This is a genomic window from Halomonas sp. ATBC28 (assembly GCF_005937175.1).
Lineage (GTDB): Bacteria > Pseudomonadota > Gammaproteobacteria > Pseudomonadales > Halomonadaceae > Vreelandella > Vreelandella titanicae.
The window spans coordinates 57,113-450,820 of record NZ_VCQL01000001.1 but is presented as its reverse complement, the minus strand read 5'-3'; the positions used below and the strand labels follow the sequence as shown (position 1 = coordinate 450,820).

Below are 393,708 nucleotides of genomic sequence, written 5' to 3'. Positions count from 1 at the left end.
TACTCACCCGTCCGCCGCTCGTCAGCGGGTAGCAAGCTACCCCTGTTACCGCTCGACTTGCATGTGTTAGGCCTGCCGCCAGCGTTCAATCTGAGCCATGATCAAACTCTTCAGTTTAAGATCTATGTGATCCTTACATGTCACCCGAGGGCAACAAAAGCGGATCAAACTTGGCTCAAGGTTCAAACGAATTCATTCAAAACAGATCCCAAAGGACGAATCCTTTAAAACCTTATTGCTTGAGTCGCTTGCCTTGATATTCGGTGATTTGTCACCAACATCAGCAAGCGCCCACATGAATTACCTGATCAAATTGTTAAAGAGCTGTTTCGCTGTTAGGTTGCTGTGAAAGCAACCGGGCTGCCGTTGACTTGGCTTGCCTCAGCGAGGAAGGAGCATTCTACGCATTTCCTGGTGTTTGTCAAGGGCGTTGTTTTCGATGCAAACCTGACCACATCCAAAACCGCTAACTCTTTGACAAACCGAAGCTTTTACACTTCATTCACCGCTGGTAACGCTTGGCGTCCCCGGCAGCGGATGCGTACTTTACGGATTCGCTGACGGGTTGGCAAGGGCTGTTTTGAAATAACTGTCAAAAAAGTGGAGAAAAGTACTATCTACTCGTTTTAGCCTTACGCATAACGGCTAATACAGGGCCTGAAGCCACGTAGGTACCAAACAGCAATAACAGCATCACTGAAGGCTCGACCGAGATCAACACAAACGCCAGCACTATGGCTAGCAGCACAACAAAAGGTACCGGCTTTTTAAAATCGAGATCCTTGAAGCTGTAGTAACGGATATTACTCACCATCAACACACCCGCCGCAGCTACTACTACTAACATCAATAGTTTGAAACCAAAGGCATCAGCATCAAAGCTATGGAACGTCCATACACTGGCCGCCACTAGCGCGGCTGCAGAAGGGCTCGGCAAACCGATAAACCACTTTTTATCAACACTACCAATTTGTACGTTAAAGCGCGCAAGGCGAAGCGCCGCGCAGGCAACATAGAGAAAGGCCACTACCCACCCCGTCTTACCGATGTCCTGAAGAATCCAGGTAAAGGCAACTAAGGCGGGCGCCATACCAAAGGAGACCATGTCAGCCAAGCTGTCGTACTCAGCGCCGAATTCGCTTTGCGTATTGGTCATACGGGCGACACGGCCATCCAGACCGTCCAGTACCATGGCAATAAAGATCGCAACGGCAGCCGAGGTAAACTCACCATTAATGCCCGCCACTACTGCAAAAAAACCGGCAAAAAGCGCCGAAGTGGTAAATAGGTTGGGCAGCAAATAGATGCCTCGACGGCGAATCTTTTTACCGTCCTCTACGGCCTCTTCGACTACTTCGGTTTCACGCAAAAAGGCAGCCGCCAAATCTTCATTGTCGCCCACTTCTGACTGATGAGCACTGTCTGGCTGCTCAGCTTTATCAGACGGAGCCGAGCCTGGCTGGCCTGGGTTTGACTGATCAGAGTTTGAGTGCTCTTGGTCGCGAGCGTCCTGTGTCATAGTTTTCATCCATTAAAAGAGAAGTCACGGGAACCGTAGTCGCTTTCATTCTACACGGTGAGTGCCACTCAGCCAGCCAATTGCTGCATTGATGCCCTGCGTGGCCTGCATCAACGAGCGCTAACAGGTTAATAACTAAAAAGCGCCGCTCCGGGAAAGAAGCGACGCTTATGTTTACATTTAAGTGCTGACTATAAAGGCTAAGTACTTTCGTGCTTAAAGCGACAACACCTTATCGCCCCGGGCAATACCCGAGACCCCAGTACGGGCGACCTCAAGAATACCCACCGGCGCCATGGCCTGAAGGAAAGCATCAAGCTTGCCCGCATCACCGGTGATCTGCACGGTATACAGGCTTGGCGTTACGTCGACGATCTGCGCGCGGAAGATATCCACCGTGCGCTTCACTTCATCACGCGCCGCGCCTAGCGCTTTCACTTTAACCAACATCAGCTCGCGCTCGATATGGTTGCCTTCGGTGAGATCCACCAGCTTAACCACATCGATCAGCTTATTGAGGTGCTTGGTGATCTGCTCGATCACCCGGTCATCGCCTATGGTAGTGACCGTTAAGCGCGAGAGCGACGGGTCTTCCGTAGGCGCCACGTTAAGCGTTTCGATGTTGAAGTTACGCTGGGAGAACAGCCCGACTACACGTGACAGCGCACCCGGTTCGTTTTCTAACAGAATCGAGATGATATGACGCATCAGGTACGCTCCGTTTTAGACAGCAGCATGTCGCGCATGGCACCTAACGGCACCTGCATCGGATAGACGTGCTCAAAAGGGTCGACCTTCACGTCAAGAAAGACCAGCTCGTGCTTATCAGCAAAGGCACGCTCCAGTGCAGGCTCCAATTCATCAAGCGTATTGACGGTAATGGCGGTAAACCCATACGCCTCAATCAGCATATGGAAGTCCGGCAGCGACTCCATATAGGAGTGCGCGTGGCGTGACTTATAGTTCAAGTCCTGCCACTGACGTACCATACCCAACGACGCATTGTTAAGGTTGACGATCTTAACGCCCACCCCGTACTGCTTACAGGTGGAGAGCTCCTGCATCATCATCTGGAAGCTACCTTCACCGGTGACGCACACTACGTCATCATCCGGGTAGTTCTGCTTGATACCCATGGCGGCGGGGAAACCAAAGCCCATGGTGCCCAAACCACCTGAGGTGATCAGTCGGTTGGGTTTATCAAACTTGTAGTACTGCGCTGCGAACATCTGGTGCTGACCGACATCGGTAGTCACGTAGGCTTCGCCTCGGGTTACCCGACAAAGCGCTTCAATAACTTCCTGTGGCTTAAGCGCTTCACCCACCTTGGAAGGCTCATAAAGCTTGCCTTCACGGTCGGCACGCCAGCCATCAATCTTTTCCCACCACTCAGTCAGTGCTTCAGGATGGGCAATTTTATGCCCCTGCACCAAACTGATCATCTCATTGATAACGCTGGAGGCCGGGCCCACGATCGGTACATCGGCACGTACCGTTTTAGAGATCGAGCTCGGATCAACGTCGACGTGAATGATCTTTGCTGTGGGACAGAACTTCGATGTGCTGTTGGTCACGCGGTCGTCAAAGCGCGCCCCAATGGCAATGATCAGATCGGCGTGGTGCATGGCCATGTTCGACTCATAAGAACCATGCATGCCCAGCCAACCCAAACATTGCCGGTCACTTTGAGGATACGCGCCAATGCCCATCAGCGTGGTGGTAATCGGGTAGCCCAACTGCTTGACCAGATCAGTCAAGCCTTCGCTGGCTTTGCCCGTGACCACGCCGCCACCGGTATAGAACACCGGGCGCTTGGCTTTGAGTATCATCTCAACGGCTTTTTTGATCTGCCCTGTGTGGCCACGCGTGACGGGGTTGTACGAGCGCATCTTGACCTTTTTCGGATAGATGTACTCATAACGCTCAGTGGGAGCCGTCATATCTTTTGGGATATCGACCACCACCGGGCCCGGACGCCCTGTAGCGGCTAAATAAAACGCCTTTTTGAGCACTTCCGGGATTTCAGACGGGTGACGAATCGAGAAGCTGTGCTTCACGATGGGCCGCGTCACGCCGACGATATCGGTTTCCTGGAAGGCGTCTTCACCGATCAGATGACTTGCCACCTGGCCACACAGCACTACCATGGGAATGGAGTCCATGTAGGCGGTGGCGATGCCGGTGACGGCGTTGGTGGCACCGGGGCCTGAGGTAACCAGTACGCAGCCGGGCTTGCCTGATGCACGGGCATAGCCATCGGCGGCGTGAGTAGCCGCTTGTTCGTGACGCACCAGAATGTGCTTCACTTTGTCCTGGCGGAAGAGTGCATCGTAAATATGCAGCGCTGCACCGCCGGGGTAACCATAAATGTATTCGATGCCCTCATCTTGCAAGAAGCGGGCGATCATATCTGCGCCGGAAAGCAGTTCCACTGTATTTCTCCCCTGGAGGTCTCGAGTGCGATCCGCAGGACATCCTGCGGTGTCGAGTGCGGCGGTATGCCGCTGCCGGCCCTTGCCGGCACCTGATGCCAAACCCTGGCAGATGGCCCGGTTAGGGCCTGCACTCTTGTCGGGAGAGGGTGCCTTATGTCGACATAAATCACCCGCTCCCTTACACGGCAGTTCGCCGTGTCGGGGCGTTGGCCAGGTTGGGCGGTTAGCCCAAGCCCGGAAGTCCTTCGGCGGGTAGAGGCTCTCGCCTACCCTTCGCGCGGGAATTAGGGGTTGCCCGTTGGATCCGCGCCCGCAAATCAGGAACTGACAAGATTCCATTAGCAGCCCCACCCTGTCAACCGCCATTACTCGCTGAATGCGCCCATGAGCCCCTTTTCGGCTCAGAGTTGCGGTAATCCAAATACGATTCTCGACGCACGAGACCAATGTCTAAGCCGAGAAATTCGCATATCGTCTGTGCGGCTGTGTAATATTTTAGGTGACACGATTCATCTAAAGTTTATTTCTGATACTCACAGCATTACCTGGAAGTGCAACTCCGAGGAAACATCGCCAGCATTTCCTTGCTTCTCATAGGCTTTCTAAATTCAGCCTATTTGGAGACGGTTAGCACTTATTAGGTGAATCGATTCATCAAACAACGAAGGGTCAGCCAACTGACCTACTACAGCAACAAGTAGCGCGAGGAAAAGCTCATGTCACGCATTGTGCAATGGTCCGTTACCGTGGCACTAGCCGGCTTCCTGTTCGGCTTTGATACGGCAGTAATTTCTGGGGCCGACAAGCCCATTCAAGCACTCTGGGGCCTCAGTGATCTGCAGCATGGTCTGTTGATCATGTCGATGGCTTTATGGGGCACTGTACTTGGCGCCATCTTCGGTAACTGGCCTACCGACCACCTTGGTCGACGCATGACTCTGCTGTTGATTGGTGTTCTGTACTTGGTATCGGCGATAGGATCCGCTGTGGCCACCGACCCCTGGGTCTTCGCCCTCTTCCGCCTCATCGGTGGCATTGGTGTGGGCGTCTCTTCAGTCGCCGCCCCGATTTATATTTCCGAGATTGCCCCACCTCGACATCGGGGTGTGCTGGTGGCCATGTACCAGTTCAATATCGTCTTCGGTATCCTCATGGCGTTCGTTTCCAACTATGTCATCGGCAGTATGATAGAGGGGGATATCGCCTGGCGCTGGATGCTCGGCATCGAGGCCATTCCGGCTCTGATTTATACTCTGATGATTACCCGTGTTCCGCGTAGCCCACGCTGGCTCATCCTCAAGCGCAATGACGTCAAAGAAGCAAGTCGCGTGCTGCGGATGATCGACCCAGACGTGGATGTTGATGCGGAAATTGCCACCATGCGAGCCGCCGAGAACGAGGAGCGCTCCGCTAATGCACGCTTCTTCTCTCGCCGCTATCGGCTGCCGATCCTACTTGCCTTTCTGATCGCCTTCTTCAATCAGTTATCGGGCATCAACTTCATCATCTACTACGCGCCACGCGTGCTTGAGGCCGCTCAGCTCGGCAGCCAAGCGGCACTGCTGTCCACCGCGGGCATTGGTTTAGTCAATCTGGTCTTCACCATGATCGGGATGTCGCTGATCGACCGGTTCGGACGGCGCACACTCCTGTTCATCGGTTCCGCAGGGTACCTGTTGTCATTAGTTCTGATCTCACGTGCCTTCTTTACCGATTCCCTGGGCGGTATCGAGGTGCCGCTGCTACTGGCCCTGTTTATTGCTGCCCATGCTATCAGTCAGGGGGCGGTGATCTGGGTCTTCATTGCAGAGGTGTTCCCCAACCATGTGCGTGCTCGCGGTCAATCCTTTGGCAGCTCAATCCACTGGGTCTTCGCAGCTTTGATTACCCTGGTCATGCCTTGGGTACTGGGCACTTTTAGTGGTGGCCCGGTGTTCGCCTTCTTCGCCATCATGATGTTGCTGCAATTAGTATTCGTGCTGATCCTGATGCCGGAAACACGTAATGTTTCTCTTGAAGAGCTGCAAAAACACTTGGTAGGTAACGACGTCAAACTACGCAGGGTTCATCTATCAGGCGCCCGAGTTAACGTCTGATAACCTCCCACTAAGAGAAGCCAAAAAAAGCCTCGCCAGCAAAGCTAGCGAGGCTTTTTACCTACTCAATTACCCGAAGTGACAGCTCAATTATGAGCTAAACACCAACTTACCTTCTTCTGCGCTGATATGGATGGTATCACCAGGGGCAAATTTGCCACCCAGCAGGTCTTGCGCCAGCGGGTTCTCGATACGGCTCTGTATAGCCCGCTTGAGTGGCCGCGCCCCGTACACAGGGTCGAAGCCCACCACCGCCAGTTGCGCCATGGCCTCTGGGCTGACCTCAAGCTTCAGGTCGTGCTCGGCAAGGCGCACTTTCAAGCGCTCAAGCTGAATACCGGCAATGGCTTGAATCTGCTCTTGGCCCAGGGCGTGGAACACTACCACTTCATCGATGCGGTTGATGAGCTCAGGCCGGAAGTGGTTACCCACCACCTCCATGACCATGTTTTTCATCGACTCATAGTCGCTGTCTTTATCAGCACTGACGTCACCACCCATGCGCTGGATAATGTCAGAGCCCATGTTCGAGGTCATCACGATCACGGTGTTGCGGAAATCTACCGTGCGGCCCTGGCCGTCGGTTAAGCGGCCATCTTCCAATACCTGCAGCAGGATGTTGAAGACATCCGGGTGGGCTTTCTCCACCTCATCCAGCAGCAGCACCGAATAAGGCTTGCGGCGCACGGCTTCGGTCAGGTAACCACCCTCTTCGTAGCCGACGTAGCCAGGAGGCGCACCGATCAAGCGGGCCACGGAGTGCTTCTCCATAAACTCCGACATATCGATACGCACCATCGCCTCTTCGGTATCGAACAGGAAGTTGGCCAGCGACTTACACAGTTCGGTTTTACCCACCCCGGTGGGGCCGAGGAACAGAAACGAACCGTTGGGGCGATTAGGGTCAGAAAGCCCGGCCCTGGAGCGGCGTACCGCATTGGCCACCGCCTCGACGGCCTCATCCTGGCCAATCACACGCTGGTGCAACGCCTCTTCCATACGCAGGAGCTTATCGCGCTCGCCTTCCAGCATTTTGGAGACCGGAATGCCCGTCCAACGGGAAACCACCTCGGCGATCTCCTCTTCGGTGACATTAGAGCGCAGCAGCTGATGGCTTGAGGTATCCGCCTCGCCTTCCCCGCTTTCGGCAATCTTCTTCTCTAGCTCTGGAATCTTGCCGTACTGAATTTCCGACATCCGACCTAAGTCGCCCTGACGACGGGCCTGTTCAAGGTCAATGCGTGCCTGCTCAAGCTCAGCTTTAAACTGAGCAGCCCCTTGAATACTGGCTTTCTCGGCTTTCCAGATTTCATCAAGATCAGCGTATTCGCGCTCTAACTCGTGAATCTGGGTATTGAGTGCCTCCAGGCGTTTTTTGGTAGCCTCGTCGGTCTCTTTCTTAAGCGCCTCACGCTCCATTTTGAGCTGGATCAGGCGGCGATCAAGGCGATCCATCGCCTCTGGCTTGGAGTCCAGCTCCATACGAATCCGCGAGGCGGCTTCGTCGATCAGGTCAATGGCCTTATCGGGCAACTGACGATCAGTGATATAGCGGGTCGAGAGCTTGGCTGCGGCAATAATCGCCGAGTCGGTAATATCCACGCCGTGGTGCACTTCGTAGCGCTCTTTCAAGCCGCGCAGGATCGCCACGGTGTCCTCTTCAGAAGGCTCATCAACCAGCACTTTCTGGAAGCGGCGCTCCAAGGCGGCGTCTTTCTCAATGTACTTGCGGTACTCATCAAGGGTGGTCGCACCCACGCAGTGCAGCTCGCCGCGGGCCAAGGCGGGCTTGAGCATATTGCCCGCGTCCATCGCACCTTCGGCTTTGCCTGCGCCGACCATGGTGTGCAGCTCGTCAATAAACAGGATCACCCGGCCTTCTTCCTGGGAAAGCTCCTTAAGTACCGCTTTCAAGCGCTCTTCAAACTCGCCACGGAATTTGGCACCCGCCAATAGCGAGCCCATATCCAGCGAGAGCACGCGCTTCTCTTTTAAGCCTTCCGGCACTTCGCCGTTAACGATGCGCTGGGCCAACCCCTCGACAATGGCGGTTTTACCCACCCCCGGCTCACCGATTAACACCGGGTTGTTCTTGGTACGCCGCTGCAGCACTTGAATCGTACGGCGAATTTCGTCGTCGCGGCCGATCACCGGGTCGAGCTTGCCGTCCAGCGCGCGCTGGGTAAGATCCATGGTGTATTTATTGAGCGCTTCGCGCTGATCTTCGGCGTTGGCATCGTCGACGGTAGCACCGCCACGCAGGCTGTTAATAGCGGCTTCAAGAGATTTACGGTTAATCCCCGCGTCTTTAAGCAGCTTGGTAATCGCTGAATTCATTTCCAGCGCTGCCAATAGAACGAGTTCACTGGCGATAAACTGATCACCGCGCTTCTGCGCTTCGCGATCGGTTAAGTTAAAAAGCTTGATGAAGTCCCGCGATGGCTGCACTTCGCCGTCGAACTGCCCCACCTTGGGTAGGTTATCCAACTGCTGCACCAACCCATCGCGCAGACGCGAAGGATTGCCCTCGGCTTTTTCAATCAGGGCTTTAATACCGGTGTCTTTGGTGTCAAGCAGGGCCAGCAGCAAGTGCGCTGGGTCTAGCTGATTATGACCGCGGCCAACGGCCAGCGACTGCGCTTCGGCAATCGCACTTTGAAGCTTGGCGGTAAATTTATCAAAACGCATGGAATTCCTCCTGGGGTAGCCGTGCGTTTGGACGCACCGCGTGACCCGATAACGTGTCATTAGACGTGCTAAATCACTATTAGCTTGACAAGTTAAATGGCGTCAGTTCCATGCTTTTCAAGAGGTGGCAGTGTAAACCGCTGACTTATGGAAGCTTTAATTCACATTAATTGATCCAGATCACGCTTGCCATTCGCCCGGTTTTGCCACCATCACGACGGAAGGAGTAGAAGCGCGACTCGCAGGCGGTACAGAAGTGGCCGCCGCTTATGTGATTGACGCCCAGTGCCTCTAACCGAAAGCGCGCCAGCCGGTATAAGTCGGCCATATAATGCCCCAACCGGTAAGGGCTATGGTCAAAGGCGTCAGCGGTATCCGGGTGAACGGCAACAAAGGCGCCGTAAACTTCCGGGCCAACCTCAAATTGAGCGTTGGAGATAGCAGGCCCTAACCACACCAGAATATCGTCTGGGTCAGTGTTCATCGCGGCAATGGTTGCTTCCAGCACACCGCCCGCCAAACCGCGCCAACCGGCATGAGCAACCGCCACCTGGGTACCCGCTCGATTGCAGAACATCACCGGCAGGCAGTCTGCCGTCAGTACGACGCATGCGTACTCATTGGAGGTCGCAAGAGCTGCATCCGCGTCGGCAGCCTCGGGCTGATAACACTGCTGCACACGGGCGCCGTGGGTCTGGTTCAGCCACAACAGAGGCCGCTCATCGCCAATTTCCTTTTGCAGCAAACGACGACACAACGCCACATGGTCAGCATTATCGCCGACATGGGAGGCGGTATTGAAAGCAGCAAAATCACCCTGGCTAGGCCCCGATTCACGGGTCGTCACAAAGGCACGCACGTTGGTCGGCGCTGGCCAGTCGGGCACTAAAAGCGTTGGCCGTAAATTAATGGCATCGCTCATCGCATAGTCTCATTATCTTCGCGCAGGTAATCCAACAACATTAACAAATCATCAGGGAGGTCTGCCTGAAACGTTAATGTTTCGCCGCTTACCGGATGTTTGAAAATCAACTTACGCGCGTGAAGGGCCTGACGAGGGAACTCACGCAGGATCTCTTTCAGCGGCTCAGCAGCCCCCGGTGGTAATTTGGCACGACCACCATACATGGGGTCACCAATTAACGGATAGCGAGCATGGGCCATGTGCACGCGAATTTGGTGGGTACGTCCCGTTTCCAACTTACAGCGCACATGAGTGTGAGCACGGAAGCGCTCAACCACGCGAAAATGGGTAATGGCAGGTTTACCCGAAGCCGTCACGGCCTGGCGTTTACGGTCTTTAGGGTGACGACCAATGGGTGCGTCAATGGTACTACCCGACACCGGCTTACCAATCACCACAGCATCGTACTGACGCGACACACTGCGCGCCTGCAACTGTTCAACCAGAGCCGTTTGGGCGGGCAGCGTTTTCGCTACCATCATCAAACCGGTCGTATCTTTATCCAAACGGTGAACAATGCCAGCCCGGGGCACTTCGGCAAGCGACGGCTGGTGATGCAGTAGTGCATTCAATAGTGTGCCATCCGGGTTGCCTGCGGCAGGATGCACCACCATACCGGCAGCTTTGTTGATGACCATCACCGTGTCGTCTTCGTAAACGATATCCAGCGCCATGTCCTGGGCTTCAAAGCGCGTATCGTCTTCGATGGTGGCCTGAAGCGCCAACACTTCATGGCCATGCAGCTTGGCTTTCGGCTTGGCTTGCGCGCCGTCCACCGTCAACTCACCAGCGTTAATCCACGCTTTTAAGCGTTCGCGGGAGTAATCGCTGAACAACTCAGCCGCCGCTTGGTCTAATCGCGCACCGGCCAACGTAGCGGGCACGCGCTGCGTGTCTTCAACTGTTCGAGACATGAAAAACCTCTTTTTAGACGCAAAAACCCCCAGCCCTGACATGGAAAAATAAGCTGTGACGACACCCGACGAAACGTCGCTAAGCCTGCGTTTTGAGCCGAGGTGTTTTATAGTGGGCGGACTGCGACCTATTCTACCATTTCTACTTATGGCCATCGTCGCTTTTTGGTGATCGAGGCTTGTTTGCAACGAGGATGATGATGCGCGTTATTTCAGCTGCCAACCGCTTTGGTGCTCTAGCCCTAAGCCTTGCCCTTCTAGCGGGCTGTGCGAGTAACGATACAAGTGAAGAAGAGGACGATGAATTTGCTGGGGTTCAGGAGCGTGAGCTCTATGAGCTGGCCCGCACAGCCCTCGACAGCAACCGCTACCCGATTGCGATAGAGCGTTTAGAAGCACTCGATACCCGCTACCCGTTTGGTGTCCATGCTGAGCAAGCACAGCTCGAGCTGATCTATGCCTACTATGAAAACAGCGATTGGGAAGAAGCCCGGGCAGCTGCTAGCCGCTTTATTCGCCTTCATCCTGACCATCCCCAGGTGGATTACGCGTACTACCTGCGTGGTCTTTCCGCCTGGCAAGCAGGCCGCTTCAGCCTGGAGCGCCTACGCCTGATTGATATTTCCAAGCGTGATTTGGGCGCTTCCCGTGATGCCTACAATGACTTCCGCGAGCTGATTCAGCGTTATCCGCAGAGTGAATACGCTGCTGATGCCCAGCAGCGTATCGTCTACTTACGTGAGTTGATGGCCCGCCATGAACTGCACGTTGCCGATTACTACCTGCGCCGCGGCGCTTATCTAGCAGCGGTTGAACGCGGCCGCTGGGTAATCGAAAACTACCCAGAGTCGAACGCTACCCGGGATGCCCTAGCCACCATGGTGGAAGGCTATCAAGGCCTAGACATGGATGACCGCGCCAATGAAGTCCTCGCAGTACTGCGCGAGAACGCGCCTGATCATGAGCAATTGCAGGGCAGCCGCTTTGTTCCCAAGCATTTAGGTCAAAATGATTAAACCATTGCGAGCTTTCAATCGCTAAAAGCTGTACAACACTTACCTACCAAACCACGCCTCGGCGTGGTTTTTTTTATTCAAAAAGAACAGTAAGCGAATAACTTTAAAGGGGAAAATAAAAACAGGATGGCAATATTATACAGATAACACTATTTTCTATACAAATATTGTACAACAGGGCATAATTAGCTCGTCTTACATGATAAAGCGTCTTAACGGCGCCTAAGGGAGCAATCAATGCCACTTCTTAACGCCGGTTCCAGCAACACCAAAATAAGCACGCGTTTAACGCTCGGTTTTTCTGCCTTACTCGGGCTGTTGGTTTTGCTAACAGCCGTAGGTATTTACCAAGTCAATCAAATTGATCGCGACTTAACGACCATTAATGATGTTAACGGTACCAAGCTTGGGTTTGCAGTAGATATGCGCGGCAGCGTGCATGATAGAGCCATTGCTCTGCGCGATGTGGTACTCACCCAAGACGATACTCGGTTAGATGCTTTACGCAGTGAAATGGAGCGCCTAAGCAGTGACTACGTGACGGCATCCGAAGGCGAACATCAAGTGTCTAGCGAGTACCCCAGCGGTCAAGAAGAGCGAAACATTCTAGACAGCATTGACGCCCAAGCCGCCACAACCCTGTCACTCACCCAGCAAGTCATGGAGTTTCGCCAAAAGGATCAATTTGCCGATGCACAGACACTGTTACTCGAAGAAGCGGGGCCTGCTTACGCCGAGTGGCTTAATCGCATTAATCAGTTTATCGAGCTTCAGCAAGCACTGAACGACACCACCACGGCAACAGCCCGCGATACCGCCTCCGGCTTCCAGATGCAGATGCTGGGGCTAACACTGTTCGCTTTACTGGTTGGCGGCTTGATTGCAGTGTTTTTATCCCGCCAGCTACTGCGTGAACTGGGCGCAGAGCCCCACGAAGTCAAAGCGTTTGCGGAAGCGATTGGCCGCGGCGAGCTAACCAGTCATGGGCAGCTTAAGAAGGGCGACACCCGCAGCATCATGGCGTCACAGGTCGCGATGGCGCATCAGCTACAAACCATTGTGACCCAGGTGCGCGCCTCAGCGGAGGCGGTGGCCAGCAACAGCGAGCAAATTGCTGAAGGCAATAACGACCTCTCTTCACGCACCGAGCAGCAGGCAAGTGCACTAGCGGAAACGGCCTCGGCAATGGAGCAACTCAACAGCACGGTAAAACTGAATGCTGATAATTCCGAGCAGGCCAGCCAACAGGCTACCAGCGCGTCCAGTACAGCCAAGCAAGGTGGTGAAGCGGTTAGTCAGGTCGTTGCTACCATGAATGATCTCAACAAAAGCTCACAGGAAATTGCCGGTATCATCTCCACTATCGATGCAATTGCTTTCCAAACCAACATTCTGGCGCTTAACGCCTCGGTCGAAGCCGCCCGTGCAGGCGAGCACGGCCGGGGGTTCGCAGTAGTCGCGGAAGAGGTACGCAGGCTCGCCCAGCGCAGTGCCGATGCGGCACGCGAAATTAACGCTCTGATTTCCAGCAACCTTGAGCGGGTAAACCACGGCAATGAGCGCGCTGAAGAAGCCAGTAAATCGACTGAAGAGATTGTCGCGGCTATCGAGCGGGTAACCAGTATCATGAAGGAGATTAGTTACGCCAGTGCTGAGCAGAGTACCGGTGTACAAGAAGTGGGCCGGGCGGTGACCGAGATGGATCAAGTCACTCAGCAGAACGCCGCACTCGTACAAGAGAGCGCCACCTCCGCCAATAACCTACGTCAGAATGCTCACTCTCTACTGCATGCCATGGAAGTCTTCAAGCTGCCGAAGACCCTTCAAAATGCACAGCCGCAGCACACTGCATTGGCACCTGCACCAGCACGCATTCCAGGCACTAACAAACCTACACTCGCGGCTGCGAAACCTCAGCCAAGCGAACCTAAGTGGGAAAACTTCTAAACTAATAACGATTTTGGCCGTTTATAGTGTAGAGAGAAATGGCTCCTAAGGGTTAGGAGCCGTTCTTTATTGCCTTGCCCGAGGTTGTAATGAAATCCACCCAAAGCCTTTTAATGGTTTTTTTGTTACCTATTTTAATGGTGGTACTACCTGCCCTGCTGATGGTGACAATCGCCATGAAGGTGCTGGAAGAACAGTCGCAGCAAAGCAACCTTTTACAGACCAATGATTTAGACACTTTGGTTCAAATGGCGACCTTTGATCGCCAGCTTAGCGACTTACACCAACGTATCACTGCTTTATTGATCGACACTGAAGTAACAAAGCTAAGTACTTCGCAATGCTATACGGCCTACAGTCAGATTGCGCAAGAGCTTAACCAGATCGGCCAAAGCGTGGACACCCTGGCGACCTCCCCCTGCTTATCGACTTAAGCCAGGACAGTACCGCCGCCCTTCAAAGTGCGTTCCGGCAATATCAGCGTTTTGTCAGTATGGCCAATGAGTCAGCAGCACGAGAACTGGGCGACCCCGCCCTCTTCCTCAAAGAAGCGCAAAACCACTTCAACACCTTTACGCTATTCTCCCAGCAAATATTCGAAGCCTTAACCCTGCGTGCCAAGGAGCGTCATGACCTTTCATTTGATGCACTTACACGCTCTCATAGCACCACCATCTGGCTGGGCATTGCCATGATGGGTGTGCTTATCAGCGCAGCATTTTTTGCTTCCTGGCGCATCAATAAACGGTTGATGGTAGTGGGAGACGCTATTTTATCGCTTTCTAAGCGCCGACAGCCGTTGCCGGACTTCCACGCTATTGAGCAGATGAGACAGCAGCATAGCGGCCCCTTGAAGCGGATTGCCACCGCATTGATCGCGCTCAAGGATTCCGAGCAGCAGCGCCGTGAAGCCGAGCAAAAGATTCACCGGCTCGCCTATTACGATACGCTAACTAAACTACCTAACTGGCGCTTGATGAAAGAGCATCTACAGCATTCGTTGGATACCAACCAACAGGCCAGCACATTTGGCGCGCTAGTGTATCTGGGGATGGATAACTTCAAGCGCATCAACGATAGCAGCGGCCATCGCGTGGGCGATAACCTCCTCAAGCTTATTGCCCAGCGCCTTACCGACCTACAAGTCGAAGGCGCCACCATTGGCCGCCTTGGCGGCGATGAGTTCATGGTCATATTAGACGGCCTGGCTGGAGAACACCTAAAAGCGGCCGAAAAAGCCGAGGCATAGGCCGAACAGATACAGCACAAACTCAATCAGCCTTTCCAGCTAGAAGGGCAAGAACATTTTCTTAGTTTGAGCATGGGTATTGCATTGTTTAACGGGCCACAGCACACGGTCGACAACTTGTTTCAATATACCAACGCTGCCGTTCACTTAGCCCAAAAATCAGGCCCCAATAACATTCGTTTTTACGACCCAAAGGTACAAGCCGATTTAGAAGCCCGCATTGAGTTAGAGCATGATATGCGGCTGGCTATTGAGCGAGATGAATTTATACTCGTCTATCAAATGCAGGTAGACAGCCTTGGGCGGGCGATTGGCGCAGAAGCATTGATCCGCTGGCAACACCCGCGTCATGGGTTTGTCTCGCCGGGTACTTTTATCCCCCTAGCTGAGGAAACGGGTCTAATCATGCCGATTGGCAACTGGGTACTCGAAACAGCCTGTGAACAGTTAGTCATCTGGGCAAATGACGAAAACACGCAGCATCTAACATTAGCAGTCAACGTCAGCGCCAAACAGTTTCAACAGCCCGACTTCGTGGACACCGTTTGCGGCGTGCTAACCAAAAGCGGCGCTCCGGCCCACCGGCTAAAGCTGGAGCTGACAGAAAGTACTATGATTGGCGAAATAGATGACATCATTGCCCGCATGCACCAGCTGAAAGCGCTGGGAGTTAGCTTTTCCTTGGACGATTTCGGCACTGGCTACTCGTCGCTGCAGTACCTCAAACGGCTCCCTTTAGATCAAATCAAAATCGATCAATCGTTTGTGCGCAACCTGCATAAAGACACGGACGATAAGGCCATCGTACAAACCATTATTGCCATGGGGCGTTCGCTCGGGTTGCAGGTTATCGCCGAAGGTGTCGAAAACCAAGAACACTGGCGCCACCTAAACGAACACCAGTGTCATGCCTTCCAAGGATATTATTTTTGCAAGACGGTATCCGCTGCAGAGATGATACAGCGCAGTTTGGCTGCACCACCAATGATCGCCTAATACGGAGGTAGTCCCCGTCATAAAGGCTTACTCACCGGGCTGCCAACCATTGACGATCGGATAGCGGCGGTCGCGACCAAAGCCCCGAGGCGTCACCCGGACACCAATGGGCGCCTGGCGGCGCTTATACTCGCAGCGGTCAACCAGCTTCACCACTTTATAGACGTCTTCAGCGTCAAAGCCACCAGCGATGATCGCTTCAGCGCTCATGTCGCCTTCGATATAGCTTAATAGGATAGCGTCGAGCACGTCGTAATCGGGTAAAGAGTCGCTATCCTGCTGATCCGGCGCCAGCTCCGCACTGGGTGGGCGCTCAATGACCCGCTCGGGGATCGCAGGTGATTGCGTATTGCGCCAGCGAGCCAAGCGATACACCCAGGTTTTATACACGTCTTTGATGGCATTAAAACCGCCCACCATATCGCCATACAGCGTGGCGTAGCCCACCGCCATTTCGCTCTTGTTACCAGTCGTCAGTACCATCAAGCCTTTTTTATTGGAGATCGCCATCAGCAGTACGCCGCGACAGCGGGACTGTAGGTTCTCTTCGGTGGTATCTCGCTCAGTTCCCGCGAAGCTCTCTGCCAGCGTGCCCATAAAGGCTTCTACCATGGGCTCGATCGGCATGATCTCATAGTGGACGTCGAGCATTTTGGCCTGTTCTGCGGCATCCTGCTTGGAGATATCCGCGGTGTAGTGGTACGGCATCATCACCGCCTGCACCCGTTGAGGGCCCAGTGCGTCAACCGCAATCGCCAGCGAAAGCGCTGAGTCGATACCGCCGGAAAGCCCCAACACCACGCCCTCAAAACCACTCTTGTTGACGTAATCGCGCAGCCCGGTAACTAACGCACAGTAAAGGCTCTCTTCCGGTTCTACCTCGGGGTCAATCTCTCCGGCTTGGGGTTCCCAGACCGTCGCGCTGGTTTGCAAAAACTGAACCGGCATCAGGCCCGCCTGCCAATACGGTGCCAGCACCTGCAGCTCACCGCTGGCGTTAACGCAGCAAGAGCCGCCATCAAAGACCAGTTCATCTTGGCCACCGATGGTGTTTACATACACAATTGGAAGCTGCGTATCCTGAGCGTGTTTCTCCAACAGGCGCAGCCGTTCCGCGGGCTTGTCCTGGTGATAGGGAGAGGCGTGCAAGGAAACCAGTACCTCAGCACCCGCTTGTGCAGCGGCCTTAACCGGCGCGCCATCCCATAGGTCTTCGCAGATCACGATGCCCAGTTTGGCGCCTTTATGCTCATACACCAGCGTTTCAGTGCCGGGCGTGAAATAGCGCTGCTCATCGAACACTTGGTAGTTAGGCAGCGCCTGCTTGGCGTACTCAGCTTCCCACTGGCCGTTGTAAAGTAGGCCCGCCAAGTTGTAACAGCGGCCTTCCCGCACGCCGGGATAGCCAATGATCACCAACACATCACTAGCGACCTTCGATGCCATTAGCGCGCGAGCTTCACGCAGGCGGGTTTCCATTGAGGGGCGCAGCAGCAGGTCTTCCGGTGGGTAGCCTGACAAAAAAAGCTCTGGAAAGACAACAATATCCGCCCCATGCTCAATCCGCGCTTCGCGCACTGCTTCAATCGCGCGTGCGGCATTGCCGGGAATATCCCCGACCAGAGGATCGAGTTGGGCCATTACCAGCGTTAAGTCTTGCATGGGCGTCAAAATCTCTTGAGAATCTTTAAAATAGGGTTACACCAACATAGTCGTATTGTCCCGCAAGGGCCGCCAACTGGCAAAGGCTGCGGGTCTATCCTAACGCCTTGTGCCTAGATTCCCACTTTGGGAGACACAAAAGGATGAACCTCTTGATCATTCGGCTGATTATCTTCGCCGTTATATTCTATGCCGGTTTAAAGCTATACGGCATATACCGGCAACGTAAGCTTGAGCATGAAGCGCAGCATAAAAAAGTCAACCGCCACGAGGGTGGCAAAATGGTGCGCTGCCGCTGGTGTGAGGTCCACGTTCCTGAAGACGAAGCACTGCGTGACCAGGAGCAATGGTTCTGCTCCAGCGCCCATCGCGACCGCTACCTGCAGGAGCAGCAGGATAAAGACGGCACACCTTAAGCCTGTATTAGCCGTTCTGGCGTAAGTTGGTAAGGCGCGGGGTCAATTAGTGGCTCGCGCCCCAGCAGTTGATCCACCAGTAAATGGGTCGAGGCAGGCGCCAGCACCAAGCCGTTGCGATAGTGCCCGGCATTGACGAAGACGTTACTCCATTCAGGCAGCGCACCGATAAAGGGAATGCCCGTTGGGGATCCAGGCCGCAGGCCGGCCCACTGGTGCGCTACCGGGTACGTTGCCAAAGCGGGCAGAATAGCTTCAGCACTCTGTTTTAGCGACGCCAATGCCGCCTCATCGGTGCGCTTGTCAAAACCCACCTCTTCCAGCGTAGAACCGACCAATAGCAAGCCATCTGCACGCGGAATAATATAGCGTCCATCTTTTAACACCACGCGCTGCACCAACCCTTTGGGTGTTTGGTAAGCGATCATCTGACCTTTAACGGGTCTTACCGGCAACTGCACATTCAACTGCGACAAGAGCTGCGCAGCCCAAGCGCCGCCGCAAACAATAATTCGTTCAGCCGTTATCGGCCCCTGAGACGTCACCACACCTTCAACGATGCCCTCTACTTTGCCACCCTGTTGAATAAAACCACTGACCTCGCACTGCTCTTTCAGCGTTACCTGGGGCATCGCAGCTAACCGCGCCTTCAACGCCTTGGCTAAACGTGGATTGCGCACACTGCCCAGCGTCGGCATCCATAGCGCGCTATCATCAGCCATTGCCACACCAGGTTCTTTAGCGTGAACAAAGTCTGCCCCTACCCGCTCTAGCGGTTTCCCCAACTGGCGTGCCCATTGCAGCGCTTGGTCGGCATCGTCCACATTTAGGTAGAGCAGCCCTTTTTGACGATATTCGGGGTCAATACCGGTCTCTTCCAATAAGCGCAGGGCTAAAGAAGGGTAAACGCCTTCCGACCAGCGGGAAAGTTGCGATACCGCGGCATCGTAGCGCCAGGGATAGAGCGGCGAAACGATACCACCGCCCGCCCAGGATGCCTCTTTACCGCACTCACCACAATCAACCAGTGTGACCTGGTGACCGGCATCGGCTAACTGCAGCGCTGTCATCATACCGATCACGCCGCCGCCAATAATTAAGAAATCGCTCACAAAATTGTCCGTTTTGGCTTACATAAAAAAAGCGTAGCGCCGCCTAGAATGACCTATTAACGACGATATGTTCGCTACTGGTAAAGGAGAGTGAGCATAGCGCGGGCGATAACAAGGTCAAGTGAGGAAAGGCGATGAGCAGTTTCCATATCAAGACGCACACCACACCTGAAAGCGGGTTTACGCTGCTCGAGCTACTGATCACCCTACTGTTGGTTGGAATCATCGCCGCCTGGGGGCTACCCAATTTTCAAGCATTGGGGGAGCGTACCGCACAGACTAGCGAGGTCAATCGATTCCAGAGTGCGTTTTCATTCGCGCGTAATACAGCGATTAGCCAACGCCGCCAGCTGACGCTTTGCCCAGCCTCGCAGAACCGTGAGGCTTGCGCTAATGACTGGGGTGGAGAGCTTATGATTGTGCGGGGCAATAAAACCGATAGCATCACTGAAGAAGACATTTTGCGCATTGTGCCCGCGCAACAAGGCACACAAGTGACCTACAACCGGGGCTGGTCGCGCATCCGTTACAGCCCGCTGGGCTATACCAGCGGTTATAACGGCAGTTTTGCTATTTGCTCAACCAGCGGCGCCGTGGGCTCTAAGGGTAAAAAGCTGGTACTTAGCCAATTAGGGCGGCTAAGGATTGATGAAGCGCCTATCGACTGTTAATCATTAGGCGCTTCAACTCATTCACGGCGTTGTGACAATGGTTTTAAGCAATACCGTCTAAATAGCGCTCGGCATCCAGCGCTGCCATGCAGCCGCTGCCAGCTGAAGTGATTGCTTGACGATAAATGTGATCCATCACGTCGCCGCAGGCAAATACGCCCGGTACGCTAGTCGCGGTTGCATTCCCTTCAAGGCCTGAATGCACTTTGATATAGCCGCCGTTCATGTCCAACTGACCCGCAAAGATCCCCGTGTTGGGACTATGGCCAATGGCAATAAACAGCCCAGGCGCATGGATCTCTTTGCTTGAACCATCTTTAGTGGATTTCACCCGAACGCCTGTAACACCGGAGTTATCGCCGAGCACTTCTTCGACTTCCTGGAACCACTCAAGAACGATTTTGCCCGCCTCAGCTTTCTCGAAAAGCTTATCTTGGAGGATTTTTTCCGCCCGCAACGTGTCACGGCGGTGTACCAGGGTCACTTTGGAAGCAATGTTAGAGAGATAGAGCGCCTCTTCCACGGCGGTATTGCCGCCGCCCACCACAATGACTTCCTGATTGCGGTAGAAAAAACCGTCGCAGGTAGCGCAGGCCGACACCCCTTGACCCATAAACTGCTGCTCAGTGGGCAGACCCAGGTAACGGGCACTGGCGCCGGTGGCCACGATCAACGCATCGCAAGTATAAATACCGCTATCGCCTTTTAAGGTAAACGGTTTTTCGCTTAAGCTAACCTCATTGATGTGATCAAACAGCACCTCTGTATTGAAACGTTCGGCGTGCTGCTTCATGCGCTCCATCAACTCCGGCCCCTGTACGCCTTGAGCGTCGCCGGGCCAGTTATCCACATCGGTTGTGGTGGTCAGTTGGCCACCCGCCTGAATACCGGTAATTAGCAGCGGCTTCAGGTTGGCCCGAGCAGCATAGACGGCAGCCGTATAGCCTGCGGGACCGGATCCAAGAATAATCAAACGCTCATGACGAGTTTCCATGACACCACCTTGTAAATATCTGACTGATAGCTTTGTCGCTAGCTGTGTTAATAGCTTTGAAAAAATTAGCCACAGAGTCTGCCTGAAATGGTGCCAAGTACAAGCTATTGCAAGGTTTCATCTACGCTATTAGGCGAAGAAACCTTGAAAGCCTCTGTGCAAAGACCCATGTGTTATTACTAAATCAACGCCATACTGGGGGGAAATCTATACTAAAGAAAGATCGTGACCGTCATGCTGAGCGCTGCGCTCAGCAACCAGAGGAGAGAGATATGAGCAAGATACCCGATACGCTAAACACCCTAGAGGTTGGTAGTAAAACCTATCACTACTACAGCCTGCCCCACGCGGCCGAGACCCTGGGCAGCATTGACCGCCTTCCCAAGACGCTCAAGATTCTACTCGAAAACCAGCTGCGCTTCGCCGACGACGAAAGCGTAGATCAGGAAGATATGCAGGCCCTGGTCGACTGGCAGGCCGAGGGCAAATCCAGCCGCGAAATCGGCTACCGCCCGGCACGGGTACTCATGCAGGACTTTACCGGCGTGCCCGGCGTGGTGGATTTAGCCTCCATGCGCGCCGCGGTAGAAAAGCTGGGCGAAGACCCGGCGAAGATCAACCCGCTTTCCCCCGTCGATCTCGTTATCGACCACTCGGTAATGGTCGATAAGTTCGGCAACCCGGCGGCGTTTCAAGAGAACGTCGATATCGAAATGCAGCGCAACCGCGAGCGCTATGAGTTTCTGCGCTGGGGCCAGCAGGCGTTTGATAACTTTAGCGTCGTTCCCCCCGGTACCGGTATTTGCCACCAGGTCAACCTGGAGTACCTAGGCAGAACGGTATGGACGAAGGACGAAGACGGCAAGACCTTTGCCTACCCCGACACCCTCGTTGGCACTGACTCTCACACCACCATGATCAACGGCCTGGGCGTGCTTGGCTGGGGCGTGGGCGGTATTGAAGCCGAAGCGGCCATGCTCGGGCAGCCGGTGTCGATGCTGATCCCCGAAGTGATTGGCTTTAAATTAACCGGCAAGCTACGCGAAGGTATTACCGCCACTGACCTGGTACTCACCGTTACCGAGATGCTGCGTAAAAAAGGCGTGGTGGGTAAATTTGTCGAGTTCTACGGCGATGGTTTGAAAGACCTGCCGCTGGCGGATCGTGCCACGATCGCCAATATGGCCCCCGAGTATGGTGCTACCTGTGGTTTCTTCCCAGTGGATGAAGAAACCCTGAACTATATGCGCCTGACGGGGCGTGAAGATGAGCAAGTCGCCCTGGTGGAAGCCTACAGCAAGGCCCAAGGGCTGTGGCGTGAACCTAATGACGAGCCGATCTTCACCGACGCCCTAGCACTGGACATGACCGAGGTAGAGGCCAGCTTGGCCGGCCCCAAACGTCCTCAGGATCGCGTGGCGCTGAAAGACATGGCGGCGGCCTTTGACAAGTTCATGCAGGAAGACGTCAACGCGGATGCCAACGCAAAGGGGGAGCTCTCTTCTGAAGGCGGCCAAACCGCCGTGGGGGTGAGGCGCAGCTTCGAGCATGACACCAGCCAGGCCGTTAAGCTTGATAACCATGATTTCAGCCTTGACCCCGGGGCGGTGGTGATTGCGGCGATTACCTCGTGCACCAACACCTCCAACCCCAGCGTGATGATGGCCGCTGGGCTGCTGGCACGTAAAGCGCGTGAAAAGGGGTTAACCACGAAGCCCTGGGTGAAAACCTCCTTAGCACCAGGTTCCAAAGTGGTCACCGATTATCTGGAAGCCGCTGAATTAAACGATGACTTGGATGCACTGGGCTTCAACCTCGTCGGCTACGGCTGCACCACCTGTATCGGTAACTCCGGTCCGCTGCCTGATGAGATCGAAAAAGCGATCAACAGCGGCGACCTTGCCGTGGCCTCGGTGCTCTCCGGTAACCGTAACTTTGAGGGCCGTGTACACCCGTTGGTCAAAACCAACTGGCTGGCCTCGCCGCCCCTGGTGGTGGCTTACGCCCTGGCGGGTAATGTCCAGCTTGACCTTACCCAGGCGCCGTTGGGCAAAGATAGCAACGGCGACCCGGTCTACCTCAAAGATATCTGGCCCAGTCAGACCGAGATTGCCAGCGCCGTCGAGCAGGTCAACACCGCCATGTTCCGTAAAGAATACGGCGCGGTGTTTGAGGGTGACGATGTCTGGAAAGCCATCGACGTGTCAGAAAGCAAGGTCTATCAGTGGCCTGAATCCACCTACATTCAGCACCCCCCCTTCTTTGAAGGCATGGGCCGCGAGCCGGATGCCATCGAAGATGTGCACAGTGCCCGCGTGCTTGCCATGCTGGGTGATTCGGTGACCACCGACCATATCTCCCCTGCCGGTGCCATCAAGCCTGACAGCCCCGCCGGGCGCTATCTGCAAGAACACGGCGTCAGGCCGGTCGACTTCAACTCCTACGGCTCACGCCGGGGTAACCATGAAGTCATGATGCGCGGCACCTTCGCCAACGTGCGGATCAAAAACGAGATGCTCGACGGCGTGGTCGGCGGTGAAACACGCCACGTACCCAGCGGCGAGCAGATGGCCATTTACGATGCGGCCATGAAGTACAAAGAGGAAGGCAAACCGCTCGTCGTGATCGCCGGTAAAGAGTACGGCACCGGCTCCTCACGGGATTGGGCGGCCAAAGGCACCCGTTTGCTGGGCGTTCGCGCGGTGATTGCCGAATCCTTCGAGCGTATTCACCGCTCTAACCTGATCGGCATGGGTGTTGTACCGCTGCAGTTTGCCGAAGGCGAAAGCCGTAAAACGTTGGGGTTAACCGGCGATGAAGAGATTTCGATTGCCGGATTAAGCGACCTGACGCCAGGTGGCACGGTCAAAATCGTGATCAAAAATGCCGACGGGGAACGTAGCGTTGATGCCAAGTGCCGAATTGATACGGTAAACGAGCTGGCTTACTACCGTCACGGTGGTATCCTTCACTACGTGTTGCGCAAGATGATCGGCGCAGCCTAAAAGGGTAAAACCTACCAATGCTTGCATGCCCCCACCTCGGTGGGGGCTTTTTTTAGCCAAACGTTTAAAAAGCGCGGCGGCGATAGGTGCGATAATCTGGCGACCAGGACGCCTTTTCAATCAGTTCCCGTAGCGTCGTACCACTGGTTTTCAGTGCCACGCCATTCTGCTGTGCCTGGGCAGCCACTTCAAAAGCAATCGACTTGCTGATATCGCGAATACGCGATAGCGGCGGCAGCAAAGCACCCTTGCCCTCTTTAACCAGCGGCGCTTCACGGGCCAGCGCCCGCGAGGCGCTCATCAGCATCTCGTCGGTGACTCGATTGGCACTGGCAGCAATCACGCCCAACCCAATGCCTGGGAAGATATAGGCATTGTTGCACTGGGCAATCGGATAAGTACGGCCGTTGTAAACCACCGGCGCAAAGGGGCTACCGGTGGCGACCAGGGCTTGGCCATCCGTCCAGCGGATGACATCCTCCGGCACGGCCTCTGCTTGGGAAGTAGGGTTAGACAGCGGCATGATGACCGGGTGTTCACAACCCGCGTGCATGGTGCGCACCACCTGCTCGGTGAAGATACCGCGCTGGCCGCAGACACCGATAAGCACTGTTGGTTTGATCTGAGCGATCGTCTCTTCCAGCCCCTGGCCATTCCACTCGGCGACTAGCGAAGGGTCGTGGGCTAAACGGCGCTGGAAGTCACGCTGCCACTCTTGATCGCTGGTCATCAAGCCTCCGCGATCGACAATGTAAATACGCGACCGTGCTTCGCTTTCGGTCAAGCCCTCCGCTTCCATCGCTACGACCACTTGCTCGGCGATTCCACACCCCGCCGAGCCGCCACCCACAAACACCACACGCTGCTGGGCAATGGTCTCTTCCCGGGCCTGACAAGCCGCCATTAACGTACCCACCACCACAGATGCAGTACCCTGCACATCGTCGTTGAAGCAGCAAAGTTCGTTGCGGTAGCGCTCTAGCAGCGGCACCGCATTGGCCTGGGCAAAGTCTTCAAACTGCAGCAGTACGTTAGGCCAGCGGCGCTTCACAGCAGCGATAAATTCTGCCATGAAAGCATCGTACTCTTCCTGCCCTACCCGCTCGTGGCGCCAGCCCATGTACATGGGATCATCCAGCAGCGCTTTGTTGTTAGTGCCCACATCAATCATGATCGGCAGCGTGTAGGCGGGACTAATGCCGCCACAGGCGGTATACAGCGCCAGTTTACCAATCGGGATACCCATGCCCCCGATGCCCTGGTCGCCTAGGCCTAGAATGCGCTCACCATCCGTCACTACGATCACTTTGACGTTATCTTTGGTGGCGCTGCGCAGGATATCATCCATATGTTCGCGGTCAGGGTAGCTAATAAACAGACCGCGGTGGTTACGGTAAATGTTGGAAAATTCCTGGCACGCTTGCCCCACAGTGGGGGTGTAAATAATCGGCAGCATCTCTTCCAGGTGCTGGGAAACCATACGGAAGTAGAGCGTTTCGTTGTCGTCTTGAATGGCGCGCAGGTGGATGTGCTTTTCGAGGTCGCTATGGCATTGTTGGTACTGACGGTAGACCCGCTCTAGCTGATCCTCAATGGTTTCCACCTTCTGCGGCAGCAAACCAATCAGGTTAAACGCCAAGCGCTCCTGCTGAGTAAACGCGCTGCCTTTGTTCAATAGCGGCATTTCGAGCAAAGAAGGACCGGCGTAAGGAAGGTATAGGGGGCGTCTACTCTGGGTAGTCATAAGCACTCTCTTTTTCATGTCAATCACTGCTGCAATGCAGCAATGTCGGGCGTTTGCGGCGTTTGAGCGTAATGTAACATGCTCCTGCGACAAAGGTGGAAGAGAGCGACCATGTTGATAAAAAAACGCCTCGGTTTAGGAAGCCTAAACCGAGGCGTGATGGCGCAATTAACTAGTGATCTAACGATGCCCTAGCAAGTTTTAGCGGTGGGTTTGCGCCCCTCCACGCCAGCGAAGAAGAACGACCGCAGCTTAACGCCAAACATGTTGCCCGCAAACGCCGCTACCAGCCATACCCAACCGTGAAGGCTGCCAGAGGCAATGCCACTGAAGTAAGCACCAATATTGCAACCAAACGCCAAACGCGCGCCATAACCTAGCAAGATGCCGCCGATGACCGCGGCCAAGATAGATTTCAACGGGATTCTGAAGTTAGGTGCAAAGCGACCCGCCAAGCTGGCGGCAGCCAGCGCGCCCAGCATAATACCGACATTCATTACCGTAGTGATGTCGCTCCATACGCTGGCTTTAAGGGCCGCTGCGTTGCCAGGGGACTGCCAATAGCCCCACTGGCTGACATCGCCGCCCACCAGTTCAAAGCCTTTAGCACCCCACAGCGCAAACGCAGAGGTAATTCCCCAAGGGCGGCCTGCCAGTGCCAAGGTGGCAAAGTTGAGCAGCGCCAACGCCACCGCGCCCGCCACTAACGGCCAAGGCCCAGTCAACCAACGCTCATACCCATGCTTATCGACCATGGGCGCCTGTTCTAACTGACCATGACGACGCTTCTCCATCACCCAGGTAAACGCCGCAATAGCCGCAAACAGCACCAGGCTAATAGCTATACCCCCACTGACCCCGGCGACGTTAACCAGCGATACCGGTTGAAAGGCCGGTAAGCTCTGCCACCAGGCAAAATGTGCCGAGCCAATCACCGAGCCGACAATAAAGAACACCAAAGTAATTAGCATGCGTGCGTTACCACCGCCCGCAGTAAACAGCGTGCCAGAGGCACAGCCGCCGCCTAACTGCATGCCCACACCGAACAGGAACGCCCCTACCAATACAGAAATACCAATGGGCGCCACAAAGCCCGACACCTCGTTACCAAACAGCGTGCCCGCCCCCAGGGCAGGGAAAAACAGCACCACGGCAATGGCCAGCATCACCATCTGCGCGCGTAGGCCACGCCCGCGCCGCTCAGTAATAAACACCCGCCACGCTGAGGTAAAACCAAACGCAGCGTGATACAGCACCATGCCAAACAGCCCACCGACAATCATCAGCAGGCCAATGTTGGCGTCAAAGACAACCCCAATAAGCAACGCGCCTAACACAATCGCCGCCGTGGCGATCAGCGGCACGCAATAGCTCTGCGGCGCAGCAACCGTCGTTGTAGACATGCATTCACCTTTAGCAGCACCAAAAGCGCCTGTTAACAAACAGGCGCTTTTGGTAGACATGGACAATAGTTGTAAGCCTAACGATAGCTGTAGAGTGCGGGAAATTCTTTGTTGAGAGGTGCTTATGTCTTTATGGAATATATGGATGCTGGAGCCACACAGCAGCTTGGCACTATGTCCTACTCCACCTATTAAACTGGTAAATCGGATGCCAGTGTGAGTTTTTTTGGCGCAAGCGGGTAAGACGGTGTATTGGACGCATGGTAGGTGCGCCCGGTGATCAGTGGCTGGCCCGGGCCAGCTTCCAAATGTGATATTATAACCTCATGACCAATCCTGTGGGTCGCCATGCTGCCATAGTCGCCGCTTAGGCAACCCTCATCCAGGGGCGTATCGAACGAAAAAAGAACTACTCGAAGTTTTCCCTCTTAGAATAAAGTGCTTAACAATTTGTAGAAATCTCCCTTGTTTAATCTATATCGACCTTCACCCCGGAGAACGGGATCTCCGGCGGGGCCATCTGGCGCAGGATGGTCAGATGGATATCTAGGTTCAGTTTGGCCAGGTTGTTAACGGACCATTCACCGCCTGCAACTAGGGCAGGCTCAAAGCCATAGACTTCGTCCGGCCTCAGCGGGCCCAGCTTCTTCAGGGCCTGGGTGAACAGCGGCTTTTCGCTCATGTCGGTGAGGATCATCAGTTCGTCACCACGCAAGTAGTCGGGGGCGATCAGATCCGCCGGGGCGCTGTGGTGAAAGCGATAGTCGAAGTCTTCGGGCCAGTAGGGCAAACGCTGGGTTTTCCAGTGGTTGTCGAAGGTGCCTTGATAACTGACCCGGGGCTCCCACCAGGGGGCGATGGGCCCAAAGCTTGCCGGGGCCGGACGGTCAAAGGGTGAGGTGACCAGCCAGTCCGGGTCTTCCAGTTGGGGGGCGGGTAGCCGTGTCACAGCGTTAAGGTCGGGTTTGAGGTACCGGATGACCTCGCTGGACACCCGCTTATAGTCAGCGCGTGATGGCAACCAGCCCCGCCCGGCGGGGTTGTCGGGGTAGTAGAGCGTGTTAGCGAGGTCGTCCCCGTCGGGCAGGCTGTAGTGGCCGCCGAAGGCGTAGCGGTAGTCCAGCGGCACTTCGCTCACCGGTGAGGGGTCAGTGACCCGCCAGCCACCGAGCAGTTGCCAGCGGAACTCCCGTGGCCCACGCACGATCAGGCGTTTGTCCAACGGGCCTACCTGTACCCGCACCTGCCAGGTGCTGCGCGGTTGCCCGGTGGGCGAGCGCAGGGTGCAACTTGCTAATAATAAGAAACTAAATGAAAAATTAGAAATCTAAAAATGAACCTGAATCATCCACTTCTCTTTTATTTTGACCTTGCATGTCGTCAATTATCAGTGAATTAATAAAGCTATTGAGACTATCCGACACTACAAATAGAGAGCCATCATCAGTTTCAGCCTCATGAAACCAAAAATAAATACCACCGCCAGCGCTTGACACGCATATCTGACTGCCTCCAATGGATTCACCAATTGTTACAAAACCAGCCGGAATCTGATCTTTATACATCACATTTTTCTTTATTAAATTATCCTTTCCACTTAAACCATAAAGAATTTCCAATGACTGAAAGCCATCTTCAGAATCAATCGGAGTTTTTTGTTTTGGCTTAAACATAGCCCCATTATCAAAAACAATTGAGCCATTATAATAATTTAACAGCGACACATAATCATCTGGGAGTCTTATACCTAGCTCTGAGCGTACTTGCTCATAAGAACATTGTTCAACTGAATCATCTTTCAATGCCCTTGCCCCAAGGTTCTTTAAAATTTCACTGTACATTAAAATCCTCCTCTAAGGTCTGATGCAGACCCTATATGCGGTATGTTTCCGTGCAACTTTGTAGGAATAAGCTGTATCGTCACATTATCCAAATGATGGGGTGTAAGGCCAGCCTCTTTGAGATAGTTTTTAGCTGCATTTGGGCTTGCCAGATTTCGTTGCCTAGCAACGTAGCCATATACTGCGTCAAAGTCTGCTTTACTTCCATCTAGTTGACCTGGCATAAATTTCACCTGACCTTTGGCCCAAGGAGTGAAAACAGGACGTCCATTTACAAACTCAATGGGCCTTCCCCCTGTAATAGCGTTGACTTCATCAATATCTGAGTGCCAGAAACCATTTCCAGGTTCACCATCCCAACGCCCGTTTGTTCTTGGCAATCTAGTTCTCGGATTTACATTTGGATTGTCCGGAACGCCCTCTCCACCACCTTCCATATTAGTGGAATTTTCCTCCACCCGCAGCCCGTCATTGTTTCCTGACGTCCCGCCCCTATTAGCACTTCCCGCCGTATCTCCTGCCCTATCAGTATTCCGGGCAATGTCCACGACGTCATCCGCCTTACGTAAAAGCCTGACACCTGGGAAAACCGATACAGCCGTCAGCAGGGTCATGCCCGACGCGGCGAGTACTCTACCTTCGCCCCACAATGCCATGGTGTCTTGTATATCCACAATGGTGCCATATGGCGTCGCGGCTTCGGCCATAAACACCCCCGCCGCACGGATATTGCGACCACTTTCTGAGGAATAACGCACTTGGCGCTCGGCTTCTTGCTGCATATCGGCGGCACGATTAGCAGCCTCGTCGACCTCAAAACTACTCTCGATATAGTCGTTACCGCTGATACGCCCTTCCCTTAGCGCATCCATAAGGGCGTCTTGTTGAGCTCGGGTCTCGCTGGCTAATTGCTGAACCTCCGTATAGAGCGCTTCGGCCTCGGCAGCGGTTTTGCCGTTGGGATTATCGTGCAGGGCGTCGCGTAGCTCACCCACTCGCTCTAGGTTGGCTTCGCCTTGTTGCTGAAACAGTTCAGCCTCGCTGAGCGCCTCGCTGGTCTCTTCGGGCTGGCTGTTGACGGCCTCGGTGTTGGTGTGGACATAACCCTTGGCGCCGCCTGTCCCGGCGGCGTTGCAGTTGATCATGCATTCGCTGCCGTCGCGGACGACCGGTTGCCCGTTGGCTTTGACGTTGTCGTGCCCGGTTAAAAACAGTACGTGGCCGCTGCCTTGGGAGGTGCCGGAGCCCACCCCCGACCCGGCGTTACCCTCGGTGCCTTGGCACAGGTCGCCGACCCGGTAGGTGCGCTGCCCGGCGGTGATCACGTTGGGGGAGTAGTTCACAGGGCTGCCCAGCGTCGCCCTGGAGTCGAAACCCACAATCTTGTCGCTCACCTGACAAAAATCAGGATAGCTGGTCAACGCTCTCCATCGGGCTTCCGCATTACCAGCGTGACGAGCCTGACCGTTAAGGGGTTCGCCTTGAGGGGCTGCCGCGGGGGTGTCTTCGGGCGTGCCTGCGTTGGTGGCCTTATCATCACCTTCACAGGGGCTTTGATCGCCGATGCAGATGGTTAGGCTACTATCCGACATGGCGTGCCCCTCCGGTGGATGAGGTCGCCGCCATCGGTGTGCGCCGGATGCGTACCTGCTTGAGCGGGTCATCAAGCGGGAACAGCGCCCGCCAGGTGAGGCTGACGTCCTCCCGATCCAAGTCGATGACCACACTGTCGAGGGCCAGTGGGGTATTGCCGCGCTGGCCGCTGACGTGCTCGGTGAGGGCGTGCAGGGCGATGCCCGGTAGCCGGGTGCGGTGGCGAAAACGTTGGCGGTCCCCCACCATAATCGCCTGACTATTGGGTAGGCAGTTGGTGAGGATCATCAGTTCGTCGCCGCGCAAGTAGTCGGGGGCGATCAGATCCGCCGGGGCGCTGTGGTGAAAGCGATAGTCGAAGTCTTCGGGCCAGTAGGGCAACCGCTGGGTTTTCCAGTGGTCGTCGAAGGTGCCTTGATAACTGACCCGGGGCTCCCACCAGGGGGCGATGGGGCCAAAACTCGCTGGAGGAAGACGGTCAAAGGGCGAAGTGACCAGGGCATCGGGATCTTCAAGCTGGGGAGCGGGTAGCCGCGTGACGGCGTTAAGGTCGGGTTTTAGGTATCGGGCGACCTCGCTGGACACCCGCTTATAGTCAGCGCGTGATGGCAACCAGCCCCGCCCAGCGGGGTTGTCGGGGTAGTAGAGCGTGTTGGTGAGGGTGTCCCCTTCGGGCAGGCTGTAATGCCCGCCGAAGGCGTAGCGGTAGTCCAGCGGCACTTCGCTCACCGGAGTGGGATCAGTGACCCGCCAGCCGCCGAGCAGTTGCCAGCGGAACTCCCGTGGCCCGCGTACAATCAGGCGTTTATCTACCGGGCCTGCCTGTACCCGCACCTGCCAGGTGCTGCGCGGTTGCCCGGTGGGCGAGCGCAGGGTGCCATGCACGTGCACTTCGGTGCTGAGCTTGCCGAGCAGCACGTCGCGGTCATCGGTGATGACCTGGGCATACAGGTTGTCGCTGTCGCCTTCCAGCGTGGTCTGCCAGCGAATTGGCTGCTGGTGGCTGGATTCGAACAGCGGCCAGTTGTCTTCGGTGAACTGGTAGGTGGCGCGTACCACCACCACATCATACTCTTGGTCGCCCGGGCCGAGCTTGCGATACAGCGCATGGGGGAACGACGTTGGATTAATCACTTGCGCCATGTACTACCACCCCGGCGACTTAGCGTCGCTTGGTTCAGGGCCATCGCTTTCCTCGGCACTTCCCGGTGCGGGTTGGGCGGTGCCGGTGTTGAGCAGGACGTCATCGGGGCCGTCGACATGCACCTTGGTGCCCGCCTTGACGTGGATCTCGCCCGCATCGAGGTAGATGGCGTCCTCTGTGAGCACCAGCCGGCTGTTGCCTACCTGCAGGGTGATCTGGTTGCCGGCCTTGAGGGTGATGTTGCGCCCGACATTGAGCGAGTGGTTGAGCCCCACCTGGGTGCTCTTGCTGAGCCCGACCAGGGTATTCATTATCGCCCCGACATTAAGGCTGTAGCCCAGGCCGACGTTTTCCATGCGACCCATGCCGACGTTCTGCAGGTACGCCTTACCAACGGTTTCAGTTTTGTTCTTGCCGACTTTGCTCGACCAGTTTTTGCCGATGCGGTCGGTTTCGTTGCCATCCACCGTCTTGCGGCGGTTCTTGTGCACGGTAAAGGTTTCGTTACCGTCCACGGTATGGGTCTCGTTGCCGTGTACCGTATGGACTTCATGGCGGTGGACAGTGCGGGTTTCGTCGCGGTCGATGTCGGTGGTGCGATCACGAAAGACGTGCAGGGTGCTATCGCGCTTGATGTCCTCGGTGCGGTCGTTAAGGGTCAGCAGGTCGAGGTCTTTTTGGGCGTGCACCCAGATTTGCTCTTCGCCCGCTTCGTCTTCAAAGCGCAGCTCGTTAAAGCCGTCCGCCTTGTGGCTTTGGGTGCGGATGACCGTGCGGGTTTTGTAGGCCGGTAGCGGATAAGGCGGCCGGTTAACCGCGTGGTAGGTGCGCCCCGTGATGAGCGGCTGGTCCGGGTCCCCCTCCAAGAACGACAAAATGACCTCATGCCCGATCCTGGGGATCGCCATGCTGCCGTAACCGCCGCCTGCCCAGCCCTGGGCAACGCGCACCCAGCAGCTGGCGGTTTCATTGGGGGCGGCGTAGCGATCCCAGGGAAACTGCACTTTGACCCGGCCATACTTGTCGCAGTAGATCTCTTCGCCTGCTGGCCCGACCACAAAGGCCACCTGGGGCCCATCGACCCGGGGTTTGGGGTTGGGTATCGGGCGGAAGGTCTGATCCCGGGGCATGATCACCACCTCGTTGTGGTAGCGGGTCATCAGCTCGCCTGCTTGCGCTGAGCTGCTCCCCCCATTGCTACTGTCATAGCCACCCCGCGCCATGCCATCCTCTTCTAACGCCTGGGGTTGCTCGCCGTGGTGCACCACCGATACCACCTGCCAAGCACGGTTGAGGCTATCGATATCGTGGTCGGTGAGGGTAAAGCAGGTGCCGGGGGCGAGTTCAGGCAGGTCGCTTTCCGCTTCGGCGGTGGTGGCATCGGCACGTAGCGATTCTAGTCGGTGGCGGGTGAACGGCTTGCCGGAGGCGTCCTTCTTATAGCGCCCTGGGTAGTCGTAGTGTTCGTAATCCTCTCGCTGAGCGTGCTCCCCTAGATTGGGCGCCTGGTGTTCGTGTAGCTGGGCGTAAGGCGGGTTCTTGAAGCTGTAGTCTTTAAGTGTGGCCGAGGCGGGGCGTACCCGGCTGACCTGGCGTAGCTTGCGCAAGTGACGTCGGGGCGGCGTGCCACCGGCGCGGCCGTGGTAGGTACGCTCGCCGATGTTAGGCAGTACCACCGTGGTATCGGCAAACACCAACTGATGGGCTCCGCCTTCGGCGTTCTCAAACTCATGGAAATAGAAGCAGCCCTCTTCGGCGGCCAGGCGCTCGATAAAGGCCAGATCAGTCTCCCGATACTGCACCAGAAACTCCCGGTCGAGGGGATTACGGGTGGTGGCAAACTCAATATCGGTGAGGCCGCGCTCGCTAGTTAACGTCTTGATCGCATCATGAGGAACGGTATCTTGAAAGATACGCGAGTTATGCCGTAGCGATAGCCGCCACAGCGCGGGGCGAATCTCCACCCGATAAAAGCTGCGCCGGTGCCCGCGATCGCCGCGGTGAAGCTCACTTATAATGCCATGGACTCGGCGCAGCGGCTCGCCGTCCTGCCAAATGGTGAGCGTGGCATTTTGATCCAAACAGTCGCTGGGCGACAGGTCGTGGGTGCGGCTGGCGAACTCAACGGTGAGCGCAAACGTCTCCGACAGCGCTTCGCGATGGGTAAAGCTCACCACCGCCGTGTCAGTCGCCCCGGGAAGGGTCAAGGTAAACTGAAGGCCCGTATTATCAGCCATGGTAAGGCCCCTCTTCGCTGCCACTGCCGATTAAGGTACCGCCGCAGACCGTTGCCTGATCGGTCAATACAACCGGCTTAGTGTCCAGCGTGATAATTAAGCGACTAGCCACTACCATTTTTTGTCCCATTACTGTTCCTCCGCTGCTGTTTTTCTAGACTGGGTGACGACAGTTGTGGCTATCAGCAGCGCTTCACACTCGGCGCTTAAAAGCCTTGGCTGCCGCTGCCTTACTCATCCCATTTTGCTGGGGCTTCGTAGCTCGCCACCTCAAAAGCATCGACGTACATGCGCTGAAACCCCGCCGCTTCCAGGCTTTGAATCGCCGTGTGGCACACCAGGGGTAGCCGTGTTTGTAGCGGTACGCCGCTTAAACTCAGCCGGGCAGCGGTCAGCAGGCGTGCGCCATGGCCGCTGCCTTTCCACTCTTGGCTGATAAAGAAGAAGCGAAGCTGCCAGGCGGCTTCGTCATCGGGTCGGCACGCCAACACCATCCCCAACGGCGGGCCATCCCCATGGCGTAGGGCGAGTAAACGCCCCTGCCAGTGCTCAACGTGCTCTTGCTCGCGCTGCAACCACACCTGGCGATGCAGGGTAAATTCCAGCGCGCGGCGCAGCGTATCCAGGTAGGCCTTATCACGCAGTACCCAGGGCGAATGCCCTTTTGCATCGGCACGCTGGACGGCTTCGATAAAACTATCGATATCCCCTTCGCGGGCGCTTTCAAGCGCGCGGGAAGATGCTTGGCCATTAACATCAGGGCCGCTATCCACATGACCACCTGGGTGGTCATGGGTCGTGCTAGCTGAGGGGGAGAGCCACTGCTTAAGTTTCGTCAGCATAGGGCCCTCGTTCTGCATAGAGTGCCGACGGTAACTGGAAGCCTGCGGCGGGCGAACGGGTAAAGGGGTTGGGGGCGCTATCGGTAAATAGGCGATAACGCATAGCGCCCCCGTCCACGTTGAAACGTAGCTCTAACTCACGCTCATTAACGCTGGTGATGTTTGCCTCTTCCAACAGCCGGAACCAAGCCCAGGCGCCATCGCGGGTTATACTCCGCGGCGAGTGATTTACCTGGCTGGGCACCATGGTGATGCGGCTATCCGTGCCGCCACGCAACGTATTTGGCCAAATCATGGAGACCCGACTACTGGCGCTGTGAGTGTAATCAATGAGCTGGCCATCGGCACTGATCACACTGCGCCGCTTGTCGGGGCTTAAGCTGATCGGCTCAAGAGCGAACTCGACGTCTAGCGCACCATCAGGGCCAAAATAGGCACGGCGAATTTGTTCCGCCTGTGACACGGCGGCAAACACGCTTTCACGCAGTAGCGAATTACCCTGGGTATCCACCAGTTGCTCAGGCGCACCTTCGATAAAGGGCTGCAAGTTATCCTGATAGAAGTTGTCGAGGATACCTTCAGGAGCAAAGAAGGTTTCAAAGTCGCTTAGCGAAGCATCCCGGCTTGCACTGGGCACCAGCGGATAGCGCCCGGCTAAACGCTCTTGATAGGGTGCCACTACCTCATCTATCCAGATATTTTCCAGGTGACTGATAGCGCTTGCCATGATGAGCTGCCAGCTTTGATCCGCCAGGCTTTTCAACATGCTTGCGACAGGCTCGGGCGAGCTGTCAGCAATACGCTGCAGGCGATAAATAGGGTCATCACCGCGCAGCGATAAGCGGTCACGCGCGCCTAAGAAAGCGGCGCGCCCTGGGTCGCTGGCCTCGTCTATCTCTAGCAGGTAATCACGCAGTTCCGTTACCGCCGATTTGATCTCTTCCAGGGAGGAGGGATCCCCCTCCTGAGGATTGGAGAGCTTGTTAATCGCGGTAAACTGCTGCTCGATATCGTGAGCAAGCTGATAGCGCGGTGAGCGCTGCAGCGCTTCACGGGCTTCCTCATCATCTTCAGGCAGTTCCGGATAGAGACGGGTATTCTGCTCGACCGCGGCTAACAGACGGTCTAGCGGGCGCTCGGCGCTGACCAGCGCATCGGCGACCACCGCTGCCTGATGAATGTCCGGCAGGGGCACAAGCTGGGTATTGCGCAGGGCATCACGCCAACTCACGCGATAGTCACTGACATAATAGTCACGCAGGGCGTTTTGCAGTTGCTGACGGTCAGCGTTGCTGAAATTGATGTCTTCGCGCTGATCCAATACCCACAAGTCGATAAGCGCTAGCTCGGTTGCCCTATCCAACTGCTGCAGGAAGTGATTTTCGAAGCCACCCCGGGTAACCAGATACGGCAGTTGCACATACGAGGGCTCATCGTTACGCGCCATAAACACCGTGTTGAACATCGACCCCACCTGACGGCGCAGGTCGAGAGGATCTCCGCGACGGCTACTGTCAGCTTTCATGGTGGCGTAGACCCGCTCATCCATCGGCAGGCGTGATAGGTCGTCAATCGCGGCGACTAAGCTGCCGCGTAGTGGCGCCATGGCATATTCAGCGCGCCGATTACCAGCGGCAACCCGGCTTTCCAAATCGCTGTGCTGCAGGGCGTAATCTAAATGAGCCAGTAAGCGGTCTTGGATTTCACCACGCTGGGGGAAATCCGACTGCCAACGCTGCGCCATAAAGTCGTGTACGCGTTCGGGCTGGCGGCCACTGGCGTCAGACATCATGCGCAAAATGCGCAGCAGCGCCAGCTTGGCGTTACTGCCCTCTTCTTCGCGGTTCATGTCATCCATGATGCCCACCATCAACGCCGGCAGGAATTGGTACTCCAACATGGCGAGGTAAGCATTCTCTAACTGGCCACCAATAATGTGGCCTTGATAAAGCCCCATATCGGCAAGGAAAGGTGTGTGTGTACGGTAGCCCTCGAAGGTTTGCATCGCATCGCGTAGGCGATCCAACGGCGCCAGCATTTCGTAGCCCGTTGGGTCGTCGCTCTGGAACTCTTCCGGGTGAGTGGCCAGGAAAGTTTCCGCCCGATGCTCGACGGTGGAAAGCGAGGTCGCGTTTTTCTGGTAGAAATGACTCCACCCACCGATCATTACCGCAGCCACTAACATGCAGCCAACAATGCATGCTTGGCGAATACGCTGTCGGCGATGGGCGACTTTGGCGTTATCACCGGCCAGCCCCGCTTCTGGATAAATGACTTTCTCAAACAGTTCTTCAGTGAAATACAGCGCGCTGCGCGTCGCACGGTGCGCTGGCTGAACGCTTTCGGACATGCCATAACGGCGTGCCGCAGCATCCACGAAAGGATCTTCAGGCACCCCCTGCTGATAAACCGAGGTGAAATAAGTGCCGCGTACAATCGCCGCGGTGGAAAAGCGGTCGCTGGAAAGCGCCTCGTTGAGGAAACCGAGCAGCACATCGCGCAACCCTGCTAGCTGGCGCACAAAGCGAAACACCGACTCCCGTTCTTCCCGGTCACGGCACTCTGCCAGCATGGTGGGCATTGCGCGGTTAAGGCGTTCCAGCATATTGTCGTAAGCGGCGGCGAACTCTTCTTCCCACTGTCCCGGTGTATCGATGGATTTAGCCGAGAAGGTAAAGCCTAACGGCGCCCGCCGTGCAGCACGGGAGTAATGGCGGAAGAAATCGTCAAAACCGTGCAGCAAATCCATTTTGCTGAAGGTGACGTAAACCGGTAACCGGCTGCCGTGGCGCTCCATCAACTCGCGCAGGCGGCTACGTAACAGCGTCGCGTACGCTTTACGAACGGCTACCTGGGCGTGGCTAAGACGGGCTAGATCCAACACCAGCACAACGCCGTCCAGCGGGCGGCGTGGGCGGTTACGCTCTAGCCATTCGGTGAAGTGATCCCATAGGCGGCTATTCAGTTCGACAGGCTCGCCCGTTTCCAGTGCGCCTTGGGTCAATAACTCGCCATCAGGGTCGATGAGTATCGCTTTATCGCCAATCCACCAGTCAAAACCAAAGCGGTTTTTCTTGCTGCTGATGCCAGAGGCTTTCATGACATTGGACAGCGCAAAGTTTTGCCCAGAGCGGTTGACCAAGCTGGTTTTGCCCGCGTTTTCGACCCCCATGACCAAATACCAGGGAAGGCGATAGCGGCTGCTGTCCCCACCGCCAACGCTATCAATGATTTCGGATAGTACGCTGTTCAGCGAGGTTTCCTGCTGGTCGATACTTTCCTGTATGGGGTCTGACTGCTGCGACTCCATATCCTGCGCGAGTTCATCGGCTTTGCGCAGTCGACGGGAAAGCCGAACGCCCCAAATCACCGCCACTAACGTTGCCAGCGCCAAGGTAGCCAGTAACCGGTTTACCCAGGGGCCTAATGGGTAGCTGTCTCGTACCTCCCAGCTAGGCCCTAACCACCAGATAGCCACTAATAGGAGCACGATTAATACGCCCCACATGGCCATGGAAAGCCGCCCTAACCCCTTGACTCTGTTAGCTTGCGCTTTGGCGCGATTGTGAGTGCTCTGTGCACGTGAAAAGCCGGGCACCCAGCGGCTCAGCTTTGATTTCAATGTTCCCCACATGAGCCTTTAATCCTCGTCCCTAGTGATAAAGTCGATCATCGTTGTCATGTCCTAAGCGATGCCTGAAGCCGCGAAACCAGCGCTGGTTCCCACTGCTCTAAATCAAGTTCATTAACAGTTTGGTGCAGCGTGCTGTAGTGCTGCTGGGCGAGCGTTTCTAGCCCCGCCTCCTGCAGCAAATCAGCGCTGGCCAAGCGCCAGTACGTGCTCTCGCGCAAGGAGCGTGCCGACGCTAACCCCTGGTCAAGCACCTGCAAGGCAGGCCCTAACCCTTCACTCCCCATATAGCTACGCGCTTCCTCTAACCCCGCGTGCCATGCTTCACCGCCACCGGCGCCGTCATTTACGCCGTTGCCAGCACCGCTATACAGCCACTGCTGCGTTTCTTTATCTAAAAAAGGCGAGCCATCGTTAAACGTTAACGACTCAATACCGGGGAGCCTTTCCACAAACCGCACCGACTCATCGCGAATAGCCTCAGCGCAGCGCGGCCGCCCTAGGCGCTTGGCCAGTTCGGCACTCAAGCGATGTCCTTCTAACCAGTAGGGACTGACCGCAACGCTTTTCTCTATGCGCTGCCAAAGCGCTTCGTCACCGCCGCGGGAAAGCGCTTCTCGATAATCCGCCACCCGGTCAGCAGCCACAGGGGCTAACTCGGTACGCCCGCCTTCCCGTGCAGCAGGTAACGCCTGAATGACGCTCCAGATGGCATAGCGACGCAAGCGGTATGCCAGCGGCTCACCCGGGTTTTGCTCGTTTAGAAAATCGGCCATTTTGAGTAGCGACTGGCGGTTGGCGCGCTCATTACCCGCTTCCAGGCGTAGCTCGGGGGCTTTTGCGCCGCCGGGCTGATCAGCCTTTTCAGCCCCGCTGGAGGAAGCAGATGCGGCCGTCCGTGCATCGCCACCGGACGCGTTGCCACTTTGAGAGTCCGATGCAGCACGGTTTTGATTAGGCTGTTTTTCATCCAGCAGGCGCATCAGCTCGTCAAGTGAGTCAGCGGGCAACTGCTTGTCCGCGGCTAACGTTTGCAGGTTTTCCAACGAGTGGCGGCAGGCCAGAAACTCATCCTCGGCATTATGAAAGTCGAGGCCCGCGGCAAGCTTCAGCGTGCGTTGGGTAAATTGCTGGAACAGCCTGGGCCGCAACTTAGCCCCACGTGCGCCATTGAAGGGGTATGCCAACGCCCACCAGGCTTCAAGACAGCCAGCCAGCAGCCTTAGGGAAAGCGCGAAACGCACGCCATTGCCTTCATGCTGCAGGCAGTGCAGCAAGTGTCCCAACACCTTTAGGTCTTTGCCCTTATGGCTGAGCATAGTGATGGCTAATGTTTCTGCCGTATCCCACTCAACGTCTTGGTGCTGCAATGAGCCGACCTTCATCATTTCAGCCTCAAGGCGCAGGTAGTCGGCGCTGTCCTCCAGCACAACGCCGATCTCCTCGCCCTGCTCATTGGCAGGCAGAGGCGCTAGCAGGGGTTCAAGGTGACTATCCGCCGTTATACGCATCACGAACTCCTCTACCCACTACCAGCGACAGGCGCTGCGAAGCGGTTGAATTTGCTGACGCAGTCCTGATACATCAAAACGCAGCCCGTCCAGAGCCGCTGCGTCGCTACTCAACACAAGCTCGTTGGCGCTCAATAATTGCCGCAGCGTTTCAATGGCGGGCAGGCCGCGCCCACCGCTTACCACGTGGCCATCATCGCGCACTCGCCATTGTTGAGAGACATCACGTCCATCCGCGACGACCCGCAACGACACGCGGGGCGTATCCAAGGCATTGGGCAGGTGCACCTGGAAGCGGGTAATTAACTTCTCGCAAGCCAGTACCAAGACGGGCCGCGGAGGCGTTGTGCCCCGTGCGGGCACCGTCATTAATACCTGGCTTCCCTCGGCGCTGACTATCAGGCCAAAGTCATCGGGATTGCGTTTCTCCTCTTGGCTAACAACTGCATGCCAAAGAGGCGGCAATTCAGCGCTATCACTCGGTGTGCTCTGCTCGTCCAGGAAAAGATTGTCGTAGCAACCCAGGCGATCCAAACGTGAGCTTTCTTGGCCACACTGATGCGCCTGTTCCAATACAGCTGCGCTATCCTCTGCTTGTAGTGCGCTGCTCATGCTTAATAGCCAGAGGCAAATCAATAGCCTGTGCTGCCATCGGCAACTTACGAATGTCACTTTCATTTAGCATCCAGTTCTAGCAATTGGCATTTGTGGGAGAGCGTTCGCTTGGGTATTCCCAGGCTCTCTGCTGCAAGGGCACGATTCCCGCCGTAGTAAAGCAATCGCTGGCTAATCAATTGCGCTTCATAATCGCGAACCGCTTGGCGCAGATCATGGATCTTATTCAGCGTGCCGCTGGCTTCTGATGTCGCTGAATCAGCGCCACTGGCGGTATCGCTGGGCAGGAGCAAGGCTTCAATATCGCCACCGGCGGGGGTCATGGCGCAGGCATAATCGATCAAGTTTTTGAGCTCACGCACGTTGCCGGGGTAATCACGCTCTTTTAGCTGCCGCAACGCGGCGGGCGTGATGCCCATCTCGCTGCGTTCTTCCCGGGCACAGAAATCAGCAACAAAGTGCTCGGCCAGAAAACCGATGTCTTCACGCCGTGCCGACAGCGATGGCAGCGAAAGCGGGAATTGGCCTAAGCGATAGTAGAGGTCAGCGCGAAACCGCTGCTGTTTGATCTGCTCGCGTAGCGGCTGATGGGTAGCCGCAATAAGACGCAGATCGGCACAGCGTTCTTCGTTCGACCCTAGAGGCCGATAACGGCCGCTCTCCAGTACCCTGAGCAGTTTGGCTTGCAGCGCTAGCGGCATATCGCCGATTTCATCCAGAAACAGCGTACCGCCGTCGGCTTGGGCGATGAGCCCTTCCCTGGCCTGGTCAGCGCCTGAAAACGCCCCTTTGGAGTGGCCGAACAGCTCCGACTCCAGCAGCGACTCGGGGATCGCGGCACAGTTAATCGCCATGAACGGCGCCTTGGCGCGTGCCGAGAAACGGTGAATCGCTCTCGCCACGAGGTCTTTGCCGGTTCCGGTTTCACCCTGCAGTAGCACCGCTAAATTGGTTTCGGCTGCACGAATCACCTGCTGCCGAAGCTCTTGCATGGCGATGGAGTTACCCAGCAAATCACTCGCCAGCTTGGCCGCTAACCCCTGGCGCCGGGTGTTGTCATTGAGCTTGGCTAACGAGTCACGCAATACCGCTGATTTCTGACGCTCTCCCTGACTGCTTGCCAGGCGCGACCACAACCGACACAGCAGGGCCTCAAAAGCGACAAAATCGCTACACTCCATGAGGTTCGTCAAGGTTGCCGCTTCCGTGACGAAGGCCAGCACGCCTAGCCACTCCCGCGAACTGTCCTGGAGTCGTAACGGCCTCACGTGTAGCCGCAAGTCGCCACTGAGGGAGGCTATTTGGGCTTGAAAACCGGGATGATCAAGCCGGGTACGCGCTTCCCCCACGCCCAGTGTCACCGGTTTACCGCTGCGGATGGCATGGGCGTAGGGGTGACTAAACTCATCACAGTTGAAGCGCGCCTCACTATTATCACGGCCCACCCAGCGGCCGCTGCTGTCTAGATAGAGGCACTCCACCCACGCCAAGCCCAGGCTATTACCCAGCAGTTGCCGACTGCGTAAGCGCAGCTCCCGTGGTGTGGTACTTTCAACCAACGCAAGCGCCATGGGCATAGCCGCCAGCCCAGCTAAAGGCTGCGCTTCGCTAGCATTGCGCTGGTCAAGAGCCTTTACCTGCATGGCGCTATGCCACCTCCGCAGTAAAGACACCGCTGTCGGCATCCGTGCCCAACACTACCCGGCTAACGTTCTCGCGCCGTGCCATACGCTCAAGCAGGGCACGGGAAAGCGGCGGCAGCAGTTCACCGTCGATCACCGACTCTAGCATGCGTGCGCCGTTTTCACTCCGCGTCGCACGTTTACAAATTGCCTCGGCCAGGCTGTCATCCAGCACCACCTCGGCATGGCGATGGCGCTCACGGATGCGTGTTGCCAAGGTATCCAGCTTGGCCTTGACGATGTCACGCAGGGTATCGCCGTCCAGCGGCAAGTAAGGCACCACTTCCATACGCGCTAATAGCGCCGGTTTAAAGAACTCAGCCAGCACCGGGTAGAGCGCAGCATCCAGCGCTGCTGGGTCATCGCCATAGCTAACGATGGCTTCGTAGCCCAGGTTAGAGGTCAGGAAGAACAGCACGTTTTTGCAATCGATAACGCGCCCTTCCCCGTCGGCCAGTTCGCCTTTATCAAACGCCTGGTAGAAGAGGTTAAGCACATCGGGATGGGCTTTTTCGACTTCGTCCAGCAGCACCACCGAATAAGGGCGCTGACGGATCGCTTCGGTGAGTAGCCCGCCCTCGCCAAACCCGACATACCCCGGCGGCGAACCAATCAGACGTGAAACCGTGTGCTTCTCTTGGTATTCCGACATATTGATCGTGGTAAGAAACTGACGACCGCCATACAGCTGGTCGGCAATTTGCACCACGGTTTCGGTTTTACCCACGCCGCTGGGGCCTACCAGCAGAAATGCGCCCAATGGCCGCCCCGGGCGACGGAGATCCGCACGCGCGGTTAGCAAGTGGCGATGGATACGCTCAATCGCACTGCCCTGCCCCTGGATTAGCGCATCCAGATGGGTCGGCAGTTCGGTGAGGCGGGTTAGCTCGTCGCTGGTCATACGCTCGACCGGTACGCCGGTCCAGTCGCCAATCACCTGGGCAATTTGCGCCTCTTCAACGCTGGGATTAACCAGCGCAAACGTCTCTTGCAGTTGGGCCAGCTGCTGCTCCCGTTCGGCGAGTTCTTGATGCACGCCCTCGGGAAGTTGATCAACGGCATCATTATCCGTTGCCTCTAGCAGTTGGCGGTGTAGCGCCACAATGGCATCGACGCATTCGCGCTGCGCTTGCCAGGCGGCTTCCAGGCTTGCCAACTCCTCTTCCAGCTTGGCTAAGCGTTCGGTTAAGTCGTGGTGGCGTTCACTATCCGGTTCGCGCCCCAGCAGACGTTCACGCTCGACCTGATCGCGCTCACGCAGCGCGGCGATATGTTCACTCTGTAAGTGGCTTAGCTTGCGGGGCGGGGTATCCAGAGCCTGCGCCAATCGGGTACAGGCGGTATCCAGCACATCAATGGCTTTGTCAGGCAGTTGCCGTCCGGCCAGGTAACGGGCAGAAAGCGCAGCGGCAGCACGCAGGCCGCTATCGCCGATCAGCACGCCGTGGGCGCGCTCATACACATCCCGCAAACCGCGCAGGATGACCAGTGCCTGTTCTACGCTTGGCTCGGAAAGCGCAATGGGCTGGAAGCGCCGCGACAGCGCCGGGTCTTTTTCAAAGTACTTTTTGTACTCACGCCAGGTAGTGGCGGCGATAGTACGCAACTCGCCCCGGGCCAGGGCGGGCTTGAGCAAGTTGGCCGCGTCACCGCCACCTTCCTGGTTACCAGCACCGATCAGCGTGTGTGCTTCATCTATAAATAGCAGCGTGGGACGCGGGGCGTTTTTGACTTCGTCGATCACCGCTTTAAGGCGCTTTTCAAACTCGCCTTTCACCGCGGCACCGGCTTGCAGTGCACCTAGATCAAGGGTCAGCAGCTCGACATCTGCCAGCGCAGCGGGTACTTGTCCCGCCACAATGCGTGCCGCCAGCCCTTCGACCACGGCACTTTTACCTACCCCGGCATCGCCAATCACAATGGGGTTGTTTTTGCGCCGACGACCCAGAATATCGAGCATTTGGTCGATTTCTGGATCCCGCCCCAGAACGGGGTCAAGCTCCCCCTTGCGCGCCTGTTCGGTCAGCGAGGTAGCAAAACGGGCGAGTGCGCTGTCATCGCCAGCAGGATGAGCAGCCTGGCGTTGTTTAGCGTCGGCACCCTCCCGAGGTGCTTCGGCTGAATCGGCCGTAAGACGCTCCAAGTGGCGGCGTAGATTTTCGCGATTGATATCTTCCAGTAGCGTCGTGCTCTTCGGACCTAAATAGCGCGGGGCGTTGTGCAGTAGCGCCGTGAAAAGCACGCCGCTGCGAAGCGCTTGATGTCCATACTCGGTGGCTGCCAGTAACCACGCGTCCTGCAGCAGCTCTACCAATAACGGCGAAAAGCTGGGTGTCGACACCTCAAGATCACGAGGCGGACGGCTCTCCTCAGCCATTCTTGCGCGCAGTTCCTCGACATCAATATCAAGCGTTTCCAGCAGTAAGCGCACATCACATAGCGGCTGGTCGACCAGCGCCAGCAGCAGGTGCCCGGTGGTCACCTCAGGCGCTTGCTGCTCTGCGCACAGCACGGCGGCCTGCTCGAGGCCATGACGAGAAATTCCATTCAGTCGACTAATAAGCGCCGGTAGCTCTACCCTAAGCATGCTATCTCCTAACGATAAATCTGATCGAGTAAAGCTCTGACTTGCTCAGCCTGCTGATCCAGCGACCAAGAAAGCCCCAAATAAATACCAACCAACGTAACGCCGAACAGGGCAAAGATGGCCCACAGCGGTAACCCCTCGTGCATCCCTTTGCCACGCCCTTTCACCACATGCCTAAGTGGCTGGGTCAGCAGCTCATCTGGTGGCTCATCAAGCGACGCCAGTTGATCGCCAAGCGCGCGTACAATTTGGTCGTACTCTTCACGACCATGGGTTTTCACCCGGTAACGCCCCTCAAACCCAAGGCACAGGCACAAATAGATAAAAGCCAGCATGTCGCGATAGCGATGAGGCTCTTGCTGCAGCCGCGCGAGGATAGAGAAGACTTTTTCGCCACCCCAGGTTTCATTATGAAACCTCGCTAGCAGCGAGTGCTCAGCCCACACGCTCTGCCTCCCCCAGGGCATGCCCATCACGGTTTCATCGATAAACGAGCAGAGCACATAGCGGTAGGCGAGCAGTGTCGGGCGGTCATACCCCTGCTCGGTTAGCTCAATTTCGATGGAAGCAATTTCGTCCACTACCTGACGATATAAGCGCTCGAGATCATCAGCGCCGTCCACCTGTCGGACGCGCACCGCCATGCCCAGCAGGCTGCTCGATGCATCGACCAGCGGGTTTAAGTTGTGCCCGCGCAGCCGAAACCAATAGTCCTCGTCAGCATTCAGGTGCTGGGCATGGCTATGCACCAACTGTTCAACGCCGCTGTCTTTTATTTGATCTTCATGGCGAACCGGCTCACCCATCGGGTAGTCGTTTTTGGCGTCATCTTGATGCGTGGCAATATCTTGCATGGCTTAACTCCTGATCGCCCAAAACTGCATCTCCAACCCGGGAAATTCGCCCGCCACGTGGAAGGCAAAACCGCTTGCACCATCCAGCATTCCCCAGGCTTCGCTTTGTCGGCTGAGTTGGAAGTAGGTATAACCTGCGTGATAAGGCAGTTCGCGAGGGGCCACCGGTAACGGCTCCAAGGGCACACCCGGTAATTGCAGACTAATAAGGTCGCGAATACGCTCGACGCTGGCCACTTTGGTTTGCTGTAGAAACTGCTTACGCAGGCGCTCGCTAGGCATATCGGCGCGCACTGCCAAAATGAACTCGGCTGTTTCGAACAGGCTGGTATCCGAAAGCGGCGCCACCAGTAGGCCGAATTTCCGTGTCTGTATCTGAATGGCGATCGCGCGGGGTTCAAGCACGGTGGAGAGCGCTTGGCGCATCATCTGCATCAAGGGCCGGAACCCACGTTCGGGATGCTCATGGTCATAAGCAGGGCATTCAGGCGGCAAACGCGACTCATCGGTAAACGTCACCAGTTCACAGGCTATTTCATGCATGGTGTCGTAAAGCCGCTCCGGGTGAACTTGCCCTAACCGCGCCAGATGCTGAAAACGTGGCTGAGCACGGTTCAGTAGCTGCAGCAGCATGAAATCCGTTACGTCGGCCACCCCTGCCTGATTGGGGGTCGACAGCCGCTGAGCAATATTACGCGCCCGTTCTCGCATCAAACCCGCCATCTCACCCACAAACCGCTGCAGGCTTGGCGCTGCTTGCACGTTCATTAAGGTGGGGATAAATTGCTCATCCAGTACCAAGCTGCCGTCGGGGCGACGCTCTAGAATGCGCGTAACGGCCAAGCAGGCATAACCACTGCGGTCTTCTTGCTCTAACAACAAGCGCGGTGAAACGCGCGCCACATCCAGGTCGGCCATATCACCGTCGCGGGAGTGCAGGTCGCGCACGCTGCGCGGCGAAAGGCGATAACGTGCAGGCAGTTCGTCATCGGGCCAGCGCACTTCCCCGACGCTATCCGTGGCTAGCGGCAAGCCTAAATAGACCACCTGGTTAGTAATGCCCGCATCAACAACTTCCAGTGCAGAAGGCTCTAAATCATCCTCAGGCAATTGGAAAGCAACGCCATCGGGCATGACGCCACTCGCCCGGCTAATCGCAATCCGGCCAAAGCTTAAAAACTCGTTGTTCAACTCCAGGGTCAAAAATCCGTACAGATAGTGACTAACCCCTTTAAGCCGCGTATCAATCAACCCTTCAAGGCTGCGCTGCTGCTGTTGAAAGTGCTGCGGCTTGATAAATAGCCCTTCACTCCATACCACGCGATTGCGACTGGCCATCACTCTTCCTTCCTTAGTTCTACTTCACTGTTGCGCAGATGAACCAGCAAGTGATAATTCTCTGAACTGGCCTTCACTTTGACGACTTTCTTCCACTCCGCCTCGTTTGGCTCAGCGTAGAACGCAATCAAACCGATATAGCGCGTGTCTTCTTCAATGGCGAAGGGTTCGTAGAATTTCCACTGGCCAGGTAGCAAGGTGAAGTCGTCATGGGTCAGATAGTTCGTGCCCAATGCCGCCTCCATATCCTCACTTAACTGATCCATGTCAGCCGCCATTAGCATGGAGTCATCTTTAAGCTGCAAAATTTGAAAGCGCAGCGGCGTCCCCTCGCCATCGATGTTTGGGTTCACATCGGGCTCTGCGACCATGCTTAAATCGACCAGCGTGGGCTGATCTTCTGGATAGCCAACCGGTATCGAGGGGTCTAGCATGACTTCCCAGGCTTTACCGGCTGCTTCACGGGTCGAGGCACAGCCCGTGATTGACAGCAGCACTAAAAGCACCCCAACAAGCCCGAGGCTCTTGGCCTTGCTCATGCGCCCTCCCGCTGCTGGCGACGAACAGACTGGTCATACGCCTGCTCGAAAACCTCCCAGAACAGTTTTTGGAAACCTAGCTGGCGGCCTGAGTTAAGCTCGTGGTAGTAGTGGCGGTACATTTCCCAGGCCCAGCTGTTTTCATCTTCAATGCGGGTGCCTGCCCCCCGATAAGCATGGAAACGTTTGAGCAGCGCTTCAGGTGAAAAGGCATCCAAAATAGCGGTTAGGGCGTACTCAATGGCTTCCTCAACTGCCGCTTGGTGATGGCCTTGATGACGCAGGCACTCCCCCACTGCTTCGGGCGCCGAAAGGTGAACCGGGCTGCGCTGGGCCGAAAACATCGTCTCGACAGTGGCCTCGTACGCCTGGCCAAGGCGCAGGGGATTATCTTCAATAGGCTGTAAACGACGATCCCGGAGGGGGTATTTGCTATCGTTTTGGGTTTGCTGCAGAGCACGTAAGCCATTAATAGCAGCCCGTAACGTATGGCCCGCTTCTTCAAGAAACGCCTGCTGCTCTTCGCTATCACGGAAGGGAATGTCGATATCCAACCCCCTCAATAGCGGGTCGGCCCCCACATGGCCAAGTGAACGGCCACTAGGTTTTTGCCAGCGATCCTCTAACTGCTCGCCAACGGAACGTTCGAGGTCATCTATTGCCCGCTCATCCATGCTACTGCTCCTCTCTGTCTGGTTGCCTGCTGTATAGCCGTTTGGCGAATGACTACTTGGTGAATAACCGCTTGGTGAATAGCTGTCCGGTGAATGGCTGCCTAGCTTGCGTTTGATCGCTGGCATGCGAACAGCGCCTTCGCGCCGCTCTTGCTGATCACGCCCCACACTTCCTTCAACGCGCCGCTCGGAGCCAAGCAACTCAGGCATCTCTTCAATGGATTCGGAAAGCTGAGCATTGGCAGCACGAGGGTCGAGAGCGGCCATTGGGTCTTCGTGCCCCACTCCACGCGCTACCCCGCCAAGTGCCTCCATGGGATCTTCTTTTTTTGCGGCTTCCGCACGTAGCGGCTGGTCTTCTTGAACCAACGGGCGGCCATACGCATCTACCGCCTCCTGCTCTTCATTGACTAACGAGGCCAGAGGTTGAGCACCGGGTTGAGTACTCTGCCGATCACCCAAATGCACTTTAAGACGGTACTCGCCGACTAGTACTTCATCGCCCTCGCTCAAAGCGACCTTACGGTTTCGCCCAATCGGCAGGGTGGCGCGATTGATAAAGGTGTGCCCGCTGCTATCAATCAGGCAGAACTTGCCGTCAATTTTGCTCACTTGGGCATGCTGCGGGCGAATTCGGCCGGCGTGATCTTGCAATAACCAGTCATCATCGGTTGAGCAGCCTAAGGTGCCGCCGACTTCATGAAAGACATGACTACTTGTTGAACGGCCTTCTAGGCGCTCACTATTGGCAATGACCAGCGTTACAGCGGAAATTGGGTTGGCGTTCATTGTTTAACCTGTCATCTGAATACGCACTCGGCGGCGTTTTGAGGCGCTGCCGGACTCGGGATTAACAAAGGTGGTCCAGCCGAGCTGGCAGGTGCCAGCATCGCCTAACCGCATCGGCTTTACGGCGCTGGGTAACAGCTCTAGCTCTAGGTCGTAGGCCAACGGCTCGCGCAGCACAAACTCAACCAAGGTGCGCAATGGAGCATGCTCCCTGCCATCGGGTAGGAAGTCGCGAAAACGCTCCAAAGTAAGACCAAATAAACCCAGCACAAATTTGCCGTTAACATCAGCAACGCGCTCACCGGCCACTACATCGCTGCCTAACGTCATTGCTGCCATACCGCTTCGGCTGCGTTGATCCATCGGAATCTGAACCCAGCGATGTACCCACTCTTCAATCTGCACATCATCAAGGTCAAAGCAGTGCCCTACGATGCTGCAGACGACCTCGGGTGAACGCGAACGGCCTGCCAGCAAACCGGCATAAGCCAGCATCTTGCTCCAGTTGATAGGCGTCTCAACGCGCAGGTCACTGTCCGCCAACCCCACCAAAGCAAAAATGGCCGCCGAGAACCCATCGCTAGCACCATCCTGATAGCGGATGTAGTGGCGATATTTACGCCAACTGCGGTGCACTAACGCCAGTAAGCGATTATTGAAAAAATCCAGGAAATCGCCTGCAACACCGTCGTGGTGGGCTGCCTCATGTGCCAATGTTTCAAGGTAATAGCTGGGCAGCGGCGACTGAGACCCCTGCAGACCCAAGAAGCTAACTTCCAGCTCATAATGGCCCTCAGGCTGAAAAGCCAGTGAGAGCACATCACTGCTGGGAAAGCCTAGTGACGCTGAAGCGCTATAGCGCACGCGCTCAAAAGCGGGCGCACCTCGCTGAGCGCACTCTAGGTCATCGCCATGATGACGATGCAGAAGCTCTACTAGCTGATAAAAATCGTAACGCCGCGCCTTTGCCATCAAAGGGGCAAGCGCTACATCAGAGGCTGTTGCCCCGACTGTAAGGTCCATTTGTAGCGCTCGTGATTTTGACGGTTAATAACATGCAGCTCATGAAACGAGTTGATGCTGGCGTACAAGGAGAAGAACCGCGCCAGCACACTGCCAAATAAATACAGACTCCCTTCGTCGCCAAAGGCATCTTGATCTAGCGTCATGACCGAACGCAGACCACGAATGGGCAGCCCTCTTTTCAGCCGATCAATGGGCTGGGTTTCAATGCTAACAATGCCTGCCAGCCGTTTTTGAGCCACTCGCTCGGCCTGCCTATCGACCAAGGCACGGAAATCGTAGGCACGCAGCACAGAACACAGCGCATCACGCTCCAGTAGCGATAAGTAGTTAAGCGATAGATTAGAAATCAGTGTCCATAGCAAGCTGCCATCCAGCGTGGGGCGCAACACTGGCGTGGGGCGGGTGATATTTTGAAACATGGCATACGAGGGGCTCTCTTCCGTTGAGTAGCAAATATCGCCTACCGTCAAACGCTCAGGCAGCTCTCGGTTACTACACGTCAATCCGAGCGAGACGGTTTCGGACATGCCGATGTAGCTGCGCTCATCACCACGCACAAAGGAGATGTCGTGATCAAACCCATCCCCGCGCAAGCTGTCGCGCACGCGAAGACGGTAGTAGGAGGCATCGTTGCCACGGTCTCTCTTGACTTGGTGTTGAAAGCTTTCAAAAGGCACGTACTCACGCGGCGTACCGCGCCCTTTACCGGTCTCGTTCTCTAACCAGCCTTCCACCTTATCGACGCTAAAAATTTCATAGTGTCCGGGAGATCGACTATTGGGGTGAATGCGGTATTCACTGCGCTCCCCGCTAACATCAACAGGCTCTGCATCGTGAGAGAACAGGTTGATCGCCGGCGAGCAATACAAAGCGAAATGCTCGTCTCTCACCCGTGCGTCGGTCGGTAACGTACGCTCAAACTCTAGGCGCAAAATAATTTTGTCTGCGGGAATGGCCGGCAAGTGTTGGCTCAGGGCTGTTACATCAAAGAAATGGAAAGCCTCTGGAAAACACAAGTATTCCTGCAGTATCCGATACCCTTGATACACATTCCTCGGGTAGGGCAGTAGTGCATGATGGCGATCAAAACCAACCGGCTGCAGCAACTGCTTGGGCAGAGGCAGCCGTTTGCCATCAATTTCCAGTTCTACGCGCGCTAGGTAGTGGCTCATCCACAGGTAAAGCGTGCGCGCTGTATAAGCGTCTCCACCCAGGTGCAGACGCAATGTATCAATCCCCATCGCGCTGAGGGGCTGATCACTATGTACATCAAGCGCCAACTCAACAATGGAGGCATCGCGTGTATGGCGTGCCTCAACCCCCGCATGTTCGAGCGGATAGAGCGTCACGTCATGACAAGTGCGAAACATGCAGGTAGTGCCATCCACTGGCTTACTGGCCAATTCCGTACCCCGCTCCAGGAGCTGGTGGGTACTCAGCGCATGCCACGTAGGGGTAAATTGCACCACAGTCATGCTAGGCACCGGGCGCAAGTAGTTCGGCCATAGCATGCTGATCAGCGAATGGGTAAGTTCGGGGAACTCATCCTCCACTTTTTCGCGCATACGGCCAGTTAGAAAGGCAAAGCCTTCTAATAGACGTTCAACATCAGGATCGGTACTGCGCTCTGACAAGAAGCGACTCAGGCCGGGGTTGCCCTCCGCAAATTCTCGCCCTTGGCGCTTCAGAAAATTGAGCTCGTCCCGGTAATAGCGATTTAGCATTCGGGCCTCGCAAGCCTATCAGTTAAGACACTGATAGCGCTTATTATTGAGCAATAAGTCGATCGTGGCGTGGGCGTTATCTCGCCCTAACGCTACGGTGGCATGTACTTGAAAATGCAGTTGTAAGGGATCGCCATTATTGGGTAATGACTCAACTTCAACGTGCTGAACCCGCGGCTCAAAGCGTTCGATGCATTGCCGAATGGCGCGCTGGATATTCAGCTCTAAATCCAGCACGCCGATCGTTGCATCATTGAAGTCCAGCAACCCCAACTCAGGCTCACAGGCGCTATTGCCCGGATGACTGTTGAGCAACTCCACTAAGTGTCGTTTGATCGACTCAACAGTTTCCGCCAGCCTCTCATCCTCCCCATGCGCTAACGGCTGTTCAGGCATCGCAAGACGCTCAAACAGACGGCTACCTAGCAGGCTGCCATGGTTAATAGCCATGATGGAGAGGTTCCCTTATTCCTTGTCGAGACGCCCGACTAACGACAGCTCAAAGTTGGCACCCATGTACTTAAAGTGCGGGCGCACCGACATAGACACCTGGTACCAACCCGGATCGCCTTCGACATCCGACACCTGAATAGAGGCGGCACGCAGCGGGCGGCGGCTGCGTACATCGGAGGGCGGGTTCTCTTGGTCGGCCACGTATTGGCGGATCCAGGTATTCAGCTCACGCTCAAGGTCTTGACGCTCTTTCCATGAACCGATCTGTTCACGCTGGAGCACTTTAATGTAGTGAGCCAGGCGGTTGATGATGAACATATACGGCAGTTGAGTACCCAGCTTGTAGTTGGTCTCAGCGTCTTTGCCTTCGGGCGTGTTCGGAAATACCTTGGGCTTTTGTACGGAGTTAGCCGAGAAGAAAGCAGCGTTATCGCTGCCCTTACGCATCGTTAACGAAATAAAGCCTTCTTCGGCCATCTCGAACTCGCGGCGATCCGTTACCAGCACCTCTGTGGGGATTTTAGCCTGCAACTGGCCTAGCGCTTCGTAGGTATGGACAGGCAGGTTTTCAACCGCACCGCCGCTTTGAGGGCCAATAATGTTCGGGCACCAGCGGTATTTTGCAAAGCTGTCAGTCAAGCGCTCGGCCAGCAGGTACGCCGTATTACCCCAAAGATAATGGTCGTGATCTTCGCTGACGGTTTCACGATAGTTAAATGTCTTGATGGGGTTTTCGACCGGGTCGTAGGGCATCCGCAGCAAGAAACGAGGCGCCGTCAGACCTAAATAGCGCGCGTCTTCTGACTCGCGCAGACTACGCCAGCGCGCGTACTTGGGCCCTTCAAAGATGGCTTTAAAATCTTTGATATTGGGCAGCTCTTCAAAGCTATCGATGCCGAAGAAGGAAGGCGCCACCGCTGACAGGAACGGCGCATGGGCCATCGCCCCTACAGCAGCCGTGTGCTGCAGTAGTTTCATATCAGGGGTCGAGGGGGTGAAATCATAATGCCCGATAATCCCTGCTACCGGCTCACCGCCAAACTGACCATACCCGCCAGCATAAACGTGTTGGTAGAGCCCGCTTTGGGTAATTTCCGGGGCAAACTCAAAGTCATCCAGCAGTTCTTCTTTGGTGGCGTGAAGCACATCAAGCTTAATGTTTTCGCGGAAATCGGTGCGGTCGACCAACAGCTTCAAGCCACGCCACGCAGACTCCAGCTGCTGAAAGCTATTGTCGTGAAGAATCTCATCAACTTGCCGACTAATTTTCCGGTCAAGTTCAACGATCATGCTATCCACAACGGCTTTATTAACCTGCGGGGCAGCGTTCTCGCCGCTTAACAGTTCGGAAATAAAAGCGGCAACGCCTTGCTTGGCAACGTCGTAGCCCTCATCCGCTGGCGCCATACGCGTCTGCGCCATCACTTGGTCAAGTAAAGAAACCTCTTCCTGGGCTTCCACCGTTTGGCTTTTCTTTTGCGCCGTATCACTCATAGAGATGCCTCGAATACAATCCGGTTACTGGACTAGCACGAAAATAAGAATGCTTAATCGTTACGATTAGGGTCAGAATCAAGCAGCTCTAGCTCCGCCAACAGCTGCTGACGCGTTTCGTCACTTTCGAGTAGCTTCTGCAAACGATCACGAAAAGCAGGTACGTTGCCCAGCGGCCCCTTCAATGCCACCAACGCCTCCCTTAATTCGACTAGCTTACGCAGCTCCGGCACCTGCCGAGCGATACTGTCGGGCGCAAAATCATGGAGTGATTTAAATTCCAAATTGACGGCCAAATCGCTTGCTTCACCCTCTTCTTGCAACCGATTGGGAACCGCAGCCTGCAAGCCAAGGTTCGCTTCGCGCATAACAGACTGGAAGTTATTCTTATCAACAGAAACAGCCTCACGCTCCTCAATGGAGGTATCTTCCTCGCCTCCCTTGAAGTCACCGACCACCAATAATTTCAACGGCAGTTCAGTCTCGGACTGCTGATCACCTGTAGCGGGTACATACTTGATATTGATGCGCTCTTTCGGCGCGACCGTTCCTTGCTTAGCCATGGTTTTCGCCCGTAAAAATTAGAACATTTTCGATTCAAAGAAGAATGCTTATTAATTGCGGGAAAGTACCGGATTTACACCGAAAGTACCAAATGGCTCTAAGCAGGTACTGCGACAATCTGAGAGAAGAAGACTTTCAAGAAGACGTGTTTTACGACCTTTTTCGCGAATTTTAGCAGCACAATAAAAGAAGCTAATTAAAACTAATTATTAAAAACCGCATTTGTAAGAGATCTCTTACAAAAACTGTCAGTGATTTCTTACAAAACGGAGAGCAAAATTCATACAAGAGAGGTGCTTAAATGGGCAGCGCCGTCATTTTTAGCGGCAAAAATATTGCTCCCATGGCCCTAGTTCTGCTTAAAATCCCAAGAAAGGCTTTAGTCATAAAGCAAGGTAACGGTAGATGCAACCCAGCGTTACTAAGCGCTTGTAGATGTAACGAGCAAGCAAGCAAGTTGTTGCCCTGCCAGGCAATATCTTGCCCAGCGCAGGCAACTTTTTGCCCCGCAGAAAGAAGCGCCCTACACAACAAACACATAACATATTGATATATAACAAATTTAAAAACTTGGCCCTGAAGTTGCTCTATTGTCTTCGTCCACGTGACATTTCTTTAATTTTTCAGTCAAGGAGCAGACCATGCCAACACCATGTTATATCAGCATCGAAGGCCAAACTCAGGGCAACATCACAGCAGGCGCTTTTACCCCTGACTCCGTAGGCAACATCTACGTTGAGGGCCATGAAGACCAAATGCTGGTACAAGAATTTAAGCATGTCGTTACCGTACCCACTGATCCGCAGTCTGGTCAGCCATCCGGTCAGCGTGCACACAAGCCCTTTATCTTTACCGTTGCCCTGAACAAATCAGTACCGCTGATGTACAACGCACTAGCGTCTGGTGAAATGCTGCCCAACGTTGAGCTGAAGTGGTACCGCACCTCTGTTGAAGGTAAGCAGGAGCACTTCTTCACGACCACGCTGACCGATGCCACTATCGTTGACATCAACCTGCGTATGCCACACGCCCAAGACATCACCAAGTCTGAATTCACCCAGTTGATGGACGTGTCACTGGCTTACCGTAAAATTGATTGGGAACACACTGTTGCTGGCACCTCTGGTTCCGACGACTGGCGCGCCCCGATCGAAGGTTAAGCTGTTGCTAATAGCCTAGCCCTGGCCTGAAAAACAAGGCCTGAAACAAGCGAAGCCCCTTCCACTTGGAAGGGGCTTCGTCGTTTCTGCTCTATTGCTGCAGGTGTTTCGCTATTGGTATTGCGCCAAGGCTCTGGGATTAAACAAACCGCCCCAAACCTACCGTTGAACGGAGACGATCCATCGTTACAACAGCTTCTTCCCGCGCCCGTTCGGCGCCTTTTTGCAACACAGCCTCAATGTGGGCCGGGTCTTCCATCAGCGCATTATAGCGTTCACGCGGCGCGCTCAAGTGTGCATTCAAGTACTCAAACACTTGATCCTTAGCCGCGCCCCAGCCAATACCGTTCACGTACTGCTCACGTAGACTAGCGGTCTCTTCAGGTGTCGCAAAAGCGGAGTAGATTTGAAACAGCGTGCAGGTGTCTGGATCTTTCGGCTCACCGGGCTCCAGCGAGTTGGTCTTAATCTTACGTACCAGCTTCTGCAGTTTTTTCTCAGCGGAAAAGAGCGGGATCGTATTATCGTAGCTTTTGGACATCTTGCGCCCATCCAGGCCATTCAACAGCTGTACTTTGTCGTCTACCACGGCCTCAGGGAGGGTAAAGTGCTGCCCTTTATAAAGATGGTTAAAGCGCCCGGCGATATCGCGCGCCATTTCAATATGCTGAATCTGATCGCGCCCTACCGGCACCTTGTTGGCGTTAAACATTAAAATATCCGCCGCCATCAGCACAGGGTAACCAAAAAGGCCCATCGTAATGCCTTTATCAGGATCCTGGTTTTCTGCCTCTTCGTTTTCAGCCACCGCTGCTTTGTAAGCATGGGCGCGATTCATCAAACCTTTGGCACATACGCAGGAGAGCATCCACATCAGCTCGGGAATTTCGCCAATATCAGACTGGCGATAGAAAATGGCGTTATCGGTATCCAGCCCTAGCGCAAGCCAAGTCGCGGCAATCTCCAGGCGAGACTGCTGCACCCGCTTAGGGTCTTGGCACTTGATGAGGGAGTGATAGTCAGCCAGAAAATAGAACGACTGCACGTTGGGATCCTGGCTTGCCTCAATGGCGGGCTTGATCGCTCCAACATAGTTGCCCAAATGGGGCGTGCCGGTGGTGTTGATACCGGTGAGGACGCGGGTTTTTGCGGTCTGGCTCATGGTTTTTAGGCTCATCATTGAACGTACATTGTCGTATGATACTTGTATGAACCTGGGGATGCGACAGGCAGAATTTGGTTTTACAATATCCGCAGAGAGTGGTGAGGATTTACAAGAGCATTATGCCGTTATCATTCTGAAAGAAATGCTCAATCGATGAAAAGAAAATAGGGGTCACTAAAGGCAAGCGGCTCTTCCTGATCATCATATACAGCTCCAAACGCGACGAAGCACTTTTCTCCATCAACAAGCAAAGGAAAATAAAAACACAGGAAGGCCTCCCCCTCACACTGATCTACGACCTTCCCAAGCCCTTTGATACTCTCCCAATTCATCTTTTCAATATAATTTTGGTCATAAGACTCACTACCCCAGTTTATTGTTTCGAGATTCTCCTCAACCGCTTTTGCGTAAGCCGACTCTGCATTCATATTGGCTTGCGCCACTATCCGGTAGTTACCTGCCAAATGCTCATTTATGATTGCTGACTGCATGCCGGCAGTCCCCAATAGCAGTGCCCCGGCTAGTAGCGCCATGACGATGACCAATGCAGCGCCTTTCTGACGATTTTGCAGAGTCATCAGTCGTCACCAAAATCGATATTTTCTGACAAACCCTCTAATGCTTGACGCATAGAGAACTCATAACCATATACTGACAGTAACTCCCAAACACTCAGGTCAGCATTAATACTATTGACATTATTGAATACAACAGAGCCATTGGAGATAACACTACCAACAAACTCAACGCCAGACATGCTTAAATTGACACTACCCGCTCCCCAGATAAGTCCTCGAAACAGTGCATTGGTATTATTGCCATTAAAATTAATTTCGCCACCAGCGACAATGGCGACATCAGTGACTGAGGAGTTATCATTCTGCTGTATTGAAATGTCTTGCTCTACTACGACCAGCTTTCCACTAAGTTCAGTCACGTTTAACTTATTTATATTGCCATCGCAATAAAAGGCCTTTCCCGATAAAGACATGATGTCATTCTCGGCACAAGTAGCGATCACGCCGTCCAAATTTTTAATGTTATTGATATAACCCGTGTAGTAATCATGCGAGTCGCTTGATTGCGGAGAAGGGATAATCGATAGGTCTAAATTCGAGTTGACCGCTGATTCACTTACCAGGATATTTTCTGCTCCGCTCACGTCACCTCCCGCAATCACTGCATCGCCTTTCCCCTTCTGACTGGTAGGAGTATCAAAGAAGCTGGTATATATGCCCTGTCGCTCCATGACATGAAATACAATCGCCTCACCATTGTTCTCTAAGGGCAGTTCCACCCGGTAAAGCGGCGCATCACCCGGCACAAGTTCGCCTAACACGTGCTCGTCCTCATTACACTGGCTTGGCGAATCATGATTCGGTACATCTTTCAGAAAACTTACCAGCGGCTGCCCATTCTCTTCCTGATCCGCCACCGTACAGCTACAGGCATCCTGACTCTGTTCACACCGTAACGTATAGCGACCCGGCCCGCTTTGACGAATTTCACTGGTAAGCCTCTGGGCAATAAAAATCAGGTTCTCTTGCTTACGGCTTACCTTGTCAACATTTTGAAAGGTCTGAAAGGTCGTTAGAAACAGTTGGCCAGCCCCAAGGATAATGACCGTGCCGATCGCCAACGCCACCATCAACTCCACCAGTGTAAAGCCCTGCTGACGCTGCCTCATGGTGAGCTCTCGACCTTGGGAAGAAGAAAGAAGTAGCTAAATTGATCGTCATTGTTCTCGCCCAAGGCCACAGTCACGTCAATGCGACAATCACTTCCACTGTCATCTTTTGCAATATAGCTGTGGGAAGAAGAGGCTCCCCGTAGCGGTGTCGCATCACTATTTTGAAACCAATGTTCCTTCCATGCACTCTGCACGCCGGAGATGTCGACATCCTCGCAGGTCTGGCCTGTTTCGAGCGTGGCTAGCTGAGCCCAAAGCCGCTCCTGAGCATCCACAGCCGCAACACTTGCCACCGAACGCTGATAGCCTGCATTGGCACTTTGCAGTGCTTTAAGCTGCATGGCGGCAACGCCGATCAGGCCAATCGAGAGAACCACCAGTGCGATTAGCGCTTCCAATAAGCTAAAGCCGCGCTGAGAATTCATGATTCACTCTCCTTCCTGCGAAGGCTGTCCGATGTGCTAATCACCAGCGTTACAGAAGGAGCTGAAGCACTTTGATGGGTGGGGTTTAACGTCATTTCGCAGGGAGAGTCAGGACAGTTGGAAGTGGCAGCGTTGCCCACACTTTGAAAGCGTTGTCGCCTTAACTCACCAACAGGCATTGGGTAACCTTTCGCCACTCGAACTTAAGGTTATATCCTCTTCACAGCCATCATCTTGAACGGTGCTCGCAGTCAGTAGGTAGCCGTCACCGTTAATACTCTCAGCAATCTCATAATTTTTTTCGGGGGATAACTCGCTGATGGTGCAATAGCTATAGCTGTAAGAGCGCGTGTAACAGCGCTCAAGCTCTGAAGCGGCTTGCATAAGGCCTGCGTGGGCGTCGGTTCGCACTGATTTTTGCACGTAGCGGGTATAGCTGGGGTAGGCAATGGAGGCGACGATGCCGATGATCACCAGCACAATCATCAATTCAATGAGGGTGAAGCCGCGCTGGCCATTCAGTAAAGAACGGCCAGTCGAAAGATGAGAGGTATAAGACACGCGGCTTCGCTCCTGTATTAGTGGGCTCATACCGTTTTAGTATGTCGCAAACCAATACGCATTGCATTGCGAGGCCTATGGTTAGCTGCTGGCGATCACCTTTTCACGCAACTCCTTTGGCATAGAGAAAGTAATGGTCTCCTCGCGGCCCTGTAGCTCTTCAGGTAATGCAGCCCCCATGGTCTGCAACTTGGCAATCACACCTTTCACCAATACTTCAGGGGCACTGGCGCCTGCGGTGACGCCTACACGCGCTACGTTCTCAAGCCACTTGGGGTCGATCTGGTCAGCGTTATCGATCAAGTAGGCGGGCGTGCCCATGCGCTCAGAAAGTTCTCGCAAGCGGTTAGAGTTGGAGCTATTGGGGCTGCCCACCACCAGCAATAGATCGCTCTGGGCCGCTAGCTCACGTACTGCATCCTGACGGTTCTGCGTGGCGTAGCAAATATCGTCATTGCGTGGCCCCTGAATCTCGGCAAACTTATCGCGCAGCGCGTCGATCACCTTAGCGGTATCATCCATCGACAGCGTAGTTTGGGTCACGAAGGCCAGCTTTGAGGGATCATTCACCTCCAGCTTAGCGACGTCTTCTTCATCCTCTACCAAGTAGATACGCCCACCGTGGGAGGTGTCATAACGCCCCATAGTTCCCTCAACTTCCGGATGGCCTTCATGACCAATGAGAATGCACTCTTGACCACGCTTGGCGTAGCGCAATACTTCCAAGTGCACTTTGGTGACCAGCGGGCAGGTGGCGTCGAATACCTTCAAGCCCCGCCGCTCAGCATCGGCTTGCACCGCACGGGAAACGCCATGGGCGGAGAAAATGACGATGACATCGTCCGGCACTTCATCCAGTTCTTCAACAAACACTGCCCCACGAGCGCGCAGCGTTTCGACCACAAAGCGGTTATGCACAACCTCATGGCGCACGTAAATCGGCGGGCCAAACACATCCAACGCGCGATTAACGATATCAATCGCGCGATCCACACCGGCACAAAAACCACGCGGATTGGCTAACTTGATCTGTATGGGCTGTGCTTGCGTCGTTTGCATAGTAGCGCCTTGATGCGTAAGCGGCATCGCTTAGTGAATTAATGCGTTGTCACCGGTTTGACGTCGAGCACTTCGACCTCAAAGGTGAGAGTGCGGCCTGCTAACGGGTGATTGAAATCCACCTCGATACGATCACCGTCAATGGTTTTGACCACACCTGGCAATTCCGTTCCCGCTTTATCGGCAAACGACATTACCATACCAATTTCCGGGGCTTCATCGCCAAAATCTGCCCGCTTCAGGGTTTGAATATTTTGCGGGTTGTGCTGGCCGAATGCATGCTCAGGGGTTATCTGAAAGGTACCCTCCTGCCCCGCAGCCAAGCCTTTAATCGGATGCTCAAAACCGGGCGGCAAATTTCCGTCGCCAAACTCGAAGGTAGCCGGTGCTTTGTCTTTGGTGGAGTCCACCAAAGTGCCATCTTCCAGTTTTAAGGTGAAGTGTAGCGTCACCTCCATGCCTTCATCGATCAGATAGTCGCTCATTGCAGTTCTCAACGTTCGATTAATGGGAAGTCTTGGCCGCTTTTTTGCGCCGCCGCTCGCCCATAATGGATTCCCAGATTAAAGCGACCGCCCCCAGGGTAATCGCTATATCCGCCACGTTAAACGCCGGGTAGTACCACCCAGCGACGTGAAACGATAAAAAGTCGACCACATAGCCATGCACCAGGCGGTCGTAGAGATTCCCCAGCGCCCCGCCAATAATCAGCGGCAGCGCTATCGCCAATAACTTTTCATCGTGTTTGATGCGTGAAAGCCACACCGTCAACGCCACGCTGGCTCCCACAGCAATCAACGCAAAGAACCAGCGCTGCCAGCCAGGATGCGTGGCTAAAAAGCTGAACGCTGCGCCAGTGTTGTGCAGTAGCGTCAGGTTAAAGAACGGCAGTACTTCGACCGGCTGGGCATAGCCTAACTGACTGCTGGCCACGTATTTGGTGATCAAATCCAAGGCAATTACTGCCACAGCCAGCCATAGCCAGCGCAGTGGCCGCTGCATCGTCGGCCGTGCGTTTGTATCCTTAGGCGCCTGTTGTTCGTTAGGCATGCTTTTATCTTTACGCATAGTGGCGAATCTCACCGCTGCCTTCGGGGAGGTTGCTGATACAGCGACCACATAGATCCGGATGATCAGCATGAGTACCGACATCCGGGCGATGGTGCCAGCAGCGCTCGCACTTGGTGTTGTCGCTGGCTTTGACTGAGACTTTCAAGCTATCAAGTTCCGTCGTTTCTGCATCGCCTGCATCAGACTCACTTGCATAAGACAAGGGTTTAAGCGTGACTTCGCTCGTCAGCATCACAAAGCGCAGTTCATCACCCAGTTTAGCCAGAGTCGCCTGCAGGTCATCGCTGACATACAGCGTGACTTCAGCTGCCAAGCTGCCTTTAATGACTTTGGCATTACGGGCATCTTCAAGACACTTGTTGACCGAGTGCTTGACTTCCAGCACTTGCTCCCAGAAAGCACGACCCAGTTCAGCATTTTCTTCCAGGCTGCCAAGGTTAGTGTAGTAAGTCTCCAGCAGCACGCTGTCGCCGCGCTTACCGGGGATGTTTTCGTGAATCTCCTCAGCGGTAAAGGAGAGAATCGGCGCAATCCAACGACTCAGCGCTTCCACCACGTGATAGAGCGCGGTTTGTGCACTGCGCCGCGCCAACGAATCGGTTTGCGTGGTGTACTGGCGGTCTTTAATCACATCCAGATAGAAGCCGCCAAGCTCACGGGCGCAGAAACCATGCACCTGCTGGTAAACATCCAGGAAACGGTACTCTTCGTAGGCTTTTTCGATCCGCGCCTGTAATTGGTGAGCACGATCCACCACCCACTGATCCAGTGCCAGCATATCGCCAAACGCTACCTGGTTTTTCTCTGGATCGAAGCCGTTAAGGTTCGAAAGCAGGAAGCGAGCGGTATTCCGAATCCGACGATACACATCGGAGGTGCGCTTCAAAATCTCGTCCGACACCGCCATTTCACCGGAGTAGTCGGTGGAAGCGACCCATAGGCGCAGAATATCGCCACCCAGCTTATCCATCACTTCCTGGGGCGCGACCACATTGCCTAGCGACTTGGACTGCTTGCGGCCCTGGGAGTCGACGGTAAAGCCGTGGGTCAGCAACTGACGGTAAGGCGGATGGCCGTCAATCGCCGAGCCGGTGAGCAGCGACGAGTGGAACCAGCCACGGTGCTGGTCAGAGCCTTCCAGATAGAGATCCGCCCGCGGGCCGTTTTCGTGGCCATGAGGGTGCGAGCCGCGCAGTACGTGGCGATGGGTAGTGCCGGAATCGAACCAAACATCGAGAGTATCGGTGACTTTGTCGTAATCCGCCGCTTCAGCACCCAGTAGTTCCGCGGGCTCAAGTTTGAACCAGGCATCGATGCCTTCCTGCTCAACGCGTTTGGCGGCTTCTTCCATCAATCCAACGGTACGTGGGTGTAGCTCGCCCGTTTGCTTGTGTAGGAAGAACGGGATCGGTACGCCCCAGTTACGCTGGCGGGAGATACACCAATCCGGACGGTTGGCGATCATGCTGTGCAGTCGCGCCTGCCCCCAGGCAGGCGTAAATGCCGTGGCTTCGATACCTTCAAGGGCACGTTCACGCAGAGTTTTGCCATCTTTGCCTTCGATGTCCATTCCCACAAACCACTGCGCCGTGGCACGGTAGATCACCGGCGTTTTGTGGCGCCAGCAATGCATGTAGCTATGCTTGATCGGGATATGCGCCATCAGCGCACCCACTTCGCGCAGTTTTTCGACGATATGCGGGTTGGCCTTCCAAATCATCTGGCCGCCGAAGAACGGCAGGTCGTCAACGTAAACGCCATTTCCCTGCACCGGGTTGAGCATGTCATCAAACTCCATGCCATGCTCGCGGCAGGTGATAAAGTCATCCATACCGTAAGAGGGCGCGGAGTGAACGATACCGGTGCTACCCACCTCAGACTCGACGTACTCTGCCAGGTAGACTGGCGAGAGCCGATCGTAGAATGGATGACGGAAATTGATCAGGTCGAGGTTTTTGCCCTGGGTCGTAGCAATTACCTCGCCTTGCAGGCCAAAGCGCTCCAGGCAGCTCTCCACCAACTCTTCCGCCAGCAGCAGCAAACGCTCGCCAGTATCGACCAGTGCATAGGTGAACTCAGGGTGAACGTTGAGCACCTGGTTGGCCGGAATGGTCCACGGCGTGGTAGTCCAGATCACCACTGCCGCAGGCTTGGCCAGTTCGCTTAAGCCAAAGGCGGCGGCGAGCTTGTCGGCATCTTCTACCGGGAAAGCAACGTCGATGGCGTCGGATTTCTTATCAGCGTACTCGACTTCGGCTTCCGCCAGCGCCGAACCACAGTCAAAGCACCAGTTGACCGGCTTCAAACCTTTAAACACGTAACCCGCGTCGACCATCTCGGCCAAAGCACGAATCTCGCTCGCTTCGTTGGCGAAATCCATAGTGCGGTATGGGTGATCCCAATCGCCAATAATGCCCAAACGAACAAAGTCGGCCAGCTGTGTTTCAACTTGGGCGCCAGCGTATTCACGGCAAAGCTCACGGGCATGTTCCGGCGCCAGGTTCTTGCCGTGAGTGGTTTCTACTTTGTGCTCAATGGGCAAGCCGTGGCAGTCCCAGCCGGGCACATAAGGCGCATCAAAGCCGGCTAAATTCTTCGATTTAACGATAATATCTTTAAGGATCTTATTAACGGCGTGACCAATATGAATACTGCCGTTGGCGTAGGGAGGGCCATCGTGCAACACAAACAGCGGCGCACCCGCGCGCGCTTCCCGCAGGCGCTGGTAAATGTTCATATCCTGCCACTGGGAAACCCGCCCTGGCTCCTGCTTTGGCAGCATGCCGCGCATGGGGAAATCAGTTTCAGGTAAATTCAGCGTGTGCTTGTAATCCATAGTCCGGTCAGCCGTTGTTAGCATCGGCGGCATCATCCGCCGAAGAAGAATCAGAAGGAATCGTGTTTGAAGACACCGCATTTGAAGACATTGCACTTGAAGACATGGCCTCACGCCCAAGCGGAGCCGAGGCCAGCGGAAGCGAATAGTCCTGTTCAGCGTTCTCTTGGTCAGCGCTGTTTTGCCCACCTATTGCCGCCGTTAAATAGTGGCGAGCGCGGGCCTGGTCACGTTCAATTTGCGCTTTAAGTGCCTCAAGGTTGTCAAACTTCACCTCGCCCCGCAGGCGCGCGCAGGGAAACACCGTCATGCGTTGGCCGTAGAGATCACCTTTAAAATCCAGCAGGTGCACCTCCAGCGTTGGCCGTTCCGAACCCACCGTAGGGCGGAAGCCCACATTCGCCACTGCTGGATAGCGCTCGCCATTTTCAAGCTCAGCCACCACCGCATAAACCCCACGCAGCGTTAATGGCTGGGGCATCAGCGGCAAATTGGCAGTCGGTACACCAATGGTGCGCCCCAACTGCTGGTCGCGCACCACTCGGCCATGTAACGAATAGACGCGGCCCAGCAAACGCGCAGCAGCAGAAAAATTGCCGCTGGCAAGCAGCGTACGCACCCGCGAACTGGAGACCCGCTCGTCATCCACGGTAAAAGTACGCGTGTGCTCTACGCCAAACCCCTGTTCGCGCCCGACCTCCGCCAGCAGGGCAAAATCACCGCGGCGGTCGCAGCCGAAGCGAAAATCATCGCCCACGACCAAGTGCTTAACGCCTAGCCCATCAATCAACACCTGATCGATAAACTCACGCCCGGTAAGGCTGCGCAGCGCATCGTTAAACGGCAAGCAGAGAACCTGTTCAGCGCCAAAATCGCGGAGCAGCCGTACTTTCTCGCGTAGCCGGGTTAAACGCGGCGGCGCTTGATCACCGGCAAAAAATTCACGCGGCTGGGGCTCGAACACCACCACTGTTAACGGCACACTCCAGCGCGCCGCATGCTCTCGGCACTGCTGCAGGATGGCTTGATGGCCGCGATGCACCCCATCGAAATTACCGATGGTGGCAACGCAGCCACGATGAGCCGCTCTCAAGTTGTGCAGACCTCGAATGACGCGCATGGCACCTCAGCCGTTGGAGGACATAAAGCCTCTGATTATAACGAACCCACACCCAAGGATGCAGTGTTATGAGTGCATTTTTAAATGACGAACGCGCAAACCCAGTGCCGCCAGCCACGCAAAGTAGAGCGAGCCGCCCAGTATCACTAACCCGGTGACCCAGCTTATCCGTTGCCAAAGGCCAAACGCGAGCCAAGCCTGCCAGTCGGGCGCAATAAAATAGAGGGCCGCGCACATTAGCCCGCTGCCACCTAGTAACTGCACCGAATAGCGCTTCCAGCCCGGCTGAAAGACCAACACTCCCTGCTTATGCAGTAAGTAACCCAGCAGGCCCGCGTTCAAGAACGCAGAAAGCGCGGTGGCTAACGCCAATCCGGCATGGGCCAGCGGCCAAATCAGCAGTAGGTTAAACACCATATTAGCGACCATGGCGATAATGCCTACCTTCACCGGGGTTTTGGTGTCTTGGCGAGCAAAAAATCCCGGTGCCAATACTTTGATCAGCATAAAGGCTACCAAGCCAAAGGCATAAGCACGCAGACTCATGGCCGCCATCTGTATGTCGTTGTCGGTCATCGCTCCGTAATGAAACAGCGTGATTAACAGCGGCTCGGCCAGCACCGCCAGCGCCAGTGCCGCGGGCAAGCCTAACAGCAATACAATACGGATCGCCCAATCAAGCATCGCAGCAAAGTGCTCCTTGGACTGGTCAGCATGGCGTTTAGAAAGTGCCGGTAAAATCACCGTCCCAATGGCCACCCCAAACACGCCCAGCGGCAGTTCCACTAAGCGATCCGAGTAGTAAAGCCACGACACGCTGCCCGCCGCCAGCAATGACGCCAAAACGGTATCCAACAGCAGGTTAATTTGCGATACCGATACCCCAAACAGCGCAGGCCCCATGAGTTTCAGTATGCGCCGCACTCCCTCATGAGAAAAATTAGGCCAGGGCGTGGGCATCAATCCCAAGCGCAGTAAAAACGGCACCTGAAAAACCAACTGGGCCGCTCCGGCGATCAACACGCCCCAGGCGAGCGCCATGGCGGGCTCTTCCATTAGCGGCATTAAAAACAGTGCCGCACCAATCAGTGAAAGGTTAAGCAGCACCGGGGTAAACGCGGGAACCGCAAAGCGGTTCCAGGTATTCAGTACGCTACCGGAAAACGCGGTGAGCGAAATCAGCAGTAAATAGGGAAATGTTAAGCGCAGCATATCCGCGGTCAGCGCCAGCTTGTCCGGTTCACTGCCAAACCCAGGGGCAAATACCCAAATCAGCCACGGCGCACAGAGCATCGCCACGGCGGTAATTAGCGCCAGCACCGCCGTTAAGCTACCGGCAGTGGCATTCAGCAGCGCGCGTATCTCCTCCCGGCTACGCTGGGTGGAGTACTCTGAGAGCACGGGTACGAAAGCCTGGTTGAAAGCCCCTTCAGCAAACAGACGGCGCAGAAAGTTAGGGATCTTAAACGCCACGAAAAACGCATCGGCGCCATCCCCTGCCCCTAAGAAGGTAGCGATAACCACATCACGCGCCAGCCCCATCACTCTCGACAGCATGGTCATGGCACTGACTACAAGCCCCGAGCGCATTAGCCCGCGACGCACGACTGTGGTGCCTAGGGATGTGTTGGGTGCTTTCTTCGCTGTCATAAGCTATCCAGAAAAATCATCTAGAAAAATCATCCAGACACAAAAAAACCGGCCGCAGCCGGTTTTTTTATGGCGCCTGCCGGCTTACGCCGCCAGTGCCTTAATACGCTTGTTCAAACGGCTCTTCAGGCGAGCTGCTTTCTTCTTAGACAGCACGTCTTTGTCTGCAATACGGTCAACGACCGGTTGCATTGCCTTGAACTCTTCCATTGCCTTAGCGTGGTCGCCGGTGCTGATCGCTTTCACTACACGCTTGATGTAGGTGCGGACCATGCTGCGCTGGCTGGATTTCAGGACGCGACGGTTCTCGGCCTGGCGGGCGCGCTTGCGAGCTTGCTTGCTGTTCGCCACAGGGTATCTCCTTGGAGAATAAAGGTTGCCGACAAAACGGCAACGAAATTAAATATGTGTTCGTCTGCTGTGCTGCCACAGCACGACGTTTCCGCAACACGACACTTCTATAAAACCTGTTGATTTGGCAGGCGTTTTACCCTACCAAAACATATCGCGGACAGTTAAATTAAGCTGCCCGCTCACGGGTCTTGTCTGAGAGGATGGCGTAGTCTATCACGCACTTGGCGAGCTTGCTAGCTACGCCTTTACAAGTACAACGTATAACTTTAAAAGCAGGCTGCCCAGCGCAGACCTACTCAAAGGAAACATGTCAGTGTCATTGCGGCGTTTACACACTCGCTTACTACTAGCCATTTGCATACCGTTGATACTCGTATCGACAACGTTGCTGCCTGTGCTCCATGTCCATATGGAGTCCCGACTAGATAGCCTGCATACCGAAGCAGATGCCTTATTGAAAGCTGGCCAGGAGGCACTAACCCGCGATATTAATGAAAGCCTAAATTACGCGCTGGCGATTGCCGAAATGCCTGCGTTAAGGCGGTACCTGGTAGCACAGGACAACTCGTCGATATCAGCCCAGCCTTATTCGCTTAGCGACTTATCGCAACTTTCAACCTTTCTAAACACGTTGATCAGCCACAACCCTCGCTATACCAAGCTGGTACTCATTGATAATCATGGCAGCGAAGTACTCCGTGCACCTAAAAGTATTCAAACGGGGCCCCGCGTGAATGCCAATCATCATGCCTATACCGACTATTTCAAAGGAGCCTCTTCACTGCAGCCACGCGATCTTTATATCTCGCCACCGGGCCGTAACCTCCAATTCGAGCTAATGGGTCGCGACGTGATTCCTGTGGTCAATGTGTCGACACCCGTTTTTGATGCCATGGGGGAACGCCGTGGCGTGGTGCTTTTGAGCCTCAATTGGGATTACCTTACCAGCGCCCTACGTCAGGCCATGTTGCTTGACCAAGATGCCAATGCGATTTTAATCGACGCCCAAGGACGATGGCTGCTCGATGAAGGCCTCCCGCCATTAAATACGACGAGCTTTGGCAGCGATTTTGCCGCCCTTTCTCCTCTCTATTGGCAAGCCATGCAGCAGCGCAACACTGGTCATGCCAAGGTCGATGGTCAGCTATTACGCTTTCAGACTGAAGATATACGCACTCAGCGCTACCGTAGCCTAGCGGGTACTGTTTTCAGCGAAAACGCTTACTACCCTTGGAAGCTGGGCGTGACATTACCACTACCTACTTGGCGATCCTTAATAGAAGAAGAGACCACCGTGCTCTGGTTTCTACTGTTGACCTACGGTGTCGCCGTCGCCTTTGGAATATTCTGGGCTCTCAGCAGCCAGCGTCAGCGCCAGCTACGTAGGGCGGCTCAGCGCCACGCTCATGAAGTCAGCGATCTTTATGAAAACGCCCCCTGTGGCTACCACTCGCTCGATACCACAGGGCGAGTGATCAAAATGAACCGCACCGAGCTCGCTTGGCTAGGCTACACCGACGAAGAAGTTATTGGTCACATCACTTACCGAGAATTGATCACGCCAGAAACCTGCGATCAGTTTGATAAAGCTTTCGCAAACGTTAAACAAAATCAACCCAGTAGCGCTGAATGCAGCCTGCTAACCCGAAACGGCGAGCAGCGTCACGTCATGATTCAAGCCTCAGCCTTCTGCCGCAATGGTCAGTTTGTGCATTCGCGCGCTACCGTCTTTGACCTTACCGAGCGCAAAGAGCTGGAAGAGAAACTACGCGCCCAAGCTATGACCGACCCCTTAACGGGGGTCTTCAATCGGCGCTATTTACAGGCCCAAGCAACGACTGAAATATCCCGGGCGCGAAGGCAAAATCTCCCAATCGCGCTCATCGCCATTGATATTGACCACTTTAAGCACATTAACGATACGTACGGACATGATGCAGGCGATGACGTACTGAAAAACTTCACCAAAATAGTAACCAAACTGCTTCGACAGGAAGACTTGCTATGCCGAGTGGGCGGCGAAGAGTTTGCTATTTTGCTTCCCAACACCTCACTTTCTCAAGCGGAACAGGTGGCCGAGCGAATACGCAGAACAACGGCAGCTACCCCCATTAACGTCACAGCTGAGCACGCCGAACAGGCACTTTGGCTGACTGCTTCGCTAGGGGTAACGACTATTCTAGACAACGAAAAAGCACTTAAGCCTGCCCTAAAACGTGCTGATATAGGGTTATATCAGGCTAAAGAAAACGGCCGTAATCAAGTAGTCGTTAACGCGGCGTAGCAGGATTACGTGCTCGAAGGTACAGCTTACACAGCCAAAACACTGCTGTAATTGCCAATTATGGGTACTTCGATATAGTGCGCAGAATAAACATGACCACTAGCGCTTACTATCCAGTGCTTGAACTATAATATGATAGCAAGATACAAGCAACGAGGTGAGCCCATGGCGATTAAACCTGATTAAGAACAACGACTTGCAGCCCAATCGACGCGTCACACGCGACGCGCTTATCAGGTCTCGTTGAGCAGCGGTCAACACATAGTGGAAATCGTCGACGGTGAACCTGTTGAAACACGTCCCGATGGCAGCACACAGGTTCTGAAGAAAGCGCCTCCTAAGCATAAAGCTCCCATAGGAATGAAACTCAAGGTTACCTAATGGATGAGACACCCCGCTTGCGGATGTTTGCTGGGCCCAATGGCCTGAACTCAACCAACAATTGCAGCACGAGCGTGCCACCAGTCCAAATTCGCCAGCGCGTATTGCAAATCGTCCCAGCATGTTCGTCGTCCAGAGTGCCTGATAACTCAAGCCCGGCTCGTAGATAGGCGCAACTCCACACCCAACCAACCATTGACATCTGCAATCAACCCTACTACATTTTATCCATGGAATAGGGCAGGAGCGTATGGATGATCAAGGGCTAGATACTTTATTAGCGCTGGATGGAACTCAGTACGGCATCCAAGGTGATTTTTGGGTCAAGTTTGAGGTGCGGCGAGTCAAGGCAACACCGAACATCCCCCATGGAATAAAATATAGCTTGACCTTGCATCATAAGAGCGGGACACGGCTACTTGGCTTTGACAACGCACATGCTCCAAAAATCAAACGCCGAAAGTTTGCGGGACGACGCGAAGAGTGGGATCACAGCCATTATCGCAGCGTTGTCAGTGATTACTTCTTTGATTCTGCGGCTCACTTAATTGAAGACTTTTGGAAGCATGTCGACGAAATACTCCGAGAGGAAGGAATATGACAACCGTCAAGATCGGCATCATGAACCGTGATGAATTCCGTGAGCGCACAATCTCAATTGCCAAAGGTTTCTATAAACCTGCTCCTGATGAGCCTAAGGTATGGTTTGATAGTGTCGAGTCCATGTCTCGTCTGTTAAACACGAAAAACCTTGAACTTCTGAAAACGATTCGGCGCTGCAAGCCGCAATCATTAGGGGAGCTTGCTGAGATAACCGGGCGTCGAAAAGAAAGTTTGAGTCGCACCATTAAAAAGATGGGCGCTTATGGCTTAGTGGAAATCCAAGAAGGCCCCCGACATGCCAAGACCCCTGTGGTTACTGCCGATAGCTTTGAAGTCACGTTAATGTAAAAAGTGCAAAACAAGCTTTTTTCTTAGCGGTGCACCGCGGACAGTAACTGTATTCAGCATTTAAGGCACGGCTTGCCCCGAAGGCGCTAAAATTTTGCGCAAGAAGTGACGCGTTCGATCATCTTTCGGCGCAGTGAACAACTCCTCTGGTGGGGCTTGCTCGACGATGCCGCCTTCGTCCATAAACACCACTCGGTCTGCCACATCCCGGGCGAACTGCATCTCGTGGGTGACCACGATCATCGTCTGGCGTTCTACTGCTAACTGCTTCATCAGGCTCAATACCTCCTCTACCCACTGAGGGTCAAGTGAAGAGGTGGGCTCGTCAAACAGAATTACATCAGCATTGGCCGCCATCGCCCGACCAATACCCACCCGCTGCTGCTGACCGCCGGAGAGCGAAGCAGGGTAAGCATCCGCTTTATCCGCCAAGCCAATGCGCTCAAGAATCTCCCTGGCGCGGGCGTGGGCCTTAGTTTTCGGTAACTTATCCACCACGATCATCCCCTCGCTGATATTCTCCAGCGCGGTTTTGTTAGCGAACAGGCCGTAGTTCTGAAATACAAAGGCGGTACGCCGGCGCAGTGCCAGGATATCAGCCCGGCTGGCACGCTGGGTATCAACACTCAGATCCCCCACCTGCAAACGGCCTGCATCAGGGCGCTCAAGAAAGTTAATGCAGCGCAGCAACGTCGACTTACCCGTCCCGGAAGGCCCAATGATCACAATGATCTCGCCCTGAGCAAGGCTCAAGTCGATATCTTTAAACACCGTATGGCTACTAAAACGCTTGGTGATGCCTTGCAGCGAAATCATCGTTGGTAGGCCTTATTCAGATAAATTTCTAACCGGCGCTGCCCCCAAGAGAGCACTTCCACAATCGCCCAATAAATCAGCGCCACCAGCAGGAATGCTTCTAAATAGAGAAAGCTGCCCGCGGCCTCTTTTTGGGTAGCGCCCATTAACTCGGTCACCCCCAGCGTAAAGGCCAACGAGGTCGCTTTGATCATATCGATGAAATAGTTCATTAGCGTCGGCGTTGCCACACGAGTGGCCTGGGGCAAAATGATACGCCGCATTAACTGCGACTGAGTCATCCCGATGGAGAGCGCGGCTTCCGTCTGGCTGCGATCAATCCCGACAATCGCCGCACGAATAGACTCGGCCATGTAAGCAGAGAAGTGCAGCGTCAGGCCTAGCACGGCGGCGGTAACGCCGGTAATCGAGATTAACGCGCTGATCAACTGCGGCAAGCCATAGTAGAAAAGAAATAGCTGAACTAGCAGCGGCGTACCTCGGAAAAAAGAGATAAACAGCAGCGAGAAACCATTCAGGAACGGCACTTTTGATACGCGAACCACCGCCAGCAGGCACGCCAGAATCAGCGCAAAGAACATGGCAATCGTTGCCATTTGAAGGGTGAGTGGCAAGTAGCGCAGCAGAACCGGCAACAGCCCCCACATATATTCAAGATTAAGCATATCAAGATCGCTTATAAGCAAACGGCCGTGGCAATGCCACGGCCGCGTTATACGGATGATCCCAGCGGTTAGGGCTGAGTGATATCACTATTAAACCACTTTTCCGATATCTCGCGCAGCTCACCGTTTTCGCGAAGTTCAGCAAGGGCTGCGTCTACACGGTCGCGTTGCTCGCGGCCCGCTTCGTCGTCACGGAAGGGTAATGCGTTCTCAATGGTCGAGAAAGGCTGGCCCGCCAGCTCTAACGGCAGGCCTTTCTCTTTAATGACCTGCGTAGCACTAACACGATCCATCACAAAGGCTTCTACCCGGCCCAATGCCACATCCTGCTCGATATTGGACTCATAGGTGCGAATGTCGATTTCATCGGCGTTCGGCTGCTCACGCAGTAACTGCTCGTAGTTCGAGCCCAGGTTGACGGCCACGCTTTTGCCAGACAAATCCTCAACGCCCTGAATAGTATCATTACCTGCCTTTACGACGACCTGAGCACCGTCATACACGTAAGGCGAAGTGAACACATACTTCGCTTCGCGCTCTGGGGTAATGGTGATCTGATTGGCAATGGTGTCGATACGGCCAGATTCAAGCATCCCCGCCAGGCCCGAGAAACTCGCCGTGACGAACTCGATATCATCACCGGTGATTTCACCCACGGCATTCATGACATCAACTTCAAAACCCTTAAGCTCATCCTGCTCCACGAAGGTAAAGGGGAAGTAACCGCCGGACATGCCCACACGGAGCGTATCGGCTTGGGCAGCGACTGATAGCACACCACCTACCATGCTAAGTGAAAGAGCAGCAACGGTTCTTTTCCAGCGGCGTAGATTGGCCATTATTACTTTCCTCTGTGAATACAAATAATCTGATGTAGATATGGGCGCGGGAGTAAGAATATCATTCAAGATATCATCAAAAAAGAAATAATAAACTGCCTCTTTATATTCTTTTGGAATTAATATCGACTATAGCCGCTATGTAAATAGGATGACAACGGTTAAACAGAAAGCGTCTCCACATCAAACCCGACTATTTGGCGTTGCTCACGAGAGAACTCGACACCCACCAAGTGAATCAGCTTGCCTGCGGCGCGATACTTGTCAGCGTAGCCTTTGGTTTTAATCTGCTCTAGCGCCTTACCTTCGGGTAGCTGTTCCACCACCTTGAACTCAAACAAATAAACGTGCCCAGCAAAGTCCACCGTCATATCCACCTTGCCAAAGTGGCTGGCATCCTCCACCGTGACGCCCACGCCCAAAGCGGCAAAATGGCTATAGAAGACACTCGCATAATGTCCCTCATACTGAGCGATGGGATTGTTGCGGTACCAGTCGTGAGGCAGCCCGGCATAAAGGGCTTTGAGGTGATTTTCAAGTCCCGCTAAATCGTGCGTTTGCAGCACCTCTAATAGCGCCAACTGGTAGGTTTGTAGCTCGTTATCACGAAGTCCTAAAACGGGCAACAGCACCTCATTCAGGCTGCTTTCCACTTCCTGGTTGGGAAAGCCTAGCGTGTAAAGTTGATACCCCACCATCGGCTCTGTGAGCTGCTTAATCGTGAGGTAACCGGTCTGAAACAGCAGCCCTTCCGTGGTGATGTCATCGACATCAAAACGCCCTAATAGCTGCGCTTTGGCTTGCAGCTTATCCAGACGAGGGCTGAACACCCCTCGCTGCTTCAGAATATCGATTAAAAAAGTCGGTGTAGCGCTCTCAAACCAATAGGCACCAAACTGACGTTTTTGAAACAGCAACAACACGTCAAAGGGATTATAAACGGCGGTGACTTCCTGGCCGCCCCAACGGTAGCCGTTATACCAGTGCTTGATTTGAGCACGATCCAACCCCGGCAGCTCTGGGGCAAAGACCGTATCGACATCCTCATCGGTATAGCCGCAAATCGTCGCGTAAGGCGCATCAAGCGTAATGTCGTTAAGATTATTCAGCCCCGAAAACAAGCTAACCTTGCTGAACTTAGACACTCCGGTGAGCAGCACAAAGCGTAAGTGCGGGTCAGCGTCTTTGAGCACGCTGTAGAAGTTTTTCAGCCCTTCGCGCAGCTCGCGAGCTCGCTCGGGAACTAAAATATTATCGAGAATGGGCTTATCGTATTCATCGATCAGTACCACTGCACGCTGTCCAAACGTCTGATGCGCACGGTGAATCAGATCCGAAAAGTCATTAGCAATCAGCTCGGGGCGCTCGCTGACAATCCCCAGGCGTTCGCGATACTGAGAAAGTTGATAGCGAATATGAGTATCCAAATCTTCACGGCTGGCTAAATGGCCATCGGAAAAACTAATACGAATTACCGGATGCTGAGCTTGCCAATCCCATTTATCGTGAATATATAGCCCCTCAAACAGCGTCTCACGGCCTTCAAACAAGCAGCGCAGAGTGTCTAACAACAGGCTTTTTCCAAAACGGCGCGGGCGGGAAAGGAAGAAGTAACCACCTTCTTCAACCAACCGGTGAAGTAATGGCGTTTTATCGACATAATAATAACCGCCTGTGCGCAACTTATCGAAAGCCTGAACGCCAATCGGCAGTTTGAGATGGTTTGCGGTGGGTATTTCAGCGGACATGGCAACCTCAAGCAGCAGGTATTCTATGCCTCAGCATAACACGCACAGCACTGTGCTCTATCTAAAGACGATTACTAGGCCGGTGCTTACCCTGTAAACAGCTTTTTAGCTTCGTACGATCAATCAAGCATCGCCTGGGTATACTCGCGCTGCTGCTTCACGGCATCATCCAAAATCGCCAGCAGCGTTTCATAGTCCCCCGGCATGCCATCGTTCATGCCTGTTTTCTCAAAGCGCTTAAGCGTGGCTTGAGTTTCATCGATGACGGTTTGCAGCTCATCGATAACGTGCTCATATTCCTCTGACGTCATCAGGGCACCTGGTCGATTAGAGGGTTTCCAGAATGGCAACGCCTTCAGGGGTAGCGCCTTCCCACGGTGTGACATTCAGTCCCGTAACGTCGGCGTTCTCTGGGCCGCTGGGGACGGCATCGCACAGCGGTTGTAAGTGCTCAAGCGTGCCGTGAATCACCGCTTCGACACTGCCATCGGCTAGGTTACGCACCCAGCCTGCCAGCTCACGTTGTGTTAGCTCATCGGCCAGCCACTGTCGGTAGCCTACGTCCTGAACCGTGCCGGTTATCGCCAAGTGCAGGGTTAAGAGCGTCTCCGGTGCCATGTCTTTTTTTGGTGGCGTGGGCAATTCAAACGCCCAGGGCGCCACCCCCGCTTTTTCGCAAAGTCGTTCATGCGCAAGCTCGGCTTGTTGATCGGTGCCATCTGCTTCATCCACCAACTCGGCGCTGTGGATCAACGGGCGTTTCAGGCGATCCGCCACATGCGATGCCATACGTAACGCGGTATGATTGGCGTCTGTGTCTTCAATGATGTTCAGCACAACATCCACCGCCGGTAGCTTGCGTAAAAGCTCGGGCGTATTTTCTAACGTATCTACAAACAGCTCGACCCGTGTGATGTGCGCGGCATCCAGCCCGCCGGGCAGGTGGCGATGGCCTTGCACCAAAGCATAGCGGAACTGCTGAGTATCAAACCGCCACTGGGAAGCGGCGGCATTACGCAGCACCAGCACGCGCAGTTTTTCTTCACGCTCGGCGTTGATAACGATAAACGGCCGCTTAAGCAAGGCGCGACGCGCCCACAGGTCGCCCTGGGTGGGGTAACCCGCCTCGTGGTACATGGCGGCTAGCTGAAACAGCCCTTGGGCGTTACTCGGGCGCAGCGCCACCAACCGGTGCATTGCGCTTAAAGCGGCGCGGTCGTGCCCTAGCTGTGCATGCAAACGCGCCAGACGCTCATGGACTTCCGGGTGATTGGGTAACTGATACGAGGCACTCAATAGCGAGGAAAGCGCTTCCTGTGGTTTGCCATGCTGCATCTGCAACGTGCCCGCCAGTAACAACGCCTGCGGGTTCGCCGGGTCTTGCTGTTGCAGCGTTGCCAACAAGGTAACGGCCAGTTCGGTTTGGTCGTGGGCCAGCGCCGTACGGATATTATCCAGCTGTTGTTGCGACTGCTGCGCCAACGGCGAAGGCGGCATAGCGGCTTGCCGACGCTGGCGGGCGGTGTTCGGTGATTTGTTCGACGTGCGAGCCATCTAGTAATCCTGTGGGCGAGCGCTACCGGCGCTGTGTAAAGGTGGCTCGATAGTAGCAAACAATGGGATGATAGGTGCCAGACTTAGCTAATCAGCAGGTAGGAAATCGCTTCAGCGGACGAGGGGTTTGCCTATTCCCCAAGATCCAGTGCTGTGTCATGGCGAGGAGCGCAGCGACGTGGTCATCTCTGGCTTGACCGGCCCCCATGATTACTTCACTGCGTACCGAGCCGGTTTAAGCAATCATTCAGGAACCTGACATATAGCCTCTTTCTCTTAATACTCTCCGCGCAACTCCCTTCTCGCTCTCTGAGTTGCTCGTAAAACCTTTGCTTTTTATTATTTTTACAAGCTCTTCATCAGGTTTTTGCTCATATTCTTGCTTGAGTTCTTTGAGCTCACCGGCTTTTTGCTCAATACCGTTAGAGACTACCGTAGCAGTATTTCCAAGGAATTTTGCGGTTTTGTAGCTGACCTCACCAAACTTGTTCCAAAATCCCATAGCGCCTCCCTATAAATTCACAGCTAACTTAGCAACCATCGTGCACTTCGAGTTTAGCGATCTGGACAAGTCCGCTTATCATGTTGATAGCTACCGCAAACACTACACCGCCTAGCATCCGGGCATGTTTGTACATTATGACCGGTTCGGCCACAGCCAGAGCAGCGTGACGGTTTTGGGCAATTCCTTGCCGTATGACTTCCTGATCCACAAATCGAACATGCCATCTTGCAATATCTCCCTCAAAGCATAAAAACGGGGCCTTTCGGCCCCGTTATATATCGCTCAATTAGCTTTGGAGCTAACCAATTAACCCAGCAGAGAAAGAACGTTCTGCGGAATTTGGTTGGCCTGGGCCAATACGGAAGTACCGGCCTGCTGCAGGATCTGTGCGCGCGTCATGTTGGCTACTTCTGTTGCGTAGTCAGCATCTTCGATGCGCGAACGGGCAGCAGAGAGGTTAGTCTCGTTGGTGCTCAGATTGGTGATGGCAGACTCGAAACGGTTCTGGATCGCACCGAGGTCAGAGCGCAGCGTATCAACGCGTGCCAAGGCAGAATCAAGTGCAGCCAGCGGATCTTCTGTTGCTGTGCCGTTGCTAACTTCGTCAAGCGTCAGAGAACCGTCTGCTTGGGCAAAAATCACATTGGCAGCGCCATCAGTGATTTTGCCATTGTCGTTGGCATAAACGGTCGCAGTTGCTCCCGTGGCTCCTGAGGTTAGTGAATAATCACCCTCAAAACCAGAGGTATAAGTCGCGTCTCCACCAGTTACAAGGCCTTCACTTACAACATTAGCAGCACTGACAAAGTACTGATCGCCAGTGGTACCAGTAGTGTCCCCATCAAAATCCACACTGTAGGTATTTGTTGTGTCATTGGTTACTGCGTTCTGTAGAGACTCAAAGTCAGTAACTTCATTTTCAGTGTCGATAAGACCTGAAGTAGCAGTGGTACTTTGCTTGTAAACAGTTCCGTCTGAAGTGGTAATACTGCCTGTGCTTGTACCGGTTGCGATTTCACCCAGCTCAGTAACCAGATCATCGATTGTCGCTTGGCTACCGCCAGCACTGGTTTCACTCAAATCCATAGTCCCGGTAGCACCAGTCAGGTACAGGTTTTCACCGGTATCAGCATTGGTAAGTGTGCCGGATGAGGAGATATTAACCCGAGTGGAAGCGCCGCCAAGTTCAACAGTGACGGTATTGGTTTCACCAGCGCCTGGTGTCAGACCCAAGTCGCTGTCAAAACCTGTTAGTGCAACATCCGCTTGATCAAAGCTGAAGGAATTAGAGGATTCATCAAATTCATAGACTGTGCTAGTGGCAATATTTGTCACTTGACCACCATTTTCAATATTGGCAAAAACATCGCCAACTGAAGAGGCCGAATTGAAAGTGGTATTTTCATACTCGCCCGGCGTTGCAGTTTCTGCGAAGCCTTTCGCCAGAAGATTCTGGATTGAGGCTTCCGTGTTTTTCGTGCCAGTATCGTTTACGTTAAAGCCATTCAAGTTCAAGGTCTGGGCATTGATCTGTTCAAGGTTGATGGAAATTTGCTCGCCATCGTTAGCGCCCACTTGAATTTTCAGAGCGTTATCTTCCTGCAACACCTTGGTACCGTTGAAGTCGGTTTCGTCAGAGATACGGTTGATCTCTTCCATGCGCTGATTGATTTCACCCTGGATTGAATCAAGGTCAGATTTACTATTGGTGCCATTCTGCGCCTGCACTGTCAGCTCACGAACACGCTGCAGGTTATCATTAATCTGGTTCAAGCCGCCTTCAGCAGTCTGCGCCATGGAAATACCATCATTGGCGTTACGCTGAGCCTGACCCAGACCAGTAATCTGTGCAGTCATTCTGTTGGCGATGGCCTGGCCGGCTGCGTCATCCTTAGCGCTGTTAATGCGTAAACCTGAGGATAGACGCTCCATAGAGGTTTGCAAACTGCTCTGGGACTTGCTCAGATTTTGCTGGCCGATCATTGATGTGATGTTGGTATTGATCACTGACATGGGGTGATTCTCCTTGCTTTGGACACTGGCCCTGAGGCCCGCTTTCGGCCACCTTGTGTGCCGTTATATTAATTAACGGCACCACAGGGGGATTCTTTAGGGGAAGTCGTAAAAAAAGATGTAAAAGTAGGTAACTGAATAGTGGCAGTTTTTATTCTTGGGCCAGCAAAAACTGGAAGCTTGAGATTGCCTCACAGCGTTCGCAATAATAACGCGGAGCTAAAGTAGCCTCACACAACGACAAAACAGCGCTGAGCGCTGTTTTGTCGTATTTAAACAACATATGCTGAGATTGCCCTACTTTTTACGGCCTAGCTGAGCATCCAATGCATCAAATTGCTGGGTGAGGTAAGAGCTCATACTGTTCATTTGAGCAACCATCACATCCAACTGACTAAACTGGCTGCGATAACGGGCAATGGTGCCTTCAATATTTTTCTCCATGCGCTCATACCGGGTGTCCAGACTTTTTACCCGGTTTTCTGCACCGGTAATAGCACCTTTAAGAACTCCATTAGCGCCCAGCATCTGTTCAATAGATGCCCCTAGCTTACCTGCTAAGCCCCCTTCCTTTGCACCTCCGGCAAAGAAGGCGCTTAGCGCTTGAGGGTTATTCGCTACCAAATCACTAAGTTTAGCGTCATCCACTTTTAGCGTACCGTCCCGCTGCAATGAAATACCGAGTTGGCTAAGGGTGGATAACTCGCCTCCTTCTTCACCGCTGGTCAGTGCGCTACGCAGGCGTGTCTCGATGGTGCGCACGGCGCTGTCGCCTAATAGCTTACCCACGGTGTCACTTTCGGCATTAAATGCTGTCAATGTGCCGATGGTGCCTTTTAAGTCATTAAACGCTTTGACAAAGCCGTTAATCGCTTCACGCTGTTTTAGTGTATCTCGCTCGATGTTTACCGTGCTGGAGGCCGTTTCACCTTCCGCGATACTCAGTTCAGCAAGGTTGAGCGTTACACCTTGAATAGCGCCTTCGATTTGGTTCTTAGCACTGCTAATCGCTATACCATTAACGGTTAGCACCGCATCTTGACCCTGGCGCTTAGCACCTATCTCTGTTGCTTCAGCGAATGGGCCGGTTACGGCTACATCTGCGCCATCTGCAAAGCTAAAACTATCGATCGAGGCCTCCACGCCAGTGGCTTTAGAACTTAGTGCCAGCCGATAACCTGTACCATCATTAATGATGGTTGCATTTACGCCTGACGCTTTATCGGCGTTGATTGCATCACGGATGCTATTGAGCGTGCTATCGGCAGCGATGGCAATATCCACTGAGTCACCGCTGCCAAAGGTAAGCTTGAGCTTAGTAGCGCCTTGCAAGTCGAGAATCTGATCTTTCTCGTTTACCCGACCGGAAGCAATCGTGCCTGAAGTCGCCAGTTGGCTGACTTCTACACGGTAACTACCCGGCAACGCATCCGCCGTGGTAGTGGCTTTAATCGTATCACCACGCACATTGGCGGAAAGGCTTTGGTAGAGCTTAGGGTCATTTATTTTTGCCACTGAATCTTGAAACGCGTTCAGTGAACTCTGTAACTGACCATAAGCGGAGATTTTGGCTTGCTGGTCTTTTTTTTGCTGGGTGATAGGAGCGAGCTTGCCACGCTCTGCTTCTTGTAGTTGATCCAGCAGGCCGGTCAAGTCAAGACCAGAACCAACGCCTAGGGAGGTTATCGTCGCCATGCAGGGGGTCCTCAGTGCAAAAGGCTAAACCAATCGGGTGCGCTTACCACTTAGAGCTAGCGCAAAAATTTTAGTAATAGATTTATCGGCCAAAAAGAGGGCAGCTTTAGCGCCTTTTCTTCCGCTAACTTAGTTATTTTATACTTATCAATAAAAACGCCTGCTTCAATAGCGCAGGCGTTTTGTAATGGCCACTAGCCGTTGGTTAGGTATCAATCACGGCCTAGCTGTGCATCCAAGGCATCAAACTGCTGCGTAAGATAGCTACTGGTCTGGTTCATTTGCGCAATCATGCCATCTAACTGACCAAACTGGGCTCGATAACGAGAAATCGTTTGCTCAATTGATTGTTCCATACGGGTATATTGCTCTACAAGCGATGCTTTGAGACTTTCCGCCCCAGTAATTGCACCTTCCACTCGGCCATTGGAGCTAAGCAATTGCTCAACAGTGGTATTAATTTGCCCCGCCATTCCCGCATCATCCGTATCGCCTGCGAAGAAGGTTGAAAGTGCTTCTTGGTTGTTGGTGATGGCATCGTCTAGTTTATCTCCGTCGATTTCAAGCTTGCTATACCCAAGCTCACTATCGTACTTATGCGAAATGCCGATATCACTGAGAATGGAGACCTCGCCCTCAACAGCCCCACCCAACACGCTACGCAAGCGCGATTCGACAGTGCGTACAACGCTATCGCCCAACAGCTCACCCGCCTCGCTAGTATCGGCATTGAAACTGGTTAGATCGCCAATTTTGTCTTTAAGATCGTTGTAAGCATTTACAAAACCCGTTACTGCTTCGCGAACCTTCAGCGTATCCTGCTCTACTTTAACAGTACTCTCGCCCTCTTCTTGAAGGTTCAGCGTTACGCCCTGGATAGCGCCTTCAACCTGATTAGTGGAGCTGGTGATATCAATGCCGTTAACGGTAAGCGCTGCGTCAGTACCACTTTGCAGCGTATTAGCGGTATCGGCAGTAAACGGGGCAGTACCGTCAAAACTGAAATCAGCAATAGAGGCATCTGCGCCGGTTTCGCTCGAACTAAGTGCAAGGCGGAAATTGGTACCATCATTAACAATAGTCGCGTTCACGCCAGCGCCTTCAGTGGCGTTAATTGTATCGCGAATATCTTCCAGAGTGCTGCCTGACGCTATATCGACCTCTTGAGTGGAACCATCAGCAAAGTTCAGGGTTAATTTTTGGCCAGCTGTGATTGCCTCATCGGCGGCTGTCACCCCGTCTGAAGCAAGTGTGCCGCGAGTGGCTAGAGTGTCAACGGTAACGTTATAGCTGCCTGGCTGCGCTTCCGCATCAGCAGCGGCAGTAATGGCTGAACCGCCCACATTAGTGGAGAGACTTTCGTAAAGAGCACTGTCATTGAGCGCATCAGCAGCAGTTTGAAACTGCGAGAGCGCGCTCTTCAACTGCCCGTAGGCGGAAATCTTGGTCTGCTGGGTTTCCTGCCGCGCCGCAAGCGGAACAAGCTTCTTTTCCTCAGCGTCTTGTAACTGATCCAATAAGCCGTTGAGATCCAGGCCTGAGCCAATACCAAGTGATGAAATGGAAGCCATACTTTACCGTCCTCTTTTATAACGTCATCACGCTGTTGCTTACACTGCCCGTGAAGAAATTTATCATCCTAGTAGTTAATAGCTATCGACCATTTGAAATTAAACTTAAATCTTTTTTTGCTCACCACCTAATCGTGGCTCTTCCGCCCTACCCCAATGTAACGCAACCCCGCCTCTTCAACAGCACTTGGCGTATACAAATTACGCCCATCAATGACGACTTTTTCAGCCAATTGGTCGGCTAGCCAATCAAAATCGACACTGCGAAACTCTTTCCATTCGGTGCAGATAACCAAAGCATCGGCACCTTTCACTGCCTGAATCCGGTCGCCTGCTAGCATCAGGTCATCCCGCTCGCCATAAATTCGGCGGCATTCTGCCATGGCTTCGGGATCAAATGCCTGCACCTTAGCGCCCGCTTGCCAGAGTGCTTCCATTAACGTACGGCTTGGGGCTTCACGCATATCATCCGTATTGGGTTTAAAGGCCAAGCCCCATACTGCAATGGTCTTACCGCTTAGATTGCCTAAGTTATCTTGCAGTTTTGTGAACAGGGTCTGCTTTTGGCGTAAATTCACTGACTCGACGGCGGTGAGCAGTTCCGGCATATAGCCTAATTGACGCGCGGCACGCTCTAACGCTTGGACATCTTTGGGGAAGCAGGAGCCGCCGTAGCCACAGCCAGGGTATATAAAGTGGTAGCCAATACGTGGGTCGCTGCCAATCCCTCGGCGCACGTCTTCAACGTCCACTTCGAGCCGTTCGGCAAGATTGGCGATCTCGTTCATAAAGCTGATTTTGGTGGCGAGCATGGCATTGGCGGCGTATTTGGTCAGCTCTGCGGCCCGCACGCTCATAAACATCAGCTTTTCGTGGTTGCGGTTGTAGGGGGCGTAGCACTCTTGCATATGCGCTTTCACCCGCTCGCTTTCTGTACCGACGATAATCCGCGCGCCACGGGTAAAGTCATCTATCGCCGCCCCTTCCTTCATAAACTCAGGGTTCGAACACACATCGAACGCGAGCGATACACCTCGCTGTTCGAGCACATCGCTGATAACGGCGTGGACTTTTTCCGCGGTGCCCACCGGCACGGTAGACTTATCAATCACTAGCTTATAGCTATCCATATGCTGGCCGATGGTGCGCGCCACCTCGAGCACATAGCGCAAGTCGGCACTGCCATCTTCATCGGGCGGCGTTCCCACGGCGATAAACAGCAGTTCGCCATCGGCTACCGCCTGGGCAGCGTCGGTAGTAAAGCGTAAACGGCCAGCCGCCACGTTGTGGGCAACGATAGTGCTTAGCCCTGGCTCAAAGATCGGCACCTCTCCGCCATTAAGCTGATCAATCCGATCAGCATTAACATCCATACAGGTGACTTGATGACCAACATCGGCTAAACAAGCACCTGCAACAAGGCCGACATAGCCGGTTCCGAATACACTGATATGCATGACTTATTAACTCGCTAAAATACGTGGTAGCGAGCGTAGCACATTGACCTACCGTTGATGAGTTCAATAGTGGGAGATCCTCTCTGAATTATAGACCTTGGTCTAACATCGACCTTGGTTTATAATGCGCTGCAACAAGCCCGATTTGGTGCTGACCGCAGGAGAACACACGATGCCTCCAGAAACTACGCATCCAGAAGCCACACATCCGAAACCTACGCCTCCGGGCCTTATGACTCCCGAGCTGTCAAAAGAACGTCCTTTAAAAGCGCCTTATGGGCCATCGACCACCGCAAACGTTCAACGTAGCCTTCGCCAGTGTTTATCGATTGCCGCTGAGCTGCTCTACGACAATGGCCATGTGCTCGAAACCATTACCCTGCCCCAGCGCGGCTTAGCCCGCCGTGAATTGTCGGCACTTAGTTCTGCCGCGCCCACTTGGGCAACCTGCCAACAGGTGATGGAAGCCAGTGAGGCAGCAACCTTTAATGAGTATGGTCGTTTTGTATTAACCTGCCTTGGCCGCGAATTGATGTTTGATATGTTTGGTCAAGGGGCCGCTGACTGCGCCTAATCCCTTAGTCGCCAAGCATTACTGCCCTAAACAGCTGATCAAAAAAAACGCCCATAAGCGAAAGCTTTGGGCGTTTTTTGCTTGGTCTTATGTTCTTCAAGCTCATTTTTAAAGCCTGGCCCTATAAGACCTAGTTCTATGTAGCTTAGCGCAGGCCGAGCATTGACAGAATGAACAGCACAACCACGATAAGGCCAATAATGTAGATAATATTACGCATAGGGCACTCCTTGCTTATTGCGTTTTAGGGAAATCAAAGGCTTGCTTACCCATTAGCCAACACCTCCAGCCTAGCAGGCTTTTTCTGCTTTTGCGTAATGTCGCTGCATTTCCCTCTTAGAAAGTGGCTGTATTAGCGTGGCCGCATTGATAGCGTTATCCGAGACGCTGGCGGTTCTCATCGAATGCTCGCTGAATCATTTTCTGCTGCTTGGCATCGATTTCTAATTCACGGCAAAGGGACGACCATTCGGAAAGAGCATCAAGGGTTTGCTCAATATAGAGATCCGGATTTAAGTAGCTGAAGGAAGCACAAACCTGATTGAGCTTTTTACGGGTAGCCAGGCCTGCCCCACTGAAAGATGTTGTATGCTCATCCGCGTAGCCCCGGACAGGGGCATAAGTCAGGTCATAAGCTGGCGCTAGAGTCCATCGACCTTGGTCATACAAAAAAGCGAAGTTCTTAGCGTGGTCATCGTGATTATGGGTAAGGGCGTTGAACACCATCAACCTCGCCATGCGTTCAACGTCTTCTGCGTGGCGGGTGAAAGCGTTGGTTGCTTTGAGCAGATCTGAATAGTCCAGCGATGGAGCGCTGTAATCGGCATAAAGAATGCCGCTAGCGGTCATCATATGGATTTTGCGATTACCGTTACGATCAAAACGCTGAGTAGAAAAGAATCGCTCGGTTTCCGCTGAGGAGTTGATCTCAATCAGCTTGCTCGCGGCCATTTTCACCCCAGCACGCTCTGCCAACACCGAGTAGGCGTATTCGATGGCGCCGGTGTCGCGATGCTCGGTTGGCGCACGGAATTTCACTAACCAATGTTGATAACCCGCAGGAAGTTCCTGAAAAGATGTACTGCACTGCTTACCATCAGAAGATAATGCAACGATCACCTTGGGTCGGGCACCTGCCGGGGAACCACCGGCCAGGCGCAGAGCATCAAGAGTGGCCGCGGTTTCACCTTCGTAGACAGCGTTTGCTGCCTGATAGAGTTGGGCTAGGTCAATATTATCTTCGTCAGCGGTACGCTCAATAACGGGACGATACTCCAATGCCCCCATTCCCCTGTCGGCCATATAAGCCAGCCGATTAAGAGGAGAAATATCTCTCCGGTCTTTCCCATGCTCGGTCAGGAAATAGCGATCCATGAGCAGCATTCCCCAGCCATCAGGCAGCGAGTCAGCAAATGCTCCTGGTAGACCAGCAAAAAGAAGTGGATCCGGCGCCTTCTGTGGTTGGGTAGTAAAATCCATGTTCAGAGGCGACAAATTGAAGCCTTCCGCCACCCAATGGGGGTGGTAGGCAAAGTAGATGCCCTGCCGGCTAGCGACCAGCTCCCCCACAGGATTACCCGCTAACAGCACCTCTACGGTGTTGATACGCTTCATTTTCGCCCCCGGACACGCCCTGCCTGCTTGATCTCTTCAAGTGAGATGGGGTGCTCATGCTTGAATAGCTCGGCAATTTCGCGTGTGGCACCCAGCGCTGTGGCAATGAGCACTAGGCCATCGAGAGTTATTTGCCCACTGGATTCGAATCGTTTAATGGTGGACTCAGAAATACCCGCCATCTGCGCCAAGGTTCTACGGGAAAGGTTCTGCGCCAGTCGCGCTTCTCGTGCATTGGCAGCGACCTGCTGGGACAGTTCACCAGGAGCCAGTAGAGAGTGAGTCAGGGCCATAGAAACCTCTAAATAATGGCTCATTTATAATCCATTATACACTAAAAATGATTATAAAAGATCAAATGTGATCTTTTAAGACATAGGCACTTGGCTCCAGACTCAGAAAGTACTACCTGGCCTTACTTCTAGCGGTTATCTGCTGTGGAACCTCTGCGACTTCTAAACCTCGAACCTTTGCCACTTATACCGAAGGTGTTGCGATGCGCGCTACTGCTTTGCTTGTTTCGTTTGTTGTTACTTCGTTGTTACCCACCGCCTATGCAGCCGCTAATGAACCTTCGGCAAACGCACTCCAGACGCTAGACCGGCAAACCCGCCAGCTCAACCGCGTACACAGCGTGGTAGTGGCCTACAACGGTGAGATTATCCACGAGCTTCACCAAGGTGGGCCAGGGGTGGCGTCGCCTACCAATATTAAGTCGCTGTCCAAAACGGTGCTGGCTGCCATTACTGGTGCGGCGATTGAAGCGGGAATCATTGAATCCGCTGAACAGCCTATGGTGGCGCTGTTTGGCGAGCATCTACCGCGCGGTATTGATCCACAAGTTGGGGATATCACCGTGGCGCACCTGCTCGCCCAGCAGGCTGGGCTTGAGCGCACTTCTGGCAGCAACTATGGCGCCTGGGTGGCCAGCGCCAACTGGGTGAACGATGAGATGACGCGCCCATTCGTGGATGAGCCGGGTGGGCAGATGCTCTACTCCACCGGCACCAGCCATCTACTTTCCGCCGCGCTCACCCACGCCAGCGGCGAGACGACCCATGCCCTTGCCCAGCGCCTATTGGGTGATCCGCTTAATATCACCATTCGCCCCTGGCTACGCGACCCCCAAGGGATCTACTTTGGCGGCAATGATATGCAGCTCTCGCCGCGAGCACTGATAGAGGTGGGCGAGCTGTATCGGAATGATGGCATCGTGGTTAATGAGGCAGGAGACAAGCAGCGCGTTCTGCCGGAGGGTTGGGTGGAAGAATCATGGCAACCGCGGGGTACATCGCGCTGGACTGGCGACGGATACGGCTATGGTTGGTTTATTACGCAGTTGGCAGGCGAAGACGTGTACTACGGGCGTGGCTATGGCGGTCAGGCGCTTTACGTTATTCCAGAACGTGAGATGACTGTAGTGATCACCTCAGACCCTAACCCACCCTCGCCGGGCGGGCAGTTCCAGCAGCGGTTAAACAGGCTGGTAGAAGGTTTGTTAGCTGAAAATGACGAGTAGCACAGCCAGGTCGCGGGTGCGCTTACTCGCCTTTATGGCCTAGGCTCATCAAGTAGAGCGCGGCGGCCAGCGCCAGCACTGAAAGCGCTAAGTAGATGGCTTCCAGGGGCGTGGCAAAACGGATATCCACCACGGCGCGGAAAAACTCAATGATCACCGCTAGAATCACCACCCGGGCGATTTTATCTTTCAGTTGGTCTAATGAAGCGACGTTAAACGGGTGGCGCAGATTACTCGCTTCGGCTTGGTCAATACGGGAGACAAACAGTCGGTAAACACCTAAGCCGAAAATCAGCAATACGATGGCAATCAGATAGATGTCCACCGCAATGATGATATCGGGCACCAGGCTGTCGTGAATGTCCTGGGTGCCACCCAATAGGTAGTAACCCATCACGTCGGCGACTACCTTGAAAATATCCACGGTACCGACGATAAACAGCATCAATGAACCCAATAAGCTGGGCACGACCGCCAGCATGACCAAAAAGCGCGAATTCCACAGCGCTGTTTCAATGCGTCGCTCCCAGTGGCTCTGGCTCTCGGGGGGCTTAGGCGGCGTTGAAACCGGATCAGTCATGGCATACTCCTGTTGTTATATAAAAGTTGTTATATAACGCTGCTATATCAGACTCATCGTGATCAATACGCAGGTGGCGACGAACAGCACGAACCCCAGCAGTAGCACGATACCATCACGGGCAACCAAGCCTAACCCCAGCAGGGTAAGCGCAAGCCCCGCTCCGTTGGCCGAAAAGGGAATAAACTCCATCGGCGGCATGGCCAAGGCAATCAATAAGCACATCAAGGCAGTTACCCGGATACCGATGTAGCCCGTCAGCCAAGGTAATCGCACCCGCAATAGTCCATCTATCCAGCGGGCAGGCTTTTTCATCAGCTGAATGCCTTTATCAAACTTTTGACGGGAGAGAGAGCGTTTTAGCAACCAACGGGGCAGCCAAAACGCCTCACTTCCCGCTAGTAACTGTACGGAAACCAGCAATACCAATGCGGCCATTAAGGTCGGCATGCCGGGTATATCGCCAATGATCGGGGTGAGCGTAATCAGCCCGGCAACCAGCAGCAGCGGCCCAAACGAGCGCCGCCCAACGGCGTGAACAACATCGTCAACGCTGACCCGCGAAGCATCCTGCTCCATACGCTCAATCGAGCTGATTAGATCCATTAAATTCGAGTCTTCGTTGCGGTTATGCATCGGGTTTATTGCGCTCCTCTACGTGCAGTTTGGTACGGATAAAATCGCTATGGCTAACATACAGTAAATCCGCCAAGCGACGAATACGGTGCTCTTCAAGCGGGTCAACGCTGCCATCGGCCCAGGCCAGCTGCCACATTTGCGCGACCAGCTCACAGCGCTGGTCGTAGTTATAGTGCTCTTTGATCAGGCTAACAAACTGGTAATGATCGACGGCCTCATCCACTTCTGTTTGTGCCAACGTCATCAGCTCTTCCACATCGCTAGCGCTGAGCTGGTAGCGCTCGGTCAGCATAAGGCGCAGCGCGGCAAGCTCTTCATCGGTGGTGTCATAATCGGCGCGGACGATTTCACACAGCAGTGCTGCGGTGGCCAGTTCCAGGGTAAGCGTTTGATTTTCGCGCTGCTCGGGTTGCGCCAGCGAGCGCTGGAAGAAATCACTAATGGCGTTCAGCATTTTACTCTCCATTTATAGCTACCGACTTCTGACCGTACTTAAGCCTTGAAGTGCATTCATAGATATTGGGTAACTATTAAGTACGAGTTGCGGAAGCACTTAGGGTATACCCAAATGAGTATCACTGAGTGAAAAACCATTATTAAGCGGATACACATAGGGCAGCCTCAGGGCTGCCCTCTTTAGTGCGATGAGTGAGGATACTGACTAGCAGGTTATTGCTTATCAAGCAGAGTTTCCAAGCTATCTGCCGTCAGAATCTGTACTACCCACTCGTCTAGCTGCGTGTCTGAAGCCAATGTCAGGCGCTGATCTGCCCAATCGGGCATCTCACCAAACTTCAAGGCGATTTGCTTACGTAACGTACCTTCCACTCCTTCATGACGCCCTTCTTGACGCCCTTCTTGACGCTCTTTTTCTCGCTCAAAGCGCTCAACAGTGTTGACATAAGGCATGTGTTTTTCCTCCTGTATGGCGTAGACCGCCTGGACAAACTCAGACTCCAGAGCTCTCGGCAGTTGGAGCATCCAGTCGATGATATTGAACAACCGCACAATCTGTTCACGGCTGTAGCCTCGTTCATACAGCAGCCGAATGAGAGCAATCTTGACATCCTTACGCGTTGCACCGTCCTTCAATCGCTTAGCGTAGATCTGGGCCATGACCACCAGCGCAAAGACGTTATCGCTTGCTTCGAGCTTCGTCCAGTTTGCTTCCCAATCCATCAGTTTAGCCGTGGGGAAGGTAAAGGTCAGCTCGCATCCCCAGCGCTGATAGCGAAAAGTGGTGGGCCGGAAGCTATCGCGGATATCTGCCAACACCGCCAAGCTCACCACATCCACCCCGTAGCGGTCACGTAGCCGGTACTGATAGGTGTACATTCGCTCAGAAAACGCCTCCTCCGGCTCCCCCTGCACCTCAACGTGGATCAGAACCCACGTCTCGCTGCCATCCTGTGCATAGACCTTGATCAACTTATCGGCGTAACGCCTGCCACTGTTGGCATCCGCTGTGATCTGCTGTAACTCCTTATCGAGAAAGCTAAAGCCTTTCGACCAATCCACTTGTTCATGAATGGCTGGGAACAGCAGATCCAAAAATTCCTGGAAGTACCCATCAAGCGCCATTTTCCAAGGACTGTCGTGGTCAGCAGGCTGGGAGGTATCCGCTTCACTCATGCAAACTCCTATTCCACTACTCAAATGCTAGCACAGTGACGCCTAGCTAGCGCGATACCCCTTCATGCTATCTGCACGTCAACAAAAAAAGAGCTCTACTGACGAGATGCCCTTACCTCAATCCTTCTTGGTAAGCTGCTCTCTTAACTGCTTGGGCACTTGCTTGATAATCAGGCGATCCTGAGTGGCGTCATACTCGATGCTTGAGCCCAGCAGGTGCGAATCAAAGCTAATCGAAACGCCACCCGCTCGGCCGGTAAAGCGGCGGAACTGGCTCAAGGTGCGCTTATCGGGAGGGATCTCCGGCGAGAGCCCGTAATCGGCGTTGCGAATATGGTCGTAAAAGGCTTTCGGCTGCTGTTCGTCCACCAGCCCAGAAAGCTCTTCCAAGGTCATTGGCTCGCCACGGCGAAGCTGTTCATTGGCGTAATCCACCAGCGTGTCGGTTTTTTCTCGGCTCACCTCGTCGTCGTAATCCTCTTTCTCGACGTAGTCGCTAAACGCTTTTAGCAGCGTGCGGGTTTCGGCCGGAGCATCGACGCCCTCTTCCATACCCAGCAATGCGACCAAACCCTCAGCGAGTTTTTTACCGCCGCGATCTTTGAGGAACGAGACATACTGGGCATTCGGTGCCTCGCTCTGCCATTGGGTAAGATTGATACGCGCCGCCAGGGTAAGCTGGCTGGTGTTGAGCTGGGCAGCAGGCACCGCGTGGTGGTCATCATTAATGCCAATCCCTTCGCGCTGGTGCACCAATGCCATCAGCAGCGTTTCAGTATCACCTTGGCGCTGGTGGCTGAACACTAAGTAACCACTTACTGACAACTGCTCCTGAAGCTGCTTGGCGAGCCGTTCAGCCAGTGCAACAGAAAGCTCAGCAAAGCTTTTATCGCCAGCAAAATAGTCGCGCAGCCACATGGCAAGCGGCCCTGCCTGTTCGCCCTCTTCGACAAAGCGCCCCCAGCCTTTGGGCTTGGTGTTGTAGGTGTCATTGAGCGCACCCACTAGGCTCGCCATCACCGAATCGTCACTGGGCGCTGCCTGCTCTGATTGAGGCGCAGCGGTTAGGGTTAGGCGCTCACCGTCAAGCGTCGGATCGAGGCGGTGCACAATACTTTGCAGTAGTGGCATAAAGGTCTAATAGCTTCCAGTGTTTAAAAAAAGAGTCAGGGTTTGAGGCGGTAACCGGTACGGAAAATCCAGCCAATGGCGACCAGGCAGGCCGCGAGAAAGAGGGCAATCATGCCCACACTCGCGGCAAGGCTTACATCGCTGATACCGTAAAAGCTCCAGCGAAAGCCGCTCACCAGATACACCACGGGGTTTGCCAGGGTAATGGTTTGCCAAAACGGCGGCAGCATATCAATGGAGTAGAAGCTGCCACCCAAAAAGGTCAGCGGGGTGATCACTAACAGCGGCACCAGCTGCAGTCGGTCAAAGCCATCGGCCCAAATGCCGATGATAAAACCCAGCAGGCTAAAGGTGACAGCCGTCAGCACCAGAAAGAACAACATCCAAAACGGGTGGGCGATTTCCAACGGTACAAACAAGCCCGAGGTCGCCAAAATAATCGCCCCCAGCAGAATCGATTTCGAGGCCGCCGCCCCCACGTAGCCGATCACAATTTCTAAATGCGAGATAGGCGCCGACAACAGCTCGTAAATACTGCCAGAAAACTTCGGAAAGAAGATGCCGAAAGAGGCGTTTGAGACGCTCTGGGTGAGCAGCATTAGCATAATCAGCCCCGGCACAATAAAGGCGCCGTAGCTAACCCCGTTGACCTCACTGATGCGCGAGCCAATTGCGGCACCAAAGACGACGAAGTAAAGCGACGTGGAGATGACCGGCGAGACAATACTTTGCAGCAGCGTGCGGCGCGTGCGCGCCATTTCCGCCATATAAATAGCGCGAACGGGATGCAGGTTCATGCTCGCTCCTTAACCAAATCAACAAAAATATCTTCAAGCGAGCTTTGCCGAGTATTCAGATCTTTAAAGGTGACACCCTCTCGCTCAAGTGCGGTCAACAGCTCTGAAATAGCGTGACCATCCTCTTCCTGGCTACCGTCATAGGTGTAGATCAGCTCGTACCCTTCAGCGGCCAGGCTTAGCTCAAAGCGCTGCAGGTTTGCAGGTATCTCTGCCAGCGGGCTGTGCAGGTTCAGGGTTAGCTGTTTGCTGCCCAGTTTGCTCATTAACGCCGCTTTTTCTTCCACCAGCACCAGCTCACCGCGATTGATAACGCCGATGCGGTCGGCCATCTCTTCGGCTTCTTCGATGTAGTGGGTCGTCAAAATAATCGTCACGCCGTTATCGCGTAGCTGGCGCACCACTTCCCACATATCCCGGCGCAGTTCAACGTCGACCCCTGCAGTGGGCTCATCCAAAAACAGTATGCGCGGTTCGTGGGAGAGCGCTTTGGCGATCAGCACGCGCCGCTTCATACCGCCCGAGAGCGTCATTAAGCGGTTGTTGCGCTTATCCCAAAGCGTTAACGACTTGAGCACTTTTTCGATATGCGCTGGGTTAGGGGCTTTGCCAAACAAGCCACGGCTGAAACTAACGGTATTCCAGACAGTTTCAAACGCTTCATTGGTTAGCTCTTGAGGCACTAAACCAATAAGCTCCCGGGCCTGGCGGTAGTGGGTAATATTGTCGAAACCATCTACCAGCACATGACCGGCGGTGGGATTGACCAAACCGCATACCACACTAATGAGCGTGGTTTTGCCCGCCCCATTGGGGCCAAGCAGGGCAAATATCTCGCCACGCTGGATAGTTAAATCAATATGGGTCAACGCCTGAAAGCCACCCTCGTAGGTTTTGTTCAGGCCGTTAATGGTAATAATCGGGTCGTTCAAGGCGTACTCCTCACGCCGCGGTCTAACAACCGCGACGCTTGACGGCCTTCTTAGGCAGAATTAAGAGCGTTTTGTTAGGAAAAGTTAAGAGCGTTCGGTAACTTCCAGTAGGTGGTAACCAAACTGGGTTTTTACCGGGCCGTGGACTTGGCCTACTTCGTCATTGAAGACGACTTTGTCGAACTCGGGCACCATTTGACCGGGGCCAAAACTACCGAGATCGCCACCTTGACGACTAGAGGGGCAACTGGAGTGCTCTTTAGCGACTTCAGCAAAGTCGCGGCCATTTTGAATTTCTTCTTTCAGTGCTAGGCACTGCTCTTCACTGCTGACCAAAATGTGGCGGGCGCTGGCGCGTGTCATAGTTTACTCCTAACTAATGATGTTCTGAGGGGTCATTCGGGGCGGTAGTTTACCACGGCTTACCCAGGGCTCCGCTATAACGCAATGCTTCGCCCACACGGGCCAAGGCGTGTTCGTGATCGCTTGCCGACTCTGGCCCGCGAGTACAGGTGACAATCACCCAGGGCCCTTGTGTTGCCGTATCCGCGTTAGTGCGCTCGGCTATACCGGCATCGCAGCTACGCCGCTGCTGAGTGCCGGTTTTATGGGCGAAGCTTATACCGCTTCCCATACCCGCCTTAAGACGCTGTTTGCCGGATCGGGTTCGCTGCATAACCGCCAACAGCGTTTGCCGCTGCTCGTCATTTAAATCATCCATGGCACTTCCTTGTTGAACAGAGTGCAGGCTGGCGAGCAGGTCGCCAAAGGCGCTTAGGGTGCCCACGTTTTCACCACTGGCTTCGTAAGCATCAAACGCATGGTCGTAATCAGGCTGGGTGAAGGACGCCGTACTAACGTCTAGAACGCGGGCTAACGCCTGACCACGCTGGCTCACCGAGTGCTGACGCAGGGCGATAAAGTCCATTCCGCCAAGCTCTCGCGCATCAGGGTGGAGTTCACCGTAAACGCCTTGGCGTACGCCGACCAGTTTAGAGATAGGGCCTATCTCATCAGGGTTACCACCGCTTGCGGCAATCATCGCACGGGCGCGTGCGTTAACTACCGCCAGCCCCACGCGGTCAATCAGCATATCGGTGGCAGTGTTATCGCTGACGGTAATCATCTGCTCCATCAAGTAACGGATAGAGATAGGCGTGCCGGGGTCGTGCCAATTAGTGGGGCCCGCGCCATCGACAAAGTCACTACGCGCAAGCGTTAACCGATCATCCAACGTCAGCGTACCCATCTGGCGCTCTGCAAGCACCTGCGCTGCCACCGGTATTTTAATCAGCGAGGCTAAATACCAAGAGTCATCGGCGCGCCATGAAAACGCTTCACCACTGGCGAGGTTTTGTACATAAACACCCAGCCGTCCCTCAAAGATGTCTTCGATAGCCTTCAAGCGCGCGGTTAAATCGCCCTGCCAGGCGCTCTTTTTATCGACTTCATAGTACCAATGAGCATCGTACCAATTTGTATCGTACTCATCTGCATGAGCAGGGAGCGCTATAATCAGCGCTACTGCCACCAGCCCACGTTGTATCCAGTGTCGCAAATCATAACTCCAGCAGTTATTAATCGCTTTTAGCGGTGGTGAGCCATCCAACGGGTCAACCAAATCCACCCCGCAGCGCCAAGTATTAACAGCCCGCCTACGCCAAGCGCCTGTGGATAGGTGTACATTCCCTCGCCTTCCCACAAAAAGCGCAGCACTAAAAAGATCATCACAATATGGAAAATAAACGCTTTAAGGGCATTTGAACCGACCATCGTCAGCGGCAAAAGTGCCTTGGCGGCTTTGGCGCCACCGGCTAAAGCGAGGGCTAACAGCACCAGCGCACCGCCCAGGCTAAACAGCATAAACTCAAGGCCTGGGGGGTGTTTGCCGACATTGTTGGCCACCGCCAGCATTGCCGCTTGTACATCGCCACTAATAAACGCCAGCGCATAAAAACTCGCCACCATTAGCGCTCCCAGGCTTAACAGAGTGAGCACTAAGCGGTGCCGTTTGGCGGAGTCGAAGTAGCAGCGCAGCAACGCTTCGCCGATGAGAAGGCCCACCAAAATCAACGGCGCGCGACTGATCTGCCCCCAGGTGTAATGGTCTTCATGATCCACCAGCAGCGCCTTCAGAATATCGTTGCCACCAAACGTAAGGCTTTGCAGCCAAATAGTGAGTGCGGTTAATGCACCAATGGTGGCGAGTCGACTCCAGAGCGGCGCCCGCGCCCAGGGCGGCAGAATCAGCGGCACCCAAAGCAGCGCGATGGCGTAGAAGCCTAAGATTTCGACCCAAATGGCAAATCGGCCATAGAGCAACGCATCGACGATCTCGCTGGGCGAGTAGAACGGCAGCATCTCAATGACAAGGAGCGCTTTGTACCAGAACCACACTTCTACAGCGCGCAGCCATAGCTTTAACCGGCGCTTAGGCCAGTCATCGCCTTGAGTGTGGGAAAGAAACGCCACCGCCAGGGCAATACCAAACACCACAATAAACAGCGAAGAGGAGAACTTAGTCAGCAAATGAACCGGCACCATCCCCCAATCGGGTACATTTCGAATGCCGACTAACCCACTGACTGAATGGCTAATAATCATCAAGCCGATGGCGATACCACGGGCTAGGTCAATCGCCGCTATGCGGCCCTCGGCCTTGGGCAGTTGGGGCTTGTCTGTCCATTTTAGGGGCGACCAGTTCAGGGGCATCGAGACATCCTTGTGGGTAGCGTTCTCAAATTGTTAAGCGCGCCGATGCTTAACACCTTAGCGCGAAATTATATCGTGCGCTTTGGTTGATACTGTTAACGGCCACACACAAAGATGCCCCGCAGTTGGCGGGGCATCCGTCGACTCATCCTTAAGCCCGAGAAAAGTTATTCCTTAAAGATTGCAATTACCAGCCGGAATCATCCTCCTCTTCATCGGTGGCGGGTACTTCTTGCTCCTCTTCCTCTTCTTCGTAAGTGAATTCTTGCTCTTCCTCTTCATACTCAGTGCCTACATCCGAACCTTTATCTTGCTCAGTGTCGTAGCTGTTGTAGGTACCTTGATCATCCTGCGTCGTTTCTTCTTGCGGGGTCGGTTCTTCGTACTCGTCACTGCTGTCCACTTGAGCAAACGCAAGTGGGCTGGCCATCAGGCCAAATGATACACCTAGGATGCCAAGTTTCTTGAGAGATTCCGTCTTCATCATGATACTGCTCCTATCAAACGTTGCTACTTAAACATCGGTGCGAGCATCGCACTGGGTTTAATGGGTAAGAGCGTCAGGTCGTCCTACCTGTTCCACTCTTACCTACTGCATTGCAGTGCCCGTGCCAGCCTGTGCCAATCGTTAACAAAAAGCATTGTTAAACAATTGCTTATATGTTTTAAACACACACCAACCCTTTGATTTTATTAATAAAAACTAGCCTTATACTGTTTAAAATAGACACATGATCCCCGGTTAATCATGCAATCGGGGCAACAAAGTGAAAGTGACTTACTCGTAAGCCATTTCTTCGAGCTCTTTCCCGCGCGTCTCTTTGACGAAGTAGATAACAAAGAAGACAGAGGCAACGGCACTGATCGCATAAAACCCATAAGCGCCAAACAGCCCGATAGACGCCAGCATGATAGGGAAGGTCATGGTGATACCGAAGTTGGCTAGCCATTGGAAAAGACCGGCAATCGCCAGCCCCGAGCCGCGCATTTGATTGGGGAACATTTCACCCAGCATGACCCACATCACCGGCCCCCACGAGGCGTTAAAAAACAGCACATAAAGGTTGGCGCACAGCAGCGCAAATACGCCCATATCACTCGATAACTGTAGGCTGCCATCCACCATCGTCGCTGTAGAAAACGCATAGGAGAGGCACGCCAGTGTCCCCGCCATGCCAACCGAACCACCCCAAAGCAGCGGTTTGCGTCCAATTTTGTCGATCAGCGCAATGGCGAGCAGGCAGGCACCAATACTCACGGCGCCAGAGATCACATTGATGAGTAGCGCATCGCCTTCGGAGAAACCCACTGACTGCCATAGCACTGCGCCATAGTAGAAAACGACGTTAATGCCCACCAACTGCTGGAAAACCGCCAAGCCAATACCCACCCAGACGATGCCATGTATCTTGCCCGTGGAACGGTTGATCACATCTTTCAACCGTGGCTTGTGATCTTGATCCAGAGTGGTATTAATTTCATCAATTTTGCTGCTGACATCACGCTCAGGCATTACTAACCCAAGCACACGGCGGGCTTCGCCCTGCTTACCGGTGCTGATCAGGTAGCGCGGGCTTTCAGGAATAAACAGCAATGCCACCAGGAAAACGGCAGCCGGTATCAGTTCAATCCAGAACATCCAACGCCAGGTCGCGAAGCCAAACCATAGTTCTGACATGGCCGAGCCCGCTACATAGGCCAAGACATAATTACTCAAAAATGCCATAAAAAGGCCAGAAATAATCGCCACCTGTTGAATAGTAGCTAAGCGTCCTCGGTAGGCCGATGGTGCTACCTCACTGATATAAGCCGGGGTCATGACACTGGCGGCGCCTACGGCAAGCCCACCGAGAATGCGATATATCACAAACTCCATAGAACTACCGGCAACGCCGGAGCCCCAGGCACTAATCAGGAAGAACACCGCCGCCACGATCAACAACGTACGGCGGCCAAAGCGATCCGCCAGGCGACCCGCAAAGAAAGCACCGATCGCGCAGCCCAGTAGCATCGACGCCACATTAAAGCCCGTGCCTGCGCTATCGGAGTTAAAAGAGGCCTGTAGGCCATCCACAGTGCCGTTGATCACGCCACTGTCGAAACCAAACAGGAAACCGCCGATGGCGGCAATACAACAGATCACCAAGATATACGATGAGCGGCTTAGCGTTCTTTGTGTTGTCATTATCTAGCTCCTTGGATTTGTTATTGAGCGTTGTTTTGCGTATTGGTAGTTGGAAAAATTGAAAATCGTCAGTGATATAGGGTGCTTTCGTGACGGGTTGAAGGTTGCTGCAACGCGCCATCAGGCAACCGCTTTCCATCGGCATCAAACGCGTGGAGCTGGGCCTGCTGGGGAGTGATAAAAAGCGTATCGCCATGGCTAAGATCGACATCGCCAGAGAGACGGACGGTGAGCGGGCCGGTCTGCTCGCTATCTATATAGGCGAAAGCATCAGCACCCAGCTTCTCGATGAATCGCACACGTCCTTTCCACTCGCCCTTCTCGCGGCTCACCTCTAGATGCTCGGGCCGTATGCCTAGAGTGGTGGCACCGTAAGCCGCCGCTAGGTCACCTTCGATCAAATTCATTTTCGGCGAGCCAATAAAACCCGCCACAAACAGCGTTTCGGGGCGTTGATAAAGCGCCATGGGCTTGCCCATTTGCTCAATCTTCCCGGCGTTCATCACCACAATGCAGTCGGCCAGGGTCATCGCCTCGACCTGATCGTGGGTGACATACACCATGGTGGTTTCGAGCCGTTGATGCAGTTCGGCCAACTCGACCCGCATGCGGTTGCGTAACGAAGCGTCCAGATTAGAGAGCGGCTCGTCGAACAGAAATACGCCGGGGCTGCGCACAATGGCACGGCCAATGGCCACCCGCTGGCGCTGCCCCCCAGAGAGCTCAGCAGGTTTACGCTCGAGCAGATCCTCAAGATTGAGCAAACGCGCGGCCTCGGCCACTTTGGCTTCCCGTTCTTTGCTGGGCACTTTTGCCAGCCGCATGCCGAAGTCGATATTGCGAGCGACCGTCATGTGCGGGTAAAGCGCGTAGGACTGGAAAACCATGGCAATGTCCCGGTCACTCGGCTCGGCAGTGGTAACGTCTTCCCCGCCGATAGTGATCGTGCCCTGGGTCACGGTCTCCAGGCCTGCAATCATGCGCAGCAAGGTGGATTTTCCGCAGCCAGAAGGCCCAACCAGCACAGTGAAAGAGCCATCTTCGATATGTAGATTTAAATCAGGGATTACCGTGGTTTTGCCATGAAACGTCTTTTCGATGTCGCGTAGTGTTACTTCAGCCATGAGCTTATCTCGTCTCTGAAAGAGGGGCGCGGCGATAGCAAAACGCCTGGAAATCGGCGGGGGTGCCGCGTCCACTAATGTCGTGGGCGGCCATTCCTAGAAAATTGCCGGTGAAATAGCCGTGGGCACGACCACTGCCTTCGTCGGAAAGCAGGCCAGCATCTAACGCAGGACCAATCGATTGCCAGGGCTGATCTCCCTGGGCATAGCGAAAGCGCAGCTCCCGGGCGTGGATATCCAGCCCAAGCCGAATCGTGGCATCAGGTTCAATGCGGATGCCTTGTTCGGCGATACTCAAGTTGCCGTTCGGCCAATCATCCAGGCAACTGATAATGCTAAGCACTTTGTCGCCTGCATCGTTCAAGGTCACCGCTAAATAATGGAACTTGAAGCGGTTGTAGTAGGCGATAAGCCCGGCAAACTGCTGAATATCCTCGGGTTCAAAGGTGAGTGTCGTTTCGGCACTGCAGTGGATGCTGTCCTGGCGGCGCGCCACTAACGCCTGCTCAAACCAGGAACCTACCGATTCACGGCCAAAAAGACGTAAGTAGCCGGACCGTTCGGTGAGCGAAAACAGCCGTTCCGGGTAGGGGGTACGCAGCCACTGAAACGCATCGGGCAGCGTTGCTGATTTGAAATCGTAGTGCTCCGTATGAGCAGGTGGCTTCTGCGTCACCCCACTCATCGCCACCTTTAACGCTGGTGCCTTGTCCTCATCAGCGAGCCGTAGCCAACCATCTTCACCCCACTCCACGCGCTGAATAGCAGTCTCGCGCCCCATCGGCGATAGCCGAGTGCCTGACAGGGGCCTGCTGCATAAATGCACCAGATAAGTGTCACCTTCAGGGGAGTCGACCAAGTCTGCATGGCCAGCCCGCTGTAGCGGGTTTTCAGGATCATCTCGACTCGTCAGAAGTGGATTGTTGGGATGTACCTCGTAAGGGCCTGTCAGCGTTTTTGAACGCGCCATGGTCACCGCATGCTGGTAACCCGTGCCACCCTCGGCCACCAAGAGGTGGTACCAACCATCGCGCCGGTAGAGATGCGAACCTTCTGTGAGCTTCATTTCGGTACCGGCAAAAATATTGGTGATATCGCCCACCAAGCGGCGTTGCTCAGGATCATACTGTTGCAGCACTATTCCGCCGAAACGATCCCTCCCTTCGCGCTGGCGATAATCCCACTGCAGGTTGATCAACCACTTTCGGCCATCGGTATCGTGAAACAGTGAAGGGTCAAAGCCACTTGAATTCAGGTAGACCGGATCGCTCCAGGGCCCCTCGATACGCGGCGCTGTCACCACGTAATTATGTCCATCCTTGAAGTTCCCCTCATAACGTTTCATGTCGGTATAGACCAGCCAGAACAGCCCGTCGGCGTAGCTTAAGCAAGGCGCCCAGATGCCGCATGAGTCCGGATTGCCGCGCATGTCCAACTGGCTGGCACGGCTCAAGGGCCGTGTGACCAACGTCCAGTTAGCCAAGTCACGGGATTGATGAATCTGAACACCGGGATACCACTCAAAGGTCGAAGTAGCGAGATAGTAGTCGCCGTCTACCCGACAAATGGAGGGGTCGGGGTTGAAACCGGCCAGAATAGGGTTATGGATGACATCGTTCATTATGGATCCTCCTTTATCCCTTAACCGAGCCGCCGGTCAGGCCAGCCACGATGTACTTCTGGGCGGCAAGAAAGAATATAACCGCCGGAATGATGGTTAAGGTCACGAAGGCTAGAATCATGTTCCACTGGGTAAGGTACTCCCCTTGGAACTGCATCATGCCCAGTGGCCAGGTATAGATAGAGCGGTCGTTGAGCACCACTAACGGCAGTAGGAAGTTGTTCCAGCTCTGCACAAAGACAAACACGCCCACGGTGGCCAGAATGGGGGTCGAGAGGGGCAGCGTGAACGACCAGAAGAAGCGTAGATAGCTACACCCATCGACGTAGGCCGCTTCAAAAAGCTCTTTGGGTAGTTGGTCGAAGAAAGCCTTAAAGAGCAGGATGGCTAACGACAAACCAAACGCTGTCTGGGGCAAGATCACCGCCCAATAGGTATCCAGCAGGCCCAAATCCCGCACCTTGATAAACAGCGGCAGAATGGCCGCCGCAAAGGGAAACATCAGGCCGAGCAGCAGATAGGAGAGGATCATCTTGGCGCCGAAGAAGCGGATCTGCGAAAACACATAAGCCGCTGCGGCCCCCACCACCAGGGTTAAAAACACCGTCATTAACGAGATGAAAAAAGAGTTACCCAAATAGCGCCAGAAATTGCCGTCCAGCAGGATGCCGATGTAATTGCCGGCATCCCAACTATCAGGCAGCCACAGCGGATTGGTACGCAGCTCTGAATTCCCCTTGAAGCCACCGAAAAATGCCGCTAATAGGGGACCGATCACCACGCTCGCTACCACGATCAGGATGATCACGCGCAGGGTGTTACGGGTAGTGATACTTTTCATGCCTTACTCCCCTTGCCGGTGGTACGTTGGTAGAAGAAGGCGATTCCGATAGCGAGCACAAACAGCACTACCGCAGCGGCGCTACCAAAGCCAATATTGAGCCGTGAGAGACCGAAGCTGTACAGGTAGGTAACGATGGTGTGGGTCGAGTTAGAGGGGCCGCCGTTGGTCATCGGGATGATAATGTCGAAGATCTGTAGCGAACCGATAATGGCAAAGAAACCACTCACCACGATGGCATGCTTAATCAGCGGGATTTGTACAAAAAGCGCCACTTGGCGGGGTTTAGCCCCTTCAAGCTTGGCGGCTTCAACCAGATCCTTGGGCACGCCCTGCAGGGCGGCAATGTAGATCATCATATGGAAACCAAAGTACTTCCAAACGATCACGGTCATAATCGCCGGAAACGCCCACTGGTGGTCGGCCAGTACATATACCGACTCCTGGCCCATGGCATGCAACAGCGAACTGGTAATGCCGTAGTCGCCGTCAAAAACAAAGCTCCAGATGAGCCCCGCGGCCACTTCCGCCAAGATGTAGGGCAGGAAAAACACCAGCCTAAACAGAGTATTGGTGGGCGTTTTACGGTACACCAACAGTGCTAACCCCAGTGCCAGGGGCATCTGAATCAGTAGTGATACCAGTATCAGTTTGGCGGTATTCCACAGCGCGGTATGAAACACCGAGTGATCGAGCAGGCGTTGATAATTTTGTGAGCCGACAAAGTCACTGGGCGCACCGTAGCCATTCCAGGAGAAACCGCTGTAATAGACGGCATCCGCTAGTGGCAGAATGACGAACAGCGAAAAAAGGATTAACGCCGGTGGAAGCAGGATTAATAGCGCGGTGAATTTACCGCTCACCAAACCTTTCTTCACCCGGTCAGCATTCCCTCTCCGCGGCACGGCGGTTCGGTCAAGCGTGGTCATGGCAAACTCCGAGCCAGAGCAAGAATAAGCACAAGCAGCATCGCTTGTGCCCTCACAAGAGATGGATCATCTAAATTGCCAGGCCTCTTCGACCCGGGCTGCGGCCTCTTCGGGCGTCACAACGCCTTGCGCCAAATCTCCGCTGATATCATTAATCGTCGCACCGACAGACGTACCCAGTGCTTGATCCAGAAACACCTGATGAAACTCAGACTCTTCAAGAATTTCTGCAACGCGGCGAGCATAGGGCGTTTCAAGGGCTTCCGCTGAGCCCTCGGCTACCGGCACAAAGATGCCTGTAGCGGCGGCCTTACGCTGATTGTCGGCATTGAGCAGAAAACGCAGGAAGTCGATTGCTTCATCGGGCGCATCACGGGTGACAGCAAAACCGTTCATCCCGCCAAAACTCTGTGCATTGCCCTCACCACCCTCGACCTCTGGAAAAGGGACAAACAGCAAGTCGTCATCCGGGACGCCCTCGCCACTCACTGAGCGCTGCTTGGAAGGAAGATAATCCCAGTCGCCCATCACGTGGAAGGCGGCCTCGCCATCGCCAAACATGCCGCTGGCACGCTCGTAGGAAGTGGCCATAAAGCCGGGCTGAAATGGGTCAAGCTCAACAAGCGACTGCAGCATCTCTCCAGCGCGTACAAAGGGCTCGCCTTCAAAGCCGCCGTTTTCACCATTTTTCGCCGCTTCGATGCCCTCGCCACCGGCCAGGCGGGTGACTAAAGAGCCCCAATAGAAATGCAGCGGCCAGCCATCCTGGCCACCGACCACCAGCGGCGTTATGCCCTCTTCCCGCAGCGCTATCACGGCGTTTTCAAAATCCTCCCAGGTCTTGATCGCTTGCGCATCAACTCCCGCCTTTTCTGTCAGGGCAGTGTTCGCCCAGATACCCACCACCGTGGCGTAGAGCGGCGCGCCATAGACACGATCATCCAGGGTGAAGGCGCGTACTGCAGATTCTGGGTAGATATCCTGCCAGCCATCGCGCATCGGCTCGCTCAGATCGCGGACAAACCCCGCATCCACCTGATCGCGCAACCCCTCACCGCCCCAGGTGTAATAGATATCCGGGCGCTGGCTGGACTGCAGCATGGTGGGCAGGCGCGTTTTGTACGCCTCGTTGGCAAGGTATTCGAACTCGACATTAACGTCGGGGTGCTCCGCCTCATAGGCGGCAACCACTTCCTCGTAGTAGCGTTTTTCAGCGCTACTGCTTTCAATCCTTAGCACCGTCACCGTGGTATCGGCGGCTGCGGTTACTGACCCCAAAGCAGCAACAGCGGCAACAACCAGCGCTAAGTGACGAGGGCGTGAACAGGGCACGTTGTATTTGTTAGATACGTGCATGAAATTCTCCTAATGTTATTTTAAAGCTTGCTGTTGAATCATCCATCAAGCCCAGCCCGCGTCTACCGCCAACTCCTGAGCGGTGATGGCCTGGCTTTCGGCACTGGCTAAAAACAGCACCGCGGGGGCGATATGCTGGGGTTCAAGGCGCATTTTTAGGCACTGGCGTTGTTGAATGGCGACTTCGTCGCCGGGGCTAATCCACTTTTCGAGCTGCCGCTCGGTCATCACCGAGCCGGGCACCAGTGTATTAACGCGAATATTGTGCTCGCCCAGTTCCCGGGCCAGGCTGCGGGTCAAACCGTGCACGGCCGCTTTGGCAGTCACATAAGCGGGCAAACCGCCTAACGCCATCTGCACGCTGACCGAGCCAAAATTAATGATCGAGCCACCGCCCGTTTGCATCATCTGTTTTGCCGCTGCCTGGGCAGCAAAGAACATCGGCCGCAGGTTGAGCGACATACGTTCATCCCAATAAGCAACATCCACATCCTGCCAGGCGTGACGATCATCGCTGGCAGCATTGTTGACCAGGGTATGGATTGGCCCGAGGTGCTGGCCGGTCTCGGCGATAACCTGCTGTAGGCTGGCCACATCGCGAATGTCGCAGTGGTGGTAGTGCGGTGCCTCGCCGGTCTCGGCGCGGAGCTCTTCGACCAGCGCTTCGCTGGCCTCATCGTTAATATCGACGAACACCACCCGCGCGCCCTGAAGGTGAAAGGCTCGGGTAAGCGAGGCGCCAATGCCGCTGCCGCCGCCGGTAATAAAGACCACACGCTGTTCAAGGCTTGTATAGCGCGCTGAGTGCTGATTCATATTGTTTCCCACCTTTCTCTTTTAGGCGTGCTTTAACCGCGTTTTAAATATCCACCCACTGCCCACCGGCAGCGGACGAGGTCAGCGCGCGGGTAATAAACGTAAGACCATCGACACCGTCGGCGACTCCCGGGGTTTGCAACGCCAGCCCATCGGCGCGCTCACCCCGTTGATGAGCGTGAATTTGCACAGCGAAATCGCGATAGAGCTGGGCAAAGGCTTCGAGATAGCCTTCCGGATGCCCCGGTGGAATGCGTGCAGCCGCCATGGCAGCTTCGCCCAGGCCAGGGCCGTTGCGGGTCAATATCCGTGGCGGCTCTCCCAGTGGCGAATGCACTAGCTGATTGGGCGTTTCCTGGCGCCAGACAAGGCCACCCTTGCTGCCATAAACGCGTAGCTGCAGACCGTTTTCGTTGCCCGGCGCGACTTGGCTAGACCACAGCATGCCCCGCGCGCCGCCCTTGAAGCGCAGCAGCATATGTACGTTGTCATCCAACGCTCGCCCTTCGACAAAGGTGTGCATATCGGCGGCGAGTGACTCCAGTTGCAGGCCGGTCACATAGCGCGCCAGGTGGTAGGCGTGAGTGCCGATATCACCCAAACAACCTGCCGGGCCGCTGCGTTTGGGATCGGTGCGCCACTCAGCTTGCTTGACGCCGCTCTCTTCCAGGCGGGTGGAGAGCCAATCTTGCGGGTACTCCACCTGGACGACGCGAAGGTCACCCAGCTCACCGTTGGCGACCATTTCACGCGCCTGGCGTACCAGCGAGTAGCCGGAGTAGTTATGGGTTAAACCGAAGAACAGCCCCGTCCGTTCCACCAGCTCGGCGAGGGTTTGCGCCTCGTCCAGGGTGATCGTCATCGGCTTGTCGCAGATGACGTGAAAACCCGCTTCTAAAAAGGTGCGCGCCACGTCGAAGTGAACATGGTTGGGGGTCACAATGGCGACCACATCGATGCCATTCGGCCGCTGCTGCTCCGCTTCGGCCATGGTCTGGTAGTCGGGGTAAGCGCGTTCGGCGTCAACGTGCAGCTCCGCGGCGGCGGCCCGGCTGCGATCAGGGTCAGAGGCAAAGGCCCCGGCAACCAGTTCGAAATGGTCATCCAACCGCGCGGCGATGCGGTGCACCCCGCCGATAAACGCTCCTTGGCCACCGCCGACCATGCCCAGGCGCAGCCGACGCGGCGTGTCGTGTTGATTGCTCATGTCGTATTGCCCTCCCCTTTGGTTAATTAAGACCCAAAATGCGGCGATTGGCGGCCTCGTCGGAGCCGCCGTCAGCGAAGTCATCAAACGCCCGCTCGGTGACCTCAATAATGTGGTCGCGAATAAAGGCTGCGCCTTCACGGGCGCCGACTTCCGGATGCTTCAAGCAGCACTCCCACTCCAGCACCGCCCAGCCGTGGTAGTCGTTGGCCGCCATCCAGGAAAAGATCGACTTGAAGTCGATTTGGCCATCGCCCAGGGAGCGAAAGCGCCCCGCGCGCTCTGTCCATGACTGATAGCCTGAGTAAACGCCCTGCTTGGGGCTGGGGTTAAACTCGGCGTCCTTAACGTGAAACATCTGAATATGGTCGCGATACACGTCCAGAAAGCCGCGGTAGTCGAGCTGCTGCAGGATCAGGTGGCTAGGGTCGTAAAGGATGTGGCAGCGGGGGTGGTTACCGACCCGCTCAAGGAACATCTCAAAGGTGATGCCGTCGTGCAGGTCTTCGCCGGGATGAATCTCGTAGCAGAGGTTCACGCCCGCTTCATCAAATGCATCCAGAATCGGCCGCCAGCGATTCGCCAACTCGTCGAACGCCGTCTCGACCAAACCCGCCGGACGCTGGGGCCAGGGATAGATGAACGGCCACGCCAGCGACCCGGAAAAGGTGCCGTGGTCGGTGAGGCCGAGATTTTGCGATGCCTTGGCGGCCAGCTTTAGTTGATCAACCGCCCAGGCCTGGCGCGCCTTGGGATTTCCGCGCACTTCGGGCACCGCGAAGCCGTCGAACATCTCGTCATAAACGGGATGCACGGCGACCAACTGGCCCTGAAGATGGGTGGAGAGTTCGGTGAGCGCCAAGCCGTGTTCGGCCAGTGTGCCTTTGATCTCATCGCAGTAGGTGCGGCTCTCGGCAGCACGTTTGAGATCGATCATGCGTGCATCCCAGCTGGGAATCTGCACGCCCTGATACCCAAGCCCCGCCGCCCAAGCAGCAATGCTGTCGAGGCTATTAAAGGGGGCTTCATCACCGGCGAACTGGGCGAGAAAGAGCGCTGGCCCTTTGATTGTTTTCATAGGACTCTCTCAATATCGTTTGGATTAAGTGCTTGGGTAGGCGCGGGAAGGAGTGGTGCTTTTACCCGCGCCTATTAATCACTACGCAATCAATACGCGGTCAGAACGGCGAATCGGGGAAGTAGTACTGCTCGGCATTCTCCTGGGTAATCAGCGGCGAGCCTAGAATGTACTCACCCAACACCGGGCCATTGGAGACAAAGTGCTGTACGGTCAGGTCCATGGCGGTGGCGATCATGGCAGGTGGATACAACACGTCCACTGGCACCAGCTCATCACCATCCATCACCCGTTTAATAATGTCCTTCATGCCCGCCCCGCCGACGATAAACAGCTCGTCTTCACGATCCGCTTGGCGCACTGCTTCAATTACCCCTAGCGCGATATCGTCATCCTGGGCCCAGACGGCGTCGATATTGTCGAAGCGCGATAGGTAGTCCTGCATCACTTCAAAGCCATCATCACGGTTCCAGTTGGCATGCTGCATATCGAGGATGTTGACCTCGGAGCCTTCGATCGCTTCCTGGAAGCCCTGCACCCGCTCATCGTCGATCACCGTGGGAATACCGCGCAGCACCACAATGTCGCCCTGATCATCAAGGCGCTCGCGGATGTACTCGCCGGACACGCGGCCTAGTTCATGGTTATTCCCCGCTACATAGAGATCCTGGATCCCCTCTTCCGTCAGGCCTCGATCTACCACGGTGACGAACACCCCGGACTCTTTAACCCGGCGCACCGGATCGGTCAGTGGCCCAGATTCAAACGGCAGCACCACCAGCGCGTCGATGTTGCGCAGCGACACCAAGTCTTCTAGATCATTGGCCTGCTCGCCGGCCGTGCCTGCTGTGGAGATGGTGATCTCAATGTCAGGATAGAGCGCCTCAAGGCGTTTTTTGGCCTCTTCGGCATGGTAGTTAACGCCCCCCGTCCAACCATGGGTGGCGGCGGGAATGGAGACACCGATGGTGTACTCCTGGGCAACCGCGGCGCCGGAGAGCCCTATTGCTGAAGTGAGTGCTGCAGTAGTGACGCAGGCCTTCACTGCTGTCTTGATGGTTCGCATAGTGATGCTCCTTTCGTGTTTGTAATTGTTTTGCTGTTTTTACTTGCTGTGTTGCGAGCTGCTAAGGGTTGATGTTGCGAACGTTTTTCTGGTTTTTACATTCGTTTCAGTGCCTTAAGGCGCTGCTTTTCTCCACGAGGCACGCTGCAGGTAGACCGCCACAATGATGATGATCCCCTGCACCGTCCCGTTGAGATAGTTAGAAATGGCATCGGTCAAGTTGAGAATATTGCCAATCATGGTGAGCATGATGGCGCCCACCACCGTGCCCCAGATACGCCCATGCCCGCCCTTGAGCATGGTGCCGCCGATGATGACTGCGGCAATCGCCTCTAACTCCCAGAGCACCCCGGTGGCACCCGATGCAGAGCCCAGCCGGGGCACATAGATAATCGTCGCCAAAGCCACGCACACACCCTGCAGCATGTAGGTCATGGTTTTGATGCGATCGACGTGAATAGCGCTGTATTCGGCCACTTTTTCATTGGAGCCGATGGCAAAGCAGTAGCGCCCGAAGCGGGTGTAGTTGAGCAGAATGTAGCCAACAATGGCGACAAATAGAAACACCCAGACCGGAATGGTGATGCCCAGGAAGCTGCCGTAATACATCGGCCGATAGATATCACGCACTGCCCAGTCCAGGGTAAGGGTGCCGCCATCGGCGAGGTACGTGACCAGTGAGCGGTAAATCCCCATAGTGCCGAGGGTGACAATAAACGCCTCAATTTTGCCTTTGGTAGTCACCATGCCGTTGATAAAGCCAGCGCACAGCCCCAGCAGCAGCGAGGCACCCACGCCGAACAGCACGGTGGTCAGCCCTGCGCCAAACTGCTCGACGAGGCTGTTCATCAAAATAATCATCACCCCGGCAATAAAGGCCGCCATTGCCCCTACCGAAAGATCCAACCCGCCGGCGGTAATCACGAAGGTGGCGCCGATGGCAATAATGCCGATAAAGGCACTGCGGGTGAGCATGTTCGAGAGATTATCCAGCCCCAAAAAAGCCGGATTAATCAGCACGCCCAGTAGCGCCAGAACCACCAGTGCTACAAAGGGCCCCCAGGTTTTCAGGTCTATGGCGAAGCCTTTTTGCTTGATCATTTGGTTAGCTGCTTTATTAGTCGTTTTGTTATTAGCCATGACGCTGCTCATCGACCTCTGCTCCCTTAATGCCGGATGCGTACTGCATGATTTCGTGTTCGTTTATTTGCTCGCCTTCAAGCACCCCGGTGAGTACCCCGGCGCACATTACCGCCACCCGGTGGGAAAGGCCGATCAGCTCGCCCATTTCTGAAGAGATCAATATCACCGAGCAGCCCGCCTCGGTTAATTCATGGATAAAGTGATAGATCTGGTGCTTGGTACCCACATCGATGCCCCGGGTCGGTTCATTGATAATCACGACTTCAGGGTCAATGGACATCACCTTGGCGAGCAGCAGCTTTTGCTGATTACCGCCGGAGAGTTCGGCAGCGGTGCGCGCTGCCGTCCGCAGGCGGATATCAAAGCGCTGGATGGCCTGTTGAAAGGCCTGCTCTTCACGCCGGCGGTCAATAAGCGGATGGCAGTGAGCGCGTAAATTGAGCAACGTAACGTTGGAGCGCAGATCCATATTGAGCACCAGGCCTTTGCCTTTTCGATCCTCAGTCAAATAGGCAATCCGCTGATGCACCGCATCACGCAGGTGGCGCAACACCACCGGCTGGCCGTTGCGCAGCACTTGGCCTGCACTTTTGCCGCGTAGGCCCAGCACCGCTTCGATCAGCGCAGTGCGTCCGGCGCCCACGATGCCACCAAACCCCAACACTTCCCCCTGGCGCAGGGTAAAGCTGGCCTGTTTAACGGCCCCGGGCACCACCATACCCCGCGCTTCCAGCACCACCGGCGCATCGGAGGGGAGATGCGTACGCGGTGGGTACATTTCAGTGATCTCACGCCCCACCATCAGCCGTGCCAACTCCTCCTTGCTGCGTCCAGTCATGGAGCCGCTATCGACCAAATGGCCGTCGCGCAATACCGTCACGCGGTCGGCAATCTGCTCAATTTCACGCAGTTTGTGGGAGATATATAGAATCGCCACGCCACGCTGGCGCAAACGGTCGATGAGTGCGAACAGCACCGATACTTCGTTTTCCGTCAGCGTGGCAGTGGGCTCGTCCATAATCAGCACGCGCACATCCCGGGTGATCGCCTTGGCAATTTCCACCATCTGCTGATCAGAGGTGCTGAGGTCTTTTACTCGAGCGCGTGGATCAACGTCGGTTTCGAGTTCCAACAGTGCCGTCCGGCTGCGTTCCCGCATGGCTCGTCGATCCAGAAACACTCCACGGCGCAGTTCGCGGCCCAAGAAGATGTTTTCCTCTACGCTGAGCTGTTCCGCCAGTACCAACTCTTGGTGAATCATTACCACGCCGTCGGCCTCTGCCTCACCGCTAGAGCGGTAGTGTCGTTGGCTGCCGTCCACCACCACCTCGCCCGAGGTGGGTCGAAGGTAACCGGCCAGGATTTTTACCAGGGTCGATTTACCGGCGCCGTTCTCGCCTAGCAGGGCGTGCACTTCGCCCGCCTGCAGGTCGAGATCAACGTCGAATAACACTTGGTTTTCGCCAAACGAGCGGCAGAGTTTGCGCGCTGATAACAGCATGAGGCCACCTGATGAAGTCTGTTGTTATTGTGTTGGGGGCTTATCAACATCGATTGATTTAGGTTGATGCTTGATTTACTTTAGGTGCTAAAATAAATATTTGCATATGCAACTTAGGTCGTATTTTGACAATTGCGCTCACACCCCACGATGAGAGCGCTCAGCAATGTGCAGCACTGCTTTTTTCAACACGAACTATAACGGCGACCCTATGGCCCTTCCGTCGACTGACACTAGCCGCCTCGACAACACCCTGGCGGTGATACGCACTCTGCGTGACCAAGGATCGGTGGCACGCATCGACCTGGGCGCACTCAATGGCATTAGCTCTGCCACCGTCACCTCGATCAGCGCCGAACTACTCCAGCAGGGGTTGATCACGGAACGGCCCCCCGAAACACCCCGCCCCACCGGGCGTGGCCGACCAAAAACCTTGATTGAACTCGACCCTAATGCCGCCTGCGTGGTGTGTATCAAGCTATCGATCAATGAGATCCAGTTGGTGGTGGGCGATTTTTCGGGCCAGGTACGCCATAGCGAACACCACGCGGTGCCCACCCTGACGCTGAGCGCCGACGACCTGGAAGCGCTGCTGGAAGAGAAGATCAGCACTGTTTGCGCGCAACAGCTAAAGGGATTTCAACGATTGGCGGGGATCTGTTTGGCAGTGCAGGGGGTAGTCTCGTCGCAAAGCGGTACGATTATCTGGTCCCCCGCTTTAAGCTTTCGTAACGCACCGATATCGACGCGATTAGCGGAGCGTTTTCACTGCAGCGTACTGCTGGAAAACGATGCCAACTGCATCGCCAGCGTTCTAGCGGCACAGCCCGCCTATGCAGACTGCCCCAACTTGGTGGTCATTATGCTGGGCTACGGTATCGGTATGTCGGTATTGATTAACGGCGTGCCCTTTCTAGGTGCCAATGGCTCAGCGGCGGAGTTTGGGCACAGCAAATACCAACCCGATGGCGCCCTGTGCGCCTGCGGGCGACGGGGCTGCATTGAAGCTTACACTAGCGATTATGCGCTCTATCGCGCCGCCGCCGATCATTTAGCGCTTCCCTCCGGCGACAGCGCACACCCCTCAGAGCAGCAGATGCAAGCGCTGACACAGTTAGCATTAAAAGGCGACCCGACAGCCCAGCGTATTTACGCCGAGGCTGGGCGGGCGTTGGGGTTCGGCATTGCCAATGTGCTGGCGCTCTTTAACCCCGATCTAGTGCTGATTACCGGCTCCGGCGTGCGCGGCTTTGACGCCATGCAAGCCGCCATGCACACCGCCATTGACGATGCCCTGGTGGCCGAACTGATGGGCACCACCCGCATCGAACACTGCGCCTGGGATCGCGACATGACCTGCATGGGAGGCATCACCATGGCGCTAAATGCCACCGATGGCGAGACGCTGTTAGATAGCCAGGCTAAGTCCGGATCGGCTACTTGCCTGTAGCCAAAAGGTCGATTAGCATGAAAATGTACAAGGGAGTATTTTATGTCTATTCATCAATTGACACAAAAAGTTAAGGCAGCTGGGCAGAACCGCACTCATGAGCAAAGAATGAAATTGCTTAAAGATGCGCACATCCTTGATTCACAAGGACGTCTTGATAAGCGTTTTTTCAGTCCATCTAAGTCTAAAGGCAACCATACGGCACACGTTAAGACCTAATGTATTCATCAAAACCGACAATTGTCTATGGTTTTCATGGGTTAGATAAAGATATTGCCATCAGTATCCTGAACCAAAAATCTGAATTCAAACACAGTAATAATAAGTATGATTGGCTGGGCAATGGCGTTTACTTTTGGGAAAATAATCTTGAAAGAGCGCATCAGTATGCCCTTCAAGATAGCCAGCGGGCTGCTTCTAATGTTAAAGATCCCTTTGTACTGGGCGCAGTAATTGAGCTCGGCAACTGTCTGGATTTGCTTGACCAAAAATATAATGATTTTCTTAAAGAAGCTTATCAGCAGCTAAAAGACGATTTAGAGGCAGAAGGTACACCACTGCCTGAGAATAGATCGTTTGGAAAAACAGATTTTGATTTTAAAGCCCGTGAGCTTGACTGTGCTGTAATCCGTTATGCATGTGCATTAGCCAAGGAACAGGGTGAACCCTTTGACTCTGTTAGAGCCGCGTTTATCGAAGGCGATCCACTATACGATGGAGCCAAGTTTTTTTTCTGAAAACCATATTCAACTTGCCATCATTAATCCAGATTGTATAAAAGGAATATTTCTTCCAAGACAATCTACTCAAGAGATTGAGCTCGCTGAAGGAAAACTAAGCACTAACGTTTAAACCCGTGGATACAGCCTAAACTCTATTCACGCCACTAATATCCAGATATTCCTTGCAAGCACTCAACGACCATAACAACTGTCAGTCGTGATAAACCACGCTGCGGCCTCCGTCGATGGTCAGGCAACTGGCGTTGATAAAGGGGGCTTCATCTGAAGCCAGGAAGACCACCGTCATGGCGACTTCCTCGGGTTGCCCTAACCGCCCTGGTGGCAGCAAGGCTTCGATGCGTGCCTTAGCCGCGACGGGGTCATCGAAGGTCTGCCAATGCGCCTCTACCGCCGAGGTGGCAATATAGCCCGGCGCGATGGCATTGACCCGCACGCCCCGCGGTGCGTATTCAATGCCGAGCGATCGGGTTAAGCCAATCAAGCCGTGCTTGGCTACCGAGTAGGGAAAACAACCGGGAATAATCGAGAAGCTGTGGGTGGAGGCGATGTTGATAATGGCGCCGTCGCCCTGCGCCAACATGTCCGGCAACACCGCCCGGCTACAGAACCAGGCACCTTCCAGATCGACCGCTAGGCAAAGTTGCCAGGCGTCATCCGGCATGGCGAGTGGATCATGGAAGACATTCATTCCGGCGTTATTAACCAAGGTGGTCAAGGGCCCGTTAATCTCCCGCGCCTTCGCCACGGCGGCGTCCACCGTTGCGCGATCAGCAATATCTGCCACCAACGCCTGAGCATTGTGTCCTTCGCTGCGCAGTTGCGCTGCCAGCCTCTCGACGTTATCACCGTCTCTATCCAGCAAGGCGACCGTGGCACCCTCGCGGACGCAGGCCTCGGCAATGGCGCGGCCGATGCCGGTGGCAGCACCGGTTACCAGAATATGCTTGTCGGTCAACCTAGCGGTCATTGCGCGTCCTCTTTTTTAAGCTCTTCGTCACTCTGCGTGGAGCTATCTCTGCCAGGCTGATAATTGCCCCCGAGGGAGGTAGCTTTAGCTCGCGACCCTTTTGGCGCTACCTCAGGATCTTCGAATGACCATCAATGCGAGTGCCGCGGCACATCAGAACCCCGACAGCCCACCAGGAAGTCAAAGTCGCAGCCTTCGTCCGCCTGGAGCACCCGCTCGATATACAGCTGGCGGTAGCCGCCCTGGCTGGCAATCAGCGTTGAGGCGGCAGTGGGGTCACTTTCGGCCAGGCGCGAGGCCAGTTCTTCATCGCTGAGTTCCAGATGCAGCCGGCCGCTTGCGCAGTCGAGCTCGATCCAGTCACCGTTGCGTACCGCGGCCAGCGGGCCGCCGGCGGCGGCTTCGGGCGCTACGTGCAGTACCACAGTGCCGTAGGCGGTACCGCTCATGCGGGCATCCGAAATACGCACCATATCGGTGATGCCTTGGGCGAGGATCTTGGGCGGCAGGCCCATATTGCCCACCTCCGCCATGCCGTGATAACCACGCGGGCCGCAGTGCTTCATGACCAGAATGTCATTGGCTTCCACGTCCAAGTCCGGGTCGTTAATGCGCGCTTTATAATCGTCGAAGTCCTCGAACACTACCGCACGACCGCGGTGCTGCATGAGTTCGGCCGTGGCTGCCGAGGGCTTGAGCACCGCGCCGTTGGGGGCCAGGTTGCCGCGCACCACGCAGATGCCGCCGTCCGCGGTGAGCGGATTATCCAGCGGGCGAATCACTTCGTCGTTGTACAGCGGGGCGTCTTGAACGTTTTCCCACAGGGTTTTGCCGTTGACGGTCAAGGCGTCCTTGAAGGGCAGCCGGTCGGCCTCACCCAGACGCCTGAGCACCGCGGGCAGGCCACCGGCGTAGTAGAACTCTTCCATCAGAAAACGCCCTGAGGGTTGTAGATCGACCACCGTGGGCGTGCCGCGGCCTACACGGCTCCAGTCGTCCAGGGTCAAATCCACACCAATCCGCCCAGCAATGGCCTTGAGATGAATCACTGCGTTGGTGGAGCCGCCGATGGCGGCGTTGGTACGGATGGCGTTATCGAAGGCTTCCTTGGTGAGGATTTTGGAGAGCCGCAGGTCTTCGTTGACCATCTCGACAATCCGGTTACCCGAAAGGTGCGCCAGCACGTAGCGGCGGGAGTCCACCGCCGGAATCGCTGCATTGTGGGGTAGCGAGGTGCCCAGCGACTCGGCCATGCAGGCCATGGTGGAGGCGGTGCCCATGGTGTTGCAGGTACCCGCCGAGCGGGACATGCCCGCTTCGGCGGCCATAAAGTCGTGGAGTGATATTTCACCGGCTTTGACCTGCTCGGAGAGCTTCCACACAACGGTGCCGGAACCAATGTCCTTGCCCTTGTGCTTGCCGTTGAGCATTGGTCCGCCGGTGACCACGATGGTGGGAATATCGCAGCTCGCCGCACCCATCAGTAGCGCCGGGGTAGTTTTGTCGCAGCCCACCAGTAGCACCACCGCATCGATGGGGTTGCCGCGAATCGCTTCCTCCACGTCCATGCTGGCCAGGTTGCGGGTAAACATCGCGGTGGGGCGCAGGTTGGATTCGCCGTTGGAGAACACCGGGAACTCCACCGGGTAGCCCCCCGCCTCCAGCACGCCCTGCTTCACGTGCTCCGCCAACTTACGAAAGTGCGCATTGCAAGGAGTGAGCTCCGACCAGGTGTTGCAGATACCGATGATCGGTTTGCCCTGAAACTCATGGTCGGGAATGCCCTGGTTTTTCATCCAACTGCGGTACATAAAGCCGTTTTTATCGGCGGTGCCGAACCAATGGGCAGAGCGTAATGGGCGCTGACGATCAGACATAACAAAGCCTCCGTACAAACCGGAAAAAAGTGACCAACTAATAAAGGGGTAACGGTTTAAGCGTCAGGCCCGCTGACGACGGGTCTGTTTCCAGCGGTCAAACATCACCGCCAGCAGCAGAATCGCGCCACGCACAAGGTACTGGTAAAAGGTGGGGACGTTGAGCAGCCCCATGGCGTTCTGGACGCAGCCCATAATCAGCACACCGACCACCACACCGGTAATGGTGGCAACGCCACCGGATAGCGCCACACCGCCCAGCACACAGGCGGAAATCACCGCCAGTTCCAAGCCCATAGAGGTATTGGGGTCGCCTAGCCCCATGCGTGAAGCTAGCAGTACACCGACGACACCCGCCACTACGCCCTGGAGGCCGAAAACAATAATCTTGAGGCGGCGAACATTAACCCCGGCAAGCGCGGCGGCTTCCGAGTTCCCCCCGGTGGCCAGCACATTGCGCCCGAAAGCGGTCATGTTGAGCACCACACCAAAGATCACGAAACAGGCCAGCATGGTCCAGACCGGCAGGGTTAGGCCGAGGAACGAGGCACTGCCCAGGTCAAAGAAACCCGGCACGGTGATCATTACCGCGTCGCCGCCAGAGGTGATATAGGCCAGCCCGCGTACAAACTCCATTGCCGCCAGGGTGGCAATCAGCGAGTTAATACCGAACTTGGCAATTACCAGGCCGTTAAAAGCGCCCACCGCGCCCCCAGCGACAATGCCCCCGATCACGCCGATAAACACGCTACCGGTACTGGAGGTCACCACCGCTGCGACCACCCCCGCAAAGGCCACCGTAGAGGCCACGGAGAGATCCACCTCACCCAGTGCCAGCACCAGCATCATGGTGGTGGCCAAACTGCCGATCAGGGTGATCGAGAGTAGTAGCCCGACCATGTTGCGGCCGGTCAGAAAGTCAGGGATGAGTACCGCCAGGGCCACAAACAGCAGCAAGAAAATCGCAATCAGCCCTGAGGTATCCAGCAGCGTGCGCAGTGGCTTGATCAGCCCCTGCCGGCCCGCCGGGCGGGCGGGCGCAGTCTCGCCTTGGGTTGCATTGTTAGTTGTCATGGTTGTTGTCCTGAGCTTGTTCTCTTAAGAACGAATATCTTGGAAACCTTAAAAAAAAGCTGGCACTTAGGCGGGTAGCGCCAAGCCCAGCAGGCGTTCCGGCGTAGCCGATTCCCGCGGCACTATGTCCACCAGTTCACCGTCGCGCATCACCGCGATGCGGTCACAGATGGAGCTGACTTCTGCCAGGTCACTGGAAATCACCACCACGCTTTTGCCCTGTTCGGCCAAATCGTAAAGTAGCGAGTAAATATCCCGCCGTGCGCCGACATCGATGCCTCGGGTTGGCTCGTCCATCACAAACAGATCAATCTCCTCGGCAAGCCAGCGGGCCAGAATCACCTTCTGTTGGTTGCCGCCGGAAAGTTTGCCGATCGGCGTACGTGGTCCCGGTGTCTTGACACTGAGTTGCTGGATATACGACTCGGCATTGCGCCGCTCACGGCCGGGGTGGCGGAACATGCCCCAGCGTTTGAAAAAGCGCCGACAGCTAATATTGAGGTTGTCGGCCACGCTGGCCACCGGGAAAATACCCTGGGATTTACGATCCTCTGGACACATGGCAATACCGGCGCGTATCGCCTCGCCAGGGCTTTTAAAACGTCTCGATTCACCGTTGAACTGTACGCTGCCGGCCTTGGGCGATTCGACTCCGCAGATCAACCTCAGCAGTTCGCTACGCCCCGCGCCCACCAGACCAAACAGCCCGAAGACTTCCCCGCGTTTGACGGAGAAACTCACCGGCGCCTTGAGGCCGCGCCCGTGGATTCCTTCCACGTTCAAGACCACATCGCCCTGTGTGCGCGGGCGGTAGCCGTAAACATCGTCGATATCCCGGCCGACCATTTCACTCACCAACAGGTCGTGATTGAGCGCCGACATATCCTCATGGGTGCGGATATGCTGGCCATCACGAAAGATGGTGACCGCATCGCACATCTCAAACACCTCCTCCATGCGATGAGTCACGTAGAGCACCACCCGCCCCTCATCACGCAGTCGTTGGACGATACGTTTTAGTTGGCGAATCTCCTGAATAGAGAGGCTGCTGGTGGGCTCATCGAACGCGATAACCTTGGCGTCTCGCAGCAGCGCACGGCCAATTTCGATCATCTGCTGCTGGCCGATAGAGAGCTCGCGCACCTTGGTCGAGGGGTGGATCTCCCCCTCGCCAAGATCAGCCAGTATCGCCAACGCTTTTTCCTTCAACCGGCGACGGTCAACAAACCCCTGCCGCGTGGGCAGTTGACCCAGCAGCAGGTTTTCGGCTACCGACATATTGGGTGAGAGCGTCAACTCCTGGTAAATAATCGCAATGCCTTCCCGCAGCGCCTCTCGGGCATTGTTGAATACGTAGCGCTGACCATCGATCCACAGTGCCCCTTCGGCTGCCCGGTTAACGCCACTGAGCACCTTGAGCAGGGTGGATTTACCCGCGCCGTTCTCACCCATTAGCGCATGCACTTGACCGGCGTGGGCGGCAAAGCTCACCCCATCCAGCGCGCGCACGCCGGGGAAAACGACACTAATCGCGTCGAACCGTAGATAAGCATCAGACATGCTTCAATACTCCCGCAGAGACTTACCGTTACAGACCAAGCGCGGCGCGCACTTCCTGCCAGTTTTCCCGCGTCATTAGCGTGCCGGAGGTTTCGGTATTGGCCGGTGGTTCTTGATCCTCGCTAATCCAGCGGTAGAGATCTTCAGCAGTCTGACGGCCGTGCATGGTGGAGCTCACCGCTACCGTACCGTGAAAGCCGGTGGGGTTATCCCGGGAGAATTCCGCAAAGGCGGCGCCGGAGCCATTGATACCCACGCCGATCACATCTTCAGGCGCTAAGCCATACTGCTCGGTAGCCCTAACACCACCAAGCACGCTCTCTTCGTTAAGGGCATAGATCACCCAGTGCTCATAATCGCCGCGCTGGGAAAGCACCGGAGAGGCGGCAGAGAAAGCCCCACTGGTGTCGGTGCTCTGCTGAGGCGCGTCGAAAATATTATCTTCTGGGAATCCCGCGGCTATCAGCGCCTCGGTGGCGCCGTCGGTACGCTCAACGGCGGTCGGTAGTTCATTGTTGGTGATCCGCAGCGCGGCTACCTCTTCGGGGTTCCAGCCGCGCGCTTCCATTTCGGCATTAATGGCTTCGCCCACCTGACGCCCAATTTTGGTGCCCGACATACCCAGGTGCGGCACGCCCTCCATGGGCTCACCGCTTGAGTTAACAAACTGGTCATCCACAGTGACTACTTTCATGCCGTACTGGTTAGCACGGTTCATAATCGCTGGCCCCAAGCGTACGTCTGGCGGGCAGATTACGAACCCTTCAGCGCCTTGGGAGTAGAGGTTATCAATAGCGCTAAGCACCTCTTGGCCATCTTCGCCGCCAAGGCGTACCACTTCGAAGCCGAGCTCTTCGCCTACTTCAGTAGCCGCCTCCTGTTCGTTAATGAACCACGCCTGCTCCGGCTTTTTAACGATAAAGCCAATCTTCACCTCGTCTTCCTGGGCCTGTACTGACCCTAGTGAGGCCAGCATAATTGCGCTACCAAGTGCTAAACGGGTAAATGTTGTCGTCAATTTCATTGTTGTACTCCTGCTATTTTTAGCGTTGTTTTTATTGATATTTTTGGTTACTAACCACGGACGGTTGGTAATAGTAATGATGAATCGAGATTACGAGCCCAGGTCTTGCTGCGCGGAAAAGCGATAGACCGTGCGTGAGCGATAAGTCTCGCCCGGCTCTAGGATCGTGCTGGGAAACGCCTCTTGATTGGGAGAGTCAGGGTAATGCTGAGTTTCCAGCGCAAAGCCGGAGCGGTGCCCGTAGGCCTGGCCCTGCTTGCCGGTCAGGTCGCCGTTAAGGAAGTTGCCGGAATAGAATTGGATCGCGGGTTCGGTGGTGGTGATTTCCACCAGGCGTCCGCTTCTGGGTTCCCATACTTTGGCAGCCAAGACCAGCTCATCTGATGCAGCGTTATCGCGGGCAAGTACAAAGTTGTGGTCATAACCGCCACCAAAGGCAAGCTGCTCGTTCTCTTGCTCGATCCGTTCACCGATAGGCGTCGCCTGGGTAAAGTCGAACGGCGTGCCCTCCACCGAGCGGATCTCACCGGTTGGAATCAAGGTGTCATTGACCGGGGTAAACTCAGGGGCATTGATCATCAACTGATGATCGAGAATGGTGTCGCTACCCTCACCCTTTAGGTTGAAGTAGCTGTGCTGGGTTAGGTTAATCGGGGTGGCTTTATTGGTTACCGCCCGATAATCCACCATCAGCTCGTCATTATCGGTTAGCGTATAGGTAACTTCGCTCTCCAACTTACCGGGGTAGCCCTCTTCGCCATCCTCGCTGGTATAGCGCAGTACCAATCCATTGCCTGCGTCACTCTCGAATGGTTCGGCTTGCCATAGCACTTTATCGAATCCCTGGTCGCCGCCATGCAGGTGGTTACTGCCATCGTTGGTAGCCAATGAATAGGTTTCTCCATCGAGGGAGAATTGCCCACCCGCAATACGGTTGCCGTAACGACCAATAATGGCGCCGAAGTAAGGATTGGCCTGACGGTACTCATCGGAGAGGTAGGCTTCCAAAGAGTCAAAGCCCAGCGCTATATCGTCAAACTTACCGTCCATATCAGGGGTTTTCAGTGACAGAATGATGCCACCGTAATTGGTCACCCGCAGCTCGATACCATTGGCGTTGGTAAGTTGATAGACATCCACCTGGCGACCATCGGGTAGATGACCAAACACCGACGTTTGGATACCACTGCCGACGCTGCTGCTCGCGTTGGCTTCAGAACTGCTCTGGGCTTGTGCAGTGTTTGCCAACAGCACCGCGGCAATTGCACCGAGCAGAAGAGGTGAACCATTTCTTAATCGTTGGCTGTACATGAGAGGCATGAGCTTCCTCCTGGAGGCATACTTTGTTGCTAAATTATTGTTGTTAGGCTTGGTCTGAAAACTGACTGCGCTCGCCGACTTTTCAGACAAAGCCTAGGCCGGTGCTGTTAACTCAGTGAGTTACCACAGTTCATCATCACCGATACAGACACTACAGTAGCCATGTCTGGCATAACCAACCAATATACAAATGCCTCACTATCGATATACTTCTAAGTATCAATAACAACACGAGGCTTATGCCATGGGCATTCTCGGCGAAAACTGGTTTTTAGACGTGCGACTAAAGTTGCGTCATTTTCAGCTATTTTTAGCCCTGGACGAGCAGCGCAACCTGCACCGCGCGGCGGCTCAGCTCAATATGAGCCAGCCCGCCGCCTCAAAACTGCTCAGCGACCTGGAAGCCAACCTGGGTATTCGGCTGTTCGATCGCCACCCCCGTGGGCTAACGCCTAACTGGTATGGCGAAATTATGATTCGCCACGCCCACAGCATGCTCTCAGCGCTACGCCACACCGGTGAGGAGCTAAACGCTCTCGGCGAGGGCAGTGCCGGCACGGTAGCCGTCGGCACGGTAATGGCGCCAGCGGTTACGCTGCTCACCAGCGCCATCGAGCGGGTGCACCGCGACCGGCCAGGGCTAAAAATCAGCGTAGATGTGGATGTCAGCAAAGTGCTGGTACCACGCCTACTGGAAGGCGAACTGGATTTCGCGATTACCCGCATACCCGCAGGCGTCGATGCCGAGCGCTTTGTCTTCGAGGAGATTGGCGAGGAGGAACTCTGCTTTGTGTGCCGCCAAGGGCATCCATTAGCCGATAAACAAACGCTGAGCCTTGCTGATATGGCGTGCTTCCCTTGGTCGCTGCAGCCCGCTGGCGCGTTGATGCGCCAGCGGGTGGATAGCCTATTTCTGCACCATCAGGTCGCGCCGCCCCGCCAGATCGTCGATACCGCTGACCTGCTGCTGTCGCTGGCCCTCGTCGACAAATCCGATACCATCACGGTGACTACACGGGAAGCCGCTGACCTGCTCTGCCCACCGCAGCGTTTTCACCTACTGCCATTTAGCGAGGCGCTAAGCGTTCAGCCCTATGGGCTGGTGAGCTTACGCCACCAGCGACTCTCCCCCGGTGCCGCCGCATTAATGAGCACTCTGCGGGAAGTGATTGCTCAGTCCAGTTAATGCGAGTGCCGCGGCACGTCAGACCCGCGGCAACCCACCAGGAAGTCAAAGTCGCAGCCTTCGTCAGCTTGGAGTACTCGCTCGATGTACAACTGACGGTAGCCGCCCTGGCTGGCGATCAGCGTTGAGGCGGCGGTGGGGTCGCTCTCAGCCAGTCGCGAAGCCAGCTCTTCATCGCTGATTTCCAAATGCAGTCGGCCGCTTTCGCAGTCAAGTTCAATCCAGTCACCGTTACGCACCGCGGCCAGTGGGCCACCGGCGGCGGCTTCCGGGGCAACGTGCAGCACCACGGTGCCGTAGGCAGTGCCGCTCATGCGGGCATCAGAAATGCGCACCATATCGGTGATGCCCTGGGCGAGGATCTTGGGCGGCAAGCCCATATTGCCCACTTCCGCCATACCGTGATAGCCGCGTGGACCGCAGTGCTTCATCACCAGAATATCGTTGGCTTCCACGTCCAGGTTAGGGTCATTGATGCGCGCCTTGTAGTCGTCGAAGTCTTCAAACACCACCGCACGGCCGCGGTGCTGCATCAGTTCCGCCGTGGCTGCTGAGGGCTTGAGCACCGCGCCGTTGGGCGCCAGGTTACCGCGCACCACGCATATGCCGCCATCCGTGGTGAGCGGATTATCCAGCGGCCGGATCACTTCGTCGTTATACAGCGGGGCGTCTTGGACGTTTTCCCAGAGGGTTTTGCCGTTGACGGTTAAGGCATCCTTGAACGGCAGCCGGTCGGCCTCGCCCAGGCGCCTGAGCACTGCAGGTAGCCCACCGGCGTAGTAGAACTCTTCCATCAGAAACCGCCCCGAAGGCTGCAAATCCACCACCGTGGGGGTACCGCGCCCTACCCGACTCCAGTCGTCCAGAGTCAGATCGACACCGATGCGCCCGGCAATCGCCTTGAGGTGAATCACCGCGTTGGTGGAGCCGCCGATAGCGGCGTTGGTGCGGATGGCGTTATCGAAGGCTTGCTTGGTGAGTATTTTAGATAGCCGCAGATCTTCGTTGACCATCTCGACAATCCGGTTACCCGAAAGGTGCGCCAGCACGTAGCGGCGGGAGTCCACCGCCGGAATCGCTGCATTGTGCGGCAGCGAGGTGCCCAGCGACTCGGCCATGCAGGCCATGGTGGAGGCGGTGCCCATGGTGTTGCAGGTACCGGCGGAGCGGGACATGCCGGCTTCCGCGGCCATGAAATCGTGCATCGATATCTCACCGGCTTTGACCTGCTCGGAGAGCTGCCAGACCACGGTGCCGGAACCAATGTCCTTGCCCTTGTGCTTGCCGTTGAGCATCGGCCCGCCGGTGACCACGATGGTGGGAATATCGCAGCTCGCCGCACCCATCAGTAGCGCCGGGGTAGTTTTGTCGCAGCCCACCAGCAGCACCACCGCATCGATGGGGTTGCCGCGAATCGCTTCCTCCACGTCCATGCTGGCCAGGTTGCGGGTAAACATCGCGGTGGGGCGCAGGTTGGATTCGCCGTTGGAGAACACCGGGAACTCCACCGGGTAGCCCCCCGCCTCCAGCACGCCCTGCTTCACGTGCTCCGCCAACTTACGAAAGTGCGCATTGCAAGGAGTGAGCTCCGACCAGGTGTTGCAGATACCGATGATCGGTTTGCCCTGAAACTCATGGTCGGGAATGCCCTGGTTTTTCATCCAACTGCGGTACATAAAACCGTTCTTATCAGCCGTGCCAAACCATTCAGCACTGCGCAGCGGACGTTGACGTTGGCCCATGAGGTTAACTCCTTGTTTTAGTTCGGTGACGGCTGACGACCTGAGAGTTGGCGTCGAGAGTGGGTGCCGAATGCGCAAGACACTAAACTACCCCGTCAATCTAGTCGACCATACAAAAGTATATGTTGAACAATTGCCCTTAATGTTCAACATTACCCTCCCACGTGGGTCATTGGCCCGTTGCATTACAGCGTTAACCACCACGCTCTCCACAACAAAAAACTTGAGGAATAGTGCTATGCTCAAATCGAAATACAGCTCGCTACTCACTGGTTCCGTGCTACTGCTGGGCCTCTCTGCGGCCCAGGCAGCCGAGTACGAATGGAAATTTCAGGCGTCAGAAACCTCGGGCGAACCCAGCTTTAAGATCAAACAAGAGTGGGCCGAGCGCATTACGGCAATGACTGATGGCCGTGTTGAAATCGAGGTAATGCCGATTAATTCCGTGGTTGGCCCTACTGAGACATTGACCGCCGTTAGCTCAGGGATTCTGCAGGGTCATATGACCGACCCAAGCTACTTCTCTGGCCAGGATCCGGCTTTTGGTATGCTCGGCAATCTTGTTGGTGCTTGGCAGAACCCCTACGATTTCCTGGAGTACATGAAATACGGCGGCGGTGAAGAGCTTTACAACGAACTGGTCGAACCCTATGGCGCCCATTTGATCAGCGCAGCGACCTTTCCGTTGGAGTCGGTACCCTCCACGGTGCCCATCGAATCCATCGCCGACTTTGAAGGGTTAAAAATCCGTGCCCCTCAAGGCATGGTATACAACATCTTCGAGCGCATTGGCGCCACGCCCGTCAACCTGCCGGGCTCTGAGGTGTATACCGGCCTGGAAAAAGGCGTGATCGACGCCGCGGACTCCACGGTGCTCTCGAATAACGACGCCATGGGTCTGCACGCTTTCGCCCCCTACCCGCTCTACCCTGGCTTTCACTCCATGCCCATGATCGCTGTGTCGATCAATAAAGACATCTGGGATGGCTTGCCCGAGGAGCTACAGACGACCCTCAATACCGCCTTTGATGGCATGGCCTACGACCTGATTGCCCGCCTCAAGGAGCAGGATATTGAGACCCTGCAGCGGCTTCAGGATGACCCAGACGTTCACCCCTTCAACTTGCCCGAAGAAGAGCGTCAGAAATTCCGCACCGCGGCTGAGCAGGAGTGGCAAGAGTGGGCGGGTGAAAATGAGATGACTCAGAAGATTTATGACTCGGCGACCGCCTTTTTGCGCTCGCGCAATCTGCTCTAACTCTGTGCTCTCAACTCTCTGCTCACAACCGGCCTCATTAATCTAACCAACGCAGCGCTCGGGCAAACACCCCGAGCGCTGCGCGTAGAGTCGCGCCATGTCCCAAAAAACGCCTGACAATCAAACTCCTTCGCCGAATACCCAGGATCTCCCCGAGATCCTCGAAACGGTGGAGGAGGTGTCTCCCGAACGTAATGCTTTAGACCGCTTAATTGCACGGGGCGGCCGTGCCGTTTCCTGGCTCGTGCTGGTCGCGATGGGCATCAGCGTCGTCGAAGTCTTTATGCGCTACGGTTTCAACAACCCCACCTCCTGGGTACACGAAACCGTCGTGTTTCTGATCGCCGTTATCTTTGTACTGGGCGGCCCAGCGGCCATGGCGCGCAATAGCCATATCCGCGTCAAGGTGCTTTACGACAGCGCCGGGCCCAGGTTGAAATGCTGGATGGATCGTTTCAACGACCTGCTCACTCTGATTTTCTGCCTGACGATGAGCTATGCCGCCTTTCATATGTTCTGGGGAGCTTCGCATAACCCGCTCGGTGAGTGGTCGCTGGAGCGCTCCGGCACCTCTTGGAATCCGCCCTTTCCCGCTATGGTCAAGGGCATGATTCTGTTTGCTCTGGTGTTGATGACGCTACAGGCCTGCCTGCATCTGTGGGAATCGATTAAAGCGAAACCCGCTGCCAACATCGAGGAGGCGCGCTGATGGATATTTCAACCGCAACGATCCTCATGGTCGGGGCCATTTTCGCGCTACTGGTCACCGGTCTGCCGCTGGCGTTTATCACCGGCTTGGTAGCGATGGCGTTCACCTTCGGCTGGTTCGGCGAGGCGGCGCTGCCCCTGGTCACCAGCCGCGTTTATGGGTTTATCACCGAGTATTCGCTGGTGGCGGTGCCCATGTTCGTGTTGATGGCATCACTGCTGGATCGCTCCGGAATCGCCAAAGACCTGTTCAACGCCATGCGCGTCTTCGCCGGTCGCCTGCCAGGTGGCGTGGCGGTGCAGACCATCGTGGTAGCGTTCTTCCTGGCCGCTCTTTCGGGCATTATCGGTGGTGAGATCGTGCTGCTTGGGATTCTGGCGCTGCCCCAAATGCTCCGCCTGGGCTACGACAAACACCTCTCTATTGGGGTGGTGTGTGCCGGGGGCGCCCTGGGCACCATGATGCCGCCCTCAATCGTGCTGATTATCTACGGTCTGATCGCCAGCGTATCGATTGCCGACCTGTTCGCCGCAGCCGTGACGCCAGCGGTGATTTTGATGGGTTGCTACATTGCCTATGTGCTGGTGCGCTGCCTGAGAAATCCCGCACTGGGCCCGCCGTTAGATAGAGATACCCAGGATAACCCTTTCGCCACTAAGCTGGACGCGGTCAAGGCCATTCTGTTACCAGGGCTGATCGCTTTTTTAGTGCTGGGCACTATCTACGGTGGTATCGCCTCGGTCACCGAAGCCGCGGCCATGGGTGTTTTCGGTGTACTGCTCGCCACTATTGTTCGCGGCGAATTCACCCCGGGTATGCTGCACCATAGCCTTGGGCAGACCATGAATACCTGCGGCATGATCATCTGGATCGGCATCGGCGCCGCCGCCCTGGTGGGCGTCTATAATTTAATGGGAGGCAACCGTTTTGTTTCGAGCTTGATCCTGGGACTCGATGTAGCGCCCATTGTGATCATTCTGGTGATGATGGCGATTATGCTCGTGCTGGGGCTATTCCTAGACTGGATCGGGATCGCCATGCTGGCTCTGCCGATCTTTCTACCCATCGTTATTCAGCTCGGTTTCGATCCGATCTGGTTCGGCATTCTATTCGCCGTGAATATGCAGGTATCGTTCCTGTCGCCACCCTTTGGGCCCGCCGCCTTCTACCTTAAAAGCGTGGCACCGCCGGATATCAGCCTCAAGGATATTTACCTGTCCGTACTACCCTTTATGGCCATTCAGCTGTGCGTACTCGCGGCGCTATTGATGTGGCCGCAACTGGCCATTTGGCCACTATGATGACCGCTACACTATTGACTGACTCTGCATAAGGAGACCGCCATGCGACTGATTCAGTGTGACCACCAGGGCCAGGTTCGCGCCGCCCTGGTCGAAAGCGAAGAGCAGGTCAGACTGCTCGACTGCGACACCTACACCCTGGCCAATCGGGCCATTGCCGCCGGCAAGCCACTTAGCGACATGCTGACGGAAGCATTGACCGACACACGCCTGGATTATCAAGCGCTGGTCGACACTAAACAGTTGCTACCCCCGCTGACCCATACCGACCCGGCCCACTGCCTGGTCACCGGCACCGGCCTTACCCACCTGGGCAGTGCCGATACCCGCTCGGCAATGCATGCCAAAGCCCAGGCCGCGGAGGAGGATATGACCGACTCCATGCGCATGTTCAAGCTGGGCGTGGAGGGCGGCAAACCCGATGCAGGCCAGGTAGGTGCACAGCCGGAGTGGTTCTACAAGGGCGATGGCCAGTGCGTGGTGGCGCCAGAAGCGGAGATTCCATCCCCCGCCTTCGCCGAAGATGCAGGCGAGGAGCCTGAGTTGGCGGGCCTCTATGTGATTGGTGATGACGGCCAGCCCTGGCGGGTCGGCTACGCCCTCGGCAACGAATTTTCTGATCACGTGACCGAGCGCTTCAACTACTTGTGGTTAGCTCACTCCAAGCTACGCGCCTGCAGCTTTGGTCCCGAACTGTTGATCGGCGAACTGCCTGCTCATCTGGAAGGCACCAGCGCTATTCATCGCAGTGGTGAAACAGTGTGGGAGAAGCCCTTTCTCACCGGCGAGGCCAACATGGCCCATAGCCTGGCCAACCTGGAGTATCACCACTTTAAATACCCGGGCTTCCGCCGCCCCGGCGATGTGCATGTGCACTTTTTCGGTACCGCGACACTGAGCTTCGCCGACGGCATCAAGGTGCGCGAGGGCGATCGCTTTGAGATCAAAATCAATGAGTTTGGTCGCGCCCTGCGCAACCCTCTACGGGTGGAAGCAGACGCACCGCCCATCAGCGTAAAGTCGCTTTAACGTACTCTAACCACCCCAGCAGGAGGAAGTATGACTCTGGAAGGTAAACTACTGATCGGTCAGCAGGCCATTAGCGGCCAACAGGCTGACATTCATGCGGTAAATCCCGCCACCGGCGAAACGCTGGCGCCCGCCTACCCCGGCGGCAGCAAGACCGAGGTCGAACAGGCCTGCGCATTAGCCGAGGCGGCTTTCGATAGCTATCGCGAGACCTCCTTAGAGGCGCGGGCCAGCTTTCTTGAAGCCATTGCCGCAGAGATCGAAGGGATCGGCGATGAGCTGATCGAGCGTGCCATGGCCGAAACCGGCCTGCCCCGCCCGCGTTTAGAGGGCGAACGTGGTCGTACCTGCGGCCAGTTGCGGCTGTTCGCCTCGGTAGTGCGCGCAGGTGAATGGTTGGATGTACGTATCGATCCAGCCATGCCCGATCGTGAGCCGCTGCCCCGCGCCGACCTGCGTCAGCGCCATATCGGCCTGGGCCCGGTGGCGGTGTTTGGCGCCAGCAACTTCCCGCTCGCCTTTAGCGTTGCCGGTGGCGATACCGCCTCTGCGCTGGCCGCCGGCTGCCCGGTAGTGGTCAAGGGCCACTCTGCCCATCCCGGCACTTCTGAGCTGGTAGGCCGCGCCATTCAACGCGCCGTTGCTAAGTGCGAACTCCCTGAGGGCGTCTTCTCGCTGCTGTTTGGCTCGGGCCGCGAAATCGGTCAGGCGCTGGTTGCTGACCCACGCATTCAGGCGGTGGGCTTCACCGGTTCACGCAGCGGCGGTACGGCCCTAATGGCCACTGCCCAGGCGCGGCCGCAGCCGATCCCGGTCTACGCTGAGATGAGCTCCATTAACCCGGTGTTTCTTCTTCCGGAAGCCCTCAAGGCACGCGGTAAAGCGATTGCGGAGGGATTTGTCGGTTCACTCAACATGGGTGCCGGGCAGTTCTGCACCAACCCGGGGCTAGTCATTGCGGTTCAGGGCCCTGAACTGGACGCCTTTGTTGCGGCGGCCGGTGAAGCAGTTAAGGGCAGTGCTGCCCAGACCATGCTGACGCCGGGTATCCATGATGCCTACCAACAGGGCGTAGGCCGACTCGCCAGCCACGCCAAGGTGACCGAGGTGGCACGCGGCCAGGCAGGTGAGACAGCTCACCCCTGCCAGGCCGGGCTGTTCGTTACCCAAGCCGAGGCGTTTCTGAGTGACCCCGCGTTACAGGAAGAGGTGTTCGGTTCGACTTCATTGGTGATCGCCTGTGCTGACACCCAGGAAGTGGCCCGCGTTGCGGCTCAGTTGGAAGGCCAGCTCACCATTACGCTGCAGATGGATGACGGTGACTTGGCGACTGCCAAGCAACTGCTGCCGACGCTGGAGCGCAAGGCCGGGCGTATCCTGGCCAACGGCTGGCCGACGGGTGTAGAAGTGTGCCACGCCATGGTTCATGGCGGCCCTTATCCTGCCACCTCGGATTCACGCACGACCTCAGTAGGTAGCGCTGCGATTTTCCGCTTCCTGCGCCCAGTGTGCTATCAGGCACTGCCGGAAGGGCTACTGCCCGACGCTATTCGTGATGGCAATCCGGCAGGAGTATCGCGCCTGGTCGATGGCAAGCGTGAATAACGTAATAAAGCCAGCGATGGCGTCACGATAGTCTTATAAAACAGGCTTACGAACTAGCGCAGCGAGGCCATATTTGCCTCGCTGCGCTTATTTCATAGTAACTGACAGACTAGGGCCTGTTGACGTTTCACTCGCGGCCGCGCTGGAGCCCGTTTTTATTCGCGGCAAGGCAGGAGGAGAGACGTTTGGTGGTTCCAAATGAACGACGACTAACGCCGCCGCGGATAAAAACGGGCCCAGCCCTTCGGGTTGCCCCACAAAGCGCGCCATACGGCGTTGCAAAACCTGAAAAGGGAACCACCCTTCCCAGCGTTTTGCGCCTTGTCTGACGCGCTTTGTGGGGCAACGCGGTTCGCGATGAAACGTCAACAGACCCTAATATACACTTCCTGATTTATGCTGCTGATAGCGATAAGCTTTGATCAAAAGCGGTGAGCACCATAGTAGAATCACCGCAATGCCAAGCCCCGCACTGATTGGTCTTGCAAAGAAGCTCGTTAAGTCACCACCAGTGCGCAACATTGCGCTCATGAAATTATTTTCAACAACGGAACCCAACACTAACCCAAGAATGGCTGGCGCCATTGGAAAGTCATTCACAGCCAATACATAAGCCACTAGCCCTACAATAAGCATTAACCAAATATCCACAACGCTATTATTGATAGCGAAAGCCCCTACAATGCAAAAGCATAATATTATGGGCATCAGTACCCGGCTGGGTGTTAGGATGAAAAACTTTGAAAGTCGGATAGCCATATAGCCAATAGGTAGCATCATCAAGTTAGCTAAAATAAACACCATAAACAGCGCATAGATCAACCCACTCCCATCCATAAAAATAGTGGGCCCAGGATTCATCCCTTTCATGTATAAAACGCCAAGGACGATGGCCGTAATAGAGTCACCAGGAATCCCAAAGACTAAAGCGGGTACCCATGCACCACTGATGCCGGAATTATTAGCGGAGCTTGCATCCATGATGCCTTCTATATTACCGGTGCCATATTTGGCACTCTCTTTTGACCTACCCTTTCCCACACCATACGAGATCCAGGCCGCAATATCTGCACCCGCGCCCGGCAGTGCACCAATCAACGTGCCGATTGAGCTACCACGTATCATGTTACGCCAGTAACGTTTAATATGCCCAGGTACATTGTGGAAGACACTATCGTTATCGACGATACTGATTGTTTTCTTCTCAGATTTTGAAGCGTAATAGCTCATCAGTTCATTTAGAGCAAACATACCAATCATAACGGGTATAAAGTTAATACCGGCCATAAGGTCGGGCACTCCAAATGTAAAACGTGGAGCACCACTCATCATATCAAGCCCGACGGTTGAAAGCAGAATGCCAAAAAGAAGTGAGAGGAATGCTTTTGTTCTAGAACCAACTGAAATAAAAATTGAACAGCTTAACCCGAGCACCGCAAGCCAAAAGTACTCAAATGCACTGAACTGCAGCGCTACCTCAGCAAGGGATTGAGCCACAACAATTAAAACGATGGTGCCAAAAATACCGCCAAAAACAGAACATACTAAATTAATACCTAAGGCCTCTCTTGCCCTGCCTTTTTTCGCTAATGCGTAGGACTCCCCTACATAAGCAGCCGATGCAGGCGTGCCCGGTATATTTAGATAGGTGCCCGGGATATCACCCGCAAAGATCGCCATCGCCGATGTCGTTACAATGGCAGCAATAGCCGGGATGGTATCCATGTAGAAAGTCAACGGTACTAATAGTGCTACTGCCATTGTCGCAGTAAGGCCGGGGACTGCACCTACAAATATACCAAACAGTGACGCCGCTAAAATAACCAGCAAGGTTTCAAAATTTAAAACCAGCCCAACCCCATTCATTAAGATATCCATGGCAGGCTACCCCCTAATAGAAGACCTTGCGGCAATGGAACGAGCAAGTAGCGCGAGAAGATAAAATAAATAGCTGACGACACTGCTAGAGACGTTGCCAATGCTATGTAGGGTGATGTTTTTCTTAATAACATCAGCAAAAACATAATGATCATTATCGTCAACATTGCACCAAGGTAGTCGCTTGCCAGGATATAAAAGACAATAGATATTGGTGGCAACAACATTGCCCAATTCTTTTTCTCAGGCAGTGAGCCAGCTAGGGATGGATTACCGTGTGCTTCTTGCGCGACAGCTTTTTTTCTAAGCCATAATGCATTCAAGGCAAGTACAGCCCCGCCGAGGCAAAATCCCCCCCCTATGAGGGAGGGGAAAAGCGAAGGCCCATACTGCAGGCTTGGTAGAGTAGGAAACTGCTGGGCAGTAATGATCGTAACAATCCCAGCAATAACGAACGCTATTCCGGCGAAAAAATCCCGCATTGTCATTCCTCAGTTAGCTAAGCCAACTTGTTCAACAATTTCACCGAATACGCTATCCATATCTTCCATGAGTTGGCCAAACTCTTCCGCGTTACGCCACTCGGTACCAAACCCTTGCTGACTCATAAACCCTTGATAAGTATCACTGTTGTAAGCAGCCTCTAGTGCTGATTCAAGTGTTGCTACTACTTCTGGATCCATGCCTTTAGGCCCTGCAATTCCACGCCACTCGCCCACTTGATAGCTACTACCGATTAACTCATTAGTAGTGGGAACATCAGGGAAGCTGGGTATACGCTCTGGAGACATTACCGCAAAGCTCTTAACGCGACCGGCCTCGATCATTGAGCGGGCTTCAGGCACCGAGCTTGGTACGATATCAATCCCCCCAGACACCAGCTCAGTCATCGCTGGTGCTGCTCCTTCACTAGGAATCCAAATCACTTGGTCGGCGGGAATACCTTGATCCATCAAAAAGCCAGCAAAGGCTAAATGCCACACACCGCCTTGGCCAGTACCCGAAGCAGTAAACGTGCCTTTAGGTTCAGAGCGTATCGCTTCAAGGAGCTCTTCAAGGCTTTCATAAGGGGAGTCAGCTGCTACCTGTATGCCTGGAAAGTCGTAGTTGATTTGAGCAATAGGCGTAAAATCTTCATACGTAAGGTTCGTTAAACCCAACCAATGCATCATGTTAACTTCGCCAGTAGCCAAGCCAATCGTATAACCATCCGGCTCGGCATTAATCATGGCGGTATGACCAACAACGCCACTGCCCCCTGTTCGGTTGACAACATTGACGTTCTGCCCCAGCTCTTCTTCCAGAGCACGGGCGATAGTTCGCGCCGTCGCATCAGTGCCACCACCAGCAGCCCAAGGCACAATCAACGTAAGGGGGCGTTCGGGGTAATCCGCAAGGGCAGAGCCAGACGCTGTCATAACAGCTGCGGCTATACTTGAAGCAAAAATAGTTTTAAGGGAATGGTTTGTAATTATCATATTCATTTTCCTTTAGTAATGTATTGCTTACAATTAATTATCATTTTTGGAACTGCATGCTTTATTACTTTACGTTTTTCTTGTCAAAGACCTCCTTCACGGACTATTAAGTGGACAGAACTCTATTTATCAGAAAGCCTCTTTGAGCATGTCATAAAAGTCTTCCTTAGAGGGCGCGCGCGGATTGGTCGCCGTAGAATGATCTTCCAATGCCCACTGAGCCAGTTGATCCAAGTGCTCTTCCATGACGCCCATTTCGCTCAAGCTAGCAGGCATCCCCAATTTCACATTGAGCTTTTCAAATGCTTCAGCTAAATCGTCGTTAGGATTGAGACCCATCGCGTCTTTGAGGCAAGCATATTTTTCCTCACAGCCGGGCTGGTTAAATCTAAGCACAGTCGGCATCAACACAGCATTGAGCGTACCGTGATGAAGTTTTAACTCGTGCAGGCCGCCTAATGCATGGGATAAGGAGTGCACCGCTCCCAGCCCCTTCTGAAAAGCCATGGCGCCTTCAAGGGCCGCCATCATCATTTCATTTCTAGCCGTTAAGTTTTCGCCGTTTTCAACTGCCTCTACTAGATATTTGCTAGCGCGCGTCAGCCCATCTAAAGCAATCGCTTCAGCCGGAGGATTCACTTTGGGGCTTAAAAAGGTTTCAACGCAGTGAGCAATCGCATCCATACCCGTGGCGGCGGTCAAAAAAGGTGGTAGACCTAGCGTCAAACGAGGGTCACAAATAGCGACCGAAGGAATCAGGTAAGGAGAGAGAAAGCCAAGTTTGCGGTTGTCTTTCATGGTAATCAATGAGGCTCTTCCCACCTCACTACCGGTTCCTGCCGTTGTCGGTATTGCTATTAATGGCAGCACATCGGCTTTAATTTTTGTTACGCCGCCTTCAATCGCAGCGTATTGGCGTAACGGCCCAGGATGATTAAAAAGTAAGGCGACCGCTTTAGCTAAATCAATGCTGGAACCACCGCCAACGGCAATAATGCCGTCACATTTGCTTTCACGCAGGTAAGTAAGCGCTTGCTCTACCGCTACTTCCGTAGGGTTGGACGGCGTATCATCGAAAACACATGCGCCATCATCAAGCTGAGCAGACTCAATAACGTGTGTGATAAGAGGGGTAGCACTGAGCCCCTTATCAGTCACAAACAACGGTCGTTTTATCTTCAGCAATTGCAGCTCATTGGCTAATTCAGCAATAGCGCTTTCACCGAACTGAATTTTTGTTAAATAATTGATTATGTGGGGCATTGTCATTTCTCATTATTGTTTTGCTCGTGAACCCAGCAATCTCTTCACTCAAGGTGTCATACAGTATGACTGCGTGATAACAGTCTAGTAATGTATTTTGCAGCTGCCAAGGCCTTTACAAAAAACGCCTAGCAAAACTGTGAACGGCGGCTCAAATATGGGCATGTTCACGCTGCCCATCCACCAAGCGGATTACCTTCAGGGGATTGCTCTCCTTCAGCGCCTCCGGCAGCAAGGCCATGGGGAGATCTTGGTAACACACAGGCCGTAAGAAGCGATGGATGGCCGCGCCGTATCCAAATCACATCATCCATCTGCGGCGTAATCGTGAGCTGGCCTTCCAACTGAGCCGCAATCGGCAATTAGCTTTGTGCGCCGCGTGTATGAAAGCAATCTAGACTAGATGACCATTGCGCTCAATGAACATTATATAGAACAATAGTCTAATCGACGTACGCGGCCGGCTTGCTAGAGTGCACCCACAATGATCGCTTTTAAGCTTGCGCCTGACCCTTGCAACAAAAGCCCAATAATCAGCTTGAGGTAAACGATGAATCTCATTAATTCCCCGTCAGTTATTATTCATCTCAATCCGCGGGATAACGTAGGCGTTGCCTCAAAAGCAGTTCCAAAAGATATACCCATTGATAAAAAGGGCACGCTTGCTCAAGAAAATATTGATGCGGGGCATAAAGTTGCGCTCACGCCTATCAAAAATGGTGAGGCCGTTTTTAAATATGGCCAACTGATTGGGCTGGCTGCACGGGATATTAATCCTGGTGAGCATGTGCACACCCACAACCTCACCATGATTGAACTTAGTTCTTCATTGGAAGATTTTCAGCCCCATCAAAAAACCGTCACCGTTAGCCATTCACGGACGTTTCAAGGCTACCAACGGGCTGATGGTAGCGTGGGAACGCGTAACTATATTGGTATTCTCTCTACCGTGAACTGTTCTGCCACGGTGGCTAAAGCCGCTGCGGACGCGCTCAATCAGTCTGGGGAATTAAGCCAAATGGGGTTCGATGGTGTAGTGGCCATTACCCATGGTTCTGGTTGCGCCATGAATACTGACTCAGAAGGTTTTGCCTTTCTTGAGCGTGTTATCGCAGGGTATGCCCAGCACCCCAACTTTGCTTTTGTACTCATCATTGGCCTGGGTTGTGAGACCAACCAGGTCAAAACATTAGTCAAAAGAAAGGGGTTGGAAGATGCCTCGCGGCTAGCTTACTTTAATATTCAAGACGCGGGTGGGACACGCACTAGTATCAAAACGGCCTGTGATCACATCATGCAAATGGCCACCCAACACGGCCAACAACAACGCACGCCCGCCTCTCTTGAACATTTAGTGGTTGCATTGCAGTGTGGCGGGTCAGACGGCTACTCAGGTATTACCGCGAACCCAGCTTTGGGCCATGCCGCCGACCTTATCGTGCAACATGGTGGCAGCGTTATACTCGCCGAAACCCCCGAAATCTATGGCGCTGAAAACCTCCTGATAGACCGATCCATTAATGAGAACGTCGCCCAGAAACTACTCGATCGGATCACCTGGTGGAAACATTACACCGAGATAAATGGCGCTGAGTTAAACAACAACCCTTCCCCAGGCAATAAAGCGGGTGGGCTATCAACTATCCTTGAGAAATCATTAGGCGCAGTAGCTAAAGGCGGAACGTCGAGCCTTAACGACGTGCTCCTGTATGCTGAGAAGATGACCACGCGCGGTTTTAACTTTATGGATAGCCCTGGCTATGACCCGATTTCGGTCACGGGTCAAATCGCCTCCGGTTCTAACGTAGTCTGCTTTACCACTGGACGAGGTTCAGTCTCAGGCTTCAAACCCGCTCCCTGCCTTAAGCTCGCAACGAATACCTCCATGTATGAGAAAATGCATGAAGACATGGATATAAACTGTGGCGTTATTGTTGATGGCACTGACAGTGTAGAAAGTGTTGGCGAGCAGATTTTTGAGCGCATTATTGCCATCGCTTCGGGCGATATGAGCGCCAGCGAATCACTGGGTTACGGTAATAATGAATTCGTTCCCTGGCTGGTAGGTGCCGTCACCTAAACTCCCATTAAAGAGCAATTAACTGACTATGACACAAACGCTGCGCGACCAACTCTACACGGCTCTTAAGCAGAGTATTGTTGGGAAACGTCTTGAACCCGGTTTAGTACTGCTTGAGGGAAATATAGCGGAGCTGTTTGGTATTAGCCGCTCGCCCGTTCGGCAAACATTAAGCCGGTTGCACGAAGAGCAGTATATCTGCCGTTTCGAGGGGCGCGGCTATTTAGTAGGCGCATCGCCAGGTGAGATAGTGCGACGTGCGCTCAGTGAGCATGATTTCAAACAACTTGGCCATGCCCCAAAAGTAGACCGTATCGTTTCTTGGCGGGCGCATATCGACAGCGTTGAGCATGACATCGTTTTATGTTCGATTAAGGGTGCGTTTGAACTCAATGAGCTGCAGCTTTCCAAAACGCTCAATGTCAGCCGTACGGTCACTCACCAAATCTTGCTCTATTTACAGTCTATCGGTTTAGTCGAGAAGATTAAATATAATAGCTGGAGCGTGGTGCCCCTGAATGATCAGCGGTTACATAATCTTTATGAAGCACGTCGCCAATTAGAACCTTATATGATTGCGCGAGCTACAAAACATATGCCAGAAAGTGCCATTAAAGGCTATATAACCAAACTCAAAAACGCTGCTGAGAGCTATCCTGATATAAAGGGGGAGCTACTGGATGAGTTAGAAAATGATCTCCATCATACCGCCGTTAGTTTAGGTGATAACCAGGAGGTCATGAATATGCTCCGGCGCACGCATCCTATCTTATTAGTCAGTAAACACCTGCTTGGACGAGTATTAAAGCTTCCCGATCAAGATCCTTTCTTCGATGAACATTTATGGATATTTGAAAAAATGCGCCTGCAACAACCTGCGCAAGCAGGCAAAGCCTTGGCAACCCATTTAGAGCGTTCAGAATCCAAGGTACTCGACCGGCTGATTAACTTCCGAGAATCAGGTGATATCGATATACCGCTTTACCTGCGCTAACAACCAAATAACGAACGTGGATGCCCCATCACGCTGGAACGTAGCTGAGAAACGTAGCTGAAATCTTGCATGAGATATAGAAACGCACCGCCCCATCTCTTCAATGGCTCATCTAGATAGAGGAACTAATAATGACAACGTCACGTACTATCGGATTTATTGGCACGGGCATTATGGGTGCGCCGATGGCAGCACGCTTGGCCCATGCAGGACACCAAGTGCTTGTCTGGAATCGAACAAAAAGCAAAGCCAACCGTTTAGAGTCGGTGGGTGCCACCATCGTAGAAAAGCCCGAAGAAGCCGTTGCCGAAAGCGATGTCGTTATCGTTATGCTTAGCTCTGGGCCTGTGTGTGATGAAATGCTGTTGGGCCCTAGCGGCCTACTCAATGCCATGCAGCGTGACGCCACACTTATTGTCATGAGTTCAATACCTGTCGAAACCGCTCGCCGTCAAGCAGAAGAAGCCGCCAAGAGCCAGATTAATTACCTTGATGCGCCGGTTTCCGGCGGTGAGCAGGGAGCGATCGACGGCACGCTGGCCATTATGGTGGGTGGCGATGCCGTAAGTTTTAAAGCAGTAGAACCCATTCTCTTATCTCTCGGCAGGCCCGTCCATGTTGGCCCTGCAGGTAGCGGGGAACTTGCTAAGCTCGCCAATCAAATGATTGTGGCCAACACCATTGCTACCGTGGCAGAAGCCATACTATTGGCAGAACAGGGCGGGGCAAACCCCGAGCGAATGCTCAGTGCGCTTGAAGGTGGGTTTGCTGACTCGACCATTTTGCGTATACACGGGCAGCGTATGATTCAGGAAAACTTTACCCCGGGTGGGCCAGCGAAATGGCAATTGAAAGATACCCAGACCGCGATGGCTTTTGCCGACACGCTACATCTTAAGCTACCGGTTTCGTCATTGGTCAACACACTTTTTGAAGAGCTCGTCGATCAAGGGGATGGCGAGTTAGACCATAGCGCCTTAATCAATCAACTCAGACGGCGTAATGATTAAGAGAGCCTGACAACAACAAATTTAGGAGAATAAATACAATGAGCCACCATTACGACGTTCAGGAAATGACTCAATTCAGCACCGCTTTACTTGTGGCAGCCGGGCTCGATGAAGAAAAGGCTCAAGCAGTTGCCGAGATACTCGTCGAAGGCGATTTGATGGGACACACGACTCACGGGCTTCAGCTACTATCCCCTTACCTTGGCGAGATTCAGTCTGGCCGGATGCCTGTGTCAGGTGAGTATGAGGTAATCTCCAAACGCGCTGCCGTGCAGACATGGGATGGTCGTTATCTTCCCGGCCCCTGGTTGATCATTAAAGCAATGGAAACCGCCGAATTGATGGCTCGCTCCTGCGGCACGGGGACAGTCGTGATTCGATGCTCAAATCATATCGCCTGCTTGGCGGCCTATCTGAAACGTGCCACTGATCAAGACCTCGTGGTGGTGATCGAATCATCCGATCCGGCGACTAAGTCGGTTGCCCCGTATGGCGGTTTGCAAGCGACCCATACCCCTAACCCTATCGCTGTGGGCTACCCGACGGCTTCAGGCCCGGTTCTGTTAGATGTCAGCACATCCATTACCACTAATGGCATGGTCGGCCGACTGCACAAACAAAACAGCCAACTGCCGTATCCGTGGCTCAAGGATCACCAGGGCAATGCGACCGATCAACCTAGCGTGCTGTTCGATGAGCCTAAGGGGAGCATCATGCCAATTGGTGGGCTTGACCATGGCCACAAGGGATATGCGCTGGGGCTAATGGTGGAAGCCTTAACGTCTGGGCTCGCTGGATTTGGTCGTGTGCAGGCGCCTGCACAATGGGGTGCCTCGGTCATGGTGCAGATCATGGATCCCGAAGCCTTTGGTGGGCTCGATGCCTTCAAACGCGAAACTGGCGCTTTGGTGGATGCTTGCCGTAACAATCCTGTTGCGGAAGGTAGCCCTCCAGTACGGATTCCTGGCGAGCGCGGACTTGCCCTCCATAAGCGTTATGCGCAGGAGGGCGTGCCTCTTCCAGACGGTGTTCCCGAAGCTCTAGCCGATTGGTCGGAACGTCTGGGGGTTACTTTCCCTCGGGCGCTGCAATAACAGCCGCTCATGCAAAGGTCTAGTGGGCGATATTCAGGTGTGGTGAACCAACTCATCAGAGGCGACTATGAAACAAGAACGCATCGGATTCATTGGGCTCGGCTTAATGGGCAAGGAAATGGCCAGACATATCGTACGTAACGGTTATCCGCTAACGGTGATGGCCCATAGGAATCGATCCCCCCTTGAAGCGCTATGCAAGGAAGGCGCGACGGAAGTTAGCACTCCCGCAGAGATGGCAAGAAATAGCGATATTGTTTTTATCTGCGTGAAGACATCCGAACAGGTTAACGAAATCGTCAGCGGGGCTGACGGTTTAATGGCCGGAAGCCATGAAGGGCTTATTATTGTCGACTGCTCTACGGCTCATCCCGAATCAACTGAGCGCCTTGCGAAAAACGTAGAACATCAAGGGGTGATACTCGTTGACGCGCCTTTAGCACGCACGCCTCGTGAAGCCAGAGATGGACGGCTAAATGTCATGGTGGGTGGCGATGTCTCCACAGTGGCGCGTATTACGCCGGTCATGGAAAGTTTCGCGGAAAACATCTTTCATGTGGGTAAGGTTGGTTCAGCGCATAAGCTGAAACTGATTAATAATTTTCTCTCGTTAGGGGCTGCTGCCCTAGTCAGTGAGGCGGCCACTATGGCGGCCGGCATGGACGTTTCACAAGACAAACTCCTGGAAATTTGCTCACAAGGGGGAGCCAACAGCGCGATGCTCGCTCCCGTTATGGAGTGGGTACTGCAGAAGGAGTGCACAAAGTTACAGTTCAGTCTTGGTAATGCTGAAAAAGATATGCGCTACCTGACTGAAACGTTAAACGCCTATCAGCTAGCCCCCCATATGCTGCCACCGCTTTGCGAGTTTCTTACGTTAGCTCGAGACGACGTGGGGGAAGATAGTTTCGTTCCCCAAGCGTATGACAGCTGTATAAAACGCAATAAGATCGTATCCGATTAAGGCTACTTAGATAGCTTCTTGGCTACCTCATATTTCCATATAAAGCCTTCACTCGATAAACGCTTCGGTAGGCTCACGATGGCCGTATAGAAACGCATCGGCGACCTGGCGCAGCGGGGCAACATCCACCTCGCTGCGCTTGTTTGCGATCAGCTCGGCAAAGCGCGCATATAAACCTTGATACTCGCGCTCCTCCTCTTCAATGATCAGTTCATCGTCGATGACCAATCGACAGCCGCCTTGGGTGAGACTCAAGCGGCTGCCATCGCTGTGGATATGCATATCCCAGGTGGGCGGGCCGCTCTGGCGAAAATCAAACGCCGCCTCAATGGACGCGCCTTGTGGGTCGGTAAAGGTGAGATCCGCTGCAATCGGAGTTTGCGCATTGCTCGGCACCAGCAGTCGCGCCTGTTGCAGAAAAAACGGCTGGGGCAAGATGGCGGTCGCAATCGACAGCGCATTAATACCGGGATCAAACACTCCCATGCCACCCGGCTGCCAGATCCACGCTTGGCCTGGGTGCCATACCCGCACGTCCTCTTTCCACTCGATCTCTACCCGCTGCACCTGCCGTTCGGCTAACCACTGCTGGGCCTGGGCAACGCCAGGGGCAAACCGCGAGTGCCAGGCGGCAAACAGGCTAACGCCCTGTTCTTTGGCACAGGCAATCAAGTCCTCCACTTCGCTTAACGTTGCCCCCGGTGGCTTCTCAAGCAGCACGTGCTTGCCACGCATCAGTGCGGCCCGCGCCTGGGAGTAGCGCAGATGGGTCGGCGTGCAGATTGAGACAGCGGTAATTTCAGGGTGGGCGTCGAGCATCGCTTCCAGGTTTTGATAGGCGGGTAGTTCCGGCAGCGAGGCGTGAGGATCCGCCGTAGCGACAAGATGGCAGTTTGGAGTAGCGGCGATTGCCGGTAGGTGCTGGTCGCGGACAATTTTACCCACGCCCACTAGGCCTAACTTAAAGCCAGAGCTAAAGCCAGAGTTGAAGTCAGACATACGCTTGCCTTTGTTTTTAACCATTGAAAATGGGTTCAGGGGGTGGTGTGGGGCAGCTCAACGCTGCGCCCTAATGAGCTAACGCTGTGCTCAAGCCCTAGCGCTGCGGCGGTACCTGCCAACACCGCTTGGGACGCTAAAAACGCCTCCCGGGGGCGGCGCAGCCGGATGCTCTCCATCAGTTGACGGTGACGCTCCAGGCTCTCTTCAGGATCTGGGGCGTTCTCGTTGGACATGGAGATCAGCATGTAGATGGAGGGTCGCAGGATATGTGATAGCTGCGCCCAGACAATATTGTGGGTCGCCTTGAAAATCGCTTCGTGAAAAGCGACATCACACTCGCTGTGCAGCCGCCGCTCCTCTTCGCAGGTGGCATTGCGTAGATTCTGCCCTAGCCCTTCAAAGGCTTCTTCGATGGCGACTAAATCACGCGCCTTGGCCCGCTTGGCGGCGGTCATCGCCACATAGGGCTCAACGTCCAGACGGAAGGCAAGAATCTCGCGCTGAATATCCGGGTTGGGGGCAGCGTAGCGGGTCAGCCAGTCAGTCACCTGGGCATCAAGAATATGCCACTCTGAGTATTCGCGCACCTTGGAACCATGACCAGAAATCCGCTCAATAATCCCGGCATCGACCAGTTGGCGAAGATCGCTACGCACCGCTGAGCGGTTAATCGCAAAGCGTTCGCATAGATCCATTTCCCGGGGTACCAGGTCACCAGGGTGATAGCGACCACCGAAGATCTCCTCGGCGAGATGTTCGGCGATACTGGGACGAACGGCTGACTTACTGAGAGATGACGTCACTGCGATAAGACCCTATTTCGATTCCTGCCAATCATAACGTACTTGACCGGTCCACTGTTACCGGTGGCGAAGGTTCGAGACCTGCCCGCACCCTCAGCTCTAACCGCCGTTCATAGAGGCCCTTAGCACTCAATGTGCCCAGCACCAGAACGCCGCCGACCATGGCCATCGGCGCGGGCTGTTCGGCCAGAATCCACCAGGCCAACAGCGTGCCTATCACCACTTCCAGCAGTATTAGCAGGCCCACTTCGGCGGAGGGCAGATAGAGCGGCCCACGCTGCAGTAGCGTCACGCCGCAAGGCACAATAATCAGGCAGAGCAGGATAACGACAGCAAGCTGGTTGGCTGCAGGCAGGGTTGGTTCGCTGCCCGCCAGCCAAAACAGCCCTGCAGTGCTACCCACAATAAGGCCGTTGAACACCAGCATCGGGCTCATATCCACCCCCGGCCGCGTACGGCAGAGGGTAAAGTTAATCGCCAGGGTCGTTGCCGCCATCAAAGCGAAAGCGTTTCCGACCCAAGAACCTGCGCCCGCGTCATCGAGGGCGATCATGGCGACACCCACCATGCACAGCAATATCGCTAACCAGGTACGCCTTGGCAGACGCTCCTTGAGGATGATCCAGGAGAGCACGGCAGCGATTAACGGCGAACTGGCCAGTATCATCAGTACGTTGCCCGCCTTGGTGTACTGGTTGCCCAGCACGAAACCGCAGGTGGTCAGGCTGAACAGCAGCGCCACGGCGATACCCGTCCAGCCGCAGCGACGGTAGGCTGCCAGCGTGCCACGGCCATAGCGCATCAGGGCGATCAGTAGAAAACCTAAGCCCGAAAGAAAGCCACGCCACATCAATATCTCGGCATCGGGCAGATCGGCCACTTTAATCAGCAGGGCATCCGGGGCCATGATCAGCGCCCCGCCAGCGGTTAATAGTAGTCCCTGCTGGCGATGCGATAAGGTACTCCAACGACTCATCTTTAGTATTCGCCTCTTCAGTGATTATCCCTGGGCGGATGCTGGCGAGCCACATCGCGGTACTTGGTGGCGGGTTCCAATGTCATACCGCGGTCCAGCGGTTCGACCATGCTGCGCTGGATCTCCTGCCAAGGCGTCTGGTGGCCAGGGTAGCGGTAACCGCCCTGCTGGGCTAAACGCTCCCGGCGGGCTTCCAGTTCACTGGGTTCGATCAGCAGCTGCACCTCACCGCGCTTGAGATCGACCCGCAGACGGTCGCCACTCTCCAGCAGCGCCAAGCCACCCCCGGTAGCGGCTTCCGGGGAAGCATTGAGAATCGACGGTGAGCCGGAAGTGCCCGACTGGCGGCCGTCGCCCAAGCAGGGCAGTGATTCGATGCCCTGCTTGATCAGCGCCTCCGGCGGCTGCATATTAACCACTTCGGCACCACCGGGATGCCCTACCGGCCCTGCACCGCGCATTACCAGAATGGTGCGTGCATCAATGTTGAGCGCTGGGTCATCAATACGGGCGTGATAATCCTCGGAGCCATCGAATACCACCACCTTGCCTTCAAAGGCTTCCGGGTCGCTGGGGTCATTCAGAAAGCGCTCGCGGAAATCCCGGGAAATCACGCTGGTTTTCATCAGTGCCGAATCAAAAAGATTGCCCTTGAGATTGAGGAAGCCCGCATGATCCACCAAGGGGTCGTTATAGCGACAGATCACATCGGGGTCTTGGGTTTCGCGGCCCTGCAGATTATCGCCGATGGAGCGGCCATTGACCGTCAGCGCATCGCCGTGCAGCTTACCCGCCGACTGTAGCTCGTGAAGGATCGCCGGAACGCCGCCGGCACGGTAGAACTCTTCGCATAGGAAAGCACCGGCAGGCATTACGTTGGCCAGCAGTGGAATTTCATGGCCCAGGCGCTGCCAGTCATCGTTATCCAGCTCGATGCCTGCATGGCGGGCAATCGCATTGATATGTACCGGCGCATTGGATGAACCGCCCAGTGCCGAGCATGCCACGATGGCGTTCTCAAACGCTTCCCGGGTCAGAATATCCAGCGGGCGCAGGTCTTCCCACACCATATCGACAATCCGCGTACCCGTGTCGTAGGCCACCATTGCGCGCTCTTTATAGGGCGCAGGAATCACCGCCGACCCCGGCAGGCTCATGCCCAGGACTTCCGCCATGGAATTCATGGTAGAGGCGGTGCCCATGGTGTTGCAGTGGCCTATCGAAGGCGCTGAATCGCTGGCGCGGGAAAGGAACTCTGCGTAGTCGATATCCCCAGCTGCCAGCCGCTTGCGAAGCTCCCAGATAATCGTGCCTGAGCCCACCCGCTCGGCACCGCGCCAGCCGTTTAGCATCGGACCACCGGAGAGCACAATGGCCGGAATATTCACCGTTGCTGCTGCCATCAGCGCAGCCGGGGTGGTTTTATCACAGCCGGTGGTCAATACCACGCCATCTAGCGGGTAGCCATGGAGCACTTCCACGATGCCCAAGTAAGCGAGGTTCCGATCCAGCGCAGCAGTGGGTCGGCGCACGTTCTCATGAATAGGATGCATGGGAAATTCAAACGGCACGCCACCTGCGGCGCGAATACCGTCTTTAACCCGCTTGACCAAGTCAATGTGGTGGCGGTTGCACGGGGTTAAATCAGAGCCCGACTGGCAAATACCAATGATCGGCTTACCGCTGGTCAGCTCATCCAGAGTAATACCGTAATTGAGGTAGCGCTCAATACATAGCGCCGTGGTTCCGGGGTGATCAGGGTTATCGAACCAGTAGCGTGAACGCAACTGCTCAGGAGTTATTCGCTGAAAATTGGCCATGGTTCCGCTCCACGCCTAAAGTAAATATACAAGTCGGCAGGCGCGCTTTAGGCACTCAAACTGCCCACCAACACTAACGATGAAGAAAGCTTCCTAAAATGTAGGGAAGAGTTGCCATGACGGTACGCGTTCTTACCCGCGGCGTCGATACATACAAAAGTATATGTTGAACATATACTAAAAACGTTAGACATTCACCTAAGGGAGCGGCACTTACACCTCTATAAGCGAGTGCCGCTTACACACAACAACAATCAACCACGCTGCAGCTCGCTAGGAATATCCCCTTAGCGTAGCGACCTGCAGCACGCCAGGAGAGTGACGACTATGCACCATCTTTGGAAACGCACCCTATTAATGACCGGCGCTACACTGCTCAGCTCAGGCATTGCCTACGCGCAAACGCCTGACCTTTCCGATCCGCCAGAGATAGAGGGTGGCACCGTGGGTGACCACGGCAGCGTCACTCTGCGCATGGGATTGGGCTTGGCGGAAAGCTCGCCTCAATATATCTCTAGCCAATACTTTGCGGATATTCTCGACCAGCGCAGCGAAGGGCGTATCAGCGTTAATATCTTTCCCAACAGCCAGCTTGGCGATGACGTGCAGATGATGGAAATGCTGCAAACCGGTACGCTGGATATGACCTACCCTTCCTCTTCACCCGCCACAGGTTATGTCGAGGAGCTGGCAGTCTTTGACCTTCCTTTCCTACTGCCTACTCGGGAAGCGGCTATAAAGGCCATGCGTAGCGATGCTGCCCAGGAGATGCTTGATGCCTTCGATGGCACTGGTCTAAAAGCCCTGGCATTCTCTGAAAACGGCTTCCGCCAGCTCTCCAATAGTGCTCGTGAAGTCGCTTCACCAGAAGATGTGGCGGGCCTGGACGTTCGTGGCTTGTCTATTCGCACCATGGAGAACCCAGTGCACCTGGCTATTTGGGAAGCGCTGGGCGCCAACCCGACCCCGATGGCATTTGGTGAACTCTTCTCCGCCATGGAACAAGGCGTTGTCGATGGCCAGGAAAACCCTTGGAGCACCATCCTGACCTCCAACTTCTATGAGGTGCAGGATTACGGCTCCGAAACCCGTCACGTTTATACACCCTTCATCAAGATGATCTCTCAGCGTACCTGGGATCGCCTCGATCCAGAGTATCAGGAACTTGTTCAGGAAGCCGCGCTGCAAGCAGCGGATTACGAAATCCAGCTTTCCAGCGAGTACGACGACTGGGCACGGGATCAGCTTGAAGAGCGCGGCATGCAAATTACCCGTCTTAATGACGAGCAGATTGCCGCTTTCCAGGAAGCCGTGCAGCCGGTTTACGAAGAGTGGGCACCACGCATCGGCGAAGATCTCGTGACTGAATTCCAAGAGATTGCTGAATCGACAATGGCCGAGTGATCCCATCCCTGCCGCCGAATAAAAAAGGCGGCAGGATTAATTGGGTAGCATGAGAATTAAGAAGCGTCCGAGAGGCGCTTTTTAAGCTGCATATAGGTGCCGTAGTGACGGTCTAGGTGGCGCCGCATGGCTGCTTCGGCCGCATCTGGGTCACGAGACTCTATCGCTGCGATGATTTCGGTATGCGCAGCGGTAGCCGCTTTGTCTTCGTCCTTCTGTTGCAGTACCAGCGCGCGGCGATCGTCCAACCACTCAGAGAGCGCCACATGGATAGCATCAAAAATGGGGTTACGGCCAATGCTGGCCAACACGCCATGGAAGTCATTATCAGAGCGTTTAAAGCGTGCTTCATCACCTATTGCATCGCGATTATCCGCTAATGCATCCCGCAGCCTCGCTAGATCCTCTTCACTGGCATTACGCGCCGCGTAGCGAGCCAAAGATATCTCGAACATGGCCCGCGCTTCCTGGAAATACTGTTGACCATCGGGCTTAGAAAGTAGCTGTCGGGTTACCCCAGAAAGCCTGGCCATCACCGCCTCAGCGGTGGGACGAATTACCCTGGCGCGGGTACCGCTGTTGATGGCGATAAGTCCTAGCTGTTGCAGGTGGAACAGTGCTTCACGCACCGCGGGTCTGCCAACACCAAACTGCTCCATCAACTCCCTCTCTGAAGGCAGTTGATCGTTTTCACTCAGCCGCCCCTCGAGAATCTCCGCCTCAAGCTGCTCAGCGACCTGTTCCGATAGCGTTTTACGCTCGATCCGGTATCTGCTCATAGGCAGTCACCCCTGGTTAACCTGGAATTTTCCGCCATTTTACTGCATTTCTGGTCATTATCCTTCAAACCAGCCGAGAGAGCGGCGCTATTTGGTACTGCTCGGCGATCTCGGCATAGGCTACTTGATTGGCAGAATCAAGCGGAATGCCTTCGGCGTCGCGCTGGGCCTGGCAGCGCCATTCGCGATCACCTGGTGCCATTACCTGGGCATTGGGTGCAGCAGGCTGGGCGCGCAGGTCGGCTAGATACTCAGCCATTCCTTGCGCAAAAGTGCCTGCATCCGCAAACGCATCCGGTTTCATGACCAGGAAGAAGTGCCCTACCCCGCGTGGCGTCGCCATGTCTGGCCCACCCATAGGCAGCAGCTTAAAGCCATGCTGCATACCCGACAGCATCGAACTCAGAACCTCAACCATGCCACCCAATCCCGCGCCCTTGAAGCCGAAGCCGCTACCACCCAGCGGTAACAGTGCGACCACTTCACCAGGAACGCGGCTTACCTGCCCGGCAGCATCCGCCGCGACCTGGTCTGGCAGTTCACGCCCAATCGCCCCGTACTGCTGCACGCGATTCCAGGGCACCGAGCTGGTCGCCATATCCAGCAGGTAAGGCGACTCGCCCGCCACCGGCGCCGCAAAGGCGATGGGGTTGGTACCGTGAAAGGGTTTGGCGCCCTCATGCAACAGCACGAAAGGATCTGAATTGCAGAACGCCATGCCGAGATAACCGCGCTCAGCCGCTGCCAACGCATAGCACCCCGCCGCACCGAAGTGCGACGAGTTGCCCACCGCGACGGCGCCCATCCCCACCGTCTCGGCCATCGCCATGGCGTGCTCCATGGCGGTATAACCTGCAAGGTGCCCCAACCCGTCGTCAGCATCCAGAAAACCGGTCGCCGCCAGGCGCTGGTGGAACTGCATGTCGGGCGCGCCGTTGATCCGCCCGCCCTTGAGCGCCTGCAGATAGTGGGGCAGCAGACGCAGGCCATGGCTGTCGGTGCCCATACGTGAGGCGGTAATCAGCGCGTGAGTGACCGCGTTTGCTGATGCCTGATCAGCACCTGCCGCCTTCAGAACGGCTTGCATGAAGCGGGCAAGATCTTCGCGAGCGACGCGAAAATTTGACGACGTATCTCTCATTAATCGATAGCTCCTGGTTTCAGTCGGGCTACTGGCTGACCATTGGCCAGCCCCGGTAATGCTTAACGATAAATCAGTGTTGGCAGCCACAGCGAGATAGCTGGAATGAAGGTAACCAATAGCAATGCGATGACCAGCGGCACCAGGAACGGCAGCGTGCCACGCATGCATTTCTCGAAGGAAATTCCGGACACTCGCGACAGTACATACAGCACCATGCCTACCGGCGGCGTTAACAAGCCGATCATCAGGTTTAGCACCATGATCACGCCAAAGTGCACCGGATCGACACCCGCAGTAATGGCCACCGGCAACAATACCGGCACCAGGATGGTGATCGCCGCGATGGTCTCCATAAAACAGCCCACCAGAATCAGCACCAGGTTGATGATGATCAGCGTGGCGATGGGGTTATCGGCAAATGGCCCGAGCAGGGTCACGACATGCTGCGTGACCTGGTTGCTGGTCAGGATCCAGGCAAATATCGAGGCACCAGCGACGATCAGCAGGATCACGGCAGTGGTTTCAATAGTTTCCATGCTCACCTTGAGCAGGCGGCGCCAGGTCAAGCTACGATAAACCACTCCCCCCAGCACCAAGGCGTAGACCACCGCAGCAATCGCCGCTTCGGTAGGAGTGAAGGCCCCCGACATTATGCCGCCGACGATGATGACCGGTGTTAAGAGTGACAGGAAGGCGCGCTTGAACGTATGACCAAGCACCGGAAACGAGAACACCGCATCGCGGGTATAGCCGCGCCGCCGTGAAATGATCGTGATCATGGCCATTAGCACCAGCCCCATTAACAGGCCCGGTACCAGGCCGGCGACGAACAACTGGCCGACCGACACCGAGGCCATTACGCCATAGATAACCATCGGCAGACTCGGCGGAATAATCGGGCCAATGGTCGAAGATGCCGCAGTGATACCCACCGAGAACTCCTCGTCGTAACCGGCATCTTTCATGGCCTTGATTTCAATGGTACCTAGCCCCCCAGCATCGGCGACTGCGGCTCCTGACATGCCGGAAAAAACAATGCTGGCGCCTACATTGACGTGCCCCAGACCGCCACGCATCCAGCCCATCAATGCCTTGGCAAAGTCAAATATCCGCACGGTAATGCCACCATTGTTCATTAGGTTACCGGCGAGTATAAAAAACGGAATCGCCAACAGGGGAAAGCTGTCGACGCCGTTGATCATACGATGCATCACGACAACATCGGGTACTCTGCCGGTCAGCAGCACATACAGCAGGCACGAGCCGGCAAGACTAATGGCGATCGGCACCCCTATCACCAGCAGGGTAAAGAGCGCCGCAAACAGGAACAGTAAATAGTGCTGGGTGGCGGCCAATGCGATACAGCCGAGTATCGCGACAGCCGCGACCAATGGCGGTACTATCGCACCGCCGCGCCTCACAGCCAGAATGTTGGGCATTGGGGTGATCTCCGAGAGAGTAGCGTGTTGGCGTGTTGTTATTGGGTATTGAGCAGTTCACTGGTGCCCGAGCGCCAGTGACGAATAGCCACCTCCACCCCTCTCACCAGCATGATGATAAAGCCCACCATCACCAAGTAGTAAAGCCAGCTTTTAGGGATATCCACAGAGGTCATCATGGCACTGGTACGATCAGCCAGTTTGAAGGTGATCCAGGCCATGCTGGCGAAGAAGGCAATATTGATCAGGTCTACCAGCGTCGACATCACGCGCCCCAGCCACCCCGGCATGTAGCGATAGAAAAATTCCACTGCGATATGCGATCCCTTTCGCACGGCCATGGTGCTGCCCATAAAGCCCACCATAACCAATAGATAGCGCGCCATCTCCTCCGTCCAGGCGATGGAATTACCCAGCACATAGCGGCTGAAAAACTGCATAAAGACATCCAGTGCCAGTAGCCAGAAGATCCCAAGCGTCAGGAAATCCTCCAGGGCATAGTCGTGAATGTTGAAGGAATCATCGTCGAGACCGGCAAGGCTGGTCTCGTCAGTAGAGTCAGTTTGGCTCATGGAAGGCTCCCGCTTCGCCCCACCCGAGGCTTGGGCGGGGCGAGTCTTGGTCTACGAAAAAAACGATCCCGGAAACGTACGGATTCTGGAAAACTCAGGCCTCACGGCATTACCGTCCGATAGTCTGATTACTGGCCGATAGCCTGCAGACGATCATAGGTTTCCTGATCCCAAGTCGCCGCTTCACCGTTATGGGCAGGAATCGTGGCTTCGCGGAAGGGTTCTATATCGACTTCGTTGACGGTCACACCCTGCTCTTCGAACCAAGCCACCAGCTCTTCCTCGGATTTCAAGATATCTTGAGTGATGCGCTCGCCGGCTTCGGTGTAGACCTCACGGAAAACCTCACGATCCTCCTCGGAGAGGCGATTCCACAATGGGCCACCGGCGATGGTGATTAGCGAATCGGTGATATGCCCGGTCAGATTGATATAGTCCTGCACCTCATGAAACGCTTTGGCGCGAATGGTCGGCAGTGGGTTTTCCTGAGCATCCACCACACCTTGCTGCAGCGCCAGATAAACCTCGGAGAATGCGATCGGAGTGGGGTTGGCGCCCACCGCTTCGGGGAACATCATGTACATTGGCGCATTGGGCGTACGAATTTTCAGGTCTTGCATGTCCTCCGGCGTATTGATCGGTTTGTTGGAGGTTACATGGCGACGCCCGTAGTAGTTCATGGCCAGCGGTACGTTACCGGTTTCATCCTGGTAGCCCTGGGCGATTTCCTTGAACAGGTCGCTATCGGCATAGGCCTGCCAATGGTCAAAATCGCGGAACATATAGGGCGCGCCAGCGATACCCACCGGGCCATAGAAACGACCGGCAAATTGGTTGCCGGTGTAGATCAGATCAACCGTGCCAAGCTGTAGGCCTTCGTTGATGTCCGACTCCTTACCCAGTGACGACGCCGGGTGGACACTGATCGAATAACGGCCATCAGTACGCTCCTCGATTTCATCTGCCGCCCACAGTGCCCACTCGTGGTAGGGCTCGGATGTCTCATAGACGTGAGCAAAGGTGAGTTCTTCTTGCGCATGCACAGCACCGGTCACTGAGAGACCACCGGCGATAAGCGTAGCGGTCAGCAGGCGGGCCATCTTAAGCGATTGTTGGCGTTTGTGGCTCATCGTGTACTCCTCACAACCATTGGATTTGTTGTTGGATAGTGTGATTTGCTGCTATTTATTGTGATGTATTGGTTATTTTTTAAGCGGCGGCAACCAACGTAACCGATCATAGCGCTGTATACGTGTCATACCACCAGCTTCAAACTTAGTTGGCTGCCCGCAATCGCGCAACTATCCAGGTAACGATTTTAGTAGTGCCTATGATGATTCAAGCCGTGGAGCGAACTGATGGTATAAGCGCACCAGCAGTTGAGGATCGCCAAAGCCACCTGCTTTAGTCATCACTCGCTTTCGCCTATCGCCATCCATACTCCCTAGCGCCACCCCGGGTGACCACTCCGTCTCGACACAGATATAACTCACCCCCAGTTGAGTCAGCACGGCCATGGCGGTATCCCCGCCGGTTAAAAATAGCAAACACGGATCATCGTCCCGCCAGGCAGACGTAATGTCGGTCACTTTGGAAGCCATCGACTCGGCGACTTGGTTTGCCGTGCGTTCCTCACTCTCTCCGGGCACGACCACATAGGCCCCTAAGGCCGGGCTACTATTACAGGGTGTAGCAGAGGGCTCGGTACACGCTTTAATCACGGCCAAACCGGGCACGTATTGTCGCAACTGTTGGAGCTGTTCGGCAGCACGAGGGCTTCTAGAACCGATGGCATAAAGCACTGCATTGACGCTATTCAACGCTCGAAACGGTGCATCAGGCCACCCGAAAAGGCGCTGGGCGATAGCCGTTGCCAGCCCCGCAGCCCCCGCCATTGCTCGGCGGCAGCCAGCACTCGACACGAGCTGATAGAGCGCAGCAAGCTCCTCGTCGCTTTGGGCATCGGCGATACAGTCCCCATTAGGGAGTTGAACGCCCTGACCAGAGCGATAGCGCTGCAGCGGTTGTCCGCTGACGGCAAATGCCTGATCAATGGGGCCGATCAGAGGCGTTGAGAGGGCATCCTGTTGGTAGGTGGTATCAGCCAGTGGAATGCCGTCCACCCACACTTCGGCATTACGCACTGTTCGCCCCTGGGCCGGTACCGCGGGAGCCAGCAGCAGGGGAAAGCCAAGCGCTTCCCGCAGTGCCGTGCACTCTGCGACTACTTGGCCACGCAGGGTTGAATCGACTTTCTTGAACCACTCCTGCGGCGCGACTCGCGTGAGCAAACGCACTGCTTCGCTTACCCGAAGCGCCGCCTCCTCAGATTGCAGGTGGCGGGACTGGGTATTCACGGCGATGACCTCTGGCCACTGACCTTGCCATGCCTCTAGCGCTGTCGCTAATGCCTCCAGGCTAACCACCACGCGGACATCTGCGCCTCGCGCGGCAAAGGGTGCTGAGGTGTCCAGCGCGCCCGAAAGATCATCGGCAATAATCGCCAATCGGCAGCCGCTCATGCCTTGGCGCCACTGGCTAACCGTCGCGCATAGGCAATCGCTGATCCCATGTTGGTGGCATCGGCTTTGCCCTGCCAGGCAATATCAAAGGCAGTGCCGTGATCCACCGAGGTGCGCTGAAGCGGCAAGCCAAGGCTGACATTGACCGTGGTATCAAAAGCAATCAGTTTGACGGGGATATGGCCCTGGTCGTGATACTGGGCAATAACCAAATCGAACTCGCCTTTCGAAGCGCGGTAAAACACCGTATCCGCAGAGATCGGCCCGCTCACATCAAAACCCCGTTCCCGCAAGCGTTCCACCGCTGGGGCGATACAGCGACTATCTTCGTCGCCAAAAATCCCCCCTTCACCGCAGTGCGGATTAAGGCCTGCCACGGCAATGCGCGGAGCCTTCATGCCCAACGCGAGCAAGTGCGCGTGTCCTGCTTCAACGGTGGCAATGATGCGTTCAGGGGTCACTCGGTCGATCGCATCACGTAGCGACACGTGGGTGGATACATGTAGCGTCGAGAGCGTCTCAGATGCCAGCAGCATAAACGACGAGGGCGCACCGGTCAGCGATGCCAGCATCCCGGTGTGGCCATCGTAATGGTGCCCAGCTTCATGCAACGCCGCCTTGTTCAGCGGGGCGGTGACAATCACCTGCGCCCGCCCCGCCTGCACCAATTCCACGGCTTTATGAACGCAGCGAAACGCCATATCACCCGCACCGGCGCTAATTTGACCATCAGCAATCTCAACGCCTTTCGGCACCTCGACCACACCGACCGCCACACAATCCTTATCGCTCTCTGCCTGCTCCAATGGCACGAACTCAAGCACAACACCAACACTTGCCGCCGCACGGCGATAAATAGCCGGGTCACCGATGACCATCGCCGTGGCACGTTCGGTGGCGGACATAGCACTCAGCGCGCGGCAAATAATCTCAGGGCCGATGCCAGCAGGGTCGCCCATGGTGATAGCAATTTCATAACAGCGCGGGGAGCTATTCATGGCATTAACTGCCCGCCGTTGACCTCGATGATTTGACCAGTGACATAGCCACTGAGCGTATCGGTCGCCAGAAAAACGTACGCGCCCACGCACTCTTCCGCCGTGCCCAAACGCCCCATGGGAATCGATGCCCGAGCTGCGTTTAGATGAGCATCGCTTGAGTGGCGCTCATGAAAATCGGTCGCAATCGTACCGGGGGCCACAGCATTCACGCGGATATTATCCCCGGCAAGTTCCTTGGCCATATTTCGCGTTATCGTGCTCACAAAACCTTTTGCTGAGGCGTATAGTCCAGCGCCTCCCCCGCCGCCATTACGTGCGGCAATCGAGGTAGTGTGAATAATATTGCCACCGCCTGCGTGGCGAAAATGCGGTAGCGCTGCGCGGCTGGCCATGATCACCGAGCGGACATTGAGATCCATGACCCGGTCATATTGGTCATCGTCCATCTCATCTAAGCCAACCCGGCCCAGCATGTCCCCCGCGTTATTGATCAACAGGTCTAAACCGCCCAGACGCTCGGCGGCATCGTCGACGAGTTTTTGGGTCTCGCTGGTGTGGCTGACGTCTGCTTTAACGGTAAAGGCGTCCCCACCCGCATCGCGAATCGCCTTGGCCACTGCCTCCGCGGGCGCTTCACTGCTGTGATAATGCACCGCTATGTGGGCTCCCAACGCCCCCAGCTGTTTCGCAACCGCCGCGCCAATGCCACGGCTGGCGCCGGTGATAAGTACTCGCTTACCGTTCCACTCGTCTAACATGAAATTCTCCTTAACACTTTTGCTTTTATTGTGAGAGCCACACTTAGCGAAACCGTCGTCCTCTAGATAGATTTAACTATCGACCCGAAATGGAGCGGTGCGCTAAAGTAAGCAATGAACTGGCATACCTGTCATACAAAGCGACATCTATAACATGATAGGCGATGGCGTGTTTAGCGCCAGTCGCCTCCCACTGCTAACGATTAAAACTAATTCTAAGAGCGAATGGAGAAGTACATGAATCCACTTTCATCGACGGACACACTTCCCGCCGACCTGGGTAACGCGCTGCTGGTTGGCCGCGTTTGGCTGGAGGGCAGCCATCCTGGCCCCGCGCTAGTGACCGTCAACAACGGTCAGGTGATCGACATTACCGCCTATGGGCCCACCATGGCTGACCTGCTGGAACGCGACGACCTACAAGCGGTAGTGCAGCGAGCGGAAGGCCCCAACCTAGGTAGTGTCGAGGCACTGCTGGAAAACTCTCAGTTACCCCAACCACAAGCGCCCTACCTGCTAGCCCCCTGCGATGTTCAGGCCGTTAAAGCCTGCGGCGTCACCTTCGCTGTGAGTTTGTTAGAGCGAGTGATCGAAGAGCAAGCGGGCGGCGACCCGGCACGAGCGGTGGAGCTGCGCAACGACCTGCAGGCACTGATCGGCACCGACCTTTCCAAGATTGCGCCGGGTTCTGAAGAGGCGATGTCGCTTAAAAAAGCGCTTCAAGCGCGCGGTGGGTGGTCACAATATATGGAAGTCGGCATCGGCCCCGATGCGGAGGTATTTACCAAAGCCCAGCCACTCTCATCAGTTGGTTTTGGCACCCCGGTGGGCTTGCACCCGTCCTCGCAGTGGAATAATCCCGAGCCGGAAATTGTCCTGGCAGTAGATAGCCACGGCCAAGTGCGCGGCGCGACTCTGGGTAACGACGTTAATCTGCGCGATGTGGAAGGGCGCAGCGCTTTGCTGTTAGGTAAGGCAAAAGACAACAACGCCTCCTGCTCCATTGGCCCCTTCATTCGCCTATTTGATGACCATTTCGATATCGACAGCGTGCGCAACTGCCAGGTATCGCTACGTATCGAGGGTGAGGATGACGACTTCTTGCTCCAGGGCGAGAGCGATATGCGCGAAATCAGCCGCGACCCGCTGGACTTGGTAAGCCAAACCATCGGCGACCACCACCAATATCCGGATGGTTTTATGCTGTTCCTCGGCACCATGTTTTCGCCCATTCAGGATCGCGACGGGGAAGGCCAGGGTTTTACCCATCATCTGGGTGATCGCGTCACCATCGCCACCCCGGCCCTGGGCGCCCTGGTCAACCAGGTAGGCAGAAGCGATCAATTGCCGCCCTGGACCTACGGTATTCGCGAACTGATGCGCCACTTAGCGCGCCGCTGATTCTAACAATCAATACGCCACTCATATCACAGCCTAGGAGCGCACAATGACAACCATCACTCGCGTCGAGATCCAGGATATTCGTTTTCCCACCTCGCGTTCTCTGGATGGCTCGGATGCCATGAATGCCGCGCCGGACTACTCCGCCGCCTACGTCATCCTGCACACCGATGACGCCAGCCCCGAGGGGCACGGCTTAACCTTTACCATTGGCCGCGGCAACGAGATTGTGGTGACCGCTTTGCACTCCCTAGCGCCGCTGATCGAGGGACGAACGCTTGAGTCGATAACCGACAACATGGGCACGTTCTGGCGAGAAATTACTGGCGACAGCCAGCTGCGTTGGATTGGCCCCGATAAAGGCGCAATTCACCTAGCCACCGCCGCCATCGTCAACGCCGTGTGGGATATGTGGGCGAAAAACGAAGGTAAGCCGGTGTGGAAGCTGCTGGTGGATATGACCCCGGAACAGCTGGTGCGCTGCCTTGATTTCCGTTTCGTCACCGACGCGCTAACGCCGGAAGAAGCGATCTGTCTGCTGCGCCGTCAGGCCTCCGGCAAAGAAACCCGCGAAGCCGAAATGCGCCACGATGGCTACCCCGCCTACACTACTTCAGCGGGCTGGCTGGGTTACAGCGACGAGAAAGTGCGCGGTCTGGCGCGTGAAGCGCTGGCTGAAGGCTGGACTCATTTCAAGCAGAAGATTGGCGGCGACATTGAAGAGGATGCCCGCCGAGCGGCGCTGCTACGCGAAGAGATCGGTTGGGACAACGTGCTGATGATGGACGCCAACCAGGTGTGGGAAGTCGACGAGACGATCACCAAGATGCGTCGGCTGGCCGAATTTGACCCGCTATGGATAGAAGAGCCCACCAGCCCTGACGACATTCTCGGCCACGCCGAAATCCGCCACCGGGTTGCGCCTATCGGCGTCGCCACTGGCGAGCACTGTCACAATAAAGTGATGTTCAAGCAGTTCTTCCAGGCGGATGCCATCGACTATTGCCAGCTCGATGCGGCACGTTTGGGCGGGCTTAACGAAGTGATTTTAGTAACGCTGATGGCCGCTAAGTTCGGCGTGCCGATTTGCCCCCACGGCGGTGGCGTTGGTCTTTGCGAATACACCCAGCATATCTCCCTATTCGACTATATCGCGGTATCCGGCAGCCTTGAAGGTCGCGTGCTTGAGTATGTGGATCACTTGCACGAACACTTTATCGACCCGGTAGTAATCAACCGTGGCCGCTACCAAGTGCCTGAAGCGCCAGGTTACAGTATCGCCATGCACGCAGAATCCCAAGCACAGCACCGCTTCCCCGAGGGCGCGGCCTGGAAGGAAGAGAAGTAATGACAGACACCACCTCCTTTCTAAATGAGCTAACCAGCCTGCTCGGCGAGCGAGGCTTGCTGCGCGAGCCAGACGCCATAGCGCGCTACATTAGCGACTGGGCGGGAGATACGCTGGGCACACCACTGGCGGTGGCCCGTCCGGCTAACACGGAAGAAGTCGCCGAGGTGGTAAAGCGCTGCTACGCCCAAGGAATCGCTATGACGCCACAGGGCGGCCATAGCGGTCTGGTGGCGGGCGCCTTGCCCGCCGCCAACGGTCAGGAGTTGGTGATCAGTCTTGAGCGCTTAAATAGTGTGCGCGCCATTGATCCGATTAACTTCACCATTACCGTAGACGCTGGCTGCATCCTTGAGAACGTCAAGCTGGCGGCTTTTGATCATGACTGTGACTTTCCGCTCTCGCTGGGCGCCCAAGGCAGTTGTCAGATTGGTGGAAATATTGCCACCAATGCGGGCGGGCTTAACGTACTCCGCTACGGCATGATGCGCGAGCTGGTGCTGGGGCTTGAAGTGGTGCTGCCCGATGGGCGCGTCTGGGAAAGCCTGAATGCGCTGCACAAGGACAACCGTGGTTACGACCTTCAGCAATTGTTTCTCGGTAGTGAAGGTACGCTGGGTATTGTTACGGGCGCAGTGTTAAAGCTTTCACCACGCACTACCCAGAACCGGACTGCTCTACTGGGGCTGCCCTCCGTCCAGGCGGTCATCGACCTGTATGGTCTGGCGCGCCGGGAGTGCTGCGACCTGCTGACGGCTTTTGAGCTGATTCCTCGCCGCTGTATCGAGCTGGCGATTGAAGCAACGCCAGAGCTGCGTGACCCGCTTGAAGACGCGTACCCCTGGTACGTGCTGATGGAAGTCGCGGCCACGGGGCCAGTGGATCTGGGTTCGATGTTGGAAGCGCTGCTGGAAACCGGCATGGAGCGCGAGCTGGTGCTGGATGGCGCGCTGGCTTCCAGCGACACCCAATCCGCCCAGCTATGGCAGTTCCGCGAAAGCATGCTGGAAGGCCAGCGGCGGCGCGGCGAGCACCTACGCACCGATATCTCGATGCCTATCTCGGCGATTCCCGACTTCGTTACCCGCGCCAGTGACGTGGTCATGGCCGCTTCCCCCGAGTGCGAAATTATTGCCTACGGGCATGTGGGTGACGGCAACCTACACTTCAATATACTGCCGCCCACGGCAATGGCGGATAGCGATAAGAAAGCCCACCTGCACGACTTGGAAGAACGGCTGTTTGAAGTGCTCGACGATTTTCACGGTAGCATTAGCGCCGAGCACGGCATTGGCCGCACCAAGCAAGCGCCTTATCTGGCGCGGCTATCGCCGATTGAGCGGGAGCTGATCAACGGGGTTAAAACCCTGTTTGACCCTAAAGGGCTGATGAACCCAGGTCGGATTTTGCCTGCCGTAGAGTAACCCCGACGCTTTGTTCATTCGTGCCTGAACCGCTCCGCCAGACCGCGCAGGGCATTGGCATAGAGCAGGGCATCGATACCCACCCCAACAAAGGTGCAGCCCGCTGCAAGATAGCCGCGGGCTGCCTGCTCATCCACCGTCACGATACCTGCGGCCTTCCCTGCCGCACGTATTGTGGTGATAGCATCGCTAATCGCCGCGGTGACGTCAGGATGACTGGCGTTGCCCAGGTGCCCCATTGAGGCCGATAAATCCGCCGGGCCAATGAACACCCCATCGACACCTTCTACTGCGGCGATTGCCTCCAGATTGGCAAGTGCCTGGGGGCTCTCTACCTGCAGCATTAGGCAGATTTCGTCATCGGCGCGGGAGAGGTAGCCTTCTGCCTGCCCCCAGCGCGAGGCGCGTGCCAGCACATGACCAACGCCGCGACTACCGCGGGGTGGATAGCGTGTGGCCGCCACCAGCTGGGCAGCCTGCTCAGCCGTTTCCACCATGGGGATTAACAGGTTCTGAACGCCAATATCCAGGTAGCGCTTGATCAGCACCGTATCCCCGGTGGGCGGGCGCACCACCGGGTGGCTGCCATAGGGGGCCAGTGCCTGTAGTTGGGCAAGCAGGCTCGATACATCGTTGGGAGCATGCTCGGCGTCAAGCAGCAGCCAGTCAAAGCCTGCCGTGGCGGCAATCTCCGCGGTGTAGGCGCTCGCCAAGCCGAGCCAAATCCCCGTTTGGGGCTGTCCAGCCAGCAGTTGCTGCTTAAACGTGTTGTGCGGCATTTTCATTCGCTTTCCTTTTACATCAATACCCCATAACGTCTGGCAGCCAAGTAGCCAGCCCCGGCACGGCGATGAGCAGTAGAATGGTGGCGATAATCGGCAGTAAGAACGGCATGATCGCCGTAACGACCTGGCCGTAACGCAATCGTGTGATGCCCACCATCAGGAACAGCACCGTGCCAAAGGGCGGGGTGATAACCCCTACTGAAAGCGTGATCACCATCACAATACCGAAATGAACGGGATCTAATCCGGCGCTTAGCGCTGCGGGAACCACAATCGGGGTGAAAATCAGGATGCTTTCAATCACCGACATAAAGCAGCCGATAAGCAGGAAGAACAGCGCAAAGCAGAGCAACAGCAGGATCGTTGGCATATCGATGCTGGCCACCTGCCCCGCCAACGCCTGAGGGATCCCCATACGCACCAGGATCCAGCCATAAAAGCTGGAGACCGCAATAATCAGCAGGATCACTGCACTGAACATCAGGGTACGGCGGAAAGCGTTATAGAGGTCTCGCCAGTTCAAGTCACGGTAGATCAGCCCGCCTAGAATTACCGCGTAGAGCGAGGCAATAGCACCCGCCTCGGTGGGTGTGAAGAAACCACCCCAAATACCACCGACGATAATCGCCGGCATCATTAATGGCAAGATGGCACGCCTACCGGTGCGGGCGACTTCGCAGGCATCAAAGGGTGTGGGCTTGGGCATCACCACCTTGCCACTGGCAGCCAGTAGCACGGTCATCCCCATCAGCAGCAGCGCCATCAAAATACCCGGCAGTAGCCCCGCCATAAACAGCCCGCCAATGCTCACATTGGCTAACCAGCCGTACACAACCAAGGCAATACTGGGCGGCAGAATCGGCCCAATAACGCTGGAAGCAGCGGTAACACCGGTGGAGTAATCCAGCGCATAGCCACGCTCTTTCATGGCTTTGATTTCAATGCTGCCAAGCCCTGCGGCATCGGCAACGGCAGTGCCTGACATAGTGGCAAAAATGGAGCTGGCCACCACATTAGCGTGACCCAGGCCGCCCTTGGTAAAGCCCACCAAGGCAGTGGCAAAGTCAAAAATTCGCGTGGTAGTGGAGCCGATATTCATAATATTGGCGGCCAGAATAAACAGCGGTATCGCCAGCAGAGTAAAGTTGTTGAGCGTTTGCACCATGCGCAGCGGCAGTAACTCAACGGGCAGCCCACCGGTACCAGTAGCCACCAGGGCGATAAAGGAGGTCACGCCAATGGCGACCACCACAGGCAAACCAATGGCCATCAGTACTAACAGGCCACCGACGAAAATCAGTAGTTCGGTCATGGTTGAGAAGCCTCCTCTTCATGGGACGTTTCCAACCACGCCACCGGGCCGCGAAAAGTTTGCCAAAGGGCAATCAGCGCCATGCCCACAAAGCTGAAAAAGATGCCGTAATAGAGATAGCTGAAGCTGATACTTAACGAGACCGTTTTATTGTTGGCGCTCATGTCCGACATAATCCATGCCCCCCAGGCAGCAAGGGCAAAAAAACCGCAGGAAATCAGTGCAGTAAACCGGTACTGAATATTTTTACCCAGGCCTGAAAGCTTGTGACTAAACAGATCGACTACCAGGTGTTCACTGCGCACCCACGCCGATAGCGAGCCAAAGCCAATCGCGTAGATGGCCAACATAGACGCTACTTCTTCGGTCCAGGGCATGCCCAGCCCCAACAAGTCGCGGGCAATGACCGCCGCCACGATCAATAGCAGGATGGCCGCCATTAACGCCACGCCTACCCCATCGCACAGGCGGGTGACGCCGCGCAGCGTATAGAAAGCGATTCGATCCGGCCCTTGGCTGGGCGCTACAGCGTCTTCCACAGCAGAACTCCTTACCCTGACGTCTTTTTTTTGGTTATGAAAACTTATTTGTCATGAAAAACTGGCTTGTCTTGTAAAACAGCGACGGCCCAATGGGCCGCCGCTGTTTTTGCCAAAGGTGTGTTACTCGCTCTGGTTACCCAGGGCATCTTCACGAACACCGTCGGCCATTTCGGCCATGACACGATCAATCGCCGGTAACGCGGCTTCGCGGAAAGCGGCAATATCAGGCTCAATAACCGTCATGCCTTCATCCTGCAGCGCTTCCAGGTAGTACTCATCGAGTTCGCGCTCACGCTCGGTACCGTGCTGACGCGCCACATGAATGGCCTCTTCGATCAGTTCCTGATCCTCGGCTTCAAGACCTTCCCACCAGCGCGCACTCGCCACCCAGTTCCACGGGAACTGCACATGGCTGGTCATAATGATGTGATCCTGCACTTCCCACAGGCGGCGGGTATAGGGCGATGAGAGCGAGTTCTCATGGCCGTCAACCTGACCGGTCTGCATGGCAAGGTAAATTTCGGGAGCGGGCACATTGACGACCTGGGCGCCGATCTCTTCCCACACTTCCATCCATACTGGCAGCGCAGGAAGGCGCATGCGGAAACCATCAAGATCTTCCGGGGTTTCGATAGCTTTATTGGCGGTCATGTGGCGCGGGCCGCGGTGCTGGGTGCCGAAGTATTTAAGGCCGCCCTGACTCTCCGCCTTTTCAATCAGTGCCTGGCCAGAGGGGCTCTCCATATAGGCATCGACTTCGTCCCAGGTTGAGAACACAAAGGGCACAGTAATGGCATCGTATTCAGGCGCGTACTGCTGGCGCCAGTTACCGCCAGTGATAGAGATCTGGGTTTGACCAAGGTTCAGTAGTTCCAAAACGGCATTTTCGCCGCCCAATGAACCCGCCAGGAAGGGACGAACATCGAAACGACCCGGTGCCTGTTCTTCTAAGTACTCAGCAAAGCGCTCCACCGCTGCGCTTTCCGAACCGCCCTCACTCATGGTGTTGTTAACTTGGATTTCGATAGGATTCGCCAAGACGAACGGCGCCGTCGTTAGCATGCCTAGGGTAGCCAGCGTGGCAAGCAGTTGTTTCCGCATGGGATAGACTCTCTACGGTTGTCGTTATTGGGTGTGGTTCTTGTAACTTTCAGGTAACGCTTACGTGATCTTGAAACATGCATCCCAAGGGCTCAAATCGACGTTCAAGAAGGCTGACTTCGTAAAACACGATGGCTAGAAACGCTGCTATAACGGGCTTTTAAATCCATTCCATCACGGCCGTACGACCAAAGATGAATACCGAGCTCCTTTAATCAACCACTGTTTAGCTTGCTTTAGGCCATTGAAAGGGTAGCTATTGGAGCTTTGCTTTCTCAAACCACGAAGCCATAAGGAGAATTTCTTGAGCTATTGCTCATCCTCTTTCTGGGTAAGGTGATCCACCAAATGCCGGGCAGTCACATGCAACGAGGCATAGCGACGCATGCCAATCACCAGTTCGCGCTGAGCCCATGGATCGCTAAGCGGGATACTTTTAAGCTGTAAGTCTCCCAGATCACGATAGATGGTTTGCTCAGGCAGTACGCCAACACCCATACCATGGTGGATCATGCGGCAAATGGCATCGAAGCTGCGTACCTGAATACGCATTCGCAGCGCTTTACCCGCTAGGTTAGCCTGCTCGTTCAACAGCGACTGCAGCGAGGCATCCTGCTGCAAGCCGATAAAATCGAAAGCTAGCGCTTCATTAAAGGCGATGCTTTCACGCCCAGCCAAAGGATGATCGATAGGAGTCATTAACACGAGTCGATCTTGTCGATAGGAGAGCTGTTGAAGGTCGGGCGCCGCGACATGTCCAGCAAAGATACCGATATCGGTCAGTCCGTCGCGAACGGCAGCGATAATTTCGCTGCTGACCCGCTCCTGAAGATCAATTTTGATTTCCGGGTAGAGGCGTGAGAAGGCGCTGAGATCCTGGGGAAGAAAGGCAATGATCGCCGAAGTATTGGAGTGGATACGCACATGGCCGCGGACGCCTTCGCCATACTCGCTGAGCTCGGCCTGCAGGCGTTCAATGTTATCCATAATACGTCGGGCATGATGCAAAAACGCCTGACCTGCGGGAGTCAGTTCTACACCTCTGGGGCGACGATAGAGCAGCGTGGTGCCGACCAACGTTTCCAGGTCACTTATGCGTTTGCTCACCGCGGCGAGAGCTAAGTGTTCACGCTCCGCCGCCGCCGTCAGTCGACCTTCATCCGCCACGGAGATAAACAGTTTAAGGGTGACAAAATCAAAGCGGCGCATCCTACGAACTCCTTGAAAGCAAGCTCCCTATGGTAGCCCACACCTTCGCCAGCCACGAACCCTTTGTTACCCATTGCCTAATTGTCGCCCCTGATTAGCTCACGCATGCTGGCTAATAGTGAACACTCAATGATAAGAGAGAGCCTTAATGAATGCTTCCGAAGCGCGCCAGCTTCCGCTACAGGGCTTAAAAGTACTTGAGCTTGGCCAACTGATTGCAGGGCCTTTCGCCACCAAACTGCTGGGCGAATTCGGTGCCGACGTGATTAAAATCGAGCCCCCCGGCACCGGCGACCCACTTCGCAAATGGCGAATGATTGAAGACGGCACCTCGCTGTGGTGGCACGTCCAAACCCGCAACAAGCGCTCGGTCGCGTTAGATTTACGCAGCGAAGAGGGGCAAGGCCTGGTGCGCCAGCTCGCAGCCGAGGCCGATGTAGTGGTGGAAAACTTCCGCCCCGGCACCTTAGACAACTGGGGGCTAGGCTGGGAAGCGCTCTCCCAACTCAACCCACGCTTAATCATGGTGCATATTTCCGGCTACGGGCAAACGGGGCCTTACCGCGATAAGCCCGGCTTTGGGGTGATTGGCGAAGCCATGGGCGGGCTGCGTTACCTCACCGGCCAGCCGGGAGAACCCTCGGTACGCGTGGGGGTGAGCATCGGCGACTCGCTTTCCGCGCTCTACGCGGTGATTGGCACGCTACTGGCGCTCCAGGAGCGCAACCGCAGCGGCCTGGGCCAAGAGATCGACGTCGCGCTATATGAGTCGGTATTTGCAATGATGGAGAGCCTACTGCCGGAGTTCGATGCCAGCGGCCAGGTTCGCGAACCCAGCGGCAGCGCCCTGCCCGGCATTACCCCCTCAAACGCCTACCGCTGCCAGGGCGGCGATTACGTGCTGATTGCTGGTAACGGCGACAGCATCTTCAAACGCTTAATGGGCGTGATTGGTCGTGATGATCTCGCCAACGACCCGGCACTGGCCCACAACGATGGGCGCAGCCAGCAAGCCGAGGTGATTGATACCGCGATTCAGTCCTGGACAGAAGAGCGCCCACGGGATGCCATTTTACAGGCGCTGGATGAAGCCCGTGTGCCCGCAGGCTACCCCTACACGGCGGAAGATATCGCCTTTGATCCCCACTATTTGGCGCGGGAGATGATTCAAACCTTTACTCGCCCCAACGGTAAACCGCTAAAAGTACCCGGCGTACTGCCCAAGCTAAGCGCTACCCCTGGGCGAATCGGCGACGGCGGCCCCACGCTTGGCCAGCATACCGACGACGTATTGGATGAGTTGGGCATTGACCATGAAACCCGAGCCAAACTGCGCCAAGCGGGCATAATCTAGGAAGTTTATTATGAGCCAGTTATCACCATGCCCCGCCAAGATAGAGATCAACGAAGTTGCTCCCCGGGACGGCCTGCAGATAGAGGCACGCTTTGTGCCCACAGAAGACAAAATCCGCTGGATCGACGCGCTCTCCGCCACCGGGCTACGACGTATTGAAGCAACGTCGTTCACTTCACCCAAAGCAATTCCCAACCTACGCGATGCCGCCGACGTAGTAACCGGCATTCAGCGTCGGGAGGGAGTTGATATCACCGTACTGGTGCCTAATGTAAAAGGCACCGAGCGAGCCCTTGCCTGCCAGGTGGATGAAATCAATCTGGTGATGTCCGCCAGCAACAGCCACGGGCTGGCCAATCTGCGCATGACGCCAGAGCAATCCCTTGAACAATTCGCGGCGATTTTGGAGGTCAGCAAAGTCAGCGGTGAGTTTATCAACGCCTCGCTCTCCACCGCCTTTGGCTGCCCGTTTGAGGGCGAAGTACCCGAAGCACGGGTGTTGGAACTGGTTGAGAAGCTTATCGACCTTGGCATTCAGGGCGTCACGCTCTGCGATACCACCGGCATGGCCAACCCTGCCCAGGTCAAACGCCTGTGCGCAGCCGTGCTTGAGCGCTGGCCGGAAACGCCGTTCACTCTGCACTTCCACAACACTCGCGGCATGGGGCTGGCTAACGCCCTGGCGGCGTGGCAAGCAGGTATTAGCCGCTTTGATGCCTCACTAGGTGGGCTGGGCGGCTGTCCCTTCGCCCCCGGCGCTAGCGGTAATGTATGCACCGAAGACCTGGTGCATATGTTTGAAGCCATGGGCGTCGATACCGGTGTCGATCTGGATGCACTGCTTGAAGTCGCCGCCACCCTTCCCGACCTTATCGGCCATGATGTGCCGGGGCAGGTGGTAAAAGCCGGGAAATCGACTCGGCGTTATGCGATGCCATAAGTTCATGCCTAAAGCTCACGCCTAAGCGTTAGGCAGGCCCAATCACATGCTTCACTTCCAGATAAGCACTTAGCCCCCAAGGGCCTAGTTCACGCCCAATGCCGCTGCGCTTGAAGCCGCCCCAGCCGGTTTCGGGGAGCACCAGCTGCTCGCTGTTGTACCAAATGCTGCCCGCTTTCAGTTGCCGCCCAATGCGTTTTGCCCGCTCGGGGTCGCCGCTAATCACCGTGGCTGCCAGACCAAAGACGCTGTCGTTGGCAAGCTGAACCGCCTCGGCTTCGCTTGCCACGCTGTGTCCGCAGAGCACCGGGCCAAAAATCTCTTCCTTCCACAAGCGGCTTTCCACCGGTACATCGCGATAAAGCGTGGGGGCCAGGAAGTAGCCTTGAGCGGGCAACGTGCGGTGTTGCGCATCGCACACGACCGTTAGCCCTTCCTGTTCGGCCAGATCCAGATAGCGCTGCACGGCGTCGCGCTGCTTGGCGCTGGTCAACGGTCCTAAATCCGTACCTTCGGCAAGCGGGTCGCCCAGCGTCAGCGCATCCATACGCTCGGCAAGGGCTGTGTAGAGTGCTTCGGCCACGTTTTCGTGCACCAATAAACGCGAGGTTGCCGAGCAGATCTGGCCAGCATTGAAGTAGATACCGGCCATTACCCAGTCGGCGGCCTGGGCGGGGTCGGCGTCTTCCATCACCAGAATCGGTGACTTTCCGCCTAGTTCCAGAGAAACGCTGGCGGTACGGGCGCTTGCCGCTTGCATCACCGCTTCACCGACGCGGTTGCTGCCGGTAAAGGAAATTTTATCCACATCCGGATGGTTGGTCAGCGGTACACCGATGCCCTCACCGTCGCCGTTTAGAAGGTTGAGCACCCCAGCAGGTAGGCCAATCTCTAGGGCTATTTCTGCCAGCACCCGTTCGGGGAGCGGCGTAATTTCGGACGGTTTAAGCACCGCGGCACAACCGGCCGCCAAGGCGGGCGCCAGCTTCCAGGCGCTGGTCACCAGCGGGAAATTCCACGGCGCGATCAGCCCCACGACGCCCACGGGGTCGTGATAAGTGCGCGCCTCAACGCCCTCCATTTCCACACTAACCAACTCGCCCTGGCGGGCATCCAGTGCCTTGGCCTGCCCGGCGTAGTAGCGATAGCAGGCAATGGCATCGTCTAGATCGATCTCCGCTTCTGCAAGCGGCTTGCCGTTGTTGGTCGCTGAAAGCGTGATAATCGAGTCTCGGCGCGTTGCCAGTGCATCGGCAAACCCCTCAAGGTATTTAGCCCGTGCGGTTCCGCCCAGCGCCTGCCAGGCGGGCTGCGCCAGCTTTGCAGCTTTGACGGCGGCGTCGACATCCGCGGCGTCACCTGCCGTAACCTGGGCAATCCGCTCTTCGCGGTAAGGATTCATCACGTCGAGCAGTCGGGTGCCCGCCGAGGGCACCCACTGGTTGTCGATGAATTGTTGATTGATAAGTTGCTGGCTGAGTGACTGCATGGAAATATCCTAGTCAGAAAATGCGCACGCACGCTGCCAGGCAGCAGCGTCAATTTCGATCAATAGAGGCCCGTTGGTTTCCCGGTTGGCGAGCGCCTTAGCAAACTCGGCGGGGCTTTCTACCAGCACGCCGGGGCAGCCAAAGCCTTCGGCCAGGGTGAGGAAGTTGGGCGCCTGAATATCCACGCCCAGGCGCGCAACACCATTGGCATCCATATAGCGACGAATCTCTTCGTAACCGGCGTTGTGCCAGAGCACAATCACCACGGGCAGGCGCTCTTCTACGGCGGTTGCCATTTCCGAGAGCGTAAACATCACCCCGCCATCACCCACCAGTGCCACCACCGGCAGATCCGCTCGCGCAAGCTGTGCGCCCAGCGCCGCCGGCAGCCCATAGCCCAATGTGCCGTAGCCCGTTGAGGCATTGAAGTAGCGCCTGGGCGCTGGCTGGCTGACCAGGTGGTTACCGGCATACACCGGCGCGGTGGAATCGCCTACCAGAATGGCCTCGGGTAGATGCTCGACAAGCGTTGCATACAGCGGCACAAAGTCGCTAAAGGCCGGGTCGTTGTGAAGGCTCAGCGCGCTCAATACGGCCGCGGTTCGCGCCTTGCCGTGGCGGTATAGCGGCTCAGGGAAGTAGCCAAGAAGAAGTTCAAGGCTACGCCCGGCATCGCCGACTAGCCCCAGCGTTACGCGCTGATTGCGCACCAGCTGCTCAGGGTCGAGGTCAATACGAATCAGCGTGCCGTTGAGATGAAAGCCGCCATCAAACACAACATCGTAGTCGGTCTCGCCAAGCTCGGTGCCCACCGCCAGAATCACATCGGCATTGGCGGCTAGTTCACGAACTGCGGGCAACGCGGCATTAGCGCCCAAATCCAGCGGATGGTCACGTCCTAGCAACCCTTTGGCGTTAATGGTCGTTACCGTGGGGGCATCAAGATTTTCTACTAATGCTCGCGCTGCTTCTGGGGCTGAAACGCAGCCACCGCCTAATAGCACCAGGGGCTGTTTCGCCGCATGTAACAAACGGGCGGCTTCGGTAAGCCCTTCTGGATCAGGCGCGCCCGATAGAGCCTAGGCGCCTGCCAACTCACCGGCGCTTTCACCGGTGCATTGAACAGGTCGATGGGGATTTCGATGTGCACCGGTCCCGGTCGCGCGCCGTTGAACACGGCAAAGGCCTGGGCCAGCACCTCGGGTAGTGTATTGGCGTCCAACAGCGTGTGGCTGAATCGCGCCACGCCGCTGATCATCTGTTGCTGGCTGGGCAGCTCGTGCAATCGCCCTTGGCCCATGCCCAGCGTATCGCGACGGTTAACGCTTGAAATCACCAGCATGGGGATCGAATCCGCCAGGGCCTGGCCCATGGCGGTGGCCATATTGGTCATCCCCGGCCCGGTGATAATTAGGCACACCCCCGGCTGACCGCTGGCCCGGGCATAGCCGTCGGCCATAAACCCAGCGCCCTGTTCATGGCGTGGGGTTATATGCTGCACATCGCTGCCTTCCAGCCCGCGATAAAGCTCCACCGTGTGCACGCCTGGGATGCCGAACAGGGCCCGCACGCCGTAAGTATCGCGCAGCAGGCGGATCAGCAGTTCGGCACAGGTCATGGGGGCTTGCTGGCTCTGCGCTTTATTGGTCATCGTTTCGGCCCCTTAAAAGAAAAACGTATGGGCCATAAAGGCAATGATTGGCAGCGTAATGGCGGTACGCAGCAGGAAGATGGCAACCAGTTCCCAGAGCTTGATGGGAATTTTTGACTTGAGCAGCAGCGCGCCGATTTCCGACATGTAGATCAGTTGGGTGAGCGACAGGCAGGCAATCACAAAGCGGGTAAGCTCGCTTTCGATATTGGTCGCCAGCACCGCGGGCAGGAACATATCGGCAAAGCCCACCAGGGTGGCGGGCGCTGCCGCTTCTGCTTCAGGAATCCGCAGCAGCTCAAGCACCGGTACCATGGGGTAAGAGAGCCAGGTAAACAGCGGAGTAAATTCCGCCAGAATCAGCGCCACCGTGCCAATGGCAAACACCAAGGGAAGTAGACCAAGGAAAATATCCATCACGTTGAGGAGCGCCAAACGTGCCAGCTCACGGGGCCCGGGAGCTCCAGCGGCGCGATTGGTGGCCTGAATCAAGCTGTAACGGAACAGACCCACTTTTTCAGTGCGCTCTTCGCTCAACTGGCAGCCCACGGGCTCGTAATAGTCATTGGATTTGCGCGACAGCGGCGGCAGGCGCGGCACAATCACTGCAGCGATCAACCCGGAAACCACCACCGTAAAGTAGAACTGCACAAACAGGTGGTTGATATCGACAAAGCTGGTGACGAGCAGCGCAAACGCAATCGACACCACGGAGAAGTTGGTGGCAATGACCGAGGCTTCGCGGCGGTTATAGAAGCCCTGCTCGTACTGCTGAGTGGTGATCAGCACACCGACGGTGCCCGATCCCATCCATGAGGCGGTGGCATCAATAGCGCTGCGTCCCGGCAAATTAAAAATCACCCGAAACGGCTTACGTACCATACTGCCGATGAACTCCATAAAGCCAAACTCGACTAGAAACGGCAGCAGCAGCGCAGCAAAGAAGAAGAACGTTAATAGTACCGGCGCCAGATCATTGAGCATCACCCCACCGGTAAAGGACGCAGTGACGAACTCTGGCCCAAACTGAAAATAGGTCATCACAGCAAACAGCGCGCCTAAAACGCGCATCACTAACCACACTGGCCCGACATGAAACATTTCGTGCAGCATGCCTTTTTTGGCCCAGGCAGGGTTAGCTAGCTTGGCGTAAATCGTCGCTACCACCGACAGGCAGAGTACCACTACCGCAATAGCTGGCAGCGCCGAGCCTAGCAGGGTTTGCAGGCTATCGGCCATTAGGCCCATGCCGATGTTAATGGTATCGCCCACTTGAAAAGGGACGAGAAACAGCAGCACCCCAATTAGCGATGGAATGATAAATTTCAGTAAGTGCGCGCGGGGTATCGGTGCCGACGAGGTCGGCTGTTCCGATTTAACGTTGCTATACGACATAGGGGTCACCCATTGGAAGTGATTCTTGGAGGTGGCTGGCGGCGTAGCTAGGTCAGTACTTTTTTATTTAGTCGCTATTTCTTTGTTAGCTATTTGGTCGGCGTCACTCGCTGTGTTTAACGCCCGGCAGTACGCAAAGCATTTCATACAGCAGCGTGGCGCCCATCAGCGCGGTGTTGCCGCTGGGGTCATAAGGTGGTGACACTTCCACCAGGTCGCCGCCGACAATATTCAGCCCAGCGGCACCGCGAACCAGCTCCAATCCTTGGCTAGAGGTCAGCCCGCCCATTTCCACCGTGCCGGTGCCGGGGGCAACAGAAGGATCCAGGCCGTCGATGTCGAAACTGATGTACACCGGAATATCGCCCATCTGCTCACGCACCTCGGCCATCAAGGGCGCTAGCGAGCGATACCAGCACTCTTCGGCGGGCACGACACGAAAGCCCTGGTCGCGACACCAGTCAAAATCTTCAGCGGCATAGCCGGTACCGCGCAGGCCGATTTGCACTACCTTGCCATGGGCCAGCAACCCCTCCTCCTGGGCACGACGAAACGGCGTGCCGTGGGCAATTGGCTCGCCGAACATGTGCTCATTGACATCGGCATGAGCATCGATATGAATCAACCCCACCGGGCCGTGTTTTTTGGCCATGGCGCGAAGGATAGGCAGCGTTAGGGTGTGCTCACCGCCCAGGGTCAGCGGAATGCAGTCATGTTTCAGTACGCCATCGTAAAAGGCGGTGATGATGTCGACGCTTTTCGGCAGATGAAAGGTGTTGATAGGCACATCACCGATATCGGCCACTTGCAAGCTTTCAAAGGGCGCGGCGCGGGTCGCCATATTGTAAGGGCGCAGCATACGCGACTCATCGCGAATCTGGCGTGGTCCAAGCCGCGTGCCGGGGCGGTTTGAAGTGCCGATATCCATGGGAATGCCAATAAATGCCGCATCCAAACCCTCGGCTGTCTCTTGGGTGGGCAGGCGCATCATGGTGGCAGGGCCTGCAAAGCGCGGCATGGTGTTTCCGCCCAAGGGCTGATTAAACTCCGACATACACATCTCCTTATATTTTTGGCGGTGAGCACGGTGTAGGTATTGGCCTAGCTCTTTTCACTACTCTTCTAAAGTCATTGCACAGACCATGCCAAGTCGTAGATGCCTATAAAGTGGTGGGATTAGCGACCAAACGATGCAAAAATGAATCAACTAGAGGCTTTTTTAATTCATTTTTGTATCAAAGATTCATAAATGAATCACTCAGAGGAGTTGGCTGCGATGAGTGAAATAGACAGGCGTGTGCTGCGAACCATTGTGGAGACCGCAAACGACCACTTCTTTATCGTCAGTGGCGATGGGCAAATAGTGGATATTAGCCCAGGAGCAGAAGCGGTTTACGGGGTATCCAGAGAAGAGCTGCTCTCCAGCAGTGTGCAGCAACTGCAAGCGGCCGGGGTGCTCAAACCCTCCATCACCATGGAAGTGATGCGCACCCGCCGGCCTGCACAGCTTATGCAGGTCACCGGAACAGGCCGCCGGGTGATTGCCGAAGCCTATCCTGTATTCGTCGACGGCAAGCTGGAGCGCATTATCAGCCGCTCGCGGGATTTAACCGACTTGCAGTTACTGCAGGACGAATATGCGCTGCTGCAAAAACGCTTTAGCGAACACTTAAAGCGCAGTCAGGCAGCGCCAGACGCGGAAGAGCAGGCGTTGGATGACGCCCTGGACAATTTGCAGGTGCGTAGCAGCGTGATGCGTGAAATTGCGCTGCTGCTTAAGCGGGTCGCCCCTTCGGATGCCAATGTGCTGATGCTGGGTGAATCAGGTGTGGGTAAAACCGCCTTTGCCAAGCAGCTACACCGCTGGAGCCAGCGCTGTGACGGCCCCTTTATCGACGTTAACTGCGCGGCGATTCCAGAGAATCTGTTTGAGTCCGAGATGTTTGGCTACCAGCCCGGCGCTTTCAGCGGTGCCGCCCGCCAGGGCAAAGCCGGGCTGTTAGAGCAGGCCGAGGGCGGTACGCTGTTTTTGGATGAAATAGGCGAGCTGCCGCTGCTAATGCAAACCAAACTGCTCAAGGTGATTCAGGACGGTAGCTTGACCCGACTGGGTGACACCCGATCACGCAAAGTCAATTTTCGCTTGGTCGTGGCGACCAACCAGGATTTGGGCAAGCAAGTAGAAGCAGGACTTTTTCGTCTGGATCTTTACTACCGCCTCAATGTGATCCCGGTCACCCTGCCGCCACTTCGTGACCGCCGGGAGGATATCCCCGACCTGGTTGAAGCGTGTTTAAACCGGCTCAACCAGCGCTACGGGCGGCAAAAAATTCTTGATACCCGCGTTTGGTCGACACTGATGGGCAGCGAATGGCCGGGTAACGTCCGCGAGCTGGAGAACTGGCTAGAGAGAGCTTGGCTTTCCAGCCCCACCGATCAAATCGAAGAGCCTGCCGCACTCCCTCACGCCGAACAGTTCCCGGCCAACTTGCCGAGCGCCTCGCCAGCAAGGTCGGCAGTAGCACTCGAGCCCCAGGAAACCCTCAAGCAGTACCTAGCGCGGCTGGAGCGTGAAACGCTTGAAGAGCTGTGCAACACACTCCCCAGCACCTATGCCATTGCCGAGCGGCTGGGCATCAGCCAATCCAGTGTGGTGCGCAGGCTTCAGCGCTATGGCATTAAAGTGACCAAGTGAATTTTTATCTTGACACAGCGGGTGTCATCAACCATCCATGTAAGTGTCATGAAACGGCAACACCTTCAACACAAGCTGAACCAATAACAACCAACAGCCGGTGATGTGTGTGCTATGTCAAACCAATCGCGTATTCGCCTGGAGCGCGTCACTAAACGTTGGGGCGCGACCACTGCCGTCGATGAAATCTCCTTCGATGTCACGCCTGGGCAATTTGTCATTCTGCTCGGCCCTTCAGGCTGCGGTAAATCCACCACGCTACGCATGATCGCGGGCCTGGAAGAGGCCAGCAACGGACGTATACATATCGGCGAGCGCGACGTCACACACCTGCCGCCCGGCGACCGTGGGCTGAGCATGGTGTTTCAGTCCTACGCGCTGTTTCCGCATTTGAGTGTGGCTGACAATATCGTGTTTGGCCTGCGCAGCCGCAAGGTACCCAAAGCCGAGCAGCGCGAGCGGCTAGCCAAGGTGGCCGAACTGGTTGATTTAACCGATTATCTGAACCGCAAACCTGCCCAGCTTTCCGGCGGTCAACGCCAGCGGGTTGCTTTGGCGCGCTCGGTTATTTCCGAACACCCGATCTGCCTGATGGATGAACCGCTATCCAACCTGGACGCCCGGCTGCGCAGCGACATGCGCCGGGAAATCAAAGCATTACAAAGCCGCCTGAATATGACGGTTATCTACGTCACCCACGACCAGGTGGAAGCCATGAGCATGGGCGATCGTGTGATTCTGATGCAGCACGGCAAAATAGTTCAGGACGGCACCCCGGACGAGCTTTATAACCGCCCCGCTAGCGCTTTTGCCGCCAGTTTTATTGGCAGCCCCGCCATGAACCTGCTGCCCCTAGTGGCCGGTGAGAATGGCGCCGTTATCGAAGGCGAACCAAGTACCCCCGTAGCCCCCTTGGATGCCGCTGGTGGACACTTGGGCATCCGCCCGGAAGATATCGAACTGCGAATCGCACCCGCTTCCGGCGTACCCGCTAACGTATTAAGTGAAGAGTATCTTGGAGCGGACACCATTGCTTATGTCGCGGTGGGATCGCACACCCTACGCGTGCGGCTTAGCGGCAAGCAGGCACTGACAGGCCAGCCATGCAGCCTCTATTGGACTCCACAGAATACACACCTTTTCGATGCCGAAGGCCTGCGGCGGGATGACCTGACGCCGCCCCCATTTCCCAACTCATCTCGAAGCGTTCCTCGTCCACCGGCGGTGGGCTCTTTCCAACACTGACAGCAGTATTGACACTTGCGGAGTCTCTTATGTGTTTGCGTACCCCTTTTGCAATGACCGCCCTGGCAGCGGGCTTGTTAAGCGCCGCCCAGGTAAACGCGGATAGCGTCGATCTGACCATGTACTACCCGGTCGCGGTGGGCGGTGCACTCACCGACGTTGTTGATAATCTGGTGGAAGAGTTTGAGAGCGAATACCCCGATATCAATGTGGAAGCGATCTACGCCGGTAACTACGACGACACCCGCGTGCGCGCCATGTCGGCGATGGAAGCGGGTGATACACCGCAGCTGTCGGTCATGTTCTCCATCGATCTATACGAGCTGATTGAGCAGAATGCCATCGTCGCTTTTGACGACCTGATCGAAACCGATGAAGAGCGCGAATGGCTCGATGGCTTCTACCCAGGGCTGATGGAAAATGGCCAACTGGACGGTAAAACCTACGGCATCCCCTTCCAGCGCTCCACAATCGTACTGTTCTGGAACAAAGACGCCTTTGAAGCCGCTGGCCTAGACCCCGAAACACCCCCGGAAAACTGGGAAGAGATGGCCGAGATGGCGGCGACTGTGCGCGAAGCCTCCAACGGCGAGCAGTGGGGCGTGATGGTGCCGTCGACTGGCTACCCCTACTGGATGTTCCAAGCCTTCGCCTTTCAGAACGGCCATCGGTTAATGAGCGAAGATGGCACCGAGGTCTACTTTGACGATCCCGCAGCGGTTGAAGCGCTGGAGTACTGGGTATCACTGGCCACCGAGCACAATGCCATGCCTGACGGCACCATTGAGTGGGGCACCCTGCGCCAGAACTTCCTGGAAGAGTCCACGGCAATGATGTGGCACACCACGGGCAACCTGACCGCCGTACGCAGCGAAGCCAATTTTGATTTTGGCGTCGCCATGCTGCCGATGAAAACCCAGCGCGGCAGCCCTACCGGCGGCGGCAACTTCTACATTTTTGAAGATGCCACTGAAGAAGAGCAGCGCGCGGCGATGACCTTTATTCGCTGGATGACCGCTCCCGAGAGAGCCGCTGCCTGGTCGATTGAAACCGGCTATATGGGCGTTAGCCCCGCCGCCTACGAAACCGACGCGCTGCAAAGCTATGTGAAAGAGTTCCCACCCGCCGCGGTTGCCCGCGACCAGCTTGAACATGGCACGGCGGAGCTTTCCACCTACCAGGGTGGCCGTATTCGCCGCGCCTTGGATAACGCCGTGCAGGCGGCACTCACCGGTCAAATGACGCCGCAAGAAGCGCTTAGCCAGGCGCAGCAGGAAGCCGACAGCGTGTTGCGCCGCTACGCCCGCTAATCGTTAGCCATTTGACTGTTCGCCGGGGCATGCCCCGGCTTTTCCAACGTGCGGTACGTCTCTATGTCATTCACTAACCACCGCAAAATGCAGCTCTATGGCGCGCTTCTGCTGCTGCCCGCTGCGGTACTGCTGACGACGTTTGCTTATTTACCAACCGTGACAACGGTCATTAACAGCCTTTTTTTACCCGGCTTTCGCGGTGCTCCCACTGAATTCGTAGGCCTTGAAAATTATCAGGTGTTGTTCGATGACCCGACGTTTTGGAAAGTAGCCCGTAACAACTTAATCTACGCCGTCGGTACGATTCCTACGTCTATCGCGCTGGCCTTGGGTATGGCGCTGTTCGTCAATGGCAAGCTTCGCGGGCGAGGCTTTGTGCGCATGGCTTACTTTACGCCGACGATTCTACCCATGATCGCCGCGGCCAATATCTGGATGTTTTTCTACGCGCCGCAGATTGGCCTATTCAATAAACTGCTCGGCATGTTGGGCTTTTCCGGGGTGAACTGGCTGGGCGATCCAAGCGTTGCGTTAAGCTCGGTGATCGTGATGTCGGTGTGGAAAGAAGCCGGCTTTTTTATGATTTTCTACCTGGCGGCGCTACAGAGCATGCCACCCGAGTTGAAAGAGGCGGCTGACTTAGAAGGCACTAGCCGCTGGAGCTTCTTTTGGCGTGTCACCTTTCCGCTACTCATGCCCACCACGCTGTTTGTGCTGATCAATGCGCTGATTAACTCGGTGCGGGTCGTGGATCACTTATTTATCTTGACCAAGGGCGGGCCCAACAACGCCACCAACCTGCTGCTTTATTACGTCTACGAGAATGCGTTCTCGTTCTTTGACCGCACCACGGCAGCCACCATTACGGTGGTTATTCTGCTGGTGCTCGCGGTAGTGGCCACGCTTAAGTTCACGATTTTAGATCGCAGGACGCACTATCAATGAAGTCGACTACTACCTATGCGCCCCGCTCCCGTTTCGTCTCAATTCCAGCACTGGAAACAGTGGCCGCGTGGCTACTGGCGATTATTTGGATTTTTCCGCTGCTGTATGCCTTTTGGGCCGCCTTTCACCCCAGCGAGTTTATGGTGAACTTTGAGTTCTTCGCCCCGCTGACGCTGGAGAACTTCACTAACGCCTGGTCTCAAGCACCCTTTGCCCGCTACTACTTGAACACCTTTGCGCTGGTAACAGGGGTGGTGATCGGTCAGTTTGTGGTCTGTACCCTGGCAGCGTTTGCCTTTGCACGCTTCCCGATTCCAGGCAAAAACGTTCTGTTTATGCTGGTGCTGATTCAGCTCTTTGTGTTCCCCGAAGTGCTGATTGTCGAGAACTACCGCATCGCCAGTGAGCTGGGGCTGATCAACACCATCACCGGGATTGGCTTACCTTACGTGGCCAGCGCCTTGGGTATTTTTCTGCTCCGCCAAACCTTTAAAACTATCCCCCGAGAGTTGGAAGACGCCGCACGCATCGAAGGCTGCAACTGGCTGGAAATTTTGTGGAAGGTGTACGTACCGCTCGCCAAGCCCACCTACCTTGCTTACGGGCTGGTCTCAATTAGCCACCACTGGAACAACTTTATCTGGCCGCTAGTGGTGACCAACTCGGTAGAGAGTCGCCCGTTAACGGTAGGCTTAGGGGTATTTTCCGCGCCCGAAACCGGCGTTAACTGGGCCACCGTCAGTGCCGCGACGCTACTTAGCATCGCCCCTCTGTTAGTGGCTTTCCTGCTTTTCCAGCGCCAGTTCGTTCAGTCGTTTCTGCGTGCGGGGATTCGCTAGGCAAAATTCCTTGAGTTTTCGTGCGACAATTCTCTCTCAAGCACGAGACAAGGAGAGCATTGATGCACGGCGACCCTCACCCGGCAGCCCTCAAGGTACTGCAGGAAGTATTTGGCTACGACAGCTTTCGCGGTCCGCAGCAGGCTATCATTGAGCATGTGATCGCCGGAGGCGATGCGCTGGTGCTAATGCCCACCGGTGGAGGCAAGTCGCTGTGCTATCAAATCCCTGCACTGCTGCGCGAAGGCACCGCGATTGTGGTCTCGCCGCTGATTGCGCTGATGCAGGATCAAGTGGCGGCACTTCAGCAGAACGGGGTCAGGGCGGCTTATCTCAACTCCAGTCTCGATTATCACGAGGCGGTCGAGGTGGAGAACCGCTTGCGGGGAGGCGAGCTGGACCTTTTATATATCGCGCCCGAGCGGCTGGCCACGCCGCGTATGCAAATGCTGCTGGAGCAGACCCGAATTGCGCTGTTCGCCATTGATGAGGCCCACTGCGTCTCCCAGTGGGGCCACGATTTTCGCCCCGAGTATCGCCAGCTCTCCCAGCTTCATCAGCGCTTTCCCCAGGTGCCCCGCATCGCCCTCACTGCCACTGCCGATGTGCCCACCCGGGGCGATATCATGGAGCATCTGCAGCTCCAGGAGGCGGCGCTTTACAACAGCGGCTTTGACCGCCCCAACATTCGCTACCATATCGCCGAGAATCAGGGCAACGCCAAGGAACAGCTGCTGCGCTTTATTCGCGAGCACCACGACGGCGAGGCGGGTATCGTCTACTGCCTCTCCCGGCGCAAGGTGGAGGAGACCGCCGCCTGGCTGGAGCGCCAGGGGCTGACGGCACTGCCCTACCACGCGGGGCTTCCCCCCGAGCAGCGCCAGCACCACCAGACCCGCTTCCTGCGTGAAGATGGCGTGGTCGTCGTGGCCACCATCGCCTTCGGTATGGGCATCGACAAGCCGGACGTGCGCTTTGTGGCCCACCTCAACCTGCCCAAGAGTATCGAAGCCTACTACCAGGAGACCGGCCGCGCCGGGCGCGACGGCCTGCCCGCCGATGCCTGGATGGCCTATGGACTTCAGGACGTGATCACGCTGCGCCAGATGCAGCAGGACTCCAGCGCCGCCGACCATCAAAAGCGCATCGAACAGCAGAAGCTCGACGCCATGCTGGGGCTGTGTGAGATCATCAGTTGCCGCCGCCAGGCGCTGTTGCACTACTTTTGCGATCATCTGGACGCACCCTGCGGCAACTGCGACAACTGCCTGACCCCACCCGAGACCTGGGAGGCCACCGTGGCGGCGCAAAAGGCGCTCTCCTGTGTCTACCGCACCGAACAGCGCTTCGGCGTGACTTACCTAGTGGATGTGCTACTAGGCAAAAGCAACGAACGTATCACCCGCTTTGGCCACGACCGCCTCAGCACCTTCGGCATTGGTAAAGAGCTCGCGGCCAGCGAATGGAAAGCGCTCTTTCGCCAGCTGATTGCCAGCGGCTTTTTAAGCGTGGATATGGAGGGCCACGGCGGCATCAAGCTCACTGCCAATGCCAAGCCGGTGCTGCGCGGCGAGCAGAGCCTCACTCTGCGCAAGCCAAGCAACAAACCCAGCAAAGCCAAAACCGCTCGACGGAGAAGCAAAGGCGACTCTGCCCCGCAGGGCCACGGCCCGCTGTGGGAAGCCCTGCGACAGCACCGCCGGGAACTGGCCGAAGCCCAGGGCGTACCAGCCTATGTGATTTTTCACGACGCCACCCTGGCCGAACTGGTCGAGCAGAAACCCCAAAACCTAGCGGCACTAGGCGCGATCTCCGGCATCGGCGCACGCAAGCTGGCGGATTACGGCGAGGGCTTTCTGGACATCATTTTGGCGCATCAGGAAACCGAGTAAAACAGTTAAGCCCGCGTAATCGCGCCATGGAGTCCACCGACCTGCTTTTCCAGCGCCCGCTTGTGTAGTCATTTTTACGAACCGGACTTCATTAAGCTCAAATGGCCAATATTTTCAAAAATCGCTCACTTGGCGTAATCTATACATAAGTGAGGAGGAAAATAGATGGCTATTCAGCACAAAACCGCCGACAAGCGCCGCGAAATGGGGGCCGCTGCGATGCGCACCTACCCCAACATTTCACACGCATGGGGTTTGAAAGAGAACGAAGCCGCTCTGCTACTCGGGGTGCCTGATTCCACCTATCGGCGTTGGAAGCAAGCACCAGAAAGTGCCCGCCTGGATGCCAATCATCTGGAGCGGATGTCGTTGATTCTCGGCATCTACAAAGCACTGCATATACTGTTGCCCAATAAAGAAGCGGCTAACAGTTGGTTGCAGCGAGCCAACCGTAACCCTCTTTTTGCTGGCCACACACCAATGGAGCGTCTGTTAAATGGACAAGTCTCCGACCTTTACGTTGTTCGCCAGCATTTGGATGCCGCGCGTGGTGGGGGGCATGCGTGACATTCCCGTTGAGCAACGTTACGTGGCGGCCCAGTTACCGCGTTATTCCCTCGCGTTTCCCTCCCATTGATTTATTCGAAGGCGTCAACAGCAACGCTGATGACTGGGACTTACTCAACGAGCTGGAGGGTGAAACCTCCGCAAGGCTACGTGAGGAAGCGGGAGCTATTCACTTGGTTCGTGATGACGACCGTCGCTACGGCCCCGGCTGGACGCCCGTCATGGCGGCCTTCTGCCACTTCCCCGCGACCGGTTCGCGTTTTAGCGATGGCACCTTTGGCGCCTACTACTGCACACTCACCGAAGCCACCGCCATTGCCGAAACCGTTTACCACGCAGAGCGCTTTATGGGGGAGTCAAACGAACCGCCCATGATGCTTCAGCAGCGTGTTTATCTGTCGGATTTAACGGGCCAACTAATTGATTTACGCCGACAGGATGCGGCCCAAACGCTTCTCAGACCGGATAGCTGGGCAGCTGGGCAGCTGGGCAAACCTTGGGGAGAAAAGCCTGGGAGGAACACACGGACGGCATCGTTTACCCTAGCGTTCGAGACCCTGAAGGCGAGTGTGCCGCTGTGCTACGGCCGCCCGTGCTCTCCGCCACAATGCAAGGACGGCATCTTGGCTATGACTGGGATGGTCAGCATATCCGCCATGTCTATGAGCTAACGCTATTGGGCTAGCGATTAACTTTCGCTCCTAATTTTCGCCGCGCCCCAGGCAGTGTTCGCCGCGTGCTATCGCGGCGGCATCAAATACGCCGGTATCCAACACCCAAGCCGTCACGAGCTTGGCGGGAGTGACGTCAAAGGCGGGATTCCATACCGGTGCATTATCGGGTGCCCAGATAACCTCGCCAAAGGCACCAGTGACACCGCGGATCTCAGCGGGGTCGCGCTGTTCAATAGGAATGTCCGCACCAGTAGCACAAGCGGGATCAACCGTAGTGTAGGGAGCCACCACATAGAACGGCACCTGGTGGTAGTGAGCGATCACCGCCAGCATGTAAGTACCCACTTTATTGGCAAAGTCGCCGTTGGCGCAGATACGGTCGGCGCCCACCATCACTTTATCCACTTTGCCCGCCGCCATCAGGCTGGCGGCCATGCTATCGGCAATCAACTGATACGGAATGCCCAGGTCGGCCATTTCCCAGGCGGTTAAACGGCCGCCTTGTAATAACGGGCGGGTTTCATCCACAAACACATGCAGCTCTACACCGCGCTGCTTGGCCACTGCCAGCGCACCAATGGCCGTACCCACCCCGGCGGTGGCCAGGGCGCCAGTGTTGCAGTGGGTCAGCACACGGTCACCCGTTTTCAGCAAGTCAGCACCCCGCTCAGCCATGCGTTGGCATAGCGCGCGGTCTTCTGAAAACAGCTCAGCGGCACGTTCGGCCAGGGCGTTGGCGCCTTGCTCAAAGCAGGCTTCCATGGCATCCAGGCAGTACATTAAGTTAACTGCAGTGGGACGCGTGGCGCGTAAGCGATCACTTACCAACTGCCAATCATTTTGTGGATGGCGAGCGGCGTATTGGGCCAGCACGAAAGCGGCGCTCAAACCAATCAGTGGCGCGCCGCGAATCGCTAGGGTTTTCACCGCATGCTGCCACTCTTCTGGCGAGTCACAGCGCACCCACTGCTCCGCCTGGGGCAGTTGGGTTTGATCCAAATACTCAAGGTGGTCGGCATAGATCCGCAAACTGCGTGATTGAAGATGAGGCATCGATGGACTCCTTGAGCACTTGATCGGAACAGCTACACGGCTTATCAGCCGCGAAGCTTATCATATAGAATGGCTGCCACTAGAAGAGGCGACGCAGATCCTATGATGACGCTACAAACTGAACTGCTGGACGCCATTTCATGGGCGGCGCAGCAAGGCTGGACTCCAGCCACCGGCGGTAATTTTTCCGCCCGTACCGAGGCTGGCTATCTTGTCACCGCCTCTGGGCGGGATAAAACCCGCATTCAGGCCGATGACCTCTTGCTCTGCAACCTGGATGGCAAGGTGCTATCAGGTGATGGTAAGCCGAGCGCAGAAAGCGACTTGCATGCAGCTCTTTATCGCTATGAACCGAAGATTGCTTGTGTACTGCACGTGCATACGGTAGCCAGCACCGTACTGTCGCGGCGCTTTCCGGAAGGGATCGAATTGAGCGGCTTTGAAATGCAAAAAGCGCTGACAGGCAATGTGACCCACGAAGCTACTATTCGATTACCGGTCATACCTAACGAACAGGATATGGTGGAGCTAGCCAGGCATGTGCGCCTCGGCTGGCCGATGCCCTGGGGCTTTTTGGTCGCAGGGCACGGCATTTATGCCGTGGGCGATAGTATTGCCAGCTGTCGCCGCCACCTGGAAGCGATTGAGTTTTTACTTGCCTGTGTTCTTGAAGAGAGTCGCTGGTCTTAAATGAGTAGCCTTAAATGAGTAATTCAACTGTTCACGCCATTGTGACCGATATTGAAGGCACCACCACGGACATTAACTTCGTCCATAAGGTGCTTTTTCCCTACGCCCACGCCAAGTTGCCCGACTTTCTACGTGCGAATGCAGACACACCTGCAGTTGCCGAGCAAATTGATGCCGTACGCAGCGAAATGGGCTCCCCTAACGCCCCACTTGAGGCAGTGATCGACCAGTTGCTGCACTGGATCGAGACTGACCAAAAAGTTACTCCGCTGAAAGCACTGCAAGGTATGGTGTGGGCCGATGGCTACCAGCGCGGCGACTTTAAAGGCCATCTCTATAGCGATGTAGCCCCTGCCCTGCGCCAGTGGAAAGACTCGGGCAAGGCGCTGTACGTCTACTCGTCCGGCTCGGTGCAGGCGCAGAAGCTGCTGTTTGGCTATAGCGATGCGGGCGATCTAACCCCGCTATTTAGCGGCTACTTTGATACCCATATTGGCCATAAACGTGAGGCTGCCGCTTACCATCGCATTGTCGCCGAGCTTGACCTGCCGCCGGCAGCGGTGCTGTTCTTGTCTGACGTGGTCGAAGAACTGGATGCCGCCAAACAGGCAGGCATGCAAACCCTGCAGTTGGTGCGTGAAGGCACCCAGCCTGGCAACACCCATGCCTGCGTTACTCGCTTTGATGAAATTGCGCTTTAGGAGAACCGACGATGTCGCAACTGAAAGTATTTGCTGATCAGAACCCGAACGATGCCCTGATCAACACCACCGACGGCGAGCAGATTAGCGCTGAGCTAAACAAGGTGGGCGTGCTGTTTGAGCGGTGGGCAGCGCCGGGCGAAATTGCCGACGACGCCACCCAGGAAGATATTTTGGCGCTTTATCAAGACGACATCGACCGCGTCAAAGCCATAGGCGGCTATCAAACCGTTGATGTGTTGCATATGGTACCCACGCACCCAGACAAAGACGCCATACGGCAGAAGTTCCTAAACGAGCACCGCCACCATGAAGATGAAGTGCGTTTCTTCGTCAAAGGACAAGGGCTATTTTGTCTGCACATCGATGACAAGGTGTATCAGGTGCTGTGCACCCGCAATGACCTGATCAGCGTACCCGCCAACACGCCCCATTGGTTCGATATGGGCCCAGCGCCAGAATTCACTGCGCTGCGCTTCTTCGATAATGTGGAAGGCTGGGTGCCCCACTGGACCGAAAGCGATATCGCCGGGAAGTTTGATCGCCTGGATCAGTTGTAAATGGTGAGGAGTGAGGGGTAAATCGTAAGGTGAAAGGTGGGAAGCAGCTGTAGCGCGGCGTAAGCGCCAGCGCACCCGCGAAGCAACGCGCGAGCGTTGCCGAAGATGACACCCAGGCCGGATGAAGCCCGGTGGCATCATCCAGGCGGCTGGCGCCGCCGTCGCGGGTGCCTCATACGCTCGTTCCTCGCGAGATTCGTTACGCCGCGCTACGGGGCAGGCGTTTACAACACCTCTTGCTGGTTATACGCCCTGGCTAAATCCGCCAGCGCGGTAAGGTCACTATAGGCTTCCGGCTCCATAATCAGCGTTTGACCCATCAGCACATTGCGCGCTTCAAGTTTGGCGCGCAGCGCGGTGTCTTCAATCTCTTCGAAATCGGCGTTGTGGGCCAGCGATAAAACACGGCGGTGCATTTCGATGCCGCAGTAGGCCAGCGCATCCAGGCGAATCTCTTCCAGTAGCGCATCACAAGCATCGTCGGCGCTATTGCCCTGCTCTTCAAACAGCGATTTGGGAAATAGAATGCCCGTCCGCTCGGTTTGCCACAGGTGGCGGAACTCGGCATCAAAGTGGCTAAAGCACGCCTCGATCACATCAAGGATCCAAGCCTGATACTCATCAAGCTCACCTTCGTGACGGTGAGCGGGCTGGCTGAAGTAGGCCATCAGGAAGTTGGCCACCGCCATACCCAGGTCAAAAGCCATCGGCCCGTACTGGGAAAACTCGGGGTCAATGACCCGCACGTCGGTATCAGTGGCCATAATCGAGCCGGAGTGCAAATCACCGTGTAGCATGGTTTCGGTGTTCGCGGTGAACTTCATCAACAGCTGCTGTACTCTGGCCTTTAAACGCGCGTTGCGGCGCAATTCGTCCACCACCGGTGAAAGCTCCGGGGTGTGGTGATTCATTTCAGCGCCGTAATAAGGATCGGTAAATACCAGTGATTCGGTGATGGCAGGAATCGCTACATTGCCGGAAAACAGCCCCACGTCCGTCTTTTTCTCTGGGCTACTCAGCGAAAGCTCTGAGCCACGAAACGCCGTGCGGGCGCAAAACTTGCCGATGGTTTCGCCAAGTCGAGCGACTCGCTCACCGTTGATCAACTTACGGCGCAAGATAGTGTGGGGGTGCAGATACTCCATCACAAACAGCGCCTGGGGCTTGTCGAAGTAGTAGACTTCAGGGGCAATGCCCGGTGCACGCTTGGCCTGACGCACCAAGGCGTAGTACTCAAAGTGGGCACGATAGACCGGCAACGGCCAACTCTCGCCGACCATACGTACATAGGGAAGCGCCTGCTTAACCACTACACTGCCCGCGTCACCGGAGACGATAAACACTAGGTTGAGGTTGCCGTCACCCACCTCGCGAATGTCCCAGCTCGCGGGTTCTTCGCCCACGCGTCTAACCACCGCCTCAACATCACCAAGCCGCTGGGATAGAGTGTCAACGCTTAGCGCGCGGTAATGTTGATCAATCTCCACAGTTCTCTCCTCACAAACGTTTACGTGTTTGGCTAGCCGCCAGTTAGCCCGTTAATCTCCGCGACTAGGCTGATACGCTTAAGCCATCAATAGCATTATCGCCAGATGATGAATCAATCGCACTAGCCACCCATACACGGTTGCGGCCTTGCCGCTTGGCTTCATAAAGCGCGTCATCTGCCTGGGATAATAGTTCGGCTGGGGCAAGGCTAACTTTCGGGTAGAGTACTGCAACGCCAACGCTAACGGTAACAACGCTTTGCGCCGAGACACCGTGATTAGGAATTTCCAAGGCCTCCACGTTGCACCGAATGCGCTCGGCCGCCGGTTTTGCCGCCTCAGGCGATGCATTGGCTATTAGCACTACAAACTCTTCACCGCCAAAACGCACCACTAAATCGGCATCACGGCTATTGGCCTGCATGGCAGTAGCGACTTGGCGCAAGCACTCGTCACCCTGAGGATGCCCATAGTAGTCGTTGTAAGCTTTGAAATGGTCGATATCGATCACCATCAGCCCTAAACAAAGGCCTTTATCGGTAGCCTCCTGCCAGCGCACAGGAAAAACCGTATCGAACTGGCGCCGGTTGGCAAGATTGGTTAAAGGATCAGTCACCGACATGCGCGACAGTTCCTGGTTATCTTTTAAGTAATAGCCAGCGCGGAGCTTTTCTTTCAATACATGCAAGTAGGAGGTTCGCTCGCTCTGCTCGAAACGATAGTTGGCCACTAACGTAAACAGCGTCTGAGCGATAATAGTAAATATTGCTAGCCGCTTCGCCTCTGGCGGCATGGGGTCATAAGATAGAACAAAAAGCAGTATTATAAATATACAAATGGCAGATGAGACGCAGGCATAGTTAAACCGCAGTGAGTAAACAATATTACCCACCAGCAAAATAAGGCCGAAAGAGAAAACATCCAGGTAAGAGTAAGGAACGGTGGATTCCACCAAAATCAAACATGAAATCACCGTAGCAACGATCACCGTACTCGCCATTAACGTTTCACGTTGGGCTGGAGACACGCCACGGTAAACCCACCACAGAATTGGCATACCAAAAGGCAGCATTACCCCCACCCTTAACGCCAGCGCGGTGGTGAAAGTATCCGGTCGAAAGCTGTGGTCGTTGATCAAAAACAAGCAGTAGATGATCGCCGATATCAACCCTGCCATGACCATGCTACGGCTACGTTGGCGCTGAGTATCTTCTTCAAACCTTGCTTCCACTTCATCAGCAAAACGTAACCGCCAAGGCCCTCTACGCAACTCATCTTCCACCGCTGTCAGCAGCGTGTCATTGATCATTACTCGCCCTCAATGCCTCACCCGGTTACTTGTGGCTTTCATGTATCATCAATGAACATCAGAAGCCTAATACTACCTTTGAGTACGACGATAGTGTGCCACAATAGCGTTTAGTTAAAATGAATATTGGTACACATGTTAAACGAAACTCATCCCAATTTTCATTAATTGAACATTCAACCAGGAGACTAATGATGCAGCGCCAACAGGATCCGGTGACTAACGACTGGACTTTCATCATTGGGCATCGCGAACTCGTTGTGCACCAACGCTATGAGGTGCTTAGCATGATCAACGACTTTATGCTGGGCATTTGGTTTACGATCGGCAGTGTCTGCTTTTTTTACCAGGGTGCGGTTCAAACTGTCGGCGTGTGGCTGTTTGTGATAGGTAGCATCCAACTGCTGATTCGCCCAGCGATTCGCCTTCACCGCTATGTCTATTTTAAGCAGTTGCCGGACACCGACCAGGACGCTTAGACACAAGCCCGTTCAACGCAGTTGGCTATCTTTACTACCACGACGGTTGTAGCCACTATAGGCCGACTGCTTTTTGTCCAATTCACCCTGACACACCACACACAGTCTAACGCCCGGAATCGCTTTACGGCGCGGTTCAGGAATGGGATTGCCACACTCTTCGCAAACCTCAAGACTTTCGCCGCGGGGCAACTGGCTACGCGCACGCTGCACCGCATCCTCTAGCGTGCTTTCCATCTGCTCTTGTTCGGCGCCATCTTTTGCCCATCCACCTGCCATAATCGCACTCCTCGCTTCGGCACTAGCAATCTATCAGCATAGCAGTAACGAGAAGCGTGCACCGTTAGCCCAAAAACCGAACGCCTTGGGCAGCCAAGGGGCTGCGTAGTTTGTCTGGCAGCGGTACATCGGTCACTACGGCATCATAATCACCCAGTTGACCCGCGGCGCAGCGTAGTGGCAGGTCGAACTTGGTTTTATCCAGCACTAACACGCGATAACCGGCATGGGCCAACAGCGCCTCACGGGCCATCACTTCGTCGTCGTTGTAGTCATAAAGCTGGCCATGGCTATCCATTCCCCCCACCGACACAATCCCCACATCGGCACGGTAGCGTTGAAAAAAGCGCCAGGCATCGCCGCCAATCACATCCTGGTCGCGACGACGCACTCGCCCACCGGCTACTACTAACTCACACTTCAACTGGCACAGCTTAATCAGCGCATGCAGGTTATTGGTCATGATATGCAGGCCTTGCTTATCACTCAGCGCATCGGCCAACTGCTCAACCGTGGTGCCCGTGCCTAAGAACAGTGCTTGATGATCCTGTACCAAGCTCGCTGCCCGCGCCGCGATCTGCCGTTTACCCGCCACGTTAACGATCTGACGCTGGTCGTAGCCGATATTTTCCTGCTCGGGAAACGGCAGCACCTCCCCTTGGCGGCGCAGCACCAGGCCTTTATCGGCTAGGTGGCGAATATCCCCACGCAGGGTTTGCACAGAAACCCCAAACTCGCCTGCCAGGCTGTCTACCGACTGGCGCCCTTGTGAGTGGATTCGCTGTAACAGCTGTTGTCGACGTTCGAACTGGCGCATAACCCCTCTCGGCACAACGAAAGCAAAAAGTGCAGCAAACGAAAGCCACAAAATGTTGAACGAAAGCATAGTGTCACTTTGTTGTAAGCAGATGACAGTAGCTTAGGTGGGGTTCACTCACTGGAGGTTTACCCATGTTGAAGCGCCCCCTGTTATCTATTCCGACATCTGCCCTTACTACTGCCATCGCGGTAGCCAGCTTTTCCCTTTCGGCTCAGGTAGCGGCGAACGAAACGCTAACGCTCTACACCAGCCAGCCCAATAGCGATGCACAGCAAACCGTTGACGCCTTTGAAGCAGCCTATCCCGATATTGAAGTGGAGTGGGTACGCGACGGTACCACGCGCTTGATGACTCGGCTGCGCTCGGAGCTTTCGGCCGGGGTGAGCAACCCTGACGTGCTGCTGATTGCCGACAGCATGACCATGGAATCACTTAAGCAAGAGGGCCATTTACAGCCTTACCTAAGCGATGAGCGCCAGGCCTATGACGCCGACCTGTATGACCCAGAAGGCTACTACTACGGCACCAAGCTGATCACCACCGGGATTGTCTATAACACCGGCGCCGAGCATCAGCCGCAGAGCTGGCAAGACCTGCTGGGGCCTGACTACGAAGGGTTGGTCACCATGCCTAGTCCGCTTTACTCCGGCGCGGCACTGATACATATGGCGGCGATCACTGCCAACCCTGACCTTGGCATGGCGTATTACGAAGCGCTTCATGAAAACCGCACCGAAGCCCAGGGCGGCAATGGCGGCGTATTTAACGCCGTGGCCGCGGGCACCAAGCCCTACGGCATCGTGGTGGATTTCCTGCCAATTCGTGAAGCAGCCAAAGGCTCGCCGGTCGAATTCGTGTTCCCGGAAGAGGGCGTAAGCGCGGTGACCGAGCCGGTCGCCATTATGCAAGGTGCAGAGAATGTCGAGGCCGCGCAAAAGTTTGTTGATTTTGTGCTCTCCCAGCAGGGCCAGGAGCTGGTCAGCCAGCAGGGCTACTTGCCTGCTCACAACGACGTTACCCCACCGGAAGGCTTCCCCGAGCGCAATAGCATTACCCTGATGCCGGTTGATACCGAGCAGGCATTGGCGCAGGAAGAAGAACTCAAACAGCGTTTTAGCGACCTCTTCGGCGGGTAATCATGACGCCCGCTCTCAACTATGACAATAAGTACGGCAGCGACAACAAGTACGGCAGCCAGCACCGCTGGCTGCTTTCAAGCCTGCTGATCGCCATTGTACTGCTGAGCCTGGCACCCAGCCTGCGTCTGCTGATGGAGGCGTTGAGCGATCTTGCTCAGGGCCGCCAGTCACCGCTGTGGCAGGTTCTCAGCAGTGCCAGCACTTGGCGAGCACTCTGGCATAGCCTGTATACCTCGGGGCTCGGCATGCTGATCGCTCTGGTGCTGGGCAGTCTATTCGCCTTTGCCATCACGCTCACCAATGTGCGCGGAAAATCGTGGCTGGTGTTCTGCTTTATGCTGCCAATGATGATTCCGCCCCAGGTTACCGCCTTGAGCTGGCTGCAGCTCTTTGGTCCGGCCAGCCCGCTACTGAAAAGCATAGGCTTGGCGCCCCCACTGGGCAGCCCGCAGCCGCTCTACTCCGCTGAAGGAATCGCTTTACTGCTGGGCATCCAGAGCGCCCCGCTGGTGTTTCTGGCCCTGCGCACCAGCCTGCTTTCGCTGCCTCGGGAGCTTATTGAAGCTGCTCGCATTAGCGGCGCCAAACAAACCCAAGTGTGGGGTCATATTATTCTACCCGTGACCCGTAGCGGCTTGATCGCCGGGGGCGCGATGGCGTTTATCTCAAGTCTCGGCAACTTCGGCATCCCCGCCATGCTGGGTATTCCCGCAGGCTATTACGTGCTGCCCACGCTGATCTACCAGCGTATGGCCAACTTTGGCACCGGGGTGTTGGCAGAAATGGCTGCGCTCTCCTTGCTGATTGGTTTACTGGCACTGGCCGGGGTGGCGTTGCAGCAGCAATTGATGAATCGCAGCCGCTTCGGGCTGGGCGGCCATAGTGGGCGCTCCCATGATTTCACCCTGGGAAGCTGGCGCTCGCTGGTGACCGCCACGCTCGTCGGGATCTTACTGATTATTCTGGTCGCGCCGCTGCTTGCCCTGATCATCAGCTCGCTGGTACCCGCCATGGGCGTGCCATTAAACGCCGAGACCGCCACCCTGAACGCTTACGCCGAAGTGGTGGGTCGCCAAGGCGCCACATGGCGAGCGGTGAACAACAGTCTGTGGCTGGCGGGCAGCGCGGCTGTGGTTCTGATGCTGCTTAGTCTGCCATTGGCTTACCGGCTACAGCGCCTGCCGGAACGTTGGCGGGGTGTGGTACTCAGTGCCATTGAGATTCCCTATGCGCTTCCCGGCGTGGTATTGGCCATTGCCTGCATCCTGCTCTTTGTTCGCCCGCTGCCGATTATCAATGTGGCGCTCTACGGCACCCTGGGGCTGATTTTTATCGCTTACCTGGCGCGCTTTCTGGTGGTCTGCGTTAAGCCCGTCGCCGCCAGCCTGGCGCAGCTGGATCCTTCCCTTGAAGAGGCGGCACAGCTCGCGGGTGCAGGCCCCTGGCGGCGCCTGGGCAGCATTATTTTACCCCTGGTCGCACCCGCGCTGTTTGCAGGCGGCCTGCTGGTGTTTCTGCTGGCGGTCAACGAACTGACCGTGTCAGCCCTGCTATGGAGCGCCGGTAACGAAACCCTCGGCGTGCTGATTTTCAACCTCGACGAAGGCGGCGAAAGCGTGCTGGCCTCTGCGGTGTCAGTGCTGGTGGTGATCATGGTCGCCTCGCTGATGCTGACACTCAGTTTACTGGCGCCGCGTTTACCCAAAGGAGTCATTCCATGGCAGAGCTAGACACATCAGGGTTAAACACAGCAGGGCTAACGATCGACCGTGTCACCAAGCGCTTTGGCGAGCAGACGGCAGTTGATGCGCTGTCGCTGACGATCAATCCAGGCGAGTTTGTCGCTCTGCTCGGCCCCAGTGGCTGTGGCAAAACCACCATGCTACGCATGCTGGCAGGCTTTGAAACGATCAACGATGGTACGATTCAATTAGCCAATCGCACCCTGGCCAGCGCCGATACCCATGTGCCGCCTGAACAGCGCAATATGGCCATGGTGTTCCAATCCTATGCGCTATGGCCGCATATGAGCGTGGCTGACAACGTCGGCTACCCGGTCAAGCTACGCGGCCTGCGCGGGGCAGCGTACCACCACAGGGTGCAGCAGGCCCTGGCCCTGGTGGAGCTCGATGCCTACGCCGATCGCATGCCCCAGGCCCTCAGTGGAGGCCAGCGCCAACGCGTCGCTCTCGCGCGCTGCCTGGTCAGCGACCCTTCGGTGGTGCTGCTGGATGAGCCGCTGGCCAACCTTGACCGGCACCTGCGCGCCACCATGGAGCACAGCTTCCGCGATTTTCATCAGCGCACTGGCGCCACGCTGGTCTATGTCACCCACGACCAAACCGAAGCCATGGCGCTGGCAGACAAAATCGCCGTGATGAAAGCGGGCAAGCTGGTTCAATGGGGCGCCCCTGAAACCCTTTACAGGCAGCCGAGAACCGCCTGGGTAGCAGGCTTTATCGGCCAGGGCAGCCAATTAAAGGTCGCCGCCGGTCACCCTGGAAAGCGCCTTGAGAGCGCGGCCCTAATGCGCGGGCTCAACGCCATCGAGCCCGAGCGCACCCAAACGGTACTGGTTCGCCCGGAACATATTCAGATCAGCGCAGCCCCCCTTTCCACCGCGACTCCCACTCATAACCAGCTTGCCGCACAGGTGGAAAGCGTGATTTTCCGCGGCGAGCGCTATGAGCTCGCACTGCGCCTGCCCAGCGGGGAAACACTGCTGGCCTACCACCACACCGCGCCTGACCTGGGTAGCCAGGTTGTCGTCGACCTTCAGCAGGGTTGGTGCCTGGAGCCCGACCAATGAGTGTCAATATCGAGATTCTCAGTGGTTTAGGCGCCAAAGGGCCTGCTGCGATAGTGGTAGAAGCCCAGGGAAAACGCCTACTGCTAGATGCAGGCGGTGCACTCCACTCGGATGACACCATTACTTGGACGAACAACCTGGATGTGGATGCCGTACTGATCAGCCATGACCATATCGACCATATCGGCGGCGTGGCCGAGCTAGCGGAGAACGTGCCACTTTATTGCACACCACTGGTAGCCAATGCCTTGCCTCACAACCGCCCCTGGCACCCACTGCCCGAACGCGGCACGCTAGAGGTGGAAGGCATCATTGTTACCACCGGCCAAGCGGGGCACTCGCTAGGCGGTGTGTGGCTACATTTAGCGGTAGGGGGCGGTGTTTACTATAGCGGCGACGCCTGTTTTGAGTCGCGACTGTTTCCTTTTGATACTCCGCCGAAAGCGGTTATTGCGCTACTGGATGCCTCCTACGGCAGCTACGACCAACCCCAAGCACATTGTGTACAGGCCATTAGTGAGCATCTTTATCAGCCGCTGGCATTTCCGGTGCCGGAAACCGGCCGCGCTCTGGAGATGGCACTCTGGCTGGCGAAAGAGGCTGACCGGCGGCAGTTAACGCTCGCCATCGACCCGGTGATTCGCGACAACCTGGCCGCGCTCTTGGCACTGCCTGCAACACTGCGTCGGCCTGGGCTCGACCACTCGATTCGCTCACTTTTAGCGCGGCAGAACGCTTACTCGCCAACCCTTATGTTGATGTGCGATCGCAGTGATACGCCGGAACAGTGGCCCGACCACCACCTGCTCCACACCGGTTATCTGACCCCTGATCGCCGCGCCGAGCTAGCGGCAGACCAAATCAGCTGGCAGCGCTGGAATGTTCACCTACGCGCGTCGCACCTGGTGGCGCTTGCCGATCAGTTGGGCGCCACTCAAGTGGTGCCGCTATTTACCCAGCTGGCCAATAACGAATTGAATGCCTGGCATGGACTACTAGGCGAGCGCCTCTGCACTGCCCAGCGTTTATCTGCTCATTCACGTCTAGTCACCCTTTCCAGCTTAGGGAGTTTTGCATGACCGCAGTAATTGTTGATGTTGACGGCACCTTAGCCGAGTTTCACCCCCACCAGGTCAGTGACTGGGTGCTGGGCAGCCAAAAACAGTGGGAGCCCTTCTTTGCCCATATGGCCGAAGCGCCGGTGATCGAAGCGGTGGCCAAGCTGGTCAAGATACTGAAAGCCCAAGGCCAGCAGATCGTGATTTGTAGCGGTCGCCCCGACAGCCATCGTGAGCATACCCAACGCTGGCTAGAGCGCCACACTATCCCCTTTGATGCCATGTACCTGCGCCCTGAGGGCGATGACCATGTAGATGATGAAGAAGTAAAAGCCGCGCTACTCAATCAAATGCGCAGCGACGGCTTTACGCCTTGGCTGGTGCTGGATGACCGTGATGCCGTGGTCGCCCAGTGGCGCGCGCTCGGGCTTACTTGCCTGCAGTGCGCGCCGGGGGATTTTTAAGCGTTTGCCAGCTTGGTTCGGTGCTGCCACACCAGCACCGCCAAGGGCACCAGCGAGATAGGGATCAACACTAGGTTAAGTGTCGCCCAGCCTAAGCCGCTGACCAAGGGCCCAGCGAGCAACGCAGTAATCGCAGCGGTGCCAAAGACTAAAAACTCGTTGGCGGCCTGGGTGCGCGCTTTATCCACCGGGCGGTAGCTCTCAGTGAGCAGCCCGGTAGCGGGCAGAAAGGTAAAATTCCAGCCCAAGCCCAGCAAAATCAGCGCCACGTTGAAACCGGCTAAACCGATACCCAACTGAGCGACCAAGGCACTTGCCACCAGCAGCAGGCAGCCTGCCACAATGACTTGTTTGGCACCGAAGCGGGTGACCAAATGGCCAGTAAAGAACGAGGGTAAAAACATCGCTACCACGTGCCACTGAATGGTCATTGAAACATGGTTAAAGTGGTGTCCAGCCCCCGCCATGGCGAGCGGCGTGGCGGTCATAGCCAGATTCATCACGCCGTATCCGACCATCGCCGCGCTCACCGCCACAATAAATCCAGGCTGGCGGAGTATCTTACCCAGCGGCAGTGCATTGCCTTCGCCGTGGGTGCGGGAAGCAGGCGGTAGTTGCGTCAGCATCAGCACCACTAACGCCAGTGCGTAGAGCGCTGCCAAGCCCACAAAGCTGCCCAGAAACGGCACCTCACCCAGCTCACGGCTCACCCTGGCCAGCCATGGCCCGGCAAACGCGGCTAACACACCGCCACCCATCACCAAACCAATCGCCCGGTCACGCATCGGCGTGGGGGCGGCTTCCACCGCGGCAAAGCGATAGAGCTGGCCAAAGCCAATGCCGATTCCGATTAGCCAGGTCGACAGCAAGAACAGCCCAAAGCGCTCGCCAATCAGCGCCTGCACGGCAACCAGTGCGCCCACCAATCCCAAAATATTGCCCAGTATAAAGCCGCGCTTTCGGCCCAGTCTGGCCATAATTAACGAGGCGGGAATGGTGGCACACATCAGCCCCAGCCACTGGGTGGCGACCGGCGCGGTCGACCATGACGCACTTGGCGCCAAAGACGCCCCAATCAGCGGCGAGACGGCAATCAGCAAAACATTACCGGTAACCAGTAGCGCCTGGCAGAGCGACAATAGGGTGACGGTTAAAGGCATGAAACTCTCTCCTGAATAGAATCATCTGTATGGGTAGACGCAAAACGCTGGCGATATACCGAGGGTGATACGCCGTAGTAGCGCTGAAACTGGCGGCGCAGTTGCTCCGCGCCGCCCAGCCGCCAGCGTTGTGCCAGGCGCTCGAGGGATACGTTTTCGCGCCCGTTGAGCAGCGCCAAGCGCGCTTGCTCGAGGCGTAGTTGGGTTAGATAAGCAGCGGGGGTGGTATTTAAGTAGCGCCTAAATAACCGGGTTAAATGGCGCGGGGAGACCGCCATCAGATCGGCCATGCTCTCAAGCCCGTGATCTACGCTGGGGTCGGCGTGGAGCTGATCCAGCAGGCGGCGGAGCGGCCCCGCCTCTTGTTGGTGTCGCAGTATCTCGCTGAACTGCGACTGCCCACCAGGGCGCTGCAAAAACACCACTAGCTCACGGGCCACTCGACCGGCCAGATCAGCACCGTGATCGGCTTCTACCAGCGAAAGCGCCAAATCAATCCCCGCCGTTACACCGGCGCTGGTGTAGCGGCCGTTACTTTCGATATAGAGTGCATCGGGCTCGACGCTTAGTGCGGGGTACTCATCTGCCAGTTGAGGTGCATGGCGCCAATGAGTGGTGACGCGGCAGCCATCCAGCAACCCTGCAGCGGCTAACAAAAATGCCCCGGAGCAGATAGAGCCGAGCCTCCTCACCTCTGGGGCGACCTCACAAAGCACCCGCGTTACTGCGGCTATTTCACGCTGCTGCATCACGCCACTGCCGCCCGCCACCAACAGCGTATCCAGGGGCAGTAAATGAGTATGTTGATGGTAGGTGTGCGTAGCATGTACGGCTAGGCCGCCGTTGGTGACAACCGGGCCGACGGCATCGGCGACCAGGGTCAACTGATACAACGGCTGGGGGCTTAGCGCATTGGCGCTGGCGAACACCTGCCAGGGGCCGCTGACATCCAGCAGTTGGCAGTCGGGGTAGGCAAATAGAGCAACATGGCGAGTCACAGTCTCTCTCCGCTAACGGGGAATCGAAGCATTAGAGAGAGTGTCAGCGCTGCACCCAATGTCGGCAAGGACTATTACCCCACCGATATGGACATCTTTATAAAAGTCTATAAAAGCTGACGGATCCCCACGAACTCTGTGCTGTTCATCGCATAACGCCTGCTATCAGGCCTCTTCACTAAGACATGCTTGAAGAAAACTCCAAGATAGTCAGGGCACAGCGCCGGCCAGGTGACGTATTCAATAGCCCCAACCTTATAACTCAAAGGTTAACTAACAAGCTAACTATTCACCAACCTGAAAGTCCAAAGCCAAAAATCAATAACTTAATACCATGCAGATAAAATCCCATACCGAAAAAATATTAAGTTGTTGATTATCACGATCTTTCAATCACCAGCATGTTTCACTTATTATTAACAAAAACAAAATTCAAACAAAATCAACAGCATAGATGAAAAAACCAAATAAATAGTAAAAAATAATACTTTTTAATTGGATTGACGTTGACACTTTTCATCCCATGAACCAATACTTACTTAGACCACTAAAGTAGTGCGTCGCCTTGCATATAAATGATCTTTAACTTATGCCTATATTAGGGAGAAAATACCATGAGCGATACTCTGACAGCTGAACTGATGACAAGCGCGCCGCTGAAATTCAGCTATTCAATCACCCCAGAAGTATCTATCGACACCACCGTGAGCGGTGATTCCCGTCAGAACGCAACAGTATCGATTATTTATGGATCGATGACGCTATGGTCGGGCACCATGACTCAGTTTGCTCCAGAGATTACAACCCCTTTCGAAATTAAGGCAGGCTCTATCACCATCGAAGAAGGCGGCACCTTTACGCTGACGATACCAACATCAATGCAGAACGGGGCGGTAGCGGCAAACTTAAAGATCAAGACGGCCACGAGTACAGTGCCTTTCAACGCCCTTGTTGCGAGCTGGCCGCTTTCCTCAGCGAATTAATCCTAACCACAACGCCTACGCTTTGGCTCAAATGCCAGAGCGTAGTCTTTGCGCAGTCTCTGCGTAGCGCTGTCGTCACCTTGGCGCACGGACTGGGTTTATCGACCTATGATCGGATCTGCAGTCATGACGCAAGCCGAAAAACTGCTGAATGGGCGTCCTCGTGCACTCAGCACAGATGAGGTGATTGAATTTTTCAACGCCCTAGCCCCGTATCAAGCCACCGCGGGGCCTCTCACCATTGAAGCAAAAGTCGCCCCTGGTATGGGCCAGGTCGTTGTTAAGCTAGCACTGGCTGGCCGAGAAATGGGCAAGCGCCTGCTCGGTTATACGGAGCCGGAGCTGATCCTGAATCTCGCCAACGATGAAGCCACTGCAACGGGAAAAATCAAGCTTGAGCTTAAGGCCGCGCCGCATTTCTCTTCTTTGGAGGCCGACGTCAGCGCCACGCAGTCGGGGCAAACTTTTTGCTTTAAAGGCGATATCGCTTCTTGGCAGGCCAAAGGTCTGCCGGTAGTCGGCCACTATGTTACCCAGCTCGACGCTACTCTCACCGCCAATACCACTGTGCGGGGAGTCTCCGCCAACACGGCAAATTTCGAATTCCTCTTCCAAGGCAGCGCGGTTGCCGCCATGACGACGACCCAACTCGCACCGGTGCAGGTCTACCCGGATGAGATCAGCGCCGGCAACCTACACATAGCCAAGGGCGCGAAGATCACCCTGGCTGTGCCAACCGAGATAGGGCCCGGCATGCTGTTCCTGCAATGTTTCTTTAAGACCGCCACCACCCCGGAAACACAGGTCTCAGCCTCGGTGGCTAACATCGCCTGGCCTCAAGTCGCCGCCCCTCAAAGGGTGTCCGATGAAGCGCGCGAAGGAGATCCGCATGACTGATGAGCCATTTTTTGCCCAAGACTTCACTAGCGCGCTCTATACGCTAAAACCAACTAGAGAGACAGTTGGATGGGTTGGCTTTATTTACCGCGGCGATAGCAGTCCCCCTGCCACCTTGGGCTTGCCGGAAGCCTTCAACGCGGGCTATTTCCTATTTTCGACCGACTCGCCACCGCTAAAAAACAAAGCTGAAGCTGAGACCTTTATCACTGCCGTACAGGAGTGGCTGAATGACAAGTTCGGCATCGGTAATCCGCAACGCTTTACCGGATCAGCGGTGTTGTGGATGCCCGACACGGCAACGCCGACATTTGGAGCGCCAAACGAGACCACAATCACATTTTTCCAGGGCCTCAGCACCACTTCCACAGCCAGCAATTACAATTTACATTTCGGCCAACTTACCCTATCGATCCCTCGCCAAGTCACGCTAACGATGCGAGACGAAGGGCTGCTATTCCGGCAATCCGGAGCGCAGCAGATTGCATTTAACACAGACGATGGCTTCGGCGCACCGGAGGCCGAGAGCGATCTGGTCATTCCATTTCAGGGAGATCTCGCTGGCTGTCTAACCGTTAAGGGATTAATGACACGGACAAATAAGTGGAGTCCGATCAGCTATTTCGAGACGGGCTTTCACTATCTCTATGCTGATGGCAAGGGCGCTGAACAGCGGCAAATATATCCATTATTCGAGGTTACCAAGGAACTGCCCGCGCTCAGCTTTTCCGCCGCACTCGACCCCCTGGATAAGCTAAATACTGGCGCACTCTCTGACCCCAGCATTGGCCTTTACCGTAGCCTGTTTGGCTTTGCCGACGGTACCGATATCGCCAGCTGGTTTCGTGATAAACATGGCAACCCGGTCGGGCTGGTGGCACAAGGTGGTTACGGTGAAGATGACTTACCCGTGAGAAACTGCGGGGCGCTGGTATTCCAAACTCGGGATAGAGCTAATGGCCCATTTGCAAAGGTCTATTTCGCGCCAGCCGGCGACTATGCTCTCAGCACTAACGGAAGTGGCCTGGTACTGCCTGGACTGTTCGGTTCGGAGCTGCTCCAAATCACCCCCTACAAGGCCGGAGCCTCCTACGACCGGGTACAGTTCCAACCCAATTGCTCAGCCTACGCGCCGGTTTTCCCCTTCCCCAGTGCCAGTCTCGACGATCCGGGCGCGGCCGTGCCCAAGCAGCGGCTCATCACAGACTACACCACTAGCCATGGCGCTATTATCAATGGCCCGAGAGGTGCAGCAGCCTATCTAGCGCAGCCACAAGGCAGCCCGCTATATGCTCCGGGTGCAAGTGCTAAAGCAGGCACCCTTGCGGTACTTCCACCGCTGCCAACCCCGTCGCCAATCGCTCAGCCAGCGAATGCAAAGTTACTGCTGCCCTTCGCACCTTATGCCGGGCTGACCAAGGACAACGACGGTTTCCCTGACGACCTGGTCGGTACTTTCGAAAGCCAGATTCTGAGTGCAGAGCGCAAAGCCCTACTAGGGGTGTCCAGTATCCGCGCCGTGGTCGAGCTTAGGGCGGCGAAGGACAACAGCGCAATACCGAACACCCACGATGTGACACATCAATCGACTACCCCCCAGGGGCTTTACGCCGAGATCGCCACAGCCTCAGCGGGAGGGGCCGAGGCGCTCTACCAGAAGATATTTTTGGCCAAGTCGAACGCGAAGAAGCCAGCAACCGACGAAGTAGATTTTGGCTTTATCGAGCCCGATGCCGATTTACAGAACCTTTTCCAAACCAACCAACTGTTGGCCGTCATCGTCAATCCAAAGCACCTTGGTGAACCTTCTCCAGCCAATGCCACCGCTATCTTTGAGCGTGATGTGGTCATCGCAGATTGGGGCATGACGGCAGCGGTTGGCGATAGCCTCAATACTACCGCCTACAGCAATATCCTGATTCTAAAATACTGCGATGGGGCATTGACCGAAAGGGTCAAAAATCCTAATCAGTGGGTCGGAGTGGATGACTTCTCGCTAACTGGACAGGGGGATGCCGCTACTGCACTGGCTGGGCTTTCGTCCTATCTGCAAACCTATCTAAACGAAGGAATCAAAGAGGCAGAAGAAAGGAGCAACACGCTTTACGCTAACTTCGCCCGGATTGTGCAGGATCCAAACTGGCAAGGCTTTATCGTCCTCAAGGCAAAGGTGGATCCATCAGGCTTTCCCGACCAAATCAAGGGACTAACGGCAGGCATCGATTTTTCTCGCTTCGAAGCGCATCACTTCGGCGCAACTGCCAGCCGGGTGAGCGTCGACGGCACCCAGGTGACCATGCAGGTGCCAAGCAGCCTGTTCGGCCTGATCGATTATCAACTGCCCCAGTACCAAGCTTATGTTGCTGCGGGTGGCAATCCGGAGATGCCCCAGGCGCTCGCTACCCAAGGTGACTTTGGCTTCACCGTGCTGCAGCTGCAGACGCTGTTCGAGAATGCCGCGCAGACTGACTTTCGTAGCCGTATTCAGCTCACCATGAATCAGTTGTTTATGTCGCCGGTTACCAAAGGTTACGGCTCAATTGGTAAACTGCCTGCGACGGCGGTGGTGCTACGTGGCAGCTACCAGCGCCAAGGGGCAACTCCCGTCTATGTGTTCGAACAAAACAACACCAATGTGTTCGAGCTGAACAACAGCGCATTGCCAAGCCTGGCGCTACAGCGGGTGGTATTCAATACCTTATCGACGGATAAAAGCGGCACTATCCGCAGCCGCTTTATAATGAACGGTATTTTCGAGTTCGCCCAGCTTTCAGTGGCCGACAACGATACCACTCGTCACGTCGACCTCCTCTCCTTCGGCCTGCCTGAGGGTGCCAAGGTCAACGACCCACCGAGCGGCCTCGCCTTCTCGGGCCTGGAAATCGCTATGAGCTCGCCGATTGATGCGCCCAATGCGGTGACCTTTACCTTTGAGACCGAACGGCTCGGGTTGGATGCGGGTGCTAGCAAGGCGCGCGACCATAGCCTGTTCAAGGATCTTGCCCTCAGCGTCTCAGGCTTTATCGCCGGTGCGGAAGACAAGCGGCCAATCGACTTTGGCTACCTTCCCGTGGGCATTGAGCCGAAAGTTCAGGCAATCTCCGGCCCCTGGTACGGCATCAGCTATACGGTAAGTATGGGTACGCCGGGAGCTCTAGTCTCCGCTGCCGGTTTCTCCTCAAAGATGCTACTGGCCTGGGCGCCGAGCTCGGGCAAGGGTGCGGCGGCCCCTGCGGTCTTCGTCGGTCTGCAACTGCCGGGCGCAGCGCCCGGTGCCAAGCTTCTCTCCATTCAGGGAGTCATGAAGCTTTCCATCGATAGCTTACTGCTGCGTCAGGAGGCCATAACCGCTGACCAACGGGCTTTCGTATTGCGGCTCAACAATATCGCACTCTCCTTCCTCGGGTTGGCGAAGTTGCCCTCCAGCCCAATTAACTTCTTCCTATTCGGTGACCCAACAGGCAGCGGTGCCTTGGGGTGGTACGCCGCCTATATCGACAAGGATGCGGCTCAGAAAAAATTGTTGGCTCCAGCAAAGCAAATAGGCCACGCACCTGATCAGCCGCAGGACAAGGAGACATCGTCATGACCCGGGTAATGGTTTGGAATATTGATCAGTTCGACATCACCAAGCTGCAAGCAATCGGCTTTAACGATGATCCGATCTACGGTGTGAAACCATTTGAAATGTCCCTGGGCCATCAATCCTATATCTCGTCAAACCTCATGCCAATTCATCCGGGCGGAATCGCTATAGCGCCGGACATTTTGGTAATTCTAGAAGTTTCAACCCTCCATCAACCCCAAAACAACATCCCTGGGTTGCTTGACGATGGTTTGGGTGGGCAAGGCGCAACCGATCTTCTGGATATCATTCGCGGGGCAACTGGAAACAACCACTGGATGCTGGTGCCGCCCCTACAGACGGGCGTCTCTGACTCCGTTGCAGTCTACTACGACAGTACCCATTTGGCTTTCGCTGGCCCTAGGATCTGGCCTGGAGCGCAGGGCCCAGCCGTAGATCCGAACCAAATTCCGGCTCCAGCCACTGCGGCCTACCCGGGTATGTTTGCTGGCGTGCTACCCAACCGGCAAGTTCCTGCCACACTGCCAAACGCGGGTGCTCAGGAAGATATCTGCGCCGCGAATACAACATTCCACGTAGCCCCTGGCTATCCAAATGCCGGAAACGTGGTCAATTTTGGAAATAACCGCACGCCCTATCAAGTCTCATTCGGGGAACTGGACGGCACCGGTACAGTTATCCGTCAAATTGATTTATTCGCTGTACATGGCCCCGCCAACAAGGGGCGTGCACGCACTTTCATTCAGCAGCTTTCGCAGCTAGCTGAAGTTGCCGTAGCTCCAACGGCGAACCAAGTTAAAGTTGTGCTTGGCGACTTCAATCTAAATTTGACAGAGAACATTCAAAATGCGGCCCAGCACCAACTTCAGCAAGAAGCTTCCTATGTCAACCTGACCGGTCTTGGCTATCAAATGGCGCTCACAGTCCCCGCCCCCGTACCCTACGACCCAACCGATCCGCAAACCTTTAGCGGTTACACAGGTTATTTCGCCACCCACATGCGCACCCTAGCCCAAGCAACCTATTGGTATGTAAGCAATACGGCGGACTTTTATCCTGGATACGGCATCATCGGGTCAGGTTCTTCATCGGTTCGCGACTATTCCTACGACAATATCTTGGTTCGTTTCGGCATGACCGCTGGCGGCCCGATGGGTGAAGTCAGCGTAATGAACGGCATTGTGCCGCAGCCCTTTGCACAGGTTAATCCGCCGCCGCACAACGCTCCAGCAGGCTTTTACACTTGGCCCGTACAGATGGCAGATCAGCGCTACGCTAACCCGCCTGATCGGATCATCGACCAGACCCGTAACGAGGCCAGCGATCAAGCCATTCTTAGGCAGTGGAACAACTACGGCCGCATTATATCCACCTCCGACCACATGGCGCTGATCGCGACGATTTAGGAGCTCCCCCATGGCTGATCCAACTCCGATCCAAAAGCTGCGCGACGCCTTCGCCAATGCGCCAGACGGCCCAGTGATTCTCAACGACACCTTCTGGGTCAACGCCGGATTGGTGCCACCGGAGAACTTTACGGCTGACATAAAAGCTGCCTTCCGACTTAGCGACGATACCAACGGGTTGGAGATCACCTACAGCCGCGCCTCGGTCAGCGAAGTAACCAGCGGGAGCTTCTCTATCCCGGAGGTCTCCCTGACTTTCCTTAACGCGCCGACCAGTCAGACTTATATCATAGGCAAGGATAACGACAGCGATACACCGATTCTCGGTATCGATGTCGCGCCACAAGAATGGCAGTTGAAGGATTTCTTCACCGCTATGAGTGGCTACCCCTACAGCGTATTGGAGCAGATCGAACAACGGTTTTTCTATACCACGGCGGAACAGTCCTTAGACTTCAACGGGGCATCGGTACCCATGGCCACGGGCCAGAACCTGTATGGCAACTTTGTGGTGCCCAGCACGGTCAAGCTTATCCTCGACCTGATCCAGGGCCTGCCGAACCCGTCCGACCTAGTGCTATCGGGACCAGTCAGGCTTAGTTCGGCTGATCTTAAAAACACCTTCGTTCCAGAAATGGATGTCTCAGCTGGCATTCCTTCGGCAGGCGACCTCAAGCTGTTTTTCATTGATGTGTCACTGCCCCGCATCGGCTTTGTCGTCAAAACAGTGGAAGGCGAGCTGCCGGCAGAAGAAGGGGAAGCTGCCGAAAAGACCTACAACCAGAATCCGCAATATTTTGTCGAAGCCGTCGTCACGCTGCAGTCCGTCGACGAGGGGACAGAGATTCCTGTGCTGCTGCGTAGCCTGATTCCCAAAGCCGCCGAATCACCGTCAGGAACCAGCGCCCGTTACAGTTACGCCTTCTCGATTGCGGCTGCCGACAGTGACAAGCCGATTACGCCGAGCGCAGTCATCGCGCTGATGGCCGGCCAGAGCTATTTCCGCTCGGTGCCGCCGGTACTGCAGGAATATCTCGCCAGCGTGCAAATGCAGGGCTTTCAGATTGCCGGACCAGCCAGCCCGACAATGGGGGTGACGAGCCTCGCCGCCCAGCTTGGTTCGGTACAGGGCAAACCGATTCCGCTGTTCATTGATCCAACATCCGGCGAGCAATTCGAGATCCAAGCATTCTCGTTCAACTGGCGTATGCAGATGGCGGGCGATAAACCCAGCAAGACCTTCGCCAATTTTTCCGCCCTCTTTACGTTATTCCCCGACATTTTCCGCCAGAAGGATGGCTCGCCGGGTGGTGAATTCCGCATTCAGATCGACCAGGATCTTAATTTTAACGGCAACTTCGATGGCAAGGCGTCCATGAATGACGTCCTGATGGGTGTCACCGGCGGCGCCATCGGTATGCCACAAGGCGTAGAAGTAGAATTTTCCGATATTATTATCGCCGTTCAGACCAGTGAAAAAGCCTACCAGTTAGGCTTTACCGTAGATGCCTCGCTGGACGTGCCTTTTATCCAGACACCGGATGGGCAGAAGCTGGTCGAAATCAGCAACATGGCCTTTAAACTCGGCGCCAGCACACCGAACCGCACGGATAATCAAAAGGGGGCGACCGTCTACACCGGTTCCATCGACGGCCAGGTTAAGGTTGGGCCGCTCTCTGCTTCTATGCGCGTCGACTACGACGGTACTGCACAACCGCCGGTCTGGAGTCTCGACACTGCTCTTTTGGAGCCGGTCTCAATCAGCGATTTGCTGAGGCAATTTTTTGATGCCTACCAACTGCCAGATTTTATCCCCGGTGATCTGACCGTCGAGGCATTTGCACTGAATGCAGAAATCCCAGTGGTCTCTTCCAATCCCAAAGACAACAAGGCTAGCACTGCGCTTATTCGTCCAGCCAGGCATGTGGCGGGCCGCCACCTGGGCGCTGGCTGGACAAGCCCCGTGCGCCCGGTCGGGGCACTGACCAATGCCCAGTATCGTGCAGCGCTTCCCATACTTGCCGAAAAGCAGCAGCAATCGTCTTACAAAATCTCTGGAAAACTTAGCTGGAACTTCCAACTGACCCCAGACTTCCCGGTGGCAACGCTGGCAGACATCGGCTTGCAATATGATGGCAACCGTCAGGCGGGAACGGAGTTTTCCGGCCAGATCATTGGCACCATTACCCTCGACACCATCGGCGCCACGGTCGAGATCGGCTACCGTTTCGGCCCAGCCAAAAATGATGTCCAGAGCCTTGTGATGCCAATGACCCAGGCAATGCGTGACGCCGTCGCGGCCGAACAGTACAGTCAAGTACTGTGGATGGCTTGGAAGGGCTTTCGCGCCGAATATTCATTCACTGAAGAGACCATCACCTTCTCGATGAACGGCTGGACCGTCGGCGGTCTCGTTACGGCGCTGATGGAGATGTTGGGCGATCCCTATTTCACCCTGTCGAGCCCCTGGGATATGCTCAATACGATCTCACTCGATGGGCTGTCGATCAGCTTTGATCTGAAGAGTGGCGTCAAAAACCGGATTAGCGCTCATTATAAGCTACCATCATCGATCAACCTGGGCTTCCTTACTGTCCATGGTCTCGTCTTCCGCCAGGTCGACGGCAAGACCACACTGGTGATCGATGGTAAGACGCAGATCCCCGGTCTTGAGAATGAACCGCTGTTTAACAAAGAGAGCGAAGGACAGGACGTCAAGAACATGCCGGATGTTCCCGGGCGCGGGAACAGCTACTTCCATCTTTACATGATGGCACTCGGTCAGCGGGTGGCCATCTATGACCCGGGTGCTTTCGATTCCACCAAAGCCGTGATTAAAGCACTGGCAGATATTCCGCCCTCCGACGGCCCTGGTATACCGTTCGATCCGAGCCAGCAAAAGAGTGGACAGCCCTACTACAACCCCTCCTCTAACTGGTTGGCAGCGCTCCACTTCGGTGTGCTTAAGATTCCGGCCACGAACACCTATTCGGTTGATATGCAGATCGTCTTTAACGATCCCAATCTTTACGGCCTGCGCATTGCTCTCAACGGGGAAAAGGTCAAGGTCTTAGATGGTCTTGAGATCGACGTTCTCTACAAACGTATCACCGACGATATCGGGCTTTATCAAATTGAATTCACGCTGCCAGGGGTTCTGCGTAACCTCGATTTTGGCGCCTTTAAGGTCACCCTGCCAGTTATCGGCATCCAGATCTACACCAATGGTGATTTCCTAATCGACTTCGGTTTCCCGAAAAATATGGACTTCAGCCGATCTTTCAGAGTTGAAGCAATCATCTATGGTGTTCCGGTGTTGGGTTCTGCTGGCTTTTATTTCGGCAAGCTGTCCAACGCTACCGCACCGAACCTACCGGTAACGACGAGAGGTACCTTCCACCCGGTCATCGTCTTCGGCTTCGGTGCAGAAATTGGTCTCGGGCGCTCGGTTGAGTACGGCATTCTGAAGGCCGGTTTCTCAATCACTATCTTCGGCATCATTGAGGGCACGCTTGCGGCCTGGCACCCCTATCAACTAACCCACCCCTATCAACTAACCCGCTCCAGCAGCTCAAACGAGGTGCAGGGTGACTATTATTTCAAGCTGACAGGCACCTTCGGATTAATCGGCCGGCTCTATGGGTCGATCAACTTTGCAATTATCAAGGCTGATTTGGATATCACGGTGAAAGTGTATATCCAGATCACCTACGAAAGCTTCCGTAAGATCCCCTTGATGTTGGCCGCCGAGGTTAACGTCTCGGTCAAAGTTAAAATCGACCTCGGGCTCTTCTCTATCTCTATCAGCCTGTCATTTGCGGCTACGATTCGCGAAGAGCTGACAATTGGCAGTGATAGCCAGGCGCCATGGGACGATCCATCACGCCAACTGCCCGAGGCAGTGTTTATTGGCGTGACTGCAGATGGCGCTTATCAGCGCCAGCGTCGTTTGCCTGTGCCCCGCACGCTATTCGACTACGGCATTTATCACCGAGCTTTCCGCCTCGATGCCACGCAAGGGTTGGCGCGTATGAAGCGCCAGCAAAGCCTCACCGCAAGCCCGGACACTCTGGAGATCACCCTAGCGACCCAGATGACGGTTCTCGGTGCGGAAAATGCTGGCTACGCTCAGCAAGAAGGTGCCCTTGTAGTACTGTTCTCAATGGATGCACCAGAGCAACCCACTGAAGGTACATCCCCAGCGGGAGATGGCGCCGACACCTCCTTTGGTAAGCTCTGTGCCCAACTATTGCCATGGATCCTGCATAGCGTAACGCATGAGACCGGACTGCCACTGCCGAGCACGGCCACCGGCACCCTGTCACGTGCGGCGGTTGAGGGTATCCTGCAAACCCTGTCAGATCCTGACATTGAACCCTTCACTCCTGCACAGATTGAGGCCTTTCTGGCAGAAAACTTCACCGTGAAGATCAGTTTGCCCGACGCCAATCTAAGCGAGGAGCGACGATCGGCACTCAATGCTGGCGCTACGCTGTTCCCGGCGTTGCCATTTTTGCGCCTCAGCGTGCCGGATCCTACCCAGGACACTGGCGAAGTAACGATCGACCTAAGTGCCTATGTTAGTGCTGACACCGATTATCAGATGTTAGTACGCCAAATTTTTGCCGAAACGGCCGCCAATGTTGATAGCGAGACCGATGGCGATGGCACACAAACACTCGACCAGAGCGCTAGCCCTTCAGTGCCGATGGCAGCCACGATACTCACCGACTACATTGTCTTGCTGGCCAGGCAGCTGGTTCAGCGGGCACTCGACGTCTTCGATGACTACCCCTATCCGCTGACCGACGAGACCTCGATCAATACAATTGTAAACTGGGCGAATAATATGCTGGCTGATCAACTCAATGCCGCAGACTTGATCGCGTCCAATATGACCTATCCACTGACGGCGGGACTGACACTTAAGCTGGCGAGTATCCCATATATGGTGCAGTCGGGTGACACGCTGCAAGCCATTGCTGGCCGTTATGGCATTGAGCCGGCGAGCCTGATCACTAAGAACCGGAGCCAAAATAACCTGATCGCCTCCGGAATCACTGTCGAGCTCAACGATAAGGTCTATAACACTCAGCCCGGCGACGACTTCAATGCTATCGCCGCAGGTGTGGGCCTAACGCTCAAGGCGCTTGCTCAGGAGACGCAGCTTTACACCCAAGCAGGACTGCTCGCCGCAGCCGTACAGACTTGTGTTCCCGATGTTGCCTATACGACCAGGGATGAAGATACCATCGCGACGATCCTGGCACGCTACCATGTGCCGAAGGAAAGCTTCTTGACCGCCAGTACCATGGCCAAAGCGAATCTGTTCCGAACCGACACGGATCTAGCCTTCGCCGTACCGCGGCTCTCTGTGCTCCCCGAGGACAGCCTTTGGCCGTCCATCGTCGCCACCGGCTCACTCGGCCAAACCGCCGGCATGGCTGCGCGCTATATGTTGCACGGTATGCGGCTTCCGGTGGCACCAGGACTCACGTTACCAAAAGATTTTCTCTACGGCGCACCCTATTGGGATACTCAAACCGCTTACAGCCTCTATCAGTTGACCGGCCAGCAGGTACCACTGGCGAACCGCAGTGACGACTATACGATCACCCTTAGCCGCCCCGATACGCCAGATTACGATTGGATCAGTATTGGCAGCAGCACGTCAGCAAGTTTCGATAACATTTCCCAAGCCGGTTTGCTAACCCAGGTAGTCGATACCGCCCGCACCAATGGCTACAAGCCACGCGTCGAGGCGCTGATGATAACACCGGAGACAGAACTGGAACCGCGCAGCTATGGTATGGCGACCTATGTACCATGGAAGACCGCCGATAGCGCGGGGCTTGCAGCGGTTTGTGCGCCTCCGGCGGGACAAAGCAAAGTCGCCGACCAAGCCAGTGCGCCCCAGGCAAGCCCGATCCTTTTCGAACTGTCACCAGCGCTACAACAGATCATTGAGGCAAACCAGGCCGCGCTCGCAGCCCAGGGCTTGTCCTTCAGCGAGATGCAACCTTATCTGCCGCCGCTGATTCCGGAAGTCGGCACCACAGACCCGGCCACGCAGAAGACCGCCTTCCAACCGATTGATGACTACAGTTTCGCGACACGGATCGACTTCCGCATCAAGGCATTAGCACAAACAGCTGATCAGGCACCGCAGCGGCCTGACGCCAATGACATCGTACCGCCGGGGCCGGGGAATAGCGGCTCGCCAGCACAGGACTTCGCGCCTTATGCCTATGAGATTATTGGCCCCAACCCAGGGGAGTCGGTACTGCTGGAGCGATTACTGACCTCCATGGCAAGCATCGGCGAAGACCTTGTCAGTGGCTTGTTCCTGACCTATGCCGACATCAATAATGGCGTACCGGGGCTAACCAGCCAGGCGCCGTCTGACTTCCTGTCTTACATCGTACAGTCGAACCTTTCCACCGAGACCAACCCTCCGGCAGGTGCATTTCGTGCCAATGCCCAGTTCGCCGAGGAACCACCGACGGGGATCGCTATGGCCCCAGCGGAGTTCATCAAGCTGCTGTGGGAACTTAGTACCGTTAATTCAGGTGGTAGTTTCCTGTTCTATCAAAACCTCGTCACCGGCTCTGGGCTGCCAACGGGCTTATTCGATAACGACGGTACAGCGACGCTGACACTGGTGATCACCTTACGCCGTGATGCTGCGTTGCAATCGGCGACAAGGGTCTTCAACGCAGTGAACGCCCTAGTCACCTCGGCACCAATCGATCCAAAATCCTCGGTGGTGCAGCTAACCGGCACTTCGGCACCAGCCCCCAGCGGCGATGTCTCCGGCCTGACACTCTCCGAGATTACTGCGGCCTATGGGCTCGACTTGGCGGGTCTGGCTAAGGCCAACCCCAGGGAGACGCTCACCGCAGGTGCTCATGTCCCTATCTCCGGCCTCATTGCCCAATTGACACCGCAACAGGCGTCCACAGCCGACCCGCTACAGACGCTTGCCGACTATTACTCTGCTGGCTGCGTTCCAGGCCAAGGCGTAACCAAGGCCGACATTATGGCTTGGAATCCAGGAATTTCGGTGGCTCCCCTGTCGATTTTCCGCCTTCCACCTTTCACTTACCAGATTGGTGGTGCCCCAGGCTCGACGCTCACCGACATAGCACGCTATTTCAACACTTCATTGGCCTCATTGATTTACGGCGCGCGCAATACGGCGGGGCTCTTTGGAGATGTGGTTAACATCGACCCTCTAGCCTTAGCGGCCAAACCCAACCTTGGTCTCGGTAATGCTGGCTTCAGTCTACAACGCGAGCGCGGTGCGATACCGCAGCTCCCGGAAAACCCGACAACAGCAGACCTGAAAACCTATACCCAAGACACGTTACTGCAACTTTATCAGTTGCTCAGTGCGCAGATCGTCGCTACGCCCTATTTCGATGCCAGTCAGATGGGAGCCTCCTTCGGCCCGAAGGATCCACCGGCCGAACCGAGTTCTACGCCACGCTCGCGGATTTTAAAGCGACAAGCGCTGGCAGAGGATACGCCTTATCACTACAGCCAGACCCTCGGCTTCACCGGTAAGGCATTGACCAATGCCGTACCGGGCGATACCAGCCTGCTTGATCCTTCTGGCAATCCTTACCTTGGTATCGGAACGCCGCTAACGTTGGCGCTAGACTGGCTAGACCTGTTCGGCAATCGGATCCCCAACCCCTTTAACACGGTTGAGCAGGAAACAACCCCGCCTTATGGCACCCTGGGGACAATGCTAACCTGTTCCGATGCGCTGATTCCTATCGATGCCTGGCCCTCGACTACCCGGGCCTATACTTACTCCGGCGACGCTGGAGCGCCCCAACTTAGCGTCGAACTGGTATTCGACCCGACGCCTTATGAGCCAGATACCCAACTCAGCCGCGCAAGTGACCTGCATATAGTCCGTGCTGGAGACACACTACCAGTATGGCAACGCACCGCTCGCTGTGATCTCTCCCAACTGACGCGGGTCTACTTTCAACTTATCCAGGACTATACATCACTCGGGATGATGGGGTTGGACGGCCCGGTGGTCACCATGGCCTTCGAAAATTCGCTGATGGCCGAGAAGACCCAACCGCTGACGTCAGCCGAACGTGAACAGATCCTAGCCTATCTGAGCGCGGCGATTACCTATCTGACCGCACGTGCGGATGGTCACACGGCAACGCCACCTGACAAAACGACGATTACCCGCAGCATCGACCTCAACGAGATCGACACCACGGCAGACATTCATCAGCTTGAACTCGGCCTCAGCTTTACCCGACAGGCCGAATGGGTAGCACCTAACCTGCGCACCGTGCGTGGAGGATTGCGAGCGGTCTCCAACATTCCCGCCAATGGGCTTATCGAACTGCCGCAGCCAAACCTCAAGGCAACGGACGAGACTCAAACCTATCCAGTGGCACTGACCGAGTTCGCACTGCGTTTTGAAAAGACCTTCCAGACTGAGAACTGGCAGATGCGAGTCGGTACAGGTTCACCTGACCCAAGTACGTCCAGCACCAGTAACGGCTCGACCGTCTGGGCGGTGCGCATGGCCAAGCCAGATGCAGCAACGCCGGCAGGTATCGGCTACAAGATTGGCAACACGGCGAGCTATTTTGCACCGTTACCTATCGCGTCGAACTTGGTCACCATCGAGGTCGACTTGCGCCCTTACGAAACAGGCACGCCCTATCCAGCTTCCGATTCAGGCACACTCACCACCTTCACCAGCGTTGATCCAAATGTTTGGCTGGAGGAGGTGTTAACAGCGGTCGATGATGTACTGGCAGCGTCCTTTTCAACGCCGCTCTACCAGCTCGACCGGCTACTCGGTTTGACCGACGAGCCCGAGACCAAGCAAGATGGCCTGCCCATCGAGCCCGAAAAAACGGGGTATCTGTGGCGCCTGCTTGAGCACAAGAAGGCCCTTGCTCACGCCATTTCATCAACCGCCACCTCGGTACTTGTTGGCGGTGACGACAGCTTGCAACCGGCTGCAATTGAGAAACTAAAACAGGCTCTTTTGAACCGGCTCAGCAGCGCAAACTCGCTGACGGCAGTGGCGGTTCTACCAGTAACGGGTACTTCATACGCCCCTCCGCTGGGACGCGCCGATGTGCCACCGCGCTTGTTCGGCCAACCCAGTGCAACACTGACAGGAGCCAGCACAGAGCTACCTAACGACAACTTCTCCCTAACCACCGGCAAGATCCCGCTGACCCAGGGTGAAGACACCAGCACTCTGGCCTTTCTTGCCACCTCCCGGTCAGCCGACTCAGAGAGCTATGTAGAGTTGAAACTCGATTACACCCTCACCCACATTGAGTATGACATCCGCGGCGTCGCAGGGATCGAAAACTACGAACAGTCGAACTGGATCTCTCTGCTCACCGGGCCGATCACCACACCCATTAAACCTGCCAAGGGCGATAGCTTTTCCATTCCGGTAGCGTTACGTGCCTTGCCACAACCCGCTACGGTTGAAGTGCAGACCGGCATCCCGAGTATGGCTACGCCGCAAAGCCCAGCCGAACTCAAATCCTGGCGCTACGACTTCACGTATCTGCTACAGCAGGCGGCCCAGGATTCAGTCATGGCCGATGTCGTCTTTAACCAAGATGCCAGCATCTCCGACGATGATCTGGTAGGCGCAAGCAAGGATAAGGCACTTTTCGATGCCCTGGCCCAATTTGTAGCGATTTATCCAGCGGTAGCGCGCGATCTGGAGTCCTACCTGCGGCCAGTCAGCGGCAAGACTTCTGCCGCGGATCCATCGGTCGCCTTAGCCAAGGACGCCATTGCGGCCTTCGAAGCCGTGACGTCGAATGTCGCCACGGCCTACGATGAGTGGGCCAGGGGCAAACTGACCGCCCAGTTCGCCAAGGCCGCACCGCGCGTTGAATACACCTTCGAGATACTGCTGACACCTTCCGACGAAGGCCACGCCCAGGTCGAGATCATTCCGCAGCGTTTTGAGATCAGCCAGGAGAGCAAAGACAATTTCCTCTCCCTGGCCCAAGTACTTATCAACTCGCAGAGCTACGAGCCACACGAAATCCACAGCACGCCCGCAACGGGAGCCGTAGTGTGGCAGTACAAGCGACGCGAAGGGGCAAACCCAGACCTGCCCGAATGGCTTGCCTACGAAACCGCCCGCACCGACTCCGAACGTCAGGTCGGCTTCAACGACCTCGACCTGTTCGCATTGCAAAGCGGGTGGGCTTCAATCCAAGTCATGCGCAACCGACATCTGTCACCAGACCTTGATGTTAAAACCACGCCAGCGTTCGAATTCACCACAGCACCGGCGAAATTCGCCAACCCTCTGGTACCACTGATCAGTATTCCGAACTACACCCTGGACGGGGATACTCCGCGCACAGTGACCCAATGGCTTGAGCCTTTTTTCAATCAACTGCTCGCGCCGCTACCCCAAGTACCTATTCAGGAGCCGTTACTGGTACGGATTGAGACCACCTACCGCTACAATCTGGTTGGCGAACAACATATCCCAGACACGGTCTTGCCGCTGTCGCTTTTGGCGCCAACCTCGACCGAAGGAAAGACCGACCCGAGTTTCATCGCTACGGTCGGAGACTATGCTCAAAGCTGGTTCAACGACACAAAGCCACTAGTCAACGCAAGCGCTGGTTTCAGCTTCGATATTACCGTTTTCTCAGCGGCCAGCAGCGCTAGCCTGCCATTGTTGAGAATTTCTAACCTATCGCTGGCAGCAAGCCTCGTGAAACCCAACAAATGATTAACGGCACACAGATAAAAGTTGGCTAGCCCTTCCGCAAGCAGGAGAGCTACTGCCGAGGCTGGTTAGCAACCCAAATCAGCCCGTTCTCTCTAACGGTGACTCCATCCTGCGTACGCTGGAAACGAAATCGCTAAAGCGCTCGCCTTGAATCAATACATGGTCGCTCAGTGCTTGCTGGGCCGCCACAGAGTCACCCCGCTCAATAGCCTCGACGATGGTTTGGTGCTCGCTAAGGGAATTATTGACCCGCTGGCGCACTTGGAGCTGCAGGCGCCGGTAAGGCTTTAAACGTTGTTTAAGTTGGCGCGCTTCGCTGGCCAAAAAAGTGTTGTGGCTAGCGGTGTAGATACAGTCGTGAAAGCCTTCGTTTTCGTAGTAATACTCGTCGCTGTCGCCGGCCAGGGCCGCTGCTTCGCAGCGCTGATGCGCTTCGCGTAACGCGGCCAGCTCTGATTCGGTAATCCGGCGCGCCGCCAAGCGGCCACACATGCCTTCAAGCTCCGCCATCACCTCAAACATCTCGATCAGTTGATCAATCCCCACTTTCGCAACGAAGGTGCCCTTCTTCGGGGAAACGGTGACCAAGCCGCTGGCGACCAACTGTTGAAAGGCTTCGCGCACAGGCGTTCGCGAAACCTGAAACTCGCGCCCCAAGGCCTCTGGATCCAGGCGCTCTCCCGGTAAACGGCGGCCATTGATGATGTCATCCTCAAGAGAATCTCTTAATCGCTGAGCATTGGATCGCTTGGTGCCGGTCATCTTTTACCTCCTTGGATCGCGGCTCGTCTTAGCCGTTTTAATGCTGTCATACAGTTGACATTAGCATACATAGCGCCTATTGATATATATATCAGCTCGACTGATAGATACATATAGCCCATCCAAACACACAACAACAACTGTTGGAGACGCCTCATGCAACGCTATTTGATCTCAACTGCTGCCGCTCTCGGTCTCGCCATTGCCGCTTCCCACGCCTCTGCCGATACCGTGCTACGCGCGTCGCATCAATTCCCCGGGGGGCAGGGAGATGTTCGCGACGAAATGGTGCAAATGATGGCCCGCAAAGTAGCCGATGCGGATGTAGGGCTGACCATAGAAGTTTATCCGGGCCAATCGCTGTTCAAAGCGCGTGAACAGTGGGGCGCTATCGCTCGTGGTCGCCTCGATATCACCTCTCTACCGCTGGACTACGCCAGTGGTCGGCATCCGGAATTTTCAGCTACGCTGATGCCGGGCTTAGTGCGTAATCAGGCCCATGCCCAACGTCTGAATGACTCTGAATATATGGACATGATTAAAGAAGTCATTCGCGAAGGCGGCGCTCGAGTACTTGCAGATGCCTGGTTATCCGGTGGCTTTGCATCTAGCGAACAGTGCGTCACCTCCCCGGATACCGTCGAGGGCCAAAATTTCCGTGCTGCAGGACCTGCGTTTGAACAAATGCTTGAGGCCGCTGGCGCCTCCATTGCCTCCATGCCCTCTTCCGAGGTGTATACCGCCATGCAAACAGGTGTGCTGGATGCCGCCAATACCTCGTCGATGTCGTTTATCTCTTTCCGGCTTTATGAACAGGTTGAATGCTTGACCGAGCCGGGTGACTTCGCGCTCTGGTACATGTACGAACCCATTCTTATTTCTGAGCAGGTATGGCAAGAGCTTAACGAGGAACAGCAAGCAGCGCTGATAGAAGCCGGTGAAGCCGCAGAAGCCTTCTTTGCTGAAGAGGCCGCCGCCATTGATCAAGAAATGGTCGATCTTTACGAGGAGAACGGCGTTGAGGTGGTCAGCATGAGCGAAGACGACTACAACGCCTGGCTCGATATCGCCAAGGAAACCTCCTACAAAAACTTTGCCGACAATGTTCCCAATGGCCAGGCCATTATCGATGCAGCGCTGGCCGTCGAGTAAGCAACCTATAAACGCCTAACGGCTCGGCTGCCCTTCGGGGTGGCCGTTTTCAACTGATGCTTGCTTAGCTTGGCGAAATAACCAGCTTGACGAGGGAAATATGGCACCTGCAACGACTCACAATGCCCTGACGCGTGGGGGCATCATCGGCGGCTACATTCGCGTCATGGATAAGCTTTCGCGGCTTTCCGCCTATTTAGCCTGCGCCATGTTTATCGCTGGCGTATTAGTGATTTGCCAGATGGTATTTATTCGTTACTTGCTTGGAATGAGCACCAGTTGGCAGACCGAATTCACCATCTTTTCAGTAACGGCAGCGATGTTGATGGGTAGCCCTTATGTACTGATGACCGGCGGGCACGTGGCTATCACTATTGTGCCCGATGCGCTGGGTGGTATTACCCGCACCATCATGCGTTTGATCGCTTCGCTGTTTGGATTAGGTTTCTGTGCCGCCCTGGCGTATGCCAGCTGGGTCTATGTTTTTGAGGCACTTCACGGTGAGTGGACGACGGGTTCCGTCTGGAATCCACCGCTGTGGCCCGCCCTGCTGCCCATGGCCGTCGGCGCTACCCTGCTGTCGCTGCAGTATGTGGCTGAAATTTTGCGTGGGGAGAACTAAGCATGGATCCCATTACCTTAGGCATTATTGTCGCCATCGCGCTGATTGCGCTGATGGCCATTGGCACCCCTATCGCTTTCGCCCTGGGCGGTGTATCGCTGCTGGCGCTGATCTACGACCGCGGCCTTGCTGAGCTCACCTACTTCGGGGAAACCTTTTTTGACCGCATCGCCGAGTTTGGTTTTGTCGCCATTCCGATGTTTATTCTGATGGGCGCCGCGGTGGCCTCCTCCCCCACCGGGCGCGATCTGTATCGCTCGCTGGATCTATGGATGGGCAAGCTGCCCGGCGGCTTGGCGGTTTCCAATATCGGCGCCTGCTCTATCTTTGCTGCGCTCTCGGGATCGTCACCAGCCACCTGTGCGGCAATTGGTAAAATGGGCATTCCCGAAATGCGCATGCGCGGCTACCCGGATGGCGTGGCGGCGGGCTGTATTGCCGCGGGTGGCACCCTGGGCATCCTGATTCCGCCGTCGGTCACCATGATTATCTACGGCATCTCCACCGAGACCTCTATTGGTCGACTGTTTATTGCCGGGGTGGTGCCAGGCTTTATGCTTGCAGGCCTGTTTATGATCTGGACGATGATCGCCTGCAAGATGGCCGGTGGCTATAACAACCCGATGGCGGAGTCCGTCGAACGGCTAAAGCAGAACGTTAAGCAGAATGTTGATACCAACCTGAAAGCGCTAGTGCGTGTTCTGCCTTTCCTGGGCGTGGTCGCGGGTATCCTGTTTGCCTTGTACGGTGGGGTGGCAACACCGTCAGAGGCGGCGGGTGTGGGTGCATTTCTGTGTTTGGCGCTGGCTATTTTGATCTACCGCATGTGGCAGTTGGGCCCGATAAAACTGATTATGCGCGACTCGCTGCGCGAAAGCGTGATGATCATGCTGGTGATCGCCACCGCCGAAGTGTTCGCCTATGCGCTCTCCTCGATGTTTATCACCCAAACCGTCGCCGCCGCGATTGCTGATCTGGAGATCAACCGCTGGGCGCTGATGGGGGTGATTAACCTCTTTCTGCTGGTGGCGGGTTTCTTCCTGCCCCCCGTGGCCGTGATCGTGATGACCGCGCCCATTCTGTTACCTATCATCCTGGCGGCTAATTTCGACCCCTACTGGTTTGCGGTGATTTTAACCATCAACCTGGAGATAGGTCTGATCACACCGCCAGTGGGTCTCAATTTGTTCATTATTAAAGGTATCGCACCGGATATTTCGCTGCGCGACATTCTGATGGGAAGCTTGCCCTACGCGCTATGTATGGTGCTGGGTATCTTGCTGCTGTGTCTCTTCCCAGGCATCGCGCTTTGGCTACCTAACTTGATCATGGGTTAAGGAGTTCGACCATGAACATGCTGTTTTTGCAAGAGCTGTTCAACAACATCACTCAGCGCGATGCACTGTTGCGGCGCCGCCATCCCGAGACTTTAACGCCCGACCATGGGCAGTTGGTTAACGCCTGCCACAAGCTGTTGGAAAGCGATGGCGAAGCCTCCAGCATCGCGCTGGCAAGCCGCGCCTTGGCGATTTATCAGCGCCTTTCGGCAGCTGAAAAAAGCAGCTTTTTTGCCCGCCTAATGGCTGACTTTGCGGCTGAACCTGGCCCCATTGACGCGGCCTACCTGGCATATCAAGAGGTTCGCGACAACCAATCGCTACAGCGCCTGTTTGAAGCCTGCGAGCCCCGGCGCCAAGAGCTTTTTCGGCGTTTAAACCTGGCCAGCGACGGCACCTATGAGCTGGTTAAAATGCGTGAAGACCTGCTGGGGCTACTACGCGAACAGCCGGAATTAGCGCCTATCGACGACGATTTCGCCCATCTGTTCGGCTCCTGGTTCAACCGCGGCTTTTTGATGCTCAAGCGCATTGACTGGAACACTCCCGCTTCGATTCTAGAGAAGATCATCCGCTACGAAGCGGTACACGAAATACAGGATTGGGATGATCTGCGCCGGCGCCTGGATGCCCGCGATCGCCGCTGTTTCGCCTTCTTCCACCCCGCCATTGGCGACGAGCCGCTGATCTTTGTGGAAGTGGCCCTCCACAAGGGCTTGCCAAGCCGTATACAGCCCATCTTATCGGGGGAAAGTTCTGGAGAGGGTTCTGGAGAGAGTCGTCATACTAAAAAAGCCATCGATGAGCCCGAGGATGCCGATACTGCGGCGTTCTTTGGTATCAGCAACTGCCAGACCGGCCTGCGCGGCATCTCCTTCGGTAATTTTTTGATCAAGCAGGTGGTGCAAGAGCTCTCCCAGGAGCTGCCGCAGCTTAAATACTTCGTCACCCTCTCGCCGGTACCTGGCTTCGCCCAGTGGCTGCAGGAGCAGCGTGAGGATGAGCAGCTTCCCTCGTCGCTGCGTAAATCACTCAAAGGGCTTGAAACCCCAGGATGGCATCAGGACAAAGCGCTTGAAGAGCAGCTTAAAGCCGCGATTCGCCCACTGGCCGCCCGTTACTTGGTCGAAGAGAAGAACCGCCACGGCCTGCCGCTCAACCCGGTGGCCCGCTTTCACCTCGGCAACGGCGCTGAACTCCACCGTATTAATTGGTTGGGCGATATCTCCGAGAAGGGCTTTAAACAAGCCGCTGGACTGATGGTTAACTATCTGTATGTGCTGGACGATATCGAGCGCAATCACGAAAACTATACCGCCAAGGCGACCGTTGCTTGCTCGAATGAGGTGCGCGACCTCGCCAAACGCGCTCGCAAGCTGGCCAAAGGAGAGACCACCAAATGAGCCACAACCTATTTGAAACCTTTGCTGCCAAAATGCGCGAGCGCGCAGAGGCCGATTTTATTACTACCCGCGATGGCCGCCGCTATCGCTACACCGATGCGCTGACCATCAGTGCGCAGCTTGCCGGCGCACTAACCGAGCTAGGCGTTAAGCAAGGCGACCGCGTTGCCGTGCAGGTGGATAAAAGTCCTGAGGCGATACTGCTTTACCTGGCCTGCCTGCGCATCGGCGGCGTCTATTTGCCCCTCAATACGGGCTATACCGGCGATGAGATTCGCTACTTTTTAAATGACGCCGAGCCCGCGCTGTTCGTTTGTCGCCCCAAGATAGAAGAGCAAGCACTGTCGCTTGCTGCTGAAACCGGCTGTCCCGCGGTGGTCACCCTGGGCAGCGCCGCCGATGGTAGCCTGATGGAAACCGCCCAAGCGGCAGTACCAAGAGAAGACATCGTGGCACTTGGCGAACGCGACCTGGCCGCGATTCTCTATACCTCAGGCACCACTGGGCGCTCCAAAGGCGCCATGCTAACGCACAAAAACCTCGCCTCTAACGCCAAGACCCTGGCCAGAGCGTGGCACTTCAGCGCTGATGACCGGCTGATTCATGCGCTGCCGATCTTCCACACCCACGGCTTATTCGTCGCCTGCAACGTCACTTTGATGGCGGGCGCCAGCATGCTCTTCCTGCCTAAGTTCGATGCCGATGTCATTTTTGAAGAGTTGCCCCGTGGCACTGTGATGATGGGCGTTCCTACCTTCTATACGCGCTTGGTTCAGGACGAACGACTGACCCCAGAAGCTACCGCCAACATGCGGCTGTTCGTTTCCGGCTCCGCTCCGCTCACCGCAGAGACCCACGAGGCATTTGAAGCCAAAACGGGGCATGCGATTCTTGAGCGCTACGGCATGACTGAAACCAATATGAACCTCTCCAACCCCTATGACGGTGCCCGCCGAGCAGGCACTGTGGGCATGCCACTACCCGGTGTGGAGATGCGCATTACCAACCGAGAAACTGGCGCGGAGGTGCCGTTTGGTGAGATTGGCATGCTGCAGATTCGCGGCCCGAATGTCTTTATCGGCTACTGGCGAATGCCCGAAAAGACCCGCGAAGAGCTGTTAGACGACGGCTTTTTCATTACCGGCGATCTCGCCATGGTCGACGAGCAGGGCTATGTGCATATTGTTGGTCGTGACAAGGATCTGGTGATTTCCGGCGGCTACAACGTTTACCCCAAAGAGGTGGAGCAGGTGATCGACGAGCTTGATCAAGTCGCCGAATCCGCAGTGATCGGTCTACCGCACCCTGACTTTGGCGAGGGCGTTACCGCAGTGGTGGTTCGCCAGCAAGGCGCTGATCTTGGAGAAAACCAGCTTGAAGAGGAGAAAGTAATCACCCATTTAGATGGGCGACTAGCTAAGTATAAGCAGCCCAAGCGGGTCTTCTTTGTCGATGAACTGCCGCGCAATACGATGGGCAAAGTACAGAAAAATGAACTGCGCAAGCGGTTCAACGACACCTACCAAACCCCTTAGTCGCCATTCCTAAGCGTTACCCACCCCTAAATGTTTGCCCCAACTCTTTCACCTGACACGATAAGGGAAAGAGGCGGGGCGTTTTTTTGCGAAAAGGAACCATTTTCTCTACTAAATGTTAAGGTAAGGTCACTTAACAAACGATGGAGCAGATTGCCTTGACTACGCCTACCGTTACCAACGGCATCACCGCCACCGAGCTATATAAGTTAGTCAGTCAGCCAGCGCACAACAGCGCTGGAGATGCGCCCCTTGAGTGGCCTGAGGGCACTATCAGCCTGGATGAGACGAATCAGACCCTGATCTGGGAGCTTAACGATTACGGCAACTTGCCGATTACCCTGTCGCACAGCGAAAATGAGTGGGTCGCCATGGCACCTATCGTTGCCGTGGAGAGCGTTAAAAACACCGCTGAGCTCAACGAAGTACTGCTGCGCCAAGGCATTGCGTTACCGCTGGCCTCCGTGGGGATTGTCGAGATCGACGGTCACGACTTTTATGTGGCTTACGGACAGCTGTTTGGCGACTCAAAGCTTGAATCGATTTGTGCCGAGCTACACGCCACAGCCAGCGCGGCCATGGACGTCGCCGAACTGATTCAAACGCACTTTGCCTAAGCCTAACAGGGGTTATCGAAAACAGAGTTAATCGGTCATCGCCACTGACATGCACACTGAAACAGTGGCGCTTTATTTAAAGATATTCTTAAAGAAGAGACACTTATATGTTAAGCAAAATTATGACTGCCCTGCGTGGCAAAGCGAATGAAACCGGTCAAGCCGTGGTGGATTCCCAAGCACTGCGCATTTTAGACCAGGAAATCCGCGACTCGGAAAATCACCTGAGCCAATCTAAAACCGAACTCACCCGCCTGATGGGCCAGCGCCAGCTAAACAGCAATAAAGCTGACGCCCTGGAAAGCAAAATCGCCGAACTGGAAAAAAGCGCTGAGGCCGCGCTGGATAAAGGTGAAGAAGCGCTAGCCGTGGAAGTGGCTGAACGCATGGTGGCGCTGCAGGATGACCTGGAAGCGGAGCGCGCTATTGTCAGCGAGTACGACGCCAGCATCGAAAAACTACGCGGCGCGATTCGCGGCACCGACAATCAGCTTCGCCAACTCAAGCAGCAGGTGAGCGTCGTTAAGGCGACTGAGTCAGCACAAAAAGCCCAATCTGCCGTTGCGGCTCGCCACTCAGGCCAGAACAGCGCCATGAGCAGCGCCATGGAGTCACTGGAGCGCATCAAAGAGCGCCAGCAGCTTAATTCAGCGCAAATGCAAGCCGCTGACGACATGGCCGCAGAAGAGAGCGGCAGCTCGCTGGAAGCCCGCCTGAAAGCAGCCGGGGTGGGTGGCCAGAATCGCAAAGCAGACGACGTGTTAGCGCGCCTGAAAGCGAAGAAAAACGCCGCACAGGAATAAGCGTTAAGAGCAAATCAGCGTTTAAATTTATTAGGGAGCCAGGCCATGTTTAACACCCTCAAGGCACTTTTTCGCGCTACGACGGAGAAGCCACCCGAGCCTAACGAAGGCCGCCCGGTGGCCGCTGGCCTGCCTATGAGTATCAGCCAGGAAGACCTTGAGGGCCTACGCCTGGATGGGCGCGTCAATATTAAGCTGATCGGCCTGCGCGCCCACCCCGATGCACTGTTTCGCTGGAACGACGATGCCTACCATCATATAGCTGCCGTGGGGCACGTCGATCTTGGTCAAGGAGCGCACTTGGTGCGCTTCTATCTGGATAACGACACCTGGCTGCAGGCCAATATTGAGAACGGTCAGGTGCTTGAATATAAGCTGTTCGACTTTTACCGTGTTGCCCATCTCTCGGATGCCGAATTTGATAATTTGATAAACGGTGAAGATAAACAGCCCGACAGCATCGGCGCCCAAACCATCGCGCTCACCTCAACCACTGAGGAGGCGCGCAGTTGCACCTATCAGCGAGTGTGGGGGAATGGTGACAGCCTGTGGTCGCCGCCGGTGGTTTTCGAAGAGCAGGTAATGACCACCGAGAGCGTGTCGGCGCGCCATGTGACCCACCATGCCATGCTCTATGAGCGTACCATCGAAGGCGCTGAGCGTATGGAGTACTTACTGCTGAGCGCAGAAAGCGATGGCGAAGGCAGCTTTATGGTGGTGCACAACGTGGGGGTAGATGTGGCCTCCGTCGATATCGACGCTGTTTGACCCGCAAGTCTATTTTTAAGCTACTGAAAAGGAAGCAACCACCATGGTGAATTACCTCTACGGCCTGCCATCATTTATCGCCTATCTAGTCACGGCGATTATCCTGCTCGCCGCCTTTATGTACTGCTACAGCCGGATTACCCCGCACCACGAGTGGACGCTGATTCGCGAAGGTAATGCGGCCGCTGCTTCTGCCTATGGCGGCTCCATTTTAGGCTTCACCATTCCGCTGTACAGCGCGATGGCAAACTCCATTAGCTTCATCGATTTTGTGCTCTGGGGCATTGTCGCCTTTATCGTTCAGCTGGCCACCTTCTTTGGCGTTAAGTTGTTTCTGCGCAAGCAGGGCGAAAGCCTGTCTCAGCACATTACCGAAGGCCACCAGGCCTACGGCATTTTAATGGCCAGCGTGGCCGTGGCAGTCGGCTTACTCAACGCCGCTTCGATGACTTGGTAACGACGTGGTAAAGGAGAGCCTGCATGTCAAAACACGATAGTACCCCTCATTTGCCGCGCCGCAAGCGCAGCGGGCGCTTGTCACTGGCAATGATGGGCGCCAGCGCCTTTGGTCTTACCGCCTGTGGCCAACCGCCCCAGGAAGAGCAAATCACCGATATAGAGTTCGACCAGCCGCGCAGCTTTCAAAGCGTTGAGGATTGTGTTGCAGAGAATGTCTATACCCGTAGCGCCTGTGAAGATGCTTACGAAGCCTCATTAAAAGAGGTGCCGCGCTATAGCACCCTAGAGGAGTGCGAAGCGGAGAATGGTGAAGGCGCTTGTACCGCTCCGACCGAAGAGCAGTCTCAAGCGGCTACGGGTAACACCGGCGGCAGCTGGTTCATGCCTGCCATGATGGGTTATATGGTCGGCAGCATGATGTCCAACACCAATCGTGGACGCTCCTTCGAGCGGGTGTATCAGGAGCCGGTGTACCGCAATCGCCAGAACCAGGGCAACTGGAACACGGCCTCTAGCCAGGCGACTCAGCGCGTCACTCAGCGTAACGATGCCATGCGTAGCTCAGTGGCTCAGAACCGCCAAGCCGCGTCTCAGCGCCGAGGCTTTGGCTCACGCTCTTCTGCCCGCGGCGGCTGGGGCTCATAACCCCCAGGCAAACATTACTATGCTGCGAATCGATATCCCTGAAAGGAAAGAGTGGAAAGCCCTGGCCCACGAGCTGGGCTTTCATTTTCATACCATCGACGGGGAGCCTTACTGGAAAGAGGATGCCTACTACCAGTTCAGCCTAGAGCAGGTAGAGCGAGATATCGAAGCGCCTACCGAGGAAGTGCATGAAATGTGCATGGAGCTGGTGGACAAGGTTTGCCACTCCAATGCGCTTATGCAGCGTCTGGCTTTGCCTGAACACATGTGGGACAGCATCCACAACTCCTGGAAGTCGGGTCAGCCGCACCTCTACGGGCGGATGGATTTTGCCTATTCAGGCGATGGTCCGGCGAAACTGCTGGAACTCAACTACGACACCCCTACCTCACTCTACGAAGCAGGCTTCTTTCAGTGGGTGTGGCTTGAGCAAGCTATCCAACAAGGCATCCTGCCGCGCCATGCGGATCAATACAACTCGATTCAAGAGCGCTTGATCAATGCTATGGCGCACCTTGGCGATCGCATTGAAGCGCGTACGCTCTACTTCTCCTGTATCAAAGATAATGCCGAAGAGCGCGCCACCGTGCATTATTTACAAGACGTGGCGGTGCAGGCAGGCCTCAATGCGCCCTTTATCTTCACCGAAGATATTGGTCTACGCCCAGGGACGGAACACTTTGTTGACCTTGATGACCAGCCTATCCACGCCCTGTTCAAACTCTACCCCTGGGAAGAGATGGCCGACGATGCGTTTGGCGAATATATCCCGCAGCTAAACACCCACTGGTTTGAGCCGCCCTGGAAAGCCATTCTCTCCAACAAGGGGATTCTGCCCCTTTTATGGGAGCACTTTAAGGGCCACCCCAATCTGTTACCGGCGTTTTTTGAGGATGCCAATAGCCCACCACTGCCTGCGGGCTGGGTGCGTAAACCGTTCTTCTCCCGGGAAGGCAGCAATGTGGAGCTAATCACTCCAACTGGCCAGCGGGAGGCCGTGGACGGCCCCTATACCGACAGCCCATGGATTCGGCAGGCTTACCACCCGATGCCGCGCTTTGGTAATAACCACGCCTTAATTGGCAGTTGGGTAGTGGGCGACCGTGCCTGCGGCATGGGCATTCGTGAAGACGTTGGTCGCATCACCAAAGACTCCTCCTGCTTTGTGCCCCACGCGATCGTGTAAGCGCAAGTACCAAAATACACTTATTACAGGCTAGCCAGTCCTCACAAAAAAAGCTGAAATCGTTGCCACTACCCTAAGTAGAATGGTAAGTATCACTCTACTTCTAACCCTGAGCGCTATTGAGCAGCGCCGTTAGGGCCACCGTTTACTTTGGAGCAACGGCGAACATGATGGCGCGCTGGAAATCCCCACCTTTACGGCTTCGTCTATTTCTCTCTTTTGGGACAGTCTTAGCATTCGCGATGCTTTTGGCGCTCTATCTTCAAGCACGTTCACACAGCCAAGCGCGGCTGGATAACCTGCTTAATCAAGAGCTACCGGCACAGGTCAAAGGGCTGGCAGCGCATATAAACCTCAGCCTTAGCCAGGATCTTGCCATTTCCGAAAGCTTGGCCAATAGCTACTTTATTGAGCAGTGGGTTCGCGAAGGCCTACCGGAAGAGCGACAAAACGACATTGCGGCGTATCTAGCGCGTCTTATGGAGCAGTTAGACACCGAGCTGCTGTTTATCGCCGCTCAACACCAGGGTCGGGGCTACTATTTCCAACTGCGCAACGGTGAATTTCTGCAGCGCATTATCCAGCCCCCCGGCAGCGAAGATGACTGGTACTACCACTTTACTGACAGCGACAACGCTTACGAGCTAAATTTAGATAGCGACACCTTCTCACCCGACGATGCCTTTGTGTACGTCAATTATCGCAGCACGGTAAATGCCGCCAACGGTCGACCGCTGGTCGTGGCCGGTGCGGGGCTTGATCTCTCCCAAATGGCCAGTTTGATTGATGACTTTCGCTTAGGCGGTAGCGGACACGCCTCGCTGCTCAGCGCCGAGGGTGAGCTGCTTGTTCGCAGCGGCGAAGCCAATCGTAGTGATGAATCAGCTCCTACTGTCGCAACAGCCACCGAGGCCTTACCAGAGCAAGCGTCGCAGCGTTTGCTGCAAAACGAGCAGCTACAGGTGCATGAAGCGACCCGTGACGGTCAAGAAGTGTTGGTCAGCACGATCTGGCTCCCCGAGCTGCAGCGCTACCTAATGGTGGAAGTCGATAAAAAGGCGTACCTGGCGTCCACCCACGAGCGCTTCCTGGAGTCCAGCGGTATAGGGCTGCTCATTCTGCTCGTTGGGCTGCTGGTACTCTACCCGCTGACTGGCAGCCTCATCCGCCCGCTGATTGATTTCCAGCGCCAGTTGAAAGACATCACCTACAGCCTGGATCTTTCGCGGCGGGTCAGCACCGATGACAAAGCCGAACTTGGCGACTTAGCCAACCAAACCAACGAGCTCCTTGAGCGCCTCTCCCGCGCTATTGCGGCAGTGGCCAAAAACGCTCAGGCACTAACGCAAGTCGCTGACCGGCTGGCGAAAACCGCCGGGCTTTCCGGTGTGCACGGTAGCGATATCGATCATGAAGCAAGCCAAACCATGGCCGCAGCGGTCGAGGAAATGGCCTCTTCGGTAGCGGAAATAACTTCCACCATGGAAGAACTCTCTACCTCATCAACCCAAATTGCCGATCACTCTCAGTCGGTGGTCGACGTTGCCAATCAGACGCTGGAGCGCAGCCGGAAAGGCAGTTCGGCCATGCAGCTGCTACAGTCAAAAATGCAGGATATCCGTAGCGACAGCGAACAGAGCCTGACAGAGATCATGACGCTGGGGGCGAAATCCAAACAGATCAACAAGGTTATGGAGCTGATCAACACCCTGGCCGCTCAGACCAAGCTGATCGCTTTTAATGCCGCCTTGGAAGCTTCAAGCGCAGGGGAATCGGGCCGCCGCTTTTCGGTTGTCGCCAGTGAGATACGCCGCTTGGCTGACAGCGTGACCGACTCAACCCAAGAGATTGAAGCGCATACCGATGATATTCAGACGGCGATTAATCGCTTGGTGGTGGCCTCTGAAAAAGGTGCCTCCTCAATCGAGCAGGGCGTTGAGGCAAGCATGAGTACCGCCCAGGATCTGGAGGCGCTGCTCAAGGCGGCGAGTCAAACCAGCAGCGCGGCCCAGCAGATATCGCTCTCCACACAGCAGCAAAAAACCGCCAGCAGCCAGGTGGTGATGGCGCTACGCGATATCGATACGGCCAGTTCTCGCAACGCACACTCAGTGCGCAGTATTACCGATATTAGCCAGGACATGATCCATATGTCGGCTGAGCTTAACGCGCTGGTGCAGGAGTTCACCCTAACAAATAAAAATCGCTGATAAGGATACCGGATGAGTGTAATTCGGGTAGTCATTGCCGACGACAGCCAAGTAGCCCGCGACGTGCTACGCGATATCCTCAGCCGGGACGATGATATTGAGATCGTGGGGGAAGCCACTAATGGTCGCGAAGCGGTGGAACTGGCCAAGCGCCTTGCGCCGCAGCTGATCACCATGGATCTCAACATGCCGGTGATGGACGGCTTGTCCGCGATCGAAGAGATCATGTACAGCAAAGGAGTGCCCATTCTGGTAGTCAGCGACCGCTCCGATGCGCAAACGGCTTATCAAGCCCTTGAGGTAGGCGCGTTGGAGGTCATGCCTAAACCCACTCTGGAAGGAGCCGATGCCGAACGCTTGCTGGAGCGTGTACGCCTGCTTTCCGGCGTGGCGGTCATCACTCGTCTACGTCGACGCGGCTTAGCACCCACCCCCTCTCCTCCAATAGCGACATTTGCTGTAACACCACGGGGGGTGCCGCGTAACTTCCAGCACGTGGTCGCGATCGCCTGCTCAACCGGTGGCCCGCAAGCCTTAGTGCGGGTGCTGCGGAGGCTACCCAGCGGGTTTCCAGCCCCCATTGTGATCGCCCAGCACATCAGTCATGGATTTATTGATGGCATGGCGCAATGGCTGGCATCCCTTTGCACTATGCCGGTTAGCGTGGGTCAAGAGGGCGAACGGCTACGCCCTGGGCATATTTACCTATCACCTTCCGAGCGTGATTTATGCGTATCCTCCCGCCACCGCTTCCAGCTTCAACCCAGTCCTGAATGCTCCCTGTACCACCCCAGTTGCGATGTGCTGCTGCAAAGTGTCGCGGCGGTCTACGGCAGCGATGCGATTGGTATTATTTTGACCGGCATGGGCCGCGATGGAGTGAATGGCATGCGGGCGATACATCGCGCAGGCGGAACCACTTTCGCGCAAGATGAAGCTAGCTCGGTGATTTATGGCATGAATCAGGAAGCCGTCAAAGCAGGCGTCATACAGTATGAATTACCGCTCGATAGCCTTCCGGATCGACTGCTACGCGATGTCCATGGCTGCATGGATAGCCGACCGGAGCCTCTGGCATGAGTGCGTTTGCTCCCTTCAAAGCTCTGGTGCATCAACGCTGCGGTTTACACCTAGATGGCTTGGCCGAAGCCCGGCTATTCCGAGCAGTAGCCAGCTTACAGGCCTCCACGGGGCTAACCGACATCACTCAGCTCCTCAAGCAATTAAGCTGTGACACGGCGCTATTCGATCAATTTGTCAGCCAGTTAACGGTCAACGAAACCTATTTTTTTCGCGAACCTGACGCCCTGGACTGGCTGGTCAACACCTATTTACCGCAACGCCTAACAACAGAGCAGCCGCCGCTCTCTATCTTCAGCGCGGGCTGCTCTTCCGGTGAAGAGCCCTATAGCGTAGCGATGATGCTATTTGAGTGCTTTGGCGAGCGGGCCAAAGCACTGTTTACTATTACCGGCGGCGACCTGGATCACCAAGTCCTCGCCAAGGCACGCCAGGCAGTTTATGGCGGCATGGCGTTTCGCGCCCTCTCCCCCGCCTTCAAAAAGCGTTACTTCAGCCCCCACAAGGGGCGTTACAAGCTTCACGAACCGCTGCGCCAATGGGTAACCTTTCGGCCGTTTAACCTGTTAAACGCCAACGAAGACAGCCCCGTCGGCCCCTTTGATGTAATTCTGTTTCGCAATGTCTCGATCTACTTTGACCAGCAGACGCGGCGCCATATCCATCAGCAACTTAGCCAGTTGCTGGCCCCCAATGGCATTTTACTCTGCGGCGTCACCGAAACCCTGGGTAACGATCTCGGCGTGTTTGAATTGACCGAAGCTCAGGGCGTATTTTACTTTCGCCATGTAGAGCAACCCGCGATAGTGCCAGAGACGCCCCTTCAGCCCTCATTACTTGCGATGGACAACATGGCTGAAGACAGTATTACTGAAGACAGTCTTAGCGTTGCTGAGAGCGCAAATAAACAGCTAGCGTTAGACAACTGCACTGACGTGGCACCCCAGGCGCCACGTCAGCATGCAACGGAAAAAGAGCCAACGGACAGCATTAGCCACCAACTGCACACCGCCCATCGGTTGCTCAACCAAAATGCGTTTGACGACGCCGCTACGCTGCTTGAGGCGCTACTTGAGCAACAGCCGTGGTCGATCGATGCGCTGGTGCTGGCCGGGTTGGTCGCCCGCTGGCAGCAGCGGCCCCAGCTCGCCTACGAGCATTTTAAGCGGGCCATTTACGCTGCCCCGGAGTGTTGGCCGGCCCATTTCTATTTAGCTGAACTTTATCGCCAAGGTGAACTGGCCGACAAGCCATTACAGCGCAAGCAGCGCTATGCTGCGGTGGTTCGTTTGCTGACCACCGCGCCCACCTCTGATGGAGGGCTAGACACCATCACCCCACCACTACCGCCAGGCGATGCGCGCTTTCTAGCCGAACGTTATTTAGACGCGGTGAACCTAACACTGGCATCAACCAGTACCACCCAGGGAGTGGGTTAATTATGGCGCTGGATATTCGCCGCTTTATACAACGCTTTGTGGAAGAGGCAGCCGACCACCTGCCCCGCTTGCGAGAAGGAATTAGCGCACTGGAGCAGGGCCATGCTGATCGCGAACAGATCAACGACCTGTTCCGCGCAGCGCATACGCTGAAAGGCTCGTCGCGAATGCTTAAACTGGTGCCAATTACGGCGTTGGCACATAGCACTGAAGAGCTGCTCAGCGCTCTGCGCGACGGCACCCTAACCGCAACGCCAACGGTGACCAGCCTGCTCAGCCAGGCGGTTGACGGTCTTGCTGACTTAGTCAGTCGACTCGCCGAAGGAGCGACAGGTGACGACCTACCCGCGGCTGATGAGGCGCTATGTAGCGCCCTGGAAGCGGCTGCCCTCGGTCAGGCCCCACCCCCGCCCATTACTCCCGCTGAGGCGGCGCCATCCTCTGTGCCTGCGCTACCGTCCTCCTCAACACCGCCTTCCTCCGCTGCGCTGGTGGCGGAGAGCGAACTGCGGCTCAGCGATACTGTGCGGGTTCGCTTGGATCGACTGGACGATGTTATTCGTTTGATGGGCGAAGTGCTTTCCGGCCATCATCATTTACATACCCTGGTTGACCAAGCCCGTGAGCTAAGCATCACACCTCCTGCCGAACAGCAGGGGCCTTTTCACGCCTTTCACCGTGAGCTGAAAGATAGCGTGTTAAGCCACGATTCGCTGATGAGCGACCTACACGACCGCGCACTGCAAATGCGCATGCTGCCGCTAAGCGTGGTGTTTGATCCACTCGCGCATATGTCCCGGGAATTGGCCCAGTCACTCGGCAAACAGGTCGACTGCCGGGTGCGAGGCAGCGAAATCGAACTTGATCGCCAGATGATTGATCGCCTGTCGGATCCGCTTATTCACCTGCTGCGCAATGCCTTGGATCACGGCTTAGAGCTGCCTGCCGAGCGCCAGGTAGCGGGTAAACCTCCCCGTGGGCAGTTGATTATCGAAGCCTGGCAGGATGCTGGCTGGGTGGTGGTAGAGATGCGTGACGACGGCGCGGGTATTTCGCTTGAAGCGGTACGTCAAAAAGCGCTCGCCAAGCAGTTGGTGAGCGAAGAGCAGCTCCATGCACTGAGCGTACAGGAAACGCTAGAGCTTATATTCCTGCCGGGCTTCTCTACCAAGAGCATGATTACCGACTTTTCTGGCCGCGGTGTGGGCATGGATGTAGTCAAGCGCACCGTGGTGGATGAGCTTAACGGCGACCTGCAGCTTGCCAGCGAACGCGGTAGCGGCACCCGCTTTACTCTGCGCCTGCCACTCTCGTTGGCGATGATGCGGGTACTGCTGGTCAGCGTCGGCGGCGTCAACCTAGGGGTAACGGCGCCTTACGTATCAGAGTTGGTAGAGTGCTCATCACAATCATTTATTGATGCTGCGGGTCAGCGCACGCTGATTTTACGCAATGAATTTGTGCCGGTGGTATCGCTAGCCCAACTGCTTGAGCTACCAGAGACGGCGTCCGGTACTGATACTACCCTACTGCTGGTCGTCCACCAGCGGCACCAGAAGCTTGCTCTGATTATTGACTCCCTGATTGATGAACGCGATATGATCATCAAGCCACTGCCCGTACATCTGCGTTATTTACCGCTGGTCTCGGGCATGGTTTCCATGGGACGCAATGCGCTGGTAAGCCTACTCCACGTACCCGCTTTACTGGAAGTCACCCGACACAGTGCCCAACGTGCTAACGAAGAGCGTGCATCCTCCGCTCTCGCGAAACGCATTTTGGTGGTCGACGACTCACTGAATACCCGCGAAATAGAGAAAGATGTACTCGAAGCGTGGGGCTACCACGTTACTCTGGCCGAAAATGGTCGCGACGGATTAGCCAAAGCACTGGCAGAGCCGTTTGATGCCGTACTTACCGACGTTGAGATGCCGGTAATGGATGGCTTTGCGCTGACTGCCCGACTGCGCGAAAATGAGGTTTATCGTTATCGGCCAATTATTATTATCACCTCGCGGGAAAAGGAGGCTGATCGGCGACGCGGTATTGAAGTCGGTGCTGACGCTTATATCGTCAAAGGTAGCTTTGACCAAAACAATTTAGTTGAGACACTCCAGGCCCTACTGGGTTAATCACGAGTGATACTGACACGACTGTTAATGACATAGCCATCAAAGACACAACTACCATGAGGTCATGGAATGCCTATCCTGGTCGTAGACGACGATCCGCTTGCCGGGGAAATGACGGCGGCACTGCTTGAGCATCAGGGTCATGAGACGCTGCTGGCCATTGACGCGATGGAAGCCGTCGAGCAGCTAGATAATCGCAGCGATATCAAGCTGATTGTCAGCGATATGCATATGCCCCTCATCAGTGGGGTAGCACTGCTGGCGATGCTGCGCGAGCAGGCTAATCACCTACCGTTTATTTTACTCACCGGAGACACGCCGGACACAACGCTTCAGCAAACACCAGGCCTGCATGCCTGTTTGCGTAAAGATGCCGAGCTGGCATCCAACCTAGAGGCCGCAGTAAAACAGGCGCTTGATGAGTAACCATCGCTAGAGGGAATGGATCACTGATGGAATGGATCGCCGCTTTCGTTCACTTACGTAGGTAGTTTGATGTCTAAGCCCGCCCCTTCGCTGCACGATAAGCTGAACCAGCTGCGTGAGCGTTTTATTGAGCAGCTTCCGTCCCGCTTAGCGCAAACCGCCGAGCTGTGGCAGCAGAGTCGCACGACGAGCGAAGAACAGGCGCGGCTCGCGCCAGAGCTGCACCGTTTCTTTCATAGTTTGAAAGGAACCGGGAGGTCGCTGGGGTTTGAGCGGCTTGCCCTGCTGGCGGATCAGGCGCAGGAGGCGCTCACTACCTCCCCCGCCCGCGCCGATATCGATACGTTTATCAGTCAATTGCTTCTCCAGATGGGTCACGAGCAGCAGCACCTGCGCTCCCACCACGGTCAACAGCAAGCGCTGGCGGCCGTAAACAGCTTCGAGCTTTCCAGCCAGGTTGAGCCACTGCGCAATAAGCGCCAGCGGTTAATTTATCTGTGCGACGATGAACCCGAGCAGGTCGATCAATTAATCCATCACCTACGCTGCTTTGGTCACGAAGTCGTTCAGTTTATCGATACAGACACATTTTTTAACGCCGTGCTCACTCGTCGCCCTGACGCAGTCATCATGGATGTGCAGTTCCCCCAAGGGCAGACGGCAGGCACTGAAACCCTGACCAGCTTAAACAAACTGACAGGCCAACCGCTTCCTGCCATCGTTTTGTCGGCCCACAGCGACTTTCATTCGCGCCTGAGTGCCGTTCGTGCAGGCTGCGGCGGCTACTTTACCAAACCGGTAAAACCGCTGGATCTGATGCTGGCAGTGGATGAACTGACCGCTCCGGCGGCAGAAGAGCCACTCAAGGTGCTAGTGGTGGATGATGAGCCCGAAGCAGCCGCTTACCACGCTCTGTTGCTTGAAGAGAGCGGAATGCTGACTCATCAGGTTCACCATCCCGCCGATGCGCTCACGGTAATGGAGCGCTTTAGCCCCGATTTACTGTTGGTCGATGTGTATATGCCGGTGTGTTCTGGGGAAGAGCTGGCATCGATTATTCGCCAGCAGCCGGAACACCTGGGTCTACCGATTATCTATCTCTCCAGTGAAACCGACAGCCAAAAGCAGATATCCGCTATGTCTGCGGGGGTTGAAGCCTTTCTCACCAAACCCGTTCAGCCCGAAGAGCTGGTCTCTGCCGTGCAACTGCGCGCCGAACGCCTGCGTCTGCTGCGCTCATTAATGACCCGCGACAGCATGACCGGGCTGTATAACCACAGCACCACCACTGAACTGATCAATAAAAACCTCGCTCAGGCGCACCGTGATAATAGCCAGCACGCCATGGCGATGATCGACATTGATCACTTCAAGCATGTCAACGACACCCACGGTCATTTGGCGGGTGACCAGGTAATTATCACCCTGGCAAGACTATTAAAGAGTCGCCTGCGTCTCTCCGATATTATCGGCCGCTACGGCGGAGAAGAGTTTGTTGTGCTGTTAAAGGGCATTAATGCCGAGAAAGCCGCCACATTAATCGATAGCCTGCGCGAGGATTTTGCACTGGTCGATTTTCACGCCGGTGAGGTTCGCTTTCGCTGCACCTTCAGTGCAGGCATTAGCAGCTTCCCCGCACAACCTTCTACCGAGCCGCTGCGTTTAAGCGCCGACCAAGCGCTCTATCGCGCCAAACACCAAGGTCGCAATCAGGTAGTGATATCGCCGGAGCTGGCCGATGACCGCTGAATTTCCCCGCAACGGCGAGGCAAATGACCAGCCGCCCGCTACCCAAACCCTTGACGAGGCATTAGCAGCACACGGCGATGCTGAGGCGGTGGTAGATATTGATGAGCCTACCCAACAGCTAGTGCTCTTCCGGCTCAACGGCCAGCCTTTTGCACTACCCGGCAGCGCGGTGAGTGAAATTCTATCCAGCGACCAACCCGTCTATTACGTGCCGGGACTGCCTTTCTCTACCGAAGGTGTGCTGCACCTGCGGGGCACTATCGAGTCCGTCATTAGCCTGCATCAACTACTCGGTTTACCTGCACCGGAAGGTAGCAGTAAGGGGATGATTCTGTTAGTGAGCGCGGCAGGGATTACTAGCGGTGTGCGTATTGAACAGCTTGATGATGTGTGCGAGGTCACTCAAAGTATGCTGCAAGCGCCGCCAGAGACGCTTTCCGGCACGTTGCGCCCTTATGTCAGCGCGCTATGGCAGATAGATGAGCAAGAAGCGCTTGCCCTGCTTGACCCAGAGGCGCTCTTCGACGCCTACCAGCAGGGGCTTGGTTAAAGTGCCCTTGCATCGCGGCCATCATGAACAGGCCCAGGTTGCCTTGGTGCTGTTTTGCGTAGGGCCTTACCGTACCGCCTTGGAAGCGCGCCATGTGCTGGCCATGACCGATCATCCCATGGCACCGCGCACTGCCAATGCTCAAACGCTGCTCTATGAAGGTGGAGACCATGACTCCCCACCTAACCGCTGGCTCACCCTGCGCGACGCTCAAGCAGCCAGCGACAACAACAGCACTTGGCAACTGGGCGTGAGCGGTGACATAACGCTTCAGCAACTGCCGGCCAACACGCTCTACCCGCTGCCTAAACTGCTGCTTTCCCGCCGATTTTCCACGGCGCTATGCGGGTTAACCTTCGTCCAGCAACAGCTAGTACTGCTACTGGATGCCCGCAAGCTTAATCCTTAGCTTTCTCAGCCCCTGCTCTTAGCCAGCCAACCACAAACAGCTAATGGCATCGCCCTCGGCTATGTCGCTATTGGCCGGAATCACTGCAAAAGCATCGGCGTTAATACAGGATGAAAGCACCCCGGAATTCTGATCCTCAAAGGCCGTCGCCGTCACCCCGCTTGGCGTGAACTCAAGCGTTACACGCATATAGTGTTCACGTGGGCCGGTGGAGGTAGCAAACCCCGCTTTCGCGGTCACCGCTGGCAGCGATGTTAGCGCTGGACAACCAAGCATTGCGCCCAGTAAGGGACGTAAAAACAGCCAAGCACCCACAAACCCCGAGACCGGATTGCCTGGCAAACCGACAAACCGCGCCTGGCTGCCGTCATCGCGAGGCAAACGACCCAGTGCTAGCGGCTTACCGGGGCGGATCGCCAGCTTCCACATATCGAGCTGGCCAATCGCTTCCAGCGCAGCTTTGACATGATCCTCTTCGCCGACGCTGACGCCGCCAGTGGTGACCACCAGGTCTGCCTCAGCAGCGGCGGCCGTTAACAGTGCCACGGTGCGGGCATAGTCATCCGGCACACTAACGGTACTCACCACCTCGGCGCCAAAGTTCTCTAACAGGCGCCTAAGCATCGGCCGGTTGGAGTTGTAGAGTTGACCTGGCTTTAGCGGCGTTCCCGGATCAATAATCTCATCGCCCGTCGAAAGCAGCGCCACACGGGGGCGCCGGCGCACGCTGACCTGAGTAATACCCTGACCTGCCAAGTGGCCAAGGGCCGCTGCTTCGAGCCGCTCACCAGCATCTAATAGTATGCTGCCCTGGCGCACGTCACGCCCTTGGCGGCGGACATTATCACCTGCGGGAATGTCCGCAGGCATCAGCGCACGATCACCGTCAACTTGTACGCGCTCCTGCATCACCACGCAGTCGGCACCGGGAGGAATCTCACCGCCGGTAAAAATACGTGCGCAGCTTCCAGGTGCAAGCGCTTTCGCCTGCGTGCCGGCAGCAATGCGTTGGCTCACCGGCAGCCACTGCCCCGCATCGGCAGCGCGCAAAACGTATCCGTCCATTGCGCTGTTATCGAACGGCGGCACATCCAGCTGTGCGGTGACGGCTTCGGCCAACACACGCCCGGCAGCGGCTTCCAGCGGAACACTCTCTACGTCTATTACGTTGACGTCTGCCAGTAGCGCTTCAAGCGCGGCTGATATCGGCTGCAAGTCACTCATGCTGACCTCGGCCAGGGATGACCAGGTTGGCGAGCATGAACCGGGTATTATGAAGTGATGGCATAGTCGTCTCTAAAACAGAAAAATCGGGGTCGTTAACCTTAAAGAGTAGATTACCGATGTAGATAGAATGCCACGATCAACGGTCAGAAACAGCCCGTAGTGGTGGTTACATCTAGCTAGACGACTAGTCAGTTTTATATAAGCTGGCTAAGGCGTTACTGTCGCACCTCGTTGAGAATTTCTTCTGCTACATCGACCCTTACCTTACCAAGCTTCACCAACGCGTCGGCTACTTTCTCAATCTCGTCACCAACCGCACCTGCCATGACCGCAATATTTTTCGCATGGAGTGCCATATGACCCTTTTGGATGCCCGTCGTCGCTAGTGCTTTGAGTGCAGCGAAGTTCTGAGCCAAACCGACTGCAGCAATAGTGCAGGCAAGCCGTTCGGCAGTCGTTATGTTCATTATATCCAGCGCAATACGCGCTGTAGGGTGAGAGCGCGTGGCTCCACCAATCAAGCCTACCGCCAAAGGCATTTCAATAGTGCCGGTCAGGTTTCCGTCAGCATCGGCTTCCCATCGTGTTAATGAGCTGTACTGCCCCGTACGAGCAGCATAAGCATGGGCTCCCGCCTCTACGGCCCGACAATCATTTCCAGTTGCCAGTACCACAGCACTTACCCCATTCATGATGCCTTTGTTATGCGTGGCTGCGCGATAAGGGTCAATATCGGCGAAGTCATAGGCGGCCAATATGCCATCACGAACCTCTGCACCACCAATTTCGTCCAAAGCCCAAGTAGCCCGTGCTCTCGCTAACCGACGATCCGCCAAGTTGGACAAAATACGCAGATAGGTCTTCCCTCCCGTCCATTTTGCAATATGGGGGGCTACGGCTTCCGCCATGGAATTCACTGCGTTAGCGCCCATTGCATCACGAGTATCGACAATCAGATGGGTGACCACCATTGGCCCAGTGCGTCCTTTCAGAACACGCACCTCCATATCACGGAACCCGCCGCCGTGTTTAAGCAAGACCGGATCTGTTTCATCACATATCAACTGAACGTGCGACTTATGCTCTAGTATCTGCAAACGAGCGAATTCAGGATTCGGAACACCCAGCAACTGAACCTGGGCAATCATGTGAGAATTCGACATGTCTGTCTTAAAACCGCCGGTTGAACGGCACTGACGGGCTGCGTTACAGACAGCAGCTACCACCGAAGACTCCTCTGTCGCCATGGGCACTAGGACATCATGCCCATCTACCAGCATATTGGTCGCCACACCCAAAGGAATGTTCATGGTGCCAATGACATTCTCGATCATGGAGTCGGCTGTGGCTGAATCCAGGTTGCCCGTGTTACCCAGGTGCCTGACAACATCCTCGCTCAACCCAGTGACTTCCACTACCTTTTGTAGCCGCTCTTCAGGTGACATTTTGTGCAACCCTGGAATACGAGAAGTCGTTGTAGTCATTGTTTTTATCTCCTTTTTTAAGAGCGTACTGTCTGTGAAAGTTGTTCAGGCAGCCAAGTAACGATTTCGGGAAAAAGCATAAATAAAATTAATGCAATGAGCTGCAAAACTAAGAAGGGTACGATGGCCCGGTATACAGTTCCCATACCAATATCAGGTGGCAGTACTCCCTTTATGTAAAAAAGCGTGTAGCCAAAAGGCGGGGTGATATAACCCATCTGAGCAGTAATAAGGAAAAGCACTCCGAACCAGACCGGATCAAATTGAAAGGCGTTTATGATAGGTAAGAAGACAGGCACACATAAAAGGATGATGCCAATTTCATCCAGGAATAACCCAAGGAAGACTAAAACCAGCATCATGGAAAGCAGTACTAACCAGCGATTCATTTCAAGGTCTTGAATGAATTGTAAAAGCGAGTCCGCCCCGCCAGTGCCGGTGAAGATGGATACAAATACCTTCGCCCCAATCGTGATCCACATAATCATAGTGGTCACACGCAAGGTATCCATAGATGCAGCAGATAAGTTTTTAAATGTCAGCTGCTTCTGAAAGGCCGCTGAAATCAACGCCCCAACAACACCCACTGCTGCTGCCTCGGTGGGCGTGGCAATACCTGCATAGATACTACCCAGCACGGATAAAACAATCAGTACTGGTAGTATCAGAGCTTTAAGAGAACTCAACATCTCCCCTAGGTTTGTCTTTTCTCCAGACTGCCGAGGAGCTAGGTTTGGCTGGATAATTGCTCTCAGAATAATATAAAAAATATACAGTCCTGCCAGTATTATTCCTGGAACAATACCGGCAGCAAACATTTTGCCAACTGATATCTGGGCAGTAGAAGCATATACTATCGTAATAATTGAGGGGGGAATCAGAATGCCTAATGTACCTCCTGCACAGATTGTGCCCAGTGCTAATCGCTGGTCATAACCGCGCTGTAGCATAGATGGCAATGCGAGGATGCCCATTGCCGCAACAGCCGCCCCAACAATGCCGGTCATCGCCGCCATCACCGTACAGATCGCCACGGTACCGACGGCCAATCCTCCCGGCAAACGTCGGAACCAGAGCTCCATTGCACGATATAACGCTTCAATAATACCTGAGCGCTGAAGCACGCTTGCCATCAGCACATAGAGTGGGATAGCCAGCAAGATGTCTGATGTCATTGCATCAAAGGTTTGGAGAACGGTCAGCACTAGTGCATCAGCTCCCCACAGTATGACTGTGAATAAAATTGCCAAAAATGCCAGTACAAATGCTAAAGGCATCCCGCTGAGCAACAATACCAACAGTGAGACAAACATCATTGAAAGGACAAGAGTAGAACTCATGCTTTCACCTCTTGACCTTGAATACGCTTAACTGCCCAAATAATTTCAGCCAGCGCTTGCATGAGAAGCAATAAAAAAGCGATCGGAATAAGCGCTTTCACCGGCCAGACGGGGGGATTCCAAGAGGTAAATGAAGTTTCACCACTTGCGTAGGCATTCAGCGCTATAGGTAGGCTCTGATCTATAAAAATCACCGTTACTACAACAATCAGCGCATATGTTAGACAGTCTACTAAGCCTGCCAACTTAAACGGCAGTTTACGGTAAAGTATGTCAACGTTGACGTGTCCAGCAGTATGTAGAATATAAGGGCCAGCCAGTAAGAAGTAAGGGCCAAATAATAGTGTCGCAAGCTCCATAGCCCAGGTAGTGGGTGCATTGAAAAAATAGCGGGACACTACTTCGTAGCTGATGACGGCCACCATAATGAAGACAAAAGCCGATACAACCGTGGCCACCCAACGGTTAAGAGCCGTTATAAGGCGGCAGTAGCCAAGAAGAACAGCCATAATTGAACCTCGATGGGAAGGCAATCCGGCCTATTACCGGATTGCCAGCGCGCGGAACCGTAAGGTAGGAACTCAGTCAATCAAGCCAAGTTCTTGCATGAATTCGATTTGGCTATTGAGAATTTCGTTAGCCAATTCGTCATCTCCAGCCGCTCTCCTCCATGCATTCATCGCGGTCGGGCGCCCTTCTGCAATGAGGTCGGGGCTCAAATGGGTGATCTGTACGCCTTGCGCTTCGAACTCTTCGAGAGCAACAGTATCCTGGGCAAGGATGTGCTGCCGTAAAGAAGACGAAATCTCACGGGCAGCCACTTCCAAGGCCGCTTTGTAAGAGTCAGGTAAACTATCGTAAGCCGCTTGGTTCGCTACATAACTGGTAGCTGTCGTGGGTTGGTGAAAGCCAGGTACAGCTATATATCCGGCCACTTCTCCCAAGCCTGCTTCAAAATTAGCGGTCAGGTCGCCGCGATCGGCAAGATCAATGACCCCTTTTTCAAGTGCTTGATACACCTCTGCCGTAGGCAACCCTGTCGTAGACACACCAAATTCGCTCATCACCGTGCTGGCCAAGCCAACGAAACGGCCTTTTTTGCCATCCAGATCATCCAGAGATTCGATAGGAAATTTAGAATGGATGGGTTCTTGCCCATAAACCGTAGGTGCAATGTAATAGAGACCAGCTGACGCATAGGCCTGACGAGCCAGCTCAATTCCCCCTTTCTCATAGAACCAAGCTTCGTACTGGTCAGATTCAGGAAAACCAAACGGTACTGTGCTGGTGAACGCGAAAGCAGGTATAGAACCTGCTTCATAGCCGTCAAATGTCTTCATCATCTGGAAAGCACCTGCACGTACAGCTTCAAATGCTTGGGCCGCTGGCACTAATTGTCCACCGGCAAACAATCGAATTTCAAACTTCCCATCAGTTAATTCGGACACCCGCTCTACAAATTTTTCTTCGTATTCATAGGGCGTCGTCCCCGCATCCCAAAGCGCCTGCATTCGCCAGTTTACGCTGGGCAGATCCTCGGCAATAGCAATAGAAGGAGCCACACAGGCTGTCATAGCGGACACAGCTGCGATCGTTTTTAAAAAGAACCAGCTTTTATTTATGGTTGTTAAGTTCACGATGCTCTCCATGGTGAATGGCAGTGCTATTAGCGCTAACTAGAGACTGCTGCATCACCGATTATTGTTAGAAATAAAACATACTCTTATCTTAAGTTAGGGTGATAGAGAAAACTGGACAAGGTACAATATTCAAAATTGACCCATGTACTGTACCCTTTAATTAATGGGTACAATTGAGCCTTTTATGAAGCAAAAACCAACTCGAGCACAACAAGTCGCCAATACAGTTATTGAGCGCATTGAGCAGGGACAGCTAACGGCGGGGACAAGATTACCCTCCATTCGCAATGCAACCCTGAGCTTTGGGGTTTCAAAAAATACTATAATTGATGCTTATGACCGCTTAGTCGCGACTGGATATATCAGCCCTCGGCGCGGTTCTGGCTTTTATGTGGAAGCAACCAGACCAGCTCACCCAGCTATCAAGCCTGAACATTTTACTGAAGCGGTCGACTTGGTTTCTCTATTAAGAGAACAATTGAATCAGCATTATGAAGTCAGAGCCGGAGATGGACGCCTGCCGGCAAGTTGGATGGAAAGCTCGGACATACGCCGTTATTTCAAACGCAGCAATCAGGATAATGACGCCAGAGATGAGTTCGAATACGGCAACCCTCAGGGATTGATCGGCCTGCGAGAAGATATCGCCAGAACGCTAAACGATCGTGCAATTAGCGTTCATCCAAATCAAATCTTGATGACGTTCGGCGCCAACCATGCACTCGACCTGATTGTTAGGCATTTTGTAGAGCCCGGTGAAGTGGTGCTAGTTGAAAGCCCTGGTTATTACCCAATGTTTGGTAAATTACGCCTACAGCGTGCCAAAACCATCGGCATCACTAGAGGACCTCAAGGGCTGGATCTCGATATGCTGGAACAGAGTATCCGGGAATACCGGCCAAGGCTTTTGTTTGTTCAGCCTATGGCTCACAACCCTACCGGCACATCCATGTCTCTCCAGAATATGCATGCCTTATTACGTATCGCTGAACAGCATGATTTAACCATCATTGAAGACGACCCTTTTGGTGATATTCTCCCCCGATCAACGCCTCACCTTGCTTCGCTCGATGGCCTTAACCGAGTCATATACGTTGGCACTTTTTCCAAAACGCTATCTGCCAGTATGCGTTGTGGCTACATTGCAGCTAATCAGACGCTGGTTCGGTCACTGATTGATATTAAAATGCTCACGGTGGTTACCAGTTCAAGCATTATTGAAAGGATGATCCATGAAATGATCATTCATGGTCGCTATCGTCGCCAAATGACTCGTTTACGCGAAAGAGTGGCCAAGGCTAGCGCAGCAGCGATCTCCTCGTTGAAAAATATTGGTTTCAACCAAATTCAGCCACCCACCGGGAGTTACTACATTTGGTGCCCTTTACCAAAAAGCGTAGACGGCCTTGAGCTAGCAAAAAAAGCCTCTGCACAGGGGATTTTCCTAGCACCTGGAAATTTGTTTACTTTAGGCAATGACGAGTCAGGGTCAGCTCTTCGAATCAATATTGCTCTAGCGAATCACCCTTTATTACTAAACTTTCTAAAGGAAGAAGCACTGAGCTAGCTGTTTAAAACCAATGCAGCTATTGCATTGACACTAACTTTCAAGAGCGCGACGACAGCGCAACCCCAATACAAGTCGCCACGCAAACTTGTTGCTACAGCAAGCGGCAGCCTGGAAAATATGCCACTCATTCAACCATGCTGGCCTCGACCTGGGATGACCAGATTAGCGAAGTTGCAGGGTTTGTGGCGGCTATCCAATTGCTCTGCCAGAATGCCGTCCCAGCCGGTGCGGCAGGCGCCGGTTGAGCCAGGCAGGCAGAACACTACCGTGGCGTTGGCTAAGCCGCCGAGGCAGCGGCTCTGGATGGTGGAACTGCCAATTTCCTCACCACTTAGCTGACGAAAGCGTTCTCCAAAGCCTTCGATGCGCTTATCCAGCAGCACCGAGATGGCTTCAGGGGTAGAGTCACGCCCAGTGAAGCCAGTGCCTCCGGTGGTGATGACTACCTGCACATCCGCCTCGGCGATCCAGTTCGCGACCACCGCACGAATACGATAGACATCGTCAGGCACTATGCGCTTTTCAACGAGAGTATGACCGGCGTTGGTTAGCCGCTCGACCAAGGCTTGACCGCTGCGATCCGTCTCTTCCGTGCGGGTATCCGAGACCGTGAGTACGGCTATGTTGAGGGGCACCATTGGCTCACTCATTGACGTCACCCTTGTTTGGCTGCTTTCTTTTTGGCGTGGTGAGCTTCCCAGGCCGCCATTTGCTCAGGCGTAGCGGGCGGCTGGTAAAGCTCCTTCCACTCGCTGTAAGGCATACCGTAAACGTACTCGCGGGCCTCTTCGTAGTTGAGGCTTTCATCCCGCGCTTCAGCAGCGCTAACCAGCCATTTCGATAAGCAGTTGCGGCAAAAGTCCGCCAGAATCATCAGATCGATATTCTGGACATCTTTGTTATCGTCCAGATGCTGTAGCAAACGCCGAAACGCGGCGGCTTCAAGCTCGGTGCGCGTGGTTGGGTCTAACTCATCAAACGCTGACATAACCGTTCCTCTCATACATGGCTTGGGTTATTTAATAACTTAAGGTGAAGCATAACAAAAGACACCGCCGAAAGGCGGTGTCTTAGCGACCATTAAATGCTTATTAACTGGTTCGCGTTGCCGACGGTTCACTGCTGCCGCCAGATGACTTGCGGGCCGCCACCTCTTGTTCCGATAGCGTTTGGTCTTTGACCTCTTCGTACCAAAGATTATGGTGCTCTTTGGCCCAGGTCTCATCCACATAGCCCGTGGTCATACCTTCTAGCGCGCCTTCGGTACCCAACGTGCCGATATAGATATGGCCGAGGGAAACCGCCGTAAGCCCCAATGCGCCCACTGCGTGGATAATATTGGCCCACTGCATGGTGTCACGGCCCTGGTCGAAGTTGGGGAAGTCGAGCACGAAGCCACTGGCAACCACTAAGATTCCCACCGTCGCTAACAGCCAGTACCAGGCTTTTTCACCACCGTTGGCAAAACCAGCATCCACATGCTTTTTGCCAATCATACCGCCGCCTTTCTTGAACCATACCCAGTCGTGCTTTTTGGGAATATTGTCTTTGATCAAGCTGAACAGCAGGATCACCAGCAGAATGCCAAAGATCGGCCCCAGGTAGTTATGCAGCACTTTTGTCGCCGCAATCATCCAGGCCCAAATCCCATCGCCAAACAGTGGGCGGAACACGAATTTACCGAACAGCAGCGTCATCCCAGTCAGCGCCAGAATGATAAACAGCGTTGCTACCGTCCAGTGCAGCGCGCGTTTCATCAGCGTCCAACGCAAAAGTAGACGCCCCGTGCGTGGCGCCTCAAGCTCTTTACGCCCGACAATGAAGTAGAACAGCGCGATCAGCGCCGCCATGCCAAATACCGCAATCAAACCAAACGGCGACACCCAGCGGTTGCGAATCTGCCGCCAGGTTTCACCGCTTGCATTGATCAAGCTGTAGTCGCTTTCATAACGCGAGTCACGGTAGTTAGGCCCGGTCTCTCCACTACGTACCTGACGCCACTGGTCGGCGGTAATGCCGGGGGCAGCGGTGTTCATTTCACGGTCAGGATCCGCTTGAGCCAACGCCACTTGCGTGAAGCCGAGGCTAAGCACCAGAGCAAACGCCACCAACATAAAGCGCCAAATACCCAGGGCGAGCCCTTTACCTGAGCGTGGCACCCCACCGGATGCCTGTGCAGTCAACAGGTTCATGACACGCCTCCTTACCCTTTATGGGCAGCATCATAGGCTAGGTTGTCGGCACTGGCCTGAGGGTTATTAGACCAGGCGCCATCTTTGTGCCCGCGATGGACAACACGCTGACGGAAGATATCGGCCACGTCTTGGGCATCACCGGCAAGCAGCGCTTTGGTGGAGCACATCTCAGCACACAGCGGCAGTTTACCTTCGGCAATACGGTTGGAACCGTACTTCTCGTACTCCTCTTCTTTGCTTTCGGCCGGGCCGCCCGCGCAGAAGGTACATTTGTCCATCTTGCCGCGCTCACCAAAGGCATCCTGCTGGGGAAACTGCGGGGCGCCAAACGGGCAGGCGTAGAGGCAGTAACCACAGCCGATGCAGAGGTCTTTGTCGTGCAGCACGATGCCGTCATCGGTTTTGTAGAAGCAGTCGGTGGGGCACACCGCCATGCAAGGAGCGTCGTCACAGTGCATGCAGGCGACGGAGATGGACATTTCATCCGCTTCACCGTCGTTGAGCGTGACCACGCGACGGCGCTGAATGCCCCACTCGACATCGTTGGCATTTTTACAGGCGGTGACGCAGCCGTTGCACTCAATGCAGCGTTCGGCGTCACACATAAATTTCATTTGAGCCATGGTGTTCTCCTCATGCCGGTGCGGGATGGCTCCCGCACCGCCGTGCTGTCAGGTCGGTCGAAGCTTAAGCCCGCTCAATGCGGCAGATGGTGCACTTGGTCTCTTGCATCAGTGTCACCGGGTCATAGCCGTAGGTGGTGGCGGTATTGGCCGCCTCACCAATGATGTACGGATCAGACCCATCCGGGTAACGGTCACGCAGGCTTTCGCCCTGGAACATGCCGCCAAAGTGGAACGGCATAAACGCTACGTTACGATCGACGCGAGGAGTGACCAGGGCTTTGACCTTCACACGGCCCCCTTCTGCCCCTTCTACCCAAACATCGTCACCATCTTTGATGCTGAGGTCGTTGGCGTCCGCCGGGTTAATTTCGACAAACATCTCCTGCTGCAGCTCGGCAAGCCACGACATGGAGCGCGTCTCTTCACCGCCACCTTCATACTCAACCAGGCGCCCAGAGGTGAGAATCATTGGATACTCGCCAGTGTTGTCGCGATCCTGAATGGTTTTGTACATGGTCGGCAGGCGCATGATGGAGTCGAAGTCGTCCCAAGTAGGGAAGCGTTCAACCAAATCGCGACGCGTGGTGTAGAGCGGCTCACGGTGCTTCGGCACTTGGTCGGGGAAAGTCCAGACCACAGCGCGTGCCTTGGCGTTGCCGTAAGGCGCGCAGCCATGCTCAATGGTGACACGCTGGATACCGCCAGAGAGGTCGGTTTTCCAGTTTTTGCCTTCCGCCGCCTGTTTCTCTTCGGCGGTCAGGTCGTCCCACCAGCCTAGGTCTTTGAGCAGTTGGTCGTTGAACTCTGGATAGCCGTCGTCGATATCGCCCCCCACCGGCGCTGAACCTTCCGCCAGAAGGTTGACGCCGTCACGCTCGATACCAAAACGGGCACGGAAGCCCATGCCACCTTCCATCACCGGCACGCTGGTGTCGTAAAGGTTAGGCGAGCCTGGGTGGCCGAACTCTGGCGTGCCCCAGCAGGGCCACGGCAAGCCGTAGTAATCACCGTCCGCCGGGCCGCCCTCTGCGCGCAGATTCTCGAAGCTGAACGTGTGCCAGTTTTTCTGGTGCTCTTTGAGGCGTTCGGGGCTTTGCCCGGTGTAACCGACCGTCCACATACCGCTGTTGATTTCGCGCAGAATGTCATCGATGAGCGGCTCGTCGCCGTTCATCTGGTAGTTCTTGACCAACTCATTACCGAAGCCCAGCTTACGAGCAAACAGGTACATGATTTCGTGGTCGGGCTTGGACTCAAACAGCGGCTCAATCACGCGGTCACGCCACTGAATCGAGCGGTTAGTCGCGGTGACACTGCCTGTGGTTTCGAACTGGGTGGCCGCTGGCAGCAGATACACGCCGTCGCTACGGTCATGCATAACCGAAGCAACGGTGGGATAAGGGTCAACGATGACCATCATCTCAAGCTTCTGCATCGCTTTTTGCATCTCGACGCCGCGAGTCTGGGAGTTAACCGCGTGGCCCCAGTAGAACATTGCTTTCAGCGCGGTACGCTGGGAGATATTCTCGTCCTCTTCGAGCACGCCATCGACCCAGCGCGATACGGTAATACCGGCAGTGTACATGGGCTTACCATCGGCATACTCGGTATCGTCATAGCGGCCTTTAAGCCACTCATAGTCGAGATCCCACACCTGCGCCCAGTGCTGCCAGGCACCTTCCGCCAAACCGTAGTAACCAGGCAATGAATCGCAGCCAAGGCCCAGGTCGGTCGCCCCCTGTACGTTATCATGGCCACGCAGGATGTTAGCGCCGCCGCCCGCCACACCGATATTCCCCAGCGCCAACTCAAGAATGCAGTAAGCGCGGGTATTATTGTTGCCGGTGGTGTGCTGGGTGCCGCCCATACACCAGACCACACAGCCAGGCCGGTTGTCGGAGAGGCGTTTAGCGACATCGTACATCTCGGCTTCGGGGACACCGGTGACTTCTTCTACAACGCTGGGCGGGAAGTTGGCGACTTCAGCGCGTACTTCATCCATACCGTAAACGCGCTGATTGATGTACTCGTTGTCTTCCCAGCCATTTTCAAAAATGTGCCATAACAAGCCCCAAATATAGGCGACGTCCGAACCGGGACGTAGACGCACATATTTGTTGGCCTTGGCGGCAGTACGGGTAAAGCGCGGGTCGGCGACGATGATGTCGCAATTGTTGCGCTCTTTGGCGATCAGGATATGCTGCATCGCCACCGGGTGCGCTTCACTGGGGTTGGAGCCAATGAACAGAATCGCCTTGCTGTTATGCATATCGTTGAGCGAGTTGGTCATCGCTCCATAACCCCAGGTATTCGCCACGCCCGCCACAGTGGTGGAGTGGCAGATACGCGCCTGGTGATCGGTATTGTTGGTGCCCCACAGCGAGGCAAGCTTGCGCATTAAATACGCCTGCTCGTTGCTGAACTTCGCCGAGCCCAGCCAGTAAACGCTATCCGGGCCGTGCTCTTCGCGCAGCTCAAGCAGTTTGTCACCAATCTCGTTAATGGCGTCATCCCAGCTCATACGCTCCCACTCACCCGCGACCAACTTCATCGGGTACTTGAGGCGCCGCGTGGAGTGGCCGTGCTGGCGTAGTGAAGCGCCTTTCGCGCAGTGCGCACCCCGATTGATAGGGTGATCAAAAGCGGGTTCTTGCTTAGTCCAAATGCCTTCTTGAACTTCGGCGTAAACGCCACAACCTACCGAACAGTGGGAGCAGATGGTGCGTTTTGTCTCGACCGGCGAGTCCAGCACGGGGGTTTTGTCGGCTGCTTCTGAGCGCTGCATCATGGGCGCACTCATAAAGCCAACGGCGGCCATTCCACCAGTGGCTGCACCGCTGCGTTTGAGGAACTGGCGACGGGAAATACCCAGCCCTGAGGCCTTGGGGGTGTCTGTTTTGCGAGTTAAGCGCATGGCAAATCTCCTGGCATTCCGCCGTCAGTCACGCAGCGAGGCGTAATAAGCACGGACGTGATCGGTCTCACGGTAGTTAACCGTTGGTTTTTCGTTTTTTACCGGGGCAGTGTCAGCCTGTGCCAGAGTGACATGACCGACTGCTGCCGCGGCGCCAGCAGCGGCGGTTCCCAACCCAACGGTTTTCATAAACCGGCGGCGCTCAGCGTTGTGTGACGGTTGCATGGGTTTCTCCTCTTGCATGCTTTTTTGTGCGGGTCTTTTTTTGCTGTTTCTTTTATGAAGCCTGCGTTAAGGCTCAAGAATACGCACTGGCGTATGGCCCGCATCAACCCTCAAGCGAGCCTGTTCGCTCTCCATAAAAGCGCTACCCAACTGCCCCAGCGCTGCATAGAAAGCGGTGTCTACCTGCCCCAGGTCGGCAAAACAGCTGGCCGCCCAGGGGGCTAAATGTTGGCTAAAGAAATAACCCTGCTCAGAGCTTTCGGCGTCGATCAGCATCGCCATCACTTCACACAGGGCAGCCAGATGATCTTCCGGATCCCGGGTATGCTCACTGCGTTCAAAGCCAAGCACTTTTAGGTCTTGGCGCAGCGCCACCAGCGCCGCCTCCATCAATTCGCCGTTGCGGTACCAGGAGGCGTAGGGCACCACCTCACCTTGAATCACACCGACCAAGTGACGAAAGTGAGCTCGCTGCAGTCTCTCAGCATCCGCACCGTTGGCCGCTACCGCCAACGACTGCCAGCACTCTGCTAGGCGGCTACCATCTTGCTCGATAGTTAGCTCAGCCAACCAGTCGAGTAGTTCTGGATCTGGCGCTTGGCGCAGTAGCGTGGTTAACAGCCGGTAGATATCGGCGCGTAGCGCATCCGCTTCTTTGAGCGTAGGCAGTGCATCCGTCATCGGCTTATACCTTCAGTTGCGCGTCAGGGTCGCGAATCATGGTTTTCCAGACATCTTTTACCCGGCAGTCTTCGCACATTTCCAGGCGGATCATCGCCTCGCCGGCGAAGTAGGGGTGGTTAGCCAACTTCTGTTTAATAGTAGCGACCGTGCTGACAGTGGCGAACGGCTTACCGCAGTTGATGCACTCAAAAGCGGCTTCTTCGTGGCAGATGTGGCGCGTTTCGCGGACATTGGATGCCAGGAAGCCGGGCATCAGAGTAATCGCATTTTCCGGGCAAGCCTGCTCACACAAGCCGCACTGCACACAGTCCGCTTCAAGAAAGCTCAGCGCGGGCGTTTTGCCGCCTGATTTTAATGCCGGGGTCGGGCAGTTGCTGACACAGGCGTGGCACAGCGTGCAGGCGTCGCTATCGACTTGAATGGCGCCGTAGGCAGCGCCTGCCGGTACGGCAACCCGCTCGCCGCTGGGGTTACCCAATTCAGCCAGTCGAGCCAGCACGCGGTTCAAACGCGCACGCTTTTCTGGCTCAGGCAGGCTTAGCGGTGACTCTGTCAACGGGGTGAGTGCCGGTAGCGCATCCCGGCCTGCATCATCGGCTCTCTCGATCAGCTTTACGCGAGCGCGATCATGACCTAAGGCGTCTAACAGGGCGTGCGCTTGGGCGAGCTGGTCGGTCAAAAAGGCGCTTAAGCGGGCGGGCATATTGGGGTGCAGCTGGATACGCACTTCGGCGGCCCCTGAGGCCAGGGCAGTTAACCACTGGTCGTGCCCCGCTGCTCCCAGCTCCTCAAGCGGTGCATCGATGACATGACCTGCGGGCACTACGCCCGCTGCGCGCTCAGCATCTTGGGAATCATGGGTAATAAAACGCAGCACCGGCGCTTGACCACCCGCTTCGCGGTAGGCGCCCAGCCAAGCAGAGAGCGTATCCTGCTGGCGGCGCGTTTCCGGTAGGCGAAATTCGATAGCGCCAGTGGGACAGGCACTGGTGCAACTGCCCACGCCTTGGCAGAGAAAGGGATCAATCTCGATGTGAGATTCAATCCGCCCCTGAATGCTGGAGATGGCATCCGCAGGGCAAACATCCAAACAGCGGGTACAGCCAATGTTGCCGCTGGTAGAGTGGGCACATAAGTCGCTATTGACCTGAAAATAACGCGGCTTGTCGAATTCGCCCACCAGCCCCACAAAGTCGTCGAGGATGTCGTTGCGCTGCTCGACATTCTGCCACTGCATTACCACATAGCCAGGCGGTGGTAATTCCACCGGTAGGCAAGGAGAGGCATTTAAATCCAGGACTAGGTCAAACGCCTCTCGCTCGATCAGCGCACGGGCAAGATCAAGCGGCTCATCACCACCAATTACCGCTTTGAACATGCCCAAATGGCCGCTAATGTGCAGCTTTTCAGCCTGGGCATTAGTTAGCGCCTGGGTGGTGAGGATCTCGGTCGCAGCGTACAATTCGCTATCATTCACCTCTTCGTCAACATCTACGCTGTTGGGCGCGGTGAAAACCAGCGTCAATGAAGCCAAACCACGCCCTTGCAGAATACGTGCGGCTTGCCGAGTATCGCGCTCACTGCCAAGCAGTAGCGCATGACCACGGCTGTGATAGGTCACATTGGCAGGCGTTAGGTTAGCGGGCCAGGAGATACGCTGGCGTACCGTCTCCCGAGCCTCGGCATTACGCTGGTCGTCTAGCGACGCCAGTTGGATTCGTTGGTTCATGCGTTCTCACGGTCAGTGAATAATTCTTATTATAATTTTGAGTTATATGATTTAACTATTGTGGCATAACAATGCGTAGAAGCTAAGTTCAGCCTATGGCGAAATACGTATTTTGCCAAATTAATTACCGTCAACGCTGCCAACGCTGGCGACGACCAACACACCCAAGATTTTGATTTTTTATAACTTTATTACTAATCCCATGTTTTCATCTTAGTATCAGATAAATAATCAGACTGGTCGTCTAGCAAGGTGTTTTCTACAGTTTTGACACCATCATCGCGAGGTGTTGAGGAGTCGTCCTCTAGCGCGACCGGCTTCTCACTTGTTTGCTCGTTCTCTGCCAACTCTTTTGGAGACTCGGGCTCGTCTAACGGCTTATCAACCGCCTCTTCCACTTTATGCGTCCAGCGGCGCAGTTTGCTGGCGAGCTCGGAGTCCATGGGCTTTAACAGCTGATTGTAGTCGGCATCATAGTCATCCAGGCCGTCGCGAACGTTGTAGTTGCCGGTGGCCCACAGGCGTTTCAAAGCACGCCGCCGCAGGGCTCCGCTTACTCCTGGCACCATAAAGGCGCTGAAGTCGCTGCCCGCTTCCAGCGTTTCAGGGTCGGGCAAGGTGTGGTCTAAGCTGCCAGGCTTAGGTGCTGGTTCTGAAGGCGATTGTTCTGCAGGAGACTGTTCTAGTGATGCCTGCTCTGGCGCTTCCTGCGCGGCATCAGGTGAAATATCCGATTTGGCCGCCAGTTCCTCAACGGGCTCTGTAACCGGCGGCGCATCTTGCTCTTGGGGAACGTTGCGTTTTAGGCGCGACCAGCGCTCTAGGCGGCTCATTGCGGCTGCTCCTTGGTGGGGGTCTCTTTGGCGCGCCCCGCTCCTTTGCGTTTTTTCTTGCGCATCTCCATCGGCGCTTCGCCGTGGCGTGCGAGGTAGCTCTCAATCCAGACCTGAATGGCCATGGGCATTGGTGCTTCGAGCACCTGCTGCTCACCGTCCATCCAACCGGCTGCCACGTCCTGACTAGCGGTAATCGCATCAGGTTTGGGTGTTTGCCCAGTAAAACCCGCTCGCACAAATAGCCGTGGGGTGGCAGACGTCAGGTTGAAACGGTAAGCAGCACGCTCGGTCATCGACAACTGCAGGTTAAGCACATTGGGGCCCTGATCACTCAGGGTAAGCTCTGCAATACGCCACTGGGTTAGCGTAAAGCTTTTCACCTGCTTAGCCTCGGCGACCAGGGTGATACTCAGTGAACGTAAATTATCAGACATCGCGTTAAACCCCTTAGCGAAGTATCTAAGCACAGCACTTGAGCACAGTACTTAAGCGAAGCACCTAGACTTTGAACGGATAGCAGTCGAACAGGTAGACAAGTAAGCCTCTCCAGCGCCATCATCGTCAACTCTGACCTTTTTACTCAGGTATTTTATCAGGCTCAGATGCTTTCATATCAGCAGCGAGGATTGCGGATGCACGCCCCTCAGTTAAGCCGAGCCCGCTTACCGGCCACTACCGAGATCAGCATCGTTGACGAGTATGGCGATGCACGCCAGCAGGCGATTGCCGCTGAAAGAGCGTTGACGGTCTACCTCAACAAGCGTGAAATTGTCACTTTGATGACCTTGGGTGACGACCCGGAGGCTCTGGTGGTCGGCTATCTGCGCAATCAGGGGCTGCTGAACGCCGCGGCTGATTTAGAGGCCGTGCAAGTCGATTGGGAAGTAGAAGCCGCGGTAGTGATTACTCGCCATCTGCCCGAGGATTTAGAAATACGCTTAAGCACCCGTACGGTCACCACCGGCTGCGGCCAGGGCACGGTATTTGGTAAACTGCTCGACCAAACCGCTCTCACGGCGCTGCCCGATACTCAATTGGCACAATCCACGCTTTATCAGCTGCTGCAAAACCTTAACGCCTACAACGAGACCTACCGCAGCGCTGGCGCCGTTCATGGCTGCGCGCTGTGCCAGCAAACCGACGTACTCGACTTTGTTGAAGACGTAGGACGGCATAACGCGGTGGATACCTTGGCGGGGCGCCAATGGCTACAACAGGCCGACAGCGCCAATGCGGATATTTTCTACACCACTGGGAGACTGACTTCCGAAATGGTACTCAAAGTGGCACAAATGGGCATTAGCGTGCTGGTTTCTCGCTCAGGCGTCACCCAAAAAGGCGTCGAACTGGCCGAACGCTTCGGCGTGATGTTAATTGCCCGCGCCAAAGGGCGCCATTTCCAAGCGATCAACACCCAAAACCGTTTAGCCCTGGACGCTATTCCACCGCGCCCATCCCATGCCCGTTCATCGCAAGAATACCGCTCATCAAAAAAGGCAAGCTCATGATCCCTACTCACGACCTCACTGGCATGGTTCTCGCGGGCGGCGAAGGGCGCCGAATGGGCGGTCGTGACAAAGGGCTGGAGCCTTTTGCGGGCCTGCCACTCGTCGGCCATGTGGTGAAGCGCCTTGAAGGTCAGGTGGCCGAGCTACTGATTAACGCCAACCGCAATGCTGACGCCTACCGCTTTTTTGCCGATCGCGTTATAGCGGATGTTGTAATGGACGGTGCCGAAGGCGGCTTTAAAGGCCCTTTGATGGGGATCTATAGCGGCCTGCAGGCGGCAAAAACGCCGTGGCTACTGGTCGTTCCCTGCGACTCCCCCGCCCTACCTGACGATTTAGTGGCGCGCATGGTACAAGGTATTGGCCAGCATGATATCGCTGTGGCTTTTGATGGCGAACGGCTGCACCCGGTAGTTGCACTACTGCGCACCTCGCTGGCCGATGATTTGGCCGCCACCTTGGCCGAGGGCGAGCGTAAGATCGATCGTTGGTACGCTCGCCATGCTTGGTGCAAGGTTGATATGTCGGACTGCCCTGATGCCTTTGCTAACCTTAATACTGAGGAAGAGAAGCTGCACCTGGAAAAAGTACTCATGGGTTCTTCGAGCAAGGAGGTGAAATGACCCTCTCCTGCTTTGATCTTGGCGAGCAGATGCTCAGCGTGGACGAAGCGCGTCAGGCGCTCGCCACCTTGATTGAACGCCCGCTGGGCAGCGAACGGATTCCGCTGGCGCAGGCTCATGGTCGCCGATTGGCCACAACCGTGAAAGCCCCCATTAACGTGCCGCAAAATACCAATGCGGCCATGGACGGCGTAGCGCTAGCCTTGCCCAGAGAAGGTGTTGGAGCCAAGCAGACCCGCTGGCCGTTGGCTGGAGAGGTGTTGGCCGGTCAGTATCGCCGCGAATTAGTACCTGCCGGTCACTGTGTACGCATCACCACCGGTGCCCCACTGCCGCCGGGCACCGATACCGTGGTGATGAGTGAACAGCTCCGCGAACCGTTAGATGAGCAGCCTGGGCATGTGATCATCGAGTCGCCAGAACTCCTCAAACACGGCCAACATGTTCGCCAGGCCGGTGAGGATATTGGCCTCGGCGACACGGCACTGCCTGCGGGAGCACGGCTCGATGCGGCGGCCCTAGGGCTTTTAGCGTCGTTAGGTTACGCAGATGTTGCCGTATGTCAGCGCCCAAGGGTGGCGATCTTTTCCACTGGCAATGAAGTCGCTGCTCCCGGTGAGCCGCTGCCCAAAGCAGGTATATACGATGCCAATCGCTTCACCCTGATGGGCTTGCTTGCCGAACACGGCGCCGATGTCATTGACCTGGGCATTCTCCCAGACGATTTAAACGCCATTAAAACGGCCCTTGAAGACGCTGCAGAGCAGAGCGATTTGGTAATCACCAGCGGCGGTGTTTCCGTTGGCCAGGCTGACTTTACCCGTGAGGCTCTGGAACAGTTAGGCCGCCTAGCCTTCTGGCGGGTAGCGCTGCGACCTGGGCGCCCCATGGCTTGCGGCTGGCTGGGTGAAAAGCGCACACCGTTTGTTGGCTTGCCCGGCAATCCAGTGGCGGTCATGGTAACCTTTCTACAGTTTGTCTCGCCGCTGCTGGATCGGCTGTATGGGCAGCCGACATCAACACCCCATCGCCTTACTGCGATTGCCGACACCGCCATAAAAAGTCGCTTGAAGCGCACTGACTTTATCCGTGGCGTTTACCATACTGATAGCGAAGGACGGTTACTCGTGCGTAGTACCGGCGCCCAGGGTTCGGGCATTTTAACCTCGATGGTGGCTGCTAACTGCTTGATTGAGCTTGCCGACGACCAGGCAGGCGCCCAGCCAGGCGAGGTAGTCAGCATACAACCACTAACGGGATGGCTATGACCGAGCAACGACCCGCACAACCACAAGCTAATCAGCAGCGATCTGTCCAGCCAGACGCTGACCAGCAACTGATCGACGACTTTGGTCGGCGCATTAGCTACGTGCGCATCTCGGTCACCGATCGCTGCGATTTCCGCTGCGTGTACTGCATGAGCGAGGAGATGACGTTTCTGCCCCGCGCCCAGGTACTGACGCTGGAAGAGATCGCCATGGTGGCGCGCGCCTTCACTGAGTTGGGGGTCGAGAAAATTCGCCTTACCGGCGGCGAACCGCTGGTACGCCGCGGAATTGAGCAACTGGTCGATGAAATCGGCGCCATGCCAGGCCTTAACGACTTCACCATGACCACTAACGGCGCCAGCCTACGCAAGCACGCCAAGCAGCTTTACTCAAGCGGTCTGCGGCGGCTGAACATTAGTCTGGACTCGCTAAATGCGGAGCGCTTTAAGCAGCTCACCCGCACCGGCGATTTAGCCAAAGTGATCGACGGCATTCATGCCGCCCAGGAAGCGGGCTTTAAACGCATCAAGCTCAACGCGGTGATCTTAAAAGGTCGCAATGACGACGAAGTAATAGACCTGGTCACCTTTGCACGCCAGGAAAACCTCGATATTAGCTTTATCGAAGAGATGCCGCTGGGCGATGTTTCTGACCACTCACGGGCGGAAACCTTCTACTCCAGCGATGACGTTCAAGACTTGATCGAAACGCGCTATCCGCTGATCCCCACGACCGAAACCACACCCGGCCCATCGCGCTACTTCAAGATGGCCGATAGCGACAGCCGGGTTGGGTTTATTTCCCCCCATAGCCACAACTTTTGCGATACCTGTAACCGGGTGCGCGTGACCGTGGAAGGCCGTTTGCTGCTGTGCTTAGGCAACGAACACTCGGTCGACCTTCGCGCCGTGCTACGCCGTCACCCCGGTAATATGCAGGCGCTAAAAGAGGCGATCATCAACGCCCTGCCGCTTAAGCCAGAACGCCATCACTTCACCACCGATGGTGATGTGCAGGTAGTACGCTTTATGAATATGACAGGGGGCTAGGCGTTGGCAGCGTCAGAACGGTTGGCAAAAGTGCCGGTGCATATCATTACCGGCTTTCTAGGCAGCGGTAAAACAACGCTTATCCACAGCCTCATCGAACAGAAGCCTGTGGATGAAACCTGGGCCATTTTGGTCAACGAGTTTGGCCAAATCGGCATCGACCAGGCGATGTTTGATGCCCGTGACGATGTGGTGGTGAAGGGCCTTCCCGGCGGCTGCCTTTGCTGCCAGCTCGCCTTTGTACTGCAAGCGGCGCTGGTGAATTTACTCGCACGCAGCAAGCCTGATCGCGTCATCATCGAGCCCTCAGGCCTTGGCCACCCGGCAGGTCTGTTGGATCTACTGCGAGGGGAAGCCTTCCAGGAAGTGGTCGAGGTATGCGATATTATTGCTACTCTCGACCCACGCCGATTAGATGACGCCCGCTCCCGAACGCACGACACCTTCCGCGACCAGCTCGATATGGCCGATGCCGTGGCACTCACCATGCTCGACCAGAGCACGCCCGAGCAGCTCGGCGCCGCTCATGCGTTTGTGGCACAGCGCTGGCCGCCGCGTAAATGGGTGCAGGAAGCTCCCCAAGGCGAACTACCCATAGGACTGTTGACCCAGAGCGGACGCGCCGAAGGGAGCGATATCAGCGTACCCGCAAACCATCAACAGTTGGCGGCAACACCCAGCTTAGCCGGGTCTTTTTTTGATTTTCCGCCCCCGCCCGGCAAGCCCCAGCGTGAAACCGGCACTTCGCTGGGCTACACCAGTACGGGATTACGTTGGCACCCAAACGAGCGCTTCGACCTGGATAGCTTGGCCACCTGTTTGGGAGAACTCCCCAGAGAGGCACGCATTAAAGGCGTGTTTCATACCGATAGCGGCTGGAAACGCTTTAACCGCGCCGGAGGTACACTGAGCGTTGAAAGCAGCGCGTGGCGGCAAGACTCCCGGCTGGAAGTTATTCTTCCCGATACAAGCCCCGCTCTCGATATCGAAGGCCAACTCCGCTTACTGACGCTGGGTTAAGCGCCCGTAATCAATCTCTCGATGGCCTCTGCGGTAACCGGCCGCCCAAACAGATAGCCTTGATAAGCGTGACAGTCGTGCGCCAGTAGCCACGCCTGCTGCGCTTTGGTCTCTACGCCTTCTGCAATGACCTCTAGATTGAGGCTCTCTGCCAGGGCAATGGTACTCTCGACAATCGCTGCGTTGGCTTGGCTTTCGAGCACCTGCTGCACAAAGGATTGGTCAATTTTCAGTTGATCCAGCGGCAGTTGCGCTAAATAGGCCAGGGACGAGTAGCCGGTGCCAAAATCATCCAGAGAGAAGCGTACACCGCGCGCTTTAAGGGCAAGCATTTTATCTCTGGCGTCGTCTCGCGCTTCCACAAACAGTGACTCGGTCACCTCCAGTTTTAGCCGCTGAAGCGGCGCCTGAGTGCGCGCAAACACCCCCTCTACACGAGCCAGAAACTGCTCATCGCGAAACTGAAGCGGACTAATATTCACCGATATGGTCAGTTTGCTTAGCCGTGGATGCTGCGCCCAACGCGCTAATTGATAGCAGGCATCTTCCAATACCCATTCGCCTACATCGTTTATCAGCTCATTGCTTTCCAGCAGCGGAATGAAATCGCCTGGTGAAACAATGCCGCGTTCAGGATGATGCCAGCGCAGCAGCGCCTCAACGCCAGTGATCACGCCATGGTGATCCACTTGGGGCTGATAATAGAGCTGCCACTGCTGGCTGGCCTGCGCTTGGCGCAGATCCGCTTCTAATTTCACATGGGCCAGAAGCGCAGCCTGCATCGAGGGGTCAAAAAAGCACACGCCATGGCGGCCGTTGTTCTTAGCCTGAAAGAGCGCCATATCTACCTGCTGCAGGTAGTCATCCACGCCGTACTCATTGCTGGCCATGATCGCAATACCAATACTCCCCGTCACCGTGATGCTCTCTTCGGCCAGAGTGATTGATTCGTTAAGAGTTGCCAGCAGCTTGTGCGCAATACGCTCTGCCAGCCGGGTGGTTTGAGCGTAATTGCTATCCACGCCTTCGATTAATACCGCAAATTCATCGCTTCCCAGCCGCGCCAAGGTATCGGTATCGCGCAACATCTGCCCCATTCGCCGAGCAACGCTCTGCAATACTTGATCCCCCGCATAGTGCCCCAGAGTGTCATTGATTTGCTTAAAGTTATCGATATCGATAAATAGCAGTGCGCCGCAACGCTGATGGCGCTGAAGCTCTTTAAGGGCATTACCTATGCGATCCATAAACAGCCGCCGGTTGGCCAACCCGGTTAAGGTGTCATAAAATGCTAGCTGATGAATCTCTTGTTCAGCGGCTTTACGCTCGCTGATATCACTCATGGTGGCTACGTAGTGAGTTAAGGTGCCCTCAACGCTGTAGACAGCGCTAATGGTTAGCCACTCGGGAAACAGTTCACCATTCTTACGCTGGTTCCATATCTCGCCTTCCCAGTTGCCGGTTTTGATAACACGCTTCCATAAACGGCGGTAAAAGGCGGCGTTTTGTAGCCCAGAGCTAAACATGCGCGGATTGTTACCCACTATCTCCGCTTCGCTATAGCCGGTAATGCGGCTGAAGGTCTCATTCACCTTAAGAATGATGCCCTGTGGATCGGTAATAAGGATGCCTAAGTGCGTCTGGAAGGCGGCAGCGGCGATTTGGGCCTCGGCACGGGCCTGTTCACGCTCCTCAATACGCTGACGTAGTTGATGCGACAACGCTAAACGATTCAGGTAGTGGCGCGCCCCCCAAGCACCCAGCAGGGCAATCACTGCCGTCACCAACATTAAAATCAAAGCACGCTGCCGCCAGGCCGAGAGCAATTCGTGAAGATCAACGCCAACCACAGCCAGCATCGGATACTCGCCTACTCTCAGCATGCGAAACAGCCGTTTGCGGCCATCAATAGGTGAGTCAATGTTGATTGACCATGTGGACTCACCACGGGTAAGCCACTCGGCCGTTTCTGGGCTCTCAATTTGACTGCCAATCGAAAATGGCTTTTCGGGGGTCGGGTAGCGAGCAATAAATTTTAATCCGGGGTCGACCAGGGCAATGCTCTCGCCGTCATAGACACTCATCTGCTCCAGGGCGTCGGCAAACACTTCAGGTACAATGCTAGAGATGACCACCCCAGCAAACTCGCCGGACGAGGTTTCTAATCGTCGACCATGGTACAAATAGTAGCGTTGGTCACTGATAGACCAGTAAAGCGGGGTAATCAGTTCTTCTTGTCCTGCTTGCTTAAAGGCATTAAACAACGTCGTATCGCTGATATCAGCACCTGCTCTTCGGCTGCTGCGGCCACTCGCCATTACTCGACCTTCAGCGCTCAACACAGCGATTTCGTCCACCATGGGCACATACAGGGTCAGGTTTTCTAGCGAGCGCTGAAGGGCCTGGGCATTATCGCTATCTGGCATGCCTTGCAGGGTTAGCATCTCAGCAAGCCCAAAAAGCGCTTGCCCGCTTTGTGCAAATACGCCTTTTGCCCACTCAGCAACCACATTAGCGCGGGCGGTAATCCGCGACTCGGCGGCCTCAATTTCTTGCCGATACTGTTCACTCAGCAGCCAGCCGAAAAGCACCATCATGACAAGCAGTGCTAGCAGATATAGCGCAATCACATGGCGGCGCTGTTGGCGATAAGTCTTGGTGGCTTTCAATACATCATCATTTACATCATTGGAGGTAGCGGACATCGCGCAGAAGCCTTATTCAGGTAACCCAGGGGGACACCTGATACAGTGTAAAAAGTAACTAAAAATGATACATAACACGCGCTGACACGTGGCTTTATCCGATAGTGCCGCGGTGCTTTTAGGATGTATATCAGTTTTTATCACCGTTAATGCCCTGAAAAGCGTGACGTTATGCATGGATAGCCAATCTACCAGGAAATTGTTATGGCATCGCTGGGCCAAATGAGCGACTACGAGATACGCCTAATCCGTATTTTTAAGACGGTCGTTGAGTGCGGTGGCTTTACCGCGGCGGAAACCACGCTGGGCATTAGTCGTTCGGCGATTAGCCAACACATGAACGACTTGGAGGGGAGGCTGGGGTTTTCGCTCTGCCAGCGGGGGCGTGGCGGGTTTAGTTTAACCGAAGAGGGTAAAGAGATTTATCAGGCAGGGTTAACGCTACTGACCGCGCTTGAAACGTTTAAAAGCGACGTTAACGCGCTGCATCAAACGATCAAAGGCGAGCTGAATATCGGCATCACCGACAACCTGGTAACGCTACCCGCCATGCACGTGACCAACGCCCTGGCAGAGCTTAGCGCGCCGGAGCATGAGGTAACGCTGCACATTCATATGGAGCCTTCTGACGCGGTCATTAGAGGCGTCATGGATGGCCACTTGCACGTCGGCGTAGTACCTGCAGTGAACCTGCCCACCAGCTTAGAAGCGCGGCACCTTTACGACGAGCCATCGTATCTTTACTGCGCGGCTGGCCATCCGCTGTTTACTGAGGATGATGATACGCTTAGCTGTGCAGATATCGCCCAACACTCGGCTATTTCGCCCCGCTATCCGCTACCGGTTGAGGCCCGACAGGCGCATGATGCGCTAAGCCTTCGTGCCTCAGCATCCGACCGAGAAGGCGCCGCTTTTTTGATTCTTACCGGGCGATTTATCGGCTTTCTGCCTGAACACGTAGCTGCACAGTGGGTGGCAGCGGGCAAGATGCGAGCGTTGCATGCCAACACGCAGCACTACCGCATCCCCTTTGTGCTGATCACCCGCCACGACCGCCGCCCCAACCGAGTGGTCGATGCGTTTCTACGCTTAATCAAAAGCAGCTAAACCCGGCAGTATGTTTAACGCTGCTCGGTTGCCTCATTGGCCATTATCGGCGCTGGCCCCGCCTGGGGCGATGACGCCAACACTTGGCTTGCCACATAGTAAACAATTGCCCCCAGCGCCGAGCCGGTAAACCAGCCGTAGTCGTAGAACCAGTTCATGGTGCCAGTTAACAGCGATAGCAACGTAAGCGCCACTGGCACGCCAAAGGCGATAAAACCCGCGATGTTCACCGCAGGATAAGCATGGTTATCCATATACAGGCTGGGCACATCCAAACGCTGCTTTTTGATCAGGAAGTAGTCCACCGCCATGATGCCCGCGATGGGCCCCAGCAGGCTGGAGTAACCCAGCAGCCAGTTGGAGTACATCTGCTCCAGAGAAACCCCTGGCGGAATAACGCCCGCTTTTTGCAGCAGATCGTAGCCCATCAACAACACGCCCACCGCGCCAGTCATCAGCACGCCGCGCGTCTGGTTAATCAATTTGGGCGCAATGTTCTGAAAATCGTTGGTAGGCGACACGATGTTAGAAGCCGTATTGGTAGAGATCGTGGCGATAATGATCAACAGCATCGCCAGTACCACCCAGAAGGGGCTGTCGATATAGCCAATCAAACGTACCGGGTCGGCAACGGTTTCCCCTACCAGCGTTTCGGAAGCAGCGGTTAACACGACACCGAGTGCGGCAAAGAAAAACATCGTTAGCGGCAGCCCAATCACCTGACCAACGATCTGATCTTTTTGGCTTTTGGCAAAGCGACTGAAATCGGGAATATTCAGCGACAGCGTGGCCCAAAAACCCACCATGGCGGTTAAGCCCGCGAAGAAGTAGCCGTATACCGATGCCCCTTCAGGCCGCGACGGCGGCTGTGCCAGTAGTTCGGACATCGACATATTTGGCCACGCCCATATCATCAGCCCAACACCAACGGCTAACAGCAGCGGTGCGGCGAAGGTTTCCAACCATTTAATCGACTCTGCACCACGAATCACCACATAGAGATTCATCGCACCAAAGACAAAAAAGCCGATGACTTCACCAACACCGCCCATCGCAGCCCAAGCGGGAATCAACTCGGAGAGCAACAGATGAATGGCCAAACCGCCAAACATGGTTTGAATACCAAACCAGCCGCAGCCGACCAGGGCGCGCACCAGACAGGGTACGTTGGAACCTAAAATACCGAACGAAGAGCGTAAAACCACCGGAAAAGGAATACCAAACTTCGTACCGGGAAAGGCGTTTAAGGTAAGAGGAATCAGCACGATCACGTTGGCCAACAAAATGGCAAACAACGCCTCCCCCACGCTCAGCCCGAAGTAGGCGGTTAATACCCCGCCTAGGGTGTAGGTGGGCACGCAGATCGACATGCCTACCCAGAGTGCCGCAATATTCCACTTACTCCAGGTGCGCTCGCTGGCCTGGGTAGGCGCAATATCCTCATTAAAGCGCGAACTACTGCGTACATCGTCCCCTACATCTAGCTCTATCAGCCCACCTCGATCCACCATCTGAGAGGTTGTTTCGGTCATTTTTTATCTCCTCAGCATTGCGTTATTGCGCTGCCTAGCTCCCACGGCCAGTGGAGCTTTTCAAAAAGGCGCTTAGAAATCATGGCTTTTAGAAACCATTGTTTTTCAAAACCATCGTTCTTAGAAACCATAGCTTTTAGAAAACAAGCAATAAGCATGCCTACTTGAAAAAGCAGGTCAATTAACTCATTGATTAAAAAGCTGCCTTCCTGGACAACATTATTATTGTTAGCTTGTTATCTTTATATTTTCCCACCTAAAACAAAAACCAACTAAACAAAGCTAGATCAAAAAAAATATTTGCACCAATTTCAAACAGAAAAAAACCAAAAACACTCGCTAGAAATATACCAAACCAATGATTTTAAAAGAATAAAAAAACCATCCAAAACAGTGCAAGACCTCACCAAAAAAGTGAATATCACCAAATGGAACAATAAAAATAAGCAAACTCAATGAGTTAAAGACGATTTAACAAATCTCCTTTAAAGACTTGCTAAAACCACCTACCCAGCGCTACTTTCAACAAAAGCTGTCTATTTCGTCAGCTTTACAAAACTAGTTTCAAGAACACTACAAACATACGCTACACATCAACAATCAGAGGGAGCGTCTCATGCAGAAGATGAAAATCGGGTTGATTCAGATGGGCCTGAAAACCAGCACCGACCTTGAACCAGAAGCTATTCGCGACGCCATGAACGAGGCACATCTGCCAATGATTCAGCAAGCGGCTGACCAGGGCGTGCAGGTGCTTTGCTTCCAGGAAGTGTTTAACCAGCCCTACTTTTGCCCCAGCCAGGACGGCAAGTGGTACGCCGCCGCCGAGCGGGTACCGGAAGGCCCTACCTGCCAGATGATGCAGAAGCTCGCCGCCGAGCACCGCATGGTGATCATCGTGCCGGTGTATGAAGAGACTGAAACCGGTGTTTACTACAACACCGCAGCGGTATTCGACGCTGACGGCAGTTACTTAGGCAAGTACCACAAAACCCATATTCCCCAAGTAGCCGGTTTTTGGGAAAAATTCTTCTTCAAGCCGGGAAAATCCAACTGGCCAGTGTTCGATACTGCCTACGGCAAAATCGGCGTGTATATCTGCTACGACCGTCACTTCCCCGAAGGCTGGCGGGCGCTTGCTCTCAACGGCGCTGAGGTGATTTTCAACCCTTCCGCCACCGTGGCCGGTCTTTCCCAATACCTGTGGGAGTTAGAGCAACCTGCCTCTGCCGCCGCCAATGGCTGCTTTATCGCTGCGATCAATCGAGTTGGAACCGAGGCGCCGTGGAACATCGGCGACTTTTACGGCTCCAGCTATATCGTTAACCCCCGCGGCAAAATCGAAGCTCAGGCCAGCGAAACAGAAGACGAGCTGCTGGTGCACGAGATCGATTTGGACATGGTGCGGGAGGTACGCAACAACTGGCAGTTCTTCCGCGACCGTCGCCCGGAAACCTATACCCGCCTGACCGACGGTGAATGATTCTGCTGGTAAAAAACAGGTTGCTGGTTAAGTTTTCTATTTAAAAACAACAGGAGCGAACGATGAGCTTATTAATCAAGGGCGGCACCGTGGTCACCCACGCCGATACCTACCGCGCAGACGTACTGTGTGTCGACGGTAAAATCCATGCGATTGGCACCGATCTAGATGTCCCTGAAGGGTGTGAAATTGTCGATGCCAGCGATCAACTGGTGATGCCCGGCGGTATCGATCCCCATACGCACATGCAACTGCCGTTCATGGGCACCGTGGCCAGCGAAGATTTCTATACCGGCACCGCCGCGGCCTTGGCCGGGGGCACCACTTCGATCATCGACTTCGTGATCCCACAGCCAGGTCAGTCGCTCCTTGAGGCCTTCGAAACCTGGCAAGGCTGGGCGGAAAAAGCCGCCACCGATTTTGCCTTCCACGTGGCGATTACCTGGTGGGACGATAGCGTGCGAGAGGAAATGGGCACCCTGGTTCATGAACACGGGGTGAACAGCTTCAAACACTTTATGGCCTACAAGGGCGCGATCATGGCCACTGATGACATTCTGGTGGAAAGCTTCTCGCGCTGTCTGGAGCTAGGCGCGGTGCCTACGGTTCACGCCGAAAACGGTGAGCTGGTCTACCACATGCAGCAAAAACTGCTCGCCCAGGGCATGACCGGGCCGGAAGCCCATCCGCTTTCGCGCCCACCCCAGGTGGAAGGCGAAGCGGCCAGCCGGGCGATTCGCATTGCCAGCACCCTGGGCGCACCGATCTATCTGGTTCACGTGTCCACCAAAGATGCCGTGGATGAAATTGCCTACGCCCGCCAGCAGGGTCATCCGGTTTATGGCGAATGCTTAGCCGGGCACCTGCTCATCGACGATAGCGTCTACCAGGATACCGACTGGGGCCGCGCCGCTGCCCACGTGATGAGCCCGCCCTTCCGGCCCAAGGGCCACCAGGAAGCGCTCTGGCACGGCTTGCAGTCGGGCAATCTGCAAACCACCGCCACCGACCACTGCTGTTTCTGTGCCGATCAGAAAGCCGCGGGCAAGGATGACTTTACTAAAATCCCCAACGGCACCGCTGGCGTGGAAGACCGCCTCGCCGTGTTGTGGGATGAAGGCGTCAACACCGGCAAGCTGTCGCCCCAGGAGTTTGTCGCGCTGACATCGACCAACACCGCCAAGATTTTCAACCTCTACCCGCGCAAAGGGGCGATTCAAGTAGGGGCCGATGCAGATATCGTGGTGTGGGATCCCAACGGCACCCGGACGATTTCTGCCAAAACCCACCACCAGAACGTCGATTTCAACATTTTCGAGGGCAAAACGGTGCGCGGCATTGCCCGTCACACCATTAGCAAGGGCAAATGGGTGTGGCGGGATGGTGAGCTGCGTGCCGAGCGCGGTGCGGGCCGCTATTTGGAGCGCCCCGCCTACCCCGGTGTCTTCGAATTGCTGGCCAAGCGCGCCGAGCTGAATGCGCCGATGGCCGTAAAAAGATAACAGCTGTGCCCATAACAACAGCGGAGGCTTTACTGTGACTAGCCCACTGAACCACCTACCCAGCGCAAAAGAGGTCGGCACCTACGACCCGGATACGCTGGCAAGCAACTTTAGCGATCTACATCCGCCGCTGACCCATCGCCAGGCGATGATCGAAAGTCAGCGTTGTCTCTATTGCTTTGATGCGCCCTGCGTCGAAGCTTGCCCGTCGGATATTGATATTCCCAGCTTTATTCGCCAGATCAGCGAGAACAATATCAACGGCGCGGCGGAAACCATTCTGGAAGCCAACATTTTAGGCGGCAGCTGCGCCCGGGTGTGCCCCACGGAAATTCTTTGCGAGCGCAGCTGCGTGCGCAACCACGACGCCGAATGCCAGCCGGTGCTGATCGGTTTGCTGCAGCGTCATGCCACCGACCACATGCAGTTCGACGGTCACCCCTTCAAACGCGCCACTTCTACCGGCAGTCATGTGGCCGTGGTCGGCGCCGGACCTGCCGGGCTCTCCTGCGCGCACCGACTGGCGATGCTCGGTCATCAGGTGACCATCTTTGAAGCCGAACAAAAGCCTGGCGGGCTGAACGAGCACGGCATCGCCCGCTACAAAATGACCGACGACTTCGCCCGCAAGGAAGTGGAATTCTTGCTTGAGATCGGTGGCATCGAGATCCAGTACGACCAACGGCTGGGCGCAAACCTGGAGCTTGCTACGCTCCATAATCAGTACGATAGCGTATTTCTCAGCTTGGGCCTGGGCGCTAGCCGTGCCCTGGGTTTAACCGGGGAGCAAGCACCCGGTCTGATGCCTGCGGTGGACTACATCAAGGTTCTCCGCCAGACCGACGATCTGGGCAGCCTTGCGGTGGCCAAACGCTGTATCGTGATTGGCGCGGGCAATACCGCTATCGATATGGCCACCCAAATGGCCCGCTTGGGCGCTACGGAGGTAACGCTGGTTTACCGTCGCGGCATTGAAGCCATGTCCGCCACCGACCATGAACAAGAGATTGCCAAAGCCAACGGCGTGCGGATGGTGACCTGGGCCCAGCCCGACGAGATTCTGCTGGATGATCAAGGCCGCGTGACGGGCATGCGCTTTGCCAAGACCCATGATCAAGCGGGCCGCTTAACCCCTACTGGAGAAACCTTTGAGATCGCCGCCGATGCTGTCTTCACCGCCATCGGCCAAGGCTTCGAAGGCGCGAGCCTAAGCGATACCACCGCCGCTGAGCTTGCCCGGGACGGCGAGCGCATTCACGTTAATGAGATGTTCCAAACCTCACTGCCCAATGTGTATGCCGGTGGCGACTGTGTGAAGCCCGGTCAAGACCTTACCGTTCAGGCCGTGCAACACGGCAAACTGGCGGCTCACGCCATTCATCAGGCGCTTGTCGCCAAGCAGGAGGCCGCATGAACACACTCACTTTTACACCACCGGGTAAGAAAGACAGCGGTGACAGCGTGGTCAATGGCGTTGACCTATCGGTTAACTTTGCCGGTATTAAAGCCCCCAATCCATTCTGGCTGGCCTCTGCACCGCCCACCGATAAAGCCTACAACGTGGTACGCGCCTATGAAGCTGGCTGGGGCGGCGTGGTATGGAAAACCCTTGGCGAAGAGCCGCCTGCGGTGAATGTCTCCTCCCGCTACTCAGCCCACTACGGAAAAAACCGCGAGGTGATCGGCTTTAACAATATCGAGCTGATTACCGACCGCTCGCTGGAGATCAACCTTAAAGAAATCACTCAGGTGAAAAAGGACTGGCCCGATCGTGCGCTGATCGTTTCCATTATGGTGCCCTGTAATGAAGAAGCCTGGGCCTACATTCTGCCGCTAGTGGAAGCCACTGGCGCGGACGGCATCGAGCTCAACCTGGGTTGCCCCCACGGAATGCCGGAGCGCGGCATGGGCGCGGCGGTGGGCCAAAACCCCGACCTGATCGAGAAAGTCACCTACTGGTGCAAGAAGCACTACTCCAAACCAGTCATCGTCAAACTCACACCTAATATCACCGATATTCGCGTCGGTGCCCAGGCGGCGCTGCGCGGCGGGGCCGACGCGGTATCGCTGATCAATACCATCAACTCGATTACCAGTATCGACCTGGACAATATGGTCGCCAAGCCCACCGTGGGCCACCAGAGCACTCACGGCGGCTACTGTGGCAGCGCCGTGAAGCCTATCGCGATGAACATGGTGGCAGAAATTGCCCGTGATCCGTCCACTCCAACGCTACCCATTTCCGGCATTGGCGGCATTTCCACCTGGCGGGATGCGGCGGAGTTTATCGCCCTAGGTGCCGGCAGCGTGCAGGTGTGTACGGCAGCGATGCTCAACGGCTTTAGGATTGTGGATGAGATGAAAGACGGCCTCTCTCGCTGGATGGCGGAAAAAGGCTACGACTCCATCGAGGCGTTCTCCCGTAAGGCGATACCGCAAACCACCGACTGGAAACACCTCGACATCAACTTCAAAACCATCGCCAAGATCGATCAGGATTTGTGCATCGAGTGCGGCCGCTGTTATATCGCCTGCGAGGATACCTCCCACCAGTCGATTGCCAAGCTCACCGAGCAGGACGGCGCGCGACGCTATGAAGTGATCGAAGAGGAGTGTGTGGGCTGTAACCTTTGCCAGATCACTTGCCCAGTAGATAACTGCATCACCATGGTGCCCCAGGAGACCGGCCAACCCTTCCTGGCCTGGGATAACGACCCACGCAATCCTTTCCGGGTCGCCTCTTAACCTCTTTACCCTCTTTTTTTTAAACAGCCGTTAGCGCTACCCACCGCCCTCAGTTTGTGAGGGCGGTCGCGTTTTCTGCAACATACTGTTCCATCACCCAGTAGCGACAAAAGTCAGCATCCTTGAGAACATGAGAAAATATCGCATATAAAATTCTTTCTCACAAAAGGAAACCCAATGAAGTTCGCTACCACTACCACCGCTATACTTTTAGCAACTGCCAGCGCCACCGCGAGCGCCGACCAGCGAATCGCCACCTTCGACTTAGGCAGCCTGGATACGCTGGATGCACTAGGTTTAAACGAGCAGGTAGTGGGTGTACCGAAAGCCAGCCTGCCTGGCTATCTTGAGCAGTATGCAGCCGATGACGTCACCGATATTGGCGGCCTGCGCTCACCGAATATGGATGCCCTTGGCGAAAGCGAGCCTAGCCTGATTCTTTACACTGGCCGCCAGGGTGAGTGGGAAGAGGGGCTTGGCGAAATCGCCCCGCTGCTCAACACCAGCCTACAGGGTGACGACTACCTGGCTACTTTTGACGCCAATGTACGCGAACTAGCGAGTCGTTTAGCAGTGGAAAGCAAAGCCGAAGAGGCGCTTGGTACACTGCATGCCGAGATTGAGACCCAGCGCGAAGCGCTAAGCAACGCTCCTCGCACGCTGGTGGTAACCCACAACGGCGGCAATCTGATGCTGAATCAGCACCCGGTCGTTCACGACGTACTGGGCATTGCAGCATTAGCGATGCCCGAAAGTGTCACTTCTGAAACCCGCGGTACCCGTACCTTTACCCCGCTTTCTCCTGAGGCGATTAGCGAAATTGATCCGCAGGTCGTACTGGTGATTGATCGCAGCGCCGCGATTGGCGATGAACCCGCCGACGCGGATGCCTTAGCGCAAACGCTCTTAGATGCGGGAGCTGAGAAAGCGCGGGTCATTATGCTAACGCCCGCGCTGTGGTACCTCTCCGGCGGCGGCCTGCAGAGTCTGGCGCTACAGGTTGAAGAAGTTGCAGTAGCACTAAACTCGTCAGGTAACTAAGCGCTCACTCCCCCCCCTCTTACAGCAATGGCGGAGGGGGGAACGCAGCCTAAGCGGCGAGAAACGCTGGCTTAAAAAGCTTCCCAATCATCTTCAGCGCTAGCCGCGGTTTTGCTACTGGTTTGGCTACGCGTCGCTGGCCGCATCAGCGCTGGTGTCTGTTGAGATGAGTGTTGTGGCGTGTGCTGGGGCGAGGTAAGCGGGGCGTGTTGCGTACGACTCTCCCCCTCAGTTAAACGAAAAGCCGAGACAACGCTTTCAAGCCGCGCCGCCTGTTCTTCCAACGAGCTGGCCGCTGACGACGCCTGTTGAACCAGGGCCGCGTTCTGCTGGGTTACTTCATCCATTTGGGCAACCGCTTGGTTGACCTGCTCAATGCCCGAACTCTGCTCCTGAGAAGCCGCGGAGATTTCATCCATAATATCGGTCACCCGGCGCACAGAGGAGACCACATCCCGCATCGTCGCACCGGCGCTTTCGACTAATGCTGAGCCCTCTTTCACCTGGGTGGATGACGCCTCAATCAGTGCTTTGATCTCTTTGGCGGCATCGGCACTGCGGCTGGCCAGGTTACGCACTTCACTAGCCACCACGGCAAAACCACGACCCTGTTCGCCTGCCCGCGCTGCTTCCACAGAAGCATTGAGTGCCAAGATATTGGTTTGAAAGGCGATAGAGTCGATAACGGTAATAATATCCGCCACTTTTTGCGAGCTGCTAGAAATACCGTGCATGGTGGTAATTACTTGCTCAACCACTTCACCACCATTGCTTGCAGTGCTTGAGGCATCGCTCGCCAACTGGCTGGCCTGGCGGGCATTATCGGCATTCTGTTTAACGGTAGAGGTTAACTGCTCCATGCTGGCGGCGGTTTCCTGCAGGGAAGACGCCTGCTGCTCGGTACGCGAGGATAGATCCGAGTTACCACTGGCAATCTCACGCGCCCCGATATGAATCGAGCCGCTGCTATCGCGTACCTCAGAAACGGTTTTAACCAAATTACTTTGCATATGCTGCATAGCACTAAACAGCTTGCCGATCTCATTGCTACCACGGTCATCTACTTTACCAGAGAGATCATTTTGGGCAATACGCTCAAAATGCTCCACTGCTTCGTTTAGTGGTTTTACAATAGAGCCCACCATCGCGATGCGAACAAACAGAACGATTAACGCGGCAATCAAAAGTACAGCGATATCAATATAAGTAAGAAACTGCATGCCGCTCTCATAATCGGCAATCATCGACTTGTTTCGTTCAGCCCGATGATCATTGTAAGCACTAACAGCCTCAATTAACTGCTGATTTAAGTCACTCACCATTTCCCTTGCGGTATTAAACTGACTGCTGTTACCCGTATTCAATGCCTCCTCTAAGGGGATAATCCCCCGTTGGATCAAGCTCTTATAGGTGGCAGTCACGGTATCAGAAAGTGCCGACTCAGGCTTGGTGGCTTCAAACTCTGTAAAGTAATCTTGCGCAACTCGCTGAGCATCTTGGGCCCGAGCCAGGTAGTCACGGAATGAACTGGCATCACCTTTCTCAAACGCATCGAAGCTACTAACGTAGAAAAGCTGAGCGTAGGCTATGGATCGTTGACTGCGGCTAAGCGCTAAAGTGCGATCACCTGATAGATCAAGCTCTTTTAACGAAGTACTGCCCTCTTCGCCTGCCTGATAGCCTAGAAAAGCAATGGTTATTATTAATAATGAAAAGATGGCCAAAACAAGGGTTAAACCCAGTTTGACGGATAGATTACTAAGTACACGATTCATATGCGGAATGCCTCCAGGCCAGATCCATTAGCTTTTGGCAATTTATATAATTTAGCTAGAGCACTTCCAGCGGCTTTAGATTAACTTAAATCGACCAATATCTTTTACGAGGTACTGCTATCGGCCTGGGCAGCATAGACTTTAGTCTAGTTTGAAAATTATTTTCACAAATGAAAATAGAAACGATTTGCAAACAGCAGTGAGCGAAGTGGTAGGCGCATTGAATATCGTTGCAGAGGCTATCTTAGCCGTGGATTGGTCAAGGCCACGGCTAAGATGAAAGGAGTCTGCTCGAGTTATTGATCAGGATGTATGCGAATCCGGTAGAGCACGCAGTAAACTACCGGCAGTACGATTAAGGTTAATAGCGTGGCGACACCCAAGCCACCGATCAGCGCGACCGCCATGCTGGCGAAAAAGGCATCGCTAATTAGCGGGATCATGCCCAACATGGTGGTCAGCGCGGCCATGGCGACCGGACGCACGCGGCTGACCGCAGCTCGCACCACAGCGTGGTAGCGGTCTTGATGCAACGGCAGTTGCACGTTGACCTCCTCTACCAACACGATGGCATTTTTGATTACCATGCCGATCAAGCTCAGCGTACCCAGCAGCGCCATAAACGAGAAGGGTAACCCGGTAACCAACAACGCGCCCACTACGCCAATAATCGTCAGCGGTACCAGCGACCAGATAGCCAACGGCTGGCGGAAGTTATTGAACAGCACCACAGTGAGAATAAACATCATCACTATGCCCAGCGGCAGTGAGGAAAATAACCCACTCTGCGCTTCGCCAGCGGTCTCAAACTCACCACCCCACTCCAACCGGTAACCTGCCGGTAGATCCAAGGCCTCCACCCTTGGGCGAATGTCGGCCAATACGCTGGCTGCGGTCACCCCGCTTAGCGGATCCGGCTCACCATACACCGCCAGCATGCGTTCGCGATTGCGGCGCATAATCAGTGGATCCGCCACCTGTGTGGTGGTATCGCCGATTACTTGATCGGCGGAGATATAGCGGTTTTGCTCTGCGCTCCAGACGTTAAGTGAGCCTAGGTTATCCACATCGTGACGCTGTGCGGGGATTGCCTGCGCCACTATCGGAATCAGGTCGCTGCCGTCGCGGTAAATGCCCACTTGGCTGCCACTGGTACTTAGCACCAGGGTGCTGGCCAGGTCTTCACGGGTCACACCCAGCCTACGTGCAGTATCTTCAAGAAAAACGGGCTCAATCGCCTGCACGCGGTTACGCCAACTGGTGCGCACGCTGGTCATATTCGGTGTATCGATGAACATGGCCTCAACCTGATCGCCCAACTGGCGAAGTACCGCTGGGTCGCTGCCGTAGAAACGCGCCTCTAGCTTGGCTTTGGGCGCAGGACCGACCTCCAACGGGGCGATTTTGTAGTCAATATCGCTATGATCCCGCTCCAACACTTGCTCTACGTCAGCCATGCGGTCGTGTTGAGTCGCTTTATCGTCGGTTTCGACAATCAACTGCGCATAGCTTGCATAGCGGTCTTCCGGTGAATAAGTGAGGGTAAAGCGCTGCGCTCCACCGCCCACGGTGGTGGTCAGGTGGCGAACGCCGTCCATCTCCATCACGCTCTTTTCAAGCTCGCTAACGCGGCGTTGGGTTTCGAGAATATCGGTACCTTCCGGCGTGCGATAATCGACAAAAAAGATCGGCGTATTAGAGGCCGGAAAGAAGGCATTTTTAACCGAACCAAAGCCGACCACCGCGCCGGCCAATATCGCCACCATCAGCGTCAAGGTTAACCAGCGCCAACGAATACCGGTGATAATGACGCGGCCTACAAAACGATAAACCACGCCTTTATAGGGGTCTTCCTGTCCATCGCCGGGGGCAACATTGCGGAAAAACAGCTTGAAGTAGAACGGCGTTAACGTCAGCGCCGTGATCCAGCTCAGCAGTAGCGAGTAGAGCAGCACGAAAAATAACGAGCCGATAAACTCACCGGTGGTGTCTGGCGATAAACCGATGGGCGCAAAGGCTGCAATCGCGATCAGCGTTGCGGCCAGCAAGGGCCAGGCGTTTTGGCGAACCACTTGATGCGCCGAATCACGAATCGTGCTGCCGCGCTTTAACCCCACCAGCATGCCTTCGGTGACCACAATGGCGTTATCTACCAGCATTCCCAGGGCGATAATTAACGCACCCAGCGAGATTTTTTCCAGCTGCAAACCGTGAAAGCGCATCAACATAAAGGTGCCAATAATGGTGATTAGCAGGATAAAGCCCATTAACAGACCACTGCGCCAACCCATAAACAGCATCAGCACCACGATCACGATAGCCACCGCCTGGATCAAGCTGACCAGGAAACCGGATACTGCGTCATCGACCACCTGGGGCTGGTTATAAACGACATTCAGCTCCATACCCAGTGGTGTGCGGGTTTGCAGTTCATCCAGACGCTGCTGTAGCCGTTCTCCCACCTCGACAACATTCACTCCGCTTTCAAAGGAGACGCCCAACGAGATCGCCGGCCTGCCCATATCGCGGTAAAGCTGCTGGGGCTGCTCCGCCAGCTCGCGGCTCACATCGGCAATATCGCTCAGCCGCACCAGTTCACCGTCGCCCTCACTGACAATCAGGGCGCGCAGAGCTTCAATATCTGCCGCACTGCCCGTGGGGGTGATACGAAAACGGCGGCCATCCTGTTTAAGATGCCCTGAGTCTGCCACTGCATTTTGGGTCTCAAGCAGTTGCTGTAATCGTGTTAACGGAATATTCAGTGCGCGCAGGCGTTCGCGATCAACTTCGATATAGATGCGCTCTTCGTGCTCACCGCTTAGCGACACCTTCGCGACGCCCTTCACCAAAGCGAGCTCGCGCTTGAGAAAATCAGCATGGTCAGCCAGATCCGGCATGCTATAGCCATCGCCCGTCAGGTTGACCATGAAACCAAATACATCGCCAAAGTCGTCATTTACGCGAGATTGACTCACACCCGGCGGAAGCGCGGCCTGGGCATCCTGTACTTTACGGCGCAGCGAATCCCATAATTGCTCCAACTCCTCGTTCTGCACCGTACTTTCGAGTTCAACGGTGATCTGCGATAGGCCATCAGAACTCACCGAGCTAACCCGTTTGATCGATGACATCTCCTGAATTGACTCTTCGAGTGTCGAAGTGACTTCCTGCTCTACCTCTTCAGGCGTCGCACCAGGGTACTGCGTGGTGATCAGCGCATTGCGAATGGTAAATTCGGGGAACTCCAACTGGCCCATGCCCAAAAACGACAGCGCGCCACCCGCCAGCAGCACCACAGTCATTAAATAGCTGGTCGCCCGGTGGCGTAGAAAGTAGTCGACCATGTTAAAGCCCCTGCTCTTTTTCCCACGGGGTCACCCTGGAGTCCTCGGTTAAACGGTGGGCTCCGGCCGCCACAACGCGATCGCCCGCTGCCAACTTTCCGCTAACTTCCAGGCCGTTTGAGGTTAACCGACCGACCTCCACCGGCACCGCTTCAACGTTTTCTGGCTCGACGAAGCGCCATACCTGAGCCTGGTCGGGATCATCACCGGCATAGCTCACCGCATCAGTGGGCAGTAGCCACAGCGGGGCGCTATTTTCGGTTTGCAGCGAACTCAAATCGAGCCGCACATTGGCACTCATACCGTCTAACAGGGTGATATCGTCCGGCTGGGGCAGCGTTAGGGTGACTTCATAAGCCAAACTCTGTGCGCTGGCTTGGGTGGTGTAAGAGGCTAGCTGGGCAAGATAGGGTTTATCGCTATTACCAAAGCGCACTTCAAACGCCAACGCATCACCGAAGGGCGTTCCATTATTTCGCGGTATGCGCTGCACGATCTGCTCGGGCAGATGAAACACCACGTCTAGCTGCCCTGGCTGCTGGATCACCGCGACCGTTTCTTGAACTTGGACTATCTGGCGGTTATCCACTGGCACCTGGGCAATCACACCATCGTAAGGGGCGCGTAGCTTTGTATGCTCGACCTGCTCTTGGGCCTGTTCGAAGGTGGCCCGGGCGGCCCGCCACTCGCTTTCCGACTGATCAAACTGGGATTGGCTGACTGCCCCACGCTGCAGGGTGTAGCGCATGCGTTCTAGCGTTGCCTCGGCGAGCTCCAAGCGCGAGCGGGCGCTGTCCAGCTCGCTTTGCACATTGCGATCATCAATGCGCGCAATCACCTCGCCTTCGCTCACCTGTTGGCCGGGGCTCACATTGAGCTCCAATAATTCCCCGGCCATACGAAATGACAAATTGCTGCGCGTAGAGGCTTCCACCCGCGCGGGAAACTGCCGTAAGGCCGTAGCATTTGCCGACTGCAGTGTCATCAATTTTACCGGTCGTGTGGCATCAGTCGACTGCGCCTGGGGTTGCTCACAGCCCGTTAGCACAAGCAGAGCCAGTATGATGGGCAGTGAACGGAGAAGAGTAACGGGCACGAGTAGCTCCTTGATGGCGGTCAGTGATGATTTTCAAACCTGCATTCAGGATACATGTTGAATAATATAGTCACCTCACTGACATTCATGAATGTCAGTGAGGTGTATAATAATCACCCACCCGCGACTTTGCTATCCATCACTGCCAAAATACCGCTAAGGAGCCTCTGATTAACGTAATGAGCGAAGGCCAGACAAGGCAAAAATCAACGAAAAAGCGGAGTTTACGGGTTGTAAATGAGCATTTTGAGGCGATTTTTAACGCCGTATGGTCGAGCGCAATAGTTAATCAGAGGTTTCTTAATTTTATTAATAGGAGCCGCTATGTCCCGTCGTAAGGCCGACGCCGAACGTACCCGAGAAATCATTCTGGACGCGGCAGAGACCACCTTTTTAGCCCAAGGCGTTTCGCGTACCACCTTGGCGCACATCGCCCAGGCAGCAGGCGTGACACGAGGGGCCATTTATTGGCACTTTGAAGACAAAGCTGCATTGTTCGATGCACTCTTGGAACGCGTGCGTGTCCCTCTGGATGAAATTGTCGATGAGGTGGTGGAACACCTAGGCTCAGCACCGGCAGACTGCTTACGCGACATTGCTCTACGCTCGCTGGCAGCCATTTCCCACGACCTGCCACTGCAGAGAGCAGCCACCATCGTGTTGCACCGCTGCGAGAAACTGGAAGAGGAGCACCCGCGGATTTGCATGATCACTCGACTCTCTGAGCACGCAGAGGCGCGAGTAGAGCAATTGTTTGAACAGGCCCAAATCGCTGGCACTTTACGCGCTGACTTAACCCCAGCCAGCGCCCGGCGCCAATTTCATGGCTTTTTGATTGGCGTCTGTTTCGACTGGCTGCAGGATCCCCAGCAGCATTCTCTGGCGGATGAGAGCAGCGGTATCGTGGAAACGTTAATGCGTGGTTTATTTAACACTCAGACCGTATGAACCTGCGCTAAATCTTAATCTATATTTATCTAATGCACTTAATCTGCATTTATCTCGCGAGGGGCGGCAAAGTGCTCAGCCAAGACGGCACTCATTGGTACATTAAGCGTAATGTCTTTGCCAGGGAGAGGTTGCTGAAACCACCGTTCGTACAGCAACGGCATTTCCGGACTGGTATAAATATGTTCGAGGGCCTTATTTACCTCTGCGGCAAAGGCATCGTCGCCCAATTGCATTAAAAAACCGAGAGGCTCTATCGACGTAATGGCTTCTTCGGAAAGCGCGTACGCGTCAGGGTGATCGGACTCAGCAATCATTGTGCTTAGTAATATATCATCCATCGCAAAAGCCGCTACGCGCCCATCAGCAACTAAATCAAACGCTTCCTGCAATGTACCTACGGGCACCACCGATAAATTCAGCTGGCGTTCTCGATTTACCTGATTGATCTGGCTGACATTGACGGTGCCACGCGCCACGCTCACGCTACGCCCGGCCAAGTCCTCCAAGGTGGTAAAGCCATTTTCCTTCAGGGCCACATAACGCACCGAGACAAAGAAATGGCTAAGCGCAAACTGCGCGCTCTGCCGCCGCTGTTGTGTATTAGTACTGGCATTACACTCAATATCGATATCGCCGCTATTGAGCAGTTGCACCCGGTTACTGGGCGTACGATACACATAGGCTATTTCAAGAGAAGGCAGGTCTAATTGCACTTGCAGCTGTTTCGCTAAACGTTGGCAAATATCGATAGAGTAACCGACGACGTTACCCTGATTATCTAAATAAGAGAATGGCGCTGTATCACCATAGCCAACCCTTAACACGCCGGTTGCTTCTATGCGTTCAAGCGAATCGATAGGTGTCGTTGCATGTGCTGCCTCTCCACCAGACATCATTACCAGCAAACTACACCACCCAAGCAATAAACTTCGGCGCATAACACACCTCCTCTACTCTATGTACTGCTCAGGATTGGCGAAAATAGCGGCAAGCGCTGGCGCTAGCGGCAAGTTCAATACTCGGTTATCGGGAGGGAGCGGCTGCAAAAACCATTTTTCATAAAGAGTGTGAATAGTTTCACTCTGATAAATGTTACGCAGTTCCTTATTGACCAGCTCAACAAAAACAGGATCATCAGGCGGCATCATTAAGCCATAGGGCTCGGCACTACTCAGTGTTGCTTGAGAAATATGAAAAGCGGCAGGGTCAACGGCAGACGAAACCAAACCTGCTAACAAAACCTCATCCATCACAAACGCGGAAGCCTGTCCTGAAGCCACCATATCAAAGGCTTCTTCATGATTACGGCTTAGCATTACCGATATTGCTAGCCCCTCGGTGCGATTGAGTTCGTTGAGCTGGGCAATATTGATAGTGCCCGTTGTTGATACCACGCTGCGGCCCGCCAAATCCTGCAAACTGTCCATATGCTGCTCGGCGAGGGATACATAGCGCGTTGCGGTCAGAAAATGAGGGTATGAAAAAGCGGCCTGACGGCGACGTTCAGGGGTATTGGTGGTCACTCCACACTCGATATCCACTTCACCATTACGTACTAATATGAACCGATTTGCAGGCGTTACCGGCACATAATTTACCTTGAGATCACCTAAGCCCAATGTTTCCTCCAGACCTTCGATGACGTTTAGGCACAGGTCGATCGCATAGCCTGTTGGCTGGTCGTTAACCAGGTAGGAGAAGGGGGCTTCGCTGGTACGATGGCCGATAGTAATCTCACCAGCAGACGCAATACGCGACAATGTCGGCGAGGAGTCGATCTCCTCACCAGCAGCGGCACCTTGCCACATCGCACTGGTCATTAATAACGCTACTAGCCACCTCATAGGCTTACCTTTGTTCGATGATCCCGGAATCCATTGTCATCCCTGCGGCATAGAGCATATAGCGGTCGCGCCCTTTCGCCTTGGCCGCATAGAGCGCCAGATCTGCGTGACGTAGCAGATCGTGGCTATTGCGGCCATCAGCGGGTGCGGTTGCAATGCCAACACTCACTCCAATGTTAATTTCCTGGTTATGAAACTGATACGGTTCACGTAGAACAGACACAATTGCTTCTGCCAGTACTTTTGCCTCATTGGTGGCACTACGCACAACGCGTTGAATGATGGCAAACTCATCGCCACCAAGGCGCGCCACCAAATCATCGTCGGTCAGCAGCCCCTGCACCCGCTGACTAACTTCAACGAGCAAAGCATCACCCGCCGCGTGCCCCAGACTATCGTTAACTGCTTTAAAATGGTCAAGATCAAATAGCATGACATTAAATACGTCGCCTTGAAGCAGTGAGTGCACAGCGGTTTTTAAAGCATTATTTAATTGCACACGGTTGGGCAATTTGGTCAGCTCATCATGATGAGCAAGATGCTGAAAGCGGAGAGCTTCGTCTTTAACTTCAAGTAAGTGTTCACGCTCAATGACTTTCTTACGAAGCGCATCTATGGCCTTTGCCATCCGGCCAATTTCATCGTTACGGTCGGTATAAGGCGTGCTGTCAGCGGTCTGGTTTTTAGCGATTTCGGTGAGCGACTTAATTAATACTGGCACGGGTGTAAATAACTGACGCATCAAAATAGTGACTAGCAGGGCTGTCGCGACCAATACCACCAGTAGTGCTATAAACGCTTTGCTGATCAGATCATTACGCATCTGATACAGCCCTTCTTGCTGGCCTATGGTGGCTACTAGAACGCCTAACAGTTGACCATCAGGGGTAACAATGGGCAGCGAACTAATGAAGTGCTCTTCACCGCCAATGCTGGCAAATCCAACATAAAAATCAGCGGCATCCGCTTTTGTTTGCCATGTATCTACCGTCAAGTTGGCAGGCGAGTCTGATGGTGTATTAAGCGCATCTGCCACTACGGTGAGAGCCCCCTCTGATGACTTCGCGAACAGCCACACATTGTTACGTGTTTGTGCACTTGCCAACGCCAATACATCAATCGGGCTAAACCCAGTTTCTAGAACCGACTCTTCATCACCAATCGGGCGCTGGGAAATGATACGCGTGACTTGACCCGTGCCATCGGTCTTAACCGCCACGGACGTATAAATACGCCTAATAGTCGCGCTTACTATCTGGGCATTCACCTGCGCTTCGCGCAACCACTGCTCCCGAGCCCCACGTTCAACCATAAAAAAACCCGACAGCGCCCCCGTTACATACGCAAACAGCACGCCCATCAGCATAAAAATCACCACCTTACCCACCAGGGTATGATGCCAAGGAAGTCTAGCTGCAGGCAGTGAAGCACTCCTATGCTGGGATTCTGGCATCTACTCCGGTTCCTTCAAGGTTATAGCTGCAACGGGCGTATCTGGGCGTAATCGCAATAAGCGACCATCGCTTTAACAAACAAGCTTTTTTGACCACTATTTTATTCGGCAAACGTACACAAACAATTAGGTTTTATTTACTAAAGTATCATTAAAATGAGTAGGCATGTCTTAAAAAAAATGACAAGCGTAATCATTCTTACTGACCTACTCTTTTGGCATATCTCTTGCTTTATAAATAGCTAACAGGTTCGCTGATTTATATTAGGAGAGCGTGATGCATCATTCTGACTATCCACTCAGTGAAGTCCCTACCAGTGCCCGCAAGGGCCTGCTTTCTACCTCGGCAGTACTGCTTGGATTTACGTTTTTCACCGCCACCATGTGGGCGGGCGGCACGTTAGGCCAAGCCTTTCCGATTGGCCAACTGCTATGGATCATCGTGATTGGCAACTTGCTGCTGGGGATGTATGCAGCAGCCCTCGCCTATATTGCTTGTAAAAGCGGGCTCAATTCGGTGCTGATGGGGCGCTTCTGCTTCGGCGAAAAAGGCAGCAAACTTTCCGACTTTATTCTCGGTTTTACCCAGATCGGTTGGTACGCCTGGGGCACCGCCACGATTGCCCTAGTGTTAGTACGCACCACCGGGATGCCTGAATGGCTGAAAATCCCCTTAATGGTGCTATTTGGGTTTGGTTTCTGCGTGACCGCCATGATTGGCTATAGAGGTATGGACTGGCTATCGCGCTTTGCCGTCCCCGCCATGATGCTGTTTATCGTCATCAGCCTGTTTACCGGCCTGGTGGATGTGCGCGGCTTTGCGGGACTGAGCCAGCAGACGCCCACGGAAAGCATGAGCGTAGCAGCGGCGATTACTGTGATTATCGGTACCTTTATTAGCGGCGGCACTCAAGCGACTAACTGGAGCCGCTTCGCCAAAACGCCGAAAATTGCCGTGATCGCGACCCTGGCGGCCTTTTTTGTCGGTAACGGCTTAATGGTTCTGACCGGCGCTCTTGGCACCATGATTTACCAGCAGGCGGATATCGTGGATGTATTGATCGCTCAGGGCTTTGTCACCATCGCCGTGCTGATGCTGTTCCTGAATATCTGGACAACCCAGGACAACACTATCTACAACTTCGCCGTGGCGGGCTGTAATTTGCTGCGCACCGAAAAGCGCCGCCTGGTCACTGTGGGCGGCGCGGCGATTGGCACGGTGCTGGCGGTAGGCGGCATGTATAACCTACTCATCCCATTTCTGGTGTTACTCGGCACCTTTATACCGCCCATGGGCGGGGTGATCATGGCGGACTTTTGGCTCAAGCATAAAGGCCGCTACCCCACATTGGATAAAGCACAACTACCCGACTTCAACCGCCGAGGGTTAGCTGCGTATGCGCTGGGCGCCGGAGCCGCTTACTTTTCCCCGTTACTGCCACCACTGATAGGTGTTGTAGTGGCAGCAGGAAGCTACGCCGTGCTGCTGCGCCTAAATCACGCTACGCTGGGTGATAGCCTTCCATCCACTGCCAAACAATAAGCGAGCAGTTTTTTATATGAGCATGCAAATTATCAACGCCCGCCTACGCCAGCGCCCTGAGCTTTACCGACTTGAGATTGAGAACGGCACATTCACGTCAATTACCGTGCAAGACGCACCACAAACAGCGAGCGAAGGGCAGATCGATGCGGGCGCTAAGCTCGTTTGTGCGCCTTTTATTGAGCCACACATTCATCTGGACGCCGCCCTCACCGCCGGTGAACCAAGCTGGAACCAGAGCGGCACGCTGTTTGAAGGCATTGAGCGCTGGGGCGAGCGTAAGCCTATGCTCACCGAAGCGGATATTCGCGAGCGCGCGCTTAAAACCCTAAACCTGCTAATCGGCAACGGCGTTCAGTTTGTGCGCACCCACGCCGACACCAGCGACCCTAGCCTGATTGGGCTTAAAACCCTGTGCGCCTTGCGCGACGAGTTAAAAGATAAAATTGATATTCAGGTAGTCGCCTTCCCTCAAGATGGCCTGCTCTCTTACCCAGGCGGCGATCGGCTGATGGAGGAGGCACTAGAGATCGGCGCCGATGTGGTGGGCGGCATCCCCCACTTCGAATACACCCGTGAGCTGGGCGTGGCCTCCATGAAGCGAGTGATCGAATTGGCGATCAAGTACGACCGCCTGGTGGATGTGCACTGTGACGAGATTGACGACCCCAACTCGCGCTTTCTCGAAGTATTGGCCTGCGAGGCACTGTTTAATGACTTGGGCAGCCGCGTGACCGCTAGCCACACCACAGCAATGCACTCCTACGACAACGCTTACTGCTCCAAGCTGTTTCTGCTGCTAAAACGCTCGGGTATTAACTTTGTCTCCTGCCCCACCGAAAGTATTCACCTGCAGGGGCGCTTTGACACTTACCCCAAGCGGCGTGGCGTGACACGTGTGAAGGAGCTCAACGCAGCGGGCATTAACGTCTGTTTTGCCGAGGACTCCATCTTCGATCCCTGGTACTCCTTGGGGAATGGCAAGCTGTTGCGAACGCTGGATTTTGGCCTGCATATCTGCCAAATGATGGGCTATCAGGACTTCAGCCAGGCGCTTTCACTAATTACCGATAACAGCGCCCGCACGCTCAATATTGAAGAGCGTTATGGTATCGCGGTCGGTAAACCCGCCAGCTTCAACCTGTTGGAGGGCGAGGATGACTACAGTGTGCTGCGCACTCAAGGCGAAGTGCTGCTTTCCGTACGTCACGGCGAGATCATCATGCAGAGCGAGCCTGCCAAAATCACCACGCCCCAGTGGCTTGGCTAATCTACCAAAGGCACGTTAGATTAGTCATTGAACCGTCTAATGTTACCGACGAATGTTAATGACCGAGGAAATCCAAGATGGGCATCGAAACCGTTCGCCAGTTTTTTGCCGAGCACGCGCCGGATGTAAACATCGAAGAGCTTGAAACCAGTACTGCCACGGTACAACTTGCCGCTGATGCCCATGGCGTAGCATCAGGTCAAATTGCCAAAACCCTAGCGTTCAAAGTCGGTGACAAACCGCTACTCATTGTGGCCAGTGGCGATGCGCGTATCGACAACCGCAAAATTCGCGATACCTTCGGCGGCAAGGCCAAAATGCTTGACGCCGAGACGGTGATGGAACTCACCAGCCACCCGGTTGGCGGCGTTTGTCCCTTTGGCCTCGCCACCGACCTGCCGGTTTACTGCGATGAATCGCTCCACGCCTATGACGAAGTGCTGCCCGCCGCTGGTTCGCCCACTAGCGCCGTACGCCTAAGCCCCAAGCGATTGGCCGAGCTGGTCAATGCCAAGTGGGTGGATGTGTGCAAGCTGCCGGAGAAGGTGGAGTAACCCACAAGCATCTCACTACTCAAGATGTCTTTAATACTGTACATATTGAAGTAGAGCGCTATACTTGTACCACTCACTGTACAGGATATAAAATATGCGTGTTATATCGTTTACCGAAGCGCGTAATGGTCTAAAAGGCGTACTGGACGGTGTGGTCAATGATGCCGATACCACGATTATCACCCGCCGCGACGCAGAAGATGCAGTGGTCATGTCACTTGACTACTATAACAGCCTTATGGAAACCGTTTACTTGATGCGCTCACCTGCTAACGCAGAGCACTTAAACAAGTCCATTGCTCAATACCGTGCAGGGCAAGCTCAACCAAGAGAGCTAATGGATGAGTAACCGCTTACTATGTTGGACTAACGAAGCTTGGAGCGACTACCTCTATTGGCAGGGGCAGGATAAAAAGACCTTAAAGCGCATCAATAAACTTATCTTAGATACGCAGCGTTCTCCCTTTGAGGGCATTGGAAAACCTGAGCCCCTAAGGGAAAACCTCTCTGGCTTCTGGTCACGACGCATCGACGACTCGCATCGTCTGATTTATGCCGTCGATGAATCCACTCTCACTATCATTGCCTGTCGCTACCATTACTAAGCTAACACCCACATGCCACAGGCTCTGCATTTATTAAACTTCCCTGTTGTTCACCTGTTTCGATGAGGTGTTGATCACGACGCCAAAAATCCAACCCTCCGAGCAATTCTTTTACCTGCAGCCCTGCGCTCGCTAGTTTCCAGGCGCCTTTAGTTGAGCCGTTACAGCCAATACCGTCGCAGTAAGTGATGTAAACAAGGGTATTATCCAGCCCAGCTAAGCGTTCCGGCGTCATCTCCTTATGCGGCAAGCTTATTGCCCCTGGAATATGCCCGGCGCAGTAGTGTTCAAAGCTGCGGGTATCGATCACCACAATACCTGCAATACCATTGGCCAAGTCCTGCGCCACATCCCAGGCATCCGTGTGATAGCAGAGCTTATCGTACATCGCGGCGGCCATTGTGGCGGGTTTAGCAGGCGGAAACGCCAGCACCGCAGACTGATGCTCGTTAGTCATCGTTTGCCCCTTATTTGATATCCAACAAATAACCGTAAAACGCCGTATTACGCTGCCAGCCCAATGATTCATAAAGGTGTTGGGCGCGTTCGTTCTCTACCTGCGTCATTAATATCAATCGTGCGACGCCGTGATCATGGGCAAGCTGGGTGGCGGCTTCCATCAATGCCCTTCCGGTGCCTCTATCGCGACACTCCGGCAACACGAAGAGATCATTTAGCGTCCAGCGGGCATTTAAGCCCACCGTGGAAACACCTGGGTAAAGCTGCACAAACCCCGTGAGCATGCCTTCGCTGTTCTCGCTAACCAGAATGAATGAATCCCCTAGCCCCATGCGCTGATCTAAAAAATCACGCGCCGCCTGAATATCACTCGGTTGCTTATAAAACTGACGATAGCCATCAAGTAATGCGCTAAGAGGCTCTAAGTCATTGAGTACCGCCGAACGAACATTAACCATAACGACTGCTCCCTTTGAGTGGTGATTCAACACAGCTTGCCGTCATAGTGGTCTATGATAAAGAGCCACTTATCGCTAAATTGAGGGAACCAGTGAAAAGACGTGACGCTGCCAGCGACTGGATTGCGGAGGCGCTAGCGCTAAGGCTAACTGCGAATGAAGCAGCCACACTTGTTCAGCAGCTTTACTGCTCGCTTAAGGAGTGGATTCAACACGGTGAGCTGACGGCTGGCGATGCGCTTCCCTCTTCCCGCTACTTGGCTCGCGCTTTGGGTATTAGCCGTAATACGGTGCTGGCCACCATGGATCGGCTACTGGCGGAAGGGTTACTGATTGCCCGTCAAGGAGCAGGGCTCTATGTGGCGAACCTCCCCGCGCTGTTAACCAGAGCCGAGCTTCCACCACCTTTGCCTGTCCGCTACTCAAGCCGGGGTAACAAGCTATTAACACTAAGCGGAACGTTGAGCCACGACCATCGCGCCTTTGCCCCAGGCGTCCCGGCGCTCGACCTGTTTCCCCGCGAGCAGTGGCAGCGCCTTTTACGGCGTCACTATTATCACGCGGAAATGGCATGGATGGATTATCAAACCAGCGGTGGTCTACCTGTACTCAAAGCGGCTCTTTGTGACTATCTAAGACTCTCCCGCGCGGTGCGCTGCCAACCAGAACAGATTGTGATTACCCAAGGCGCCCAGCAGGCGTTTGAACTGATTACCCAACTACTCACCGATCATGGGGATTCGGTTTGGATGGAGGAGCCGGGTTACGGTGGCGCCCAAGCCTGTTTTCTGGCGTCGGGATTAACGGTAACTCCCATCCCCGTCGATAAAGAAGGGTTAAACCCGTCACTTGCCCCTGAGAATGCGCCAGCACCTCGGCTAATTTACGTGACACCCTCCCACCAATATCCCAGCGGCGTTACCATGCCAGTCCCCAGGCGACTGGCGTTACTTGAGCATGCTTCTCGCGCTGGTAGTTGGATCATTGAAGACGATTACGACAGCGAATTTCGTTACGACACGCCGCCGACGCCCTCTCTACAGGGTCTTGCCGAACAGGCATCGGTTATTTATGTAGGTACCTTTAGTAAAGTGCTCTATCCCGGCTTACGCTTAGGCTATTTGGTGCTGCCTGATACACTTGCCCATGACTTCAGACGTGCCCATGCCCGACTGCACCGTGAAGGTAACTATCCCGTGCAATCAGCGCTTGCTGAATTCATTACCAGCGGGCATTTTACTCGCCACATCGCCCGTATGCGGGCGGCCTATCGTCAGCGACAAGCGTGTTTACGCACGGCATTAATGCCTGCAGTGGCCGCTGGGCTTCGGCTTTCTGACGGCCATGCGGGTATGCATCTTTTAGCTGAACTCGATACTATTGAGGAAGAGGGGATGCTTGTTAAACACGCCAGTGAAGCGGGCATCACGCTTTCTCCACTTTCACGCTATTACCTTTCCGAGAACAAGCGCCCAGGGTTAGTGCTCGGCTATGCGGGCTCGACTGAAAGCGAACTAATGAACGCAGGTGAGTGGTTAAGTGAGGCATGGCGGCGCTTACACCATTAGTGAATGCATAGCGTGTGAAGTCCAGTATCAATCACGTCATCACAGAATAGGCTTCCGACATATTCTCTGGAAGCATTCTTGTAGTAGTGTATCTTTCTTTACAGGCTTATTTATAAATTCAATTTAAAGGGGACCCACGTTCCCAATGGGGTTAATGTGGTTCAATTACTCTCTTCGCACACAGAATCCCGCACCTCGATATGGAAGGCATGGAGCGTGCACATATTTACCGCCAGCGGTGTGCTACTCGGCACTATGGCGCTGCTCGCTCTGGTCGACAATAATCCAGTCGCCTGCCTGCTCTGGTTAGGTGCCGCGATGATGATCGATGGAATCGATGGCACCCTGGCCCGCAAGTATGAAGTGAAGGCCATACTGCCCCATTTCGATGGTTCAACACTCGATATGGTGATTGATTACCTGACCTGGGCCTTTATCCCTGCCCTTTTCATCTACTACTTTATTGAGTTGCCGCCCAATTTTGCACTGCTCTCAGTATTCATTATTCTGCTTTCATCGATGTTCTGTTTCTGCAATGTTGATATGAAAAGCCAGGATAATTACTTCGTTGGCTTTCCTGCCGCCTGGAATATCGCCGCTGCTTATTTCTATATTCTCGATTTCCCGCCTTTTATCACCTTTGCCGCTATCACCTTTCTGGCCATCCTCACCGTGACTAATATGAAATTCCTCCACCCCTTTCGGGTGCGCCAGTTCATGCCGCTCAATATCACCGTCACACTCGTATGGTGCGCATGTATAACATCGTTAGTACTCTCCAGCCCCGAGCACGCCGCCTGGGCATTATGGGGGTGGGGGGTTACATCGATTTATTTCATCGGCATATGCCTGTGGCGTACTGCCCAAGAGTGGTTCAATTAATAGGTGAGCAGTTGATGGACAACGATTTTATCGCCCCCGATGGGCATCCCCGCTGCAAGTGGTGTGGCGGCGCGGCAGAGTTTCTGCCCTATCACGATAATGAGTGGGGCTTCCCGGTAGACGATGATCAGCGGCTATTCGAGAAGCTCTGCTTAGAGAGCTTTCAATCGGGCTTAAGCTGGCGCACGATTCTTAATAAACGCGACAACTTTCGCGCCGCTTTTCACCGCTTCGACTTCCATCAAGTCGCCAGCTTTAATGAAGATGATGTGCAGCGTTTACTCCAAGATGCAGGCATTATTCGCCACCGCGGAAAAATCGAAGCGACCATCAACAACGCCCAACGTGCAAAGGAAATGGTTGAGCAAGAAGGCTCTTTGGCCGCTTTTTTCTGGCGCTATGAGCCGACCGAATTAGCGACACCACAGACTCAGACCACCTCGCCCGAATCCGTAGCAATGGCGAAAGAACTGAAAAAGCGCGGTTGGAAATTCTTCGGCCCCACCACCGCTTTTGCCTTTATGCAGGCAATGGGGCTGCTCAACGACCACTCGCTAAACTGCATTACACGCGAACGCGTAGAGCAGTCGCGGCAGCAGTTTCAGCGACCCGGCTAAAGCTATCTATTAGGAGCACATCATGAAGCCGAAAATCAGTCTGATCACCCTTGGTGTACATGACCTGCAACGCGCCATCCGTTTTTATCGTGAAGGTCTGGGCCTGCCGGAGCATGAAACGGACAGCGAGGAAGTCGCCTTTTTCAAAATGGAAGGGGCCTGGCTATCACTTTTCCCACGCGAAGCGCTGTCCAGAGATATCGGCATTGCTGATGATGCACCGAGCGGTTTCAGCGGTATAACGTTGGCTCATAATGTCGCCAGCCAAGCGGCCGTTGACCAAGTGCTTGAACAAGCGGTTGCCGCCGGCGCAGAGCTTATCAAGCCTGGGGAAGAGGTGTTCTGGGGTGGTTATTCCGGTTACTTTCGCGACCCAGAAGGTCATTACTGGGAAGTCGCCTACAATCCGTTTATGGATCTGACATAAAGCAGCTTTCATTGCCCAAGAGTGGACAAGTCCAGAAGCACTTTCTGGCCACTCGGGCAAAGCGCCCTCTCGACAGCTTGCCGCCAATCCTGACCTGGAAACACTTGATAACCTGGCATCGCTGACTGATCTAAAAGCCCCCAGATGGCCAAGAATTTTTGCTGCCAAGCTTCCGCGGACATCCTGGACAAAGGGTCGCGCAAATGAAACTTCCTATAGAGAGCCCTGGGTTTCGAATCCACTTGAATCGCCTGTCCCGTCAATAACCCGTAGGCGATAAATGTCGTTTCCGGTGCCATGAGTTGCAATATATTTGCCGCAACTGGCCCCCCTAAAGCGTCGAACACCACGTCAGACTTACGGGCCACACGCGAGGTCAGGGACATATCCTGAATCGATACCGGTTTAATACCGAGCTTTTCCAGCCGGACAACTCTACTCTCGGAGCGGTATATGCCGATAACCTCCCTGGCGCCGTGCTGATATGCCCACGCCCCAAGATAGTCAGCGCAATTGGAACCCGCTCCACTGAGAAGAACACGTTTTCCCTCGACAGGCCAAGTCTCAAGCATGGTCAGGGCAGCCAAGGGATTAATGTAGGCCCGTGCGGCAACGGCGTCAGAAATGGTATCGGGGACAGGTACTGCGAGTGCAGCATCACAATCTAGAATCGTCTGCCAAGTGCCCTCGCCTCGTAATGGGAGCACTCGCTTTCCGATCAGAGAGGCATACTGTCTAGGTGCCTCAATAACGCGCCCCACTCCTTCGTAGCCGGCGACCGCGGGAAGCGTTATACGGTGCGAGTAAGCACCGCTGATGGGTATCAGATCAGACGGGTTAACTGGAGCACATAACATTCTCACCCTGAGCTTGCCCTCAACCAAACGTGGAACTTCCGCGGTTTCCACGTTCAATGTTTCAAGCGGCCTTCCGAACGCGCGATAGGTTAGAGCATGACGACGCATGGGTACCTCGAACATAGCGGATGAATTTCCATGGCCTAATATGGATAAAGATAAATGCTCAAGGTTGCGGTTTAGACGTGAACTTAGATAACGCTTGTCGCATGCGTCTGAGCTTCCTCCACCATTTCGGTGGCTAGCTCACCCACGGTGCGCACGGCGTTTTCGATGCTGGGTGTTAACGTGAACGCATAGTTCAGGCGTAGGCATTGACGAAACTTGCCCGAAGCTGAAAACAGCGATCCCGGCGCTACATGGATAGCATGCTGCGCTAAGCGCTGATTGAGCTTCACACAGTCCACCGCGGCGGGTAGCTCTACCCATAGCAAAAAACTGCCTTGGGGGTAGCTAATACCCGCGCCCTTGGGGAAGTAGCGCTGAATCCAACTGATCATGATATCGCGCTGACGCTGATATTGGCGGGTGGCGTAACGGACGTGGCGCTCGTAGTGCCCTTTGGCGACGAATTCCGCCACTGCCAGCTGCGGCAGCGTGGCTGAAGCACCGGTGGAGACATACTTCATATGCAGTGCCTGATCACGGTAGCGCCCTGGCGCCAGCCAGCCCACCCGTAACCCAGGCCCCACGGTTTTAGAAAAGCCACTGCACAGCATTACGCGCCCGTCGTCATCGAAGGATTTCACGGTGCGCGGTCTTGGCAGACTAAATGACAAGTCGCCGTAGATATCGTCTTCGATAATGGCTACATCGAAGCGTTGAGCAAGCTGAAACAGCGCCCGCTTGCGTGCTTCAGGCATGGTGTAACCCAGCGGGTTGTTGTAAGTGGGCGTGACCTGTATCGCGCGGATTGGCCACTGCTCTAACGCTAGCTCCAGGGCTTCCAGACTGATGCCGGTTTGTGGGTCGGTGGGTATCTCCAGCGCTTTTAAGCCGTTGGCCTTGAGTATCTGCATGGTGCCGTAAAAGCTGGGTGAGTCCACGGCCACCACATCGCCGGGCTGGGTAAGGGTGCGCAGCGCGATGGCCAGCGCCTCCTGACAGCCGGTGGTCACCATGATGTCATCCGGGTGCAGCAGGCAGCCGGAGGCGATGGCCAGCCGTGCCACCTGTTGGCGAAGCTCAGGGCTACCGTTCAACTTGTCGTAGTTGAACCCATGCAGGTCGTTACTACGATGAAGTCCAGCGAGTATCTTCGACAGCGGTCGCAGCGTCTCATAATCAAAATTCGGTATGCCGCGCCCCAAAAGCAGCCGAACGTCATCACGCTGAGTGGCGACAAGCTCCAGCACCTGATCCCATTGGGAAATATCCAGCGGGCGCTGTGCGGGTCGTGAGACCGACGGCAGCACCGATGGCACGCGGCTAGGCAGCACGAAATAGCCCGATTTTGGTCGAGACTCGATCAATGCAACGTCCATTAGTTGGCGGTAGGCCTCCTGAGCCGTCGAAATGCTAACATCCAGCTCCTGGCACACCGCGCGAATAGACGGCAGCCGATCGCCTACACGGTAAATACCGTGCTCGATACGCTCCCGCAAAATGCCAGCGACCTCTTCATAGCGTGTCATGACACTCATCCCCCTATACAGCCTGATAACGATACAGATGCCCTGACCAGCGACCATACAGAGGTATAACACGCCTTTCTGTATCCTAAAAACAGTAAACTCTATATCTGTATTCAAATGATAGCACTGAGTAATCTGGTTGGGCATTTAGAACTCAAGAAGAGCCGTCATTCCCAGCTTCAGTTTTATGCGGTTCTGTACACCAACTCAGGAGCTCCCCTCAAGTGCAATGCATTGCACTTGGAGCTAAGACCGCGTGTGATGATTTAACTTTATAGTTAGGAACTACAATGATAAAGAAGCTTGAGGATATAGAGGGTCTAAAGGCTCTTACTAGCAAACTATACCGGAAGTTCGCATTTGGCTATGCGTTTTCATCGACAGCATCATGGATGCAAAGGGTCTGTTTCGGATGGTTGCATTTGCCGAATTTTTACCGGTTCTCCTCGTGTCGCCCCTTGTTGGCGATGCCATCGACCGCTTTAATAAACGTCGTATTATTATGGCCAGCGAATTATTACCGGCCCTGGCTCTTACTCTCTTGATTGGACTACTAAACCTCGAAATACTGACGATGCCATTACTCTTTGTTGTCGCCTTCGTCGTTGGAGCATCGATGGCAATCAGCCATCCTGCTCAGCTTGCCTGGTACCCAATGCTCTTGCGAGACCGCACTCACATTAGCTCAGCTGCTAATATCTATATCCTTAGCCTAAACATCGCGCGGTTTGCTGGAGCCGGGTTAGCAGGGCTGACGATATCTCTGTATGGTATCTCGGCTGCAGTTGCGTTCACTGTGGCTGGGTACTTGATCTTCTTTTTCATGCTGAAATCTATCCCACATACCGACTTAGCCACTCACCAGCAGTCACGAGGCAGCGCGTTGAAGGGAGCTGTCGATGGCTTGCAATATGTAATGACTCATCCCCTTCTTGGCCCAATGCTGATGCTAATTGCCATTACTTCTGCTGGTGCACGAGGGATTCCCGATCTGGCTCCAGCTCTAACAGAGCTTCAATATGATATGCACTCAGAGTGGTTCAGTATACTTATTGCGGCAACTGGTCTCGGCTCGGTTCTGGCCGGCATATGGAACCTTTTGAACCGAGATCATAGTATCGAGACTGCTGTTAGGTTGACCGTCACGTTTTCCATGCTTATTGCTCTTTGTGCAATGCTACTATCTGTAATTGATAACTTCTGGTTATCGATAGGCCTTTTCATAACCTTGGGGTATGCAATCACAATCACTGCGGTGAAATCCCAACAAGTGATTCAGAGTACTACAGATGATTCTATGCGAGGACGTGTCAATGCGTTTTACTTCTTGACCTTTCGAGGCGGCACGGCCTTTGGTGCATTGTGGATGGGGGTAGCAGCTTCTTCTGTAGGCCTCTTAATCACTCTTCTGCTAGGTGGTGTGGCTTGCTTTGCAGCCTCAGTTCGCTACCGGAAATTGTGGGCGAAGTTCGTGGAATTGCAGACTCCCCCGCCCTTCCCCTAGCCTAATAAAGATACAGATGCGCTACCCAACCACCATACAGAGCTATAACACACTCAATCTGTATCTTTAAAACAACATATCCTATATCTGTATCAAAACAGTGACGCTGAGTAATCTGGTGAGGCACATCGCATTCAAGGAGAATCGCCATGCCACGCTTCAGCCTCACCCAGCTTCGTTATCAGCTAAGATCTCAACTGCGCCAGTATCGTCACTACCGTCGTAGTCGCCGCCAGTTACTGGCGCTTGATGACAGGCTACTTGATGATATCGGCATTGACCGTACGCAGGCGCTCAAAGAGGGACATAAAGCGTTTTGGAAGCATACACCACTAGATGAGGGGCCTTATGAAAACCGCTGAGTATTACCTACTCGACGTCTTTACCGACCAGCCGTTTACCGGCAACCCATTGGCCGTTTTTCTAGAGGCTGAAGGGTTGGCAGCCAGTACCATGCAGGCGCTGGCAAATGAGCTTAACCTGGCCGAAACGGTGTTTTTAAGCTCTGCCACTGAACCGAATCACTACCCGATGCGGATCTTTACGCCTACTCGTGAACTACCTTTTGCAGGCCACCCCACGGTAGGCACTGCGCATCTGCTAAGGGAGCTGGATTTAGTGAACCGCGAGCAAGGCGTTGTGCTCCAGCCACCCATCGGCGAGCTAGTGGTTAATTATGAACAAGATAGGGCAACGTTTAAGACCGCCCAACCCGCCATGATCACAGACAGCACTATTGACCGCACCACTGCCGTTGAGCTGCTGGGATTGGACATCCATCAGGTGAAGGGTGATCCGGTGATTGCCTCCTTCGGGCTCCCCTTTCATTTGATCGAACTCACTGACGTGGCAGCGTTAGAGAGCGTGCGTATTTCTACGACGGCTTGGGCAAGTGCTGTTATGTCTAGCAGTGCCGTCCAGATTTACCTGTATGTGATTGAACAACAAGGCGGGGCAGAAACGGTAGTTCACAGCCGCATGTTTTGTATGCATTCCAGCATTTGCGAAGACCCCGCTACCGGCAGCGCTGCAGCGGCCTTAACCGGCTATTTGGCATCACTGCAACCAGGCACCTTGCACTGCAAAATTCATCAGGGTGTCGAAATGGGGCGGCCCAGCGTTATCCATACCGCCGCCAATGGCGAGATCAAGCCCGGCCTTGTGGCGGTGGGCGGTAATGCAAAAGTGGTGGGCAAAGGCGAGTTTTACCTGGAACGATAGCCAACCGCCTCACAAAAAAGAGTGCCCGCTATTTAGCGGACACTCGGCTTTTCGCTCAGTTTGTACTCGGAGACCAGGCCTCAAGCCGCCTGCACTTCTATACGGCGCGTGCGGTGGCTGTCTTTCTTGGGCAGCGTTAGCGTCAATACGCCGTTGACGAGAGTGGCGGTAATGGCATCACTGTCCACTTCGTGACTGAGGTTAAAACGCCGCGCAAAACGCTGGCCGCGAACCTCGGCGTGCAGCGCGCTCAGCCCTTCGGGCATATTTAGCGCTATCTCACCTTCCAAACTCAGCACGTTGTTGTCGAGCTCTATTTTCAGCGTTTCATTAGTAACGCCAGGCATATCTGCCACCAGTTTGAGCGCATTGGACTCTTCAATGATATCCACCGCTGGCAGCAGGGTTTCTTGAGAAGGTTGCTCCTCGCCACGCTGTAAAAGCGGGGAGTGGTTGGATGAACGAACAACGTTATTCATGATTTATCCCTCCTTATGCAAGGTTAACAAACATGATTTACGCCGCCTGAACATCAATACGCCGCGGCTTGAGTTCTTCGCGTTTAGGCAACACGATCTCGAACACACCATGGGCATGGCGTGCCTCTGCCCGCCCGGCATCTAAGCCATCGGGGAGTGCAATCGCCCTTACAAACTCACCGCTGGCGCGCTCTCGGCGAAATACCGGGCGCGAGCTGCCATCCTCATTACCACTCGTCACAGAGTCTCGCTTGCCACGTAGCGTCAGCACATTGTCTTGAATATCAATGGTCAGATCAGAGTGTGCCAACCCCGCAGCAAACACATACACACGCACGGCATCATCGCTACGCGCCACATTGATCATCGGGAAACTACCCCGCGGCACCGCACGAATATCCATCGCATTGCCATCGGGGAAGAAGCCGTCCAACAGTTGACTAAACCAGTCAAACTGCCGAGGCGAGCCGGTTTCAAAACGCTTGAGATCATCGAACATATCGAACACCTCCTACGTTAAGCAGACTGTGAGAATTGTCATAAGAGGCAGCCTCTTACGCAACCCACAGAAGCAGCCTCTACGATGTAAAAAATAGGAGCGGTCAGTCGATTTTCAAGGGTCTGTATGGCAATTTTTGAGGCTTTTTTTACGGCCGTCAGCGCTCCGATCAATGGCGGCAGACACCACTACTTACCGATGATGACCGTCCCCGATCCGGTGATGACTTCATTACCGTGGGCACCCACACTGCTCAGGACAGCGGCTGGCTTACCGTTGACGAATACGGTGGACGAGACTTCGTGAGTAATAGGACTGCCGCAAGCAGATTTATCGTCTAACCTTGCGGCAGACAAGCTATCGTAAAAAACATCAGGCGAGCCACTGACTAGTGGGTTTGTACCGTGCCCTGGGATAGGGCACGCGGTAAGGTCAGTAATACGTGCTGCTGGCTTTCCACTCATGATATAGCTCCTTTAAGCGTATGCCGTTTTAAACATCTCAATAGGACGATTATTTAATATTAATTAATATTCATCAAGTTTGTTAGTGCTCACTTAAGGGCCTACGCTTAGCCAACTGCCAGCCATCAGGCAACCGTAATATCGGTAGAGAGATAGACATCCTGAATCGCATGCAGCAGCTCAACGCCTTCCTGCATGGGTTTCTGGAAGGCCTTACGCCCTGAGATCAAGCCCATACCACCGGCACGTTTATTGATCACCGCCGTGCGCACCGCTTCGCCGAGATCAGAATGCCCCTTGGAGCCCCCGCCGGAATTAATCAAACCCGCGCGGCCCATAAAGCAGTTGGCAACCTGGTAGCGGGCCAAATCAATGGGGTGGTCAGTGGTTAGCTCGCTGTAGACATTGTCGTGAGTATGGCCAAAGCCTACTGCACGGTAACCGCCGTTGTTCTCAGGCAGTTTCTGCTTAACGATATCCGCCTTGAGGGTTGCGGCCATATGGTTAGCTTGGCTGGTGAGGTCGGCTGCGACATGATAATCAGTACCGTCCTGCTTGAAGGCTGGATTGCGTAAATAAGCCCACAAGACCGTTACCATTCCCAATTGGTGAGCGCGCTCGAAGGCCTCGCTAATCTCCATGATTTGCCGACGGCTCTCATGGGAGCCAAAGTAAATCGTCGCCCCCACCGCCACGCACCCCATGTCGTGGGCCTGGTCTACATCAGCAAATAGCGTCTGATCGTATATCGCCGGATGGCTCAACGTTTCGTTATGGTTAAGCTTGAGCATCATCGGGATTTTGTGGGCATAACGCCGCGCCACCGATGACAACACGCCCAGCGTCGATGCCACGCCGTTACAACCACCTTCGAGTGCCAGCTCAACGATATTGGCCGGGTCGAAGTAGCGTGGGTTAGGAGCAAAAGAGGCGCCTGCCGAATGTTCAATGCCCTGATCTACCGGCAATAGGCTAAGGTAGCCAGTGCCCGCCAAACGACCGTGATTAAACAAGCTCTGCATATTGCGCATCACCGCTGGGCTGCGGTCGCTATCCGCCATCACACGGTCAATAAAGTCTGGGCCCGGCAGGTGCAAGCTCTCACGGGGTACACCCTGGCACGTGTGATTAAGCAAACTCTCGGCGTCACTGCCAAGCAAAGCGGCTATATCAGTCATGATGAGCTCCTTTATATTTGTATGTAACAAAAAGTAAGTGTATGCCAAAAGCTGCTTAAATAAAGCGTATCGATTTAATAAAGCCTAGGCTTTGTCTGAAAAGTCGGCGAGCGAAGGTCAGACAAGGCAAAAATCGACGAAAAGACGGAGTTTACATGGTGTAAATGAGTACTTTGAGCCGATTTTTAACGCCGTATGGTCGAGCGCAGCCAGTTTTCAGACAGATCCTAGCGCTTCAATAGAGCATAGGGGAAGCACCACCGCAATCAGGTGGCGCTAGGTCTCCCTACAGTTGACAAGACTACGACTAAAAGATGAAAATACAATCAAGAATGAGTGTTAGTCGCAAATAAGACTCCTCTTGTTTCCTTCGCTTCATACTTGGAATCACCTTTATCATGCCCGCCTCTTCGCCACTTATTGCGCCGTTGGCATCCAGCTATCGGCGCTTTATCGTTCTCCGTTTGCTGATTGTCGCGGGTTTAGCCATCGCCTTGGTCATCTCCCTGCTGGCTGATATCGCCAGTGGCCCTGCACACATCCCAATGGCTGATTTAATCGCGCTGTTGTTTGATGCCCATGCTCAAGGCCCGATTCAGCAGGCCATTGTCTGGGAGATCCGCATGCCTGCGGCGTTAATGGCGGTACTGGTAGGCGCCACCCTGGGCTTGGCCGGTGCGGAAATGCAAACGGTGCTGAATAACCCCCTGGCTAGTCCGTTTACCCTCGGTGTGGGCGCAGCGGCCACCCTCGGCGCATCGCTGGTGATTGTCTTCAACTTTTCCCTATTTGGCTTGAATGCCCACTACGCCACCGCCTTGATGGCGTTTGTGTTTGCGGCTGCATCGATTTTGACCATCAATGCGCTGTCGCGCCTCTACGGGGCCAGTCGTGAGATTATCGTTCTGTTTGGTATTGCGCTGGTCTTTGTACTCAATGCACTGGTTGCACTTTTGCAGCTCATCGCCAGTCCCGATGCGTTACAGCAATTAGTGTTCTGGACGATGGGTAGCCTGTCCCGTGCCTCCTGGGAGACGGTGGGCATCGTGGCAGCAGTACTGGCAGTGTGCTTGCCCTTCTCACTGCGCAGCGCCTGGGCAATGACGGCACTGCGCTCGGGTGATGAGCACGCACGCAGCTTCGGCATTGCGGTTGAACGCCTGCGGCTTATCTCGCTACTGCGGGTGAGTTTACTTGCCGCTGCGGCGGTCGCGTTTGTGGGCACTATCGGCTTTATAGGGTTAGTCGGCCCACATATGGCCCGGCTGGCGCTGGGTGAAGATCACCGCTTTTACTTACCGGGCAGCGCCCTGGCCGGGGCGTTGGTGCTTTCGCTTGCCTCTATCGCCAGTAAAACGCTGGTCGATGGGTTGGTGCTTCCCGTGGGTCTGGTGACCTCGCTGGTGGGTATCCCCTTCTTTATGGCATTGATCATGATGCAGGGGCGAGCACGATGAAGGCAGGTTTTACGCTCAGCAACTTCACGACCGGTTATCGCAAACGGCGCGTCTTCGACCAGCTAAGCCTGCCCACACTGCCCCCCGGTTCGCTGGTCGCGGTGCTGGGGCCCAATGCGGTGGGTAAATCGACCCTGTTAAAAGCTATCGCGGGCTTACAACCGGCCAGCGGGCGAATGCAGCTCAACGATATCGACCTCGCCAGCCTCAGCGGCGCAGCGCGGATGCGCCATGTGGGCTATTTGCCGCAAATGCTCCCTCAGGCCACCACGTTAGTCGCTTATGAAGCGGTGCTCAGCGCCTGCCGTGCGGTGCGCCCCGATTTAAGCCGCGCGGCGATTGAGGCATTGATTGAGCGTGTGTTCGATGCGCTGGCCATTCGACCGCTAGCCTTACGCCCGCTAAGCGAACTCTCCGGCGGTCAGCGCCAGATGGTGGGTCTGGCCCAGGCGATTGCCCGTCAACCGGCGCTGTTACTGCTGGATGAGCCCACCAGTGCGCTGGATTTGCGTTGGCAGCTGGCACTGATCGATACCGTGCGCACAGTGATTGCGGAACGGCAGTCGGTCTGCCTGATGGCTATCCACGATATCAATCTGGCCCTGCGCTTCTGCGACCAAGTGCTGCTGTTTGGCAACGGTGGTCTGTTGGCTGCCGGCGACCCTCACACGGTGATTACCCCCGACGTACTGCACGCCGCCTACGGAGTCGAGTCACGGGTCGAGCAATGCTCGTTGGGGCGGCCAATTGTGCTTAGCGATCGCGTCAGTGAGCAAACTGCGCACTCCATTTAGCGACGTCAATCCAGGATAACCCAATGCGCCACCTGGCTATCAATCTGTTGTGTTGGATCAGTCTGTTAAGCACTACCGCTTGTTGGGCAGCCGGTTCACAGGCGGGCTTTCCCAAACAACTTACCGATCTCGCCGGGCGCCAGGTAACGCTTTCAGCACCGCCATCACGGCTATTTCTTACCCAGCCGCGCCAGCTCTATACGCTAGCCAGCTTACTGGATAACCCGACCGAACACTTGGCGGGCTGGGCCTATCCGCTGGCCGTGTTCGACCCTTCCATGGCCCAACGTTTTACTACCCAGTGGCCCGCGCTTGCCCAATTGCCTACGCTTTCACACGCGCCAACCCCCCAGCTCGATAGCGAAGCGCTACTGAATCTGGCCCCGGATCTGGTGCTGTTTGATCTCTCACGTGCCAGCAGTGTTGAAGGCTCCCCTTTGGCGCAGCTACTCGACGAGTTGGGCATTGCCTACCTGTTTATCGACTTTAACCGCCACCCGTTGGAAAACACGCCCAAAAGCCTGGCACTTTTAGGTGAGGCATTAAACGCGACGCCACGGGCCAATCGTATGATCTCTCTGATTGAACAGCGCTTGGCGCGTATCGACCAGGGTTTGGCAGAGCTGAAGTTGACAGAGCATCCCACTGAACCGCCCAGGGTACTGATCAATGTCGCCCCTGGAGTCAAAGTCGACTGCTGCCGTACCAATTTAAGAAACGGGCTGGCCGACCTGGTCGCGCGGGCAGGCGGCGAGAATATCGCCGATGCGTTAACCCCCGGCGCTTCGGCGACGCTAAGCAACGAGTGGGTGCTGAGCCACCCGCCCGACGTCGTTATCAATACCGCGGGGCAATGGGCAGCAGGAGATGGCATCAGCGTGGGACTTGGGATTAGCGATGCGGAGATTGCCCAAGACCTGCGCTCGCTTAGCCACGAACTGCCCGGCTGGCAGCATCTCGACGCCGTTCAGCAAGGTCAGTTCTACGCGCTCTGGCACGGCTTCCACCAAGGCCCCTTTGCCATTGTGGCACTAGAACGCATTGCCCAATGGCTCTACCCCGAACGCTTCGCCGACCTCGACCCGGCCGCTACCTTCGACGCGCTGCTGCCCGCCCCACCAGCGCTAAGCCGCGAGGGACATTTCTGGGGCGCACTCAACGCGCAATAACGCTTGCTCATTCCACCCACTGACGACAAAAAGGATCGATACCACCCATGTTCCGCTCTCGAACCATTGCACTGTTTTCGCCGCTGCTACTGCTGAACCCGCTGCCATATGCCTTCGCGCAACAAGCCAACGAGACCACTTCAGAAACAGTTTCAGAAACACTGATCGTCACCTCAGATCGCCTCACTGACGTGGCCCCGCAGAGCTATCGTGCCCAGCGCTCCAGCTTGGCCAGCAAACAGCCGGTATCGTTTCTGGAAGAAGCCCGCACGGTGGAAACCGTCACCGCCCAGGTGATGGCCGATCATAATATCGACAGCCTCACCGAGGCGATGGCGATGGTTGCGGGGGTGACCGAAGGCAATAATATGGGGGGTACCGAGGACGGCTTTATCAAACGCGGCTTTGGCAGCAATAGCGATGGTTCGACGCTGATCGACGGCATTCGCCAACCCCGCGGCACCTTTTCCATGGCGACGGTAGACCATGTAGAAGTACTCAAGGGGCCAGCCTCACTCTTTCAAGGCCAGCAGGATCCTGGCGGGGTAATCAATTTGGTGACCAAACGCCCTGAGTACGAGTGGCAGCGCGAAATCAGCGCCGAAGCCACCTCCTTGGGCGGCGGCAATGCCAGCGTCGATGTCACTGGCCCGCTTGCCGATACCGGGCTTGCCTTCCGCTTTATCGTCCACCATGAAGATGAAGACTCCTTTCGAGCCTTCGGTAACAATCGACGCACTATCGTTGCCCCCTCGCTACGCTGGGAAGGCAACGACAGTCGCGCGCAGATCTCCTATGAGTATCGCGACTACGACCTGGACCTGGATCGCGGCACGGTGATTGTCGACGGTGAACCTGCCAAGGTACCCAATGACCGCCGTTTCGATGAACCCTGGTCGCGGGTATTTGGTCACGACGAAGCGGTCACCGCCTGGTGGGAGCAGGATATCAACGACGACTGGTCGACAAGATTGACCTACGGCTGGAACCGCCGCCAGTACAGCGATGGCCAGCCGCGGGTACTGCGTGTGAATGAAGATACCGGCGCACTAACCCGCCGTGCAGACGCCAATTATGGTTTTGACCGCCGTGTGCAATACACCGCCTGGGATACCACCGGTACCACCACTTTGGCTGGCATGCGCCACGACCTGACCGTCGGGATTGATCACGAACGCCGCCGGGACTATTTGGGCGATGTGTATCGCGGCTCGGCGGTCACCGACCAGAATATTTATGATATGAGTTACGGTGGCCTGAACCTGGATAGCGATCGCCTTAACACTTCGCGAAGCAACCGCTTGGATGAGATTAATACGACCGGCGTTTATCTCAATGATCGCTGGCACTTCAACGACCGCTGGACGCTGGGGCTAGGCGGGCGCTATACCCACTATGAGCAGTTTGGTGGCCGGGGCCGCCCCTTCGTGACCGCCACCGATATCAGCGACGATATTTTCCTGCCGTCGGTGAGCTTGCTGCATCGACTAACCCCTGAGACGTCCGTTTATGCCAGCTATAGCGAGGCCTTTGTGCCCAATGGCGCCGACAGCGATACGGGTAAGACGCTGGATCCCGAGCACAGCATGGGCAGCGAAATTGGTGTGAAGCACCTGTGGAACGACCAGTTCTCGTTAGCCGCTGCGCTCTTTGATATCCGCAAGGAGAATGTGGCCGTCTCCGACAACGGCGTCACCCGCACGGTAGGCGAAGCGGGCTCCCGGGGTGTGGAGCTAACGGTTTCCGGCCAGTTGACCGATCAGCTTTCGCTGTTAGGCGCTTACGCCTATACCGATACCGAGGTGTTGAAAGATACCGAAGGCACCGAGGGTAACCGGCTAACCAACGCCGCACGCCACACCGCAAGCCTTTATTTGGCTCACGACCTGAATACCGGCCCGGAACTAGGCAACTGGCGCCTGGGCGGCGGGGTTCGTTATGTGGGTGAGCGCGAAGGCGATGCCGACAATAGTTTCCAGCTAGACGCCTACACCGTCGCCGATGCCTTTATCGGCTGGGATACCCCTTGGCTGGGCGACAACCTGCACCTGCAGCTCAACGCCAAGAACCTGTTCGATACTACTTACTACCCCTCAAGCGGTGGCAGCACACGGGTAGTGGTCGGCGACCCACTGGAAGTTAGCCTGCAGGCGTCGGTGAAGTTTTAAGAGTCAATTACTCGGCGTGATAGCTTGCTCTTAATTAATCTTTGTGACAACTTTTGTATATGAGAAAGATATCATAAACTTAACACTAGGAACGCGCCGATGAAATGTACCGCATGCCAGCAGGGAAACTTAGTCCCCAGCTTTCTGGATGCTCTTTTCCGTAGTCATACTTGCGACAATTGCGGCGGCAATTGGATCTTGATTGAAGATTACATTAGCTGGAAAGAACGTCATCCCGAACATGTGTTTGAGGATATTTGCGTTGAAAGCATTGAGGTGGAAGATACCGTAGGCGCACTTATTTGCCCAGTGACCGGCGGCATTATGAGCAAGTTTCGAATCGCCAAAGATAATGCTCATAGGATCGACTATAGCGCGCGGGTAGGCGGCGTTTGGCTGAATAAAGGCGAGTGGGAAATGCTGGTCGCCGAAGGACTTGCGGGCAATCTGAACAGCATACTGACAGACACCTGGCAAAAGCGGATACGTCAGGAAAAAACCAGTGACACCTTTGAGCAGCTGTATCGCAGCAAGTTTGGTGATTCTGACTACCAAAAAGCCTGTGACGTGCGCGAGTGGCTGCATAGCCACTCTCAAAAAGCCGACTTACGCGCTTTCTTAATGGCAGAAAACCCTTACTCCGCTATTGAGTGAGTGCTTTAGGCAGGTGTTAGGTCGGGGATATTCATAATATGAAAGAGGATTACCTCGGTATCGAGGTAATCCCATCAAATGGTTATCGTCCCCAGGCTATCGCTTTATCAATAGCCTGAAAAAGCCAATGCATCGACTGATGATACACACCAGAACCGCCGGAACTCCGAAGACAAACAAAGATGCAAACAGCCATCCTAGAAATACAGAAGCGATGGCCTCGTGCTGGTAATCGCAGGAAGACATGTCGGTTGTGTACGCGCAGAACTCTCCTTGAGTATTATGATCAAGTGCTACGTAAACCATCAGTGATGCAATGATCAAGGCAAGAGCAATCGAAATCAGTAGGTATATCGCTTTGATCCGTTTTTTATTCACCTCCACCTTCCCATATATTGATAGATAAACGTGGAAGCGATTCGTCAGGCAACATTAACTATCCTCCGTTCTTACCTTCCCCCATTGACCAACCCCCTCCGCAATTAAGCTTAATTGACGCACCACTAGGGCACCGGTCTCTTCATTACCCCCAGTTAGTTGCCGACGTTGGAACTCACGCTTGATATCTTCCCAGCGCTGTTTTTCTTCCTCGCTCAAGGTGCCTCTAAGCTCTTTCAGCTTGAGTAGATTCTCTTCGGCGCCCTGGGTTAACAGTTGCGCTTCGCCGACGTAGTGGTCATCAATGATCGCTTCAAGTTCGTCGTCGCTTAGGATCGGTGACATCTTCTCCGCCAACCGATTCATATTGCGGTAGCTGCCCTGTAGGCGGAATGGCGGCTCGGTGCGGTACTCATCTGCCTGGGCGCTGGAGGCGATATACTGCTGATTGACGCGTAGCACCACTTCTCGGGCTTTAAACATATTCTTCAGCACCGCCACGATCTCTTCACGCTCTGCGGCGCTATAGTCGTGTTCAAACTCGGTGCTTGGCACCTCGCGGCCCATGGCGATATCAACAAAGCGGTAGAAATCGTCCATGCCCCGCGTGGCTAAAGAGGCAAGCACGGTATTGGTACTCATGGCGTTCTCGATGTAGGAGAGCGCAAACACCTCTTCCATGCCGCTTAATACATCGCCCAGGTTATAAACATCGGCGCGGTTGGCCAGCATATCGGGCACTTTGAACACGTCGCCGCTTTCGGTGTAGGGGTTACCCGCCATGGCGATACAGAAGCGCTTACCGCGCATATCGTAGGTCTTGGTACGTCCATTCCAGATGCCGTCAACCCGACGACTGCCGTCACATAACGAGATAAACTTCTGCAAAAACTCCGGGTGAGTATGCTGAATATCATCCAGATAGAGCATCACGTTGTTGCCCATCTCAAAGGCGAGGTTGAGCTTGGTCAGCTCGGCCCGGGCAGTGGAGTGCGTAGCCGCGTCAGGATCCAGGGAGGTCACATCATGGCCAAGGCTGGGGCAATTAATCTTCATAAAGATCAGTCCTAGGCGGTTCGCCACATACTCCATAAGTGTGGTTTTACCGTAGCCGGGCGGGGAGATCATCATCAGCAAACCGCTATTATCCGTTCGCCGCGTATTACCTACCGTACCCATCTGCTTGGCCAGGTTATCGCCAATAATGGGTAGGTAGCTTTCGGTAATCAGCTTATTGCGTACAAAGGAGTTGAGTGGCTTCGGCAGGTACTCTTCGAGTCGCAACCGCTCCCGCTGCTCGCGTAAAATCAGCTGGCGACGCTCTTGTAACGCCGTCCAATTGCTTATAACAACCTGCTCGTGGTGGCGCAGCCGCTCCTGAAAGTCGTCTAGCTGTAGGGTTAGCTGCTGCTGTTCCAGGCGCCCGTGCTGGCCCAGCAAGCCGGTAACCGTGAAGGCTAGCTCGACATTATGGGTGGCGGTGCTTAGCCGGTCAGCCGTGTTGAGCATGGCGATCGCTTCGGGAAGGTAGTGCAGCAATGCCTCTTGCTTGGCTTGCCCTGCGTGAGCCTGCAGCCAATGGGAAGTGATCACCCAGCGTGCGCCAGGGTTACCCGCCACCACGGCCAGGGCCTCTTGGAAATGTGCGTAGTGCCCCTGCTGCTGCATGGAGGTGGTAAAGCTTTCCACCAGGCTGGCAGCGTACTGAGTGACCGGAAAACGTTCGCCTTCTTCAGCTAACTGACGTACCAGGAAATCAGCGGCGCTGCTTATCAAGCTAGACGAATCAGCCTGACCTGACACGCTAGCCAACTGCTGGGTCGTGACAAAGGCATCAAGCTGCGGCTGCACTTCCTGAATCAAAGCCCGTAGCAGATCCTCGTTATTCATAATGCGGCACAGAATGCCTGCCGAAAGACAGCGAGCGCGCAGGTTACGGGTCGCCTCTTCATCATGAATACGATCGGCCCAGAACAGCATTGCCAATGCCCGCGGCAGTGGCCCAAATCCTAGCAAGCCAGCACTTTGGCGGGCTGGCCACAAGGTGCGTACGATTAACGCAGCATCGTGATCGTGGATACCTTTTTCGTAGCTTTCGCGGTAGCGCGGCGAGGCAAAATTGGCAATCTGACGCTGCAACTCGCTGAAATCTTCCACATTAATCGGCTTAGCGCCGGGCTGCGCCAACTCGTCCATAAAGCGATAAGCAAGATACTCGGCGCGATAGACCGCGGGGCTTTCAGAAGGCAGCAGCATACTCCAGTAGTCTTGCAGCTCGGTCAGCCGCTCATCTTCCAGCGGCTCGTAATACTGGGTGCCCGTCAGATGCAGCATGATGCGCTCTTGGCGAGGCACTAGGGTTAAGTCGAGATGCTGCTGGTTGACGCTGAAGCGGTGGCGCGGCCCCAGGCGAATCACATCGCCACCGGATTCATAGATATCGGAACGGTCGCGCACGCTACGCATGGCGGCATCCTGGGAGGAGCGTAGGCGCCCGGCGATATCGTCCGCCTCAAGATTGCCGCCCATATTGCGCAGCTCATCGATCATGCTGCGCACTTTGCCGACCATGGCATCCGCCGCGAAGAAGCTATGCAGCTCTTCGAGGGTTTCAAAGCGTTCCGTACGGCGCTCCACGTTGGCCAAAATCCGCTGACTGGCGTCCGTTAGAGTAGAGACACGACGTTGACGCTCATCCTGCAGCTGCTGGCGGCGTGCTTCGATACTCTCGTGGGCACTTTCACGCTGTTCAAGGATGGTGGTTAAAAATTCATCAAATTCGCCGAACTGACTCTCCAACTCCTGGAGTTGGTCAAGGATTCGCGTCATCAACTGGTCGCAGTCATCGGGTTCCCGCAACGCGCCCACGCCGTTAGCCAGGCTCTGCTCGAACAGGCGAATCTGGGCCGCAAACTGCGCCTGGGCCTCTGCACTGCCCTGCTCTCTTAAACGGATCTCCGCTTCGGAGCGCTGCTGATTAATCGAGGCGTAGATGCTGGAGATGTTCTCGGTAATCCGCGTCTGCTCAATAGCATCGCCGCCAGACATCGAGGACAGCAGCCCTTGAATCATATCCAGGCCCGCGGTTAATTCGCGATAGCGCTCCACGCACTCCGCCAACCGCTGGCGATTCTCTGCCTCACCCACCTGCTCTTTCAACGTCGCCAGGGTTTCCCGGTAGCCATCCAGCGCTTCTGGCTGAGCAAGAAAGCTAAAGGTCTGCTGGGTCAGCGATTGTTCCGCTTTATCCAGCGCTTGCTCTAACGTTTGCAGGCGCTCTTCATCCAGGTAGCGGCGCTCACGCAACGCCATCAGTCGGCCACGATGGTCGCGTAAGTGCTTCAGGTAGGTGACGAATAGGTCGGGAGTTTTCCAACTGCTGGGCTTTAGCTCCCGCAGCAGCGTCGCCTGCTGTTTTTCAACCTCATCTAGCGCCTGGGCTGTCTGGGCACGAATCGCCTGGACTTTCTCATACTCATCGAGCATCAGTTCAGCGGTGTGCTTTAGCTGTTCAAGCGCGGCGTGAATGGTTTCAAAGTCAGCTTCACCAATCCAGTGGAACTGGTTCAGCGTGCGGTCAACCCGCCGGATGATGGCGTTAAAGTGGCGTTCTGATGCCTGCTGCTCGTTAGCGAGCTGCACGATGCTATTGAGCTCGGCAATGCCGCGTACTAGATCCGGGTTACCAATTCGGCCTAGTGGCGTGTCGTTACGCACCGCATCCTGGGCATGGAAGCGCTCCGACATAAAGGGCGTCGCCCATACCTGGATAGGATGAACCAGCGTAGGCTCGTCTTCAGCGTAAAAAATCGCTAGGTGACCGTTTTCAAGTATCGCCGCCCCGTGCCCCACCATGGGGGTATCGACCTGCTTGCGGATCAAGTTGTAGCGATAAAGCACTACCTGCCCGGTTTGCGGCGCGTAGAAAGTGTAGAGAACATCTTCGCCGTTTGGCGAGCGCACCATACGTTTGAAGCGCAGGTCTTCCTCGGGTACTTCGTAGGTGGTCAACTCACCGGTATTTAAGTAGTAGCCTGAGGGGAAAATCAGGCCGTGGTTTTCCGGCAGCTCAACGACGGAGCCCGCCATGGCATCAACACGTTTAACGTGCTGCTCAGCACGGTTGAAAAGGTAGTAGCGCCACTGTTGCTCATTGAAGGGCAAAATACGAATCAGCACCACCGCACCAAGATCAGCATATTCAAAGCTGGCATCGTCCAGCGACTGGGAGTCTGACTCCACCGAGTCGCTAAAGACACCCTCGCCGCTACTGGTGTTGTTCTCGATCTTGAAGGTAATGTGTCCGCGCAGGTTATCCACGAAGACGGTATCAAGGATATTCAGATGGGGTGCGCGACCCTGCTCTTGCATATCCCGGCCTGCTGTCTGCCAGGGGAAGGCGAAGCGGTCGGGGAACACCAAGTCGCGCTCGCCGCGGTTATCGATATAGCGGCTCACCTCGCCGCTGGCGGCTAATTCCCAGCGGAAGACACGCAGATCGCTAAGTTTTTCACCTATTTGAAAAGCGATCAGCAGCTTGTTGTTCAGGGTGACCAGTTGAACCAGCGTAGCGTGACTGTAGTATTTCTGGAGTTCTTTGAAATCCTGAACAAAGCGGCTCTCGGTGAGAAAGCTATCCGCCATCGGCGCTTCGCTTAACTCAAGCCCCTCTTCGTCGTCTTTTAGGTGATAAAGCGCAAAGATATCGCTCGCCTCAAGCTCTTTGCGCAACCCCAATTGCACGTTAAAGCCAAACAGGATTTGCTCGCCAATGCGCACCATATCGCGGGCAATGGCGTTATTTTCGGTACGTACCCGGGCCCGGCCCAACAGCGCCATGCTACTGCTACCGAAAACGTCAGCGCGGGCGTCATTCAGTTTACCGATCGAATCGCCCAGTTCGCCGCCCTGGGTTCTCAAGCGCCGCTTTATTGTCTCGAATGCGGTGCTTTCTCTGACGATGTTTTCAACCGAAGAGTGCTCCTTCGACATAGTAGTCATCCTGAAAAAGTGCTCACTAGAAATAGCAAAGACCGCAATGGGGTGACGATTGCGGTCTTGGAAAGGTATCACCGGCCGCTTGGAACGACGTAGGCCGAGACTCTCTGCATAGGAGGTAAAGCGACTCTCTGCATAGAGAGTCACCCTACCCTTTAGGCAGATTCGGAGGCTTTACCTGCGTCAGCGTTCAAGGCACGATTTGCCAAGCCCGCCAGGGTGGCTTGCAGCGCTGGCGACTTATCAAGCACGCCCTGTACTGCTTTACCGTAGCCTAGGCCAGCGGTGAGTTTTTCAAACACATCGCTGTCGCCACCAATCAGTTCAAACTTGGCATTGTGCATCGCGGCAGCCATTACTTTGCCATTTTCGAGCATACCGATGCGCTGAGCTTCGATTTGCGCCATGACTTCTTTTTCGTGAACCTCCAGGTTCATACGGAACTCTTCGAAGTGGCGAGCCTCTTCGGACATATTGTCGTAAGCGCGCAGCTTCTCGACCAAGCCATTCGCTTCGGCTTTGGCCATTGCTTCTCTGGACTGTGCTTTCGCAGTGCCCAGTTTTTCCTCGCCCATGGCCTCGGCTTCAAGGCGCTGTTCAAGAATACGCACCTCCGCCAGCCCGGCATCTTCGTCAGCTTTCGCATTGGCCGTTTTAACCTCGGCAAGGGCAAAGCCTTCACTGCGCTGGGCGTGAGCACGCGCTTCCAGCACTTGCGCTTCGGCCAGCCCGTCTGCGGCGGCAAGCGCCTGTTGGCCACGCGCCTGCTTCTCTTCTGCGGCGGATTTCTTCTCTGCCACATTCAGATCGGCTTGGGCGCGAATAACCGCTTCCTCCGCTTCCAGCTTGGAGCGCTCGAAGACTGCTTCCGCGGCGCGCACCTCTTTGAGCTTGCGCTCTTCCGCTTCGGCTTGAGCAGCGGTCAAGCGAGTGACCTTCTGGCGCTCCGCCTCGGCGCGGTTGCGCACATCGTTAATGTTCTCTTCTTCTTCCGCCACGCTGCGTTCAACCGCAATGCGCTGGCTGGTAATATCGGCAATCTCTTTGCGCTCTTCTTCCAGCGCTTTTTCCATGCCGATACGTTCAATTTCTACCGCGCGCTCACGGGTCACATCCTCAAGCTCTTTTGCCTGACGAATGCGCACCTCTTCTATCTGTACCGCACGCTCACGAGCCTTAATGGCCATTTCAATCTGACGCTGCTTGTTCTCATCCGCAATAGCCAGCTCTTCATCGGTTTTAATCCGCGCGGCTTCGCTTTTCGCACGCTCTTGCTGAAGCACCTGCTCGGCTTCGGACTGCTCGCGAGACTGCAGGCTTTCGATTTCACGACGCTGACGCGCCTCGGCATCGGCCTGAGTTCGCTCAAGCTCTAATGCAGCCTCGCGAGCCGATACATTCTTGCGCTGAATTTCCAGCTCTTGGTCGCGCTCCAGGCGGTTGGTCTCAACATTGTGCCGGGCGGTAATCTCGGTGATACATTTGATACCTTCTGAATCCAGGATGTTGTTCGGATCCAAAGAGCTTTTCGGCGTCTGCTCTAAATAATCAATCGCAACGTCTTCGAGAATATAGCCATTAAGATCCTGACCAATGGTCTCAACAATGGCGTCGCGGAACTGCTGGCGCTCTTCGAAGAGCTGCATAAAGTCCATCTTTTTACCGACGGTCTTCAATGCTTCGCTGAACTTGGCGTTAAACAGCTCATTAACGGCATCGCGATCGGAGGCGCGGCCTACGCCAACGGATTTAGCAACGCGCAAGACGTCTTCGGCAGTGGCATTGACGCGTAGGTAGAATGCTACGCTAATATCGGCACGCAAATTATCGCGGCAAATCAGCCCCTCTTTCCCGGTACGATTGAGCTCCAGGGTGATCACCGACACCTTCATGGTTTCGGAACGGTGAACAACGGGCAGCACCATGGCGCCAGTAAAATAAACCTTAGGAGTCGTGGAGAGGTCATTGACGATTAACGCCTGACCTTGATCTATTTTTCGATAAAAGGCTTTAAACAGTGCCAGTATTGCAAGCAGTGCAATAACAATCACACTGACACTAACCAGTAGTGGCATGATCCACGACAAATCCATCTTTATCTCCTGCACCAAGGCAATTAATCGGCTAAGCCGGCTTCAAAATCTTTTTCAGATACCACCCAGTACGCATCTTCAGTAAACAGGTACTGAATAATGATGGCGCGCTCACCACGCACCAGCGCTGAGCCGCTTCGCACTTGCAAAATAAGATGGTCACCATCGATATGCGCATCGGCGCGGCCTTTCTCTTTTGTCACCTCTGCCGAGCGAACCGTGCATTGCTTACCTGTCAAACGCTGTTCAATAGGCAGGTGCTGAGCGGGGCGAAAAAGTGGCCGCATAGGGCGAATCAGCAAGGACGTGATAATAGTGGCGACAACAAACCCTAATATCAGCACGACGCCATTAAACACCCACAGCAACAGGCCTGGGTTTAGGTGTGTTCCTAACAACAGCATTGCGAAATAGCTAAACAGCCAGTCGGTTAATGCCAGCAGCGTAATCACTAGCGGCAGGGGAACGCCGTGCAAGCCCAGCGTTGCCAGTAAACCACCCAGCGCCAGCGAACCGCCTTCGCCAACATCACCCTCGACTACGTCGCTATCGACCAATCCCGATAGCGAAACTAACCAGTAAAGAACGGCGACACTTAGCAGTACTGTAAAGATGACGGTAGGAAAGCTGGTAATAATCGAAATAAATAAAGGCATGCGCCTGAAACCCAGTAAGGCTAAACACAAGCGCCATCAATACTGAATGCCGCCATGAGGGATCGCCCTTTTTCATCTTGTTGAGAAAGGGCTCTTCTATAAAAAGTCGTATTAAGTCGATGCCATTTATTGCTTAGGACTTTAACCCTGATAGCAACGCCGGGAAAAACTACAGCATCTCCTAGCAAAATCAATTCAGTCATCGATTTTTAAGAGATATCTTACAAACCCAATAGCGAATGTCTTACAAAATCCGGTATTTTGGGCAGAATTGCCTAAGATCGCTGACCGCCCTTTTGGTCGCCAGCAAAGTTTAGCTGTCACAGTACGCACGCACACTGAACGGGGAGTCTCTGTCAAAAGAGATATTAGAGGCTTGCTGAGAGTTTGAGTCGCCGACCCGACCACTTCCTGACCCGGAAACCGAAAGAACAAGTCCTATATTGCGCGAAACACATTCATTTTATTCGCCACACCTTAAATACGCTTTTTAGTCGTCTACACGGGTGTTATCCATTAGGATTAATGCGATGAGTCACTTCAACCCCGTCAGGAGATGCGCCCATGCTGCTTTCCACTTGGTTGCTTTTTGTTGCCGTGGCACTGGTCAGCATTGCCAGCCCCGGGCCCGCTTTTCTAGTCGCGGTGCGCAATGGCATGGCAGGAGGAGCCAAACGCGTGGCGCTTTCGTCGCTGGGCAATATCACTGGCCTACTCATACTGGCCAGTGCAGCAGTCTTGGGGCTGGGGGTGGTGTTGAACGCCTCGGAAGTGCTGTTCAACCTGCTTAAACTGGGCGGCGCAGCCTACTTGATCTACCTGGGCATTCGTCAGTGGCGCAGCAACACCTCCCTTGCGGTCTCAACCAGCCCGGCAAAACCCACTCCCAGATGGCGCACTGTCAGTGAAGGCATACTGGTCGCCATGAGCAACCCTAAGGCGATCCTGTTCTTCACTGCCCTGTTTCCACAGTTTTTGGATACGCAGCGCGCCTTGCTTCCTCAGTTCTCCATCATGGTAGGTACCTTCATGGCACTCTCCTTTGTCACCTTGATGACCTACGGCACCCTTGCCAAGCATCTCGCCCGCTGGCTGAGCAGTCGCTCGCGGGTGACATGGGTCAATCGCCTGATGGGCAGTGCTTTTATCGGATTGGGCCTATCCATTTTACGCTTACGGCAGCCGGTGTAGCGCCCTATTGATTGTGGTTGCGGGCCAACGGGCAATCATAGCGGTGACAATAACGGCAAAGAGTAGCCGTGCCCATAAAATGCCCGCTATATCGGCTCCCAGCATCAAAATCAGCAGCGTGTCTTCTATAACGCTATGGCAGAGGCCGAGAAAGCACAGTGCAAGCGTGCTATCACGTTTGCTAAGCACCCCGTTCTGCACATCCCTAATCAGCAGCCCTGCGCCATAGCTTAATCCCAACGTAAAACCAATCACCGTTACATTCGCTGCCGAACGGCCAATGCCTAATAGCTTGAGTAGCGGTAGCAAACCAAGATGAATCCAGCGCTCCAGGCCGAGCTTTTTCAGAAGTTTTAGGAGCACAATCAGCGCTAAAATAATCACAAAGATAAGCGCTAGCGTTTCAAGCTGTGCAATAGCCCAACTGCTTAGCGTTGGCGCTGTCGACAAGCTTGGTTGCCATACCAATGCTACTGGCGCTTGCAACAAACCAAAATACGAATAGAAGCAGTGCAAGAGCCAAGCAAACAGCAAAGCCCCACCTACGCGCAGGACTAACGTAGCCCACCAAGGTACGCCAGCGCGCTTGGCAACGGCCCCCTCAACAGGAATTGAGTGCCCTACCAGCATTAATGCACCCAGCACTGTCACTTGCTCGGCACTCAAGTGCATATCACCAGCTACTTGAAGAAATACCGCAATGGCGGTGTACAAGTTGGTAAAGAGCGCCGCCGCCCACACAACGCCCAACTGCTCGGGCAAACCGAGTATGCTCATTAAGGGAGCTAATACCGTTCCCAGCCAGCCGATAACACCCAAGAGCTCTAATGCTTTGACGATAAGCAATGCTGGAATCAGGATTTTGAGCAGCGTCAGGTACACGCGCAACGCGTCTTGTAATAGGTGAGTTACCCAAGCCCATAGATGATGAATCTTTATCTGCATCAAGCCCCCGTTGCCATCATTTGAACAACGGTTATGATAATGGGGCTGGCGCAGAATATTCTTTTCAATTCCGCACTAACAATCACTATTCGTTCTTTATGAGCGCAGAAAGGACATTTTATTTCATGGACGCCATTGATCGACGAATCCTTGACCAACTTCAGCGTAACTCCAGCCTGACCAACCAAGCGCTAGCGGACGAGATAGGGCTTTCACCCTCTGCCTGTTTAAAGCGCGTTAATCGATTACGCGACGCTGGAATCATTGAACGGGAGGTAGCACTACTCAACCCTGACGCCTTGGGGCAGTGCTTGCACATGGTGGTAGAAGTCACCATGGAGCGGGATAACAAATCACTCTACCAGCGTTTTTTAACAACAGCGCTGAGCGCCCCTGAAGTGAAGCAGTGCTACCAGGTAACCGGCGAGTGTGATTTTGTATTGATAGTGACAGTCGCTGATTTAGATGAGTACGACAGCTTTTGTGATCGCGTGCTCTATGGCGATGATAATCTGCGCAAGTTCCGCACGCTACTGTCGCGTAAGCGGCATAAGTTTGATACGTCTGTGCCGATGGAAAGCTTGCGCTCTACATAGCAAAATTCACTCTGCTTGAGCGATAGGATATGTCTCCCAGCCGCTTGGCGACTCATCGCCAAGCCAATATGACAATACCGCCTGACTTGCCGCGAATAACGGCGAGGGAAGAGCGCCGGGGCTAAACCAACGCCATTGAGTAAACACCTCTGGCTCAAGCAATGCTGCTTCGGCATCCTGCTTCACCGTAACTAACACTGCACCGGTAACTGTAGAGACTGAGCTACTCAGGTGTTGGGTTATCACCAGGATCTTCACACGTTGCCACTCGGTAATGCCTGTTTCTTCTGCCATTTCACGGAGGGCTGCCGTCTCAAATGACTCCCCCGCATCAACATGACCGCCGGGTAAGCACCAGCACGGCGACTCTCCATGTTTATCGCGGTATCCAAGCAGCACGGCTCCGTCCGGGCGAAGCACAATAGCGCCCACCCCGATAACAGGCTGTCCGTTATTGCCCATCAGTAACTCCTTCCTGGTTCAGCTAGTGTGCAGGCGCCCTTAAGCCGTCAGCCCAATCCCTCTTAAAATCACCGAGGTCACCGACTGCACGGCCTTTTCGAACTGCAAGTCGTCCAGTGGTTGGTCGTCGTTGAGCAGGTAGATTTGGTAGTCGAAATCCGCGTAGTGCTGGGTGGAGGCCCAAATCATATAAAGAAGGTAGGAAGGCTCGACGGGGTTGATTTGACCTGACTCGACCCACTCGCGAATTTTCGACTCCTTAAGCTTGGCCCATTCGTAAAGGTTGTCGCGCAGGCGCTCCTTAAGAATCGGCGCGCCCTGCATGACTTCGGCCGCCCAAACTTTCGAGCCGTGGGCGCGGTTGCGGGAGTGGTTCATCTTGGCGCGAATATAGGTGGAAAGCACGACACGAGGATCATCGTAGAGCTCGAAGCAGAGCGCATCCTGTTTCCACACCTCGAGAAGCTCTAACAGAACATCTTGATACAACGCATTTTTGGTCGAGAAGTAGTAGTGCACGTTGGACTTGGGGATCTCTGCCAGTTGTGCGATTTCGCCCATGGAAGCACCTGCATAGCCCTTTTCGGCAAACAACTGCTCTGCCGCCTGGAGAATCTTTTTTACGTTGGTTTGCCGAATTTCGTCCTGGGTTCTCGCCACGCTGTTCTCGTCCCTATACGTCTGAAGTACGCACCAAAAAAAGCACCATCGCAGAGCGACGGTGCTGAGAAGATGTCCTAGTTACTCTAAGACGTCAACTTTGATTGTTGGGGAACGAGAACTCGGCCCGGGTGGCCTCGCTCACCGACGGCCAGCGCTGGGAGACCGCCTTGCGGCGAGTATAGAAGCGCACCGAGTCCGGCCCGTAGGCGTGAAGATCCCCAAACAGCGAGCGCTTCCAACCACCAAAGCTGTGGTACGCCACGGGCACCGGGAGCGGCACATTCACGCCCACCATGCCAACCTCGATACCATCGGTAAAGCGGCGGGCGGCTTCGCCATCGCGGGTGAACAGGCAGGTGCCGTTGCCATACTCGTGGTCGTTGATCAGTTGCATGGCGTCATCCAGGCTACCCACGCGCACCACGCAAAGCACCGGCCCAAAGATCTCTTCCTGGTAGATGCGCATTTCGGCGGTGACGTTATCGAACAAGCAGCCGCCCACGAAATAGCCCTCTTCATAGCCTGAGACTTGAAGGTCGCGACCATCGGCAACCAGTGTCGCGCCAGCCTTTACGCCATCTTCGATGTAGCCGAGGACTTTATCCCGGTGCTCAGCGGTCACCAGCGGCCCCATATCCAGATCCCGCTTGGTGCCGGGGCCGACTTTTAATTGAGCGATTTTAGGAAGTAGGGTTTCAACCAAACGGTCTGCGGTCTCGTCGCCCACGCATACCGCTACCGAGATCGCCATGCAGCGCTCGCCGCAACTACCAAACGCTGCGCCCATTAATGTGTTGGCGGCGTTTTCCAGGTCGGCATCCGGCAGCACCACGGCGTGGTTCTTCGCCCCACCTAACGCCTGAACGCGCTTACCCGCGGCGGAACCACGAGAGTAGATCGCCTCAGCCACTGGCGTTGAGCCGACAAAGGAAATGGCTTTAACGGCCTTGGCATCCAGCAGCGTTTCCACCGCTTCGCGACCGCCGTGGACTACATTCATTACACCTTTGGGTAGCCCCGCTTCTTGAAGCAGTTCGGCTACTGCCATGGCCGCCGAAGGGTCTTTCTCCGAAGGCTTCAATATAAACGTATTACCGCAGGCAATCGCCATGGGGTACATCCACAGCGGCACCATGGCGGGGAAGTTAAACGGGGTGATACCTGCCACCACACCCAATGGCTGGAAGTTTGACCAGGCATCAATGCCCGGCCCTACATTGTGGGAATACTCTCCTTTGAGCAGCTCTGGCACCCCACAGGCGTACTCGACGTTCTCAATGCCGCGCTTGAGTTCGCCCATGGCGTCTTCGGGAGTTTTGCCGTGCTCTTCACTGACCAGTTGCACCAAGCGGTTAGCGTTATCTTCGAGCAATTGCTTAAAGCGGTACATCACCTGGGCACGCTTAGCGGGCGGCGTATCGCGCCAGGCAGGAAACGCCGCCTGGGCGGCGGCTATGGCTCGCTCTACATCAGCGGTATTAGCATCCGCCACTTGACGAATTACCTTCCCGGTCGAAGGATTGGTGACATCCAGCGTACGCTGACTATCGACTAGTTCACCATTGATGAGGTGGGAAACAACACTCATATTTAAACTCTCTGAAATTTAGATCAGTCGGTTATGCCAATGAATCTTAGGCTAACGAATCCAGGGTGGTGGCGACGGCGTCGAACAGCCGTTCGAGCTCAGCCTCGGTGGAGCCAAAGGGAGGCCCAAACTGCAGCGTGTCGCCGCCGTAGCGCACGTAGAAGCCAGCCTCCCACAGCGCCATATGAGCATCCCTTGGGCGAATAATGGGGTCGCCTTCCCGGGGCGTTAGCTGAATGGCACCGGCCAAGCCGTAGTTACGAATATCGACAACGTGATTGCGCCCTTTCAAGGCGTGTAGCTTCTGCTCAAAGGTAGGTGCGATGGCGCTGACCTGGGCTGGGAAGTTTTCTCGCTCCATCATTTCAAGCGCCGCTAGCCCCGCAGCGCAAGCCACTGGGTGGGCGCTATACGTATACCCATGGGAGAACTCAACGGCGTGCTGGGGGCCGCCCGCGTGCATGAAGGTGTCGAAAATCTCGCTGGAAGCAATCACCGCGCCCATGGGGATCGCACCGTTGGTGATCTGCTTGGCCACGTTCATGATATCCGGCGTCACGCCAAAGGCTTCGGCGCCGGTGGTCGCACCACTGCGGCCAAAGGCGGTGATCACTTCGTCAAAGATCAGCAGAATATCGTGGGCACTGCAGATCTCACGCAGCCGATCCAGATAGCCTTTAGGTGGCACGATCACCCCCGCCGAGCCGGACATCGGCTCAACGATCACCGCTGCAATGGTTGAAGCGTCGTGCAGGGCGATTTGATCCAACAGCGCATCGGCAAGCTCGGCACCGGTTTCCGCTTGACCACGGGTGTAAGCATGGCCCGCTTGTAACGTATGCGGCAGATGCGATACATCCAGCAACTGACCGTAGTGTTTACGATTACCACCGATACCGCCCAGGCTGGTGCCGCCAATATTCACCCCATGATAGCCCTTGGCGCGGCCGATCATACGAGTCTTCTCCGGCTTGCCTTTTAAACGCCAGTAGGCTTTGGCCATCTTGACTGAGGTATCGGCGGCTTCAGATCCTGAGTTGGTGAAAAATACATGATCCAGCCCGGCAGGCGTGAGGCTAGCCACCTTTTCCGCCAGCTTGAACGCCAGCGGATGACCAATTTGAAAACCGGGGGCAAAATCGAGGCTGCCGAGCTGCGCCGCCACGGCTTTCTGGATCGCTTCGCGGTTATGACCAGCGCCGCAGGTCCAAAGCCCGGAAAGCGAATCAAACAGCTTACGGCCCTGATCATCAATGTAGTAACGCCCTTCCGCCCCGGCGATAACGCGCGGGTTAGCACGAAAATCGCGGTTGGCGCTAAACGGCATCCAATAGTGCTGGTTAAGCGCCGTTTTTGAGGGCGTCTCTGCTGACGGGGCACTCGAGGTTTCAGCGGGGGTTTTGCTTTTTATTCCAAACATGGTGTCCAGCTCCATCGCTATAGGGCATTGCCTCAGCATGCGCCACCAGACACGTTTATAAAATTACGCTCTTCTTTTGTTCACGTTAGAGAATTTATACGTAACAAGGCATCTAGCCATGCTTCTTGACCTTGACGCCGGTTAAAAAAGCACCTAATCATTATATTTATACGAATAAATACAATAAATCTATGGAGCACTCCCAACCAGTAATTGGCACCTATAACGATGCTTCCAAGAAGCTCGCTGTTGGTGGCTGCGTACTGAAAATACCGTTCACAAACTCAATATAAACAATTCACTATGGACATAGGGCAAACTCGCTATGAAGTATTTAACTCCCCTCAAGCTGTCGATTTACAGCGTCATGCTTTTCAGTTTCTTTATGCTGGAAAGCCCCGTCATTATGCTGGCTAACCGGATAGAGCCCCTGTTGATGGGTATCCCTTTCCTGTTGGTGTGGAACTTGTTTTGGTGGTTTGTGCTAACGGCGCTTTTTTTGGTGGCCTATTTCACCAACTGGGGCAGCCCAACATCGACACCGGAAAGCGCCACTAAACAACACTAAGACGGGGGATTAAACATGACCGGCAGTCTATTAATTATTGCGGCATTTATGATTATCCCCTTGATGGTGGGGGTTCTATCAGCACGCCAATCGCAAGAAACCAGTGAAGACTTTTTTGTTCAAGGTCGCGCCATGGGCAGTATTGCGGTATTTTTCACCGTGGCGGCAACCTGGTGGAGTGCCTTTGCCTTCCTTGGCTCTAATGCCACCTTTTATACCAATGGGCCGGTATTTCTTACCGCACTAGCCTGGAACCTGCTGTTTGGTTTTATGTACTACTGGATCGGTAAGCGAGTGTGGTTTCTAGGTAAGCGATTCAATTACTTAACCCCTTCAGATTTAATTGGCGACTTTTACAACAGCGAGGCGCTGCGCATTACCGTTGCCGCGATTACGCTGATTTTCACCGTGCCTTATTTGCAGATTCAGCTAACCGGGGGCGCCTACTTAATCGAAGTTGCCTCCGGTGGTTTGATTCCGTTCTGGCTCGCCGCGCTGCTGTTCTACTTCATCATTATTATCTACGTATGGATTGGCGGCATCCGCGCCATCGCCTGGACCGACGTTATTTATGGCGCGCTGCTGTTCTTTGGCATGCTGTACGCGGGCTACTATATTTCCAACCAGGTAGGCGGGCCAGCAGCGCTATTTAGCCAGCTTCAGCAAACATCTCCCGAACACCTCACCATGCCCGGACCTAACGGTACGATGGGCTACCCCATGTGGTTCTCGCTGTTTGCCATTACCGCCATTGGTGCCTTTATGGGCCCGCAGATCTGGCTACGTATGTACTCGGTCAAACACGGCAAGCTGTTTAATTTAATGCCGTTTCTACTCGGTTTGGCAGCCTTTGCCTATGTGGGCTCGGTGCTGTCTGGTTACTCCGGGGTGCTGCTTGAGCCCGATGTGGAAAATCCCGATCAAATCCTGCCCATCATGTTAATGGATTACGCCCCTTACCTGCTTGCCTCGCTGATTATGGCGGCAGGCGCTTCGGCCGCTATGTCTACGGCCAACTCACAAATTCACGCGGTCTCCACCGTCGTCACGATGGATATCTACAAGCGCTATGTAAACCGGGAAGCAAGCCAAGCGCGGATCGTTTATATCGGTCGTTTATCGTTAGTAGGCTTCTCTCTGGCAGCTTACATCATGGCGCTTACCGTTCCTGGCGTGTTGGTGACTATCGGCATTGCGGCGCTGGCGGGCACCGCACAGCTGGTTATTCCCACCATCGGCGCTATCAGCTGGAAAAAAGCCCATCCCACTGCGGCGCTCGCTGGGCTTTGGGCTGGCGTTGCCTGTGTACTACTGATGACCTTTGGCCCGCTAAGCGCACCTTTTGGCTACCATGCAGGTATTTGGGGGCTATTGCTGAATGCGGCGCTGTTTGTAGGCCTAAGCTATGCGCTGCACCGCCGCGATACAGCAGTAGTGGAACGGTTTACCCAGGCACGCTACGACTACGATGCTGAGTACCACCCTGAACGTTTGCCCGCCCATACCCAAGAAGTATCCAGCAGCGCTAACCACAGCTAAGGAGTGTGTTGATGACTCAAGCCCCTGTTTCAAAAACAGTTTCAACCTCTGGCCCAGCTTCAAGGCGCCGACCCAAGCTTGCCGAGCTGATTAGCGACGACATCAAGCGCTGGATTGCCGCCGAGTCACTGGGAGAAGGCGACCGGCTACCGAACGAAAAAGCGCTAATGGAGCTATACGGTAGCGCCAAGGCCACCGTGCGTGAAGCGCTTAAGATTCTTGAGGTTGAGGGGCTTATTACCTTAAAAACCGGGCCTAAAGGGGGCGCGGTGATCAACCAACCAGGCATGGAACCCGCCAGTCGAATGTTGCGTAACTTCCTGCATTTTCAGCAGTTGGATGGCAAGCAGGTTTATCAGTTGCGCAAACTGTTGGAAGTAGAACTGGCGGCATCAGTGGTGGGAAGGCTAACCGAGCACGACTTTCAGCAGTTGGAAGCAAATATGTCGGCCTGCGCCTGCTGCGCGAGCGATGAAGAGGATCACCGCCACCAGCGCTTTTTGGAGCTGGAGTTTCACCAACTGTTGGCGCGTGTCTGCCCTAACCCTTTGCTCGCGTTTATGTGCCAGTTTTTAAACGACATGCTGCGTGATTTGGTAGTGATAAAGAAAGCTTACGTGCCCGAACGCAAGCAGTTCGATCACGCCAATCAGGACTACCACCGCCTGCTGGTGGACGCCTACCGCGCTGAAGATACTCAGCGTGTGCGTCAGGTAATGGCCGAACATATGGCCGATGCCGAGCTTCATATGAGCGCACTGGAAGCGGAAATGGCCGCGCAAATGCTGATCAGCAATGATTCTCCCAACCTTCAGAACCATCGATCCAAGCTACATGACTTACCAACGGAAAACCTGTCCGTTTAACCTTGCGAGGATACTGAGATGAACACCTACGTTTCGCCAACAACTGATATCACCAGCCTACGTACCGACAGCGACCGCCTCTGGGAAGCACTAATGGAGATGGCCAAACTAGGCGCCACTCCTAAAGGCGGCGTCAATCGTCAGGCGCTTACCGATCTAGAACGTCAGGGGCGTGATCTATTTATTCAATGGTGTCGCGCCGAGGGCTGCACGATTCGCATTGATAATATCGGCAATATTTTTGCCCGCCGAGAAGGCAGCGACCCCAACGCCAAAGCAGTGATGGCAGGCAGCCACTTGGATAGCCAGCCTACCGGCGGCAAGTACGACGGCTGTTTTGGCGTGCTCTCCGGTCTGGAAGTGATTCGCACCCTTAACCAGCACAACATCACCACACAATCCCCTATCGAAGTCGTCGCCTGGACCAACGAAGAGGGTTGCCGCTTCCCGCCCTGCATGATGGGCTCAGGTGTGTTTAGTGGCGTGCTTGAGTTTGACGCCATGATGGCGCGTACCGACACTGATGGCGTCACGGTCAGCGATGCCCTGGACGCCATTCACTACCGTGGTAGCGATGAAGTCTCGCCACACGAAATCAAAGCCTACTTTGAACCTCATATCGAGCAAGGCCCTATTCTTGAAGACACCGCCACCACCATTGGTGTGGTTATCGGTGGGCTTGGTCAGAAGTGGTTTGATTTAACCCTGACCGGACTTGAAGCCCACGCAGGCCCCACGCCGATGAACCTACGCCGGGATGCCATGATGGGTGCAGCCGAAGTCGCCCAAGCGCTCAACCGTATCGCTTTCGATCATCAGCCCCACGGTCGCGGCACGGTGGGCTGCATGACGCTGCACCCCGGTTCGCGCAATGTGATTCCCGGTCAGGTCAAAATGACTCTGGATATGCGTCACTGGGAGCCTGAAGCGCTTGAGACAATGGGTCAGGCAGTCGCCGCCGCTGTTGAAGAGATTTGCCAGCGCCATGGCCTTGAATACCACCTGGAACCCACTGCCAATTTCGCCCCTGAATACTTCGACAAAGCGTGCGTGGACGCAGTACGCCAAAGTGCAGAGCACCTCGAACTTTCCCATATGGATATCATTAGCGGTGCAGGCCACGATGCGATGTTTGTCGGCCGTGTTGCTCCCGCCGCGATGATCTTTATTCCCTGCAAGGATGGCATCAGTCACAACGAGATCGAAAGTGCGACACCAGAGCATGTCCACGCAGGCTGCAATGTGTTGCTCCACGCCATGCTGAATGCCGCTGGCATCGTCAGCAGCGTTGGCGGAACAGGGGAGTAACGATGGCCGAGACGTTTGGAACACTCACGGCAGTCGACGCATTGGCGCGCTTTGGCGAGGGTTCTCTCTCGCCAGAAACGCTGATTGATGACTGCTTGGCACGGATTACCCGCGATAACCCCAAGGTAAATGCGTTTACCTGTGTGAACGAGGTAGAAGCCCGGCGTTTGGCAGCAGAATCTGCACAGCGCTGGCAGGCAGGTACGCCGCTTGGCCCGCTGGACGGAATACCTGTCACCATCAAGGATTTAACCTTAACCAAAGACCTGCCTACACGGCTGGGCTCGACAACCACGTCACCGGATGGCCCTTGGGAGGTGGATGCACCGATCAGCCGCCATCTACGCAACGCCGGGGCTATCGTAATCGGCAAAACCACCTCACCGGAGTTTGGCTGGAAAGGCGTCACCGATAACCCACTCCACGGTATCACTCGCAACCCGTGGAATACGCAACTCACGCCGGGTGGCTCATCGGGTGGCGCGGGGGCCGCCGCTGCGCTTAACCTGGGCCTGCTGCACCAAGGTAGCGACGCAGGGGGCTCTATCCGCATACCGTGCAGTTTTACCGGCACTTTTGGTATTAAACCGACCTTTGGCTGGGTGCCCCAGTGGCCCGCCAGCACCATGAGTACGCTCTCCCACTTGGGGCCAATGACCCGTACCGCTGCTGATAGCGCACTAATGCTTAGCGTAATGGCGCAGCCTGATGTTCGGGATGGCTACTCCGGCAACCCGCTTGGGCCAGACTGGCTAACGCCCCCACCTGCTGACCTACGCGGCTGGCGAATCGCCTTTAGCACTGACCTTGGCTATGTAGAGGTAGCCCCGGATATTGCCCAGCGGGTTGAGGAAGCCGTTGCCCATTTAGAAGTATTGGGCGCGACGGTAGAGCGAATTGACCCTGGCTTTAGTGATCCGCTTAAGACGTTTAATACGCTCTGGTTTGCGGGAGCCACTCAAGCGCTCGAAAAACTGGACGAACAGCAGCAGGCGGCCCTCGACCCAGGGTTTCTGGATATCGCAAGGCGCGGGCAGGATGTCTCGCTTTCCGCCTACCTCGCCGCCCGACGTGAGCGCAGCGAATTAACGGCGCAGATGGCGGCGTTTCATCAGCGCTATGATTTGCTGGTCACGCCTACGATGCCCATTGCGCCCTTTGCCGCGGGCCACAACGTGCCACCGGGCGAGCGCTATAAAGACTGGATGGACTGGACGCCGTTTAGCTACCCCTTCAATCTCACCCAACAGCCCGCCGCCTCCATGCCTTGCGGGCTGGACAGCCAAGGGTTGCCGGTAGGCTTGCACCTTGTAGCAGGCAAATACCAAGATCTAAAAGTACTGCATGCCGCTCAGCTGCTTGAGCGCTATTTGCCAACACTCACACCAACGGGAATGGCATAACTACGCGGGTTGGCTACTTGTTGGCCAACTGCGCCCGCGCCAGCTCAGCAAACTGCTTGCGGGAGGGCTTAAAGCCTACCCCTGGCGGCCAGGCCAGCCAGGCATCGGGCACCATAAAGCCGGGTAAGGCTTCGCGCACCCAGACATTTAGCGCTTGTTTCGATACGGCCTCGCCGTGCCAGTCGATAAATGCCACCGGGCGCTCGCCCCACTCGGGGTGGGGTACTGCTACCACAAGCGCCTGAGCAATGCCGGGGTGGTCAACCAAGCGCTGTTCTATACTTTCCGGCTGGATATTCTCGCCACCGGAGATAAAGCCGTTATCGAGCCGCCCTTCCACCACCAGCGCACCTTCCGCATTGAAGTGGCCCTTGTCGCGGGTGGCAAACCAGCCTTCGTCATTGAGGGCTGGATCAACCTTGCCATTATTCAAATAACCGCAGAACAGGGTCTCGCCACGCACCTGTATCTCACCCTCAACAATCCTCACTTCACGACCCGGCAGTGGCCTGCCGACAACGCCCGGTGCGGTGGGAATACCGGTGCAGACCTGGCTGGCCATCTCGGATAGCCCATAGCTAACCTTCGGCGTCAGCCCCAGTGATGTCATCTTCGCCACCAACGGTGCGGGAATCGCTGCGCCGCCCAGCAACAGTTGCCGCAACTGAGTGCGCTGGGGCGAAAAGCCCGACTTCAGCAGCCGCCAAAGCTGGGTGGGTACCAGAGAAAGGTGCGTGATTGACTGCTGCTCAAGACGCGCAGGAAGCATGTATGGGTCGTCATCAAGAATCACCCGCCCACCGGCGAGAAAAACGCGAAACGGAATAGTATAGCCACCGATATGAAACAGCGGCAGCGAAAGCAGCCAGCCACTGTTTTGATCAACCGGAATAAACGACGCCGAGCCTCGCGCGGAGGCCAAGTGATTGGCCACACGATGCAGCACCGCCTTGGGCGTGCCGCTGGAGCCGGAGGTAAAAATCGTGTTGCACAGCTGGTTGCTATCCAGCGCCGGTGGCTCTCTCACATCGGCTTCCGTCAAAAAATCGAAGCTAACCGGTGTAAGCTCGGCAGGGTAATGATGGTCGCTTTCCGTTTGGCAAACCCGCCCAGCCTGCAAGCGTTTGGCTAGAGTGAGCTGCTGGGAAATAGGGAACACAGGGTTAAACGGACAAAAAACAACCCCTGCCCGTAGGCAGGCCCACGCCAACAGCAAGGATTTAAGAGCCCCTTTAGCGGGCACAACTAAGCGATCACCGGGCACAAAACCTGCGCGCTTCAGTTGCTGCGCTAAAGACGCCACCCGGCGATTGAGGGTTCGGTAGCTAAGACGCACGGAGCCAGCCTCTACTGCAATATGCTCGGGGGTCTCTTTAGCCCAGTAGTGAATGGGGCAGGTGTCTGTCATGCTGAATTTTCCATTTTAGAGAGACAGTGCACGTTTTCTGTCATCACTTCGCCCGTGGTAGTGATCAAACGCTCGGTGAGCCAATGGCCCGTATCCAGTCCCGGCGGCTCATGGGGTGCCCACTCGCTGGCCAGCCGACTCAACAGCCCAAGACCTAAATCGGATTCAAAGCTGGAGGAGATCACCACGCGAAGATTACCCGCCCGTGCCCGTTGAACGAGTGCTTCGCAGTCGCTTAGCGAGCCGATTAGCGTGGGTTTGATTACCAAGGCTTTGAGCTGTGGGTGGCAGTACCACTCTTCCCGGCGGGATAGCGTTTCATCCAGGGCAATGGCCACCCCCGTTGCTTCTGCCACGGCGATGGTGTCAGCAAAGGCAGCGCAGGGCTCTTCCAGGTAGTCGATCTGTTTAAGGGGTAGGCGCTCACAGAAGCGCTGGGCTTCTTCCCGCGTCCAGCCGCCGTTGGCATCCAACATCAGCTTGGTGGTGGGTAGCCGGGCAGCAAGCTGTTCGATCAGCGCCAATTCCTCTTTCATAGCATAGCGTGCCACTTTCAGCTTGAGCCGAGACGGTGGCGAGGCTTGCCAATCGGCGGTTGAAAGAGACTGGATCAGCGCGGCAGGCGCTCCCTGGAGCAGCAGATAGGGTGGTAAAGGCGCAGGAAGATTGAGCGGCCAAGAGCGTTGGGCGCAGTCGAGCCCAAACTGCACCGATGGCAGCATTGGGGAGACTATTTCGCCTCGGCTCAAAGCAGACAAACAGGCCAAACTTTCAGCTTCAGCTTCCGCCAGGGTTTCCGTTGAGAAGCCAGGCAACGGGGCTATCTCGCCCCACTGGCCATTGATGGAAACGAGTAGCCCTTCTCTGCTGACCAGCCGCTGGCCTTTAAACATCAGCGGCTGGCGAAACGGTAGCGAGTAGCGGTAAAGCGCCAGCTGCATTACGGGTTGCGCGGGTAACGGGTGAAGTCCGGGCGGCGCTTTTCGTTAAAGGCGTTACGACCCTCCTGCCCCTCTTCGGTCATGTAGTAGAGCATGGTGGCATTGCCCGCCAGCTCTTGAAGCCCGGCCTGGCCGTCGCAGTCGGCATTGAGTGCAGCTTTCAGGCAACGCAGTGCCATAGGGCTATGCTGCAGCATTTCCCGGCACCAACGCACACTCTCTTTTTCTAGCTCGTCTAGCGGCACCACGTGGTTGACTAGCCCCATTTCCAGCGCTTGGGCGGCGCTGTACTGGCGGCACAGAAACCAGATTTCCCGGGCCTTTTTTTGGCCCACAATGCGCGCCATATACGAGGCGCCGTAGCCGCCATCGAAGGAGCCGACTTTAGGGCCGGTCTGGCCAAAGATGGCGTTATCGGCGGCGATGGTCAGGTCGCACATCATATGCAGCACGTGACCGCCGCCGATGGCATAACCCGCCACTATGGCGATAATAGGTTTCGGACAGGTACGAATATCGCGCTGGAAATCCAGCACGTTGAGGTGGTGGGTACCCTCTTCATCCTGGTAGCCGCCGTAGTCGCCACGGATGCGCTGATCACCGCCGGAACAGAACGCTTTATCGCCGGCACCGGTGAGAATAATCGCACCAATGGTGCTGTCGTGGCGGGCGCGGTTAAGCGCTTGGGCCATCTCGCTCACCGTTAACGGGCGAAAGGCGTTGCGCACTTCGGGGCGGTTGATGGTGATGCGCGCAATGCCATCGGCAGTGGTGTAATACAAGATATCCTGATAGCCATCTGAGCGATCCTGCCACTCTACCGGCGCATAGAGTTCTGATTCAGTGAGTCCGTTAATCATGCCAGTCTCTTTTTCTTTGTCAGGTTTTTTAGTTAGTTTTTCTTTATCAGGGATGGGGTGTTTGCAGTGAATCGCTTAAGCCAGCATACCTGTAACGACTAAGCCCAGCGCCACAATGCTTAACAGCGCAGCCCCACCGTACATCAGTTTTTTGTTAAGTGCGTCATTGCCCACGCTGATATCAAACATCCCATGGCGCAGGCGGTGGGCGGCATGAAAAAGCGGCAGACACACCACCGCGCCAACAAATAGAAAACCCGGTACGCTAAACAGCAGCGATGATGCCCGCTCATAGCTCAGCGCCCCAGCAGGCAGCAGGCCCAAAGGCAGTAGAACGGCGATAAACAGAATCACGGCGGGCAGTAAAACTGCGAAACAGACGCCGCCCGCGCTAAATAACCCCCACCAAAGTGGCTCATCAAAAGCTTGTTTATGCTGAACATCATGTTTGTGCATGTTCATGCTCCACTCCTCCCCAATAGCCAGAAAAACAGCAGCGCGACCACGACTACGCCCGCCCACTGCCCAGCAACAATGGCCTGATCGGGCAGGCTATGCCCGGCGATACGAATCGGCATTACCCGCGGGAACAGCACAAAGAAGGTGGCGGCGTGAAACAGGCTGGCGGCCAGCGCCAGAAGATTAAGCACTAATACGATGGGAGAGCCCATAAAGGCGATCCACCCCTGCCAACTCTCCGCCCCTTGAAGAAGAGCGACCATACCTGCGAGTAAACAGAGCGTGAAAAACACCAGCGGCAGCACCGTGGCTTCGCGCAGCATATAGAGTTTAAAAAAGCGGTGCTTCAGCCACCAATTGCGTTTCAGCGGCGGCAGGCGTTGCGATGATGATTTATCCATGATGTTCCTCCCCTACCCTTTAAACAGCGCAATAAGCGTGTGTTTGGCTGCTTCGACCTTGCCCTGATTGACCGCAGCGGCGGGGTCAACGTGTTTGGGGCACACTTTTGAACAGAAGCCCACAAAGGTGCAGCTCCACACCCCGTCGTGGCGGTTAAGCTCGGCCATGCGCTGTTTTTTTCCGTGATCTCGGCTGTCCAGGTTGTAACGGTGAGCCAGCGTTAGCGCCGCCGGCCCAAGGAACTCAGGGTTCAGCCCGAACTGCGGGCAGGCCGAGTAGCAGAGACCGCAATTAATGCAGTTAGCGAACTGCTTGTAGCGCTCCAGCTGCTCCGGCGTCTGTTGATAGGTTTCCGGCGCACTGGGGTCGTAAGGTTTTACGGGGTTGTCATCAATAAGGTAGGGCTTCACCGCCGCCAGGTGTTCAAGGAAGATCTCCATATCCACCACCAGATCCCGCTGCACGGGGAAGTGTGCCAACGGCTCGATACTAATATCGCCCTCGTAATCGCGCAGGAAGGTTTTGCAGCCGAGCTTGGGAATGCCGTTCACCATGACCCCGCAGGAGCCACAAATCGCCATACGGCACGACCAGCGGTAGCTCAGGGTGCTATCGAGCTGCTCCTTGATATGGTTGAGGGCATCCAGCAGCGAGGTACTGTCATCCACCGGCAGGTCATACGCCTGCCAGTACGTCTCAGTCGAGTTATCAGGCAGGTAGCGTTTGACGCTAATATGCTTGGTGCTGACATTCTTCGTACTGATTAAGTTAGTACTCATCTGATCGATACTCATGCCTTCTCCCCCTTGCCCGCATCGCCATAGGCCCGCTCCGCCGGGGCGGAGAATTGCACATCGACGTCCTGCCAGCGCAGTTCGGCATGGACATCGCCTTGGTAAAAGACCTGGCTATGCTTGAGGTAGTTAACGTCATCGCGTTTCTGCATGCCTTCATCCAAGCGCTGGTGGGCACCGCGGGACTCACGGCGCTCAAGCGCGCCCAAACAAGACGCTTCGGCAATATCCAGTCCACACTCCAGTTCAAGACATTCCAATAACTCAGTGTTGAAGATCTTGCTGGTATCGTTAACGCGGATCTCGTTGAAGCGCGCACGCAGTTGGCGCATGGTATCCAGCGAATGGCGCATGCCCTCTTCGGTGCGGTAAATCCCACAGCCGCTCTCCATGGCCTGCACCATGGCGTGCTTGAGTTCCACCCAGTTCTCGCCGCTCCCCGTTCCGTCACAGAGCCGCAGCAGCTTGGCTTGCTGGCAGTCGCCCTGGGCTTCCAGCAGGCGCTCATCGGCCCACTCGGTTTGTGCTGCGCGCTTGCTTGCCTGCTCACCGGCCAGGCGGCCAAACACCAACAGCTCCGTCAGCGAGTTAGAGCCCAATCGATTGGCGCCGTGCAGACCCACCGAAGCACACTCCCCGGCGGCGTAGAGCCCAGCAATGGAGGTTTCGCACTGTGGATTGGTTTCAATACCGCCCATGGTGTAGTGAACCGCTGGGCGAATGGGGATGGGCACTTTCACCGGGTCGACGTTGATATAGGATTTGGCCAGCTCGCAGATAAACGGTAGGCGCTCCAGAATGTACTTTTCACCCAAGTGACGCAGATCGAGATAGACCACATCGCTGTCGCCAAACTTACCGGTGCGGCCTGCCTGCTGCTCCTGCCAGAAGGCCTGGGAGAGTTTGTCCCGCGGGCCCAGCTCCATATACTTGTTTTCCGGTTTACCCAGCGGCGTTTCCGGGCCAAGGCCATAATCCTGCAGATAACGATAGCCCTCTTTATTGAGCAGAATACCGCCTTCCCCCCGGCACGCTTCAGTAATCAAAATGCCGGAGCCGGGCAAGCCGGTGGGGTGGTATTGAACAAACTCCATGTCCCGCAGCGCCACACCATGGCGGTAGGCCATCGCCATACCGTCGCCAGTGACAATGCCCGCATTGGTGTTGAAACGGAATAAACGCCCCGCGCCGCCGGTGGCCAAAATCACCGCTTTGGCGCGCAGCACGGTTAATTCGCCAGTGGCTATTTGTAGGGCAATCACGCCAATCACAGCACCTTCGTGTACCGCCAAGTCGAGCACGAAGTATTCGTCGAAACGCTCGATCTCAGGGTATTTCAGCGAAGTCTGAAACAGGGTGTGAAGCATATGGAAGCCGGTTTTATCGGCGGCGAACCAAGTGCGGGCGGTTTTCATCCCCCCAAAGCGGCGCACCTGCACCTGACCATCGTCCTTACGGCTCCAAGGACAGCCCCAGCGCTCCATCTGCACCAGCTCTTGATAGGCGTGGTGAACAAAGTAGTCAGCCACCCCCTGCTCAACCAGCCAGTCACCGCCGGAAACGGTGTCATCAAAATGCGCCTGATGTGAATCTTCGGCACTTGTGACGGCAGCCGCACCGCCTTCCGCCGCCACGGTATGCGAGCGCATGGGGTACACCTTGGACAGCAGCGCAATACGTTGCGGGGTGTTGTGCTCTTTAGCGTGCTCGGCAGCCCCAATGGCAGCACGCAAGCCTGCGCCACCCCCACCGACAATCACGATATCGAAATCTCGCTGCTGCATGACGTTTCCTTCCGTTAGCCAAGTCAAAGGTGGTGGTAGCGACACTCTTCGGTGCCCTTTCATTCTTCGAACTTACCACGCTATTGGCAGGCCCTGCTCATTAGTCCAAAGAACTATTGACGTGCGTCAAGCAAGTAGAAAATCGACTAGGTATTGCTGTTACCCGCGTGCCACAGGCCCTACTCTTCAAGCCACTCACTGCAGGGCAGATACCTATCCGCCAGGCAATAAAAACAGCAAGAAAGACTAAAGAGAGGTGCAGCATGACAACCAATGCCCAACCCTCGCCACGATGGAAACTGTTAGCACCGTTAGCAGTCGCTATTATCGTCGCGCTGATACCTACACCCGAGGGGCTAGCGCCTCACGCGTGGTACTTTTTCGCCATCTTCCTTGGCTGCGTGGTTGGCTTGATTCTCGAGCCCTTACCTGGGGCGGTGGTCGGCCTGATCGGCGTTACCCTGGTGGCACTGCTTTCAAGGTGGGTGCTGTTCTCTCCGGAGCAACTGACGGCTGACGGATTCAGTGCCGCTAACCAAGCATTCTCATGGGCGGTGTCGGGCTTTACCAACTCTACGGTATGGCTAATTTTTGGTGCCTTTATGTTTGCCTTGGGGTATGAGAAAACCGGCCTGGGCAGGCGGATATCGCTCTGGCTCGTCAAAGCCATGGGGAAGCGTACTTTAACCCTGGGTTATGCGGTGATGATTGCCGATGGCATTCTGGCGCCGTTTACGCCTTCCAATACGGCGCGCAGTGCGGGCACGATCTATCCGGTCATTCGTAACCTGCCGCCGCTTTACGATTCGCATCCCAACGACCCTAGCATGAAGCGCATGGGCAGCTTTTTGATGTGGACCGCGCTTGCTTCTACCTGCGTCACTAGCTCGCTGTTTTTGACCGCTCTGGCCCCGAACTTACTGGCCATCGCGCTAACTGAAAGCGCGACCGGTATTCATATCAACTGGGGGCAGTGGTTTATGGCGGTAGCACCAGCCGGCATTTTGCTGCTTCTGCTAGTTCCGCTGCTGAGCTACTGGCTATGCGCGCCCGAAGTAAAAGCGGGTAATGAAATTTCCGACTGGGCAGGGCAGGAGTTAACCAAGCTGGGGGCACTGACTCGCCATGAAATGATGCTGGTCATTATGGTGGTCTCCGCCCTGCTGCTGTGGATTTTCGCGGGCGACATTATCTCTGGGTCATTGGTGGGCTTAGTGGTGATCTGCGGTATGTTGTTAACCGGCATTGTGACCTGGAGCGATATTCTCGATAACCGAGCCGCTTGGAATACCTTTGTGTGGTTTGCCACCCTGGTGGCGCTCGCGGGTGGGCTGAGCCTAGTGGGGTTTGTTAACTGGTTTGGCAGCGTGGTGGGCGGGCAGATAAGCCACTTTGACCCGCTGATGGCCATGGTGGCGCTGGTAGTTATTTTCTACCTGCTGCACTACTTCTTTGCCAGCGTGACAGCCCACGTTACTGCTCTGCTGCCGGTAATTCTGGCGGCGGCGTCGGGGATTGCCGGGCTGGATATGCAGATGTTTATCCTGCTGCTACTGCCCACACTGGGCTTTATGGGCATTCTCACCCCTTACGGCACAGGGCCAAGCCCGGTTTACTACGGCAGCGGCTACTTACCCAGCGCACTGTTTTGGCGGCTAGGGGCGATCTTTGGGCTGCTGTTCCTGGTGGTTTGGCTGGTGATTGGCCTGCCTTGGTTAATGCTGATCAGCTGATTGAAGTCAGCTAGCAGTACCCAACCAAGCGTTCAACTGCTGTGAGAACGCCTCTGGTTGCTCAACATGAAGATTGTGGCCCCCGTTCAGCGAGATATGGCGCAGGCGCGGGGCCATCGTTGCCAAGTGAGTGGCAAGAGTGTGGAACTTGGCGTCCCGCTGGCCCGAAAAATAGCTAATCGGTAGTAGGGTATTTTCCAACCACGACCATAACGAGGGCTGGTGACCCAAGGAAGTTGATCGCAGCATGCTGGCGACGGCTGGCCCGTGATTCGCGAGACGGCGTTGCATTTGCCGACTGCGCTGAACGTCGGTGAGATCGGCAAACACCGGCTGCTGATACCAATCGATAAGTACGTCTTCCAACGGTTCCTGCTCAAAGCGTAGCGCCCAGCGTTCATCATGAGCAATACGGCCAGGATGCTCACTGGCGGGTAGCCCAGGGTGAGCGCTCTCCAGCCAGAGCGATTCCAGACCCGGCGGCTGAAGGCTGGCATGGTACAGCGCCAAACGGCCACCCAGGGAGTAGCCCAGCAGGCAGTAACGGCGAACACCGTGAGTTATCAGCGCATCGCCAAGCCAGTGGTGAAAAGCCTCAAAAGAGCCTACCTGCTCGTGCTGATTCTGGCCGTGGCCGGGTAAATCCAGCGCGAGGGAGTTGATGCCTTCCAAGTCAGCGATGACCTCACCCCAGTCCTGAGCATCGCCCAACAGACCGTGGAGCATTACCAGAGTCGGCGCCTGAGGTTTACTGCTCACGCGGCTCCCCTCGAATCGCTGCGCCAAGATGCTTGAGATCATCAGCTACTTGCTGATGGGGCACGTTAATCTCGATCAAGGTAACGCCCGCCTGCAGGGCCTGAGAGTAGGCCGCCATAAAGGCATCCAGTGACTCTGGCGCGAAGTAGCCAAGTCCAAACATCTTCGCCGCATGCTCGAAGTGTAAGCCATGGGGCTGGCGATAATAGCGCTCCAGCAGATCGTCTTCTTTAGGCACCGGCAGCATATGGAAAATACTGCCACCATCGTTATTGAGGATAACCACCACCAGAGGCTGCGTGGCCTGCTTTAACAGCGCCAAGCTGTTGAGATCATGCAGTGCGCTGGTATCCCCCAGCACAATAGTAGTCGGCTCTGAGCATGTGCAACTGAGGCCGTAAGCCGTGGCAATAAGACCATCAATACCGGAAGCCCCGCGATTGGCAAATACCCGTACCGGCGTTTGGCGATGCGTACCCAGCATATTCATTAGCCGCGCGGGCAGGCTATTGCCTATAAACAACTGCCCTTCAGCCACCTGCGCTAAAAGGTGACAAACTCCCACCTCTGAGAATGCTGTACAGCGCTCTTCCACAAGCTGACTAGTGCGTCGTTGGAGGCTGGCCAGCTGATGGCAGGGAGGTTGTTCAGGTATCGTTGGCAAAGCGGCTATAAAGTCGGCGGGCGAGCATATCAAACGGCGCTTAACACAGTAGTCGGGATCCAACCGCTGGGGCAGCGGATCAACCAACCAGGCATCCTGCCACGGTTGTTGGGCAATAAATTGCGTTAGCCGTTTCGAAATTAACCGACCACCAAACTGCAGCAGTACCTCGGCTTTGGCGAGTTCAGCGCAGAAACGCTCATCATGCAGCGCTAGATCAAAGTGAATCAGATTTTGAGGGTCAAAATGAATTTGGCTCTGTATGTCGGCCAGTAGCGGCCAACCCAACTGCTTGGATAGCTCAACAATCTGCTGCGCCTGCTGGGAGTCATCAACCCTGCCAACCACAATCAGGCCACGCTGCTGGGCAAACGTTACCCACTCGTTGTTGAGCGCTGGAACCGCAGTACTGAATGACCAATCACTCCACGGTTTTGAAGTCGTCAGCCAGTCCCTTAGCGGGGCGAGATAATCACCGGTATCCACCAGGCAGTTGCCGGGGTAAAGCGGTTCGCGATAACGGCAATTAATGTGAATCGGCCCGGGCATACGGCGTTGCTGATCAACAGCTTGATCAACAGTACTGAGTAGAAACGCTGCTTTTATCTCAGCATCCGGCGGCGGCAGATCGTGGTGAACAATGGTGTGGCGGGAGAAAATATCCCGTTGGTCAATCGCCTGATTGCTGCCGTTACCCAGCAGTTCAATGGGGCGGTCGGCAGAGAGTACAATAAGCGGGACGCCGAGCAATTTGGCTTCCACCACCGCCGGGTAAAGGTTGGCCACGGCGGTGCCTGAGGTAGTGATAATAACGACCGGGTGCTGACTGCCCCGGGCAATGCCCAGCGCCATAAACCCCAGTCCACGCTCGTCAAAATGGCAGTGGCAGCGCAGCCCGGCATGCTCGCTGGCGGACATAGTCAAAGGCGATGAACGGGAGCCTGGCGCCAGGACTACATCGCGCACGCCTAAGCGGTAGAGTTCCTCCAGCATTAGTGCCGCCCATACATGATTAAAGGTGGCGTACTCTTCCATGAAACCACTCTTCACAAAACCGTCCGATGTCAGTGCTGTCATCTACGTTATCCCATCCCAAGCAGCGACATAATGTCAGCAATTTTCGTATCCAGTTCGTGCCACTCCTCGTCTGGCTGTGAGCCTGCCACAATGCCTGCACCGGCATAAAGGCGAATTGTTTCTGGGCCGATATGAGCGCAGCGAATGGCCACCGCCAGATCGCTGCTGGTGTGACTGATTCGGCCGAAAACGCCCGCATACCAACCGCGTCGATGGCGCTCATGTTGGCGAATAAATGCCAGTGCCGACTTGCGGGGAACACCGCCTACCGCTGGGGTAGGCGGCAGCACTGCCAGCAACTGCTGGTCGGTGACGTCTCGGTGCAACTCGGCGTGAATCAGACGACGGATATGTTGCACCGAGCGCAGCTTAACAATATGCGCCTCGCCCATCTGGACGTGAGAAGAGAGCGGCTCAAACTGGGTCAAAAGCTGCTGATATACGCACTGGTTTTCCAGACTGTTTTTCTTATCGGCCAGCAGTTCATCGGCAAGCGCTTGATCTTGCTGGGTATCCTGCCCACGACGTGTGGTACCCGCCAGCGCCTCGGTCATTAAATGCCTACCTTTACGCTTGTAGAGCCGTTCCGGCGGGCAGCCGATAAAGGCTTCATGGGGAGTAAATTGGACGCCAAAGTGAAGACAGTCGGCGGCACCGGCCTGCCAGCGTGCTAGCAGCGCCCAAGGGCTGGGCGTTTCAGGTGTGGTTAGGCACGTCTCCCGTGAGAGCACCACCTTGGGTGTGTGACTCAGGTGATCAGGATGGGTGACCTGCTCTACCGACGCCGCCCACTCTTTCTGCGCAGGATGGTCTTCACGCTGATAAACATGAGGCAGCCAACAAGGCAGCCGTTGCTCCTCTTCCAGCGCAGCCAAACAGGCACGAGCCTGGGCTATCTCGGCCTCTGGGCAGCAATCATCAAAGCGCAGATTGAGTGATAACATCACCCCCGCTTGCTGGCGCCTAAGCTCTATACGCGGCAGCAAAAAGTGGCAGCCCGGAAAGTGCTCCCACCCTGGCGTACCGGGGTCGAAGGCCATGCCCCCGAAGTAGTCCGGCTGCTCGCCACCACTATCGGCCAGTGTGGCAAGGTCGGCCTGCAGCGCGGCTAGCGAATCAAACGCCCTAACAACCCCTAGCGCAGCATACTCAACGGCGCCAGCATCACGGGATTGCCAATAGAGACGGGGATAAACGCTTTGCACGTTTAACCACCCCATCAGGTTACCGACCTGACAGGGCGTATTTAGGCGCATAAACCCTTTTTTATCCGTATGACGAAGCGCATCAAGCTGATGTTTGAGTGCTTCAATAGGGTGTGTAACGTGCATAATTCGCCTGTTAGACCCGCGTTTTCAATTAACTACCAGCGTACATCAAGCCTAGCTTTTTTTTCATATAGGGCAGCACCCACCGATCGCCACCCAACCGCCCCGCATTGGCACCCGCCACCAGCAACAAGAAAGTCAGCGCCATCATCCATGGATTAGTGGACACCGTGCCTGCCATCAAAAATGACATGTTCATCACGATGGCGAAAAATGCAGCAAACGAGGTCAGCACACCAACGATCAAACCCAGGCCAACTAACACTTCTCCCAGCGGTATAATGAAATTAATGACATCCGCATTGGGCAACGCAAAATTCTCTAGAAAGGCGACATAATTAGGATAAACCGCGCTTCCCTCGCGCATCACAGGGTTGGCGACAGAATTGCTTAAGAAGCCCTCGGCGTTAAAGCCACCGGTCATTTTACCGATGCCCAAGGTTAGCCAGGTGATGCCTAAATAGAGCCGTAGCAGTAACCAAACTACCGCCATATATTTGTTATGTCTAAATAAGTCGCCAATCATCGCGTAAACTCCTACTCAAGGGGTGCTTGCAGTGTGAGACAAGATGACGCGGCATATTTTGACTTAGATCTACTTTTCCGCACTTAATCATACATTGCCGAATGTTTATTAAATGAAAACGGTCAACAGGAATATCAACGGAATGGATCAAAATAGTAAGCGCCGCCACTACCAAGCCTGGGTGTTAGCCGCTCGCCCCCGAACGCTACCGCTAGCGTGTGCTTCCATTCTGCTAGGTACTGGGCTAGCCGCGAGTGTGGATGCTCTTAATATGGCAGTGCTTGTGCTTGCCCTACTGACCGCCATTGCGCTTCAAGTGCTGTCTAATTTAGCCAACGATTACGGTGATGCTGCATCGGGTGCTGATGACGAACAGCGTATAGGGCCTGCAAGAGCGGTCTCTTCTGGCTTGCTTAGCGCGGAAAAAATGCGCACGGGAATGATCATTGCGGCAACGTTTGCCGCGTTACTGGGGCTGTTACTGCTAGTCGCCGCGTTTGGAAATCAGTGGGGGCAAATCCTCATCTTCATTCTCTTAGGGGCTGCGGCCCTGTTGGCAGCAGTGACCTATACCGTTGGTCTAGGTGGCACCCCTTATGGCTACCGAGGGTTTGGGGACATTGCGGTCTTTATGTTTTTTGGTCTGCTTGGCGTCTTGGGCACCTACTATCTGCATGTACAGCAGTTAAGCTGGCTACCATTTCTACCTGCCGCCGCCTGCGGCCTGCTGGCCACCGCCGTGCTCAATGTGAATAACGTGCGCGATATAGAGAGCGATGCACGCAATGGCAAAATCACCCTGGCGGTGCGGTTAGGCCGCACTAAGGCGATTAGCTACCACTGGGCGCTGCTGGGCATCGCGCTGCTACTCACCTTGATCTATTTAGTTGTACTGCCGGTACCGTGGGAGGGATGGAGCTGCCTGCTGGTGGCCAAACCTCTAACTGACGCGGCCAGAACGTTAAGCCATACCCGTAATGGCGAGATTTTGACCAATATGCTGAAGAAAACGGCCATTTCAACGCTGCTTTATAGCGTACTGCTCTCTATTGGCTTGGCATTGTTTTAAAGCCCCCAAAGCGGGGCAACCACCCCGCTGACAACCTGCTTCGTTTAGCCGTACACGCCTTACAGCACCACCTCATAACCTTCAAACTTTGGTGGGCCAAGATAAATACCTTCGGGTGACTTGGCATTGGCATGGGCCTTCCGGAACGCATCTGACTTAGTCCAGGCGCGGAAGGCTTCTTCCGACTCCCACACGCTGTGGGAGATAAACACGGTGTGATCTTCCTGGCTTTCACCCTGCAGCATCTTGAACTGTTTAAAGCCCGGCACTTCATCCAAGTGAGAGTCGCGGTTACGCCACACCTCTAAAAAATCCTCTTCGCGGCCTGGGGCAATCCGAAAACGGTTCATCGCGATATACATCGTTACTCTCCTACTGGTTTGTTCCTGCAGAGTTGATCCTGCTGGATTGATTACGCAAACGCTACCTTGATGGTAACGTCATGGCATAGTGACGAATAGCTCTCAACCGTCAGGTATCAGTATTATTAATGGCTAAGGCACCTATCCAGGTCGTTTGGTTCAAACGCGAGTACGCATTCATGATCACGCGCCGTTTACTAACGCAGCCGCGGCGGGCCCCACGTTGCCCGTATTCGCCATTGAACCCGACCAAAGAAGCCAGCCAAGTGATTGTGGATAAACTCGCCAGCCAGCGATGCCCAAGCCAACGCACGAAAACAAAATATTGAAAAACCATAATGGCTAGACTCACTCCGCTCTCAACAAACCTGCACGATCTTACAATACACTTATCAACTTTTCTCATACGCTTCCAGCATAGCAGCTAGCTTCAATGTTCTGCTGTAAGCCCATTAGCCATAACTAAAAAATTCACATTTTGGGAAAAAGTGATTGGCAATGATGAATAAATATTTAAACACCAAAAAAGTGCTCTCTACTTCAAATACAGCAGAGTATCGGGTTCTGCTTCCGCTGCTATTGACGGCCATCTTTGCAATAGCACCTGTTAGCATGCTATTCGGCTTTACTGCTTACAAAGCAGACTGGAGCATTGTCGAAATTTTTCTCGTAAGCCTACTAGGCTTTTCTGGGAGCGGGCAGTTTGCCGCTCTACCTCTCTCTGAGTCTGGGGCCAGTTTTTTAACTATTGCTTTCGTTACCACTATGATCAATAGCCGATATTTTGCAATTTCGCTTTCATGCTCAAAAAAATTACCAAAAAACAAGTTGCTTAAGGTTTTTGCGTCCCATGCACTCGGCGACGAAGCGTACGCTATTGAGCAGGGACATAACCAAAGAGCCATGCTGATAATTCGCTTCACCATTTTCTTGTCCTGGATACTCTTTGGGGTAGCAGGCGGCATTATAGCTGGGCTGTTTCCCAACCTTTTACCTGACGACATCAATGCCAGTATTCCTGCGAGCTTGGTGCTTCTTTTTCTTACCATCTCGTATCTTCAAAACCGACCTTATAAAAGTGGTTTGATAACTGTTCCAAAGGCAACGTTCGGCTTTTTAATAAGCGGGCTTTTCTATTACACCCTTGGTGGCATCTACTTTTGGATCCCCTCCATCATTCTATTATCCACTATCTCCTATCTACTGAATAGAAAATATTGAGGAACAAATATGGTAGATAATTTTTTGGTGATTTTGGCTCTTCTACTTACAAGTGTCATGATAAGAGTTCTGCCCTCTTTGTTCACGATTAACTTCGGCGCAAAAGCCCAGTATCTAATTGAGGAAATATTACCTACTTCTATTTTTATTTGTTTCATCACTTATATCGTGATACCAGAGATGGCTAACGGGCTTAACCTATCTATTTTTTCTTTTATTGCAGTAGGCATATTGGCAGTTATATTAAAAAGTGGACTGATCCTAACGACAGTCGTCGCCACCACTCTATATTACGTATTGAGCTGAATAGCCTGCAATACGAGAGCGCTTCAAGGACAGGCTATATAAACTGTCAAAACTGGCTAACTAGCTTTACTTATTCATATATTCCGTTGCATGATAACCCTGCATTCAGACAGAAGCCGATACCTTACCGCCTATGCTAAATTCTTTTTTTAATACCCAGATAGAAAGATTTGAAGCCTTTTTTTCTGGCGTTGCCTTCGAGCCGCATCGGCACGATACGTATGCTGTAGGCAGGACGCTGTCAGGGGTTCATTGCTTCAATTACCGAGGTGAGAAAAGAACTAGCTTGCCGGGCAATACCATTGTGATTCATCCTGATGAACTCCACGACGGTGAGGCTGGTACGAATGACGGCTTCCACTACCGCATCATGTATATTGAACCCTTTGCTCTTCAAGCGGTGCTTGGTGGCCGCACCTTACCCTACATAAAGGGTGGCGTTAGCACAGACCCTCGGCTTTATGCCGCCACAGAATTTCTTATGAATGACCTCCAAACTGCTCATGAGCAGCTTGAAGGGGAAGATATCGTCTTCGAACTAGCCAATGTTCTCTCTGCTGTTGCCGGTCACAAAAGAGGTAGGGTTGCATACGACTATAACGCTGCAGAAAAGGCTAGAGAATATATCCACGATTCATTGGATTCTCATATCACACTTGATGATTTAGCGTTGGTAAGCGGCCGTGAAAAGTGGAGTTTATCAAGAGATTTCAGGGCATTATATGGAACAAGCCCATACCGTTACTTGACCATGCGGCGTCTTGCGTTCGTAAAACGTTATTTGACCCAGGGTTATTCGTTGTCGTACGCCTCAGTTTCAGCTGGTTTCAATGACCAGAGCCATATGACAAATCACTTCAAGAAAGCCTTCGGTCTTACTCCCACTCAGTGGTTATCTAGGTTTAAACAAAACTGTAGGGGTAGTGGCTCATAATCACACTGCAACCCCAAAACTTTCCCCGCCATGAAATAAAAACCCGCTCTCGCCAACAGCTTTCACTGTTTGACGAGGGCGGGCTTTGTGATGCTTAGAAGAGTATTAGCTAAGCGCTTCCAGGGACTGCTCGATAATGCTGAGCCCTTCTTCCAACACCGCGGAAGAGACGGTTAGCGGCACCAGAATGCGGATGCTGTTGCCGTAGAAGCCGCAGGAGAGAAGAATCAGGCCTTTCTCGCGGGCTTTGGCACAGAGCGCACCGGTTAGCGCTGTATCGGGTTTTCCTTCGCTATCGAGCAATTCGAACGCTGCCATGGCGCCTAGCTGGCGGCCGTGGGCAACGGCGGGGAATCGCTCTTCCCAAACAGCAAAACGCTCCGCGAGCATCTTGCCCATCTGCTCGCTGCGCTCAAGAATATTTTCCTCTTCGATCACCTCGATCACCGCCAGCGCTGCCGCGCAGGAGAGCGGATTGCCGCTGTAGGTGCCGCCTAGCGAGTTGGGGCCGGAGGCGTCCATTACCTTGGCGGTACCCACAACAGCCGACAGCGGCATGCCGTTAGCCAGGCTTTTGGCGGTGGTGAGAATATCCGCTTCGATGTCGCTATGTTCGAGGGCAAATAGCTTGCCGGTGCGGGCGAAGCCGGACTGCACTTCATCGGCGATCAGTAGAATACCGTGCTCGTCGCACAGCGCGCGCAGCGCTTTAAGGTAATCCGGTGACGCAATATAGAAGCCGCCTTCACCTTGAACCGGCTCAATCACGATGGCCGCTGTACGGTGCGGGGCGATATCGGTTTTGAACAGCGTGCGAATGGCATCCAAAGACGCTTCTTCGCTGATGCCGTGCAGCGGATTCGGGAATGGGGCGCGGAACACGTCGCCCGGCATAGGGCCGAAGTCGTTCTTGTACGGTAGCACCTTGCCGGTCATGGCCAGGGTCATCATGGTGCGTCCGTGGAAAGCGCCGTCGAAGGTAATAATGCCGGTGCGGCCAGTGGCAGCGCGGGCAATCTTCACGGCGTTTTCCAGCGCTTCGGCACCGGTGTTGACCAGCATCGCTTTGCGCTCAGGGCCGCGCACCGGGCTTAGTTCGCAGAGCTTTTGGCACAGCTGCACATAGGGCGCGTAGGAAATGACCGCGGCGCTGGTGTGCATGACTTTCTTGAGCTGCGCTTCAACGGCGGCGACGATTTTCGGGTGGCGGTGGCCCAAGTTCAGCACACCAATACCGCCCGCGAAGTCGATCCAGCGGTTGCCGTCGGCATCCCACAGCTCAGCATTTTCAGCGCGCTCGGCAAACTGGGTTGTCGGCGTGGCAGCACCGTTAGCCACGTAGCGGTTTTTCAGGTCGTTCAATTCTTGGTTAGTCATCATAGCTTTCCTTATAAACCGCCAACGCAGACATATTTAAGTTCAGTAAATTCATCAAGACCGTGGTGGGAGCCTTCGCGACCCAACCCGGACTCTTTAACGCCGCCAAACGGCGCCAACTCGGTGGAGATCAACCCTTCATTCACACCGACCATGCCGTACTCCAGCTGCTCCATGGTGCGCCAGATGCGGCGGTAATCCGTAGCGTAGAAGTAAGCCGCCAGGCCAAAGGGTGTATCGTTGGCCATGGCAATGGCTTCTTCATCGCGCTGGAAGCGAAACACCGGCGCGACCGGGCCGAAGGTCTCTTCGTCGGCCACGGCCATCTTGGTGGTCACATCCGCCAGCACCGTGGGAGTGAAGAAGCGCTCGCCTGCGGCGTGAGGCTTACCACCGCAGAGCAGCCGAGCACCCTGGTTCACTGCGTCGTCCACATGGCGCTGCACTTTATCTACCGCTGCTTGGTTAATCAGCGGGCCGATAATGCTGCCATCCGCCAGGCCATCGCCAACCTTCAGTGCGTTCACTCGCTCGGTGAGCTTGCTGACAAACGTATCGTAAATGCCGTCCTGCACCAGGAAGCGATTGGTGCATACGCAGGTTTGCCCAGCGTTGCGGAATTTGGAGGCGATTGCGCCATCAACAGCGGCATCTACATCGGCGTCGTCAAACACGATAAACGGCGCGTTGCCCCCCAGCTCCATGGCGGCCTTCTTCACTGTACTGGCGCACTGGGCAAGCAAGTGCTTACCCACCGGGGTGGAGCCGGTAAACGAGACTTTGCGCACCCGTGAATCCGTGGTGAGCACCTCACCCACCGCTGCCGGTTTTGAGGCAGTAATCACGTTAATGGTGCCTGCAGGCAGACCCGCTTCCAGCGCCAGGTAAGCAGCGGCTAGCGCCGTTAACGGCGTAGCTTCTGCGGGTTTAATGACTACGGTGCAGCCAGCGGCCAAGGCCGGGGCGCACTTACGAGTAATCATCGCTAGCGGGAAGTTCCACGGGGTAATCGCCGCCACCACACCGATCGGCTCGCGCAGTACCAGCAGGCGCTTATCCGCGCCATGGCTGGGCAGGGTTTCCCCTGCCATGCGCTTGGCCTCTTCGGCGAAAAACTCAATAAACGACGCACCGTAGATCACTTCGCCTTTGGCTTCTGCCAACGGTTTGCCCTGCTCCAAGGTCATTAGGCGGGCCAAGTCGTCGGCGTGCTCAATGACCAGGTCAAACCAGCGGCGCATCAGTGCAGAGCGCTGTTTCACTGGCGTGGCTCGCCAGGCAGCACCAGCGTTGTAAGCCGCAGCGACGGCGTCACGGGTATCGTCGGCGTCCATATCGGCCACCCGGGCAATCGTTTCACCGGTGGCGGGGTTATCTACCGCAAAGCTCTGCTTGCCTGTACGCCATTCAGTGCCAATCAGGGCAGGGACGCCGTCGTGCAACCACTGTTCGATAAAGCTCATAAGAGGCTCCTTAAGTCTCGGTGGACAACTTACAGGTCAACTTTCATATGACGGTCGCTGTAATCACGGCCATAAGTGCGCAGTGCGTGAACATATAACGCGAGGCCTAATACGGCCCAACCGGCAAAGATGATCCATTCAGCGCCGCTAAGTGCCGCCGGGCTACCGGGCAGGTAGAGGCACGCCATTGCGAAAGAGAGAATGATCGCCAGAGTGCCGCACAACTTGCCGTTGCTAACCTTGAACGGGCGCGGCATATCCGGCTCGCGCACCCGCAGCACCACAAAGGAGATCGCCACAAACAGGTAGGCCAACACGATGCCTAAACCACCGGCGTTAACGATCCACACCAGCGCAGGGCGGCCAAAGAAAGGCGCCAGACAGGAGAGAAAGCCCATCATAAAGATGGCGTTAGTGGGCGTTTTGTAGCGTGGGTGCAGCTTGGCAAAGGGGGCTGGCAGCATGCCTGCTTTAGCGAGGGCATAGATTGCCCGGGAACCGCCAATATAGAAGGCATTCCAGCTTGTAATAATGCCCGCAATACCCGCCATGACCATTAAGTTGCTGGCCCACGCGGCGTTAAACAGGCTTCCCATGGCGTCCGGCACACTCAGTGAACTGGCCGCCAGTTCAGTGCTGTTGAGCGCCAGGCTGGTCGCCAGAATAATCAGCGCATACCACACCACCGCCAGAATGACTGACATCATCAGTACTTTGCCGATGGCCTTATAGGGCAGATTGATCTCTTCAGCGGCCTGGGGGATAACGTCAAAACCCACAAACAGAAACGGCACCATCACCAGCACCGCTACAATGCCTGCGAACACACCGGTGTCGGCCTGGGTGAAGAGCGGCATCATATTGATGGTTTCGCCTTCAAACAGCGAACCGGTGACAAACATGACGCCCACCAGCAGAATTAACCCAGTCACTACCTTTTGCAGCAGCGCAGCGGTCGTTACACCGAAGTAGTTAATTACCATCATGGCCAGCGAGCCGCCCACGCCTACGGCTACCCAGGTGGCTTTCACTTCCCACCCGGCAATCGTCCACAGATGACCAACGGCATAGTTGGGCGCCAAGTGTTCAATCACCGTGGGAAGTGCTACCGCTTCAAAGGCCACCACGCTTAAGTAGCCTAGAATAATCGCCCAGGTACACAAAAAAGAGGGTAAGTGGCCTAGGGCGCGGTAGCTGTAGACGTGCTCGCCACCGACTTTAGGCATCGCAGCGGCAAGTTCAGCATAGGTAAGGCCAACCAAGACAATCGCTAAACCGCCGATAATAAACGCTATAATGGCGCCTAGGCTGCCAGCGGATTGAATGGCGGTACCGGTGAGTACAATCCAGCCCCAACCGATCATGGCACCGAAGGCCAGCGCTAATACATCGCCACGGGCGAGTACCCGGACGAGCCCTTCCTGTTGTGATGAGGATGTGGTCATTTGAAATTGTCCTGCGAGTTATTGGATGTTGTCGTAGGCGCTCAGGGGCGCAGTATCCTGATCCTGTTTTAGCGGCCTCGTTTTTTAAACGGGCTTGTTAAACAGAATAGCAACACGCTAGCAGGCGGGAGCGAAAACGCGAATGCACCACTTTTGCGTTCGACTAGACCACTTTTCATACGCACCGAAAGGGTGCACTATTTTCATACGGCTTTCGTCTAAGTGCCCGCCGTTAGCGGGTTAAGCGGGATTAAGGGGTGTCCAAATGGATCGTAAGGAGGTCGTGCACCAACTTGTACAGCTTTATGCACTCCAACCGGAGCGATTGAGTAAGCAGGTGCGTATTGAGCAGGCATTGCGACAAGCCATTACCCAACAGTGGCCTGCCGGGCTGCGGCTGCCCTCTCATCGCCAGTTGGCGGATGCCCTTGGCGTTGCCCGCCAAACCCTGGCGCTGGCGATCCATACGCTACTCGAAGAAGCACTGCTTAAAACCGCCCATGGCCAAGGCACCTGGACGTGCCGCCCAATTACGCCAAGCCCTCCCCTGCGTGGCAATGCACAGCTCTCCTCTCGCGCCCAACGGGTTCTGGATGGCCCCGGCGCGAGCATGATTCAAAGCGGTGCCTTCGTGCCGGGTATTCCCGATATCGCTCAATTCCCGATGCGTAAATGGCGGCAGCTCTACGCCAGCGTAACGGTGCCGCAAAACGCCCTGCTGCTCTCCTACTCCACCGGTGGCTACGGCCCATTAAAGCGCGCGATACGCGATTTTCTGGCGCGCTGGCGCAATATTAGTTGCGACACGGAACAGATCATCATCACTGACGGTACCCATAACGGCATTGAGCTATGCGCCGTGGCGTTGGCTGATGTGGGCAACACTGTTGCCATGGAGTCGCCCTGCTACTGGGGAGCGCGCAACGTCTTTACCGCCGCAGGTTTGGAAATCGAACCGGTGGCGTGGCTGCCAGGTCAGGGGCACATGCTTCCGCCTGCTCCTGGCCCGGTCAAGCTGGCCTACTTGACCGGCTCGCACCATTACCCGCTCAGCGTGCCTACCAGTGCGGTGGATAAACAGCGCTTATGCGATGCCCTAGCGCCCGCGTATATTGTCGAAGATGATTACGAGTTTAACCGCGACGACCACTCCAATCTGCTCTTTGACCCGCACTCGGAGCGCCACTTGCTGGTGGGCTCGTTTTCCAAGATGATGTTTCCAGGACTGCGCTTAGGCTATTTAGTGGTACCGCGTCATTTAGCGGGGCCAATGAACCGCTTGCGCAGTGAACTATTCCGCGAAGGACGCATGCTGGATCAGGCCGTACTAGCACAATTTATTTTTGATGGTGATTTGGATGCCTGGTGTCGGCGCATTCAACGCGACTACCTAGGGCGCCAACAGGTGCTGCATGATCAACTACATTCGCTGCCGCAGGTGCGCAGCGTTTCGCCACCGAGCAGTGCTATTAGCCTTTGCGTCGAGTTTGAGCCGGGCGTTAACGATGTGGGAATCGCTCAGTCACTGCTGAAAGAGCATTTAATTGTGCGTCCATTAAGCCCAGTGTGTGCACCAACCGATCCGCGCGTCGGCTTAGTAATGGGCGTCGGCATGCTATCAGGGGAAACGCTGGTGCGTGAAGCACAGCGCCTGCGTCGCAGCCTGGAAGCACTGCTGCGCTAGGCGTTATTAATAGTGCACAGGTAAGGAAGGAAGTGTTTCTCAACACCTTATCCACAAGCTTTGAACGGTTTATACACAAGGACTTTTATGCGTCACCCTGTTGATAATTTCATCGTCGCCTCTTCGGCTGCTTTCGCTAGGCTTCGCCTCTGGGCATCACTAAGTCTTGTGCTCCTGCTCTCGGGCTGCGCCACCTTTGCGCCCAACCCGCCTCAGGATCAAAGCAATATCTGCGAGATCTTCCGCGAGCAGCCCAGTTGGTACGACTACGCCCAGGAATCAGAGGAGAAGTGGGGCACACCGATCGCCACCCAGATGGCGTTTATTCAGCAGGAGTCTTCGTTTCGTAGCCATATCCGCCCGGATCGCAAGTACTATCTAGGCTTTATCCCCGGCCCCCGGCCCTCTTCTGCCAAAGGCTACGCCCAGGCCCAAGACCCCGTTTGGGGGGAGTATGAGGATCAAGCGGGCAGCCTGTTTGCCCGGCGTACTCATATGAAACACGCCACGGACTTTATTGGCTGGTACAACCGTCGTTCCCAGCAGCAGGCGGGCATATCGCTCAGCAATCCCGAGCACCTCTACTACGCCTATCACGAAGGCGCGGGGGGCTACCAGCGGGGTTCTTACCGCGGCAAACCACAGGTATTGAGTGCGGGGAGACAAGTAGCTGCTCGCGCTAACCGTTACCAAGCCCAGCTCAATGCTTGCGAAGCGGAGTTTCAATGCCGCAAGTTTTACCAGGTCTGGCCATTCTGTCGTAGTTAAGGAAGCTGACGATGTCACTATGGATGGGTGCTGTTAGCGTGGTGTTTTTTACCTCGATGCTCTCCGGGGTGTTTGGTATGGCGGGCGGATTGGTACTGCTATGGTTTCTGCTGCTGATCTTTCCCGCGGGCACGGCGATGGCGGTGCACGGCGTTATACAGCTCACCGCGAATGGGTCGCGAGCATGGCTATCGCGACGCTATATTGTCTGGCCTATCGTCGCTTTTATGACGCTGGGTGTACTAAGCGCCGCGGGCCTGCTTCTGCTGTTCAACTACAGCCCCAATGCCGCCAGCGTCTCTATTTTGATTGGACTAATGCCGATTTTGGTATGGCTGCCCAAGCGCTGGTTTCACCTGGATGCCAACCGCGCCAGCCACGCGCTGTGCTGCGGCATCGCCTCTGGCGGTTTGACGATTGCCGCAGGGGTTTCCGGGCCGCTAATCGATATATTCTTTGTGCGCTCACGCATGGATCGTCGCCAAGTCGTGGCGACCAAGGCAATGATTCAGGTAGTGGCGCACAGCATTAAAATCATCTTCTATCTCGGCGCCGCCATGGCGCTTAGTACCGGCGAATGGGGCCTTGTGCTGCTAGCGGCGCCGTTTGCAATCTTTGGCACCCATACCGGCAACCGCATTTTACACCGTCTCACCGATGCCAACTTCCGCACCTGGACGCGCTGGATCGTGACCGGTATTGGGGTCTTCTACTTTTTTCAGGGGATCTTCCTGCTCACCCGCTAGCGTTGAGGCAGATAAAAGCGAGCTTAAAGCAGGTGCCTATACTGACCTTACCTATTAATGGAGGTCGCTATGGATTACCACCACTACCGCACAGCCCTTGCGGAAACGCTCGCCCAAAGTGAGCTGCCTTTTCCCGCTGCCGAATACCAGGTGCGCCTGGATAAGGTGCGCAATGCCATAGCAGAGCATGGATTAGATGCGCTGCTGCTAACCGACCCCGCCGATATCAATTACCTCACCGGCTACCACACTTTTGAAGTCTCGGTGCACGCTTGCCTAGTCTGCACCCAAGCGCGGCTAGTGCTACAAGTCGCCTCGATTGAAACCGGTGCGGCAGTAGTTACCGCTCGGGTCGATGAGATCATCGGTTACCGCTGGGAAAACTTGGATGAAATCATCACGCCACTGGCAGACCTGCTTTCCCCTTGCTCGAAAATTGGTATTGATGGCTGGAGCAGCGGGCTGCGTTTTGGAGTGATCGATGCGCTGATGCAGACTATTAGCCGTGAGCGTTTTAGCGAAGCAGGCACAGTGGTCGATGCGATTAGGATCGTAAAAAGCCCCGCCGAGCTTGAAATGCTGCAAGAGAGCGCACGAATCACCGCTCTCGGGTTAGAGACCGCGATACAGAGTATTCGCCCCGGCATGACCGATAACGATATTGCCGCCGTGGGCGCCAAAGCGCTGCTTGAAAACGGCAGCGAGTTTATGAGCCTCCAGCCAATTGTGACTAGCGGGCACCGAATTGGGGTGATTCACGTTAATCATAAGCGGCGTGTTATCCAGCCTAACGAGCCGGTTTTCCTAGAGTTCGGCGCCGCCTATCAACGCTATACGGCACCCATGATGCGCACTGCCGTGACGGGTGCTCCAAACCCGGCTCTCTCCGCCACTCGGGATCTTTGCCGCTCACTGTTTGAAGCGCTCTGCGACGCCATGCGTCCAGGCAATACTTTTGATGCCGCGGCCCAGGCGGCTGATGCCCTACTCGCCCCCCAGCGTGACCAGTATTTTTTCTCCGGTGTCTTTGGCTATGCCGTGGGTGCGCAGTTTCCACCTAGCTGGGTGGAGGGCACCGGCTTTATCGCCAAAGGGCAGGCCCGTACTTTTGAAACAAATATGGTTTTCCACCTGCCGCTCTGCCTACGTGTGCCCGGCCAGTGGGGCGTTGGCATAAGCGACACCGTGGTGGTTACTAAAAATGGAGCAAAACCACTGACCAATAACGACTGGCAGCTGTTTGAGGCGGGCTCATAAGCTACTGCGCCTTATAGCCATAGCATTGACAGGTCGATGGAGTAGCGCTATCGTCAACAAAGATGCAAATGAGAAACACTCTCTTTATTTCAGATAGTAGATGGTCGGGTCTATGCCCACATTATGCCCACAGGAAGCAACCAGCGTGAGGGAGCAGTGGAATGACTAGCGAGCAGCGGCAACTTCGCCAAACGGTCATATTTTTGCGCACTTCTTTTGAAGCGGTGCAGCACTCTATTGCCGGCCGCCTGGAAGACCCGCTGCCCTGCTGGATGGATACCAGCATGCTTTCCATGCTGTCGCGGGAGCTCACTCGCTGCTGCCAGCAGTCCAAGCCGCTGTTTGCCCCAGCCGTCACCGAACAGCTCTATATCGCCTCGCAACAGTGCGAGCTGCTACTCAAACAGTGCCCAGGGGTACTCAGCAGCGCGGTCTGCTATCGCCAGTTGGGTGCCATTATGCTGCCGCTTTCAAGCGCACTGCAGCAGATCGACACTCCCGCCAAACGGCGTTGGCCTTGGGCGAAGTGGAATTGAACGAGCATTGGAGAGGCCAGAAGAAGTATCTATTGGCGCTTGTCAGCATGCCCCCGGTGTCAAGATAGCAGGCAATAGAGAAGCTCTAGACCTTGGAAGTGATAAGGGCGGTGTTTATTGATGCGTATTCTTGGTGGCAAGCACTTGCTTACCTAGGTTTGTTAATCGATATTTTTGGGTTGGACTACGCGGCGAGTCAGGTTGCGTCATTTCAATCAATGTCAGTGCCAATGCCGGTTGTAAATAATTTTGTAAAAACGTGGGGCGATGCGTGAGTGATAACGCCTCAAGAAGTGCTTTAGTGCTCATTGGCTCTTCAAGCAGAGCTTGCAATAACCGCATTACTTGTTCGGTTACTTGTTCGGTTACTTGTTCGGTTACTTGCATAGTTGCTACAGAAGCTATGTCCTCATCTACCAAAAAACCTTTATGAACGGGTAAGCGAATCAAAAAGTAACTGCGTTCATCGTCAGTTTCGAACACTGGCTCTGGAGAACCGTTCGCCTTCATGACCCGAAGAATTTTTGGCACGCCCGTTGAACGGCCTTCGGTTAAATCCAGCTCTTTCAGAAACTCGCCGATACGCCGGTTGCGATAGCGGCGGCTGACTGCTTTGCCTGCCTGCAGGTCTTGCAAGCGAATAGAGCGATCTGGCCCTGGGAAGCTAAGCACCACAAGCTCCTGACCATCAATACGAACTTCTATGGGCTCACGAATTTCATAAGAGCGGTGATAAACAGCATTCACCACGGCTTCTTCAATGGCTGCCAGCGGAAAGTTCCAGAAACGCTCGGCCTGTGGGCGATCAGCGTGTTTTGTTACGCCCTCTTTCAGATAGTTGCGATTAATGTAGTCTAATGCATCGCGGGTGATACGCCCCAGAGGCCCCTGAAATACCTTCTCTTCAAAATGGTCGCCACCGGCACCATCTGGAAAATACACCACATCTATCTGAGTCGCGGGGAAAAACTGCTCGGGTTGCTCGTTAAAAAACAAAAGCCCTACATTTTTAGGAAAAGCCATTTCGCTTGGCCCACCAACCACATTCATTCGGCGGCCCAGGGTTTCAATATCCAGGTCTCGGGCTTCACCCACTAACTCGCTGCTAATGTCGTGCAAAAAATCACGCATCAAATAGGGAGAAAGATCGCTTAAATTCGCAGTTTGGCGATAGCGATCATCAAAGGGCACGGTTGCCGCCAAACTTAGCAGCTCGCGCTCATCCCGCCCCGATGCTTTCACCGTGCTGGTATGTTTGCGCAGGTAATAGGCCCAATCACTCTTCTTGCTCAAGCTGGTTTTAGCTTTATAGGGGCGTGTTTCACCTCCCGGAGCCCATAGCACCAAAATTGTTTTGCCCTGGATCTCATAAGTCGCGGTTAACGGGTGATAGTGCGGCGCAATCGCTGAGTGCCCAAGATTTAACAGCTCTTTTTGAATAGCATCGATTTGATCCGGTAATAAACCAGCAGGCGGTAGCTGCGGTTGGCCATTCTTTTCAGCAACGCCCACCAGTACATAACCGCCACCCAAATTGTGAAAGTCATTAGCGAAGGCACACAAGGTATGCAGGATGGACTCAGGGTTCCAACCTTCCTTGTATTCAATGCGTTCGTTTTCCACCGTGCGGTGATGGAGCAAGTCATCAATGTTGATGGGGAGTTTAGGTGTCATGCCGCCTACTCAAGCGTTTGGTTAACGTCATACAGCACGTGTAAGGCCTTATAACGTTTAAGTTAACCTCATGATGTAGAACGGTGCATGCAAATGCAATTATGGCGCGAGCGGCATCAGCTTTATTCAAGCCAATAAGTATTTTTCTATGTTTAATGCCCCCGCCTGATTTTACAGGAGGGGTTTTGCATTAAGGGATAGGCGCACAGGGTAACGGTCTGAAAATAGGATGGTTGGCGCTAACTAGTAAACTGGTCTATTCTTGTGCGTACTATTTCATCGAAGCATTCAAAAGGAGCTTAATTGATGGCTTTCGAAACACTGTTTACTCCCCTCCAACTGGGTAGCCTATCGATTCCTAACCGGGTTGTTATGGCGCCACTGACACGTGCGCGTACACCCGATAGCGTACCGGGTGAAATTCAGGAAGCTTACTATGGCCAGCGCGCAGGAGCGGGACTGATCATCAGCGAAGCCACCAACATATCTCCCACTGCCCGTGGCTACGTGTATACACCCGGTATTTGGACGGATGAGCAGGAAACAGGCTGGAAAGGCGTTGTTGATGCAGTACACGCCAAAGGTGGCCGTATTGCTCTGCAACTGTGGCACGTTGGGCGAGTTTCTCACGAAATGGTTCAACCTGACGGCCAACAGCCGGTAGCACCGAGTGCCTTGAAAGGCGAAGGCGCCCAGTGTTTCGTAGAGTTTGAAGATGGCACCGCGGGTCAGCACCCCACCAGCACGCCACGTGCGCTGGAAACCGACGAGATCCCAGGCATTGTTGCCGACTATCGCCAAGCGGCCGAACGCGCCAAGCGTGCCGGCTTTGACATGGTCGAAGTCCACGCCGCGAACGCCTACTTGCTTAACCAGTTCCTGGCGACGGGCACCAACAAGCGTACCGACCAGTATGGCGGATCGCTGGAAAACCGTGCTCGCTTCCCGCTGGAAGTGGTTGATGCGGTGATTGCCGTTTACGGGGCTGACCGGGTCGGCATCCGTATGACACCATTTATCGAGTTGTTTGGTTTGACCGACGATGAGCCGGAAGCGATGGCATTTTACATGGCCGAGCAGCTTTCCAAGCGCGGCCTTGCCTACCTGCACCTGAACGAACCCAACTGGGCCGGTGGCGATATCACCTTCCCCGATGGTTTCCGCGAGCAGATGCGCGAACGCTTTAGCGGCAGCCTGATCTACTGCGGCAACTACGACGCCGAGCGCTCCGATAAACGCATCAGCGAAAACACCACTGATGCCGTGGCCTTTGGCCGCCCCTACATCGCCAACCCCGACTTGCCGGAGCGCTTCCGAGTTAACGCACCACTCACCGAGCCGAACCACGAAACGTTCTATGGCGGTGATGAGAAGGGATACACCGACTATCCATTTATGAATAATGGCTATGACCGTATCCAGTAACGACCAAGAGTGATTTTTATCACCACGCCTTGTTCAGCCTGTGGCTGAACAAGGCGTTTTTCCTGCGAAACGCTATACGCGTGGTTGCTGCTGAGTTATGCAGTGAATGTTCCCGCCGCCAAGCAGTATTTCCCTTGCCGCAACGCCGATCACCCTCTTCGTGGGAAATAACCGGGATAGAATGCCTTTGGCCTGTTCATCGTAACGAGGATCCAGCAAGGGCATCACAATGGCCGAGTTACTAATATAAAAGTTGACGTAAGAGCCTGCCATGCGATCCCCAGGTAAGCGGGGATGCGAGCTGTTGAGGCGATCAATCCCACTGGCCTCATCCTCGGCAATATGTAGAGGGCCTGGCTGGGGCAGCTTATGAATAGTGAGCCGCCTACCTTGAGCATCCGTGGCGTTTTCCAGCACACGCAAGGCTTCCCGGCAAATAGCGCCCTGGGGATCTTGCTCATCCTCACACCACGTTAGCGCAACATGGCCTGGCGCAATAAAGCAGCACAGGTTGTCAACGTGGCCATCGGTCTCGTCGAGATAACAGCCACGCGGTAACCAGATGATGTGACTGACACCTAAATACTCCTGCAGCCAGTGTTCGATCGTGGCGCGGCTCATCTCCGGATTACGATTAGGATTCAGCAAGCACTCTTCCGTGGTGATGAGCGTACCTTCACCATCCACATGAATGGCTCCTCCTTCTAATACGAGCGGGGCCTCGAATCGTTGAATACCCAGCATCTCACTAATTTTACAACGAACCCGCTTGTCTTTGTCCCATGGGAAGTAGAGCCCCTCCTTCAACCCGCCCCAGGCATTGAACTCCCAGTCCACCATGGCGAGTCGCCCATCGGGATGGGTAATGAAGGTGGGGCCAACATCGCGCATCCAAGCATCATTGCTGGACAACTCAACCACCCGAATATGCGCAGGCAACTGATTACGGGCATTTTCATACTGCTCATCGTTGACACCCACGAAGACCGTCTCGCTCTCAGCAATCGCCACAGCCACATCCACAAAGGCTTGCTGAGCGGGCTTCGCACCGTAGCGCCATGTATCTGGGCGCTGTGGCCACAGCATCCAGCAGGCTGCATGAGGCGCAAACTCCGCCGGCATTGAAAAGCCCAATGCTTTGGGTGTTAGCTCACGCGCCAGAGGTTCGGTGGCCGTTGTAGGAAAGGTCGGCGCGTGTTTCATATATTCCCCACCACTATAAAGAAGCCCGTTGCCACGGCAGCGGCTATTAAGACATAGGGAAGTTGCGTTAACGCATGGGCCATTGGCGTACACCCCGCCCCTTGGGCAGAAAGAACGGTAGAATCACCGTAAAAGCAGGCGTGGCTGCCAAAGGCACTGGCGGAGATTAAAGCCCCCACCACGAGCGGCATATGCGCATCCATACTACTGGCAAGCGGTAATACGATAGGCATCGCCACGGCAAACAGTCCCCAGAAGGAGGCGGTCGCAAAAGCGAGAAAGGCCATGGTGACAAAGACAACCGCCGGTAGCATACCCGCGGTCATTAAAGGCTGAACACTCTCGATCACATAGTTGGTTAAGCCAAGCAGGTCATTCACCTCCTTAAGCACAAACCCAGCCACTAGCGTGCCGAGTGGCATAATCATGGCTTTGAAGCCATCCAACGCGGTGTCAAACGTATCATTGAAGCTTAACAGCCGTTGCACCGCGATAAGCACTAGCGTCACTGCAAGCGCCACAATCACGCCGCGCAGCACATCAATCTCAAAATACCAGGTGAAGAAAATCAGCGTCGCAATGGGAAGCAGAAAATTGAGCAGATGAGGGCGTTTTTTGCCTGTATCTTCTATTTCCAGCGCGCTGTCGTCAGCGCCATCTGGTTGCGGCTGGCCAGCTTCAGCGCGGGCCTCCGCTGCTCGCATCGGGCCAAGATTGGGGATAATGCCCAGTGCCACCAGGGGCACCAGCGCCGCCGCTATCCAGGCGTAAAACATAAACGGTATGGCTTGGATGTACAGCTCCATGCCGTTACCAGCGACATTGTTCTCTTCCAGCAAACCTGCGAAGAACACAGCCCAGGTGGAAAACGGTACGAGAATACAGATCGGCGCTGCAGTGGAGTCTACGATATAGGCCAACTTCTCACGGGATATGTTAAAGCGATCAGTGATTTTCTTCATGGAAGCGCTAATGGTCAGCGCATTGAGATAGTCATCGACAAAAATGATTAGTCCCAGCCCCCAGGTAGCTAACAAGCTTTGTCGGCGGGTATGGATGCGTCGGGTAACGGCATCACCAAAGCTTAACACCCCTCCGGTTTTTACCAGCAAGGCAATCAAGCTACCAAATAGCCCGCACACCAGAATAATCCACGTCACCGTGTCATTACCCAATACCGATAGAAGTATATCCGACCCTTGGGTAATGACATTGAGGGGTTGAAACATTAATAAGCCTACCAGCGCGCCTGCCAGAAGGGACTCAATCGTGCGCTTGGTAATAATCGCCATGACTAAAACCACTAACGTGGGTATAAGGCTTAAAACTCCATACTCTTCCATTGGTTATTCCCCTTTATCGTTGTCGTAGGTCACTACTGAAGACGGGCGCTAACGCCCGTCCCGAATAGCAGTGTTTATAGGTAACCATCCGCTTTAAGTGAGCGTGTGGTGGCGGCAAACGCTTCGTCGAGAATAGCAACGACGTCGTCGACTACTTGACGCGTCCAGATCAGGGGCGGCGAGATGATATTGAGATGACCAACCGGCCGAATAATCAAACCACGTTTCTGTGCTTCAGCGGCCACGCGGTCACCTACGCGCGCGTCAACGGGGAGTAATTCTTTGGTCGTTTTATTAGCCACATTTTCAATCGCCATCATGAAATGACTGCCACGTATATCACCTACCGTTTCATGAGAGGCGAGCGTTTTGAGCTTGGATTCAAGATAGGGGCCAACTTCGCGAACATTCTCACAAATGCCTTCACGCTCAATGATTTCGATATTTTTAAGCGCTGCAGCACAGCTCACGGGATGCCCAGAATAGGTGAAGCCGGTGCTCAATACCCCGCCGGGGCCTTGAGGAGTACTTAGTACCGCATACAGGGCGTCAGATATCAGCGTTGCACCTAATGGGGCATACCCAGATGAAAGCCCTTTCGCCACATTGATAATATCGGGCTGGGTTTCAAACACGGCTTCTGAGGCAAAGAAGTGCCCTAAACGTCCAAAGCCTGTCACCACTTCATCAGCAATGAACAGAATATCGTTGGCACGGCATATGGCCTGCACGCGGGAATGGTAGCCCTGTGGTGCCACCAATACGCCTCCCGCGCCCATGATTGGCTCAGCAATAAAGGCCGCTATGTTATCCGCCCCTAGCCGGTCAATGGTCTGCTCGAGTTCATCGACCAGGTGATCACAATACTCGGCCTCACTCATCCCCTCTGGGCGGCGATAGCAGTTGGCTTCGCTCAGATGGGTCACCAGATCAAGTGTATCGAACTGCCAGTTATTGCTGGCGATACCGGTCAGGCTCGCCGCCATGTAGGTGGTGCCGTGGTAGGCATTGGTGCGCGACAAGATCCGCTTTTTCGAAGGCTTGCCCAAGCGATTGAAGTAGTAATGCACAAGCCGGATGGTGGCATCGTTTGCCGTTGACCCGCCGCAGCTATAAAACACATGGTTCAAGTGGGCAGGCGCAAGCTCTGAGAGCTTGGCCGCCAGCTCGGTGGCCGGGGCATTGGAGAGATTATTAAAAGTGGAAAAGTAGGCCATGCGTGTGGCTTGCTCGGCCATCGCCTGGCCAATTTCGGCACGGCCGTGGCCCACATTGACACACCACAGGCCGGCAATCCCATCGATAAAGCGGTTGCCGTGTGCATCTTCGACATAGATACCATCACTGTCGGTAATTAAGTCACAGCCGTTTTCGTGGAACACACTGAAGTCGGTAAAGGGATGGATAAAGTGATTTTTATCTTTTTGCCAAAGGTCTTTCGCGTCGTAAGAGCCTTTCGCCTGCTGTTGAGTCATCGTCATACCCTCGCTTATTAGGAAGCCGTTGTTGAGGTGACTTCACAGGCTAGCGGGGAAAACAATGTCGGGAATATATCCCCATTGGGGTATATCGGCTGCGCGAAAGGCCTCCTATGGTGGATCCCCTTAACCCAACAAACACAACAGGAGACACGCCATGCAAGTTTCCATCGATGGTCAGCGATTGTGGTCAAGTTTAATGGCCATGGCAGAGATCGGCGCTACCCCCAATGGCGGCAGCAACCGCTTAGCACTGACCCCCGAAGATACCGCCGGTCGGCAGCAGTTGATCGAGTGGTGCGCGGATATTGGCTGCCATGTTCGCAGTGATGCCGTGGGGAACCTTTTTTTCCGCCGACCCGGTGCACGTGACGACCTGGAGCCCGCCGCTGTCGGCAGCCACCTAGATACACAGACCAAAGGCGGTCGTTTCGACGGCGTGCTGGGGGTTCTCGCGGGTCTGGAAGTGTTTCGCACCCTGCACGACCAGCAAATCGTTACCGAACGACCTCTGGAACTGATCGTTTGGACGAACGAGGAAGGTAGCCGTTTTGCCCCCGCGATGATGGCTTCCGGCACCTATGCGGGGGTGTTTACTGTGGAGGAGACCCTAGCTCGCCAGGACGAACAGGGGATTAGTTTTGGACAGGCCCTTGAGGAGACAGGCATGAAGGGAAGCCTGCCTATTGGCGAGCCTCGGTTAGCCAGTTTTCTGGAACTGCATATCGAACAGGGGCCGGTACTTGAAGAGGAGGGCTTAGATATCGGTGTGGTCACTGGGGTGCAAGGGATGCGCTGGTTTGACCTGACGATTGAAGGCAGCGCTGCCCATGCGGGCACCACCCCCATGGCATATCGTCACGACGCCCTGGCCGCTGCCGCCCGGCTCATTGATCGGCTATACGCCATCGCCGCCACCGACACCAGCGGTGACAGCAAGGTGACCTTTGGCTGCCTGGAGATCGATACGCCTTCTCGCAACGTGATTCCCGCCCAGGTCACCATGACTGTCGACCTCCGTCATGTGCACGATGATCAACTAGACGCGCTGGAGGCCCGCTTCTATAGCGAGCTAGATGCCTTGGTAGAGACCTTTGGTGTTGTGATAACACCGCAACGCCTCTGGAGCTCCCCGGTGGTGGCATTTAACGACCAATGCATTGCATCCATCGAACAGGCGACCAGGGCGCGAAGCATTACTTACCGCCGTATGCTCAGTGGTGCGGGCCATGATGCGGTGTATGTATCACGGGTGGCGCCCACCGCGATGATCTTCATTCCCTGCCGCGGTGGCATTAGCCATAACGAAGCCGAGTACTCAACACCAGAGCAGTGTGCACTTGGCACCCAGGTGCTGTGCGACGCGCTACTGCATAACGCTAACGACCTTGAGGTTACCCAATGAGCACAACTGTCCCAACGAACCTGGCCGAGTGGCAAGCACTGGCAGACACACTCTCCTTTGAAACCCGTGCCTATATCAACGACACCTTTGTCGATGCGCAGCGCGGAGCCACACTCACCACGGTGAACCCAGCCACCGGCGAAGTGTTGGCTGAGGTCGCCAGCTGTGATGACGCTGATGCCGAGCTCGCTACCCGCGCAGCTCGGCAGGCCTTTGACCAGGGAGAGTGGTCGCGACTCGCCCCAGGTCAGCGCAAAGCCACGCTGCTTGATCTGGCGGCGTTAATGCAGGCCCATAGACACGAGCTTGCCCTGCTAGACACTCTGGATATGGGGAAACCGATTACCAGTGCACTGGGGGATATTGACGGTGCCATCGGCTGCCTGCGCTATACCGCCGAAAGTATCGATAAGCTTTATGGTGAGGTGGCCCCGACGGGAGACCATCATCTCGGTTTGATTGTGCGCGAGCCACTCGGGGTAGTGGTATCCATCGTCCCCTGGAACTTCCCGCTCATGATGACCGCCTGGAAGATTGCACCGGCATTGGCGGCCGGTAACAGCGTTATTCTCAAACCGTCAGAAAAGTCGCCGTTATCGGCGCTACGCCTTGCTCAACTAAGCCAACAAGCGGGCCTACCCGCCGGGGTGTTTCAAGTGCTCCCCGGCTATGGCCATACCGTGGGTAAAGCGCTGGCCCTGTCGATGCAGGTCGACTGCCTCGCCTTTACCGGCTCCACTCAAGTGGGCAAACAGCTTATGCAGTACGCGGGTCAGTCCAATTTGAAACGCGTGTATCTGGAGTGCGGTGGCAAGAGCCCCAACATCATCTTTGCCGACTGCCAAGACCTGGACGCCGCAGCTCAGCATGCTGCCGCGGCGATTTTTCATAACCAGGGAGAGGTCTGTATCGCTGGCTCGCGGCTGTTGGTGGAAAACCGCATTCGCCACGCTTTCGTCGAGAAAGTGGTGGACGCTGCGGCTGCCATGCAACCAGGCGATCCACTCGACCCGCAAAGCTTTATGGGGGCGATGGTGGATGACACTCAATACCAACGAGTGCTTGATTATATCCGTCAGGGGCAGGAAGAGGGCGCCACGCTACGCTCGGGCGGGCAGCCGTTAGATGGCCCTGGACTCTTTATTCCCCCTACCGTGTTTGACGATGTCACCCCAGCCATGACGATAGGTCGCGAAGAGATCTTCGGGCCGGTGCTGTCTGTCTTTGGCTTCGATACCGAAGAAGAGGCCTTGGCACTTGCCAACGACAGCGACTACGGCTTGGCTGCCGCCGTCTGGAGCCAGGACATTGATCGTATTATGCGCGTCTCACGCAAGCTGCACTCCGGGCAAGTCTACGTTAACAACTGGGCAGGCCCGGACATGACAGTGCCGTTCGGTGGGGTTAAGCAATCCGGTAATGGGCGGGATAAATCGCTTCACTCGCTTGACGAGTATACCGAGATCAAAACCATCTGGATGGCGCTACAAACCTAGCACCTTAGCCTCTCAACTGCCGGGAAATGAGGGCCACGTGTTCAAGAAATAGCTGGAACAACTGCGATTGACTGGAGACATCCAGACGCTGGTAAATATGCTTGCGGTGTACCTTCACAGTGCCATCGCTGATATCCAGTTCCCGGGCCGCCGATTTGGTGGAGTGCCCTGCGAGCAACAGACGAACGATTTCCTGTTCACGTGCCGTTAAAACCTCTCGGCCAAAGCTTACGAAGGCAGCTTCCACCGGGGCGTCCTTTTCCAAGGTCGGCTGGAAGAGGACGCCCTGCCATTTCCAGAACTCCATCAACAAGGTTTCGATCATCGGCACCACACTCTTCAACACCTGCAATGCACGTCGTTTCAAGGGAGCTTCTGCCTGAAAGCCCAGCGATACCACCATCAAGACATCATCCCCCACACGTGCGAAGAGACCCACCTCATCCGCCAATCCTAACGCGCGATAATAGTGAGCATAGTAATCACTGGATTCAAAACGATCAGGGGCTAGCTCCCGCAACCGGTGCACACCGCTATCCAGGCCACCACTCATGGCGGTAAAAAAAGGATCCAATAAATACGCACCGCTGAGGTAGCGATCTATCGCTTGAGGGCGATTTTCAGACGGGTAATCGTCGTGAATCAGTAGTGGTCTGTGACGCCCTTTGTAGGTATTGATCAGAATCGTATCGAAACCGGTTAGCGCGCGCAGCACTTGCTCCAGACGAACGGGGAAATCGCGCTGTCCCGATGAGCGTACCAAGCTCGCCATATGCCGATGCCAAGCTGCACTTCCCGCACTTGCCAGAAAGGTACTATCGATATCATCGGTTGTTGAGCAGTATTTCATGAGTAGCGCTTCATTAGGTTGTTTGACAAAACAATACTGCCTTGCGCGAACACGGTAAACTCAGGCAATACAATTGACTCATTACGGCTCGTGATTACTTTGTGTTGAGCCTCTTGGATAAACGCTGCTAGGCTATTGATTCTTTCGTTTGAACATACAGGTAATGAATGCTTGCTTCGCTATTAGCGCTGCTGGTGTCTCTACTGCTCGTCGGCCTTGCCGCCACGACTGGGTGCGCGCTTTCGGCCTGATGGCTGGTTCCGCGAACTAAGTAAGCCAAGCTGGACACCACCGAATATCGCTTTCCCCTTCGCTTGGGGCATACTGTATTTGTTGATGGCTATCGTCGCTTGGCGTATTTATATGGCGAATGACTCAGTATGGCGCTCAGCAAGCTTAGCGGCTTACGCGCTGCAGCTTATGGTCAATGCCGCGTGGTCGTGGCTGTTCTTTGGGCGTAAACAAACTGTCGTCGGCTAAATAAAGCCTGAGCGCTGATTAAAAAAAGGATTCTGAGAGTATGGATCGCACCACTACTATAATAGTACTCGCCTTCGCATCGCTGGTATTAGGCGCAATGGCAACAGCGATATTTATATATGTCATTGTGCCCTGGCGCCGCCGACGGCGCGCAGCGAAAGCCGCTGCGCCTCGTCCGGTACAAGCAGACAACTCTGAAAAAGCTCAAGAACCTGACCCCCCTGCACCCTCAAAGCAAACTAAAAAAGTTAAGCAGCATTCGCTTTTTATAATCTTTGATCAACCCAGTGAAGATTCAGACGAGCGCCTTACCCAGTGGCTGCGGGAGAAAGACGCTCACTACGACGCGCTTAAGAAGATATTTTTAATCGACGGCCAACAGCCTTCCAACCCAGTCACTATCGCCAACGCCTTTCCACCGGGGGAAATGCCTGACCTGCTGCGCGGGGAAACCCATGAGCCCATCAAGGGTATTAGCTTATTAGTGAAACCACCGCTACGTAAGCGACGTAATCAACAAATGCATGTCTACGTAGAACTCGCCAAAGAGATGCAGACGGTGTTTAGCGGCAAAATGCTCAATGACGAGCGCGAACTCGCCACCGACAGCACCTTTGAGCAAATTATCGGCGAATAGATTTACAGAGCTATTCTTACAAAGAACCATGCTAAAAAAAACAGCGTCACACGACTCCTTGGCTGCGCAGGTAGTCATCGTAGCTGCCGCTGAAATCGACAATGCCTTCCGGCTGCATATCAATAATGCGCGTGGCCAGTGACGAGACGAACTCACGGTCGTGGCTCACAAACATCAGCGTGCCGGGGTAGTTCTCCAGGGCCAGGTTCAACGCCTCGATAGACTCCATATCCAGGTGGTTAGTCGGCTCATCCATCAGCATTACGTTGGGCTGAGTAAGGATTAACTTACCAAACAGCATGCGCCCCTGCTCGCCACCGGAAATGACCTTCACCGATTTTCCAATATCGTCGCTGGAAAACAGCATCCGCCCCAGAGCACCGCGAACCACCTGCTCGCCACCTTGAGTCCATGCTGACATCCACTCAAACAACGTGGCATCGACGGCAAAGTCGTCGCTGTGATCCTGAGCAAAAACCCCCACTTCAGCGGCTTCGGTCCACTTCACTTCGCCCGCGTCCGGGTGTAACTCGCCCACCAGGGTTTTCAGCAGCGTGGTTTTGCCGATGCCGTTGGGGCCGATAATAGCAATGCGCTCACCGGCTTCCACGGTCATGGAAAGACGCTCGAACAGCGGCTTGTCGCCCTCATAGCTCTTGGTAATGCCGTCCACGTTGACGGCATTACGGTGGATTTTCTTCGCCTGATCAAAGCGGATAAAGGGGCTTACACGGCTGGAAGGCTTGATATCTTCCAGTTTGATTTTATCGATTTGACGCGCTCTAGACGTAGCCTGCTTAGCTTTCGAGGCGTTAGCGGAGAAGCGGCTCACGAACTGCTGCAGCTCGGCAATCTGGGCCTTTTTCTTGGCGTTATCCGAGTGCTGACGCTCGCGAACGGCGGTGGCGGCGGTCATGTAATCATCGTAGTTACCCGGGAACAGGGTGATTTCACCGTAATCCAGATCTGCCATATGGGTACAAACGCTGTTCAGGAAGTGGCGGTCGTGGGAGATGATGATCATGGTGCTGCTGCGCGCTTTAAGAATATCTTCCAGCCAGCGGATGGTGTTGATATCCAGGTGGTTGGTCGGCTCATCCAGCAACAGTACATCCGGGTCAGCGAATAGCGCCTGGGCGAGCAGCACGCGCAGCTTCCAGCCGGGAGAAACTTCGCTCATCGGGCCCGTGTGTTGCTCAATGGGAATTCCCAGACCTAGCAGCAGTTCGCCTGCGCGGGGCTCGGCGGTGTAGCCGTCCAGCTCGGCGAAGCGCACTTCCAGGTCAGCGACGGCCATGCCGTCCTCTTCGCTCATCTCTGCCAGGGAGTAAATGCGTTCACGCTCAGCGGCGACCGACCAGAGCTCTACATTGCCCATGATGACGGTATCGATCACCCGCTCGTTTTCAAACGCAAACTGATCCTGACGCAGCTTACCCAGCCGTGTACTGCTATCCAGCATCACCTGGCCGGAAGTGGGCTCCAAATCGCCACCGAGAATTTTCATAAAGGTGGATTTGCCGCAGCCGTTCGCGCCAATCAGGCCGTAACGGTTGCCGTTATTGAATTTAACGGAGACATTTTCAAACAGGGGCTTGGCCCCAAACTGCATGGTGATATTGGCGGTAGCGATCACAAAAGGAGCCCTGGTTAGCGCATTGTCAGTAACGACGACAGCTTACAACGAATAGAAAGCCTCGCGATTCTACGCGCTATTAGGCGTGTATTCACCCATCAAACCCTAGTGGCGTCAGGCGATTGCCGGGATATCGAGTAGAAAGCGTTCATCATCAAGCGCTTGGCGCAGCCGCGAGTGCAATATATCAACGATCCCTTGATGCTCCCCCACCAGCTTCGTCGTGGTAACGGAAAGCCCTGGATACTGCTGTTCAGCCGCTGCACAAATCTCGGCAATATCGCCGCCCTCCCCGGCGTGGCGCCCCGGCGAAAGAAACAGCATCGCCAGGATCACCGAGCCTATCTTAAACTCGGGTAGCGCCAGCAAGTTTTCCAGCAGTGGCTCATTAAAGCGGTACTCATCGCCCTCGCGCCGCTCCATGGAGGCAGCGGCAACACACGCTACGTCATCGGCTAGCAGCACGCTAAGCTGCCCCGCCAGGCGGTTGCGTACGGCGGTAACCTCAGGAATCGGGCTGCCGTGATCCACCAGCGCCACATGCGGTTTAGTACCTGGGCGAAGCTTGTCGCGCACGTTATCGGCCAGCAGATGGGCTAAACGCAGGTCGTTATCGCCGAACTCATCCACTAAGGGCTGGGCTACCCGCACCTTAACGTGGGGAAAGCGCTCCTGCAGCGTGGCCATGCGCTCGGGCAGATAACCCGTCAGCGCTTTGCTGGGGCCAAAAAAGAACGGTAGCACGATAATCTCCGTTGCCCCCTGTTCGGCACAGCGTTCAGCGGCGGGGCCAAGGGTAGTGGCGGGAATACCTCCCACCTCATCCGCAGGAATCTTATTGGAGTGCAGCAACGAGGCCGCCTGCACGGTTTCGCCTACAAGCCCGCTAAGCGAAGCCGCCACGCGGCGTAAATTCAGCGTTGCCTGCGCTCGTAGCGAGCCGTTATCCACCAGAAAAATCGCGCGCATGGCTGCCTCCAGTCGTGGTCTTGGCAATCGTGTGGGTGATCAACCGTGACATGTTAAGATGGTGGTTTTACACCGTCGTTGGCCCCCATGTTACTTGAAAAATGTGCCTTAAAAACGCTGCCTGATACCGATGCTTGATACCACTGCACTTAACCAGCAAAGAAACTTCTTCGAAGGCCATGCGGCGATATGGCTATTCGGCTACGGCTCACTGATTTGGAAGGCTGACTTTGCCTACCTGGAGCGCCGCCCGGCGTATATACACGGCTGGGAGCGGCGATTTTGGCAGGGCTCCCATGATCACCGCGGCACGCCTGAAGCGCCTGGGCGGGTGGCAACGCTGATCCGCGCCAAAGATTCGATTTGCCACGGCATGGCCTACCGCATTGCCCCGGAAGTGCTCGCGCCGTTGGATGTGCGGGAGAAGAACGGCTATTTGCGGGAAAAAGTACCGCTGACGTTTATGGACGAGAAAGGCAACGGAACCGAACAGAGCGAAGGGCTTATTTATCTGGCCAGCGATGACAATCCGGCCTTTTTGGGCGACGCGCCGCTTGATGAGATCGCCCAGCAAATTGCCAACGCCCATGGGCCCAGCGGCCCCAACCGCGACTACTTGGTCAACCTCGCCGTGGCGCTGCGGGAACTAGGCGCCAAAGATGCCCATATCTTTGCTCTGGAACAACAGCTGAGCCAATTTTAACATTACCAGTAGCGCGGATAACGGCGGTGACGGGCAAGGTTATTGACCAATATGGCGATTACCAGCATCACTATACTGCCCGCTCCGATTGGCAAAAGAGGATACCACCACCCCAGTTGATGAACGCTGGCACCCCCGCCTACCGCAATCAGAGCCGCCGCGGCTCCTGGTGGGTGAACCGTATGGGTTAGCTGCATACCCAGCACCGACAGTGATACGGCCAGAGCCATTGAGAGGGGGGTCGCTCCCAGCAGTTGGTAGCAAGCAACGCCAATACCCGCGGAGAGCACGCTGCCAAAGAGTACATGGCTGGGCTGGGCAAAAGGGCTTTCAGGTGCTGCGTAGATGAGCACCGAGGTTGCGCCGAAGGAGCCTACGATGAGCAGTTGTTGTGACAGCCACGCCGAGCTTAACCAGCAAATGACCGCCATACCGGTAAAGGCCCCGACCCATGACCAAAAAGCATCCTGCCAGCCTACCCGGGCACGCTTGACTGGCTGCCCCCGCATCTTGCCAAGATAAGTTTTCATTACACTCGCTTTGCACAAAATGAGTGCAAATGATGCCAAAATGCACCAAATAAGCAAATGACAATCTATCATGCCCCTGATGAAACTGACTCAAGGGCAACGCGATTGCTCATCATCAGTGTATGGAGTGTTAACCAAGGAGAGAAACGGGGGCATTATTTTATGACATTTTTTATAAACAATACCCGAGCTCGTTCGTCATACTATATAGAGGGATCAAACAGCTTAACTTCGCGTATATCGACCTGCTCCCAGACACGCTCAGTCATATAAGGCTCTTGCGCCAGCCAAGCCTCTAAATCTTCTCGAGTAGCAAATCTGAAATGTGCATTTGAACCGATCATTTTACCTTCATCGTTCAGCACTACCCCACCACTTACGAAATTACCCGACCGATAGAGATTACGCAGTCCTTCCAGGTGCAGCTCGCGACAAGCCAGACGGCGGTTTAAGGCCCCCTCATCGGTGTAATCATAGGCGATCAACGCAAACTGCTTCATCTACTCCTCCTCTCAGTGTGTCTACATCATCAACCACGAAAGAATAAACAGCCCCAATACGGTACGTACAATACCGCCGATTATCGAGCCTCGCAGAAAAGCGCGCAAACCGCCCCACAGAATCAGCAGCCCAATCACTAAGACAGCAATGCTGAAAAAGGAATCACTGATTCCCAGCGAACGCGTCAAGCCATCGATGAAATCGCCGAACGCACCGAAGAAGTTGGTGAAAATGCCCAGCAGAAACTCCACCACCACGCGGATGGCTTCACCGATAGTTTCGCCAATTTCGTCAAAAAAGCCGTTTGTCTGCATCGCGTTTGCTTGCATCGATAGTACCCGTGACTGAGAAGGATAAGCGGCATTGTCGGTTAAATTCGCTGACTGAGCAAAGCAGGATCCATCCCTCCCCTCTTCGCCCTCCGTTTTTAGCGACTTTTCCGTCCAGCAACTACTCCGTCCAGCAACTATGCTCTCATAAACGCTCCAAAATATATGAGCCGTAAAACGTTCGTTTAAACAATCACCCTTATCGTCGTTACGCGCTAGGTGCCTGCCATGAACCATCATTACCCCCTGGCCGATCAACTCCAAGCTAGCACTCACCAGGTAGAAAACCAGCCGCCACCGCTGGAAAGCTACAATAGCTACACAGCTGATCGCGTTCTTCAGGAAGGCGTTAACCGTGAAAGCGGGTCTGACGACGATGCCCCACTCAAGACGTTTGGCCAGTGGGCGGGCTCTGCTGAGGCGATTGCCTTGGGGGTTGAGGCCAACCGTTACTCCCCCCAGTTAGTGACCCACGACAGGCAAGGCCATCGGGTCGATTTGATCGAGTTTCATCCCGCCTATCATCAGCTTATGCAAACGGCGATAGAGCACGGCTTGCATGCTAGCCCCTGGCGAACCCCTCGGCCCGGTGCGCATGTTTATCGGGCCGCCAACTACTTTTTACAGGCCCAGGTAGAAGCGGGCCATGGCTGCCCGATTACCATGACCTTTGCAGCCCTCCCCGCACTGCGCCATCAACCCAGCCTGCTTGAGAGCTGGGGCGATAAAATCACCGCCCCACATTACGATCCGCGCAACGTCCCCTATTTCGAGAAACAGGGCCTCACTCTGGGCATGGCAATGACCGAAAAGCAGGGCGGCTCCGATGTGCGTTTGAACACCACCCGCGCCTACCCGATTGATCAAAGCGGGCCGGGAGAAGCTTTTGAGCTGGTGGGGCATAAGTGGTTTGTCTCGGCGCCAATGTGCGATGCATTTCTGGTACTCGCCCAGGCGCCCGGCGGCTTGAGCTGTTTCTTGCTGCCACGCTGGCGGCCCGACGGCAGTAAGAACCCGCTTCATATACAGCAGCTAAAACGTAAAATGGGCAATGTATCGAATGCTTCCAGCGAGACCGAGCTGCGGGGCGCCTTTGCCTGGATGGTGGGCGATGAAGGCCGCGGCGTGCGCACCATTATTGAGATGGTCGCCATGACCCGCTACGACTGCATGATTGGTTCAGCTGCCGGAATGCGCCAAGCCACCGCCCAGGCGATTCATCACGCCTCTCATCGGCATGCCTTTGGGAAGCGGCTCAGCGAGCAGCCGCTGATGCAAAATGTGCTCGCTGACTTGGCTATTGAGAGCGAAGCCGCCACCACCTTAATGCTGCGTATGGCCCGCGCCATGGATCATCAGGACAACGAGCATGAGCGCCTGCTTTCGCGAATCGCCACCCCTGTGGGCAAGTACTGGATATGTAAACGCACGCCCCACCACGCATACGAGGCAATGGAGGTGATTGGTGGAAGCGGCGTCATGGAGACCCACATAATGGCGCGCCTGTTTCGCGAGTCGCCCATCAACGCCATTTGGGAAGGCAGCGGAAATGTGCAGTGCTTGGATATCCTGCGCGCGATTGAAAAACAGCCCGAAGTACTCGACGCCTACTTCGCCGAACTCGGCCTTTCACAGGGCGCCAATGGGCATCTTGACCGTTTTATCCACCAATTACAGCGGCAGATGCAGGATACTCAAACGCTCCAGTTCCGCGCCCGCCAACTGGCGGACGGCATGGCCCTAGCGTTACAGGGCGCCCTGCTGGTTCAGCACGCCCCCGCTTATGTGGCCGATGCATTCTGCGCTGGTCGGCTTGCCGACCGCAGTGGCCTCAATACAGGCACGCTACCCACCGGGCTGGATTGCGCGGCAATCATCCAGCGTGCCCGGCCCGTGGAATAACACCCTTGGAGTGAGTCCTTGGAATAAGCCCCGTGGAATAAGCGTTCACGACTATGGCCGTCTTCCAGGCTAAAACCGATCGCGTAAAACTAATCACATTAAAAAACTATTTACATTAAGAGCCAGCAATAATGTGATAGCGGGTAAGATATAAAACACTCCACTACAGGCGTGTTTTATGCTTAACCAGCGTGCATTAACCTACCTCAATGAAGTGATTCGCCGCGGCTCGCTCAGGCGCGCCGCGGCCCACCTGAATGTCGATGCTTCTGCCGTTAGCCGCCAACTAAAAGCACTAGAAGAAGAGTTGGATACCCAGCTATGCGAGCGGCACGGAAGAGGGATGCGCGCAACCGCAGCGGGCCAGCTACTGGTGCACCATTTTCATGCCCAGCGGGCTTCAGAAGAAGCGGTGCTCTCCCAGCTAATGGCACTTCAAAGCCTAACGAAAGGGGAAGTTCGTATTGCCGTGGGAGAAGGGTTTATCGCTGACCTGATCGCCGCACCGTTAGGCACTTTTATGTCAGCGTTTTCCGGTATCAATGTCGAAATTCGCATGGCGGGTGTCAACGAAGCGATGTCGTTACTCAAAGATCGTGAAGTGGATATAGCGCTACTTTATGCACCGCCGGTAGACCCGCAACTTTTCTGCCACGTGGAAACGCGCCAGCCGCTCGATGTGATTGTGCCCCCCAATCACCCACTAAGTGATCTTAACCGCCCGGTAACCCTGCATGACTTAACGGGGTGGCCCCTGGCGTTAATGGACAATCCTTTTGGTATGCGGCAAATGGTCAATATGGTGGCCCACCAGGAGCGCATTCATCTTGAAGCACGCCTGCACACCAACTCTGTTTCGGTGTTAAAGAATTTCGTCCGCTCAGGCATCGGCGTTACGTTTATGCCCGAACTCACCGTAGCGGATGAGATTGAGCGCGGTGAGATCTTCACACTACCCATGCAGTACCCGGTGATGAACGGTACGCGGGCACAAATTGTTAGCCTGAAAGGGCAGGAACTCCCGGTCGCCTCAATCACTTGCATCGATCATTTGCACAAAGGCATGCGCTTTTTCTCCGCCGATGCACCACGACTGTTGCAATAAAAGCCACAGTTTAGGTATTGCATAGTCAACACCTCAATACATAGTCTTCTAGTAAGCACTCCTTATAAATCCAATAACGCGCCCTTAGCGCCTCATAGCTCACGACAATAAACCAGGAGACTTACGATGTTTACTCAGCACTTTTCACCCAAACGACTCATCTCGGCTTGCCTGATTGGCTCTGCCATGATGGCAGGAAACACTCTTGCAGCCACCACCATTAATCTGAGTTACAACGGTGCCCCAGATCCCGAAAAGAATGCTGTCCACGTCTTTGCAGAGAACCTTAAAACGTTGGTAGACGAAAAAACTGACGGTGAGATACAGCTTGAGCTCTACCCGAATAGCATGCTGGGTGATGAAGAGGAGCGCATGGAACAAACCATGAATACGCCCATGCTCAACGTGGCGTCATTTGCAGGCGTCTCTCCTCTCGTTGATGAGATCTTCGTCAGCGCTATTCCGTTTCTGTTCGACGACTTTGCGGCGGCGCGTAGCTTCTTCGATGAAGGAGAGTATTGGCAGGAAGTCAGCAATGCTCTGCAGGAGCGTGCCGGTATCGATATGCTGGCGGTCGTCGAAGAGGGGGGCTTCCTGGCATTCACCAACAATGAACGGCCTATCAGCCACCCGGACGACTTCGAAGGGCTGCGTTTCCGGGCCATGGATCCCAGCCAGGTAGCCCTCTATGAATCCTTCGGTGCCTCCGGTACTCCCATTCCCTGGACAGAGACCTACATGGGACTGCGTACAGGAGTGGCCGACGGCCAGATGAACCCGCCGATGTATATCATCCTGGGCAGCCTCTACGAAGTGCAGGACTACCTGACCCTAGCCAATATCCAATACTCCGATCAGTTCCTGGTGGGCAATAGCGACATGATCGCAGGTTGGGACGATGAGCTTCGCAGCACCTTTATGGAGGCCGTCTCCGAAGCTAATCACAATGCCCGTGAGCACAACGAGGAACAGGTTGAGGCACGTATCGCCTACCTGGAAGAGCAAGGTATGGAAGTGATTCGCCCTTCTGAAGAGGAGCTCACCGCTTTCCGCGACATTGGCCAGCCCGCCTATCTTGAGTGGCTCGAAGAACGTGATATCGAGCAACGCTGGATCGATATGGCCCTGGAAGATGCAGGCATGAGCGAACTGCTCGACTAACGGCTGTTAACAACAGGGGCTGGTACCTTACCGGCCCCCTAATTTCCAGTACTTAATATCCCAGTACTGAATGTTCTAGTGCTTAACGTTTCTGTGCTTCCTGGAAGGCTGCCATGTTTAATACGCTTCGATCCCGTCTACTGGCGATCAGCCGCCCGGTGTCCCTAACCCTGGCGGGCGCGCTGCTATGCCTCAATGTTGCGGCCATATTGTATGGGGTGTTTGCCCGCTACATCGCCGGTGGTGCCCCTATTTGGACAGATGAGATATCGCGATTTTTGATTATCGCCACCGTGATGCTCGCGGCTGGCACCGTCTGGTCGGAAGGGGGTCACATGCGCGTTGGTCTGTTGGAGAAGCTACTGCCACCCCCTCTCGCGCGTTTGCTGAACGTGTACCAGTGGCTGCTCACCCTGCTGATTGCAGCGGGGGGTGCCTGGGTCAGCTATCGCTATGCACTCTCGGTCAGCATGTTTACCACCTCAGGGCTTGGCATTAGCCGCACGGTGCCCCTCCTCTCGCTACCCGTTGGCTTTTTATTACTGGCTTGGCATGCGCTTCTCTATGGCCCCGCGCCACTTAAAACCGTTGAGGACTCTCCATCCACAACCGTTGAGGACTCCTTATGATTGTGACGATGCTGGTGGTTTTCCTCGGCCACGTTTTGCTTGGGCTTCCTCTGTTCATCGCGCTACTGACCACGGCGATAGTAGGCTTTCTGTTTGTCGACCCCTCGATGATTCCACGTATGCTGCCCCAGCAATTCTTTGGCGGTATCAATGTGTTCTCCTTGATGGCTATTCCGTTATTCATCTTCGCTGGCAACCTGATGAACGTCAGCGGCTTAACCGAGCGCCTGATGGGGTTCGCCCGCCTGATAGTGGGGCACTTGCGGGGCGGTATGGGCCACGTCAACGTGGTGTCGAGCGTTTTCTTCGCAGGCGTCAATGGCTCAGCGGTGGCGGATACCTCGGCACTGGGGTCGCTGTTAGTACCTGCCATGGAGAAGGAGGGCTACTCAAGGGCTTTTGCCGCTGGGTTGACCGCCGGTAGCTCGCTGATCGGCCCGATTATTCCACCCAGTATCTTTATGATCCTCTACGCCTCACTGACCAACACCTCAGTAGGCGATCTATTTCTGGCGGGCGTAGTACCAGGTCTGCTGCTGGGGGTTGCCTTTATGGGCATGAACGCCTGGTATGCCTGGCGCCACCGATTACCCAAAAGTGGCCAGTTGCCCTCAATCGGCCAACTTGGCATAGCCTTCGCGGCCGCTCTGCCCGCGCTTATCGCTCCCTTTATTATTGTTGCTGGCATCGTGCTGGGCTTTGTGACGCCTACAGAATCGGGCGCGTTGACAGCGCTGTATGTGGCCTTATGTGGCTTTGTGCTGGGAGGGTTACGCTTTAAAGAGTGCTGGCAAGCCATCCTTGATACGGCACGCTTAACCTCGGCGATTTTTCTCATCATGGCGGCCTCGGCGACGATTAGCTGGCTGCTCTCCTATGCGCAAGTACCTGCGCAGTTTGTATCCCTGCTATCACCCTACGTGGACAATAGCGTGGTTATTTTATTACTGCTTAGTGCAATCACCTTCATCACGGGCATGTTTATGGAGGAGGTGTCGGCATTGATGCTACTGACGCCGATCTTTGCGCCGGTGGCTATGATGGCGGGTATAGACCCCATTCATCTGGGCGTCATCATCACACTGAACATTACCATTGCATTGATCACGCCACCGCTGGGCGCCTGTGTGTTCGTGGCCGCCGCGGTTAGTCGGCTTGAGATAGTGTCGCTATTTAGAACCATTTGGCCCTTTGTGCTGACGGCGATTGCGGTGCTTATTCTATTAATCCTTTTTCCATCGCTGACGCTATGGCTGCCTACTCAGTTTTGACAACTAGTTTTAATAACCAGCTTGGATAACACTCTGCTTGGATAACATAATGCCTTTGAGCACACTATTGAAGGCCTTGCCGCCTATACCCAGCCATTCAGCTCCCTGCTGGGAACAGCTGCGCCGCGCGCCTATTGAAGATAACGGCGAGCGCTTGGTACCGATGAGCCTCGCCCCGGCACCGGTCAGCGTGTTCCCCGCCTATGCTCGGCTGGGTATTCCGGGTGCGGTGCCGGAGTGTTTCGTTCGTGAGGGGGTTTATCGGGCGCTACTCGCTGCGGCACGTAGCTTACCCGAGGGCATCGGGTTGATCGTACTGGATGGCTGGCGGCCATGGCGGGTGCAGCAGTACTTGTTTGATACCCTGCATGAAGCCATCCACCACCACCATCCAGACCTCAGCGAAGCGGAGCTATTGGAGCGTACAAGAGAGTTCGTATCGGTACCCAGTCGCGACCCTTTAGCCCCCAGCCCGCACCTCACCGGCGGCGCCGTCGATGTCACGCTTTGCGATGCCGATGGCCTGCCACTGGATATGGGCACCCTGTTTGACGAGGCGCTTCCCGCCTCCCATAGCGACTATTTCGAAAAGCTGGAAATGCTTACCCCGCAGCAACATAAGGCGCGGGATAACCGCCGCCTGCTCTATCACACTCTGCAGCAGCAAGGCTTCACCAACCTGCCCAGCGAGTGGTGGCACTTCGATTATGGCGATCAATTATGGGCCTACTACGGGCCGCATGATCATGCACAGTACGGCCCGGCAGAGCTGGATACCATAGAGAACCGCTGGCGCAGGCAGTTGGGGTAATGATCTAGCCAGCGCCAGATTCAGTGTGCTCACACCGCAGGCGCTTCAAGTTCCAGAAAGCGCCGTACTCGGTCGGTTTTAGGGTTCTCAAAGAACTCGCTGGGGTGGGATTTTTCAATGATGATGCCTTTGTCGAGAAAGACCACTTGATCGGAGACTGCCCGGGCAAACTCCATTTCGTGGGTCACCAGTACCATGGTGTAGCCTTCTTTGGAGAGGTCTTTGATCACCCCAAGCACTTCCCCCACCAGCTCGGGGTCGAGGGCTGAAGTGGGCTCATCGAACAGCATCACCTTAGGCTGCATGGCGAGTGCCCGCGCAATCGCTACCCGCTGTTTCTGACCACCAGAGAGTGTGTAGGGATATTGTTCACGCTTGTCGGCCATGCCGACTTTTTCGAGCAGCGCCATGGCCCGCGCGTCAGCCTCGGTTTTGCTTAGCCCCTGAACATGAATAGGCGCCTCGGTGACATTGCGCAGCACGCTTAAATGAGGCCAGAGGTTAAAGCCTTGGAACACCATGCCCAAGCGCGCGCGCATGCCTGCCAGCTCACGGCGCGACATGTGTTTTCCAGTGTCACTCACGCCAATGCGATCACCAGCAATACGGATGTCGCCCCGGTCGGGTTGCTCAAGCCAGTTAATGCAGCGTAGCAGGGTAGATTTACCCGAACCCGATGAGCCCAAAATACTCACCACTTCGCCGGGCTGAACTTCCAGCGATACATCCCGCAGCACTTCGGTGCCATCGAAGCTTTTGGAAAGGTTACGAATACTAACAGCAGCGGTCTCAGGCATTTTCGAATCCTCGCTTGGCGCCAAAACGGCCAATCATTTTGATAAATAGTTCTAAACCAATACTGATCAGCCAGTAGAAGCCGATCACCACGATGAACGCTTCCATGGGAATGAAGTAGGTGCTCGACAGGCTGCTCGCCGCCGCGGTGAGTTCGCGCACGGTGATGATCACCAGAAAGGCGGTGTCTTTGAGTAGGATAATCAACTGATTACCCAATAAGCCGCGGGTTTTCAAAATCAGCTGCGGCAAGATAATGCGCATAAACATTTGGGGCTGCGAGAACCCTTGGGCGATTGCTGCCTCTACCTGCCCTTGGGCGAAGGTAGCGCGGCAGCCGCGCAGAATCTCCGCGAAGTATGCGCCATGGTAGATCACCAGGGCGATAATCCCGGCCGTCCAGGCACTCATGCGGATGCCTGCACTAGGTAAGCCGTAATACAGCAGGTAGGCCAGGATCAAAAATGGCAGCATACGCATGCCATCGATAAAAATCCGCAGCGGAACCTTTAACCGTGGGCGGGAACCCTCCAATAAAAACACCATGGCGCTGCCCATTAAAAAAGCCAAGACAGCGGATAAACCAAATAGCTTTAAGGTGTTATAAAAACCACTTAAAAACACATCGTAAGATGACCAAAGAATTTCCCAGTTGCTCATAGAGACTCCCTAAACGACCACCTTAAACGGCCAGCCGGCTGGCTTTACGCTCAGCCACACGTTGAAACCACACCAACAGACTGATAATCAGCATATACAGCGCCGCAGCCGCTAAAATGGGTGGCAGTGGGTCGTAGGTCACCGCCGAAATACGGTTGGTCACACGGGTCAGGTCGACGACGCCGATGACCGCAATAGCGGGGCTGCCTTTAATCAGAAATGACATTTCATTCACCAAGCCCGGCAGGCTGGTAATGGTGATTTGTGGCAGCATAATACGGCGGAAATAGACCCACGGTGTCATACCGATGGCCAGGGCCGCTTCACGCTGCTCTTTGGAGAAGTTGTTAAAGGCAGAGCGCCAGATTTCAGCGTTAAAAGCAGTGGTATTGAGGGTTAACGCGATAATACCGGCCACATTGCGGTTGAGGTTAACGCCCATGGTCGGCGCGGTTAAGAAGATAAACAGCACCAGCGTCACCAGCGGCGTTGCCCGCGCCAAGCTAATGTAGACGCCTAGCAATTGATGCAAAACGGGAATTTTGGCCACCCTAAGCAATGCAATCAAAAGCCCCATTACCACACCGATGGCAATGGAGATGCCGGATATCCAAAGCGTTGTCCAGGCGCCCTGGATGAGAAGCCCCCATGCGCTGCTGTCCATGCTCACCCCCTAATTCGCGATAAGAAAACCGCCGCCCAGGCTGGGCGGCAGGCGAATGTGATGGCTTACATACCGGCCATTTCGTGGAACTCTTCCACTGAGGTGATAGGGGTTGTCGGCAGGTCATCAAAGGACTCGCCAAACCACTTTTCCTGCAGCTCGGCCAGGCGGCCAGAATCACGCAGGTGGCTCATAAAGTCGGTGATATAGGTCAGTAGTTGTGGGCTGTCTTTAGGCATCGGCCAGGCCACGAAGCCTGGACCGGAGACGGCTTGACCAGCTTCAAATACGTCAGAACGCTCACGGATCAGATCATTAACCGGCACGATAGAGTTAATCACGTAATCGACACGACCGTTGGCCAGGTCAGCGTAGATTTCTGGATAGGCCTCATACTCCATCACGTCGCCCAGCTCGCCACCGCTCTCTTCCAGCATGACCTCCAACTCTGGTAGGCGCGATAGCAGGGCACTGCCCGCCTGAACACCCAGCGTCATACCGCTTAAGTCTTCAATGCTGTTGATACGCTCATCACCTGCCCGCTTGATGTAAAAGTGCTGTGCCGATGCAAACGGCGGCGCGTAGTTAAATACCCGCAGGCGTTCGTCGGTCACCGACGCGCCGGTAAGTGCCATGTCGTATTGGCCCGATGAAACCGAGGCCAAAAGCCCCGTCCAAGGCAAAATATCCTGGCGGATCTCGAAGCCAGAGTACTCCTCCAGTTCAATCAATATATCTTTGATAAAGCCATCGGGGTCGCTGCCACTCATAAAGTTGAACGGCGCGTAGTTATCTTCGGTGGCCACGCTCATATAGCCACGGCTCTCTATTTCATCTAAATCCGCAGCGGAAACGGTCAGTGACGCACTTAAAGCAAGCGCGCCGATGCTTATTGCGGAGGCTAAGGCAGCTATTTTTTTCATCGTCTGATATCCCCTAGGTTTTCAAAAATACGCTTTTAAAAAATACGTTTTAGAAAAAGCAGTCAAAACATCGCTCGCCCACTGTTTGCAGAAGCTGACTTCACCCTAGATTTTTATCCTCTCTGCGATTAGAGCCAGTTAGCGCAAATTAAAAGGACAGTTACCGATAGCCGCTGCCAACAACAGAGCTGGCACGAAAGATGCTTTGTTTAAGGAGAGATGCTTGAGTGAATGGGCTAGATGGCCAGGGTTTTGAAGAGGAGATGTGCATGACATCACTGTGTCTTGAGGTCGACCCTAACACTGGCGCCTGCCTGCAAGAACAACTACGCAAAACGCTGCTGGAAGCGATTCGTATGGGCAGTTTACCCAGCGAGGACGCGCTGCCCTCTTGCCGCAAGCTTTCACAACAGCTGGGTATTTCGCGTAATACGGTGGCGATTGTTTACGAAAAGCTGGTCGAGGATGGCTATTTAATAAGTCGCCCTCGTAGCGGCTACTATTTACACCCTGATTATAGCGACCCTCAATCAACGCTTAGTTCATCACTAACAGCGTTAACCGAAACCAATAACGGCGCAATAAGCGCACCAAACTGGCACAAACGCATTGCTCAGCGCCCTACTAACTACCAAGGAATCCTCAAGCCCGGCAATTGGTCGGAATATGCCTACCCGTTTATTTACGGCCAGTTAGATACGCGACTTTTTCCGTTAGCCCAGTGGCGAGATGTTTCTCGGCGCTTATTGAGTTCGCAACGCGATAAACCCTGGCTGCGCGACCGTATTGACCAGGACGACCCGTTTCTGATTGAGCAATTGCGCAAACGTATTTTGCCGCGCCGGGGAATTTTTGCTCGCTCAGAAGAAATTCTGATCACCATGGGAACGCAAAATGCACTCTATTTGATTGCCCAGTTGCTCTGCCATCGGGGCACTCGCGTGGCGCTAGAATCTCCCGGTTACCGCGAGGCAATGAATGTGTTTGCTCAGCGCGGAGCCAGTCTGCAGTTGCAAACCGTGGATACGGAAGGCATGCGTCTTGAGGGGTCTCAGCAGTGTGACTATCTGTACGTCATGCCCAGTCATCAGGTGCCCACGGGCGTCACCATGAGCCGCGAGCGACGCGAGACTTTGCTGGCCCAGCTACCCCATCGCGACCAAATCGTGATTGAGGATGACTACGACGCCGAGATTCATGGCGACCAGTTCGCGCTGCCAGCGCTCAAAGCCAGTGCCCAGAGCGCACGAATTATCTACATGGGCAGCTTATCCAAAGCACTCTCGCCCGGGCTGCGCATGGGCTACGTAGTGGCCGATGCTGAGGTGATCGACGAGCTGCGAGCGCTGCGGCGCATGATGTACCGCCATCCACCCGCAGCGTTACAGCACCAGTTGGCGCAGTTTATCTCGCAAGGCTATTACGAGCGCTATCTCAAGCTTCATGTGGAGGAGATCGACCGGCGCCGGGACGCCATGCGGATTGCCATCGATCAGGCATTGCCCGGCTGCCTCAGCCACAGCAGCAGTCGCTCCAGCGCCTTCTGGATGGAAGCGGATGCGGGCATCGATACTCAGCGGCTAGCCTGGCATGCCGCCCAGCGGGGTGTGTTGATTGAACCCGGCTTCCAGCACTTCTTCGATGCCGCCCCGACGCGGCGCTTTTTCCGGCTAGGGTTTGGCGCCATCGAGAGGGAGCGTATCGACCCAGGCATACAGCGCCTGGGTTTCGCCTACGATAACGCCCTGAATACTTTAACAACGGGCACTTAACCCACCATCGCCCATCTAGCGTGATGCCGTATAGTTTTTCAGCACGCGATCCAAAATGGCTAAACCCTCCTCTACTTCAGCGGCCGTCACGATACACGGCGGCACCACATGGATGCGGTTCTCAACGGTAAAGACCAGCAGGCCGTTTTCCATTAATTGCTGCTTGAGTTGCAGCACTTCCGCCCCTGGCAGTGGCGTTTTGTAAACCGGGTCGCTGACGAGCTCCAAAGCATGAAACACACCAACGCCCCGCCAATCACCAATGATGGCGTATCGCTCGGCAAGCTGTTGCAACCCTGCGGCTAACGGGCCATTACCCACCGAGTCAGCGTTTGCAACCACGCCTTCTGCTTCCATCGCATCCAGGGTCGCGACTATCGCCGCCATTGCCAGCGGGTGGCCGGAATACGTCAGACCGCCGACAAAGAAGTGGTCATCGAAATAGCGTGAGATGGGTTCAGAAATAATCACGCCCCCGGCAGGCACATAGCCCGAGTTCACCCCTTTGGCGAAGACGATTAAGTCCGGCGCCATGTCATAATGTTCAAAAGCGAACCAACGGCCCGTGCGGCCGAAGCCAGCCATCACTTCATCAAGAATCAGTACAATACCGAACTCATCGGCGAGTTTTCTAACGCCCTGAAGATACGCCTTCGGAGGCAAAAGTACGCCAGCCGTACCGGGAATGGTTTCCAGCAGGATGGCCGCGACCGCGTTAGCACCTTCGCACTCAATCACCCGGCGCAGGTGTTGCAACGCCCGCTCACACTCCTCCTCTTCATTGCGCGCCCAAAACTCGCTGCGATAAAGGTAAGGGTTGAAGAAGTGCACGTGGCCACTGGCGTACTCGTTGGGCACCCGCCGCCAATCACCGGTGGCGGCAATCGCTGAACCGGTATTGCCGTGATAGGAGCGGTAGGCGGATAGTATTTTGCTTCGCCCGGTATAAAGACGCGCCATACGAATGGCATTTTCATTGGCATCCGCGCCCGCATTGGTGAAAAACACCTTACTAAACCCAGCGGGCGCTTTGGCGATAATGCGCTTGGCCGCTTCGCCCCTAGCCAAGTTGGCATGGGCGGGGGCAATGGTACACAGGCTCGCGGCCTGGGCTTGAATCGCACCGACCACCTTGGGATGCTGATGGCCGATATTGGTATTGACTAACTGGCTACTAAAATCCAGATACGAGCGCCCCACATAGTCCCATACGCGACACCCTTCAGCCCCTGCAATCACCATGGGGTCTAAACTGCCTTGCTGTGCCCAGGAGTGGAACACATACTGGCGATCTAAGGTGTGTACATAAGTATTATCCACACCGCTTTCGGGTGGATGTGAAGCGGCAATATTGGTATTCATAGCAAGCACCTTAAGTAATCCGTTAAGAAATAGCGTGCTTGCCAGCCTAGTGAGTCAACCGTTTAGGCTGTAGGGCCAGTCGTTACATACCAGAGGGACAGACGAGTGATGTCACAGTAACGGGCACGAACTGGCTCTAAAGGCTTGAACCAGCGTTGCTTACAGTGATGTCAGAACTCGCCCCATCGCCTTTTAATCATTTAAATAACGTGGAGAGATTGCAATGCCTAGCGTACTTATTACCGGAGCGACGTCAGGGTTTGGTAAAGCGGCTGCCCAGCGCTTTGCCAAAGCGGGCTGGTCATTGATTTTAACCGGGCGACGCGTAGAGCGCCTCAAAGCACTTGAGGAGGAGCTTTCCAAGCAGGTGCCCGTGCTAACGCTGGCGCTGGATGTCCGCGATAGTGACGCGGTGACTGACGCCATTAGCAACTTACCGGAAACGTTTCTGCCGCTGACGTGTTTAATCAATAATGCGGGGTTAGCCCTGGCACCGGAACCAGCGCAAAAGGTGGCGCTGGAGGATTGGCACACCATGATCGACACCAATATCACCGGGTTGGTCAACGTCACTCACGCGGCGCTACCGCTGCTGCTGAAAACCGGTAAAGGCGCGAGCATTCTCAATCTCGGTTCCGTAGCGGGGCAGTGGCCCTATCCGGGCGGGCATGTGTATGGCGCGTCGAAAGCCTTTGTCCAGCAGTTCAGCTACAACCTACGCTGCGATCTGTTAGGTACTGGCGTGCGGGTTACTGACCTGGCACCCGGCATGGCAGAAACCGAGTTCACACTGGTCAGAACTAAAGGCGACCAGGCCGCTTCGGATGCACTTTACCGGGGTACGACGCCACTTCAACCGGAAGATATCGCCGAGCAGCTTTACTACTTGGCCACGCTGCCCGCCCATATCAACATCAATCGCTTGGAAATTATGACCGTTCGCCAAGCATGGTCAGCGTTTGCGATTGATCGCGACCAAGATTAAGATTGCTTAGCAGAAGGCAATAATCCACCCGTTGAAACTTGATCACGCCCTTCCTCTTTCGCAAGGTAAAGGGCGTTATCCACCCGTTCCATTAAACTTTTGACCGAATCTTGCGAATGCACCTCGACGACACCAAAACTGGCCGTGACACTGCCTTGAATAGGAAAAGCGGTGTGCTTAATCGCATCTCGAATTTTGTTAGCAAGGCGCACCGCCTGCTCAAGGGAGGTTTCAGGGGCTAATAACATAAACTCTTCACCACCCCAGCGTGCGCAACAATCCGCTTTACGTAGAGTGCACTTAAGTAAATCGGCAAGCGCTACCAGCACCTGATCACCGACATCGTGCCCGTGGCGATCATTGATCTGCTTAAAATAATCGAGATCCAACATGATCAAAGAGAGCGGTCGAGCATAGCGATGTTGACGATTGACCTCGCTTTTCAGTACCGCATCAAACTGCGCCCTATTCACTAGCCCCGTTAGCATATCGGTGGTTGCTAGCCGCTCAAGCTGCGCCTCTTTTTCCATCTGCTCGGTCACATTGCGCTGGGTTAACACTAGTGTAATGGTGTCATTGTGGCGCACACCCATCGCCGTAATTCGCCATTCAACATAGCGACGCGACCCATCATGGCGGCGATTGACTTCCAGCCCACCAATACCCTCAAAAAAACTTTCCGCATCATTGAGCAAGGGATTCAGTGCATCGTGCAACTGGTCAAAAATTTGCCGGTTAGCTGCCTCTTGCTGAACAATAATAGGCGCTGCTCCCAGCCACTCTTCACGGCTGCCACCCCAGAGTCGCTGATAGTCGGTATTAACGTCGACAATATGAACTCCAGGCGCACTTCCTTGAACACTGAGAATGGCCACCGCATGGCCTGGCTCTTCACCATCGGCGTCCTGCCCTGGTCTCGCATAGTGCTGGTACATGCTATTTACGCATCCTTGTAAAATAGTCGTGAGATCACGGTGCTAAACGTCAGTTGGCCGTGATATCCATAGCCGGTAAAGCGCTGGGGTAAAGAAAAACGACACTAGCGTCGCTAAGAGCAGTCCAAAACCAACGGTTTGCGCGAATGGTGGCCATAGCCCACCGGTAGCCAACATCAGCGGAATTAAGCCTGCAAAGGTAGTGACCGTGGTCGAAACGATATGCCGACTGGTGGGGCCACTGATCACCGCCAGCATGGCATCGATATCGCCTCGGCGGGCGGCTTCATCGTCATCAAAGGCAGCAATAATGATAATAGTGGCATTAATCGCTACCCCTACCAGCCCCATAATGCCGACGATAATCACAAAGCCAAACGCATGCCCGCTTAGTAGCAGCGCCACAATGCCCATGCCCATCGCCTGGGCGCCGGCAATAAACACGATGGCGGCCCGCCGAAAGGAGTTAAATGCCAATACCACGGTGGCCACCATGGCTATGACCAGCAGCACCACCGAGGCAAGCAACTTGCCCACGGCATCATCTCGCTCGGCGGCTTCACCACCGGTTTCGATTCGGTAACCAGGGGGCAATTGAAACGCCCCCGACGCCAACGCTGCCTGAAGCTTGGCATCCAACTGAGCCATGGAGACCGCCGGAAGAGCGTCGGCCACCAGGTACCCTTGTACCAACTGCATCCGTTCAGCGTTACGGCGGGTAATCACGCTCCAGGCAGGCGTGAGTGACACCTCTGCCACCACCGCCAGTGGCAGTCCATCAGCTACTTGATCGCTGACCAGGCGCAGCGCCGCCAGCTGTTCGGCGTTAGTGCGCCACTCATCGGCGTAGCGCACCCGCACAGGCAGTTGCTGGGTGTCCTCCAGCAGCATGCCTGCCGATTGCCCCGAGAGCGCGGCCCCCACTTGTTCCGCTAGCCGCTGCGGCGTTAGCCCCGCATCACTCAGTGCGGTGTGGTCGATATCCAGGGTTAACCTGGGCAAATCACGCTGCATGCCAGCGCGCACATGGGTCACCTGAGGCAGTTGGTGCATTAGGCCCGCTAGCTCAAGTCCCAGCGATGACAGCACTGCTAGATCATCACCATAGACACGTAGCTCAATGGGGGCTTTAAACGGCGGCCCCTGCTCATACTTGCGCACTACGCTTTGGGCCTGGGGGAAGCGCCGATCAAGCGCCTGCTGTAAGGCGGGCACCCGTTCATTAGTGATTTGTAAAGACGCTGTGTCCACAATCAGGTGCAAAAATGCCGGGTTGTTATCCTCATTGGTAAGCACGTTGTAGTACATCATTGGCGCGCTTTCACCGACAAACGCCGAGACGCGGGTGATGCCCGGCAGCTCACGAATCATGGCATCGACTTCATGGGCCAGTGCTTCGGTGTTGGCCATACTGCTGGCGGGGGGCAGGCGCACCTCGATGTGAAACTGGTCGCGGTCTGCGGGAGGAAAAAACGCCACGTCCAGCGTGGGCATCAACGCCATGCCACCCACGGGCACGGCACACATAGGGTGATGATCATGGCGGCCCAGGGGTGACGCAGCGCGCTGCGTACCGTACGGCGGAAGCCGCGCTTGAGCATCCCACTGACGCCGTTATTTCGAGGCGTTGGAGGTTTATCAGCGACCCTGGCTAACAGCATGGGTGACAGCGCAGGCACCAGCAGCAACGAAACCAGATAAGAACTTACCAGTGCGACCATCACCGCCATGGCCAGGGGCCCTACGAATTCCCCCGCAGGGCCTGGCATCAACACAATCGGCATAAACGCCAATATGGTGGTTAAGGTGCTGGCCAGCAGCGGCACCGCTAAGTGGCGTAATGTGTCCCGGGTAGCGGCAAGCGCTGAATCACCTTTCAAAAAGCGCTCGCGCAGGGCGTTGGTCATCACAATGGCATTGTCGACCATCAGCCCCAGCGCCACGATAATACCGGTAATACTCATCTGGTGAATATCGATACCCAGCGGCTTGAAGAACGCCAGGGTGAGCAGAGCCGTGGCGGGGATCGCCAACCCCACCGTCACCGCCGAGCGCCAGCCCATGGTGATGAACAGGATCGCCACCACCAGCGCTAACCCCATCAGCAGACTGCCAGCCACGTCACTTAAGCGCTGGTTGGTGTAACTGGCCTGTTCGAAAACCTCTTCAACCGCGATGCCGACAGGCAATTCATCGGCGAACACCGCCAACTGCTCTTGTGCTTTTTCCACCCAGCTATCAATTCGCTGGCCGGGTGCCATGCGTGCGCCGACATACACCGCTCGTTCGCCGTTAAGCAGTGCCACTGCGGCGGGCGGGTCTTGCACGCCCCGGCGTAGCTCAGCCAACTCGCCAAGTCTTACGGTGTGCCCCTGCCGAGTCGTCACTTCTATCTCGCGTAGCCTATCGAGCGCATCAAACTCACCGCTTAGCCCCACTGTCAGCCGGTGGCCGTCGGTGACCACTTCACCAGCGGTACGTCGTCCATCGCTTGCCTCAATAGTGGCCGCTAATTGCCCGACGGAGAGCCCCAAGGCGTTCAGTTCAAGCGGGTTAACCCTCACCTCAACCTGCTCCCCCGCCACGCCAAAGCGGTGGGTATACTCTGTGCCAGGGACGTTTCTAAACGCTGCTTCCAAACGCTCGGCGTAGCGCTCCATCAGTTGGGGATTGGGCGGGGTATCCAGTGTCCAGCGCAATGCGGCCACGATGCTAAATGCGTAGCCCCGATCATCCAGCAGTTCCGGCGTTTGCACGCCGTCAGGCAGGGTAGGGGCGACATCGGCCAGCTTGTCGCGCACGCGGCTCCACACCGGCGTTACATTGGTCACGGCATCCTCAAGCTCAAGGCTAATCACCGCAATGCCCTGGCGTGAGGTGGATTCCAGCACGTTAATCTCAGCGATGGTGCGTAGCTCATCCTCAATGGGACGCGCCACTAAAGCTTCGACCTGCTCGGGGGTGGCGCCAGGAAAAGGCGCAAGCACGGTGGCCATGCGCGCCACCAAATGGGGGTCTTCCGCGCGTGGCAGCGTTTGAATGGCCGACAGCCCGGCGACAACGAGAAGGCCCAGGGCTAGCGCTAACAGTCGACGGTTAAATAACCACTCAAGGCGCTTCATAGGCCACTTCCTCGCTTAGCGTGACCTGCTGACCTGGCGTTACACGGTGGGTGCCACCGGTAATCAGCCGCATGCCCGACGCCAGCGTGCCGCGTACAAAGGCCTGGTCTCCTTCGCTATGCAATAGCTCCACGCTGGCCTGGGCCACACGGTAGTGATCGTTCTCTAACGGCTCGGCCACCAATACGTTCCACAGGCCACGGTCGGCGGCTTGCAGGGAATCCAACGGCACCCAGTATCCGTTTGCGGGCTCTGTGATCTTGTAGCGCAGCTCTGCCAGATCGCCGGGCACGGCATGGTCTGGGGTTTCCAGCGACACCACCAGCGTCTGGGTGCGACTGTCGCTATCAACCTGGGGGAGCCGAGCACGTACCTTACCGCTGACTTCCTCACCATTCACCATCAGCTCAACGGCTTCACCTGGCGTAAACGTCGCGGCCAGCGCTGCGGGTAGGCCAAGATGCGCTTCTAACTGCTCGACATCGATAAGATCGAAAGCGGTAGTGCCGCTACTCACCAAGCTGCCGACACTGACATGGCGCTCGATCACTCGTCCGCCGAAGGGCGCTTTTAACGTGCTGTCATCCAAATCGGCGGTAAAGCTATCGCGCTCGGCTGCCAGCGCCGCCAGGCGAGCCTGGAGGGTCAGTCGATCTGTCCGGGCCTGATCCAGCGCCGTGCGGCTGGCAAAGTTATTCTGGTTTAGCTGCGCTTCACGCTCCTCCTGGCGCTGAGCCAGGGCGAGGCTGGCACGGGCTTCTTCACTGCGTGCAGCTACCTCCGCTAAGCGGCTTTCCAATCGACGGGTATCCAGCGTGGCAAGCACATCCCCCTGTGCAACCGCATCGCCTCTGTCTGCTGACACAGCACTAACCCGCCCCGCGGGTTCGAACGCCAGCGATACCGACTGGCGCGCCACCACACGTCCGGTTAAGCGCACATCGCGTTGCAGTTGCTCGGCTTGCTCCAGGGCCTTGGTCGACACCTGTAACAGGGCGTTATCAGCGCCTTGCTGGCGGGCCTGCTGAGCACTGCTGTGCTGACTGGAGAGAGAAAATACCGTCGCCAGTGTGGCACCTACCATCAACAGCGCCGCCAGCGTGCCGCGAAACCGGTGGTTCCAGGAAGTTTTTAGAGGAGTGCCCATGTTGGCCTCGAAATGGTTTATTCTTGAACGATACCGTTCACTATAATATTTGTACGCTCACGTTCAATATTTATTTACTCAATAGCCCGGATTGCACCGAATGACAGAGCCCCAACATACATCGCCTGAACCAAAGCGCCGCGCTGGCCGACCCAAGGATATGGTTAAACGGGATGCCATGATGGATGCGGCGGCGTGTCTGTTTTTTCGCCACGGTTTAGAGGGGGTAACGATGGAAGCCGTTGCCCGGGAAGCGGGGGTTTCCAAAGTCACCGTATACGGCCACTTTGCGACCAAAGAGGCACTGTTTGGCAGTGTGATACGGCGCGAAACGGAAACCATCCGCAGGGGATTAGATAAGCTGCCCGACACCCACGAGGGGGTTCGCCAATCACTGATCGACGTCGGCGTGAGCTTAGTGCACTTTTTATTAGAGCCCCATGTCCTGGCGGTTGAGCGGGTGATGAATACTCAAGGAGAGCAGCACCCTGAGCTGCTACAGGCTTTTTTTGAGGCAGGCCCGTGGGCCACTAAGCAGTGGTTGCAGGAGAAATTGGAGGGACTAGCCCAAACCGGGCATTTAACGCTTAGCGCCCCCACGCTTGCCGCCAACCACCTGTGCAGTATGTGGCAAGGCATGTTGGTCACAGAAGTCCGTATGGGCGTTCGCCATCTCCCCAGCGATGAAGAGCTTCATCGCCAGGTCAATAGCGCCGTGGATGTGTTTTTGGCGGCGTATGGAAATGCATAGACCAAACACAGCCCATTGAAAAATCACGATCTGTTTTAACGCCGTTCTAGCACACCGATTAGCGCCGGTATTGGCAGGTTTTGATCCTCTACCGATTCATATAAGTTGCGGACGGCTTTAGCGATACCACCCTCCACGGCAAGGTCTTCGGTCATCGTATGGTAGTAACCGAGGTCTTTGCTGGCATTGGCAACGCTAAACTTAAAGCCTGAAGGGTCATTGTCAGCGATATAGGGGCGCAGCCGCTCGAGTACTACCCCACCGCCGCCGCCTGCGCCAAGCACTTCAAGCAAGGCGGTATCGCTGATGCCCGCTTTACGTGAAGCGACAGTGGCCTCCGCCAATACCGCAGAAAACCCAAGCGACACAAAATTATGCAGCAGTTTAAGGGTATGCCCCGCGCCCACATCGCCCGCATGGGCAATATTTTCGGCAAAGCCCTGCAGCAGAGACAGCGTTTCATCGAACAGTGCCTTCGGCGCACCAACAATCAAGTTGAGCCGCCCTTCAGCCGCTTCTTTGGGGGTGCGCGTCATGGCGGCATCCATAAAGCGCCCGCCAGCCTCTGTGACTCTGGCAGCGACGTTTTCTGTTGAACTGGGCAAGGCGGTGGAGCAATCCACCACGATACTACCGGGCGTTATCCCTTCCAAAACGCCGTTAGGTTCAAATAGCACCGCTTCTACTTGGGGTGAGCCGGTCACGCACAGAATCACCACCTCAGCGCTCTGTGCTACCTCTCGGCCTGAATTCAACGCGGTAGCACCGGCGGCCAGCAGGTCATCTACGGGCTGATTGCCCGAGTGATTGAGAAAGCTGACTTGGTGGCCTGCGCGCAGCAGACTGCTGGCAATCCCATGGCCCATAAGGCCTACGCCGACGATGCCTACCTGGCGAGATGTTGTCATTGTCATTGCTCCATTAATGGTGATTAGTCGTGCTTGATAGCAACCGTCTTAATTCGGGTATAGCTACGCAGACCTTCAAAGCCTTTCTCTCGGCCATGGCCGGAACGCCCAACGCCACCAAATGGTAGCTCTACACCACCGGCGGCACCGTAGTTATTGATGAATACCTGACCGCTGCGAATACCTTTGGCCAAACGGAGCTGGCGACCACCATCGCGCGTCCAAATACCGGCACAGAGGCCAAAATCGGTAGCATTAGCCAGCGCCAGAGCTTCCGCTTCGTCCTCAAACACCTGCACCACCAGCACTGGGCCAAACAACTCTTCTTGAAGCACTTCATGCCCTTCGGGAATATCGGTGAGTAGTTGAGGCACTACGAAGTGGCCGCCGCTTGGCGCGCTTGCGGCTAACTGACCTTTTGCTGCCACGCGAATACCGTCGGCTTCGGCGGCCGCCAAGCGCGCTTCCAGCTTGGCTTTTTGACGCGCATTGATCAGTGGGCCGCAGTCAGCATCCGCTTCGCCTGCATCACAGCGCAGTGCAGCGAAGCGCTCGCTGAGGTTAGCGACCACGCTCTCAGCGATCTCCCGCTGCACCAGCAAACGGCTGCCTGCGGAGCAGGTCTGCCCGGCATTCTGAATAATGCCGCGCACCACCGCAGGAAGCGCGGCATCAATATCCGCATCGGCAAACACTAATTGGGGAGACTTACCGCCAAGTTCCAGGGTGACGGGTACATGGTGCTGCGCGGCCGCCTGGGCGACATGGGTGCCGGTCTCTGGCGAGCCGGTAAAGGAGAGATGATCAATGTTTGGGTGGGCAGCAAGGGCAGCGCCCGCTTCAGCACCAAGCCCTGGCACCACGTTGAGTGCACCCGCCGGAAGGCCATGATCCACTGCCAGTTGCGCTAAACGCAGTACGCTTAAACAGGCATCCTCCGCGGGCTTGAGCACAACGGTATTACCCGCGGCCAGCGCCGCCGCTACGCAGCGCCCGAAGATCTGCGATGGGTAGTTCCAGGGAATAATTTGCGCACACACGCCGTAGGGCTCACGCAGGGTCATGACCGCGAAGTCGGTCTCAAAGGGGATGGTTTCACCGTGGAGCTTGTCCGCCGCACCGCCATAGAAGCGAAAGTAGCGTGCGCAGGCACCAATATCGCCCCTGGCTTGAGTCATGGGCTTCCCGGTATCAGCACACTCAAGCTGTGCCAGTTGCTCGTGATGCGCCTCGATAATATTTGCAAAGCGTAGCAACCATTCGCTGCGCTGCCGGGCAGACCAACTCGCCCACTCGCCCAATTGGCCGGAAAACGCCTGGTGTGCCGACTCAACGGCTGCCTTAACGTCACCCTCCTGGCTACGTGCTATACGTGCCAAAGGCTCACACGAAGCTGGTGCTTCTACTTGTAAGGTAGTGGCCGTATCAACCCACTCACCACCAATCAGCGCCTGCTGAGGCGGTAACACTAATGCATCTTGCATATCGCACTCCTTTAATTGTCATTGTTCGGGTAATGCTAAAAAGCGACAGGATTCAGTAAAAAATTAACCGTAAAAAGCAGTCACCAGCCCCATGGAAATCCACGGCATATAGGTAATCGCCATTAGGCAGGCCAATACCACCAGCACAAAGCGCACCAGCCATGGCAGCATTTGATCGATCGAGATTTTGGCAACCGCACAGGCAGCAAAGAGGTTTACGCCGAGCGGCGGCGTAATCATGCCAAGCGCCAGATTAACCACCATCACCAGCCCAAAATGGACGGGGTGGATGCCAAACTGCATTGCAATCGGGGTCAATATCGGTGCCAACACCAGAATAGCGGCGGAAGTTTCGATAAACATGCCGACAACCAACAGCAATGCATTGACCACCAGCAAAAACATCAGAGGATCATTGATGGTATTGGTGACCAGGGTGGCGATTTGTGCAGGTAGCCCCGTGCGGCTAAGCAGAAAACTAAATAGCGAGGCCGCGGCAATAATCAACATAACGGCGGCGGTAGAGATCACGCTCTGGCGCATAATCGGCCACAGGTCATCGACCTTCAGTTCACGGTAGTAGAAACCGCCCACGATCAGGGCAAAAAACACGGCCACGGCGGAGGCTTCAGTCGGGGTAAATATCCCGCCATAGATACCGCCAATCACGACCACCGGCATTAGCATGGCCACCCAGGCACGCTTTACCGAGATCATAAATCCGGTGCTGTCTTTATAGTCGTCCTTGCCGTAACCGCGCACCTTGCAAAACAGGTAGAGAAAGAGTATCAGCGCGCTGCCAATCAATATGCCGGGGCCAATGCCGGCGAGGAACAGTTGGCCAATGGACGTATCGGTACTCACGCCATACAGAATGAGAGGAATCGACGGGGGTATAAGCACACCCAGCTCAGCGGATGACGCCTGAATGGAGGCAGCCAATGGCTTTGGGTAGCCATGTTTCACCATCGCCGGAATCAGGATGGCGCCAATCGCGAAGGTGGTGGCCACACTGGAGCCTGACACCGCCGCAAACATCATGCAGGTCAGTACGCAGGACATGGCCAAGCCACCCTGCACCTTCCCCACGATAGATTTGGCTAAGTCCACCAAGCGCTGGGAGATGCCCCCTGCGGCCATCAAATTCCCGGCAAGAATAAAAAATGGGATCGCCATGAGCGGGAATTTATCAATACCGATAAACATCTGCTGCGGCACCAGCAACAGTGGCAAGCGAGTAAAGAATTCGATGCCGATAATTGACGCCAGGATAATCGAAATCGCGATCGGCACGCCGAAGGTGAATAGAATGATCAGCGACAGGCCAATAACCATATTCATGACTGCGCCCCTCCTTTAGGGAGATGGCCATCTTCAACCAACGCCTTCTCAGGAGTAATTTCGCTATTCTCCGGCCCTACCTTTTCACGTCCACTGAGCTGCGCTAAAAGCCGAGCCGCAACAGCCACAATGGCAAAACTTGAACCCGTGGGAATCGCCGCATAGGCCCACGACATCGAAATATTCATTCCCGACATTGTTTGATTGCTCACCCGCATCGTCATTTGGATGCCGTAATGGATCAGCACCCCAAGCACCAGCAGGCAGCACACCACAATGAGCACCTCTAAAAGAGTGAGAAAACGCGCAGGTACCACTTTATAAACGACCTCCACCGCCATCATGTAACCGCCCCGAAAGGTGGCGGCAGCGGCCATAAATACGCACCAGATCATGGCAGCGCGGGAGGCGACTTCCGTCCAGGTAGAAGGGGCGTTAAACACAAAGCGGGTGAGCACCTGATAAAAGCTGAGGGTTACCGATATCGCCAGCATCACCACTGCAATCAGCATTGCAAGCCGGGTTAACTGATGCTCAAAACGAAGAAATACCGCTAGCATAAGAGATCACCATGCCAAAGCGGCCTCCGGCTACGCCGAAGGCCGGGGAGGAAGAAGCGCTCAGCAACTGCTGGCTTTGTCCTGAATGCGCTCCAGCATTTCGGTGCCGTACTCAGAAGTAAATATCTCATAGGCGGGCTGAACCGCTTCCTGGAAAGGAGCAACATCAATGTCGGTCTTTACCGTCATACCATTCTCTTCCAGCAGCGCCACGCCTTCACGCTCTAGCCGCGAGACCTCTTCACGGGTTGCTTCAGCAGATGCGACAGCAGCTTCCCTAAACCAGCCACGCTCTTCGTCACTTAAGCCATCTAGCAGAATCGGCGACCCCAGGACGATGGCCGGCGAATAGACGTGCCCGGTTAATGAGAGATAATCCTGCACTTCCCAGAAGTTGGTGGCGACGATGACCGTAATCGGGTTCTCCTGGCCATCGACGGTACCCTGTTGAAGTGCCGTGAACAGTTCCGGGAAGGCCATCGGCGTTGGCCGAGCACCCATCTGACGGAAAGCCTCCTGATGCACCTCGTTCTCCATGGTGCGAACGCGCAGGCCTTCGGCATCTGCTGGTGTGGCAATTTCTCTCTGGCTATTGGTCAAATGGCGGAAGCCATTCTCTGTCCAAGCCAGGCCGATCAAATCGTGATCGCCCATTTTTTCCAGTAGCTCGTCGCCAAGCTCACTATCCAGCACGCAGCGCGCCTGGTCGTAGTTTTCGAACAGGAACGGCAGGTCGAGCACATAGGTTTCGGGAACGAAGTTACCTAGCGGGCCGGTGGAGGTAATCACCACATCGACAGTGCCAATTTGCAAACCTTCGATCATCTCCCGCTCGCCGCCCAGTGACCCCGAGGTGTGCTCGGTTACCTTAAATTCGCCATCAGACAAACGCTCCAGCGCCTCTTTAAAGGCATCTGCACCCACTGAGTAGTGGGAGCTATCAGAAAGGGTGTGCCCCAGGTTCACTTCCGTCGCCGCATGGGCTTGTAGTGCAATGCCAACGGTAGCAATACCGCTAATCGCCGCCACCAGGGCATGGCGTGTAATTGTGGGTGTCTTTGTAGAGTGTTGCTTAGTCATTGAAGTGCCCTCTTTATGTTGTTGTGAGGGTGGAGTGTGGAGCGACACACGCTATTGCTAGCGTCGCCCCAGGCTTTTGCCTACCTCGGGTGGCAGGCCGGAACTCACGACGGTTCAGTAACGAACGCATCAATAATCTGTTTAAAGTTGTCGTCGCCCACAAAACCAAGCTGCTTGGCTTTCGCGGTTTCAAAACGCGCAGGCCAGCTCGCCACAATGGCTTCAATGCGCGGGTCAGGCTCATGGCGTACCAGCGAAAGCGCTTTCTCGCCGGCCACATCGCGCAGTGCTGCCAGCATATCGGCCACCGTGACGGTAATGCCGGGTAGCATAAAGGCGCGAAAAGAGGCCAGGGCTTCGCTCGGCACTTCCGCACCATGAATCAGCGCCGCCACCACTTTGCCCGGTGACATCACAAACATCGGCAGCTCGGTAGGCACCGGGCAAACCGCCTCTTCGCCCTTGAGCGGCTCACGTAGGATGCTGGAAGCAAAGCTGGAGGCCGCAGCATTAGGGCGGCCGGGTCGAATCACAATCGTCGGTAGGCGCAGCACTAAACCATCAATGAGCCCTCGGCGGCTGTAATCGTTGATGAGCAGCTCGCACATGGCTTTTTGTGCACCGTAGGAGTTTTGCGGATGGAGTGCCGTCATATCATCCAGTACCTCCGGCAACTCACCGCCGTAGGCCGCCACGGAGCTGGCCATAATCAAGCGAGTATCGGATAGCTCCTGCTCCCGGCAACCTTCCAGCAGCGCCCGTGTGGCATCGAAGTTAACCCGCATACCGAGTTCCAAATCGGCTTCTGCGGCGGAGCTTACGACCGCCGCCAGGTGGTAGATCACATCAGGTCGCTGCTCTAACACGCTATCCAGTGCGTCGGGTTGGGTAATATCCAGCGCCACTGATGTCACAGCAACGCTTTCCGCTGCAGGCTGCGGCGCTTCGATCTGGTCAATCAGTGTCAAGCGCGTAATAGGCTGCTGGCGAAGCTCACCACGTTCAAGTAATTGGTTGACTAAACGCTGGCCGAGAAACCCAGCAGCACCGGTAATGGCAATATGCATCGTGAGGATCCTGTTGTAGTGTTGTTATTGTTCATTCAGTTGGGGCAGATCAGTGAGTGTCGATTAGAGAGTGCCGATCAGTGTGTGATTAGGCCCCACACCTCGCCCCACCCCAGCCCCGCGCGAGTGTCGGCCTGGGGGCGATACTCGCAGCCGATCCAGCCGCTATAGCCCAGCGCGCTTAAGCGCTCGAAGATGGCCGGGTAACGCACCTCCCCCACATCCGGTTCGTGGCGCCCGGGTACGCCTGCGACTTGAATATGCCCTATGGAGCTGAACTGGCGCTCAAGGTGGCGAATCAAGTTGCCGTCCATAATTTGGCAGTGGTAGAGATCAAACTGTAGCTTTAGATTTTCTGCCCCAACCTCTTCCAATACCGCCATGGCCTGGGCCTGGCGAGAGAGAAAAAAGCCGGGCATATCGCGCGTATTAATCGGCTCGATCAGTATCTCTCGGCCAACTTTCGCCGCCTCTTCCGTAGCAAAATGCAGATTGCGGATATAGGTGGCGTGGTGTTCAGCCTGGGTCGCGGCATCGGCATTTTCCGGGAGCAGCCCCGCCATGGCATGCACCCGAGGGCAGTTGAGCGCCTCGGCGTAACGTAGCCCTTCAATCACCGAGTCACGAAACTCTCCTTCTCGACCCGGCAAGCTCGCCAAGCCTCGCTCACCTGCATCCCAATCACCTGGCGGCAGATTAAACAGCACTTGCTCCAGTTGGTGCTTGTTCAGCGCATCTCTTAACTCATCGTCGGCATAGGCGTACGGGAACAGGTACTCAACGCCTTTAAAGCCCGCCTTCGCAGCAGCGGCAAAGCGATCCATAAAGGCGTGCTCGTTAAACAGCATGCTGAGGTTGGCGGCTAATCGAATCATCGTGGTGCTCTTGTTGTTCAGTACGTCATTGTTAAGTACGTCGTTAATCCCGTGGAAAGCGCGCTTCCAGCTCCGCCACCTGTTCCGGCGTTAGCCCTCGCGGGTTTTCGCCCCTTAACAACAGGTAGAGCTTGGCGGTTTCTTCCAATTCTTCGGTGGCGTAGATCGCTGCCTCGAGGTTTTTACCCGCCACCACCGGGCCGTGGTTAGCCAGCAATACCGCGCTGTGTTTGCCCGCTAACCCCCGCACTGCATCGCCCAGTTTGGGGTCGCCAGGAATGTGATACGGCACCAGCGGCAGTTTCCCCACCCGCATCACGTAGTAGGCAGTGAGTGGTGGTATGCAGTCGCAGGGATCTACGCCCGGCAGGCAAGAGACCGCCACCGAGTGAGTGGAGTGCAGGTGCACAATCGCGCCGGACTGCGGGCGCTCCTCGTACATCGCCATATGCAAAAACTGCTCCTTGGTAGGCTTATCGCCACTCAGCAGTTGGCCGCTGTTATCCAGATGGGAGATCCGCGCAGGATCCAGCCGCCCCAAGCATGCGTTGGTGGGTGTCATCAGCCAGCCGCCATCGTCCAGGCGCACGCTGATATTACCGCTAGAGCCCATGGTCAGGCCGCGGTCAAACAGCGACTTGCCCAGGGTGCTGATCTGCTCCCGCAAACTGTTTTGGGGATGGCGATGCAAGTGGATGCTCATACCAGCACCTCAAACGCCCGGGTAAAGAAATCGACACCACCAAAGTTGCCAGATTTCAGCGCCAGCGACAGCGGCACTTCGCGACCCGTCATGAAAGTTTGCGCCCAGGGCACGCCGGGGTCGATCTGCTCGCCGATGCGCAGGGTGGCAATGCCCAGCGCCGAGACCACCGCGCCGGAGGTTTCGCCCCCGGCGACCAGCAACCGGCCCACGCCTTCGTTAACCAGCGTCACTGCCAGTTGGCTCAATGCTTTTTCCACCAGCGCACCCGCATGCGCAACGCCAAGAGCTTGCTGGGTGGCGTTAACCTTTTCAGTATCAGCCGAGGCATAGAGCAGTACCGGCGCCTCTTGAGATAAGCGCTTGCGGGCAAAGGCCAGCGCCTCTTCCTGCTGTTGTCCTCCTTCAGCCAACGCCAAGGGATCCAGGGCGAAGCCACCAGCAGGGTGCTTGGCCAGAAAATCCGCCACCTGGGACAGCGTGGCCCGGGAGCAACTACCGGAGAGCACCAGCGCCCCGCCCGAGGCAGGCGATAAACGCCCCGGCTCACTGATCGTGCCCAGCCAGCCCTGTGCACGATACTGGGCGGGCAACGCCTGCCCTAGCCCTGAACCGCCGGTGACCAAGGGCATCGCAACCGTAGCTTCGGCAAGTACATCCAGATCCTGCTCATCCAGGGAATCACAGATCACATGGCGAACCCCCTGATCTGCCAGCATCGTTAAGTGAGTGCGGGTCGCCTCTGCGCCTTGAACCAGCACCGCGCGGTTGGCTAAGCCCACCGGGTGCGGCGTTTGGCGGGCGAGTACTCGCACCAGATCCGCGTCCTGCATGGGGTTCAGTGGGTGGTGCTGCATACCGCTGTCGTTGAGCAAGCGGTCGCCCACAAACAGATGGCCTTGGTAGACCGTACGGCCGTTAACCGGGAAGGCGGGCACTATCACCGTCTGGTACGCGTCCAGGGCTTCCAGCAGCGCATCCGCCACCGGGCCGATATTGCCCTGGTCGGTGGAGTCAAAGGTGGAGCAGTACTTGAAGAACAGCTGCCGGGCGCCCTGCTGGCGA

The 393,708-nt window shown here is 55.3% G+C and carries 339 protein-coding genes, 1 rRNA gene and 2 pseudogenes (1 of these 342 running past the window's edge); 139 read left to right on the top strand and 203 right to left on the bottom strand.

Annotation, left to right across the window (positions count from 1 at the left end; translation table 11 throughout):
- From E0L35_RS01965 to E0L35_RS01950, 4 genes are all read right to left on the bottom strand, one after another.
- Positions 1-117 (bottom strand): 16S ribosomal RNA (locus E0L35_RS01965); the annotation flags it as partial.
- A gap of 496 nt (positions 118-613) precedes the next feature.
- Positions 614-1,519 (bottom strand): CDP-diacylglycerol--serine O-phosphatidyltransferase, encoded by a 906-nt coding sequence (pssA, locus tag E0L35_RS01960; RefSeq protein ID WP_138799448.1) that lies wholly within the window; start codon positions 1,517-1,519, stop codon positions 614-616.
- A gap of 216 nt (positions 1,520-1,735) precedes the next feature.
- Entirely contained in the window at positions 1,736-2,227 is a 492-nt protein-coding gene (ilvN, locus tag E0L35_RS01955) for an acetolactate synthase small subunit (RefSeq protein WP_009287561.1), read from the bottom strand.
- Positions 2,227-3,951, bottom strand: coding sequence for an acetolactate synthase 3 large subunit (locus E0L35_RS01950; RefSeq protein WP_027956886.1), 1,725 nt, complete (start codon positions 3,949-3,951; stop codon positions 2,227-2,229). The genes ilvN and E0L35_RS01950 overlap by 1 nt, the downstream gene beginning before the upstream one ends.
- Positions 3,952-4,670: 719 nt before the next feature.
- On the opposite strand from E0L35_RS01950, the gene E0L35_RS01945 reads away from it, so the two are divergent.
- Positions 4,671-6,050 (top strand): sugar porter family MFS transporter, encoded by a 1,380-nt coding sequence (locus E0L35_RS01945; protein ID WP_022522022.1) that lies wholly within the window; start codon positions 4,671-4,673, stop codon positions 6,048-6,050.
- A 90-nt stretch (positions 6,051-6,140) separates the two neighbouring features.
- Here the strand turns inward: E0L35_RS01945 and clpB are convergent, their stop codons facing one another.
- The 3 genes from clpB to rluD all read right to left on the bottom strand — a co-directional run bounded on the left by clpB (position 6,141) and on the right by rluD (position 10,616).
- Positions 6,141-8,738, bottom strand: a complete 2,598-nt coding sequence (gene clpB / locus E0L35_RS01940) for an ATP-dependent chaperone ClpB (protein ID WP_138799447.1) — start codon at positions 8,736-8,738, stop codon at positions 6,141-6,143.
- A gap of 166 nt (positions 8,739-8,904) precedes the next feature.
- Entirely contained in the window at positions 8,905-9,660 is a 756-nt protein-coding gene (gene pgeF / locus E0L35_RS01935) for a peptidoglycan editing factor PgeF (protein ID WP_009287557.1), read from the bottom strand.
- Positions 9,657-10,616 carry a 23S rRNA pseudouridine(1911/1915/1917) synthase RluD gene (rluD, locus tag E0L35_RS01930; protein ID WP_138799446.1) on the bottom strand — a complete coding sequence of 320 codons (960 nt, stop codon included), beginning with the start codon at positions 10,614-10,616 and terminating at the stop codon, positions 9,657-9,659. The genes pgeF and rluD overlap by 4 nt, the downstream gene beginning before the upstream one ends.
- 200 nt (positions 10,617-10,816) lie before the next feature.
- Between rluD and E0L35_RS01925 the strand changes: the two genes are divergently transcribed.
- The 5 genes from E0L35_RS01925 to E0L35_RS26535 all read left to right on the top strand — a co-directional run bounded on the left by E0L35_RS01925 (position 10,817) and on the right by E0L35_RS26535 (position 15,824).
- Positions 10,817-11,632, top strand: a complete 816-nt coding sequence (locus tag E0L35_RS01925; protein ID WP_022522020.1) for an outer membrane protein assembly factor BamD — start codon at positions 10,817-10,819, stop codon at positions 11,630-11,632.
- 237 nt (positions 11,633-11,869) lie between these two features.
- Entirely contained in the window at positions 11,870-13,579 is a 1,710-nt protein-coding gene (locus E0L35_RS01920) for a methyl-accepting chemotaxis protein (protein ID WP_027956889.1), read from the top strand.
- Positions 13,580-13,668: 89 nt separating this feature from the next.
- Positions 13,669-14,013: a hypothetical protein gene (locus E0L35_RS26545; RefSeq protein ID WP_249362070.1), complete on the top strand. Its 345-nt coding sequence runs from the start codon at positions 13,669-13,671 to the stop codon at positions 14,011-14,013.
- Between the two features lie 59 nt (positions 14,014-14,072).
- Entirely contained in the window at positions 14,073-14,828 is a 756-nt protein-coding gene (locus tag E0L35_RS26540; protein WP_249362069.1) for a GGDEF domain-containing protein, read from the top strand.
- Positions 14,829-14,900: 72 nt separating this feature from the next.
- Positions 14,901-15,824: an EAL domain-containing protein gene (locus tag E0L35_RS26535; protein ID WP_249362068.1), complete on the top strand. Its 924-nt coding sequence runs from the start codon at positions 14,901-14,903 to the stop codon at positions 15,822-15,824.
- Between the two features lie 27 nt (positions 15,825-15,851).
- Here E0L35_RS26535 and E0L35_RS01910 read toward each other — a convergent pair whose 3' ends face one another.
- Positions 15,852-17,486, bottom strand: coding sequence for an NAD+ synthase (locus tag E0L35_RS01910; RefSeq protein ID WP_138799445.1), 1,635 nt, complete (start codon positions 17,484-17,486; stop codon positions 15,852-15,854).
- A gap of 143 nt (positions 17,487-17,629) precedes the next feature.
- On the opposite strand from E0L35_RS01910, the gene E0L35_RS01905 reads away from it, so the two are divergent.
- Complete coding sequence (locus tag E0L35_RS01905; protein ID WP_022522015.1) at positions 17,630-17,902, top strand: PP0621 family protein; 273 nt, start codon at positions 17,630-17,632, stop codon at positions 17,900-17,902.
- On the opposite strand, the gene thiO is transcribed toward E0L35_RS01905, so the two are convergent.
- Positions 17,899-19,014 (bottom strand): glycine oxidase ThiO, encoded by a 1,116-nt coding sequence (gene thiO, locus E0L35_RS01900; protein ID WP_138799444.1) that lies wholly within the window; start codon positions 19,012-19,014, stop codon positions 17,899-17,901. The two genes, E0L35_RS01905 and thiO, sit on opposite strands and share 4 nt — an antisense overlap.
- Positions 19,015-19,148: 134 nt before the next feature.
- Between thiO and E0L35_RS01895 the strand changes: the two genes are divergently transcribed.
- Positions 19,149-19,685 (top strand): GspH/FimT family pseudopilin, encoded by a 537-nt coding sequence (locus tag E0L35_RS01895; protein ID WP_138799443.1) that lies wholly within the window; start codon positions 19,149-19,151, stop codon positions 19,683-19,685.
- Between the two features lie 43 nt (positions 19,686-19,728).
- Here E0L35_RS01895 and trxB read toward each other — a convergent pair whose 3' ends face one another.
- Entirely contained in the window at positions 19,729-20,679 is a 951-nt protein-coding gene (trxB, locus tag E0L35_RS01890; RefSeq protein WP_009287549.1) for a thioredoxin-disulfide reductase, read from the bottom strand.
- 272 nt (positions 20,680-20,951) lie between these two features.
- Here trxB and acnA point away from each other — a divergent pair, with 272 nt between their 5' ends.
- Positions 20,952-23,684, top strand: coding sequence for an aconitate hydratase AcnA (acnA, locus tag E0L35_RS01885; RefSeq protein WP_138799442.1), 2,733 nt, complete (start codon positions 20,952-20,954; stop codon positions 23,682-23,684).
- 64 nt (positions 23,685-23,748) lie between these two features.
- On the opposite strand, the gene E0L35_RS01880 is transcribed toward acnA, so the two are convergent.
- The 23 genes from E0L35_RS01880 to tssB form a co-directional block, all read right to left on the bottom strand.
- Positions 23,749-25,428 (bottom strand): NAD-dependent malic enzyme, encoded by a 1,680-nt coding sequence (locus E0L35_RS01880; RefSeq protein WP_138799441.1) that lies wholly within the window; start codon positions 25,426-25,428, stop codon positions 23,749-23,751.
- A gap of 191 nt (positions 25,429-25,619) precedes the next feature.
- Positions 25,620-26,831 carry a YeeE/YedE family protein gene (locus tag E0L35_RS01875; RefSeq protein ID WP_138799440.1) on the bottom strand — a complete coding sequence of 404 codons (1,212 nt, stop codon included), beginning with the start codon at positions 26,829-26,831 and terminating at the stop codon, positions 25,620-25,622.
- A gap of 469 nt (positions 26,832-27,300) precedes the next feature.
- The gene (locus E0L35_RS01865; protein WP_138799439.1) at positions 27,301-28,158 is read right to left on the bottom strand and encodes a DUF2169 domain-containing protein; all 858 of its coding nucleotides are present in this window, start codon (positions 28,156-28,158) and stop codon (positions 27,301-27,303) included.
- Positions 28,151-28,672, bottom strand: coding sequence for an SMI1/KNR4 family protein (locus tag E0L35_RS01860; protein WP_138799438.1), 522 nt, complete (start codon positions 28,670-28,672; stop codon positions 28,151-28,153). Before E0L35_RS01860 ends, E0L35_RS01865 begins: the two co-directional genes overlap by 8 nt.
- On the bottom strand, positions 28,672-30,264 hold the full coding sequence (locus tag E0L35_RS01855) for an HNH endonuclease (protein WP_212751647.1): 1,593 nt from the start codon (positions 30,262-30,264) through the stop codon (positions 28,672-28,674). The genes E0L35_RS01860 and E0L35_RS01855 overlap by 1 nt, the downstream gene beginning before the upstream one ends.
- Entirely contained in the window at positions 30,254-31,408 is a 1,155-nt protein-coding gene (locus E0L35_RS01850; protein ID WP_138799436.1) for a DUF2169 domain-containing protein, read from the bottom strand. The genes E0L35_RS01855 and E0L35_RS01850 overlap by 11 nt, the downstream gene beginning before the upstream one ends.
- Positions 31,409-31,411: 3 nt before the next feature.
- Positions 31,412-33,646 carry a type VI secretion system tip protein VgrG gene (tssI, locus tag E0L35_RS01845; RefSeq protein ID WP_138799435.1) on the bottom strand — a complete coding sequence of 745 codons (2,235 nt, stop codon included), beginning with the start codon at positions 33,644-33,646 and terminating at the stop codon, positions 31,412-31,414.
- Complete coding sequence (locus E0L35_RS26215) at positions 33,639-33,776, bottom strand: hypothetical protein (protein ID WP_171051085.1); 138 nt, start codon at positions 33,774-33,776, stop codon at positions 33,639-33,641. The genes tssI and E0L35_RS26215 overlap by 8 nt, the downstream gene beginning before the upstream one ends.
- Positions 33,777-33,876: 100 nt before the next feature.
- The gene (locus E0L35_RS01840; protein WP_039859549.1) at positions 33,877-34,488 is read right to left on the bottom strand and encodes a GNAT family N-acetyltransferase; all 612 of its coding nucleotides are present in this window, start codon (positions 34,486-34,488) and stop codon (positions 33,877-33,879) included.
- The gene (gene tssM / locus E0L35_RS01835; protein WP_138799434.1) at positions 34,472-38,122 is read right to left on the bottom strand and encodes a type VI secretion system membrane subunit TssM; all 3,651 of its coding nucleotides are present in this window, start codon (positions 38,120-38,122) and stop codon (positions 34,472-34,474) included. Before tssM ends, E0L35_RS01840 begins: the two co-directional genes overlap by 17 nt.
- Before the next feature lie 44 nt (positions 38,123-38,166).
- On the bottom strand, positions 38,167-39,630 hold the full coding sequence (gene tssA, locus E0L35_RS01830) for a type VI secretion system protein TssA (protein WP_171051084.1): 1,464 nt from the start codon (positions 39,628-39,630) through the stop codon (positions 38,167-38,169).
- A gap of 18 nt (positions 39,631-39,648) precedes the next feature.
- The gene (vasI, locus tag E0L35_RS01825) at positions 39,649-40,242 is read right to left on the bottom strand and encodes a type VI secretion system-associated protein VasI (protein ID WP_246638222.1); all 594 of its coding nucleotides are present in this window, start codon (positions 40,240-40,242) and stop codon (positions 39,649-39,651) included.
- Between the two features lie 62 nt (positions 40,243-40,304).
- The gene (locus tag E0L35_RS01820; protein WP_138799431.1) at positions 40,305-41,888 is read right to left on the bottom strand and encodes a sigma-54 dependent transcriptional regulator; all 1,584 of its coding nucleotides are present in this window, start codon (positions 41,886-41,888) and stop codon (positions 40,305-40,307) included.
- 4 nt (positions 41,889-41,892) lie between these two features.
- On the bottom strand, positions 41,893-44,514 hold the full coding sequence (gene tssH / locus E0L35_RS01815) for a type VI secretion system ATPase TssH (protein ID WP_138799430.1): 2,622 nt from the start codon (positions 44,512-44,514) through the stop codon (positions 41,893-41,895).
- 8 nt (positions 44,515-44,522) lie between these two features.
- Positions 44,523-45,368 (bottom strand): type IVB secretion system protein IcmH/DotU, encoded by an 846-nt coding sequence (gene icmH, locus E0L35_RS01810; RefSeq protein ID WP_138799429.1) that lies wholly within the window; start codon positions 45,366-45,368, stop codon positions 44,523-44,525.
- A gap of 3 nt (positions 45,369-45,371) precedes the next feature.
- Entirely contained in the window at positions 45,372-46,706 is a 1,335-nt protein-coding gene (tssK, locus tag E0L35_RS01805; protein WP_041159246.1) for a type VI secretion system baseplate subunit TssK, read from the bottom strand.
- Entirely contained in the window at positions 46,706-47,245 is a 540-nt protein-coding gene (tssJ, locus tag E0L35_RS01800) for a type VI secretion system lipoprotein TssJ (RefSeq protein ID WP_009287538.1), read from the bottom strand. Before tssJ ends, tssK begins: the two co-directional genes overlap by 1 nt.
- A complete protein-coding gene (gene tagH, locus E0L35_RS01795; RefSeq protein ID WP_138799428.1) occupies positions 47,242-48,708 on the bottom strand; it encodes a type VI secretion system-associated FHA domain protein TagH in 1,467 nt (488 codons plus the stop codon). The genes tssJ and tagH overlap by 4 nt, the downstream gene beginning before the upstream one ends.
- Positions 48,709-48,711: 3 nt before the next feature.
- Positions 48,712-49,731 (bottom strand): type VI secretion system baseplate subunit TssG, encoded by a 1,020-nt coding sequence (gene tssG / locus E0L35_RS01790; protein WP_027956916.1) that lies wholly within the window; start codon positions 49,729-49,731, stop codon positions 48,712-48,714.
- Positions 49,695-51,458, bottom strand: coding sequence for a type VI secretion system baseplate subunit TssF (tssF, locus tag E0L35_RS01785; RefSeq protein ID WP_022521992.1), 1,764 nt, complete (start codon positions 51,456-51,458; stop codon positions 49,695-49,697). Before tssF ends, tssG begins: the two co-directional genes overlap by 37 nt.
- Positions 51,459-51,476: 18 nt before the next feature.
- On the bottom strand, positions 51,477-51,908 hold the full coding sequence (tssE, locus tag E0L35_RS01780) for a type VI secretion system baseplate subunit TssE (RefSeq protein WP_022521991.1): 432 nt from the start codon (positions 51,906-51,908) through the stop codon (positions 51,477-51,479).
- 15 nt (positions 51,909-51,923) lie between these two features.
- Entirely contained in the window at positions 51,924-53,405 is a 1,482-nt protein-coding gene (gene tssC / locus E0L35_RS01775) for a type VI secretion system contractile sheath large subunit (RefSeq protein ID WP_009287536.1), read from the bottom strand.
- Between the two features lie 53 nt (positions 53,406-53,458).
- Positions 53,459-53,968, bottom strand: coding sequence for a type VI secretion system contractile sheath small subunit (gene tssB, locus E0L35_RS01770; protein ID WP_138799427.1), 510 nt, complete (start codon positions 53,966-53,968; stop codon positions 53,459-53,461).
- A 642-nt stretch (positions 53,969-54,610) separates the two neighbouring features.
- Here tssB and E0L35_RS01765 point away from each other — a divergent pair.
- Positions 54,611-55,129: an Hcp family type VI secretion system effector gene (locus E0L35_RS01765; RefSeq protein ID WP_009287534.1), complete on the top strand. Its 519-nt coding sequence runs from the start codon at positions 54,611-54,613 to the stop codon at positions 55,127-55,129.
- A 139-nt stretch (positions 55,130-55,268) separates the two neighbouring features.
- Here the strand turns inward: E0L35_RS01765 and E0L35_RS01760 are convergent, their stop codons facing one another.
- The 12 genes from E0L35_RS01760 to rpsT form a co-directional block, all read right to left on the bottom strand.
- Complete coding sequence (locus tag E0L35_RS01760; RefSeq protein WP_022521989.1) at positions 55,269-56,291, bottom strand: tryptophan--tRNA ligase; 1,023 nt, start codon at positions 56,289-56,291, stop codon at positions 55,269-55,271.
- A 149-nt stretch (positions 56,292-56,440) separates the two neighbouring features.
- Entirely contained in the window at positions 56,441-56,872 is a 432-nt protein-coding gene (locus tag E0L35_RS01755) for a hypothetical protein (protein ID WP_138799426.1), read from the bottom strand.
- Entirely contained in the window at positions 56,872-57,981 is a 1,110-nt protein-coding gene (locus E0L35_RS01750) for a type II secretion system protein (RefSeq protein WP_138799425.1), read from the bottom strand. Before E0L35_RS01750 ends, E0L35_RS01755 begins: the two co-directional genes overlap by 1 nt.
- Positions 57,978-58,409, bottom strand: coding sequence for a type IV pilus modification protein PilV (gene pilV, locus E0L35_RS01745; RefSeq protein ID WP_138799424.1), 432 nt, complete (start codon positions 58,407-58,409; stop codon positions 57,978-57,980). The genes E0L35_RS01750 and pilV overlap by 4 nt, the downstream gene beginning before the upstream one ends.
- A 165-nt stretch (positions 58,410-58,574) precedes the next feature.
- Positions 58,575-58,970, bottom strand: a complete 396-nt coding sequence (locus tag E0L35_RS01740) for a type IV pilin protein (protein ID WP_283241525.1) — start codon at positions 58,968-58,970, stop codon at positions 58,575-58,577.
- Positions 58,971-59,051: 81 nt separating this feature from the next.
- Entirely contained in the window at positions 59,052-60,029 is a 978-nt protein-coding gene (ispH, locus tag E0L35_RS01735) for a 4-hydroxy-3-methylbut-2-enyl diphosphate reductase (protein ID WP_027956921.1), read from the bottom strand.
- 38 nt (positions 60,030-60,067) lie between these two features.
- Positions 60,068-60,514 carry an FKBP-type peptidyl-prolyl cis-trans isomerase gene (fkpB, locus tag E0L35_RS01730; protein ID WP_022521982.1) on the bottom strand — a complete coding sequence of 149 codons (447 nt, stop codon included), beginning with the start codon at positions 60,512-60,514 and terminating at the stop codon, positions 60,068-60,070.
- Between the two features lie 19 nt (positions 60,515-60,533).
- Positions 60,534-61,079, bottom strand: a complete 546-nt coding sequence (lspA, locus tag E0L35_RS01725) for a signal peptidase II (protein ID WP_249362067.1) — start codon at positions 61,077-61,079, stop codon at positions 60,534-60,536.
- Positions 61,080-61,089: 10 nt separating this feature from the next.
- A complete protein-coding gene (gene ileS / locus E0L35_RS01720; RefSeq protein ID WP_138799422.1) occupies positions 61,090-63,960 on the bottom strand; it encodes an isoleucine--tRNA ligase in 2,871 nt (956 codons plus the stop codon).
- The gene (ribF, locus tag E0L35_RS01715; RefSeq protein ID WP_138799421.1) at positions 63,944-65,056 is read right to left on the bottom strand and encodes a bifunctional riboflavin kinase/FAD synthetase; all 1,113 of its coding nucleotides are present in this window, start codon (positions 65,054-65,056) and stop codon (positions 63,944-63,946) included. The genes ileS and ribF overlap by 17 nt, the downstream gene beginning before the upstream one ends.
- A gap of 66 nt (positions 65,057-65,122) precedes the next feature.
- The gene (gene murJ / locus E0L35_RS01710) at positions 65,123-66,706 is read right to left on the bottom strand and encodes a murein biosynthesis integral membrane protein MurJ (protein WP_212751646.1); all 1,584 of its coding nucleotides are present in this window, start codon (positions 66,704-66,706) and stop codon (positions 65,123-65,125) included.
- Positions 66,707-66,790: 84 nt separating this feature from the next.
- Positions 66,791-67,057 (bottom strand): 30S ribosomal protein S20, encoded by a 267-nt coding sequence (rpsT, locus tag E0L35_RS01705; protein WP_008959243.1) that lies wholly within the window; start codon positions 67,055-67,057, stop codon positions 66,791-66,793.
- A gap of 310 nt (positions 67,058-67,367) precedes the next feature.
- Here rpsT and E0L35_RS01700 point away from each other — a divergent pair, with 310 nt between their 5' ends.
- The 3 genes from E0L35_RS01700 (at position 67,368) to E0L35_RS01690 (ending at position 70,676) form a co-directional block, all read left to right on the top strand.
- Complete coding sequence (locus E0L35_RS01700; RefSeq protein ID WP_138799420.1) at positions 67,368-69,344, top strand: diguanylate cyclase; 1,977 nt, start codon at positions 67,368-67,370, stop codon at positions 69,342-69,344.
- A 631-nt stretch (positions 69,345-69,975) separates the two neighbouring features.
- On the top strand, positions 69,976-70,326 hold the full coding sequence (locus tag E0L35_RS01695) for a DUF6516 family protein (protein WP_138799419.1): 351 nt from the start codon (positions 69,976-69,978) through the stop codon (positions 70,324-70,326).
- Entirely contained in the window at positions 70,323-70,676 is a 354-nt protein-coding gene (locus tag E0L35_RS01690) for a transcriptional regulator (RefSeq protein ID WP_138799418.1), read from the top strand. The genes E0L35_RS01695 and E0L35_RS01690 overlap by 4 nt, the downstream gene beginning before the upstream one ends.
- A 60-nt stretch (positions 70,677-70,736) precedes the next feature.
- Here the strand turns inward: E0L35_RS01690 and E0L35_RS01685 are convergent, their stop codons facing one another.
- The 11 genes from E0L35_RS01685 to E0L35_RS01630 form a co-directional block, all read right to left on the bottom strand.
- Positions 70,737-71,492 (bottom strand): amino acid ABC transporter ATP-binding protein, encoded by a 756-nt coding sequence (locus E0L35_RS01685; RefSeq protein WP_138799417.1) that lies wholly within the window; start codon positions 71,490-71,492, stop codon positions 70,737-70,739.
- Positions 71,489-72,157 (bottom strand): amino acid ABC transporter permease, encoded by a 669-nt coding sequence (locus tag E0L35_RS01680; protein ID WP_035538134.1) that lies wholly within the window; start codon positions 72,155-72,157, stop codon positions 71,489-71,491. Before E0L35_RS01680 ends, E0L35_RS01685 begins: the two co-directional genes overlap by 4 nt.
- Before the next feature lie 68 nt (positions 72,158-72,225).
- Positions 72,226-72,996: an amino acid ABC transporter substrate-binding protein gene (locus tag E0L35_RS01675; protein ID WP_138799416.1), complete on the bottom strand. Its 771-nt coding sequence runs from the start codon at positions 72,994-72,996 to the stop codon at positions 72,226-72,228.
- 161 nt (positions 72,997-73,157) lie between these two features.
- On the bottom strand, positions 73,158-74,744 hold the full coding sequence (locus E0L35_RS01670) for an ATP-binding protein (protein WP_138799415.1): 1,587 nt from the start codon (positions 74,742-74,744) through the stop codon (positions 73,158-73,160).
- A gap of 119 nt (positions 74,745-74,863) precedes the next feature.
- On the bottom strand, positions 74,864-75,055 hold the full coding sequence (locus tag E0L35_RS01665) for a hypothetical protein (RefSeq protein ID WP_138799414.1): 192 nt from the start codon (positions 75,053-75,055) through the stop codon (positions 74,864-74,866).
- A gap of 16 nt (positions 75,056-75,071) precedes the next feature.
- Positions 75,072-76,298 (bottom strand): acylphosphatase, encoded by a 1,227-nt coding sequence (locus E0L35_RS26430; RefSeq protein WP_212751645.1) that lies wholly within the window; start codon positions 76,296-76,298, stop codon positions 75,072-75,074.
- A gap of 247 nt (positions 76,299-76,545) precedes the next feature.
- Positions 76,546-76,800 carry a hypothetical protein gene (locus E0L35_RS01655; RefSeq protein ID WP_138799413.1) on the bottom strand — a complete coding sequence of 85 codons (255 nt, stop codon included), beginning with the start codon at positions 76,798-76,800 and terminating at the stop codon, positions 76,546-76,548.
- A gap of 309 nt (positions 76,801-77,109) precedes the next feature.
- Positions 77,110-78,816, bottom strand: coding sequence for a flagellin (locus E0L35_RS01645; RefSeq protein WP_138799411.1), 1,707 nt, complete (start codon positions 78,814-78,816; stop codon positions 77,110-77,112).
- Between the two features lie 297 nt (positions 78,817-79,113).
- Entirely contained in the window at positions 79,114-80,511 is a 1,398-nt protein-coding gene (gene fliD / locus E0L35_RS01640) for a flagellar filament capping protein FliD (RefSeq protein ID WP_138799410.1), read from the bottom strand.
- Between the two features lie 212 nt (positions 80,512-80,723).
- Positions 80,724-82,082: a flagellar filament capping protein FliD gene (gene fliD / locus E0L35_RS01635; protein WP_138799409.1), complete on the bottom strand. Its 1,359-nt coding sequence runs from the start codon at positions 82,080-82,082 to the stop codon at positions 80,724-80,726.
- Positions 82,083-82,210: 128 nt separating this feature from the next.
- A complete protein-coding gene (locus E0L35_RS01630) occupies positions 82,211-83,539 on the bottom strand; it encodes a UDP-glucose/GDP-mannose dehydrogenase family protein (protein ID WP_138799408.1) in 1,329 nt (442 codons plus the stop codon).
- Positions 83,540-83,771: 232 nt separating this feature from the next.
- Between E0L35_RS01630 and E0L35_RS01625 the strand changes: the two genes are divergently transcribed.
- On the top strand, positions 83,772-84,113 hold the full coding sequence (locus E0L35_RS01625) for a hypothetical protein (RefSeq protein ID WP_027956933.1): 342 nt from the start codon (positions 83,772-83,774) through the stop codon (positions 84,111-84,113).
- Positions 84,114-84,488: 375 nt separating this feature from the next.
- Here the strand turns inward: E0L35_RS01625 and E0L35_RS01620 are convergent, their stop codons facing one another.
- On the bottom strand, positions 84,489-85,727 hold the full coding sequence (locus E0L35_RS01620) for a type II toxin-antitoxin system HipA family toxin (RefSeq protein ID WP_138799407.1): 1,239 nt from the start codon (positions 85,725-85,727) through the stop codon (positions 84,489-84,491).
- Positions 85,724-86,044, bottom strand: a complete 321-nt coding sequence (locus E0L35_RS01615) for a helix-turn-helix transcriptional regulator (protein ID WP_249362066.1) — start codon at positions 86,042-86,044, stop codon at positions 85,724-85,726. Before E0L35_RS01615 ends, E0L35_RS01620 begins: the two co-directional genes overlap by 4 nt.
- A 179-nt stretch (positions 86,045-86,223) precedes the next feature.
- Between E0L35_RS01615 and E0L35_RS01610 the strand changes: the two genes are divergently transcribed.
- Positions 86,224-87,246 (top strand): serine hydrolase, encoded by a 1,023-nt coding sequence (locus E0L35_RS01610; protein ID WP_138799406.1) that lies wholly within the window; start codon positions 86,224-86,226, stop codon positions 87,244-87,246.
- Positions 87,247-87,268: 22 nt separating this feature from the next.
- Here the strand turns inward: E0L35_RS01610 and E0L35_RS01605 are convergent, their stop codons facing one another.
- From E0L35_RS01605 to E0L35_RS01495, 23 genes are all read right to left on the bottom strand, one after another.
- Positions 87,269-87,826: a YqhA family protein gene (locus E0L35_RS01605; protein WP_138799405.1), complete on the bottom strand. Its 558-nt coding sequence runs from the start codon at positions 87,824-87,826 to the stop codon at positions 87,269-87,271.
- A 42-nt stretch (positions 87,827-87,868) separates the two neighbouring features.
- A complete protein-coding gene (locus E0L35_RS01600) occupies positions 87,869-88,462 on the bottom strand; it encodes an exopolysaccharide biosynthesis protein (RefSeq protein ID WP_009287523.1) in 594 nt (197 codons plus the stop codon).
- Positions 88,455-88,919, bottom strand: a complete 465-nt coding sequence (locus tag E0L35_RS01595) for a TerB family tellurite resistance protein (RefSeq protein WP_138799404.1) — start codon at positions 88,917-88,919, stop codon at positions 88,455-88,457. Before E0L35_RS01595 ends, E0L35_RS01600 begins: the two co-directional genes overlap by 8 nt.
- A 215-nt stretch (positions 88,920-89,134) precedes the next feature.
- The gene (locus E0L35_RS01590; RefSeq protein ID WP_138799403.1) at positions 89,135-90,097 is read right to left on the bottom strand and encodes a hypothetical protein; all 963 of its coding nucleotides are present in this window, start codon (positions 90,095-90,097) and stop codon (positions 89,135-89,137) included.
- Between the two features lie 117 nt (positions 90,098-90,214).
- Positions 90,215-91,228: a nucleoid-associated protein gene (locus E0L35_RS01585; RefSeq protein WP_009287522.1), complete on the bottom strand. Its 1,014-nt coding sequence runs from the start codon at positions 91,226-91,228 to the stop codon at positions 90,215-90,217.
- A gap of 35 nt (positions 91,229-91,263) precedes the next feature.
- Positions 91,264-92,025, bottom strand: a complete 762-nt coding sequence (locus E0L35_RS01580; RefSeq protein ID WP_009287521.1) for an ABC transporter permease — start codon at positions 92,023-92,025, stop codon at positions 91,264-91,266.
- A complete protein-coding gene (locus E0L35_RS01575) occupies positions 92,022-92,957 on the bottom strand; it encodes an ABC transporter ATP-binding protein (protein WP_027956942.1) in 936 nt (311 codons plus the stop codon). Before E0L35_RS01575 ends, E0L35_RS01580 begins: the two co-directional genes overlap by 4 nt.
- Before the next feature lie 84 nt (positions 92,958-93,041).
- Entirely contained in the window at positions 93,042-93,320 is a 279-nt protein-coding gene (locus tag E0L35_RS01570) for a peptidylprolyl isomerase (RefSeq protein ID WP_027956943.1), read from the bottom strand.
- A gap of 49 nt (positions 93,321-93,369) precedes the next feature.
- Entirely contained in the window at positions 93,370-94,488 is a 1,119-nt protein-coding gene (locus E0L35_RS01565; RefSeq protein WP_249362074.1) for a serine hydrolase, read from the bottom strand.
- A gap of 56 nt (positions 94,489-94,544) precedes the next feature.
- Positions 94,545-95,669, bottom strand: coding sequence for a heparan-alpha-glucosaminide N-acetyltransferase domain-containing protein (locus E0L35_RS01560; protein ID WP_138799402.1), 1,125 nt, complete (start codon positions 95,667-95,669; stop codon positions 94,545-94,547).
- 187 nt (positions 95,670-95,856) lie between these two features.
- Positions 95,857-96,153, bottom strand: a complete 297-nt coding sequence (locus E0L35_RS01555) for a hypothetical protein (protein WP_138799452.1) — start codon at positions 96,151-96,153, stop codon at positions 95,857-95,859.
- 294 nt (positions 96,154-96,447) lie between these two features.
- Positions 96,448-97,854, bottom strand: a complete 1,407-nt coding sequence (locus tag E0L35_RS01550) for a sugar porter family MFS transporter (RefSeq protein ID WP_009287519.1) — start codon at positions 97,852-97,854, stop codon at positions 96,448-96,450.
- Positions 97,855-97,922: 68 nt separating this feature from the next.
- Entirely contained in the window at positions 97,923-98,978 is a 1,056-nt protein-coding gene (gene ugpC, locus E0L35_RS01545) for a sn-glycerol-3-phosphate ABC transporter ATP-binding protein UgpC (RefSeq protein ID WP_138799401.1), read from the bottom strand.
- 4 nt (positions 98,979-98,982) lie between these two features.
- Positions 98,983-100,599 carry a glycoside hydrolase family 43 protein gene (locus E0L35_RS01540; protein ID WP_138799400.1) on the bottom strand — a complete coding sequence of 539 codons (1,617 nt, stop codon included), beginning with the start codon at positions 100,597-100,599 and terminating at the stop codon, positions 98,983-98,985.
- 13 nt (positions 100,600-100,612) lie between these two features.
- Entirely contained in the window at positions 100,613-101,440 is an 828-nt protein-coding gene (locus tag E0L35_RS01535) for a carbohydrate ABC transporter permease (protein WP_008959441.1), read from the bottom strand.
- The gene (locus E0L35_RS01530) at positions 101,437-102,369 is read right to left on the bottom strand and encodes a sugar ABC transporter permease (protein WP_009287517.1); all 933 of its coding nucleotides are present in this window, start codon (positions 102,367-102,369) and stop codon (positions 101,437-101,439) included. The genes E0L35_RS01535 and E0L35_RS01530 overlap by 4 nt, the downstream gene beginning before the upstream one ends.
- Before the next feature lie 66 nt (positions 102,370-102,435).
- Entirely contained in the window at positions 102,436-103,725 is a 1,290-nt protein-coding gene (locus E0L35_RS01525) for an ABC transporter substrate-binding protein (protein WP_138799399.1), read from the bottom strand.
- A 45-nt stretch (positions 103,726-103,770) separates the two neighbouring features.
- Positions 103,771-104,541: an SDR family oxidoreductase gene (locus E0L35_RS01520; RefSeq protein WP_022521945.1), complete on the bottom strand. Its 771-nt coding sequence runs from the start codon at positions 104,539-104,541 to the stop codon at positions 103,771-103,773.
- A gap of 43 nt (positions 104,542-104,584) precedes the next feature.
- Positions 104,585-105,748 (bottom strand): Gfo/Idh/MocA family oxidoreductase, encoded by a 1,164-nt coding sequence (locus tag E0L35_RS01515; RefSeq protein WP_138799398.1) that lies wholly within the window; start codon positions 105,746-105,748, stop codon positions 104,585-104,587.
- A gap of 22 nt (positions 105,749-105,770) precedes the next feature.
- The gene (locus tag E0L35_RS01510) at positions 105,771-106,826 is read right to left on the bottom strand and encodes a sugar phosphate isomerase/epimerase (RefSeq protein WP_027956952.1); all 1,056 of its coding nucleotides are present in this window, start codon (positions 106,824-106,826) and stop codon (positions 105,771-105,773) included.
- A 100-nt stretch (positions 106,827-106,926) separates the two neighbouring features.
- Positions 106,927-107,892 (bottom strand): ABC transporter substrate-binding protein, encoded by a 966-nt coding sequence (locus tag E0L35_RS01505; protein ID WP_009287515.1) that lies wholly within the window; start codon positions 107,890-107,892, stop codon positions 106,927-106,929.
- 114 nt (positions 107,893-108,006) lie between these two features.
- Entirely contained in the window at positions 108,007-109,032 is a 1,026-nt protein-coding gene (locus tag E0L35_RS01500; protein ID WP_223828102.1) for an ABC transporter permease, read from the bottom strand.
- Entirely contained in the window at positions 109,025-110,536 is a 1,512-nt protein-coding gene (locus tag E0L35_RS01495; RefSeq protein WP_138799397.1) for a sugar ABC transporter ATP-binding protein, read from the bottom strand. Before E0L35_RS01495 ends, E0L35_RS01500 begins: the two co-directional genes overlap by 8 nt.
- Before the next feature lie 211 nt (positions 110,537-110,747).
- Here E0L35_RS01495 and E0L35_RS01490 point away from each other — a divergent pair, with 211 nt between their 5' ends.
- From E0L35_RS01490 to E0L35_RS01485, 3 genes are read left to right on the top strand one after another with little or no spacing between them, the layout of a single operon-like run.
- The gene (locus tag E0L35_RS01490; protein WP_138799396.1) at positions 110,748-111,986 is read left to right on the top strand and encodes an ROK family transcriptional regulator; all 1,239 of its coding nucleotides are present in this window, start codon (positions 110,748-110,750) and stop codon (positions 111,984-111,986) included.
- A gap of 42 nt (positions 111,987-112,028) precedes the next feature.
- Positions 112,029-112,205 (top strand): hypothetical protein, encoded by a 177-nt coding sequence (locus E0L35_RS26210; RefSeq protein ID WP_022521938.1) that lies wholly within the window; start codon positions 112,029-112,031, stop codon positions 112,203-112,205.
- Positions 112,205-112,723, top strand: coding sequence for a hypothetical protein (locus E0L35_RS01485; RefSeq protein WP_212751644.1), 519 nt, complete (start codon positions 112,205-112,207; stop codon positions 112,721-112,723). Before E0L35_RS26210 ends, E0L35_RS01485 begins: the two co-directional genes overlap by 1 nt.
- Positions 112,724-112,919: 196 nt before the next feature.
- Here the strand turns inward: E0L35_RS01485 and E0L35_RS01480 are convergent, their stop codons facing one another.
- The 6 genes from E0L35_RS01480 to E0L35_RS01455 form a co-directional block, all read right to left on the bottom strand.
- The gene (locus E0L35_RS01480) at positions 112,920-113,696 is read right to left on the bottom strand and encodes an SDR family oxidoreductase (RefSeq protein WP_022521936.1); all 777 of its coding nucleotides are present in this window, start codon (positions 113,694-113,696) and stop codon (positions 112,920-112,922) included.
- A 131-nt stretch (positions 113,697-113,827) separates the two neighbouring features.
- Positions 113,828-115,573, bottom strand: a complete 1,746-nt coding sequence (locus E0L35_RS01475; protein WP_138799395.1) for an IlvD/Edd family dehydratase — start codon at positions 115,571-115,573, stop codon at positions 113,828-113,830.
- A gap of 63 nt (positions 115,574-115,636) precedes the next feature.
- Entirely contained in the window at positions 115,637-116,647 is a 1,011-nt protein-coding gene (gene araH, locus E0L35_RS01470) for an L-arabinose ABC transporter permease AraH (protein WP_009287512.1), read from the bottom strand.
- A 66-nt stretch (positions 116,648-116,713) separates the two neighbouring features.
- Entirely contained in the window at positions 116,714-118,207 is a 1,494-nt protein-coding gene (gene araG / locus E0L35_RS01465; RefSeq protein ID WP_138799394.1) for an L-arabinose ABC transporter ATP-binding protein AraG, read from the bottom strand.
- Between the two features lie 28 nt (positions 118,208-118,235).
- A complete protein-coding gene (locus E0L35_RS01460; protein WP_022521932.1) occupies positions 118,236-119,231 on the bottom strand; it encodes an arabinose ABC transporter substrate-binding protein in 996 nt (331 codons plus the stop codon).
- Positions 119,232-119,321: 90 nt separating this feature from the next.
- Positions 119,322-120,551: an aldose epimerase family protein gene (locus E0L35_RS01455; RefSeq protein ID WP_138799393.1), complete on the bottom strand. Its 1,230-nt coding sequence runs from the start codon at positions 120,549-120,551 to the stop codon at positions 119,322-119,324.
- Positions 120,552-120,795: 244 nt separating this feature from the next.
- Between E0L35_RS01455 and E0L35_RS01450 the strand changes: the two genes are divergently transcribed.
- Positions 120,796-121,737, top strand: coding sequence for a LysR substrate-binding domain-containing protein (locus E0L35_RS01450; protein ID WP_138799392.1), 942 nt, complete (start codon positions 120,796-120,798; stop codon positions 121,735-121,737).
- Here E0L35_RS01450 and E0L35_RS01445 read toward each other — a convergent pair.
- Positions 121,734-123,479: an IlvD/Edd family dehydratase gene (locus tag E0L35_RS01445; RefSeq protein ID WP_138799391.1), complete on the bottom strand. Its 1,746-nt coding sequence runs from the start codon at positions 123,477-123,479 to the stop codon at positions 121,734-121,736. The genes E0L35_RS01450 and E0L35_RS01445 overlap by 4 nt on opposite strands.
- A 238-nt stretch (positions 123,480-123,717) precedes the next feature.
- Here E0L35_RS01445 and E0L35_RS01440 point away from each other — a divergent pair, with 238 nt between their 5' ends.
- The 5 genes from E0L35_RS01440 (at position 123,718) to E0L35_RS01420 (ending at position 129,381) form a co-directional block, all read left to right on the top strand.
- Positions 123,718-124,737, top strand: a complete 1,020-nt coding sequence (locus E0L35_RS01440) for a TRAP transporter substrate-binding protein (protein WP_022521929.1) — start codon at positions 123,718-123,720, stop codon at positions 124,735-124,737.
- Positions 124,738-124,834: 97 nt separating this feature from the next.
- Complete coding sequence (locus E0L35_RS01435; protein ID WP_009287508.1) at positions 124,835-125,446, top strand: TRAP transporter small permease subunit; 612 nt, start codon at positions 124,835-124,837, stop codon at positions 125,444-125,446.
- The gene (locus tag E0L35_RS01430; protein ID WP_009287507.1) at positions 125,446-126,747 is read left to right on the top strand and encodes a TRAP transporter large permease subunit; all 1,302 of its coding nucleotides are present in this window, start codon (positions 125,446-125,448) and stop codon (positions 126,745-126,747) included. The genes E0L35_RS01435 and E0L35_RS01430 overlap by 1 nt, the downstream gene beginning before the upstream one ends.
- A 42-nt stretch (positions 126,748-126,789) precedes the next feature.
- On the top strand, positions 126,790-127,776 hold the full coding sequence (araD1, locus tag E0L35_RS01425; RefSeq protein WP_138799390.1) for an AraD1 family protein: 987 nt from the start codon (positions 126,790-126,792) through the stop codon (positions 127,774-127,776).
- Between the two features lie 30 nt (positions 127,777-127,806).
- Positions 127,807-129,381, top strand: coding sequence for an aldehyde dehydrogenase (NADP(+)) (locus E0L35_RS01420; protein ID WP_138799389.1), 1,575 nt, complete (start codon positions 127,807-127,809; stop codon positions 129,379-129,381).
- 375 nt (positions 129,382-129,756) lie between these two features.
- On the opposite strand, the gene E0L35_RS01410 is transcribed toward E0L35_RS01420, so the two are convergent.
- The 4 genes from E0L35_RS01410 to E0L35_RS01395 form a co-directional block, all read right to left on the bottom strand.
- Positions 129,757-131,259, bottom strand: a complete 1,503-nt coding sequence (locus E0L35_RS01410; protein WP_138799388.1) for a tripartite tricarboxylate transporter permease — start codon at positions 131,257-131,259, stop codon at positions 129,757-129,759.
- Positions 131,247-131,741: a tripartite tricarboxylate transporter TctB family protein gene (locus E0L35_RS01405; RefSeq protein ID WP_022521926.1), complete on the bottom strand. Its 495-nt coding sequence runs from the start codon at positions 131,739-131,741 to the stop codon at positions 131,247-131,249. The genes E0L35_RS01410 and E0L35_RS01405 overlap by 13 nt, the downstream gene beginning before the upstream one ends.
- Before the next feature lie 9 nt (positions 131,742-131,750).
- Positions 131,751-132,677 (bottom strand): tripartite tricarboxylate transporter substrate binding protein, encoded by a 927-nt coding sequence (locus E0L35_RS01400; protein WP_238326084.1) that lies wholly within the window; start codon positions 132,675-132,677, stop codon positions 131,751-131,753.
- 189 nt (positions 132,678-132,866) lie between these two features.
- Complete coding sequence (locus E0L35_RS01395; protein ID WP_022521924.1) at positions 132,867-134,000, bottom strand: iron-containing alcohol dehydrogenase; 1,134 nt, start codon at positions 133,998-134,000, stop codon at positions 132,867-132,869.
- A gap of 550 nt (positions 134,001-134,550) precedes the next feature.
- Between E0L35_RS01395 and E0L35_RS01390 the strand changes: the two genes are divergently transcribed.
- From E0L35_RS01390 to E0L35_RS01370, 5 genes are all read left to right on the top strand, one after another.
- Positions 134,551-136,080 (top strand): altronate dehydratase family protein, encoded by a 1,530-nt coding sequence (locus E0L35_RS01390; protein ID WP_089691803.1) that lies wholly within the window; start codon positions 134,551-134,553, stop codon positions 136,078-136,080.
- A gap of 28 nt (positions 136,081-136,108) precedes the next feature.
- A complete protein-coding gene (locus tag E0L35_RS01385; RefSeq protein WP_022521922.1) occupies positions 136,109-137,074 on the top strand; it encodes a GntR family transcriptional regulator in 966 nt (321 codons plus the stop codon).
- Positions 137,075-137,205: 131 nt separating this feature from the next.
- Entirely contained in the window at positions 137,206-138,084 is an 879-nt protein-coding gene (locus tag E0L35_RS01380) for an NAD(P)-dependent oxidoreductase (protein WP_138799387.1), read from the top strand.
- Between the two features lie 38 nt (positions 138,085-138,122).
- Positions 138,123-139,178 carry an Ldh family oxidoreductase gene (locus tag E0L35_RS01375; RefSeq protein ID WP_138799386.1) on the top strand — a complete coding sequence of 352 codons (1,056 nt, stop codon included), beginning with the start codon at positions 138,123-138,125 and terminating at the stop codon, positions 139,176-139,178.
- 67 nt (positions 139,179-139,245) lie between these two features.
- Positions 139,246-140,142, top strand: a complete 897-nt coding sequence (locus tag E0L35_RS01370; RefSeq protein ID WP_138799385.1) for an NAD(P)-dependent oxidoreductase — start codon at positions 139,246-139,248, stop codon at positions 140,140-140,142.
- A 48-nt stretch (positions 140,143-140,190) separates the two neighbouring features.
- On the opposite strand, the gene E0L35_RS01365 is transcribed toward E0L35_RS01370, so the two are convergent.
- Genes E0L35_RS01365 through E0L35_RS01350 form a run of 4 tightly spaced genes read right to left on the bottom strand, consistent with a single transcriptional unit; the run spans position 140,191 to position 144,743 of the window.
- Positions 140,191-141,141, bottom strand: a complete 951-nt coding sequence (locus E0L35_RS01365) for a Gfo/Idh/MocA family oxidoreductase (RefSeq protein ID WP_138799384.1) — start codon at positions 141,139-141,141, stop codon at positions 140,191-140,193.
- A 35-nt stretch (positions 141,142-141,176) separates the two neighbouring features.
- On the bottom strand, positions 141,177-141,947 hold the full coding sequence (locus tag E0L35_RS01360; RefSeq protein WP_022521917.1) for an FCD domain-containing protein: 771 nt from the start codon (positions 141,945-141,947) through the stop codon (positions 141,177-141,179).
- 31 nt (positions 141,948-141,978) lie between these two features.
- Complete coding sequence (locus tag E0L35_RS01355; protein WP_022521916.1) at positions 141,979-142,923, bottom strand: DMT family transporter; 945 nt, start codon at positions 142,921-142,923, stop codon at positions 141,979-141,981.
- Positions 142,924-142,940: 17 nt separating this feature from the next.
- Positions 142,941-144,743 (bottom strand): IlvD/Edd family dehydratase, encoded by a 1,803-nt coding sequence (locus tag E0L35_RS01350; RefSeq protein ID WP_138799383.1) that lies wholly within the window; start codon positions 144,741-144,743, stop codon positions 142,941-142,943.
- A gap of 327 nt (positions 144,744-145,070) precedes the next feature.
- Here E0L35_RS01350 and E0L35_RS01345 point away from each other — a divergent pair, with 327 nt between their 5' ends.
- The gene (locus tag E0L35_RS01345; RefSeq protein ID WP_138799382.1) at positions 145,071-146,147 is read left to right on the top strand and encodes a TRAP transporter substrate-binding protein; all 1,077 of its coding nucleotides are present in this window, start codon (positions 145,071-145,073) and stop codon (positions 146,145-146,147) included.
- A gap of 56 nt (positions 146,148-146,203) precedes the next feature.
- Here E0L35_RS01345 and nanR read toward each other — a convergent pair whose 3' ends face one another.
- The 8 genes from nanR to E0L35_RS01305 form a co-directional block, all read right to left on the bottom strand.
- The gene (gene nanR, locus E0L35_RS01340) at positions 146,204-146,926 is read right to left on the bottom strand and encodes a transcriptional regulator NanR (RefSeq protein WP_022521913.1); all 723 of its coding nucleotides are present in this window, start codon (positions 146,924-146,926) and stop codon (positions 146,204-146,206) included.
- Between the two features lie 64 nt (positions 146,927-146,990).
- Positions 146,991-148,067 carry an Ldh family oxidoreductase gene (locus E0L35_RS01335; protein ID WP_138799381.1) on the bottom strand — a complete coding sequence of 359 codons (1,077 nt, stop codon included), beginning with the start codon at positions 148,065-148,067 and terminating at the stop codon, positions 146,991-146,993.
- Between the two features lie 62 nt (positions 148,068-148,129).
- Complete coding sequence (locus tag E0L35_RS01330; protein WP_022521911.1) at positions 148,130-149,509, bottom strand: TRAP transporter large permease; 1,380 nt, start codon at positions 149,507-149,509, stop codon at positions 148,130-148,132.
- Between the two features lie 38 nt (positions 149,510-149,547).
- A complete protein-coding gene (locus E0L35_RS01325) occupies positions 149,548-150,081 on the bottom strand; it encodes a TRAP transporter small permease (protein ID WP_009287494.1) in 534 nt (177 codons plus the stop codon).
- Positions 150,082-150,209: 128 nt separating this feature from the next.
- Positions 150,210-151,211: a sialic acid TRAP transporter substrate-binding protein SiaP gene (locus E0L35_RS01320; RefSeq protein ID WP_138799380.1), complete on the bottom strand. Its 1,002-nt coding sequence runs from the start codon at positions 151,209-151,211 to the stop codon at positions 150,210-150,212.
- 198 nt (positions 151,212-151,409) lie between these two features.
- A complete protein-coding gene (locus E0L35_RS01315) occupies positions 151,410-152,603 on the bottom strand; it encodes a four-carbon acid sugar kinase family protein (RefSeq protein ID WP_138799379.1) in 1,194 nt (397 codons plus the stop codon).
- Entirely contained in the window at positions 152,600-153,601 is a 1,002-nt protein-coding gene (gene pdxA, locus E0L35_RS01310) for a 4-hydroxythreonine-4-phosphate dehydrogenase PdxA (protein ID WP_022521907.1), read from the bottom strand. Before pdxA ends, E0L35_RS01315 begins: the two co-directional genes overlap by 4 nt.
- Positions 153,598-154,362 carry an SDR family NAD(P)-dependent oxidoreductase gene (locus E0L35_RS01305; protein ID WP_022521906.1) on the bottom strand — a complete coding sequence of 255 codons (765 nt, stop codon included), beginning with the start codon at positions 154,360-154,362 and terminating at the stop codon, positions 153,598-153,600. The genes pdxA and E0L35_RS01305 overlap by 4 nt, the downstream gene beginning before the upstream one ends.
- Positions 154,363-154,599: 237 nt before the next feature.
- On the opposite strand from E0L35_RS01305, the gene E0L35_RS01300 reads away from it, so the two are divergent.
- The 3 genes from E0L35_RS01300 to E0L35_RS01290 are packed head-to-tail and all read left to right on the top strand — an operon-like array spanning position 154,600 to position 158,535.
- A complete protein-coding gene (locus E0L35_RS01300; RefSeq protein WP_138799378.1) occupies positions 154,600-155,763 on the top strand; it encodes a fumarylacetoacetate hydrolase family protein in 1,164 nt (387 codons plus the stop codon).
- Between the two features lie 46 nt (positions 155,764-155,809).
- Positions 155,810-157,111 carry an L-fuconate dehydratase gene (locus tag E0L35_RS01295; RefSeq protein ID WP_138799377.1) on the top strand — a complete coding sequence of 434 codons (1,302 nt, stop codon included), beginning with the start codon at positions 155,810-155,812 and terminating at the stop codon, positions 157,109-157,111.
- Complete coding sequence (locus E0L35_RS01290) at positions 157,111-158,535, top strand: FAD-binding oxidoreductase (RefSeq protein ID WP_138799376.1); 1,425 nt, start codon at positions 157,111-157,113, stop codon at positions 158,533-158,535. The genes E0L35_RS01295 and E0L35_RS01290 overlap by 1 nt, the downstream gene beginning before the upstream one ends.
- A gap of 14 nt (positions 158,536-158,549) precedes the next feature.
- On the opposite strand, the gene hpaI is transcribed toward E0L35_RS01290, so the two are convergent.
- From hpaI to E0L35_RS01265, 5 genes are all read right to left on the bottom strand, one after another.
- Positions 158,550-159,320 (bottom strand): 4-hydroxy-2-oxoheptanedioate aldolase, encoded by a 771-nt coding sequence (gene hpaI, locus E0L35_RS01285; protein WP_022521902.1) that lies wholly within the window; start codon positions 159,318-159,320, stop codon positions 158,550-158,552.
- A 16-nt stretch (positions 159,321-159,336) separates the two neighbouring features.
- Complete coding sequence (locus E0L35_RS01280) at positions 159,337-160,632, bottom strand: TRAP transporter large permease (protein ID WP_009287487.1); 1,296 nt, start codon at positions 160,630-160,632, stop codon at positions 159,337-159,339.
- A complete protein-coding gene (locus E0L35_RS01275; RefSeq protein WP_022521901.1) occupies positions 160,629-161,171 on the bottom strand; it encodes a TRAP transporter small permease in 543 nt (180 codons plus the stop codon). Before E0L35_RS01275 ends, E0L35_RS01280 begins: the two co-directional genes overlap by 4 nt.
- 123 nt (positions 161,172-161,294) lie before the next feature.
- Positions 161,295-162,275, bottom strand: coding sequence for a TRAP transporter substrate-binding protein (locus tag E0L35_RS01270; protein ID WP_138799375.1), 981 nt, complete (start codon positions 162,273-162,275; stop codon positions 161,295-161,297).
- 309 nt (positions 162,276-162,584) lie between these two features.
- On the bottom strand, positions 162,585-163,484 hold the full coding sequence (locus E0L35_RS01265) for a LysR family transcriptional regulator (RefSeq protein ID WP_022521899.1): 900 nt from the start codon (positions 163,482-163,484) through the stop codon (positions 162,585-162,587).
- A gap of 148 nt (positions 163,485-163,632) precedes the next feature.
- Between E0L35_RS01265 and E0L35_RS01260 the strand changes: the two genes are divergently transcribed.
- Both E0L35_RS01260 and E0L35_RS01255 read left to right on the top strand, forming a co-directional pair.
- Positions 163,633-164,838: a CoA transferase gene (locus E0L35_RS01260; RefSeq protein WP_022521898.1), complete on the top strand. Its 1,206-nt coding sequence runs from the start codon at positions 163,633-163,635 to the stop codon at positions 164,836-164,838.
- Positions 164,839-164,848: 10 nt separating this feature from the next.
- Entirely contained in the window at positions 164,849-165,778 is a 930-nt protein-coding gene (locus tag E0L35_RS01255) for a hydroxymethylglutaryl-CoA lyase (RefSeq protein ID WP_138799374.1), read from the top strand.
- A gap of 28 nt (positions 165,779-165,806) precedes the next feature.
- On the opposite strand, the gene E0L35_RS01250 is transcribed toward E0L35_RS01255, so the two are convergent.
- From E0L35_RS01250 to speB, 4 genes and pseudogenes are all read right to left on the bottom strand, one after another.
- Positions 165,807-167,267 (bottom strand): aldehyde dehydrogenase family protein, encoded by a 1,461-nt coding sequence (locus tag E0L35_RS01250; RefSeq protein WP_022521896.1) that lies wholly within the window; start codon positions 167,265-167,267, stop codon positions 165,807-165,809.
- A 9-nt stretch (positions 167,268-167,276) separates the two neighbouring features.
- Positions 167,277-168,886 (bottom strand): annotated as a pseudogene (locus tag E0L35_RS01245) (5-guanidino-2-oxopentanoate decarboxylase).
- 45 nt (positions 168,887-168,931) lie between these two features.
- Positions 168,932-170,314 carry a YjiH family protein gene (locus E0L35_RS01240; RefSeq protein WP_022521894.1) on the bottom strand — a complete coding sequence of 461 codons (1,383 nt, stop codon included), beginning with the start codon at positions 170,312-170,314 and terminating at the stop codon, positions 168,932-168,934.
- A gap of 103 nt (positions 170,315-170,417) precedes the next feature.
- Positions 170,418-171,368, bottom strand: coding sequence for an agmatinase (speB, locus tag E0L35_RS01235; RefSeq protein ID WP_039859507.1), 951 nt, complete (start codon positions 171,366-171,368; stop codon positions 170,418-170,420).
- 222 nt (positions 171,369-171,590) lie between these two features.
- Between speB and E0L35_RS01230 the strand changes: the two genes are divergently transcribed.
- From E0L35_RS01230 to E0L35_RS26810, 9 genes and pseudogenes are all read left to right on the top strand, one after another.
- Positions 171,591-173,009, top strand: coding sequence for a sigma 54-interacting transcriptional regulator (locus tag E0L35_RS01230; protein WP_138799373.1), 1,419 nt, complete (start codon positions 171,591-171,593; stop codon positions 173,007-173,009).
- A 114-nt stretch (positions 173,010-173,123) separates the two neighbouring features.
- Positions 173,124-174,254, top strand: a complete 1,131-nt coding sequence (locus E0L35_RS01225) for an ABC transporter ATP-binding protein (protein ID WP_138799372.1) — start codon at positions 173,124-173,126, stop codon at positions 174,252-174,254.
- Between the two features lie 29 nt (positions 174,255-174,283).
- The gene (locus tag E0L35_RS01220) at positions 174,284-175,564 is read left to right on the top strand and encodes an ABC transporter substrate-binding protein (protein WP_138799371.1); all 1,281 of its coding nucleotides are present in this window, start codon (positions 174,284-174,286) and stop codon (positions 175,562-175,564) included.
- A 63-nt stretch (positions 175,565-175,627) separates the two neighbouring features.
- Complete coding sequence (locus E0L35_RS01215; protein WP_138799370.1) at positions 175,628-176,512, top strand: sugar ABC transporter permease; 885 nt, start codon at positions 175,628-175,630, stop codon at positions 176,510-176,512.
- Entirely contained in the window at positions 176,509-177,351 is an 843-nt protein-coding gene (locus E0L35_RS01210) for a carbohydrate ABC transporter permease (RefSeq protein WP_138799369.1), read from the top strand. The genes E0L35_RS01215 and E0L35_RS01210 overlap by 4 nt, the downstream gene beginning before the upstream one ends.
- A 62-nt stretch (positions 177,352-177,413) precedes the next feature.
- A complete protein-coding gene (gene recQ, locus E0L35_RS01205; protein WP_138799368.1) occupies positions 177,414-179,243 on the top strand; it encodes a DNA helicase RecQ in 1,830 nt (609 codons plus the stop codon).
- Positions 179,244-179,408: 165 nt separating this feature from the next.
- The gene (locus tag E0L35_RS01200) at positions 179,409-179,810 is read left to right on the top strand and encodes an MbcA/ParS/Xre antitoxin family protein (RefSeq protein WP_138799367.1); all 402 of its coding nucleotides are present in this window, start codon (positions 179,409-179,411) and stop codon (positions 179,808-179,810) included.
- A gap of 221 nt (positions 179,811-180,031) precedes the next feature.
- Positions 180,032-180,229: pseudogene (locus E0L35_RS26815) on the top strand (RES family NAD+ phosphorylase); the annotation flags it as partial.
- A gap of 77 nt (positions 180,230-180,306) precedes the next feature.
- The gene (locus E0L35_RS26810) at positions 180,307-180,495 is read left to right on the top strand and encodes an RES family NAD+ phosphorylase (RefSeq protein ID WP_283241524.1); all 189 of its coding nucleotides are present in this window, start codon (positions 180,307-180,309) and stop codon (positions 180,493-180,495) included.
- A 16-nt stretch (positions 180,496-180,511) separates the two neighbouring features.
- On the opposite strand, the gene mtnA is transcribed toward E0L35_RS26810, so the two are convergent.
- Complete coding sequence (gene mtnA / locus E0L35_RS01190; protein WP_138799366.1) at positions 180,512-181,537, bottom strand: S-methyl-5-thioribose-1-phosphate isomerase; 1,026 nt, start codon at positions 181,535-181,537, stop codon at positions 180,512-180,514.
- Positions 181,538-181,639: 102 nt separating this feature from the next.
- Between mtnA and mtnB the strand changes: the two genes are divergently transcribed.
- The 3 genes from mtnB to E0L35_RS01175 are packed head-to-tail and all read left to right on the top strand — an operon-like array spanning position 181,640 to position 183,488.
- Positions 181,640-182,227, top strand: coding sequence for a methylthioribulose 1-phosphate dehydratase (gene mtnB / locus E0L35_RS01185; protein ID WP_138799365.1), 588 nt, complete (start codon positions 181,640-181,642; stop codon positions 182,225-182,227).
- 14 nt (positions 182,228-182,241) lie between these two features.
- Entirely contained in the window at positions 182,242-182,928 is a 687-nt protein-coding gene (gene mtnC, locus E0L35_RS01180) for an acireductone synthase (protein WP_138799364.1), read from the top strand.
- Positions 182,929-182,939: 11 nt separating this feature from the next.
- Positions 182,940-183,488: a cupin gene (locus tag E0L35_RS01175; protein WP_138799363.1), complete on the top strand. Its 549-nt coding sequence runs from the start codon at positions 182,940-182,942 to the stop codon at positions 183,486-183,488.
- 224 nt (positions 183,489-183,712) lie between these two features.
- On the opposite strand, the gene mtnK is transcribed toward E0L35_RS01175, so the two are convergent.
- Entirely contained in the window at positions 183,713-184,975 is a 1,263-nt protein-coding gene (mtnK, locus tag E0L35_RS01170; protein WP_138799362.1) for an S-methyl-5-thioribose kinase, read from the bottom strand.
- Between the two features lie 64 nt (positions 184,976-185,039).
- The gene (locus E0L35_RS01165) at positions 185,040-186,284 is read right to left on the bottom strand and encodes a diguanylate cyclase (RefSeq protein ID WP_022521875.1); all 1,245 of its coding nucleotides are present in this window, start codon (positions 186,282-186,284) and stop codon (positions 185,040-185,042) included.
- Between the two features lie 194 nt (positions 186,285-186,478).
- Between E0L35_RS01165 and E0L35_RS01160 the strand changes: the two genes are divergently transcribed.
- The gene (locus E0L35_RS01160) at positions 186,479-186,763 is read left to right on the top strand and encodes a YrhK family protein (protein WP_022521874.1); all 285 of its coding nucleotides are present in this window, start codon (positions 186,479-186,481) and stop codon (positions 186,761-186,763) included.
- 12 nt (positions 186,764-186,775) lie between these two features.
- On the opposite strand, the gene E0L35_RS01155 is transcribed toward E0L35_RS01160, so the two are convergent.
- Together E0L35_RS01155 and E0L35_RS01150 are read right to left on the bottom strand one after the other, a co-directional pair.
- The gene (locus E0L35_RS01155; RefSeq protein WP_022521873.1) at positions 186,776-187,042 is read right to left on the bottom strand and encodes a DksA/TraR family C4-type zinc finger protein; all 267 of its coding nucleotides are present in this window, start codon (positions 187,040-187,042) and stop codon (positions 186,776-186,778) included.
- 64 nt (positions 187,043-187,106) lie between these two features.
- A complete protein-coding gene (locus tag E0L35_RS01150; protein ID WP_035538847.1) occupies positions 187,107-187,859 on the bottom strand; it encodes a DeoR/GlpR family DNA-binding transcription regulator in 753 nt (250 codons plus the stop codon).
- A gap of 134 nt (positions 187,860-187,993) precedes the next feature.
- Here E0L35_RS01150 and E0L35_RS01145 point away from each other — a divergent pair, with 134 nt between their 5' ends.
- From E0L35_RS01145 to E0L35_RS01125, 5 genes are read left to right on the top strand one after another with little or no spacing between them, the layout of a single operon-like run.
- Complete coding sequence (locus E0L35_RS01145) at positions 187,994-188,998, top strand: ABC transporter substrate-binding protein (protein ID WP_138799361.1); 1,005 nt, start codon at positions 187,994-187,996, stop codon at positions 188,996-188,998.
- A 2-nt stretch (positions 188,999-189,000) separates the two neighbouring features.
- Positions 189,001-190,731, top strand: coding sequence for an iron ABC transporter permease (locus E0L35_RS01140; RefSeq protein WP_138799360.1), 1,731 nt, complete (start codon positions 189,001-189,003; stop codon positions 190,729-190,731).
- Positions 190,719-191,810, top strand: coding sequence for an ABC transporter ATP-binding protein (locus tag E0L35_RS01135; RefSeq protein WP_138799359.1), 1,092 nt, complete (start codon positions 190,719-190,721; stop codon positions 191,808-191,810). Before E0L35_RS01140 ends, E0L35_RS01135 begins: the two co-directional genes overlap by 13 nt.
- Positions 191,807-192,889 (top strand): MBL fold metallo-hydrolase, encoded by a 1,083-nt coding sequence (locus E0L35_RS01130; RefSeq protein WP_138799358.1) that lies wholly within the window; start codon positions 191,807-191,809, stop codon positions 192,887-192,889. Before E0L35_RS01135 ends, E0L35_RS01130 begins: the two co-directional genes overlap by 4 nt.
- Positions 192,886-193,332: an HAD family acid phosphatase gene (locus E0L35_RS01125; RefSeq protein ID WP_022521867.1), complete on the top strand. Its 447-nt coding sequence runs from the start codon at positions 192,886-192,888 to the stop codon at positions 193,330-193,332. The genes E0L35_RS01130 and E0L35_RS01125 overlap by 4 nt, the downstream gene beginning before the upstream one ends.
- On the opposite strand, the gene E0L35_RS01120 is transcribed toward E0L35_RS01125, so the two are convergent.
- Together E0L35_RS01120 and E0L35_RS01115 are read right to left on the bottom strand one after the other, a co-directional pair.
- Positions 193,329-194,492 carry an MFS transporter gene (locus E0L35_RS01120; protein WP_138799357.1) on the bottom strand — a complete coding sequence of 388 codons (1,164 nt, stop codon included), beginning with the start codon at positions 194,490-194,492 and terminating at the stop codon, positions 193,329-193,331. The two genes, E0L35_RS01125 and E0L35_RS01120, sit on opposite strands and share 4 nt — an antisense overlap.
- Positions 194,483-195,490 carry a helix-turn-helix domain-containing protein gene (locus E0L35_RS01115; protein WP_138799356.1) on the bottom strand — a complete coding sequence of 336 codons (1,008 nt, stop codon included), beginning with the start codon at positions 195,488-195,490 and terminating at the stop codon, positions 194,483-194,485. Before E0L35_RS01115 ends, E0L35_RS01120 begins: the two co-directional genes overlap by 10 nt.
- A gap of 614 nt (positions 195,491-196,104) precedes the next feature.
- Here E0L35_RS01115 and E0L35_RS01110 point away from each other — a divergent pair.
- The 5 genes from E0L35_RS01110 (at position 196,105) to E0L35_RS01090 (ending at position 213,133) form a co-directional block, all read left to right on the top strand.
- Positions 196,105-196,473, top strand: coding sequence for a hypothetical protein (locus E0L35_RS01110; RefSeq protein ID WP_022521864.1), 369 nt, complete (start codon positions 196,105-196,107; stop codon positions 196,471-196,473).
- 126 nt (positions 196,474-196,599) lie between these two features.
- Positions 196,600-197,370: a hypothetical protein gene (locus E0L35_RS01105; protein WP_138799355.1), complete on the top strand. Its 771-nt coding sequence runs from the start codon at positions 196,600-196,602 to the stop codon at positions 197,368-197,370.
- Entirely contained in the window at positions 197,363-200,959 is a 3,597-nt protein-coding gene (locus tag E0L35_RS01100) for a hypothetical protein (protein WP_138799354.1), read from the top strand. Before E0L35_RS01105 ends, E0L35_RS01100 begins: the two co-directional genes overlap by 8 nt.
- Positions 200,956-202,362 (top strand): hypothetical protein, encoded by a 1,407-nt coding sequence (locus tag E0L35_RS01095; protein ID WP_022521861.1) that lies wholly within the window; start codon positions 200,956-200,958, stop codon positions 202,360-202,362. The genes E0L35_RS01100 and E0L35_RS01095 overlap by 4 nt, the downstream gene beginning before the upstream one ends.
- Before the next feature lie 10 nt (positions 202,363-202,372).
- Positions 202,373-213,133: a LysM peptidoglycan-binding domain-containing protein gene (locus E0L35_RS01090; protein WP_138799353.1), complete on the top strand. Its 10,761-nt coding sequence runs from the start codon at positions 202,373-202,375 to the stop codon at positions 213,131-213,133.
- Between the two features lie 78 nt (positions 213,134-213,211).
- On the opposite strand, the gene E0L35_RS01085 is transcribed toward E0L35_RS01090, so the two are convergent.
- On the bottom strand, positions 213,212-213,895 hold the full coding sequence (locus tag E0L35_RS01085; RefSeq protein ID WP_022521859.1) for a GntR family transcriptional regulator: 684 nt from the start codon (positions 213,893-213,895) through the stop codon (positions 213,212-213,214).
- Between the two features lie 156 nt (positions 213,896-214,051).
- Between E0L35_RS01085 and dctP (E0L35_RS01080) the strand changes: the two genes are divergently transcribed.
- The 19 genes from dctP (E0L35_RS01080) to E0L35_RS00990 all read left to right on the top strand — a co-directional run bounded on the left by dctP (E0L35_RS01080) (position 214,052) and on the right by E0L35_RS00990 (position 234,417).
- Complete coding sequence (dctP, locus tag E0L35_RS01080; RefSeq protein ID WP_009285859.1) at positions 214,052-215,047, top strand: TRAP transporter substrate-binding protein DctP; 996 nt, start codon at positions 214,052-214,054, stop codon at positions 215,045-215,047.
- Positions 215,048-215,147: 100 nt separating this feature from the next.
- The gene (locus E0L35_RS01075) at positions 215,148-215,669 is read left to right on the top strand and encodes a TRAP transporter small permease (RefSeq protein ID WP_022521857.1); all 522 of its coding nucleotides are present in this window, start codon (positions 215,148-215,150) and stop codon (positions 215,667-215,669) included.
- Positions 215,670-215,671: 2 nt separating this feature from the next.
- The gene (locus E0L35_RS01070) at positions 215,672-217,006 is read left to right on the top strand and encodes a TRAP transporter large permease (RefSeq protein WP_009285860.1); all 1,335 of its coding nucleotides are present in this window, start codon (positions 215,672-215,674) and stop codon (positions 217,004-217,006) included.
- Between the two features lie 11 nt (positions 217,007-217,017).
- Entirely contained in the window at positions 217,018-218,409 is a 1,392-nt protein-coding gene (locus tag E0L35_RS01065) for a malonyl-CoA decarboxylase (RefSeq protein ID WP_022521856.1), read from the top strand.
- A complete protein-coding gene (locus tag E0L35_RS01060) occupies positions 218,406-219,944 on the top strand; it encodes a malonyl-CoA synthase (RefSeq protein ID WP_138799352.1) in 1,539 nt (512 codons plus the stop codon). Before E0L35_RS01065 ends, E0L35_RS01060 begins: the two co-directional genes overlap by 4 nt.
- Before the next feature lie 158 nt (positions 219,945-220,102).
- A complete protein-coding gene (locus E0L35_RS01055) occupies positions 220,103-220,561 on the top strand; it encodes a DUF2170 family protein (protein ID WP_249362064.1) in 459 nt (152 codons plus the stop codon).
- 107 nt (positions 220,562-220,668) lie between these two features.
- Positions 220,669-221,364 carry a PspA/IM30 family protein gene (locus tag E0L35_RS01050; RefSeq protein ID WP_009285863.1) on the top strand — a complete coding sequence of 232 codons (696 nt, stop codon included), beginning with the start codon at positions 220,669-220,671 and terminating at the stop codon, positions 221,362-221,364.
- A gap of 45 nt (positions 221,365-221,409) precedes the next feature.
- Entirely contained in the window at positions 221,410-222,132 is a 723-nt protein-coding gene (locus tag E0L35_RS01045; protein WP_022521853.1) for a DUF2491 family protein, read from the top strand.
- Positions 222,133-222,175: 43 nt separating this feature from the next.
- Complete coding sequence (locus E0L35_RS01040; RefSeq protein WP_022521852.1) at positions 222,176-222,589, top strand: DUF350 domain-containing protein; 414 nt, start codon at positions 222,176-222,178, stop codon at positions 222,587-222,589.
- Positions 222,590-222,612: 23 nt separating this feature from the next.
- On the top strand, positions 222,613-223,236 hold the full coding sequence (locus tag E0L35_RS01035; protein ID WP_022521851.1) for a DUF1190 domain-containing protein: 624 nt from the start codon (positions 222,613-222,615) through the stop codon (positions 223,234-223,236).
- Between the two features lie 19 nt (positions 223,237-223,255).
- On the top strand, positions 223,256-224,422 hold the full coding sequence (locus tag E0L35_RS01030; RefSeq protein ID WP_022521850.1) for a glutathionylspermidine synthase family protein: 1,167 nt from the start codon (positions 223,256-223,258) through the stop codon (positions 224,420-224,422).
- Positions 224,423-224,589: 167 nt separating this feature from the next.
- Positions 224,590-226,632, top strand: a complete 2,043-nt coding sequence (locus E0L35_RS01025; protein WP_138799350.1) for a methyl-accepting chemotaxis protein — start codon at positions 224,590-224,592, stop codon at positions 226,630-226,632.
- Positions 226,633-226,644: 12 nt separating this feature from the next.
- On the top strand, positions 226,645-227,712 hold the full coding sequence (cheB, locus tag E0L35_RS01020; RefSeq protein WP_022521848.1) for a chemotaxis-specific protein-glutamate methyltransferase CheB: 1,068 nt from the start codon (positions 226,645-226,647) through the stop codon (positions 227,710-227,712).
- The gene (locus tag E0L35_RS01015) at positions 227,709-229,151 is read left to right on the top strand and encodes a protein-glutamate O-methyltransferase CheR (RefSeq protein WP_138799349.1); all 1,443 of its coding nucleotides are present in this window, start codon (positions 227,709-227,711) and stop codon (positions 229,149-229,151) included. The genes cheB and E0L35_RS01015 overlap by 4 nt, the downstream gene beginning before the upstream one ends.
- Positions 229,152-229,153: 2 nt before the next feature.
- On the top strand, positions 229,154-231,283 hold the full coding sequence (locus tag E0L35_RS01010) for a response regulator (protein ID WP_022521846.1): 2,130 nt from the start codon (positions 229,154-229,156) through the stop codon (positions 231,281-231,283).
- Between the two features lie 69 nt (positions 231,284-231,352).
- The gene (locus tag E0L35_RS01005; RefSeq protein ID WP_022521845.1) at positions 231,353-231,709 is read left to right on the top strand and encodes a response regulator; all 357 of its coding nucleotides are present in this window, start codon (positions 231,353-231,355) and stop codon (positions 231,707-231,709) included.
- Between the two features lie 69 nt (positions 231,710-231,778).
- Positions 231,779-233,458 (top strand): diguanylate cyclase, encoded by a 1,680-nt coding sequence (locus tag E0L35_RS01000; RefSeq protein ID WP_022521844.1) that lies wholly within the window; start codon positions 231,779-231,781, stop codon positions 233,456-233,458.
- Positions 233,448-234,008, top strand: a complete 561-nt coding sequence (locus tag E0L35_RS00995) for a chemotaxis protein CheW (RefSeq protein WP_138799348.1) — start codon at positions 233,448-233,450, stop codon at positions 234,006-234,008. Before E0L35_RS01000 ends, E0L35_RS00995 begins: the two co-directional genes overlap by 11 nt.
- A 1-nt stretch (position 234,009) precedes the next feature.
- Positions 234,010-234,417 carry a hypothetical protein gene (locus E0L35_RS00990; protein WP_022521842.1) on the top strand — a complete coding sequence of 136 codons (408 nt, stop codon included), beginning with the start codon at positions 234,010-234,012 and terminating at the stop codon, positions 234,415-234,417.
- An 18-nt stretch (positions 234,418-234,435) separates the two neighbouring features.
- On the opposite strand, the gene glp (E0L35_RS00985) is transcribed toward E0L35_RS00990, so the two are convergent.
- The 5 genes from glp (E0L35_RS00985) to dctP (E0L35_RS00965) all read right to left on the bottom strand — a co-directional run bounded on the left by glp (E0L35_RS00985) (position 234,436) and on the right by dctP (E0L35_RS00965) (position 240,105).
- Positions 234,436-235,641, bottom strand: coding sequence for a gephyrin-like molybdotransferase Glp (glp, locus tag E0L35_RS00985; protein WP_138799347.1), 1,206 nt, complete (start codon positions 235,639-235,641; stop codon positions 234,436-234,438).
- 218 nt (positions 235,642-235,859) lie between these two features.
- Positions 235,860-237,137 carry a hydroxymethylglutaryl-CoA reductase, degradative gene (locus E0L35_RS00980; RefSeq protein WP_258955994.1) on the bottom strand — a complete coding sequence of 426 codons (1,278 nt, stop codon included), beginning with the start codon at positions 237,135-237,137 and terminating at the stop codon, positions 235,860-235,862.
- Between the two features lie 8 nt (positions 237,138-237,145).
- A complete protein-coding gene (locus E0L35_RS00975) occupies positions 237,146-238,468 on the bottom strand; it encodes a TRAP transporter large permease subunit (RefSeq protein ID WP_138799346.1) in 1,323 nt (440 codons plus the stop codon).
- On the bottom strand, positions 238,465-238,977 hold the full coding sequence (locus tag E0L35_RS00970) for a TRAP transporter small permease subunit (protein WP_027957017.1): 513 nt from the start codon (positions 238,975-238,977) through the stop codon (positions 238,465-238,467). The genes E0L35_RS00975 and E0L35_RS00970 overlap by 4 nt, the downstream gene beginning before the upstream one ends.
- Positions 238,978-239,049: 72 nt before the next feature.
- Entirely contained in the window at positions 239,050-240,105 is a 1,056-nt protein-coding gene (gene dctP, locus E0L35_RS00965; RefSeq protein WP_249362063.1) for a TRAP transporter substrate-binding protein DctP, read from the bottom strand.
- Between the two features lie 187 nt (positions 240,106-240,292).
- Here dctP (E0L35_RS00965) and E0L35_RS00960 point away from each other — a divergent pair, with 187 nt between their 5' ends.
- Complete coding sequence (locus E0L35_RS00960) at positions 240,293-241,675, top strand: PLP-dependent aminotransferase family protein (RefSeq protein ID WP_138799344.1); 1,383 nt, start codon at positions 240,293-240,295, stop codon at positions 241,673-241,675.
- Positions 241,676-241,806: 131 nt separating this feature from the next.
- Here the strand turns inward: E0L35_RS00960 and moaB are convergent, their stop codons facing one another.
- The 10 genes from moaB to E0L35_RS00910 form a co-directional block, all read right to left on the bottom strand.
- Entirely contained in the window at positions 241,807-242,328 is a 522-nt protein-coding gene (gene moaB / locus E0L35_RS00955; RefSeq protein WP_022521835.1) for a molybdenum cofactor biosynthesis protein B, read from the bottom strand.
- Between the two features lie 5 nt (positions 242,329-242,333).
- On the bottom strand, positions 242,334-242,666 hold the full coding sequence (locus E0L35_RS00950; RefSeq protein WP_088701875.1) for a DUF1244 domain-containing protein: 333 nt from the start codon (positions 242,664-242,666) through the stop codon (positions 242,334-242,336).
- Between the two features lie 103 nt (positions 242,667-242,769).
- Entirely contained in the window at positions 242,770-243,870 is a 1,101-nt protein-coding gene (locus E0L35_RS00945; RefSeq protein ID WP_138799343.1) for a formate dehydrogenase subunit gamma, read from the bottom strand.
- 11 nt (positions 243,871-243,881) lie between these two features.
- Positions 243,882-244,496 carry a formate dehydrogenase FDH3 subunit beta gene (fdh3B, locus tag E0L35_RS00940; RefSeq protein WP_022521832.1) on the bottom strand — a complete coding sequence of 205 codons (615 nt, stop codon included), beginning with the start codon at positions 244,494-244,496 and terminating at the stop codon, positions 243,882-243,884.
- 64 nt (positions 244,497-244,560) lie between these two features.
- A complete protein-coding gene (locus tag E0L35_RS00935) occupies positions 244,561-247,413 on the bottom strand; it encodes a molybdopterin-dependent oxidoreductase (protein ID WP_009285876.1) in 2,853 nt (950 codons plus the stop codon).
- Between the two features lie 24 nt (positions 247,414-247,437).
- Positions 247,438-247,638: a twin-arginine translocation signal domain-containing protein gene (locus E0L35_RS00930; protein ID WP_022521831.1), complete on the bottom strand. Its 201-nt coding sequence runs from the start codon at positions 247,636-247,638 to the stop codon at positions 247,438-247,440.
- Positions 247,639-247,704: 66 nt separating this feature from the next.
- A complete protein-coding gene (locus tag E0L35_RS00925) occupies positions 247,705-248,319 on the bottom strand; it encodes a molecular chaperone TorD family protein (RefSeq protein WP_138799342.1) in 615 nt (204 codons plus the stop codon).
- A 4-nt stretch (positions 248,320-248,323) separates the two neighbouring features.
- Positions 248,324-250,051 carry a 4Fe-4S dicluster domain-containing protein gene (locus tag E0L35_RS00920; RefSeq protein ID WP_138799341.1) on the bottom strand — a complete coding sequence of 576 codons (1,728 nt, stop codon included), beginning with the start codon at positions 250,049-250,051 and terminating at the stop codon, positions 248,324-248,326.
- A 194-nt stretch (positions 250,052-250,245) separates the two neighbouring features.
- A complete protein-coding gene (locus E0L35_RS00915; protein ID WP_138799340.1) occupies positions 250,246-250,884 on the bottom strand; it encodes a DUF3306 domain-containing protein in 639 nt (212 codons plus the stop codon).
- The gene (locus E0L35_RS00910; RefSeq protein WP_022521827.1) at positions 250,881-251,321 is read right to left on the bottom strand and encodes a DUF3305 domain-containing protein; all 441 of its coding nucleotides are present in this window, start codon (positions 251,319-251,321) and stop codon (positions 250,881-250,883) included. The genes E0L35_RS00915 and E0L35_RS00910 overlap by 4 nt, the downstream gene beginning before the upstream one ends.
- A 198-nt stretch (positions 251,322-251,519) precedes the next feature.
- Here E0L35_RS00910 and E0L35_RS00905 point away from each other — a divergent pair, with 198 nt between their 5' ends.
- Genes E0L35_RS00905 through E0L35_RS00885 form a run of 5 tightly spaced genes read left to right on the top strand, consistent with a single transcriptional unit; the run spans position 251,520 to position 256,355 of the window.
- Entirely contained in the window at positions 251,520-252,395 is an 876-nt protein-coding gene (locus tag E0L35_RS00905; RefSeq protein ID WP_138799339.1) for a formate dehydrogenase accessory sulfurtransferase FdhD, read from the top strand.
- On the top strand, positions 252,392-253,018 hold the full coding sequence (gene mobA / locus E0L35_RS00900; RefSeq protein WP_009285880.1) for a molybdenum cofactor guanylyltransferase MobA: 627 nt from the start codon (positions 252,392-252,394) through the stop codon (positions 253,016-253,018). The genes E0L35_RS00905 and mobA overlap by 4 nt, the downstream gene beginning before the upstream one ends.
- Positions 253,015-254,286 carry a gephyrin-like molybdotransferase Glp gene (gene glp / locus E0L35_RS00895; protein ID WP_138799338.1) on the top strand — a complete coding sequence of 424 codons (1,272 nt, stop codon included), beginning with the start codon at positions 253,015-253,017 and terminating at the stop codon, positions 254,284-254,286. Before mobA ends, glp (E0L35_RS00895) begins: the two co-directional genes overlap by 4 nt.
- Positions 254,283-255,335, top strand: a complete 1,053-nt coding sequence (gene moaA / locus E0L35_RS00890) for a GTP 3',8-cyclase MoaA (protein WP_022521823.1) — start codon at positions 254,283-254,285, stop codon at positions 255,333-255,335. Before glp (E0L35_RS00895) ends, moaA begins: the two co-directional genes overlap by 4 nt.
- A gap of 3 nt (positions 255,336-255,338) precedes the next feature.
- Positions 255,339-256,355, top strand: a complete 1,017-nt coding sequence (locus tag E0L35_RS00885) for a CobW family GTP-binding protein (RefSeq protein WP_138799337.1) — start codon at positions 255,339-255,341, stop codon at positions 256,353-256,355.
- Here the strand turns inward: E0L35_RS00885 and E0L35_RS00880 are convergent.
- Positions 256,352-259,060: an EAL domain-containing protein gene (locus tag E0L35_RS00880; protein ID WP_027957025.1), complete on the bottom strand. Its 2,709-nt coding sequence runs from the start codon at positions 259,058-259,060 to the stop codon at positions 256,352-256,354. The two genes, E0L35_RS00885 and E0L35_RS00880, sit on opposite strands and share 4 nt — an antisense overlap.
- A gap of 204 nt (positions 259,061-259,264) precedes the next feature.
- Here E0L35_RS00880 and E0L35_RS00875 point away from each other — a divergent pair, with 204 nt between their 5' ends.
- Complete coding sequence (locus E0L35_RS00875; protein WP_138799336.1) at positions 259,265-260,167, top strand: LysR family transcriptional regulator; 903 nt, start codon at positions 259,265-259,267, stop codon at positions 260,165-260,167.
- Positions 260,168-260,181: 14 nt separating this feature from the next.
- On the opposite strand, the gene E0L35_RS00870 is transcribed toward E0L35_RS00875, so the two are convergent.
- Complete coding sequence (locus E0L35_RS00870; protein WP_009285884.1) at positions 260,182-261,699, bottom strand: NCS1 family nucleobase:cation symporter-1; 1,518 nt, start codon at positions 261,697-261,699, stop codon at positions 260,182-260,184.
- 616 nt (positions 261,700-262,315) lie between these two features.
- Here E0L35_RS00870 and E0L35_RS00865 point away from each other — a divergent pair.
- The 5 genes from E0L35_RS00865 (at position 262,316) to E0L35_RS00845 (ending at position 268,470) form a co-directional block, all read left to right on the top strand.
- Positions 262,316-263,182 (top strand): nitrilase-related carbon-nitrogen hydrolase, encoded by an 867-nt coding sequence (locus E0L35_RS00865; RefSeq protein WP_138799335.1) that lies wholly within the window; start codon positions 262,316-262,318, stop codon positions 263,180-263,182.
- Between the two features lie 62 nt (positions 263,183-263,244).
- A complete protein-coding gene (gene hydA, locus E0L35_RS00860) occupies positions 263,245-264,684 on the top strand; it encodes a dihydropyrimidinase (protein WP_138799334.1) in 1,440 nt (479 codons plus the stop codon).
- 34 nt (positions 264,685-264,718) lie between these two features.
- A complete protein-coding gene (locus tag E0L35_RS00855; RefSeq protein ID WP_022521816.1) occupies positions 264,719-266,098 on the top strand; it encodes an NAD(P)-dependent oxidoreductase in 1,380 nt (459 codons plus the stop codon).
- Positions 266,095-267,429 (top strand): NAD-dependent dihydropyrimidine dehydrogenase subunit PreA, encoded by a 1,335-nt coding sequence (gene preA, locus E0L35_RS00850; protein ID WP_138799333.1) that lies wholly within the window; start codon positions 266,095-266,097, stop codon positions 267,427-267,429. Before E0L35_RS00855 ends, preA begins: the two co-directional genes overlap by 4 nt.
- Positions 267,430-267,606: 177 nt before the next feature.
- Entirely contained in the window at positions 267,607-268,470 is an 864-nt protein-coding gene (locus E0L35_RS00845; protein ID WP_138799332.1) for an ABC transporter substrate-binding protein, read from the top strand.
- Between the two features lie 71 nt (positions 268,471-268,541).
- On the opposite strand, the gene E0L35_RS00840 is transcribed toward E0L35_RS00845, so the two are convergent.
- From E0L35_RS00840 to E0L35_RS00830, 3 genes are all read right to left on the bottom strand, one after another.
- Entirely contained in the window at positions 268,542-270,245 is a 1,704-nt protein-coding gene (locus E0L35_RS00840) for a methyl-accepting chemotaxis protein (RefSeq protein WP_138799331.1), read from the bottom strand.
- A gap of 296 nt (positions 270,246-270,541) precedes the next feature.
- On the bottom strand, positions 270,542-273,589 hold the full coding sequence (locus E0L35_RS00835) for an efflux RND transporter permease subunit (protein WP_138799330.1): 3,048 nt from the start codon (positions 273,587-273,589) through the stop codon (positions 270,542-270,544).
- A 1-nt stretch (position 273,590) separates the two neighbouring features.
- The gene (locus E0L35_RS00830) at positions 273,591-274,685 is read right to left on the bottom strand and encodes an efflux RND transporter periplasmic adaptor subunit (protein WP_138799329.1); all 1,095 of its coding nucleotides are present in this window, start codon (positions 274,683-274,685) and stop codon (positions 273,591-273,593) included.
- Between the two features lie 324 nt (positions 274,686-275,009).
- Here E0L35_RS00830 and E0L35_RS00825 point away from each other — a divergent pair, with 324 nt between their 5' ends.
- Complete coding sequence (locus E0L35_RS00825; protein ID WP_022521765.1) at positions 275,010-275,633, top strand: TetR family transcriptional regulator; 624 nt, start codon at positions 275,010-275,012, stop codon at positions 275,631-275,633.
- 38 nt (positions 275,634-275,671) lie between these two features.
- Here the strand turns inward: E0L35_RS00825 and E0L35_RS00820 are convergent, their stop codons facing one another.
- The 3 genes from E0L35_RS00820 to E0L35_RS00810 are packed head-to-tail and all read right to left on the bottom strand — an operon-like array spanning position 275,672 to position 278,933.
- Positions 275,672-276,574: an amino acid ABC transporter substrate-binding protein gene (locus E0L35_RS00820; RefSeq protein ID WP_022521764.1), complete on the bottom strand. Its 903-nt coding sequence runs from the start codon at positions 276,572-276,574 to the stop codon at positions 275,672-275,674.
- A gap of 12 nt (positions 276,575-276,586) precedes the next feature.
- Positions 276,587-277,480 carry an amino acid ABC transporter substrate-binding protein gene (locus E0L35_RS00815; protein WP_138799328.1) on the bottom strand — a complete coding sequence of 298 codons (894 nt, stop codon included), beginning with the start codon at positions 277,478-277,480 and terminating at the stop codon, positions 276,587-276,589.
- A gap of 4 nt (positions 277,481-277,484) precedes the next feature.
- A complete protein-coding gene (locus E0L35_RS00810) occupies positions 277,485-278,933 on the bottom strand; it encodes a diguanylate cyclase (protein ID WP_138799327.1) in 1,449 nt (482 codons plus the stop codon).
- Positions 278,934-279,210: 277 nt separating this feature from the next.
- On the opposite strand from E0L35_RS00810, the gene codB reads away from it, so the two are divergent.
- From codB to E0L35_RS00785, 5 genes are all read left to right on the top strand, one after another.
- Positions 279,211-280,476 carry a cytosine permease gene (gene codB, locus E0L35_RS00805; protein ID WP_138799326.1) on the top strand — a complete coding sequence of 422 codons (1,266 nt, stop codon included), beginning with the start codon at positions 279,211-279,213 and terminating at the stop codon, positions 280,474-280,476.
- Positions 280,477-280,492: 16 nt separating this feature from the next.
- On the top strand, positions 280,493-281,746 hold the full coding sequence (gene codA / locus E0L35_RS00800) for a cytosine deaminase (RefSeq protein WP_138799325.1): 1,254 nt from the start codon (positions 280,493-280,495) through the stop codon (positions 281,744-281,746).
- A 77-nt stretch (positions 281,747-281,823) separates the two neighbouring features.
- Positions 281,824-282,300 carry a YbaK/EbsC family protein gene (locus tag E0L35_RS00795; protein ID WP_138799324.1) on the top strand — a complete coding sequence of 159 codons (477 nt, stop codon included), beginning with the start codon at positions 281,824-281,826 and terminating at the stop codon, positions 282,298-282,300.
- 94 nt (positions 282,301-282,394) lie between these two features.
- Positions 282,395-282,649 carry a type II toxin-antitoxin system prevent-host-death family antitoxin gene (locus tag E0L35_RS00790; RefSeq protein ID WP_022521757.1) on the top strand — a complete coding sequence of 85 codons (255 nt, stop codon included), beginning with the start codon at positions 282,395-282,397 and terminating at the stop codon, positions 282,647-282,649.
- Entirely contained in the window at positions 282,642-282,905 is a 264-nt protein-coding gene (locus E0L35_RS00785) for a Txe/YoeB family addiction module toxin (RefSeq protein ID WP_022521756.1), read from the top strand. Before E0L35_RS00790 ends, E0L35_RS00785 begins: the two co-directional genes overlap by 8 nt.
- 1 nt (position 282,906) lies before the next feature.
- Here E0L35_RS00785 and E0L35_RS00780 read toward each other — a convergent pair whose 3' ends face one another.
- Positions 282,907-283,362, bottom strand: coding sequence for a rhodanese-like domain-containing protein (locus tag E0L35_RS00780; protein ID WP_022521755.1), 456 nt, complete (start codon positions 283,360-283,362; stop codon positions 282,907-282,909).
- Positions 283,363-283,372: 10 nt separating this feature from the next.
- On the bottom strand, positions 283,373-283,822 hold the full coding sequence (locus E0L35_RS00775) for a GNAT family N-acetyltransferase (RefSeq protein WP_138799323.1): 450 nt from the start codon (positions 283,820-283,822) through the stop codon (positions 283,373-283,375).
- Between the two features lie 92 nt (positions 283,823-283,914).
- Here E0L35_RS00775 and E0L35_RS00770 point away from each other — a divergent pair, with 92 nt between their 5' ends.
- The 4 genes from E0L35_RS00770 (at position 283,915) to E0L35_RS00755 (ending at position 287,316) form a co-directional block, all read left to right on the top strand.
- Positions 283,915-285,390, top strand: coding sequence for a PLP-dependent aminotransferase family protein (locus E0L35_RS00770; protein ID WP_138799322.1), 1,476 nt, complete (start codon positions 283,915-283,917; stop codon positions 285,388-285,390).
- 198 nt (positions 285,391-285,588) lie between these two features.
- Positions 285,589-286,272: a phosphatidylcholine synthase gene (pcsA, locus tag E0L35_RS00765; protein ID WP_349304623.1), complete on the top strand. Its 684-nt coding sequence runs from the start codon at positions 285,589-285,591 to the stop codon at positions 286,270-286,272.
- 14 nt (positions 286,273-286,286) lie between these two features.
- Positions 286,287-286,889 carry a DNA-3-methyladenine glycosylase I gene (locus E0L35_RS00760; RefSeq protein WP_022521751.1) on the top strand — a complete coding sequence of 201 codons (603 nt, stop codon included), beginning with the start codon at positions 286,287-286,289 and terminating at the stop codon, positions 286,887-286,889.
- Between the two features lie 22 nt (positions 286,890-286,911).
- On the top strand, positions 286,912-287,316 hold the full coding sequence (locus E0L35_RS00755) for a VOC family protein (protein WP_022521750.1): 405 nt from the start codon (positions 286,912-286,914) through the stop codon (positions 287,314-287,316).
- Positions 287,317-287,324: 8 nt separating this feature from the next.
- Here E0L35_RS00755 and E0L35_RS00750 read toward each other — a convergent pair whose 3' ends face one another.
- Positions 287,325-288,296 carry a zinc-dependent alcohol dehydrogenase family protein gene (locus E0L35_RS00750; protein WP_138799320.1) on the bottom strand — a complete coding sequence of 324 codons (972 nt, stop codon included), beginning with the start codon at positions 288,294-288,296 and terminating at the stop codon, positions 287,325-287,327.
- Between the two features lie 68 nt (positions 288,297-288,364).
- The gene (locus E0L35_RS00745; RefSeq protein WP_022521748.1) at positions 288,365-289,807 is read right to left on the bottom strand and encodes a PLP-dependent aminotransferase family protein; all 1,443 of its coding nucleotides are present in this window, start codon (positions 289,805-289,807) and stop codon (positions 288,365-288,367) included.
- Between the two features lie 388 nt (positions 289,808-290,195).
- Here E0L35_RS00745 and E0L35_RS00740 point away from each other — a divergent pair, with 388 nt between their 5' ends.
- The 3 genes from E0L35_RS00740 (at position 290,196) to E0L35_RS00730 (ending at position 292,532) form a co-directional block, all read left to right on the top strand.
- The gene (locus tag E0L35_RS00740) at positions 290,196-291,311 is read left to right on the top strand and encodes an MFS transporter (RefSeq protein ID WP_138799319.1); all 1,116 of its coding nucleotides are present in this window, start codon (positions 290,196-290,198) and stop codon (positions 291,309-291,311) included.
- A 149-nt stretch (positions 291,312-291,460) separates the two neighbouring features.
- On the top strand, positions 291,461-291,673 hold the full coding sequence (locus E0L35_RS00735; protein ID WP_138799318.1) for a DUF1127 domain-containing protein: 213 nt from the start codon (positions 291,461-291,463) through the stop codon (positions 291,671-291,673).
- The gene (locus E0L35_RS00730) at positions 291,660-292,532 is read left to right on the top strand and encodes a PhzF family phenazine biosynthesis protein (protein WP_138799317.1); all 873 of its coding nucleotides are present in this window, start codon (positions 291,660-291,662) and stop codon (positions 292,530-292,532) included. The genes E0L35_RS00735 and E0L35_RS00730 overlap by 14 nt, the downstream gene beginning before the upstream one ends.
- An 80-nt stretch (positions 292,533-292,612) precedes the next feature.
- Here E0L35_RS00730 and E0L35_RS00725 read toward each other — a convergent pair whose 3' ends face one another.
- The 4 genes from E0L35_RS00725 to E0L35_RS00710 form a co-directional block, all read right to left on the bottom strand.
- Positions 292,613-293,011 (bottom strand): Hsp20/alpha crystallin family protein, encoded by a 399-nt coding sequence (locus E0L35_RS00725; RefSeq protein ID WP_022521745.1) that lies wholly within the window; start codon positions 293,009-293,011, stop codon positions 292,613-292,615.
- A 37-nt stretch (positions 293,012-293,048) separates the two neighbouring features.
- The gene (locus E0L35_RS00720; protein WP_138799316.1) at positions 293,049-293,510 is read right to left on the bottom strand and encodes an Hsp20/alpha crystallin family protein; all 462 of its coding nucleotides are present in this window, start codon (positions 293,508-293,510) and stop codon (positions 293,049-293,051) included.
- 188 nt (positions 293,511-293,698) lie between these two features.
- Positions 293,699-293,974 carry a PAAR domain-containing protein gene (locus E0L35_RS00715; protein ID WP_082116848.1) on the bottom strand — a complete coding sequence of 92 codons (276 nt, stop codon included), beginning with the start codon at positions 293,972-293,974 and terminating at the stop codon, positions 293,699-293,701.
- A gap of 125 nt (positions 293,975-294,099) precedes the next feature.
- Positions 294,100-295,152, bottom strand: coding sequence for a class I fructose-bisphosphate aldolase (locus tag E0L35_RS00710; protein WP_138799315.1), 1,053 nt, complete (start codon positions 295,150-295,152; stop codon positions 294,100-294,102).
- Positions 295,153-295,550: 398 nt separating this feature from the next.
- Between E0L35_RS00710 and E0L35_RS00705 the strand changes: the two genes are divergently transcribed.
- The 5 genes from E0L35_RS00705 to E0L35_RS00685 all read left to right on the top strand — a co-directional run bounded on the left by E0L35_RS00705 (position 295,551) and on the right by E0L35_RS00685 (position 301,394).
- Positions 295,551-296,609: an iron ABC transporter permease gene (locus E0L35_RS00705; RefSeq protein ID WP_009285902.1), complete on the top strand. Its 1,059-nt coding sequence runs from the start codon at positions 295,551-295,553 to the stop codon at positions 296,607-296,609.
- The gene (locus E0L35_RS00700) at positions 296,606-297,403 is read left to right on the top strand and encodes an ABC transporter ATP-binding protein (RefSeq protein ID WP_138799314.1); all 798 of its coding nucleotides are present in this window, start codon (positions 296,606-296,608) and stop codon (positions 297,401-297,403) included. The genes E0L35_RS00705 and E0L35_RS00700 overlap by 4 nt, the downstream gene beginning before the upstream one ends.
- Positions 297,404-297,426: 23 nt before the next feature.
- Positions 297,427-298,572, top strand: a complete 1,146-nt coding sequence (locus E0L35_RS00695) for an ABC transporter substrate-binding protein (protein WP_138799313.1) — start codon at positions 297,427-297,429, stop codon at positions 298,570-298,572.
- A 47-nt stretch (positions 298,573-298,619) separates the two neighbouring features.
- Positions 298,620-300,740, top strand: coding sequence for a TonB-dependent siderophore receptor (locus E0L35_RS00690; protein WP_138799312.1), 2,121 nt, complete (start codon positions 298,620-298,622; stop codon positions 300,738-300,740).
- A 99-nt stretch (positions 300,741-300,839) separates the two neighbouring features.
- Positions 300,840-301,394, top strand: coding sequence for a zf-TFIIB domain-containing protein (locus E0L35_RS00685; protein WP_138799311.1), 555 nt, complete (start codon positions 300,840-300,842; stop codon positions 301,392-301,394).
- A gap of 432 nt (positions 301,395-301,826) precedes the next feature.
- Here E0L35_RS00685 and E0L35_RS00680 read toward each other — a convergent pair whose 3' ends face one another.
- The 3 genes from E0L35_RS00680 to E0L35_RS00670 all read right to left on the bottom strand — a co-directional run bounded on the left by E0L35_RS00680 (position 301,827) and on the right by E0L35_RS00670 (position 309,519).
- Positions 301,827-306,764, bottom strand: a complete 4,938-nt coding sequence (locus E0L35_RS00680) for a DNA repair ATPase (RefSeq protein WP_249362062.1) — start codon at positions 306,762-306,764, stop codon at positions 301,827-301,829.
- 161 nt (positions 306,765-306,925) lie between these two features.
- A complete protein-coding gene (locus E0L35_RS00675) occupies positions 306,926-308,863 on the bottom strand; it encodes a hypothetical protein (RefSeq protein WP_138799310.1) in 1,938 nt (645 codons plus the stop codon).
- 23 nt (positions 308,864-308,886) lie between these two features.
- Positions 308,887-309,519 (bottom strand): hypothetical protein, encoded by a 633-nt coding sequence (locus E0L35_RS00670; RefSeq protein ID WP_138799309.1) that lies wholly within the window; start codon positions 309,517-309,519, stop codon positions 308,887-308,889.
- Positions 309,520-310,083: 564 nt separating this feature from the next.
- Here E0L35_RS00670 and E0L35_RS00665 point away from each other — a divergent pair.
- The gene (locus E0L35_RS00665) at positions 310,084-310,710 is read left to right on the top strand and encodes a LysE family translocator (RefSeq protein ID WP_138799308.1); all 627 of its coding nucleotides are present in this window, start codon (positions 310,084-310,086) and stop codon (positions 310,708-310,710) included.
- Here the strand turns inward: E0L35_RS00665 and E0L35_RS00660 are convergent.
- Positions 310,693-311,655, bottom strand: a complete 963-nt coding sequence (locus E0L35_RS00660; protein WP_138799307.1) for a nucleoside recognition domain-containing protein — start codon at positions 311,653-311,655, stop codon at positions 310,693-310,695. The genes E0L35_RS00665 and E0L35_RS00660 overlap by 18 nt on opposite strands.
- A 125-nt stretch (positions 311,656-311,780) precedes the next feature.
- Here E0L35_RS00660 and E0L35_RS00655 point away from each other — a divergent pair, with 125 nt between their 5' ends.
- Positions 311,781-312,251 (top strand): Lrp/AsnC family transcriptional regulator, encoded by a 471-nt coding sequence (locus E0L35_RS00655; protein ID WP_138799306.1) that lies wholly within the window; start codon positions 311,781-311,783, stop codon positions 312,249-312,251.
- Positions 312,252-312,257: 6 nt separating this feature from the next.
- Here the strand turns inward: E0L35_RS00655 and E0L35_RS00650 are convergent, their stop codons facing one another.
- The 4 genes from E0L35_RS00650 to E0L35_RS00635 form a co-directional block, all read right to left on the bottom strand.
- Positions 312,258-312,713 carry an NUDIX domain-containing protein gene (locus E0L35_RS00650; RefSeq protein WP_039857320.1) on the bottom strand — a complete coding sequence of 152 codons (456 nt, stop codon included), beginning with the start codon at positions 312,711-312,713 and terminating at the stop codon, positions 312,258-312,260.
- Positions 312,714-312,752: 39 nt separating this feature from the next.
- On the bottom strand, positions 312,753-313,373 hold the full coding sequence (locus E0L35_RS00645; RefSeq protein WP_027957058.1) for a TetR/AcrR family transcriptional regulator: 621 nt from the start codon (positions 313,371-313,373) through the stop codon (positions 312,753-312,755).
- Positions 313,374-313,467: 94 nt separating this feature from the next.
- Entirely contained in the window at positions 313,468-314,964 is a 1,497-nt protein-coding gene (locus tag E0L35_RS00640) for a CoA-acylating methylmalonate-semialdehyde dehydrogenase (RefSeq protein ID WP_138799305.1), read from the bottom strand.
- Positions 314,965-315,010: 46 nt separating this feature from the next.
- The gene (locus E0L35_RS00635) at positions 315,011-316,384 is read right to left on the bottom strand and encodes an aspartate aminotransferase family protein (protein WP_138799304.1); all 1,374 of its coding nucleotides are present in this window, start codon (positions 316,382-316,384) and stop codon (positions 315,011-315,013) included.
- A gap of 325 nt (positions 316,385-316,709) precedes the next feature.
- On the opposite strand from E0L35_RS00635, the gene E0L35_RS00630 reads away from it, so the two are divergent.
- Genes E0L35_RS00630 through E0L35_RS00610 form a run of 5 tightly spaced genes read left to right on the top strand, consistent with a single transcriptional unit; the run spans position 316,710 to position 322,068 of the window.
- A complete protein-coding gene (locus E0L35_RS00630) occupies positions 316,710-316,952 on the top strand; it encodes a hypothetical protein (RefSeq protein ID WP_041158699.1) in 243 nt (80 codons plus the stop codon).
- A 15-nt stretch (positions 316,953-316,967) separates the two neighbouring features.
- The gene (locus E0L35_RS00625) at positions 316,968-318,491 is read left to right on the top strand and encodes a sodium:solute symporter family protein (protein WP_138799303.1); all 1,524 of its coding nucleotides are present in this window, start codon (positions 316,968-316,970) and stop codon (positions 318,489-318,491) included.
- An 11-nt stretch (positions 318,492-318,502) separates the two neighbouring features.
- The gene (locus E0L35_RS00620) at positions 318,503-319,357 is read left to right on the top strand and encodes an FCD domain-containing protein (RefSeq protein ID WP_138799302.1); all 855 of its coding nucleotides are present in this window, start codon (positions 318,503-318,505) and stop codon (positions 319,355-319,357) included.
- An 18-nt stretch (positions 319,358-319,375) separates the two neighbouring features.
- Positions 319,376-320,665 (top strand): Zn-dependent hydrolase, encoded by a 1,290-nt coding sequence (locus tag E0L35_RS00615; RefSeq protein WP_138799301.1) that lies wholly within the window; start codon positions 319,376-319,378, stop codon positions 320,663-320,665.
- Between the two features lie 2 nt (positions 320,666-320,667).
- Positions 320,668-322,068 carry an amidase gene (locus tag E0L35_RS00610; RefSeq protein WP_138799300.1) on the top strand — a complete coding sequence of 467 codons (1,401 nt, stop codon included), beginning with the start codon at positions 320,668-320,670 and terminating at the stop codon, positions 322,066-322,068.
- Positions 322,069-322,081: 13 nt separating this feature from the next.
- Here E0L35_RS00610 and E0L35_RS00605 read toward each other — a convergent pair whose 3' ends face one another.
- The 7 genes from E0L35_RS00605 to frdA all read right to left on the bottom strand — a co-directional run bounded on the left by E0L35_RS00605 (position 322,082) and on the right by frdA (position 328,716).
- Positions 322,082-323,476 (bottom strand): AMP-binding protein, encoded by a 1,395-nt coding sequence (locus E0L35_RS00605; protein ID WP_138799299.1) that lies wholly within the window; start codon positions 323,474-323,476, stop codon positions 322,082-322,084.
- Positions 323,473-324,417 (bottom strand): o-succinylbenzoate synthase, encoded by a 945-nt coding sequence (gene menC / locus E0L35_RS00600; protein WP_138799298.1) that lies wholly within the window; start codon positions 324,415-324,417, stop codon positions 323,473-323,475. Before menC ends, E0L35_RS00605 begins: the two co-directional genes overlap by 4 nt.
- Complete coding sequence (gene menB / locus E0L35_RS00595) at positions 324,417-325,277, bottom strand: 1,4-dihydroxy-2-naphthoyl-CoA synthase (RefSeq protein WP_138799297.1); 861 nt, start codon at positions 325,275-325,277, stop codon at positions 324,417-324,419. The genes menC and menB overlap by 1 nt, the downstream gene beginning before the upstream one ends.
- 75 nt (positions 325,278-325,352) lie before the next feature.
- Positions 325,353-325,739 carry a fumarate reductase subunit FrdD gene (gene frdD, locus E0L35_RS00590; protein WP_138799296.1) on the bottom strand — a complete coding sequence of 129 codons (387 nt, stop codon included), beginning with the start codon at positions 325,737-325,739 and terminating at the stop codon, positions 325,353-325,355.
- Positions 325,736-326,137 (bottom strand): fumarate reductase subunit C, encoded by a 402-nt coding sequence (locus tag E0L35_RS00585; RefSeq protein ID WP_138799295.1) that lies wholly within the window; start codon positions 326,135-326,137, stop codon positions 325,736-325,738. Before E0L35_RS00585 ends, frdD begins: the two co-directional genes overlap by 4 nt.
- 12 nt (positions 326,138-326,149) lie before the next feature.
- Complete coding sequence (locus E0L35_RS00580) at positions 326,150-326,932, bottom strand: succinate dehydrogenase/fumarate reductase iron-sulfur subunit (protein WP_138799294.1); 783 nt, start codon at positions 326,930-326,932, stop codon at positions 326,150-326,152.
- Positions 326,929-328,716: a fumarate reductase (quinol) flavoprotein subunit gene (gene frdA, locus E0L35_RS00575; RefSeq protein WP_138799293.1), complete on the bottom strand. Its 1,788-nt coding sequence runs from the start codon at positions 328,714-328,716 to the stop codon at positions 326,929-326,931. The genes E0L35_RS00580 and frdA overlap by 4 nt, the downstream gene beginning before the upstream one ends.
- A 263-nt stretch (positions 328,717-328,979) precedes the next feature.
- Here frdA and E0L35_RS00570 point away from each other — a divergent pair, with 263 nt between their 5' ends.
- Positions 328,980-330,449 (top strand): anion permease, encoded by a 1,470-nt coding sequence (locus E0L35_RS00570; protein WP_138799292.1) that lies wholly within the window; start codon positions 328,980-328,982, stop codon positions 330,447-330,449.
- A 6-nt stretch (positions 330,450-330,455) separates the two neighbouring features.
- Here E0L35_RS00570 and menH read toward each other — a convergent pair whose 3' ends face one another.
- The 4 genes from menH to E0L35_RS00550 are packed head-to-tail and all read right to left on the bottom strand — an operon-like array spanning position 330,456 to position 334,803.
- The gene (gene menH, locus E0L35_RS00565) at positions 330,456-331,208 is read right to left on the bottom strand and encodes a 2-succinyl-6-hydroxy-2,4-cyclohexadiene-1-carboxylate synthase (protein WP_138799291.1); all 753 of its coding nucleotides are present in this window, start codon (positions 331,206-331,208) and stop codon (positions 330,456-330,458) included.
- Positions 331,198-332,949, bottom strand: a complete 1,752-nt coding sequence (gene menD, locus E0L35_RS00560) for a 2-succinyl-5-enolpyruvyl-6-hydroxy-3-cyclohexene-1-carboxylic-acid synthase (RefSeq protein WP_138799290.1) — start codon at positions 332,947-332,949, stop codon at positions 331,198-331,200. The genes menH and menD overlap by 11 nt, the downstream gene beginning before the upstream one ends.
- Before the next feature lie 5 nt (positions 332,950-332,954).
- Complete coding sequence (locus E0L35_RS00555) at positions 332,955-334,280, bottom strand: isochorismate synthase (protein WP_138799289.1); 1,326 nt, start codon at positions 334,278-334,280, stop codon at positions 332,955-332,957.
- 28 nt (positions 334,281-334,308) lie between these two features.
- Complete coding sequence (locus tag E0L35_RS00550) at positions 334,309-334,803, bottom strand: DoxX family protein (protein WP_138799288.1); 495 nt, start codon at positions 334,801-334,803, stop codon at positions 334,309-334,311.
- Between the two features lie 142 nt (positions 334,804-334,945).
- Here E0L35_RS00550 and menA point away from each other — a divergent pair, with 142 nt between their 5' ends.
- Positions 334,946-335,872 carry a 1,4-dihydroxy-2-naphthoate octaprenyltransferase gene (gene menA, locus E0L35_RS00545; RefSeq protein WP_027957071.1) on the top strand — a complete coding sequence of 309 codons (927 nt, stop codon included), beginning with the start codon at positions 334,946-334,948 and terminating at the stop codon, positions 335,870-335,872.
- A 59-nt stretch (positions 335,873-335,931) separates the two neighbouring features.
- On the opposite strand, the gene E0L35_RS00540 is transcribed toward menA, so the two are convergent.
- Positions 335,932-336,234 (bottom strand): antibiotic biosynthesis monooxygenase, encoded by a 303-nt coding sequence (locus tag E0L35_RS00540; protein WP_022521683.1) that lies wholly within the window; start codon positions 336,232-336,234, stop codon positions 335,932-335,934.
- 498 nt (positions 336,235-336,732) lie between these two features.
- Here E0L35_RS00540 and E0L35_RS00530 point away from each other — a divergent pair, with 498 nt between their 5' ends.
- From E0L35_RS00530 to E0L35_RS00520, 3 genes are all read left to right on the top strand, one after another.
- Positions 336,733-337,455, top strand: a complete 723-nt coding sequence (locus E0L35_RS00530) for an AzlC family ABC transporter permease (RefSeq protein WP_249362072.1) — start codon at positions 336,733-336,735, stop codon at positions 337,453-337,455.
- A gap of 9 nt (positions 337,456-337,464) precedes the next feature.
- Positions 337,465-337,761: a hypothetical protein gene (locus tag E0L35_RS00525; RefSeq protein WP_035538740.1), complete on the top strand. Its 297-nt coding sequence runs from the start codon at positions 337,465-337,467 to the stop codon at positions 337,759-337,761.
- 133 nt (positions 337,762-337,894) lie between these two features.
- A complete protein-coding gene (locus E0L35_RS00520; protein WP_138799286.1) occupies positions 337,895-338,695 on the top strand; it encodes an AraC family transcriptional regulator in 801 nt (266 codons plus the stop codon).
- Positions 338,696-338,800: 105 nt separating this feature from the next.
- Here E0L35_RS00520 and gabT read toward each other — a convergent pair whose 3' ends face one another.
- From gabT to E0L35_RS00505, 3 genes are read right to left on the bottom strand one after another with little or no spacing between them, the layout of a single operon-like run.
- Positions 338,801-340,072, bottom strand: coding sequence for a 4-aminobutyrate--2-oxoglutarate transaminase (gabT, locus tag E0L35_RS00515; RefSeq protein ID WP_039857345.1), 1,272 nt, complete (start codon positions 340,070-340,072; stop codon positions 338,801-338,803).
- An 11-nt stretch (positions 340,073-340,083) separates the two neighbouring features.
- Complete coding sequence (locus E0L35_RS00510; protein ID WP_138799285.1) at positions 340,084-341,535, bottom strand: NAD-dependent succinate-semialdehyde dehydrogenase; 1,452 nt, start codon at positions 341,533-341,535, stop codon at positions 340,084-340,086.
- A gap of 29 nt (positions 341,536-341,564) precedes the next feature.
- Complete coding sequence (locus tag E0L35_RS00505; protein ID WP_138799284.1) at positions 341,565-342,980, bottom strand: APC family permease; 1,416 nt, start codon at positions 342,978-342,980, stop codon at positions 341,565-341,567.
- A 265-nt stretch (positions 342,981-343,245) separates the two neighbouring features.
- Between E0L35_RS00505 and E0L35_RS00500 the strand changes: the two genes are divergently transcribed.
- The 5 genes from E0L35_RS00500 (at position 343,246) to E0L35_RS00480 (ending at position 347,971) form a co-directional block, all read left to right on the top strand.
- Positions 343,246-344,664, top strand: a complete 1,419-nt coding sequence (locus E0L35_RS00500; protein ID WP_027957078.1) for a PLP-dependent aminotransferase family protein — start codon at positions 343,246-343,248, stop codon at positions 344,662-344,664.
- A gap of 87 nt (positions 344,665-344,751) precedes the next feature.
- A complete protein-coding gene (locus E0L35_RS00495) occupies positions 344,752-345,432 on the top strand; it encodes a lysozyme-like domain containing protein (protein ID WP_171051082.1) in 681 nt (226 codons plus the stop codon).
- A gap of 11 nt (positions 345,433-345,443) precedes the next feature.
- The gene (locus E0L35_RS00490; protein ID WP_138799283.1) at positions 345,444-346,178 is read left to right on the top strand and encodes a sulfite exporter TauE/SafE family protein; all 735 of its coding nucleotides are present in this window, start codon (positions 345,444-345,446) and stop codon (positions 346,176-346,178) included.
- Between the two features lie 69 nt (positions 346,179-346,247).
- Positions 346,248-347,435 (top strand): Xaa-Pro peptidase family protein, encoded by a 1,188-nt coding sequence (locus E0L35_RS00485; RefSeq protein ID WP_171051081.1) that lies wholly within the window; start codon positions 346,248-346,250, stop codon positions 347,433-347,435.
- 161 nt (positions 347,436-347,596) lie between these two features.
- Positions 347,597-347,971, top strand: coding sequence for a hypothetical protein (locus E0L35_RS00480; RefSeq protein WP_138799281.1), 375 nt, complete (start codon positions 347,597-347,599; stop codon positions 347,969-347,971).
- 114 nt (positions 347,972-348,085) lie between these two features.
- On the opposite strand, the gene E0L35_RS00475 is transcribed toward E0L35_RS00480, so the two are convergent.
- On the bottom strand, positions 348,086-349,645 hold the full coding sequence (locus tag E0L35_RS00475; RefSeq protein WP_138799280.1) for a Fic family protein: 1,560 nt from the start codon (positions 349,643-349,645) through the stop codon (positions 348,086-348,088).
- A gap of 306 nt (positions 349,646-349,951) precedes the next feature.
- Here E0L35_RS00475 and E0L35_RS00470 point away from each other — a divergent pair, with 306 nt between their 5' ends.
- A complete protein-coding gene (locus tag E0L35_RS00470) occupies positions 349,952-351,070 on the top strand; it encodes an alkene reductase (RefSeq protein WP_138799279.1) in 1,119 nt (372 codons plus the stop codon).
- Positions 351,071-351,142: 72 nt separating this feature from the next.
- Here E0L35_RS00470 and aguA read toward each other — a convergent pair whose 3' ends face one another.
- The 3 genes from aguA to E0L35_RS00455 form a co-directional block, all read right to left on the bottom strand.
- Positions 351,143-352,273, bottom strand: coding sequence for an agmatine deiminase (gene aguA / locus E0L35_RS00465; RefSeq protein ID WP_051430584.1), 1,131 nt, complete (start codon positions 352,271-352,273; stop codon positions 351,143-351,145).
- Positions 352,270-353,616 carry a Na+/H+ antiporter NhaC family protein gene (locus tag E0L35_RS00460; RefSeq protein ID WP_039857355.1) on the bottom strand — a complete coding sequence of 449 codons (1,347 nt, stop codon included), beginning with the start codon at positions 353,614-353,616 and terminating at the stop codon, positions 352,270-352,272. The genes aguA and E0L35_RS00460 overlap by 4 nt, the downstream gene beginning before the upstream one ends.
- Positions 353,617-353,690: 74 nt before the next feature.
- A complete protein-coding gene (locus tag E0L35_RS00455; protein WP_039857358.1) occupies positions 353,691-355,091 on the bottom strand; it encodes an aminotransferase in 1,401 nt (466 codons plus the stop codon).
- Positions 355,092-355,251: 160 nt separating this feature from the next.
- Here E0L35_RS00455 and E0L35_RS00450 point away from each other — a divergent pair, with 160 nt between their 5' ends.
- Together E0L35_RS00450 and E0L35_RS00445 are read left to right on the top strand one after the other, a co-directional pair.
- On the top strand, positions 355,252-356,499 hold the full coding sequence (locus E0L35_RS00450; RefSeq protein ID WP_138799278.1) for a M20 family metallo-hydrolase: 1,248 nt from the start codon (positions 355,252-355,254) through the stop codon (positions 356,497-356,499).
- Complete coding sequence (locus tag E0L35_RS00445; RefSeq protein WP_138799277.1) at positions 356,496-357,995, top strand: aldehyde dehydrogenase; 1,500 nt, start codon at positions 356,496-356,498, stop codon at positions 357,993-357,995. The genes E0L35_RS00450 and E0L35_RS00445 overlap by 4 nt, the downstream gene beginning before the upstream one ends.
- 4 nt (positions 357,996-357,999) lie before the next feature.
- Here E0L35_RS00445 and E0L35_RS00440 read toward each other — a convergent pair whose 3' ends face one another.
- The gene (locus E0L35_RS00440; protein ID WP_138799276.1) at positions 358,000-358,845 is read right to left on the bottom strand and encodes a LuxR C-terminal-related transcriptional regulator; all 846 of its coding nucleotides are present in this window, start codon (positions 358,843-358,845) and stop codon (positions 358,000-358,002) included.
- 216 nt (positions 358,846-359,061) lie between these two features.
- On the opposite strand from E0L35_RS00440, the gene E0L35_RS00435 reads away from it, so the two are divergent.
- Both E0L35_RS00435 and E0L35_RS00430 read left to right on the top strand, forming a co-directional pair.
- Positions 359,062-359,325 (top strand): TspO/MBR family protein, encoded by a 264-nt coding sequence (locus E0L35_RS00435; protein WP_022521657.1) that lies wholly within the window; start codon positions 359,062-359,064, stop codon positions 359,323-359,325.
- 40 nt (positions 359,326-359,365) lie between these two features.
- Positions 359,366-359,962, top strand: a complete 597-nt coding sequence (locus tag E0L35_RS00430) for a cell division protein ZipA C-terminal FtsZ-binding domain-containing protein (RefSeq protein ID WP_138799275.1) — start codon at positions 359,366-359,368, stop codon at positions 359,960-359,962.
- Positions 359,963-360,008: 46 nt separating this feature from the next.
- Here the strand turns inward: E0L35_RS00430 and E0L35_RS00425 are convergent, their stop codons facing one another.
- Together E0L35_RS00425 and E0L35_RS00420 are read right to left on the bottom strand one after the other, a co-directional pair.
- Positions 360,009-361,598, bottom strand: coding sequence for an ABC-F family ATPase (locus E0L35_RS00425; protein ID WP_138799274.1), 1,590 nt, complete (start codon positions 361,596-361,598; stop codon positions 360,009-360,011).
- A gap of 114 nt (positions 361,599-361,712) precedes the next feature.
- Positions 361,713-362,567 carry a CbiX/SirB N-terminal domain-containing protein gene (locus E0L35_RS00420; RefSeq protein ID WP_022521654.1) on the bottom strand — a complete coding sequence of 285 codons (855 nt, stop codon included), beginning with the start codon at positions 362,565-362,567 and terminating at the stop codon, positions 361,713-361,715.
- Between the two features lie 130 nt (positions 362,568-362,697).
- Between E0L35_RS00420 and E0L35_RS00415 the strand changes: the two genes are divergently transcribed.
- Complete coding sequence (locus E0L35_RS00415; protein WP_009285951.1) at positions 362,698-363,270, top strand: gamma-glutamylcyclotransferase; 573 nt, start codon at positions 362,698-362,700, stop codon at positions 363,268-363,270.
- A 2-nt stretch (positions 363,271-363,272) separates the two neighbouring features.
- Here E0L35_RS00415 and E0L35_RS00410 read toward each other — a convergent pair whose 3' ends face one another.
- The 3 genes from E0L35_RS00410 to E0L35_RS00400 form a co-directional block, all read right to left on the bottom strand.
- On the bottom strand, positions 363,273-363,800 hold the full coding sequence (locus tag E0L35_RS00410) for an HPP family protein (RefSeq protein WP_022521653.1): 528 nt from the start codon (positions 363,798-363,800) through the stop codon (positions 363,273-363,275).
- 203 nt (positions 363,801-364,003) lie between these two features.
- Positions 364,004-364,300: a YciI family protein gene (locus E0L35_RS00405; protein WP_022521652.1), complete on the bottom strand. Its 297-nt coding sequence runs from the start codon at positions 364,298-364,300 to the stop codon at positions 364,004-364,006.
- Positions 364,301-364,321: 21 nt separating this feature from the next.
- Positions 364,322-364,615, bottom strand: coding sequence for a hypothetical protein (locus E0L35_RS00400; RefSeq protein ID WP_027957100.1), 294 nt, complete (start codon positions 364,613-364,615; stop codon positions 364,322-364,324).
- Positions 364,616-364,858: 243 nt separating this feature from the next.
- Here E0L35_RS00400 and E0L35_RS00395 point away from each other — a divergent pair, with 243 nt between their 5' ends.
- The 6 genes from E0L35_RS00395 to E0L35_RS00370 all read left to right on the top strand — a co-directional run bounded on the left by E0L35_RS00395 (position 364,859) and on the right by E0L35_RS00370 (position 371,509).
- The gene (locus E0L35_RS00395; protein ID WP_022521650.1) at positions 364,859-366,532 is read left to right on the top strand and encodes an isovaleryl-CoA dehydrogenase; all 1,674 of its coding nucleotides are present in this window, start codon (positions 364,859-364,861) and stop codon (positions 366,530-366,532) included.
- 178 nt (positions 366,533-366,710) lie between these two features.
- A complete protein-coding gene (locus tag E0L35_RS00390; protein WP_022521649.1) occupies positions 366,711-367,637 on the top strand; it encodes a LysR family transcriptional regulator in 927 nt (308 codons plus the stop codon).
- A 126-nt stretch (positions 367,638-367,763) separates the two neighbouring features.
- Positions 367,764-368,798 carry a TRAP transporter substrate-binding protein DctP gene (gene dctP, locus E0L35_RS00385; protein WP_009285955.1) on the top strand — a complete coding sequence of 345 codons (1,035 nt, stop codon included), beginning with the start codon at positions 367,764-367,766 and terminating at the stop codon, positions 368,796-368,798.
- Between the two features lie 113 nt (positions 368,799-368,911).
- Entirely contained in the window at positions 368,912-369,427 is a 516-nt protein-coding gene (locus E0L35_RS00380) for a TRAP transporter small permease (protein ID WP_022521648.1), read from the top strand.
- Entirely contained in the window at positions 369,424-370,698 is a 1,275-nt protein-coding gene (locus E0L35_RS00375; RefSeq protein WP_022521647.1) for a TRAP transporter large permease, read from the top strand. The genes E0L35_RS00380 and E0L35_RS00375 overlap by 4 nt, the downstream gene beginning before the upstream one ends.
- 49 nt (positions 370,699-370,747) lie before the next feature.
- The gene (locus tag E0L35_RS00370; RefSeq protein WP_022521646.1) at positions 370,748-371,509 is read left to right on the top strand and encodes a M15 family metallopeptidase; all 762 of its coding nucleotides are present in this window, start codon (positions 370,748-370,750) and stop codon (positions 371,507-371,509) included.
- 29 nt (positions 371,510-371,538) lie between these two features.
- Here E0L35_RS00370 and E0L35_RS00365 read toward each other — a convergent pair whose 3' ends face one another.
- The 4 genes from E0L35_RS00365 to E0L35_RS00350 form a co-directional block, all read right to left on the bottom strand.
- Entirely contained in the window at positions 371,539-372,306 is a 768-nt protein-coding gene (locus E0L35_RS00365) for an amino acid ABC transporter ATP-binding protein (protein ID WP_022521645.1), read from the bottom strand.
- Complete coding sequence (locus E0L35_RS00360; protein ID WP_022521644.1) at positions 372,299-372,964, bottom strand: amino acid ABC transporter permease; 666 nt, start codon at positions 372,962-372,964, stop codon at positions 372,299-372,301. The genes E0L35_RS00365 and E0L35_RS00360 overlap by 8 nt, the downstream gene beginning before the upstream one ends.
- 22 nt (positions 372,965-372,986) lie before the next feature.
- On the bottom strand, positions 372,987-373,628 hold the full coding sequence (locus E0L35_RS00355) for an amino acid ABC transporter permease (protein WP_022521643.1): 642 nt from the start codon (positions 373,626-373,628) through the stop codon (positions 372,987-372,989).
- A gap of 65 nt (positions 373,629-373,693) precedes the next feature.
- Positions 373,694-374,551, bottom strand: a complete 858-nt coding sequence (locus E0L35_RS00350; protein ID WP_022521642.1) for a transporter substrate-binding domain-containing protein — start codon at positions 374,549-374,551, stop codon at positions 373,694-373,696.
- A 269-nt stretch (positions 374,552-374,820) separates the two neighbouring features.
- On the opposite strand from E0L35_RS00350, the gene E0L35_RS00345 reads away from it, so the two are divergent.
- Entirely contained in the window at positions 374,821-376,323 is a 1,503-nt protein-coding gene (locus E0L35_RS00345) for a PLP-dependent aminotransferase family protein (RefSeq protein WP_053857174.1), read from the top strand.
- Positions 376,324-376,338: 15 nt separating this feature from the next.
- Here E0L35_RS00345 and E0L35_RS00340 read toward each other — a convergent pair whose 3' ends face one another.
- Positions 376,339-377,685, bottom strand: coding sequence for an aspartate aminotransferase family protein (locus E0L35_RS00340; RefSeq protein WP_022521640.1), 1,347 nt, complete (start codon positions 377,683-377,685; stop codon positions 376,339-376,341).
- A 223-nt stretch (positions 377,686-377,908) separates the two neighbouring features.
- Here E0L35_RS00340 and E0L35_RS00335 point away from each other — a divergent pair, with 223 nt between their 5' ends.
- Positions 377,909-378,670 (top strand): SDR family NAD(P)-dependent oxidoreductase, encoded by a 762-nt coding sequence (locus E0L35_RS00335; RefSeq protein WP_138799273.1) that lies wholly within the window; start codon positions 377,909-377,911, stop codon positions 378,668-378,670.
- On the opposite strand, the gene E0L35_RS00330 is transcribed toward E0L35_RS00335, so the two are convergent.
- Genes E0L35_RS00330 through E0L35_RS00320 form a run of 4 tightly spaced genes read right to left on the bottom strand, consistent with a single transcriptional unit; the run spans position 378,667 to position 383,874 of the window.
- Positions 378,667-379,605 carry a sensor domain-containing diguanylate cyclase gene (locus E0L35_RS00330; protein ID WP_138799272.1) on the bottom strand — a complete coding sequence of 313 codons (939 nt, stop codon included), beginning with the start codon at positions 379,603-379,605 and terminating at the stop codon, positions 378,667-378,669. The two genes, E0L35_RS00335 and E0L35_RS00330, sit on opposite strands and share 4 nt — an antisense overlap.
- A 42-nt stretch (positions 379,606-379,647) precedes the next feature.
- A complete protein-coding gene (locus tag E0L35_RS26805) occupies positions 379,648-381,132 on the bottom strand; it encodes an efflux RND transporter permease subunit (protein ID WP_283241522.1) in 1,485 nt (494 codons plus the stop codon).
- The gene (locus E0L35_RS26800) at positions 381,099-382,727 is read right to left on the bottom strand and encodes an efflux RND transporter permease subunit (RefSeq protein WP_283241521.1); all 1,629 of its coding nucleotides are present in this window, start codon (positions 382,725-382,727) and stop codon (positions 381,099-381,101) included. Before E0L35_RS26800 ends, E0L35_RS26805 begins: the two co-directional genes overlap by 34 nt.
- Entirely contained in the window at positions 382,714-383,874 is a 1,161-nt protein-coding gene (locus tag E0L35_RS00320) for an efflux RND transporter periplasmic adaptor subunit (RefSeq protein ID WP_138799271.1), read from the bottom strand. The genes E0L35_RS26800 and E0L35_RS00320 overlap by 14 nt, the downstream gene beginning before the upstream one ends.
- 100 nt (positions 383,875-383,974) lie before the next feature.
- Here E0L35_RS00320 and E0L35_RS00315 point away from each other — a divergent pair, with 100 nt between their 5' ends.
- Entirely contained in the window at positions 383,975-384,625 is a 651-nt protein-coding gene (locus tag E0L35_RS00315; protein WP_138799270.1) for a TetR/AcrR family transcriptional regulator, read from the top strand.
- A 35-nt stretch (positions 384,626-384,660) separates the two neighbouring features.
- On the opposite strand, the gene E0L35_RS00310 is transcribed toward E0L35_RS00315, so the two are convergent.
- The 9 genes from E0L35_RS00310 to otnK all read right to left on the bottom strand — a co-directional run.
- On the bottom strand, positions 384,661-385,533 hold the full coding sequence (locus E0L35_RS00310; protein ID WP_138799269.1) for an NAD(P)-dependent oxidoreductase: 873 nt from the start codon (positions 385,531-385,533) through the stop codon (positions 384,661-384,663).
- A 23-nt stretch (positions 385,534-385,556) separates the two neighbouring features.
- Positions 385,557-387,017 (bottom strand): aldehyde dehydrogenase family protein, encoded by a 1,461-nt coding sequence (locus E0L35_RS00305; RefSeq protein ID WP_138799268.1) that lies wholly within the window; start codon positions 387,015-387,017, stop codon positions 385,557-385,559.
- Positions 387,018-387,080: 63 nt separating this feature from the next.
- Positions 387,081-388,358, bottom strand: a complete 1,278-nt coding sequence (locus E0L35_RS00300; protein WP_138799267.1) for a TRAP transporter large permease — start codon at positions 388,356-388,358, stop codon at positions 387,081-387,083.
- Entirely contained in the window at positions 388,355-388,918 is a 564-nt protein-coding gene (locus E0L35_RS00295) for a TRAP transporter small permease (protein ID WP_009285964.1), read from the bottom strand. Before E0L35_RS00295 ends, E0L35_RS00300 begins: the two co-directional genes overlap by 4 nt.
- A gap of 60 nt (positions 388,919-388,978) precedes the next feature.
- The gene (locus tag E0L35_RS00290; protein ID WP_138799266.1) at positions 388,979-389,998 is read right to left on the bottom strand and encodes a TRAP transporter substrate-binding protein; all 1,020 of its coding nucleotides are present in this window, start codon (positions 389,996-389,998) and stop codon (positions 388,979-388,981) included.
- Between the two features lie 104 nt (positions 389,999-390,102).
- Positions 390,103-391,065 carry a D-erythronate dehydrogenase gene (gene denD, locus E0L35_RS00285; protein ID WP_138799265.1) on the bottom strand — a complete coding sequence of 321 codons (963 nt, stop codon included), beginning with the start codon at positions 391,063-391,065 and terminating at the stop codon, positions 390,103-390,105.
- A gap of 77 nt (positions 391,066-391,142) precedes the next feature.
- Complete coding sequence (gene otnI, locus E0L35_RS00280; protein ID WP_138799264.1) at positions 391,143-391,940, bottom strand: 2-oxo-tetronate isomerase; 798 nt, start codon at positions 391,938-391,940, stop codon at positions 391,143-391,145.
- Between the two features lie 43 nt (positions 391,941-391,983).
- The gene (gene otnC, locus E0L35_RS00275; RefSeq protein WP_027957118.1) at positions 391,984-392,643 is read right to left on the bottom strand and encodes a 3-oxo-tetronate 4-phosphate decarboxylase; all 660 of its coding nucleotides are present in this window, start codon (positions 392,641-392,643) and stop codon (positions 391,984-391,986) included.
- Positions 392,640-393,708, bottom strand: partial view of a 3-oxo-tetronate kinase gene (gene otnK, locus E0L35_RS00270; RefSeq protein WP_138799263.1) — the 3' portion only. 230 nt of this gene lie beyond the right edge of the window; 1,069 of the gene's 1,299 nt are visible here — the last part of the coding sequence; its start codon lies beyond the right edge, outside the window — the gene reads right to left on this strand; it ends in the stop codon at positions 392,640-392,642. The genes otnC and otnK overlap by 4 nt, the downstream gene beginning before the upstream one ends.

Bases quoted from the DNA above. Each gene is read 5' to 3' on its own strand.
- mobA (WP_009285880.1), top strand. From the start codon at position 252,392: ATGATCCCTACTCACGACCTCACTGGCATGGTTCTCGCGGGCGGCGAA.
- otnC (WP_027957118.1), bottom strand. From the start codon at position 392,643: ATGAGCATCCACTTGCATCGCCATCCCCAAAACAGTTTGCGGGAGCAG.
- pssA (WP_138799448.1), bottom strand. From the start codon at position 1,519: ATGACACAGGACGCTCGCGACCAAGAGCACTCAAACTCTGATCAGTCA.
- E0L35_RS01370 (WP_138799385.1), top strand. From the start codon at position 139,246: ATGAAACAAGAACGCATCGGATTCATTGGGCTCGGCTTAATGGGCAAG.
- E0L35_RS00750 (WP_138799320.1), bottom strand. From the start codon at position 288,296: ATGTTCGAGGTACCCATGCGTCGTCATGCTCTAACCTATCGCGCGTTC.
- E0L35_RS00690 (WP_138799312.1), top strand. From the start codon at position 298,620: ATGTTCCGCTCTCGAACCATTGCACTGTTTTCGCCGCTGCTACTGCTG.
- E0L35_RS01305 (WP_022521906.1), bottom strand. From the start codon at position 154,362: ATGTTAGACGAGTGGAACGGTAAGCGAGTACTTATCACCGGCGCCAGC.
- E0L35_RS01110 (WP_022521864.1), top strand. From the start codon at position 196,105: ATGAGCGATACTCTGACAGCTGAACTGATGACAAGCGCGCCGCTGAAA.
- ispH (WP_027956921.1), bottom strand. From the start codon at position 60,029: ATGCAAACGACGCAAGCACAGCCCATACAGATCAAGTTAGCCAATCCG.
- cheB (WP_022521848.1), top strand. From the start codon at position 226,645: ATGAGTGTAATTCGGGTAGTCATTGCCGACGACAGCCAAGTAGCCCGC.
- E0L35_RS01375 (WP_138799386.1), top strand. From the start codon at position 138,123: ATGAGCCACCATTACGACGTTCAGGAAATGACTCAATTCAGCACCGCT.
- E0L35_RS01395 (WP_022521924.1), bottom strand. From the start codon at position 134,000: ATGCCCCACATAATCAATTATTTAACAAAAATTCAGTTCGGTGAAAGC.
- E0L35_RS00785 (WP_022521756.1), top strand. From the start codon at position 282,642: ATGAGTAACCGCTTACTATGTTGGACTAACGAAGCTTGGAGCGACTAC.
- E0L35_RS00615 (WP_138799301.1), top strand. From the start codon at position 319,376: ATGAACACCTACGTTTCGCCAACAACTGATATCACCAGCCTACGTACC.
- E0L35_RS01100 (WP_138799354.1), top strand. From the start codon at position 197,363: ATGACTGATGAGCCATTTTTTGCCCAAGACTTCACTAGCGCGCTCTAT.
- E0L35_RS26540 (WP_249362069.1), top strand. From the start codon at position 14,073: ATGGCCAATGAGTCAGCAGCACGAGAACTGGGCGACCCCGCCCTCTTC.
- E0L35_RS00810 (WP_138799327.1), bottom strand. From the start codon at position 278,933: ATGCCAGAATCCCAGCATAGGAGTGCTTCACTGCCTGCAGCTAGACTT.
- E0L35_RS01850 (WP_138799436.1), bottom strand. From the start codon at position 31,408: ATGGCGCAAGTGATTAATCCAACGTCGTTCCCCCATGCGCTGTATCGC.
- E0L35_RS01690 (WP_138799418.1), top strand. From the start codon at position 70,323: ATGACAACCGTCAAGATCGGCATCATGAACCGTGATGAATTCCGTGAG.
- acnA (WP_138799442.1), top strand. From the start codon at position 20,952: ATGAGCAAGATACCCGATACGCTAAACACCCTAGAGGTTGGTAGTAAA.
- E0L35_RS00755 (WP_022521750.1), top strand. From the start codon at position 286,912: ATGAAGCCGAAAATCAGTCTGATCACCCTTGGTGTACATGACCTGCAA.
- E0L35_RS00960 (WP_138799344.1), top strand. From the start codon at position 240,293: ATGAAGCAAAAACCAACTCGAGCACAACAAGTCGCCAATACAGTTATT.
- speB (WP_039859507.1), bottom strand. From the start codon at position 171,368: ATGTCGGAGTTTAATCAGCCCTTGGGCGGAAACACCATGCCGCGCTTT.
- E0L35_RS00530 (WP_249362072.1), top strand. From the start codon at position 336,733: ATGATGAATAAATATTTAAACACCAAAAAAGTGCTCTCTACTTCAAAT.
- mtnC (WP_138799364.1), top strand. From the start codon at position 182,242: ATGAGTAATTCAACTGTTCACGCCATTGTGACCGATATTGAAGGCACC.
- mtnA (WP_138799366.1), bottom strand. From the start codon at position 181,537: ATGCCTCATCTTCAATCACGCAGTTTGCGGATCTATGCCGACCACCTT.
- E0L35_RS00650 (WP_039857320.1), bottom strand. From the start codon at position 312,713: ATGGGCAATAACGGACAGCCTGTTATCGGGGTGGGCGCTATTGTGCTT.
- E0L35_RS01015 (WP_138799349.1), top strand. From the start codon at position 227,709: ATGAGTGCGTTTGCTCCCTTCAAAGCTCTGGTGCATCAACGCTGCGGT.
- E0L35_RS00835 (WP_138799330.1), bottom strand. From the start codon at position 273,589: ATGGTCGACTACTTTCTACGCCACCGGGCGACCAGCTATTTAATGACT.
- E0L35_RS00930 (WP_022521831.1), bottom strand. From the start codon at position 247,638: ATGCAACCGTCACACAACGCTGAGCGCCGCCGGTTTATGAAAACCGTT.
- E0L35_RS01530 (WP_009287517.1), bottom strand. From the start codon at position 102,369: ATGACCACGCTTGACCGAACCGCCGTGCCGCGGAGAGGGAATGCTGAC.
- E0L35_RS00400 (WP_027957100.1), bottom strand. From the start codon at position 364,615: ATGCAGACAAACGGCTTTTTTGACGAAATTGGCGAAACTATCGGTGAA.
- araG (WP_138799394.1), bottom strand. From the start codon at position 118,207: ATGTCTGATGCTTATCTACGGTTCGACGCGATTAGTGTCGTTTTCCCC.
- E0L35_RS00310 (WP_138799269.1), bottom strand. From the start codon at position 385,533: ATGACAACATCTCGCCAGGTAGGCATCGTCGGCGTAGGCCTTATGGGC.
- E0L35_RS26545 (WP_249362070.1), top strand. From the start codon at position 13,669: ATGAAATCCACCCAAAGCCTTTTAATGGTTTTTTTGTTACCTATTTTA.
- otnI (WP_138799264.1), bottom strand. From the start codon at position 391,940: ATGATTCGATTAGCCGCCAACCTCAGCATGCTGTTTAACGAGCACGCC.
- E0L35_RS00350 (WP_022521642.1), bottom strand. From the start codon at position 374,551: ATGAAAAAAATAGCTGCCTTAGCCTCCGCAATAAGCATCGGCGCGCTT.
- E0L35_RS00290 (WP_138799266.1), bottom strand. From the start codon at position 389,998: ATGACTAAGCAACACTCTACAAAGACACCCACAATTACACGCCATGCC.
- E0L35_RS01085 (WP_022521859.1), bottom strand. From the start codon at position 213,895: ATGACCGGCACCAAGCGATCCAATGCTCAGCGATTAAGAGATTCTCTT.
- E0L35_RS00970 (WP_027957017.1), bottom strand. From the start codon at position 238,977: ATGGCTGTTCTTCTTGGCTACTGCCGCCTTATAACGGCTCTTAACCGT.
- E0L35_RS01630 (WP_138799408.1), bottom strand. From the start codon at position 83,539: ATGCATATCAGTGTATTCGGAACCGGCTATGTCGGCCTTGTTGCAGGT.
- E0L35_RS00485 (WP_171051081.1), top strand. From the start codon at position 346,248: ATGGATTACCACCACTACCGCACAGCCCTTGCGGAAACGCTCGCCCAA.
- E0L35_RS01270 (WP_138799375.1), bottom strand. From the start codon at position 162,275: ATGCGGAAACAACTGCTTGCCACGCTGGCTACCCTAGGCATGCTAACG.
- E0L35_RS01200 (WP_138799367.1), top strand. From the start codon at position 179,409: ATGGCTATTCAGCACAAAACCGCCGACAAGCGCCGCGAAATGGGGGCC.
- E0L35_RS00495 (WP_171051082.1), top strand. From the start codon at position 344,752: ATGCGTCACCCTGTTGATAATTTCATCGTCGCCTCTTCGGCTGCTTTC.
- denD (WP_138799265.1), bottom strand. From the start codon at position 391,065: ATGCATATTGCCATTACCGGTGCTGCTGGGTTTCTCGGCCAGCGTTTA.
- E0L35_RS01855 (WP_212751647.1), bottom strand. From the start codon at position 30,264: ATGTCGGATAGTAGCCTAACCATCTGCATCGGCGATCAAAGCCCCTGT.
- E0L35_RS00795 (WP_138799324.1), top strand. From the start codon at position 281,824: ATGGGCATCGAAACCGTTCGCCAGTTTTTTGCCGAGCACGCGCCGGAT.
- E0L35_RS00625 (WP_138799303.1), top strand. From the start codon at position 316,968: ATGACCGGCAGTCTATTAATTATTGCGGCATTTATGATTATCCCCTTG.
- E0L35_RS01450 (WP_138799392.1), top strand. From the start codon at position 120,796: ATGGGCATTCTCGGCGAAAACTGGTTTTTAGACGTGCGACTAAAGTTG.
- E0L35_RS01880 (WP_138799441.1), bottom strand. From the start codon at position 25,428: ATGACTACCCAGAGTAGACGCCCCCTATACCTTCCTTACGCCGGTCCT.
- E0L35_RS01295 (WP_138799377.1), top strand. From the start codon at position 155,810: ATGACAACCATCACTCGCGTCGAGATCCAGGATATTCGTTTTCCCACC.
- E0L35_RS01225 (WP_138799372.1), top strand. From the start codon at position 173,124: ATGTCAAACCAATCGCGTATTCGCCTGGAGCGCGTCACTAAACGTTGG.
- tssC (WP_009287536.1), bottom strand. From the start codon at position 53,405: ATGAGTGATACGGCGCAAAAGAAAAGCCAAACGGTGGAAGCCCAGGAA.
- E0L35_RS00845 (WP_138799332.1), top strand. From the start codon at position 267,607: ATGAAGTTCGCTACCACTACCACCGCTATACTTTTAGCAACTGCCAGC.
- ugpC (WP_138799401.1), bottom strand. From the start codon at position 98,978: ATGGCTGAAGTAACACTACGCGACATCGAAAAGACGTTTCATGGCAAA.
- E0L35_RS01945 (WP_022522022.1), top strand. From the start codon at position 4,671: ATGTCACGCATTGTGCAATGGTCCGTTACCGTGGCACTAGCCGGCTTC.
- E0L35_RS01060 (WP_138799352.1), top strand. From the start codon at position 218,406: ATGAGCCACAACCTATTTGAAACCTTTGCTGCCAAAATGCGCGAGCGC.
- E0L35_RS01365 (WP_138799384.1), bottom strand. From the start codon at position 141,141: ATGTCTGACTTCAACTCTGGCTTTAGCTCTGGCTTTAAGTTAGGCCTA.
- E0L35_RS01280 (WP_009287487.1), bottom strand. From the start codon at position 160,632: ATGACCGAACTACTGATTTTCGTCGGTGGCCTGTTAGTACTGATGGCC.
- E0L35_RS00775 (WP_138799323.1), bottom strand. From the start codon at position 283,822: ATGGTTAATGTTCGTTCGGCGGTACTCAATGACTTAGAGCCTCTTAGC.
- E0L35_RS01605 (WP_138799405.1), bottom strand. From the start codon at position 87,826: ATGACTGATCCGGTTTCAACGCCGCCTAAGCCCCCCGAGAGCCAGAGC.
- E0L35_RS01050 (WP_009285863.1), top strand. From the start codon at position 220,669: ATGTTAAGCAAAATTATGACTGCCCTGCGTGGCAAAGCGAATGAAACC.
- E0L35_RS00440 (WP_138799276.1), bottom strand. From the start codon at position 358,845: ATGAAATACTGCTCAACAACCGATGATATCGATAGTACCTTTCTGGCA.
- E0L35_RS01445 (WP_138799391.1), bottom strand. From the start codon at position 123,479: ATGGGCCAACGTCAACGTCCGCTGCGCAGTGCTGAATGGTTTGGCACG.
- E0L35_RS01330 (WP_022521911.1), bottom strand. From the start codon at position 149,509: ATGCCCAACATTCTGGCTGTGAGGCGCGGCGGTGCGATAGTACCGCCA.
- E0L35_RS01820 (WP_138799431.1), bottom strand. From the start codon at position 41,888: ATGCAGGTAAAGGCTCTTGACCAGCGCAATGCTAGCGAAGCGCAGCCT.
- E0L35_RS00870 (WP_009285884.1), bottom strand. From the start codon at position 261,699: ATGACCGAAACAACCTCTCAGATGGTGGATCGAGGTGGGCTGATAGAG.
- E0L35_RS26800 (WP_283241521.1), bottom strand. From the start codon at position 382,727: ATGAAGCGCCTTGAGTGGTTATTTAACCGTCGACTGTTAGCGCTAGCC.
- E0L35_RS00745 (WP_022521748.1), bottom strand. From the start codon at position 289,807: ATGACACGCTATGAAGAGGTCGCTGGCATTTTGCGGGAGCGTATCGAG.
- E0L35_RS00585 (WP_138799295.1), bottom strand. From the start codon at position 326,137: ATGGATAAATCATCATCGCAACGCCTGCCGCCGCTGAAACGCAATTGG.
- E0L35_RS00380 (WP_022521648.1), top strand. From the start codon at position 368,912: ATGTTTAATACGCTTCGATCCCGTCTACTGGCGATCAGCCGCCCGGTG.
- E0L35_RS01385 (WP_022521922.1), top strand. From the start codon at position 136,109: ATGACACAAACGCTGCGCGACCAACTCTACACGGCTCTTAAGCAGAGT.
- E0L35_RS01580 (WP_009287521.1), bottom strand. From the start codon at position 92,025: ATGAACCTGCATCCCGTTCGCGCTATTTATATGGCGGAAATGGCGCGC.
- E0L35_RS00470 (WP_138799279.1), top strand. From the start codon at position 349,952: ATGGCTTTCGAAACACTGTTTACTCCCCTCCAACTGGGTAGCCTATCG.
- E0L35_RS00725 (WP_022521745.1), bottom strand. From the start codon at position 293,011: ATGAATAACGTTGTTCGTTCATCCAACCACTCCCCGCTTTTACAGCGT.
- E0L35_RS01160 (WP_022521874.1), top strand. From the start codon at position 186,479: ATGCAGCGCCAACAGGATCCGGTGACTAACGACTGGACTTTCATCATT.
- E0L35_RS01075 (WP_022521857.1), top strand. From the start codon at position 215,148: ATGGCACCTGCAACGACTCACAATGCCCTGACGCGTGGGGGCATCATC.
- recQ (WP_138799368.1), top strand. From the start codon at position 177,414: ATGCACGGCGACCCTCACCCGGCAGCCCTCAAGGTACTGCAGGAAGTA.
- E0L35_RS00420 (WP_022521654.1), bottom strand. From the start codon at position 362,567: ATGCGCGCGATTTTTCTGGTGGATAACGGCTCGCTACGAGCGCAGGCA.
- E0L35_RS00445 (WP_138799277.1), top strand. From the start codon at position 356,496: ATGAGCACAACTGTCCCAACGAACCTGGCCGAGTGGCAAGCACTGGCA.
- E0L35_RS00670 (WP_138799309.1), bottom strand. From the start codon at position 309,519: ATGCCTTTATTTATTTCGATTATTACCAGCTTTCCTACCGTCATCTTT.
- mtnB (WP_138799365.1), top strand. From the start codon at position 181,640: ATGATGACGCTACAAACTGAACTGCTGGACGCCATTTCATGGGCGGCG.
- icmH (WP_138799429.1), bottom strand. From the start codon at position 45,368: ATGCAAGATATTGCCACGCATCAAGATGACGCCAAAAACGACTACCCG.
- E0L35_RS26210 (WP_022521938.1), top strand. From the start codon at position 112,029: ATGTCTATTCATCAATTGACACAAAAAGTTAAGGCAGCTGGGCAGAAC.
- E0L35_RS01345 (WP_138799382.1), top strand. From the start codon at position 145,071: ATGCACCATCTTTGGAAACGCACCCTATTAATGACCGGCGCTACACTG.
- E0L35_RS00685 (WP_138799311.1), top strand. From the start codon at position 300,840: ATGAAATGTACCGCATGCCAGCAGGGAAACTTAGTCCCCAGCTTTCTG.
- murJ (WP_212751646.1), bottom strand. From the start codon at position 66,706: ATGACAGCGAAGAAAGCACCCAACACATCCCTAGGCACCACAGTCGTG.
- E0L35_RS00915 (WP_138799340.1), bottom strand. From the start codon at position 250,884: ATGAGCCGCCTAGAGCGCTGGTCGCGCCTAAAACGCAACGTTCCCCAA.
- E0L35_RS01325 (WP_009287494.1), bottom strand. From the start codon at position 150,081: ATGAGCCAAACTGACTCTACTGACGAGACCAGCCTTGCCGGTCTCGAC.
- E0L35_RS01485 (WP_212751644.1), top strand. From the start codon at position 112,205: ATGTATTCATCAAAACCGACAATTGTCTATGGTTTTCATGGGTTAGAT.
- E0L35_RS01155 (WP_022521873.1), bottom strand. From the start codon at position 187,042: ATGGCAGGTGGATGGGCAAAAGATGGCGCCGAACAAGAGCAGATGGAA.
- E0L35_RS01480 (WP_022521936.1), bottom strand. From the start codon at position 113,696: ATGACCGCTAGGTTGACCGACAAGCATATTCTGGTAACCGGTGCTGCC.
- clpB (WP_138799447.1), bottom strand. From the start codon at position 8,738: ATGCGTTTTGATAAATTTACCGCCAAGCTTCAAAGTGCGATTGCCGAA.
- E0L35_RS01510 (WP_027956952.1), bottom strand. From the start codon at position 106,826: ATGAAAACAATCAAAGGGCCAGCGCTCTTTCTCGCCCAGTTCGCCGGT.
- E0L35_RS26805 (WP_283241522.1), bottom strand. From the start codon at position 381,132: ATGTGTGCCGTGCCCGTGGGTGGCATGGCGTTGATGCCCACGCTGGAC.
- E0L35_RS00825 (WP_022521765.1), top strand. From the start codon at position 275,010: ATGTCCCGTCGTAAGGCCGACGCCGAACGTACCCGAGAAATCATTCTG.
- E0L35_RS01495 (WP_138799397.1), bottom strand. From the start codon at position 110,536: ATGCTGTTATCAGCGCGCAAACTCTGCCGCTCGTTTGGCGAAAACCAA.
- E0L35_RS01120 (WP_138799357.1), bottom strand. From the start codon at position 194,492: ATGCCTTTAACCGTCACCCTATTGTCGCTCTGCCAGGCGCTACTGGTT.
- E0L35_RS00540 (WP_022521683.1), bottom strand. From the start codon at position 336,234: ATGTATATCGCGATGAACCGTTTTCGGATTGCCCCAGGCCGCGAAGAG.
- E0L35_RS00880 (WP_027957025.1), bottom strand. From the start codon at position 259,060: ATGTCCGCTACCTCCAATGATGTAAATGATGATGTATTGAAAGCCACC.
- E0L35_RS01405 (WP_022521926.1), bottom strand. From the start codon at position 131,741: ATGCGGGATTTTTTCGCCGGAATAGCGTTCGTTATTGCTGGGATTGTT.
- E0L35_RS01095 (WP_022521861.1), top strand. From the start codon at position 200,956: ATGACCCGGGTAATGGTTTGGAATATTGATCAGTTCGACATCACCAAG.
- E0L35_RS01010 (WP_022521846.1), top strand. From the start codon at position 229,154: ATGGCGCTGGATATTCGCCGCTTTATACAACGCTTTGTGGAAGAGGCA.
- E0L35_RS01590 (WP_138799403.1), bottom strand. From the start codon at position 90,097: ATGAGTGAAGCGGATACCTCCCAGCCTGCTGACCACGACAGTCCTTGG.
- E0L35_RS00355 (WP_022521643.1), bottom strand. From the start codon at position 373,628: ATGGACAGCAGCGCATGGGGGCTTCTCATCCAGGGCGCCTGGACAACG.
- E0L35_RS00655 (WP_138799306.1), top strand. From the start codon at position 311,781: ATGGACGCCATTGATCGACGAATCCTTGACCAACTTCAGCGTAACTCC.
- E0L35_RS01595 (WP_138799404.1), bottom strand. From the start codon at position 88,919: ATGCTGAACGCCATTAGTGATTTCTTCCAGCGCTCGCTGGCGCAACCC.
- E0L35_RS01410 (WP_138799388.1), bottom strand. From the start codon at position 131,259: ATGGATATCTTAATGAATGGGGTTGGGCTGGTTTTAAATTTTGAAACC.
- tagH (WP_138799428.1), bottom strand. From the start codon at position 48,708: ATGAACGCCAACCCAATTTCCGCTGTAACGCTGGTCATTGCCAATAGT.
- E0L35_RS01910 (WP_138799445.1), bottom strand. From the start codon at position 17,486: ATGCAAGACTTAACGCTGGTAATGGCCCAACTCGATCCTCTGGTCGGG.
- E0L35_RS01065 (WP_022521856.1), top strand. From the start codon at position 217,018: ATGAACATGCTGTTTTTGCAAGAGCTGTTCAACAACATCACTCAGCGC.
- E0L35_RS01140 (WP_138799360.1), top strand. From the start codon at position 189,001: ATGACGCCCGCTCTCAACTATGACAATAAGTACGGCAGCGACAACAAG.
- araD1 (WP_138799390.1), top strand. From the start codon at position 126,790: ATGCGACTGATTCAGTGTGACCACCAGGGCCAGGTTCGCGCCGCCCTG.
- tssI (WP_138799435.1), bottom strand. From the start codon at position 33,646: ATGGCTGATAATACGGGCCTTCAGTTTACCTTGACCCTTCCCGGGGCG.
- rluD (WP_138799446.1), bottom strand. From the start codon at position 10,616: ATGTCTCGAACAGTTGAAGACACGCAGCGCGTGCCCGCTACGTTGGCC.
- E0L35_RS00430 (WP_138799275.1), top strand. From the start codon at position 359,366: ATGGATCGCACCACTACTATAATAGTACTCGCCTTCGCATCGCTGGTA.
- E0L35_RS26535 (WP_249362068.1), top strand. From the start codon at position 14,901: ATGGGTATTGCATTGTTTAACGGGCCACAGCACACGGTCGACAACTTG.
- nanR (WP_022521913.1), bottom strand. From the start codon at position 146,926: ATGAGCAGATACCGGATCGAGCGTAAAACGCTATCGGAACAGGTCGCT.
- menC (WP_138799298.1), bottom strand. From the start codon at position 324,417: ATGCAGCTGGCGCTTTACCGCTACTCGCTACCGTTTCGCCAGCCGCTG.
- E0L35_RS00320 (WP_138799271.1), bottom strand. From the start codon at position 383,874: ATGGGCACTCCTCTAAAAACTTCCTGGAACCACCGGTTTCGCGGCACG.
- E0L35_RS01435 (WP_009287508.1), top strand. From the start codon at position 124,835: ATGTCCCAAAAAACGCCTGACAATCAAACTCCTTCGCCGAATACCCAG.
- E0L35_RS00455 (WP_039857358.1), bottom strand. From the start codon at position 355,091: ATGACTCAACAGCAGGCGAAAGGCTCTTACGACGCGAAAGACCTTTGG.
- E0L35_RS01210 (WP_138799369.1), top strand. From the start codon at position 176,509: ATGAAGTCGACTACTACCTATGCGCCCCGCTCCCGTTTCGTCTCAATT.
- E0L35_RS00410 (WP_022521653.1), bottom strand. From the start codon at position 363,800: ATGAAAACTTATCTTGGCAAGATGCGGGGGCAGCCAGTCAAGCGTGCC.
- tssK (WP_041159246.1), bottom strand. From the start codon at position 46,706: ATGGCCAGTCGCAATCGCGTGGTATGGAGTGAAGGGCTATTTATCAAG.
- E0L35_RS00780 (WP_022521755.1), bottom strand. From the start codon at position 283,362: ATGACTAACGAGCATCAGTCTGCGGTGCTGGCGTTTCCGCCTGCTAAA.
- E0L35_RS26430 (WP_212751645.1), bottom strand. From the start codon at position 76,298: ATGGCTCGCACGTCGAACAAATCACCGAACACCGCCCGCCAGCGTCGG.
- E0L35_RS00525 (WP_035538740.1), top strand. From the start codon at position 337,465: ATGGTAGATAATTTTTTGGTGATTTTGGCTCTTCTACTTACAAGTGTC.
- E0L35_RS01005 (WP_022521845.1), top strand. From the start codon at position 231,353: ATGCCTATCCTGGTCGTAGACGACGATCCGCTTGCCGGGGAAATGACG.
- E0L35_RS00680 (WP_249362062.1), bottom strand. From the start codon at position 306,764: ATGTCGAAGGAGCACTCTTCGGTTGAAAACATCGTCAGAGAAAGCACC.
- E0L35_RS00570 (WP_138799292.1), top strand. From the start codon at position 328,980: ATGACAACCAATGCCCAACCCTCGCCACGATGGAAACTGTTAGCACCG.
- E0L35_RS00605 (WP_138799299.1), bottom strand. From the start codon at position 323,476: ATGACAGACACCTGCCCCATTCACTACTGGGCTAAAGAGACCCCCGAG.
- E0L35_RS00360 (WP_022521644.1), bottom strand. From the start codon at position 372,964: ATGAGCAACTGGGAAATTCTTTGGTCATCTTACGATGTGTTTTTAAGT.
- E0L35_RS00710 (WP_138799315.1), bottom strand. From the start codon at position 295,152: ATGACTGATATAGCCGCTTTGCTTGGCAGTGACGCCGAGAGTTTGCTT.
- E0L35_RS00370 (WP_022521646.1), top strand. From the start codon at position 370,748: ATGCCTTTGAGCACACTATTGAAGGCCTTGCCGCCTATACCCAGCCAT.
- E0L35_RS00660 (WP_138799307.1), bottom strand. From the start codon at position 311,655: ATGCAGATAAAGATTCATCATCTATGGGCTTGGGTAACTCACCTATTA.
- E0L35_RS01670 (WP_138799415.1), bottom strand. From the start codon at position 74,744: ATGTCCGCTGAAATACCCACCGCAAACCATCTCAAACTGCCGATTGGC.
- E0L35_RS00815 (WP_138799328.1), bottom strand. From the start codon at position 277,480: ATGAGGTGGCTAGTAGCGTTATTAATGACCAGTGCGATGTGGCAAGGT.
- E0L35_RS01765 (WP_009287534.1), top strand. From the start codon at position 54,611: ATGCCAACACCATGTTATATCAGCATCGAAGGCCAAACTCAGGGCAAC.
- E0L35_RS01685 (WP_138799417.1), bottom strand. From the start codon at position 71,492: ATGATTTCGCTGCAAGGCATCACCAAGCGTTTTAGTAGCCATACGGTG.
- E0L35_RS00480 (WP_138799281.1), top strand. From the start codon at position 347,597: ATGACTAGCGAGCAGCGGCAACTTCGCCAAACGGTCATATTTTTGCGC.
- E0L35_RS00925 (WP_138799342.1), bottom strand. From the start codon at position 248,319: ATGACGGATGCACTGCCTACGCTCAAAGAAGCGGATGCGCTACGCGCC.
- E0L35_RS01875 (WP_138799440.1), bottom strand. From the start codon at position 26,831: ATGTCTACAACGACGGTTGCTGCGCCGCAGAGCTATTGCGTGCCGCTG.
- E0L35_RS00610 (WP_138799300.1), top strand. From the start codon at position 320,668: ATGGCCGAGACGTTTGGAACACTCACGGCAGTCGACGCATTGGCGCGC.
- codB (WP_138799326.1), top strand. From the start codon at position 279,211: ATGCATCATTCTGACTATCCACTCAGTGAAGTCCCTACCAGTGCCCGC.
- E0L35_RS00415 (WP_009285951.1), top strand. From the start codon at position 362,698: ATGCTTGATACCACTGCACTTAACCAGCAAAGAAACTTCTTCGAAGGC.
- E0L35_RS01680 (WP_035538134.1), bottom strand. From the start codon at position 72,157: ATGCTTAATCTTGAATATATGTGGGGGCTGTTGCCGGTTCTGCTGCGC.
- tssJ (WP_009287538.1), bottom strand. From the start codon at position 47,245: ATGAGCAAGGCCAAGAGCCTCGGGCTTGTTGGGGTGCTTTTAGTGCTG.
- E0L35_RS01025 (WP_138799350.1), top strand. From the start codon at position 224,590: ATGATGGCGCGCTGGAAATCCCCACCTTTACGGCTTCGTCTATTTCTC.
- E0L35_RS01560 (WP_138799402.1), bottom strand. From the start codon at position 95,669: ATGCCCCTGAACTGGTCGCCCCTAAAATGGACAGACAAGCCCCAACTG.
- tssF (WP_022521992.1), bottom strand. From the start codon at position 51,458: ATGCTAAATCGCTATTACCGGGACGAGCTCAATTTTCTGAAGCGCCAA.
- E0L35_RS00995 (WP_138799348.1), top strand. From the start codon at position 233,448: ATGACCGCTGAATTTCCCCGCAACGGCGAGGCAAATGACCAGCCGCCC.
- dctP (WP_009285955.1), top strand. From the start codon at position 367,764: ATGTTTACTCAGCACTTTTCACCCAAACGACTCATCTCGGCTTGCCTG.
- E0L35_RS01460 (WP_022521932.1), bottom strand. From the start codon at position 119,231: ATGAAATTGACGACAACATTTACCCGTTTAGCACTTGGTAGCGCAATT.
- E0L35_RS01600 (WP_009287523.1), bottom strand. From the start codon at position 88,462: ATGCATAACCGCAACGAAGACTCGAATTTAATGGATCTAATCAGCTCG.
- E0L35_RS00635 (WP_138799304.1), bottom strand. From the start codon at position 316,384: ATGTTTGGAATAAAAAGCAAAACCCCCGCTGAAACCTCGAGTGCCCCG.
- pgeF (WP_009287557.1), bottom strand. From the start codon at position 9,660: ATGAGCGATGCCATTAATTTACGGCCAACGCTTTTAGTGCCCGACTGG.
- E0L35_RS01040 (WP_022521852.1), top strand. From the start codon at position 222,176: ATGGTGAATTACCTCTACGGCCTGCCATCATTTATCGCCTATCTAGTC.
- E0L35_RS01755 (WP_138799426.1), bottom strand. From the start codon at position 56,872: ATGACTCTGCAAAATCGTCAGAAAGGCGCTGCATTGGTCATCGTCATG.
- E0L35_RS00820 (WP_022521764.1), bottom strand. From the start codon at position 276,574: ATGCGCCGAAGTTTATTGCTTGGGTGGTGTAGTTTGCTGGTAATGATG.
- E0L35_RS00735 (WP_138799318.1), top strand. From the start codon at position 291,461: ATGCCACGCTTCAGCCTCACCCAGCTTCGTTATCAGCTAAGATCTCAA.
- E0L35_RS01570 (WP_027956943.1), bottom strand. From the start codon at position 93,320: ATGACACGCGCCAGCGCCCGCCACATTTTGGTCAGCAGTGAAGAGCAG.
- tssM (WP_138799434.1), bottom strand. From the start codon at position 38,122: ATGTGGGGAACATTGAAATCAAAGCTGAGCCGCTGGGTGCCCGGCTTT.
- E0L35_RS00345 (WP_053857174.1), top strand. From the start codon at position 374,821: ATGACATCACTGTGTCTTGAGGTCGACCCTAACACTGGCGCCTGCCTG.
- E0L35_RS00935 (WP_009285876.1), bottom strand. From the start codon at position 247,413: ATGCGCTTAACTCGCAAAACAGACACCCCCAAGGCCTCAGGGCTGGGT.
- E0L35_RS00500 (WP_027957078.1), top strand. From the start codon at position 343,246: ATGGATCGTAAGGAGGTCGTGCACCAACTTGTACAGCTTTATGCACTC.
- E0L35_RS01350 (WP_138799383.1), bottom strand. From the start codon at position 144,743: ATGGCCAATTTTCAGCGAATAACTCCTGAGCAGTTGCGTTCACGCTAC.
- E0L35_RS00665 (WP_138799308.1), top strand. From the start codon at position 310,084: ATGCTGCTTTCCACTTGGTTGCTTTTTGTTGCCGTGGCACTGGTCAGC.
- pilV (WP_138799424.1), bottom strand. From the start codon at position 58,409: ATGAATTCTCAGCGCGGCTTTAGCTTATTGGAAGCGCTAATCGCACTG.
- E0L35_RS01035 (WP_022521851.1), top strand. From the start codon at position 222,613: ATGTCAAAACACGATAGTACCCCTCATTTGCCGCGCCGCAAGCGCAGC.
- frdD (WP_138799296.1), bottom strand. From the start codon at position 325,739: ATGAACATGCACAAACATGATGTTCAGCATAAACAAGCTTTTGATGAG.
- E0L35_RS01240 (WP_022521894.1), bottom strand. From the start codon at position 170,314: ATGTCGTATAGCAACGTTAAATCGGAACAGCCGACCTCGTCGGCACCG.
- E0L35_RS00920 (WP_138799341.1), bottom strand. From the start codon at position 250,051: ATGAACCAACGAATCCAACTGGCGTCGCTAGACGACCAGCGTAATGCC.
- E0L35_RS01215 (WP_138799370.1), top strand. From the start codon at position 175,628: ATGTCATTCACTAACCACCGCAAAATGCAGCTCTATGGCGCGCTTCTG.
- E0L35_RS01175 (WP_138799363.1), top strand. From the start codon at position 182,940: ATGTCGCAACTGAAAGTATTTGCTGATCAGAACCCGAACGATGCCCTG.
- tssH (WP_138799430.1), bottom strand. From the start codon at position 44,514: ATGCTTAGGGTAGAGCTACCGGCGCTTATTAGTCGACTGAATGGAATT.
- menD (WP_138799290.1), bottom strand. From the start codon at position 332,949: ATGACAGCACTGACATCGGACGGTTTTGTGAAGAGTGGTTTCATGGAA.
- E0L35_RS01315 (WP_138799379.1), bottom strand. From the start codon at position 152,603: ATGAGCGGCTGCCGATTGGCGATTATTGCCGATGATCTTTCGGGCGCG.
- E0L35_RS00340 (WP_022521640.1), bottom strand. From the start codon at position 377,685: ATGAATACCAATATTGCCGCTTCACATCCACCCGAAAGCGGTGTGGAT.
- E0L35_RS01335 (WP_138799381.1), bottom strand. From the start codon at position 148,067: ATGAGAGATACGTCGTCAAATTTTCGCGTCGCTCGCGAAGATCTTGCC.
- E0L35_RS01380 (WP_138799387.1), top strand. From the start codon at position 137,206: ATGACAACGTCACGTACTATCGGATTTATTGGCACGGGCATTATGGGT.
- E0L35_RS01525 (WP_138799399.1), bottom strand. From the start codon at position 103,725: ATGCACGTATCTAACAAATACAACGTGCCCTGTTCACGCCCTCGTCAC.
- E0L35_RS00910 (WP_022521827.1), bottom strand. From the start codon at position 251,321: ATGTCTGATAATTTACGTTCACTGAGTATCACCCTGGTCGCCGAGGCT.
- E0L35_RS00840 (WP_138799331.1), bottom strand. From the start codon at position 270,245: ATGAATCGTGTACTTAGTAATCTATCCGTCAAACTGGGTTTAACCCTT.
- preA (WP_138799333.1), top strand. From the start codon at position 266,095: ATGAACACACTCACTTTTACACCACCGGGTAAGAAAGACAGCGGTGAC.
- trxB (WP_009287549.1), bottom strand. From the start codon at position 20,679: ATGGAAACTCGTCATGAGCGTTTGATTATTCTTGGATCCGGTCCCGCA.
- E0L35_RS01045 (WP_022521853.1), top strand. From the start codon at position 221,410: ATGTTTAACACCCTCAAGGCACTTTTTCGCGCTACGACGGAGAAGCCA.
- E0L35_RS00865 (WP_138799335.1), top strand. From the start codon at position 262,316: ATGCAGAAGATGAAAATCGGGTTGATTCAGATGGGCCTGAAAACCAGC.
- E0L35_RS01905 (WP_022522015.1), top strand. From the start codon at position 17,630: ATGAACCTCTTGATCATTCGGCTGATTATCTTCGCCGTTATATTCTAT.
- E0L35_RS01355 (WP_022521916.1), bottom strand. From the start codon at position 142,923: ATGAGTCGTTGGAGTACCTTATCGCATCGCCAGCAGGGACTACTATTA.
- E0L35_RS01500 (WP_223828102.1), bottom strand. From the start codon at position 109,032: ATGGCTAATAACAAAACGACTAATAAAGCAGCTAACCAAATGATCAAG.
- E0L35_RS01585 (WP_009287522.1), bottom strand. From the start codon at position 91,228: ATGCCACTACTGCAAAGTATTGTGCACCGCCTCGATCCGACGCTTGAC.
- E0L35_RS00620 (WP_138799302.1), top strand. From the start codon at position 318,503: ATGACTCAAGCCCCTGTTTCAAAAACAGTTTCAACCTCTGGCCCAGCT.
- E0L35_RS00950 (WP_088701875.1), bottom strand. From the start codon at position 242,666: ATGTCAGCGTTTGATGAGTTAGACCCAACCACGCGCACCGAGCTTGAA.
- E0L35_RS00450 (WP_138799278.1), top strand. From the start codon at position 355,252: ATGCAAGTTTCCATCGATGGTCAGCGATTGTGGTCAAGTTTAATGGCC.
- fkpB (WP_022521982.1), bottom strand. From the start codon at position 60,514: ATGAGCGACTATCTGATCGATGAAGGCATGGAGGTGACGCTACACTTC.
- E0L35_RS01255 (WP_138799374.1), top strand. From the start codon at position 164,849: ATGAGCCAGTTATCACCATGCCCCGCCAAGATAGAGATCAACGAAGTT.
- E0L35_RS00315 (WP_138799270.1), top strand. From the start codon at position 383,975: ATGACAGAGCCCCAACATACATCGCCTGAACCAAAGCGCCGCGCTGGC.
- E0L35_RS01610 (WP_138799406.1), top strand. From the start codon at position 86,224: ATGCGCGCTACTGCTTTGCTTGTTTCGTTTGTTGTTACTTCGTTGTTA.
- E0L35_RS00675 (WP_138799310.1), bottom strand. From the start codon at position 308,863: ATGGATTTGTCGTGGATCATGCCACTACTGGTTAGTGTCAGTGTGATT.
- E0L35_RS01265 (WP_022521899.1), bottom strand. From the start codon at position 163,484: ATGCGCCGCTTTGATTTTGTCACCCTTAAACTGTTTATCTCCGTGGCG.
- E0L35_RS00550 (WP_138799288.1), bottom strand. From the start codon at position 334,803: ATGATTGGCGACTTATTTAGACATAACAAATATATGGCGGTAGTTTGG.
- E0L35_RS00695 (WP_138799313.1), top strand. From the start codon at position 297,427: ATGCGCCACCTGGCTATCAATCTGTTGTGTTGGATCAGTCTGTTAAGC.
- fdh3B (WP_022521832.1), bottom strand. From the start codon at position 244,496: ATGGCTCAAATGAAATTTATGTGTGACGCCGAACGCTGCATTGAGTGC.
- E0L35_RS01515 (WP_138799398.1), bottom strand. From the start codon at position 105,748: ATGAGCAATCAACACGACACGCCGCGTCGGCTGCGCCTGGGCATGGTC.
- E0L35_RS00630 (WP_041158699.1), top strand. From the start codon at position 316,710: ATGAAGTATTTAACTCCCCTCAAGCTGTCGATTTACAGCGTCATGCTT.
- E0L35_RS00715 (WP_082116848.1), bottom strand. From the start codon at position 293,974: ATGAGTGGAAAGCCAGCAGCACGTATTACTGACCTTACCGCGTGCCCT.
- E0L35_RS00555 (WP_138799289.1), bottom strand. From the start codon at position 334,280: ATGCACGTTACACACCCTATTGAAGCACTCAAACATCAGCTTGATGCG.
- E0L35_RS00580 (WP_138799294.1), bottom strand. From the start codon at position 326,932: ATGAGTATCGATCAGATGAGTACTAACTTAATCAGTACGAAGAATGTC.
- codA (WP_138799325.1), top strand. From the start codon at position 280,493: ATGAGCATGCAAATTATCAACGCCCGCCTACGCCAGCGCCCTGAGCTT.
- E0L35_RS00490 (WP_138799283.1), top strand. From the start codon at position 345,444: ATGTCACTATGGATGGGTGCTGTTAGCGTGGTGTTTTTTACCTCGATG.
- E0L35_RS00305 (WP_138799268.1), bottom strand. From the start codon at position 387,017: ATGCAAGATGCATTAGTGTTACCGCCTCAGCAGGCGCTGATTGGTGGT.
- E0L35_RS01440 (WP_022521929.1), top strand. From the start codon at position 123,718: ATGCTCAAATCGAAATACAGCTCGCTACTCACTGGTTCCGTGCTACTG.
- araH (WP_009287512.1), bottom strand. From the start codon at position 116,647: ATGACAACTAACAATGCAACCCAAGGCGAGACTGCGCCCGCCCGCCCG.
- E0L35_RS01130 (WP_138799358.1), top strand. From the start codon at position 191,807: ATGAGTGTCAATATCGAGATTCTCAGTGGTTTAGGCGCCAAAGGGCCT.
- E0L35_RS01145 (WP_138799361.1), top strand. From the start codon at position 187,994: ATGTTGAAGCGCCCCCTGTTATCTATTCCGACATCTGCCCTTACTACT.
- E0L35_RS00295 (WP_009285964.1), bottom strand. From the start codon at position 388,918: ATGCTAGCGGTATTTCTTCGTTTTGAGCATCAGTTAACCCGGCTTGCA.
- E0L35_RS01620 (WP_138799407.1), bottom strand. From the start codon at position 85,727: ATGAAGCGTATCAACACCGTAGAGGTGCTGTTAGCGGGTAATCCTGTG.
- E0L35_RS01030 (WP_022521850.1), top strand. From the start codon at position 223,256: ATGCTGCGAATCGATATCCCTGAAAGGAAAGAGTGGAAAGCCCTGGCC.
- moaA (WP_022521823.1), top strand. From the start codon at position 254,283: ATGACCGAGCAACGACCCGCACAACCACAAGCTAATCAGCAGCGATCT.
- E0L35_RS00330 (WP_138799272.1), bottom strand. From the start codon at position 379,605: ATGTACCAGCACTATGCGAGACCAGGGCAGGACGCCGATGGTGAAGAG.
- E0L35_RS01125 (WP_022521867.1), top strand. From the start codon at position 192,886: ATGACCGCAGTAATTGTTGATGTTGACGGCACCTTAGCCGAGTTTCAC.
- E0L35_RS01920 (WP_027956889.1), top strand. From the start codon at position 11,870: ATGCCACTTCTTAACGCCGGTTCCAGCAACACCAAAATAAGCACGCGT.
- E0L35_RS01895 (WP_138799443.1), top strand. From the start codon at position 19,149: ATGAGCAGTTTCCATATCAAGACGCACACCACACCTGAAAGCGGGTTT.
- E0L35_RS01455 (WP_138799393.1), bottom strand. From the start codon at position 120,551: ATGCCTCTCATGTACAGCCAACGATTAAGAAATGGTTCACCTCTTCTG.
- E0L35_RS00395 (WP_022521650.1), top strand. From the start codon at position 364,859: ATGAACCATCATTACCCCCTGGCCGATCAACTCCAAGCTAGCACTCAC.
- E0L35_RS01840 (WP_039859549.1), bottom strand. From the start codon at position 34,488: ATGCTGACGAAACTTAAGCAGTGGCTCTCCCCCTCAGCTAGCACGACC.
- ilvN (WP_009287561.1), bottom strand. From the start codon at position 2,227: ATGCGTCATATCATCTCGATTCTGTTAGAAAACGAACCGGGTGCGCTG.
- tssG (WP_027956916.1), bottom strand. From the start codon at position 49,731: ATGGACCTTACAGTCGGGGCAACAGCCTCTGATGTAGCGCTTGCCCCT.
- E0L35_RS00335 (WP_138799273.1), top strand. From the start codon at position 377,909: ATGCCTAGCGTACTTATTACCGGAGCGACGTCAGGGTTTGGTAAAGCG.
- E0L35_RS01665 (WP_138799414.1), bottom strand. From the start codon at position 75,055: ATGACGTCAGAGGAATATGAGCACGTTATCGATGAGCTGCAAACCGTC.
- E0L35_RS00740 (WP_138799319.1), top strand. From the start codon at position 290,196: ATGGATGCAAAGGGTCTGTTTCGGATGGTTGCATTTGCCGAATTTTTA.
- E0L35_RS00460 (WP_039857355.1), bottom strand. From the start codon at position 353,616: ATGGAAGAGTATGGAGTTTTAAGCCTTATACCCACGTTAGTGGTTTTA.
- E0L35_RS01000 (WP_022521844.1), top strand. From the start codon at position 231,779: ATGTCTAAGCCCGCCCCTTCGCTGCACGATAAGCTGAACCAGCTGCGT.
- E0L35_RS01090 (WP_138799353.1), top strand. From the start codon at position 202,373: ATGGCTGATCCAACTCCGATCCAAAAGCTGCGCGACGCCTTCGCCAAT.
- tssB (WP_138799427.1), bottom strand. From the start codon at position 53,968: ATGGCTAAGCAAGGAACGGTCGCGCCGAAAGAGCGCATCAATATCAAG.
- E0L35_RS01645 (WP_138799411.1), bottom strand. From the start codon at position 78,816: ATGTCAGTGATCAATACCAACATCACATCAATGATCGGCCAGCAAAAT.
- E0L35_RS01750 (WP_138799425.1), bottom strand. From the start codon at position 57,981: ATGAGGCAGCGTCAGCAGGGCTTTACACTGGTGGAGTTGATGGTGGCG.
- ileS (WP_138799422.1), bottom strand. From the start codon at position 63,960: ATGCTAACAACGGCTGACCGGACTATGGATTACAAGCACACGCTGAAT.
- menA (WP_027957071.1), top strand. From the start codon at position 334,946: ATGGATCAAAATAGTAAGCGCCGCCACTACCAAGCCTGGGTGTTAGCC.
- E0L35_RS01420 (WP_138799389.1), top strand. From the start codon at position 127,807: ATGACTCTGGAAGGTAAACTACTGATCGGTCAGCAGGCCATTAGCGGC.
- gabT (WP_039857345.1), bottom strand. From the start codon at position 340,072: ATGACTAACCAAGAATTGAACGACCTGAAAAACCGCTACGTGGCTAAC.
- lspA (WP_249362067.1), bottom strand. From the start codon at position 61,079: ATGCCTAACGAACAACAGGCGCCTAAGGATACAAACGCACGGCCGACG.
- E0L35_RS00520 (WP_138799286.1), top strand. From the start codon at position 337,895: ATGCTAAATTCTTTTTTTAATACCCAGATAGAAAGATTTGAAGCCTTT.
- E0L35_RS01615 (WP_249362066.1), bottom strand. From the start codon at position 86,044: ATGAGCCATTATTTAGAGGTTTCTATGGCCCTGACTCACTCTCTACTG.
- E0L35_RS01555 (WP_138799452.1), bottom strand. From the start codon at position 96,153: ATGAAGACGGAATCTCTCAAGAAACTTGGCATCCTAGGTGTATCATTT.
- hydA (WP_138799334.1), top strand. From the start codon at position 263,245: ATGAGCTTATTAATCAAGGGCGGCACCGTGGTCACCCACGCCGATACC.
- E0L35_RS00505 (WP_138799284.1), bottom strand. From the start codon at position 342,980: ATGACCACATCCTCATCACAACAGGAAGGGCTCGTCCGGGTACTCGCC.
- E0L35_RS01860 (WP_138799438.1), bottom strand. From the start codon at position 28,672: ATGTACAGTGAAATTTTAAAGAACCTTGGGGCAAGGGCATTGAAAGAT.
- glp (WP_138799338.1), top strand. From the start codon at position 253,015: ATGACCCTCTCCTGCTTTGATCTTGGCGAGCAGATGCTCAGCGTGGAC.
- E0L35_RS01475 (WP_138799395.1), bottom strand. From the start codon at position 115,573: ATGTCTGATCGTCAGCGCCCATTACGCTCTGCCCATTGGTTCGGCACC.
- hpaI (WP_022521902.1), bottom strand. From the start codon at position 159,320: ATGAAAATGCCGCACAACACGTTTAAGCAGCAACTGCTGGCTGGACAG.
- E0L35_RS00300 (WP_138799267.1), bottom strand. From the start codon at position 388,358: ATGAATATGGTTATTGGCCTGTCGCTGATCATTCTATTCACCTTCGGC.
- dctP (WP_009285859.1), top strand. From the start codon at position 214,052: ATGCAACGCTATTTGATCTCAACTGCTGCCGCTCTCGGTCTCGCCATT.
- E0L35_RS01250 (WP_022521896.1), bottom strand. From the start codon at position 167,267: ATGCAGTCACTCAGCCAGCAACTTATCAATCAACAATTCATCGACAAC.
- E0L35_RS01675 (WP_138799416.1), bottom strand. From the start codon at position 72,996: ATGGCCAATCTACGCCGCTGGAAAAGAACCGTTGCTGCTCTTTCACTT.
- E0L35_RS00390 (WP_022521649.1), top strand. From the start codon at position 366,711: ATGCTTAACCAGCGTGCATTAACCTACCTCAATGAAGTGATTCGCCGC.
- E0L35_RS00790 (WP_022521757.1), top strand. From the start codon at position 282,395: ATGCGTGTTATATCGTTTACCGAAGCGCGTAATGGTCTAAAAGGCGTA.
- E0L35_RS00640 (WP_138799305.1), bottom strand. From the start codon at position 314,964: ATGAGTGTTGTTTCCCACCTCATCAATGGTGAACTAGTCGATAGTCAG.
- E0L35_RS00405 (WP_022521652.1), bottom strand. From the start codon at position 364,300: ATGAAGCAGTTTGCGTTGATCGCCTATGATTACACCGATGAGGGGGCC.
- fliD (WP_138799409.1), bottom strand. From the start codon at position 82,082: ATGGCTTCCATTTCATCACTTGGTATTGGCTCAGGCCTGGATCTCAAC.
- aguA (WP_051430584.1), bottom strand. From the start codon at position 352,273: ATGAAACACGCGCCGACCTTTCCTACAACGGCCACCGAACCTCTGGCG.
- pdxA (WP_022521907.1), bottom strand. From the start codon at position 153,601: ATGAATAGCTCCCCGCGCTGTTATGAAATTGCTATCACCATGGGCGAC.
- tssA (WP_171051084.1), bottom strand. From the start codon at position 39,630: ATGCGTATAACGGCGGATAGTCACCTTGAACCCCTGCTAGCGCCTCTG.
- fliD (WP_138799410.1), bottom strand. From the start codon at position 80,511: ATGGCGACGATAACCTCCCTAGGCGTTGGTTCTGGTCTTGACTTGACC.
- E0L35_RS01535 (WP_008959441.1), bottom strand. From the start codon at position 101,440: ATGAAAAGTATCACTACCCGTAACACCCTGCGCGTGATCATCCTGATC.
- E0L35_RS01165 (WP_022521875.1), bottom strand. From the start codon at position 186,284: ATGATCAATGACACGCTGCTGACAGCGGTGGAAGATGAGTTGCGTAGA.
- E0L35_RS01150 (WP_035538847.1), bottom strand. From the start codon at position 187,859: ATGCGCCAGTTCGAACGTCGACAACAGCTGTTACAGCGAATCCACTCA.
- E0L35_RS00975 (WP_138799346.1), bottom strand. From the start codon at position 238,468: ATGAGTTCTACTCTTGTCCTTTCAATGATGTTTGTCTCACTGTTGGTA.
- E0L35_RS00945 (WP_138799343.1), bottom strand. From the start codon at position 243,870: ATGAACCTGTTGACTGCACAGGCATCCGGTGGGGTGCCACGCTCAGGT.
- menB (WP_138799297.1), bottom strand. From the start codon at position 325,277: ATGATTAACGGACTCACTGAATCAGAACTCTATGCGCCGGTAGAGTGG.
- E0L35_RS00375 (WP_022521647.1), top strand. From the start codon at position 369,424: ATGATTGTGACGATGCTGGTGGTTTTCCTCGGCCACGTTTTGCTTGGG.
- E0L35_RS00475 (WP_138799280.1), bottom strand. From the start codon at position 349,645: ATGACACCTAAACTCCCCATCAACATTGATGACTTGCTCCATCACCGC.
- frdA (WP_138799293.1), bottom strand. From the start codon at position 328,716: ATGCAGCAGCGAGATTTCGATATCGTGATTGTCGGTGGGGGTGGCGCA.
- E0L35_RS01400 (WP_238326084.1), bottom strand. From the start codon at position 132,677: ATGACAGCGTCTGGCTCTGCCCTTGCGGATTACCCCGAACGCCCCCTT.
- E0L35_RS01300 (WP_138799378.1), top strand. From the start codon at position 154,600: ATGAATCCACTTTCATCGACGGACACACTTCCCGCCGACCTGGGTAAC.
- E0L35_RS01540 (WP_138799400.1), bottom strand. From the start codon at position 100,599: ATGAACGATGTCATCCATAACCCTATTCTGGCCGGTTTCAACCCCGAC.
- E0L35_RS00730 (WP_138799317.1), top strand. From the start codon at position 291,660: ATGAAAACCGCTGAGTATTACCTACTCGACGTCTTTACCGACCAGCCG.
- E0L35_RS01695 (WP_138799419.1), top strand. From the start codon at position 69,976: ATGGATGATCAAGGGCTAGATACTTTATTAGCGCTGGATGGAACTCAG.
- tssE (WP_022521991.1), bottom strand. From the start codon at position 51,908: ATGGCTATTAACCATGGCAGCCTGCTAGGTAGCCGTCTGTTTGAGCGT.
- E0L35_RS01260 (WP_022521898.1), top strand. From the start codon at position 163,633: ATGAATGCTTCCGAAGCGCGCCAGCTTCCGCTACAGGGCTTAAAAGTA.
- E0L35_RS01070 (WP_009285860.1), top strand. From the start codon at position 215,672: ATGGATCCCATTACCTTAGGCATTATTGTCGCCATCGCGCTGATTGCG.
- E0L35_RS01135 (WP_138799359.1), top strand. From the start codon at position 190,719: ATGGCAGAGCTAGACACATCAGGGTTAAACACAGCAGGGCTAACGATC.
- E0L35_RS01550 (WP_009287519.1), bottom strand. From the start codon at position 97,854: ATGACAACACAAAGAACGCTAAGCCGCTCATCGTATATCTTGGTGATC.
- E0L35_RS01505 (WP_009287515.1), bottom strand. From the start codon at position 107,892: ATGCGAACCATCAAGACAGCAGTGAAGGCCTGCGTCACTACTGCAGCA.
- E0L35_RS01320 (WP_138799380.1), bottom strand. From the start codon at position 151,211: ATGAGCCACAAACGCCAACAATCGCTTAAGATGGCCCGCCTGCTGACC.
- E0L35_RS01430 (WP_009287507.1), top strand. From the start codon at position 125,446: ATGGATATTTCAACCGCAACGATCCTCATGGTCGGGGCCATTTTCGCG.
- E0L35_RS01520 (WP_022521945.1), bottom strand. From the start codon at position 104,541: ATGAATCAGCACTCAGCGCGCTATACAAGCCTTGAACAGCGTGTGGTC.
- E0L35_RS01925 (WP_022522020.1), top strand. From the start codon at position 10,817: ATGCGCGTTATTTCAGCTGCCAACCGCTTTGGTGCTCTAGCCCTAAGC.
- E0L35_RS00720 (WP_138799316.1), bottom strand. From the start codon at position 293,510: ATGTTCGATGATCTCAAGCGTTTTGAAACCGGCTCGCCTCGGCAGTTT.
- ribF (WP_138799421.1), bottom strand. From the start codon at position 65,056: ATGCGCGTCATTCGAGGTCTGCACAACTTGAGAGCGGCTCATCGTGGC.
- glp (WP_138799347.1), bottom strand. From the start codon at position 235,641: ATGAGTGACTTGCAGCCGATATCAGCCGCGCTTGAAGCGCTACTGGCA.
- E0L35_RS01655 (WP_138799413.1), bottom strand. From the start codon at position 76,800: ATGGGATTTTGGAACAAGTTTGGTGAGGTCAGCTACAAAACCGCAAAA.
- E0L35_RS00875 (WP_138799336.1), top strand. From the start codon at position 259,265: ATGGCATCGCTGGGCCAAATGAGCGACTACGAGATACGCCTAATCCGT.
- E0L35_RS01230 (WP_138799373.1), top strand. From the start codon at position 171,591: ATGAGTGAAATAGACAGGCGTGTGCTGCGAACCATTGTGGAGACCGCA.
- E0L35_RS00700 (WP_138799314.1), top strand. From the start codon at position 296,606: ATGAAGGCAGGTTTTACGCTCAGCAACTTCACGACCGGTTATCGCAAA.
- E0L35_RS26215 (WP_171051085.1), bottom strand. From the start codon at position 33,776: ATGGGACAAAAAATGGTAGTGGCTAGTCGCTTAATTATCACGCTGGAC.
- E0L35_RS00365 (WP_022521645.1), bottom strand. From the start codon at position 372,306: ATGCCTGAGACCGCTGCTGTTAGTATTCGTAACCTTTCCAAAAGCTTC.
- E0L35_RS01290 (WP_138799376.1), top strand. From the start codon at position 157,111: ATGACAGACACCACCTCCTTTCTAAATGAGCTAACCAGCCTGCTCGGC.
- moaB (WP_022521835.1), bottom strand. From the start codon at position 242,328: ATGAGTGAGCCAATGGTGCCCCTCAACATAGCCGTACTCACGGTCTCG.
- E0L35_RS00705 (WP_009285902.1), top strand. From the start codon at position 295,551: ATGCCCGCCTCTTCGCCACTTATTGCGCCGTTGGCATCCAGCTATCGG.
- E0L35_RS01760 (WP_022521989.1), bottom strand. From the start codon at position 56,291: ATGAGCCAGACCGCAAAAACCCGCGTCCTCACCGGTATCAACACCACC.
- E0L35_RS00760 (WP_022521751.1), top strand. From the start codon at position 286,287: ATGGACAACGATTTTATCGCCCCCGATGGGCATCCCCGCTGCAAGTGG.
- vasI (WP_246638222.1), bottom strand. From the start codon at position 40,242: ATGAGCAGCGCACTACAAGCAGAGGATAGCGCAGCTGTATTGGAACAG.
- E0L35_RS00510 (WP_138799285.1), bottom strand. From the start codon at position 341,535: ATGAGCTTTATCGAACAGTGGTTGCACGACGGCGTCCCTGCCCTGATT.
- E0L35_RS01220 (WP_138799371.1), top strand. From the start codon at position 174,284: ATGTGTTTGCGTACCCCTTTTGCAATGACCGCCCTGGCAGCGGGCTTG.
- E0L35_RS01700 (WP_138799420.1), top strand. From the start codon at position 67,368: ATGTCAGTGTCATTGCGGCGTTTACACACTCGCTTACTACTAGCCATT.
- E0L35_RS00905 (WP_138799339.1), top strand. From the start codon at position 251,520: ATGCACGCCCCTCAGTTAAGCCGAGCCCGCTTACCGGCCACTACCGAG.
- E0L35_RS01625 (WP_027956933.1), top strand. From the start codon at position 83,772: ATGACTCCCGAGCTGTCAAAAGAACGTCCTTTAAAAGCGCCTTATGGG.
- E0L35_RS01105 (WP_138799355.1), top strand. From the start codon at position 196,600: ATGACGCAAGCCGAAAAACTGCTGAATGGGCGTCCTCGTGCACTCAGC.
- E0L35_RS01490 (WP_138799396.1), top strand. From the start codon at position 110,748: ATGGCCCTTCCGTCGACTGACACTAGCCGCCTCGACAACACCCTGGCG.
- E0L35_RS01390 (WP_089691803.1), top strand. From the start codon at position 134,551: ATGAATCTCATTAATTCCCCGTCAGTTATTATTCATCTCAATCCGCGG.